A 461,373-nucleotide genomic window follows, 5' to 3' on the forward strand; every position below is an offset into this window, starting at 1 on the left:
CTATCCACGATTTGGACCGAGCTATCCATCTTTATCGGCTTCCTATCCACGATTTGGACCGAGCTATCCAGCATTCTCGGCTTCCTATCCACGATTTGGACCGCTCTATCCAGCATTCCCGTCTTTCTATCCACGACTTTGAGCGGACACTATCCAGCACTCTCCGCTTCCTATCCACGATTTGGACCGAGCTATCCATCTTTATCGGCTTCCTATCCACGATTTGGACCGAGCTATCCATCTTTATCGGCTTCCTATCCACGATTTGGACCGAGCTATCCAGCATTCTCGGCTTCCTATCCACGATTTGGACCGAGCTATCCAGCATTCTCGACTCCATATCCACGATTTGGACCGAGCTATCCATCTTTAATCCAATATTTCCTATATTTTTTTATTCCTTCTGCTTTCACAGGTAATTTCTGCAATAGCCTATACGCTAAATCTGGTGAATCTACTGCGAAAAAATCACAGAAGCTTTTATTCGTTAATGAATCACCCACTAACAACTTGTAATCTTCTAGCGTTCTGAAAATAGCCTCCCGATCAACTAATCCGCAGCGTGGACAAGTCCATTTTGTAGAGTGATAGCTCATTCGCTGTCCATTTGAACAACGTACACATAGTACGCCTTTTACAATATCCCGAACCGGAATGGTTATTTCTCTTTTATTTGGCATATGCCTGGACAATAATTTGGTAGCAAAAAGAAAGAGGTCATCTGCACCTAGAATCAGCTCTTTATGCTGTTTAAACAATTCTTTTATATGATAACGTAATCCTGAAACATGAAAAATTGGTTGTCCTTTTAAACTTTCTGATAAAATAGCATTTTTCGTTGCCAAAACGACTGCATAATGAACAGGAATCTCAACTTTGTACTGCTGTAACATACTCTTCATCCACTCAGTATGTCGTCTTACTTGATGAAAAGGATCAATCATTCCCTCAACATCACCTTGAGCAGTAGTTCTTGTAAATTGAGTAAAAGACTTCTCGTATTCAAGAAAGCCTGTTATATTTTTTATTTCTAGTATCAATATAAAATGGGGGCATAATAATATAGTGTCTATTTGATGTGTATTTCCGAAGTGATTAAGTATTTGTAAATCATGTAGGAAGTAATGTGGATTGTGTAAATTAATTTCAAGCCATTCTGCATCTACTCGCTTTTCTCCAGCAAAGCCAGCCTGTATACGCATTAACCTATCAAAATAATTCATGTAGTCTACATGTGTACTAGGCAACCTACGTATCAAGGCTTCGAGAATTCTATGCATTTGTGATTGCTGTCGTGCTAATAAAATCATTGTCTCTCCCCTCCTCTATTTATTATATTAATAATTATCATTATTAAAAGAGGTTCCAAAAAACTTGAAATACAAATTATTCAAAATAAATTTTCAGCCAATTTTTTTAGATAAAAAGAACGAAAAAATCGTCTTGATCTAGCATCTGCTACTACTTTTCTGCTCCATATACCTATTTTGACGACGCTACTATCTTTCTTCTCGTTATCATCTCCATGACTTTGAGCGGGTTCTATCCACGATTTTGAGCTCTCTATCCAGCTTTCTCCTATTTCTATCCACGATTTGGAGCGGACACTATCATTGATTCTCCGCTTCCTATCCACGATTTTGAGTGAGCTATCCAGCATTCCCGTTTTTCTATCCACGACTTTGAGCGGACACTATCCAGCACTCTCCGCTTCCTATCCATGACTTTGAGCGGGTTCTATCCAGCATTCCCCACTTCCTATCCACGATTTTGAGTGAGCTATCCATCATTCTCGTCTTCCTATCCACGATTTGGAGCGCTCTATCCAGCTTTCTCGCCTTTCTATCCACGACTTTGAGCGGACACTATCCAGCACTCTCCGCTTCCTATCCCGGCCTTTGGCGGGACACTCTCCTGCATTCTCCGCTTCCTATCCCGACTTTGAGCGGGCTCTATCCAGCATTCTCCTATTTCTATCTACGATTATGAGCGAGCTATCCATCATTTTCATCCTCCTATCCACGATTTTGAGCGTTCTATCCAGCATTCTCCTCTTTCTATCCACGATTTTGAGCTCTCTTTCCAGCATTTTCGTCCTCCTATCCACGACTTTGAGCGGACACTATCCAGCACTCTCCGCTTCCTATCCCGACTTTGAGCGGGCTCTATCCAGCATTCCCCGCTTTCTATCCCGACTTTGAGCGGGCTCTATCCAGCATTCCCCGCTTTCTATCCACGATTTGGAGCGCTCTATCCAGCTTTCTCGTCTTTCTATCCACGACTTTGAGCGGACACTATCCTGCATTCTCCGCTTCCTATCCCGGCTTTGAGCGGGCTCTATCCAGCATTCTCCTATTTCTATCTACGATTATGAGCGAGCTATCCATCATTTTCATCCTCCTATCCACGATTATGAGTGCTTTATCCAGCATTCTCCACTTTCTATCCACGATTTGGACCGAGCTATCCAACATTTTCATCTTCTTATCCACGATTTTGAGCGGGCCTACCTTCATTCTTCGTCAAACGAAGACCCCTTCCGCTCACAAAAAAAAAAACAACTGAACAGCCTAAGCCATTCAGTCGTTTTTTCGTAGTAAATATAAAAAATAGGGTGCGCCGATACATGCTACGACTATACCTGCTGGCACTGTCGCACTTGAAATTGCTACGCGGCCAATAGTATCCGCTAGCATTAGTAGGCTTGCACCGATAAATAATGTGAGTGGTAAAAAGAACTGGAAGCGCGGTCCGACAAGTTGCTTTGCAATATGTGGAGCCATAAGACCGATAAAGGCAATGCCTCCTGTGACCGATACAGCTGCTGCAGCTAATGCTACAGAGACAACTAATAATTGCAAACGCTCTCGTTCGATGTTTAAGCCTAAGCCAACCGCTGTTTGTTCTGTCATCGCCAGTACATTTAACACATTTGCTTTATAAAAAATAAATGGAATGCCTAGCACTAGCCAAGGCAATAAAGCCCAGAAAAATGGCCAATCTGTTCCCCAAATATTGCCCGCTAGCCATTGCGAAATAAATTGCACATCGCTACGCTCAGCTGAGGAAATTATCATTATCATTAAACCCGATAAAGCAGATGCTACACCTACTCCGACTAAAATAAGCTGGACCGGCTGTACACCTTGATTGCGCTTATACGAGAAAAAGTAAATGCAGAATGCCGTTAATAAAGCGCTACAAAATCCTACAAGTGGTAACACATACGCAAAGTTAGGCAGATCACCACCTACAAGGAGATAAAAAAGCGTAATACCAACACCTGCACCCGCATTAATCCCAATAATACCAGGGTCGGCTAAGTCATTACGGGTCACCCCCTGCAAAACGGCACCAGCTAATGCTAACGCCATCCCTGCAGCTGCTAGCACAAACAATCTTGGTAAACGAACTGAGAACAATACGAATGATTCTTTGAAGCTACCGTCTCCCATTAAAATTGGTATTATTCGATCAATCGAAACCGAAGCTGCTCCCATTGAAATACCCATAACAAAAATAACTACTGTTAATAGTATCCAAGCCATTAACCATCTACGTTGTTTTTTTCGTCCTACATTAAACAATCTGGCGACCTCCCTTACGAACAAGAAGTAAGAAGAACGGAAGGCCGATAATTGAAATAATTGCAACTACCGGTGTCTCATATGGAGCATTAATCATTCTACCTGCAAAATCCGCAGTCACCATAAACCATCCACCGATAATAGCGCTCATCGGTAAGACAAATCGATAGTCTGTCCCTACAATTGCTCGGACAATATGCGGCACCATTAGCCCAACAAACGCTAAATTACCTACTAGCGCTACTGCAGAGCCTGCAAGAATGACAACTACAAACATCATAATGCCTTTAATGACTGCTGTGTTTTGTCCTAATCCAACAGCTACTTCTTCATTTAAACTTAAAATAGTTAGCTGACGACTAAATATAAAAGCGATCACTAATCCTATTAAAATAACAGGAGCAATTATTAAAGCTTGCCATGTAGTGCCAATTAAACCGCCACTCGTCCACATCGAAACATCTTTTGAAATTTGAAATAATATTCCCGTACCATCTGCAATTGCTTGTAATAAAGCGGATACAGCTGCCCCAGCCAAAACTAACTTTAATGGTGAAAAGCCATTCTTGGTTGAAGCGCCAATACCATAGACAACAATCATCCCTACACCTGCACCTATGAAACATGCAAAAATAAGCGTATAGTACGACGTATTTGGGATAAATGCCATCGTCAAAGCAAGTGCCGCATTCGCACCTGCTGTGAGACCAAGAAGTCCCGGATCTGCTAATGGATTTCTAGTAACCCCTTGCATAATAGCCCCAGCAACTGCGAGTGCACTACCTACAAAAATAGCAGCAATAATACGAGGAAATCGAATTTCACGTAAAATAGAATAATGCTTGCCACCGTCTTGTCCGACAATCGCTTGATAGACATCTTCAATACTTGTATTTGCCGCGCCGACACAAAGTGAGATCGTAACTGTAACCGCTAATAAGATCAGTGCAAGCAATACCTGAAGCCAAAATGGGGAATGTCGAAACTTTGTCATTTGCCTTCGCTACTCTCTACTGAAATTATTGTAAAAATTTCTTTTCAAAGAAATCTAGTTGATAATCTAAAGTGATTGGGTCATTAAAGTAAAATTCGTTGCCATTCACTTCAAATAAATGACCATTCTTCACCGCTTCTAAATCCTTAAACCACGCAGCATTTTTAATGGCGCTATCCTCACCTTTAAATGTACTAAAAATCACATAGTCACCTGCATATTCATTTAATACTTCTGTAGAAATTGCAAAATAACCTGGTTTTAAAGCGTCTTGTTTTACTTTTTCAGGCATTTTCAAGCCCATTTCTTGATATAAAATTTCTGTTCCTCGACCCCAGTTATCTCCATACACATACATTTGTTTATTAAACATTTCTGCGACAGTAACCGTTGCATCTTCGCCGATTTTTTCTTTAATTTTTGTACCCGTCTCTGCAGCACGTTCTTTAAAATCTTTTACCCAATCAGTTGCTTCTTTTTCTTTATTCACAACTTTACCGATTTCAATAAATTGCTGTAAGTAATCAACTTTACCATAAGTAAATAATACAGTTGGTGCGATTTCTGCTAATTTATCCGCATTTTCAATACCATTTAAACCAATAATCAAATCTGGATCAAGCTCGATAATTTTTTCGATATCCGTATTCTCAACAACCACTGCATCTTTAATTTCATCTTGGAAGTTTGGATTATCTGCAGTCCATGAATCAATACCGACAACATTAACGCCAAGCTTTAGTAAATCCCCAACAAATGAAGATAACACAACTACACGTTTAGGGTTAGCTGGTACTTCAATAGGACCTGATTCTGATTGATACGTAATCGTTTCTGCAGATGCTTTATCTTTTGAGCCCTCATCCGCCTTCTCTTCTTTATTGCCGCACGCTGCAAGCACTAGTACGACAATCATAAACATTGGTAGTAACCACTTTTTCATGAATATATCTCCTTTTACACTGTTTGTAGTAAGTTATATGTAATGCACATTGGCTTATCTGTACGTGGATCCTTACCAATGACTGCATCAATATTAAACACTTTTTCTAATACTTCAGGTACCATGACTTCCTCAGCAGTACCGAACTTCACAAGCTCTCCTTTTGACAGCGCAACAATAAAATCTGAAAAACGTGCTGCCTGATTTAAATCATGTAGCACCATGACAATTGTGCGTCCCTCTTCTTCATTAAGCTTATTAAGTAATTCTAAAACTTCTAATTGATGCGCCATATCTAAATAAGTTGTTGGTTCATCTAAAAAAATAATATCGGTCTCTTGCGCTAATGCCATTGCAATCCACACTCGCTGACGCTGTCCACCTGATAAGGCATCAACTGTGTTCTGACGAAAGTCATCCGTTTTAGTTACCTTTAAGGCCCAGTCAATCATTTCTTTATCCTTTTGCGATAAATTACCGAAGCCTTTTTGATATGGAAATCGACCGTAGGATACAAGCTCTTCCACTGTTAAACCATGTGCACTTTCTGGACTTTGTGGTAATATGGCAAGCTCTTTCGCTAATTCTTTCGTATTCATCTCGGAAATATTTTGACCATCTAATATGACATGTCCACTCTTATGCTTCAAAATCCTTGTAATAGCCTTTAAAAGTGTTGATTTACCACAGCCATTGGAACCAATAATGGTCGTTATTTTACCGTCCGGAATTTGTAGCGATAAATCATGCACAATCGTTTTATCCTCGTAGCCGATACGAATCGATTCAACTTGTAAACGCACAACATAACCTCTCTTTCCTTTTACTTCTTTGCATGCTATGATAACAATTGTTCGATAATGATAATCATTATCACTTAATTTAGTCTAGTTTTCCTATTAAGTTTTGTCAAACACTTTTTTATTAATTTTTTAAGGATGTGACGGTATAAATGCAACATATATACGATGTAACAATTATTGGTGGTGGCCCTGCAGGCCTATATAGTGCCTTTTATAGTGGTTTACGAGGATTGAAAACGAAGTTAATTGAGAGTCAACAACAGCTTGGTGGTAAAGTTTTACTTTATCCTGAAAAGCTAATTTGGGATATTGGTGGTCACCCTCCAGTATTAGGCGAACAATTTGTAAAACAGTTAATTGCGCAGGCAAAAACTTTTGATCCAACCATTTTAACAGGGACAAAAGTTGATTTCATCGAGCGCCAAGATGATATTTTTGTTCTACATACTGCACAAGGTGATAAACATTACTCTAAGACTGTTCTTTTAGCAGTTGGTGGTGGTATTATTAACCCTCAAAAACTTTCACTAGAAGGTGCAGAAAAATATGAAATGACTAATTTACACTATACCGTACAGTCTTATCGACACTTTGTGGACAAGGAAATTATTATTTCAGGAGGTGGAAATGCGGCTCTTGACTGGGCAGTTGAACTTAGTCCTATCGCTAAAAACGTAACTGTAGTTTATCGTAAAGATAAATTATCTGCCCATGAAGCAACAATTCAAGAGGCTTTAGATGCTGGAGTAAAGATCGAATGCCATACAACTATTTCAAAATTGACCGCTAATGCTGACAAAACAGCGATTCAATTAGTGACGTGTGAAAACTCAAAAACAAAGCAAAGCTATACCCGTCAAATCGATGAAGTAATTGTTAGTCATGGCTATAACCGTGAAGCATCATTAGAGTTAGATCAAGCGATTACCGTTCCTAAAAAAGAAGATTACTATTTCGAAGGGAAAGCAACCGGAGAAACTGAGCAGCCTGGTATTTTTGCAGCGGGTGATATTTTATCATTTGAAGGAAAAATTCATCTCCTTTTAGGTACTTTCCAAGATGCAGCCAATGCTGTGAACTCTATCAAAACTTATCTAGAGCCTACTGCCTACCGCCATGGGGTCGTGTCATCACATAATGAAGTATTTAAAGAGAAAAATCGCTCTATTATTGAAAAGCAACTTAAATAAGCATTAAGAACTAAATACAATGATTTATCAATCACAATAACCCCTCTTAAGAGAATTTACTCTTCAGAGGGGTTCTAATTATTCTCAAGCCTTTCCTGCTATTTTATAAAGGCGGACTTTAAAAAATCCATCTACCTAAAGAAATTTATTAATGCTCCCATCTGCCTTAACATACCAACTCCATTTGTTATTGTACCCGCATGGCCCATAATTGTATTTAAATGCTGTGGTAATCTTCCAAATCTAGAAGGTTGGGGCTGTTGATTAGGGTAAAAGAAAGGTTGCACTCTTCTACCTTGCATAGGAGGGCCAAAACCTTGTCTATTTCTTGGTGGGAATGGTGGTCTCATTCTAGAATTAGGCGGATAAAATGGCATCAATTCACCCCCTATCAAATATCTTTTTTCTAGTATACGTCTGTATTTTTTTATTGTTTAGACTATCGAAGAAGGTGCTAAAAAAAATATATAGATATGTATTGTAAAAATGTCGAAGCCCAAATTATTTATTAATCTCCCCTCCTTTCTGTAAAGGTTCTTCATGACAACTCAGGAACCATAGTATTTTTAATTTCATATTATACAAAAATACGAATAAAGAAGGGATTCCGATTCAAAATTCGAAATATCTAGAATTTCTGTCCAAATTTGGCGTTGGCGGTGCGCATCCTGGTGGTATTAATCTAACAAAGGAAATATTCAAGGCAGAGAGCATTAACGAAAACTCCCGCATTTTGGATGTAGGGTGTGGTACAGGCCAAACCTCTGCCTATTTGGCGGAAACATATGAAGCAAAAGTAACAGGTATTGATATCAATTCTGAAATGGTCGCAAAGGCTAAAAGGAGAATGAAAAAAAATCACTTACCCGTAAAAATAATGCAATGCTCTATAGAACAAGTACCATTACCTGATCATACATTTGATTTTATTATTTCTGAATCTGTTCTTTCTTTTGTCAATAAACCTAATGCCCTAAAAGAAATTTTTCGTTTGTTAAAGAAAGGCGGTCGGTTTATTGCCATTGAATTTACTATTAATCAACCACTTGAAGAAAAAAATGAAGAGGAAATCATACAGTTTTATGGATTTGATTCTTGTTTAATGAAAAAGGATTGGGTAGCTTTGTTTAATCAGGCTAGTTTTAAAAATATTCATATACAAAAAAATAACTCAATCTTCTCAATCCCTGAGCTTCATCACTCAAAGGATATTGCACCTGAACTTTATGAAGTAATGGATAAACATTTCGATATGAACTTAAAATATGAAGGCATTTTAGACTATAGAATATATTCATGTACTAAATAGTGTGGGATGTTATTCAACTTGAAAGCATACTATGTAAATGAAAAAGAGCAGAAGACTCGTTCAACGACAAATCTCCTACTCCAACATCTATAGCGGGAAGTTAATCCTCTGTGGCATTTCCCGCTTCTTCTTATTTTTTAGCCCCTCACTCAAAATAATCCTTTTAAAAAGGATCAAAATTTCCTCCTTAGTCATTCCTTTGCATATATTTATCTTCATTAATCATCACTGCATGAATGCCCTCAATAAAGGTATTGATTAGGATTGAAAAGCTTTTATTGATATCAAGGGGCATCCCAAATCCCCCCATTTGTTCAATAGAAGTGAATCCATGTAAAATACTTCGTAATCCTCTGACCATATGAATCGCAATTTCTTCTTGCAAATTATAGGCATCTAGCACTTGAAGTACAAGTTGCACGACAGCTTCTTGGGCTTGCTGTAGTTCTTGATCGTTAGAATCTGGAAAGCGAGTGCTAGCATCATACAGTCCCGGATGCTCTCTAACAAATTGAATATATGCTTGACTAATTGCACGAATGGCCTCATCACCAGAACGTCCCACTGCAGCTTGTAGCATATATTCATTTAGTTTCTTTACTCCCTTAATGGCTAACATCTGCTTCAATTCATTTAACCCCTCAAGATGGTTATATAAGGAAGGTGGACGTATTTCCAATTTTTCGGCTAATATTCCAATTGAAAGTTGGTCCAATCCTTGTTCATCAACTAGCTCCGTTGCCTTTTGTAAAATAATCGATAAATCTATTTTCATTCGACGTGTCATTTTTATCACTTCCTATTTTGATTGTCTAAAATTTTTTTCTGCTTCTGCTATTGCTAAGTCCAAAAGTTCCTGTGGTTGCTTCAACATCTTTCCGTGCCCAACAGCGAGTAAGCTTGGATTTAAATCCCTTAATTTTATTGCGCTTTTTAGAGCTGTACTTTTATCCCATGTTGCTATAGCAGGAAATGGAAACAACGGATTCATCACTCCTGTTACTACTAATTTTCCTCTAGTTATAAGGGCATCACCAGCGATTAAACTTCTATTGCGCGTGTCAAAAAGAGTAATGGAACCGGGTGTATGACCTGGAGTTGCAATCACTTCTAATGAACCAACACGATCGCCTTCTTCAAGTAATAAGTCCGGTTTAGTTTTAATATTTTTTGGAATACCTCCCCGAATGGGTGTGTTTATTTCATTTGGAAGTAATGCGCTATTTCCCTCCAATAACAAAGCATCCCTAGAAGAAATGCACACCTGACTATCTGGTAATAATTCCTTTAACGTGTCTAACGCTCCTATATGATCACTATGTGCGTGAGTAATGATGATTTTCGTAATTGGTTTACCAATACTTTCAGCCGCTTTTATTATACTTTTTGCACTATATGGTAGTGCTGCATCGATAAGTGTAAGCTCGCTTTCTTCCTCTACAAAATAACAATTAACAGGAAAAATCCTTGGCATAAATGACAATTGAAACACAGTACCAATCTTCGTGATTTTCATTCAAAATCAAATCCCCTTTGCAAACTAATTGTATTTACATTTTAACTAATCAAATTAGTTTTTGCAATATTTAAATTAAAAAATTTAAAATAATAAAGCCCTGATTTATTGTAAGGGCCTTTTTAAGCCAAATCATTGCTAGTTCGATACACCATAAAATGACACCTGTCATAAAGAACCTTTGACTGGTGTGAATATATTTTTTCCTTTCGTTTTCTTATCATTAATGTAAGAAAACAAAGAAAGAGTGATTTTATGATGAAAATTCAACAAAGATTACCTCTAATCGATATGTTACGAGGTTTTGCCGTATTAGGGACACTTGGCACAAATATTTGGATTTTTGCTTATCTTGGAGATATTTCGTATATCACAACGAGTAGTTATTCAGGGTGGTGGTCATTGAACGATTTTTTACGAATGGCAGTCCTATTTTTAGTAAACGGTAAACTCCTTGGTTTATTAACAATAATGTTTGGTGTAGGTCTAGAATTAAAATATCAGCAAGCCTTGCGAAAAGGAAATGCTTGGCCTGGAATGTATATTTGGACGATAGTCTTTTTATTTATGGAAGGTCTTATCCACTTCACCTTAGTCATGGAATATGATATTTTAATGAGCTATGCTGTGACAGGCATCATCGTTGCCTTTATCGTTAAATTTGGTGATAAAGCGATTAAACGTGCTTTATACATTTTTGGTAGTTTCCATGCACTAACGATTCTAATAATTTTAGTCGGCACATTGCAGGGTGCCGCCAGTGTTTCCCTTGCTGGACTCGATCCAGTCGTTAATCTTTATGAAAATGGCACTTGGTTTGAGCAAATACAATATCGTTTAACACATTTCCTTTATTATAGAACGGAAGCAATTTTTATTATCCCAATGAATATCTTTTTATTTTTACTAGGTGTTAAGCTGATGAGAAATGGTGTATTTTCACAAGATGACAAAGGACGTCAGGCGCGTCAAAAGCTATTCAAAATCGGTATTTTTATTGGGGTGCCTTTAAATCTCTTAATCTTTATTCCTGGAGGAGCATTTGATTTACCTGTTCGTTATTTATTTGCACCAATTCTATCTATTGGTTATATTGGAATATTTGGTAAAATGATAGAATATAAGAAGCTTGATTGGTTATGGAAGAGATTTGGCGAGATTGGGAAAATGTCTTTAAGTTGCTATGTACTACAAAATATTATTGCATCAATTATTTTCTATGGCTGGGGCTTAGGTTTGGGTGGAAAATTGAATAGTATTGAAGTTATCAGTATTTGGCTAACCCTCTCCCTTCTACAACTTTTCATTGCACATATTTGTATCAAGCATTTTCATGTTGGACCAATGGAATGGATTCGGAAACATGCTATTCAAAGTGTCACGCAGAAATAATCGACAAGGGTTGGTGTGAAATATAAAGATTTATCCAAGAGACCAGGCAAAACGCTATTTAATTATCGATGTTGTATCACTAGTTTTTTTATTTACATTGGTATTAGGTTCGAATTCTCCATTACCATTAATGGCTAAAATAATTATCCTAATGTTATTTTTAGTAGCCTTATATATTGCTTTATGGTTTAAAGATTGGCGTTTACTGTTAGCTTCTTTACTAGGCTTTACTCTTATTATCATACTGGGTATTTATGAAGGATCTCCTATGTTATTATTTGGATTTACATTTGCTGATTTAATTGGGAGAGCTAAAAAGAAATGGCATATTGCTATAGGAATGATTGCCATTGCCTTTATGTTTTTTATAGTTATTTGGTTTGAATCAGGAGCATCGTTCAAATTACAATCCCAAGCAATAATACCTATTATGATCATTCAACTAATACTTCCAATGCTAATTTTTTACGTAGAAAAGTCCAAAAAATTACAATCGAAATTAACAGTGGTAAATACCCAGCTTGTTCAGCAAGAAGAAAGACAGCGTATTGCGAGAGACCTCCACGATACACTTGGTCATACATTGACAATGATTAAAATAAAAACCGAACTAACATCAAAATTAGTCGATAAAGATACAAAGCGTGTTAAAGATGAGCTAAATGATATTTTAGCAACAACACGAACAGCACTAAAGCAAGTAAGAGAATTAGTCTCCGATATGAATTTTATTTCGTTAGAAAGTGAGCTTATTCATTGTAAACAGCATTTACAAACAGCGGATATTTCAATAAAGATAAGAAATAATTGTCCAAAGCTTCTGCTAGCTAGTGTGGAGGAAACGATGCTTTCCCTATGTCTTCGGGAAGCAACTACAAATATTATGAAACATAGTCAAGCAAAAAAATGTCAATTAGATATCAACTATATAAATGGGGTTTTAAAGATAAATGTTGTTGACGATGGTGTCGGCTTACATAACCAAGGACATGGGAATGGACTATCATCGATGAAAGAACGGATGAAAGCCCTTCAAGGTAATGCTTCCATTGACAACTTACCGACAGGCGGAACGATTGTGACATTAACAATGCCTATCCAACACTATAAAAAGGAGTCAACTACATGATACGAGTATTAATAGCAGAGGATCAACAAATGTTACGTGGCGCCTTAACTTCCTTGTTGTCGTTTGAGCCTGATATAAAAGTAATCGCAGAAGTTTCAGATGGTCAAAAAGCGTGGGAATATATTCAACAAGAACTACCCGATGTTTGTGTATTGGACATCGAAATGCCTCATCTTTCTGGTCTTGAGCTTGCTGAAAAAATTAGACAGGCAAATTTACCGTGCAAGGTGATGATTGTCACTACCTTTGCACGGCCTGGTTATTTACAGAAAGCAATGGATTGTGAGGTACATGGTTATTTATTGAAAGATGAACCGATCGACTATTTAATCGAAACAATTAGAACAGTGATGAATGGTGAAAAGGTCGTCAGCAGGGATTTAGCTGCTACTTTGTTTATGAAAGAACAGAATCCACTTAATGAACGTGAAATTGCTGTTTTGCAGCTTGTAAAAGTAGGACTCACAACTAATGAGATTAGTAAAAAGTTATTTTTAACGAAAGGCACTATTCGAAACTATTTATCAACTTCTATTCAAAAACTCCATGTCGAGTCTAGACAACAAGCTGCTCAAGTTGCCAGTGATAAAGGTTGGCTCTAGAAAAAGAAAAGCGATACTGCATTCCTCACTTATAAAGGATACAGTATCGCTTAACATTTTAATTAACTTCTTTTTTTGCTAATTTATTTTTAGACACTAAATTTATGATTAATTCAACGAGTACCACAGCAATTAATGAAAGCCCAAATAGTGGCATCAGTATCCCTAAAATTATCATGAAAATGATAAAAGGAACGGATACCTTTTGAGAAATTTTAGGTGGTGCAGATAGCATTCCTTGTTTTTTTCGTAAAAGCCATGTGCTAACTCCCCAAATAATAACTACTAAAAATGCTAGACATACTAGTAAATTAATTAATTTATTTGGCCAGCCAAACAAGTGACCCTCATGCAATGGAATTCCCCACGTGAACCATTTAGCAAGAATGCCATAGTCCTCATATCCAACCTTGTCTATAAATTTCCCGCTATACTGATCAAAATACATTGTTGTTTCATCATTCGGACTAACATCAAGACCTGTGACACCTGTGTTACTAGATTTTGCAATTGTATAGACACCATCTTCACTAGTAGGATAAATAATAGCGTATGGTTTTGATATATTCATTGCATCAATTTCATGTTGCAGCTTTTCCACACTCAGTTGGTTAGGGTTAGCAACATAACCCATATTAGCTCCCATACCATGATGTGCTGCATGTCCTGAATCTGACGTTGGAGGGGTTTCTTGACGAGTAGCCCACGGAATTTCACTTACATCAGATGTAGGTGGCTGCTGCTGCAATAACGGCGTACCGAAAGATGGATGATCTTGTGAAGCTTGGTAAATATATTTCCCCATAAACGCAGACCATGGTAAGCCTGTGAATATAATAACAAGCATTGGTATCGTTATAATTGTTCCAACAAGCGCATGGAATTTCCTACTCTTTTGACGTTTGTTTGTCTGCTTTGTTTTCTTTAGTACTTTTCCTTTAAACGTCATATAAATGCCTGAAAGCAGTAAAAAAATAGCCCAGCATGCAGCTAATTCTACTAAATAATTGACAAAAGTTCCCCCAATAAATAAAGAACTATGTGCATTTCTCATAATATTTGCAAATGTGTAACCAGCATCTTGACCACCAATAATTTGGTTATGATCATCTAAAAACACATATTTCTCTTTGCCATCTGCATTCTTCATCGTAAGTCGAGTATTATATGGCTCTTCTAACTCAATAATTTTATTGGTTTTATAGCCAGCATATGATTCTTCTGCAAGTTTAACAGCATCATCAATAGACTGTACCTCGGTTTTTCCACTTTCACCAAAAAAGTATTTATCATATAACTGATTTTCAACATTGGTATAAAATAAAAAACCTATACCACTTAATGTTAGTGAAATAAGAAGTGGAGTAATAAATAATGCGGCATAAAAATGCGTTCGCCAAAAGCTCTGATAAAGCGTGTTCTTCATGTCTAATTCTCCAATCTATAATAATAAGCGCAAAATTATTATATATATAAAAAGTGAAATAAGTATGAAGTCCTAGGGTTTTTTTTATGACAAATAAATGTATTCCTATTGATATTATTAGGTTATAGAAAACAAAAGGATTGTTTTTATTAAGGAAAGCTACTTAATGTCCGTAAAGGTGTGAACATTAGTTAGCCTTTTAATTTTGGTGAAGACTAATAATCAGTGGGGATAAATACGTCCCCACTGATTAAAGTTTCACTTTATCCCGCTTTAACGGGCAGTAATAATTTTAGCAAAAGTGAAGAAGTTTGGCGCGAGATTTACTGCCCGTAATAGCCCGATTGGTGATACTAATAATCAGTGGGGATAAATGCGTCCCCACTGATTAAAGTTTCACTTTATCCCGCTTTAACGGGCAGTAATAAATTAAGCGAAAACGAAGATGTTTGGTCCGAGATTTACTGCCCGTATTAGCCCGATTGGTGAAGACTAATAATCAGTGAGGATAATGCGTCCCCACTGATTAAAGTTTCACTTTATCCCGCTTTAACGGGCAGTAATAATTTTAGCAAAAGTGAAGAAGTTTGGCGCGAGATTTACTGCCCGTAATAGCCCGATTGGTGATACTAATAATCAGTGGGGATAAATACGCCCCCACTGATTATAGTTTCACTTTATCCCGCTTTAACGGGCAGTAATAAATTAAGCGAAAACGAAGATGTTTGGTCCGGAATTAACTGCCCGTAATAGCCGGATTGGTAAAACTAATAATCAGTGGGGATAAATACGTCCCCACTGATTATAGTTTCACTTTATCCCGCTTTAACGGGCAGTAATAATTTTAGCAAAAGTGAAGAAGTTTGGCGCGAGATTTACTGCCCGTATTAGCCCGATTGGTGATACTAATAATCAGTGGGGATAAATACGTCCCCACTGATTATAGTTTCACTTTATCCCGCTTTAACGGGCAGTAATAATTTTAGCAAAAGTGAAGAAGTTTGGCGCGAGATTTACTGCCCGTATTAGCCCGATTGGTGAAGACTAATAATCAGTGAGGATAATGCGTCCCCACTGATTAAAGTTTCACTTTATCCCGCTTTAACGGGCAGTAATAAATTAAGCGAAAACGAAGATGTTTGGTCCGGAATTAACTGCCCGTAATAGCCCGATTGGTAAAACTAATAATCAGTGGGGATAAATACGTCCCCACTGATTAAAGTTTCACTTTATCCGGCTTTAACGGGCAGTAATAAATTAAGCGAAAACGAAGAGGTTTGGTCCGGAATTAACTGCCCGTAATAGCCCGATTGGTAAAACTAATAATCAGTGGGGATAAATACGTCCCCACTGATTAAAGTTTCACTTTATCCAATTAGTTCTTTCATTACATTCGAATAAGCTGTTAAAATATCATTTTTATGAACAGCATCCTGTCCAACATACTGTTCAACTGTCTCCTTTAATGTTTGAGAAGTAGTTGTAAATTGCTTCTCCATAACTTCAATTTTTAACAGACTTTCATAATACTCGATTACTTGTAGATTCATGTGTAACACTCCTTCAATTTAGCATAAAAAACATCTTTCCTTCTTCAGAAAGATGTCTACTATGACAAATACACGACATAATACGGTGATTGACATGGCGAGAAAAGCAGTCTTATAGAAGCTACCCTTTTAGCAATCATCGTACTATGAGCATGCAGGAGAAATTCTCTAGTCACACTCAACACCCCCTATCCTCGTAGGTTTTTTGGTTGTACTAGATAAAGGCAGGTCTCCTGGCTTATGTTCATCACACTTTTCACCTTCCCATTACAATGCGTAACAGTGGTCTTTTGAAACGTGCTCACATTTACAGTTGCGGGACAGCGTCGGATTTCCACCGATCTTCCCTTTTAAACAAATCGAATTTATGATTTGTACCTCTATCTTATTATTCCGTTTTTATTATTATACCATAGTGGTTTGTGTACATTGACACTATCCTAATAGATTACTAATATCTATTGCAACGGAGTCAATTTTTAAAAGTCAATTTAGCCATTTTAGTGAACTTGTTATACTTTTTTCAAACAAAAAAAGAAGGAAATTCCCTCAAACAGGTCTATTGATTCTGCTACTGAAATTTTTTAGTGAGGAATGGATATCCGATGACGAGTTTTTTGTCACCAAATCTGAAATTTATGGGAATAATAAACTCTTATCATCAATTGAAAAAAAGAACTTCGAAAGTAGTAAAAGAGACAGCAATTGCTGTCTCTTCTTAAACTAAAGCCCCCATTAGTTTAAGTAAAGGGCGATTATCATTGATTTCTAAAATCAAATTTATCATTTAGCACATCTAGCGTATGACCATTTATGACCACTGTATTATTGTCTATCCAAATAATTTTTGCAGTATCTTCACGATTGTTCCAGTAAATATTTTTAGTTTTATTTCCTTTTTCATTAAATACCAACTCACCACGTACAGAATACGAAGTTGTAGCCCCCCCATTGGTGACATATGCTTTTAATGTGTATTTTCCATTAGGTGATGTCTCTTCTGTGAGATATTCTCCTATTGGTAACCTATTCATATCAAAAAATGCCCAATAAACTCCATACCCGACCAATGCAACACATAACAAACCAGTTATTAAAAATCCTTTTAAAATTTTTTTGGAAAATCTCTTTGTCTCATATTCAACAATCACATCTTTATGTTCCAAGCCTATTTCCCCTTTTTTGAAATTGTCCTCTTTAAGTAAACTGGCCATAGGCAAAACGAGAAAAAAATGTTGCCGCTGCAACACTTGGTGTGCAGAAATAATAAAGTTGTTTAATTTACAATAAAGTCATTTTAAAAATAATATAGTTGTTTAAAAATCATTATTCCGAACGAACAAGTTAGTGGAAGTAATAGTAATTAGGTTTGGCTGGGAAAATTGTCGATGATATTAAAAAAGACACCGAAGTGTCTTATGTTTTTCAAATTAAGCATACCGATAAATTAAAATTTAATTACTTAACATTATGCTTATCTTGGGAGCAAGGTATTTTATCGGTGAGTGTATACAAACCATGTAATGCTTGCTGTTAATAATGCTGACGAAATCAAAGCTGTAAGAACACTATATGTTTGCCAAATAAGTATCGTTGACCAATCTAAAGCACAGCACAGTATACCCAGGGCAATCGTAGCGATCAGGAAAATAATTGTTACGATTATTCTCTTTTTTGTCATTGGCTGCCGCTCATTCGTTTTCCTTCTGCGTAATCCTAAGAGAAATAACAAAACGGCCAATAGGCAAAGAATAATTGTGATAGACGACAAAGTGATATCCAAAAGCTGTGTGCTGCTTATTTCATATGACTGAGTTAGGTTGCCGTCTAATATATCTTTAACTTTTAGCACCAGGTTTATATTGGTATTTGCACCGTTGCTCAGCAAGCAGACAGCTGTTCGTTCATTTAGCAGTATGGCTACTTCGGTTCTGAAATTTGGATTGCCCCCAGTGTGTTCTATAATCGTTTGATCGGCGTTTACCGACCAACCTGCCGCATAATACATATCGTTGACAGCCGAAACAGACATATCACCGTTATGTGATTTTTCGATAACCGTGTGAAATATTTCGGGTATGTCCTGCACGATACCCATCTGTATGCCCATCCAACGCGCCATATCTTTTGTATTAGAAATGATGTAGCCTGCGGGTTTATTCCCAGCATAATCCGGAGCTTTAAATGGAGTTGTCATAAAAAAGGAAGAACGGTAGCCCTGCGCCAACTGTCCAGTGGCTTGAGCATCTTCTTTATAAACATATGTCTGGTGAAGACCTAATGGCTGAAATACCTGTTCCCTCATAAAGTCTTCATAGCTTTGTCGCGACACAATCTCAATAACCAAACCCAATACATCATAATTAACAGTTCCATAGTTATACTGTTCACCGGGAGGGAACGCCAATTCAGCATCCACGAGCATTTCCACAGTCTTTTGCAACATATCTGGTGTATTGCCTTGAGGAATATTTTGAGTATGCCTAATATTTGTTAGACCACTGGTGTGGTGAAGAAAGTTATTTAGTGTAAGGCTTTGCATATCAACAGGTTTCCCTTGATACTTTAACGTAAACCAAGGTAAATATTTTTGGACAGGGTCAGTCATTGAGAGCAGCCCTTGCTCTTCCAACAGCATAATACCCATACCGGTAAAAGCTTTACTGACCGAGGCTAACTCATAGAGTGTATTTTCACTTGCAGACAACCCCTTTTCACGGTCTGCATACCCTGAAGAAAAGTAGAACACTTCATCATCAGCAAGTATTGAGATTGACATTCCCGGCACACCTGATATACGACGGGCATCATCTAGCAACGCTTGAATTGCCGCAGTTTTCGAATCTGACAACGCATAACTTTGTGTTGCGAATCCTGAGAATAATATAAATATCGTTAATACAAAAATAATAATCTTTTTCATAAACTCTCCTTTTTGAAAAATTATAAGAGAATAATATAAATAACCTACTTTTACAACTACTAAACTAAATTTTAATTTATCTTTCTATTCACCTATATTATATCAAGTAATTGTGAAGAGTTATATAAACAGATGGATGTAATTTGAAACAACTTTAAAGAGCCTTGCTACGTAGAATGTAGTAAGGCTCTTAGCTTTTATTAATCAAAATTCAATAACTTTTATTGCGTTTTATAGTACTGTTGTGAACGGATTCAATATTCTTACATTTGATAAAAATGGATTCCAATATATTCTAAGCCTTAATAAAAAGGCATCAGATAATGCCGAAGAAATTTTAATAGAAGTAGCTAACTCAATAAATTAGAGTGGTGTATCTAAATTATTTACATTAGATTCTTATAGAGAGACTTAGTAAATTTGGACGTCCCACTCGACGTAATTCAAGGTTTGGTAAACAATCCTGCTAGCTTTGAAATAAAGTTGCGATGAAATAAACCTGGGTATTGACTCAATGTTCCACCGGAAAATACCAGGTGCGTGCTTTTCTCCGGGCCACCGGTTACATCAGATACTGCAGCTAAAATTAATTTAAGTGATCACATCGATCACGCCACGTGCTCAGCTGGATGTAGATGACAAGATTGCATTATCAGCTATTAGTGAAACAACAAATTAAACTTTCTTATAAAAACCTCATACTTAGTTAGAAATATCAACTCCATTTTGATCAATCTTTTTTCTAAAGCTACAGATGGTGCAAATTTGAAATAAAGTTGTACAGTTTATAAAAAAGGTAAGTTGTTTAAGCCAAAATCATGATGAAATAAAATATTCAGAAACGCTAAATAATTACCTATCTATGTTATTGAAATATTTTGATCAATCTTTTTTCAAAATGTATGGGTTTCTTCTATTATAAAATCAATGTTTACAGCATGCTTTTAATCAAACTTTATTCCAAAACAACAACCACCTCTTTTATAATAGTTAATAACTGCATAAAATTTATAAATTTGACGCTATCAATAGAACTAAGTTCCTAAACTAACCTCCCTCTATATACATTGAAGTATCAACGGTTTTCATCACTTTGTGATGTAGTAAAAATATTTTTCCATCACTTTTTAAACGTATAATTGAATTTATAGTTTTTATTACCAAATCGAGCGTACGCTTCGCTAAAACTAATGAAAATCATTAGCTTTTTTAGTCCACTATTTGATGCACAATGGATCTCTGCGATGCTTATGACGACGTACCCTCCCATGTCTCTTAGCGTCAGTGCGCTTACATTCCTTCGTTGGGTCTATTCATAAGGCAGAGGCCTGCTAAGCTGCCCCAGGGACTCTTGGTCTAAGTTTAGTTATGTTGCTGGCTTCTCCGTGTCATCCTTCTAGTTATAGTTCGATGAAGAAAATTTGTTTACGCTGCCTCTGCGAGACAGTAGAGGTCTTTCATCATATGTTTCTCGTCAAAACGGACTTTCTTTTTACAAATACCATGTAATACCTTCAGTAATTTACTACACAGTACCACCATTGATTGTTTCGAAGCCTTCTTTCGATTGATGTACCGCAAAAGCTTTTTCTATTACTCGCCCGCGTTCATCGACAAAGCATGCGTAATGAATACGCTTTGCAATATCCATACCGACAACGAGTGTATTTTCAGTAACTTGATTAATTTTAATATTCCATTTAGAATGCATAAAGGAGTCCTCCTTGTTTGATGATGGGTCAATGGTCGTTGACACTCATGCATCATACTAGAGGGCTCCTTTTCTTTCACATCCTTCAAACAGGAATGCTGCACCGTTAGTAAAATCACTCCTTATGTCTAGAATTCTATTAAGTTGGCAATTATCCCTTTTATATTACTATTTTAGGGGGAATGGAATTGTTACTGTCAAAAGCAGCCACATAAAATGAGTGTTGCCCTAATGAGATACATCATCAAGCGAATATCAAATCGTGCTGAAATCAATAAAGAAATTCATGCACACCAACTTAGACACAGCTATGCGACTCATTTGTTGAACAATGGGGCTCCCATAGAAGTCATACAAAGTCTTATGGGGCATGAGAAAAGCGAAACAACTAGGATCTACGCTCAATTAAGCGGGAAGCTAAGGAAAGAGTATTATCAGAAGTACTTTTAAATGTAAAAGGAGCAATGTCTTAAAAGACTTTGCTCCACTTGACAAAAGCACCCCGTTTGTTTAAGTACATTCCTTCACAATCTAACATATAAAATTGCATAATCTGATCAGAGATAATTAAATCGTTTAATTTCAATTGGCGAATACTTCATAAAATCTTAAGCTTTATACTAAAAAAACCTTAAGATTTTCTTGCTAAAATAAACTAGTCAAATTATTTAAGAAGTTATGTTGCAATGGGTTTAATTCAAGAGGATTTCCATGGCAGATAAAATATATATTATTCTAAAGAGGTGTAAAATGAATTTAATTAATGAAGGAGAAAAGAAATTTACTAAACGACAAATTATATTACTCACATTAATAATAGGATATTATTTACTTTTAATAATGGCTACCACATTTGGTCGTCCAGCTGAGAATATCTTTGTGAGAACAATTGATTTCGATGTACTGAGCGCGTATCAACAAGCATGGAATCAATTTTCATTTAATTCTTTTTTTCATATTCTTGTTAATATAGGTATGCTGTTTCCGTTAGGGATTTTATTACCTTTATTTAGTGAAGTTTTTTTAAAAGCAAAATGGATGTTAATAACTTCAATTACAACAACTTTATTTATAGAAACTCTTCAATTTATAACACTTCGTGGAAGTGCGGCACTAGACGATTTACTTCATAATACGATAGGAATGATGTTGGGGTATTGTATATTAAATATAGTTCTTATTCTTTTTTTAAAAAAGGAATCACACACACAAATAATCAAATATTTAATCTTACCCGTTGCAGTAAGCTTCGTCGCACTTGGAATAATTATTTCGTATCAAATGAAGGAATTTGGTAATATGCCATTTGATCCTTATGGAAAAACAGATATGTCTCATGTCACTATAAAAACATCACTAGAGTTAAGTGATGAAGGTAAAAAAATGCCTATTTACGATCCCAAAGGTCAAAAAGTGCGAGATGTCGAAATTATTTCTCCAAAAGAAGCATTTCAAAAACTGAAACAAGGAGACATTTATCCTATGGGACCTTTCGGCGCGGGTGAAGAATTTGAAGGTGAGACATTAGACATTATAGAGTATAATTTAGAGTACTATACTGATACAAAAGGTTTTGATCACCCTGCATATATTTTTCGCGTGCAGTTAAAAGATAATAACATAATTCTTACGACTCCACCTATTTCCGCGAGTAAATAATGTGAATTTTATTATTTTGTATATATGATAATCAGGGTTGCCGTCGAGTTAGATGGTTCAGGTGTATTTTATTATTACGCTAACGGGGTACGATAGTTCGTAAGCCCGTATTCAAATAACGAATATAAAAAAGCAGCACCTCCCGGTACTATAAACGTATCAATCAAATGAGGTGCCTTTCGTATGCTACGTAAGCCCGAAATATAAAAATATGCGCACCTATCACGGTACGCACAACGAATGGCTATTCAGACCTTTCTATTGTAACCCAAGCTAATAACGTTACCAACTGCTTATTCAACTAAACTGCTTCGTTAGTTGAATAGCAACAATCTTTTCAAAACAGCCTTTAGAAAATAACCTATATCTTTTATTACTTAGAGGTTTAAGAAATAGGCTTGAATTTATATTTAATAATTGATATAAGCTCCTATTGAATTACCGCAACATTAGATTGATTAACGAACAAATTAGTTGTGTAGTAAATAGGGTCATTTGTGGTAAAAAAGAGGATAGATAGAGCGAATTTATTTAAGCTCTTCTATCCTTTTAATTTCTATACATATAATGTGTGACATTAAATAAGAATTCACTATTTAAAATAGTTTCAGCTTATAACTTGACTTTTAATAAAAATTTAGTCTTCCTATGTTTTCATTCATATTATTTATCTGTTTGTTCTTGCTTCTTTTTCAAATACTCCGCACGTATTTTTTCAAGTTGCTGCTTTTTATCAAATATGGCGGGCTTGTGTTTTTCATGATACTTTGTCACAGCTACCTTACCTTTGGTATCCAATTGATATTTCCCCACTTTGTTCACCTACTTTTCTTGTCCTTAAAGAGAATCTACTCAACAAATATAATATACCTTATTTTACTAAAGTAAACCTTATTAGTGTAATGTTAACCCTGCATTTATCAACGTTTATAATAGACAACCAAATAAGCATCCAAGCCCTATCCTCGTAGGTTTTTTGGATGTACAAGATAAGGGCAGGTCTCCTGGCATATGTTCATCAAACTTTTCACCTTCCCATTACAATGCGTAACAGTGGTTTTTTGATACGTCCTCACATTTACAGTTGCGGGACAGCATCGGATTTACATCGATCTTTCCTTTTAAACAAATCGAATTTATGATTTGTACCTCTATCTTATTATTCCGTTTTTATTATTATACCATAGTATCTGGTATTATTGAGTGCTTCTATTATTTTCAATAGGCTCAGGTATCATCTGTTGCTAAAATGAACTTGTAAAATAAAGGATATTTTGTTATTTTAGAGTTAGTTATCCAACTAACTAATAACAAAGGAGGTGTAAATGGATGGCCAAACCTACTGGTATCGAAAAGTCAGATTTATTAACTGCTGCGAAGCAAAGTTTAGTAGAAAGAGGGATTGAAAAATTTACATTAAAGGCTGTTGCTGAGCAAGCTGGTGTGACACAAGGAACTATTTATTATCATTTCAAATCAAAAGAGCAAATAATTCTTGAAATTGTCCAAGACATCTGTGAAAATTCTTGGAATGAGATTTTGACGACTGATCAACAAGTGATTCAATCTGCACTTCTCTCTGCAAAAAGTCGATATGAAAACGATTCTTTTTATCATAAATTATTTTTCACTTTAATCGTCTTGGGCTTTAGTAACCCAACTATTAAACAGACAATTGGACAAATCCTAGCGTCAGAAAATGAACATTTATGTAACGTTTTAGAAAGATTATGGGATACATCACCCATTGATGGCGTTTCAATGGAAACTTGGAGCATTTTTTTCAATGCCATTATTGATGGTTTAGCTATACAAGTAATGATGAGGGACGATTTCGATGTAGATGCATTCTATCAACAATTAGAAAAAATCATTCAAACACTGCATCGTCTAGGAAAATAACTTGAGGAGGAACCACTATGTCATTCTTTTTATGCTGGGGTTTTGGGATTTGGCTATTTGCAAGTGCTGCGTTTCGATTAGTAGGGCAATACTTTTTTACCCTTGAAAAACCTTTTCTCATGATTGGTGCTTACATTTTAGTTATTCCGCTCATTTGGATATCGACAATACCTATTTATTCTTTGAAAAAAATACAAGGTACAGAGCGATTACTTGCTGCTATTTGTATCGTACTACCTGGAATGCTCATCGATGCAGTTGTATTGTTCTATTTCGACAATATTTTTCCGAACTTATCGGCTGATGCAGATCGTTATTTCGCCTCATGGCTTCTATTGGCCTATTCTCTAATACTTCTTACTGGTTTTACAAAGGCTTCATTCGTGAGAAAAAATACAATTCATTCGTCAAATTAAAGGATTTGGCATTATTATCCTAGAAGTAAGTATCGATGAAGAATTAAAGGGGGAGAAAAAATGGTTATAGGCTTACATCACGTTCAAATAACAATTCCAAAAGGTGAAGAGGAAAAAGGGAAACATTTTTACTGTCAAGTATTAGGTCTAAAAGAAATTGAAAAGCCTGATTCGCTGAAAGGACGAGGTGGATTTTGGTTACAGGTTGGCAATAAAGAGGTCCATGTAGGGACAGAGGATGGCTTTGATAGATTAACGACAAAGGCTCATATTGCCTATCAGGTTGAAAATATAGAGCAGTGGAAAAAAGCATTAGCTGAACAACATATCGAAATTTTCGATTCAGTTCCAATTCCTCATTTTGAACGTTTTGAATTTAGAGATCCATTCGGTAATAGAGTGGAGATGATTCAGGAAATTTAAAAGAAAACAGTTGAATAGAAGTTAAATTTCTATTCAACTGGCATGCTGTTTAAAGTATGATTCTTCCGCAACGTGTGGGGGCGATTTCCTGACAGACATTTTAACAAAATGTCATCCAATTTTTTAATTTTATCGGAACACTTTTACGTTTTATCGCCCAACTTTTTAGTTTTATCGATTAACTTTCGCGTTTTATCACCCAACTTCTGAATTTTATCGACATCCGCTTTCCAAAGAGCAAAAAAAGAATCATCCCACTAAGCTGTCAGTTAAATCGTAGGTATAATGAGGGGTGGGAAACAGTTCGACAATCGCGCCTCGTAGCCTTGAACGACACTCCCTCGCTCCTCAATATAGATATCCTTGGTCATTTTGTTTTCCAACCGTTATTTATCGCTAGACCCCAATGATGTGATAGTCTGAATATCACTAAGTACTCCATAGTTAGTGTATAGGTTGATGATTGTCGTTTCCCCCTGTTAATGCCTCTTTCCACCGCTTAGAAATGCCTGTACTGCCTGCCCCTATGACCTTTCGATTCTACAACACTTCACCCTACTGAAACATTTGTAATATAACTGTAAATTAAGGCTATGAAGCCCTTTATATCAGGTGTTTACAGCGATTTCCCATTCGCTGTGGTAACAATTTCCTCGAAGAAGCCCTACTTTTTCATGCTACGATTAATTCCAATGGCAAGCCAAATCAGGATTAATCCTAACAAAAAGCTTCAGGAGGAATTTACAACATGAATAAACGATTTTTAACTACAACATTAGCATTGACGATAGGTTTTAGCGCAGTGGGGATGGTACAACCAACTGTTCAACCCATAGAAGTAGAGGCTGCAACAACAAATGCCCTGAATAACACACAAGCAGTTAATGCGAAAGCAGATCAACTAATTCAAACTGGAAAAAGCTTAATTGGTAAGGCGACATACAGCAATTCCGTATACAAGGCTACATATCCTTATAAGTTTTCTTGTGCTTCATTTATTATGTACATTTTCGAGAAGAATGGGGTAGACATTGGAACTTATAATGAGGATTATATGTTACAGCAAGGAACAGCTGTTAGCAGAAACCAATTACAAAAAGGTGATTTACTATTCTTTAAGAGTAAAAAAACTGGGACAGACCCTGACCACGTTGGTATGTATATCGGGAACAATAAAATGATTCATATGGCTGATTCTAAGCAAAATATCGTTATTTCTGATTTAAACGGCAAACCATATTATAAAGATAATTATGTAGGGGCTCGTAGAGTATTACCTACATTACTTTCAGCTAATCCTGCAACGAAAGGCGATAAAATTGTTGAAAACGCCTTTAATTATAAAAATAAAGTAACTATGAGCTCTACAAATAATGAAGCAAGTCTTCGCTTTACAGCGCCAGGCTATGTAGACTTCGTCTATCGTAAAAGTGGAGTTAAACTTGGTGCAACCAATGTAAAGGAACTAATGAATGTTGGAACAACGGTATCACGTACCAATTTAAAAAAGGGTGATTTAGTGTTCTTTAATAGTGTTAAAGGCTCTAAAACTCCTTCACTAGTTGCTATCTATGCAGGAGATCAACGTATTATCATTCCAAGCTCTAGTGGTATTACTACAAGAGTACTAATGGTTGATTATTATAAAGAGCATTATATTACAGCGAAACGTGTTTTTTAAGAAAGTTTACTAGAATCATTTCAAATGCTCCAAATTTAAAAAGATCAACACAATTACATGTTTTGAAAAAAGAAGCTTTCCATAAGGAAGCTTCTTTTTCTATTATTTATTTTTTAACTGATTCGCAAATTCTATCATAGATTTGCTAGACATAGGACCTTTAATAAGTACAATGGTTTCACTATCGAGCTTATTCTTTAGTACTTCTAAAACTCCTGTAACATCTTTAAACATATGCACATCTGCTTTCGTGCCTTCCTTCAACGCTTGGTTCGCAATATTTTCTGCTCTTTTGCCAATCGTAATAAGCGTATCGATATTTCTTTTTGCGACCATTGTGCCAATCTCACGATGATATTTCTCTTCGAAATTTCCTAATCTCTTTATGTCACCTAAAATAAGAATTACTTTTTTCCTTTTTCCTATCGTATCTAAAACCTTCAGTGCTGCTTCAACAGAAGTCGGGTTATTTGTCCAAGTATCATCTACTATAGTACATTCACCGATGCCTGAAGAAAATTCTAAGTGCCTTGCCATCGATTTGAACGTTTTTAATTGTGAAATTGCGACAGCAATGGAAAGTCCCATTTCCTTTACGGCAGCTATAGCTGCTAATGCATTATATACTTGGTGTTCTCCGTATCCAGGAACAAACAAATTGTAATTACCATTTTCTACTTTTAGTACAAATTTCATGCCGCCTTTTGCGAATTTGATATTCGTTGCTTGATAATCTGACTTTTCGTGAACGCCAAAGGTAATAACCTTCCCTTTAAATTTATTCAGGGGGATCTTTTTAATGTTTTCATCATCACCATTAATGATTAATGTGCCATCTTTTCTTATTCCTTCTACAATTTCAGCCTTTGCTTTTATATAGCCATCAAGATTAATACATCCATCTAGATGATGGACTCCGATATTCGTAATGATACCAATCGTAGGCTGATAGATCATACATTGGTGTTTAATATTCCCTATATTCCCCAGTCCTAATTCAAAGATTGCTGCTTTTGTATTCTGATTGATTCCAGTCAAGTAGGGTAAGGATTGCCGTGGCTCATTTTTACTGCTGACAGATGCTTGAACATTCCATTCCTTACTAGCTATGTGTTTAATCATTTCTTTTGTTGTTGTTTTACCACATGTTCCAGTCAAAGCAACGACAGGTATTTGAAATAGATTTCTGTAATAATCCATGAATTTCCAATATGACTGCACAATACTCTTGACGCGTATAACGGTCGTATTCTTCAGCGCATTTTTCAATTCCTCTGATGATTTATCAGAAATGACTAGAGATGGACCTTTTCGATCTATTTCTTGCCAGTTGATTGTATCATTTCTACTAACAAACATAAGTGTATTATTTTGGGTCAGTTCATGTCGGTTATAATAAATTGCTTGTTTAACAGACCAGAGTTCAGAACCGCTTATTAATTCTCCTTGTAATAATTTTCTTATATCGCTCACACTAATATGTTGCAAGTTAACTACGCCCCCTTCCTATAATGTACATTTCTGAATAAATGAGTTAATATGACCATGCTTCTGCATTTCTAGCAATTGGCTATATGCATGCTCAATCTAGTAAATGATGAAAAATAACATTTATTTAGGTGAATAGCAATAATCTATTCGGAAGTAGATGATTTTTTTATTTTTAAATCATCTGCCAACTTAGAAACTTCTTTACTATACATGTCTCCTTTAATGAAAATGATAGTATTTTCATCTACAAGTTTATCTAACAATTTATAGACGAGCGTACTATTTTTAAAAATATGAACAGGTGAAGTAAGGCCTTCCTCAATAGCATGAACCGCCATAATGCTTGCATGTTCTCCTATCGTAATGAGTACATCGACCCCAATTTGAGCAATTAATTCTCCTGCTTGCTCGTGAATAATATATCCCCAAGACCCTAAATCTGTAATCGTCCCAATAATGGCAATCTTTTTCTTGCCTTCTCCGAGCGCATTCAAAACCTTTAATCCTGCCTCCAAAGAAGTAGTTGTAATATTCCATGTATCATCTATTAATACGGAATTATTAATGCCCTTAAACACCTGAAGCTGCTTATTCAATTTTCGGAATGATTGCAGTTGTTCAGATGCCAAAGAAATCGGCAAACCCATTTCATAAATAGCTGCAATCGCAGCAAGTGCATTATACACTTGGTGCTCGCCAAAACCTGGTACATATATTTCATAGAGTTTCCTATTGTGATGAACGTTAAATAGCATACCGTTTTTGTAGTAGCGAATATTACTTGCTCGAAAATCACAGGATTGATGCTTACCTACTTTAATAATACGTCCTTGAAACTTCGATAAATCTATTTTACTTGTGTTGATATCATCAGCATTAAGGATTAAAGTGCCTGTAGGACTAATAATGTCCAGCATTTCACCCTTTGCTTGGATATATCCCTCTAAAGTTTTACAATAATTTAAATGATGTGCTCCTATATTTGTAATAATCCCAATAGTCGGCTTGAAATATTCCCCCGCAAGTGTGATGTCCCCCGGTGAACCAACAGCAGTTTCAAAAACGGCTGCGTCAGTATGATCATCAATATTCAGTAAATATTGCAAAGAAGCAGTTCTAGAATTACTACTTAGTGGCGTGGATACTACATTTTTTTCTGCAGAAAGTATATGTTTGATCATCTCTTTTGTTGTCGATTTACCAGAAGTACCAGTAATGGCTACGATTGGGATATTAAATTGATTGCGATAAAAATTTATAAATTTCCAATAGGCCTCATCTATATCTTTTACTTTAATGATGATTATTTGCTCAGGTATTTCTTTTTGACTGTATAGTCTATCAGTTACAAGCACTATAGGATAAAGTGACTCAAAGTCTTTCCAGTTGACAATAGGCTTATTTGTAAAAAGGGCGGTATTTGGTCTTTTGACTTGCTTCAGTCGATATGCGCCATGTTGAATCAATACTTCCTCCGACCCTTGCACTAAATGGCCTGCAGTTATTGCTTTTAAATCCTGCACCGTAAGAGGCTTCATAATATTTTCCCCTCCTTTCCTCTCTAGTATATGTAACTTCTTAAAAGTTGCTTGGATGTATACGAGATACTTAACTAGAGGAAAGCTATTTCTTCGCATATATATATAGTTGATTAAGCATCTAAGTAACAATAGAAGGAGTGATATACCTGAAAACGATTATATTCATTGGCGCAAACAAATCCGGGTCAAGTCGTGAAGCAACAAGAGCAGCAGAAAAATTAGGTTATTTTACTGTACTTTTTACTAACAACGAAAAGCAATTACAGCAGAGAAATACCTATCCAGATATTCATAAAATGATTCTTATTGATACTTCGAATATAGATGACATGAAAGACGAAATATTCAATTTATCTAAAAAAGGGTTCGAAATAAAGTCTATCGTTAGTTTTGTTGATCCATTTGTTCATATTGCCTCAATTTTATGTGATGAATTTTGTGACAACAAAACATCTTCAACAGCTATTGAAATGATGGAGGATAAAGAGAAAACTAGAAACTTTTTAAAGAACCAGCCTTATTCTCCGAAGTTTTTTCTTCTCAAGCCAAATGAGCCCGTCTCTAATAACATAGAATTTCCACTTATTGTGAAATCTCCAAAATCAACAGGGTCCAAAGATGTTTTGTTAGCCAACGACTCAGGTCAACTGTTGAAACACCTGAGCTATTTACGAAGCAAAAATCCTCTTGAAACAGTTATGGTAGAAGAATATATCGAAGGTCCGCAATATTTAGTAGAAGCACTTGTCTATAACCGACAAGCAAATGTCATCGGTATTATTGAACAAGAAATTACTCAAGGTAAACGTTTTATCATTACTGGTTATGGTGTTCTCGTTAAAGCACCAAAAGAAATTCAAACCGGACTTGAAGAAGTACTCCAATCAATTGTTAAAGAGTTTAACATCGAAAATGGTGCACTGCACTTAGAGCTCCGTTTAACAAAAAATGGATGGAAGCTTATCGAGATTAATCCGCGAATCTCTGGTGGAGCAATGAATACTATGCTTCACGCCGCTTTTGGATTTAATTTAGTAGAAGAAACACTTAAATTATTTTTAGGTGAACGCCCCGATATCAAGCCAAAGCATAGAAAGTTTGTCTATACAAAATACGTCATTGTTGAAAGTAAAGGTATTTTAGAAAAAGTTATTGGAAGAAATAGAGCAACTAATTCACCAGGAGTTGTGGATGTATATGTGAAGCCGAGAAGAGGGACATTGCTAACTCCTCCTTTATCGATGGGACATCGGTATGCATATGTAATTGCGGAAGGCGCAACATTAGCGGAGGCTAAAAATAAAGCCATTACCGCCGCAAAAGAAATTAAGTTCATTTTAAAAGCATCTTAGATTTAGGATACTTTCTGAAAATGCTCATATTCGATGATTTATTTAGCCAAAAAAATATCCCGAATAATTGTTCCTTCAAAAGGGCAATTACTCGGGCTTTTTTATTTATTCTTGATATTTTTGATCTAAAAATTTAACCGTATCAAACATATTTGTTTTACTAGCACCCTTTACCAAAATGGTATCGTGTGGTTTTATGACTTTCTCTAAGAGTGCATGCAATTCATCCTTATTGAGAAAATGATAAATTTTAGAAGGATCCATCCCTTTTGCCTTCGCTGCTGCTCCCATTTCCTCCGTTCTAAAACCATAAGTGATGAATAAATCTATGTCTTGCTCATAAATGTATTCGCCCACTTTACGATATTCCTCTTCCCTCAAATCCCCTAATTCTCGCATTTGACCAATAATAGCAACTTTACGTTTCTTCGCTATATTTGTAAGAACATCAATAGCAGCACGTACGCCCTGAGGGTGAGAGTGAACAGTATCGTCAATTAGTGTAATGTCATCGCGACAGTTATAAATTGTTAATCTTCGTGGTGGTTTTTTGAAATTTAGCCCTGCTTTAATAACTTCTGGACTAAACCCTAAATAATCTGCAACCGCAACGGCATTAAGTGCATTATAAACATGATGTTCTCCTAAAATCGGGATATACATTAAAGTTTCCTGTCCATGCAGCTTTATTTTAAAGGTCATACCGATGTCTTTATATTGAATATCATAAGCTTTATAATCCGCAGTTCTATGAACACCAACTGTTAAGACTTTCCCTTTAAATTGCTGTGTCTCTAAATACTTAGAATTATCATCATCCTTATTTAGGATTAATAAACCGTTTTGGTCCATCCCATGTATTAATTCCGATTTTGCCTTGGCCACTCCTCTTATATCTCCATCAAAGTTGCCCACATGAGCTAAACCGATATTTGTAATAATACTAATATTCGGTTGAATAATGCTACAGTGGTTCGTTATGATTCCTGGATAAGCCATCCCGTACTCTAGTACAACAGCCTCATGTGAAGCATTAATCTCTTCTTTATGTTTTTTCGTATGCTCTGTTGTATTCCAATAATCTTTTGACTCGAATATATTCCATTTCTGCGATAAAACGGATGCCAGAAATGCTTTTGATGTCGTTTTTCCAGCACTGCCGGTAATCGCGATAATCGGTATAGCCTTTTCTTCTGGTAAAGCCTTTTCTTTCGCTAATGTCTTTTCTTTGGTTAATGTCTTTTCTTTTGCTAAAGCCTCTTCTACTGAAGCGTCTTCTACTAAAGCCTTTTCTTCTGCTGAATCCTGATTTTTCTTCTGTTGCCTAATCTCCCTTTTAATTTGCTTCTGGTTCTTAGCAAGGTACATTGCATACTTTATAGTATTGATGACTACATCTAATTCTAAATAAAAAGCAGGAGGGCAACCTGGTCGCCAGTTTACTTCATACATCCAAATTTTTCTTTGCTCATCTAAGCCTACATCAATGCCAATTTCATCAATAACTTCTCCGAATTGTTCCTTCTGTATTTCATCTAAATGTCGAGCTAATGATAAGGAAAAGTGCTCTAACATACGTCTAATATCATAAGCTTCTTCTTTAAATTCTTGCTCTAAAAAAGGATCTAAATAATTTGTAAAACCACCATTGTTAATATTAGGTATAATCGAGCCATTTGGTGCAATTCGCGGATAAATCGTTGTTATAACCCATTTACCTTCACCGTTTTTTTGAACATGAAGACGAAAATCATAAACTTGACCTGATTTTGTTACGGATTGGATATAAGGCTGCACGATAAAGGTGCCTGTAGAAAGTTGCCCTCTAATTAATTCATCTAGCTGTGGCTGTGAATAAATAGTAGTTTCCCTATCCTTCTTTACCTCAAAGTTAGTTCTTCCCACTTTTGAAATAAAATAGATTCCTTTTCCCTTCCGACCATCTATCGGTTTAAATACGACTTTTTTATAATAAGCCATAAAATTATGGAGTAAACTAACATTTTCCACAACCTCTGTTGGAATTAAATAACTCTCAAATTCCTTTGCTTCTTTAAGTCGCTTCATCACATTCCATTTATTACCTATAGAATGAGTTGTAAAAGGTATTTCCTTTTTCAATTTCTCAATAATGTCCTTTGATACCGATAATTTTTCTGGACTTCCTGCATTGTATATAACATCTGGGAAGGGCAACATTTTTTCATGCCAATCACCATTTTCATATACCTTTCCTCTAATGGAACGTTTATCAAAGTCAACGCTTTTTGGAGTAAAGTAAAAAAATTGAGCCCCTTCGGCTTGTGCAACGGCCGCAAAAGCATATGACTTAAGAACAGTTCTAGGATCTAGCCGATGATGCAGCATTCCGATAATTGTCATTCATTAATCTCTTCCCTTCATAAAATTCTCTCTTTAATAAATTCAATGAATACAGCGTGTACCTAGACAGATGCTCTAATTTTTATGTTATTTTAGTAATATCAATTATGCATCGGCATAATTGCCCGCTGCCGCTACGCTATCGCACAGATAAATTGCCACAGGACGTGGCGTTCTTAGACTGAGTTCCTCTATTTCAGCGGATGTCTTTTGTACCGAAAGCGTAGCGACAGCTACAGATGTTTGAATACCCGCTGAAATAAATTAAAATTTCACCATTTGGGCTCAATAATAAATTTCCTTTTTAGCATGTCAGGCTTTAATAACTGAATTGCAGATATACCACTTAATTCAATGGATTTTTCTGAGGATGTTCGCTCTAATCGGACAACCTCTGCCGTCAAATTCGTATCATTCCCTTCATAATCATAGGCTCGCAAAAGCGAAACAGTACCTCGACAATGTTCTCTATCAATAGCCTCTATGCGAAAAAACTCTGTTTCAAACTGCTTTACCGTATCCATTAATCTTAAATGAGTACCGTCGTGTGTTATTAAAAAAAAGGGAATCGTATCATTTCCCACTATTTTCATAAGCAGCTGACCAAAATATTTAGAATGAAAATCCTTTATGATATCCTGGAGTGTTTTTATGTCGTAGAGCGCTTCACATAGAAAATGTTTTTTTGTGTTTTCATTATTCATTTCCCCAGCCCTCCTAAGTCTTATGAGCTATCCTTAAACTTTGAAACAAATACAAACATATTTAACACCTCTCGCTATAATATGTAGCACTTAGGAATATGACGACCTTTTTCATAAATAAGGATTCTACAAAAAAAAGAAAACGTCCATTTTGGGACGTTTTCTTTTTTGGACGTTACGTTGTCACATTGTGTTGGTCTCCCTGATTTAGAAGAATAACACCACCAATGATAAATACAATGCCTAAGGCTGAGTAAAGATTAAGAATATCTCCCCATACAACGATTCCGACAACCACTGTTAATGCTGTACCTATACCAGACCATATGGCATACGCAAGGCTTAATGGTAGCGTTTTTAAGCATAGGGACAATGAATAAAATGAAATGCCATATCCCAATACGACAGCTATAGATGGACCTAGAATTGTAAATACCTCTGAAAACTTGAGCATCGTTGTTGCAAATACTTCACTGACGATGGATAACGCTAAAAATAAATAACCCTTCATTTTCAAATTCCTCCTTAGTGTCCACTACCAGCAAGATTTAGAATAACCACACCGACAATAATTAATAGAATGCCCATAATTTTTTTTAGATTGAATAATTCCTTATAAAAGACTATACCGATTATCGCCGTTAACGCCGTTCCTATCCCTGCCCATATCGCATAGGCAGTGCCAATTGCTAAAGATTGTAATGTTAGAGAAAAGAAATAAAAAGCTGTTCCATACCCAACCACTACGCCAATTGACGGGAATAATCGTTTAAAACCATTTGTTAGTTTCAGCATCGAGCTTGCAAAAACTTCTGAGATTATTGAAATGAATAAAAAACCAAAAGCACTCATGTATGTTAGTCCTTCCTTGTCATGTACATTAATTGTTCAAAGACACCTTTTGTTGCTTCATCAGAAATCGGTGCTATATTTAATAACTGTGAATAATACAATCCATCAATCGTTAACCGAATCAAATGGACAACGGATTGCTCCAAGCCATCTTGGAACAACTCGTCTAGTAAACATTCATATATTGTTGAGATGACTGAATGGTCATTTTGCATAATTTGAATCGCAATATTTAAAGCTGCCCCACTCGCAAGATCTTTTTGAGAAGCTAAAATAAATGCTCTCGTTAATCTCCCTGTCCCTTGCTCAAGGCTTACGAAATGTTCATAGGATTGTATAACCTCGTTCATAATCGTTTCAGCGATTGCTGTTTGAAGGGTATCCTTCGTCTTAAAATGATACAGTAAACCACCTTTGCTAATGTTCGCACTACTAGCAATTTTATCTAAAGTTAAAGTACTTAAATCATTGTCCTTTAAATATTGAATTGCCATTTGGATAATATGTGAACGTTTTAAATCTGCTTTTGATGACATACAATCGTCCCTTTCCAAAAATAAAAAACCGTCTGGACGGTCTTTTTTTATTTTAAAGCTATTATTTCACATCGTCAATTACATTGTTAAAACGTTTCGAAACCCGAATAGCATTTTCTTTTCGAACATTATTTTGTAATTTATTCTTTTGTGGCCAAGCTAAAGCCCTCTCAATTAGTGAGAGGGCTCCTGTATTTTATTTCGGTAATGTAAACGTTTCTTTTTTACCTTTTGAAGTATCCTCTGATCCTTTATTTCGAATTGGACCTAATTCAATATCAAAAGCTTTATCTTTCCATATTTTTTCATACTGCTCTTGATCTAAAACGAATACTTGTAATAGCTCGCCAGTTTCACCAGCTTTAATAACGTCATTATACTTGTAATTTAATAGCATACCTTCGCTTAATAAATATTGCATGCCATCATTGACTGATAGTTTCGAAGACATAGAAGATAAGCCAATTTCACTTGTCGCTTTATTTTCTAGCTTAAATTTCACTGTTAATAAAGTGACACCATTCGTGAAATTAGAGAAACGAGGAGCTTCCACCTCATTAGGTGTAAATTGTGTAAACTGATACCCTTCTAGAATAGCATTTACATCCCCTATTTTCTTACTTTCATTGATGTCGCTTTTTTCCTTCGACATCTTCTTTTCACCCATATTGTCCATTGTTACTTTATCTTGATAAAATGACGAATTACTTGATACTTTTTTCGAACCACCCGTATTTAAAGCAAGATTAAATCTTCCTTCTGAACCAATAGTAGCGTCATATTTTTCTTTTTCAGTTAGCGGTACTGGAACCATTACTGTTACTGTCCCTAGTTCATTAATTTTTGCTAAATCTGTCTCACCGAATGGATAAGCGATATACCCCGTTACCTCTTCACCGGCTTTTAGCAAATAGTCTGTTTTGTAGTTTAGTTTTGTTGGTAATTGATCTTCTTCTGGAATCAAATCTTTATAATTCGAATAATCTTTATTTGCACCCGTAAATGTAACATTTAAACTAGGCATGTAATAAACATCTTTATCCATGTCATTCTTCACCGTATATTTAGCTAAAATGACGCCACCGTTTGTTTCTTCACCAAATGGAATATTAAAGTCTGTGTGGAAATCTTTTAATTCTACTACTGAATATGCATCAAGCGAAATTGAAACATTCTCCATTTTATGTACTTGGGGTTCATTGTTTTCAAAAAGAACTTTAGTTTTCCCTTGAGTTTCCTTTTCCATATAAGAAATTAAGGAAGCAAAGTCAGCTGAACCTTTAGTTGATTCTTGATCTTTTTTAGGTTCTTCCTTTTGGACTTTATCTTTATCTTGTCCTTTTTCCTCTTGTGTTTTCTTTGGTTCATCATCTTTCTTTGATTCGTCCCCGCTTTTTCCACAACCACTAAGAATGATTGAAGTTGATAAAATTAACGAAGACATTAAAAATAAACTCTTTTTCATTTCTTCCTCCAAATTGTATCTCTATAAATTTCTTGGCTCAACTGTAAAAACGAATGATAAAAGCTATTTTTTTGAGCTGATACCCATTTTAATCCATATTTATATCCAAAACAACTTTAACTGGAAGAAATTGTACTATCGAAGTGATGAGCATCCAAATATTGTTTATTGAATAATTCTATCTTATTTTTCATTTTCCATTATTTCTCATATTCATTCTTTTTCGAGGTTATTCCTTTGAATATTAATTATTATAGTACTAAAAAAACTATATAGCCCTTAGTTGTCAGATAAAAAGTATAATATACCCAAGAATATAGTCACAGGTGAAATCAAGTATTATCACCTTATCGTGATTGACGTTGTCGCTTCGTTTTTACGCAAATATATCCTCTTACAGATACGTTCAAGTTAAACTAAACATTTTGCCTTGGCTCTCTTCAAAATCCGAGACAAAACAAACAAGAAGCTAGATAAAAGATAAACATCTCTTTTCTAGCTTCTTGTATTACATGATTTTCTTCTTATAATAGTCCTGCCTTTATTAAATATTCGCGTGCCACGTCTTCAATGTTTTGACCTTCTACATTTACTTGATAATTCATTTCGCGCATCTCATCATCTGTTATTTGATTTGCCAACTTATTTAAGGCTGTTTCTATCTCAGGATATTTTTCTAGCGTCTCTTTCCTTAGTAAAGGAGCTCCTTGATAAGGTGGAAATAGTTGCTGATCATCAGTCAAAACTTGTAGATTATATTGACGTATTTCACTATCCGTTGAGTACGCATCTAATAAATCTATATTCCCTGATTCGATCGCCTGATATCTAAGCTTTGGCTCCATTGTTGTTATGTTAGAAAGCGTGATACCGTAACGTTTTTGAATGCCCAAATAACCATCTTCTCGATCATTAAATTCCAATGTGAAGCCTGCTTTTATCGATTCTTGAATAGGCTTAATATCAGAAATTGTTTGCAAATGATAGGTATCCGCTATCTCCTTTGATACTGCCAATGCATACGTATTGTTATATTTCATCGGACTAAGCATCACCATTTCAAATTTATTCATCATTCCTTCTTTCGCCTGATTATAAACATCCTCCTGATTATTATTGATGGCTTCCTCTTTTAAAAACTCTGAAATTGCCGTTCCAGTAAATTCAGGATAAATATCGATGCTGCCAGATTTAAGTGCATTAAATACAAAGGAAGTTTTACCAAGTCCAGGTTTTAATTGCACCTTTAAGTCGGTTTCATTTTCAATAAGCAATTTATACATATTAATTAAAATCTCAGGCTCAGAGCCAAGCTTACCTGCAATGACAATTTCTTCTTTCTCTTTGAAGTTTAGTAACGGGAAGATAATCATTAATACTGCCACAACACTAATAATACTTAATGCTGTGATAGTTTTTTTAAACGACAGTAATTCTAGTTTTTTTAGTAAGAAATCGAACACTAATGCTAAAATCGCCGCAGGTACTGCACCTAAAATAATAAGTGCCGTATTATTTCGGTCAATTCCAAGCAAAATGATATCCCCTAAACCTCCAGCCCCGATTAATGCTGCTAATGTTGCCGTTCCGACGATTAATACCATAGCTGTTCTAATTCCTGCCATGATAACAGGCATAGCAAGAGGCAATTCTACTTTCACTAATCGTTTTCGAGTATTCATTCCCATCGCCATCGCTGCTTCTTTTAAAGACGGATCTACTTCGTTTATCCCAGTAAATGTATTACGTAAAATCGGAAGAAGTGCGTAAACAACTAAGGCAATAATTGCAGGTACTTTTCCGATGCCGAACAATGGAATCAATAATCCTAATAACGCTAATGAAGGAATCGTTTGTAAAACAGCACTAATACCAATAATACTTTCTGCTATTTTCTTTTTATTCGTTAAATAGATTCCTAGAGGAATAGCAATCACCACTGCAAAAAATAGTGCAATGAAGGAAATTTGAATATGCTCTACTAAAGACGCTATTAGCTGGCCTTTTCGTTCACTAAACACATCAAGAAAATTAGCCATTTAAATTACCTCTTTCTAAGGAATCATGTGCTAAATACTGAAGCATGGATGCTCTCGTGACAATGCCAATTATTTTCCCGTTCTCTTCCACACCTATACATTCATCATGAGCTAATTTTTGAAGAATGGTGTTCAAAGAATCCTTGGAAGAAATGATGTTCTCTCGATTTCTTTGATAAACCTCATCAGCAATTGGTTCAATTACAGCTTGGATATGGAAAGTATTTATCCCATACTCTTTTATCCCAACAAATTCTCGAACGAAATCATTAACGGGATTTTGTATGATTTCATGAGGAGTACCAATCTGTACGATTTCTCCATCCTTCATTACACATATCCGATCGCCTAATTTTAAGGCCTCTTGCATATCGTGCGAAACAAAGACGATCGTTTTTTGTATCGTTTGCTGAAGCTCAAGAAGGTCATCTTGTAATTTTGTACGGCTAATCGGATCTAAAGCACTAAAAGGCTCATCCATTAAAATGATTTCGGGATCAGCTGCTAATGCACGAACAACACCAACTCTTTGTTGCTCACCACCAGAAAGCTCTTTTGGCTTGCGCTGACTATATTTATCGGGTTCAAGTCCAACCATTTCTAATAACTCACGAACTCGTTGCTGGATTTGCGGTTTACTCCATTTCTTCAATTCAGGCACAACAGCTATATTTTCTTCAATCGTCATATGGGGAAAAAGCGCAATTTGTTGAAGGACATAGCCGATATTCCATCGCAATTCATGTATGTTGTAATCACTAATTCTTTTACCGTTAATTCGGATGGTTCCTTCTGTTAAATGAATTAATCGATTAATCATCTTTAATAATGTTGTTTTTCCACAGCCACTAGGTCCAATAAGAACAAAAAATTCCCCCTTGTTGATTTCTAAATTAATAGCTTTCACCGCGATTTGGTCATTTACATATTTTTTTGTGACATTTTCAAATGCTATCATTGTATAAGCTCCTTTTAATAACGCTTCTCAAGAATCACACATTCTTTCCGTAAACTCACTATATTAAATATATATTGTTAAAAAACTACAAAAGGGGTCGACTAGGGGCATACAATGGTCGCTTCTTTCCAAACAACTACTTTTAGCATGGAACGAAAATCACCTTCAACATTCGTAAAACTTTGACCACTTTGGCAACAATATATTCATTTAATGTTTATTAGAAATAAACTACTATTTTAATCCTCTTCATGTCATATACGTAAAGCATAGTAGGTCTAGAACTAACACTTTTTACAGATACATCGTGTTACTATATATATTTCACTATCTTAAGTCATTTCAAACTTATTTTTTTGTCTTATATCATAACATTTGTCCTCTTGACTCTCTACTCTATTTATCTCATAATTTCCATAGAAAATCGTATACTGTTTTTAAGTAATAAAGATTTCCTTTGAAAATGAATAGCTTCAAAATGTTTATGCAACTAAATTTAAATGATCTTTCATTTCTAAAATAGCTGGAAAATAAGGAACTAAATGAGGGGTTTTTTCGTTCTATGAATGATGTACTCAAATAGACATGACTTTATTTCTATTTATGACTCTGTATAATTAGAAATATATAAAACTTTGTTATTGAAAAGAAAGGAGGAAGGGAGATGTTGTAATCTACCAACATCAATGAACAATGAAAAACTTAATTAATTTTTTCAAAGGACTTATGATTACTGTTGTTGTTATCTGTATTTCGTTTTTTATGGTGACACAGTTTTTCAATACTCATGAAACTACAGAGCCTGTAGTTGTCGATGATAGCCCTAGTGTAGAAGAGTTTATTGGCTCTATTGCAGAAATTGCTAGGAAACAAGGTGCTGAAAATGACTTGTATGCATCGATTATCATTGCGCAAGCCGTGTTAGAAAGTGAGTATGGACAAAGTGGTCTTGGATCTGCTCCAAATAACAATTTATTTGGTATGAAAGGTAGTTATCAAAATAACTCCGTAACATTGGAAACATCTGAGGATGATGGTTCAGGTAATATGACAAGGGTGATGGCTGCATTTCGCAAATACCCTTCCTATGAAGCTTCCATACAAGATTATGTGAAATTAATGCGTAATGGTGTTTCCTGGAACAAAAATTTCTATGCAGGAGTTTTTAAAAGCAATGCGAAGTCTTATACAGATGCTACGAAATTTTTAACAGGCTCCTATGCAACAGATTCACAATATAACGAAAAGCTTAATGCAGTGATTGCAAAGTATGATTTACAACAGTATGACAGTCCTGTTAAAGATAAAAAAACAATTACCGTAGCTGATGGAGACTCTCTTATGCATATTGCAGAGGCTCATAATGTTAAAGTTACCTCCATTAAACAATGGAATCAGCTTCGTTCTGATAGACTTGAAGCCGGTCAACTATTAAATATTTATAAATATTAACGTAAAAAATCTCCATGTGTAATTGACATGGAGATTTATTTTTTATTTCCCTATTCATCTCAAAAATTGAAAAAGAGAAGCCAAGTTAAAGCTTCTCTAACTTTTTATGCCGCTACAGAAAACTCTTGCCGCTGTCGCTTCGCTTTCGCGCAGAAAACATTTGCTGTTGCTTCAGAATAAGCTACCAACAGCGGTAATAGATATTGCCAAATCTTTTCTATATTGCTGATGCTGTTCGTCCAGACTGTTTATATTAACCTCGTTCCCACCAAGCGAAGAATGTACGTAAAGGTTGTCGCCTATATATAAAGCAATATGTCCTGGGAAGTATAATAAGTCTCCCTTTTGTATATGCTCTAGGGATATTTCCTTGATAGGAAAACCTTCAACAATATTGGCATCGCGATAAATATATACCCCGTTTAGCATATATGCCATTGAACATAGACCTGAGCAATCAATACCTAGCGGCGATTTTCCTCCCCATCGATAAGGTGTTGCTAAATAACTCAGCGCTGTTTGGACAACATTTTCTCGTAATTGTTGCTCAGATAAGCTGTTATCTGGAATTTTATCTTGTAGCCATTTTCTACGTACATAACCGATTTCCCCAGACACTAATTGCACTGCTGCCCATTCAGGATCTAGCTCGTCAATGACATTCGAACAGATGATTGAGCCTTTAACGAGTGTCATCATTTTCGCACTCTGAATTTGAGGCTGTTGCAAAATGTCAGCGAAGCTTTGGTTAATAAAATGGTTTGCCTCTTGTAGCCAGGTTTGCGTATTGGCTTCATCCACTAGTAAGTTATCCTTCTGGCAATACCCTTCATAGCGATAAGCGGTTTTTATAAGTACCCAGCTCTCATCTATGTCTTCCATGATTTGAACCGTCATTCCGTATAGTACCTCATCCACTAATTCTGAAGCTTCATCTGGCTTTTCGTGTAAATTCGCAATCATGGACGTCACAATGGCATTCATTCTATATCTCCTTCCGCTTCACCAAATAATCATATACAACTTTGGAAATACGACCAATTAGCTGCCTAGCATGATCATTATTAGTAACCTCTGTGATAAAAACGCCAATAAGATAATCCCCAGAGCTGCTATATACAATTCCAACATCATGATCTACCGTATCAAGACCACCTGTTTTGTGAGCAAGTTTGACTTCATCTACTAAATAACGCTTTAGTGATTCGTGTACACGTTGACGACTTAAAATATCTATCGTTAGATCACTAAACGCCGAAGATAACAAGTCCCTGCGATAAATTCTTGAAAATAGCAGTGCCATATCACGTGCTGACGTAGTATTATCAAAGCCTTTTGCTAGTCTTTCGAAATCCATCATCTTACGTTGAACTGTAGTTTGCAGAAGTCCAATTTCACGAAAATATTGATTGAGTGTATCCATCCCAAGAAAATCGATTAGTACATTTGTTGCTGTATTATCACTCGTAATAATCATCCATACTAAAAGCTCATAGATGGTGCTTAGCTCTAAGCGTTGCTCACTAATAACACTAAAATCAACCCATTCTTCAGGTGCTATCATAATCTCTTGCTCTAATGATAGGTTGTTGTTTTCTACATAATTCAGAACAGCAAGTAGTATAGGCACTTTAATTAAGCTAGCACTGGAAAACGTGTCTTCTATTTTTTCACTAATATAAAAATGCTCCGTTTTACAATCTTTCACAAACATATGCACTTTATAGGGTGCTTTTTGAAGAATCTGTGTAATCGTTTGCTTCATACTTCACACCTACTCTATAACTTTTATCATTTGATTCTCCGTGTCCATTGTAATAGTTCGACCTAATGGCAGTGACATCGTTGGTAAACAGTGGCCACAAGTAATGTCTTTAATGATAGGAATATTGAGTGGACCTAAAATTTCTTGAAAAATTGTTTGTAGTGATAAGCTATGCTCCGGATGTTTTGGATTTTCAGGACCACAATTTGTCCAAGCCCCTAATAAGATACCTGCCACCTCATCTAGTTTGCCCGCCAATTTTAATTGAGTAAGCATCCGATCAACACGTTGCTCACTCTCGTCTACATCCTCTAAAAATAAGATTTTGCCCCTTGTATCAATTTCATAAGGTGTCCCAAGAGATGCTGTAACTAGTGTTAAGTTCCCACCAATAAGCTGCCCTGTTGCTTTTCCATCAGCAAGCGTTGTCATTGTACGTCCAGGTGGATTTTCAAGGTAATAGTCCGTACGTTCCGTTGCTGTTACACTTTCGATAAAGGATTTCCAAGTATATTCATCCATCTCCGGCCGAATAAATTCTGTAGAGGGCATTGGTGTATGATACGTGACGAAGCCGCATTGTTGGTTAAAAACGATATGTAATGCCGTCACATCGCTATAGCCAGCAAATACTTTTGGGTTTGCCTTAATCATATCGAAATCTAGAAGTGGTAAAATTTTCGTCGCTCCGTAACCTCCACGTATGCAGAAGATGCCGTCAATGTTAGAGTCGCTAAACATTTGATTAACTTCACATGCTCTTAATTCATCGGAGCCTGCTAAGTAACCATGCCTTGCTCGACATGTTTCCCCAGCAACAACTTTAAAACCTAACTTTTCAATACTTTTAACGGCAGGAAGAAATTTTTCAGGCGGGGTTGCACCTGAAGCACTTATCAGACCAATTGTGTCACCTTTTTTCAATGCCTTTGGTCGAATCATTTGCTTACCTCCATTTTTAGTGAAGTTCGGTATCTTTCTAATTCCTCTTCATTGGCCAATACAAAGTGACCCTCCTCTATTTCGAAAAATGACGGCGGCTGAATGTCATAGTTATGCTGTGACGGATCATAGATTTCTATGATTTTATCACGCTCTTTATAAGGATTTGGCTCAGGTACTGCCGATAATAATGCCCTTGTATATGGATGAAGGGGGTTAGAAAATAGCTTTTCTGTCTCAGCTAGCTCAACAATTTTACCTTTATAAATAACAGCAGTTCTGTCCGTAATAAATCGGACTACAGATAAGTCATGAGCAATGAATAAATAGGTTAAATCATTTTGCTGCTGTAGATTTGCTAATAAATTTAATACTTGTGCACGAATGGATACGTCTAATGCTGAAATTGGTTCATCCGCAATAATAAACTCTGGCTCCATTACTAGTGCACGCGCAATGCCGATACGCTGACGCTGTCCTCCTGAAAATTCATGTGGGAAGCGACTAGAAAACTCTGGTAATAACCCTACATTTAATAATGCATCGCGTACCTTCTGTTGACGATCAGCCTCATTTTTAAAGTTTTTTGTATTAATAAGTCCCTCTGAAATAATATAGTCTACCTTTGCGCGTTCGTTTAGCGATGCCATAGGATCTTGAAAAATCATTTGGATTTTTTGTGTAATTTCTCGATCCCACTCTTTCAATATTTTGCCATTTAGCTTTTTACCGTGATACAGTATTTGTCCTTCGGTTACTTCATTGATACGCATAATTGCACGGCCTATCGTTGTTTTTCCAGACCCTGATTCACCTACTAAACCAAATGTTTCACCTTTAAATATATCGAAACTGACATCATCAATAGCTATAAATTTATTTTTGCCTTTCCCAAAAACAACTTTTAAATTTTTCACCTCAACTAATACTTCATTATGACTCATGCGCGTATCGTCTCCCTTCTTCGAAAAAGGCTTGTAGCGCTTCAGGAGGCTCTACTTTCGGCGCAAGTGGATCTAATAGCCAAGTACGAGCGTAATGTGTGTCACTTACCTGGAAAAATGGTGGGCGCTCGACAAAATCAATCTTTAATGCATATTGATTGCGAGGTGCAAATGCATCTCCTTTAATTTCTTGAAAAAGATTTGGTGGAGTACCCTTGATGGAATAAAGCTGCTCCCCTTTTGAGCCTAGTTGTGGTAATGAAGAAATGAGTGCCCATGTATAGGGATGCTTGCCATTAAAGAAAATTTCATCTGTCTTTCCCACCTCGATGACATCACCTGCATACATAACTGCAATACGATCGGCAACTTTCGCGACAACGCCTAAATCATGCGTTATATAAATGGTTGTTAGTCCATATTTTTGTTGAAGATTTTTTAAAAGCTGCAAAATTTGTGCTTGGATTGTTACATCTAATGCAGTTGTTGGCTCATCACAAATTAAGATTTTAGGTTTACATGCTAGCGCAATAGCTATTACAATTCGTTGACGCATGCCACCAGAAAATTCGTGAGGATATTGCTTATAACGCTTTTCCACATCGTGAATACCAACATCTTTTAACAATTTCAAGGTTTCTTCGTATGCTACTTTGCCCTTTAAATTCTGATGTAAAATAACACATTCCTCAATTTGCTTGCCAATCGTTTTCAGTGGATTTAATGATGTCATTGGATCCTGTGTAACCATTGCCACTTCTTTTCCACGAATGCTAAGCCACTCCCGCTCGGTTCTAAACTGCGCTAAATCCTGATCATTATAGATGATCTGTCCCTGATCAATGTAGCCATTTTTATCGAGCAAGCCCATAATTGATTTCATAAGAACCGATTTTCCTGAACCTGACTCGCCAACGATTGCAAGACTTTCACCTTTGTACAAATCGAGGGAGATATTACGAATGGCCGTTAACACTCTGCCACGAAGTGTAAATTTAATAACAAGGTTTTGGATGGTTAAAAAAGGTGATTTAGTTTGTGTCACTTCTATCATCCCCCTTATACGTGATTTTTCGGATCTGCTGCGTCTGCAAATGAATTTCCTATAATATAAAATGCAATCGTAATGACACTTAATACAATACTTGGAAAAATGAGCTGATATCTTAATTCTGGAGACATCATGAGCACTCGTCCTTCATTGATTAAATTTCCTAAAGACGGCTCACTAATCGGTAGTCCTAATCCGATGTATGTTAAAAATACTTCTGAGCCTATTGCAAATGGGATAGCTAGACTCATTCGTAACATAATGACTGAAATGAGATAAGGTAGAAGATTTTTTAAAATGATTCGATAATCGGGCGTTCCTAAACATTTTGAGGCTAAGTTATACTCACGATCACGCAAAATCACAATTTGATTGCGTATAAATCTTGCCATTTCTACCCAGCCGGTAATACACATGGCAATAATAATGGTTGAAATACTTGGTCGCAAAATATAAGACATTAATATAAGTACGATCGTAGTCGGTACGTTATCAACGACGTTGTAAAGCTGTGTGATGGGCACCTCTAATTTCCGTGAAAAGCCCCAAAGCGTACCTACTGTAATACCGACGATAGCCTCTACTAGAGCAACCACACAACCAATAAATAACGAGGTTCTCGTCCCTGCCCAAATACGTGACCATAAATCCTGCCCAATGGAATTTGTCCCAAACCAAAATTCAGCGTTCGGTGCAATATTACGTGCTTGGAGACCTGTCTGCTCATCTAAATATATTTCAGTCGGTGATTTTTGCGCTGGTAAATAAGGCTGTAAAATCGTAAAAGCTACGATAATAAGCACGCCAACTAATAAAAAGACAGCGATGCGATTTTTCAAAAAGGATTTCCATGTTGAACGCCAATAGGAATAATTAGAATAGGCTGTTTCTTCAGCTTGACGTTCATCTACTTCCGCAAACTCGAACAATGTTTCACGTGATTTGTTTGAAATATTGTTTATTTCCTCTGAATACATTCCCATTAACGTACACTCTCCCCTTTCCCAAATTTAATCCGCGGATCAACAAGGGCCATTGCAATATCACCTAAAATTAGTCCGATAATTCCAAGTGAAGAGAAAACAAGTACTAAGCCTTGTACAATCGTATTATCCTGTCGTTGTATAGCATCTACGAGTAAGCCCCCCATACCAGGAATGGAATATAAGGATTCAATGTAGATGGAACCTGTAATGGTAAAAAGAATAGTTGCTGGTAAATATTGCGCCATCGGAATAAAAGCGTTTCGTAGTACATGTTTAAACATTAATGTACGTTCTTTGACCCCTTTTGCTCTTGCTAGTTTGATATAATCCTTGTTGAGTTCATCTACCATATAACGCCTCATCCACATGGCATAGGATGCAGTCGGCGCAAGTGCCATTGAAGTAAGTGGTAAAATCCACGTAATAGGCCTATACTCATCAAAAAGCATTGGTAAATGAAAAATTTCTGTAATATACATTTGAATGACTAAATAATAGACGGCGGCTGGTACCGCAACGATAATGACAATATAGCCAGTCCCTAAGCGGTCCAACCAGCGTCCCTTCATCTGTGCCATCAATATTCCGAGCGGAACTCCGATTAGAAGCGATAGTGCAACCGCACCTAAACCAAAGAGCAAGGAATACATGATTTTATCTGCAATAATCGTGACAACTGGTACATCTGTCCGATATGTAACGGATTTACCTAAATCACCATGAACCAGCTTAGCGTAAAAATTCCCTAACTGTACAAGTAACGGGTCGCGTAAACCTAAATTCGTTAAATATACTTCCTGTTGTGCAGGTGACATTTTATTCGCTGCTGCCCCTAAATAACCTTCTTCTGGCATTAAACGAAGTAATGAAAAAACAATCGTAATAATAATAAATAGTGTTAAAACTGATTGTAATAAACGTTTACCTATATACCACAGCATCATTTCATCCTCCTTCTCCAGAAAGACTGAAGGAGATGCCGACTTTTTATTTCGGTATCTCCTTCATCATACTCACCGCTTTTGTTTTTTCTTGAATGTAGCAATGAGCTTCATGTTCTTTTCCAGCGTTAACTGTCCAAAAACTTAATTATTTTGCTGCTTTAGCTAATGCATCCGCACGCTCTTTCTCCCACTTCGCTAAAGCTTCTTTAAATTCCTCATTACTCATTGGTTTATCTAAAATTCGCTGACCTTTAAATTTCTCAGCAGTCACACCAAATGGAGAGTATTGAGCTTCAAATGGATTTAATTTAGAAGCAACATAGCCGCTACCCCCTACTGAATAAGGAATAACAAATGCCTCATCAATTAAGAAGGCTTCCGCTTTGGCAAACAGTTCGTAACGTTTTGCTGTATCGATCGTCGCCTTTGCTTCGTCCACTAAGTTTTGATATTTTGATTTTCCATTTGCTTCTGTATAACCTTCAGCTAGCTCCGGTTTATTATAAGTACCGTCTGCAGTGAATGGATCCGTATACGTTGATGGATCGGCATAGTCTGGACCCCAGTTTGCTTCGAGTAATGCAAATTTACCAGGTTTACGAACCTCTGATAAAAAGCCTGTTGATGGTCCGGCCTCTATGATAATATCTACATAATCAGTACCTAATAATTTTTCAATCTGCTGTTCAACTACTTGTGAACGATTTGCCCAATCTGGACTACCGGAGTTATAAGGCATTACCACTTTTATTGGGAAAGTTACTTTTCCTTCAAGTTCTTTTTTCGCTTTTTCCTTGTATTCCAATGCCTTATCCTTGTTGAAAGAGTCGTTATTTGTAATATCAGCTAATGGTGCTAACTGTGTATAGTCAACACCCTCCACATTGACAAAGTTTTTAGGAGTAATCGTGTTGCTAAGCAAATCTTTTGGATTATAAGGTTCTAAAGTTAGCATTGCAGATTCACGATCAAATGCATGGAATAGAGATTTTCGGAAATCTTTATTATTGACCGCTTTCTTCCAATTTTCAGGCTCGTATTCTGCATCAAATTGCGGGTTAAAGTTTAATGCATAGAAATACGTATAGAAGTTATTTTGTGTTTGTCGAATTTGTGATTTTTTCTTATCATCTTTAAACCACTCATCAATTATAGAAGTTGGTATACTAGCTGAATCAACTTCTCCTCGTAAAAATAATTCTGGTTCAACTGTAGCCGCTTCTTTATTGTATTTATAGCGAATACGATCAATCAGAACTTGGCCTTTATCCCAATACGTATCATTTTTCACAAGTACTCGCTCGTTTTGCGGTTCAAATTTATCTAAAATATAAGAGCCGTTATAAAGGAAATTATCATTAGTTGTACCGAAACTATCACCTTTTTCCGCTATAAACTTACCATTAACTGGGAAGAAACAGACATAGTTCAACATAGATAGGAAGTAAGGTGTTGGCTTTTCTAAAGTATATTCTACTGTATGTTCATCTATTGCCTTTATGCCAACCTTCGTAAAATCTGTCATATCACCGTTATAGAAGGCTTCCCCATTTTTTACGACCGTAGCAATCCAAGCTGTTGATGATTCATTTTTTGCATCAAGTACATAATGTAAGCCATCTACAAAATCTTGAGCAACAACATCCGCATACTCTTTCCCGTCATGAGTAACCCATTTTGCATCGTCACGGAGCTTGAACGTCCAAACTGTTGCATCGTCATTTGATGACCATTCTTTTGCTAAGCTTGGTTGTACAACACCATACTTATCATACTCAATTAATCCATCGACCAAGTTCGCCGCCATAGCAAACTCATTCGTTTCAGAGGTCTTTAAGTAATTTAACGTTTTTATTTCCCCTGAATAAACCACGCGATACTCTGATTTTTTTTCACTTGATGAATCATCACTACAGGCTGCACAAAGCATCACAACAAGACACACGAAAAGCAACCAATACCTTTTCATAATAAGCATCCCCCTAGTAATCTTATTTATCTACATAAAGAGACAGTGAAAATCCCACTATAGCGAAACAAAAAATAAAAGTGAGAGATCAACTATCCATAAAGCCCGATTGGTTCTATTTACAGTCAGTAGGGATGACGAACCCCCTTACTGATTGAAGCTGCACTTTATTATGAAAATCCAATTCCAACAGCATCCGTCATCCTTATTCGATCATTTTCAAATATTGGACCACCTGCAATAGGATCTTTCAAACATAAGCTTGGTCCGTCTAAATCTACCATCGTGATATTTTTCTGTGATGCGGCAAAATGTGCAGCTGCACTAACGCTAATTTTTGTCTCTAGCATACAACCAATCATGCATGGTATGTCGTTTGCCTCCGCAATGTGGCAAATTTTCTGCGCTTGATAAATGCCTCCTGTTTTCATGAGCTTAATATTAATCAAATCTGCAGCTCGCTTTTCAATAATTGTATAGGCATCTTTTGCAGAGAAAACACTTTCATCTGCCAAAATATTTGTCAATGTATTAGCTGTCACGAATTGCATTCCTACTAGATCATGACAATGAACAGGTTGCTCAACCAATTCAACCTTTGCACCAGCATCTTCAAGTGCACCAATAATTTGTACAGCCTGCTTCGGTGTCCAGCCCTGATTTGCGTCAACACGTAATGTTATGGCGTGTCCAACTGCATCACGAATGGCAACAACCCGCTCGACATCACCTGCTGGATCTTTCCCCACCTTAATTTTTAAAATTTGAAAACCTCGTTGTACAGCGGCTATACTATCCTTCACCATTTCTTCAGAATCATTTACACTTATCGTAATATCTGTTATTAATTCTTTCCGATAGCCCCCTAATAATTTATACAAAGGTGTTTGATAGTACTTAGCAAATAAATCATAAATCGCCATATCTACCGCAGCTTTTGCGCTGGTATTTTGATAAATACTGCTGTCGATTCGCTCCATGATTTCTGTTAATTCTTCAATATCCATGCCGATAATGGCTGGCTTTATATACTCTTCTATGGCGTGCGAAATAGACCCTAGTGTTTCACCAGTAATAGCTGCAGTCGGTGCCGCTTCACCGATGCCTATTTGCCCATCATCAGTGTGAACATAGACGGCAATATTGTGAATGCTATGCACTGTTCTCAGTGCTGTTTTAAATGGTGTTATAAGCGGTGCCTCAACCTTTCCTACGACAATATTTTTAATTTTCATCCATTCACCTACCTTTTCGTTACTTATGTTAAGAACTGTAAAATTCGAAGTACCTCATAAAAATCATCCGTTACGAATTCCACGGTATTATGTGGTTTAAACGTAGCATTCGGATAGAAAGAATTTCGATACGCTCGTGTATGATCTCGATAAATGATTTCCACTTCAAAGTGCTCAGGTAATGTCACTTGTAAATCTTCACGTGACACTTTCATCGAGTCCTCAACAAGTCGTTTCGTTTCCATAATCGTCAGCTGTGGACTCACGCTAATGGTCGCATTTCCTATTCCTTCTTTCGTGGCAAATGTGATGATATTATCATTGATAGATTGAATTTCCTCTGTTAACCCCACATCTCCACTGACAAACGAAACGGGAACACCATGTAAAGCAGCCGCATACGTATTAATTAAAAATTCACTCGCGTATTCACCATTAATTTTCACATCAGCAAAAACACAAAGCGTATGTGCTAAAGGATTACGCGCACTTCCTCCTTTACTGTGATAGCCAATAAAAATTGCCCGATCAAAGCTCTTATCAAGTCCCGCAACCATACACATCGGATCATACGTCCAACCTCGAATAACCTTGCAGTTTACGGGTAAATTTGAAATATCAAGATTGCGTGCTGAATCATGAGCATCCTTTAATAAAATTTCGGTCGCTCCACCAAGAATAGCCCCCTCTATAGCGGCTTCTACTTCCTTTGTCATTTGCTTTTGGAAAAACTGATAATCTGGCGCGTTTAGCTCCGTCTCACTCCAAGCTGTTGTACCAGTAATCCCTTCAATATCTGCACTAATATAGACCTTCATAGAAATCGAAACTCCTTTACTTTATTATCTTGAATTATTGCTTCCACAGCCCCATAGCTAGCTTCTTGTGCACCTACACGTCTTGCCCATGAAACATTATTAAAATCGTAATGCCACCATTCCTCTGAATAATTCGTAAAGCCAACCATTGTCATACAGTTATATAGAAGACGTCGATGAACACAGGCTTCCCAATCTTCCTCTGGATGTTGTTCAAAATAACGTGTCGCAGACTTTTCACTGATTTCATCAAATGCTGTACCTAAATTTAAAGCATTGCCATCTATATCTCCTAGTGTCACATCAATCGCTCCACCTGTTAAATGAGGGGCAAAATGAGCATGATCAATGCTAGGAAACGCAACATACTTTAGCGTTTCTTTTACAATCTCTTGCTCAGTAAAATGGGGAAAACGCTGTGCGATTTGTTTTGAAAAACTCGTAAACAAAAATTGCTGCACTTGGAACGGACGATAGCCATCATATAAGATAAGGCTATAATTTTTAGACAATAACAACAGCGCTTGTGTTAATCGTTCATACACACTCTGTCGTAAATAAATTGCTTGTAAACTGTTTGGTATTTTTTGATGATAGTAAATTGGTTTAATAAAAATCCTCGAATGTTCTTCTCCGATTTTAATTAATGGCTCGCCATTTTCACGAATTGCTGGCGTTGAGTCCCTTATTGAAGTTTTATTTACCTCAATAGGTTGAAAAACAGCATCATATATAGTACACACCTCCAATTTCAGGTTTCGATAAAATTTTTGGATAATTCAGTTTTTAATGAATGTATCATACCTTAAATTTATTGACTAGATAAAATAAGAAATATTACAGAGTAATAGCTATTCTCTGCATTTCAAACAATATCCGCCAAATAATTGATGCAACAAGTCGAAAAATAATGTTTCTTCACCTATTTAAGAATTTTATTCGCGGATGGGGTAGAAGATTACCAAAAGATGATAAAAAATGGCGAATAAGCATCTTCAAATTTAAAGCTCATCACATAGAGTGTGGTTGATTTCCGTACTGACTGGGTGCTTTCCTGGGGCGTCAAGTCTTCACTTCAATCAACTGGGCTTTTCTTAAACAATTAACAGCCTTATTATAAATATCTTATGTTTTTGTATTTTTCTCCTAAAATAGATATCATTTAATAAAGTGCAACAAAGGAGGAATGTTTAATTAAAAAATTAACTTTATTATTATTGGTGATCATTTCAGTCGTTGGATTGAGTGCCTGTCAAAAAGAGGAAAGAGTAAGTGGAGAGGAAGTAAAAGCTTTTATAAAAGAGTATAAAGCTATAATTTATACAATAGATCCACAGAACCCAAAAGATAATTCAAAGCTTTTAGAGGTCGTAAAACCTTACGTGAATGAAGAAGTGTATGAAAAAAGTAAAAAGAACGGGGTTTTTACTTTTCCAAATCACTTTGCCACTGAAAACCAAACAGATGTAAAGTTAAACGATGTCAAAATTGACACTATCAAAGAAAAAGATAATAATTTTGAAATCAAATATACATTGTTTGTGACAATTGGTGATTATAATGTTGAAAAGACAGGTGAAATGACTATTCTCAACAAAGAAAATGACAAGTTAATCGTTACTTATGACTGGGAAAATCCTGTTACAGTAGAAAATAAAAAATTCAAGTAAGCTCCCTCCTCAATTAACGTTGAGGAGTTTTTTCATTTCTTTAATTTTCAATATCTTTGACAACACTGGATTATTAACATCACAAATATTTGGATTAACGTCAAGATATTTAGTTTCTTGAACTCCATAATCAGTAGTTGTTTGGACACTCATTGAAAGGGAATCACATCCACATTAATCCCACCACCTTCAGAGGTAGGAGTCTTCTACTAAATGGAGATAGGTGGTATACTTTAACAAATTCCATCCCATTTGTTTCAGAAATGGACAAAAAAGCACTTCCTTAGCACAAAAGAAAACATGCATAAATTAAATTGAAATAATTGATTGTTGATAATCACTAAGCAGCACTTGACTCTCCCCTCCATTTTCTTACTTTGTTGAAGAAAATGGAAGCAACAGTGGTAGTTGTTCAAATATTTAATTGCTACGCCTTGAAATCTATCTACCCTGTCTTTTAATTAATCATTTGTGATAATTGTTAATGTTATTCAGATGATAGATACCCTTTTTTACATACCCTTCTTTACTCTTAGATTAAAAAAACTCCAATTTGATATTAATCAAAATGAAGGTAAACACTTCTAGTTATTTCTACTAAACAGGCCAACTATATAATATCTTTATTAATAATTCGCGCACTAAAGATGACGTTTCATGTACTGAAGAACGAATATGACATTGAATAATTTTATTTTTAAAGCTAAACCAGAAACATCTTGCTGGATATTTAGTTTCTTGAACTCCATAATATACTTCAATTTTTCTATTTTCATATGGAATTTTCAATAATCTAAATCTCCATTTTTGACGAGTTCCAATATTTCTTCCTAAAGTTTTTGGTAAATCCTGTTCTAAAGTATGCGGTGCTATTGAAATCCAACACCCGTCTGTAAGGTTGTTCCTATGTCGATAAAGCAATTGGACTTCATTAGTTTCTTTACCAATCCCAACCGAATCTAGCTTATAATCTAATAATGTCTCTGAGAAAGTATTTTCCCAATTAATTGTTTCAGGTTCAAACCATTTTACTCTCGTTACTTCATCTTCTGCCCACTTACCTTGATCATATCTAGCAGTATAACTTACAGTAGCGAATGATTGTTTTGACAAATCAAAGTTTATTAACACTAAATTCGCAATATATTCTATTAACTCTTCGTCCGTGACATCACCTTCAAAAACGGATATCTCCACAGTTGTAAATCCTACAGAATAGCTTAAAGCTTTGTTATTTTTATAATCAATTCCAATAAAGCCGACTCTATTATTAATGATAAAAGGATTACCTTGTTTAACTAAATTTGTATCTGCATAGATAAAGGGGAAAGCCCAATCATAGAAAAATTGTTTTACTCGAATAATTCCATTCTGAAGTTTTGCATAAAAGTAAATAGAACTACGATTATCTTGTGTTTCCGGGCGTAATGAAAAATTATAGATATTTTGCATTTGTTTATCATTCGGTAGTATAGGGCTGAAATTAATATGCTCTACAATTTCATCTATTGATTTATGTGCAATGATATTTTCACATCCCCATTTAAAATTGATATGCTTCAACTTTATGTCCATTTCGACCAATTGTTGTTTGTGCCTGTGAAAGTGAATTTAAAATGGCTTCCTCTGTTGCTTCTGCAGCTGCTGCAAATAATTGATTCATGATAGGGTGATCCTCACGTAGCTGTGTACGTGTTTCAACAAGTTGATCTGATAGATGAGCGATATGATGTGCTGTTGTAAAGCCAATGACTATATCTCCGCTGCCATGTGAAAAGTGACTGCCTGTACGTCCTAGTCCGATACCGCAACGTTTAATGACACGTGTTAGTTGACGACTACTAAGCGGAACGTCTGTAGCAAGTACGATGATAATAGAGCCATCTGTCGGAGATAATGTCGATTCACTTTGAACATTTGAAGTAGTATATCGATATGCTAGAAACTCTGAGCTTTGTCCGAAATTACTAAGGACCATACATCCTACTGTATAATTCGTTGACCCATGTGTTACCATTCTGGATGATGAGCCAATCCCGCCTTTGTAGCCAAAGCACATCATTCCTTTTCCCGCTCCGACTGCCCCTTCCTTTGATGTTTCATTTGACGCCTTACGAATTGCCTCTATAGCATGCTCTGGTGTGATAGGACATTCTCGAATGGAGTTTAAATAACTATCATTACACTCCCCAACTACTATATTAATAGTTCCTGTTGAATGACCTATTTCACTATTCGTATCTAACATAAATTGCAACGTTCCTTGGGTTACACCTGAAACACCAAATGTATTCGTTAGCATAATGGGCGATTCAATTACTCCAAGCTCGTTTACTTGCACTAGCCCTGTCGTTTTACCAAAACCGTTTAACACATAGCTTGCAGCAGTAACCTTTTGCTGAAATAAATTGCCTTCATGCGGTAAAATCGCAGTTACCCCAGTACATGCATAAGCACCGTCTTGGTTAATTTTCTCATCAAGCGTTACATGACCTACACGCACGCCAGCAACATCGGTAATACAATTTTTTTCACCTGTTGTTAACGTTCCAATTACGATCCCCATTTCTCGTACTTTTCTTGGCATATTAGTCCCCCTTATGAATCGCCATATTTACAGCAGCCTGTGCATGTAAAAGAGTTGTATCAAAAACAGGTACGTTCACATCTTCTTGTTTAATGAGTAATCCAATCTCTGTACAGCCTAATATAATTCCTTGTGCCCCCAATTGCACAAGGTTCTCTATCACCTGTAAATAATAGTCTTTCGATGTTTGTTCAATTTTACCCAAGCATAATTCTTCATAGATGATACGATTGACTTCAGTTCGTTCCTCAGCAAACGGAACAAGCACTTCAATGCCAAAATCCTCTACTCTAGCTCTATAGAAATCTTGCTCCATCGTGTACTTTGTCCCAAGAAGGGCAACTTTCTGTAAACTAGCTTTTTCTATTTGATTTGCTGTCGCATCAGCAATATGTAAAATCGGAATTGTGATTTTTTCCGTAATGATATCAATAACCTTGTGCATTGTATTTGTACAAATAACAATAAATTCTGCCCCTGCACTCTCCAGAGATTGCGCCGCCTCTGCAAGCACTTGTCCTGCCTTCGACCACTCTCCCTCAGCTTGATAATGCTCGATTTCTTGAAAATCCACACTATACAAAATACATTTTGCTGAATGTAAGCCTCCTAATTGTAGCTTTACCTCTACATTCATCAGACGATAATACTCGGCAGAAGACTCCCAACTCATACCGCCAATCATGCCAATTGTTTTCACACAAATTCCCCCTTTTATATTTGGCTCATTATCACAACGGGTTGATTTCCATTCCGACTAGGCTGACGCCTTAGTTCCTATACAGGCTTGCTCCAGAACCTAATCTGTAAATGATCCCCAAAGAGTCGCTCAGCCTCAATTTTGCTGAAATGCCTTTTATTTCACTATTATACTAATAATCCTAACTTAAATAAGGGAATTTTCAAAAAAAATTTTTAAAACTCTTTTTCCATTTCTTCAGCTTTTCTTTTCAAGAATAGTAAATATTTAATTAATAAGATGGGGATAGAAGTAACAACAACATTTATACTAATAAAAAAAAAACTACCGTCCTTAAAATCCATGCATATGGAATACACAAAGCCCATTAAACCACTAATGATCAATACAACAATAGATGGAAACCTAGGGGATAAAAAAGTGATAATTCCTGCAAATATGATAATCAACATTACCATCACTAGAAAATGCCAATTCAAAAGAAAGTAAAACACCATACTTAACCTCCTTTACATTCCAACATGCATTTTTCTTTCGTGTCATTATATTATTTTTATCCGGTAAAATTCCGACAAAAAACCCATCCCCAATATTTATAAGCGATTGCTATTTCGAATGTATAAATAGGTATCAAATGTCCACATCCTAAACAATAGCTTGGACTAGCAGGATCAAATATTGCATCGAATAAAAATTAATAAAATTCATTATTTTCAAAAAGTTTAAATTTGACGAAAAAACAGTGTAGACTAAAGCGTATTGAGATTGGAGGTAAGCAAAATGGAATGGATTTCGAATATTGTAAATGATACTAATAGTATTTTATGGACATATTTCATTATCACATTATTATTAGTTGCAGGATTGTATTTTTCCTTTGGCACAAAGTTTGTGCAAATTCGACTTTTCCCAGAAATGTTTCGTTTAATAGTAGAAAAAAGAGAGGGAGAGTCAGGAGTTTCTCCGTTCCAAGCCTTTACGATTAGCGCAGCCTCGCGTGTAGGTACTGGTAATATTACAGGTGTTGCATTAGCAATCGGAGTAGGTGGACCTGGAGCAGTATTTTGGATGTGGATTATTGCCATATTAGGAATGGCGACTGCATTTATTGAAAGTACGCTTGCACAGGTGTACAAAGTAAAGGATGGCGATACGTTCCGTGGTGGACCAGCCTATTATATGGAAAAAGCGTTAGGTCAACGTAAATTAGGGGTTATTTTTGGTATTCTTTTAACGTTAAGCTTTGGCTTTATATTTAATGCGGTACAATCGAATACGATTGCAACTTCTGTAGGTGAGGCATTTAATATTAATCCTACTATCATTGGTATTATTCTAGTTGTGTTAACGGCCATGATTATTTTTGGTGGCGTACATAGAATCGTAAAAGTTACGCAAGTACTTGTACCCGTGATGGCAGTTTTCTATTTAGCTGTAGCTCTATTTGTTATTGTAACGAATCTGACTGAAATACCTGCCGTTTTCAAACTGATTTTCACAGAAGCGTTTGGTCTTCAGGAAGCTGCTGGTGGTGCGATTGGAGCTGCTATTATGCAAGGTGTACGCCGTGGCTTATTTTCCAATGAAGCCGGTATGGGTAGTGTTCCTAATGCCGCAGCTACAGCAAATACCTCTCACCCTGCAAAGCAAGGATTAGTGCAAAGCTTAGGTGTATTTTTTGATACAATTATGATTTGTTCTGCAACAGCGTTTATCATTATTTTAGCGGGTCTTTATAATACTGGTGAAAGTAATGGAATTATTCTTACACAAAATTCTTTAGCTGTACATGTAGGTGATTGGGCTCCTTACTTTATCGCTATTTCTATTATTTTCTTTGCATTTAGCTCTATTGTCGGAAATTACTATTACGGTGAATCTAATATTGAGTTTATGAATGCTCATAAAGGTTGGATGTTTGTCTACCGTATTTTAGTTCTTGCTATGGTGATGTTTGGTTCTCTTGCGCAAGTAGAGCTTGTTTGGAACTTAGCAGACCTATTCATGGGACTAATGGCTATCATCAATATTACGATCATCCTGTTACTTGGTAAAATTGCCTTCCTAGTGTTAGACGACTTTACAATGCAACGAAATGCAGGTAAAAATCCTGTATTTTATGCAAAATCAATCCCAAAATTGAAAAATACTGATTGTTGGGAAGAAGATCGATAATTATTCAAAAACGCCATTCCTCAAACGGAATGGCGTTTTTTGTTATGTTTAAATTAATATTTAAATTGACTAATTAGCTGCTTTAGCTCGTCTGCCATATGAGCAAGAGCTTGTGCAGAAGCATTTATTTCTTCCATCGAAGCTAATTGTTCCTCTGTAGACGCTGCAACATCCTCTGAGGCAGCTGCATTTCCTTTTGCTGAGAATGCCAAATCTTCCGTTACAGCAGTCACCTCTTGTACACCTGCTGACATTTGTTCAGAGGCAGAAGATACCTCTTCCATTTTAGGAGTAATTTTATCCATGCTCGTTTTAATCATTTGGAATTTAGTGATGGCTTCATCCGATACTTGTAGTCCATTTTGAACATCCTCCGTAACTTTTGCCATGATGTTTACGGATTGTTCTGTTTCTAATTGAATACCATTGATTAGGCCGAAAATTTGCTTTGCAGATTCCTGCGATTGCTCCGCCAGCTTTCTAACTTCATCAGCAACAACTGCAAAGCCTTTTCCGTGCTCTCCTGCTCTTGCTGCCTCAATAGCTGCATTGAGAGCAAGTAAGTTCGTTTGATCAGCAATGCTTGTAATCACATCTAAAATGGACGTAATTTGCTGAGAGCGTTCATGTAACGATTGAATTTTCGTGTTGGAATCGGTCACCGATACATGAATAGATTGCATTTGATCTTTTGTATTTCGAACTGCCTGTCCACCTTCGTCTGCCTGTAGCGTTGCATGCTGTGAAAGATCCGTCACAGTAGAAGAGATTTCCGCGATATGAAGAATGGCCTTAGAAAGTTCCTGTAACGATTCTGCATTCTTATTGGCACTCGTCGTTTGCGTGTCTGCGCTCGACGCAACATCTTGAATCGAAATGGCCACCTTTTCAGTCGCAGTGCTTGTTTGAGTGGCATTGGCTGTTAGCTCTTCTGCCGACGATGCTACCTCTTCAGCATTTTGTTCAATTTTTTGAATAAGAGTTCTTAAACTGTCTTGCATATCGTTAAAGGCTTGTCCTAACTGGCCAATCTCGTCATGAGAAGTGATTGTCACTTTCTCTGTTAAATCACCTTTACTAATAGTTACTGCACTATCCTTTAGTAATCTAATTGGTTTTATAATTGCCTTCATAACAAAAAAGAATACAATCGAACTGATTACAATCGCAGCAATTAGTACAAGAAACGTTTTTTCCAAAATGGGTGATGCTGATTCATCAATTTCCTTTGCAAAAATTGTCCCTGTGATTTTCCAATCTGTCAGTTCATTCGTTGTAAAGAACATAATACGGTCATCACCGTCAAAGACATAATCATACGTGCCAGATTTACTGTCATACATTTGATTAAGGAAGCTCTCATTTAATTCCTTACCTGCTTCTAATGTAGGATGTGAAATGACCAAGTTATTTTCACCAAAAATAGAGGGATATCCATTTTTCCCTATTTTTATAGAGTTCGAAAGTTTTTGAATGTCTGTCAATTTTATATCAATTGCCACTACCCCAGATTGATCTTTTAGCTGTTGAGCAACTGTTACGACCATTTCTCCAGTCCCTGCATCTATGTAAGGATTCGTAATTAAAGTTTCGCCTTTTAATGCCTTAGCCTCTTTATACCAATCCCTTTCCAAAGGATTATAATCCACACCATTTATTTTTGGTTCTTGAATAAATGTTCCGTCATTTGTTCCAACATAAATGCTTAAAACATCTGGACTTAGCTTCATATATTCTTGAAAATTTGGTAGTATTTTAGTTTCCTTCTGTTCGTACTTAGAAGAATTTATTTCCTCGCTAAAGGTAGCGACTTCATTTATTTTTGTGCTAATAGCACTATCAATTAATGTATTCAAAATTTCAACACTTTCATCCGCACTAAAAAGTATTTCTTCTTTTATCGAATTTTTTGCTGAAAGATACGATAAGCTTCCTACAGATATAACTGGTATTAGTAAGATAAGAGCAAATAATGTGTAGAGCTTACCCTTAAAGCTTCTAAATAATTTTTTCATGCAACAGTTCTCCTTTAGTCTTCAAAATTCTTGAGCTATGTATTTTTGTATATTTTTGTGTTTCTTTTACTACTCGATGGTTTAGGCCCGGAAAGAATGCCGCTTCCCTTCTTTGTTCACAACCAACCCTTTTTTAACGATGAAATATCACCCAAGGTTTTTATCGGACGAAATACTTAATTTCAAACCCATTTTTTCATTTTTTTGATTTAGTCTTGGCATAATTGTTGCTGTCGCACAGAAAACATAAAAACGGGAAGAACAAAAAGAATATAAGCTTTCAGAAGAAAAAACAGGTGCCATCTATCGACAACGAAAAATCAATGTAGAACCTGTTTTTGGATTCTTAAAGACTAATTTTCGTATCATTCAATTTTCTGTCCGTGTTTCTGTCCGTGGTTAATAAAAGGTTGAAAACGAATAGGCTTTGTATTAATGCCATTAAATTTCAGGAAATACACTTCCATTATTATATAAGGTAAAGATTATAGAATGACTTGGTCCATCAATAAAAAAAGAGAAATCGATGTTATTCGATTTCTCTTTTTCTTCTCTATCAATTAGTTAAGTCCCATTCTCGTTTATTAGTGTTGAAAAACAAAAATATCGCTAAAGCTGCTTTAGTTCGTTTTTATATGAATACTTTAAAATTTATCGAAACAAAATCCTGTTTTATCGGAAAAACAACCTCTTACTATTAACTAACGACTCAAGAAAGCGCCCATTCGTTTTGTCTAAGAGACATACTTTATTTAATAGGACACTTAATCTCATTGACACAATAGTTTTTCGTATATTTGATTCTGTTAATATTTAAATTGACTAATTAGCTGTTTTAGCTCATCTGCCATATGCGCAAGAGCTTGTGCAGAAGCATTTATCTCTTCCATCGAAGCTAATTGTTCCTCTGTAGACGCTGCAACATCCTCTGAGGCAGCTGAATTTCCTTGTGCGGAGAATGCCAAATTCTCCGTAATAGCCGTCACCTCTTGTACACTTGCCGACATCTGTTCAGAGGCAGAAGATACCTCTTCCATTTTTGGAGTAATTTTATCCATACTTGTCTTAATGACTTGGAATTTCGTGATGGCTTCATCCGATACATGTAGTCCATTTTGAACATCCTCCGTAACTTTTGCCATAATGTTTACAGATTGTTCTGTTTCTAACTGAATGCCACGGATTAGCTCGAAAATTTGTTGTGCAGATTCCTGCGATTGCTCCGCAAGCTTTCTTACTTCATCAGCAACGACTGCAAAACCTTTTCCGTGCTCTCCTGCTCTTGCTGCCTCTATCGCTGCATTAAGAGCCAATAAGTTAGTTTGATCTGCAATACTTGTAATTACATCTAAAATGGATGTAATTTGCTTCGAGCGTTCATGTAATGTTTGAATTTTCGTGTTAGAGTCTGTTACCGATAAATGGATAGATTGCATTTGATCTTTAGTATCCTGGACTGCCTTTCCACCTTCATCTGCCTGTAGCGTTGCATGCTGTGAAAGATCCGTCACAATAGAAGAAATCTCTGCAATATGAAGAATGGCCTTAGAAAGTTCCTGTAACGATTCTGCATTCTTGTTGGCACTCGTCGTTTGCGTGTCAGCACTCGTCGCAACATCTTGTATCGAAATGGCCACCTTTTCTGTAGCAACGCTCGTTTGAGTGGCATTGGCTGTTAGTTCCTCTGCCGACGAAGCTACCTCTTCAGCATTTTGTTCAATTTTTTGAATCAGTGTCCTTAGACTCTCTTGCATATCGTTAAAGGCTTGTCCTAGCTGTCCAATCTCGTCATGAGAAGTAATTGTCACTTGCTCTGTTAAATCACCTTTACTAATGGTTACTGCACTATCTTTAAGTGATTTAATCGGTTTTATAATTCCCTTCATAACAAAATAGAAAACAATTGCACTTATGACAATCGCAATAATTAGCACGAGTAAAGTATTAAATAAAATCGGTGATGCTGATTCATCAATTTCCTTTGCAAAAATTGTGCCGGCAATTTTCCAATTCGTCAATTCATTCGTTGTAAAGAACAAAATTCGGTCTTCACCGTCATAGACATATTCATACGTTCCGGATTTGCTGTCGTACATTTTATCGATGAAGCTTTCTTTTAATTCGCTTCCGGGTTCTATAGTCGGATGTGAAATGACCATATTATTTCCACCAAAAATAGAAGGATATCCCTCTTTTCCAATACGAATAGATTCCGAAACTTTTTGAAGGTTTGCCAATTTTATATCAATTGCTAATACACCAGATTGATCCTTAACCTGACGAGCAATTGTTACGACCATATCTCCTGTTGCTACATCTTTATAAGGATTCGTTATTAACGTTTCTCCCTTAAAAGCCGTAGCTTCTTTATACCAATCTCTTTCCAAAGGATTGTAATCCGCGCTATTCGATTTTGGTTCTACAAATACTGCTCCTTCACTTGTACCCATATAAATAGTTAGTACATCTGGATGCAGCTTTATATATTGCTGAAAATTTGTATCTAATACCGTTTCATGCTCTTTATACATCGATGAATCTATTTCCTTGCTGAGAACATTAATGTCATTCATTTTTTCACTAATGGTATTATCTATTAACGTATTTAAAATATTTACACTTTCATCCGCACTATAAAGTATTTCATCTTTTATCGAATTCTTGGCTGAAAGATACGACAAGCTTCCAACAGAAATAACTGGAATTAGTAAAATAAGAGCAAACAATGTGTAGAGCTTACCCTTAAAGCTTCCAAATAATTGTTTCATACAATAGTTCTCCTTTTGTTTTTCACAAGTTCTTAAAATATGTTCCATCTTGTTTTTGGTTCCCTTTTAAATTCAAAAAGAATACCGTCCCAGTCCGCAACTTTCCCTTCTCCAATTGATTAAAATTCTTCCTAAGTTTTTATCGGACGAAATACTTAAATTGAAACCCCTTTTTTCATTTTTTTGATCTTCCTAACATAAAATTCTCCCATTCTTGCATTTCTTCATTATGAAACCTTTATGTAACATGCTTTAGATATGATGTGTAGAGGATACCGCTACTTCTTCCGTCTGCATAAAAAAAGATAAAGAGCACCATTTAGTAGATGCTTTTTAACGGATTCAATTGTGTACTGTTTTTCAACAAAAAAAATCGTAGCATATGCTACGATTTTCTTATTTATAGTTGATGTTTTTTTACCATAGACTCGGTAAAAGCCTGAGATTGTCCCTTTGGAATACTTAATGTTTGCCACTTAGAACCCTTTAATTGCTTAGCGATGTAAACGATTTGACCGACATGTTGTGAGTAGTGGGACATTTGTCTTTCGATAGCATCTATTACGGAATGCCGTTCCCCCCTTATCGTGACAAACCCTTGTAAATCAGCTTCCGTTAATCCTTGTAAAGCATCCAAAAATACTTGCCAGCCCTCTTCCCATACCGTCATAACATCTTCTTTTGTCTGAAAGCTATCAGTAAATTCATCGTCACGATTTCTCGTTGCTTTCTCACCATCAGTCGTTAGAAAGTCAGTCCATCTCGATACCATATTGCCACTAACATGTTTTACAATCACTGCAATACTGTTTGAATCTTCATTATACGTCCAGTGCAATTGGGCTTCTTCCAGTTGGTCGAGTGTTTTATCTCCTAGCTCTTTAACACTTCTAAATCTTTTTTGGACAACATTTAAATACGTTTGCGCTACCATTATTGGTGATCCCCCATCCTTTTTTCTACTATTTTAATATAAATAGGATGAAATGTTCCAATTTAGTAACTAGTTGTTGCCAAGAATACAGCTGAGGGGTCTTCATCACTACTGATTAATAGCCTTCACCAATCGAGCTATTACAACCAGTTTATCTTCCCCCTAACTTTTTTCTTTCGCTTAATTTAAGTGCGGGATAAATTCCCTTGCAAGCTCAACCATTTTTTCTTGTGCTTCCTGTTGATCACCATTTAATTGATAGCCTATATGATATATGTAGCCCTTATAATACGTATAAAACTCATTGGCTCTTGTACTCATTCGATAAATGCGCTTGTCCGCCTCATCATAATTATAGTATAAATAAGCAAACCATTTATCAGGTGTCATCGCACGATAATACATAGGATTCATAAAATTCAAACCTACATTCGTGATTTCCTCCTGACTATCTTCCATAAATTTATAGTTTATTAAAGGATTATGATCTACATTTGTTACCGTCAAAATAATATATTGACGATCGACTCCAGTGAGAGACTTTTCTTTATAACTAAACTGAAACTGCTTTTGCAAGCTACCATCTTGCATATCTGATGTTACCGCATAGACCTCTTGTATATTTGAATTAAATGGAAGATTTTCAGGGTCTATTAGATGGACAGCATTCTCCATTGTAGCCGCCACTGCTTGCATAGCCTCGAAGCCCTGAAGCGGTGCATAAAATTTGATATTTTCGCGGTGATGTAATTGATCTGCTATTTGAAAAAACTGACTGAACGTTGTCTCTTTTCCTTCAACTTCTGTTTGAAATAAATCGGTGAATGATTGTTTTTCTTCTTCATGAAGTATTTCTGTCGTTACATGGTCAATCGGTTTCGAAGCTTGCCATCCAATAAATAGTAAAATAGAGCATGTTATCATGACGGCCATTGCACGATACGGCCAAAGTTGCTTTGATGGATACGGCTCTTGCTGAATTTGTTGTCGAACCTTTTGAATGATTGCTTCTTTATGTGCTGAGACATCCTTCAATACATGCATTGTATGCTTATCCATGGAGTAGTACCTCCCATTCAATATGCTGTAAGTCTACTTTTAATAATTCCTTCCCTTTCTTTAAACGAGATTTTACGGTACCCTCAGGAATAGCCAGTAGCTCTGATATTTCCTTGATCGTCATCTCCTCCAAATAAAAGTAGACAATTGCTTCACGTTGCTTTATTGGTAACCGTAAAATGGCTTCATCTAAAAGATCTTGTTCATCTTGACGAATGAGTGTATCTTGTAAAACAGTTTTTTGTTTGGCAAAAAAATTATGCTGAAATGTAATTTTTCGATAAGCCCAGCTTTTTAAGTAGTCCTTACATTTATTAATGGTCATACGTGCTAAATAAGCCTTCATCTCGCCTCTTTCTTCATAGTACTTTTGGTGATGATAGAATTTAATAAATACATCTTGAACAATATCCTCAGCTATTCGTTGATCTTTCGTATAGTAGTAAGCGATTCGAAATAAATGTTCTGTATGTAGTTCCATTAGTTGCTCTAAATATTCTGTATCAGTCAAAATCTTTCCCTCCTTCTACACTATAAACGAGGCTAAAGTTATAAAAGATTAAATTTCAACATAAAAACCGTCTCTTAGTTTATCTTTGAGACGGTTTCCTTCTATCCATTATAAATTTTCATCAATATATGTTTCTATATCTGATGCAATTGTGTCAATAGGGACATCCTCGGCATTCTTTGCGTATCCAGAATACATTTTTACGATTTTGCCATCTTTATCGACTAAGAAAAATTGATTTCCATGAATCACTTGATCGCTGTTAGGATCATCTTTGACGATTATTTTAGTCGATTTCACAGCGAACTGCTCGATATACTTTTGCGAATAACCAGTAAGTAGATTCCATTTTGATTCATCTGGAACATTATATCTTTTCAAATAATCAGCTAATACTTCTGGTTTATCAACGTCAGGATCAACTGAAAACGCAACAATATTATAATCTTCCACACCTTTTTTCTTCAGCTTTTCTTGAACTTGCGTCATATTAAAGGACATTGGTGGGCAAATTGAAGTACAATTCGTGAAAATATACATACCAATCCACGGTTTTCCTTTTAAACTCTCTAAAGAAACTTTTTCGCCGCGTTGATTGACATGTTCAAAATCTGGTAATTCCAAGCTATAATCTGCTTTAAATTTTGTATTTCCACATGCACTGAGCACTACTGCTAATGCAAAAAGTAAAACAAGCCCATTTATTTTATTTCTCATCTTTAACACTCTCCCTACCTACACTACCCTCATCCTATCGTAGGATGTAAATATTGACAAGGATACTCAAGTGACAGCTTTCGTACATCTTTGTGAAATCGATTTCACTTTAAGGAAACAAGTGCATCATGTATTGCATCTAATTTAACTTCTACTCGGTGCAGTAAATAAAACGACACTAAGATAGGAAAACCGATATCCGATATCATGTTAAACCACTGTTCCATGTTGGCCCCTCCTTCACTAAGCTTATTACAAATACTATTGCTGAAAATGGCCCTTGCGAAAAAATTCCGCAAAGACCATTTCATGACTATTCTATCCCTAACTCAAACTCTGTTACTTGTCGATCTACGATGCGAGCCCCACTCATCGCAACTAGAGCGCTAGCTTGTCCATCAAAAACATTTTTAGCAATGATTGTTTGCATTACCTGTCGTATTTCTTCCGCTGTTACCTTTGGCTTCGGTGCATCAATCGCAACCGTTGTCGTTTTACCTGCTGCTGTTTCAAATTGCAGCTCTAAAACTTGTGTCATAGCTTTCCCCCCTTAGGATAAATCTGTTGTTTCTTGTTTTACAATGCTGTCTAGTGCGTGTGAAGATAGACTTGCAATGGCATATGCTACTTCTACTAAATCCTCTGCCTTATGCGAGCTGTTTAAATTGCGGTATGTTTTTGTTGTGAACATGGGCTCATTCTGTGCATTATATCCAGCGACATACTTCAAGCGTAGTGTAGCATCTACGAAATTGACTTTTACCATGAGGGTCACCTCCTTTCTTTCACAATATATACAGACTTATTGCTAAAAAAGGGACATTTAGGATGAAATTTTATATGTAAGCTTTTATAATAGAGTGAGAGAAGACAAAGAGGTGAACGATTTGTTAAGTGGTTGGTTTTTATGGTTTATCCTATTTTGGGTAGTTGTACTCATTTCGTTTATGGCGATTGGCGGATTTTTTATGTTCCGCAAATTTTTAAAGGCATTACCGAAGCAGGACGGTAAATCTGATTTAGATTGGCAAGAGTATTTTTTAGATAAAACCATTCATTTATGGGGACAACCTGAGAAAGAACTTTTATATGAACTTGTAAGCCCTGTACCCGAGCTATTTAGACAAGTAGCTAAGGAAAAAATAGCAGGAAAAATTGGCGAGCTTGCTTTAGAAGAAAAAGCACCTGCCATTAACCATGATTTGATTATTCGTGGCTATATCCAAGCAACACCAAAGCGCGACCATAAATTTTTACGCAAAAAGTTAGATGAAATGCAAATTGACATTGCTCCATATGAACATTTATTTGATTGATGGTACGCTGCACACTGATTTGTGCAGCGTTTTTACTGCCCTTAAATAAGTTTCGTCATATTTTTTTCAATAAGTTTTTCCTGGATCGTATCCACCAGTACAGGGGTGTCTATTCGTCGCTCAAGGCAGCTCTTTCCGTCGCTCAAACTGCTCTACCCATCATCCAAAATGCGTTCAATAAAAAAACTACACTAGATAATCCCTAGTGTAGTTTTTCCATTTAAATATTCTTCAGCGGAATTGTTTTTTTGATTTTTATAAATTGAATCAGCATTGCGATTCGCCAAGGGAGTAACATAGCGAACGCTAAAATCCAAAACATTCCTGCTAATTCTCCAACGTCAATGGAGCTACTTAATATCATTTTTGCAATTATACGGAACACTAACAGTCCGATTAATATAAAAGCGAATGCTTTTGAACGTTTTAAATAAATATCTTGACCTTTTACTTCAAATTTAGAAGTGGCGATTAAGATTGTTGAGAACACCACGCCGACTGCTGCCGATTCAAGGATTTGCATGGGTGGTACTCGAAATTGTTCAAATAAAAACATGATCGCACCTGAAGACATTGCAATAGGTGGAATGATAATTTTCTTCTCATTTGTCGGTTTCTTAGATGCTCGCATACGTAAAACCATGACAAAGGTACCCATAAAAATGGCCATTATGGTTGAACCTATTACATAATATTGAGAAGGGATATTGCTAAACATAAAAATTCCTCCTCTAATGTCATTAACAATTTTGTCCAAGTAATTGATCAACTACAGCTTTTAGTCTTTCTGGTTCGAAAGGCTTTGTTATAAAATCCTTTGCACCACTTTCAATCGCTTCCACGATTAACTTCTGTTGTCCTAAAGCTGTAATCATAATTATTTTTGCATCTGGAAATTCGGGGATGATTTCTTTTACTGCTGCGATACCTGTCATAACGGGCATTGTTACATCCATCGTTACAAGATCTGGTTGTAACTCACGATACATCTCTACAGCTTCTTTACCATTTGCCGCCTTACCGACTACCTCATAACCCCATTCAGTAAACATATTACTTATTGCAACACGCATAAAGAGCGTATCATCCACTACTAAAACTGTAGGCACATGTTCATCTCCCTCTAAGTTAAAGTACGGTATGCCCATTTAGTTTAGCAGATTAGAAGCCTGTAAATCCACCAAAAATAGGCTGTAAAATGCGTGTTAAATACGTTAATCCGTCAAAGAATAACAATACACCAACGACAATCATAATATAACCGCCGATTTTCACAATTTTTTGGCTGTGTGTACGAATCCAAGTCATACGTGCTATAAAGAAAGATAACACAAAGAATGGAACCGCAAAGCCTAAATAATAAGCTAACATATAGCTAAAGCCTGCACTTGGATTTGCACTAGCTAATGAAATAATCGATGCTAAAATTGGACCTGTGCACGGCGTCCAACCAGCCGCAAAGGCTATTCCGATTAATACAGATCCAAAATAACCAGATGGTCGGTGTTTAAATTGGAATTTTCGGTCCTTCATTAAAAAGTCAATTTGTAGTAATCCCACAATCATTAAACCAAATACAACGATTAAGATGGCACCAACCTGTCGTAATAATGTTTGATAATTAAGGAAGAACTCTGCTGCTAATGATGTTCCTAGTCCAATCATAATGAAGATAATTGAAAATCCTAATAAAAAGAAGAGTGTATGCAAAATTGCACGCTTTTGCATCATACCTCGTTCCGATTTTAGCTCATCTAATGACATACCTGTTATGTATGATAAAAATGCTGGATATAGCGGGAGGGTACATGGTGAAATGAAGCTTAAAAACCCTGCACCTAATGCTAAAAATAAGTTAATATCAGTTTCCATATTTTCTCACTCTCTCCTTACAGTTACTGTTTCCATCGTACCAAAAATCACTGTAAATTGCGCCATTCCTGTTTGTGAACGTTTCATGGCGAAAAGATGTTGAAAAAATGAAGTTCCATCATATTATCATACAAATTTTTTTCAGACCTTATTACATCAACGTGTATTTGTTCATGTACTTTTGCATTATGCGCTCCCCTTATATTATCTGTCAACAAAATTCACCATTATTCTGCATTACAAGTTATGTAATTCTTAGCATTTCCAAAAGACGCTAGCAACAATTCTTTGCGAGAAATGAATACCTGTTGTTAAGCCGTTACCTGCCGCTTATTTCAAAGTTAAAGTACCCTTTTAATTTACATAAAGTATTTTTAATTGTGAGTAAATTACTTTTCTTCATGTATAATAAAAAACAATAGAGCAATTGATAATGAGGTGTAGTCTTGGAGTTAAGAAAAATTAAACCGAAAAAAATATATGAGGAAGTATCTGAAATCCTTTATGAAAAAATTAGAGCTGGCGAACTGAAACCGGGTGACCGACTTGACTCAGTAGAACAACTTGCTGAACAACTACAAGTAAGCAGATCTGCTATCCGAGAAGCTCTTTCCGCTTTAAAAGCAATGGGGCTAATTGAAATTAAACAAGGCTCAGGTACATTCGTTAAAAGTAATCAATCCAATCAGCTCGATTTTCCCTTATCAACTGCCATTTTAACTAATAAGCAAGATATCTCACATTTGTTAGAAGTACGTAAAATTATCGAAGTAGGCGCTGCTGCTAGCGCGGCCATTCATCGAACTGAAGAAGACATACAGTCAATGCTGCAAATTTTAGATGAGATGAAACGGGTTCAAGGAGATGGAGAATTAGGAGAAAAAGTGGACTTTCAATTTCACGCGGCCATTTCTGCAGCATCTCATAACCCCCTGCTTACAACTTTATTAGACCAGGTTTCAGGTTTAATGATCGAAACGATGAAAGAGACACGTCGAATTTGGTTGTACTCTAAAAAAATTACAAGCGAAAAGTTGTATGATGAACATATGCAAATTTTCCTCGCAATTAAACAGCAAAATGAAGAGCTCGCAAAACATGCTATGGCTTCACATTTAAGTAATGTGGAAAAGGTCTTAATGCAATATTTCGAAACAACTGAATCTATGAAATAACAGCAGCTGCCTAGTTTGTATTATAGGCAGCCTTTGAATATTTTGAAAATTAACAATAAACACCTTTCATTCATCTAATAAGTTGTAGTATTATGAAAATTAAGTCATCAGATGACCTGTTGAATAGTGAGAATAGAGACAAAAAGGAGCGATACTCATGAAAGTAACACTTTTTGCGACTTGTTTAGTTGATATGTTTCAAGGTGATGTAGGAAAAGCTGTTGTTGAAGTTCTTGAAAGGCTCGGCTGTGACCTAGACTTTCCTGAAAATCAGATTTGCTGTGGGCAGCCTGCCTATAATAGTGGCTATGTAAAAGACTCTAAAAATGCTATGAAAAAAATGATCACGGCCTTCGAGCATGCCGAATACGTTGTCTCCCCTTCTGGTTCCTGCGCTTATATGTTTAAGGAATATCCAGAAGTGTTTAAGGGAGATCCTGTTTGGGAACCGAAAGCGCAAGCATTGGCAGATAAAACATATGAATTTACAGAGTTTATCGTAGATGTATTAAAAGTCGAGGATGTAGGTGCACATATAGAGGGTAAGGCAACTTATCATACCTCCTGTCATATGACACGTCTGCTTGGTGTTACAGATGCACCGTTTAAATTATTAAATCAAGTTAAAGGCCTGCAGTATGTAGAACTCCCTGGAAAAGATAGGTGCTGTGGCTTTGGTGGAACATTTTCAGTAAAAATGGGCAATATTTCAGGAGAAATGGTCAATGAAAAAGTACAAAATGTTGAAGAAACAGGGGCAGACATTTTAATCGGAGCCGATGCTGGTTGCTTAATCAATATTGGTGGTCGAATTAATCGACAAGGTAAGCCTATTAAAGTCATGCATATTGCGGAAGTATTAAATTGCCGCTAAGAGGGAGGTAAAAAAATGGCTATGAAAACAAGTGATGATCGCTTTAATCATCGAGTATCGAAAGAATTAGAAAATACTTTTATGCGCGGTGCTGTGTCAAGCGCACAGGAGCGCTTACAAACACGTCGACTAAAACAAGCTGATGAGCTCGGACATTGGGAGGAATGGCGCTCTCACGGCGAAGAAATTCGAAAGCATGTGCTGGCGAACTTAGATTATTACTTATATCAGCTAAGTGAAAATGTCTCTAAAAGAGGTGGCCATGTTTTCTTTGCGCAAACAGCGAAAGAAGCGACAGACTACATTCAAAATATCGCGAAAAAGAAAAATGCTGCTAAAATCGTGAAATCAAAATCGATGGTGACGGAGGAAATTGATTTAAACACCGCTTTAGAAAAGCTTGGGTGTACGGTCATTGAAACAGATCTTGGAGAGTACATTTTGCAAGTAGATGATCACGAGCCACCATCTCATATCATTGCCCCAGCTTTGCATAAAAATAAGGAGCAGATTCGTGATATTTTTAAAGAAAAACAAGGCTATGAGAAGACCGAAAAGCCAGAAGAACTAGCTCTTTATGTACGTGAAAAATTAAGGAATGAATATTTAACAGCAGACATTGGCATTACAGGCTGTAACTTTGCTATTGCAGAGAGTGGCTCGATTACACTCGTGACAAATGAAGGAAACGCAGATCTAGTAACTGCCTTGCCGAAAACGCAAATTACAGTAATGGGGATGGAAAGAATTGTTCCTACATTTGAAGAGATGGAAGTGCTAGTAAGCTTATTAACAAGAAGCGCAGTTGGACAAAAGCTAACAAGCTATATTACAACATTAACAGGAATCAAAGATGAAGGTGACACGGATGGACCAGAGGAATTCCATTTGGTAATCGTCGATAATGGACGTTCTGATATTTTAGGCAGCGAATTCCAGCCTATTTTACAATGTATTCGCTGTGCGGCATGTGTTAACGTTTGTCCTGTTTATAGACATGTTGGAGGGCATTCTTATGGTTCTATCTATTCTGGGCCAGTAGGTGTCGTTCTTTCACCTTTATTAGGCGGCTATGAGGATTTCAAAGAATTACCATACGCCTCTACATTATGCGGTGCCTGCACAGATGCGTGTCCTGTCAAAATACCTTTACATCAGCTTATTCATAGACATCGCCAAGTAATTGTTGAAAACGAAGGCAAAGCACCTGTATCAGAAAAGCTATTAATGAAGGCCTTTGGTTTAGGTGCTTCCTCCCCTACCCTATATAAAATGGCGACAAAAATAGCTTCACCAGCAATGTCCCCATTTACAAAAGATCAGAAAATTTCAAATGGCCCAGGCCCACTAAAAGCATGGACGGAAGCTAGGGATTTTCCAGCTCCCAATAAAGATAATTTCCGTGACTGGTTTAAACACCGCCAAAAAGGAGGCGTTGAATAATGACAGGTACTATTGAAAATAGAGATGTATTTTTAGCAAACATTGCGAAACAGCTTGGACGTGCACCAAAAACAGAAATCGTACGACCTTCATGGCAATATAACCCTCAGGATCGCGTCCTAAAAGAAGCGACAAAAAATGAGTTAGTAGAGGTTTTAGTTGAACAATGCAAAAATATTCATACGGATATTGTCATTACAAATACAGCTAATCTCCCTGCAGATTTACAAAAAGTAGTTGAAAATTATGGAGGCCAGTCTGTTATAACATGGAAAGACGAGCGTTTCCAAAACTATGGGCTATCATCATTAATGACCGAGCAATGGCCTCTAGAAAATATTCAGCTGTACGAATGGGATTCGGAGCGGCCAGAGGAAAATATTCGACAGGCTGAAAAAGCTAACATTGGCATAACGATAAGTGAAATAACATTAGCAGAATCAGGAACTGCAGTACTTTTTAGTAGTAAGGATAAAGGTAGATCCGTCAGCTTTTTACCCGAGAACTCTATTATTTTAATCCCTAAAAGTACTATCGTTCCAAGAATGACACAAGCAGCTCGTTGGATTAGCGAAAAAGTTAGAAATGGCGAACAAATTGCTTCCTGCATCAACTTTATAACAGGTCCAAGTAATTCGGCAGATATCGAAATGATTCTTATTGTTGGTGTACATGGACCAATTAAAGCAACTTATATTGTGATTGAGGATCAGTAAACCAATTTCGACTTGGCGTAATTGTAGCTGTCGCTTTGCTTTCGCTACATAAAACATTTTGTAGTTGAATGAAGATAAACCAGGCATACTTCACGTCGAAGAAATGCCTGGTTTTGTATGTTGCGACTGATAATCTCGCAGATAGGTAATAGTTACGAATCGCCGATAAAACTGCGCTTTTCGCTGTTACATTAATTTGCTACAGTCTCAGTTACTATCTTTTGTTCATAAAACTCTGGATGTGCTTCTTGTAAGACAGATGTTCGTAACATAACTAGTGAGATCGTCACGATAATTACACTTGTGACAAGTAAAATAACCGTTGCTGGGAAAGCATCGTACAAGATGCCGTAAACGACCATACCAATCGGCATCATTGACATCGCCATTGTTTCCATTAATCCCAATACGCGCCCACGGTATTCTTCGGAAATTAACCTTTGCATATAAACCCCAATTGGCATGTTAATCCCCATTTCAAAGATAGCGAAAATAAAGTAGATGACAATATAAAAGATAACCATTGTTAAATACGATAAATCCGTTACTAATGGAACAACAGCTAGCCCTAAGCTGCTAGCCAACAGCAATAAGCTGATTTTAGAAAAACGGAGTGGCGCCTTAACCTCTTTCCGTGTAGCGAAAATTAGGGAAGCTACAAGCATTCCAAGCGCACCCGAAGCCTCTATAAAACCAAAATGAGTTGATTTTACTTTTAGTAATTCAATAATAATATAGGTCCCCCCAACAACGATGGCAGAGAAAAACAAATTAATCCATAATGAAAGCCACATTACTATTTTAACAACTTTTTGTTGCTTAATATAACGAAAGCCACTAGCAAGCCCAGCCCACACTTTTTCCTTTTCTACAGTCTGTTCTCTTGTACTATAGAGCGTAAAATTCATTGTTGCTTCTAAGCAAAACGCAATCATATAGGCCACCATATGTACAAGCAAAAATGCTTTCATGGAGAAAAACCCATACATCATTCCCCCGATTACTGGCCCCCCAATTGCTGCTAACGACACTGACATTTGATTGAATGACATTGCTTTCTGTAGGCGTTCTGGATTTACTAGTGTAGCGATTGAGGAAGAAAATGTTACACCTGAAAAGGCTGAACATATTGTATTAAAAACTGTTGCTATATAAATAGCATAAACCGACAAACCGACCATTTCTGTATAGAGTAGTAATCCACTAACGGTTAATATTGTACCTGCTTGCGCTAATAATATTGTGCGTTTCTTTGAATAATTATCAGCTACAAAACCTGCCAGAGGCGCGACTAATGCTCGAGGCAAAATGGAACAAATCATAGTTGTCGCAAAACTCATCGCTGACCCTGTCAGTGCCAAAATGTATAAACCTATTCCAAATGACAATACATGTGACCCTAACAACGAGATCATTTTACTGATTGTGAATGTCCATAAATGATACGTCGCCTTTTTATATTTTTGCGCTTCATCCATCTAAATTCCCTCCAAATTTTTAATTAGGTTAAAAAGTTTAATTTAATTAAACAAAATATAACACATCTCCCACTTTTCACGCAAGAAAAAGTTTAATATAATTAAACAAAATAGTATTATTCACTTATAATGAAAATGGAGTCGAGGCAATGAACTCTTTAGGCACAAGAATTCGCAAATTAAGGAAGGAACGAAAATTAACGTTAGAGGAACTTGCTGGTGATCGTCTAACAAAAGGTATGTTAAGTCAAATTGAAAATGATAAGGCCAAGCCTTCGATGGAAAGTCTTGATTATATAGCGGAACGTTTAGGTGTAAAAGCAAGTGAATTACTTGAACAAGTAACCCCATCTTCGCTACGTCAACTTTTAGAGCAGGTAGAAATTTTGTTTGCACCATTAAATCCTGGTGATATAAATAATGTCCAGCAAATCGTAGAGATGATTAAGCCTTATGTAGAAGAGCTTCCACTTAGTTATGAAGCAGGTCGCATACTTTACATATATGCTGCAGCACAATATCAAGCGGGATTAACGACATGGGAATCACCGCTTCAACAGGCACGCATAATGTTTAAAGAAATTAATTTACTAAGTCATTGGTTTGAAACCTATATATTACAGTTGGGCATATTATCGGAAGGACGAAACTACAAAACGGCTTTTTCTTGTATTTTACAGGCGAAAGAAGAGGCTGAGCAGGAAAATTACCAATTAGATTCGCGAGATACTGTGAAAATGGCTTATTATATTAGCGTATTACAGGTAGCAATTGGCGAACTTGAAGCAGGTAAACAGCTCATTAATGAGACCATTACCAATGCACATAAAAACCAATTTTACTCTTATATAGATGATATGTATCGTATTGGGGCGTTTTGTGCCATGATTGACAATGATTTTGAGCAAGTAGAGTATATGCTGAAGAAGCTTGAGCAGTATCGGATTTTTGTCGAACAAGTGAGTGTAGATGCTTTTATTTTCGTATTAAGAGCGCATTATTATAACAATTACACGCACGATTATCAGCAGGCACTAGAGGAAATAGAGCGTTTTGGTGCGCTTAAGCATGACGGTTCGTTTATACTCGAAAAAAACCTTTACTATGCAGAAAAAGGAAAATCCTTATATTTACTAGGTCAATATGAAGAAGCTAAAGAAGCATTTGAACATTTTACAAACGTTCCCCCATTCATCTTACATCCAATTGACATATTAGGCTTAAATGAGTGTTTTTCCTATAAAGCACTTTGCTATGCGCATTTCGGTGAGTTAACAACTGCATACGAAATTGCCAAAATGGCCTATTTGGATTCTCAAGATTTAATCGATCTCCCTTATAAACAAAAAATTGAAGAAACTTATTTTTCAATTAAAGCGCAAATTAATTCGGTTCAATAGATATTAAAGGGATTGCACAATGTGCAATCCCTTTTATTTTAGCTCGATTTATCTCTCTTTATTTCCTTTTGAATCTTACGAAGTGCTTTTTTCGAACCGCGCTCTATATCATGCTGAAGCTTTCGGTCTTTATAATCCACAAACAATGTCTCTAAATCATAGCCTTCTGGGTATAATTCTGTTGCCGGTAGCTCTAATGCCAGTCGCTTAACATACACTTTTATGAATTCTCTCTCATAGAACACGACAACATTATAGAAATTATCCATTTCAAGATAAACGATTCCAACGTCATCATGATCTAACAGCTTCACACGGTCGCCCTTTTTAAATTCATACTGTACTTTTGTTCTCTCTTGCTCAATCCTAGGCTTCCTGATTTTACTATCATTTACTCGCTCTAGTAGGTAATCCTTATTGTCAATATAGCCCTTCGCTCTTTGTAATACGGTTTCACGTATATTCATTTTCTTAGAAATCCATAGCGCATTACTGTCTCCAGATGTTCCGATAACTAATTTATATAACGGTTCTAATGTTTCACTATTAAAACGCATTGCCGCATTCATAAAATCACTATGCATTTCAGAGAAACGCTTAATTTCTCCATAGTGAGTAGTTGCCACTGTCATACAGCCCATATGATAGAACTCCTCTAAAATAGAAATCGCCAGAGCTGCTCCTTCATTTGGTTCCGTACCGCTTCCTATTTCATCAAATAGCAAAAGCGTATTATTATTGGATGCCCTCATAATATCTGAAAGATTTTTCATATGGGATGAAAACGTACTAAGTGCATTTTCAATACTTTGATTATCACCAATGTCTACAAAAATATGATCAAATACGGCTATTTCAGTACCTTTATCGGCAACAATATGGAAGCCTGACATAGTAGCCAATGTTAACAAGCCAATAGTTTTTAGGACAACGGTTTTACCACCAGCATTCGGTCCTGTAATGATTAAGCTACGATAGCCTTTACCAATTTCAAAATGAAGTGGTACCGCCTTACCTGTTAACAGTGGATGCTTACAATTAACGAGCTTAATATAGCCATAATCATTTAAGCTTGGTTCTACTCCTCCAATATTCTTGCTAAACTTGGCTTTGGCAAACACCATATCATATTGGCTAATTAATTCCATGTTAATATTGATTTCACGAATATTTTCCATCAGTAGCCCAGATAAAGTCGCCAAAATCTGATATTCCTCCACCGCTTCCTCTGCCTTCAAAGTGGCTAATTCCACATTTAGTTTAGCTACTGTACTTGGTTCCATAAAGACCGTTGCACCTTTAGATGAAACCTCTACTATTGTCCCTTGCACATGATTTTTATAGGAAGCTTTAATCGGAATCGTATATCGATCATCCTTTTTACTAATAAAAAATTCCTGGATATATGTTTTATTAGCACTATTATTTAAAAATTTAGTTAAGCGGTCTTTAATTTTTTCCTCCGTTGTTTCGATATGATTACGGATCCGCTTTAACTCTCTACTAGCAGCTGAATCAACACGATTTGCTTTAATCGCAAAGTTAATCTCCTCTTCCACACTTTTAAATTCAGACATCGAATTAGCATAGGATGCAAGAACTGGCGCAAAAAATTCCTTTTCCAGCATAAATTTTTTAATTTTTCTACAGCCTCTTAAAAAGTCTGAAATGCTAACTAATTCACTAGGGTCTAAAATAATCCCCTTTTCAAGTTTTTTAATGGTATTGTCAATGTTCGATACCCCTAAAAACGGGACATGACCTTCTGCATCTAAAATTGCTCGTGCCTCAGTCGTTTCATTCAAACGATTTTTAACAACTGTCAAATTGGGGCTCGGCGTTAATTTATCTAATAACTGTTTACCTAATCCACTGACACAGTATGATTTAACGATTTCCTTCAATTCATTGTATTGTAACTTCTCAAAAGTAGTATGATTCATTGTTAATTTCTCCTCACTATGATTTTTCCATAATCATTCATGAAGATACCTACTCATTAGATATCAATGATTTAATATTGGCTCCACATCAAATGTTGGGTGTGCTGCACTATGTGAAGTTTCACTATGATAAGGAGAGTATCCTTCTTTGTGTAGGGGCACCTCAACAAATAGTATGGAACCTTTATATTCAATTAAAAAACAAAAAAGCTGTGGGGATCCCACAGCTTTTACATTACAAGGCATGTGTAAAAAGCATCGTGAAAAAGACTTCATCTACATGAAGTTTAGTCAGTGCATTACAAGCTTTATAAAGTATTGTAGGTATCTTCATAGGTATCGAAATAAATCCACGACTAAATAAAGGGTGACATATTGACATAAATCCCCTGACGTCATTAAATTTATTTCTTTAAGTTGTTCCTATTTAGAACCTACCGCACTCATCAAAAGCACCTCTCAATAATTATCATTGTTATCTAATTTGTCATTATCTTACTATATGCTGGTAAAAAAGTAAAGGTGCTTATGCTCGATACGATTTTAAACTTAGGGGCAACAAAAAAATTTTGTAAGAAATAGTGAAAAATTGAGGTGACAAGATTTTTCAAAAAACACAAAAAAGTAGTACAAACCAAAGGCATGGCTCGTACTACTAATATTAGTATATTCACTTATGCTGATTTATGATGGGCTCTTCTCACTTCAATGATTTTCGAGCCTGAAAACAGTAGTAAGGCTGCCCAAATAATGCTAAATGCCAAAAGCTCTATTTGACTAAACGGTTCCTTATAAAGTACGATCCCTATAACTAACGTAATCGTTGGCGATACGTATTGAATAAAGCCTAATAAATAGAGTGGAATATTTTGTGCACCTTTCGCAAATAAAATTAACGGTACTGCTGTCACTATACCACTTACAATCATGAGGATGTCTGTTTTCACATCAACATGTAAAAATGATGCTTGATTCGTTGTAAAAAGATAAATATAGTAGCCTAATGCAAACGGTAAAATAAATAACGTTTCAATGGCTAGACCTCTTGTCGCATCAAGCTTAATTTTCTTTTTCAGAACACCATAAATAGCGAAGGATATAGCAATAAGAAGTGCTACCCATGGGATTGATCCATAATTTATCGTTAAAATAATTACAGCAATAAAGGCAATTCCGGTAGCCACCCATTGCGCACGACTAAGTGCTTCTTTAAAGAAAATCACCCCTAAAATAACTGACAGTAAAGGATTAATATAATAGCCTAAGCTCGTTTCAATTAAGTGGTTATGGTTAACTGCCCAAATATATAAATACCAGTTCATCGAAATAACAAATGAAGCTCCAGCAAGCTGCCAAAATTGCTTTTGGTGAGACCATAAATATTTTAAATCTGCGAGAAGTTCCTTGCGCATTCCAAATACTATTACTGCTAGTACTGTAAAGACAAAGGACCAAATGACACGCGATAATAAAATTTCCAAACTCGGCACATGCTCAAGCATTTTCCAATAAAGCGGAAATGCACCCCAAAAAGCATAGGCGAAAAATGCTGCCAGAACTCCTTTTTTCTCATTTGACATTGCCTCTAACTCTCCTACTCTATTTTGAATCTATACGACTTTGCGCAACACCATTCAAAGAATAGACTTATTATAGGACTTTGATTGGAAACTGTAAATGAAAACTTGTCATTACTCTTTATTTTCCGATTCAAGCTCAGAAATATATTTACGCACCATACTATAGCTGATATCAGAATTTATTTGACGTTTAATGCGAATGTGAATTTCTTTGATTCCAACACCCTGCTCTCTCATATCACGAATCATAGATTTTAACGGATCTGACAGTGAATCTTTAGACAAGGCAGTATGTTTACTTAGTTCAATTAATAGCTCTGTATTTTGTCGACGAATCTCCTTTAGCTCCTCTACGACACAATTATATTCCATTAATTTTTTTTGCAAGACCGCATTTTGCTTCTGCATTTTTTTCATATCATCTACAAGTTGTACATTTTGTTTCTTTAAATTTTTTTGATCCTGCTTCAAAACATGATGCTTTTCATCTAAATCTTTAGGTAAAGCATTATATAGCTTTTCTATATGTGTCAATTCTTGATAGCGACTTTGCGATAACAGCATAAGTGTTTCTGTCATATCAATAGCAAGTGTTCCATCTTTTAACGTTTCACACGATAATATTGTTGGATTTATTTTGTTCATCGACTTTTCTTCACTCCATCACGTATTTGTTCGTGTAATGGCATAGCCTTGTTTAACATTTTTCCGCTTCCTTCACATTTGAAAAATATTTTTCATTGGTCTTATTATCGTATTAATTTTTATTTTGTCAATACAAAAAAGCTTCTTGCGAAAAGAGATGCAAGAAGCTTTACTTTTACATTTTTTTCAGTTTTTCATATTCAAGTTGCAGACGTTCAATACGTTTACGGCCTTCTTCACGATTTTTAGCTGTTTCTGCTTGAATTTGCTTCGTTTCTTGAATACCAGACATAATTGTTTGCCATGTCGTTTCAATTGTTTCGATCTTAATGCTTGGGCTACCAGCCGCACGAGCGATATTAACACTATTTTTACTAATATTTTCTGCATTACGTACAAGCATTTCATTCGTACGACGGTCTAATTCAGTCATTGAATCTGAAATAAGCTTTTGGCGCTTTAACGTCACTGCATGAATAAGCCCTTGCTTGAATATAGGAATTGTCGTCACAAACGCAGAGTTAATTTTAGCAATTAAATGGTTATTGCCTTGCTGCATTAATCGAATTTGTGGAGCAGATTGGAATGAAACTTGCTGCGCCATTTCTAAGTCATAACGACGCTGTTCTAGTAAATCAACGGCACGTAGCATTGTCTCATATTCCATTGCCGCTATTTGATCACCAGTTTGTGCTTTTTGTTCAAGTGCTGGTAATGATGAACGTACTTCATCTGTTTTCACTTCAATTGCCGCAATAAATTTACTTAAAGTTTGGAAGTAATCTAAGTTTTGATCATATAGGTTTTCAAGATCAATTGTATTACGTTTCATTTCACCTTCGTATTTTTGAACCTCATGGAAAATTACATCCACTTCCTTGTTCATGCTGTCATATTTGGATAGAAACTTTTCTAATTGTTCTTTTCCTTTACTGAATAGTTTAGTAAGGAAGCCACCTTTTTTATCCTCCGCGAAATCTTGAGGATCAAATTTATCCATAATTCTATTTAAATTATTTAATAATACACTTGATTCCTCAAGCTTACTTGTTTTCATCGTTGCTAGCATTTTATCTGAAAAAGTAGAAATACCATTTGCTGTTTCTTTTCCTAGCTCCAGCATGGCAATTTGATCTTTCACATCAATTTTTTGTGCTAACGCATGGACCTCAGGATCTTGCTTTAATGCAAGCTGGTTTTGAGCGATTTGTGATAGCTCTTGTTCAGAAACAAGTACTGGTTTTTTTTGCTCTTGCTCTACCTGTAATAATGGATTAGGCTGTAATAATGGATTTTCTGATGCGAATGGATCCTTTGATTTTAATAGGTCGTTGTTGAATTCTGACATAAAGTTTTACCCCCTGCGATTTATCTCTTTTATTACATACGATTCCAAACTGAAAAAGTTTCATTTTAGTAAAGACTTACAAAATATCAGTCACTCCATATATCAAGTGTATAGATTAACCATTTTATTTACCAAAATTCATATTTCCGCTACGGGCTACTCGCTTTCCCGCCCTCATGCTGGCTATCGTAGTTATAGCTTGTATCGAACATTACAACTCGGAGTCACCTACCTTTAAGAATAAAAATCCCCACTTCTAATCTACCAGAATATGTCGGAGATTATATTTTATTATCTGCCTATGGTGACACCTTGATTTTAACTGAAAATGAAGCCTGGAAAAGGTTAAACGCTGTACAAAAAGGAAATGCTCCTTTTGTAATCCTTGTCGCTTTGCAAAGCTCGATTAAAATGAACCGATAAAACTTGATTTGCGAGAAAAGAAGAATCTGTTTTTGAAAAAAGATTAATCTTATAAAGGAACTCCCTTATAAAAACTTCTTTAAGGTTTCAGATTCTTCTATTTTACTTTGTTAATTTATTGAATAAATTTAGGATCTAATATACCTAAACCACTGCCTTCAATTTCAAACTTCACTTTTGAAGCACCGTCTAAATTAACATTAACCTTTACCTTGTCTTTTATCGATCCACTATCATAAATCAATTTATTATCTGCGTAAATTTTCATAGAACCTATGCCGAAAGAGCCCGCCGCTAACTTTTTAACTGGTGCTAAATACGTTTCGAATCCTTTGTAATTTCCATTAGCTAAGTATTCAACTGTATGATCTTGTACAGCCCCTCCACCATGATATCCACCAAGTTGATAGGATTGTTCAAACTTTTCTCCGGTACTAATAACAATCGAGCTTGGGTAATGGAAGAAGTGGTCTTCATCACTCCCAATAGGTTTTACATCTTTTAAAGAGATGAATTTCGGAACATCACCAATATAAACGGATTTTGATTTTCCATCCCATGTCACTTTTTTCCCTAAAGATTCAGCAATAAAACGCAATGGAACATAAGTAGTACCTTCATAAATAAAGCCAGATTGACCATCTTGTGGTTTTTTTCCAACCTTATCTACATAGTAATTGATTGTATCTTGAAAAACGCTAATCTTTTTCATATTGCTTGCTGCTTCCGTTGTTGAGAGGTAAGTAAAGGTTAATCCTCCTAATATAAAAATGACTAAATAACTTGTTACTATAAGTAGTTTTTTCATATAATCACTCCTTAATATATATAGTTATATGTAATTATACCAAAAATTACATACTATATTTCAAAATATTGTTCACATATTGACCATAGTGGAATAAGAAGAATTTCTGCATATCGACGTTTAATTGGTGAAATTATTTGCACTCATTTAACGAACCTTTTTTATAGCATTCAATTATATTTTAAAAAACCGAATAGGGCACTTTTTTTTAAGTGTCCACTATTCGGTGTATAGTTCAAATATATGTTATTTCTTTAAAATTGCAGTGAATGTAGCTGCTTCCATCATCATGTCGTCACTTTTAGCACAGTTTTAATTTTCTTAATAACGCCACCTGAACTATAAGTTAGAACACTGCGTTTATAGAATGAAATACTGAATAAATAAACAACAATAATTGTCGCTATTAAAATACCTAGCGATATAAGTGGTACCATTACTCCTATATCAGTAGCCCCGATACGCATCGGCATGATCATTCCTGAAGTAAATGGAATATAAGAGAAGACCTTAATGAAAATTGTATCTGGGTTGCTAATCCCCGAGATCATAACATAGAAGCCTATTAATGTAATCATCATGGCTGGCATTAATACTTGACCCGCTTCTTCAACTTTAGATACTAAAGAACCGAATAATGCCCCAACAATTAAATAAAGAATAATTGTTAATAGTAGGAATAGAATTGCATATATCACGTAACTTATCGATAATTCTTTAACAATGCTTGCTGCCATGTCCCAAATAAAGCCATTCTTCGCAAATTTCGCATAGATTAGGAAGACAACTGCAATCATACTCATCTGTGTTAATGCGAGTAATAGTACACCAGCAATTTTTGCCTTAAAATGGGTAGCTGGCTTTACACTTACTAGTAGCATTTCCATTGCACGTGAACCTTTTTCAGATGCAATTTCCGTTGTAATCATAGATAGGAATGTAGAAATAAAGAAATAGATTAAAATACCAACTGCATAAGATACCCATAATCCTGATTGTTTTTCTTCTTCGCTTTTACCGTCAGCAGATTTTTCATTTAAGTTTTTATTCGAGATAATCGTTTTTGCACCAATAATTTGCGCTGCTTGGTCTGGTGTTAGTGATAGCTGTTGTACAGTATAATTTTGGCCAGCAAGTTGCAGTATCGAATTTAAAGAAGCTTGATCATTTAATTTTAACGGCGTGAAAGTGGCAATTTCAGCATGTAGTTGCCCATTTTGATCTGTTATTTTAATGATTGCATCTAGCTTTTCGTCCTTGACCTTTTTCTCTAACGCCGATATATTTGACTCATTTTGTATAAATTTCATATCGCCATCTGAAACAAAGAGACCGCTTAAATCGGCTGTTGTTTCATTGACAATCGCAATTTGTTGGGTATGGTCATCACCCGTAAAAAGCTCTTTAATATCCGACCAGAAAACTGCAACAGACATCACCAGTAAATAAATGCATGTCATTACAACAAAGGATCTTGATTTTAATTTTGATTTGTACAGCTGTTTCACTAATAAATTAAACTTCGACAATGTTGCCACCTACCTTATCTTTAAAGATCTCATCTAACGATAAATAATCTAAACTAAATTTTTCAATATATTTACCATTTGAAAGCTGTTCGAAAATGCTTTGTGCATAGCTCTCATCCTCCAGAATGAGCACTGTTTGCTCTTTCTCCTCTCGAACATCCTTGACACCTTCAAGTGCCAACAATTGAGTTGTCGACCACTCTGTACGTACTGCCAATCTTGTTTTTCCGTATTGTTTCTTTAAATCTAGCAGACTACCTGAAAATAGAGATACTCCACGTTTCAATAGACAAAGATGATCGCATAGCTCCTCTACATTATCCATTTGGTGACTAGAGAACAAAATCGTTGTGCCTTGTTCTTTTAAAAGCAATATGGCATCCTTTAGTAAATCTTTATTCACGGGATCAAGTCCACTAAATGGTTCGTCTAGAATTAAAAACTGGGGTTTATGAATAAAGCTAGCAATCAGTTGTACTTTTTGCTGATTCCCTTTTGATAAAGTTTCAGCCTTATCTTTCCGTCTATCTTCGAGTTCAAATCGGCTAATCCAAAAGTCAATATCCTTCTTTAACTGCGACTTCTTCATGCCTCGTAGCTCGCCAAAAAAGTAAAGCTGATCCTCTACCTTCATCGTTGGAAAAATGCCTCGTTCCTCTGGTAAATAACCAAGTACATCGCGGTTTATAGCATTAACTGGCTTGCCATCCCATGTAATCGTACCGGCTGTCGTTTCCTGTAAATCTAAAATCATACGAAACGTTGTTGTTTTACCGGCACCGTTTTGTCCAATCAGCCCAAAAATCTCCCCTTTTTCAATGGTGAAATTTAAGTTGTCGACCGCTGTGAAATCTTTGTATTTCTTCGTGACACGCTCTAATTGTAATGTCATCTTTTTTCCTCCTACGCTTCAAATATATGTAATTCTCGTTGTAGTCCTTTTTTACGTCTTTCAACCTTCAAAATTTGCATACACATAATCATTACGACTACAAAATTTAAGAACGATACTCCCGTATTTAAAAATCTTTCTGTTGATTCACCAAGTCCAATATAAAGATTGAAAAACCCAATTAATAGGTTAAGAAATGTTACGGCTATAAAAAGACGGCTTATTGATTTTAAATATTTTATTTTCGAAGAACTATCTGAAAATAATTCAAATGGACCTTCTGATTTCTTTTTTCGGTAATAAGCCCATACACCAAATTTTGAAACAAACTCAATATTCATCGACTCTAAAAAATCAAAGTAGTCCTGGCTTTTACCTTTGATTAGTTCATTGCGATAAATGTACTGACCAGGTTCCCCTTTTTCAAAAATAAAGTATCCCACCATTGTACACTTTAGATGCCAACCTTGTTCCGCCATATCATTAACCCATGCTTCTTCCTTTTCATAATCAAGAAAAAAACGATACACTCTTTTTTTCAAAATGTCCCACCTCCAATCTATTACTCTTATAAAACTGATGCGAACTCCTGGTTAAATATACGCCCTAATAGTAGTCATAGAAGCATTTTCTTTGTTCAATTTTTCTGATTTCCCGGAAAATAATTTTGAAGCAAATGCTCATCCCATACTTATGAGGCTGCTTTTTATCGAACTTGGCAAATAAGCAACCAGATTTTTTAACTATCTCCTATACTAATCTGTAAACAGATCCAAATCCTTCTTCAATTTATGGCGCACACGCACAAGTTTTAATAATGGTATAGAAAATAACACGACCACAAGAATATTAGTGATATTCATTGATAATTTAATCCAGTCTATTGCCTGTGCTGAAAAAATCCCACTCAAACCAATTACACCTATAATCAAATTAAGAAGGATGAGTGATAGTAGCAGGGAAATTTTTTGAGACAGCTTACTAATTTTATTTTTCTTATCAGAATAAAGTTCAAAAGGTCCATCATTTGCTGGCTTTCTAAAGAATACGAAATTGCCCGAACGATCTACCTGTTCAATTCCCGAGGACTTTAGAAAATCTAAGTATTCGTCTTCATATGAGGCACCAAATCGCTCCAATTCATCATGCCGAAAAATATAGCTACCTGGCTCCCCGCGTTCGAAAGTAAAACGTATCCAAGTGAACTTTTTTAAAAGCCAACCTTGGCTTGCCATATCATTGACCCATTTCTCAATATCATATGGGTTGACGACTAATCGATATTTATCCATTCGTTCCATCCTCCTTTGTTATACGGATGCCATTGTCAAAAAGTTCCCTTAATCTCATAATTTCATATTTAATAACTTTTTTTCCATTTTCAGTAATGATATATTCCTTTTTTCGACCATCACCATCTAGCGCCTCAATCCATCCTCGCTCGAGTAATGTTTTAATTGCTCCATAAATCGTCCCTGCTCCAAGCCGAACACGACCATTACTCATTTCCTCTACTAGTTGCATGATGCCGTAACCATGCCTTGCATCAAATAAAGCTAACAAAATATAATAAACGCCTTCTGTTAATGGCGGATGTTCTTGAGTCATACAAATCCCCCTTTTTATATCGTCCAACAATATATCAGCAGACGATATATTCAAAATATATCAGCAGACGATATAATTGTCAATGCTATTTTTTCCATAAAAAGTTATTAATACTTTTCATACTTGCAGTGTATCACTATGTTGGTGTCTTGACTCATCTTGAGTGATTATTGGTTTTAACTATGCAATTATTTTCGTCACCCAATATGTACAGAGATCATAAAGTTATAAAAAAACGCCAATCATGTTATTTAATATCAGACCATATTATTGTATAAAATAGGAAAGTTTTGATTTCAAGTTATGTGTAATAAGTTATTTATATCAAACTTAGGAGGAGTTATTTATGAAGTGCAATAAATATAATTGGGGACAACCTAAAGAGGGAAGCGTATCAATGCTTTTGCACAATCATTATTTAATTTCCATTGTCTGTTAATATTTTTATTGCATTAGAAATTGCTCTATGCTAGCATGTAAGTAATTACTTGCATGAAAGGAAGAATTCTATTGTCAACAAAAGGTACCGCAGAACGAATCATAGATGCAGCTTTACAACTCGTTAGTGAGAAGGGCTACACTGCGGCAACAACTAAAGCAATTGCTGAACTAGCTGGGGTTAATGAAGTAACAATTTTTCGCCATTTTGGAAACAAGCGTGGAATTTTGAAGGCCATTATTGAGCAATTTTCCTATTTTCCTCTTTTACAGCAAGAGATCAATAAAAATGTTACATGGGATTTGGAAACGGATTTACTAAATTTCTCTGTAAAGCATTTTAACTTTTTAATGTCTATTAAAGACTTTGTAATGATTGGCTTTAAGGAAGCTATGCAGTTTCCTGAAATTAATGAAGAGATTGCTAATATCCCTCTTCATATTAAAAATGAGCTAATTCATTATTTTCAGGAAATGTATGAAAGAGGGAAAATTAGAGAGATTGATTTTGAAGCAGCAGCGTTATCTTTTATAGCTGTAAATTTTGGTCATTTCATGTCACGGGCACGCTTAGGAACAATTGTTTCTAATATGCCCGCTGAAGAATTGTTAAAAACGAGCGTTTCAATTTTTTCTAGGGGATTAACTCCCTAGAAAAAATTTTTCCTTTCAATGCAAGTAAGTACTTACTTATATTCAGGAGGTAAATGATGAAAGGTTTACAAGCTTTATTTAAAATTCGAGAAACTTATATTGGCATTGTCATTACAATTGCATTCCAGGTAATTTTCTTTTCCGTATGGATGACTGCTTATGATGGTGTAAATGACAGAACAGGAAATTTAAAGATTGGACTAATTAGCGAAGATACGGAGATGGGGCAACAAATAGTAAATGAAATTAAAGGAAAACTACCTTTTACAATAGAAAATTACACCTCTCTAAACAAAGCTGAGCAAGCATTAAATCAACGTGATATCCTTATGATTATTCATATCCCAAGCGATTTCACGAGTCAATTACAAGCAGGTAAAGAAGCTGAAATTATATACTCTATTAATCAAGCAAATGCAAGTATCGCAAAAAACATGATGGACGGAGTAGCCAAACAAGTAACAGAGGAAATTAACCACAAAATTTATCCTATACAGCAGGGTAAAACCATTGAAGCATTTTCTCAAAAGTTCTCACAATTGCCAATGGAACAAAATACAGCACAGCAAATTAACGAAGCCGTTGCTACAATGATTATGAGTGTAAAGGATCATACGATAGGTTCTACTATTATTAAAACGAATAATGTTGAAGAGTTTGCTGCGAATTTTGTGCCATTGATGGTTATTATTTCGTCGTTTGTTGGTGCAATGGTGATGATTATGCAGCATCAGCAGGCAGCACAAATTGTGCAAGATAAAGTTTCGAAATGGCAATTGTTCCTAGCAAGACAGCTCATTAATATTGGTGTAGCCTTCGCCCTTCCACTATTAACTATTGGCTTAATGCACCTATTTAATATTTCAAGTCAAGTAAACTTTTTAACAGTATATCTTTTTCAAGCATTAATATTTTGGGCTTTCCTCTGCTTGGCACAAGCCTTTATCATAATTTTTGGTAATTTGGGCATGATTTTTAACATTTGTGCTCTTTCTATACAGCTTGTTACTTCAGGTGCGCTCGTTCCACAAGCAATGCTATCAAATTTTTACAATAAACTAGCTGCACTTCTTCCAGCTACTTACGGAGCAGACGGGTATTTCACTATTATTTTTGGTGGAAGCACTGATAATTTAATGAGTAATTGTAGCTCGTTAGGAATTATCATAGCTGTAACATTAGCCATTTCTGCTATGGTCGTTGCTTTAAGAAGAACAAAAGTAAAAAGTGAAAGTGAGCACATTTCCCCTGCCACTGTTCAATAATAGTATCAAAAAAGCGATGTACTAATGACGAGTTAGTACATCGCTTTTATAGTAAAATCATTTAACAGTGAAGGTACCTCTGCTAAGATGCGGTACTTTAAATAAAGCTGATTTCCGTTCTAGGCTATCGCTTTCCTGTGGGTGAGAGTCGAGCCACCACCTCCTCTTATATTGTTGCTATCGCTTCCCTTTCGCACAGTAAACATTTGTACTGACGCTATTGCTAACTTTTGGTTATGTCATTGGAAGAGACATGCTAGAAGATCCATATTTAGTAAACGGTTGATTGGAGTGGAGACCGGACGACTCCTTGGGGATTAGCGTCACAGATGAGACCCTCCAGCGAAGCGAAGCGGCTCATCGGACGCCCCCAGGAAAGCGTCCAGTCGGAACGGAAATCACCCCCTCGCTTTGCCGATTAGTCCTTTAAAACTATTCACCAATTCGTAAAATAGACGCAAGCTGTTTATTCAAGGTACTTACGCTGTCCTCAAAATCTTGGCGATACCATTGAATGATTAGGCCAATAATTGCATTTGCTTGATACGCACTATAATACTCAATGGATATCTCATCATGTACTTTATTATGGATTGTGATATCTCTTTTTAGCAGAGCGAAAATTCCATCAAATAACATGTAATAGTATGTCAGCGGCACATTTTTGGAAAAAACAATGCGATAGAACAATTTAAAGCGCTCTATATGATGAAAAATTCGAATAGTATTCGGATCTATTTGGTTTTTATCTAACGTTGTTACTGCACGGTACGGTTCCTCATAGGAATTATTCAAATCCTCCATAATTTCCTGAAAATATTCCTCAAAAAGTCCTTCCTTTTGCTCATAGTGCAAGTAGAAGGTACCTCTATTCACCTTTGCCACCCGACAAATTTCTGCGATTGTAATGTTTTCTAAAGGCTTTTCACTCAATAAAGTTAGTAAAGCATTATGTAATGCTTGCTTCGTTTTAACAACCCTTAAATCGTTAGTACTCAAATTTTTTATCCCCTTACTAAACAGATTTTTTTATATGTGTTGATTACTGAACAGTTCTTAGTATTCTGCGCATTGAAATCGCTTACAAAATCATTATATTATTTTAATGAACACATGTTCAATATCTAACATAATATCCCTCGATATCACTGGAACAAACTCTGGTGAGAGAACGTAAATTATAGGAGGTTTTTGAGATGAGATTAGAAAATAAAGTAGCCATCGTAACGGGTGCAGCGTCTGGTATGGGTAAAGCAATTGCAGAAGGTTATGCAAAAGAAGGAGCAAAGGTCGTAGTTTCTGACTTAAATTTAGAAGGTGCACAAGCTGTTGTTGAAGGTATCCAAGCTGCTGGTGGCTCAGCAATCGCCATTCAAACAAATGTTGCATCCACAGAAGATTTACAGCGCTTATTTGATGAAACAAAAAATGCTTATGGCAAATTAGATATTTTAGTGAATAATGCTGGTATTATGGATGGAATGGAGCCAGTTGGTGAAGTTTCTGATGAACGATGGGACAAAGTATTCGCGGTAAATACAACTGCCGTAATGCGTTCGATGCGTATGGCAACAGAGATTTTCCTTGCTCAAGGACATGGTGTCTTTGTTAACAACATTTCAGCTGGCGGTCTATATGGCGCACGTGCTGGGGCTGCCTACACTGCTTCTAAGCATGCTGTTGTTGGTCTTACAAAAAATACAGCGTTTATGTATGCAGATAAAAATATTCGCTGCAATGGTATCGCTCCAGGTGCAGTTATCACTAACATTGCTTCTACAATGACAAATGTGAGTCAAACAGGTGCAGCTCGCCAAGCACTAGGTTTAGCTATTAACCCACGTGCGGGACAACCTGAAGAAATCGCCCAGCTTGCTATATTCCTTGGCTCAGATGAAGCGAGTTTTGTCAACGGACAAGTAATTGCTGTTGATGGTGGCTGGACAGCTTACTAAGCTTTAATATAAGAAAAAGCACGCACATATATTCATTGTTGTGCGTGCTTTCAATCATTTTATATTTAAATTTTCCCCGCTTTTCTTGCTGGGAATAAGCAGCCTATAAACGCCCCAATTAAGGCTGGTAATATCCATCCTAAGCCCATGTCGTAAAAAGGTAAAAAGTTAGAATAAGCTTTTTCAATTGCATCAAAAATACTTAATTTCGCAGTAGGAATGCTGGCCACTAACGCTTTATAACCATCAATCACACTAATAAAAATTGTGAAAATCATAGCAATCGCATATACCGTTTGCTTATTTTTAAACAGTGATGAGCATAATGCCAGAACAATTAAGACAATTGCTAGCGGATATAAGAACATCAGGACCGGAATGGCAAACTTAATAATATTTGTTAATCCGAAGTTGGCAATTGTAAATGACACTACGCACAATAAAAAAACAAACCATTTATAGCTTATTTTCGGGAACACTTCGTGGAAAAACTCACTACATGATGTGATTAAGCCAATACTTGTCTTTAAACAAGCAAGGACAATAATAACTGCCAATAAAATAGCCCCGTATGAACCAAAATAGTGATCTGCCACTGCGGCAAATATTAAGCCACCATTATCAAATGTACCAACAGCATCAATACTTGATGCCCCCATATACGTTATTAAACCGTATATTAAAGTCATTAATGCCATGGCAAAAATACCAGATTTCCACGTTGCTTTAGCAATTTCTTTTCTATCTGATATTCCTGCGCTTTTAATCGCGTTAATAACGACAATACCAAAAGCTAATGAGGCTAACGCATCCATTGTGTTATAGCCTTCTTTAAAGCCTGTCATAAATGCTGAATCAATATAATCTCCGATTGGCTGCTGGAAATGCCCCATCGGTTTTACAATACTAATAATAATTAAAATAAATAACACAATTAAAAATGCTGGTGTTAAATATTTTCCGATATAATCCATAATTTTCGCTGGATTCAATGAGAAATAAAAAACGATGGCAAAAAATACGAAGCTAAATAAAGCAAGTAAAAGTGTTGTATGCTCGGCTTGTATATAAGGTTCAAAGCCAACAACAAACGGAACTGTCGCTGTACGTGGAATCGCAAAAAAAGGACCAATCGTTAAATAGAGGGCTAATGAAAAGATGACACCGAATACTGGGTGAACACGGCTCGCTAAGTCACGCAATCCGTTACTTCCTGATAAACCAATAGCTAAAATACCTAGAAACGGTAAACCGATAGCTGTTACTAAAAATCCAATAAGGCCAAACCAAAAGTTGGTCCCTGCTAATTGTCCAAGTTGAATTGGAAAAATAAGATTCCCTGCTCCGAAATACAGTCCGAAAAGCATTGTACCAATGACTGCATATGTGGAAAAAGGTATTTTCTGTTGCATTTTGATGTACTCCTTAGATGTATTTAACTATTGCAAAAAATTTAAATCGAAGAGATTTCCTTGCTACAATCCCATTATAGTATCAGGCATTTATTTTAAATTCAATAGTTTTTTCTTTTATAATCGTTAATTGTACAGTTCTTAGCTTTAATTAGGCAAAACTAAAAGAGCTGTCTGCTGACAGCTCCTTAGTTTGCTACAGACCAATCTATATGATCTAAAAACTTGTATACGTCCTCATACACTTTTTCGCGCTCTTTATCTAATGTAATAATATGACCAGAATTTTCATACCAAATAATTTCTTTATCATCAGTTTCCACAGTGTTTAAAATGAATGGTGCACTTTCTTGATAAAGTTCATCATCTAATGAACCTTGTAATACTAATGTAGGTGCTTTAATTGTAGATAAATCATCGCGTGTTTCTGTTGTTAAACGTGTTACACCATCTAATGAATCCTTAGGTGTAATGCGTAATTCATGTAATTCTGAAATAATTTGATCTTTTGATTTATTTTCAAAATGTTTATATAAACGAGCGTAATGATATAAACGTGTAAATAAGCCTTTTGAGTTATCACGTGTGATTGGTGCACACATGGCAACACATGCTTTCACAGGAAACGTCTCTGCTACTTTTAACGAAAATACGCCGCCAAGTGAAATTCCTACTACCGCGATTTCTTCATAGCCTTTACTTTTTAGGAAGTTATAACCTTCCACAACATCGTTCCACCAGTCTTCTGGTCTTGTTTCAAGTAACGCTTCTGGCTCTACGCCATGCCCACTATAAATCGGTGCATGAACTGTATAACCACGTTTTGATAAAAATTCACCTAGCTTTTTTACATCTTTTGTGCTACCTGTGAATCCATGCAATAATAGTACGGCTTTTTTGCCTCCCTCAATTGTTAGAGGTTGTGGCTTAGATAAATTCATTTTATAGTATCCCCTTCACGGAAATTTGTAATTGTGTAATTTATGTGTCTATCTTAACACCCTTTATTCATAATGTACAATTTATAGTTTTTATCATATTGATGTGTTTCATGCATTAACGATGTGAGGTTAATGACTGTTATATAACGCTTTCTGTTACTTTTATTTTTACATTTCTCTTTTTAAGTGCAAAGTTTTTAAAATCTTTTTTCCAGCATTAACGCGCAGTAATTTATCTGTACCTAAAGTGAAGTGACCGGTACAAGATTTCTACCTCAATTTTCAACGTAAGCAAAGAAATTAGGTAGGAGTTAAACTACCCGTAAAATCCCGATTGTTGAAGACTAATAATTAGTGGAAAAACTCCACTGATTAAAGATTCACTTTATGTGCCTATACTTCCTACTCTTTTACCGTTATAATGCTGTTAACTATAAAATAACGGGAAAAGAGATGAGAAAATGGAGTGGCAGCAATTGGAATATTTCGTCACAGTAGCAAAACTTGAGCATATGACTCGTGCCGCTGAAGTATTAGCTATTTCTCAGCCTGCATTAAGTCGTTCTATTTCAAAGCTTGAAGAGGAATTAGGCGTACCTTTATTCGACCGACAAGGACGCTCGATTATGCTCAACCGATATGGCGAGCTTTTTTTGTATCGCGTCCAACGCATGCGTAAAGAATATGAAAAGGCAGTTATAGAATTACAAGAGCTTAATAACCCAGAGCTAGGAGATGTATCACTCGGCTTTTTACATACTCTAGGGACTAGCATCGTACCTGACCTGATCCGCGCATTCCGTCAAAAACATCCGCATATACGCTTTCACTTTACACAAAATTACTCTCACTCCCAGTTAAAGCAATTACTCGCGGGAGAGTTAGATCTTTGCTTACTTGCAGCGATTGACACGGAGCCACCTGTTTGTTGGAGGGAGCTGTGGCGTGATGAGCTTTATATTATGGTGCCAATCGACCATCACCTCGCCAACCGTAAAAGCATCAAAATGAAGGAACTTGAACATGAGAATTTTGTTCTAATGAAAAAGGGTTACGCATTGCGTCGTACAGCTGATAAATTATTAAATGCTGCAGGTATCAAACCAAAGATTACATTTGAAGGTGATGAGGTATCAACAGTTGCTGGTTTTGTAAGTGCTGGGCTTGGCGTATCGTTGCTACCTGTAGATGAAGACTTGAATCCAAATAAACTAGCTAAAATTCGTGTGGAAGATATGGTTTGTGAACGGATAATAGGTATGGCTTGGATTGAAAATCGATATCTTTCACCGTCAGCAAGACAATTTCAGCAATTTGTATTCGATTTTTCCGAAGAAAAATAATAGCAAAATTCTTAAAAATGGGCATAAAGCGAGTAACAAACGTTACTCGCTTTTCTTATATTTACGAAAAGCGTTCCATAGTTTCAATTTTCTTTAACAACAAAAAACCACCTTCTGCAAATGAAAGGTGGTTACTGCAAAGATGCTACTTTATTATTGTTTCTCCTACATATTTTAATTGATACGAATACATATCTGTCGTATTTCCATCAATTCTAAAAAGTCCCTGCTTTGCTAGGGTCATCAGGCGTTTCTCCACAAACTCTTCACTTAAATAGTCATCAATTGCACCAATTGTTTCACCGATAATACGCATCGGAATAAGCCATTCCTCATTTATTTCGGAATGTGCTCTTTCCGCACATTCCATAATGATTGGATCCAATGCATCTTCCGCTACATGGACAATGCCATCTTGCCAAACTCGCAGTGTACTAGGGTTTTGTTTCAGCTCTTCCCATTCCTTTGCAAGTTGCTGACACTCATCAATAGAAAAGCGCTTTGCCTCAGAACGGAGTCTCATTAGCAAGTCTGATGAAAGTTCACCTGTATGACGAATCCTCATGTTTGGCTCAACACGTTTCAAGCCCTCTGTGGCATCAATTCCATATACCATACTACATTTATTGATCAACTCACTCATGATAAAACGTAACCCTATCTCTTCATGAGTACTTTGGCTGTACCAAACCCAGACATTAACATCGCAAGGTAAACCTGCAATTTTTTTCTTCCATGCTTGTTGAAGATCCTCGTACAATTCACGTTCTTCATTATCCCTAAAGATATGAGCTTCTAACCAGCTTTTTCGTTCTTCTGCGTTGCTCAGTGGACCTATAGAGAAAATCTCATTGACACTAAGCACTGACTCATCTCGTTGTAAATGATGCTGTCGTATCGCATGTTTTATCGAACCTTGTGTAGATAAGCTAAACGTTATATGTAAAATTGCCATGAAAATCCCCCATTTTACTGTTTACTCAGCGCTATTTGTATTCCAATAAAAGTGAAAAGTACTCCTTGAACCATATTTAATCGTTTAGCAATTGCAGGCTTCCCAATAATTACTTTTCTTACTTTACCAGCGAAAATACTAAAAAGTGAGAATAGTATTAGCGCTTGTACTAAAAATACAATACCCAAAATTAACATCTGTAAACTTACATGGCCATTAGATGGATTTACGAACTGTGGCAACAGCGCTAAGAAAAATAAAGAAACTTTTGGATTTAAAATATTCATTAAAATACCTTTTCGATATAATGTCACATATGCTTGTTTATTTTGCTGTTCCAGCGTGAACGGATCCCCTTTCGAGCGAAACGATTGCCAAGCTAAATACAATAAATACGCTGCTCCTGCAAACTTAACAATAGAAAAAATAACTGTTGATTGATAAATAATAGCTGAGATTCCGAGAACAGCCGCTCCTATATGAACGAGCAAACCTGTACACAGACCAAGTGATGTCGCTATTCCCGCCTTTTTATCCTGTGTAATGCTTTGCGCAAGAACAAATAAATTATCTGGTCCTGGCATTAATGTTAAAATAATTGCCGCTCCTAAAAACGCCAATAACGTAGAAACTGCCAATACTATCCCTTCTTTCTATTTATTTTTAGAAAATTGCGCATTATAACGTGGGGTTAATTTCCGTTCCGACTGGCTCTTTCCTGGTAGCGTCGGGGCAACAAATATACGAAACCACAGCGGCAGCAACACATGATTATCAGTAGCGTAAGTGTAGTGCTAACAAACCATTATAAAATGGAATTATTTCCATTATACTATATGACAATGCCCCCTTCTAAATTTTTACAAAAAAATATTCAGTTTAATTATGCTCGCTTAAGCAACACTTTTCTTTTTAATACATTATAATGAATATTATTAAAACGTAAAAGTAGTATTGTTTTGGAGAAAGAGGTGTCTGTCGATGGCAGTAAGTGATATTGTAAAGCAATATGAAGACGAGCAAGGTAATGTCTTTTATAAAATGAAAACACATGATATCGAAGTACTAGCTAAGCAAAATTCAGGGTTAGCACCAGTTATTACTTATTGGATGGGTGAAAAAGAAATTACTGACGATATTCGAAGTTTGCGCTTTAGCCCTCGCCCTCCTTCAAGTTATATTCAAGAATACGATGAATTTCAAACAATGCTTTATGCAAAAGAACAACGTGCCATCAACGAACTTTATGAACAAATGAGTATAAAACCGAAAAATATGTCTTCTGGAAAACAAATAGTATGGAGTTTTTTCGTGATTGTTTTAGCGATGCTCCCTCTATTAGTCGCAATCTGGTGGTACAAGTAAACAAAGTTGTGTTTCCCTCACACTTTAACCCCGATTGTTCAGTATTTAGCTACTTTTTTTAAAAACTATCATCCCTAATTAGCTTGACAGACTTGCTAAAGTAGTGCATTCTTTATTCAATTACTTTTTGAGGAATGAAATATCATTCAAAAAAGATATTCAATTATAAAAATAAAAGCGAGCGAAGACTAGTACTTAGAAACTATTTGATCAGAGAGCGATGCCCATCGGCTGAAAGGCATTGTACAAGAAAGACTAAAGAACCTACTTCGTAAAACGTCCTAGCTAAACTAGGCGCAGTCTCAAGCGTTATGAGTAAAGTGGAATGTCATTGACGTTCAATGTAGGTGGTACCACGGAAAGTAAACCTTTTCGTCCTAATTTTTTAGGATGAAAAGGTTTTTTATTTTTATTTTTAGCGAATATTAACAGCTGCTAAAGTTTAAATCATTTTGCAAATGTAATGGCGAATTGGAGGTATTACTATGGAAAGAAAAAGAATCGTCGTTAAAATCGGGAGTAGCTCCTTAACAAACGCAAAAGGTGAAATTGATAAAATACGTTTAATGGACCATGTTCAAGCGATTGCTGAATTAAAAAAATACGGTCATGAAGTATTACTTGTTTCATCAGGTGCAGTTGCAGCAGGCTTTAAACAACTAGGGTACCCTTCTCGTCCTGTCACAGTAAAAGGAAAGCAGGCTGCGGCGGCAGTTGGGCAAAGTTTACTTATTCAGACCTATAATGCTTTATTTGGCATTTATGATATTGTGCCTGCACAAATTTTACTAACACGCACTGATTTTTCAAAAAAAGAGCGCTATAAAAATGCCTATGCCACATTTGAGGAATTATTAGAGCGCTCCATGCTGCCAATCATTAACGAAAACGATACAGTATCTGTCAGCGAATTAACCTTTGGAGATAACGACATGTTATCTGCACTTGTAAGTGGTCTCGTTCATGCCGATCAGCTCATTATCTTAACAGATATCAATGGCTTGTATAACGCCAATCCAAATAAAAACCCAGATGCCAAACGAATTGATCATTTAACAGAGGTATCTGATGAAATGCTTGGCTTCGCAGATGGTGCAGGTTCAAAGGTCGGTACAGGTGGTATGGAATCTAAATTACTGGCAGCTAGAGCAGCTTTAAATGCAGGTGTCAAAGTGTTTATCGGAACTGGTCATGGTGCTACTAAGCTTGTCGACATCTTAGAAGGCCGTGGTGATGGTACGTATGTTGAGCATGAAGCGCTTGCTGTTTTAACAAATAATAAACAGTGGATTGCACTTACGGAAGTATCTGGTAAAATTTTTATAGATAGCGGTGCTGAGCATGCATTATTGGCAAATGGGAAAAGCTTGTTGCCTGCTGGTGTTTGTCGTGTCGAAGGTGATTTTGCAAATGGAGACGTTGTCGAGGTCTATAGTGACAAGGGACTGCTTGGTCGTGGTGAGGTCTTATATACTTCCCTAGAGTTAGCACATGCGATGGGAAAACGTACAGATGAGTTAGCGAACTATCCTATCGAGGTCATTCACCGAGATAAATGGCTAAAAATTCAAACAAATTAAGGAGGAATTCACATGACAAGTGAAGTTCAACAAAAAGGAAAGCTTGCAAAGGCCGCCAGCTATATTTTAAATATTAAAACAACTTGTGAAAAGAACGAAGCCCTCACAAAAATTGCTGAACAATTAATAATCGACCAAGATTATATCATTGCTGAAAATGCAAAGGATTTAGCAATGGGCGAGCAACAAGGAATGCCCGCTTCTACACTTGATCGCATCATGCTAAACAAAGAACGAGTAGAAGCTATGTCAAGTGCTATTCAATTACTTGTAGAATTAAATGATCCAGTAGGCAGTCTCTTAGAGCGAATAGAAAAAGATAATGGATTACTGATTGAAAAGCGTCTAGTGCCAATTGGCGTTATCGGAATGATTTACGAGGCGCGACCTAATGTAACAGTAGATGCGGCAACATTATCATTGAAAACAGGAAATGCGGTTATTTTACGTGGTAGCTCTTCAGCCAAGTTTTCTAATGTAGCACTTGTGGCAAGTATTCATCGTGCACTTAGCAAAACGGCTATCCCTGTGGATGCAGTACAATTAATCGAAGATACGAATCGTGAAACTGTCAAAGAATTATTCCATTTAAAAGAATACTTAGATGTATTAATTCCTCGTGGTGGGAAAGCACTTATTGACTTAGTAGTAAATGAAGCCACTGTACCAGTACTAGAAACAGGTGCTGGCAACTGTCATATTTATGTGGATCATACGGCCGACTACATAAAAACAGAAAAGATTTGTATCAATGCGAAAACACAACGTCCTTCGGTTTGTAATGCCGCAGAGAGCTTACTTATTCATCCTGATTGGTTTAAGGAGCACGGCAAACAACTACTAAGTGCTATGCATCAAGCCGGTGTGACAATTATCGGTGATGCAACCGTTTGCCAAGCTCTTGATTTCGCCGAACTAGCAACAGTAGAAGACTATGCAACTGAATATTTAGATTTAAAGATCAGCGTTAAAATTGTGGAAAATGTTTATGAAGCAATTGAACACATTAATAAATACGGCACGAACCACTCTGAAGCCATCATTACTGAGGATCAGTTAGTAGCAGATACTTTCTTAAATAGCGTGGATGCTGCAGCTGTTTATCACAATGCATCAACTCGCTTCACAGACGGCTTTGAATTTGGCTATGGTGCAGAAATCGGCATTAGTACGCAAAAATTACACGCTCGTGGACCAATGGGTTTACCAGCGTTAACATCTACAAAGTATTTCATTCACGGTAACGGCCAAATCCGAGAATAATTGTAGAACTATTAATATAGAGCCGACAGTTGATATACCTGTCGGCTTTCTCTGCCTATTTTAGGGATTAAAAGATTTGTAGAGTAGCATGGCCGCTTCCACTCTTAACCGAGCAGCTCTGATCTATACCTGAGCGAAGATCTATACCTGAGCGAAGATCTTTGATAACGAAGAAAAAATACGTATAGTCTCCTCTACTTTCACATGCGTTAAAAATTATAAAAATTTTATAGAAAGAAGGTTTTGGATGAACATTTCAGCAATTATCAAACTAACTGTTTCAATGGCCCTTTTTGGCTCTATTGGATTTTTCACCGTTCATACTGGCGTACCTGCTACTGAGCTAGTATTTGTTAGATGTATATGCGCTACTCTCTTTCTAGGAGGAATGTGGCTTATCACAGGTGGTCATAAAACGGAAATATGGGATAAAAAAGAAATATTACGTACTCTTCTATGCGGTGTCTTTATTGTCTTAAACTGGGTATTTTTATTTAAAGCCTTTGAAGAAATGTCGATTTCCATTGCCATTTCTATCTATAATTTAGCACCAATATTCGTATTATTATTTGGCGCATTGTTTTTAAAAGAAAAGATGACTATTCAAGCACTACTAGCAACATTAACTTGTTTTATCGGCAGTATGTTCATTATTGGCTTATATAATTTTATGTCACTCTCTGAATTTATGAAATCAGGCTTTATATGGGCATTACTGTCCGCATTGTTTTACGCGTTTACAATGCTAACAAGTAAAACAATAACAAATCTTAGCTCCTACGCATTAACATATATCCAAACGACAGTCGGAATTATCATACTATTGCCATTTGTTAATTTTTCGCTTTTTGAAGGCTTAACGACAACAAACTGGATGTATATTTTAGGAACAGGCTTTATTCATACAGGATTTGTTTACTATTTATTTTTTGATAGTATTCGGAGCCTCTCTACCATTCTAGTTTCAGTATTAGTATTTGTTGACCCTGTTGTGGCTATATTGCTTGATATGTTGTTGCTTGATTTTATGCCGAGCTTCATGCAAACAGTTGGTATTGTATTAATTTTTGGTGGCATTTTTTACACAATTTACGTTCCAAAGAAAAAGCGTGTGCCTCAGACAGATGTAAAGGAGATTATACCGTGAGTAAACTTTATGCACTTGGTGAATTATTAATTGATTTTACACCTACTGAACAAAATGCCTCCCTTGCTACAGTTGAGCAATTTACTAAAAATGCTGGCGGGGCCCCTGCGAATGTTGCAGCTGTTTGTGCAAAACTTGGGCAGCAAGCTGCACTCATTACACAAGTAGGTCAGGATGCTTTTGGAGATTTTCTCGTAGAATCGTTAAAAAAAGCCGATGTCGATACGACCTATATTGTTCAAACCGTTAAGGGTGAAACAAGTCTAGCCTTTGTTTCCCTGACAAGTGATGGAGGCCGTGATTTCTTATTTTATCGTCGCCACGCAGCAGATTTACTTTACACCAAAGAGCAACTCCCACCTAATCTATTAACAGATAAAGATATTCTTCATTTTTGTTCCGTAAATTTAGTCGAAAGCCCAATGAAATATGCACATGTGGCCTTGATTGAACAGGCCCATCAGGCAGGTAGTCTTGTTTCTTTTGATCCCAATGTTCGCTTGCCACTATGGAATGATGAGAAGGCATGTCGTCAAACTATTTTAGAATTTTTACCAAAGGCCCATATCGTTAAATTGTCCGAGGAAGAGCTTTTATTTTTAACAGCGATTGAGGATGAGGAAACAGCAGTCCATTCATTATTTCAAGGGAAAGTACAAGTACTCATAATTACTCGTGGAGCAGAGGGAGCAAGTCTTTATACTAAAAAGCTTCATGTCGGAGTGCCAGCTGACAAGGTCCATGCAATTGATACAACCGGAGCAGGCGATGCCTTTATCGGAGCACTGTTAGCAATTCTCCTTCGCAAGCAGATTACAGTAATCAATCTAATAGACTTTTGTAAGCAACAGGCTATCCCCCTCCTTACATTCGCAAATCACTATGCAGGAGCTTCAACAGAAAAACATGGTGCCATAGCATCTTACCTTTCTAAGCAAGAATTGCCATTTAAAGATACTATGCTCTTTTAACTATTTTTCAACTTATTACGAGGAGGAGATCAGGTGAAATCTATTTCAAAAAAACGAACAAAAGCATTTTTAATCGATATAGCTATTTCGTCGGCTGTCGCAGCTGGTGTAGAGTATATCCTTCGAAAAAAGGTAAAAAACGAGGCGATCCATGCCATCGTTACACCGACAGTCGTTATGTGGTCACTTGAATTAGTACAATTGCGTAAAAAAGGGCAAACAGTTGGCTACAAAAAAATGGGACTAGTTCTTGAAAATGAACATGGGGCTAAACTGACTTCCTCTCAAATTATAAAACGAATGGCTTACCGTGACTCAATTAGCACATTCGATTACTTGAAAAATCCAAAAGCATTCGAACAACAAAATGGACAACTTCTTCCCCACGATAGCTTCTCAGGTACTGTTGTTAAGGAAATCTAGCAAAATAAGGCTGCTCAAAAATATCTTGGGTAGCTTGTTTTATTAGAAGGAGAGGATACACTTGAAATTAGATCATGTTGTCGAGGTTTTACTTGAAAGTCTAAAAGATGATCAATATATTGAAGCTATATTTTTAAGAGGATCGATGGCTAGAAAGGAGCATGATGAATTTTCAGATATCGATATTTATTGCGTTGTGAATGAAGAAAATGTCGAAGCCTTTTTGCCCAACCGCACCAAACATATTGAAGCGTATAATCAATTTCGCCTTGGCGTAATTGCGTCCGGATTTTGAATTGTGCCCGCACAATTCATTCCTTTTAAAACCCGTGACATCCGCCGGAGGCTTTATCTTCATTCAGCAAGTGTTTGGAAACTCACTGAAAAGGAACCACATCCGCATTCATTTCACCAGTTTCAGAGGTAAGAGTCTTCTGATGGATGAAGATAAAACATTATTCGTTGATGATATCTATATAATAGCCCCTCAACTATTAGTCGTATATGAAGATTTGATTCATATCGATTTATTTACAGTAACACCCTCTGAAAGAAGTTAAAATATTATTTGATCCAAATGTAATCCTTACAGCTAAACAGAAAAATACAACTTTGTCATTAACCCCACTCGAATTTCAAGATGCTGTAGATGATACTGTCTGGTATTTGTATCAATATTATTGGAGTGCTCAACATGGAAATGAGATTTGGAGTGTTCATTTACTACGGAATAGTTTAGAACACTTCGCAAAAGTACTACTGCATAAATACTGTCCTGAGCGGGCTTTACTCGGACTTAAAACGTTATCTAATTCATTACCCACTGACCCATTACATGAGATAGTCGATATCATGAATTGTATGAGCCTTGTAACACATGAGATAGCCGTAAAGAAATTAGTGACCTTCTTCGAAAACGAATCACATTGGATATTTGAAAATGTGCCAAATAAAGAAGAAATTAAGCCATTGTGGGAAAAAATAAAAGACCTATTGCATTAAAATAAAATAGCAAACTAACACTAAAACTAGTTTGCTATTTTTTAATGTTTTATAACCCTTAAAAAAACCTTTATACCCTATTTAAATTGTTTTTTCATTAAAATATGTGGGATGCCACAATCCATAAATTCTTCGCCCTCACGCTTATAGCCTAATTTTTCATAAAAGCCCTCTGCATAGGATTGTGCGTTTAATTTAGATTTTGTTAAGCCTTTTTCAAGTGCTATTTCCTCTAAACTTTGGATAATCACTTTACCTAAACCAAATTTGCGGAATTCTATTAAAATACATATACGCTCTAGTTTGCCATAGCCATCAACAACTCGCAGTCTGCCAGTGCCAACAGGTTGTTCGTTATAATACACAAGAATATGATCACATGCTGCATCTAGTGTATCGAATTCATCAAATTCTTCTTCCTCAGGTACCTCTTGCTCCTCAATAAAAACTTTTTGACGAATAGCAAATGCTATCTGTAAATCTTGTTCATCTGTAATTTTTTTCGTATTCATCTTTATATTCCTCCCGATTATTACTTGATAAATGATGAGCTCTTAAGGCTCAACAGCATAATGTAGGGTTGAGTTCCGTTCCGGCTGGGCGCTTTCCTGATGAGCCGTTTTAGAACCTCTTCCTGTAGATATGAAGTGAAATTTCCTTGCATGGATGATAATATATAGTATAGAGCATTTTTTATTGCAAATACAATAAATTTTTCGGAGGCAATCAATGAAGGAAATTTTGCGAGATATTGGTGCGATTTCGCGGGCACTTGATTCCATTAGTAATATTGAGTTTAAAGAACTTGATTTAACTAAGGGACAATATTTGTACGTCACCCGCATCTGTGAAAACCCTGGTATTATTCAGGAAAAGGTTGCTGAACTATTAAAGGTAGATCGCACAACTGCCTCCCGAGCGATTCAAAAGTTGGAGACTAAAGGCTTTGTAGAAAAGCGTAATGAAATTGGAAACAAGAAAAACAAACAGCTTTTCCCGACAGACAAAAGTCTCAAGATTTATCCATTTTTAAAACGAGAAGGAGACTATTCGAATGCTAGAGCATTAGATGGTTTTTCTCCTGAAGAAATTGACAGTATTCACGACTTATTAATTCGTATTCGTCAAAACATTGAAACCGATTGGGAATATGTAAAAAAAGGTCATACACGAAATTATTAAAGGTGATTCCTGCGCTTCTGGGCATTTGGAATCGCCTTCTTTTATGAAAAATACCTTTTTATCTCTCCACGCAATTCTTCCCGTTTACCTCTATCCCCAGAAACCCTTATTCACCGAATTTACTCTATTATTCTACTTGATGTTGAAATTTTCTGATTAATACAACATAATTATTGTACATTCGAAGGGTAGGTGCTTATTATGTCGAAACATTCTCTACTTGTACGTGATGTATTAAAGCGAAAGCATTTTAAATCCGCCAAGCTAATCGCAGGACAACAAGGCCTAAATCGACAAGTACTATGGACACATATATTAGAAATAAAAGATTTTGATACTTTAATAAATGGTGGCGAGCTCATATTAACTACTGGTGTAGGTTTACAGTTAGAGCGTGAAACACAAATTGCTTATTTACAAAACCTTATTCGTAACGGTGCTGCAGCTCTTTGTATTGAGATTGGTGATTATTTTGATTATGTCCCTGTAGAACTGGTTGCAATGGCTAATGCTCATGATTTTCCTATCATCATTTTTGAAGAGGTTGTAAGATTTATCGATATTACGCAGGATCTACATACGTATATTATTAATCAGCACCAGCAAGCATTAACACAGCTAGATATAATATCCAAGACTTTTATGGAATTGTCGTTAATGCCAAATGGAATATTAAAAATTTTGCAGGTACTTCACCAAGATACCGATGCATTATTTTTATTTGTCTCCGAAGATACAAAAAACTTTTATTACCCAATGGAAGCCAAAAAGTATTTACAACTTATGGAGGACCACTGCCAGCAACTAGAATTACAAGAACCCATCCAACTACTGTCCTTTGACAAAGATCATTTCGTCATCATTCCGGTCAATGGACTTGGACAAGTATGGGGCTATTTATGTATGCATTCTTTATTGCCGAAGCCAAATGATTATACATTGTTAAATCTTGAACGTGCAACGATGTCGATTGCCCAAATTTTGATGCGTAATCGGATGCTACAAGAACGGCAGCAAAGTCGTGAGGATGAATTTATCCTCGCCTTAATACAAGGAGAACCCATTGATCTTCAGTATTATCAAAGTTATTTGCCACTGGAAAATCGCAATCTTTATTATCGCGTAGTCGTGTTTAATATGCTTGATTATGCCAATACCTTTTCAGAGGAAGATTGGCAAGAAATACAGCTACAAAATGTTATGTTTGTTCGTTCCATCCTAAAAAAACTTGGCTTTTTCCCTACTGTTTCTGTAAGACAGCATGAAATTATTATTTTAGCATTTTACATTGCTGCAGATGATATGGAGGAAAATCGTGACTCTTTTAATCAAGCAATAAAACAGATTGTTGCTCGAAAAACACCACAGCTTTTCGAGCAAATAACCCTTACCTTTGGCATTAGCAATGTTTATCAATCTATAAACAACGTACAAAAAGGCTACAAAGAGGCAAAAACAACCATTCAGATGCAACACAATGAACTTGCTTCTTCTATTTACCACAAGGATTTAGGTGTTTACAGATTGTTATTACATCAGGACCATGCTGCTCTTTTGCAATATGTTAAGGATTATTTACAAGAAATTCTGTTGATTGATCAAAAGAATGGTAACGACCTTTATCAAACGCTCTGTGTTTATTTAGCATGTAATGGTGCCAAAAATGATACTGCTGAACAATTATTCATTGTCCGTCAAACACTCTATAAACGAATTGAACGACTAGAAAATATTTTAGGTGCTGATTTTTTACAGGCCCCACATCGCCTCAATATAGAAATAGCGGTAAAGGCCTATGAATTATTGAAAAAAACAGCACCAGATATCTTACGCTTTTGAACGTGGGTCCATAAAATCGCGTAACGCATTGCTAAGCATATACAAACCTAATACAAGTACTGTTATGGCTCCACCTGGCGCATAAGTATACCAAGGGGCTCCAACTAAATAAGCTTGTGAATCTTTTAACATTCGTCCCCAACTAGGGTTTGGTGGCTGCACGCCAAGCCCTAAATAACTCAATGCTGCCTCTGCAAGCATCGCAGTCGCAAAGGTTACAGTTGCGGCAACGATAATCTGTGATGAAATATTGGGTAATATATGGCGAAACATAATACTATAAGATTTTACACCGATTAACTTTGCTGCTAAGACATATTCATTGTCACGATGTTGGACGAAGCCACTACGTGTAATTCTGGCAATGGCCGGTATGGCAATAATACCTAATGCAATAGCTGTATTCACAATCCCTGGTCCAAATACCGCAACGAGCATTAAAGCTAGAATAATTCCCGGAAAGGCCATTAATGCATCCATCATTCGCATAAAAATTTCATCGATCCAACCACCTACATACCCCGCTATACCACCAATTAAAATACCAAAAATTATTCCGATAAATACCGTTAGTAGACCGACTGCAAAGGCCGTTTGTGTTCCTTTCATAATACGGCTAAAAATATCACGACCAAATTCATCCGTACCGAAAAGATAATCACTACTTGGGCTTCGTAATTTTTGTGGTATATTCATCGAGTTCACATCATGTGGTGTATAAAAAAAGCTGGTAATCATTACGATTAGAAAACCGATAATGACTAGTAGACCAATGATTAAATTGATATTTTTCATGTACTTTTGAATATTTTTCATCGTATCCACCTCTCATCGTAATCGGATTCTAGGATCTAACACAGAATATAAAATATCGACCATAAAATTGATCATGACTACCGCAACAGTAATATACATAACGATTCCCTGTACTAATGGAAAATCACGATTACTAATAGCCGTGATGAGGAGTTGGCCGACACCTGGTAGCGAAAATACTTGCTCCACAATAATCGTTCCGGCAACAACTTCAGCCATGATCAATCCAAATACCGTTAATATTGGAATCATCGAATTTTTTAAGACATGCTTATACATAACGTTTTGCTCAGACATCCCTTTACTACGAACCGTACGCACATAATCGAGCTGAACTTGCTCTAAAATAGCCGTACGAACATAGCGGAAATTGACCGCAATTTGTGGAATCGCAATTGTTAACGCTGGCAGAACAAGCGTACTTAACGCTCCTGCCACACTTTGCGTCCACGGAATATACCCACTTATTTTAAAGAAGCTGAACTGCATGCCAATATATAAAATGAGTATCATCCCAAGCCAAAAAGAAGGAATGGCCATGCCAACTTGCGTTACTGTCGATAATGAAACATCACTGAACTTATTTTGTCTTCTCGCTGCAAACATACCCAATGGTAAGGAAATGAGTAGCACAAATACGAGAGTGAGCCCGGCCAATGACATCGTTACAGGTAGTCTATAAAACAATAAATCTTTTACTGGCATTGAAAAACGAATAGAATTTCCTAATTCCCCTGTCAATAATCCCTTCATCCAGTCTGTATATTGCTCATAAAGGGGGCGATTCAGACCAAGCTCTGATCGCAAATTTTCAATTTGTGTGGGATCCGCTTCAGTGCCTAACATTGTCCGAACCGGATCACCAGGTAAAATTTGAAAAACACCGAACGTAATTATCGACACAAGAAGGATGGTTGTTATTAACAGGATGAATCGACGTAATATATACATCATCTAGCACTCATCCCTTTCTAGTTGGAGAATTTAACCTCAGACATATCATGGAACCAGAATGGGTAGCTCTTTAAACCAGTAATTTGCTTATTAGAACCCCAAACAATCTGATAATCTGCGATATATACCGCTGCTGCCTGCTCAGCTAAAATTTCCTGTGCACGATGGTAATATTCAATTTGTTTTGCCTGATCTCTTTCCTTTAAAACGTCTGCCATAATTTTGTCGTATTCATCATTTTTAAATCTAAAGAAGTTTTCACTTTCATTTGTTGAAATGTAATCATTTAATACTTCATATGCAGAGGCACGACCTGTTAAATCTATCGTTGTCATTTGGTAGTCGCGACCAAAGTAAACTCGGTCTAGCCAAATTCCCCATTCTACAACCTCAATTTCTACATCAATACCGATTTCCTTTAAATTTGCCGCTACAATTTGTGCGATATTTGAATACATATCATTATGGGAAGACACTGTAATTTTTGTTTTAAAGCCATCAGGATAGCCCGCTTCTGCTAATAATGCTTTGGCTTTTTCCACATCGCGCTTATACATATCTTCTAAGCCTTTCTTTTGATAGTCCCCCATAGCTGGACTCATATTTGATCCAAGTGGTACAGCATAGCCTGCAAACACTGAGTCAATAATATCGGACTTACTAATAGCGTAGTTAATTGCTTGACGGACCTTTACATTATCAAAAGGAGCTTTAGTTTCATTAAATGTAACGATTAATGATGAGTTATTATTTTGATGAGATAAGTTATAGTTATCTCCTACTTCACCTACGCGCTGCCAAGGTACACTCGTTAAATCGACTTCATTGGCCATTAAACTCATAATCGCTGCTTGATCATCCGATTGGAAGGTAAACGTCACTTTGTTCAAGTATGGTAACCCCTCCTTCCAGTAGTTTTCATTTTTCTTCAATTCTAAATTAGTACCTGGAGAGTATTTTACATAAGCAAATGGTCCAGTACCTATCGGGTTTTCATTATGCTTTCCATCATTGCTTTTTGGTAAGATAGCTGATTGTCGTGCAGTTAATGAATATAAGAAGTTAGAGTTTGGCTCTTTTAGCTTGATCACAAATGTATTGGCATCTGGTGCTTCCGTTGACGCAACATTATCAAAGCTGTTTGACATCTTTTCGCCACCGTTTTTCCCCATTAAACGATCAAATGAATACTGAATATCCTCAACAGTTAAATCCTCACCATTATGAAATTTCACACCCGGACGAATTGTGAATGTATATGTTAAACCATCCTCAGATATTGCATAGCTTTCGGCTAACCCTTCTTTTAAAGTTCCATCTGTTTCCGGTGCCATTAGTCCTTCAAAAATATTGAGAATCATTTGGTACGAAATAGATGCTGTTGCCTTATGTGGATCTAAAAAATCTGGATCGTCATTTATACGTACTACGATGTCTTGAGGTAAATCTGCTACGGACTTTCCTTTAGAACTTGCATCTTTTTTGTCATCATTTGAACAGGCACTAATTAGTAAAACTACTATCAATGTCAACAAAAGCATTAACCAATTGTTCTTCAGCCTCATGGCATTTCCCCCTATCCCCTATGTGCTCATTATTTGAATGCTTTTATAGCTTTCTACTTCAGCTAATTTATCAGCAGCTGTAATGCCAGTAATAATCGCTTCCTCCATAGCTCTTGTAGCCAAATGACCCAAATAGTCAACTGGGTATCTTTTATCTCCCGTGCCAAGCACGAAAATCGTATCTCCATCCAACATTGTGTGTACAGGATAAATTGTTCTTGCGAGAGCATTTTGTGTAAGTTGGGCTATTTTTTTTGCCTCTGCTTTTGTCAGTTTGGCATTCATTGCAATGACACCGATGGTCGTATTCGTACCAGATAATCCTTCCGATTGCACATGCTCCTCTAAATAAGCACAGCAATCAAGCCATTCCTCTGTTTGTGGATTCCTTGCACCTGCTAGTGTTTCTCTTGTATTAGGATCTTTCACATCCCCAACAGCGTTGACAGCCACAATGGCGCCAACTACAACATCCACTTTACCAGCTATAGAAGCGCTGCCTAGACCACCTTTCATACAAAATTGAGGACCTGCCAATTTCCCTACAGTAGCACCATAACCAGCTCCTGTATTACCATTTGCAAATGGACCAACAACCGCACTCTTAGCCGCTTGATAGCCCATTGGAGCAGTAGGTCTTGTCTTAGGATCACCAATAAATAAATCGAACAGCACCGCACTTGGAACAATTGGAATTGTTGCAACACCTGCATCTACACCAACACCCTGCTCCTCTAAAAATTGCATTACTCCTGTCGCAGCATCCAATCCGAATGCACTTCCTCCTGACAAGCAAATCCCATGAACATGATCAATTTCGTTAATAGGATCAAGTGCATCAGTCTCTCGAGTCCCTGGCGCTGAGCCTCTTACATCGACACCGCAAACTGCACCATTTTCCACTAAAATCGCTGTACAACCTGTAATGCCTTCTCTATTTTCTGCATGCCCAACTTTAACGCCAGGCACATCTGTAATATTTCCAAACATAATACACACCTCGTTCGAAAAACTAAATTTTCAGTTTACTTATCGTATAAAAAGCACGCTACCCGTTGATGTTTATTCTCTTCCAGAAGCACAGGTCGTTCTTGACGACATCTTTCCATCACATACGGACAACGTGTATGAAACACACAGCCTACTGGAGGATTCATAGGACTTGGTAATTCACCCTGTAACGGTATTTCTTGTTTCGGTTGATCAAAATTAATAACTGGAATGGCTGAGAGCAACGCCTTCGTATATGGATGCAGAGGATTCTCATATAATTCTTTCTTTGCGCCAATTTCCACTACTCTCCCTAAATACAGCACAGCCACTCGATCGCTAATATGCTTCACAACACTTAAATCATGAGAAATAAATAAATAGGTCAACTGAAATTCATCCTGTAAATCCATCATTAAGTTTAAGACCTGTGACTGCACTGAAACATCTAGCGCAGATACAGGCTCATCCGCAATGATGAACTCTGGATGAATAGCAAGAGCCCGTGCAATCCCGATTCGTTGTCTTTGACCTCCCGAAAATTCATGCGGAAACTTTTGCATAGCATCCTCTGGTAGACCTACCTTTTTTAAAAGCTCCTTTACACGTTCTTTGCGTTGCTCTTTCGTTAATGTTAATTGCAGCTTCATCGGTTCTTCAATAATGGTACCTATTCGCATACGAGGATTGAGTGATGCAAAAGGATCCTGAAAAATCATTTGCATTTGATTGCGATAGGTTTGCAGCTTACTGCCCTTTAACTGCTGAATGGGCTGTCCATTATATAAAATTTCTCCCTCGGTCGGTTCGACAAGTTTTAAAATAGTTCGGCCAAACGTCGATTTTCCGGAGCCGGATTCTCCTACAATACCAAGCGTCTCGCCACGAAAAATTTCAAGCGAAATATCATCGACTGCTTTAATGACTTTTTTCTCTTCCTTCATCGACTTCCGTCTCACAGGAAAGTAGGCTTTTAAATGATTAATTTCAAGCAAAACTTCTTTCTTGGTCATGATCAAGCGCCCCCTTCTCCGTAAATAAATGACAGCGCACTTTATGTTCGTCTTGAATATGGATTACCTCTGGTAGCACCTCGTGGCAATGTTCCATCGCAAATGGACAGCGTGGTGCAAAACGACAGCCCTCTGGTAACGCATAAGCTGATGGAACAGTACCCGGGATTGAGGGCAACCTTTTAACATCTGTGTCTAGATTAGGCATTGATTTTAAAAGAGCAGTTGTATACGGATGCTTTGGATTCGTAAAAAGCTCTCGCACTGGTGCTTCTTCTACGATTTGTCCCGCATACATGACCATAACGCGATCTGCTGTTTCTGCTACAACGCTCATATCATGCGTAATAAATAATATGGCTGAATGATGTTCTTCCTTCATCTTCATCATAAGCTTTAAAATTTGTGCCTGTACGGTTACATCAAGTGCAGTTGTTGGCTCATCAGCAATCAGCAGCTGAGGGTTATTAGACATTGCAATCGCAATCATGACACGCTGGCGCATCCCACCTGATAATTGGTGCGGATATTCAGCAATAACCTTTTCCGCATTGGCAATACCAACTTCTTTTAACAGCTGTAGAGATTTCTCCCACGCCTCTTTTTTTGGAATCCTTTGATGTCTTCGAATCCCTTCCATCATTTGATTACCAATTGTAAAAACTGGATCTAATGATGTCATCGGCTCTTGAAAAATCATACTAATTTCATTGCCTCTTATAGTGCTCATCTCTTTATTTTTATAGTCTAAGAGATTTTTACCATTCAGTTTAATGGTACCAGCTGTAATTTCTCCTGGTGGAATGGGCAGTAATCGCATAATTGATAACGATGTAATACTTTTACCGCTTCCAGACTCACCTACAAGCGCAACTGTTTCCCCTTTACGAATCGTAAAGCTCACATCATCAACAACTTTCGCCTGCTTACCATTTTTCAGATGGAATATAATTTTTAAATGATTTACTTCTAGTAGCACCTTATTTTCTTTTGACTGATCCATATGCATTCCTCCATCTCACATTAGATTTGGTGGTGCATAGCGTATTGCGATATTTTTCATTTGCGTATAATTTCTTAAAGCGACAAAACCTTTTTCTCGACCAATGCCACTCTTTTTATAGCCACCAAACGGCATTTGAATTCCGCCCGCTGCCCCATAGTTATTAACAAACACTTGTCCAGCTTTTACACGGCTTGCGACATAATGTGCAGTATCTAAATCCTTCGACCAAACCCCTGCAACTAAGCCGTAGTCTGTACTATTCGCTAGGGCAATTGCTTCCTCAACCGTCGTAAACGACAATACAGTCAACACCGGTCCGAAAATTTCCTCCTGTGCAAGTGTATCGTTAGCTTCTACCCCTGCAAGTATTGTTGGTTCAACATAATATCCTTTTTCATAGCCCTCAATCGTCAGTGTTTCACCACCTGTGATCACATATCCATCTTCCTTCGCCTTTTGCAGCAGTGTGGAAATCTTCGTATATTGTCGTTCATTTAGAAGTGGCCCCATATCAACGTCAGCCTCACCTGGCCCCACTTTTAATGCTTGGAATTTTTGCACTAATTGTGCAATGAATTTTTCTTTAGCGCGCTCTTCAATTAGTAGTCTGGCCCCCGCAGAGCATGTTTGTCCGGCATTCTGAATAATGGCACGTACTACCCCCTCAAGCGCTTGTTCCATATTGGCATCCGCAAAAACAATATTCGGTGATTTCCCACCAAGCTCTAACGTCACAGGTACAACATTTTCAGCAGCTGATTTCATCACTGCAATGCCTGTTGGAACAGAACCTGTGAACGTAATATGATTGATATCTGGATGAGATGTTAAATACGGCCCTACATCACGGCCTAAGCCTGTAATATGCTGAAAAATACCTCTTGGCAATTTATCCGCAAACCATTCCGTTATGGCATGTGTAGTTAATGGTGTGTCCTCCGCACTTTTAACAATTACTGCATTACCAGTAGCAATTGCAGCTGCTACACTTCTCGCTGTGATTTGAATAGGATAATTCCAAGGCACGATATGTACGGTAATTCCAACAGGCTCCAACACTACCGCATTTAAAATACCGTCTTCAATGGGAATCGTGTCCCCCATTACTTTATCAGCAGCTCCACCATAAAACTCAAAATAGCGAGCTGCCGCTTCAATATCGGCTCTTGCTTGGGTTAACGGCTTTCCAACATCACGACATTCTAATATACTCCATTCCTCTGCATGCTTGCGTATATAATGGGCGAATTCAACAAGTAGCTGTCCTCGTTCATAAGCCTTTATTTTCCGCCACTCTTCACTTTCAAACGCTACACGTGCAGCATGTACAGCCTCGTCGACATGAGTTTTACTCGCATTCGTAATCTGGGCAATGACTTCACCAGTAGAGGGGTTCATAACATCTAATATGGCCTCCTCCATACTACCGTGAATCCACTCACCATTAATAAACATCGGAATTTTTTTCACCATTATCCCTCCTATAGTCCACGACCACCGTCTACATGTAAGGTCGTTCCTGTAACCATGCCCGCTGTATCAGAAAGTAAATAACTTACTGCTCCTGCAATGTCTGATGGATTCACTAATCGTCCAAGGGGGACCGATTGAACAAAGACATGCTGCTTTGTTTGCTCGATGTCCGCTCCTTGTGCCGTAAATTGACCAAGCATCTGAGTATCGGCTGGCCCTGGATGAATCGTATTAACACGTATTTGGGACGGCGCTAGTTCAATAGCTAAAGCACGTGTAAAGCTCTCCGCCGCCCCTTTAGAAGCAATATAAGCCTGTAACCCTGGGCGTGGACGTACAGCAGAAATGGAAGCGATTGTGACAATTGAACCTTTTTGCCGCTGCTTCATGTAAGGAACGACTGCCTTTGTTGTAATAAATAAGCTTTTAACATTGACATCCATTAACCGATTCCACTCGTCCATCGTTACTTGCTCAAGCGGTGTTGCTGACTGCGCAATACCGAGCGCATTGACAAGTCCATCAATCCGACCATACTTGTCAAAAACCTGCTTGAACACTTCGTTCACGCGTTCCTCTTGCAAGACATTGACTTCAAAGCATTGCAATGCATCCTGTGCTAAATCGTTTAGAGAAGCTACTGATAAATCGAGCCCTACTACAAAATTGCCTTTTGCAAGCTGTTCCTGAATTATAGCTTTCCCCATACCGCCCCCTGCACCTGTGACGATAATAACCTGTTGTTCTGCTGCCATGCTATACACCCCTTGCCGCTAAATTCATTTTAATAATCTCCTGACAAATCGCATCACCCATTTGTGCTGTTGTAGCCTGTCCACCAATATCTGCAGTTTTCACAACACCTTCTCGAAGAACCGTCTCTATCGCATGAACAATTAACTGTTCTATATCCGGTCTTCCGATATGTCCGAGTAACAAAGCAAGTGACCAAATTTGTGCAATTGGATTTGCTATGCCCTTTCCTGCAATATCTGGTGCGGACCCATGCACAGGCTCAAACATTGATGGGAATTCTTTCTCCGGATTTAAATTAGCTGACGGTGACAATCCAAGTCCCCCAACAATGGCTGACCCTAAGTCTGATAAAATGTCTCCGAATAAATTGGAGGCAACTACAACCTGAAAATCTTGTGGTCGCTCTACGAAATAAGCTACTAAAGCATCGATATAGATAGATTCTAACTCTAGTGCTGGTGAGCTTTGTGCTAGAATTCTCTTAGCATGCTCATCCCAGAACTTCATTGAATGGATAATTGCATTCGATTTTGTCGCACTCGTAATTTTTGTTTTGCCATTTTTATAGGCATAATCACAGGCGGCTTGGACAATTTTTTCTATACCGATTCGTGTCATAATCGTATTTTGAATCGTCATTTCCTGAGGTTGATTATGATAAATTCGCCCACCACTATCGGAATATTCCCCCTCCGCATTTTCCCGGAAAATGACAAAATCAATATCCCTTCCGTTGGCAAGCGGTGAGGTAATGCCAGGTAGTGATTTAATCGGACGGAAATTAACATATTGCTGGAAGCCTTTTCGTATTGGCATAATTAATTCCCATACTGTCACATCATCTGGAACACGAGCATCTCCAATAGCCCCAAATAATATCGCATCAAATTCTTTTAGAATGTCTAATGCATTGTCAGGCATCATTCGACCGTGCTTGAGGTAATAATCCGAGCTCCAAGGAAAAATTGTTGTTTCTATTTGTAAAGATGAATCGTGTTCCTGAAGAGAAATTAATACCTTTAGTGCTTCCTCCATTACTTCTTTTCCAATGCCATCGCCTGGAATAACTGCAATCTTTGTGTGAGTCAATGTGCATCACCTGCTAAAAACTTTAATGCTGCCAAACGGTAAATGGCCGTTGTTTCTGCTAATTCTTCGATATCGACATATTCGTCAATTTGATGGGGAATGTCACGATCACCCGCTCCAACGGTAACTATTGGTATTCCATGTACATGAAGGAACGTTCCATCTGTAGCCCCTGGGACACCATTATATTTCGGCTCTTTTCCCGTTACCTCAGCGACTGCTTCATAAATAGCTTGTACAACTGGATCATCCTTGTCTGTTGCTGTTGCGGGACGGTTATCAAGCACTGTTAGTTCAACTTTGAAATCAGGATCATCTGCTTGCAGACGTTTAATAATTGCATCAATCTTTCCGAGAAGCTCATCATGATCCTGCGCAGGAACTGTACGAATATCAAGCGTCGTCATACAATGATCAGGAATGACATTAATTTGCGCATCTCCTTTTACAGGTGCTCGTAAAATCGTTGGTGTAATAGACGGCCAATTAAGCATCGGATCACGCCCTAAACGTGCTTGCTCTTCTTTTTCTAATTTTTCAAGCTCCACGATAAAACGTGCCATGCGCCAGTTCGGGTTAATGCCACTCCAAGAAATTGCACCGTGCGCCATTTTACCGAAAATATCTACTTTCAAGCGAATTGCCCCACGCTGCGCGATACAGACATTGTTTTCCTCTGGCTCACAAATAATTGCTCCATCCACATCATCTGCCCAGCCATTTTTTATAAAATGTTTAATACCAAGCATCAATCCTTCTTCATCACACGGAATACATAAAATAATCTTGCCTGTAAATTCATCCTGATCCAGTAACAACGACTGACAAGCTGTAATCATACACGCAAGATTTCCTTTTGTATCATTTGTACCTCGACCATACATTCGACCATCAATAATTTCTGCACCGAATGGATCGTACGTCCATGCTTCTCGATTTCCTTCAGTAACGACATCTGTATGTCCCTCAAAGAGTAGTGTTTTTCCTGGCTTACCCGAATCAATAATACCGATTACATTCGGCCTACCTGGCAAAACCTCCTCCACATGTGTTTCAATCCCGATATCACGTAAATATTGAGCGACATAATTCGCGACTTCTTGTTCATTGCCATTTGGATCATCTTCTCGATAAACGCTTTCTATTCGTACTAGCTTTTGTGTAAGCTCAATAACTGCCTCGCGGTCACGTAAATAAGATTCCGTTGTCTTTAAACTAGTTACTGTCATCCATAAGCCCCCTCTGTTTATATAATATTCTAGAGATCAATTATGCCTCGGCATAATTGCGTCCGGAATCGGCTTTGTGCTTAGGCCTGCAAATGTTTTTTGTGCGAAAGCGTAGTGCGTAGCGGCAGCAACAGATGTTTATTGCGCGAAAGCGTAGCGGCAGCGGCACAGATGCAGGTCAGTTAGCCGTTATCGCATGAATGCGATGATTTTAGGCTAACATCCTTTATTGAACTCCTTTCCGATTCCGTGACATCCGCCGGAGGCTTTAGGCCAACACGAAGTTGGTCACTCAGTCGTGTGTTGTTGCTGTTGCTGTCGCTACGCTTTCGGTACAAAAGACATTTGCTAAATGAAGTTAAATTATTCTATCATTGTCCTATTAAACAAGTATTAGACAATTTGTTAATAATATATAAAATGCTTTTAACTTTATGTTTAGTAGTGAAAAGCTAGAAAACACAAAATAATATATATTATGTTATTTTTCGATAAAAAGAGACTTAAGAGAGGCTCAATAATATAATTATTGTCCTATCAACATAACGTGTGGTTGATTTCCGTTCCGATTGAGCGCTTTGCCGCTGACGCCTCGCTTTCGCGCAGTTAAAACATTTGTTGCTGACGCTTCGCTTTCGCACAGTTAAAACATTTAATGATTTTAAAGGGGGCCTAACCACAGGTGGATACGAGGAAACGTATGACTGGACACAAAATGTTAGAGCTACGACTTTTGAAGATTTAAGGAGAACATTAGAGGATTTAGTGAAAGTCTGTTTTTGAAAAGATTGTTACTATTCAACTAACGCTGCAAGTTAGTTCAATGAGAGAAGAATATTTCTTATATCGCGTTTGAAAGAAAATATTCAGTAAGGTGGGGCGTTCTGAGGTGAGAAATTAATAAAGGGTCACTCTGCTGGAAGTGACCCGAAGTATAACTATACGATACTTTTGAACTTATCTAGTTTCTTAACTTTCATTGAAGCTACTTCTCCAAAATGCTTACAAATAGATAAAATCATTGGTGAACCCGAAAAATTTAGCTTAACGAGCCTAATTGGTTTTACATTTGCATAAGATCCGCCTAATTCACCTTGGGAAACGAATCATTACCACAAGTCTTACTAACTAAATTATTCCCCCCCATTTTCACTACTTCTTACGAATATCAGGAATATACGAAGAATCATGCTTTAACAGGATGCGCCTTATTAATGAACCTTTGTACCAAACGTTAAAGTGTCTGTGTCGTGAAGTTACTCTAATCTACTAAAAATTAGTTAGTGGATATGGCCATTAAATCATCATTTTCTAGCCAGTGTTTACCGCCGAGAAAATCAACTAAATAAAGCGGTTTGTAGTTGTTATTAATAGTAGTATAGATTACTTCACCCGTTATCTTTAAGGCGGATATTATCACTTGTGATCTGATAGGATATTTAATATCGACGCATTCCTTTAGAACAAGGATGAATTGTTCCATAGAGCAAACACCAGTCTGGAAGATACGATGATTATCATCGGTCTCAATGTGGTATATAACTCCCCCGTCTTTTAATACATCGATTACGATTATATGTTGGAATTGACCAACTGAACGAGTAGCAGAAAATCTACATCCGGTAACAGCTCGGTGGAAAGGTTCTTCTTTATCCGGATGATACAAGCTTCTCTCTACTTGCTCCCAACCACTTTCTGTAAGGGCATTCTCAATATAACTAAAGATAGGGACGTATCGAATTGGGTTTTCTAGTATGAATTGTTTTATTTCTTCAAGTTCTTGAGCGAATGAGTTGTCGAAATTAGTTTCATCAAAATCTCCCTCGGAAAACTTTTTAGTCAAATCTTTCATTTGACTTCTAAACTGTTGGGGGGGGATAAGCTCTGTAATGGCCCCTTCATATTTAATTAGTTCAGATGTTTGGGTATTACCTGATGGATCGAACAAGTATCGTTTGCCTAAATAAGATGTTTCTAAATATACCTTTAATAGTTTCATTTGCAAAACTCTGTTGTGTTGTATTATTGGGCGCCAAATTGCAATGATGTCATATCCAAAGACTTCATTCATTGCTAAGGCAAATATAAGGCTACGGTTAAGACAATAATCCAATAATGTTCTTCCTGTAGCGCCTACTCTAATTTCATTTAAAGGCAAGTCTACGAAATCGTATTTCAACTGCACTTATCTTCCCTCCTTAAAAACTATAATCTTGTCTTATTTGTCATTTGTTATTATTTATTATGCACTTTGCTCTTATAGCTTAAATTTCAAGGGTACCGATATACAATATGCCACCGCTCTCCTATGTTCCTGTTCTCCTGTTCCACTATAAAATAACTTATGAGATTTCAATGTATGAAACTTATGAAAAAAACATGACTGAAAGAAAATCAAAGCGAAACTCCTTGATCTTAGGAAGTAATTTTTCCATTTTATTTACTTCTTTTGGATATAGGTCTTGTTTCATTGCCTTCATAAGGCTAGTTGATCTGCTTTCTCCAATTCTCCGACTGCTTCATACACATATCTCCAAATTATTGAACGCCTCCTGAAAATGCATTAAAATCAACCATAATCAGTATTTTCTAGGAAGCCGGCCTAATGAAAAAACGGAATTGAAATATAAAAAAACCAGCATCTATTTTGAATTGCTCAAATAGATGCTGGCTGTTTCGTTTTATTGCTGGCGAGACTCTGTCATTTGCTTCCAAACAGAACCTTTTGCTTCCTCACCCTGTTCGATGCGGGCAATCGCCATTTTTACTTGTAGCTTTACTTCAAATTCTTTATCTTCTGCAGCAACCTTTAATGCTGCTAATGATTTCTCAGTGCCGACCTCATATAAGTACATAGCTGCACGCCAACGAACAAGTTTGTTTTTATCCTGTAATGCTTGTTGCATCGCATCTTCAAATTCTACGAAGCCGAGGTCACTCATACAATCTCCTGCAGTTCGACGGACCGCTGCACTTTTATCCTGTAATGCCTTTTCCAAATATGGCACGACTGCCACATCTTCAATCATTCCTAAATAAACGGTTGCAAGTCGACGAATAGACATTTGCTCATCTTGTAACGCCAAATCTAAAAGCGGTAAATCATCTAGCTCTGGATCTGCCATTTGATCTAGCAATTGGAAACGTTTTTCCCATTCTGGTTGCTTAAACTGTGCAACAGTAATTTTTAGTTTAGCTGGCTTCATAATAATTTTCTCAGAATCATTAATCGTTGCAATAATCTCCGCTAAACGTTCCTCGGAATATGTCACATCGATTTCTTGTTTTACTGCTTCCGCAATTTCCTCAAGCTCCCCATAACGTACGCCGTAGTCGATCCACTTACGTTGGAAAATATAGTTTTCATCAACGGCAGTCTCAATAATTTTATTAAAAGCTTCCACAAAGCGATTACCACAGCTTACACGGTGCTCGCTTTGATTATCAAATACTTTTACTTGAAGTGGTACTTGCTTATAAAATTGCACGTGAACATACACTTCACCATAAAATTCATTGGCTACTTGTTCTTTGTTTACGTCCTGTACGTCTTCCCCTAATACTTGGCGAATGCTTGCTAAAATACCTTCCCATGCATACTTTGCGTTACGCTCAACTGCGAAGAAATCTGCTACATGATAAACGCCTTTAACACCTTCAATTGCTAAAATGGCTGCTGCTTCACCAGTAGCTTCATCTTTATTATCCTTTGTAAAATTATAGCTTTTACCAAAAGGTAACTCCGTATCAACGACAATCTTCATAGAATTAGGACTTGGTGTCGGTTCAATTGTAATAATCTTCATGTCTATCGCTCCTTATCCGTTTACGATTTCATCTAAATACGACCATCTTTCAATAAGGTGTTCATATTGTGCATTTAGCTCATCCAGCTTCGCCGTTAACTCCTGTAGCTTTGTAAAGTCAGCACCAGCGTTGGCGATACCTTCTTCTGTCTCCATTATCGCTGTTTCTGTCTTCTCTATTTCATCAGCGATAGTTTCCCATTCTTTTTGCTCTTTAAAAGATAATTTTTTCTTGTCTGATTTAGGCTTTTCTGTCTTTGTTTTTTCGACTTTTGGAGTCTCTACTTTTACAGTTGCTTCCTGTTCACGCTTTAGTAAATATTCACTGTAAATATCAAGCATCTCTTCAACATGCCCAAGACCATCTAAAATCCACAGCTTTTTCGCGATTCGATCTAAGAAAAAGCGATCGTGGGATATAGTTATAACGACACCAGGGAAATGCTCAATGAAATCCTCAAGCACACCTAATGTTTCAATATCTAAATCATTTGTAGGCTCATCTAGTAACAGTACGTTTGGTTGCTCCATTAATAATCGTAATAAATGCAGACGTTTACGCTCACCACCTGATAATTTACCGATAGGTGTACCGTGAGCATTGAGTGGGAATAAGAAACGCTCGAGCATTTGAGCAGCCGAATAACGTACACCCTCTGCATCTGTAATATCATTTGAAGCTTCTCGGATATATTCAATCATGCGCTCATTTTCATTCATTTTAGGTAAAGTTTGTTTGAAATGCGCTAACTTCACTGTCGAACCAACAAGAATTTCACCAGCATCAGGTGACAGCTCGCCTGCTAGCATATTCAATAATGTTGATTTTCCTACACCATTAGCCCCGATAATACCGATTCGATCGCCCTGCTGTAGTAAAAATGAAAAGTTTTCAAGGATTTTTTGATGGCCAAATGCCTTTGAAATATTTTCAGCCTCTAAAACCTTCCGACCTAGACGCGTTGTTGCTAGTCCCATTTCAAGAGAAACATCCTCAGATTTACGCTCCAAGTTCTCCTCTAAGTGCTCGAAGCGCTGGATACGTGCCTTCTGCTTCGTAGAACGCGCCTTTGCTCCACGACGAATCCATTTTAATTCTGAGCGATAACGGTTACGGTCTTTTTGTGCCGAGGCTGCTTTCATTTCCTCACGAATAGCACGTGCTTCTAAATAATCCCCATAATTCCCAGTATGTCGGTATAATGTTTGATCAGCTAGCTCGTAAATATGAGTAGACAGCTCATCTAAGAAATAACGATCATGGGTAATAAATATAACTGCTCCCTTTAATCGTAAAACCATTTCCTGTAGCCACTCAGTTGATTGCACATCCAAATGGTTGGTAGGCTCGTCCAATAAATAAAGATCTGCCGGCTCAATTAATACTTTTGCTAAAGCAACGCGCTTTTGCTGACCGCCTGAAAGTGTTAAAACTTCTTTATCAAACATTTCAATTCCAAGCTTCGTAAGGGCGGTTTTAGCAAGTGCATTGACATCCCATGCCTGCTCCTCATCCATACGATGCTGCAAACTAAATAACGTTTTTTGTAAACTTTCTGAAGTCGGGTTTAACGCAAGTGCAGCAACCGTTTCCTCATATTCACGATTAAGTTTTAAAATAGGTGAATCCCCTGCAAACACTGCCTGTAACACCGTTACTCCGCTTTCAAAAGTAGGCTCCTGTGGTAAATAAGCTACACGGTATTTATTTGGGCGGTCAACATTCATTGCATCCGCTTCGATTTCACCAGCTAAAATAGAAAGCAATGTAGATTTACCAGTACCATTAATACCAATTAACCCAGCTCGCTCCCCTTCATAAATCGTAAATTCAATATTTTGAAAGAGCGTTTTATCGCCCACTGTTTTCGTTAAATTTTGTACTATTAAATGACTCATTACACTTGTCCATCTCTTTCATTTAGGTGTTGTTTAGTGACCATACTACTTTTTATATGTAGTTTATTATTGATATCCATTTTTATCATAACACCAAATGACAGGTAAACAAAGGACAACAAACTCTTGTTAGCTATCTAAAAAAATGCCTTCTCCATTAACTGCAAAATGAAGAAGAGCGAGGGTATGTAAAAAATTTCTTGAAAATCTCAAAAAAAAATCCGGATAGAACATAATTCTATCCGGATACAGAAGCTAATTATTTCACCAATAACCTAGAAGCTTCCACCATAATCCTCCTACTACAACAAAGATCAGAATGGTAACAACTGATACTACAAATCCAACTGTCCACCATTTTTTTTGGTCAATATAACCTGCACCAAAGAAGACCGGTGCTGGGCCAGAACCATAATGAGTAGTGGCGCCAAATAAATTACTAAATGCCGCTAATAATATAGCTGCTAACATGGCAGGTGCTCCCGCTTGCAACATAACAGATAAAAATGCTGCATACATCGCACTAATATGCGCAGTGGAACTCGCAAAGAAATAATGAGAATAGAAATAAACTAAAGCTAATATGAGAACAGCCCATATCCAACTATACCCAGATACAAGTCCACCAACTTCATTACTAAACCACGGAATCAACCCCAGTTTGTTCATAAATGATGCCATCATAAATAGCGTTGCAAACCAAATTAGTGTATCCCATGCTCCTTCTTCCTTTTTAATATCTGCCCATGTTAATACATCTAACAATAACAGCAATGAAAGACCTATAAGAGCTGCAGTAGTAGCACTAATGCCTAAGTAATCTCCGCCAATCCATAACGACAGCACAACTACAAATACTACGATCATTCGTTTTTCAGAACTTTTCAGAGGACCAAATTCCTCCAGCTTCTTCTTAGCGATAGCTGCTGCCTCTGGTGTTTCCTTGATTTGAGGCGGGTAAATTTTATAAATTACATAAGGAACAACGATTAAAGCTGTTAACCCTGGAACAATCATCGCCATTGCCCAACCAAACCAAGTAATAGTTACTCCAGCTGAATCACTTGCTAGCTTAACAATTAAAGGATTCGCTGCCATAGCTGTCATAAACATAGCAGACGTTATTAAATTCCCTTGAAAGCCTACTTTCAAAAGAAAGGCACCCATCTTACGCTCTGTCCCGTCTTCTGGTTTAGATCCGAAAGTATGAGATAATGACTGAATGATTGGGAATATAACACCACCAGCACGAGCTGTATTACTAGGAATAGCTGGCGCTAATATTAGGTCACTCGCTAGTAAAGAGTAAGACAGACTCAAAGTTTTTTTCCCAAAAAGACGAACAAATACATAAGCAATTCGTTCCCCTAGCCCCGTTTTAATAAATCCACGAGAAATAAAGAAGGCAATGACAATAAGCCAAATCGTTGAATTACCAAAACCGCTTAATGTCTCTTCAATAGTTAATGTATTTGTTATTGCAATCATAGCCATAGCAATAAATGATACAGCTCCCATTGGTAACGGTTTCGTTATAAATCCAATGATGGTCGCAACAAAAATAGCAAACAGATGCCACGCTTTTTCCTCTACTCCTGAAGGTACTGGACAAAACCAGATAGCCACGCCAACAGCAAGGGAAATGAAGAAAGGGATCCATTTGACTGCGCTTTTTGTTTCTTTCATGATGTTAAAACTCCTTTGACGGTTACCCCAATGTATTTAAAAGGAGATTTCTCCCACGATCTAATATTTGAATTACCTAATTCAAGTTCCCCATTGTCGAAAAAACATTAGTAATTATATATGCTTTATGTAATGAATGAAAAGAATTTTAACTTATTACTAAGAAAAAAAATGATCTGAATTCAGAAATATTTACCTTTTTGTTCAAATTATTGGTAAAAATATACTTTTTATATTATAGCGTTTTTACAATATCGATTAATTAAAGTTAGCATGCGCAAGATTCACTGAAAAGATACACATAGCGCTAAAAATCCGTTGCCTATTGAAATAGACAACGGATTTTTTATAGCATGTGTAATTACTTACCTATTTCATTTTGTAATTGCTCTAAAAACTGTACCATAAATTGATGGCGTTCATTAGCCATTTGCTTGCCCTTCTCTGTAATCATTAAATCCTTCAGCAATAATAACTTCTCATAAAAGTGGGTAACTGAGGATGTATTTTTATTGCGATATTCCTCCTCTGTCATATCCGTACGAGCATCCTCTTCCTTATCGTAAAGCTTCCGACCTTTTGCTCCACCAAAAGCAAATGTGCGCGCAATACCGATTGCTCCAATCGCATCTAAGCGATCTGCATCTCGTACTATTTTCGCCTCGATAGAAGTTGCTTCTAGCTCATTGCCACCATTAAACGACACTTGTGCGATGCAATCTCGAATATGTTGCTTCTTCTCCTCGCTCAAAGACAGCTCGGCAATTAGCTTATTCTCTTGCTCCTTGCTATCGGTATACTTTTTATCACTAACATCATGCAACAGCACAGCAATTTTCACGACCTCTGCATCGGCTTCTGGCTCCGTATGTAAAATCGCTAACGCATTTTGATAAACACGTTCAATGTGTTGAAAATCATGACTAGCATCAAATTGCTCGTATATCCCTCGTACTTTGTCCATTAAATTGTTCATATTCTTTGTTCAGTCCCTTCATACTTTATTATACGGTATTGCTTAGACTAGTTGTTAATTAAGTAACCTCCGTGCTTAATAAAATAACAACATGATTAGTCGATTTCAATTGACTAACTTTTCAGAATATTGTATGATAAATGTACAGAACAATTATTTTTGTTCTGTTGGCTCACTATTTCAGTGATGTACAAGAACTATGTTTTGACAGATTAAACAACTTCAGCGGGCTTTACAATTAAATACTGTGTTGAAAGATGACGTGCGTATAGTGAAAACCAATCATCTAAAACAAATAAAAGTGAACACTTTCCCTTAGAAATTCTTTGTTTTAACCCGCATAGTGAATGTACATGACGAGATAAGTGAACAAACAATTACTTGTTTTCACGACCAAGAAAGCTTTGAGCATATGTCGCAAGCGTGTGATATTTTTATCATTAATCGGTGTTACCTTCTTCTATTCATTATCTTGAATATGTGTGAACGTAACTCCTCACATTAATGGCAAATAGCATACCAGTTACTTGCCAACATTTTGCGAAAAGTTAAATCGTCAGAGTCGTGCAAACAAAACTAGAGAATTCTTTTTTAGGCAACAATTTTTCCGAATTTTATTTAAGCCGTAAATGAAGTATTAAGTTATGAAGGAAGTAGGAACGATAGTTATGTTATGTAATACCAACCCGCTGAAGAAACAATAAAAGCTGCCCATCTTATTTTTTTGTAGATGATGGCAGCTTTTATTTTTCTTCAATTTCCATTTTAAAGACATTCTCCTATCTCGCTTTCATGATTTTGAATTAGCCTTTCTCTCATCTTCCAAAATCAGTGGATAAGAGCATGAAAAAGGCACCATCGTCCTAAAAATCACTATTTAGATTAACTAAATTGCCTATTTAATGTTTTCATCCTTCTATCCAACTTAGCATCAGCATACTAAAACAAGACAGCTCATATATTCTAGTATGAGAGGATGATCATGTTGAAAAGCTTGTTAAATGTAAACCTGTTAGAAAACATATATCAAATATCTATAGCATTCCTTCTCTTATGTTCAATTTTTTCTGTGAGACTTTTAAAAATTTTAAAGCGTGAAAGAAAACTTTCTTTTTTTGAGAATATAATGAATATAATCATTCGAATTGCAATTTTTTTATGGTTAGCTAGTTTCTTCCTTATTGAATATGGGGGCTATTAATTTTCTTCCCCCTTTTTCACAAGAACTATAATGCCTTGACATAATTCAGTGATATCCACATGAGGCTTAACTTCTTTCATCGAATGTTTGGACATTCTCAAAAAAAGTTAAAAAAGCTGCCCTTCATAACTTAAAGGAGCAGCTTTTACATTTATATATTCTTTTGTATTTTTTTCAATCTAGAACAATCCTACTGCATGTCCTTCATTATCCACGTCCATACGTAAGGCAGCTGGTGCTTTTGGTAAACCTGGCATTGTCATAATATCCCCAGTTAAGCAAACTAAGAAGCCTGCACCAAGTTTAGGAATGACTTCGCGAATGGTGATTGTAAAGCCTTCTGGACGTCCTAAAAGACTTGGTTGGTCTGATAAAGAATATTGCGTTTTCGCCATACAAATCGGTAGTGCATCCCAGCCGAATTTTTCGATTTGGGCGATTTGCTTTTTCGCCTGATCGGTAAATTGCACATCTTTCCCACCGTAAACTTTTTGCACAATTGTACGTACTTTTTCCTCAATAGATTCTGTTACATCATATAAAGGTGAGAAATTGTTATCTTCATCAAGAACAGCTAGCACTTGTTCAGCTAAGCCTAGACCGCCTTTTCCGCCTTCCTCCCAGACATTTGTACGTGCTATACGAACATGATTTTCTTTACACCAATTCAGGACTGCTTCTAACTCAGCCTCTGTGTCCGTAATAAAACGATTCAAAGCAATAATCGGTTCAACGCCAAATGTACGAACTGTCTCGACGTGTTTAGCTAAGTTTTCAATTCCTTGTAGAAGTGCTTCAACATTTTCGCCGATAAGTGACGTTTTCGCTACACCGCCATGCATTTTTAATGCACGAATTGTAGCTACGATTACAACTGCACTTGGTTTAAAGCCCGCTTTACGCGCTTTAATATTCATAAATTTTTCAGCGCCTAAATCTGAACCAAAGCCCGCTTCTGTCACAACGATATCTGCCAGCTTACGAGCTGTTTGTGTCGCCATAATCGAGTTACAGCCGTGTGCGATGTTGGCAAATGGTCCACCGTGAATAATGGCAGGTGTCCCCTCAAGTGTTTGCACTAAGTTTGGTTTGAAGGCATCTTTTAATAATAAAGTTAAGGCCCCTTCTACTTGAAGATCACGCACGAATACAGGCTCACGGTCAAATGTATAACCGATTACGATCCTTGCTAAACGTTCACGTAAATCTTCAATACTTGTAGCTAAACAGAAAACTGCCATAATTTCTGATGCAACAGTAATGTCAAAGCCGTCCTCACGTGGCATCCCTTGAACAGGACCACCAAGACCCACAACAACTTTACGAAGGGCGCGATCATTTAAATCCATTACACGCTTCCAAATTATACGGCGAGGGTCAATGTTTAGAGCATTTCCTTGATGGATATGATTATCAATAAAGGCTGATAATGCATTATTCGCAGTCGTAATCGCATGAAGGTCACCAGTGAAATGCAAGTTAATATCTTCCATCGGCACAACCTGTGCATATCCACCACCTGTTGCACCACCTTTTACACCCATTACAGGGCCGAGTGATGGCTCACGTAAAGCAACAACAACATTTTTATTTAATTGATGAAGTGCATCAGCAAGCCCAACCGTTACAGTTGATTTCCCTTCACCCGCTGGAGTTGGACTAATAGCTGTTACCAATACAACTTTTGCATCCTCACCATGTGCTGTTATTTTTAATGGATCAATTTTTGCTTTGTAGCGACCATACTGTTCAAGTGCATCCTCTGGAATACCTGCAGCTTTCGCTATTTCAGTAATAGGTTGCATAACCGCTTGATTAGCGATTTCCAGATCTGTTAAAGGTTGTTTTTTCGTTGTCATTTGGCATCCTACTTTCTATGTTGTTAATTTCCATTATAGACTTTATTGTGAAAAAAATCATAGTAAGTTATTCAAGCATTTCGACAATCAATTGACAACTTTGCTCAATTCATGTATGTTCTAAATGAAAATGCATTTTTTCACATTTTCACAATTTATGTCACGACTTAATTGATTTTATTCTACATTCAAGCGCATGGGAGGCGAATGCTTATGCAACAAGGAATCGTAAAGTGGTTCAATAATGAAAAAGGTTATGGCTTTATTGAATGTGATGATGGAGAAGATGTATTTGTACATTTTACAGGAATCCAAGAGGAAGGCTTCCGTACACTTGAAGAAGGTCAAAAGGTATCATTTGATGTGGTGGAAGGCAATCGAGGACCACAGGCGTCAAATGTTGCGAAAGTATAAACTCAAAGGAGCTGTTCGATGGATGAACGGCTCCTTTTTTCAGATGCTCTTAATTGTATTAGCGCCGCTTTATCTTCTAGACATTATAACTTTAGCAATTGATCCAATAAAAAGCTCCGGGAAAAACTAGCGTTTCCTTCGTTCTGCCAGTATCCTTAAGTGTAACCCCAAACGCCCCTTCATTTAAATGACCTAGTGTCATAGTAGCTGCAGCGACTTCGTCATAAAAATCCAGGCGAATATTTGGTAAATGTAAGGAAATACACTGTTCTTGTTGTTCAGGCTCTGGTAGCTGTAATACTTCCCTCCATAAATTCACTGTAGCTTGCATATTTTTCACATAAAATTGGACAGATTCCATCGAAATTGTTCGATTCGTATCAATGGCTCCATTTGCTTTTAATTGTGCAACACGTTCTTCATCTGTATCAGTCCACTCAATCAAAAACGGAAAATCGATTGCCTGCTCTGGCTTCCCAAAATGCAATAACTTCCATTCTACTACAGAGCCATCTGGTCTTGTACGACTACAAGCATCAGGTCCATATACTTCAAATCCAAGTTCACGCAAACGTTGTGCCTCTTCGTCAATATTTTTTGTACGTAATGCAATTCTTGAAAAACCATAGCGCTCATTAGCACGCTTAAACGTATAATGTAGGGAATAGGGTAATTTCACTGCATTTTCAAATAAATTACGATCATAAATTGCTATTTGCTCAATATAGTTTAATCCAAAGTAGCTTAACGTATTGTATGTCCCCCACATTGTATGTTGACCACCGTTAACTGTATGGATATTACGTTTATTTAAGAAAACCTTTGTATTTTCTGGTGATTGAACTTGATGAACTAGATGGTCAAAAAATAAAGTCATGACTGAACCCCCTTTTTTTCTCTATTATATACTTTACCTGTTAGTTTTGTTGGTTTAAAATAGATTTTAGAATATTACAACTATATAGAAGTTACTATATTTTATGATATCTTTTTTAAAATGCTCTGCAACAAAATGATTTCGATGTTAGTAGTTCATCAAAATAATTTTATTTCCATAAATCAATGAAGAGGTGATTAGAATGACAGACAAAGTAGCTGCTTTTAAACTAGCATTAGGTAATTATCCAACAGGTGTTACGGTTGTCACTGCTTGTAATGACGCAGGTGAACCTATTGGCTTAACTGTCAATTCCTTTGCGTCAGTTTCCATAGATCCACTCCTTATTTTATGGTCGCTCGATAAAAAATCACAGCTACATCCATATTTTACAGTTGCTCAAAAGTTTGCTGTAAATATTTTAGCGAGCAATCAAGAACACTTATGTACGCTATTTTCAAGTAAAATCCCTGATCGTTTCGCCCAGGCTAAATGGTCAACCACTACTTTAGGTCTACCGATTTTACATGATACTGCAGCCATTTTACAATGCAAAACATCTCAGCAAATCGATGCTGGAGATCATACAATATTTATCGGGCATGTCCTAGAAATTGAAAATGCACAGAAGGAACCTTTACTGTATCATCGCAGACATATTGGTGAAATCCCAAATAGTTTTTATGAATAGGCTATTGCAAGAAGAATATACGCAAAACCAGGATGATTCGTTGTAATCATCCTGGTTTTTGACGTCGGATCGTTGCTTTTTTATTAGGTGTGTTTCTAGAACAATCCAAATGATAGGTCCCTGATGATTTAGTTTAGCGGAAATAAATTCTGCGGCCTACAAATACTTGTTCAACAATCAATCATTATACCGCTTACTTTTTCTGTGGAAATCTCTGTTTTTCAAGTCTGTTAATTTGCACAATGACACCATCTTGAATCGTAATGTTTACTTCTCCAAATTCCAAATTTTGAATTGCCTTTGCAATTGCCTCTAGTTTTTTGTCATCTACCTTTGCCTGTTGAGTCATCCGATACACCCCTTCTTTTTAACATATTTTGAGGCCAACACGTCAATCATAACCCGCTTATTCCTTGGGAAGCTCTACTAGATTTGACCTATTCTATTTGTTATCGAAGAAGCTTCATTTTGGCCAAGTCTTCTACCACTCCCGATAAGAGAAAAATACGTTTCTTGGAAATAATTCTATAATTCAGAAAACCCATTGTCAATATAAATATTACAAAACTTAGTTGTTTACTAAGAAATAAAGGGATATGAAGTATGGCTATATTTATGCCAGTAAGTATCACTATAGACTTCACGGGGCAAAAATAAAAACTGCGCAGATCAATTTACCTCTACACAGTTTTTGTTTTAATCATATTATAAAAGATCCATTAATGCTTTCGCTGTCTTTTGCTTGCCCATAACCTTTATCGCTTCGCCTTTAGCCGGTACAATCCAGTGTGGCTCATCTCCACCATATAAAGATTGTGAGCTATTAGCTACCATAAACTGAGCGTTGGCTGTTTCCATCCGTAGTCGTGCGCGGGACAGTAAAAATTCCTCATCATCTGTTGCCTCAAGTTTAAAGCCCACTAAAGTTACTTTCGGCTGCCACTCTTTTATTTGACCTAATACTTTAGGTGCCTTTTTAAAGTGAATGATAGGTGGCTCGTCAGATGGCATTTTACCTGATTCCTCTATTAAATTCCCAGATTGGTCATACACTTTGTCAATGAGCCAATCAGAACCTGCAGCTGCCATAATAACGATATCCACCTGCTCTTCCTGAACTGCATGACGAACTTTCTCGCCTAAATCTTCAATACCTTCAAATCGAATGGTACGCATTTTATCTTTGTTTGCAGGAAGCTGTGCAAAATAACCATGCATATATAATACGTTTGCCCCAGCCGCTAGTGCCGCTTCAGCTAAATAACAGCCCATCGACCCTTTCGATAAATTCGTATGCCCACGCACACGATCCCACTTTTCAAGTGTTCCCCCACTTGTAATTAGTACGGTCTTACCTCGTAATGTCCCCATACACTCACCTTTTTCTTGAAATATACAAATACTATTTTAACGTAATGCTATGTTATGCTTCAATGTTGTTTTTATAGGGTTAGTCGCTCTCCTAAGAGTTTAATTCATATTTTGCTCTTTTAACCAGGAACTTAATATTTCCGCAAATTTCTTTGTCACTGGTGATGCCTGGTGTTTCATAGCTATTCCTATTGTACGATAGCCACCTTGTTTTAAAGGTATAGCTTTTATCGTAGGAGGTAAGTTATACGTCACTAATTTCGGTAAAATACTAATTCCAAGCTGGTGAGCAATCATTGAAATAATCCCTACCTCTTCCGATAGTTCAAAGCGAATATTTGGCTTCACGTGATATTGCTCTAACAGTACTTTTACATCATTTGTCCCTTTATATGAAGTCATGATAAATGGCATGTCTTCTAGTTCAACAATGTCAATTTCCGCTTTATTATAAAGCGGACTTTTATCGGAGACAATACACAGCAATGGATCTTGCTGAAGTTCTGTAAACTGATACTGCATAGACTTTTGACCATTTAAAAATCCTGCATCAACCTCTCCACTTAATAGCCATTGTTCAATTTCATAATAATCTCCCTCACGTAATTCGACTTGTATACCGGGAAATTGATTGTCCATAATACGAACAATTTCCGGCATCCAGTTTGAGGAAATACTTGAAATTACACCAATTCTCACTTTCCCTCGAGTAACGCCAAGTATGTGTGCGGCTTCTTGCTGTAACAGTTCTTGTGCATCTAGGACATGTCTCATTGCCCTCAGCATTGTATTACCTTCACTCGTTAACGTGACACCTGCTCGACTTCTGTGAATGAGTGCAAAGCCGAACTCCTTTTCTAAGCTTGAAACAGCATGACTTACAGCAGATTGGGTTAATCCTAATGCATCTGCTGCTTTTGTAAAGCTAGCTACCTCAGCCACTTTATTCAAAATCTCATATTTGACTAAACTCATCGCCTTGTCCTCTATATACATGAATTTTTTTAATACTAACCATTATAAACATTCGTTTTACTAATCACAATACAAGATATATAGTAAATTTTAGAATAAAAACTGTTTTAGTACACAGATTGTAGGTGAGCAAATGAGTATCCAAGGAAAAGCAAATTTATTGATGGTTATAGTGACAATGTTTTGGGGCTTATCTTATACCTTTATGGTAATGGGACTTGAAACATTGGCTGTTTATAATGTGGTGGCATTGCGTTGTATCATCGCATTTTTCGTAGCTGGTATTATCTTTTATAAACGCATGATTAAAGTCGATATTAAAACATTAAAATATGCAGCTATACAAGGATTTATATTATTCATTGTATTCGTTCTAAGCTTATTCGGACTAGAAACAACATCTGTATCAAATGCTGGTTTTATTTTAAGTCTAACAGTTATCCTAGTCCCTATTTTCAGCAGTTTTATTGAAAAGAAATTACCTTCAAGAGCAGTTAGCTTTGCGATTATTTGCACAATGATTGGGATTACAATTTTAACGGCACATGGCTCATTTACCTTTCAAAAAGGGGATATTTTAGTAGCCATCGCTGCACTATTCTATTCGTTTTACTTACTGTTAAACAGTTCATTTACACGGAGCGTTGAATCAATTTCTTATGGCGTTTACCAGCTTGGTTTTGCTGGACTTTATGCACTTGTATTAACATTAATTTTCGAAACACCAACACTTCCAAATACAACGACTTCTTGGATGGCTATTATAGGACTTGGTGTCATTTGTAGTGCATTTTGCTTCGTAGGTCAAACTGTTGCACAACAGTTTACTTCTGCTACACATACAGGACTAATATTTTCCTTAGAGCCAATTTTCGCAGCAATGTTTGCCATGATGTTTATTGGTGAAGGAATAACGGTAAAAATCATAATAGGTGGTAGCTTTATTCTAATTGGTAACCTTGTTGCTCAATTGGAGCATCTCCATGTATTACGCTTTATTAAAAAACATGAACATGAAAAAGCTATAAATTAATCTTTACTACACAAATAAACAGAGTGATGCATCATGTGCACCACTCTGTTTATTTTATATATTTGGCTCAGGGATTTAATCTCCCCGTTACACATGAATCAAGACAGAATTATGCCGTCATACGTCTTGTTGAATGTTGAGCAAATAATACTATGACGCCTTGTTCTACGAGGTGAGCATAGTAAGCTGTTTGCCCCTCCGTAAGATTATATCGCTTCAGTCCTTCTGTTACTGCCGTTTCACCGGTAAACCAAGACTTAAATCGATCCACCCAATTCCCGACCTCATGTGTTTTAACATTAGCATCCCATTTTACACCATCAAATTTACTTGGATCCTTTGCAATAACGTAAATGTCCTCTATTTGATATGCTTCTAATCGCATACTTTCTAAAATATGAAGCATTTCTTCCCTTGTATGGGCCACTTCAATTTGTGGGTTTTGTTCATTTATCATGCTCAATTCCTCCTAATTTGTATGGCTTACTAGGTATCTACCCTTCCTATTCAAGAAAAAAACCATTTTACCCTTTCTTTTAACGAACTGTAATATTTGTTATAGCTTTGAGATACATGTTCACATTTCGAAACAATGGTCTTGTACTTTTATGAAATGTCAAAAAATAGGCGACAAGAGCATTAAAGAGTTCCCATCGCCTACCATTTCCTTGTAGCTTAATGTCCAAGGAAGGCCTTCAGCATCCATGTATGCTTTTCCAGGGACTGGTACATAGCATTTAGTATATCCTCTGTTCGATCGTCCCCTTCTTCTGCCGCAAGCTCCATTGTCGAATTTAATGCTTTCATAAGTTTTTGGAAATCTGCAATGATTGTAGCTACCATTTCCTCTGTCGTCTCATTCCCTGTTGCTTCCTCTACACAGGATAGCTCAAGATGTTCTTTTAACGTAGCAACTGGTTTTCCTTCCTTCGATAGGATACGTTCTGCAATTTCATCTAGATTTAACGTTGTTTCATTATATAATTCTTCAAATTTTGCATGTAGTGTAAAGAAAGCATTCCCCGTCACATACCAATGATAATTGTGTAATTTCGTATAAAGTACAGACCATGTAGCGACAAGTTTATTCAATTGTTTGTTTAAGTTTTGTGTCATTATTTCTCCTCCAATGTGCCAGTGTTCTAGCCATTAGTATGCGTTGCAAAGTGTACTAGCTATACGCACATTTTTCACATTGACTCAAACAAATTTTAAGATTATCTGTAGATACGAAATAAATATAAAACCTAAACATTTTCAAGCCAGTCCTAAAGAACAGATGAATTACATCAGGTGGACGTTTAAAAATTACAACAAACATAATAAGAGATTGTCATTTTTTTACACAATTAGACTACTTTAGTCCCTTACGAATTTCTATTATCTTTGTTATTGGAAGCTTTGAAACTTCAGCAATCCACTCATCGTCAGCACCCGTTTCAATCAAACCACTGATTATTTGTTTAATGGTTTGTTCAATTCCTTGTTCAATTCCTTGTTCAATTCCTTCTTGCCTTTCTAATTCCAAAACTGCAGCAAGTGTCGGCGGTAAATCTTCTTTATAAAGATTCAAAATCTCTTCCTCCCCTTTAATTTCGTCTTTTACATCTCTTACAAGTTGCTCAGACATAGATTTTGGTAGCTTTAATAAATAATTAATGAAGTAAAGAAGCGCACGTATCTCTGCTCGTTCACCATTACTTAATAACCATACTTCTCTTAGTAATGTTCTTTTGTAAGCAATACGGTGGCTCATTTCGTTTTTTGTTTGATTTAAATAAATCGATGCAAGTAAAGCTTTACTAAACAGCTTAGGTGATTTTTTTAATTCTTCTTCATCAAAATCTGACACGACATACTTGTTAAAAGTGTACGTTATTTCTGTACCAAAATATTTATCATGATGATACTGATTGGTGCTTTTTGTACTCTTATTTGTAAAGATAGCAATAGCCACAATCTTCTTACCGTAGCGATCACTGATACGATAGAAATACTCAAACATCCGCTTCGCAAAATGGACTTCATCTACAGCTTGTATTTCCGTATGAACAAGTATCCACTGCTCTTTACCACTTTTTAGATGAACTTTCGCAATTTGATCAGCTACTTTGCGCCCTTGACGATGCTCAATAATTTCTTTGAAAAGCTCTTGCTGTAAAAACTCAACTTGCTATCAATTATACCTCGGCATAATTGCGTCCGGAACCGGCTTTGTGCTTGCACAAAGAACTCCTTTCCGATTCCGTGACATCCGCCGGAGGCTTTAACTTCTGCATGTAAGTCTGGCAAAAAGAACAACAAAAAATCTTCAAACAAATCCGCAATTAACTTCTTCCATAGATTATCTTGATTCACGTGACTTGGCTTATACACATCTGGTTTTTCCAAAACTAGCTGCATTATAATTACATCCCCCCTTATCTTTAAATCTATTATAGCTAATACGAACATAAGTTTCTACATTATTGTTATATTTTTAAGAAGATTAAAACTATTCTCTATAATTATTTCACTTTCCGAAATAGTTTCGTTATAATGGAATCACTTACTTAAAAAGGGGTGTTAATTAATGGAGGTATTACCATTACGAAAAGATGTACCAGTAGAACAAACATGGGATTTAAAAGATTTACTTGAAAATGACGCGGAATTTGAGCCTGCATTAGCGAAGCTTGTGGAGGATGCAATAAATTTTGAACGCACATATCAAGGTACAATTACAGATGCCCAAAAGGTAATCGATGTTTTAACAGCTTATGAAGCACTATATGAAAGCATTATTCCTATTGGTAGTTATGCAAGCTTAAATAATCAAGCTGATCATACAGATAATGCAGCCCAAATGCGTGCTGCAAAATATGGTACTGCAGTAGGAAAAATAAGTAGTACATTTTCTTTTGTACGCAGTGAATTACTAGCACTAGATGAGTCTATTTTAGAAGAAGCTGCTACATTAAGCCCTAATTATAAAGTCTATTTAGTGGAATTATTAAAACAAAAGCCTCATCAGCTACATCCAGAAGTAGAAAAAGCACTAGCTGCATTCAGCTCTACTTTTGATGCACCTTATGAAACGTATAATACGGCAAAGCTGGTAGATATGCATTTCGGAGAGTTTGAGGCCAATGGCGAAAAACATCCACTTAGTTTTGTATTATACGAAAATGACTGGGAGTTTGACGCTGATACAAAAGTACGCCATGCTGCATTCCAAGCGTTTTCAAATAAATTACGTGATTATCAGCACACAACTGCGAAAATCTATAACACACACATTCAACAGGAAAAAACAATGGCTGATTTACGTGGCTTTGATTCTGTCATTGACTATTTATTATTTGATCAAGATGTTGATCGTACGCTTTATAATCGTCAAATAGATCTGATTACGAAAGAGCTTGCACCTCATATGCGCCGTTATGCAAAACTTATTCAACAAGCAAATGGCATTGAAAAAATGACATTTGCTGATTTAAAAATTGCCCTTGATCCAGACTTTGATCCGAAATTAACAATGGCTGAAGCAAAAGAATATGTTGAAAAAGCATTAGACGTTATGGGTGAGGATTACAAAGAGATGATCGAAAAGGCGTTTAACGAACGCTGGATTGATTATGCACCAAACAAAGGAAAATCGACTGGGGCATTCTGTTCAAGTCCGTATGGTAGTCATCCGTATATTTTAATGTCTTGGAATGAACGTATGAATGAGGTATTCACTTTAATTCATGAGCTTGGGCACGCAGGTCACTTTGTAAATGCACATGCCCATCAATCCTATTTTAACAGTCGTCCTTCGTTATACTTTATCGAGGCACCATCAACAATGAATGAAATGCTGCTTGCGAATTACTTATTAACTCATAACGATGATCTTCGCTTCAAACGTTGGGTAATTTCAAATATTGTGTCCAAAACGTATTATCATAACTTCGTCACACACTTACTAGAGGCAGCTTATCAACGAAAAGTATATGAATTAGTCGATGCTGGAGAAGCTGTGAATGCTACCGTTTTAAATCAATTAAAACGCTCCGTATTAGAAGATTTCTGGGGTGACACTGTCGATATTACTGAGGGAGCAGAGCTTACTTGGATGCGTCAACCACACTATTATATGGGCCTTTATCCTTACACATATAGCGCTGGTTTAACAATTTCTACACAAGTATCCAAGCGTATCTTAAATGAAGGAAAGACGGCTGTAGATGAATGGTTAGCTGTCCTTCAAGCTGGTGGTACGAAATCACCTGTAGAACTAGCTCAAATGGCGGGTGTCGATGTTACAACAGACCAGCCGCTTCGAGATACGATCGCTTACATTGGTCACCTTATTGATGAGCTTGAACGATTAACGACAGAAATGGTAGCTATTAAAGGCTAAACAAAGCGCGAACCATCTATGCTATTTCTAAAGCGTAGATGGTTTTCTTTTTTTAGTTCTAAGCAGGAAAATACATACATATACTAGAATCAGGGCGTCCATCTGCGTTTTTTGATATTTCTAAATAGACAATCATTTTTCTTCATACCAATGTACCGTTATTATTAATTGTATGCAATTTATTTAGCAAAATTCGACTAATAATTTTCAAAGGAAGTGTTTCTAATTATGGTAAAACGTAATGATCCATGCACATGCGGTAGCGGCAAAAAATATAAAAAATGTTGTGAAGGTAAACAACAGGTTACCGTAGAAGCTGTAGCAATCGAAGAATTAGAGCGTGTACTACAAACATTTTACTTAGAATATCCTGAACGCAAAGATGTTCGTGCTTATATAGAGCATGTAGGTACATGGCAACCTAAATTAGAGAGCGTACTACAAAGAGAGCTGATTGAGGCAATCGCGTTAGACGACTTCTTCTTCCATCAAGAGCCATCTATTTGGAAAGGTTACTTAAAGAAAACAAAGAAAAAAGCGGTAAGACCTTCTACGGTAAAAGTGTTAGAAGGCTGGTCACAACCACATCTATTTATTGGTTCCGTGTCAGTTGTAGAAGAAAAATATTTCAAGGCTACACATGTGTTAACAAATGAAGAAATTTATATTCGTCGTGAAAATGACAAACCTATCCCTGAAGGTATGCATGTCTTTGCATTCATCTTACCAGATGGTACAAAAGAATCAGAGCATTATTTAGCTGTTTCAACGCTTATCTTCTTCCCTGAAGATCATACAAAGGTATTTGAACAATTTAAGAAAAATTTCGAGGCTTCTGAGAAGAAGGCTGGAGCATTCTTAAAAGAAGAGCATTTATCCTTCTGGGAGTTACTTGTGTCAAATGGTTATAAAGGTGAGGAATTCACGAACTTTGAGAGCAATGTAATTACACAAGTTAAAGATTTCCTTGAGCAAAATGAGCGTGAAACAGCTCCTATGTTAGAGCTATTAGAGGACTATTTAATTGAAGGACAACCATCTGCGCGTAAAGAGTCTGCTATTGCCGCTGGCGCAATTCGATATGGTCAAGAAAAAGAGCTATTCGAGCCGTTATCAATGACTGTAAAAGAAATTGCGGCGACGTTCGATATTTCAGCTTCCTCTCTCACAAAATATTACCAAGACTTAAGTAACTATGCTGCAACTAAATAATGCTTAAAATAGCGCCACACACTCTAAGCAATCTTAGATTGTGTGGCGCATTTCAGTTACCATAGAAAAAAGCTACATTTATTATCGGCAATGAGCAAATAATAAAGTAGCTTTTTTATGGTAACCAACCAATACTAGTATTTCCGATCATATTGTTATTTATGCATCGATTTAAGTAAATTTTATTATATGTTGAGCAAAATGAAACTTTTATCATTAAGCTTTACTTTATTTAAACATAGTCCGTTTAGTACCTATGATTATTTTGCCACAGTTGATAAGCCATATCTGTAAAACATTATTTACTATACACCTTCAAGAGCTCTTCTCCGAGAAATTGTAGTCGCTCCCCTACGGTGCAAGCTTCAATACAGAAACGGTGAGCACCAGGTTTACCACGTTCTTTTCGTAATTGCTTTATCACTAAGCAATCAGCACAATACGTATCATTTAGTTCATCAATATCTTTCATAACCGTCACTTTATCCAAATCGAACTCTCGCTCCTTTCACGCCCAAATTTCACTTCTTACTATTATGAAGTGAACATTTTGAACAAGCAACTATTTTGTTTATCCATATTTAACATAACTAAGATATTGTGAAAAAGCACTATTGATGTACAATTAATGTAAAATCTAAATCAAAAAGTAGGGATTTTATGTTAGAAGTATACATTGATGCTGCTAGTGCAGGAAATCCTGGCCCCAGTGGTATTGGGATATTTATTAAAGGAGAAGGCCATCATATACAAATCAGTGAGTATATAGGGCAAACCAATAACCACATTGCCGAGTTTACTGCCTTAGTACGCGGTCTTGAGGAAGCACGAAAGCTTGGTTCAAACCTAGTCTCAGTTCGCTCAGATTCAAAAATAGTTGTAGCCTCTATGGAAAAAGAATATGTGAAAAATGAGGAATTTAAACCTTATCTTGAGCAGGCACTTACACTTGTCAATAGCTTCGATTTATTTTTCATCAAATGGGTTCCAGATACGCAAAATAAAGCTGCAGATGCACTTGCACGTAAAGCGATTCAAAAAGAAAAAAATTAATCTACGGACTGCCTCTTGCCTTAAACCAGGAGTCGGTCTCCTCTCTCCATCTGCCTCCACTTTATTCAGATATTTAATATCCCCCAATATTTTATTTTTATCCCTCGGGTTTTCTTACATATGCTCACCAACATAAAGAACTGCATCAAAGGAATCGTCAAGTCCCCATTCAATCAATTTATTTACATGGCATACGTTTTACAACTCCCTGACTTTTGATGGTGAACCATAAAGTTAGTGATTTCCTAACTTTTGTAAGTATAATTGTATCCTTAATGTTATTTTATTGACATACTATTGTAATATTACAATGTTAATATCATTTATATATTAAGCTTTTAAAGTTTTTAGGAGGATATATATTATGAAAAAGAATAAAAAGTATAGATGGGGATTAAAATTAGCTACATTGGCTTTGAGTTCATCTGTACTTTTTTCAACAATTGACACAGCATCAGCGGCAACTTACACAGTAAAATCTGGTGATTCTTTATCGAAGATTGGCAATCAGTACGGTGTTTCTTATCAAACATTGATGAAATGGAATAACTTATCTACTACATCAATTCGCATTGGTCAAAAGATAAACATCAATGCCCCACTAGTATCAGCATCTAAACCTAAACCAACAACTAACCTAGTACAAATTGCTAAACGACAATTAGGCGTAAAATACACATTTGGCGGAAATAAACCTAGTACAGGTTTTGATTGCTCAGGCTATGTTTCTTACGTTTTTAACAACGCTGGTATTTCGACAGCTCGTAAGTCAGCAGCAGGTTTTTACAATACAGCTAAAAAAGTAAAGTCACCTCAAGTAGGAGATTTAGTATTTTTCTCTAATACATATAAAGCAGGTATCTCACATGTAGGCATTTATCTTGGAAATAATCAAATGATTAGCGCAAGTGACAGTGGTGTTACTATCGCTAACATTAATAGCTCTTATTGGAAAAAGCACTTTACTGGATATGGTCGAATATAGCGCAAAACAAAAACAGTTGGGATGTCCCAACTGTTTTTTTCTTTATCCTCATACATGTACTACTTTTTTTGATTTTATTTATTTGAACAATTATGCCTCGGCATAATTGCGTCCGGAATCGGCTTTGTGCTCAGGCCTGCAAGATGCAGGTCAGTTAGCCGTTATCGCATGGATGCGATGATTTTAGGCTAACATCCTTTATTGAACTCCTTTCCGATTCCGTAACATCCTCCGGAGGCTTTAGGCCAACAAGATGTTGGTCACTCAGTCGTAGCCACAGGACGTGGCGTTCTTAGACTGAGTTCCTCTATTCAGCGGATGTTTGCCCGCTGAAAGAAGCTAAACGAATTAAATAAATGATAAAGACAACAACTAGTAAGCCTGCTCCAGCTAGATAAACATAAGAATAGCCTGCTTGCACAGCGACCATACCTAAAATATATGAGCCAAGCGCAATACCAGTGTCAAACATCGTAAAGTACGTTGCGGTTGCATAACCACTGCGTGTATGTGATGTAGACTGTACAGCTAATGCTTGTAAGCTTGTAGTCACTGCTCCATAGCCAAATCCAATAAAAATGGCTGCAAATAAAAATAATGCCGGTCCTGAGACAAATGCAAGCATAACAAGACCGATAGCAAAGAATACAATGCCAGGTATAATAACAAATTGCGGTCCTTTTGTATCATAAAGTTTACCTGTATATGGACGGGTTATAAGCATTGCTGCTGCAAAAACTGCATAAAACAGACTCGCTACAGCCATTAAATCTTTTTGCTGTGCGTACACTGATAAAAACGATAAAACACTCGCATATGAAAAAGCTACTAAACTAGCAATAGCCGCTACTGGAAGTGCACGACGTTCAAATAAATCATCAAATTTAAACTTCAATTTACCTTGATGTTCAGGCTTAGGTAAATCATCAGTATTTATCGTTACAGCTAGGATGCCCCCTGCTAATATACAAATACTCATCACTATAAATAGTACATTAAAGCTACTATATTGAATAAGCAGTAAACCGATAAATGGCCCAATAACTACTGCTAAGTTAGTAGACATTGTGAAATAACCTAGACCTGCACCTTTACGATTGGCAGGCACTATATCCGCTGCTAAAGAGCCAGCTGCCGTAGTAATAATACTAAAGAAGATCCCTTGAACAAAACGGAGTCCTAATAAAAGTCCAAAAGGATGAATAAATAAATATAAAACTGTACATAAAAAATAGCCGATTATTGAAATAACTAAAAGTTTTTTCTTCCCAAAAACATCTAATAGTTTACCTGAAAAGGGACGCACGATAATGGCTGATAATAAAAATCCTGACAGTAACAATCCCGCTTCCTTGTCTGTTTGATGCAATTCATCAATTGCATAAAGCGGCAAAGTGGTTACCAACCCATAAAAAACAAAAAAGACTGAAATATTTGTTAAAAAAAGACTAATAAACCGCTTCGTCCATATTTTTCTATTCCCCTCTTGCTGCATGTTAATCAACCTTTCATTTTTTCCAATAAAATCAGAAATTGCTGTTGTTCTTCGACAGTTAATGTCCCTACCATTTCTTCCTCAAAAGCTAAAATGGTTTTAGTAATAGCAGGCAAGTTTTCCTCTGCATAAGGTGATAACGTAACGATTTTTTCACGTTTATCTTCACCATCTATTCTCAGCACCCAACCTAAAGTTTCGAGTCGAGTAATTGCTCTTGTAATACTCGGTGCCTCAACGTTCAAATATTTCCAGATTTGTGTTAATGTCATTGGCCCGTTACTATGTAAACAATATAAAATAGTCCATTGTGAGCTGTACAAATTGTGCTGTTTTAGTACTTCATTTAAACAATTCGTTAAATAACGACTTTTTTGGAATAAAGCATGAAATATAGGATTCATGTTAGCAACCTCCCAATTTATTTACCTAGCTAAATAAATACTATACGCTTCATTTTTTTAGTTGTAAAGCAAGTAGATTGAAGTTTTGAAACGAAGTGTACTTGTCATTAGTCGATTGCGTTGAATTCACTTTCATCAACAATTTTCATGCATGTATCCGAGGTTCTTTTGGGGTTATCAGCGATTTTCAGCTTTTCCAAAATATCAGAAGGGAATTTTTTGAAAACGTCGAATTAAGCTACTAGACTACAATAAAAGGAGATGGAAGCATGGGGAAAAAGGTATTAATACTTGCAGGAGACGCAGTTGAAGCTTTAGAAATTTTTTATCCTTATTATCGTTGTCTTGAGGCTGGCTATGATGTAACGATTGCGGCACCATCCGTAAAGAAATTGCAGACTGTATTGCACGATTTTGTCGATGGAGTCGATACATACATCGAGCGTACAGCATATGGATTAGAAGCACACTCATCATTTGCAGAGGTAGATCCAGTACAATTTGACGGACTCATCATTCCTGGTGGACGAGCGCCAGAATACATTCGATTAAATGAGCATGTTCCAGCACTAGTGAGCCATTTCTTTGAAACAAATAAACCAATTGCTGCTGTTTGTCACGCAGCTCAAATTTTCGCGACCATTCCTGAGGTTTTGAAAGGTCGTGAGTTAACCGCTTATATTGCCTGCAAGCCCGAAGTTCAAGTAGCAGGAGCAACGTATATCAATGCAAATCTTCATACAGACGACAATTTAATTAGTGGCCATGCGTGGCCAGATTTACCTGGATTAATGCGAGAGTTTATTAAAAAGCTAGAAAGCTAACTGAAGGAGGATGCCTGAAATTAGGCATCCTCTTTTTATGGGGTGGTTTCTTGGAATTCAATTTTTACTACTTTATTAGTATTTGTTATATATTTGATCCGAACATGTACACCGAATTCTTTGTCATTTTGTTTTAACCAAAGCCTAAATTTTTCAATAGAAGAGTCTTCATTAACTTCGCTCCCCTCATGCAAATAATCGATAATTTTAGCTTGAGGGTATTTTGCCTTTGTCTCTTTTATCGCTACATATCCCCATTGTGCATGGGCTGGTATTCCTTGTTGAGCATAAGAAATTGTTGGGATGTGTACAGCAATCATTACAAGAATAATTCCTAGTGTTACACAAAATTTTCGCAATTGAATCAACCTCTCATATTCTTTTGGCATAATATCGCCAAAACAGCAAAAAATAAGTGCTCCTTAAGTATTTCAACCTTCTTAAGGAGCAGTTATTCGTTATCTTTTACTGGATTGTTTTGGTTGCTGAGGATTGTTATGAATTACTTGATTAAATTCTGCCGAATATTCTTCATGATCATTTCTTTTATGTGTATCTTCCTTCTTTTTCTTTTTAAAGCTTGTTTTCCCCTTCTTTGCCATTATTTATACCTCCAATATTTCGGTTATTTGTTTTTGTTGGACTGTTGATTTTTCTTATGGTTCGTTTTATTATCTTTATTTTTGGCTTTCGCATCAAACTCTGCAGCGAATTCTTCATTTAGGTTGTCATTCGGGTTATTGTTATTACTATTTGATTTATCGAGGTCTATTTTTTTGTAGGTATCAAAGGGATTATGCGTTCTAACATTCATTGTTTTATTGCTGTTTTTGTTGTTTCTATTGGTGTTTCTATTGGCCACGGATATTCACCTCCTACATGTAATTTGCTCAGGATAGAAGGTTTTATGCTTTGGGGATTACTACAGACATTACTAAAACTTTTCCAGTCCAATCAATTTCGCCGGCGTAATTGTAGCTGACGCTTTGCTTTCGCTACAGAAAACATTTGTAGCTGACGCTTTGCTTTCACTACAAATAAACAATGCGTCCGGATTTTGAATTGGTATAACTCTTCTACTGAATGAAGAAAAAAAAATGTACATCACTAATATGAATTAGTAATGTACATTTTTTTAAACAACCGTATATTCAGTTATATTTAATAATGCACCGACTGCACCTGAAAATCCGTGGTCATTTATAAAGACTGGTGTATGCTTTTTCGTACGTGTGTAATTGGTAATAACACGTGTAAGATGATCATTATTACTTAAAGTTGAACCGATATAAACAATATGTTGAGCATTTTTTTCTTCGGCATATTGAATACTAAGTGTCGTAATAACCTCACCGACAAGCCCTTGTACAGTTGCGATAATATCTTCTGTTGGATGTTTGACAGACTCTGTAATACCAACTTTCCCAAAATTACTGGCTGTCAATTGCCCATCAATAGGTGTATCCATCCCTTGATAAATATCCTTTACAAGTAAATCAATTTCTTCTCGATTACCTTTAGAGGCCAGTTCTCTTATTTCATTATAATCCGTGATGCCAGTTGTAAGCGCTGACAATCCAATTAATGTTCCGCCACCAACGCCTGTCCCACCGACACGAACATGTGTATTATCTTCCATATAATGAATTGAAGTACCAGTACCAATATTAGTAATCATACTCCGCTCGAAGAAGTAGCCCTCCTTATGCAATAAAAATCGAACGCCCTTCAATGTGGCTTCAAACTCTACTATATAATGAATCGATTTCATTGTTTTGATGACATCAAGTAATTGTTCTGTACGCCCTCCCGTAACACCAATATCCTCAATATCTGGGTGATTAATAATCCAATTCTGCACAGCTAGCAAATCATTTGACGGGAAAGTTGTTAAAACGAGCTCATTATGCTCATCTAAATAAGCAACTTTTGTCAATGTTCCGCCTGCATCAATACCTATAGCCTTTGGCATACTATTCTCCTTTGACTTTACGTACAATCTCTATTTCAGATGGTGAGATATATACTAGATTTTGCTTATATTCAAGAGGCTTTTAGAAGCCAGTTGAATAACGTTTATGCTCCACAAATGTCACGGATTTTGCAAGGAGTTATTGTGGCAAAAATCCGGTGTAATGTTTTCAGTACCTAAAGCAAATCAACAGCTACAAATGTCTTCTGCGTGAAAGCGAAGTGTCAGCAGCAAATGTTTTCTGTAGCGAAAGCAAAGCGTCAGCTACAAATACTTGAAAAGTGAAGTTGTATTTTTGTCCTTCCTAAACTTTAACGCTGTTGAAATAAATGTGCAATAACTTAGCAAACTTTCATAAAAAAAACACGAAAAATATCAAATTTTTCTATAATCACACGTTTTTCGTCGTATTTTTATAACTTTAACATTATTCTACTATAAAAACAAAAGAAGTGAAAATGCAATGACACTCGATATGCATTATCGCTACTATAGCAATTCTAGCTGATATCCACTAACCATCACTAGTTCGTTTCTCGAAGTCATTTTTGCCATTACCTTGTTCGTCCCAACCTGTAAAAATTGCAACCTCGTTATCTACACTCTCTTTGTCTTAATCTATACCATTTGAAAATAGTTGATTATAAATTGAACAATCTGTTTTATCTTTTATCACTTTTACGATACGATATACTATAGATGTGTCATCATTTGAACGGAGGAATACAAGTGAAAGATCAAAAAAAACTTTATAAAGAAGCGATGCATGTTTTAAAGGAAACTAGTCGCACTTTTTATATACCGATTACTTTTTTAAAAAATGATTTAAAATTGTCTGTGGCAGCCGCATATTTAGCAATGCGTGCTATAGATGAAATTGAGGATCATGAAGACCTTTCTAATGATGTAAAATTCGATCTACTTATGGCAACAAGTGAGTTATTAAAGGATACATTTAATGCTGAAGCTTATGAAGCATTATTAGTGCCATATGCAGATCAACTACCTGAAGTATCTCTTCGTTTAGCAGATTGGCTAACGTTTTGTCCCGAAGGCTCACGTAATATTGTCCAAGCTTCAACAAGTGAAATGGCATTTGGGATGGCAAAATGGGCAAAGGCAAACTGGCAGGTGCATACGCGTGAGGATTTAGATGATTATACATACTACGTTGCTGGGCTTGTTGGGACAATGCTGTCCGAGCTTTGGGCGTGGGGTGCAGACATTCAAACAGATCGCGATTTAGCTATTGGCTATGGCCGAGGTCTCCAAGCAGTCAATATTTTACGCAATCAGCATGAGGATATGGATGATCGCGGAGTAAGTTTCGTTCCCGATGGCTGGACACGTGATGATTTATTTGCATATGCGGAGGAAAATCTTGCGAAAGCTGATCTGTATATGAAAGATATTAATAAACGTACGGTATTATTATTCTGTCGCTTACCACTTGCATTAGCTCACAAAACATTGAAGGCAATGCAAGAAGGTCGCGAAAAAATGTCACGAGCAGAAGTAGAACAAACAGTCGAAGAGGTTCAGGCTGATTAAAGCTGTTGCTTTAAAAAATAGCCCCAGTATGAAAGTTTTTTCATACTGGGGCTTCATTAGTTTATAGGTTTGAACTAGATTATAGCTAAAGGCTGATAGCATCGTTAATAACATCAATACTACTTTTTCAGCTTTACGTAGCAAACGCATCGAAATGGATACTAGGAGAACTACTTAACGCCCTTATTTAGATCATTTCGAAAAATATCAATTAAAACGGAGCTAATCACAAACTGTACTCGCTAACATAATTCTCATAGTTTTCGAACAGGAACTTGGATTTCAAAGGTAATCTCATTCGGTTTATCCGTAATCGTAATATCGAGATGCATGATTTGCAATGCATCACCAGTGATCTGATAGCTGTTTTTGTTAAGATAATGAAGTAGTTTTCTTAAACTTTCACTACGACTCGACAATAACTCTCCATTGTAACGGATACATGCAAATAATCCCCCCGGAACCGTCAATTGATATGTATTCGGAATATCTTCCTTATTTTTAGCCACAATGAAAATAGTGGAAGGTTCCTCAAAACGTCCCAATTTAAGATTCGTCTCTTCGATAATAATGCCAAGTCTGTTAGTAGCAAGAATCGGTGTCTTCTCGGTAAGCATATTCTCTAAATTCAAGACACCATAACAAAGTTCGAAGTTATTATTGATTTTCTCATGCAAGGTAAGTAATCGCCTACTTTTTATTTCGCGGAAAATGACTTTTTGAAGTTCCTTTTCTCTTTCCACCTGTTCCAAATAAGCAATCTTTTCTCTTATATTTTCTTCCATCTCGATTAATTCTTTCAGATTTAAAACAAGTTCTTCGTGCTTGGTTTTCATAATATCCAACGATTTACTGAAATTGCGTTCATTAAGATAATCCTTGATCTCATCTGTAGTCATCCTAAGTTGCCTTAGTTCTTTAATGGTACCTAGAATTTCATACTGAAAAATGGAATAGTATCGATATCCTGAATGAGGATCGATATATTGTGGCTTGAACAAGTCGATTCGGTCATAGTGGCGTAATGTCTCCGAAGTCAATCCTCGCAGCTTTGCCATTTCACTGATAGTCAGTTTTTCTTTCAATCAGCTTACCTCCTAAAAAATCTATAGACTACTAAATTTTTTTATCGCAGGAGTATAGAAAAACTTACCGAATTTAAAGATTTTCAGGTTTGATTAGTTTACATCACACTCAATAAACTTTATAAAATAAGTGATTCGATATATCCTGAATTATTTTCTCGCCTACTTTTACTCCCCGAAATTAATTAAATCTTCAGTTAAAATTTTCGGCGAACCTCTAATTCAAACTATGCAATCTTTTCTGACTATTTGTCAAGTACATTTCTGAACGCTTTATTTCATTTCAACAACTATCCTATATTGTGTACTTTTTTATGCTAGCCTTCTATTCTCTTTCTCTTTTAAAACATAGCTGAGCAAATCTAGCATGATGCGTGCTGCTACTTGCCCTGTAATACCGGTAGGATCATAAGGAGGTGCCACTTCGACTAAATCGAATCCAATCACTTCTCCCCTTTTTGCAATCCCTTCCAACAATACGTTCACTTCATCGTAAAGAAGGCCGCCCGGTGAAGGTGTACCCGTACCAGGAGCGATTGATGGATCCAATCCATCGATATCAATCGTTACATAATATCTTTCTCCAGCTGGTATTTGTTCCAGTACTTCTTCAATCCCCATTTTTCTCATTTGACGTGGAGATAGGATCACACTACCGTAGTCTATTGCAGCATCAACATCCTCTTTTTTACTACTGCTAATTCCACGAATACCTAATTGGAATATTTTCTGTACATGATCCATCTCCGATAGACGGCGGATGCAGTTCCCATGGCCATAGCGCATTCCTGAACGGTGATCTGCCCAATCCAGATGTGCATCAATTTGAATGATATGAAATAGACCTATTTCATTTAGTCCTTTTCCTACCGCAGCCGTGATAGAATGATCTCCCCCTAAAACTACTGGCATTGCTCCTTTTGAAACAATTTTACGGATCGCTTCTTCTGTATTTTCGTGACATTGCATTAGATCTCCATGTACCATATCGACATCGCCGCAATCCACAACTTTCCAATCTGGCCCGAGATACATGATATCATTTTCAATATCATAAGCTCCTTCTAATCCAAAGCTGTATAGCGTCGATCCTTCTCTGATTCCTCGCGGTCCCATTCTTGCACCCGATTTCCATTGTGTACCCATATCATTCGGTACCCCTATGACCGCTACATCGGCATCAAGCTGGTCCAAATCTGTGCAAATCGGATATTTTCCAAACGTACATATTCCGGTAAAAGGCAGATTTAAAAATTGTTTCTCATCGTGATTAACCATGATTATTCCCCCTGCTATTATTAACTCTCACACCTGGAACCCTCTTGAGTTTTGGTTATTGATATGAATGTTTTATTTTCATCTCATAAGTTTTTTGGAACAGTTTCAAGTAGTCATCTTTCGATAATAGGCGAGAATTTGTAATAGTACACAAATGTTTAAATGCCCCTTCAGCAAGAAATTCGAAATCATCCGGGTTAACATTATCTAAATCCCGGAATTGCGGAATGCCAATTTTACTTGCAAGTTCATGCAATAATTCAACACCTTCTTGGGCAATCTCCTCCAGGGTCTTTCCTTCCGCTGTTGCTCCAAGTTTTAACGCAACTGTCGCATGTTTTTCCGGGTTGGACGGAATATTATATTCAAATACATGAGGTAGGAAGATGGAGTTTGCCACTCCATGTGGTGTGTCATACAACCCTCCAAGCGGTTCTGCCATCGCATGCACCGCACCTAGGTCAGCGTGCGTAAACGCCATACCTGCAATCAAGCTTCCTACAAGCATGTTTTGTCTTGCTTCTAAATTGTTACCGTTTTCTACAGCGAGTGGAAGATACTTAGCAATTATTTCAATCGCATAAAGACTGAGTGCATCAGAAATCGGTTCAGCAATATTGCTCGTGTAAGCTTCGATTGCGTGCGTCAATGCATCCATTCCAGTAGCAGCAGTAATTGATGTAGGCAAAGACAGCGTCAATTCAGGGTCCACAATCGCCAATTTCGGAGCTAATTTTATATCAAGGATAGCTTCTTTCTGTTTAGTGACAGTATCTGTGATAACAGACCCTGTCGTCACCTCACTACCTGTACCCGATGTGGTAGGGATACAAATAAGAGGTGTAATATCGCGCTCCAGCAGATTGAAACCATAGCGATCTTTAAGCTCCCCTTCATGTGTTAAAAGTACCCCAATTGCTTTAGCAGTGTCCATTGAACTTCCACCACCAAGGCCCAATAACAAGTCGATATTTTCGTCTTTGAATTTTTCGTAGGCTTTTACGCAGTCTACATCTTTCGGATTCGGAGTAATTTCATCATAAACAAGGAAAGAAACCCCTTCTTGTTCCAATGAATCTGTTACCCTTTTTAAAATCCCCGTTTGTGCCAGGCCTTTATCCGTAATGATTAGTACTTTATTGCCGCCCAACTCTTTCGCTCTTTTCCCTACATTGTTTACTGTCCCGTTACCAAACTCAATAGAAGTCGGTAAATTGAAATTGAAATCCCAAATCATTAATCATTTCCCCTTTCCTTTTTTCATGACCTTACGTCAGCGAACTTCTTTCACGAGATGTTAATTTTCAAACCAATTCGTCGGACTAACTTCTAAATTGATATTTATTTGCTTCACTTCCGAAAATTCATCCAAACCGAACGTGCCTAACCCACGACCGAGTCCACTTTGCTTATATCCTCCCCATGGAGCTTCGTTGTAAGCAAGATTGTATGCATTAATTGAAGTAATACCTGCTCTAATTTTTTTAATAACGCGTAAAGCTTTAGCCCCATCTTGAGAGAACACTCCAGCTGCAAGACCGTACGGCGTATCGTTTGCGAGCTCGATAGCCTCCGCTTCATCTTTGAACTTTTGGACAACTAGCACAGGGCCGAATATTTCTTCTTGAACAATTCTCATGTCAGGCGTTGTATCTACAAAGATTGTCGGCTCAACAAAACAGCCATGCTCAAGCCCACCACTTGTAATCCGTTTACCGCCACAAACTAATTTTGCTCCTTCATCGATGCCGATTTGAATATAATCTAGCACTGAGTTCATATGATCTTCACCGACAAGGGCACCCATTTGAGTCGACGGATCATCACCACGACCTACACGAATTTTTTTCGCTTTACTAATCAGGCTTTCAACGAACTTGTCATGAATGCTTTCTTCAAGAAGTAAACGTGAACCTGAATTACATACTTGGCCCGCATTCACAAATATTCCATAAAGCGCATAATCGACTGCTGTTTCGAAATCTGCGTCAGCGAAGACGATATTCGGCGATTTACCACCTAATTCGAGTGCAACTTTCTTAATATTTCCTGATGCTGCTTTCATGATTGATCTGCCTACCGTTGTACTGCCAGTAAAGGAAACCATATCGACTTTTTCACTTTCAGCCAATTCATTTCCGACAGTTGAACCTCCTCCAGTCACCAAATTCGCAACGCCCGCTGGAATCCCTACTTCTTCAAGAATTTCGAAGAGCTTGAAAGTGGTAATTGGCGTCAACTCCGCTGGCTTGAACACAATCGTATTTCCTGCTGCAAGAGCAGGCGCAATTTTCCAAGCTCCTGTCAATAATGGGAAATTCCAAGGCGCAATCAGACCACATACGCCTACAGGCTCACGGACAACAAGCGCCTGTATTGGATCGGCAACTGGATATGTTTGACCGTTTGGTTTTGTGACAAGGCCACCATAATAACGGAAGCAATTCACAGCATCCCCAATATCGAACTCTGCTTCTTTAAGGGGCTTTCCTGTATTCAACATTTCAAGTTCACTCAGCTCTGATGTTTTTTCTTCAAGTTTATCTGCAATTTTGAATAAATAGGAGGCTCTTTCGGAAGCCGGCAAGTTTGACCAAATTCCTGAATCAAATGCATTTCGCGCTGCATCAATGGCATTTCGCGTTTCTTCTACACTTGCTCTCGGAGCCTCTGCTATCACTTCGTTATTCGCTGGATTGATAATATTACGTTTTTCCATGTTCACAGAATCTGACCATTTACCATTAATAAACATTTTCAAATCTAACATTTTCAAGTTTAGCATTCTAAAAACCCCCTAATTTATTAACAGTATTTTATTAAATTCATATTTAGCCTCACCTATAAGTGGGAGGCATTGCATGACGTCTCTATTCCGATTAACTGTCAAAGAACTACATTCCCCAAAATAATCGTTTCGTCATATCATTTTCAAAGCTTACTATCTTTCTTTTTTCCAAAAAAGATGTACTCTTTTTCTAAATTCGGCCTTTTCGAATCACCTCACCCCCTTTCATTTGCCGATTCTGCTTTCATATGGCATGAGAATATCTCACTGAAGTCCTTTACATTTTCATTACATGTCTTCCACAAGAACTTGATCAGGAATAATCTCCTTATCGAAACTGAATTCTGGCAGTCCCTGTCTGAAAAACTTTGTCATATAAATTAGATACCCCAAGCCAATTGCCATCCAGATGCCTCCAAGAATCAATGCATCAAACTCTAAGTGAGTCCAAAGCCATAGCGTAAATCCTGCTCCAAGTAGAGGCATAAACAGATATCTCATGTAATCGGTGAAAGTAGAGCGCTTACGATTCCGAATAAAATAATGTGCGATGACAGACAAATTAACTGAAGCAAACGCAATTAGCGCCCCAAAATTAATAAACTTAATGACTTGGTCGAGTGTCAGCACAATACCGAGCAATGAAATGAAACCGATTACAATAATTCCTGTTGACGGTGTTTTATAACGTGAATGGATATGCCCAAACACTTTTTTAGGCAGCACAGAATCTCGCCCCATTGCATACAGTACACGGGATGCGCTTGTAGTCGCAGCAACACCAGAAGAGAAATTCCCTAAAATTACTGCTGTCACAAATAAAGATTTGAACAAATTCCCGCCGACCATATATACAACTTCCATAGCTGCAGAATCAGGGCTTTCAAAAGAAAAGCCCGGGTGAACCAATTGTGCCAAATAGGCTGATCCTATATAGAGGACACCCATTATCAGCAACATGACGATAATCGCTCTTGGTATTGTTTTTTCAGGATTAATTGTTTCTTCAGACAACGTAGTAAGGGAGTCGAAGCCAAGAAAACTGAAACAAAGAATGGACGCTCCTGCCAAAATTACAGGCAAATCGATGTTTGCATTGAACAAAGGTTGGATTGAGAAAAGTGTACCTGCCCCTTCACCTGCCAATAAACTTTTGATGGTTAAAATCCAGAAAATGCAAACAAAAACGACTTGAGCAATAACAAAAATCTTACCCGTAGATGCGGTGAACTTAACACCCAAGATGCTAGGTATTACAATGGTTGCAGTTAATAGGATAATCCACAGGGCGTGAGGGACTCCTGGAAAAACTGCATTTAAAAAAACAGTAGACATTAAACAAGTGACCATTGGCGTCAACATATAATCCAACATGATTGTCCAACCAATCAGAAACCCAAGTTGTGGATTAATTGATTTTTGTGTAAATGTATAAGCCGAGCCGGCGATTGGAAATGCTTTTGCCATCTTTCCATAACTAAATGCGGTAAACATGATTGCGAGAAATGCAATGATATACGCCCCCATGATGACACCTTGGGAAGTGACGGTTGCAATTCCATAAGTATTGAAGAATACCATTGGGTTATTCCATGCAATCCCTAAAAATACAACTTGAGACAAAGTCAGTGTGCGCATTAATGTTTGTCGTTCTATAATAACTCCCCCATCCACTTTCGTAATTTCAATCTTCTGAATATTCATTTTTCTGTTGATATTGACTATAAAGGTTTGTGTAACACAAAGGTCAATAACTAGATTAATATTTTCAGTAATGAAAAAACTCTCCATGAAAATACAGCAAAATGCGGCAGTAAGTAGGGACTCTATCGAAGTAAAACTACATATCGGACGAAGTTATTTTGAGCTCCAAAAAATCATTTACAATGAAATACCCCTTTACGTTCACTGCTGAATAAAAAATACTCCCCTTAGATAAACAGATTTTTAATCTGTCTACCTAAGAAGGAGCATCTCACACTCGTATTGGGTTCCTTTTACTTATACAGTTTCAAATAGCTTAAAAATAATTTCATAACTAAAAAAGACTGAAAGCATCGTTAACAACATAAACACTACTTTTTCAGCTTTACTACCCGTTTTTGTAGTAAGTGGTAGACGAACTGAAATAGATACTGGGAAGAACAGCTTAACACCCTTCTTTGTACACATATCAAGGAAAATATGACTTGCCATTCCTAATAAAATACCTAGTGAAATGGATTCGTAAGGTATAAATGTATGTAGTAACATCCCAATTAAAAATAAAAAAAGCAAACTATGTGTAAAGGAACGATGTCCAAACATAGTATTGACAATTTTTGAAATGATGGGGAACTTCCTCCCGATTTTGCTTCCTCCATGGCAAATATCTGGAAGTAATGCACCGATAACGCCTGCTCCTACTAAAACAAGCGGATTATCATTGGAAATTTGTGCAAAAGCAAGGCTTGCAGTGATGCCTCCAACAATATGTGTATTCCCTTGCATTATTTACTTCCACTCCTTATATCTCTATATTTTTACCTTTCTTAATTTAACACACTCCACCTCAAAAGGGAACATATATTCCGAACACACAATCCCTTTTTTATTGTAGAAGAAATTCACTCTTAAATAAAAAATATCAGAAACATTTCAGGTTCTCATTGTATATGTAAGAGGATTAGAGATAAAAATGAATATTGGAGGTAATATATGAAATCTATCAAAGGAATTTTGTTTATCATACTAATAATGTGTATTAGTGCTTTACTGTGGTATTTTGCTACACCTGTAGAGCCTATCCATGCAGTTAACAGGCTTAGTCACATCATTGGAGGAATGGCCATTACAGGCTTCTTTCTTGTCTTTTTGTTAGCTACAAGAATGAAAATTTTTGAACGTTGGTTTCACGGGCTAGAAAATGTTTATATTTATCATAAATATTTAGCCATATTCTCACTAGTATTGGTGATTATACATGGACAATTACAAGGTCAGGTCCCTCACTGGGATAAAGTAGAAAAAACTTCATTTAGCGAATTTGCGAAAGAACTAGGATCACTTGGCCAATATGGTTTCATAGCGCTAATTTTAATTGCGCTTTTTGCTAAATTTCTAAAATATGAGCATTGGCGGATCTTTCATCGATTATTGCTTATCCCATATACATTTGGAATATATCATGCCTATTTTTCCAGCAGATATGATTTATTACAGCCTACACCTTTAGGAATTTTTACCGCAATAACTGCGACTATTGGATTTATGTCTGCATTATATATGTTGACGATGTATCAGGATATGTTTTTTAAATATCAAGGGAACATTACAGGTATTAAAAAATTGGGCTCCAATGTTATTGAACTGGAGCTAACACTTGATAAAAAATTACCATATCGACATGGACAATATATTTTTATAAAGATTTTGCAAGATGGCCTAGAAAAGGCGCCGCATCCCTTTTCTATTTCAGGTGGCGATGGGAATAAAATATTTGTCACTATTAAGGCGCTTGGTGATTTCACAAAGAAAGTATATGATTCAGTTCAACTGAATACACCAGTCACACTTGATGGTCCTTATGGCCATTTAAACTTTGAAAATGGGACGCAACAACAAGTTTGGATAGCTGGTGGCATAGGCATTACCCCATTTTTATCTTATTTGCAATCACAGCCAGTCGATCGTGATATCGAATTATTTTACACTTATCATGGTCAAGACAATGCTATCTATAAAGAATTTTTACAGGAATATGCAGATACTAATCGACAATTCAAAGTGAACTTTATTGACACCACCCAAAAGGACAGGTTATCATTTGAAAATTTTTCAGTGTCAGCGCAAACAAGTATTTTTATGTGTGGCCCTGAAAAAATGCTAAAACATTTTGCCAAGCAATTGAAATCCTGCAATAAAGATATAAGCGTTGCCTTTGAAGCATTTAAATTTAAGTAATAATTATCAATTATGCCTCGGCATAATTGCGTCCGGAATCGGCTTTGTGCCCGCATAAAGAACTCCTTTCCGATTCCGTGACATCCGCCGGAGGCTTTGGGCCAACACGATGTTGGTTACTCAGTCGTTGCCACAGGACGTGGCGTTCTTAGACTGAGTTCCTTTATTTCAGCGGATGTTTACCCGCTGAAAGAAGTTAATAAAAACTCTCTAATTCGAGCAATTTACTTGGAATTCTGAAAAGTATATCGTATAGTAAAATCTCATCAATCATAAAGGAGATTTTTTCACATGACTACAACAAAAAGTTATTTAAATAAAGTAATGCATGATCGTAAATCTGTTCGTAAATATGAAGCAAATTATAAAATCCCTCAATCGGATTTAGAGGAATTACTTATAGAGGCAACAACCGCTCCATCATCAAGTAATTTACAACCTTGGCGCTTTTTAGTTATTCAAGATGATGCAGTAAAAAAAGATCTACGTTTAATTGCTAATAACCAGGAGCAAGTAGAGACTGCCTCTGCCATCATTGCGGTTTTAGGCGATACTGAAATGTACAATAATGTAGAGGAAGTTTATACAAAAAACTTCGAGCTTGGCTATATGGATGAAGCAACAAAAAATATGATGATTGAAAATTCATTAAAACTTTATCCAAACCTTCCTAAAGAAATTCTAAAAAATATAGCTACATTTGACGCTGGCTTAATTTCTATGCAAATCATGCTTTTAGCAAAAGATATGGGCTATGATACGGTTACAATGGGTGGCTTCAATAAAGAGGCTTTTGCGGAGCGCTTTGAATTAACAGATAATCTAGTACCAATCGTCTTAATCGCTATCGGAAAAGCAGCAGCATCAGCTTACGGCTCATCTCGTTTAGCGCTAAATGACATCGCAAAATTCATTTAATAGAGAAATAAAGACTGTATCAATTACAATTTTGTATAATTAGCTGTCGCTTTGCTTTCACAAGATAAAATGTTCTTTATAGAATAAATATGATACACTAAATATACAATAAAAAAGACTGGATGCGTCAACATCCAGTCAAAGCAACAATCACGCCGCAACATAGCGGCTGACCAAGTTTAAGTTGTAGAAAAAGTCACCTTACTTAGCCGGCAGGGTGGCTATTTCTTTTTATTTTGAGAGACAATAATGCTAAGCATCAGTGTAAGTACTGCAATTAGCAAAAGGCTACACTGTACAATCAAACTGAATGCTTCAAATACTGTCATCCGCCTCACCCCCTTTCAAAAGGGAGTTCAGCCGCCACCTGCATTATGAATTGTTGCTATTATTAGTCTAACAATTTCGCGAAATATATTCTATTAGAAAATCCTCAAAGATTAAAAATTTGTACCTATTTTTTACACCTGTATTGTTGGTAAAGTGAAAGGGAATATTCTACATCTATCTCTGCATGAGCATGAATCGACCGCTTAAAGTATAGTCTGTGACATTTTAGCTTAATACAATACTAAAGAGTCCCTCTGTACATAAAACTTAGTCTGACAATTTAGCTAACGACTCTTTCAAAATATGTAGTTCAGGCATTGATAACGTAACACCCTTCCCCATCTTTGTATGATCCTCCGACCAATCTCTAATATCGTATTTCGGTTCACGATCATTCCAACTAATTAAATTCAATTCTTTTTTCCAGCCTTTATTGCCCTCCGATAATACCGCAATCGTTTCAATAATTTCGTATTTAATTTCTGCCATATCCATTCCTCCTTATTTTATCTGTAATAAGAACTATATCTTGAAATTATAGGATTATCAAACGTGACAACGCATTAAATAACACTTACTGAGATTGTTTAGAAATTAGATCGTGAAATCTGAATAGTGAACATTTAGATATTAGTCAGCATTGTTCTATGTTTTTCCTTAATGAAATACAAAAAATAAAAAAGTGTTAATTTATGACCGCAGAATTATTAGTATGAGTACAGCAATACCACGATCATGGAACGTAAAAAACATGATGCCTGCACAATACAGACATCATCTTCTTCAAGTTGCCCAGAGCTTTTTTAAAATTTCCTTTACAAAAGGTACACTTTAATTATGGTCAGCTTTTCTTTTTATTTTTCAATAGGTATAGTTTCAATTTGATCAACAATGAATTCATTCTTGGCACTATCGAATTTATATGTGATATTGAAATCAACCACATATACCGGGGATACTCCGACAGATCCAGGGATGTTTAATTTTATTCTTTGATTCTCCAATGCATAAACAACTACACCGCCGAAAGCAAGTTCATCTTGATTAAAATCTGGTGCTGGATCAAAATCATAATCAAATTTAGACTCTTTTCCTTGAGCTTTAGCTGTAATCGTTAATGTACCATCATCATTTTTAACAACATTTGATTTAATTTCATTTGCAACAATATCTTCATAACTTTGTACTTTAATCTCCGATAAATCTTCAACATTAATAACATGAATATCATAGTTATCTAATCCTGTGCCTCGTCCGGTTTGGATTATAATTACAGCTTCTTCCTTACTATCATTTGTTAGATCAGTATAGAATAACTGGGGTTTAGTTCCTGTATTAGGGATTTCCCAGTCAAAGTTTTTTTGCTTACCATCAATATCCAAAATCACGCCTTTTATTTCATTCTTTGCCTCATTAAGTGCGTAAAGTTTAACTTTTTCATCATCGGAAGCCTCAATCAAATTTGTACCATTCTTTTGTTCCGACTGTGTTACCTGTTCACTAGAAGCCTTTACTGTTTCTTGCGTAACTGTTTTTGAATTATCTAAACTACATCCAGATAGTGCGAAAATACTCAACAACATCAATGTACTAATTTCTTTTTTCAATTTCCACGCGCCCCACTCCCAATATTTTACAAATCGTGTTACATGCAATATAACATGTACTCTCTTCGACTGTAAATAAAGCCTAGGAACTACATTCAGTTATCAATTATGCCCGACATAATTGAATCTGGGTCGGCTTTGTGCTTACTCAAAGGACGACTTCCAGTACCTACGCCAGTTCATATAAGCTCAGCTTCCGCTTCTACCTCAATTAAATATATACCTTTCGAAAATCCTCCACGTAGCATCTGCTTCTCAGTACGTATTTGTTCTAATTGTTCGTAAGTCACACCGTACATTTGTCTAGCTGTATGTACTAATTCTAAAATATCCGCAAGTTCCTCAATGGCCTCTTTTGGAGAGGCTGCCTCAAGAAATTCTAATGCTTCTTCTTGCATTTTCGTTTTTATTTCCTCTATGTGTTCTCCTTGTTTTAATACTCTTATGCTACTTGTATTCCCACCTGCTTCAATTATTTGTGGAATTAAATCACGTACTAATTTATTGTAAACTGGCATGTCAACCGTCCCCTTTTAACATACGATTATTTCCCGTATTTCTGCTGAATTGTTTGAATATGTTGCTTTTTGATTTCATTAGATACTTGCATTTGAGGCACATGCTTATTGTAAATTGTTTGAATATCAACTTGAGAGAAAAGCTGTCTTGCAGTTTGCTTTTGTGTTTGGATAAAACGCCTTAAATGCTCTCGCTTTATCTTAATTATTCATAACTGTGATTTTTTATAGATTTACTAAACTGTCTTGTTCAAGCAATGTTTAGTTGAATCCATTGCTAAAGAAATAAGTTTAACAGTCCCATTTTTTTGATCCAATCAATCTTTTATCAAAATTTCACCATTATTAAAATATTCACATCTAACAAAATAGCATTTATATATCATTAACAATAATTTACGGATATTATTAACTGTAGATTTATGACTTTAGCACTGTTATCATTATGAAGAATTTCTTGGAAAGGAGGTTTTCTTATGTACGATTCTTATTATTACGATGATTTCGATGCGGCCTTCGGTGGTATATTTCTCATTACTATGCTATTAATTTGCCTCGTGTTGAGTATCGTAAGCTATGTTATTTATTCACTTATTTATTATAAGGCATCTAAAATAAATGGTTTTAGCGATTTAGCCTATATTGCTTGGATTCCAATTATAAACGTTTATAGCTTTTTCTTATTAACGGCAAAGGGTGAGGATAATGCAACTGTTCGTGGAGCAGCGAAAAAGAATGTTCTTATTTACGTTGGATTAATACTTATTTCATTTATTCCGTTTCTAGGTATTATTGCTTCATTAGGTCTTATTGGCTTTACTTTGTATTTCACATATCGCCTCTTCTATCGTTGGACTGGTGAAACTGGGAAAGCTGTACTTTATATCATTTTATCGTTCATTACATTCGGACTATTCTATTATATTTACGGCTTAATGAAAATGAATAAACCTTTCGTTGCATAATACATATGCAAGTACAAAAACCTCTTTACACCTTCTAAAGGTTAAAGAGGTTTTTGAAACACATATAGAAAGCTAATGAAATACCCTCTTAGACAAAATTTTTTAGAAAAAAGACGTTTATTCACATTAGAATAAACGTCTAATTTTATATAATAAATTATATTATCAAGTCATTTTCATGCTACTAGAGTATCAATTGCGTCCTTCTCTTTCGCAACTAAATGATTAGTTGCAAAGCTTACTACAATAGCTACTACAAAGTTAATAATAACAGCGATCATTCCTGTGCTGATGTCATTAATTACGTGTGGAATGTTCGGGAAAAAGTCAATTAGTTTATGTGATGTTACAGCAGCATACAGTACGATCCCTACACCGGTTAAAATTCCTATCATTGCACCGAATTTGTTAAGAATGCGATTTTTATGGAAGCTAAATAGGAGTGCTGGAACAAGTTGTGTTATTAAACTATATGACATAATGTTTAAGATTGCTAGTGCATCCCCTCCAGTAATCGTGAAGACGAATGCAACTAATATTATAACGAACACAAATATTTTTGAAGCAAATAACTGTTGGCGATCTGTTGCCTTTGGTTTCACAAGCTTGTAAAATCCAGTCATTAATCCAATTGAAGCAGACATTAACATAACAGATGCGGGTACTAAAGCAGTTAATAACCCAGCAGCACCGACAACGCCTACTATCCAAGGATCAAATGTTTGAATCGTTAATCGGAGTAATGATAAATCTCCTTCAGCTCCTTGCAATCCTGGAATCTCTACAATGGCTGCAAAACCAATGAAAAATGCAAATAAGAGTAATAGAGTATATAAAGGTAAGGTAATGGCATTTTTCTTCAATGCTTTTGCACTTTTAGATGATAATAATACAGAAAAGGAGTTTGGTAATAAATAGAATCCGAACGCATTTAATATAATGGTTGAGACAAACCAAGAAATACTTAATCCAGAACTAGCGAGAGTTAAGCTTTCTGGTTTTATTTTTTCTACAGCTTCAAAGAGAGGTTGTACGCCTCCAAAATAATGGTATGGAATATAAATTCCTAAAAATACAATGACTCCCAGTATCATAATATCCTTTAATACAGCTGTCCAAGCAGAGCCATGGATACCTGAAATGGTAACATAAATTGTAATAATTATGGCACCAATAGTACTAGCCATAATTGGGCTAATCCCTCCATAGGAAGCCTCCGAAACAATAATACCTAACCCTTTTAATTGTATAACTATATATGGAATCAATGCGATAGCACCCAAAAACGATACAACTAATCCTAATATCGGACTTTTATAGTTGGATGCAAAATATTCTGGTTGAGAAATAATATGGTGATCTTTTGAATAGTTCCATATCTTTGGCGCAATCCAATAAGATAAAACATACGCTAAACAAATATATGCAGGTACATAAAAAGCAGCGGCTCCATTCGAATAAGCCCAACCACTACCACCGAGGAATGTGAAAGTAGTATAAACTTCTCCTGCAATTAGTAAGAAAATGAATAATGTACCAAAGCCCTTATTACCAACAGCAAATTCATTGACATTCATTTTTTTTCCGTGTGTTGCTCGGATACCAAGGAAAAGAGCAATTAATGCAAATGCAAAGATAATCAGTAAAGCTATATTCATTATTCATCGCCCCCTTGGTTTTCAGGATCCAATTTATACACAATCGTTAACACTAATGATGATAAAATCATCCATAAGATAATCCAGAACAGGAGAAACGGTAAACCAAAAATATAAGGTTCTATTTTATTTGCAAAGGGCAAACATAAGCACATTCCAATAAACGGTATCAGCAATAATAGTTTAATGTTTTTCATATAAGCCTCCTTTGAAATTCTTTTTTATCTTACAAAGAAGTAGTGTAACCCTCAGATTAACGAGAATAAGCCTGGGAAATTGAAATTCAAAACACGGATTCATAATGTATAAATGTCTTTTCTACGGATACGATCTTTATAAGTTGTTGCAGCCCCATTTTTACGATTTTCGTAAAGGTCTTCAAGAGATAGTTCAGCTGTAACAACTGAACTTGATTTACTAGTAGTTTCTGCAATTACGCCATTTTCAGTCCAAGGTAAGTCAGCAGGTCCTATAATAGCGGTGGTACCAAATCCGTTTAGAATGGGCCCTTGGATTTCGCCAATCGTAGGACAATGAACGACATAGAGTTGGTTTTCAACACTTCGTGCATGAGCACAATGGCGAACTCTCCAGAAACCATATTCCGAGAACGTGTAGGAAGGACAAAAGATAATATCGGCACCTCTTTGACTATAAATATGTGCAATTTCTGGAATCTCTATTTCATAGCATATGGCGATACCGAATGTTACTGGTCCAATTTTGAAAACTTCTAATTCGTCTCCCTCTATAGTGTTCCAAGCAGATTCAGCAGGGAAAATATGTGTCTTCCGATGTTTAAATACATTGCCATTTCCATCAAAGATATAAGTCGTATTGTAATTTCCTTTATTGGCGGGTTCAATTGTAGAACCCGCAATAATTATCTGTTTTCTTTTCTGTGAAAGATTATTAAAAAATTCAAGGTAGTCATCTAAAAAGAAACCTAGTTTCTCATTATCTTTTTCTGTGAATTGATTGTAATTGTTATAAGTTGTTAGTAAAGACATCGTAAATAACTCTGGTAAGAGCACATAATCACTTGTTAGTGGCACATCATTGAATGCATGTAAAATTCGGTCCTTAAAGGTAGAGAAATTATCAACTTTTTGCAATTCAAATTGACAGCTTGAAATTTTTATTGTCATAAGAGCCCCCTAGCCTCATCACTATATTTTCGTTTTAGAACGTTCGAAAAGAATATCCCCATCTAGTATTGTTAATTCGACTTGAATATCTTTTAAATCTTGTGGAAGGGTTTTCAAAATACTTCGATCAAGTACAATCATATCTGCTAATTTACCAGGTTCTAAACTACCCTTTATATCCTCATCAAAACTTGCATATGCACCGTTATAGGTATAAAGACGAATGGCTTCAAGAACATCTATTTTTTGCTTTTCACCAAATGAAGTTCCATTGGCAGTGAGTCGATTGACCGCTTCGTGAATTCCAATAAACGGATTATAGGTTGTAACTGGTGAGTCTGACCCCGCAGCAGCAATAATTCCTTGATCAATAAAGTCTCGTGCAGGGTACATAAAGTCCGTACGTTCACCGTAGTTCGTTAAATAACTTTCACCAAATTCATACGGAAATGGTGGATTAGGTATTGGAATCATCTTTAACTCTTTCATTCGTTGTTGTAAATCAGGGCTTGAAATTCCAGCGTGTTCAATGCGATGTCGATGATTTTCACGAGGATTTTCTTGTAAGGCGCGTTCTACAACATTCAAATACATTTCAATAGCTTGATCACCTTGTGCATGAACAGTAATTTGATAGCCTAATTCATGTGCTTTACCAAGTACTTCATAAATTTCATCCTCGGTGTAATATAAGATTCCATGATCGTCAGGGTTGCTTGTATAACCTTCACGAGTTGCAATAGTCGGACCAGTACTACTACCATCTGTAAACAATTTAGCAGGACCCACTTTAAAAAATTCATTTCCAGTTCCAGTTATTACCCCAGAATCCATCATATTTAATGTGAACTGCTTACAGTCACTTATACTAGCAATCATCGCATAGACACGAATTTTCAAGTCTCCTTTTTGAGAGGCTAATTGTAACATTCGGTAATTTTCTTTTGAAAACGTTCCAGCTTCATGAACGCTTGTAATGCCAACTTTCAAGAATTGTTGCTGCGCGATTTGAATGGCTTGATAAACTTCTTCATTTGAGAAAGTTGCTATCTCATTAAACTGCATAAAAGCATTTTCGATTAATCGTCCAGTTAATTGACCTTTTACATCTCTTTCAATTAAACCTCCTTGAGGATCAGGTGTTGTTTCGTTAATACCTGATAGACGTAAAGCAACTGAATTTACAATTCCGATGTGACCGCAAGTACGGGTAATGGCAATCGGGTGGTCTATTGAAATGTTGTCCAATTCTTCAAGAGTAGGATACCGTTCTTCCTGAACAGTTCGTTCATTGAACCCCCAAGCGCGAATCCACTGACCCTTTGGTGTAATAGCAGCTTTGTCTTTTAAAGTAGTCAAAATTGCATCTACGGAGTCCAATCCGGGCTCTTTACAGCTAATACTGAGTTGAAAAGTACCATACATAACCAGATGTAAGTGCGCATCAATAATTCCAGGTAGAATTGACTTTCCTTCTAAATCAATTACTTGTGTAGAGTCACCAATATAATTTTTAATCTCCTCATTCGAACCAACTGCTAATATTTTGTTATCAGAAATCGCTAGAGCCTCTCGGATAGAATCTTGTCCATCTACAGTAATTACTTCACCATTTAAAAAAGCAATGTTAGCTTTCATATAAATCCTCCTCGTCGAATAAATTGAATATTCAGAAATTAAAGATTGTGTTACTCTATTCATTTATTTTACTAAAAATAGATTGTCTTATATTTTTACAAAAGGTAATTATTTTTACTTTTTTTTAGACAAAAGGTTAAAAGGGTTATTTCTACGTAACTATAAAAATTCAAAAAAGGCTTTATTATGTGCATGCTAATATTACTTTTGGAAAAAACAAATTTATGCTGTTCCTTACTACCCTTCAATTTTTCTATTTGTATATCAATAAACAATAATTAAACGTCCCAGTCAGATTTAGCAAAATTAAGATTAAATAAAACCATCGCAAACGTATTTCGTAATGTTAGATATCATAGGATGTACAAAATAAATACTTCAAATAATTTATAAACTAATTCATCTCTTCCGTTTGTAATTAATTATAAAGCTATTACAATTTCTTTTGTTCACTATTTAAATCCATCGAAGAAAGAAAAAATGGAAAGTCTCTAATAATTCCATTAATTTCAATTTATTCACCACTTAAATTATAAGATCAATAATATGTAATTGAGTAGAAGTAATACCCAAAAAGAAAAATTTGTATAAAATGATTCTTCACCACTAGATTCCCAATAGTACCAAATTCATTTTTACAATTCGATCAATCTTATATCAAAAAAACATCATTAAAATAATACAAATATTCCATAAAAATAGTATATATGTACGATTATCTAAAATCCCCCGTATTTACCACTATAGATTTAAAACTTTAGTACTGTTATTATAATGAAGTATTTTTTTAGAAAGGAGGTTTTCAAATGTACGATTCTTATTATTTTAATGATACCGATGCATTCTTCGCTGGTTTTTTCCTTATCATTATGTTGATTTTTCTTGTGATGGGTATTGCAGGCTATGTTATTAGTTCACTTATTTATTATCAGGCATCTAAAGCAAATGGCTTTGGTGATCTTGCCTATGTTGCTTGGATTCCTATTATTAATGTTTATAGCCTTTTCTTATTAACAGCAAAGGGTGATGATGACGTAACAGTTCGTGCCGAAGCGAAAAAGAATGTTTTAATTTATGCTGGATTATTACTTGTTTCATTCATCATTCCATTTATAGGTATACTCGCTTCCTTAGGTCTTTGTTTTTATGTTATGTACTTCACATATCGCCTCTTTTATCGTTGGTCTGGTGAGCCTGGAAGAGCTGTACTTTATATTATTTTATCGTTCATTACATTCGGACTATTCTATTTTATCTACGGCTTAATGAAAATGAATAAACCTTTTGTTGCATAATTACATATGCAAAATGGAAAACCTCTTTACACCTGAAGTGACCCCTAAAAGTTAGACACGGTTATTTCATTAGGCAGCTTGGGTAAAATGAGTTCGGTATTGTACCGGACTCGTTTTTAATTTTGCCTTAATCCGTTTCGTATTATAGTAATTTATATATTTTTCTAATTCTATTTTAAAATGCTCTATACTTTCAAATTCTCTCATGTAAAGGAATTCAGATTTCATAATTCCAAAGAAATTCTCCATGACAGAGTTGTCGTAACAGTTTCCTTTACGAGACATACTTTGAACAATCCCTCTTGATTCTAAGGCGCGACGATATTTATTCATTTGATAATGCCAGCCTTGATCGGAATGCATGAGTAACTGGTGGTGCTCAGGTAAACGTTCGAACGCTTTGTCCAACATATCTGAAACAAGTGAATAGGTTGGTCTAGAGCCAATTGTATACGTGATAATTTCCCCGTTAAATAAATCTAAAACTGGCGATAAATAAAGTTTCTCACCGAACAATTTAAATTCTGTAATGTCTGTTACCCATTTTTCATTTGGGGCATCTGCTTTAAAATTGCGGTCTAAAATATTTGGCGCAATTTTACCAACGTTTCCTTTATAGGATTTATATTTTTTCATACGTACAACACACTTTAAACCCAGTTCTTTCATGATACGTTGCACTTTTTTATGATTCACTTTTTGCCCACGATTCGCTAGCTCGTCACGAATACGGCGATAGCCATAACGCCCTTCATGTTCTTCATAAATCGCCTTAATTTCCTCTTTTAAATCGGCATCTAAATCTGGTCGATTCATACGTTTTACTAAATCATAGTACGTACTTCGTGGAATGCCAGCGAATTTTACGAGTGCTTTCACCGGATATTTATGCCTTAATTCATAGACTACTTGCGCTTTGTCCTGTTTGGTGATTTTTCTTTGTTTTGAACTAAGGCATTCAACTTTTTTAAATACTCATTTTCCATTTCTAGTTGTTTAATACGTGCTTCAAGTGCTTCGGTAGAGCCTTCAACTGGTGCTTGTTTCGATTGTTTATTAAATTCTTTTTTCATGGATGGACGCCCCTTTTTCTTTGATTGAAGGGCATCTAATCCTTGAATTTCATATTGCTTTCTCCAAACACTAATTGTTGAAGGGGCAGGTATCTTAAAAATCGCTGCCGTTTCGTTTAAGGACGTACCATTTTCAATCATAAAATTTAGTACATCCATTTTAAACTCTAGTGTGTAATTTGTATATGGCTGAATAAAAGCTTCAACACCATTGTATTCATATTGCTTAACCCATTTAAGGATTGCTTTATTATCAGTCTCCATAGATTTAGCTATATCATAGGAACTTTCCTTTCCATTTAAGTAACGCTCAACAGCTTGTAATTTATCTTTGGCAGTATATTTTTTGACCATACAAAAACTGCACCTCCAATTGTTAGATGTGTCTAACAATTGGGGCGCAGTTCACACCTTTAAAAGGGTAAAGAGGTTTTCAACTTATTCACGTAATTTCACACTATAATGTCCCATGGACTTAGGAATACCTTTTAATGCAAGTACCCCACTATAGAAAAAAATCTTATTCTAGAAGACACTAGGAACCTCGTCCATTAAAGGAAAGAATTCTGCAATCACTGTTCCCGTCTTTATAAAATCTTTTGCTATTTGTTCATTTGTAGCCTTTCTATCGTCTCTATAATAAGCGGATCAAATTAATTTTTCTGATACCACTTTTATCAAACGACACTCGCTGAAAGAAGTTGAAAAATTGGGAACAATCCGTTGTATTTTCTACTCTCTTACAATACTTGACCTATCATGTTTTGAAAAAGAAGTTAGTTAACAGAAAATATATGCTATATTATAGTTAGAAAATTTCGAATTTCTAATTTTAAAATACAAAGGGGTTTGATGATTGTGTATGAAAATATTTTAAGACATCCAGGACCTACACCTATTCCGAAAAAGGTTCAGCTTGCGATGAATCACGATATTATTAGTCATCGAAGCAATGAATTTGTAGAGCTTTACCGTGAAACAATTGAATTAGTAAAACCTGTTTTCGGCACAAAGCAGGATATTTTACTCCTTCCATCAGGTGGTACAGCAGCTTTAGAAGCCGCGGCGGTTAACACTGTTTCTGCTGGTGAAAATGTTGTTGTGATCACGGTTGGAGCGTTTGGAGACTATTTCGTTTCGATTTGTGAGAAATACGGCTTTCATGTACATAAGCTTGAAAAAGAATGGGGACAAGCTTGCACGGCTAAGGAGCTGCGAGAATTCTTGCAGCCATTGAAAGATATTAAAGCTGTTTTTGTCACATACAATGAAACTTCGACTGGTATATTAAACCCAATTGCTGAATTAGCACAAGTTGTACGTGAGGAAACTGATGCATTATGTATTGTCGATGGTGTAAGTTGCATAGGTGGAGCTCCTGCTGAAATGGATGCCTGGGGAATCGATATTCTTGTTACTGGATCTCAAAAAGCGATGATGCTTCCTCCAGGACTTTCTTTTGTCAGTGTTAGTGATAGAGCTTGGAACGTTATTGAAGAAAATAATACACCGTCCTATTATTTAAACTTATTAAGCTATCGTAGTTGGGCAGAAAAAGGGATGACTCCAAACACACCTACTGTCACACTTATATATGGACTTCACGAAGTATGTAAACTTATAGAGGAAGAAGGAGGCTTTGAACATACAGTTGCCCGCCATGAACTAATGAAAAACATGGTTCGTCATGCGATGAATGCCCTTAATATCGAGCTTCTCACTACGGATGAGCATGCTTCTCCAACCATTACCGCGATTATGGCACCAAAAGGGATTGCGCTCGGTGACTTCTTGTCGCATTTAAAGCAACAATATCATTTAGATTTCGCTGGAGGACTCGGTCATTTGCAAGGGGAAATTTTCAGATTCGGCCATATGGGCTATTGCTTCCCAAGTGATATTTTACAGGCCGTTTCTTTAATGGAAGCAGCACTTCAAGACTTTGAATATGACTTTGAGCCAGGCGCAGGTGTACGAGCAGCACAGGAAGTATTTTTAACCGCCCAGCGAAAACAATGCCACGATAAGGTAAAACTTTAACCAGTGTGGTCTTCTGCATCCACCGGTTAGCCTTCACCAATTGGGCTTATACAGGTAGTTATTCTCCATTTTACCGCTTGCTAATGTGGTTAAAGATTTAAACCTCCAAATCTATGTGGATTTGGAGGTTTGTTTGTTTGTTTGTTTGTTTGTTTGTTTGTTTGTTTGTTTGTTTATTTATTTAAGTTAATTTCATCCCTTTAGTTTCAATGGGTCTGTAACAAACTTTTAGTTATCGCTTTTTATATTGAGGTTGGGACATAAATAGTCTCGAGAAGAAGTGAGAAAAGTGAATCGCGTGGTCGTTTTCACTTTTTTCGAAAGATGTTAATAGTCTACAAAATTTATTTAAGCAATGTGAGAGTTGTTGCGATCGCATTGTCAATAAATGATTTTTGTGGTTGAGATTTCATCATGACCGTTAATCCAATTAACGCCACAATTAGAGCCTGTGCTATAGACTTTGCATCTGTGCCTTCCTCTAACTCACCCGATTGGATTCCTCGTTCAATTGTCTCCTGAAAAATGACAGCTAGATAAAGTTGATGTTCTCTCGTTAAGATTTCAAATCTCTCATCATGAGGAGCTAGTTCAACCATTGTATTGATGCAAAAACAGCCGTTACTAATATCTTTCGTATATTCAGCAGCAATCACTTCTTCAAAAAAAATAGCAAATGCCTGTTTTACAGAGGTATGACCTTGAAGTCTAGCTCGTATATCAGCTGCACGAGATGTCGTATATCTACGAAGTGCTGCTTCGAATAGTTCCTTTTTATCTCCAAAGGTTGAATAAATACTCGGACGTTGAATCCCCATTCTAGCAGTGAGATCACTTAAAGATGTAGCTTCATAGCCCTTCTCCCAAAATAACTGCATGGCAGCCTCTAAAACTTTTTCCTCATCAAATTCACGGGTTCTTGCCATAAAAATTCCACCTCCATTGTTTATGAGTTAGTGAGTTTGTTACTATAAAATTTTAAATACCAAACAGTATGTAAACATTGTATAATCAGCTGCTTTCATTGTCAATTTTCGTTGTATTAGGTAACTACGGAGGAAAATATTTTTAAATAAACCCTTGACATTATAAACAACACTAAGATATATTTACCAATAATTATATTGTACCGAACGGTATGTTATAATTAAAATCCAATGATGAACGGAGGATATGGCGTGGACCATAATCTGAAGCAAGAAGTTGATGCATCTGTGATGAACCTACAACCTTCTATGTCTAGAACTGTAACTTTATTATTCGCAACAGCCTGCGGAATGTCTGTCGCCAATATTTATTTCGCACAGCCGTTGCTTGATCAATTGTCTAATGAATTTAATATTGATCACTCGACAATAGGTGTTGTAATTACCATCACGCAGATCTTTTATGGATTGGGCTTATTACTTCTAGTGCCTCTTGGAGATTTACTTAACCAACGACGCTTGATTATCGGACAGATGCTATTATCCACAATGGCTTTGGTTATAGTGGGTACTGCTTCTTTTAGCGTGATGCTTTTTACTGGTATGGCCTTAGTAGGTCTACTTGCAGTTGTGACGCAGACACTTGTGGCGTTCGCAGCAACTATGGCTTCCCCTACAGAACGTGGACGTGTTGTTGGTATTGTTACAAGCGGGATCGTCATTGGCATTCTGCTCGCTCGAACCTTTGCTGGTCTATTAACAGACCTTACAGGATGGCGATCCGTCTATCTAGTCTCTGCCGCTCTCATGCTTGTAATGGTTTGTATGTTTCTGAAGGTGTTACCAAAGGTGGAGCGTGAAGTAAAATCACTCCCCTATCATCAGCTAATTAAATCCGTATTCACTCTGTTTATGCAAGAAAGAACATTACGCATCCGCTCAGTTCTAGCCATGCTAATTTTTGCTGATTTCAGTATTTTGTGGACTTCACTTGTTCTACCACTTAGTGCGCCACCATTAGCTCTTTCACACAGTGTAATTGGCGCATTTGGTCTCGTTGGAGTGGCTGGTGCACTAGCTGCAGCACAGGCCGGGAAACTGGCCGATCGAGGTTACGGACAAAGAACGACAGGCATTGCTTTAGTTCTATTACTCATTTCATGGTTGTTTATCAACTATCTAGAACAGTCGTTATTGGCATTAATTGTAGGTATTGTGTTGCTCGATTTGGCCGTGCAGGCAGTACATGTCACTAATCAGACGATGATTCTTCCATTACGTACAGAGGCACGGAGTCGACTTACTGCTGGATATATGATGTTTTATTCCATCGGCAGTGCTGGTGGCTCAATTGCTTCTACACAGATGTATGCACACTTTGGTTGGGGAGGGGTTAGTTTCCTCGGAGCTTTAATCAGTGCATTTGCCCTTATTTTTTGGGCTACGACTAAACGGTTAACAAAAAATTAATTATGCCTCGGCATAATTCTTGTGACATCCGCAGGAGGCTTCAACTTATTTCAGCGGAAGTTAGTACACCCGCTGAAAAGTAGCTTAAACCTGTATTCATCTCACTACCTAAAAAGGTGAGAGACTTCTGTACCTGCCGCTATTCTTTCGGTACAAAAGACATTTGTAGCTGACGCTTCACTTTAGCTACCAAAACACTTGCTGAAAAAAGTTTAAATTGACTAGGAGAGATTACAAATGGAAATAGGAATTACCTCTTTTGTAGAAACAAAACCAGATGTTCATAGTGGTGAAGTGATTAGTCATGCACAACGTTTGCGTGAAGTAGTTGAAGAAATTATTCTTGCAGATCAGGTGGGACTGGATGTATTTGGTGTTGGTGAGCACCATCGAGAAGATTATGCTGCTTCCTCTCCAGCAATGGTGCTATCTGCTGCAGCTCCACAAACAAAAAAGATTCGGCTTACAAGTGCAGTAACAGTTCTATCTTCAGCTGATCCTGTACGTGTCTTTCAAGATTTTTCCACATTAGATGGACTATCAAATGGGCGTGCTGAGATTATGGCAGGTCGTGGTTCCTTTATCGAATCCTTCCCCTTGTTTGGCTACAATTTAAATGATTATGATGAACTATTTGAGGAACATTTGGACTTACTCCTCAAAATTCGCGAGTCAGAAAAAATAGTATGGGAAGGTAGACATCGGCCAGCAATCAATAATTTAGGTGTGTATCCAAGACCTGTTCAAAACTCCTTACCAATATGGGTTGGCAGTGGAGGAAATCAACAATCTGCCATCCGTGCAGGACTTTTAGGATTACCACTTATGCTAGCAATCATTGGTGGCAGTCCAATGCAGTTTGCACCTATCGTACAGCTCTATAAAAAGGCAGCTGCTCAAGCAGGGCATGATCTATCAAAACTTCAGGTTGGATCTCATTCAATAGGTTTCGTCGGCCCGAATACTGACTGGGCAGCGGATACATTTTTCCCATCAACGAAGGCGGGCATGAATAAATTGGGCAAAGAAAGAGGTTGGCGATATTATGATCGCTCTAGCTATGATGCTGCACGTAGTTTTGAAGGGGCGTTATATGTAGGTGATCCAGATACAGTTGCTGAAAAAATCATTCATCTGCGTAAACATGTAGGGATTACACGTTTTATGCTGTACGTACCATTAAGCACAATGCCACATGATCAAGTTATGCAAGCTATAGAATTGCTCGGAACAAAAGTTGCTCCTCGAGTACGTGAGGAAGTTGCCAAATGGGAGGCGGAAATGGCACTAGAAGGACATCCATTTCTTTAAGATATCATTATTTAATAGGAGGAATTTATATGACGATCAATAATCGAGTCTTGCCAGAATTAAGACAGACTTACTCCCAATTTCCAGGATTTCGGTTGGAGGAAGATTTAGAGTGGAGTCGAAGTCTCTTGTCCAACCCACCTTCGGAGAAGTCAGAACTTGTACACACATCAATTCGGATGATTCCCAGAGGTCACGGAGACGAGATGTTGGTTAAAATTTATGAACCTGTTGAACGAAATATTAATCAACTTCCAGCGATGCTTTGGATTCATGGCGGTGGTTTCGTTATGGGACACCCTAATATGGATGATATTTTATGTGAACGCTTTGTTCAGACTGCTAATTGCGTTGTCGTTTCGGTTGATTATCGACTTGCTCCTGAGCATCCCTATCCGGCGGCTATAGAAGATTGTTATGCAGGGTTAGTATGGATGACAACCGAGGCATTATCACTTGGCATCGATGTCAAACGGGTGGCGATTGCAGGCGCAAGTGGTGGCGGAGGGCTAACAGCAGCTCTAGCATTAATGGCTCGTGACAAAGGAGGACCCTCAATTATATTCCAGATGCCACTGTATCCAATGCTTGATAACCGAAATGAAGCACCTTCCAGCTACGAGATTACCGAGGAGCATGCAACATGGAGTAGAACTAATAATTTGACAGCTTGGCGTATGTATTTAGGTGAGGAAAAGGATACCCATGAGCTATCTCCGTATGCGGTCCCTTCAAGAGCAGATAACTTAGCAGGATTACCTCCAGCTTATACATGTATAGGTCAACTCGATTTATTCCGAGATGAAACCATTGATTACGTGACACGTCTTGCCCAAGCAGGAGTAGATGTTGAATTCCACCTCTACCCTGGTAGCTTCCATTGCTTTGAAGTCTTTGTGCCAGATGCCGAAGTAAGTCATCGAGCTAGTCAGAATTATTTAGACGCTATGGCACGTGCACTTTATTCTTAATATCGGATAACCCTAAACTTCAAATGAAGTCTTCTCTCCTACTGACTGATTTAATGTGTATGAGAACGATACACCTAAGTAAAATTGCAACTAAGGCCAATGCTTCACGGTATGATCGACCGAATAATCTTTTACAACTAGAATTATGAATATAAGTGCATTTTCAAAAGCTAAAAGTGTTATACTAATAAGCATGTTATAAATTGAGGAGTTAGACAGTATGAAATATTTTAAACCACAAATGCAGCAACTTGTGAAAGAAAACCGTGAATTACATGATCGCCTAAAAGAATTAATGTCCGAAATGGATTTGCAAAAAAATTATGCTTTAAAAGCTCTATATCACGCTGAAGTAGCGGACGGTGGGCGCTATCAGCAAGATTATCAAGCGTTGGACTATTTATATAAATAACTCTAAATGAGCAAAAGTAATAAACGCAAGAATGTTGATTTATAGCATTCTTGCGTTTTCTCATTAACTAACTACCTTAATCAATAATTCTTCCTACTTACACTGCCTTTGCCATGTATTCCTCACGCATTTCCAGCGGCACCATACTTCCACCTGTTGCCCATACAAGATGGGTAGCTTGCTCCATCTTATCAACTAAATCATGCTTTTCTAAATAACTTTGTCCATTTTTCATTACCTGAATTGGTCCGAACATCCCTGCATGCGCTGATGGCTCTAAAAATAGACCTTCCGAGTCCATTGCTAAACCGAGCGATTTAAATAATTCCTCATCTTTAACTGTATAACAGCCACTCACATAAGTTTCCATCACTTTACCAACAAATTTTGACGCACGACCAACAGCAAGGCCGTCTGCTTCGGTTTTATTATTAAGACCAATATCTTCAACACTGATTTCATCATGTAAACCTGTCATTAAGCCAATTGTCATACAAGGAGATGCTACTGGCTCGGCGAAGAAAATATGGGCATGCTCTCCAAAAATTTCACGTATGCCGTACGCAACTCCCCCCGGTCCTCCACCTACACCACACGGTAAATATACGAACAATGGATGGGCCTCATCCACAGTAATATTCGTTTTTTCAAACTGTGCTTTTAAACGCTTCGCCGCCACTGCATAGCCAGCAAATAAGTCCTTTGAATTTTCATCGTCAATGAAATGGCACATAGGATCTTGTTCAGCCTCTCGACGACCTTGTTCTACAGCAACACTATAATCAGCTTCATATTCAATAACTGTCGCACCTTTTTCACGCAGCAATGCTTTTTTCCACTCTTTTGCATCACTCGACATATGTACAACGACATTAAAGCCGAGTTTTTTGCCCATAATGCCGATACTCAATCCTAAATTACCTGTAGAACCTACGGCAATTGTGTATTGCTGGAAGAACGATTGAAAATCCTTTGTTGCCAACATTGCATAACTATCCTCTTTTGTTAGCTTGCCACTAGCGATTGCAAGCCGTTCTGCATGCCTTAATACTTCAAAAATACCACCACGAGCTTTGATAGATCCAGAAATCGGCAAGGCATGATCGCATTTTAAGATAAATTGACCTGGTATTAAAACATCATATTCCTTTTCAAGAGCTTTCTTCATTAAAGGTATATATTGTAAAGATGATTCAATAAGTCCCTTTTTTTCCACAAGCTCTGGAAACGCTACAATTAAATAAGAAGAAAAGCGTTTAAGTGTTTCTTCTGCCTCCTCAACTTCCTCCATTGAAAAAAGATTTGTTTGCACCTTTTTTTCTCGATTTGTATTTTCCCAAAGTACAGTATCCTGATTTGCTATATCATTTAGTCTCGGAAATTGATTTAATAGTTCGTGTTTAAGTTCATTTTTCACCTTTAGATTCCTCCGTTTTTTGAGCTAAAATCGCTCGTTCACAAATTTGTCGAAATTTCAATTCGAACGAAATATTGTTTTCTTGCGTTCGTTTTTTAGGTCCTCTCGTACGTCCACCAGCACGTCTAATTTTTTGTCCCACATGGCGCATATCGAGCAAACGTTCGATATTTTCATTGGACATCTCTCGCCCATTTTGATCGATTGGATAACCCCCTCTTGCCAAAACCATAGCCGCTAAACCGTAATCCTGTGTTATGACAATATCATGCTTTGAAAGCGCATTCACTAGCGTAAAGTCAACCGAATCTGGACCCTTAGGAACAATAATTGTTATTACATTATCACGTTCAACACGGTGGGATGTATCGCAAAACAAGATTGTTTCAATCTCAAACTCAGATGATATAGATAGCGCTAAATCCACGACTGGACAGGCATCAGCATCAATTAAAACCTTCACAATAAAGCATCATTCCTTTCTCATAATTAGATAGATCACTCATCTTGTTATTATTTCAATATAATAAAATCTCATCCCCGTTTGTTCAGTTTTTCACAAACTTAAGACTGTTGGAAAAAGTATTTTATTGAATAGTCCGAAAAATAGATATACGATACACATATCAAATAACTGGAGGTTTTTTACTATGACAACTACAACTGTAAGCAACGACCAATTAGCAAAAGAATACGTTGATGGTGTATTCGAGCAACTAAAACAACAAAACAGTTATCAAGCGGAGTTCTTACAAGCAGCTGAAGAAATTTTCATTTCATTAGTGCCTGTATTTGCACAACACCCTGAATATATAAAAGCCAATATCCTATCTCGTATCGTTGAGCCAGATCGTATCATTTCCTTCCGTGTAGCTTGGCAAGATGATAACAATCAAGTTCAAGTAAACCGTGGTTACCGTGTGCAATACAGCAACGTAATGGGGCCATACAAAGGCGGTCTTCGCTTCCACCCTTCCGTAAATGAATCAATTATCAAATTCTTAGGCTTTGAACAAATCTTTAAAAATGCTTTAACAGGCCAACCAATCGGTGGTGGTAAAGGTGGATCAAACTTCGATCCTAAAGGTAAATCAGATTCGGAAATCATGCGCTTCTGTCAAGCATTCATGACTGAATTATACCGCCATATTGGTCCTGATGTCGATGTTCCTGCAGGTGATATCGGTGTTGGAGCTCGTGAAGTAGGCTATTTATGGGGCCAATATAAGCGTTTAACAAAAGCAAACGAATCTGGTGTATTAACAGGTAAAATTCCTGGTTATGGAGGTTCTTTAGCCCGTAAAGAGGCAACTGGTTATGGTACTGTATATTTTGTAAATGAAATGCTTAAAGATGTCAACGATTCATTCGAAGGTAAAACAGTTGTAGTTTCTGGTTCTGGTAACGTTTCAACATATGCTATTGAAAAAGCACAAGCTTATGGTGCAAAAGTTGTCGCTTGCTCTGACTCTTCAGGCTATGTTTACGATCCAGAAGGTTTAGACCTTGATGCAATTAAAGAAATTAAAGAAGTAAAAAGCGATCGTATTTCCACTTACTTAAACTATCGTCCAAACGCTACATTTACAGAAGGCTGTACTGGCATCTGGACTATTCCTTGTGACATCGCGCTTCCATGTGCTACCCAAAATGAAATTAATGGCGATTCAGCTCGTACTTTAATCTCTAACGGTGTAAAAGCTATTGGCGAAGGTGCAAACATGCCATCAGATCTTGAAGCAATTAACGAATTCTTAAATGCAGGCGTATTATTCGGACCTGCTAAAGCAGCTAATGCCGGTGGAGTTGCTGTATCTGCTCTTGAAATGGCGCAAGATTCAAGTCGCGTATTCTGGTCATTTGAAAAAGTAGATGCTAAATTACATGAAATTATGAAAAACATTTACGCGGACAGTAAAGCAGCTGCTGAAAAATATGGTTACCCTGGGAACCTTGTAGTTGGCGCGAACATCGCTGGCTTCATCAAAGTTGCTGATGGTATGCTAGCTGAAGGCGTTTATTAATAACAATTAATCCACCCTAAGATGATAACGAATATTCGTTATCATCTTGTTTTTTATTAGAAATGAAGTTTAAAAACATAAAAAATATCATTTAAAACGAACATTTTTACTATTAATTATTCAAAACATTCGTGTTATAATAATGAAGTACTACGAAATATTGGAGGGTTTTTTGTGGAATTATTGTATACAGGTAAAACGAAAAATGTGTTTCAATTAGAAGATGGTCATTACTTATTAAAATTTAAAGATGATGTAACTGGTGAAAACGGCGTATTCGACCCAGGTGCTAATACTGTTGGATTAACAATCGACGGCGCTGGTTTAGCTGGACTTCGCTTAACTTCTTATTTCTACTCAAAACTAAACGAACAAGGTGTTCCTACTCACTACGTTGATGCAAACTTCAACGATGCAACAATGACAGTAAAGCCTGCAACTGTTTTCGGTAAAGGTTTAGAGGTCATTTGCCGCTTCAAGGCAGTAGGCTCTTTCCTACGTCGCTATGGTGCTTACGTAAAAGAAGGACAAGACTTAGATTCTTTTGTAGAAGTTACCATCAAAGATGACGATCGACTAGATCCTCCTATTTCTGAAGATGCTTTAGCCATGTTAAACCTGTTAACACACGAAGAATACGTGATTTTAAAGCAACGCACAATCGAAATTGCTAAATTTGTTGCTGCAGAGCTTGCCAAAAAAGGGTTAACACTATATGATATTAAATTAGAGTTTGGTCGCGATGCTAAAACAAATGAAATTTTATTAATTGATGAAATTTCAGGTGGTAATATGCGCGCTTACAAAGGCGAACAATACATAGAACCATTAGAGCTAGAAAAAATTATGTTAGCTGAATAAAAAAACATTCTTTTAATATGCCATGCCTGACTAGTTACGAGTAATCAAAAAGAGTCGCTTTCTTGCGGCTCTTTTTTTGATAAGATGATTTTTATTTTCTTTTGAAACTTTTCATTGGATCACTCGTATACTAATTATACGCATAATGCATTTATACTATTATTTTGGAGGTAATTTAATGGATGACTTTAATGAAACATCACAAGAAAGGCTAAAGGTTAATCCATTTTTGTCTATTTGGTTGCATCCAAAGCAAACAACCCGTTACATGATTGAAGAAAAATCAATAGGTTTTGCGATTCTTCTTATTTCAATTGGTTATATTGGTGTTATACTTTCAGACCTTATTGATAAGATATCTTTAATAGACTTGTCTCCTTGGCTTATCGCATTAATTTCTGTTATTCTATCACCGATTTCAGGAATAATCGGTACGGCTTTTGTCGCACTAATCGTTTGGCTGTTCGGTAAACTTTTTAAAGGAACAGGTACGTACTCACAATTATTTAAAGGGCTAAGTTTAACTGCTATTCCATTTATAGTACTTATTCCTTTTTATTTAATTTGGTTATTTACATCACCTGAGTCTCTAATGGACCCTAACTTCGCTGGATCGATACCTTGGATTTTATGGCTAGCCACTTTAGTAACACTTGTGATTGGTATTTGGTCAATCGTCATTACTGTAGGGGTTATTGCAGAGGCACATCAAATATCCAATTGGATGGCCTTCTTTACACTCTTAATTCCAAGCATTATTCTCTTTTTCTTAATCATTATTCTGATTATTGTTCTCTTTTTCGTTTTAGGTATTTTTATGATGTAAAAAAATCTCCCCTCTCTTTATGAGAGAGTGGGAGATTTTTTAGATTCATATTCATATTAAATAGAAAGAACTGTATTTTGTTGGAATAGCTCAGACACACCTGACTCAACAGCTGCACCACTTACAGCTTGTGAAACAATTTCAACAACCCGCTCATCTAATGATTTAGGTACAATATATTCCTCCGTTAATTCCTCATCACTCACAAGAGCAGCTATTGCTTCCACTGCGGCTATTTTCATTGCCTCATTAATATCTGTTGCTCGAACATCTAATGCCCCACGGAAAATACCAGGGAAAGCAAGTACATTATTAATTTGGTTTGGATAGTCGGATCGTCCTGTCCCCATAATACGTACACCCCATGCTTTGGCATTTTCATACGTAATTTCAGGATTTGGATTTGCTAGTGCAAACACGACCGGATCTTCATTCATTGAAGCAATATGTGCTTCTGTTAATAAATTTGCAACCGATACACCGATAAAGACGTCAGCACCTTTAATGGCATCGTCCAACGTTCCATGTAATTTTTCCGGATTTGTTAAATGGGCAACCGTTTCTTTTATTGGATTCATACCTTCAGCGCGACCTTCATAAATGAGACCTTTTGTATCGCACATATAAATATTTTTATAGCCCATTTGCACAAGAATACGCAAAATAGCAATTCCAGCTGCTCCTGCACCATTAATAACGACCTTCATCGTTGCCACATCTTTTTTCACAATACGATTGGCATTAATCATCCCTGCACCTACTACAATCGCCGTACCATGCTGATCGTCATGGAATACAGGAATATCACATTCTTGGCGCAGACGATCTTCAATTTCAAAGCACCTTGGAGCTGAAATATCTTCTAAATTTACAGCACCAAAAGTGGGAGCAAGCGCCTTCACAATGCTGACGATTTCATCCGTATTCTTCGTATCTAAACAAATAGGAAAAGCATCAACATTGGCAAAACGCTTTAATAAAATAGCCTTTCCCTCCATTACTGGTAATGCTGCCTTCGGACCAATATCCCCTAACCCTAATACCGCCGTACCATCTGAAACAACCGCTACCATATTACCTTTCATTGTATAGTCGTAAACAAGTGATGGATTTCTCTCAATCTCTACACAAGGCGCAGCAACCCCCGGAGAATACGCGAGACTTAAATCATATGAATCTTGCACAGGTACTTTAGAAATCACCTCTAATTTCCCACTATAATACTCGTGCATTTCTAAAGCCTTTTTCATAATGTCCATTCAATCCCATCCTTTTCTTTTGAATTATTATATATTTCAGAATCATAATACTTTGCGAAAGTAAAGTCAACGAATTTTCTGTCTATTTTATTTTTTCTTCGAAATAGCGCCATTTATTATCGCCTTGGCTGATTTTTCGCTTTGTTATTAACTTCACAATCAATTATTTTAATAAAATATTAATGTCAATTTGCTTTATAAAAAATGTACAAATACCGCCATTAAGCCTGTTCAACTTTTCACATAGTATTTTTCTTGTGTAAAAGAGAAATTTTTCACAAACGAATGTAAGCGTATCCATTTTTTCATCTGGTTCCGTCACATTTTCTTCACATTTTTTCACAAAGTTTTTTATTATTTCAACAAAAAAGAGCCCTTATTTTAAGGACTCTTGCGTAAATTGATTTATAAAAGCGGTGATAATATGCTTGGAAGACCACTGTTCTCCCGATACTTTTGTAATCGGGTAATCACGAGAAAATATTGATTTTGTCATTTCTTCTACCGAATAACCTTTATCAAATAATTGCCTTATATTGCTCTCCATTTCTTCTAAATAAGCAATTTTTTCTTGTATTTTCGTACGACCATCTGCTAGAAAACCCGCATGACAGCAATAAACTTCTTCGAAATCATAGTTTAATATTTTCTTCAAAGACGCCAAGGTATGTACGATATTTTCTTCATCAAGGACAACCTTAGTTTTCGTCTGTATATACAAATCACCTGTAAACAAAGCACCTGTTGCTCGATTGTAAAATGATAAATGATCTGTCGTATGCCCTGGTGTTTCAATTATATCCCATGTAGCTGACTTCGTTTGCAATGTATTACCGAATGGTTGAGCATTAAACGCCGGTCGTTCACCCCATAATGCCTGGCGATAAAAAGGATACTCTCCATCCTTTGCACAAACACTTACCGAATCACGATGAATATAGATAGGTACATCCTTATGTTGCTGAAGCCATGCTGCATTTCCTGAATGATCCTCATGAGAATGAGTGAGTGCTAATTGTTCAATCGGTATTTCGTTAAAAAAGGATTGGAACTCCTGTGAAAGTGAGTATGAGCCTGTATCAATTAGTAATCCATCCACAAAAAAACTATAAACACTCATTTCAATCCCCTGAACTGCCACTTTACCGTGAGCACATTGCACATCACGATTTTGTTGAATCTCTATACTTTTCTCTCGTTTAAACATCCTTCTCCCCCCTTTGTAAAAAAAGTGTAGCATAAAATGAATAACCAGTCATTTTATGAACACATCATAACTCGCATCGATTGATGATTACTATTAAATTTCTCAGTATTAATAGAGAGACCATTGCATCGTATTTTACAATCATTAAAAAAGTCCAGCTTGCTGTAGCAGGGGGTACAATCCACATATATTGTTTCATAATTGCTCGCTCTGGCGGGCTATCCATCATTTTGACGGGGCTATCCATCATTTTGACGGGGCTATCCACGATTTTGACGGGGCTATCCATCATTTTGACGGAGCTATCCACGATTTGGGCGGGGCTATCCATCATTTTGACGGGGCTTTCCATCATTTTGACGGTTCTATCCATCATTTTGACGGGGCTATCCACGAATTTGGATTTCTATCCGTCGCTTTGACGATTCTATCCGTCACCTTGGCTCTACTTCCATCGCTCTTGCCTTTCTATCCGTCACCTTGGCTCTTCTTTCCGCAGCTCTTGCCTTTCTATCCGTCGCTTCGGCTTTTCTTTCCGTCGCTCTGATTTCTATCCTTCACCTTAGCTCTACTTCCGTCACTCTTGTCTTTCTTTCCGTCGCTTCGCCCTTACTCCCCTTTCCACTCCAATAAAAACAAAAAAACGCCCACCAAAGTGAGCGATTCTTCTTCTATCATTTATTCATTTGTTCCTTTTTCAACATCATATTGTGTAATCCAGTCACTAAAGCTACCTACATACAGTTGAATATTTTCGTAACCCTCATCTGCTAGCACTGCATACAATGGTGATGCTGTAACGCCGCTTCCACAATACACTACAACATGCTCGTCTTGAGCAACCTTGCTGCGTAACGCATCATTGGCTTGCAAACGGCCATCTGATTTTAATTGCTCCCAGTCAAAGTTTTTCGCAGTTGGAATATGCCCAGCTACCAAATCAAGAGGCTCCATCTCACCACGGTAGCGAGCTGCGGCACGTGCATCAAGCAACGTTGCTTCAACTTCTCCATCTACAATGGCTTTAACTGCTTCACGTGGAGCATATAGCTCATCTCGCCAAACAAATTCAATCGATTTCGGTGGATATTTTATAATGTCTTTTGTGAAAGATATTTTTTCCTCTAGAGCAGGTGCACCACCGTTCACAATCACTACATTTGGAAAGCCCGCATATGTCAGCATCCACCAAGCACGAGGTGCAAATGGTGCCGCTCCTTGATCGTAAACGACAATTTGGTCCTCATAACTTAATCCTAATCCTTGAAATACTGCCGATAATTTTTCCTTATTTGGCATAGGATGACGACCATTTTTAGACCCCATATCTGATAGATCCTGCTCTAAATCGATATAAATCGCTCCTGGAGCGTGTGACTCTTCAAATATTTTATTCCCCGCCTCTTTGTTTTGTAAATCAAAGCGAGCATCTACGAAACGGACTCCATCTAACTGAATTTCCTCAACTGATTTGAATACTTTTCCCAAATGAATCACCTCATGCGTATTGTAATTGTTCGTAAATAGCTTTCCAAGAAGCTAAACGACTTTCTTCCTGAAGTGCAAGTCTTTCTGTTGCGATTTGTTCAAGTCCCTGATGGAAAATATGCAGACGTAAATTCTCCGCTTCCTCAGCAATATAAGTAATAGCCCATGTCATTAGGGATACTTTCTGTGAATCTAAATAGTTTTGCGCATCTGGTTTAGTTAATACTTCAAGCGCCTCACTTAGTTTCATTTTTTCATTCTTCTCAAAGAATGCCTTTTGATTGCGGAAGTGTGATTTCACACCCGAATATTTCGCGATATCTGTAAATGGCCCTTCAAAATCAAGTAAATCTGGCTCAGAAGATTCAAACGCTAAGAATGAGAAGCTACGGTTTAATTCTTTTAGTTCACGTACTTCATCTTTAAAGCGCTGTTGTATCTTCTTACTAATAAACTGTGATAAACGGAAGTTTGTTACACGCATTTCTTGTGTAAAGTCAAAGCGTAAACTTTGCATTACTTCTTTTAAAGCATGCTCTAATGCTTGCTGAGCCGGCATTGCGGCAAATGTTGAAGGATTGTAGCCTTCCTTAAAGAACTCTGGGTAACGATAATACACACGTTGAAGAACATAATATAGTAATTCATCAAGCTCTTGCTTCGTTTCACTTTCTACCATACTTGTATTAAGCGTATTAAACTTCGATTTTATATGCTGTTCAAGAGTTGTTAATTCCTCTAAACGCTCATCCTTACGCTTTAAGTTCTCTTCTGTTTGCGCAATTAAGTCACCTAAACGTTGCTCTGTTTTATCGACTTCTTCTGCAAGCGCCTGAACAGCCAATGCACTTAATTCATCATTTAAGAATGTATGGAATGCATCTTCGAATGGTGGCATACCTGATGTTAAATCAGCACCCTCTACTTTTTCTTTTAACGCCAATAAGCTTGACACACCATAAAGTCGAGGGAAGCGAATGCCAAAGCGTTGTAGCTCTGAACGTACATAGCCTTTTACATCTTCCTGCTCTTCTTCTGTTGTCGCTAAATCAATCGCGTTGACGATAAAGAACATCTTATCAAGTTCGAAGGCATCTTTCACACGCCCTAGTTGGATTAAAAACTCGCGGTCAGCTTTAGCAAAAGCATGATTATAATAAGTAATAAACAAGATTGCATCAGCATTACGAATATATTCAAACGCAACACCTGTATGACGCGCATTAATAGAATCTGCTCCTGGTGTGTCAACAAGTGTCACACCCATACGTGTTAACGGACTATCATAATAGAAATCAATATTATCAACAAAGCATGATTTATTTTCTTGCGCAACAAATTTTTCGAACTCTTCACGATTAACACGTAATACTTTTCCAAGCTCAGACTTAAATGTTGGGAATCCTTCTTTATATGCACGAATAAATGATTTATGCACATTTAAGCGTTCGTCCGATAGCTGCACCGCAAGTCCCTCATCTGCACGATTAAACGCCTCTTCTAAAGAAGAAACTGATAAACCAACTGCTGCGTATGAAGCTTTAATATCCTCTAGCATTTGGTCAGCTGTTTTTAACAGTACATCTGCTGTTTCATGCGGATGCTCTGGCGTCACAGGACGAATTTTATTAATAGCCGCCGTTGTAGGGTTTGGTGATACAGGTAAAACTTTGGCACCCATTAATGCATTAGAGAACGAAGATTTCCCTGCACTAAATGCACCGAAAAGCGCGATTGTGAAATCCTTTTTCTGTAATCGTTCTACTTTATTTTCTAAGTAACTTGCCACTTCTGCAAAGCCTTGTACATCTTTTACCGCATTTGCCGTATGAAGTGCACGCTTAACTACACCTTCAATAGGAAGACTTGTAGCACTTACTGATTGTTGTGCCTCTTCCTGTTGTAACGCTTCCTCTTTTGGCTTTAACATCGATTCATCAAATAATCGAATATCTGCTAAATCTTGCTTAAAGGCATGATCCCAATTTGTAAGCTGTTGATTTGCTAGCTTACGTATTTCATTACTTGCCTGATGCATAATACTTGCACTATATTGCTGATAGCCCTCAATTTCAAGCACTGACTGAATAGCATCAACTTTCGCTTGCATCCCGGCCATTTTTAATTTAGATGGAGCAGCTGTTTCAGTAGCCACCGCTTCTAAAGTTGTTGCTTGTGCATCCTTCCAATTATCTGTTTCCTGGATGAAGTAGCGTTTTGTTGCCTCTGCCACACGGTTTGCGAAGTTTAAAACGGCATCCCCAGTTAATATAGCTCCAACTTGTACCTGCTGCTCAATAAGTGAGAATGGTAATTCAAAGGCGTAGGCATCAATAGCTGTAGCACGTTCTTCATTTAATGCACTGACATCCTTTAACACCTTTTTCATTAGCCCTTTTAAATGTCCAGTAATCTGTGCATGGACAACATTTTGATAGGCAATATAAGCATCCTCTTTACGGCGGTTACGCTCTTCCTCTGTTTTTTTCTTAGCAGTAAATAAGCCCCCTACCTTGAAACCATCCTGCTGACTCTCTAAATACAGACGTAATTTATCGCGTAAATCAGCTGGCATAATGGCAGCATTCGCAAGAAGTTCTTTACGTTGATTTTCGAACGTTTCATTCCATGCCTCTATTGAGAACAATTCAACTTGACGATTTAGCTTATTGTACTGCTCTAAAATATCTTTATGGTTTGCCCAGTCATCGGCACTTAATACATCTTCATCGATGTCTAAACGATCTTGTCTTTCTTCTGTTAAATAAGCATCATGCTCACTTTGTAATAAACCCAGCGTATTTGATGCAGTCTGTACAAGTTGATCTTGCCAATCATTCATACTATCCATAACAATTTTCTTTACAGCTTTAAAATCGTTATAAGGGTGCTCAGGTTCTCTTAATGAAGTGAAAAACACACCTTTTGGTACTACACCCCAAGCCGCAAAGGAATTGTGAACTGTTGCTTTAAATTCCTCAAAACTTAATTCATTTTCATTATGTTTATCAATCATGTTTACGATTAAATAAACGTTTGGATTGTACTTCATTAATTGTTTCGTAAATTGAAAATTCAATTCTGATTGCACGTGATTGTAGTCCATTGTATAAAATACGATATCAGCAATATGAAGGGCTGACTCTGTTGACATACGGTGTGCATCATCTGTTGAGTCGACACCTGGCGTATCCATAACTGTAACACCTAGTGGTAATGTCGATGTACTATGACCAATTTCAATTTGTGACACAAGGTCCCCATTTTTACTAAGTTCTTTCACGGTTTTAAAATCATAACCTGCTTCAAATTTTACAGGCTTCTCATTGTGCATATAGACAATCGCAAAGTCTTCATCTGATTTATGGACTTTGACGATATTGGCACTCGTTGGAATAGGACTTGACGCAAGTAAATCTTCACCTGATAGTGCGTTAATCATACTTGACTTACCAGCAGAGAAATGGCCTGCAAAGCCAATAACATATTCTTTTTGCTGTATTTTACGTGCAAAAAGTGATGTCTTATCCATACGCTCTGTATCACCATTATGCTGATAAATTATGTATTGTAACGAAGCTTGCTTTAATAGCGCCTCCAACTGTTGTTCAAAATCTTTCATAAAAACAGTAACCCCTTTATTTATATTAATCAATTTCGCCTTGGCGTAATTGCGTCCGGATTTTGAATTGTGCGAGCACAATTCACTCCTATAAAATCCGTGACATCCGCCGGAGGCATTAGGCCAACACGATGTTGGTCACTCAGTCGTTGCCACAGGACGTGGCGTTCTTAGACTGAGTTCCTCTATTTCAGTCTTGTTTGGAAAGGAACTATATCCGCATTCATCTTACCACTTCAGAGGAAGTAGTTTTTATGAATGAGGATAGTCATAATTAGTATTCTACCTTATTCGACAAGTAAAGTATAACACTTATTTACTTTAAAAAGCATATATATAAAGGTTTCAGACGCCATATTCATCCATATCGTCCTGTTTAATCAAAAAAATTTTATGCATTTTTCAGGCCCACTTTCAAAACGTTGTTGATTTCCGTTCCGACTGAGGGCGTCAGGCTAACACGACGTTAGTTACGAAGGCGTTATCACAGGACGTGATGGTTTTTGCCTTCGTTCCTTTCATTACTAACCCCAAGCAGTCTCCACCCCAATCAACTTTTGCAAGGCTAAGTTTTAACAAATGTCATCCTCAATTTATGGTGGTAGCCCATTATTTTTTATAAAACTACTAATTTCTATTTAAAAATGGATGTACAACTAAGCAAATAATAATTTTTTTCATATTTTAAGGTAAGGAAAATTAAGTTTCAAAAAAAGTTTGATGTGTGATTGCCATACTAATAATAGTGAAAATTACAAAGTTAACTTGGGAAAAAATTAATTAAATGGAGTGATAAAAATATGGTGAACTTTAGGAATCACCAAAAAATCGAGCAAGATTGTGAATGTGTGTGTGAAGATCGGTTTATTTGGCCACGTATAAAAGCTAGTACTATTCCTTCAGTAGACCCTCCCCCGGTCATTGATCCTATTGGAAATATTATTCCAACAGTAAATAGATATTTCTATATTGCTACATCAGATATTGATTTAACTAACGGGGCGACTCTAGCAGCTAGCCTATTTTGGGATGATGATGGGAACCCAGTAACTGAGTTTAAGATTTTTAATCCGAATGGCTACGTTAATCTTTATATCAATGCCGTAATGCAAGAAGGTGGAATTTACACCTTAACTCAAACATCGTTAACCTTAAGTTCAGATAATTCAACAATTTATGAGGGTACTCCAATCATCATAGAATCATTAGGTTTTTCTACAGAGTAAGATAGCAAATCAATGAAAGGAGGTGAAAATTAATTGGCGCTGTCTATTATTAATATTCATGTCAATGTTACAGGAACTTCGACAAGATTTTTCAATGTTTTAGCTGCTCCCTTATCGATCACTGATGGTACAACGGTTGCCGCTAATACCTTTTTAAATGATAGTGGTTCTGCCGCAACTACTTTCCCCATCGTTACAAACGGGTACTATAATTTATATATAAATGGGGTGCTTCAGGAAGGTGGTTCTTATTCAGTTTCTGGAGCGGAATTAACATTCCATACTGTTACAGGCACTTTACTAGCAGGAACACCAATTATTGTTGAGGCTGTTGAATTAGTGACTACACTTTAATCGCCTTAAGTAAAGAGAGACTTTATTTCACGAGTAAAAGAATAAACCTCATATAAACAAAAAATGGATGCCTCGGAATATTTAAGGGCATCCATACTACTTTTCTATTTATTCCATTTGACATCTAAACTTATAAACTTTTTTAGCATAGTCCAGTGCAGGTGGACCATCTCCGTGTATACATAATGTTTGCGCGGAAATTTTGATTTTCTTTTGTTGTACTGACATAACCTCGGCATAATTGCGTCCTGAATCGGCTTTTGGCCAACATGATGTTTTTTCCCTTGCTCCTCTAACTTGTACCTTAGAAAAGTTGTGAACATGCCCCATGCATTATCTGCAACGCTTTTACCAAAATGGAGGGTCTGTTGGGTAATCCACATCGTAGTAGGAAAATCAATCATTTGTTGCACTAATTGTCTCCTCGATACAGAGCCTAATAGAAGTTATTAAATCTTTAATATTCCACCCCGGTATTTTTCCATGCTGAATCGCCAAATCAAATGACGCAGGAATATGAATAAATCCAGCACGAATCCCTTTATGTTGCTTTGCATAAACTAGCCCTTCATACATAATATTATTGCATAAATAGGTACCCGCCGTATTTGATATTTCCGCTGGATATCCCTCTTTGCATAAACGATTCACCATATTTCTAATAGGTAAATTCGTAATATAGGCATCTACACCACCATCATAAATGCTCTCATCTACTGGTATATAACCATTATTATCTGCTTCACCGTCTTTAATATTAATAGCAATTCGCTCAGGCGTTATTTTATAACGTCCTCCAGCTAAGCCTAATGAAATAATGATTTGTGGCTTTATCTCAGCTATATATTGTTTCAGCTGCTGAGCAGATTGCTGAAAATCTACTGACAAAATGCGTCCTACAATTTCATAGCCATCCATCATTTCTCCATTTAAATTTTCCACAATTTGCATTGTTGGATTAATTTTATAATCAAGAAATGGTACAAACCCAGTTAATAATATCTTTGTCATTGTCATCACCTAATTTCTAAAGGACGTCACTTGATTCCTTATCCTTATTTTACTTTTATTTATTGGTGCAGATACTATAACTCTGATTGATTGGTTAGAGAATCAGTCATTTATTGAATTTTTTAATCTTATGTATCATTTTTTATCAACTAGTACCGCACTGATTTGTTTAATTCTACAAAAAAACAAGTCCCTTTTACAATATATTTCTGAAAAAAACAAACAACTCTTGTTGTCGTTAATGCTACTAAAGTATTAATGATAAATAAAAAAAGCATGATCTCAAAATTACTTAGACCATGCTCTACCTATATGAAAATTGTTTTTATTATTATCCTCTTATTTCAAATGTGCAGTCGCCTGTTTCATGACGTGTTTTCCCACTCCAATATAGATAACCACTGCTGCCCCAATAAATACGAATGTCATTGCTGACCGCTCCTTTTTATATAAAATTATTATTTGAAAAGACTTAAACGTCCATCTATTGATTTTGAAAATCATTCTCATTAATATAATATAAATTTCCCACTAATTCGTCAAGACATACTTTCATCTTACCCATTTAACATGGTAAGATGTAGAAAAGTCGGAAAAAGGATGCGGTAAAGATGAGTAATTCGAAGTACTTTCAAACTATTTTAAATGGGACAATTCACGCTTTAAAATCGATCCTGCCCATGGATATAGAGGTGAAAACTCCTAGTATTATTTCTGAACCATTTCAACAACAGCAAATGGGTGTTTTAATTGGTTTAATAGGGGATTTAAAGGGCCGTGTAATCATTGATTCTTCTCCAGAAATATTTAGCGGCATCGGCAATACGATGTTTGGTATGCCTCTTGAAGGAGAAATGTTGGAATCCTTTACAGGGGAATTCGGAAATATGATTGCAGGAAATTTATGTACTACCGTAGGACAAGAAAGCTTGGAAATTGATATCACACCGCCAACAGTGATGGTTGGCAACACGAAGTTATACGGCTTTGAAAAGGCATTTGTACTCCCTGTTACAATTCCAAACGTTGGTCCGCTGACAGTTCTTTTAACTATTGAAGAAGAATAGAGTACTAGAATATCGAACTGTTCCAAATGATGATATATCCTATGCTAATACATCAAACATTTATGAACACTCTTTTTCATTCTCTTTAGTTAACAGAGGATGCTCCATTATGCTCAAGTCTAAATTTCAATTAGTAAAATTTCTTAAAAAATAAGAGATTTTAATAAAAATTACTCTAATTCTATCCAATAAGTGGCTATCTCAATGACTATTGAGGTGGCTATTTTTTATTTCCTCCTCAATTTTTCACATTTTTTTCACATATTTCGCTAAGAAGTGTGATTTTTTTCACATCAAAAAGAAATTTATTTATATATCATGGCAATAAGAAAGACACATTAAAAGCGTAGGAGGAGCAAAAATGGCAAATAAAAAAAAGTCAGATGAAAATTTAAAAGGTTCACTCTATGCGGTATTTGGAGTAGGAATCATTATTATCTTGCTTTGGGTGTACTGCTTCGATTTGTTCATGAATCGTTTTTAACTTCTTTCAGCGGGTTTCCACTGAAAGAAATTAAAGCCTCCGGCGGATGACACGGAATCGGAAAGGAGTTCAATATAGGATGTTAGCCTAAGATCATCGCATCCATGCGATAACGGCTAACTGACCTGCATCGGTGCTGCTGCCGCTACGCTTTCGCGCAAAAGACATCTGCAGGCCTAAGCACAAAGCCGATTCCGGACGCAATTATGCCAAGGCATAATTGATTCTACTAAGAAAGGACAGAGACATATGCACTTACATAAGTATGAAAAATATTGGCTTGTGTTTGGAGTTGCTACTTTAGTAGCATTCCTTATCATTCTAGGCATCGGTGCATTCCATCAAGGCTCACACCCGAACAATGGTAAAAAAACACTAGATTATGAGAAAGTAAAAGAATTTGCCCCCTTCGATAATCCTGGTGTTCATAAAGTAGAGGGTAAAGATTGGGATTATGAAGTGGTTGTTTTAGCATCAGCATTTAATTACAATCCTCCAGAAATTGAAGTTCCTTTTGGAGCTAAGGTGAAATTTATCGCAACAAGTGCAGATGTTATGCACGGTTTTGAAGTTGCAGGTACAAATATTAATATGATGCTTGAACCAGGTTACATTTCTGAATATGTAACTACAGTAAATAAAGAAGGAGAGTTTTTAATCGTATGTAATGAATACTGTGGTACAGGACATACGATGATGCACTCTATGCTAAAGGTGGTGAAGCCAAATGAGTCTCAATAATAATTTGACAAAAGTGGATCGTCGTGATGCGAAGCTAGCGATGGCACATATTTACGTGGCATTCATCGCATTGTTATTAGGGGGTCTTGCAGGTTTATTACAAGTTTTCGTTCGTTCTGGACAATTTACATTACCAGCAGGCATTGGTTACTATCAAGTTTTAACCGTACATGGTGTTTTACTCGGTCTTATTTTAACAACATTCTTTATTTTTGGTTTCCAAATTGCCAGTGTTAGCCGTACGTCAGGGACTTTTTCAGATGGCCAACGTCGCCTTGGCTGGATTGGCTTCTGGTTAATGACTATCGGTACAGCAGCTGCTGCAACAATGGTTCTACTTAATGAGGCAACTGTTTTATATACGTTCTATGCTCCATTAAAAGCTCACTGGATATTCTATTTAGGCCTTACATTAGTCGTTGTTGGTTCTTGGGTTGGCGGCGCAGGTCAAATTTTACGATATGCACAGTGGCGTAAAGAAAACAAAGGAAGCGGACAACGAAGCCCATTATTATCATTTATGGTTGTTGTCAACAACTTAATGTGGTTCGTAGCAACTCTAGGTGTAGCTGTTTCTGTTCTATTCCAGCTACTTCCATGGTCCTTAGGCTTTATCGAACGTGTTGATGTAGCACTATCCCGTACATTGTTCTGGTATTTCGGTCATGCTCTTGTGTACTTCTGGTTATTACCAGCATACATGGTTTGGTATGTCATTATTCCGAAGGTTATTGGAGGAAAAATTTTCTCTGATTCTTTAGCAAGACTGTCGTTTATGCTGTTCTTAATTTTTTCTGTACCAGTTGGGATCCATCACCAATTAACAGAGCCCGGTATTGATGGTACATGGAAATTCATACAAGTTGTTTTAACATTTGCCGTAATCGTACCATCCTTAATGACTGCCTTCTCGATGTTTGCAATGTTTGAATTACGTGGTCGTGAATTAGGTGGGAAAGGTCTTTACGGCTGGTTTAAAAAATTACCATGGAAAGATGCTCGTTTCTTTGTGCCATTTATCGGTATGGTAGTATTTATTCCTGGTGGCGCAGGAGGTATCATCAATGCTTCTTACCAAATGAACCAATTAATTCATAATACCATTTGGGTTACTGGACATTTCCATTTAACAATTGCAACAACAGTCGTATTAACTTATTTCAGTGCTGCATTCTGGTTAATTCCACATTTAACAGGTCGCACACTGACTAAATCTTTAAACAATCTTGGTAATTTTGCAGCTATTTTATGGGCTACTGGTATGACAATTATGTCTTCCGCTATGCATATCGCTGGTCTGATCGGTGCACCTCGTCGATCCGATTACTCTGAGTATGGCGGTGCTCAACAAGCTTATGATTGGATTCCTTATCAAATCGCTCAGGCTGTTGGTGGCACAATCCTGTTCATCGCTATCATAATCATACTTTATATTGTGGTGAAATTAGCATGGTTTGCACCAAAAGGCGAAGAGGAATTCCCAGTTGGTGAAGCACATGAAAATGGTGGTCCTACACCAGCTATCTTAGAGAACTTTAAAGTATGGCTTGTTATTTTAGTAGCATTAATTTTATTTGCTTATACTATTCCAATTATCGATATTATTTCTAACTCCCCTCCTGGCTCTAAAGGCTATAAGCTTTGGTAACAATGTTTTGCATCTTCATAAAAAAGCGATTTCTCTAGCTGAGAAATCGCTTTTTACTTTGCTGAAAAAAATGCAATAAAGGTGTCATAATAAAGTATAGCTTTTCAGCAAAAACGAGTGGTTGATTTCAGTTCCGACTGGGCGCTTTCCTGGAGGCGTCGGGCTTCTACTCGTTCTCATCTTTCCACTTGAGGTGAGCGTCTTACTGACCGTAAATGCGGGATAAATCCGTGAAGGAACCTTACTCAGCACATTCACTTTACTTCTTTCATAAATTCTCTGAAGTTTTCAACGATTTCCTTTGATCTGGTATGGTGTAAATAATGTCCTCCTTCAAATGTTATCACTTTTCCATGTACAGAATCTTTGACTTGCTCTTCATGCAGTGGTATCCATCCTTCCGTTTCGGTATCATTCGCTTGTAAAAAGAAAATAACAGGAAGATTCTTGGGGAAGGTCAAGTTTTCAGCAGCTTTAAAATTAGGGTTAAAATGTTCGCCTTCACTTAGGGTGTTCGGATTAAACATGTTTTTGAGTGTAAGGATTTTGATTTGTTCTCTTGTTTCATCATCTACAGTTGGTGCAACCAATTGGTCAGGGCTCAGTTTCATTAACAATCGTAGGAAACCTGATTTTTTGAGCAGTTTATATGTTCCTGATGGGAATGGATCATCCGTACCACCCTGCGTTGGAACACTGCTATCGATCCCGACAAATGCACTTACTTCGTTTTCATATTTATTCACATAATCCAGGCCGTAAATGCCTGAAATGGAGTGGCCCATTAGAATATATCGGTCAATGTTTAGACTCTGCAATGCTTCATGAATTTCATTTACCATATTCTCCAGGATTCGTTCCTTTTCCGTTACATCACTTAGTCCATAACCAAAAGGCTCGATCACGATGACCTTGTAATAAGGAGACAACTCTTTCACTAACGGCTCAAAATCAAGTGCTGGAGCCGCTGTTCCATAACCAGGTAGGAGCACGACGGTTTCTTCGCCTTCTCCTTGAATTAACACATTCATATTTTTTCCGTCTACTGTTACAGACTGACCATAAGATTCTATTTTTCTTTGCTCCGATTTGTTGCTAACCTTATTCACTATAAAAACAATAGCTAGAAAAAGTACTATTGCTATAGCTAAAACTCCTAATAATTTAACTATAATGTTAAACGCTTTTTTCATTATTTTTGCACGAGTGATGTAGAGCGGCAGTTGTAGCTCGTTTTCTACCTGTACTCGTGCCTCCCCTCCCTTTCATTCTCTATTCGTATCTTCTATCCACATCAGTGTATTCCGGCTACCTTCACAAACCGTTAAGAACAGCTTATATAAAGAAGATGTACCCCCTATGACAACAATATGAACAGAGTATGAACAAGAAAAAAATGCTACGGTAGGCAATATGAATTTCGAACAGGTTCGCTTTGATAAATAAAAAGTGAAAAAACCGTCCTAAAGGGCGGTCTTTATATCACTTAGACATATGCATAAAGTGAAACTCCTATCAGTGGGGGTTTTCTTCATCCTCCATTGATTGTTAGTTGAACCAATCGGGCATTTACGCTCCGTTGATCGCCCACCTAATTGACTCGTTTACATCTTTCCACTTGAGGCAGGCGTCTTACTGACCGTTTTAATGCGGGATAATATCAGGGACCTTTCTCGCACTCACTTTAATTCTTTCATAAATTCTCTAAAGTTTTCAGCGATTTCTTTGAATTTGCTATGGTGTAAATAATGTGATCCATCCAATGTTATTACTTTTCCAAGCATTGACTCTTTAGCTTGCTCTTCATGCAGTGATACCCAATTTTCCCTGTCCGTATTATTTGCTTGTACATATAAAAGAAGCGGAAGATCTTTAGGGAATGTTAAATTTTGAGCCTTTTTAAAATTAGAAGAAATATGTTCCATCTCATTCAAGGTAGTGGCATTATACGAGTTTTTATTTGAAATCATTTTCATTTGCTCTTTGGCTTGATCATCAAATACTAGTTCAGCATAGGGGTCTGTACCTACTTTCTTGATTAATCTCAAAAGACCTGATTTTTCGAGAAACGCGAATGTTTTTAATGGAAATTTGACATCCATACCGCCTTGTGTAGAAACACTAGTATCAATTCCTACAAATGCACTCACTTCGTTTGGATATTTGTTGACATAATCAAGGCCGTAGATACCTGCTATGGAGTGGCCCATTAGCGTAAAATGGTCAATATTAAGCTGCTGTAAAGCTTCATGCATTTCACTGACAATATTCTCAGTGCTTCGTTCTTTATCGGTTTCATCACTTAATCCATATCCGAAAGGCTCAATCGCGACAACTTTGTAAAATGGAGATAATTCATCGATGAGCAGCTTAAAATCAAGTGCTGGTGCCGCTGTTCCATAGCCAGGTAGGAGCACGATGGTTTCTTCGCCTTCTCCTTGAATTAACACATTCATATTTTTTCCGTCTACTGTTACAGACTGACCATAAGTTTCTATTTTTTCTTGCTCCGATTTGTTACAGACAATATTAACAATAAAAACAATGACCAGAAAAAGTACTATTGCAATAGCTATAACTCCTATTGCTTTAAGTATAAAGATAAGTGGTTTACCCATCCTCATTTTCATTACCTCTTCTTTTAGTTTCACTCTCATCTTCTCCTTTTCTTATCTATTTACTAGATATCTTATATGGGTCATTAAGGATAGCTTATAGGACGAAGATGTACTCCCTATGACAACAATATGAACGGAATATGAACAAACAAAAAAAGTTACGGCGTCACATGCAAGAAAGTTTGCATATGACGCCATAACATGGGAAATACGAGGACGTTTAAATAATTCGAATGTACAACATGAATCTAATTACTCTGCTGGTGTTGTGATTGGCAACGTGACAATGACAGTCGTTCCTCGGCCAGGCACGCTTTCCACTCGGATGTCGCCTTGATGAAGCGATACGATCTGTTTAACGATGGCGAGTCCCATACCACTGCCATCATACTTACGACTATGGGAACGATCAGCCTTAAAAAACCGCTCAAATATACGCTTCTGATCCTCTAAGGAAATACCAATGCCAGTGTCGGATACTCGGACTGTCACATTTTTGATATCTTGTTTGATGCTAATGTTAATAACTCCGCCATCTTTGGAAAATTTTATACTATTGCCGATTATGTTCGTCCATACCTGGTTTAATTGATCATGATCAGCCATTAGGCGAACAGCGTTCAAATTGAGTTCGAAACGGATGTTGCGAGCCGACCATTGCGGCTGGATAGCGACGATGACTCGTCTGATCTGTTCATCAAGGCTGAACGTGACCAGCCGCAGTTGCTGTGACTGCGATTCAAGCAAACTCAGCTTTAGCAGGCTATCACTCATCTTGGACATCCGATCTGCTTCAGCAATGATAATATCGAGATAACGGCTCCGCTCGTTATCTGCGAGGTTTACTTGCTTTAGCGCTAAAGCATAACCGGATATCGAGGTAAGCGGCGACTGAACTTCATGCGACACATTCGATACGAAATCCCTACGCATCTGCTCAAGTTGCTGTAAATCGTGCATCATTTCTTCGAAGCTGCGAGCTAAAGTACCTAGCTCACCCTTTTGCTTAATATTCAGCTTAACGTTAAAATCTCCACCTGCTATATGTTTAGTCGCTTTTGTCAGCTTTTTGATTGGTTTGACTAGGAACATGGCAGCAACCAGAATCAATAGGCTTCCTGCTATCAACGAATAGGTTGAAAAGTTCAAAATCCATTTTATTACAAAAGAGGTGGAAGGGAGGGAGACCGGTTCTACAAACATCGCTTTCGTTCCCATTTCAGTTGTCAACGGCATCCCTAAGAGAACAGTAGAAACACCACTCGGATTGACTTGAACAATTTCCCCACCCAGTACTTTTGTCACCTGTTCCATCGTCACAGTGGCAGGTTTGTCTCCGTTAAGCGCTCCATAAGACTGGAACTGACCCGTTTCTTCATAAATTCGAATATGATAGGATTTGAGCTGATTCATTCCACTTACGAATGTGTTCGCTTCACTTAACGGTAATGTCTCATAAATCCGGGCGATGTCCTGACCAAAGTTAAGTAAGGGGATTTGCAGGTTCTCGTTTAATTTATCTTCAAATACCCAAGTTGCTACAAAAAAAGCAATGATCGTGCCCCCGATTACGGAGACTAGAAATATCAGGACTACGCGTGTATATAAAGATTTGATCATTCGTGCACCTCAAGGCGGTAACCAAGCCCACGTACCGTTTCGATACGAAAATCGGCTGTAGTCGCGAATCGTTCGCGCAAGCGTTTAATATGTACGTCTATCGTTCGATCATCTCCAGCGTAATCAATCCCCCAAATTTGATCGATCAACTGCACTCGCGTATAGACTTGCCCGGGTGTTCCGGCGAGCTTATAAAGTAATTCGAACTCCTTGAGCGGTAAGGTGAGCGACTCCGTCCCCCTCATCACCTTATAGGTCTGTCGATCAAGGATGACGTTGCCGAACTGGATTTTCTGCGTGGAGCCAATTCGGAATCGTTTCAATAGTGCCTTAACACGAACCGACAACTCCAACGGATCGAATGGTTTAGTCAAATAATCATCCGCTCCAAGTTCAAATCCTTTCACTTTTTCCCATGTTTCGCCCCTTGCAGTCAGCATAAGTAACGGAAGATCAGGATTGGCCCTTCGGAGCTCCTTGCATAACGTCCAACCATCCATAATCGGCATCATAATGTCGAGCACGACAAGATCGACTTGCGTTGATGTGTAGATGGCCAGTGCTTCCTTGCCGTCCGCGGCTTCGACTGTAGCGAATCCGTCGTTGCGTAGAAATAAACAGACGAGTTCGCGAATGTTCGCGTCGTCGTCAGCGACCAGTATAGTAGGCATCCGTTCCCTCTTTTCCATCGAAATTATTGAAATAATCATTATACTATAAATTAAATTGAATTACCCCTATTCTTCCTATAATTAAGGAATGGAATATCATTAAATGCACCCTCGTTTGCTTATTCGATTACAGGAACGTCGAACTTGATATGGATGGAAATACTAAATGGACACAAACTGCCTACGTGGTGATCCTTCCGTTTAAGCCATTGCCCAGACGTGATAATTCCCAGATAACTACTACAACTTATGATATCGACATTTATGCAACGCTACTGAAGAAGAACAAAAGCGCTAAAGTGCCTCTGTCCACGTCCCAAGTGTAAACAATTCACTTGCATAAGACCCACACTTATAGCTAAAATTTTGCAGGAACAGGGTTTTGCCTGAGTGAAAGTGAGTAGCCTGGAACAAAAATCACATTCATTGAAAGCGACACAACATTCATAGTAATTTTCTTGACCATTTTGCTTTTAGAAAAGCGATTTCTCTGTTACGAGAAATCGCTTTGGGCTTTAGAGCTGATACAGCTTCGTATATTTTTCTTGTAAATAATTTGCTAAATATTTAGCGTTTAAGCCTTCCCCTGTCGCCTCATGGAGCAATTCGAATGGCTTCTTCAGTGCACCGTATTGATGGACTTTGTCTGTTAACCATTCTCGAATTGGAAGAAGCTCTCCCTTTTCTAACAGCTCATCAAAGTTTGGAATATCTTTATCCATTGAATGCTTCCATTGTGCAGCGTAAATCATTCCTAGAGCATAGGATGGGAAATAGCCAAACATGCCCCCTGACCAGTGCATATCTTGTAGTACCCCTTTTGCATCTGTCTCAGGACGAATTCCTAAATATTCCTCGTATTTATCATTCCATACTTGTGGAAGATCCTTCGCTTGAAGATCGCCGTTGAATAAGTCACGTTCAATTTCATAGCGAATCATAATATGTAGTGGATATGTTAACTCATCTGCTTCAATGCGAATAAACGATGGTTCCACCATATTAATTGCTCGTAGGAAATCGGCTAATGCTACATCACCAAATTGCTCAGGTGAATATTTTTGCAGTCGCTCGTAGTTATGCTCCCAGAACTTTTCGTTCCTACCTACAAAATTCTCATAAAATAAAGATTGGGATTCATGTATTCCCATAGATGTACCCGTTGCTAACGGTAAACCATCAAGCTTCACATCGATATTTTGTTCGTACATGGCATGTCCACACTCATGGATTGTTCCAAAAATTGCTGAGCGGAAATCGTTTTCATCATATTTCGTTGTAATACGATTATCTCCATGATTTAAGCCAATCATAAATGGATGCACACTTTCGTCTAAGCGACCAGCATCAAAATCATAGCCAAGTTGTGCTAATATTTCTAATGATAATGCACGCTGAGATTCACGAGGGAAATGCTTAAATAATATGCTTGTATCTGGTTTATTTGGTGAATCTGCGATTTTTTGCACAAGAGAAACGATTGTTTCACGTAATTCACCAAAAACTTGATCTAAAACATCAGTCGTCATTTCAGGTTCATATAAATCTAGTAATGTATTGTATGGAGAACCGTTTTTAATACCCCAATATTGAATGAATTTCTTCTGCCAGCTTACAATTCCCTCTAAATAAGGAAGGAATAAAGCAAAATTATTTGTTTCCTTTGCTTCTTCCCATGCTGTTTCCGCTTTAGTTTGTAGAATTACGAATTCCTTATATTCATCAGCCGGAATTTTTTTATTTTGATCATACTCTTTACGCACTTCCTCTACTACACGCAGCGTAACATAATCAAGATCTGCCTTTTGCCCCTCTAGATCCGTTAGTAATCGCCCTAACTCTTCACTAGTTTGCATGTCAAATAAAGAGGCAGATAATGTTCCAACTACCTCTGAGCGCTGAGCTAACCCCTTCTTAGGTGCACCTGTGCGCATGTCCCAATATATCACACTTAACGCTTCTCCGTAGTGCTGCATCTTTTTCACATAATCAGTAAATTGTTGAACAGTCATACTTCATCCTCCTTTTCACGCTACTATTTTATCATATTTTCGAATATTTTGTATATTATGGACTTTATAGTATTTTTTATCGCAATAGTAGTGCTCAAATTTTATTTTTTGTTCTATTTATAGCTTCAACTTTGCTATAAAACTATTCTATTACGAATAGCATATACAACAGCTTGCGTTCGATCCTCTGCACCAATTTTTTGTAGAATACGATGAACATGCGTCTTAACTGTGCTCTCACTAATATGAAGTACGTTGGAAATTTCTTCGTTTTTTAATCCGTACGCCATTTGTTGGAGAACTTCAAGCTCACGTTCGGTGAACATCTCAAACATCTCTATTTTTGCTTTATTCGTTTCAACATCTTCATTCGTTGATTTAATCGCTTTGGCCATAACCTTTGCCGCTATAGAAGTACGAAAAATTGCTTCTCCTCGGTATGCGGCCCTTATTGCATCAATAAGTTCATCTGGTGTTGCGTCTTTAAGTAAATATCCCACTGCGCCTGAACGAATACCATCATAAACATATTCTTCTAAATCAAACGTTGTAAGGATGACTACTTTTATATCCGGAAATGCTGTTAAAATTTCACGAGTTGCTTCAATACCACTCTTTTCTGGCATTTGAACGTCCATTAATACAACGTGAGGAACAGTACTCTTAACTAGATCTACAGCTTCACTTCCATTTGCCGCTTCACCCACAACCTCCATATCTTCTTGAGCTTTAATAATGTAACTCAATCCATGACGTATTAATTTTTGATCATCTACAATCGCTACACGAATTAGATTTTTCTTCATATTTCTTCACCTTTCAAATACCGCTATCTTCTTTGGCACTTTTACTATTAAAGCTAAACCATGAGGATCACGTGATTGGATTAGACAAGATCCGCCTACTTTTTGACATCGTTCCTTTATCCCAGACAATCCAAATCCAGGTTTGAATTGTGTTTGTTCTGTAAATTTCCCATTATCCTCAATGCTCATTATTATATTCGCTTCATTATTAAAAATTGTTACTTCAACGTTCGTTGCCTCAGCATGGCGAATAACATTCGTCAATGCTTCTTGCAAAATTCGATAAAGCGGCTCACAAGTTTCCAGTTTCCATTCTGTAATTTCATCAGTGATCGTGAATTTGATATTTAACCCACTATGCTCTCGAACTTGTTTGATTAGGCTTTGCAAAGCAATCAAACCTATTCCTTCATCATCTAGTGCCATTTGATGTACAACTGTTCGTACTTCCGTTAAACACCCACGAGTTATTTCTAAAACCGTTTGTAACGTTTTATCAATTTCTGAGGAATCTGCCTTCATGATATAAGGAAAGGCTTGTAATTGAACAATGATGGACGTAAGACCGTGTCCAATACTATCATGAATATCTCTAGCAATTCTGGTCCTTTCTTCAAGCACTGCATAGCGTAAAGATTGGACTGTAGAATCTTCTAACTCCTTATGTGCTTGTTGGAGTTCTTTATGTGCAGACTCTAACTGTGTATGGATTTCTTGTAATTCTTTAAAGTGATGAGCCTTTAATTCATTCGCTTCACGTCTAATACGAGCACTTCGAAAAATCGCAAACATTCCTGCATGGGCAATAAAAAGTGTAAATATATCATCCATCGTGCTATGTTCAAATTCGAGTAAAATTATTACGTTTGTAGCAATCACTATAGTAGCAAAAATAAGGGATATTTTATCTGGTAGTCGTAGTGCAACATATCCTATAAGATAAAACATTAAGACAATTGCTGCCCGATCTTCTCCAAAACCTCCCCAGAAAAATGCTATTAATATCAATACCATGGATCCCATAAAAATGCGTTTTGTACTACTCACTGTATTCGGTAACCATAGAAGAACCGAATACAGTGTGAAAATTACCATAGCAAATATTAAGTTCGGTACGGTAACAGCATTTATATTTTTTATTAAAATACATAACAATAATAAGTTAAAAAAAACTCTTCTCATTTGATTGTGTAAGAAACTTTTTAAATTCATATTTTTTCATCCCGTAAGTTGTTTGTATCTCATATAAATAATATACCGACGAGCACATACACTACCAAGCGGTATAAACATAAGAGCATTCGTTAATGCTATTAAAGCATGCTCTTTCCCCCAATTTGCTGCAAGTAGACGCAAAAGAAGAATGCCAAGAAATACAATAACTCCAGCGACAGAACTTTGTGAAGTTACGATTCCTCTTTCATGATTAACACGAATTTTTTCTAGTTTTCCTCTCCATATCCCTATACCTAAGCCAATTATTAAACAAATGAAATACAAAATAAAGCTTATTGGCGTTAATTTATCTGAATTTAATATAGAACTACACATTATCCAAATTAACAAAATCGGTGTTATCCACATTCGAGTTGGTCTAATTTGTTTCTCCCTTAACATAAGAAGAATAATGACAACAAAGACAACCAGGTAGCTACTCATTTCTTTCCCTCTCTTTATTTTATAAATTCTTAATGAAATTATAATTGAAAAGAAAATAAAAATAGTCCATTTTTGGATTGATTTTTTGAACTACTATCCATCTGTAGATGTAGTGCCAAAGAAGCACCTGAGAAACGACTAAATCGTTATTTCAATAATATTCGTCCTCTCATTGAAAAAACCTCTCCAATTAGGAATGTAAATGACTTTAGCCACCTTTCCATTTCCACTCGGAGAGGATAAATTTACTTTTAAGATTGGTTCTTCTTTCTCTTTTATGTACAACCTAAAATTTATATTACCGCTGGGATTATATACTCTTTAATGAATGGCCACATATCTCGTGGATTCATGATGAATTCTGAACTAATTGCCACAACCATATTCATTTGTGGTATACAACAAATCATATTGCCACCATCACCTAGTGCTGAAAATGTAGTCAGTCCATCTTCTTGTCGTAGCCACCATAAATACCCGTAATTATTATGGTTCATCTCTGTTGATTCACGAATCCATGTCTCTGAGAGAACCCTTTTATGATCCCAAACGCCATTGTTTAAATAAAGGTAGCCAAATCGTGCCATATCACGAGTAGTTAATGTTAGTCCCCATCCACCTGTCGAATGACCGTTTGGATCATGTACCCACCCCTTAACGTTTTTCCCGAATAAATCATCAAACCCATAAGCGTTCATTTTATTGTTAGGAATTTCTTTCATGCCAAGCGGTGTAAACAAATGTTCATTAGCGAACGCTCGTGCACTCTTGCCAGTACTTTCAGTAAGAATAGCTGACAATAAATGTGCTCCAGCTGTGGAGTATTTAAAAGCGCCTAATTCCCCATTTTCACCTATAATATCAAGTGTATATTTTATCCAATCCTGCTGTTGACATAGAATATCTAGAGGCTCATGCCAATCCTCATATGGATAAGGTACTGTCATCGTGAGAAGATGTCGTATAGTAATCTGTTGTTTCTGCTTATTAGCATCAGAAATATATTTAGGGAAAAAATCTAACACCTTTTCTTCAATGCTTTTAATATATCCTTTATCGATAGCGATGCCTATAAGTGCAGATAGTACACTTTTGGTTACAGATGCTACGTGGTGACAATCATCAGGACTTTTCCCATTAAAATATTTTTCATATGCTAAATTACCATTTCTAATTATTACAATACCATTTATATTGTTATAATCACTTTTTATCGTGTGCTCTAGCTTGGAAAGCTTTTCATTGTTCATATATATGCTTTCAGGCTTTACCGTGTGCCGATTTATTGTTGTTTGCATAGGAACCTCCTAATGGTCGTTTTGTCATTTTTTCTTTACAGGAAAATATACCTCCGTAATGTAATCCTCAGGGGAGTTTACTTGACGTGGATCTGTTACATATATTTCATATGGCGGCAATATCAATTCATAACCCTCGTTTTCGATCCACTTCATTAAATTAGCATAGACAGATGTTAATTCTGGATAAGCCCCTTTTAAAACAGATTTAGCACAGAGGCTAACAGGTAAGTCCCTCGTTCCTTTGACAGACTCAGCTATTGGAATAGCGAACTCAGTATCATTACCAGTAGGATTAAATTCAGGGCTGTGGTAAATCGTCATCGGCTTACCAAGTAAAGTGAGCTGCTCCGTCGCAATCTTTTCATATAGCTTGCTAAAATGGTTACCATATCCCGATGCATAGTCATCACTGCTCATTATCAGTCGCTTATGAAGGATATTCATTGGCTTTGTTTCAACCAACTGTACTTCGATAGCGTCAAGGTACGACATGATCGGTATCCCCTTTTCTAAGCTTGCAATATCATGACTTAGTTGTTTTACAAGATATTCAAAAGCCTTTAGTTTTTCTTGCATCTCATTTCTCTTAAGGTTAAGCGCCGAACAAAGCTTTTCTTCAGATTGGTCCTCTTCTAATTCCAGCATAGTTTTAATTTCTTCAAGAGAAAAATGATACGATTTTAACCGATTGATATAAAGCATCCTAGCATCCTTTTTAGTTGTTCGATAGAATAATACCTATAACCGCTTTCAGCATTTATCTCATCTGGGTTAATTAATCCAATTTCATCGTAATATCGAAGTGTTTTTGTCGAGACACCACATATCTTCGAGAATTCTCCAATTGATAGCACAAAACCACCTCACTCATAGATTTGTTACTTGCTACAATTCATTTATACACCTTCCCCTAAGGACAAAGTCAACGATCAATTTCCCCTTGGGATAAATAATTAGCTTTCGCTACAGAAGGCATTTGCTGAAAGTAGTTAAAACTATCGCTTCAGATAAACAATACGTCCAGATTTTGAATTGTACCCGCATAATTTATTCTTATAGCTAGATAGGGGGGCCTTAACAAACAGAAGCTCTCCTCGTCGTTTTCACGATCAAGGAGAGCTTCTTATTCTATATAAATATAGAAAATTTTAACTAGCTATTAAGTACAATGTTCGGTTTCCAATCAAACATTTTTACGAGCTAAATTTTATAACAACAAATACATAGTTGGGGATCCTACATATCAAAGAAGTTAAATGTTTTGACAAAGTGTCAATACTTGTTTAACGGCTTCTGCCGATTGATGGAGCGCCGCTTTTTCTTCATTTGTCAGGTGCAATTCAATAACTGATTCAATGCCATTGCCACCTAATATTGTCGGTACACCTAAAAATAATTCGTGGTAACCGTACTCTCCTTCTAAAAGTGCGATAGAAGGAATTATTTTACGTTGATCTTTCATGATGATTTCAACCATCTGTGCACATGCAGCGGCTGGCGCATAATAAGCACTACCATTGCCTAACAAACCAACAATTTCTCCGCCACCTTTACGTGTACGTTCTACGATTTGCTGTAGTCTGTCTTGAGGAATCAGTTTTTCTAATGGGATACCTCCAGCATAGGAATATCGAATTAAAGGGACCATTTCGTCGCCATGTCCACCTAAGACGAATCCTGATACATCCTCTGGCGCAATTTGCAGTTCTTGTGCTACAAATGTATTAAAACGTGCTGTATCTAACACACCTGATTGACCGATGATACGATTTTTTGGAAAGCCTGTTTCCTTATAGCAAACATATGTCATGGCATCGACTGGATTGCTTAATATAAGGACTATGCTGTTCGGAGCATAATGTTTTATTTGTCTAGATACTTGTTGAATAATTTTTGCATTCGTCGTCACTAAATCATCTCGGCTCATGCCTGGTTTACGAGGAATACCAGCTGTAATAATGACAATATTTGCTCCAGCTATGTCCTCATAATTGCTCGTTCCTTTAATAGAAACATTAAACTTTTCGATTGGTCCTGTTTGTAATAAATCCAGCGCCTTTCCTTTTGTCGGATTCTCCGCTTCTGGAATATCTAACAGGACAACATCTCCTAGCTCTTTTTGGGCTAAAAATAAGCTTAAAGTTGCACCAGTATGACCAGCTCCAATAACAGCGATTTTACTTTTTCGAAATGTCATTAAGCCTCACCTCGATTTTCAGTAGCTGTTGTTTCCGTCGTTTTTTTAGCACGCGTCGATGTTGGAGTTGATGCTGGCTTTTTCTTTGGTGCTTCTGGTCCTTTAATCATTTGAAAAACATCTTCATCTGGCCGCGGAATTACGTGAGCGCCTAATAGTTCTCCAACGCGCATTGCAGCTACTTTTCCAGCTTCTACTGCCGCCTGGACAGAACCAACATCACCTTTTACGACTACTGTCACAATCCCACCATCGACGAACTCTTGCTTGACGATAGTTACATCCGATGACTTAATCATCGCATCAGCAGCTTCGTAAGAGCCTACTAATCCTTTTGTTTCAATCATTCCAATAGCGCTACTCATTCTCTTCACCTCGCATCACTTCAGTAGAATCAATAATACCTATAACAACCGCATCGATGGGCAACGGATTTTCTTTCATAATATAACGGGATGATCCACCACTTGTAATGAGCACATCATCTCCAATTCCTGCCCCGATACGGTCAGCTGCTACAAATTCTGTACGAATCGGCTGATGATTGGAATCGATTGGTTGAATGATTAATAATTTTAAGCCATTCAACCCTTCTTCTTTGCGTGTTGCCCATACACTCCCTATCACTCTTCCCATCTGCATGAACTTCACCCTCTTTATCCTGCATGGACTATACTAAAATTACTCAGAGCGAATTGTTAACGTCTTATTCAGCTCTCGTATTTTGTCATACGCCAATGCTGTCACAATTGTTTTTTTAGGAACCACAATTTCCTGTGCCTCTATTTCAAGCACTTCTACTTGCGAAAGTAGTTTCTTATCAAATTGATAGCTTACTGGTTTTTCAGCCTGACTTACGACTGGCGGAAGTTCTTTGACATTCATTTGTTCCATAGCTTGAACATTGACAATTTCCGCAAATGCACCTTGTTGGATTAAACCGGCATTTGCCTCATCTGTATCGATATGCATCTCCAATCGATAACGCTCTGAAACGCGAATCATTACATTTGAGAAAATAATCGGTCTTATACCTTCTACTTTAATTTGTACCGATTGTCCGTCCACTACTTGGAACCGAGCACTGTCAGACGGCGACATATGAATATGTGCTTGTGCAATAATGAGTCCCTCATTTAGCACGACACTGCCCTTTGGACCAATAAGTGTAACAGGGCTAGAGCCTTTTATATCTCCTGATACCCTTAAAGGTGGCTTAACCCCTAATTTCATCGCGTCTGTCCAGCTAATTTCTACTTGAGATAATGAACGTGCTGGACCTAAAATGCGTACCCGCTCAATAGAACCCTTTGGTCCAGCAATAACAACTGTTTCCTCAGCAGCAAACTGTCCTGGCTGTGAAAGCTCAAACTTCGGTGTTAATTGATAATTCTCACCAAAAAGCTGCTCCACTTCCGCTTGAGCAAGATGTACATGTCGTGCTGATACACCAATAGGGATTTTTCCGTCATGTTGAGAGGAAGGCTGATCTTTTAAAACTTGCTGCAATACTTCTTCAACAATTTTTTGGATTAAATTTTCCTGCATCTAACCTCCTCCTTATGTCAATGATCTGATAATTCTTCCTTGTGCTTGCTGTTCAATAAAGCCCGCATTCGCTTCATCTGTATCAATATGCATCTCTAGACTGAAATCGTTTGATACACGAACTACAACCCCACGAAATGTCACAGGTCGCTCACTATCAACTTCAACAGATACTAATTCATTATTTTGGACGTCCAATGCTGATGCGTCTTCTTCCGTCATATGAATATGTGCCTGTGCAATAATAACTCCCTGCTTAATGATTATTTCTTTTTCTTGATTGATTAATTTAATGCCAGCTGAACTTTCGATATCACCCGATTGTCTCAAAGGAGGGGTTAATCCTAATTTCATTGCATCTGTTCGACTAATTTCCACCTGTGTTGCCGCTCTTACTGGACCTAGTACACGTACATTGTGAAGAACACCTTTTGGTCCCTCAATAGAGACACGCTCTTTGGCTGCAAACTGCCCTGGCTGCGAAAGATCAAAATCCTTCGTTAATGCTGCATTCGGACCAAAAAGTGCCTGTAAATCCTCTTCACTGACATGTATATGACGAGCTGAAATGGCCACAGGAAATGTTTTTGTCGCTGTATTCAAATTAGCCACCTCTATATCTTTTTTGCTATATTGTTCTAGGGAATGAAAGCAGGATGAAGCGCAATGTGTAACATCCTGCCCTTCCGTTTATGATGTTCTTTCCGTCGCTTTGGCTTTTCTTTCCGTCACTTCGGTTCTTCATTCCGTCGTTTCGAATTTCCTTCCGTCGCTCTGGCTTCTCTTTCCGTCACTACTGCTCTTCTTTCCGTCGCTTTTGTTCGGACTGAAATAAAATTAAGCTTCTGCTTTTGGTAAAATTAATTCTATTTCATGGTGTGGGCGTGGGATTACATGAACTGATAGAAGTTCTCCAACACGTTGTGCCGCTGCTGCACCTGCATCAGTAGCTGCTTTTACTGCTCCTACATCACCACGAACTAATACAGTGACAATACCGCCACCAACATGTACTTTTCCTACTAAATTTACGCTAGCAGCCTTCACCATTGCATCCGCCGCTTCAATTGCTCCTACTAATCCTTTTGTTTCTACCATTCCTAATGCTGTACTCATTTGTCATTCCTCCAAATTATTTATTTTGTAATGTTATTTGTTTTAATACTTGATCAACAATTTGTTGAACTACGGCTGTATCCAAAGATGGATCTTGTGCCTTGATATTCTCTACAACTGGTTGTACTAAGAATTCTGGTTTTGGCACTTCTACATCTTTAATGCCATAAGCCATACGTTTAATATTTAATAAATGTCTCGCTGTAATGTTATCGGACGTAATATTGCCACCAAACGTACCACACCCTAATGTAAAGGATGGTGCCAATCCAGTAGTTCCACCAACTGCGCCAATAGATGATAATGTATTGACAACAATTCTGGACACTGGTAAATCGACTGAAAACTGTTCGGCTAAAGCTGTATTCTCTGTATGAATCGAGCAAGAATGTCCGCGTCCACCTATGTTTAGTAAATCAATCATCACTTGTTTTGCCTCTGTGCTGTCCTCAACTGTATATAACGCAAATATCGGTGATAGTTTTTCAAGAGAAAATGGAATGTTCTTGCCGATCATCGTTTCCATACCAACAAGTACTTTTGTATCTTCCGGCACGGTAATTCCGATAGAATCTGCTAAGCAAGCTGCTGATTTACCTACAATTTGAGGATTTACCTTCCCTGGTACAGGAGAAATAAGCTTCTCCATCTTCACCTTCTCTTCATCGCTCAAAATATACGCATTGTTTTTCTTTAACTCTGATAAAACTTGCTCTGCAATGACTTTATCTACGATTATTGATTGCTCAGTAGCACAAATTGTGCCGTTATCAAAAGACTTGCTTTGTACAAGCTGGCGAACAGATTTGGATATATTCGCAGATTTTTCAATGTAAGCTGGGACATTTCCTGGTCCTACACCATAAGCAGGTTTGCCTGAACTATAGGCCGCTTTTACTAGAGCACCGCCACCAGTCGCTAAAATTAAGTGAATATCTGGGTGCTTCATTAATTGCTGCGTAGCTTCCATAGAAGACATTGTTAAACAGTGTAGCAATCCTTCTGGTGCGCCTGCTTTTTCTGCAGCTATTCTACAAATATCTAAAGCTTCTTTTGTACAATCAACCGCATATGGGTGTGGGCTTAGTACGAGACCATTTCTAGTTTTCAATGAGATAAGTGTTTTAAAGATTGCTGTTGATGTTGGATTTGTCGTTGGTACAATGCCCGCGATTACTCCAAACGGACTAGCAATCTCTGTAACTTTCTTCATTCGATCGAAACCAACGACACCAACAGTCTTCAAATCTTTTATATCTTCATAGACATCTCTAGAGGCTACCTCATTTTTCATTTTTTTATGATTAGGTATGCCCATTCCTGTTTCCTGAACGGCCATATTTGCCAAACGTTCTGCCTCTTTAAATGCGGCATCCGCAACAGCCTTGACGATATTATCTACTTGTTGCTGTGAATACTGCATGTAAGCAGCCTGTGCAATATTGGCACGTCTCACAGCGTCTCTCATTTCTTGAATTGCTAATAAATCTTTATCTAGTGTGGCCATAAAGCCCCTCCTTTCTAAACAACTGGATTTCTCGCTAAATTCTCAATAGCCTCTCTAAATGCATTTGCAGCAGCTTGGCAGGATGATTGGCTACCACTTAATAAACCTCCACCGAAATTGGTTTCAGATGGTGGACCAAAGAAGACCTTTAGTTCTACATCTGCTGCCTTTAATGCTGCATCTAAACCAACGACAGCCTCAAGGGGCGGTGCTATTAAATAAGCAAGGGCTGTTCCAACCTTAACGTTTGCTAGCTCAGCCAGATACGTACCACAGCTTGCTACAGTATGTGCAAAAAGAGCGTGGTTTTCATTTTGAAGAATGGCTTCAAAATACGTATCAAACTGGATTTTCTGCTGAATTGCATCGAAACCACTGCGTATTTCATCAGGCGAGCTACCAGCAATGATGCCAATGACTTCACCAGATAATGGACCAGATGCGTGTGCAGCTCCAGCATAAAAGCTTTTTGCATAAACAACGTCAACATCTGCTTTTTTCGTAGCTTCGTCCAACGCTACATATGCAACATCATCTATTGTTAGAGTTACGAGTCCAATACTATTGTGATATGGCTTTAAATCTAATTGCTCCGCTAATTCATTATTCACTCTTGGAATGATTTGCATTGCCAAAATTTCTGCCATAATTTTTTGAGGATTCATTGTTTGCCCCCCTAACCTTCTTTTGCCACAAGACCTACTCCACTTGCCTTGTAATGCAATATTTTTTGAACTACTGTTCCTAAATAAGCACCTGCCTCTAATGGCGGAATCCCACCCTTATGAATGTTCGAAACGACCATTCGATCAGCTTCTACCGTGCCAATTCTAGGTTGATAGCATATATAGGCACTCATTGACTCAGCAGATACAAGGCCAGGACGCTCACCAATTAAATAAACGATCACTTCTGCTTGTAAAAGCTCGCCAATTTCATCCATAAGAGCAACACGCCCTTTATCAATATAGAAAGTAGTGCCTATTTCAATATTTAAATTGCCAAGACTTTGCTGTAACGCTAAATAAACATCTTGCACATTTTCTTCAATCGCACTTGCACTTAATCCGTTAGAAATAATGATTTGCACCTTTGGATTTTTTTTACATTCCGATTGGATAAGTGTCTTTGCTTCATCTGATAAACGACGACCTAAATCCGGTCTAGTAATGTATTCTTCCTTATCTGTCACTTTAGTAGTTACTTGAAAGACATCAAGCTTTTGTAGTAGCCCTTCTGTCACTTCTCCATATACTGCATCTACTGCCGCTGCATGATCGAGTCGGAACTTGAGCCAAGTTTTAGTTTTAGGCCTTGTCCCAGCTCTGCCAACGCCTATTCTTGCTGGTGTATGCTTTTTAGCAGCTTGAACACTTTCAGACACTTCGTCCTCTTCAAATTTAAATTCTGTGATAGGTACTGAAGTATAAGTCGATTCATCATTACTTGCGCTGTAATATGATTGTTCATGATTACTTGATTCAGTGTTATAAAGCTTAATTAATGGTTCATTTGATTGTTCTGTTGTGCTCGAACTTGCTACTTCTTCAGCAGCATAATTAGCATTAACTACCGTATCGTGAAACTTAATTAGTGTTTCCTTTTTGTCTTCTATTGGCACAGTTGGTTCATGAGAAGATTTGTCTGACCCTTTGTTGCCTATCTGTTCCATAACGAGCTGTGTAATCATCGATACTAATTGTTCATTCAATGGACTCACCTACCTTTCAAATATAGATAAATCGCCAGCTCTTGCAGATAGACGACCATTTTCATAAATGCCCATTTTTTCTAACCATGCTAGATATTCAGGAGCTGGTTTTTTACCAAACGTTTGAAGTAATGTTGCGACATCATGGAAGCTCATTGACTGATAGTTCAGCATAACATCGTCGCCCATAGCTGCAGCGATAATAAAGTTGACACCAGCTGCTGTTAGTAAAACACTTAAATCTTCAATATCATTTTGGTCTGCCTTAATATGGTTCGTGTAACATATATCCACGCCCATTGGGAGTCCGTGCATTTTACCCATGAAATGATCTTCAAGGCCAGCACGTATTACCTGTTTGTTATTGTATAAATACTCAGGTCCAATAAAGCCTACAACGGTATTCACAATATATGGATTAAAATGTCTAGCAAATCCATAATTACGCGATTCGAGTGTTACTTGGTCAATGCCCATATGTGCCTCAGCAGATAGCTCCGAACCTTGTCCTGTTTCAAAGTAGAATAAGTTCGGGCCAGTTCCTGTTCCATGCTTTTTCACAAGCTCCTCTGCTTCTCTTATTAGGTCAGCAGAAATTCCGAACGAACGATTAGCAATTTCCGTTCCAGCAATACTTTGGAAAATCATATCGGCTGGTGCACCTTGTTTAATGGCTTTCATTTGTGTTGTAATGTGTGCTAATACACAGTTTTGTGTAGGAATCGACCAATCATTGATAAACTCCTTTGTCGCATGTAATACTTTTTTCACACTTTCAACGGAATCATCTACTGGATTAATACCAATAACTGCATCACCAATACCATAGGACAATCCTTCTTTTAATGAGGCAATAATACCGTCAATATTGTCTGTTGGATGATTTGGCTGCAATCTCGAGGACAGTGTGCCCTTTTGTCCAATCGTAATATTGCAAGTCGACAGTATTTCTACTTTATTGGCAGCATGGACAAGATCTAAGTTGGACATCAGCTTTGTAACGGCCGCAATTATTTCTGAATTCATGCCCTTGCTTAATCGTTTTAATTCACGATCGCCTGTTTCATTGGATAAAATATATTCTCTTAGCTGCTCGATGCTCCAGTTTTTAATTTCTCCGTAAATTTGCTCATTGATATCACCTTCAATAATGCGTGATACTTCATCATTTTCTTGAGGAACTAACGGATTTTCTCTTATATCCTTCACTAATAGCTCACTTAATACGGCTTTGGCCGCAATTCGCTGCTGTACAGATTCAGCTGCAATTCCAGCTAACTGATCTCCTGATTTTTCTTCATTGGCCTTGGCCATTACATCCTTTAATGAATTAAAATTATATTTTTCTCCACCAAATATCACCGATAGATTCACATTCATCCTCCTTACTTTGAGTGGAAAGCAAGTGTTTTTACAACGACGGGGACAACACCAGATGGTAGTACTTCCCCAACGTCAATATAATCACCTGTTTCTACTTTGATTTGATCGATGCAAATGATGGGAACTGTTTGATTGATCGCTTGTATCGTTTGCCCAATAACCTTTGCATAATCTGATTGAATGACTATGATAATTGGTATTTCCTTGGAGCTTCTCGTCGCTAAGTGTTTCAAAATTGCCTCACATAATGTATGGACATCCCGGAAGCTTAAATATGGTAACTGACTAAAATAGAGTGCAAACGGAGAGCGATTCTCCTGTATAGAAAATAGAGCATCAGCTTGTGCAACAGCTGTTTTCACTGCATAGTCGAATTCTTTGCTGTGTGTGTCTATATGGCAATTGAAAACAGGCACATTTTTTAAAGGCAATGCTTCCGCATCTACTTGGATCGTTGCACCACTAATCTCAGTTGTTTGCGTACCTGCACCAGTCACTGTTGCCCGTGCTGTTTCCTCAGGTTTTAGCCATAAAAAGGATTTTAGCTGTTCATGCTGTAAAAGACTTTTTGCCAACTTTTCTCCAATATCATCGTACTGTCGATTTGTACATTCATCTTCATAAATACAAGCAGCTACTCCACCGGAAAAAACGATTGCTTCAACCGGTTTATCCCAAGTTGGTAAATGTCCTAGCAATAATGGATGCTGTTCGTCTGTTAATTGTCCGCTTAGCATCTTCGCTACTATTTCCACTAATTCTTGGATTATTTGTGTGACACGGATATCTTCTGCTGAATCACCAACATTTAATGGGTTTGACCATTTCTCCATAAGTTTCATTATGGGTGGTGAAATCGATTGGATAATGCCATTGTTAAATTCTATAAGTCTTCCACCGACATGCAATGTACATGTACCAATTACTTCTCCAAACTGCATTACCGCAATATTTGCTGTACCACCACCGATATCGATGTTAGCGATAATTTTGGCAGTATTTTTAGATTGCTGTAAGGTACCTGCGCCTTTTGCTGCAATAATGCCTTCCAAATCGGGTCCAGCCGTAGCAACTAAAAAGTGACCAGCTGAATCTGAAATCGCATGAACAACCTCGCTAGCATTTTCCTTTGTGGCAGATTCGCCTGTAATGATAATGGCACCGGTTGAAATATCTGCTGGTGAAATCTGGGCCAATTGATATTGTTGAAAAATAAATTGCTCGATTTTTTCCATATCGATAATTTCTTTATTGATAAACGGTGTTTTAATAATAGGACTTTGATGCAAAACCGTTTTTTCAATAATTTCTATTCGTGGCACATGCGTTACACCTGCAACGTTTTTCAACAGAAAACTACTGACAACCATCTTTGTTGTACTTGTACCAATATCAATGCCTGCACTATAAATTTTTTCTGTCTTCAACTTACTCTCCCCTCTCGCCACTACGGGCAATACATGAGATAAGGACTATCACGATCCTTCACAAACTGACGAATTTCTTCTTCAGAATTGAGCTGAATAAGTGGCGCAATAAACTCAATACCAAGCTTTTGCCATGAAGAAGTTTTCACAATAGGACCATGCGTCATGACATTTTGTAATAACGTTATTGCTCTTTCTACATCTGCATGGGGTGCATCAATTTTTGTAATGACACCAATTTGTATTTTGGGTATTCCTAAGCTAAATTGCGGAGGAAAAACACTCTTTGATGAAGTAGCATCCTGCAAGTAAATCACATGTGTCACTTCAAGCGATGTTGCCATAATGTTTCTGTAATACATCGGATTTTCTATATATTCTCCGGGTGTATCAACAATCCAATCATCATAAACGAGCGCCTGTGTTTTATTGGCTTGTCCATCTTTCCCCAATAACGCATTCATCAGTGTCGACTTACCTGCTTGCACACCACCTATGATCATTACTCGATTCTTCATATGGCACATCCTATGACTTAGTTATTTTTGATGGCGTATAGCCTAGCATCTCTGATAGAAAACGATTGATCTCTTGCATCGCCATTTCAACCTCTGAGACACTACCAACAATAACGAGACTGCCAGTAAAGCGATCTAAAAATCCTAGTCTTACATTGGCTGCCTTTGTTGCTAAGTCCCCTGCGATAATAACTGTCTCACTAGGTGTACATGTCATGATGCCCAGTGCACCCGCTTCTTGAATGCCCAGTTTTTGAAACATATCAGGATCAGGATTTGCTATTAGATGACTCAATGTTAGTTGCTTACCTGGCACAAACTCCTGAATAAAGCGTTTCTTTTCTTCACTCACACGTCATCACCTCTTTCAAGATTTTTATCTGTTAAATATTCACCTTCTTTAATAATGCCGGCCTTGCGATCCTCTTGCTCTAGCCTTAGAGCTGTTGGAACAGATAGTTTATAGGCTAAAATAATAGCGATCACACCCGCTAAAAACTTACCTGTAATAACAGGTAAAATAATTGTCGGTTGGAAGTTAGCTGTAAACGATAAATGATCTCCTAGAAGGAAGGCTGAACAAACACCAAAAGCAATGTTAATAACCTTATCTTTAGGTGGCATATGTCGAATGAGTGTAAACATGGCTAAAATATTAGCAATTGTCGCTAAAAGACCTGCGCTTCCTACTGATGATAAGCCTAATTTCCCACCTAATGCTTCTAGAGGTTTCGATGCATATTTTCTAATTAAGTACACCATTGGGAATGCCCCCGCTAGCATAATACCAATATACCCAGCTGTTTCTAATGCCCGGAACTGATCGACTTTATCTGCCATGATTGGATCAAAGCCCCATGCACCGAAAATCTTTGTAAAAATACCTGTGAAAATTTCTACAATCGAGAACACTAGCACAAGCTTGATAGCAGCATCCATCACGCGTCCAAAAATCATGAAGCCTTTGATCATGCCATTTGGAATTAGTTTAAGACCTAACGCGATTAACACTACGAAAATAAATAAAGGTAATAAATTAATTAATATTTGTAAAACGGAAATGGCAAACACGTATGTTGGTTCAGCTGTTGTACTAATCACTTCACGAACATCTGTATTAAACGTCACAATCATGATGGAAGAAATAAATGCTCCAATCGGAATTGTTAAAACACCCGCCATAATACCTAAAGCCATATATTTATGATCTCGCTTATCTAACATGGCAAGACCCATTGGAATAGAGAACACGATTGTTGCCCCCGACATAAATCCGACAACTAGAGCCATGACCCATCCTTCATAAGACTCTTTTAACGCATTCGCTAATTGGTATCCTCCCATGTCCGAGGCTAAAATTGTCGTTGCTGCAATTGCTGGATCAGCACCAATCAATTCAAAAATCGGACTAATAAAATGACTTATAAACCACGTTAAGTAAGGTATAGCAGCCATGATCCCTGCAGCAGGTACAAAAATATGTCCAACCGTATGAATACCATTCATAAACTCTTTACCGATTCCATATTCAGCATCTCGAATTGCTCCGATTGCCCCTAAAACTGCACATGTCATAATAATATAAACGATAACCGTTCCTATCATTGCCATCCTTATCATCACCCCTTTAGTTTTGCTAAAAAATTTTGTTATTTATTAAAAAAAAGACGCATTAAAGAGGAATTCTCTTTAAAGCGTCTTTGCTTTAACTATTTACTTGTAATGTATTGATAATGCGCCTTGCAATAAGCACCATTTCCTGTTGAGTCTGCATACTCTCACTGCGAATTTTTTTATAAGCCTCGTCCTCACTAAGGTTCTCTGATTGCATTAGCAAACCTTTTGCTCGTTCGATTATTTTTCGCTTTTCTAATTCTGTTTGTTTATGCAGCAATTCCCCGTTCAGACGGTTGAACTTATCAATCTGGTGAAATGCCACTTCCAACGCTGGAAGGACATTCCTCTCAGAAAACGGTTTCATAACATAGCCTAAAATATTGTCCTGCTTCATGTACAGTAACAATTCTTTTTCACTAAAAGCTGATATAAATAGCACCGGTATACCGAGCTGCTGTTCAATAATTTTACTTGCCTTTAAACCATCTAGCTTTGGCATTTTAATGTCCATTAAGATTAACTGTGGCTTATGTGTAAAAGCCAACTCAATTGCTGATTCTCCATTATTCGCTTGTGCTACCACTTCGTAGCCATTATCCTCTAGCATAAACTTCAAATCAATTGCAATAAGCGACTCATCTTCGACAATCATAACTTTCCTAGTCATTTAGGATAAATACCTCCTCACTTACAGGGAACTGAATTTGAGTATGTGTACCTTGTTCGCTAGGGATAATTGAAAATGTGCCAGCTAAATCATATTCAACAAGCCTTGTAATAATCTCCATTCCTAATGATGCCTTCACCTCTTGCATTCCAACGCCGTTGTCAGAAATATGAAGTGAAATAGTTGAAGCATCCTGTTGAAATTGAATATCGATTGTACCCTCCTCACGACCAATAAAAGCATATTTCAGTGCATTTTGCAGTAGCTCACAAATGATCAACGCGAGCGAAACAGCTTTTTTAGAATGACAAAATAACTGTACATTATCGTCATGAAAGGTTAACTGAATAGAAGGTGTGTTGGATGTCCCAACCATTTTATGTCCAATTTTTTTAGACAGTGCGATAACGTCCACTTTCTCTTCAGCGTTATCCTCATTTTCTAAAATAAGTTCATAAACAGATGAAATACTATATATTCGATTTAATGCCTCTTGAAAAGCACTTGCACTAGAAGCTGACAATTCATTTCGCATTTGCAAGCGCAATAGACTTGTAACTGTCTGTAAATTATTTTTCACTCGATGGTGAATTTCTCGTATAGCAAATGTTTTCATCATTAGTTCATTTTCTTTCAGTTTAAGCTCTGTAAGATCTTGAATAATGAGGAGTGTTACTTTATCGTTTTGATCACGAATAGGAATTTTCTTCACAATAAAGGATTTACGATCAATCGTAATTTCTAAGAAAAAGACATCATCGCCTTTATCATAGACCTCCTGTAAAAAAGGTAAAACCTTATTCAATGCAACGTTGTCAAAACGTTCTAGACCTGATAGTTCCGATATAAATCGGTAACCCGCAGGATTGCTATAGATAACTTTGTTTTCATGATTTGTGAGAATAATTGATTCCACTAGCAAATCAGAAACTACTGGAATCGGTTGAGAATTCGGCTCTACAATATGCTCAATTAATGCAAAAGGCATATGTCGAATATCATCTTTAGGCGTTGTTTGCGTTTCCACCTTTTTTTCCTGGATTAACACTGCAATAACCTGTTGTTGGTCATTAAAGAGAGGGACAACGTTTTGTTCAACCGTTATACCTTCTTGTGTGATAGCCCTAGTAATTGATGATTTTTCTTTATTTTTAAACGCAGCAAATACCGCTGGTTCGAAGCTTTCAAATACAAATTTTCCAATTACAGATTTCTCGTATAAGCCGTAGCCACTTTCTGTTTTTGGGAAAGCCTCTGCCACAACAATTGCATGTGGTAAGTTTTCCAACATACAATCTATGAACATATAACAATCTGTCAACTCAGCATAATACGATAAAGTAGCTTCTATTTCTATTAACTTTTCTACATCTGTTGCAGATAAGCTTGTATATTTTCGACATAAAGATTGAATGTTCGACAGGCTCAACCCCCCTATCACGGAATAATCAAATATTGATTTTGACTATTCTTGAAATTCTTTGTCATTATTATAAACCTTTTGTAAAATTATTTTCAATATAAAAAATAAATAATTTTAATAATTTTCGTTGCATTACAAAGAACTATATAGCTTAAAAGAGAAATATTCAACACTTTTTTCAAAATCATTATTATTTCACAACAAAAATGTTATTTTAATATATAAAAAAACGAGTTTGCAACAGATGCAAACTCGCTTTTTTCTACTTTATTTCCGGTGTAACCGCTAATATATTTTCAAATGTTTCACGCTTCTTTGCTTCGTCTTCATTCAACAAAATATGAATATCTCCATGGTCATTTGAAGTACGAATCAAACGTCCCATCCCTTGCTGTAAACGAAGTTGCATAAACGGTAATTCCACTTCTTCATATGGATTTTCTGCAAATGTACGTTTCGCATCAAATAATGGATCATGTGGAGGGAACGGTAAATCATAAATAATAACTCGTGTTAATGCCTCCTCCGGCAAATCTAGACCTTCCCATAAATGATAGGAGCATAATGTTTTGAGTGTGCCTTCTTGGAAATCACGAACAATTCCAGATAGTTCACGGTCCCCCTCAAACGCTACATACATCCGTTCCATAAGAGGTAACTCCGCTTTGAAATCTAACATTGCTTGTTTTGATTTAAATAAAATTAATGTTTTTTCACCGTCACGTAATAGCTGTTGAACACGCGCCGTTTTCTCCTTTTGAGATAGCTCATGTAAATAAATTTGCATAACTTCTTCATAATCGAATGGAGATGGAACAGAAAACGATTGATAATCACGAATTCCTAAGCTATAAGCAATATAGGAAAAATCTTTGTTGACTGATAAAGTTGCTGAAGAAAATATTATCGGAAGCTTTTTAGAGAATAATTTTTCTGCTAAAACTTCTGTGATGAGACGCGGCATAATTACGAGCGTTTCCTCTCCATCAGTTTCCTCTAACCAATCGACTGCATCACCCTGCGCTATGAAAATACGTAATGAAGCCTCGTATTGTTCTAAATACTCCTCTGCCATATTTAATTCATACTCTGGAATCATATACATTTCAGATTCAAAGACAAATTCCTCGAGTAATGTTTCAACATCAGCAATAAGTTGTTTACCGTATTTCAACAGATTTGGTGATTTATTAATACGTTTACGCTCTTCTTCTGAAGCTACTAGATCATCTCGTAGCTGGTCAAAAAATAACTCATGGTCATCTTGTAATTTTTCCATCGCATATAATGTACGTTCTCGCACACCATCTACCATTAAACGCTCTAACAATGTAACAATTGTTGTCGCCTGTACTTTATATGTCATTGCTTTTTGTGCGGCATATTCTAATAAATGGCCTTCATCTAGCACCATCATTGACACTTCAGGCAATAAAGCTAATTGCCCTTCACGTTCGCGAGATTCCTTTGTTGCTAAATGCTCCATTAAAAAATCTTGTGAACAAATAATGAGATCCGCCGATTTACGATAATGTGCACGATGTAATGTTTGACCACATCGATTTCGCTGATCACATACTGAACACTGCATAATCGAGTTGTAGTTTACTTTTTGCCAATCTTCATCGCTGACAGTCGGATAATCGCTACGATCACCATAAGGTTGTATAGCAATCATCGAGCCTTGTGCATATACTCCATCGGGTATAGAAAATGCAATATCATCGATCCATTCGTCGGATACCACTTTTTCTGCTTCCTCAAAACGCTTTAAGCATAAATATTGGTCTCGTGACTTTGCTAAGCGAACATCAATTTCAAGACCTAACGTTTTCTGTAGCTTATAAATATCGCCGCCCTCTTTAACAAGCTGATCGATTAAGGTTTCATCAGCACAAGCGATCAGGGCAGGTTTTCCAGTATAACGAGCATACGATACAGCTGGTAGTAAATAGGCAATTGTTTTCCCAGTCCCTACACCTGCCTCTGCAAACAGCACGTTTTTCTCTTTTAGAGCCTGCTCAATTTGATAGGCCATAAAAATTTGTTCATCACGGCATTCAAAGCCTTTTTCTGGTAATTCATCGTAAAGGACGTCCCCCATCCAGTCACCTAATGACTCAAAAAATGAGCGGTCCTTCGTTAATACAAATGGTAAAGATTTACGCAATTGACGTTCCCCCTCTAACTATCTGGTCCTATTATACGCGACGAAACGGAAGATAAGAAAAAATCTTATCTTCCGTTATCATTTGTTAATCTCTTTTAGACTTTTGTCCCCAGAACTGGTAATAATTCGTTTCAATAAAGCCATTAAATAATTTACGTTTTTTCGTAGTTTGGCGACCATACAATTCCTCAAAGTTTTTCATTGAAGAAAGCATGTACACAGACCAAGTCGGATAGTTTTTCATGACCTTTCCTAAATCACGAATTACCTGCTCTACGACTTCAATATCACCAATACGCTCTCCGTATGGTGGATTTCCAATCATTACACCATCTGTTAGCAGTGTTGTAAAATCACGTGCTTGCATTTGCTTGAACGTTATCATATCACCAAAGCCCGCTTCTAGTGCATTTTCTTGTGCAATACTCACCATGCGATGATCTATATCAGACCCGATAATTTCTAATGGTTGATCATAGTTCGCTAAGCTATCCGCTTCATCTCGAGCTGCATCCCAAATTTTTGCCTTCATCCATGGCCAATCCTCTGAAATAAATTCACGATTATAGCCTGGTGCAATATTTTGTCCAAACATTGCTGCTTCTAATGCAATTGTACCAGAACCGCAAAATGGATCCACGAACGGTCGATTCGGATTCCACTTCGAAATTTGTACGAGTGCCGCAGCTAATGTTTCTTTTAATGGTGCTTCACCTTGCACTTGACGATAACCACGCTTATGCAAACCCGCACCCGAAGTATCAATAGTAAGTGTAGCCACATCTTTTAAAATTGAAACTTCAATTTTATAGGTTGCACCGGATTCATCTAAAAATCCTAAGCGCTTATAATGCTGTTTCATACGCTCTACAATTGCTTTTTTAGTAATTGCCTGACAATCTGGCACACTAAATAACTTAGATTTAACGGATTTCCCAGATACCGGGAAAGCTGCATCAACTGGTAAATATTTTTCCCAAGGTAGAGCTTTTACACTTTCAAACAACTGTTCAAAAGATTTTGCAGGGAACTGTCCTACAACAATTTTTACTCGGTCTGCTACACGTAGCCATAAGTTTGTTCGTGCAATTGCCGTTTCGTCACCTTCAAAATATACTTTGCCGTTATCGACTGTTGTTTCATAGCCTAATGCCTGTACCTCTTGTGCCACAATGGACTCTAATCCCATTGCAGAAGTTGCTACTAATTTATAGTTTGCCATACACTAATTCCTTCCTCGATGTTCAATTTCCCAATACTCCATAAACTCAATAAGTTCGTGAAGTGGCAACGGTTTGCTGTAATAATAACCTTGAATTATATCACAGTTCATTTTACGTAGTATATCCACTTGTTGTGCTTGTTCTACACCTTCAGCAACAACTTTCATTTTTAGGCGATGCGACATTTGAATAATCGCATCCACTACTGCCTGTTTTTCATCGAGTGAGCCAATATGCTGAATAAAGCTTCGGTCGATTTTTAAATAATCAAGGGGGAAGCGAACTAAATAACTTAGAGACGAATAGCCTGTCCCAAAATCGTCTATAGAAATTTTAAAGCCCATTTTCTTCAGTCGTACAAGCTTGCTAACCGTTTCATTTGCACTGTTCATCACAGTACGTTCTGTAACTTCGATTTCAAAATTGTTAGCAGGCATGTTATAACGCTCTAATATCGCTTGAACAGAGTCTAAAAAGCTTTGTTGCTTAAAGTGAATGCTTGAAATATTGATAGCAACCGAAGTTTTGTAGCCACATTGACGCATCTCTATAACTGCCTCACAAGCTTTTTCTATAATCACTTCGCTTAAAGGAATGATTAATCCTGTTTCCTCAGCATATGGAATAAATTCTGCTGGAGAAACAACTCCTAATCTTTCACTATTCCAACGAACAAGTGCCTCTAATCCTTGAATCTCTTCATTTTCCATAGATATTTTAGGTTGGAAATGTAACTCAAATTCCCGATTTTCGATGGCTCTTCGTAGTTCTGAATCTAATAATAAAACACGCTGAGAGTCAGTCTTCAATTCATCAAAATAAAACGCATAGTCGTTAAGACCATTCTTTTTGGAATAAGTCATTGCCTTGTCAGCGCAATGAATCAATTGCTCAGTTGCTTCACCATCTATTGGATACATACTGATACCAATACTCGTAGAAATAAAAATATCTTGACCATTAATATCCAATGGCTGTTCTATAATCCCAATAATTTGTTCAGCAAAATTTGCGGCTTCTTTGGCATTCTTCACGTTCGTTAACGTAATGATAAACTCATCACCGCCATATCTAGCAATGATATCTTTATTTTTTAATAACGTTTTTAAGCGCTTTGCCACTTCTACTAGAATGGTATCTCCTACTGCATGACCTAGCGTATCATTAATTTGCTTAAAGCGATCTAAATCTAAAAAATAAACTGCATGCTGTACTGAATGAGAAATAGTAGAAGTTGATTCTAATAGATTATCCATTCTTTCAATATATGCAAATCGATTTGAAACTTCCGTTAATGAGTCTGTTAATAGACGCTTTTCTAGTTCATTTTCTACTATTTTTCTTTCAGACAAATCTGAGAAAATACCACAGTAATTTGTAATTTCTCCCTCATCGTTGGCTACACCAACAATTGTTAACCATTCTGGATATACGTCTCCGGTTTTACGGCGATTCCATATTTCCCCCTGCCAATTGCCTTCTTGTCGTATCTTTTGCCACATATCTAAATAAAATTGCAATTCATGAACACCTGACTGTAGAACGGCTGGCGTTTTTCCGATCACTTCATTACGTTTATAGCCAGTTACAAATTCAAATGCAGGATTGACCAATTCTATTCTTTTATATTTATCCGTAATCATGATGCCCTCAGATACATTTTCGAAGATCTTTGTCAGTAAGGCAGTAGGATATTTGGAAATCGAATTTAGCTTCTCCAGACTATCGTTCACTCCGTTCATGTTTCCGCTCCATCCTATCTCTCTTTACTACCCTCATTATTAAGAAAAGCGCTTTTGCGCCAGTCTACTCGTATGTAGACAATATGTACATCGTTGCGATAATAGTTTATTAGATGTTTTTAGCGACAGAGGCATGACCAACAGCGTACAGCCTTATTCTCAAACGTATATCGCGCATGCCTAGACATGATTAACAAGTAACTTTTTCTTACTGTATTCAAAAGAAAAGCTCTCCACCAATTTGGAGAGCGCTTGTCATTTCATAATAAGCATCAAAAAATTCCATAAGCCATGTTTTGTTCCCGAGTACTCAAACAGCTATCGCCTCGTACGGCCGGGTAGTAATCATCTATCTACAGAGCGAACTCTGTCCCTCTATCCGTTCAATTCCTTCTAGAGAGTGCCCCTACCATAATTTGGGTTTCTCACTCGTGGGGTTTACCTCGTTCCACCTTGCATGTTTCCAAACAAGCTACGTCACTGTGGCACTTTCAGGAAGTTTCAACCATATCAATAAGACTTAGGTTTTCCTTCCGCCGTCAGCCTTTACAGCTGCCTTACCTTATTTTTTCAGTAAGCACGAACACTACGGTCATCTCAGAACCGTGCGAGCATGGACTTTCCTCTACGACGTCTAGCGCCGCAGCGATTACCAGAATTTCATGATGATAAAAAGATTATACTAGAGTTTTATGATAAATACAATATATATTTGACAAAAAATTATTCGAACAACTTACTACCAAATACGTGTTTCTCTAAATTCGAAAGACGTTTTAAAATATCAAAGTTTGTCGTACCAGTTGCCGATGCGACTGGTTGTCTCTTAGGCGTATTATCAATTTCTTCTTTTAATTGTTTATTTTCGTCACGAAGTTGGGCCACCACTTTTTCAAACGTTTCATAGTCTTGTATTATTTCATCAAGAAATGAATCGACTTCTTCAACATTGTAGCCTTTAAAATTTTTCTTAAATTCCTTTTCAAGGATCTTTTTTGACGTTAATTTAATATCCATTCACATCGCCCTTCCTCACACTACATACGTTTCATTATAGCACACTTCATCACATTATATCGTCCGAACACATCAAATGTAAGGCTAAACTTGTCGTTTCTTGCGCTTACCCGGGAAATTATTTCTTATTTCCTAATCTAAGTAACCTTTTTTCCCAAGAAATTTCCCATTTCTGTTTTTGTTCTACTCTCCATTGCTCATTATTATCAATTAATTTTATGCCCTCTCGCGTATAAAAAAGGGCCTGGTCATAATCTTTCATTTGATGCTCATATATCATGGCGAGCTGTTCTAATACATGCAACTTTTTTCGTTGATCAACGAAATGGAGAGCAGCCACAAATGCATCGATTGCTTCACTAAACTTTTTATTTCTTTTATGCTGGATTGCTAAATAATATTGTGCATTCCCTGCTTCAAGTGCATCAAATTGGGTCGTTACCTTTTCCAAAACCTTTACGCTCTGTGAACTCTCTTTTAAATCAGCATACCATTTCCCAATATTCGTAAACGTTTTTGCCGATTCTTCGCTTGTCTCTTCAAATAGCAAATTTGTAGAGTGAACATAAAGCGTAATCAGTGAAAGTAAATCCCATTCATTATGAAGAAGGACTTTCATAAGTGCATCTGGAACACCACTTTTGATTGCATCTAAATAAATGATAGGTGCAAGATATCCAGGTATATCTCCAATGCGGGAAAAGCCAAGCTTCTCTTCTTCCACAGCTTTTAATTTCATTCGTTCCATATCATTTTTCCATAAACGCTTTGAACTATGCAACAAATCGATTTGCCGTTGTGTACGCAGTTTAGGTAATTCTTTTTGATGGAGTGTCCAACGTGTTTCAAGCTGCGGCCAATCAAAGCTTTTTCCATTGTAGGTAATAACCGTTGCTGTTTTTTGCCAAAGCTTTGATTCAAAAAGTAACGCCGCCTCATGAGCAGGATCCGCTAAAATATATTGAGTTAAAATAAAGCTTTCATCTTCTTCTGATACCTCTAAAAAGCCTAGTAGAAAAATTTGTGTGCCTACACCCTTTAAACCGGTAGTCTCTGTATCAAAAAATAATACCCTTTCATCCATTTCTAACGCATATGGATGCTCGAACTTTGCCTCTTGCCATTTTACTAATGCATCAAAAAAAGACTGCAACTTATAATGACCATGCTGAAAACTAAACGGATAACGCACCTGTCGTTTAAAAACAATACCGAAATCATTTTCTACAACTGTCAGGCCCGCCCTTTCCCACTGCTCAGTATAGCTTGGAGCAACAGGTTTTTGATAAGCAAGTTTATCCTCTTTTTTTATTGTTACTGTCGTTTTTTTCCCGAGCATTTTTTTCATTTGTAAAATTTTATTTTCGTAAGACATTCACTTCACTCATTTTCTGCATTTAAAATTGCTAAAACTTGTAGTTCTCTTTTCTGCACTTACTATAATCATAACGCATCTTTTAACTTCTGCACAAAGAGAAGGTAAAAGTAGTAAGGCTAGTCAAGTGTTCTTGTCACTTTACTTTCGTTTCAGAGCAGCTTTCCGTGGGTAAATTCAATTATGCTTTAGCGAAATTGTAGGTCCAGAATCGGATTTGTGCTTAATCAAGGTATTCAAAGCATCAATCCAAAGTCATATAATTAAAGATAATTAATTACAAAATGCGGAAATTAAGTAGGGTTTAGTATGCTGAACACTTCTTTGAAACGTGTTATCACACTAACAGTTGTTGCACTCATAATCTTTTTATCATTGTTTTTAATAATGAATATTAATAATCCGATTCCAGAGGTTCATGTAGACGCAAATGAAATTACATTTGAAACTCCTGAGGAACTGGATGCTGCAGCAGATCTCATTATTATCGCATCTCCATCTAAAAAGTTTATGGACCGTGAACATCAGGTAACATTCTTTGATGACGGTACGATTCAAGACTACTATACTTTAACAGAAGTCCAAGTTGATAAAGTTGATAAAGTTGATAAAGCACCTAACAACTTCAAAATAATACTATCAGTATAAATTGAACCCATCGGAATTGTAGAGCAAAGTATAGGGAAGAGAAAGTTAGTCACTAATCATTATGAGGTGCTCAAGGAAAAAAGTTCTTTCATCTTGTTTTTAAAACAAAACTCAATGGAACAGTACGCATTAATTAATAATAATTTATGTAAATTTAACTTAGCCCTTTAGATAATGGAGAAAAAAATCATCCGAGGCTAAGAAGTTTAAAAATAATGTTCTCCAAAAATATTCTACCGACTAACTAAAATCTATCATTCCGAGTAATAATTCAAGACTCGTTATTTTTGACTTTTTTAAGATCCATTCCACATCAAAACTATTATTTGCAATAAAACTTTGTGGATATAATCCATTTAGTAGTATAATAATTCCATATTTTATTAATAGGAGGATATTCATGAAGAAATTAGTTTTATTTATTACAATGTTGTCTTTGTTTATGGCGACATCCTTAACGGCTGATGCACACCCAGGTCGTCTTGATAGTAATGGTGGTCATAACTGTTCTGCAAAGTCTAAAGCAAAAGGTCTTTGCTCAGGTTATCATTATCATAATAAAGGCAACGAGGTAGTACCTTCTACCAATGTAAATCAAAAAACACCAACAACTCAAAGTACACCAGAGCCAGTACTTACAACTGTAGATGTATATATCAATAATGTTAAGCAATATTACAACCCAAGTGCTTATATTAAAAAAGGAACAACTTTAGTTCCTATGAAAGCTATTTTTGTATCACTTGGTGCAACTGTTACTTATGACAATGCAACAAAAAAAGTGACTGCATACAAAGATAGTAAAAAAATTGTCATTGGCGTTGGAAATAAAAACGCTTACGTTAATTCAAATGGCGTTACAACTACAATTAAATTAAATCATGCAGCTGAAATTTATAAGGGTACAACTATGGTGCCTTTACGTTTTGTAAGCGAAGCACTAGGTGCAAATATTACTTTTGATGACGCTGTATTTATTACAACAAAGTAATTAGTATAAATTGCATGGAGCAGCATCATTTTTGGGGGTGCTGCTTTTGTCATCTGATTTTTCTATAAACCTTTCATATAAGCGTCTTCAATAGATGCGTTAAAGCAACCTTCCAATCTCGTAACTGTAAGATAATCTATAAACTAATAGATGAAAAGGGCTTTAGGATTATTTTGATTTAATATCCTAAGAAGTTCTATTACCCTCTTCTTCCCTTCCTGCAAACTGTCTTGAACCCAATTGCATGATGCTGTGTAAGTCAGGGGCGTATAAAGCCTTCTCATCAAGTAGTTCGATATATCTCGCCTGTAAAAACAAAGTATCATCAGCAGTTGAGTGAGGGTAATACGTGTCATTCACAATAATCGTTCGCTGCTTGTAAAGTTCCACATCATTCAAGACAAAGTATTCTTCCATCTCATTCTTGAAGGATGCTTGTATACCCATTTCCCTTTTGAAATGGGTTGATAGATAGGATTATAAACAACTTTAATATTGGATGTAGTAACCGTCCCAGTAACTATTTGAAGCTCGCATACTTAATTTCACTACATTCCTCCAACCAGATAAGAGAAATGTTGTTGATGGATTTAAACTTCCCTGATTTGTCCATCCCTCGGAAGATTATCTTTGAACCATTCGGAAACTTCACTGACATAGGCGATCAGCGTGTTTTTACCTTTTCAGATAGCCCTAGATCCTCAATTATTTTGTAAACAAAGAAAACGTACTGTCTCTATGCGTGTCGTAGACTTCACGAATCACAAGAACTGTACATTTTTCTTCAAGTAATATTAAAAGTATTTTTAATGCCTCATGATAGGATTTTGAAGAATCGTATCCACCGACAAAGAAGTTGAGCTTTACAACGCCAGTCGAAAAGAAAATCTTCGAAATATGGGCTTACTTCTCTTTCTACTGCTGTTGTCAACTCTCTCAACTCCTTATCGACTATAAAAAACACTCGTTAATCGCATCTTTTTTACTGATGCCATTCATATTTATAAAGTTCTTTATCTGCTGTTTTATATAATAAAACTATCGTATCGTTACCATGATCTCGTGCTTTGTAGAAATAATAATCTCCTTCTGCTGCTTGAATATCATGGGTTTTAAAAACCTCTACAACTGATTGTTCATTTTGGCGAAACTTGATAGTTCTTATTTTAAAATTTTCTATTTTATTATTTGCTTCAGCTACTTGTTGTGTCGTGAGTTGTACAAAGGGAGTTTCAGTGAAATCAATCGGTTTCGAATAACTATACTTTGTGAACCACTCTCCATCACCACGAGCATTGTTTTCTGTCGTAAGTAAGCTTTTTACTTCAGCAGCTCGGGGTAAATCGATCCCCCAGCTCTTCTCAAGAGCTTCATATTCATCTAAAAGCAAACTATGTATCACCCAAATGAAGAATAATAAAGTTAGTCCAATGAATATAGCCAAACTAACAATCCATTTTTTTCACAAAATCACCTCATTTTGTAGACGAGAAATTTTGAGAAACGTTGCATCCATCTTTTATCATACCTAATAGTTGGCTCTTTTTTATACAGAAAATGAGAGCTTTAATGTTGGGTGTCGTAAACGTTCTAATAATTCTTTAAAGTCCGTATACAAATCAGCAAAATGTTGTTGATGGACTTTAGCTTTTCTGATTTGTCCATCCCTCGGAAGATTATCTTTGAACCATTCGGAAACTTCACTGACATAGGCGATCAGCGTGTTTTTACCTTTTCAGATAGCCCTAGATCCTCAATTATTTTGTAAATAAAGAAAACGTACTGTCTCTATGCGTGTCGTAAACTTCCGAACGACTAGAGCTGTACGTTTCTCTTCTAACAACTTTAAAAGTATTTTCAATGCTATGTGGTAGGATTTCGAATAACCATACCCTCGACAAGGTGTTGAGTTTTACATCTACGTTCGACGATAAAAAAGCACCCTAACGATTCGAAGTGTCAACTAGAAGAGTTTACAGGTTTTTACCGTAAAATGATTTATAAACCAATCAAAGAAGAGGGCTTGAAGGAAAAGTACTAGACTTTTTACTTTCATGCCCTCTTTTATCTCTAATTTAAAATTCGCAGTAACTCTACTACTTTTTTCTTTGCTTCTTGCAAACTATCCTGCGCCCCTATACATGAAGGACAGCCTGATTCACAAGCACAGCCTGCTACATGCTCCAAGGTCTTATTCAACAAATCTCCCCATAAATCATACACCTTTTCACTTAATCCAATACCCCCTGGGTACTTATCATAAACAAAAAATGTCGGCTGCTCATTATGAGTTGCCTTAACTTGTGGGACGACTGCGACATCGCTACTGTCACACTGAATGAATATCGGAATGAAAGCATTCATAGCATATGCAGCTCCTGTCATGGCATCTGTTAGCTCCGCCTCCGACCATTTTTCTAGTGCAGAGAATGATAACCATGATGAGCTTGTATGCATTTCATCTGGTGGTAAATGAATAGGGCCAGAACCGATATTATCGTGTGTTCCGAAGCGTATTTTTTTAAATATCGTCGCCTGTGCGACTAAGCCAACATCACCGAAGCCAATAATACCACCCTTATAATCTCGGCTCCTATCTTCTTCTAGCACCTTCATCTCGACAGCTAGATTAGCGTCAGTATAGTAATCGACATCTACTTCCCGTACAAACGCTTTCTTTTCTTCCCAATCAAGCTTTTCTACTTGAAATTGAATGCCCTGATGCAAATAAATAGCCTCTTCATGTAGCAATGTCATCGCACTATGACGATCCATTTCACCAATTACCTTTGTTTGTGCAGGGACAGTTATATCAATTATCACAACATTTTCTTGTGATGCAGAGCGAAGACTAATATCATGTGCCGGAAAACGGTCACTCATCCAATGCCACTTCTCACTCGTTTTAAAAACAACGCCTTCCTCCGCTAAATATTCCAGTAACTCCTGAATTTCATATTCACCATACGTATCATGTGTGGAAAACGGTAGCTCAAACGCTGCACATTTCAAATGATCCATTAAAATCAGCATATTTTCAGGATAAATACGCGCTTCCTCAGGGGCACTGCCAAGTAAAAAGAGTGGATGGTTCACTACATACTGGTCAAGTGCAGCCGATTGCGCTACATAAATAATTAGCGCCTCGTCCTGACGACGGCCAGCACGACCTGCTTGCTGCCAAGCACTAGCAATATTTCCTGGATAACCTGTCATGATACATGCTTGTAATTGGCCAATATCTACGCCTAATTCCAGCGCATTTGTACTAACTACCGTTTGGATAGTACCGTCACGAAGTCCTCGTTCAATAACACGTCGCTCAGAGGGTAAATAACCACCACGATAACCTCTTACCGATTCATCTAAAAGTTTATTGCGTGTGAGTTCCTTTAAATACGTTACAATCATTTCTACTCGCACACGACTTTTAGCAAAAATAATGGTTTGAATACCTGCTGTATATAATCTTTTCGCGAGATCACTCACCTCTAAAACAGCACTTCGACGCACGCCAAATGTTTTATGGACGATAGGTGGGTTATAAAAAAGAAATGTCTTTTTCCCAACTGGCGCTCCGGAATCGCTGATTAAGGCATGGCTTTCATTCGTTAAAGCTTCCGCTAACTCTTTTGGGTTTTTAATGGTTGCTGATGTACAAATGAAAATCGGCTTACTGCCATAAAACTCACAAATACGCTTTAATCTTCGAATAACATGCGCAACATGTGAGCCAAACACACCTTTATATGTATGCAACTCATCAATGACGATATACTGTAAATTTTCAAATAAGGAAACCCATTTCGTATGATGTGGCAAAATCCCCGAATGCAGCATATCAGGATTTGTCATCACAATATGCCCTGCCTTACGAACCTTTTGGCGAATGCCAGGCGCAGTATCCCCATCATACGTATAGCTTAAAATTTCCTCACCGCTTTGTTCGATTAATTCATTTAAATCATTTTTCTGATCCTGCGCTAATGCTTTCGTTGGAAATAAATAAATCGCACGTGAATTTTTATCTTCTAATATTTTTTGTAGTACCGGTAAATGGTAGCAATATGATTTTCCAGACGCCGTTGGTGTAACTGCAGTAAAGGATACACCATCCATCGCGTGATCAAACGCCTGACGTTGATGGGTATACAGTTGTTCCATCCCTCTTGTTCGAAGAGCCTTAACAAGTGAAGGGTGTAAATTTTCTGGAAAAGGTGCATATTTAGCTTCACGCCCTTCAAGCGTTTGCCAGTGTAAAATGCGTTCCTTCAATTCCTCATCATATCTCCACTCGTTTAACAGTTCACTAATGGTCCTTTTTTTCGATAACATCTGTTTCTATCTCCTTCACTAGCCGTTCAAAAATTTTTAACGTATACGAGGCTGAATGAGTTGCATCTAAGAAACGCTTTTTACTCGTTTCTTTATAGAAGGATTGCACAACAAATTGCTCCATCGATTCAACCGCTGAAGCAATTTGTTGTGTATGCATATATTTTGGCTGATTTTTTTGAATCCACTTATTCGCCTCCTGCTGCCATTCCTTTAACAGCTGGTGAATAATATCAGCGTGTGGCTTAACCTCAACAAAAAAGTCTGGAGTACGATTCTCCTCACGCATTTGCCAGAAGCGTGATACACATCTTTCACATTCATCTATTAATTTAGAAGTTTGCTGTATTAACAAAAATTTTGCACCTCATCTCATAATGGAGGCCCGTCACCATACCTAACGTGGGATTGATTCCGTTCGACTGTGCACTTTCCTGAGGGCATCCGATAAGCCGCTCTTGGCAATATTTGGCCGAGGGCGTAATCACCAAACGCCATGCTTTTAGCCTTCGTTCCGCTACCGGTCGCTCCAGATTTCATCTGTGACGCTGATCCTAAAGAATAACTAAGCCTCACTTCATCAACCTATTACATGACACACGTTTCAACAAATGTCTTTCCACTTTTGGTGGCGAGCCTTTAAGTCTTATAGTAATTAAGTTGGATTCATCCTTAAAATGAAAATTCATCTACATTTACGTAAATGCATAGTATCATTTTAAGTAGATTTTCCGAACCTGCTTTTTTAAAATTTGTCCTACCTAAAATATTCGTCTGCAAAATTATTTATATTATATGAGTAATTTTCGCCTAATGATGTATAAAAACTTTCATCACCAGAAGGGTCTTCTGTGCGAAAAACGTAGCAACAACGCAGGGCGTCGTTTACGGAAGCATGATCACAGGACATGATGATTTTAGCCTTCGTCCCACTACCGGCTCGTTCTAGTGTCTCAACTGTGACCAAGAAGTTGCCAAGTCTTCACTCCAATCAGCTTATATAAATGGCATAACTTTCAAACGAATGACATTCCTAGCTTTTGGTGATGTGTCTTTTTCAAGGCACATCATTCATCGTGGCAAATAATGTATGAAAAATGCTCATATTGAGTTATTTAAATTGCATATGAGATAAGTGTACCAAAGTCTATCATTTTTCACTACTAATAGGCGAACAAGCATTCTTTACTTGCCAGTTCTTTTCTGCTAAGCTTACTTTCTGGCTAACAGATTTGAGCTGCATAAAAAATTGCATACTCTGTGCATTGTTTTCCAAAGACACTCTCGTTAACAGTAATTGATTGACCAGATCCAACTGCGCAACTAATTGTTTTAACTTGTTCAAAATAACGCCTCCTTTGCTTTAATTTATGTATTCCCCGCATGTATAAAATTACCTTCATGCGTGACAAAATAAGCGTAAGTTAGCTGAAAGAAGAAGTATTTCGATAAATTTTAATTGAACTAGTCTATTAAATTTTATCCCCTTCTAATTTGTCTATCTAGTAGAGAAGCTAACGTGGAGTACAGTTTTTTCTATTAATTCGCATGGGAATATCATCAGTTATTTTGACGATTTGCGTGAAAGAACTAGTTATAATTCATGATATTTTTCGACTTTAAGAGGCGAAAATTGCCCAATGACCGATTTTTATATTGGTAATTTCGACCACCGTTAATTTAGCATCAATCATACTATTAATGGAAGTAGAGAACTGCTACTTAATCATGGTAAACTATTGTATAATAGCAGTATTATAGAGGGTGAACTAAGTGACAATTCGTTATCCGAACGGGAAATTATATTCCCCTAATCCAGCTGTTCAAAAAACAGCAAAAAAGGGAAAGGAAAAAGATTTTTCTTTTAGTAATCGAGGAAAAACACTAGAAGATGAAATTAATGAAGCAAACGATTATTATGTAAAAAGGCGATTTGCTATCATTCATAAGAAACCTGTTCCCGTGCAAATCGTCAAAGTAGAGTACCCATCACGAAGTGCTGCAGTTATTCGTGAGGCTTATTTCCGAACACCTTCAACAACAGATTACAATGGTGTTTGGAACGGGCATTATATTGATTTTGATGCAAAGGAAACTGCTTCAAAGACCAGTTTTCCCCTAAAGAATATTCACTTGCATCAAATGACACATATGCAGCAAGTGACGGAACAAAATGGTGTGGCTTTTATTATCGTTCGTTTCTCAGCTTATGAACGATATTTTATCGTGCCATACGATGTTTTACAAAAGGCCTGGCTAGCAATGGAAAACGGTGAACGTAAATCGATCCCCTTTTCAACTATAGAAAAGGAAGCTTTTGAAATTCCTACAAGCTATTATCCACGTATCGATTATTTACCGATTGTCCAAAAGCTAATTGAAGCAAAAAGCCATGGTTCTGAAAGTGAGGAGATAGTAGAATGACTGAACGTCGTCCGACACGCGGTGAGCATCAAAAGGCTCTCGCTCAAAAAAATAAAAAAAGCGCTCCAAAACCATCGAAGAAAAAATGGTTCAAGCGCATTACATTAACACTTATAGCTATTGTAGCTGCATGTTTTATTGGAGGTGCTGGGTTATTCGCCTTTTATGCAAGTTCCGCACCTGAACTAGATGAAAGCTTACTGAAGGACCCTGTTTCCTCAGAGTTTTATGATAAAAACGGTGAAATATTTGCAACAATTGGTGCAGAAAACCGGAAATATGTAAAATATGAAGATATACCACAAGATATGATTAACGCTATCCTTGCAACGGAAGATGTACGCTTTTTCGAACACGGTGGTATGGATTTTTATCGCCTTGGTGGTGCGGTTCTTGCAAACTTCCGTGATGGCTTCGGGGCACAAGGGGCTTCGACATTAACACAACAAGTTGTTAAAAACTCATTTTTACAAAATGAGAAAAAATTAAAACGTAAGGCACAGGAAGCTTGGCTTTCTTTCAAATTAGAACGTAAATATACAAAAGAAGAAATTTTTGAAATGTACTTTAACAAAATGCTGATGTCAGGTCGTGTTTATGGCTTCGGAACAGCAGCTCAATATTTCTATGGTAAAGAACTAAAAGATTTAACTTTAGATGAAGAAGCATTACTTGCAGGTTTAGTACAACGTCCAAATGCTTACAATCCATTGAAAAATCCTGAACTTGCAAAAAAACGTCGTAATACAGTTCTAGGATTAATGTATCAACATGGAAAAATTACAAAAGCTCAGATGGAGGAAGCTAAGAAAGTAGACGTTCAAGCAGGCCTAGCTGACGATGCGACACGTCAAAAATTTTCTGGCTCTAAATACGATGCCTTCCTTGATGTCGTTATTAATGAACTAGAGAAAAATGGTGATGGTAGTGCAATGGCGGAAGGAATTAAAGTCTATACAACACTTGATCCGAATGCACAACAAACTGTTGAAAACATTATGAATGATGACAGTAACTTCCCAACAGAAAAGATTCAATCTGGTGTGGCTGTCGTTGATACGAAAACTGGTCAAATTCAAGCAATCGGTGGCGGTCGCCATTACGGGGCTGAACGTGGTTTCAACTATGCATTTGACTTAAAACATCAACCAGGCTCAACAATGAAGCCATTAATAGATTATGGACCAGTAATCGAAAATTTAAAATGGTCAACAGGTCAAACACTTGTGGATGAACCTATGAACTACACAGGATCGAAACAAACCATTACGAACTGGGATAATAAATATATGGGAGCAATGACAGCACGTAAAGCTTTATATGCTTCACGTAACGTTCCAGCTGTTAAAGTATTGCAAGAAGTTGGTATTGATAAAGCTAAAGAATTTATTGGTCGTTTAGGTATTAAATCTGAAAATGTTTATGAGTCTGATGCAATCGGTGGTGGAGATATTTCGATGTCTCCTACGCAAATGGCAGCTTCCTATGCAGCATTTGGGAATAATGGTGTTTATACTGATCCTTATGCGATTACAAAAATCGTGTACCGTGATGGAAAAACAACAAAAGACTACACACCAGAGTCTAATGTAGCAATGAGTGATTATACAGCTTATATGGTGACAGATATGTTACGTGACGTTGTCGGCAATAAGCCCGATGCATCAGGTACTGCAGCAAATGTACCTGGATTAGATATCGCAGGTAAAACAGGTACAACAAACTATTCACGCGCTGATTTTAGCAAGCATAATTTACCGGATACAAGCGTGCCAGATTCATGGTTTGCTGGTTACACATCAAACTATTCAATCGCTATTTGGAGTGGTTATGAAGAACACTTTGATCCAATTACTACTTGGGATGAACGTCGTTTACCACAACATTTATTTAAACAAATTATGGAAGATATTTCAGCAAACGTAGAAACACCAAGTTTCAAAAAACCAAACTCAGTTGTGGAAGCTACAATTGAAGTAGGCTCAAAGCCACTTAAATTAGCAAGTAACTTTACTCCAAGTGAGAAACGTGGTACAGAGCTATTTGTACGTGGTACAGAGCCTAAGGAAGTTTCAAATGAATACGCAATGCCAGAACTTTCTTCACCTTACAATGTAAGTGCAAGCCTAGATTTAGAAGGTCAATCTATCAATATTTCATGGGAGCATGATGCAATGCTTAATCCGGAAACGGATGAACCGCTACCAACAACCTTCGAGGTATCCGCTACACGAGAAGGTGGAGAAACTATTTCTCTTGGTACAACTGATAGCAAAGACTTAACAGTAAGCAACAAGCTGGAAGATGGCAATTACACGATTTCTGTTGTAGCAGTTGTAGATGGTACACGCAGTAAACCAGGTACAACTTCTTTCCAAATATCAGGTACGACTGATGAAGATGATAAAGATAAAGATAAAGATAAAGATAAAGATAAAGATAAAGATCCAGAATCTCCAGATAAACCTGATGTTGAGGAACCAACCGCACCGGATGAAAATGGCAACAACGGAGACAATGGTAACAACAACGGTAACCACAATGGTAACGGAAATGACAACAGTGGCAATAACGGCAATAGTGGCAATAACGGCAATAGTGGCAACAATGGCAACAATGGCAATGGTAACGCTGGTGGGAATGGTAACAACGGCAATACAGGAAACAATGGTACCCCCCCAGGTAACAATGGCAACAACAATGGTAGCAAGCCACCAACAACGCCAACTGAACCAACCACACCGGATGATGGTACCGGAAGTACTGAATAAAATAAAGCAGAGTAGCGTAACGCTACTCTGCTTTTTTGTGTTGAAGAACTGTATGTCTATAAGTCAAAGTGTCATAATAACGTATGATTCTTCGGCAAATCAACCACATCACATAGAAAAGTTTCTTTTGCATGGCAATCTAATTTATAGTGATAATTTGAAACTTCAAAAGTTACTTTTTTTTGCGCGAAAGCGTAGCGACAGACTGTGGAAGTGGCTTAACACATTGACCAGAGAAAAGCGCGAGAAATCAACATTTCTAAAATTGATTTCTCGCGCTATTAAGGTTTTGACCAGTTATGTACCAGCCTCTTTTTATATCTTTCAGTTTGCTTAATCTATCCGTCTATATTACTTTTTTGCAGCCTGCAAGCGTAGCCGTGCTGCTCGTTTTTTTGTTTCCTTAAATAATTCATCGAGCTGACGATAACAGGCATATTGGCCAGGCTTTGCTTTTATAAAGGTTAATCGTTCGACACCGTTTATAGGCAACACTTCATCCCCTGCATCTTGCACTAAGCGCTCAAACAATAAAATGGCCTTTTCCATCAATCCTTTTGCTTCACCATTCCTTGCATCATGAGCTACATGAATTTGGCCTTCTAGCTCTGCCCACTTTGCAAACCAAGCATCTATTTTTTCCTTTTCGATTGCCTCTACATTCACGCTTCCTTCACCAGCCCTTTCTTTAAACGCTTTTGCCCTTCTCTACAATCATCAAGTAAAGGGCAAGTGTGACAGTTAGGGTTTTGAGCTTTACAATGATAACGACCAAAGAAAATTAGCTGATGATGTGTTTTCGACCACTTGTCCATCGGTGTTTTTTTCATAATTGTTTCTTCGACTTCTAGCACTGAATCCTTCCAACGACAAAGCCCTAATCGTTTAGACACGCGCTCTACATGTGTATCTACTGCAAGTGCAGGAATTTCAAAAGCTACAGACAACACGACATTAGCCGTCTTACGGCCAACACCAGGCAATGTGACTAGTGCTTCTCGGCTTGCTGGTATTTCTCCCTCGTATTCCTCTAATAGCCTTTGACATAATGCTTGAATATTCTTTGCCTTATTTCGATACAAGCCAATGGAGCGAATATCCTGTTGCAGCTCCTCTAAGGATACAGCTAAATAATCTTCCGGCTTTTTATATTTTTGAAACAATGTTTTCGTTACTTTGTTTACAAGTACATCCGTACACTGTGCCGATAATAACGTGGCAATAGTTAGTTCAAACGGATTGTCATGCACTAACTCACAATGTGCATCAGGAAACATACGATCCATTTCCGCTAGACAATGCTCCCATTGTTTTTTTGTTAACATGTTGGAAGCCCCCTATTCTCTTTCTTCTAACCAATTATAAAATGGTACTTTATTTGTCGACTGTGCTTCTTGCTGCATTGTTCGGACTGGCGGTCGGTTAAATGTTTGTTTTTCCCGGAACTGCTCGCTTTGTTTCTGTGCAGCCTGTGGTGTCGTAATATTTTTCTTTTTCCACTCCAGTAATATTCGATCTATATAACGAATACTTAGCTTATCAGCAAACACAGCCTCCTTAAGCGCCTCCTTAATAAGCGCCGGACTGTGCTTATCCTCATCTAACCACGATCCGATTTTTTCTAGCTCTAAAGGAGATAAAAGACGCCCCATTTCCTCTTCAAATAAGCGGAATATTTCACCCTCTTCTTGTCGAAGCGATGCTGCTGATTTTTGATGTTCCTTCATTTCAATCATCTGCATAATACGCTCCCAAAGTGGGTATACCGAATATTTTTCATATAGTTTGCCATTTGCATCGACGTCGCTTGTTATTCCAAGGAAGCCTTTTTGCATTAATCGCTGTAGACGTGAAGTAATGTCATTGCCAGGCATTGTCAAACGATTCATCAGGTCATTAGGTGTTGGAAAATCATTTCCCTCCATATGGAACGCAAGTAAATGCATAACAATAAGTGCCTCATCATCCTCAATATTTAACTCCTTATAAAACTGAAAAAAAAGCTGAGGAATTTGAATCATTTTCTGCTCAGTCCATGTACGGAGTCGATTGTTATTTGTGCTCATATTATACTTGACTCCTTTTTCCATCGTAAGTAGAAAAGCCGCGTAGATACATCACTACGCGACTTTTTTAATTTTAACTGCTTTAACGGGCAGCAAAACCTAAAACTAAACTTGTTGTTGCTTATGGATATAAGCGGTTTAGTAAACGTGGGAATGGAATCGTTTCACGAATGTGCTCCGTGCCAGAGATCCATGCCACTGTACGTTCCAATCCAAGACCGAAGCCTGAATGTGGTACAGAACCTTGTTTACGTAACTCTAAATACCATGCATAAGCATCTAGAGATAATTGATGTTCTTCAAGACGTGATTTTAATAAATCATAGTCATGAATACGCTCAGAACCACCAATTATTTCACCATAACCTTCTGGTGCAATTAAATCTGCACATAATACTACATCATCACGGTCAGGATGTGGTTGCATGTAGAATGGCTTAATGCCTACTGGGTAACAAGTGATGAATACAGGTTTGTCAAATGAATTCGCAATTGCTGTTTCATGTGGTGCACCGAAATCATCGCCCCATTCAATATCGTCAAATCCTTGTTCATGTAACAATTTAATGGCATCGTCGTAAGAAATACGAGGGAATGGTGCTTTGATATTTTCAAGTTTTGATGTATCACGACCAAGTCGCTCTAATTCTAATTTGCAGTTTGCCAGAACTGATTGCACAATATGCTCTACATACTGTTCTTGCACTTCTAGGTTTTCTTCAAATTCCACAAATGCCATTTCCGGTTCAATCATCCAAAACTCGATTAAGTGACGGCGTGTTTTAGATTTTTCTGCACGGAACGTCGGACCGAATGAAAATACTTTACCTAATGCCATTGCAGCCGCTTCCATATAAAGTTGACCAGATTGAGAAAGATATGCATCCTCATCAAAATATTTTGTATGGAATAGCTCAGAAGTACCTTCTGGAGCTGATCCAGTTAAAATCGGTGGGTCCATTTTCGTAAAGCCATTGTTGTTGAAAAACTCGTAAGTTGCACGAATAATTTCGTTACGAACTTTCATAATCGCATGTTGCTTACGAGAACGTAGCCATAAGTGACGGTTATCCATTAAAAACTCTGGACCATGTTCTTTTGGCGTAATAGGGAAATCAGTTGCAGCATGTAGTACTTCAATACCAGTTACAGCAATTTCACAGCCAAAGCTTGAACGCTCATCTGCTTTAACCTCTCCCGTAATGTACATTGAAGTTTCTTGGGACATACCTTTTGCAATGGCGAAAATTTCTTCGCCGACTTCTTCTTTTACAACAACGCCCTGAACAAAGCCAGAACCATCACGTAATTGTAAGAAGGCAATTTTCCCACTTGATCGTTTGTTCGCTAACCAAGCTCCTAGCTTGACGGTTTCACCGATATGCTTTGGCATATCTTGAATCATAATTTTTTTCATAGAAATCCTCCAAAATTGGTTAAAAGGATTAGTCTTGCCATTTTGATTTTACAAATGTATCAATTCGACGGACTGCCTCTTCTAATAAGTCTAATGATGTAGCATAAGATAATCGCATTGTAGTTGGTGCACCAAAGCCAGAGCCTGGAATCACTGCTACGTTTGCTTCTGTTAAAATATCCGCAGCGAATGCATCTACTGAATCATAGCCAGTATGAGCCATAGCTTCTGCTACATCTGGTAATAAGTAAAATGCGCCCTGAGGTTTTAAAACGTTGAAGCCAGGAATTGCACTTAATTGTGGATAAATTTTTTCAAGACGAGACTCGAATGCTTGACGCATTTCTTCTACAGCGTCTTGTGGTCCATTATACGCTTCCACTGTTGCATATTGTGCAGTTGTTGTTGCGTTTGATGTAGAGTGTGATGCTAGGTCAGTCATTGATTTAATAATGTCCACATCCCCTGCAGCATACCCTATACGCCAGCCTGTCATAGAGTGTGATTTTGCAACACCATTTACAACGATTGTACGTGCTTTCACTGCATCAGATAACTGTGCAATTGAAAAATGCTCAATACCATTGTATACAAGCTTCTCATAAATTTCATCTGACACGATTAAAATATCTTTTTCTTCTGCAACAGCAGCAATTTCTGCAATCTCGTCACGAGAATAAATCATTCCTGATGGGTTGCTAGGAGAGTTAATAATAACTGCTTTTGTTTTATCTGTCACAGCAGCTCTTAATTGATCCGCAGTAATTTTATAGCCTTGCTCACTTGTGCCTTCCACATAAACAGGTACACCGCCCGCCAATTTTACTTGCTCAGGATAAGATACCCAATAAGGAATTGGAATAATAACTTCATCGCCCTCGTTCAAAATAACTTGGAATAAAGTGTAAAGAATATGTTTTGCACCAACACCTACAATTACTTCACTCGGCTTGTATGTAAGATTGTTGTCGCGTTGAAGTTTATCGATAATAGCTTTCTTAAGTACTGGAAGACCGCCAGCAGGTGTATATTTTGTTAAACCTTTTTCCATCGAGTCAATGGCAGCATTTAAAATATTTTGTGGTGTATTGAAGTCAGGCTCACCTGCACCCAGACCAATTACATCAATACCTTGCTCTTTTAACTCCTTTGCTTTCGCAGTAATCGCTAAAGTTGAAGATGGTGTTAAAGTTTTTACACGGTTTGCTAATAAATTTTTCATACGGGATCTACTCCTCTTATAAATTCGTAATGCGCTTCCACCAGTCGCCGTCCTTAAACATAATATAGACATAGTTGAGCTTATCGTTATTGTTTAGGTATGTAATTTCCCAAACAGCACCTGGCTCCTCATAGCCTAATTTTATACTGAGGACATTTTGTACATTTCCTTCATTTTTTAAAACCGATAATGCCTGCTTTTCCGTAATACCATCTTTTAAAAATACTTCCTTAATTGAATCAGCTTTTAGATTCGTCGGAACAAAGACAGCTTTTTTATCACCATATTCATCTACCCCGAAGACAGTGACATACGAATGTTTGCCATTATATGTGTAGGACTCCGAGACAATTGCGAGGGCTTTGGCATCAAGTGCCAACTGTTCAGCCTTCTCTTCAATTGAATGGAATGGAGCCTCGGCTTTCCAGAGTACTAAAATACTTATGACAAGTGACAATGAAACCATAAAGACAGAAATGAAAATCAACCAGTTTTTCATATATTCACCTTAAGTTTCACATCTAGCTTATTCTTTAACACGAATGCTTGATGCTTTTGCATGTTTGTAACTGCGTATACATTCATTTTGCTTTCCATTTTTGTCAACCTGCTTTCTTTCCTCATACCACAACATTATACAACAATTTTGTGCTGTCGTGTTTCTTAATTTCATATATTGTACGTTGATAGAATAACGTTTTCAAATGATTCGTTTAGTAATTTTTTTCTTTTTAGTTCAACCCTTAAAAAGGATAACCCTTTCAAAGTAAAAATTCCTACTTCAAGCATCGATTTTCCTGCTAATATTAAATTTTTTTTGTAATTGACACAAACGCCCATGATTACACATTTTGGCGTCTAAGTCTCATCTAGTAGTTTATAAGCGATAAACCCCCTTCAGATTATTAAATGTAGATATTTTTTTATAAGTACATTTATCTCCATTATTGTCCTAGTTGCCTATTGTTTTTACCCATATGATGAGGTAATGAGCAATTTTATGAATTGAAAAAGGACGTGATGTTTTGACTAAAGAAGTTAATCCTACAGATCCAGCGACAATACCAAAATTTGTGGATGAGCTGCCAAGACCGGTTACCGCTAAACCTAAATATTATAAGGGCCAACAGAGAAAAGACTATTATGAACTGAAAATGGTTCAAGCAGAGCATTCTTTCCATAAAGATTTCCCAAAATCGATCATCTGGGGCTATAACGGTCTTTATCCCGGACCGACAATTGAGGCTACAAAAGACAAAAGCATTTATGTTCGATATAAAAATCTATTGCCCTTACAGCACTTCTTACCCGTCGATTACACTCTTCATGCGGCAAATGATTCAAAGGAAGTAAGAACTGTTACACATTTACATGGCGCTAATGTAGATTGGGAAAGTGACGGCCATCCAGAGGCATGGTATACAAGAGATTATGCGCAAACAGGTCCAAAATTCAGTAAAGAAATACACGAATATACTAATCATCAACCCGGCACAACACTGTGGTATCATGATCATGCAATGGCGCTAACTCGTTTAAATGTGTATGCGGGATTAGCCGGTTTTTATTTACTGCGGGATTCAATTGAGGAGCGTTCTAACCTACCTTGTGGTGACTATGAGTACCCTATCTTAATTCAAGATAAATCATTTAATGAAGACGGCTCACTTTTCTATCCTGATGAACCACCATTCCCAGTTCCCGTACATCCATCTATTACACCTGGCTTTGTTGGTAATACCATCGTTGTAAACGGCAAGGTCTGGCCCTATTTAAATGTCGAACCTCGTAAATATAGATTTCGTTTTCTCAATGGTTCCAATAGAAGAGGTTATGTTATTAGCCTTTCAAATGATGAGCATCTGATACAAATCGGAACAGATGGCGGCTTTTTAACAGCTCCCCAAGAAATTCAATCTGTTGAGTTATTGCCGGCAGAACGAACAGATATCATTATCGATTTTTCAAAATATGAAGGTAAGGAAATAACGTTAGTCAATTCTGATGAAGATTTCATTGATGAATATACAAGAGAAATCATGCAGTTTAATGTGTGTCTTCCTTTAAAGTATGAGGATACTAGTGAAATACCAGAAAGACTCGCAGTATCAATGGATTTACATTCACACGATGCACATATCGAGAGACATTTACCATTAACTGCTACGACAGATGATTTTGGTCGACCAATGTTATTATTAAATAATCGTATGTATCATGACCCTATCACTGAAAAACCTGCACTTGATAGTATAGAGATCTGGAATTTCATTAATGCCACGCAGTTTGATCACCCTATTCATCTACATTTAATTCAATTTAAAATACTAGAACGACGCCCTTTCGATATGGAGCTATATCAAAATGAAGGTAGACTGGAATTTACAGGTCCCCCTGAAAAACCGCATGATTATGAGCAAGGATGGAAGGATACTGTAAAAGCTGAAACAGGGAAAGTTACGAAAATAATTATGCATTGGAAAGATTATGCCGGCAATTATATGTGGCATTGTCATTTCCTTGAACATGAAGATCATGACATGATGCGACCAATACTCGTCATGAAGGACGTTCACCCTGTGCAGGAGCCACATGCTGAAATCCAGCACGAAGTAGAGCATTCGCAAGACCAGCATCACGAAGACTCGACTATTGTTACGGGCAATAACGAGCATACTGTACCACTCCTGATCAATACTCCACACAGCACGCCAACTGAAGAAATGGTAGAACACTCTCAAGTGTCTTTGCAAACAGATGAAATAGAATATACTCCGCAAACTATCCCTCTCTTAACTAGTACTCAAAACATTACTCACTCTAATGAAACATCTTTTTTAGAAGACAATGTGGAATATAATCAGCTTTCTTCACCACTCTTGAACAATACTCAAAATATCACTTTTTCAAAAGTAGAACTTCCGGATCATCAAATTCATAATGTTACTGGTATTAATAGCATCCCTCAACCAATCTTCCCGTCTACTGAGTTACAACTTCCACAACAAAGGATGGCTACTAGGCGTCGGAGAAGATGGTACTAATATTAAAATAATGGGGTTAGGACATAAGGATAGATTTAAAGCAAAATTTAATAATTTCACATCAGAAAAGTGCAAGAAATCAATGTTTCTAATATTGATTTCTTGCACTTTTTAACGAACTTACCGAAATAATTCTCCTTCCTCAAGCGTGTGAAGGGCAACTATCTATATAAAGTTCTTTGATAACTTGATATATAAGGTTGCAGGAAGAAAATAGAGTGCGAAAACCAAGCCATTCGGTTCCTACGTAAAAAATCAACCGTACCAAAATAGCGTCCAAACGTTGGACATCTAGGGTTGTAACACCTCGAAGTAACGCTCAGGAAGACGAAAGGTTGCTTTCGTCGTGGAACTGAGAAGCTCCCACTTCAAGCTTGCTAAGTGGCGAGTAGTTCACAGTTTTGTCCCAACCTCTTTATGATTTTTAAATAAGCTATAAAGAATAGGTACGATAAATAATGTTAAAAAAGTAGAAGTAGATAGTCCACCTATAACTACAACAGAAAGAGACTTTGATATCATCCCAGTTTCATTCGAAATAGCTATTGGGATTAATGCACCCATTGTTGCAATAGCAGTCATCAAAATCGGACGAATACGTACGACCCCTGCCTTTATTAAAGCTTGTTGCTTGGTCATTCCACATCTTTCAAACTGCTTCACCTTATCAACTAGAACGATAGCATTCGTTACAACAATTCCATTTAACATGAGTAAACCGATCATTGCTGGCATACCGATTGGTTCCTTCATTATATAAAGTCCAATTAATGCACCAATAATCGAAAATGGAATAGCGAACAAAATAACAAACGGTGCTTTTCCTTCTTTGAAGGTAAAAACCATAACCAAATAAACTAGGAAAACACTAATTCCAATGGCAATCGATAAATCTTTAAAACCATCATCCATTGAAGCAGATACACCTTCCTTATAATAGCTAATATTTTCAGGAAGGTGTAAATTGTTAATTGCCTTATCTGCTTGAGCAGTCACATCTCCTACTTTTTCATCAGTAATAGTTCCATATACCATGATATATTCATGGCCATTTAAATGAGTAAGTGAAGTTATATTATTAATCCTCTTCAGCTCCCCTAATTCATGAAGAACGACAGGTATTCCCATTGCATTACTGATTTGAAGCTCTCCTAAATCTTGAAGAGATGTAACTTCATCCATTTTCAATCCTAGGTTCACTTCCCTCGTTTCCGCTTCAACTCTCATGGTCGTTACTACATCTCCATTAATGAGTGTTCGAAGACTTTGTGCAACTATACCTGGAGTTATTCCTTTTTCAGCAAGTTTTTTATCATCCAACTCGAAAACGATTTCAGGTACTTCTCCTTCTAAAGATGTTGTCACATCCTCCATTCCTTGTACTTCTTTTAAAGTAGCTGTAATCTGCTCACTTGCTTTTTTTAGATCCTCAAAACTCGCTCCATTTACAACTAGTGTGTATCTACTTTCTGCCCCTCCTATAATTCCACCAATACCCGAGATTGTCATTTCCTCAGGTTCAGTAATCTTTGTTAATCGTAGTCGCACGTCATTTACATATTCGTTCATATTCCTAATAGAATCATTGACAACGAATGCAATCGTCGCACTCCCAGATTGTCCGTCAATATTAGTATTTATAAGGTTGATGTCCTTTCTTTCTAATAATATATTTTCTATTCTACTTACGACATCAGCTGTTTTCATTGAAGCAGTACCTTTTGCCATTGTCATTTCGATTTTGAAATCATTCATCTTCTCTTGTGGCAGGAAGGTTGTCCCTAGCCTCGGTGCAATAATGAAAATAGAACCTATCAAAATTAATAATGCCACGGTTAAAGTAACTAAACGATGTTGTAAAACCCAAGTCAAACTATTTCGATACCAAGTTTGAAGTCTATTTTCATGTGGTTCTTTAGGAGTGATTTTTAATAAAAAGATCTTTGACAATATTGGAACAACAGTTACAGCAACAATTAATGAAATCAACAATGAAATAACAACGGTCCATGCAAGTGGCTTAAAAAAACCACCTACAATTCCCGGCACGAAGGCAAGTGGTAAAAAAACAGCTACAGTTGTTAATGTTGAGGAGGTAATCGCAGATGCTACTTCACTTGTAGCCTGCTCTATTAATTCTACATTTCTTTCTTTTGAGGCTCTTACTCTTCTAAATATATTTTCAATGACGACAATTGAATCATCTACAACCCGTCCAACTGCTACTGCAATACCAGCCAATGTCATAATATTTAATGTATATCCGATTGCCTTCAGCAAAAGAAAAGATGCAAAAATTGAGACCGGGATGGAAACGACTGCAATAATAGTCGAACGAATATTTTTTAAAAATAATAAGGTGATGATGATGGTCATTAATGCCCCTAAAAATACTTCACGTAGCATAGAATGGACCGATTGATTAATTTCGATGGATTGATCACGTAAGATTTCGACTTTATAATCTTCCGGAATAGCTAAATTATTTATTTCTTTTTTCACTTGATCAACGATTGCTACTGAATTAGCCCCACCTTCAGGAATAATACTGAAACTTACACCCTGTTTTCCGTTAATGCGTGTCATATCGTTTGTGTATTCACTTTCATATGAAACTTCAGCAATTTCGCCTAAATTGGTTGTAGTAATGTTTTGCGAATTTTCTTCTTTAGTAAATAGCTTTATGTCTTTAATCTCCTCAATAGATTTTAGCTCGCTATTTATTCGCACTGGCAATACTTCATTTGAAATGGAGATGTCTCCAGTTGGCATTGACAGATTATTCGCCAAAATAGCTTCTCGAACATCGTTTAATGTAATTCCATTTGCCATCAATTGATGTGGCAGGAGTCGAATAAAAACTAACTTTTCAGTTGTTCCACTGATTTCTATATCACTAATACCTTCTATTACTGAAAGTTGTGGAATTATAGTTTTCTTTACAAAGGTTTGAACTTCGTCAAGTTTTTCTGCAGCATATATACCCATTGAGAAAATAATTGGATTTCCACCAGGCTTAGTTAATTCATACCTCGGTTCACCTGCAAGCTTAGGCAACTGTAATTTATCTACACTTCTCCTTACGAGCTGCTCTGCTTCCTTCATATCCATTGCCATTTCAAATTCAATAGTTGAATATACGGCATTAGCGACACCGTTTGTATATACATTTTTTCTCCCTTCCAATTTCATAAATTCCCTTTCCATTTGCTCCCCTATATCATTCATCGCTTGTTCGGGTGAGGCTCCTTGATAAGGAATAATTACTGTTAAATATGGAATATCAATATTCGGGTACTTCTCACTATGTAATGTTTGTAATGAATAAATTCCTCCAACAATAATCAGAGGTATTACAAATAACATTGTTAAAGCATTTTTCATACTAAAGCGGATAAATCGTTTCATAGCGCACCTTCCTAACTATCCCTAGTATTTTCTCCCTATCCCTGCTCAATCTGCATAACAGGTAACAATAAATCTAATTGAGTAAAATCATCACCTCGATACCACTCCAGAATTGAGCGTGACGGTACCCATTTATGTTGAAGTGCGTATTGAAGTAATTTTATGTATCCGTCCTTAATCGTTGACATTTGTTCTTTAAATGGCAATGCCAGACATATACAAGAAGGCATATGTTCAATAAAATCACTATTAGCTATATCATTTATTTTTGTATCTGCTGGAACACCAAAGCCGATTTGAGCTTTGATTACATCTTGACCAGATAAATAATTCAAATAATAACTTTTAATGCTAATGTTTAATTGTTTTAATTCGTTTGCTCTGTTTTCAAAATGGGCTCCAAATTTACCCGTTGTGGATTGAGCTGTATACCAAATAATTTTTTCATCATTTTTATCAATCAAATAGATATCATCTCGAATGGAATTACTTTCTAAGTAACGTAGGCTAATATCCAACAGATCTCGTTTTTGTTTCATATTTTGAATCCATACTTTCATCATTTCCTTGCGAGTGGTTTCTTCCTGCTCGTGTAAATAATTTTGAATTTCATGAATAGATACATCTGCTAATCGCAAAGTGGATATTAACTTTACAGTTGCAATTTGACTATCCGCATAAACTCGATAGCCATTTGAACTTCTTTCCTCCGGTAACAGCAAATTTTTGGTTTCATAAAAGCGTAATGTACTTTTGGCTATTCCTGTTCTTTCAGAGAATTCTTGAATTGTCATATACTTTTTCAAATCATCACACCTTTCTTAATTCCAATGTAAACCTTCAACTTACTTGAAGGTCAAGCGTTATTTACCATATTAATGAAATATTAGGAATGGAAATTAACCATTAAAATTAATTAGAAGAAGTTGATTTCCGCTACCTGCTACTCGCTTGCTTGCAGGCGAGCGTCTAACCGCTTCCTCAAATCGCTCAAGAAGAACCTATATTTTCAAATCAACACGCCTAATTTTTTTATCTATAAAAAAAGCCCCTTTACGGTGCATAAAGGGTCTCAACAGTTAATCACTGAAAATGATAGTTAGTATTTAATTTTGTTTCGAACTCTCAATATTGAAGAGTAAAACATTGAGCAATAGATTTCCTATCAATCATTTCGCTGCCTCGCTCTTTTCAAAGCGTAAAATTCTCTTAGTTGCAATTGCCATCACTACCATAACAATACTAATTATTAAAATAGGAACGTAGACTTTAACACTAAATGCTTCAAATAATACGCCATACAATATTTGCCCTATTGGTGCCATACATTGTGAAACAGCGATGATAATAGCCATGACCTTCCCCAAGTTTTCATTAGGTGTTTCTTTTTGTACAACTGTAATAACGTAAATAGAGATGATCGTCATAATCATAGCGATTAAAAGTGCGCTAACAACAAATAAAGTATAGGATGGGTAATAGCCAATATTAAGTAACAGAGGTGTCACCGATAGAGCCATTGGGACAATCAATAAAGCAGTGATGAAAATCCAAATATACAAATTATTGATACCCATTTTTTTCGCAAAGTATCCCATAGATAAAGCTCCTAAAATTGTAGCAAAATCAATTAATCCCATCCCTACTCCATACAATGTATCACTACTTTGCATCGTAACACGGAGAATAATCGGAACCCCTACGACAAACAGCGGTGTTAATAATAAATTTAATAATGCCGCTAAAATCATACATTTGAATATAAAAGATTGCTTCACTACATAGCTAAAGCCCTCTTTCAAATCATCTACAAGAGTTGGAATAATATGTCTGTTCTGCTCTCGTTGCATAAATGGTATATGAATAAACATCTCTAATATCGCCGAAAGGAAAAAGAACACACCACTCACCAAGACAAGCACTTTTATGCCAATCAAACCATATAGTATTCCTCCTAATACAGGAGCAGCTACATTAGACAATGCTTGAATACCATTAACAATTCCATTGGCCTGCTCAAGCTTTTCCTCTTCTACAAGTACTGGGATACTGGCCATCACTGTAGGTGCATACATAGCACTAACAAAGGAAAGCAGTACCATTACAACACCAATAAGCAAAATGGAACTATTACCAATCGCTAGCATTGCAAAGAAAATAAATACAATTATGCTACTCATAAAATCGAAAATCACCATTAAATTGCGTCGATTAAACCTATCAGCAATTGCTCCTCCTAGCGGTGCTAGTAACATCGGGACACTCGATATCGCAAATAGTACTGCAAAAAGATCCGCACGTCCTGTAATATCTAGTACATATAGTGATAAGGCAAACCTTAAAAGCGCAGATCCTAAAATAGAAATAATTTGCCCAATTACCATCAGGTTAAAATCTTTTGAAAAGCCTTTTCTTTTAATCTGTGATTCCATTCATTAGACCCCTTTCCTTGAGAACTATTAAGGTAACTTTTGAAATTTTTAGATTTGTAATGACTAAGAAAATAAATTATTTTTTTGTATTGTAAGAAGAAAGACATTACTAAAAATACTTATCGTACTTAACCAAATGAGCCACTCAATTTGTGCACTCCAAGACATTATTAGCAATAAGACCCCCATAATAATGGAGACATAATTTTCAGTACGACTAATTTCTGATTTCCGACGAAGTTTTTCCTTAATGTCATACGCAGATTTCTTTATTTTCCGTTTCATAAGGTGGACTTTTTCTATTAACTTTTGCTCAGCATCTTTTGCTTTTTGAGTATAAAAAAATGGTGTGTCTCCTTTAATCATGGCGTTCTTCATCTCCATATCGTCGTTTGAATAACTCCGCTAATACTCTCTCTTGGAAGTCCGAAATCTGTTCTGGTTCCTCTACCTCCATATTTACCGTTTCTTCATATCCATCTAGTTCCTCACCATCAAAACGATAAAGCTTTTGCAATAGCTTCCACAATGTTTCAATTTCCTCAGTTGTAAAGTCTTTAAAGATATCTGCTAAAAAGTAAGTAGACTTCTCCGAACAAGCAATTAATGCTATTTTTCCCTCTGAAGTAATCTCGACATTGATGGATCTTTTATCTAATTTACTTGGTATCGTTTGGACATAGCCCTTTTTCGCAAGACTCGTTATTAACTTATTCGCAGTCTGCTTAGTTGTACCAAGCTTTTTAGCGATATTTACAAGTGTTGTATTTTCTACTGGTAAATGGGCAATGGCAATAAGAGCCATATGCTGTCTCGAAGTTAATATCTCTAAATATTCATCTCCTTTTATTTGAACTTTATTGACAACTGAAAACAATGTCGCATAACTTTGCTGCATGAAATGCAATTCCTTCAATAATTGATTTAAATCCATATATAACACCTCTCTATTTTTAGTCACCATGTTTACTAAATAATACATAGCGACTTTCAAAATGTCAACATGGTGACTATTTTACAAAAAGCAAGAGATGTTTATGTTAATAGACCGACTGTCGGTTTATGGATATTATATGGTATCTATCCAAAAAAAGGAACACCTTTTTTATTTATTTTTCATTTTCCCATACTCTTTGTGCAGTTATATCTACTTACTTCAGAGCATTCACTATTAAAACAATAGAAAAAGCCAGCCCACTTTCGGACTAGCCTTGGAAATAAACTTCTATTTGTTCAATTAAAGCTTTTGTTGCTTGACTTACATAACGATCTACTCGATAAATAATCGACAAACTACGGCTTGGTGCGTCGTCCTGAATGTGTATGATATGCAAGGTAGGATCATTCATCTCTATTATTAACGGATAGGGCTGTACAGTTGCACCTATATTCGCTTTAACAAGATTAATAATCGACGTAACTGAAGATGTCTCTAGCACTGAATTTAATTGAAAACCATGTTTTTTTACAGTGTCCTCCACAATTTCACGCCCGAAAAAACCTTCTGGATACATAATCACTGGTAGATTTTTTAACTCTGCTATGTCTATGCTTTCTCGATTTGCCATTGGATGCTCCTTCGATACAGTTAGCACGTACTGCTCCCTACATAAAGGAATCGTAACAAGTCGGTCATTTGGTAGGACGTTAATGCCAATGCCAATATCAACTTCATTTTCAAGAACTTGCCGCACAATTTCGATGGACGACATAATCTTTAATTTAACTTTAGGGAACTTTTGGTGAAAATCGATGACAAGCTGTGTAATTCGATAGTCTAGATCAGATGGCATAATTCCTATTCGTATATGACCACTTTTCATATCCTGTAAATCTTTAATGGCGTCTTTGACATTTTGCAATGTATCTAATATTTCTGTTCCATAACTTAATAGCATTGAGCCGGCCTCAGTGAGTACAATTTTTTTGCCAATCCGATCAAACAGTGGCATACCAACCTCGTCTTCCAGTACACGAATTTGTTGACTTAGAGTCGGCTGGGAAATACCAAGTTTTTCAGCTGCTTTTGTAAAATGTAACTCCTCACAAACAGCCATAAAATAATGAAGATGACGAATTTCCAATATATCACTACCTATCATAGTTTGTAACTATCATAATAATAGTAATAATAGTATTGTTCAATCATTCTTATTGTTATAGACTTCAATTTGTAATTATTATATCTATAGATGGAGTTGAAAGAGAATGAATGTAAAACGAACAATTATACCAATTATCGCTATTATTTTAGCTTCCTTTAATCTTAGACCCGTGATAACTTCCGTTTCGCCTTTGTTAGGAACCATTCGAGAGTCATTACAAATGAGTGCCGCTACTGCAAGTTTATTAACATCACTAGCGGTACTATGTATGGGCTTATTTGCACCATTTGCAATAAAACTTGCCAATCGCTTTAGCATTGAACGAGCCATTGCTTACTCACTTATTCTTATTGGGCTGGCAACAGCTGCAAGGTTTTTTGCCTACTCTGCATGGGTGATGCTACTAACAGCATTTCTTGCTGGTATTGGCATCGCTATTGCTGGGCCTTTACTATCAGGCTTTATTAAACAAAATTTCACGAATCCTTCTCGTGTTGTTGGTATTTATTCTTTAGCATTAGTTGTAGGAGCTTCACTTGGCTCAGGGCTTTCTTTACCTTTAAGCTCCCTTTTTAATACATGGCAGGCATCTGCTGCATCATGGGCTATTCTTGCTGTCATCGCTGTTTTCTTTTGGTGGAAACCAATTGAGAAAAAGCCATTCACTAACATTGGCTCAGATGCTTCAGGTTCTGATAATAATTTAAAGCAACTTTTAACAAATCAAAAAGCTTGGCTATTAACTGCTTTTTTTGGCTTAATGGCTTTCATGTTTTATACAATCATGGCCTGGTTGCCACCTATAATAGAAGATATGGGCTATAGTAAACAACAGGCTGGCATGATGTTGACACTTTTAACAGTTGCCCAAATGCCTGCAACTTTTTTAGTACCGATTTTAAATAATCGTTTTCAGCATAGAGCTGTATGGTTAGTGGGTTGTTCATTGTTAGAATTAATCGGTCTATCCATGCTACTTTTTTCCGTTAACCCTTTGCTCAGTAGTCTTTTCATTGGCATAGGTGCAGGTGGCTTATTCTCATTAGGATTAACATTACCAATTGATGAAGCCAAAAACATTAAGGAAGCAAGTATTTTGGCGGCTATGACTCAATCGGTTGGCTTCGTTTTTGCCGCACTTGGCCCATTTTTTGTTGGTCTTGTCCGAGATTATACAGGCAGTTTTACAGCCGCAATTATTGGCATGATGGCCATCGTCATTGCCATGATCCTCATTCAGATTAAAATTGGTAATCAGAAGCACCAGCAAATAAAGTAACACTTAATCATTGGGGGTTTCTTCATCATCTGGCCTTTAAGGGGAGTTAATGTGGGATGAATACTGCTTTTATTTCTTAGTAACTATAAAGGATAACAGAAAAGTCGATTTTCCCTCACCATAAGGATAGTCGCCTTTTTTTGTTTGACAGTGAATTACTCCAATTTCAATTAGCATTAAGATTCTATCGACTTATTGGAAAATCTTTCAGTTTGAATAAGCACACCATGGACACACAAAAGGTTACTCAGAATTCCGAGTAACTTTTTTCCTTATTATCCCACCTCATTTCATATTCAGTTCATATAGTCATGCTATAGTTAGTAACATAGAAGATTCATATTATATTGTGGATGAAATTGAAGGAGGATTTACTTTGCAGGAGGCATCAAAAGATACGACAAAAATGAAGGATTGGCGGCGCTTTGTTCGCTTAGTCAAACAGGCTGAACCGCCGATGTGGCTTTTAATTATTGCATTAATTATGAGTTTAGCAACTACGGGCGTAGGCTTTATCGTACCGTTATTTACAAAAAAATTAGTCGATGGCTTTTCATTAGAATCACTTGATTTTTGGCAAATTATTTTGTTAGGTATTGCTTTTATCGCGCAGGCAATTGCAAGTGGCCTTTCTATTTATTATTTAAATCGTGTCGGACATCATGTTGTCGCGAAATTACGAAATCAGCTATGGAGAAAACTACTTCATTTACCAATACCTTATTATGATGAAAACGATACAGGTGAAACATTAAGTCGTGTTACAAATGACACAGCTGTTGTCAAGGAGCTCATTACGGAACACCTTGCGAACTGTTTATCTGGTGTTATTTCTATTATTGGGTCAATCATTATTCTATTAATTTTAGATTGGAAAATGACCTTAGTCATGCTGATTGCTGTTCCGCTTGCTATGATTATTTTAATGTTGTTAGGAAGACGTATGTTTGTTATTTCAAAAGGGATGCAAGATGAGACAGCAAAATTTACGTCCGTGCTAAATCAAGTTTTACCTGAGACACGATTAGTAAAAGCTTCAAATGCCGAAAATATAGAATATAAGCGTGGCATGAAAGGAATTACAAACCTCTTTACGTTTGGCTTAAAAGAAGCTAAAATCCATGCTCTTATTTCACCACTCATTTCATTTGTATTAATGTCAGTCCTTGTGGCCATTATTGGTTATGGTGGTGTACGAGTTTCTTCTGGAGAGCTTACAGCTGGCGACATGGTAGCATTTATTTTATATTTAATCCAAATCATCATGCCGATGACCCAACTAACAATGTTCTTTACACAGCTTCAAAAAGCAATGGGTGCTACAGAGCGAATTAGTGCATTACTTGAGCATGAAGAGGAAAATATTTTCGAAGGAAACACATTAGAAAAAGTAGATCAGCCGATTTATGTAAAAAATGTTGACTTCGCTTATGGAGAAAAACCGATTTTATCGAATATTAGTTTTACCATTGAACCAGGTAAAGTTACTGCCATCGTTGGACCTAGTGGCGGAGGAAAAACAACAACGTTTTCTCTGTTAGAAAGGTATTATCAGCCTACTAATGGAAGTATCACACTTGGAGAAACCCCTATCAACACTTACTCCTTGCATTCTTGGAGAAGTCAAATCGGCTATGTTGCTCAGGAAAGTGCACTGCTGTCTGGTACGATTCGAGAAAATATTTGCTATGGTATTAATAGAGAAGTGCAGGATGAAGAGCTTGAGAGAGTTGCCAAAATGGCCTATGCCGATCAATTTATCAATGAATTACCCGAGCAATTTAACACAGAGGTAGGAGAACGAGGCATTAAGCTTTCTGGCGGTCAACGACAACGAATCTCTATCGCCAGAGCACTTTTACGTGACCCACAAATATTAATGCTAGATGAAGCAACGTCAAGTCTAGATAGTAAATCGGAAATCTATGTTCAAAAAGCATTAGATAATTTAATGCAAGGTAGAACAACTCTTGTAATCGCACACCGCCTTTCAACAGTAGTAGATGCTGATCAAATACTTTTTGTGGAAAAAGGACATATTACAGGCAGTGGCACACATGATACTCTATTTGAGACTCATGACATGTATCGAGAGTTTGCTAAGCAACAATTGCGTATTAAAGAGGAATAACGAAGGGATTTGTTAGCATGACAAAACTATTAGTCGTAGATGATGATGCGCATATTCGAGAATTAGTTAAGGTATTTTTACAAAATGAAGGTTTAGAGGTAATTGAAGCTACGGACGGTGTGGATGCACTGTCCAAACTGGATTCTGATAAGGTGGATATGATTATTATGGATATTATGATGCCAAAAATGGATGGTTGGGAATTATGCGAAGAAATACGTTCATTTAATGATAATCTACCAATCTTAATGTTAACCGCAAAGGGAGAAACCTCGCAAAAGGTAAAGGGTTTTCATCTTGGAACAGATGATTATCTTGTTAAACCATTTGAACCAGCAGAGCTGATTGTCCGTGTGAAATCAATACTTAAAAGATACCATATTTCCCTATCTCAACTTGTGGAAGCTGGCAATATTAAGTTAAATCGTAATACACATGAAGTCTTGTATAACGGTGAGTCTTTAACACTTCGTTTAAAGGAATTTGAACTGTTATTTACGTTAGCAAGCTATGCTGGAAAAACTTTTTCACGTGAACGGCTAATTGAAGAAATTTGGGGATACGACTATGAAGGTGATGAACGTACGGTCGATGTTCACATTAAAAGACTTCGTCAACGTTTCCCTCAAGAAACAAGTGGATTTTCTATTCGTACAATTCGCGGTCTAGGCTATCGATTGGAACTAGTTTCATGAGAAGACTAAAAAATATTTTAAAGCTTTTTTTAACTCTAATGCTTCTTCTTATCATTAGCATCATATTTGCTTTTATTTCCTACCACATAACGTCTTGGCTTTATGATTGGTTAGGCAAACATCCACAAGGTTTCTGGCTTCAATTATGGACTGTAGTTGGTGTTTTTGTTCTCTTTGCTTGCTCTGTTATCATCACCTTTTTAATTGGGTCAAAAAGACAACGGAATTATTGGAATACAATTGTAGATGCATTAAGCCGGATTGCTAAAGGTGATTTTACTGTCAAATTAGATCTTAAAGCAGATGACGAAGATCAATTTGGTCAATTAATACATGGCATCAACCATATGGCAGTGGAATTAGGCGAAATAGAAAGAATGCGTCAAGAATTTATTTCGAATGTTTCTCATGAAATACAGTCGCCTCTAACATCTATTAATGGCTTTGCTAAAGCATTGAAAAACATAGATCTCCCAGAGGATAAGCGACAGCATTATTTAGCAATCATTGAGATGGAAAGTAATCGACTATCAAAAATTAGTGACAATTTACTAAAGCTATCGTCGTTAGAATCACAACATCATCCATTCGAGCCAAGGCATTACCGACTCGATAAGCAATTGCGCGATGTCGTACTTACGCTTGAACCAAATTGGCTAGCTAAAAACATCGACATGGATCTGCAATTAGAAAACATTTCGCTAATGGCTGATGAAGATTTAATGAATCAAGTATGGATGAATTTACTAAGCAACAGCATTAAATTCACGCCAGCTGCTGGCACCATTTCAATATCAATGACAAAACAAATAGATACAATCACTATTGCTATTCGTGATAACGGTATCGGTGTAACACCGGAACAACAAAAGCATGTATTCGAACGATTTTATAAGGCTGACCAATCAAGAACAGCTGAAAATGGCGGAAGTGGCTTAGGACTATCTATTGTAAAGAAAATCATTGATATGCATTACGGAACAATTACTGTTGAAAGTATGCCTGTTGAATTTACAACGTTTTTTGTAACACTGCCATTAGAAATGGATCAGACTCGTGCAAACGCATAGGATATTCAATCTTCGTCTGCACGAGTCTATTAGACAGATAAACTAGTAAGCTACTTTTCTAAAATATTGATAAATTTTTTCGAGTTTTTTGCTTTGTCCCCCCTTCTTACTTTCCATATTGCCGAATTCAAAAAACTTCACTTGTTTAATGCCAACAAAATTAAATAAAGCTTTTTTCATTAATATTTTATGAGCATTATTTAGCCAAAATAGTGGATATTTTGTTGGCCCCTTCATTGTCGAAATACACACTACTGATTTTCCTTTTAGAAGCCCCTCTGGAAATAGCCCCTTTTTATCTTTATACGCAAAATTGGCCGCAAACAATTGATCAATATATCCTAGAAGCATTGCTGGTGGCCTGCCCCACCATATCGGATAAACAAAAACGATTTTATCAGCCCACCTAATTTGTTCTCGATATTTCTCAAGCTTTGGATCACGAAACATATCACGACGGCGTTTATGTTCATGGAATACTAAAAGCGGATCAAACTGCTCCTCGTATAAATCTAATACTTGAATCTCCTTAACGAAAGGATTGTCATTACAGCCCTTCATAACCTCCTGTAAAAAAGCATAATTCAAACTCGTATGATTTGGATATGTATAAATAACTAATGTGTTCATCATGTATCCTCCATTACTTATCATTTGATAACAAAATAATAAATCGTCCGGCTTTAGTTGTCAAATGATAATTGTTTTAAGATAAGTTTTTTGCTATCTTGTCAATAAGAGGTGATCACGTTTGGACAAAAAAGAATTATTTAATCAGTTTGTAGCATTTACAACAGCAGTACATCAAGTAACACATGAATTAACTCAAAACGTTAAAATCGAAAATATTACACCTGTACAATATAAGATTTTAGAATATATAAAAGTAAGCCAGCCAGTTACACCTACTGAAATTAGTGATTGTCAGCATATGTCCTTACCTAATACAAGCCGTGAATTACGCAAATTACAGGAAAGAAAGTTAATTAAAAAAATTATCGATACCGAAGATCGAAGAAAGCACTATGTTTGCCTTACAGAAGATGGAGAAAAAATAATGGAGGAAGCATTCGCCTGTATTGATGAGCGCTTTCAACAACTTATTCAACATGCATCTAAGAAAGATTTAGAGGACATTAGTTATGCTTTAAACATTCTAGACGAAAAGGTCTTTAATCCAAATTCATAAAAGAACCTGCATTGCTTTTCATTAGGAAAAGCAATGCAGGTTCTTTTACTGTTTATTATATTGACATAGAAAGCGTTCTACACCTGGGTATTTCTCTCCTAGGCTAGTTATAAAAAAACCATAGCGTCGATAAAAATCTACAGCCTCATAATCCGTTTCAGCAACAATTGATGGGTACTTACTTGCTATAAAATTAATCATTTTACTACCAATGCCTTTTCCTCTTTGATCAGCTAATACAGCAATATGCTTAATCTCGCACTCTGATAAGCTAATTTGTTCTATACCAATACAACCAGCTATTTCACCTTCGAATTCAACGCTATACAATGTCCTATTCGATAAAAGTATATATTTTTCATACTCTTGTTGAACTTTTTTATCCGAAGTTGCAAAAGAAAGTAGTTTTCTAATAGCTGGAGAAATAGTGTTTGCTTGAACTATATTCATAACTTTCTCCTTAAATGTTGGTAGCAGGAATGACAACAGCATTACATGCTTTTTCATAAAATTCGATTGGACCTGCTCCTCCAATAATTGCATATTCATACCCAATCTCATGCATATCTTTTAAACAATGATGGAGGAGGGAATATCCTATCCCCTTCACTCGATTAGATTTCGCAACACCCATTGGGCCAAAATAACATTTTTTATTTTGATAAACATCAAAACCAGCAAATCCAACAAGCTCTCCCCTATTATCAAAAGCTAAATAGATGGAAGGCGTAGTACTTAAAAATGCACTTTTAATCGTTTCTGACCATTCTTGCGAAAAATGACTTTCTACAAAATGAAATAGTGTGTTTTTATCATCACGATTGACTCTACGAATATTACTAGAAATCGAATCTGGAAAATTATAATTGTGAAGATGAGTAATCATATCCCGCGAAGTCGTACCAAGCTTTAAAATCATTTTTTTGTCTTCTTCTGAAACGAATTCCTCAAGCATATTCGTCTTTATTAATGCTTTAAGTAAGTGACCTTCATTTATATAAACTTGGTTATAGTTTTGCATATAACAAGTTGCTTGTTCCAAAACTGTTAAAACATCATTTATTATTGGAACATTAAATAAATTATGACTTGTAACATTCTTGTCTGATTTTAGATCAAGTTCATTAACTAAGTTTCTTATAGAAGCTCCATCTATAGTACATTTTAATACTATTTCGCCAATGGCCCCCTCTTTTTCTTTTAAACAAGCAAGTAAAAAATGAATAGGCAGTAACACTTTATGTTGTGAAGAGAAAGCTTCTTTTTCCGCATTCTTGAAGATCCTTAACATACGATTTGTTAATTTTATATTAGCCGAATTCAAATGCCTGTCACCCTTTCATTGATTTTTTTCAACTTCTCAATTTTTAACACTGAAAAATGTTAAATAATTGAAATATTAGAATTTTATCATACTATTAATCATTTTATCTATTATAAATAGAATCGAAACTATTAATTCTCTACCAAAAATTAGAGATTTTATTAAAACGAATGTTGAATAGAGTGGCGGATAGAAGAACGAAGGCTAAAACTCACGTCCTGTGATAACGCCTTCGTGACCAAGATCATCGTCCCGTTGACGTTACGTTAGCACTACGCTTTCGCGCAAAAAAATCTGCTGTTGCCGCTGCCGCTTCGCTTTCGCACAGACAAAACCCAGATGTTGCCTCGACGCCCCCAGGAAAGCACCTGGCCGGAACGGGAATCAACCACACGTTATGGTACTGAGCCATATAAACGATTTCTAATAAATTGATTCAACATCTGAATTTAGGGATGACATTTTGCTAAACGTATGTCATGCATATAAGTTGATTGGAGTGGAGACTGGGCGACTCCTTGGGGTCAGATCACAGCGTCACAGATGAGACCCTGGAGCGCAGCGAAGCGGCTCATCGGACGCCCCCAGGAAGCTCTGCTCTGTGTGAAAGCGAAGCGTCAGCAACAAATGTTTTCTGTAGCGAAAGCAAAGCGACAGCTACAAAGCGCCCAGTCGGAACGGAAATCAACCACACGCTATGATAATAAGCCTGTTTAGTGTTAATTCCCCTTATTTTCGCTATTAGAAAACGTTAATACCTATACATCGTCACCCATTTACTTTTTCTTTAATAGTATAAAGATGTATAGAAGGAGGAGACATAAGTGGAAGTAGCAGTGTTAGACAAGAAGTGGATCGAAGAACATTTTGAAACACTTCCAATTTGGCAACAGTCAGCATATACCGACTTCGCTGCCATGGTTGCAGATGAAGCAAATACGTTTCCCTGTATTCCAGCTAGAAAAGGTTTTTTATCGAACGAGCTTCGCTATAGTTTTATCGGAGATCCACGAGAAGAGCAATCGATCAAGACGTTAGCACTATGCTTAAAGGAATACGATAAGTGCGCTCAAACATTCGGAAAATATACAACACATACCATTTTCTTCAAAACCCCTACCGATATGCATAAAAATTTCGATGTTGAGGATTATAGAAATTTATTTTGGTCAGTTTTAGACAATTTAACTAAATTTGATGATATCGATTGGCCAGAGGAAATTCCAACCGATCCAGCGCATCATGAATGGGAATTTTGTTTTAACGGTCAGCCTTATTTTGTGTCTTGTGCAACGCCCGCACACAAATTGCGCAAGAGTCGTAATTTTTCTACTTTATTATTGGCATTTCAGCCACGCTGGATATTTGAAGAAATGAACGACACTACTGTCTTTGGTCGAAAATTAAAGAAGCTTATTCGTCAACGCATTAACGAATACGACGCTATTCCAGCTCATACTGATTTAAAATGGTATGGGCAAGAAGGTAGTTATGAATGGAAGCAGTATTTTTTAAGCGATGATAATAGTAGTCCATCGAAATGTCCTTTTTTACGCATGCAACATTCTCTGCTCTTTCCACAGAACAAAGAACAATAATCAATTACACCTAATTGGTCCGGAATCGGCTTTGGGCCAGCAGATGTTTTTGTACCGAAAGCGTAGCGTCAGGTACAGATGTTTTTGTACCGAAAGCGTAGCGTCAGGTACAGATGTTTTTTGTACCGAAAGCGTAGCGTCAGCAGCAGTTGTTTGGACACCCGCTGAAAGAAGTCAAACATGCTTACCGTGTTTTTGCCTTTTCATAACAATCCAAGTCGCAATTCCTATGATGATGATAAAAAGCAGGCTCACGAAAAAACCGAGTCTGCTTGTTTTTTCCCCTAACGTCCCAGACACCGTCATCACAATGAGCAACATCCCGATACCATTCTTCACATGCTCCCACTTCGACAGCTCCATTAACTTTCTATATGTCACTAATATAAAGAGCCAGTTATAAATTAGCATTAAGCCTGCAGCTGTAACCAAATATTCAAAAATCTTTTCTGGCATAAGAAAGCCTATAACAATAGTTATGATTAATCCGCTAGCTAAAAAGAGAAATGCAGGGAACGGGACCTTCATCTTCCCTTTTTTAGCTAAAGCCGTTGGAGCATCATGATCCTCTGCCAATGTAATGAGAATCGTTATGACCGCATATAAAGAGGCTACCATTGTTGAAAAACCTGCAATAATCAAAACTCCGTTAAAAATGTCAGCAAAAAAAGGGATATGATATCCATTAAGCGCTGTAATAAATGGGCTTTCCTCAATATTAAAATCCTGCCAAGAAACAAGCGCCAAGGCAAGCATAATAGCCATTATAAAAATAACAGTTATAGAAATAAGCATCACTTTTCCGGCTTTCGGTGCTTCTTTAGGATTTTTCAAATCAATGACCATTAAACCCATCACTTCAATTCCTCCAAATGCATAAAAGGCATATAATAGCCCAAGCCAAATTCCTTTCAAACCTTGTGAGAAAAATTCTTCATAATTTGCATGTAATGCATCGAGTGTAGTTGATTCCGAATTAAATCCTTTTATTATTAAGACAACCGCTACTATAATAAACATTACAACCGCCGCTGCCTTTAACGCACCAAAAATATTTTGAAATTTTTCAAAGCCCTTCATACCTGTAAGAATAACGACTAACGCAAGTGCAGCATAAATAGAGGCAGATACCCATAATGGAAGCGTAGGAAACCACAGCTTCGTAAAAATACCGAGTGCCATCAATTGGCTTCCCATAATAAGTATCTCAGAAATTAAGTAAATCCAACCATTACTAAATCCTGCCCATTTGCCAAAAGCTTGCTTTGCATAAGTACGGAACGAACCCTTGTCCGGATTGTCAACTGACATCTTAACAAGAGCGTCATAGACAATGTACGTAGCAATCGCCGCCAACAAAAATGGAATCACAACAGCAGGACCACTTTTATGAATGGCCATACTTGTCCCAAGAAAAAATCCTGTTCCAAGTGTACAACCTATACCAAGAAGCGAAAGCTGCCACCAAGACAACTTCCCTTTACTTGTTTTAGATGTCATTTTGATCAACCCTCCTTTACTTTCTTAACAATGGCAATGTCATACAACGAATGCCACCACCGCCTTTTTCAAGCTCTGTGACATCAACTTCTATCAAATTCTTTTTTTGCAATAATGGATGCCTCGTCCAGTGCTGCTTCGTTGCTTGCTTACTAATCAACAGTGTCTCGGGATTAAGATTAATAAAATTGATATCAGGGATTGTATTATATTTTTCAAGCCAGTAAACGTCAAAGCCATGGTGATTTATAAATTGCTCTGTCATTTCAAAACGACGAGTTTGAGCTGTGAAGACGTGTACAGGATAATAACGCATAAAGTTTTTAGCTATTAGCAGATTAGCGTTCGTTACATTACAATTCATATCTAAATGAAGTGTATCGGAGCGTCTTGGCAAATCAATGATTGCAATTTCCGAAAATCCTTCTTGGAAGATACGATCCTTGATACTCTCCACAGCCTCTAACGTTGTCCTCATTCCAATATTAATAAGTACGGCATCCTTATTTAAAATGAGCACGTCCCCACATTCTAAAGCAGTAGAAGGTTGTTGAACTTTTAAATTTTTTTCTGGAAACCACTTTTCTAATAATGAGTGCGCATGTTTATACTCTGGACGCCTTAGCGAACTACCTGCCTCTCCAAGAAAAATACTATTTCCTATAACACAGGCAAGATCGCGCACAAAGTAGCGATTAATAAGCTGCTCACTTACTGTATTCTCTTCATTTGTTAGTTCCTTCGAATAATCAATAACATGGACACCCTCATTTTCTAGGGCTGTCTTAAATTCCATGAAATTCTCCATAGCTTTCACATGATTGACAGTAGCATCCCATCCTACATTTTCAGCTATTGTTAAATCTGGTACATCTAATTTTGAAGGTGCACAAAGCATAACAACCTTAAGTTCATCATGCTCAGACCAACAATTTACTTGGAATGAATCCATAAAGTATTCTCCCCTCTCATGACTATCTCTGTTAGCGTTACCACCAAGATTGGGATTATACAAATTAAAGGAGGACTTTTTTGTTATTTAGATAATTCATATATATAAGTATAAAAACAATTAAAGAAATGAGTGTAACTATGGAATACTATCAATTATGCCTCGGCATAATTGCGTCTGGAATCGGCGTTGTGCTCGCACAAAGACCTCCTTTCCGATTCCGTGACATCTGCCGGAGGCTTTAACTTCTTTCAGCGGATGTTTGGACATCCGCTGAAAGAAGTTAAATTTTTAAGACAATATGTAGGACACCAACCCATCATTTTGCCTGGTTCAGTTGTATTAATTCTCAATAACGCAAATGAAGTGTTATTACAAAAAAGATACGATGGAGGCTGGGGTCTTCCAGGTGGTTTGATGGAATTAGGAGAATGCTTAGAAGATACCGCAAAAAGAGAAGTGTTAGAAGAAACGGGATTGGTAATAGAGGACCTAAAGTTATTAGATATTTTTTCTGGTCCAGAGTATTATCTTAAAGTTTCGAATGGGGATGAATTTTACTCAGTTACGGCAGTCTATTATACAAGAAATGTTAAATGCGATTTAGTTATTAATTATAAAGAATCAGAGACAATGCAATATTTCTCACTCTTAAAGTTACCGGATGGATTAGATAGCAGATATATTGAACCATATGTAACACAGTTAGTTATAGAATAAGATTTAGAGAGAAAACTTATCACGTCTTCTCCCATTAAAGTGTTGAAAAGCTGATTTAAGTAAAAACTGCCACTTGTCAGTCTCCATCAATGAAAATACTGATGATAAGCTTGCTCAGCATCCATTTCGCTAGTAAATATTAACATATCATTTGTTAGCGGGTAATACGTCTCAAAGAGGAATAGCGCCAACTCCTGAGGATTATCCGGATTGTTCACTACTGCAACCTTCTGTATGTTTGCTACTTCCTCTATAGACGGATGTCGATAAAAAATATATACAATATCCCCTGCACTATATTGCTGTTGCTTCATTCCATCACCTTCCTATGCCTTTCCACTAGTTTGGTGTAAGAAGATGTTAAATATAATTAATTTTTGATTCTCAAGTAGATATTCATTGGAAATATTACCCTTCTAACAACACTCCCTATCATAAAATGTCACAAATAGAATATATATATCATGTGATACACTTCACAAATACAGAATTTTTGAATTATTTGGTATAATCAAGAAAAGGAGGGAAAAATATGATTAAACAATCAGTAATTGAAAATGTACTTGAAGCAGCACTTTCTACAGGTGGTGATTTTTCCGAAGTTTTCATCGAGGATAAATTTGTCAATGAATTAACATTACAAAGTGGAAAAATTGAACAAAGCATTTCAGGACGTGATTTCGGCATTGGTATACGCATTTTTTCTGGACTTCAAAGCATCTATACGTACACAAATGATTTTTCAGAGGAAGGCTTACTAGCAGCTGCAAAACGAGCAGCACTTGCCATTAAAGGAGGTACTACCGGAACGATCCAACCACTGAAAAAAGAAATTATTACGCCAATTCATAACATTATCATTCTACCAAACAGTGTAGAGCATGCTAGAAAAGCAACAATCATGCGACAGGCTAATGACATTGCTAGAAATTATGATGAACGCATCAATCAAGTTAAAGTAAGATATCTTGACGAAGAGCAGCATGTTTTAATCGCCAACTCAGAAGGGAAGTTTGTAGAAGATACGCGCATTCATAGTCGACTTGCCATCCAGGCAACCGCCTCCGAGGGCAAAGAAATGCAAACGGGCTTCTATGGTCCTGGTGCACATGCAGGATTTGAATTTATCGAAAATCTAAATCTGGAGCACTATGCTGGTGAAGCTGCACGTATTGCAGTCACTATGCTTCATGCCGATGAATGTCCTAGCGGTAAATTCCCAGTCATCATTGATAATGAATTTGGTGGTGTTATATTTCACGAGGCATGTGGTCATGGTCTTGAAGCAACAGCCGTCGCGAAAAACAATTCCGTTTTTGCAAATCGTATTGGTGAAAAAGTTGCCCCTGAAATTGTTACATATATTGATGATGGCACACTTCCAAATGAATGGGGTTCCCTTAACATTGATGATGAAGGGGAAAAAACACGAAAAAACATCTTAATTGAAAATGGTATTTTAAAAGGCTACTTGATTGATAAATTTAATGCGCGCCGTATGAAAGCTGAACCAACCGGCTCTTCTCGACGCCAATCCTATCGCTTCAATCCAACATCCCGAATGACAAACACATATATCGCTCCAGGCAGTTCTACACCTGAAGAAATTATTGCATCTACCGAATATGGTATTTATGCAAAATATATGGGTGGCGGTCAAGTAAATCCTTCGACTGGTGACTATAACTTCGCGGTTATGGAAGCTTATATTGTTAAGGATGGAAAAATCGATCGTCCTGTACGCGGTGCAACACTTATAGGCAACGGGGCAAGAACTTTACAGCTAGTTGATCGTGTTGGTAATAATCTTGCACACGGTGCTGGCATGTGCGGATCTATTAGTGGTAGTCTTCCTGTCAATGTTGGCCAGCCAATGATTCGCGTAAGTGAAATAACAGTTGGAGGAACGAAGGGGGAATAATTTATGAACATTGTAGAATATCAAGAAAAACTTCTAGATAAGGCGATAAAAGCCGGTTTTAAAGAAGCTGAAGTATATTTTGAACGAAAAAACTCTTTTCAGTGTATGCTTTACGAAGGACAAATCGATAGCTATGAAACGTCTGAGGATGGAGGTCTAAGTCTACGTGGGCTGTATAACGGAAAAATGGGTTACGCCTATACAGAAAAATTAGACGATGATTCGATGTCCTTTTTAATCGATAGTGCAAAAGCAAATGCAGATGTTCTAGATGAAGATGAATGCATAGATATTTTTGAAGGCAGTAATGAATACACGCCATATGAATTTTACAATGAGGAATTAGAAACTATTGGAATTCCTGAAAAAATAGAGCTCCTTCGTTTAATTGAACAAAAAATTCGTGCGTACGATTCTCGCATTGTAACGCTTGATTATTGTTTCCTTCAAGAATATAGCACTGAACGTTCATTAGCGAATAGTAAAAACCTATCCTTATCGCATAAGGAGAACGGTTTAGCCATCTATCTTTCTACAGTTGTCAAAGAAGGTGAGGAACTGAAAACAGGTGTATATTTGAAAATGACACGTGATTTTCATTCTCTAAATGCCGAGGAAATTGCCAAAGCAGCAGCCGAGGAAGCACTTGCGAATCTAGGCGAAAAGTCGATTCCATCTGGAAAATATCCAATCATCCTACGCTCTGATGCTACAGCCTCTTTACTAAGTATTTTTATGCCTATTCTGTCAGCTGAAAATGCACAAAAGGACCAATCTTTATTAAAAGGGAAAGTCGGTCAAAAAGTGGCGTCAGATACTTTGACATTACTGAATGCCCCATTCCATCCTGAAGCTTTGTCTGGAGCAAGCTTTGACGGTGAAGGTGTTGCAACAAAGGAGCAGGCGATAATTTCAAATGGAACACTGCAAACACTATTGCATAATAGAAAAACAGCAAAGAAGGAAGGCTGCGAATCGAGCGGGCATGCACATAAAGAGTCTTATAAAGGTGCTCTATCAATTGCTCCTCAAAATTTATATATTTCACCAGGTAAGCGATCTAAAGAGGAGTTAATTGCATCGGTCTCTGAAGGAGTTCTCATTACTGAATTATCTGGCCTTCACTCTGGTACAAATACGGTTTCTGGTGATTTTTCAGTCGCGGCAAAAGGATTCCATATTCAAGATGGTAAAATTGTCTCCCCTGTCAAGCAAATGACAATAGCCGGAAACTTCTTTGAGTTCTTAAACGATATCGAAGAATCTAGCTCAGAGCTTTACTTCTTACCGGCTGGGTATGGCTCCCCATCCCTACTTGTAAAGGAGCTATCAGTGACAGTGGAATAACGGAAAGAGCAAGTCACATTTTATAGATCCAGCTAGAATATATGATACTTCTCTTCAATGCTTGTCGCTTATCATCGCGACAAGCTTTTTGATTGCAGCTGATTAGCTTCTATGGAGATATGTTATCGACCAAATTCTGATTCAGTTGTTGTTGCAGCTGCGATACTTACAAGCTGATGACTGAATCTACAGCCTCCTGAGTAGATATGGCGATGTCGGCAAAAGAGATGCCTGCTGCCAATGCTTCGTATAGTCCATCTATAAAATCCTAAGTTTATATCTTTACCTATTGCATCAACAAGTGGGTCACTGTTCCTCTGTTTGGAATTTGCTATTGTTCTGATTAGCCTGCTTGACCGGGATAATAGCGAGCGCTCTCTCCGCGGCGTTAATCTGTCCAACCCCATTTAATGAAGACAGTCATCGTCCTTACATACCTCGTTTTATAATCATAGAAAAGTAATCTTCTCCATTCGTACTATGAATAATACGTCGAGGTTACATTTATAATTTCATATTGGAAAACGGCTAAGAAGGTTGATGGCATTATCTTCTTGGTTAAATTTTCTTCACGAGGTAAGAATATGAAACTTTTTTACCTGTTGCTACGTACTAATTATACGATAATATTTATCATGCTAGGTTAATAGAAGATGAAGGGTGGAATTTTTATGAAGAAAATATGGACTATGCTCCTTGCAGCGATACTTATTGTACCGTTAGTGCTGCAACCAGTAACCGCTCAAGCGGCAAGGGCCATCACGATTTATGTGGACGGGGTTCAATTAAAGACCGACCAGCCACCAGTGATGGTTCAAGGGCGTGTTATGCTGCCACTTAGAGCAATCTTTGAGGCATTGGATGCAAGCGTGGATTGGGATAGAAAGAAACAAACCGTTACAGCTACTAAAGGAGATACTACGGTAGTTCTTAAGATTAAATCGAGGGTAGCTACAGTTAATAACAAGACAGTTACACTTGATGTACCAGCACAGATTTTCAGTGGCAGAACAATGGTGCCGGTCCGTTTCGTTAGTGAAGCACTTGGCCAAGACGTTGACTGGAATTCAAGAAGTCAGATCGTAACTATTAACTCTGACAACCCTAGCAACCCTGACACTCCTAGTAATATCAGTATTTCTCCAGCGAGCTATGTGTCGGGTCGAGATGTTAGCAATCAGGGAGATGGGCGTGACTTGGAGGTTAGCTTCTCCAAATCGTCTACTGAATCACTTGTGGATCATTACCGGGTTCTCGTTGTGAAGGCTTCAAAAAGCTTCAATCAGGCGTCCGCTCTGAAGGTCTCTGCTTCAAATTATACGAAAGTATCGACTACCGGCTCGAATCGTTCTATAACATTATCCCAGAGTTCACGGGATGTGGACGGAGACTATATTAAAAATGATCAGCCTTATGTGATCTATGTACTTGCTGTTGGGAAGAGTTCTTATTCCAGCGTATTATCAAATTCTTCTCCGAAGATTACTCTAACGAACATGTCTTCGGTTCCAGAGGTAACAAATGTGAAGATTAGCGATAATAGCGATTTCGGCGATGGACGCGATATTTCGGTTAGCTTCACTCGTCCGCAAAATGACAATAATATTTCGAATTATCGTGTGTTTATCGTAAAGACTAAGGATGCTAACAACTTCAGTCTTACTACTGCGAATAATTTATCTAGCAGCTACTATACGACAATGTATAAATCGGGGAGCAACGGCGGTACGATGACAGGTACTCTGTCTTCCTCAGCACGTGATACGGCCGGTGAGTCCATTAAAAACGGCGTATCTTATACAGCATTCGTCCTGTCAATTAGTAGCACTGATTCAGCTATTAATAAGCTGTCATCTGCTTCTTCGTCAGTAACACTTAGTCCAAATACAGTGGCTACTCCTGTTATTACTCAAATTGATGATGTCAATGACTATGGGGATGGACGCGATTTGCGAGTTAGTTTCAACAAAATATCAAATGAGTCTAATATTAGCTCTTACCGGATCTTTGTTGTAAGAGCTAGCAACTATTCGAACTTTACATTGACGAAGGCGAATAGTCTGTCCAGCTCTTATTACACGCAGGTGAACAAGACGGGCTACAATATTACTCAGGTTCTCTCTTCAGGCGCACGAGATACAGACGGTTATGCCATTCAAAATGGGGTCAGCTATCGTGTATTCGTAATGGCTGTAGCTACGAACTCAGGGAATAACGTGTTATCGTCTGCTTCCAATGCGATTACGCTATATAGTAGCAATGTGGGTGCAGTATCGAATCTCTATACCAACGATGTAAATGATTATGGCGACGGTCGTGATCTCTATGTATCATTCACTAAAGCGGCGGATGAGTCTAATATTAGTCAATATCGCATTATGGTTGTACCAACAGCGTATTACAGTAGCTTTAGTCTGTCGGATGCTAATAATGTATCCAGCAGTAATTATACGACTGTGAACAAGTCAGGAAATAACAATTACGGGCTGACGCTCTCGGGAAATGCTCGAGATGTTCGCGGCAATTATATCACGGATAGAACTAGCTACCGTGTCTATGTTCTCTCGGTAGGCTATGGCAATTATTCCGGCAGCAATGCGCTGTCAGCGCCAACGTCTACGATTACGCTCGGTAAGAACTACAATGTGCAAGCTGTAACTAGTCTGACTGCTGCTGATGTAAATGATTTTGGAGATGGTCGTGATTTGCAGGTATCGTTCACAAAGCCTTCCGATGAAACAAATGTCAATCATTATCGGATTTTTGTCGTACCGACAGCTTATTCCAGCAGCTTCAACCTGTCACAAGCCAATAGTAACTCTAATTTCATCACAGAAAGCAAAGACGGAAATAGATCGACAACTAGATCGTTAGATTCGACTACTCGAGATGTTCGCGGTAATCTCATTACGGAAGGCACAAACTACAGTGTCTATGTTCTGACTGTAGCGAATGGAAATTCTTCAAGCGTCAATGCTCTATCTTCTGCTTCGGGAATCAAGCTTAGTAAGAACAAAGCCCTTCAAGCGGTAAGCGGTGTTAAAGCATACGATGTTGGTGATAATGGAGATGGCCAAGATTTAAAGGTAGAGTTCACGAAGCCTTCCGATGAATCGAATATAAATAATTACCGTATTCTGGTTGTCCCTGTGTCAAAGGCGAATGGCTTTGGTGTAAATGAAGCCATTAAAGCTACTTCTTATACTTTGGTAAGTAAAGGTCAATATAGTGCGATCTTGAAAGCTGGTGATAAAGATACTGAGAACCAGCAGATTAAAAACGATACAGAATATCGGGTGTATGTATTGTCAGTAGGTACGGGAAGCTCCCAGGGAATGTATAACTTGTCCGGCCCTTCTGATGTTATTAAACTGGTTAACAATGCAAAAGTTGATGAAGTAAGATCAGTATCTCTGGATGCTAAAGGAAGTAGTAACTCTTCTGATATCGAGGTAAGCTTTACGAAGGTTAATGATGAGCAGAATGTATTAGAGTATAGAGTGTTTCTGATTCCAGAGGGGCAAGCCGCTACTTTCACTAAACAGAGTGCAGAAACTATTAAAGATAAAAGTTTGTATACCATCATTAAACCCAATGGTAATAGCAACATCCGACAAACCTTGATGGTATCAAATGACGCCTTTAACGATCCAATCAAAGCAGGAACCTTGTATGTTGCTAAAGTGCTTACAGTTGCTAAGTCAGGAGCCAATGCGTTGTCAACGGCATCTAACGCAGTAACACTCAAGTCAAATCCCGTTGATACCGCTGTAAATCCAGCTACGATTACAAATGCTTCTCCTGGAGCTAACGAAATTACACTCACATTTAGTACACCTAGCAATAAGGGAAATATTAGTGGGTACGACGTTTATGCTGTTCCGAGTAATGTAACGGATTTTAGTGTAAGTAATCTTAATTCGAATTATCTGATTAATACAGTTTCTAAAGAGTATTCTGGGGAACCCATCAAGCTTAATGTAACGATACCTGGATCTTATAAGCTCTATGTTCTATCGAAACCGGATAATGTAAATGCTAAAAAAGCAGCTTTATCCGAACCTTTCCCAGTAGATGTGATACCAGCTGCAGAGATAGGCTAAAATAATTTCTTCATAGTAGGGACTCCTCAACGGTGCTTTATGTACCAACAAGAAGGAGTCCCTTCTTTTGAGCGCAGCGTAGCACAGCTCATTTGCTATCCGATAACTTCTAAGAATGATTGATCTAGATTGGAATAGGGTAATCAAGTAGATGTACAATAATAAGACTCGCTATAGTACTAAAATTTAGGATAATGTGGACATAGACTCATAAAGAAGGTCGGTTTAATGATTCGTAAAATTTAATTTGTGGAGGAACAGCGTCCACATGTGTTTACCGAACGGCTGCGTAATTTTGCCAAAGAGCCGGGAGTCTTGATTCTCTTAGAAAAGAATCATTGCCCGGATCTTGTGCTGGAATATGCCAGCCAGAATCCGGGCAATGAGGTTTTATATTGTCTGACCCATGCGGAAATATTTGAGCTGATGAACTCAACCCAAGGTGTACTGGGTAATACATTAAATTATTTCGTTAAATCAATTTTTTTATTTAATAAATAAATAGTCATACCACCAACAGTCATTGACAATAGCTCCCCAACTCCAACCGTAAACCATGTTGCCCAAAACGGTAGATCATACAGGATTGTTAACTGTCCTGCAACGGTGAACATTGATAAAGCAAAAATCAATGCGGTAACAACCATTTTTACAAGATCATTTGTTATATTTTTCGTTACTTTTCGGCAAAGAATTAATACTAAAAATGTTGCAATTCCACCAATAGGTACATCTAATACCCACGTTGGTGACATAAAATTTGCGAGAACTACTCCTAGAGTCACGGCTAATACATAGCGCTTGTTGTATAGGGCCAGGTAGTTAAACATCTCCGACAAGCGTAGTTGAACTGCCCCAAAACTGATGACTGACAATAAAACAGTTACAGCCACATATAAAGCTGCAACTAGCGCCGTCTTTGTAAGTTCGGTTACAGAAGTACGGCTAGAATCTTTTTCAATAGATGTATTCAATTTTATTCTCCTTTGTAAAATAGCACATCCGCTATTTTAGTAATAACTACGACCAAAGGAAGAGAGCTTTTGCCCTATCTAAAGTGCCGTAGTGCAAGCTAGATTTTGCTTACTTGCGTATTATAGCAGAAGAATATCTTATTGAACAATGCTATTTCGTCAGCCAGCCGCCATCAATCGGCATAACAGCTCCATGAATATAATCAGCTACTGAACTTGCTAAATAAAGTGTTAAATTCGCTACCTCTTGTGGTTGTGCCCAGCGACCTGCAGGCGTTTCATCGGCTACCCATTTGGCCATTTCCCCATCGCCTTCAAAATCTGCCTTATTCATCGGTGTTTGGATAGCTCCAGGTGCTATGGCATTGGCACGAATTCCTTCACGACAATAATCTAAGTCCAACTGCTTCGTATAGCCTACAATCGCATGTTTAGACGCTGTATACGCCGCCCCACCACCGCCTGCAACAAGCCCTGCAATAGATGCCATATTAACGATTACGCCTGATTTTCGTTTGACCATATGGGATAATATCGTATTGGTCACAAAAAAAGTACCTTTTACATTGGTATTCATAATTTTATCCCAAAGCGCCTCATCTGTATCAAGCGTTTTTGCAAAGCCATCTAAAACGCCCGCTGTATTTAATAAAATATCTACCTGCTTAAATATTAAAATTGCAGCTTCAAATGCTTGCTTTACATCGTTCTTATTGCACACACTACCTACTTTATAGGCAAATTGTTCAGGATATTGGTGATGTAGATTTACTAACCCTTGTTCATCTAAATCAAAACCGAATACATTGGCCCCATTTTCTAAAAATGCAATAGCTTGAGCCTGTCCAATCCCTGAAGCAGCGCCCGTTACAAATACTGTCTTGCCCTTATATTCTTCAAACTTCATATATATCTCTCCTCAAAAAACAAAGAAACCACCTCATTTGAGATGGCACTTTTGATTAATTGACAATAATCCAATCTTCCGCTAATAAATCACAGACTGTCGGTGTGAACATTGTATAGCCCTCACCACGTACATTAATTAAAAAATAAGGATTCAAAGCCTCACCATCATGTTCGCTTTGTCCAACAAGCTTCACATACAATTCGGCACCGCCCCAACCTTTTCGAATTACTTTTTCTCCCGCTTTCAAGCGTGGCAATATCTCTTCAAACGTCATTTAAATTCATCCTTTATTTACATTCTTTATCGGATTAGTATACTGGAATTCTTGAATGTTTACAACCTGATCAATTATGCCTCTACATAATTGTAGCTGTCGCTTTGCTTTCGTTACATATAAACATTTACTGAAAGAAGTTAAAAATCCAAATAAAGATAACTAGCCCTCAAGCAAAGCCATATAAAGTACTTGTTGTCCATTTATGTCCGCAATGATTGTATAAATATTATTATCATTTGTAGAGAAAATCTCTGTTCCACTTTCCAATTTAGTAGCATAATAATCATTAAAATTTTTAGAGGAATTTGTAGTTTTAATAATTTCTCCTATTTTCTCACACTTAATATATTCTAATTGATTCATCGATTCCAAGCTTGTAGCATTAATATAAATCAAATTATTATACTGAAGAATATCCGCTTGAGAATGCTCTTTAAGAATAGATTTCGCAGTGGGATTAGTATTTATAGCCGGTGTACAACCTACCAATACAAATATTAGTAAATTACATATGAGTATTTTCCTCATAACTAATAACACCTTCTTTATCAATTATGCCTCTGCATAATTGTAGCTGTCGCTACAGATAAACAATGCGTCCTGAATCGGCTTTTTGCTTGCTCAAAGCCGATTTCGTGACATCCGCCAGAGGCTTTAACTACTTGGAACAACTGGAGATTCATTCAATTCCCATGAATATCGGCCTTCTATTACGTTGACAGTCCAAACCTACCTTAATTTTATCTACTCACTTCACAAATTCTTAAACCATGTTCTTCTTCATTTGCACTTGCTCGGTCTTCACTTCTAGCCCATTTTCAATCAAATAACTCGTGGCTGGATTACTTGCTGAAAAGTTAACTGTGGCTAGTTTTACTTTGTGATCTGTGATGCTTGCGATAAAGTGAGGAATTTGTTCTACAGTGCCATTCTCCAACAGTTCTAATTGATAAAGCACTATGCTGTCGATTTCCCCTGCCTGATCCCATACTGTTCTATATAACATATAGCCAATCGCTTCATTATTCTCGTTATAAAAAATTTTAGCTTCACCTTGTTTATTACTTTGCCAGCTACATTGCCATGGAACATCTTCCTGATAAAAAGATAAATGCGGTAGCTGCTCTGGCCGAATAGTTTCCACATGGATTACAGCTTGCTTTTCTACATACACTTCATATTCGCCACTTAAAAATAGTAATTGATTTGTAATTGTATAGCCGTATTTCTCGTATAATGCAATTGCTACTTTATTCTCTTTTATAGCTTCAAGCGTTGCTACTTCCACATTCTCTCTTTCATAAATGGCGATTGTTTCTTCCATTAACGCACGAGAAACACCTTTTCCACGATAGTCTGGAGAAATACCTGTTCCACCATTCCAAGAGGTTTTCTTACCATTCATTCGCCTAAAGCCATTTAATACAATACCAACAGGATTATTATGATCAAATGCGATAATTGATAGCTCTGGCGATAGCCCTTCTCCAACGAGTCGTTTTAAAAACATCTCTTCATTCATTTCTATTCGTACAAAATACCCCTCAAAGCCTTTATTCCAAGCTTTTAAAATTTCCTCTATAGTGCACTGTGAGACTGTTTTTATTTCCATGCTTTTCTCCCATCCCTTTATTAATTATGCCTCGGCATAATTTCGTCCGGAATCGGCTTTGTGCTTAGGCCTGTAGGATGCAGGTCAGTTAGCCGTTATCGCATGGATGCTATGATTTTAGGCTAACATCCTTTAAGAGCCCCTTTCCGATTCCGTGACATCCGCCGGAAGCTTTTACTGAAAGAAGTTAAATTTGAGCTACTACCTCAAAGTGATAAATCTTCTAAAGTTAATTTATCTATTATTTCATACCCATTTCCAGGACCTTTTGGCTTAACAATAACCATTCCCATATTAGAAATATTCCCTAATCCAACACTTTCGGGAAAGCTATGGGCAATGATCACTTGATTTGTACCCTGCGGTGGCTTTCTTTCTAACACCGATTGGAGATTTGATAATATATTTGTTTTTTCATAAATAGGAATGTTTCCACCCAATTTATAAATTTCATACCCAATCGGATCAATTTGGATATGGGCATAAGGAAATGCGAGCTGTGCCGTTTCAATCGTACGACAGAAAGGGCTTGCGACAATCGGTGAACTTATCGGGATTTGTAAATAGCGAAGCATTTGTCCAAAGTAAATTGCCCCCCTTCGCCCATCTTCAGACAAATTTCTTTGAGTATAACAATCTTGAAAATTTAAATTTGGCTGATCTACCCCGACAGTTGCTTGGCCATGCCTCGCATACAAAACGAATCCACCCTTTTTCAATAAATCAAGGATTGATTTATCCAAATATTCCATCTCCTCCTCATAGAATACCATTTTGATTATTAGTAATATATGAAATGAAATGCTCAAAAAATGTAAAGGTGAAAGTATGACATAAAGGATAAAATTTCAGAAATGTAAACCATAAAACTTCCATGCCTAGAGTAGTAAGGATTTATAGCAATAAATAGTTGGAAATTATATATAGGTAAGTTTAAAGAAATTTTCTCAAAAGATATCTCGAATTTAGGAAATGTTATTCTTTATTTTCTTACTTTAGGAAGTGTTTTGCTTTATATTTTAACTTTAGGACATTTAATGATTTAATCCAAACAAAAATAGGTGTAGCTCGTTCGTCGTATTGCCGTTGGAAGGCCGATAGAAATAAATTAACACACAAGGATCTTCGTGACCAACAAATTGGCGACTTATGCAAGCTGCACAAATTCAGATATGGCTATCGAAAAATCACAGAATTACTTACTGGCATTAGTGCGAAAACTGTGCAAAGTGTGATGCAAAAATATGATTGGCAATGTCGTGTGAAGGTGAAGAAACGTAAACGTACGGACAACCTCTCACATTGTCCCTAACTTATTAGCACGTGATTTTATGGCATCAAAACCGCTAGAAAAGCTCGTAACAAATATTACTTACTTGCCTTTTGGACAACCTTTCAAGAATTTAAACAAGACACTGACTTTGTCTTAGATACGAAAAATCAATTACCTACCAGAAAGCTGTATCCTGCATAGCGATCAAGGTTCTGTTTACACATCTTACACGTATCAGGAGGCAGTAAAAGAAAAAGGAATTACCATGAGCATGTCTCGTAAAGGCACGCCCGCTGATAATTCCCCAATTGAAACGTTTCACTCCTCGCTAAAGTCTGAAACGTTCTACCTCGATGATATTTATCGCACAACAAATGCGTGTGTAATAAATATTGTCGAAGAATACATTTACTATTATAACAATGTTCGGATTTAAACGAAATTAAACAACCGGTCGCCGGTTCAATACCGTCAACTGGCTGTAAAATAAGGTGTTTTCTTACTGTCTCAAAAATGACACTCAGTGCCATATCATTACATTAATTTTCTTTTGGAAGCACAATTCTTTTATACAATTGAACTGTAATGAAGAAATAAATCGAGTAAATCACTACGAAAATAACAATTGGTAACCAAATACGAAAATATGGATCAATCAAAATGGCTCCGAACATGTTCATACCAACTAATACATGAACAATGCCAAAAATTGCTGGGACTAAGAACACGAAGAATAACTCCTTATAAATTGATTGTGTTAATAACTCTCGGCGAACACCGATTTTACGAAGCATTTGATAACGTGTACAATCTTTGGATGCACCAGACAAAACTTTAAACATAAGGCAACTTGCCATCATCGCTAAGTACGCAATTCCGACGAAGAAGCCCATGAACATCAATCCACTGAACATGCCATGAAAAGAATCATACATTTCATATTTACTCTTCAGTTCTTCAGGTTTCATACTTGTATATTTAGCTAATTGCAATTCGTCAAGTTGTTTCCATTCTTTTAAGTATGATTTAAAATCATCTGTTTTCCCAATAAACACAGTATTTTCTCGACCCTTTATACTATGGTACATGTTTTTATCTACAATTTTTATTTCATGATCAGGATACATATAATATGGCTGGATTATTTGGAAAGCTTCACCCCATTGTTGCGGTGACTTCTTCACGTTTGCACCAATTGGCAGCTCTTCTGAAACTCTCTTTGTTTTCCCATACTCTTCTCTCTCATTTCTATTTTTCGCTACTAAAGGGCGATTTTTCTCTAACTCCTCTTTTAAATAGTAAATAGACTGACCATCTATTTTGTAATGATATTCAAGCTTCTCTGTAAATAAGATAGTATTCAAAATTTTCTTTTCTTCAGCTGTTGGATTATGAACGACTGAATCGTAAATTTCACTACCATTAACCACTTTTATTACGTTGTTTTTAAATGCCATACCACTAGAAATCCCACCAGCACCAAGGGCCACTAACATTGCTACCGTGGCAAGCACATTTGCTAGGCTATTCATACGGAAATTTAATTGTGCAAAAGTAAAAGCATTCAGGCCTTTTTCACTACGTTTTTTATTACTCTTTAACTTGTTAATCATAACTGGGAGAAGTGATCCAAATAAAAGGTAAGTACCAAAGGTTGCTGTGGTCAATCCAAGACCCATTAATCCAACAGCAGCCATTCCCGCATGTGGAATATAGATCAGTGATGCATAACCAATACCTAACAAAATTAAACCAAGGAATGCAACTACAACTGTCATTTTCCCTTTTACCGCAACACGTTCTGTTTGTGTATCTGCATGTACAAGCTGTAATACGGAAAAACGTACTAATTTAATACTACTCATAATTGCTGATAGTACAAATAGTGCAAAGAAGAAGATGCACGTAACAGTTATAGATGGAATATAGAATGCTTGATAACCCTCACCAGGAAATTCCAATTGTTTCATTAGTAACTGTCCGATACATTCTGCAAGTCCTACACCAACTGTAATTCCAATCGCAAGAGACGCTGCGCCTAATACGATCGTTTCAATAAACATAAGTAGTGTAACTTTATGCTTTTTGGCTCCTAACATCATATACATACCAAACTCTTTTTGGCGAAGAGATACTAAGAAAGAGTTTGCATATAAAATGTAGAAAAATGTTATAATCGCTAACAGAAAGGAACCAATGTGGAATATAGATACAATATCCCGAATAGTAGAGTTGGATTCAAGGAACGTTTTATTTAATGATAGCGTTTGAAACATATAAAAAGTAGAAATAGATACGATAAGACCAACAAGTAAGACAATATAGTCTTGTAACTTACTTTTTAGTCCTGACATGGAAAGTTTAAATAACATACATGAGCCTTCTTTCTTACGCTTTTTGTGTGCCTAAGTCTGCAAGCACGTCTAAAATTTTTTTATAAAACTCATCACGTGTACCACCGCGATGAATTTCTTTATATAGCTCACCATCTTGAATGAATAAAATACGCTGACAGTAACTTGCACAGTACGGATCATGCGTAACCATCATGATAGATACACCTTGTTCTTTATTTAAGTTTGTCATCGCATCCAGTAAACTTGCTGCATTTTTAGAATCAAGCGCTCCTGTTGGCTCGTCCCCTAAAATAATTGCTGGCTCATGTACTAACGCACGTGCTGCGGCCGAACGCTGTTTCTGTCCACCAGATACTTCAGATGGATACTTTTGAAGTATTGCTGATATTCCTAACATATCAGCTACCTTTTCTACTTTCGGCCCAATATTACGTGATGAAACACCTTGAAGTGAAAGTGGAAGTGCAATGTTCTCATAGATAGATAAATTCTCTAATAAATTAAAGTCTTGGAAAATGAACCCTAACTTTTGTGAACGGAAATCTGAAAGCTCACCTTGCTTCATTTTCGTAATATCCGTTCCTGCAATTTCAACAACGCCGTCTGTCGCTTTATCTAACGTTGAAATTACATTTAATAATGTTGTTTTACCAGAACCAGATGGCCCCATAATGCCGACAAACTCCCCCTCTTGAATTGAGAATGATACACCTTTTAACGCGTGTGATTGATTCTCACCTTTTTTACCGTACAATTTTTGAATGTTTTTTACATCTACAACTGGTTTTATCATATATATCCTCCTACGTTTGTTTTTTCATTTCTTTAAAATAAGCTACTATTCTTATTTGCTTTTAATAAAATTTTCATGTTGCATCCACCTTAAAGTTACAATGAAAACTTTCTTCTTTATCTTCTTCACTCACCTCATCGCTTTCAATATATAAATGGTAAACTATGAAAATTAAAAAATACCCCCTAAAAACCTTAAGAATTCTTAACATTTTATAAAAAAAGCTTATGGAACCTGTAATTCCATAAGCCATTCTATTTGATTGGATGTTCAACAATAAAGGACATCCAGCCATCTTTATACTCTGCATGTATATTACCATTATGAAGTTCAACGATTCTTTTTGAGATAGCAAGCCCCAGTCCATTTCCTTGATCATTTTTTCTTGCCTTATCACCCCTAAAAAATCTTTCAAACAATTTATTAGGGTCGCTAACAGACAGCTTCTCGACTTTATTTGATACTTTCAAAATTGCCTTGTTACCTATTAGTTCAAGACATATAGATAATTCGGATGGTTTCATGCTGTACTTTATCGCATTCATAAAAAGATTTTCATAAACACGTACCATTTTTTCTACATCTATGAAGATAGGTATTGTTTCTTGCGTGATTGATTTTTGAACGATTAAACTTTCCTTTTCAAATATAGGAATGTATTCTCCAACTATTTGCTCCAACAAACCTGATAAATCGACTTCATTATAGTTTAAATTAGCATCGCTGCCTGATAAACGGGTATATTCAAACAATTCATCAATTAAATATTTCAATCTCTTTGATTTTAAATAAGTGGTTTCGAGGTATTCCTGTAATTGTGTTTTACTGTCGTATTGCCCTCTTTTTAATAAATCTAAATAGCCAATAATAGATGTCAACGGTGTGCGTAAGTCATGAGATACGTTCGTTATGAGTTCATTTTTTGTACGTTCTAATCGTCTTTCCTGTTCAAATGTATTTTCCAATTCCTTAGACATATAGTTGATATTTTGAGCAAGTTGGGTCAATTCGTCCTTCCCCTTAATCCCAATTGTCAGACCTAGTTTTCCATTGGCAATATCATTCACATTATCAGAAATGAGCTTCAAATATACTATTTTCTTTCGAACCAATATCAAAAAAAGTATTATAAAGGTAAAGATTGCGAACGCGAATATGAACAACATTGCCACATTGAATTCAAACAAACCCCAATGGTCGTATTTTCTAAATAATGGATCTAAAATGAATAGAAAAGTGAGGATGGTAAAACCAAACGAGATAAAAAAACTTACTGCAACAGCACCAAGAAGTTTTATAATTATCTTATTTCTAAAACTAACATTCTTCATATTTTATACCCAAATCCCCAAACAGTTTTAATATAAATGGGATGTTTAGAATCCTCTTCAATTTTGTCTCTTATTTTCGTAATATGCACCATGACGGTATTATCCGATTTATAAAAAACCTCTTTCCAAACGGATTCATATATTTTTTCAACACTCAGGACAATCCCTTTGTTACCGGCAAGTAGTTCGAGTATGTCAAACTCTTTTGTAGTTAGCCTTGTTTCCTTTCCCCTTACCCATACTTGACGTGTATCAGTATTCACAGTTAAATCACCAATTTCTAGGATGCTTTTATTATGATTTATTGACGTATTGTATTTTTTAAACCTTCTTAATTGGGATTTTACCCTAGCGATTAATTCCAATGGATTAAACGGTTTTGATAAATAATCGTCTGCACCAGAGGCTAGACCCTGAATTTTGTCTATATCCTCAGATTTTGCAGATAGCATAATGATAGGCATATTACGGTCTTCCCTAATCTTCATACACGCTTCAATACCATTCATATTAGGCATCATAATATCTAAAATAATCAGATCAAACTCCTCTTCTTCTAACAGTTGTAAAGCTTCCAAAGCATCTCCTGTCTTTTGAGTTTTCAGCCCTTCATTTTCCAAATAAACAGAGATAAGATTTCTAATCTCTCTATCATCATCAACAATAAGAATTTTTGACTCCATATGATTCCTCCACATTTTTCTTGTATTGACCAACTAAAGACATAAGCAGGTGAGACATTTCTATCTTCTCCTTATTGTAAACTTACAAACGGAAGACAAGAAATAACATAATAGATATAAGTAATATCGTTCCCCTAATATATTGTTCAATATTTACTGTTGATCCATATACAATTAATAAGTTCCCTCTTCTTTTAATTAATTTTTCTATGAATACACCTGTACTCAGTCCATATTTGACAATGTAATTTACTTTCTTCAAATCAATTCCTTCAATCATTTTGTCTCCACACCAACTGATTTTTAGTGCATTATATACAGAAATAAGAAAGCGAATTGTTTTCATACCTAATCACCCACTGGTTTGAATTCATAATCATAATAGAGTCCAAACTTTAAGAAAAAGGGGCAAAAGTTCTTAAAATTCTTAAGCTTTCTACAGCATTTTGTCATAAGAAAATATGGCACTCCTGAAATGTTCACTATTAGCCAATGAGCATATCTAATAAACTTACGTCTTGAAGACGAAGTCTGCGGAATTTTGTGAGTGGGCTTGAATCAATCACGTCATCTTCTGGCGCCATACCTAAAAAATACTTGAAAGGCATGTCATATTTTGAACGTTCGACAAGGTCTAAATCAGATACATTAAAAGTGGCTTTTAACAATAAGTACTTAAACATTCGAATCGGAGGAATCACATTTCTTCCATTGTCTAAACAATATTTTGTTTTCAATTCTTCTAAGATGTACTATTTTTTGTTGCCATTCCAATATCCATCAAATAAAAAAAGAGTCTCCCTCTTATTTCATTCTATAGAAACAAGAGGGGGATTTTCCAATATACTTCCCAAAATTTAACTAGATAATATTACAAAAAAACAATTCATAATTCCTTAATGATAGAAGGTGTTTTTCACACCTTTAATAATTTCTTCCCAAAACACAATATTGAACCTGCACCCACGTTAATTCAAAAGAAGTATACCCTGAAAGAAGGGGTATAATCATGATTATTGATTAATCTAGCGCCGTATTTACTGATTCAATAGCATGTATTACAGTTGTATCAAATAAAGGAACTTCTGAATCCTCTTGTTTTACTAATAGTCCAATTTCTGTACAACCTAATATTATTCCTTCAGCACCTTCATCAACTAAACTCTTAATAACCTTTTTGTAATAATCTCTTGATGATTGCTGAATGTTTCCTAAACATAACTCATCATAAATAACTTTATGTACTACGTCTCGTTCAGAAGAATTTGGTACTAATACTCTTATACCATTTGACTCTATTCGAGATTTATAAAAGTCTTGCTCCATAGTAAACTTAGTCCCCAATAATCCTACTTTATTAATGTTTGACTTTTTAATTTGTTTTGCTGTGGCTTCTGCAATATGTAAAATAGGTATATTTAATTTTTCTTCAATATATTCAATTACTTTATGCATAGTATTTGTACAAATAATAATAAATTCTGCCCCTCCTTTTTCTAATGAAAGAGCAACATCACCTAAAAGTTTTCCGGCCTTGTCCCACTCACCTCTTACTTGATAACGTTCAACCTCTGCAAAATCAACACTATGTAACAAACATTTTGCTGAATGTAAACCACCTAATCTCTTTTTTACCTCTTCATTTATAATTCGATAATATTCAACTGATGATTCCCAACTCATTCCACCAATTAGTCCGATAGTCTTCATAAGTTTCCCCCGTAATTTTTAAATTTGTGTAAATGTTTCAAATCTTTTATCCCAGCATAACAATTGTATATAAAAACAGTTTTATTTCAATATCTTATTTTCTATGTCCAACTTAGTGTACCCTATAAAATTTATTAATAAATCATATCAAATTAGTTCCTTTAATTATTCCTATCGCAATCCCCATGGCACTCCCAAGTGTAATACCTAAAGCAGGATTAGTAATAAGTAAACCAAAGATTGAACCAACTCCCATTCCTATAAACATGCTGATTATCATTAATCTATTTGTTCCTTTATCATCTTTAAACAAAAAGCATTCCTCTTTTCTATTTAAATTAACTATCTGATCTGTTTTCTATCTTCGATACTATCTTTCATTATGAAATGCGTCTCAAACTTCATCTCTTATACTTATTTTTCTTTCTTAAATTCACAAAAAAAAATTGTTACGTTGGTTCGCTTTTTTTGCGATAAAGGTGCGTGCCAACGCACCCAATAAGCAGTTTGTGATCGGGAATAATCCATTATGTTTAATCCTTTTCTATTTTGGCACATAACATTAATTAAAGAGGCATTTTTTATTAAAACTTTATTTTTTCGACAAGTTGATAGTTCCGATAACACACTTAACAATAACTCTGAAATTAAAAGGTTATTTTGGTGGAAAAGTTAATAATACAAGTTCGTTGGGTAGGTGATATTTCTGTTTCAATATTAGTACTTGCGTGTGAAAATGCTTTTCCGTATTGTGAAATGAAGCCCAGATAATAAATTTATTTCTCTGATGTTATTTGTAAATCCTCTGGTTAAACGTGTCTCATCAAAGAAAACTTCATCAACTGTATTAGAAGTTTGTTCAACACTTTTTTAGGACTTAATATATTTGTTAAACCTTGCTCGTGTACCTGTTCTAAGCATTTATATCCAGACTCACTAAAGTCTGCCCCTGTCCGCAATGACGGCGAATATCTTGGATTTGATGAGTATTTTAGACCAACATGTGTACGTGAACACAGCTATTGTTATGACAGCTTCAATGAAAAATTCGAACACTAAAGTTCATAAGACCAAAGGAATGTGCAACCTGTCCATTACGTAATGATTCAATCTGTCAAAAGGTTTTCAAAATCAAGCATAAGGTTTCCTAAAATAAAATAAAGCATAAGGTTTCCAAATGGAAATTTTATGCTTTATGTCACAGAAAGTTAAAATAGTTTTTTGCAAAGTGAAGAGTGGAGGAGTTGCTTCACGGAAAAGCAGGCAGCTAATTTAGCATGTTTATCTCTTTATTTCGCAAGTAGAACTTTCAATTTAGCCATTAGAACCCTTACTTCTCCTGTAGTACACGAAGCGATTACTCTAATTGAACAATCGCACTCCGTTATTTGAAGTAGTTAATAATATCTGATTTATTTTGATGATTTAAAAATTGGTGATGTTTGTTTCTCCCAATCAGTCGGTCCAGCATTAGAATCTATAAACTTCTGCCAATACTCGCCACTTTTCTTATCAAATATAATAAGATTACTTTCATTTGCTGAGATTAACTCATATCTAAATTGCGCTTCTTTTGCTGCATCTTCTTGTTTAGAGTGCAAAGACTGTGAAATAAACCAAGAACCTAAAAGAATACATATTCCTAAAAAAATAATTGAAAAAGACATAATATGTTTATTCATTTTACGACCCCTTTATAAGTAATAATTTCATTGTATCATTTAACAAAAAATAACATTTCACTTTTTCCCTTCTTCAACTAAACCGCCCAGTTAGTCCAATAAGAAAAACATACTAAGATTAGTAGTGCAGACCAAGGCATTGGTTCGTACTACTATTTTTTTATATAGTAGAGGTGAAGAATAGGTCGGGCAGCTCTTTGGATCTTGAATCCGTAAAAAAAACTGACCTACTTCACAACCTTATTTGAATCAGGTTTAAGTATGTTGGATCCTTTGAGATCGTGTATAAGAAATGGGAATCAATAAGGCTAATGTGAAGACTTCAAAACACATAGGGAGGGAGAACATGAAACATGTCATCGCCTTTGATATTAGTATGGGAAAGAGTTATATGGTTGTCTATAACGCGCTGAAAAAATGTCAGTTGGAAAAGGAAATTGCGCACAATCGTCCGGGATTTATGGACCTTAAAAAGTTAATTGATGACTTAATTGAAGGATATGATGAGCAACCTCATATCGTATTTGAATCTACAGGAGTCTATTCAAGAACATTGGAACGTTTCATGCAAGAGAACAACTATAGTTATTGCCTATTAAATCCCTTGGAAGCAAAACTCCAATGTGATTCCTTACGGATTCACAAAACGGACCGAAGTGATGCACATCAATTGGCACTCACACACTTTACGCACGAAAGACGGATTGAAACAGATTCCAATGATGTTTACCGTCAGTTAAAACGATTATCGAGACACTACAGCGAATTGGATGATGAATTGAGCGTCACCCGCAGTCGATTGCATAAGGTCGTCCAGGAAACATTTCCTGAACTCGAGAATATTTTCACGACCAAGTCTGAACTGTTCCTAAACGTAGTACAATTATACCCTCATCCAGATCTAGTCTTGAATCATTCAAAAACAATCATTAAAAATCGAATACTCGCAAACACAAATAAACGAATGGCAGTAAACAAAGCAGAAGAAAAAGCTGTTGAATTAATAGAGGCCGCAAAGCAATCTTACCCCGCCGCGTCTTCAACAGATGTGGTTTGTGATCAAGTTCGTGTATATGCTAAACGGTTTCAAGAGCTTCTCCTTCAGAAAGAACAATGTATCAGTAAAATGGAGTCGATAGCCGAAAGGCTTGAAGAGTATAGCATAATACGTAGTATTCCGGCTATTGGAGCTAACTCAGCTGTCAGAATCATAGCAGAAATTGGGAACATTCAGAGGTTTGACAACAACAGACAGTTGAATGCCTATACAGGTATTGATATTAGGCGGTATCAATCCGGGAAGTTTATAGCTAAAGACAAGATTAATAAACGCGGCAATAAACACCTACGTAAAATAATGTATCTAACCGTTCAGAACATGATTAGACAGCGACGATTTGGTGGAAATCACATCGTTGAGTACTACGATAAATTAAAAACGCAACCCTATAACAAATGTCATAAGGTTGCCTCCATCGCATGTGTAAACAAGTTATTGAAAACGATCTTCTTTCTTGTCACACATAATCAAAACTACGACTACAGGTTGGCTCCCTAGTACAGTCGTAGCATCAGTTTAACATACTAAAGCCTTATGAAAAATCGAAAAATCACTAGGCTTATTCGGCATGGTCCAATTTATCAAAATAATATCAGAGAGTTAAGAAAGTTATTATAGATACTTGACTAATCGTAAGAAAAGAGCTGCCAATGCAACTCAATGATCTTCAAGTAAAGCACCCCGTTACTTTAAGTAGAAATCTTCACAATCTGACATTAAAAATAATTTCTTGTCTAACTATTTCTTAATTTTATCAAAGTCTTGCTTCAACAAAGAATACATATATAAATCATCAAATTTACCACGTGTAAACTCATAATTCCTTAATAACCCTTCTCTGATAAAACCTAATTTTTCTACTAACTTTTGTGATGGGATATTAGGTGGCTCGATTAATGCTTCTATCCTTTGAAAATTCATATGTTCATATCCGTAACTTATTATAGCTTCAACTGCCTCGTGTGCTATACCTTTTCCCCACTGCTCTTTACTCAATTCAAAGCCAATTTCAGTACGGAAATGATGAGAGACTTTGTTATGAAAACCACAACTGCCAATAACAATTCCTTGCTCTTTTAAAGTAATTCCCCATCTAATACCCGTTTTGTTGTTTTGTAATGATTGATACCATGAAATCTCATCCAAGACATCGTCTATCGATTTAAAAGGTTCTAATCCATAATATTTCATTACTTCTTCATCAGACAGATATTTCAAAATGCTGTTAACATCTTCTTTTGTAACTTTTCTTAACACTAATCTTTTAGTCTCAAGTATGGGAAATTTATCAGTATCTATGGTCATAGTAACCACTCCTCATTTTTTCACTTTTTTGTATTGCTTCGTCTTCGTTAGTACAATATCTGCATAACAACACTAACATAATATTCCAACTGTTCTATTGATAATTTGCATAAAGTGACCATAATATGTTTACTTTGTTTAACACTTGCCCTCGGCATACCTCTTATTCAACTAACCTCCCCCATTAGTGAAAAAGCGATTGCTCAAATTGAACAATCGCTCCCCGTTAGTTCAACAAGGAAAATTTATCTTTCTATTGATTAAAGTATTGCAAAATAATACCTTTACCTTCTTCTACTTCTACTTCAGCATAAGCACCATTTATGAAAGTGATTTGTGGTGGAACATGACCGCAATCCACGTCATAAATAATAGGTATCCCAAGCTCATCAGAAAGTTCTTTATAAACATCTTCAACTGTGTAGTTATTTACAGGCGTATTCGCACCACTTCGACCAAACATAATACCTGAACATTGTTCAAACCAGCCAGCTAACTTCATTTGTACTAATGACCTTCTTAAATCCGTTGTGTTTAATTCACAATTTTCTAAATACCACATTACAGGCTCTCCACTGATATATTGTTTTCTAAAGTTTTGTACATCACCGTAAGCTGTACCAATCAAATGTCTTATTACGTCTATGCATCCACCAAGTAAACGACCTTGTATCTTAACTTTTTGATTTGACACAGTTTTCCAATAGGTTGGTTCTGTTAAATTAAAAACACATGAAGACGGAGAATTGTGTTGCCATTCTTTTTGATATTTAGTTGATGAATGTTGAAGGACAGATTCTCCAATATTTGTCGATAATACAGACTGCCACATTGCAGTGGTGTCATCTGAATATTCCCCTCTTAAATCAACAAGATTTGTACCATGAGCAGTAGCTATACCTGTTTTTAATGTGATTGCTAATAATAATGCACTTATATCTGAATAACCTAATACCCATTTATTTTTTTTTATATTTTCAAAATCAATTTTTTCAAGTATTTCAATTAACAGTTCTCCACCCCATGGAGGAATAATGATATTTATATTATCTTCACGCATCATTTCATTAAACTCATCTGCACGTTTCTCAGCAGGTGCGGATTTAGCTTTTTCTTGAGTCCAAACCGTATCACCACAAATGATTTTAAATCCTTTCGATTTCAGACGCTCACATGATTGTTTAAACATATCATGTAACTCAACTTGTACCCCAGATGAAGGTGCCGTGACTCCTATGGTTGCATCTCTTTCTAAAAACGGGTATTTAATCATATGCATCCCCCTTTTTACATTATTTTACCAAATGTAATTTAGTCAAACAATTACTTCTACTTAAACTATACTTTTATTAAATATTTTCAGACTATATCTTTAAACACAAATAAAAGCTGAACTAATATCAAAATTAGTTCAGCTTAAAAATAACGTATTATAAAGTTGCACATTGTAGATAGGTTCTGATTTATTAAGTGCAGTACTTTAACACTTGACTTTTAATAAAAATTTTCTGTAGAAAGTTTCAAAATTTACTATATTGGAATGGTTACTATTGCAGTTGTCTCTAAATGTTTTGATGAATCGATAGAAATTTGGCCGTCGTATTTATTGACAATTTCATTCACAATAAACAAGCCCTGACCTCTTATTTTACCATTTTCCGGTTTTTTAGTAGAAAATCCTTGTTTGAATATCTGCCCTTCTTCTACAATATTCGGTCCAGTATTTGTAACCTTAAATTCATATTGGGTGTCATCTACTTTACAGCAAATATTTATTTTACGTTGCTCTTCCGGTAACTCATTTGCCGCATCAATTGCATTATCTATTAAATTCGACAAGATTTTGATTAAATCCGTTGTTTTAATTTTATTAAATGCATCGTGTGAGACTGAAAAATCCATATCAATATTATGATTTTGTGCAGTTAGTTTTTTCGTTTGTAATAATATCGACAAGCCAGGATTATCAATATTTAATTTGAGAGACCTAATAGCCTGAACCTCTTTGGATAGTGAATATAAATATTGTTTGGCCTGATCTGGTTTGTCCAATTGCAGAAATCCATGTAATACTTGTATATGATTAGTGAAATCATGTCTTAAAGAGGACACGGAAGTGATTAAAGTTTGAATTTCTGCTTGATATGTATCTTCTGTCGCTCCAACTTCTTTAGTTACTTCTTTTTGATACCATCTCTGTAAGAAGAAAACAGAGCCAATAACGATTAAAATGAACGCACCATTAAAAATAAAGATAAAAAGATTGTCTTTAATCACTTTTCCCTTGATGCCATTTAATGTGTCTGCACTAATATCAATGCCTATGTATGCAATACTCTCCCCTGCTTCGTCTTTGACTGGTGCACCAACAGATAAGTAGGAGCCGTGTACAGGATCTGGTATTACTCCTGTTACATATGTTTCTCCTTTATAAGCACTTTGCACTTGTATCTCGGGTACTGTACATTCCATTCCGATATCAAAGCCTTCAAATTCAGCTGGTAAACCCATAATCATTGCTCTGGATACCTTTGGATTATCAATCTCTAATGTATAAACAAATAAGGCACCTAGTTTTATTCTTGCATCATTTAAGTAGTGTCTTAATCGCCAATAATAATCGTTTTTCTCAGGGTCATCTAAAAATTGTTTGTACGCCTCTACATCAATTGAAGATGCAATAGATTTAGCCGCTTCCAGACTTTGGTTCGCTATTGACTCTTCAACTGTCTTTTTCATTTTTATATAGGATGTAAAGATGTTTAAACTTGTAAACGATATTAATAAGATAGTTGATAGTAATAAAATTAGTTTTAATTTTCGTGTTTTATACAAACTGGTACTTCCTCATCTATAGACATGAATAATGCCTTAATTTAATTTGGGCTTGGCTCTCGCATTAAATACAAAAATTGTTAGTCAAAGTTGACATTTGTCATACTTTCTACTTGGGAAACATTCATATCCAACAATTCTATTATACTATAGTAAACTTATTTTTTTATGATTCTTAAGTCGCAAGATGTTTTAGTTAAGTTTGAAAGGTAATGGCTATCTGCTTGCCTGTACGTTAAAAAGTACCATTCCATTTTAATAGGAAAATGCATTCGATCCAGGATTCTTCGTCTCTCTAAATAAGAATATTGGTTCTCATTTTATCATCACAAGCGTGTTTTGGCTATCATATACCCTACATTTACTACACTTACAGTTCGGGCTATATCCTTCCCATTCTTTGAGTCGTCTGTCTGGAACTAATAAAATTCTACATTCATTCTTCAAGCGACACAATGTACTAATCGCAAACATTAGTTTAATTATCCCTCTCCAGAAAGTAAACTTTAAAGGAAAACGGCATTTTATCATACCTCTGCCTTATTATATATTGATTGGATCAATCCGACATTTAAACATCTTAGCTTCTACGATTTATGCTTCATAAGATCACATTATTTTTCTCTCCTTATCTAATGCGATTAAAAAAGACCAGGCCTAAATAAAAGCCTGATCTCTTCATTCTAAGTATTATTTTTCTTACTCGATGTCCTTGTCTCATCCTGTACATTTAAAAATTTAGGTCGTGTACGATAACCTGCAGGAGATAAGCGAACTAAAGATCTTTTAATGTCCTGCCAATTTAAATCCGCGCCCATACTTAAGTACGGAACACCTAATACTCGTAAGTTTGCAGTATAAAGAAGTATGAAAAATACCGCAATAAAGAATCCAAATAACCCCAAAAAGGCAGATGCAAATATGATGATTAACCTGAGAATGCTCATTGCTGTTGCAATAGATTGATTGACGAGTGTAAAAGCTGCAATACTTGAAGTAGCGATAACTACAATCATGGAAGGGCTCGTAACACCTGATTTAATGGCTGCATCTCCAATAATTAATCCCCCGACAACACTTATTGAACCACTAATAACATTGGGTAGATGTATATTTGCTTCTCGAAATAATTCAAACATAAAAAGCATCATTAATATTTCAAGAATAGTTGGAAATGGGAGTCCCATTCTTGATTCAACAACTGTTGCCAATAGAATGAATGGCAATTGTTCTTGATGGTGGGTTGTTAGTGCAAGCCAAAAACCTGGTGTAAGTACACTTATTAAGATAGCTACTATTCGTAGTATACGCTCCATAGAACTTACAATAACCGGATACTCATTATCCTCACCGGATTTAAATAGTAACATTGAATTAGCTGGGGTAATGATTGCATATGATACTCCATCAACTATGATGATAATACGTCCTCTACTTAAAGCTTGTACAGCATAATCAGGGCGTCCAGTATAATCATGTCTAGGAAAAATTTTTGCACTCTGCTCAATTCTCTCCATCAACATATCCCCACTAAATACAACATCCGTATCAATTCGTTGCAACTGTAATTTTATTTTGTCAAGAATACTTGGATTGACGACATCTTCAAAATAAAGTAGAGCTACAGTTGTCTTGGATCGTTTACCAAGTTCATATGTCTCAACACTTAATGAATTAGTAGGTAATCGTTTTCGTATTAAAGCAATATTAATAAAAACATCCTCAATGAAATCATCTCTCGGACCTTTGACAATTAATTCAAGGGTTGTTTCTTTAGGCTCCCGATTCGGTTTTTTAGCGATATAGCTTGAATACAGCAAATTCATATCTTCAAAATAAAGTAAAACATGTCCTTTATAAACTCTTGTAATAGCATCATCTTTACTTGTTATTTTCTGAAGATGGGGAACATGTAAATTGGTTTGAATATGTTCTTCTAACATTTCCTCTGATGTTGCAGTAAATAATGACTGAACTCGGTGCACAATAACGGTCTGCAGTAAATGCTCATCAATCATCGCATCACATTTTATCAAATGTACTTTTTGTTGCTGAAAGAAATACGCTTGGAATAATACATCATCAGAGCGTCGAAATAATGACTTCAAAGATTTCAAATTTAATTCTTGTTCCGTTGAAGAAATATCCCTCATCTCCTACTGAGCCAACTCCAAATTAGTACATTTATTTGTAATAACATAAATACACTTACCGATATTTTCCCCATGGTTTAAAAATATATTCAAGAATACTTTTATAATTAAAATGCTTTCCCAGGAATAATTTACCTATTCAATTTCCATACTAGTATTCGGAAAGATTTATCCAATCATCTTCTGTAAATTTGCCATTTCAATAGCAGATATTGCTGAGTCATAGCCTTTATTTCCTGATTTAGTCCCAGCGCGCTCAATCGCTTGTTCAATATTTTCTGTAGTTACAATGCCAAAAATAACAGGTACATTTGTAGTTAATGACACATTTGCAATTCCTTTTGCTGATTCATTACATACATAATCATAATGTGTTGTAGAGCCACGGATTACCGTACCTAATCCAATAATTGCATCATATTTCTTTGTTTCAGCTAACTGTTTCGCGATGAATGGAACTTCAAATGCTCCTGGAACCCACGCTACATCGATAGAGTTCTCATCCACACCGTGACGCTTTAAACCATCTAATGCACCGTCTAATAATTTACTTGTAATAAATTCGTTGAAACGACCTACTACTACTGCTATTTTTAAATCCGTACCAATTAATTGTGCTTCAAATTTTTTTCCCATTTTTAATCTCTCCTCTTTTATTTTGTCTAATCATCATAAAGTGGGGTTGATTTCCGTTCCGACTGGGCGCGGGTCTCATCTGTGACGCTAATCCCTAAGGAGACGCCCAGTCTCCACTCCAATCAACTTAATACATAGAGTACGTTTTAACAAATGTCACTCCAAACTTTTGTTGATAATCCTTTATATAGTCATTGTATTTTCTTCCACTTTTTGTTGACGACGATATGTTGCCAATGCTTCAATTGTAATCATTTTTAAATGATGTTGTGCTGCATATTTGACGAGATCATTAAAGCGTAGCATTTCTCCATCGTCTCCCATAATTTCACAAATAACGCCCGCAGGAATACTATTACAAAGCTTAGCCAAATCAATTGTAGCTTCAGTATGTCCCCTACGCTCTAATACACCATTTTCCTTTGCTATTAACGGGAATATATGGCCTGGTCTACGAAAATCTGCAGCTTTTGCCTGTGGCTCTAACATTTTTTGTATAGTCATTGCTCGTTCAAAGGCGCTAATTCCAGTTGTTGTGTCTACATGATCTATACTAACGGTAAATGCCGTTTGATGATTATCTGTATTAACACTAACCATAGGCTTTAATGCTAACTTTTGTGCAAGCTGCTGTGAAATCGGAGTACAAATCAGCCCTCTTCCATAGGTCGCCATAAAGTTAATCGTTTCAGGGGTAATAAATTCCCCAAGTGCTAATAAATCCCCTTCGTTTTCTCGTTCCTCATCATCTACTACAACAATCATCTTTCCTTGTTTTAAATCCTCTATTGCTTCTTCAATTGAATGTAGCAATTTCGCCACCTCCTGTTATATGTTGGTTAAAATCCATTTTGAGCTAAAAAGTCTCTTGAAATGGTCGGCGATTCCTGTCTAGACTTAAGTTGATGCAAAATGTATTTTCCAACTAAATCGGTTTCTACATTAACGAGAGCACCAATTTTCTTCATACCTAAAATTGTTTCTTTGTAAGTATGGGGTATCAGTGATACTGTGACACCGTTTTCCTCGACATGAAAAAGTGTTAAGCTCGTTCCGTCAATTGTGATGGAGCCCTTTGGAATACAGTAGCTCGTCAATTCCTTTGATAGTTCAATATCAATATAGACTGCGTTTGCTAATGGTCGCTTGCGCAATATTTTCCCTACTCCGTCCACATGTCCAGATACAAAATGACCACCGAAGCGTCCATTAGCTGACATAGCGCGCTCTAAATTTACCGGATCTCCAACTGTAAGCTGCTGTAAATTTGTTGCTCTCACTGTTTCGGGCATTACATCCATCGTTAGCTCCTGTTCATTAAAATGTGTCACTGTTAAACAAACACCGTTGACCGCTATACTGTCCCCGAGCTTTACATCCTCTATCATTTTCTTTGAAACAACGGTTATTTCCATACTTTGTTTATCGCTTTGCAAGGTTTTAACTGTACCAATATCCTCAACAATACCTGTAAACATTTTTTCACCTACTTTTTTACATTCATTTGTTTCGTCGCTTTTGGAGTTATACCTGTCTGTTCCTCCTCATTGAAATCAAAAATTTAATTTCCGTACAAACAAAAAACCCCTTAGATTAAAGGGGTTTGGGAGTTCATATAAATAAGACGTCAACAAATAAACCTCGTGGATACAAAATTTTTCCATAGGTTGTCATCTCATCGTTCTTCTCCCATCCAGACTATAACTGTCGGTTTTGGATTTGCACCAAATCAGCTTTCGCTCACGGACTTTGAATTACTTCATCACCGCCGATTGGGAATTTCACCCTACCCCGAAGAACTACTACTATTCAATTAGTTAGCTAAATAAATCAATTTCGCCTTGGCGTAAATACGTCCGGAGGCATTGTCTTCAGAGTGTGTCAAACACCTACTGAGTGAAAATAAAAAAACTTCCCAGATAAGCGATGGGAAGTAGATTGCAAAAAGCGTACTCAAATAAACCTTATAAACTCAATTGAATTTAAAAAGCACACACTTTTACCCTTCTCCCATCCAGACTATAACTGTCGGTTTTGGATTTGCACCAAATCAGCTTTCGCTCACGGACTTTGAATTACTTCATCACCGCCGATTGGGAATTTCACCCTACCCTGAAGGATATTTTTATTTAGCTATTTCTTACGATAACACTATTTTATAATATTATCCAGATAATTGTTTATAAAATTTTCACTCTAATTAATTTCACATTTGCAAGTTTGTTCTGTCGTTGCGTTCGTACATTCGCTACATAAAAACAGCCACCACCTTTGGTCATTAATAAAAACCAAAGGCGTGACTGCTCAAAAGACAAATCAATTATGCCTCGGCATAATTGCGTCGGAAGTAGCTTATATCCGCATTCATCTCTCCCACCTATAGAGGTGGGAGACTTCTGTAACTGCCGTTTCACTTACGTTACATAAAACATTTGCTGAAAGTAGTTAAATTTATACAGTCAAACTACCGTCAACAGAGACAACAGCACCAGCCATGAAGCTTGCTTTATCTGAAGCTAAGAATAGGACCGCTTCTGCTACTTCATCTGGTTCACCATGGCGGCCCATACGTACACGTGACATTTCTTCTGGTACGTATCCTGTTTTTTCAAGTGTTTCACCAACACTTTGAAATAATGGTGTAACGATACCACCTGGACACACAGCATTAATACGAATACCTTTATTTGCATACTCGATCGCTACCCCTTTCGTTAAACCGATTACTGCATGTTTACTTGCGGAGTATACAGCGATACTATGTTCTGGACGAATTCCTGCCGATGAAGCAGTATTTATAATCGCCCCTTTCCCCTGCTTTTCCATTACTGGAATAACATATTTCATACCAAGAAAAATACCTTTTACATTGATATCCATAAGACAATCGTATTCTTCCAATTCAACCGTTGTAAATGGTGCGAATTTTTGTATAATTCCGGCGTTATTGAATAATACATCGATACGGCCATATGTGTTTACCGCTTGCTGTACATAATTCTGAACATCCTCTACTTTTGAAACATCCGCTTTAACGAATATTCCTTCACCTTCATTTTGTTGAATTAGCTTTAGGGTCTCTTCTCCTGTTTTCTCGTTAAAATCAACTAACACGACTTTATAACCATTTTCAGCAAATTTAAGACTAGTTGCTCTACCAATTCCACTACCTGATCCTGTAATAACTGCAATTCTATTTTTGTTTGTCATATTCTATTCCTCTTTTCTCAATTTTATATTTTATTACGTAATCACAAATATTTTCTTAATAGGTGGTCCCCTTTGCCTTTCCATACTTATTGCCCTTAGTTTAATTTCATTTTCATGTAATCGTCATAATTACCGTTAAAGATACTCGTGCCAGTTGGGGAAAGCTCCACCATTTTATGTGCTAGCTTATTAAGAAAATATCGATCATGTGAAATAAAGAAAAGTGTTCCCTCATAATTCAAAAGAGCCTGTTCTAATACTTCTTTACTAAATAAATCAAGGTGATTAGTTGGCTCGTCCATAATAAGTACGTTTGCTTTTTGCATTACGAGTTTCGATAAAGCTACTCGTGCCCTCTCACCTCCACTGAGGGTAGATATCTTTTTAAACACATCTTCACCAGTAAATAAGAAATTCCCTAAAACAGTACGAACTCTCGCTTCTTCAATATGCGGGAACATACTCCAGACCTCATGTAAAATGTTATTATTTGGGTGTAAGTTCGCTTGCTCTTGATCGCAGTAACCTATCGTCACACCGTTCCCCCAAGTGATAACACCACTATCTGGACTAATCTCCTTTAACAACGTCTTTATTAGTGTTGATTTTCCAACACCATTTGGACCAATTAATGCAACCTTATCACCACGATGTAGCTGAAAATTAATATTTTTTAATAGCGGTTGTTGTTCGCATTCAGCCCTAAAAGAAACCGATAAATCTCGTACCTTTAACACTTCCTTATGAGAGTTTTTTTCCATTAAAAATCCCATCTGTGTGTGTTTTAAATCCTTTAGAGGTTTTTCAATTCGTTCTATTCTCTCAAGCTGTTTTCTTTTGTTTTTTGCACTTTTAGAAGAAGTAGCCATAGTAATATTGCGTTGTATATAGTCTTCCATTTTCGAAATTTTTTGCTGTTGCAGGACATATTTTTTTTCAAGTAAGTTGAGAGTTTTTTCTTTACTTTCTACATATTTGGAGTAATTCCCAACATATTTCCTGACTTCTGCTCGCTCTATCTCATAAATACCGTCAACAAGTGCATCTAAAAAATATCGATCATGCGAAATGAGAATAATGGACCCCTGGTATGAGCGTAAATACGCTTCAAGCCAATTTAATGTTGTTAAGTCCAAATGATTCGTCGGTTCATCTAACATTAGTAAATCTGGCTGTTCCAATAAAATTTTCGCTAATGCAAGTCGAGTTCTTTGTCCACCACTTAGCTGATGAATAGGGGTATTTTTGGATGTACTCCCAAAGCCCATGCCATTAAGAATACTGTTAATTTTAGCTTCCATTTCATAGCCACCATGCAGCATAAACCACTCTGATTTTATTGCATATCGCTCCATAATTTTTTCAAATTTTTCAGGATTGTCTATGAACGTCGGTTCGCTCATCTTCCTTTCAAGCTCTCGAAGTTCTTTTTCAACCTTAAGAAGGTCAGGTAACGCTTCTAACATTTCAGCCCAAATTGTATTGTCTAGCTTCAACCCACTGTCTTGACGCAAATAACCAATTTTAATACCTTTTCCGATGTAGAGCTCTCCATTATCATAAGGAAGGTCTCCCGCAATTATCTTTAGTAATGTTGATTTACCAGCACCATTAACACCAATGAGGCCAATTTTATCTCCTCGCTCAATTTTCATCGTTATATTTGAGAGAACTGGATCTCCCAAATAACTTTTACTAATTCCATTTAATTGAAGTATCATTTATTTAATCTCCTTATAGGTTTAGGCCATCTCTTTTGCAAAGCTAAAACGCTTAACAGATGAATGGACATATAAGGTTACACATCTCTTTTCACTCCTTTCAAACACAAAAAAGACGCCGAAAGAACGGCGCCTTAAAAGTGCGAAGAAAACCCTACAAACAAGGGAAATATTTCTTATAACTCACAATAGAACATAAAAAAGCGCCGTACAGAACCGGCGCCACAATACGTAATTATATTTATACAAGTTCATCAAAAATTAATGACTACAATTGTTAAAATAAGAAGGCAAAAGCTTCCGGAATCTGTTTTCGATATGAAATTTGCTTAAAAAAGGGCAGACTTCTCCCTTTGACAGCAATTCCCCCACCGAGAATGTAAGATTTTACCTCTTTTTCTGCTAAGCCTTTTGCGAATACAGTTTCCATCACTTTTACCTCCTTTCGAATTTAGTATCTACTAATCTATCACAAAACGTTAAAGAACACAAATCCCTTAATTGCCTAAGTTTCCGTTATTATACCCCCATTCACATGTAGTACCTGAACAGTAACTAAGGACAAGTCATCAGAAGCTAAGGAGCTCAAATGGCTGCACAGCTCTCACACGGATTCCCTTATTCACTAATTGCAATGATAATGACCTAGTAAACAAAATAATAGCTTCTTCTGTAGAGAAATAATCAACCAGTAATGGAGCACCAGCATAGGCTGTCACATACTATAATTTAATGAATAAACTTCCATCAATGAATAACAGTAATTTAATTATGCTATAACTAACTTAGTACACTAAAAGCTAATGTCATATTAGCTTCGATTATATAATTAAGGAACCTCTATTCGATTAGCACGTTACTTTATAATGGCACTTTTTTAATCTGCTTGACATAAAAAAAATCATAGTGAATAATTGTGAGTCATTGTTCGTGTTAACTCTAACAATGCACGTAACAAATATGATTAGATTCCCTTCTTACATTGGAGGTATTTTTATTAACACCTTGAAAAGAAAAACTAATAGTAAAGTTATTTTTTATACCTTTATTGCAATTTGCTTTATCGCTTCTGTTTTTTTCGTTTATCACAACGAAGCATTTTATGACCGTCCAATTGCAGAAGTTATAAAAACGGAATTAAAAGAATCAAACCCTGTAACGGATATGTATGATAATGATGATCATTTATATACTCAACTTATTACAGCTGTATTAAAAAATGGTGAAGAAAAAGGGAAGCTTATTCATTTTACAAATGAGTATTCAACATCTGGAGCCTACGATCAAGAATATCATGTTGGGAATAAATTATTTGTTTCCATTAAAGCGAATACGGACAAAAATGGAGATTTAGCTGGGACAATTTTAGACGTGAAGCGTGATCAGTTCGTCTTGATAGTAGCGTGGATTTTTATTTTTGCTTTGCTGATTGTTGGAAAAAGACAAGGATTATTTTCAATCATCAGTTTAATTGTAAATTCTCTTGTATTATCTTTCGCCTTGGATTTATATGTGAATGCAAATATAAATTTGATATTTATAAGTGGGGTATGTGTTCTTTTATTTACGGTCATTTCTTTAATACTCATTAACGGCTTGAATGAAAAAACATATGCAGGGATTGTTGCAACACTAATCGGAACATTTATTTCGTTATTGATTAGCGCTTTAGTTCTGTGGATCACAAACGAGAATGGAATTCGATATGAAGAGATGCAATTTTTAACGCGACCTTATCGAGTGATTTTTATGGCTGGGTTATTTATTGGAGCACTAGGAGCTGTAATGGACGTCTCAATCACAATGGCTTCTTCAATGTTCGCTTTATTTGAGCAAAACCAAGATATTTCTAACCAAGCACTGAAAACCTCAGGGATGGATATCGGGAAAGACATTATGGGAACGATTACAAGTATTTTGTTTTTTGTTTATATTTGTGGGTCAATTCCTATGTTAATTTTATATTTAAAAAATTCATATCCATTAGGACAAACACTTTCCTTGAACCTTTCGTTAGAATTAGCTAGAGCCTTAGCAGGTGGAATCGGTGTTGTCTTAACGATTCCAATCAGTCTATACACTTCTATTTTTTTCATTAATCGAAAGAGGGCAAAATAATGAATGTATTAGTATGGTTAACTGCCATTTTATTCATATTGATGATCGTTATTGGTGGAAAAAAAGGTGTACGATCTTTTCTATCTTTATTTTTAAACTTTGGAGTACTCTTTATAACTATCTTTTTAATGACCAGTCAGAAAAATAGTCCGATATTATTAACGCTCATTGCCTGTACCGTCATTAGCTGGATTAGCTTATTTTTTATTAATGAAATGAGCAGTAAAACGGTAATTGCATTCATTTCTACGATGATTACGATTGTAATTTTATTACTTTTCATTGTATTTGTAACGGAAAAATCAATGATTCGAGGATTCGGGGCAGAATCTGCAGAAGAAATTAGTATATTTTCTCTTTATATTGGGGTTAATTTTGTGCAAATTGGGGCTTCCGTTATTATTATGAGTACGATTGGAGCAATTTTGGATGTTGCCATTTCCATCGCTACTTCCATGCATGAGATTCTTCACCATAACCCATTAATTAGCAGAAGAAAATTATTCACATCAGGTTTAAGCATCGGGAGGGACATTTTAGGTACAGATACAAATACATTATTTTTCGCTTTCTTTGGTGGATATTTAAGCTTGCTCATATGGTTTAAAGATTTATCTTATTCAATTGGCGAAATTATTAATTCTAAAATATTTGCCACTGAACTAATTATGATATTTTGCGCAGGCATTGGAATCGCACTTATCATTCCTATTACTTCCTCAGTAAATGCATATTATTTAACAAAAAAACGAGATACAATACAAGATGCTTCATAATAGCCGTACCTGTCAACCAGCTCAAACAACGGATGACAGGTACTTTTTTGTCCATTCAACTACATAAAATTTTATAGAAGCTTTCATTATTGAATTCGACGTATTTTTCGGTACAATATTTACCAAAGAAGATGCCTTACGCACCTTTACCTGAAAAAATATTTACCCATTAGTAAAAAAATTATTCAACTGGGGTTATTTTAATACGTTGTTTCATATTCTGTATAATCATGTCATTAATATCAATTCTGCCTCAGCATAATTGCGTCCGGAATCAACTTTGTGCTTAGGCCTGCAGATGTCTTTTGCGCGAAAGCGTAGCGGCAGCAGCACCGACGCAGGTCAGTTAGCCTTTATCGCATGGATGCGATGTTTTTAGGCTAACATCCAATATTGAACTCTTTTCCGATTTCCGCGACATCCGCCGGAGGCTGTGGTCCAACAGATGTTTTTTGCACCAAAGCGTAGTGCTAACGCAGTGGAGCAACAGGGTTTGTCTGTGCGATAGCGAAGCGGCAGCAACAGTATGATGTTGGTCTCCCAGTCGTTGCCACAGGACGTAGCGTTCTTAGACTGAGTTCTTCTATTTCTGCGGATGTATGGACACCGCTGAAAAGTGACTTGAAACCGCATTCATCTTTCAACCTATAGAGGTGAGAGACTTTTGTAACTGTCGTTTCACTTACGTTACATAAAACATCTGTAGCTGACGCTACCAAAACACTTGCTGAAAGAAGTTAAAAAAGTCAGTAACATTTTCAAGAAAAAAACGTCTTTACAACTAGATGATTAAAGGAGAAAGTTTGTCATGAAATATATTATCTTTGATTTTGATGGAACACTGGCAGATTCTACAGCAGTGTTTGCATCAGCTTGGAATACGATTGCGCAAAAATATAAATTTAAAGGAATAGAGTTAAAGGAAATCGAATCATTGAAAAAATTATCTATAGCGGAGCGAAGTAAATTATTCGACTTCCCTATGTATAAATTGCCCATGATTTTACCACAGTTTTATCGCTTGTATCGCCAGTCATTAAACGATGTTCATCTTTATGATGGTATTAAAGAAGTTCTTATGGAAATTGATAAAAAGGGCTATAAAATTCTTATTATTTCCTCCAATTCACAGGAGAACATTTTAGAATTTCTAAAAATGAACCGCATTCATTGTGTGTCAAATGTTCTTTCTTCAACCCGTATTTTCGGAAAAGATAAAGTGATAAAAAAATTTTTAAAGGACTCAGGCGTTACACCTTCAGATGTGTTTTACATTGGTGATGAGCAAAGAGATATTGTAGCCTGCAAGAAAGTGGGCGTGCCTATTATTTGGGTTAGTTGGGGATATGACGCTATTGAAGTTATACAACAAGAGGAACCCGAATACAAAGTTACTACTCCACAAGAAATTTTAAATATCATATAAACTAAGAGGATCATAGCGATTAAAAAATTGCTATGATCCTCTTGGTGTTATTGAATATGTGTAATGATAAATACAGTATCGCTCTTCTGCAAAACGGGGGGGTGATTTCCGACTATTTTTTTCGAGAAGAAAATAAAATGTCAGATGTACTTCTCTACCAAGTATTATCTTTCTAATGTCCCAACAAAAAAAGACACCTTTGTAAGTGTCTATAAAAAATACTATGGGTTTTTCAAAATTGCTACATATTTTTCTGCTGTTCTTATCTCAATTGTAAGAGAATTTTTACTATAGTTAGCTTTAATTAAAAATGGTACGTCGGTTGTATTTTGAAATTTAAAATCTAAGCCACCATAAGAAACTGTAGCGTCTCTTCCTTTTGGAACATACCCAACATCTAAAGAATGGTGATGACGTTCTACAAATTTTACTGGTATTTGATCAACTGCGTTAAATAAGGTTGAGGACGTTTGACAGATACCTCCTCCAATGCCCATCACCACCTTTTTGTTGATGATCTCTGGAGCAGGTTGATAACCATTCACTTCGTCCCTAGGCCCAACGACAGTATTAAAGGAGAAATTATCTCCGCTTCCAACGATAACATTATTAATTGCCTTCGCAGAAAGTTCAATATTTTTATTTCTTCCTACATCATGGGTATTGAAGTAAGTTGTATAGGATGCAACAACTACGTCTTCTAAATAAGGAATATCTTCAAAATAATACCCACTTTCTGTAACATAAAGTGGCATTTCCACTTTGCCTCCGGTTGCTGATGCTTCTAATATTCTCTCTACTAATTCACTTTCTTTTAAAACAATTAAAGGACTACCTTTAATTACTTTTCCTTGATCGTCCAGCTTATCAAGTATCATACGCTTATCATAACCTGCTGTTTTTTCATTCCCTCTTGCTAAATCTTTTGCTAATTGCTCAATTTGTTTTGTATACGATTGTCTATTACTTTCATAGTCCATTTCTTTCGGTGAAATTGTTTGTATGATAGCTTTTGTTGAAGGGTCCACAATTTCAACAATGACTGGCTCCGTTTGTTGTTGTTCAAAGGTAACAGGCTTTTTTACATCATCAGCTTTTTGCTTTGACTCTTGAACTTGTTGTTCTTGTTTTTTCTCATCCTCAGACTTCCCCTGACAGCCAACTAGCCCAATAGAACAAATAATACATAGCGTGGTCATCCACTTCTTTTTCAAATAAAACACCTACCCTATCGTCATACTACAGAGACATCTTATTCGTGTATTGCTGATAGTGTGTTTCATTTCATCATTTTTATTTGTTTATATAATGAAAACACTCTACAAATGAATGACATTGTAGAGCGCTATTTTTTATTTTGCATATTTCACATTAAACCTATAAATCAACATTATATAAATCCAATCATAAATAAAAATTGCAAGCGAAATAATAGTAATCAATGGTGTTCTAAAATACAAATAGAAGCAAACTGCTGCTAACGCAGTACCTACCATTTTACAAACGGCTATGCCCATTGATTGTCCACTTAAGTTCCCTCTTTGTATGAATAAGGCGATAAAAAGCCCTGACATCATCAGATTTTGGAAAAATGCGGCATATACGCCTGCCTTATCATTGAATTCATGCATCATCGCTAAAATCGTGAAAAAGCTTACTACTAGTGTTATGAAAAAAGATGAATAAAATACTTTTCTCGGAATAATTTTTTTATACTCTTTATAACCATAAAGTAAAAATTGCATCAGAATGAAGATATCCAAAAGAAACCACAGGAAAGTAAGGATCCTATGCAAGTCATTTAGCGGGTACACAAATGTAAAAATAAATTCCCATGAAATATTGGCACAAATTGCGGCCATGGGCATCCCATATCTCTTATCCCGTATTCCTTGTTTGATGATTAATATATATGTAATAATCCAAAAAAACCACATGCCTAATTGTGAGATCAGTATGAATTTTTCTTGAGTCACATTTACAAACTCCTTCCCTCTAATTCTCATTCTTCGATACTATATGTGAAGAAATCTAGTCTTTATGTCAAAAGAATTGTAGAAGGGTTTGTAAATACTTCTTAAAAATCTTAAGAGTGAGCGCCTATACATTCATTAACCAATCATATATAGTAAGACGAGGTGATAATATGAAAACTAAAATTTATTTTGAAAACGATCAATTTATCGCAGGCACTACCTTAAAGGATGACATCGAGCTGGAACTAAACAATATGGCATTGCACACATGTGTGAATGAAGCAGATGTGCTAGAAAATCGAAAAAAATTAGCAGCTACTTTAGATTGCGACTTAAATAATTTTATTTGCACTCAACAAACACATAGTGCTAATTTTCATAAAGTCACGATTGCTGATAAAGGACGCGGCGCTGAGCACACGAACACTGCTATTAGTAATACCGATGCACTTTATACATTAGAGACGAATTTACTTTTATGTAGTTTTACAGCAGATTGTGTACCTGTCATTTTTTACAATGAAATCAATGGCCTTATTGGCGTGGTGCATTCAGGCTGGCAAGGCACAGTCAAGGAAGTCACATCAAAGCTTTTCCAACATTTGATGGAGCATGAGCAATGTAATCCACATGATTTTCACGTACAAATCGGTATGGCACTTAGTCAGCAAAAATTTGAAGTGGATGCAGATGTTTATGAAAAATTCTACAACCTAGGCTATGCTGAGGACTTTATGTATTACAATGCACAAACAAATAAATATCATATCGATAATCAGCAAACTGTCAAAAAACAATGTGAGCTTGCAGGTATTCCTCCTGAGCAGATATTGATTGATTCAACGTGCACATTCCTCAGCCCAGATGGTTTTTCCTACCGTCAAGATAAACAGGCTGGCAGACATTTAAGCTTTATTATGCGTAAAGAACAATAAATCAATTTTTCTTCCGCTAAATTGCGACGGAATCGGCTTTGTGCTTAGTCCTGCAGATGTGTTTTGCACGAAAGCGTAGCGGCAGATGTTTTTTCGCGAAAGCGTAGCGGCAGCGGCAGATGTTTTTTCGCGAAAGCGTAGCGGCAGAGTAGCGGCAGAGTAAGTTAAAAGGGACAATCCAACTCATAACGGATTGTCCCTTTTACTAAAAACACTAGTCCTAATGGGAAAAGATCTTTTTAAAGATGCTAAAAATAAACAGGCAAAATGGGTAAAATCTTTGTTACAAAAGTAAAAAGGATGTATCTCATAGTAGAAATGCACCCTTTTAATATTTCATTATTTAACTGGACGTGCTTTTCCAATTCTAAAAACATAATAGCTAATGATAACAAGAGCTAAGAAAATAATTCCCACGATGAGAGAAACTCTAGTATCATCATTAAACCACATTCCGATTAGTACCATTACTAAAAAGGCAATCGTTATATAGTTTGTAAATGGTGCAAAGGGCATTCTGAACGGGTGCTTTGAAAGTTGTTCACCTTTTATTTTTTTAAATCTTATTTGACTTATTAAAATAACAAACCATGGAATCATCCCCGGTAATACACTTGCACTGTATACATATACAAATAAATTCTTTGGCGCTATATAGCTTAGAATAACACCGATGACCAAACCAATTAGCACGCCTACTGTGCCGAAAATAGGAACACCATTATTAGAAAGCTTCGCAAAAAATTTAGGTGCTTGCCCATTCATGGCAAGTGTATACAGCATACGTCCCGCACTATAAATCCCACTATTACAGCCTGACATTGCTGCTGTAATGACAACAAAATTAATAATTCCTGCCGCAGCGGTAATTCCAACCTTTGCAAAAGTTGCAACAAATGGGCTACCAATCGTACCTAATTCATCCCACGGATAAACTGTTACAATGACAAAGATTGCACCGATATAAAATATTAAAATACGCCAAATAATACTTTGAATCGCATTCGTAATAGTTTTTTGAGGATTTTTCGCTTCTCCTGCCGTAATCCCAATAAGCTCAACACCTTGATAGGCTGCAACTACTAATGATAACGCAAAGAAGAAGCCTGTCCAGCCGCCTGTAAAGAAGCCTCCATGATTCCAAAGGTTCGATAATCCTATTGCCACGCCTCCATTACCAATCCCAAAGAAAATAAGACCAAAGCCCGCAACAATCATTAAAACAATCGTCACAATTTTAATCATGGCAAACCAAAACTCAAATTCTCCAAACATTTTAACAGAAATAAAGTTGGCAACGCCTAAAATCACCATTGCAATTAAACCTGGAATCCATGCTGGTAAATCAGGATACCAGTATTGCATATATGTTCCTACTGCTATAATCTCTGACATCCCAACAATGACCCACTGAAACCAGTTACTCCACGCCGTTAAATAACCGGCTAATGGATGTATATATTTATAGCCAAACGTTGCAAAGGAACCTGTACTTGGCTCCATATAAAGCATTTCTCCCATTGCTCGCATAATGAAAAAAATAAAAATACCTGCTATAGCATATGCAAGGAGCACAGAAGGCCCTGTCCACTGAATGGCGTTAGCAGAGCCCATAAACAAGCCCACGCCGATAGTACCTCCAAGAGCAATCATTTGAATATGCCGGGCATCTAGTCCCCTTTTTAATTCTTTATTCGTCACTAAGTTACGCCTCTTTCTATAGTTCTTTCTACGATGAATTATCTTATAATAATAATCAATTCTTTCGAAAAACACAATTGTATTTTTAGGAAAAACACGATTATGGCAGTAATAATATTAGGATTCTGAGCGTTTTGGAGCTCTATCCATCAATTCGAGGTCTCTATCCATCATTTTGAATGTTCTATCCGTCACTTTGGGTTGTTATTATAATTGGATTAGCTGTTGTAACAACAATTTTTATCTTGCTTAGCCATAAACGGATCAACTTAGAGTAAAAACCTATTTTATTACGTAAAAAAAAACTCTATTCCATCATGTAACGATGAATGGAATAGAGTCTACTTTGTTACTGTAATAACGTTTGTTCTTGGAGCTTTGCAGAGAAATATTTGCGTGCATCTGCTGTTAGAATTTGCAGCAGAACAACCTCTTCTTGACGTGCGAATTCTACAAACATTCCACTTAAATTTTCATAAACATATTTGATTTTAAAGCCGCTATCTAAATAATGATCCACTTTTTTTATTTCCTCTGTGCTTTGTTGATGCTCTGACATGCTATCACTCCACCTTTCCGTTAATCAACCTCTTGATATTCTGTTAGGTGTTTAATATTATTCAGCACCTTTTATATCTACCAGCGGATTTGGTTGTTCAACGACATCATTCTCATCTGGAACAACAGTTGGAGCAGGCGCTTGTTGCTGTCCAAATAGTTCATCCAAATTGTGACCAGCTGTAATTCCTAAATATTTTGCATCACTAGGATCTTCTAGCTCAGCTTGAGGATATTTTTTGAACCACCAATACTTCGCTAATATATAATATACAAGTGCCCCTACAAAAAAACCTACTAATGAAGAATAAGTGGAGAAAATATTTGCCACTGCACCACCGATAACCCAAGCGATTAAACCAGCAATGTTAAAGCCATTCCAATATTTAAATTGACCCTCTAATTCATAAAGTCCTTTTACATGCACGCGACGTTTACGGATTAAATAATAATCAGCAAATAATATTCCAACGATTGCTGTTAAAATTCCCCCGATTATTAAAAGTGCATTGACTAACACATCAAATAAACTCCAAGGCTGTGCTAGAATACCAATTATTCCTGCAATAACAACCCCAACCCAAAACGGCACTTTTGGACCACCGATATTTGAGAAGATTGTTGCCGCTGGGATAACATTTGCGGAGGTGTTCGTTGACCATTGTGCTAATACAATCATTAACAATAAAATACCTAAAATAAAACCACTTGCACTTTGCTGTAAAGCATTAATAGGATCAGCAGAGGCAACAGCCATATAACACACAGCACCAATTGTCACAATGAAAGTATTTGTAATCGGCATGACGATTAATGAGCCAACTAGCTGTGTTTTATTGCGTTTGAACCAATTGCGTTCATTTTTTGGTGCTTTAAAGAAGCGTGAAAGTGAAGGCATATCGGCTGCTAGTGTCGACCAGAATCCCATATTTGCCATAATTACTACCATAAATGCAGTGAAGGCTGTAAATCCTGCTGTCGGCGATTCCACCCACGTCCAAATGTTTTTCCCTTGAGCTACTGCATTGTCTGCCAGTGTATAATACATCCAGCAGGAAATTAAAATAATAACTGGCGCTGCCAAATCTGCAAAACGTTCAATAGATTTAATCCCTAGTGATGTATTAAATAATTGAAGTGCTGCAAAGACAATGAAACAGATAAACCAATTATCAAAATTAAAAAGTAAATTCAAAATACCGTTTATTGCTAATGCTCCAAAATAAGTATTCAGACCGAACCAACAGGCAGCCGTTACACCCCGGACAAGTGACGGGATATGTGTGCCAAATGTACCGAACGGAGCACGCATATATACTGGGAAAGATAAGCCATGTTCAATGCCTATATCACCAATTAACGTCATAAATACACCAATTAGACAAGAGCCGATCAACGTTGCTAAAATCACCATTGGCAATGGTAAGCTCATGATTGCTGAGCCACCGATTGCAAAAGCCGCCAATACAATTGCCATTCCTATCCAAATTACTGCAAAACCAAATGTTCCAATATTTCTTTGTTGATGTGTCACTGGAAGTAAATCTGGGGATTTTAAATAATTCCCTTCACGTTCCATATAATCTCTCCTTTTTTTCCAATTTTCGTGACAACTTACATGGGGTTGTTCCTTCCTTCAACGAACATGCTGAAGGAAGGTGGAATTTCAGTTTATCTTCATTCGGCAAAATCCTCCCACCTTAAAGGTAGTGAGATGAATGAAGATTAAGCCTACAATTGAGCCAAGGCGAAATTGATTTTAGACATTTTACTTAGATAGACTGCTAATTAAAGTTTGACGTTCATTCCAAGTCATTGGTGGAATTGAAGATTTGCGTTCAACCATTGTAATAGCACCATCTACGGGACAAACGATTGAGCATAAATTACAGCCTACACAGTCCTCTTCTCGAACTTTCAGCATTGGGCGACCATCTTCTGAATATAAATCGATACATTGATGCGACGTATCTTCACATGCAATATGGCACTTGTTACAATTAATACAAACATCGTTATTAATTTCAGCTACGATTTTATAATTTAAATCCAGGTCACCCCAATTAGAATATCTAGAAACTGAGCGACCTACTAAATCCATGACAGAGGCAATGCCTTTATCGTCTAAATAGTTATTGAGTCCATCGATCATATCTTCAACAATACTAAAGCCATGGTGCATCGCTGCTGTACAAACTTGTACGCCCGTAGCTCCCATCAATATAAACTCAGCAGCATCTTGCCAGTTGGAAATACCACCAATGCCCGAAATAGGAACATTAATTAATGGATTACGAGCACACTCTGCAACCATATTGAGTGCAATTGGTTTAACGGCAGGACCACAATAGCCACCATGTGCACCCTTTCCTGCTACATGAGGGACTGTATTCCATGTATCTAAGTCGACACCGGCTAAGCTGTTAATTGTATTAATCATACTAACCGCATCTGCTCCACCTCTTGTGGCCGCTTCTGCTGTTGCCGTTATGTCGGTAATGTTTGGCGTTAACTTCACAATTACTGGAGTTTTCGCAGCCTCTTTCACCCAGTACGTTTGCTTTTCCACCAATTCAGGTACTTGACCAGAAGCAGACCCCATTCCTCGTTCTGCCATCCCATGTGGACAACCAAAGTTAAGCTCAAGGCCATCGACTCCCACATCTTCTACTCGTTTAACAATCTCATGCCATTTTTCTTGTTTTGGCTCCACCATTAAAGAAGCGATGATTGCGTGATGTGGAAACCTTTTTTTCGTTTCATAAATTTCTTGTAAATTCACCTCTAACGGACGATCCGTAATTAGTTCAATATTATTGAAGCCTGCTACTCTTTGGCCGTTAAAGCTAACAGCTGCAAAGCGGGAAGAAACATTCAAAATCGGATCACCCAATGTTTTCCATACAGCTCCACCCCACCCCGCTTCAAATGCGCGTTGTACTTGATAGCCTGAATTCGTTGGTGGTGCTGACGCAAGCCAAAATGGATTCGGCGATTTAATGCCCGCTAAGTCAATGCGTAAGTCTGCCATATTAGTTCCTCCCTTATGCAATCTCACTTGGTTTTCTTAAACGTTCATGGATCTTGTATGCTGCATCTTTTCCTTGCTGTACAGCTGTTACAACCATCGCCTCGCCCTGGCCATTTCCGAAGACGACATCTCCACATGCAAATACTTTGTCATTCGAAGTTTGCATTGTCGCTTCATCAATATCAACAACGCCATTTGTATGCTGTAAGCCAAAAGCTTCAATCAATGACACAAAACGTGTTTGCCCAATTGCTTTAATAACAGCCTCCACTTCGATAATAAAATTGGACCCTTCGATCTCCTCAGGTCTTTGACGACCATCAGCACCTGCTTCACCGAGCTTCATTTTTGTACATTCGATACCTACGACCTCACCTGACTCATTGCCAATAATCTTTTTCGGTGCTGTTAGCCATTTAAACTCCACGCCATCCTGCTTTGCAAATTCATATTCAAATTTGTACGCAGTCATTTCTTTTTGCGTTCTTCTATAAAGAATTTGAACATTGTCCGCACCTAAACGCACTGCACATGTAGCTCCGTCAATTGCGGTATTTCCCGCACCAATAACAGCCACTCGCTTCCCAACAATATCTTTTGTAAGCGGTCCCATTTTTGTCTTTCTGACAAACTCAATTGCATCATGTACACCGTCTAAATCTTCTCCTTCAATGCCCAGGTTTGGCACAGCTCCCATACCAACAGCTAAAATAACACTGTCATATTGCTCCAAGATTTCTTCAGCAGAAATATCAACACCGACAGTTGTGTTTGTTTTGATTTCCACACCAAGCTTTTCAATTTGTTCAATTTCCCAATCAACGACTTCATTTGGTAAACGGAACGATACAATACCATAGCTCCCTAAGCCACCAGCTTTCGATTCAGCTTCATAAATAGTGACCTGATAACCAAATCGACTTAGTTCACGAGCAGCTGATAATCCAGCAGGACCTGCACCAATAATCGCTACCTTCTGTCCATTGTTTTGCCCTTGCTTAAATAGCTGAGCGTTTGTTGCCATTGCCCAATCTGTTGCATAGCGCTGTAGCTCTCCGATTTTAATTGGCTTTGTTGAGGAATTTAACACACACGCCCCTTCACATAGTTCCTCCGTTGGACAAACCCTTGCACAGCTTGCACCAATTGGATTTGCTTCTAATATAGTCGTAGCAGAGCCCTTCATATTACCAGAAGCAATTTTTTTTATGAAATTTGGAATTTGAATACTCGTTGGACAGGCTTTAATACATGGTGCATCGTAGCAATAAAGACAACGATTGGATTCCTCTATTGCTTCATTCTTTGTCATACTACTAGTCAATTCCAAAAAATTACGTGTTAACTGTTGGGACATTGCATTTTCTTGTTTCGGAGCCATTTCCACATCCCCCTCATGTGTTCATTTTTTCCTTCTTATAATGGCTCGTCACCATATCGTGTGTTTGATTTCCGTTTCGGCTGGGCGCTTTGCTTTCGCGCAGAGTAAAGCTTCCTGGGGGCGTCCGATAAACCCCTAGGAGTCGCCAGCCTCCACTCCTATCAACCTATATACATGGCATATGTTTGAACATAGTCATCCACAACTTTTGGTGATGAGCTTTATTAATTACACCATTGAAAACAATGCTACATTCAACATTCATCTCACCACTTATAGTGGTAGATGTAGCTAAATGAAGATATTACGAGACCGATTGCTCTGTTCTCCATTCAAAGCAATCGGTCATAAAGTGAAACTTTAATCAGTGGGGGTTTCTTCGTTCTCCACTGATTATTAGTTGAACGAATCGGGCTTTTACAGGCAGTTTATCTCTCACCTAACTTCTTTGATTTTGCTAAAATTTTGCGGTGGGAGTATTACTACCCGTTAATACGGGATAATGCTAAATGTTTAATGCTTCTGCAGCTGTTGTTTTTAATGCACGTTTTATATATTGCCCGCTACCTAGTACACCAACAAACTCTTTATTTTTAATGACATATTCTCCACGCACTAGAACACTTACTGGTTCACCGGTTACTTCCCATCCCTCATATGGGCTATAATCCACGTTCATATGATGCGTTTTTGCCGAAATTTCCCGTTTTACTTCTGGATCAAAAATAACGATATCGGCATCAGAACCAATTGCAATCGTTCCTTTTTGTGGGAATAAACCAAATATTTTTGCCGCACTTGTGGAAATCATATCGACAAACTCATTGATAGAAATTTTCCCTTTTGCTACACCTTCTGAATATAAAATACTGAAGCGATCTTCAATAAATGGCCCACCGTTAGGAATTTTAGAAAAATCATTTATTCCTAACTGTTTCTTACCTTTAAAACTAAACGAGCATTGGTCAGAGCCGATTGTTTGAAGTTGTTTTGCTTTTAGAGCATTCCATAAATGATCCTGATGGTATTTCGGGCGAAGTGGTGGGGACCAAACATATTTTGCACCCTCAAAACCTGGTTGTGCTAAAGCAGATTGATCCAAAGTTAAATATGGTGGACATGTTTCGCCATAGACGTTATAGCCTTTCTCACGTGCAGCAATGATCTCATCTACAGCCTCTTTACAAGTTACATGCACAACATAAAGGGTAGCGCCCGCAATATGGGCTAACTCAATCGCACGTTTTGTCGCTTCTCCTTCTAATTCAGCTGGACGAGTAAGCGCATGATAAATTGGCTCCTTATGACCTGCACGTCGCGCCTCTTCTACAAGCTCATCAATAACAGAACCATTTTCACAGTGCACCATAACAACAGCACCAAGGTCTTTTGCTATTTTAAAAGCTTTAAAAAGGGTGCGATCTGTTGCTTGAAATTCTTTCGCATAAGCCATAAATACTTTTACAGAAGAAATGCCCTCCTGCTCTAAGATTTGCGGCAATTCAGCTTCTGTTTCAGGAGTTAAATCACCAATCATTAAGTGGAATCCATAGTCGATAGCTGATTTCCCCTTCGCCTTGTCATGCCACTTTTCAACTGCAGTCGAAAGTTTATCCTCGCCAGCCGTTAAGCAGAAATCCAAAATAGTAGTTGTCCGATACGAAAAACATATACATTTCTAAAAAAATGTAGCCATCTCTACTGTGACACAACTTATATCTTCCGACTTTCGTATTTGTGTCTTCCTTATTCTCCGAGTCTGGTTTCGCAAAAAGCTACTGCCATTTAGTATGACTCTCCAAAGGCTTAAATTCCGCAGTATCGTTGCGTACACATCTAAGGTTTAGTGTCAGATCAATTATGCCTCGGCATAATTGCGTCCGGAATCGGCTTTGTGCTTGAACAAAGCACTCCTTTCCGATTCCGTGACATCCGCCGGAGGCTTTAACTTCTTTCAGCGGATGTTTTGACAACTGCTGAAAGAAGTTAAATTCCTTAGATTGAGTAATTTGCTAAGTTAATGCTTGCGTTCAAATCTCTATCCAACTTTAATCCGCAAGAGCAGATATATAATCTGTCTTTCAATTTCAAATCGGATTTGATTAGTCCGCAACAAGAACAAGTTTTTGATGATGGAAACCATCTGTCGGCTTCAACAAATTCAATTCCGGATTTTTGACATTTGTATTGAATTTGCCGTTTGAATTCATATAACTTTTGTCCGGCTACCGCCTTCGCCAGATGTTTATTTTTCATCATACCTTTTACATGTAAATGTTCCATTACAATACGAGATGGCTTGGTTTTCACAATCTCATTAGAACACTGATGTAAATGATTTGTTCAGATGTCGTTAAGTCGCTTATATAAATTACGGATTTCAGTGTTTTGTTTTTGAATATTTTTCATATTCTTTAAAGGTGTTTTATAGATTGGCTTTCGTTTTTTAGAATACTTTTTAGTATTGGCTTCAAGCTTACGAGCTAGTTGTCGTTGTTCTCGTTTCAACTTTCTCTCTAATCGTTTGACTTCTTTGGTTTTGTTGATGTTCTCTTTGAACTCACCATCAGAACAAACTGCCAATTTTTCGATCCCTACATCAATTCCTAAACTTTCGCCTGTCAATTCAAACTGTTCAAATTCTTGTTCCTATCCAATGGATAGGAACCAATTTCGTCCGTCAAATGAGATGCGTGGATTCGAATATTTATGACCTTTTTTAAGCTTAGGAAGCGCAATGCATGTTTTTACACTGCCAATCTTTTCACCTCTAAAACCTTCATTTGTTCGTTGTAAACTTTCGTAATTTACATAAAAACTAACTTTACTTCTTCGTCTGCTTTTGAACCTTGGCTTTTCAGTCATGCCTTTGAACCAACGCTTTCGAGCAATATCGGCATCTTTCACCGCCTGTTTCATCACATTGCTTCCGACTTCCTGTAGCCATTTATGCGTTGTTGGTTTCAGTTCGTTATTGATTTTCTTCCGAACTTCGCCCTCTTTGACTGTACGCTTCTCGTCGTTATAAATACGTTCACTTTCAGCCAAGAAATAATTGTAAGCCCATCTCGCTATCCCCGCAGACTTCCAAAACAAAATCTCTTGTTCTTTAGTTGGTTTTAGTCTTATCTTTGTCGCCATGATCATTGTTTTTCACCTCGTCAATCAATCGTTTAGTTTTCTTCGACCGTTGACCGTAAAATCTATTTGCAAAGACCGTGACAATAAGTTACATCATTTACACCAACACTTTTAGCAAATTTCCTAATGGACATTATTTCCATGCGTACCACCTCTCTTTCACTAAGATAAAATCACATTATCCTATTTAGAGGGGTTGCTAACATTTTTATATTTGTATATATTTTTCTTGTTCACACTAAGGCGCAACCCTTAATGCAGTCTTTCTCTCACGAGTAGACCTCTTATGCTTTCACATAAGCGCAGACTATATCTTCATCTTATTTTCTAATAAGAGCCACATTTTTCTTCCGCCATTCGCTTGCGGTTTTACTCTCCCTCAAGGAGATAGTCGTTGAACGTCTTCCTTGTCTCATGAGAGATTTAGGAGTTCGCTGCTAAACATCCATTGCCAAAGCACTTAGCGCTACCGTTTTCCGTTGTCACGATGACCCTTTACGGACACTAAGTAATTTTTTTCAGCTTATGCCATCCTTGTTGTTTTTTCCGCTTTCGCACCGTTACGTCTGCCGTTTCCAGCTCCGCTTTGGTCACAAGGCTTTAGGAGTTAAAAGCAATTAACGTGGAGTTCGCACCAATCGCTTGATACGAAGGGTATTCTGTTATAAATCTATGCTTCTATACAGATTTGTATAGTTTTGTCTAAATTTGTTGTAACAGATTAGTTACCCACCGAAAGCTGCTGCAATGGTACCAGATTTCCAATCATCATCAGTCACAGTATTGTTAAATGGCATATCTAAATGTGTGTGCGGATCAATTCCTCCTGGCATCACATATTTACCTGTTGCATCAATAACCTCTGCCCCAACGTCGGATAGATTTTTGCCAATTTGAACAATTTTTCCGTTTTCAATTAAAATATCTGCCTCAAAAATATCTGCCGCTGTCGCAACTCGTCCGCCTTTAATAATTTTTTTCATTCTGCCCCTCACCCTTCGTAAAATAATGGAGAATGCTCAATCATAATAATGTTAGGAACTACCTTAATGTAATGTGTAGGTCTCCCCCATACTGAACTTTGTTTGCAGCGTCAACACTGTTTCAAGTAATACATCTGCTCCTTTCGCACAATCCTCAAATGTTGTTTCCTCTTCCTCGCAATGACTCTTACCATTAATACTAGGTACGAAAATCATCGCTGATGGAACAATGCCTGCAATATATTGCGCATCATGCCCTGCCCCGCTAAACATTCGATGGGCAGTATAGCTGAAGCTCTGACAAGCCCTTTCCACTTCATTACAAATATGAGTATCAAAATAGACTGTATCTCTACCCCATAGCTTAACTGGCTTTATGCTACAGCCCTTATCTTCTGAAGGAAGATTATTCAGTATATTTTCAACCTTTTGCATGATCTCTAGTTTTTGATGACGTGAATCTATCGTAAATGTCACATTGTTCGGTATCACTGTATGAATATTTGGAGAAACATTCATTCGGCCAAAGGTAAACACTAATTGTTCATCAATTTTTCCGAGCTCTTCATGTAAATACGAAAGGATTTTCGAAGTTACGATCATCGGATCTTGACGCATTGTCATCGGTGTCGTTCCAGCATGATTGGATTGCCCTGTCACCGTAATTTCATAGCAAACCATGCCTAATACACCTTCAACAACGCCTATTTCCAATTGCTTCGCCTCTAAAACAGGCCCTTGCTCTATATGCAATTCAATATAAGCAAGTGCTTCTTTTAAACGATTTTCTTGATCTCCCTCATAACCACTTGCTTGCAGCGCTTCTTTGAAACTAGTACCATTTTTATCGATAGATTGCAGCATTTTTTCTTTTTCAAATTTAGCTGAAATAACACCAGAGCTCATCATTGCTGGATCAAAACGAGCACCTTCTTCATTTGTAAAATTCACTATCATTATAGGGATATCTAGCTCAATCTCGTTTTCCTTTAACGTTCTAATGGCCTCTATAGCCGTTAAAACGCCTAATACACCATCAAATTTCCCACCCTTTTCAACGGAATCTAAATGCGACCCCATAACAATTGGAGGAACATCCTTTTTCCCTGGTAAAACGGCATAAATATTACCCATATCATCAACTTTAATGTCCATCCCTAATTCTTCACAACACTCACAAAAATAGTTTCTTGCTAATACATCCTCATTCGAAAGAGACAAACGAGTTACGCCACCATTTTCAGTAGCTCCAAATTGACTAAATTGTTCAATTAACTCTTGCAATCGTCTACTATTACACTTATACATATGCAAGTCCTCTCTTTCACAGTAGTTATACACATTCTATAAAAGATAAAAATTATGAGATATAGATAGCAAACTAAAAAAATATGTGCATCTGCACATAATATATGGTAAGTTATGTTCATAATAGGGGGGAGAAAATGGGGACTATTCGCAAAATTGTCGAGGGAGTTCAATTCCCAATGCTAACATTAATAGCAGGACATAACGGAACTTTTCGAAGAGTTACAGGGATTAACGTAGTTGAAAGCATCGATTTAATTATGTTTTGTAGACCTAATGAATTAGTCGTGACTACAGGTATTAATTTATCTTCAGATGGAGATTCCTTAGAGCAACTTGTAAAACTAGCTTTCACTAAAAAGGTAGCAGGTTTCATCATTAATACCGGTCCATATATTCCAGGTATACCAGATTCAGTAATCTCTTTTGCCAACGAACATGATTTCCCTATTTTTCAGATGCCATGGAATTATCGTATAGCCGATCTATTAAAAACAACATTTCAATTTATCGCCAATCACCATCAAGAGCTTTCTATCGAAGAAAAGGTTCTTTATAACTTACTTTTTCACTACAAACAAAACACCAACTATATTAAAGATCAATTAGCACTACTTGGTTTTCCACAAGGTAGGGAGCTAGCCATCATTTCATGTACTACAAATGGTGCACAAGCTAATATTGACCGCTACGAGGTCATGATCCAATTTGCATTTCAAAATAGATATAAACGCTTCTTAAAACTAAAGCATAAAAATCACCTCATCTTTTTAATCGACAGAGCACAAATCAATACACCAAATACCCCCTTCTCAAAAGTTGTTGAAGAAATTTACGACAAAATTACGCAAAAAAATGGTTACTTGGATATTATCATTGGTAAAGGAAATTTTCATAAAGAGCTTGAAAATGTTCGCAAAAGCTATGATGAGTCATTAACAGTAATCCAATTAGCAAAGCTTCATAACAATCGTTTCCTATATAAATATAAAGAAATTGGTGCCTACAAAATTATCATGGCCGTGCAAAATCAAACACTAATCAAATCATATAGCCAAGACATCTTAGGTCAGCTTTATCGCTATGATGAATTACATGACTCAGATTATGTACAATTTCTACGCATTTTTCTTGAGGAAAATGGTAGTACCCGTAGAATCAGTGAGCGTCAATTTATTCATCGCAACACAGTACTTTATAAAATAAAAAAAATAGAAACACTATTAGATATGGACTTAAGTAACCCATTTACTAAAACAAATCTCTATATCGCATTTTTGATTGAAGATGTGTTAACACACCAATAAACACAACTGTATAAATTCGATTTCGAATCTTGCTTAATATAATTTTAAATCTATTAATCTAAAGGTTGTGGCTGAATGTTTGCTATAAGAGAGAATTATAAAGAATTTATTCAGTATTATCCGGCTACTGTATTTATAGTTCTTTTATGTAGTTTGGCTTCTATTGTTACTATGTTATTTTTTGATGGTTATAATGAGGACGCAATTATTATTCTTGGAGGTCTTGAAAAAGAATTAATTAACAGCGGTGAAATATGGAGATTTTTAACCTATGCATTCGGACATATGAGCCTTTTTCACTTATTGTTAAATATACCAATTTTATTACTGTTATCTAAACCACTTGAAAGATATTTCGGAAGCACACTCTTTTTTGGAATTTATATTCTTTTATCTATAGCTTCAGGTATAGTTATTTATTATTTTTATGCTGGGGTTTATCCATTAGCAGGTTCCTCCGGAGCTGGTTATGGTCTATTAGGGATATTCACGTTCTTTCTCATCAGGTACCCAAATAAGTTTTATTCCTATGATAAAAGATTTATTATAATCTTATTAGCCATTAGCTTTATTTTTACCTTAAATGTTCCTGATATCAGTATTTCTGGTCATGTAGGTGGATTTATTAGTGGTTTTGTATTAGGCTATATCATTTCAATTTTTAAAAAGGATCAAATAGAAAGCTCCTTTTACTCTAGCCGAAACTAATAATTAACGGTTTAAATTGCTGAAACGAAAATGATTTTTATTCCAAACTACAATCCGCTTCGTTATCTAGGTTTATGGATATGTAACACTAAATCCTCCAATCCTTGATTTCTTTGCGGATTATTTTCCTAGCCATAACGAAAAAACTGGACGAACCAAATGGTCACCAGTTTTTTTTGAGGAATAAAATCGAGGTTATTTTTTGTTTTTGTTTTTGTTTTTGTTTTTATTTTTACTATGTGTATCCTTTTTTTCTTCTTTTAGCTCATTAGTTGTTTTTAATGCAGTAAAATCTGCTTCATCACCAAACTCCATACCATAGCTTGGATTTCTGTCTATGCGAGTATGCTGGTCATGGTTATGATTAAGATCATGATCAGGAACAAGATCTTCGTCCTCATCAAATCGCATAACAAGAATTGGTAAGGATATTAGTCCTGCTAATCCAACTAATGCATAAATCCATCGTGACAATACTGCTGTTTGTCCACCAAACAAATAGGCAACTAAATCAAATCTAAAGAATCCTATGAGTCCCCAGTTAATTGCGCCAATGATGACTAACACTAAAGCAATTCTATAAACTACGCTCACGTTTCCACCTCCTTCATTTGTAAATACGAAGCCAGATATACATTTGAAGTTCATGCTTCACATGTATAAAAAGCGGCGATACTGCAAAAAAAACTGTCATAACAAGAGCGATAACTACAAATAATTATTGTAATTAAATCCTCCATTTTGACGGTCTTATTTTTAGCAATAACCGCTTATTTATACGAAAGGCAAACTAGGCTAAGTTAGAGTAGGATTGGGACACCCGCTGAAAACGTCACAAGATGCCAGGCAAATACGAAAAAACCCCACTTAGCAAAACTGCTAAATGGGGTTCCAACTATTTCTGCCAATTATTAAGTTCTTTTAACAACTCAGGTAGCTGCAATTTCTTAACATCAATCGGTGGTAACGCCTTGATAAATTCCTTACCATACGACTTTGTTGAAATGCGGCGGTCTAAAACGATAAATGCTCCTTTATCCTGTGATGAACGGATTAGACGACCAAAGCCTTGTTTAAAACGCATGATGGCTTCTGGCAGTGATAGCTCATTGAAGGAATTGCGACCTTGTGCAGTAATATGCTTTGCTCGCGCCTTAAATACAGGCTCCTCTGGTGAGGAGAACGGCAGTCGAACAACGATAACCGATGCAAGTGCGTCACCCGGAACGTCTACACCTTCCCAGAAACTGTTTGTACCAAAAAGAACGGCATGGCTAAATTTTTGGAATGATTTCAGGATTCGCATACGGCTTCCACCTGTTACACCTTGTGCAAAAAGCATATAGTCATCAAGGAGTTCACTATCTTGAATAAGCTCCACTGTTTTTCGAAGCATGTCCTGTGCGGTAAATAGGACAAAACAACGTCCCTCAGTCATTCGCACCGTACGTGTAATGGCGTGAGCGACCGCTTCAATATATTCATCCTGTGACACATGTTGAATATCTGGCATATCTGTGACAATAAATGCCTTCGCACCTGAATAATAGGATGGTGGCGCTTGTAACTTTATTACTTGCACACCATCGGAAATACCGAGTTGGCGCGTTACAAAACGCTCATTACCTGGCACAGTCAACGTACCAGAAGTCCATACTATGCTTGCCTGTTTACGAAGAGGTGCCAGTACTTTTTCAATGATAGGCGTGACATTAACAGGCTTTTTAAAGACATGCAAGCTTCCTGGAACGCTCCGTAAATCAAATTCTAGCCACACTGAATTATCATCTTGTGGCGATAGGAAAATTTCCTCCCATTCAGCAATTTTCACTTTTAATTCACGGATCCAATAATGCCACTCCGTTAATATATAGTGCTCACTTTTATCCAATTGCTCAATATTATTTTCAAAGGCATGGCCTACTTCTGTTGCAAGATCGAGCCACTGCTGTGTGAGCTTACTTACTTGTAGAAGCGGTTCTTTTGCTATAGATACATCTTCTAAAAACAAAGTACATTTACTACTAGCTTGTTTCCCTTTTATTTGTTGCTGCATTTTTTGAACAGCCCGCTGAATTGTTTCATCGAATGTCCGTTGTAGGCGTATAAATTGTGCATCTAGTCGCTGCAAGCTTTGCATAGAAACCCGTTGTTTTTTCTTAGCGGCCTGACTAAATTGCTGGAACAAAGCAGATTCCTCCATCGTTCCTATTTGACCGAAAATATACTTCCACTGCGTATAGGAGAAGACAACTTCGTCCTGCTGCATGGCAGATTGTATAAATTGATGTGCTTCGTCAATGATCCATCCGTCAACTTGTGTAAAAATCGGTGTTTTACGGACTAAATCACTGAGTACCATAGAATGATTGGTTACAATACAATCAGCAAATTCACTATTTTTTAACGCTTGCTCATAGAAATCAAAGCCCTTTGAAGGTTTTTCATCAGGCATTTTGCGGATTTTCTCTAAAAATAGTTGTCCACCACCAGATACATTGAGCTCACTTAGCACACCAGTTTCTGTTTTAGTTAGCCAGACGAGAATCTGCAAAATCGTAAATGTATCATCATAAGTCTCATCAGCATAAGCCATACATTGCTCAAAGCGTGCAACGTCAATATAGTGCTGCATGCCCTTAAGAACAGCAATATTTACTTTAGTGCCAAGAATTTTTTCAATCTTTGGTAACTCTTCCTCGACAAGCTGCTCCTGCAAGTGTGACGTATATGTGCTAATCGCAATTTTTTTATCGACCGCTCGAGCATATAAAATTGCAGGAAGTAGATAGCCCGCTGTTTTACCAATACCTGTGGAAGCCTCTATAACACATTCCCTTTTGTCATTAAGCGCCTCCCAAATAGTGTCCATCATCTCGAATTGCGCTGGTCGTTGCTCAAAATTCGACATAGCCTTTGTCATTAATGCTGTTTTGTCAGCTGCTGTTTGTGGATATGATACAATCTCCGCATTATTTGTATGCTTCTTTCGTCCATCACAAATAGCTAAATTGCGATAGTAGGAGACATTCTCATTAGCAGTTACATGCTGTCGTTTAATTTGAAGTGCCTCAAAGAAAAGTTGGGATAAATTTGATTTCAATCTGAATGAACGTTTATGCATTTGTTCAAGAGTTAGCTGAGGGAGACTGAGTAACTCCTTCCAGCAATGTTTAAAGAGTTCAGCAGTTGCTCGGGCATCGTCATCTGCTCGGTGTGCATTCGTTAGCTCTATATTTAAATCTGCCGCTAAATCACCTAACTTAAAGCTCAGTGACATAGGGAACAATATTTTGGCGAGCTCAACCGTGTCCATCTTTTTACCCTGCCATTTTGGTAAACCTGCACGCTTGAACTCTGCTTGTAAAAAGGATAAGTCAAAATCCGCATTATGCGCGACAAATACACAATCAGTAAGCAGTTCATATATGTAGTCGGCATGTGCCTCAAACGGCAAGGCATCCTTTACATCCTCATCCGTAATATGTGTTAAATCCTGAATGAAAGTTGGAATAGCTTTACCTGGATAAATAAACTTCGTAAAGGTGCGCTCTATTTTCCAATCTTTCATAATAACTATTGCTATTTGAATCATTCGGTCGCCATTTGCCGGTGAATGACCAGTCGTCTCTAAATCAACAATTGCATACTTTTGACTTTCCATCATACATCTCAACTCACAGTTCACATTAGATAGATGAATTTTAACATATATTTGGCTTAGCGGCATCCCTTCACCATTGTTGATTGGTCATAAAAAAGACTTCTGAACGATTACCAGGATTTTATAGTAAGAATTTTCAAATTAATATATAATATTTGTAAAGACATAGCCCATCACCATAACGTGTGGTTGATTTCGCCTTGGCATCATTGCGTCCGGATTTTGAATTGTGCCCAGGCCTAGGCGTAGCTTCCAAACCATCAAATTTTTAGTGGAGGAACGTTCAAATAACAATGTGCATCATGTTTTTGAAGTTTATCATCGCTGGAACAAAGAAGGAAGAAAGGTGTCTTTAACGCAATATTTTAGTTTGGAAAACTTTTTAAATACACTTTAATGCTCATGTGGCAAAACTATGACACTTAGAATCAGTAGTGTCCATTCTTCATTGTTAGATTTTCATTACAAATCTCCGATATGCCTTCTCTTTAACAATTTTTTGACATAATAAAAAGTGTACATCATTAAAATAAATTTAGTAATGTACACTTTCAATATATTTAGTTATAAAGTAGTATCCAACTTTATCACACTACATCACCGTTGCTTCTGGCTCATAGGATATCATTTCTTTAATCGTATTACCTTCTCCCATAATTGCAACCGTAGGCTTATGATCTTTCGCCTCTTCGTGGTCAACATACACATAAGAAATAATAATCACAATATCTCCACATTGTACTAGACGAGCTGCTGCACCGTTCACACAAATAACGCCTGATCCACGCTCCCCTGCAATAATGTAGGTTTCAAAGCGTGCGCCATTGTTGTTATTGACGATATGCACTTTTTCGTTTGGTAGCATCCCTACTGCATCTAAAATATCCTCATCAATCGTAATAGATCCAACATAGTTTAAATCTGCTTGTGTCACTGTAGCACGGTGGATTTTACTGTTCATCATCATTCGTAACATATTACAATCCTTCTTTCACATTAAAGATACAATTATCAATTAATCGAGTTTTACCAATATAGACGGCTGCTGCTAAAAGCACTTGCTCAGTCTCAGCAGTTACGGGAGTTAAATCTGGATACGCTAATAGTTCAATATAATCTATTTGACCATGGGTGCGTGTTGCAATATGTGCCTTTGCTTTAGCAAGCACATTCGCTGCATCCCTATTTGCTAAAAAGCTATCACGAGCAAGCTGTAGTGCTTCATTAATTGCTGGTGCCTCAAGACGCTCCGCTTCACTTAAATAGACATTACGAGAGGATTTAGCTAAACCGTCCTCCTCCCGTACAATAGGTACTACTCGCATTTCCAAAGGGAAATTAAAATCGCGTACCATCGTAGCAATAATAGCAACCTGCTGTGCATCTTTTTGTCCGAAATAAGCTCGTGTCGGCTGTGCTAGGTGAAATAATTTTGATACGACCTGTAAAACTCCATCAAAATGTCCTGGACGGCTTGCCCCACAAAGAATTGTTGCCTGTTCACCCGCATGTATACGAATACCACCATCATGCGGATACATTTCTTCAACACTCGGTGCGAAAACAATATCTACACCTGCAGATTCTGCCAAAGCTGTATCCCGTGGCAAATCACGTGGATAACTTTCAAAGTCTTCGTCTGGTCCAAATTGTGTTGGGTTTACAAAGATACTCATAACGACTAAATCATTTTCAGAACGAGCTGTTTTTGCTAGCGTTAAATGACCCTCATGTAAAAACCCCATTGTTGGGACTAGTCCAATTGATTTTTGAGCTTGCATAGCTGCTTGGATTTCTACGGTTAGTGCTTGGATTGTAGTTACGACTTTCATTACTTTACGCCCCCATATAGCTGATCCAATGCTTCCTCTTTCATTGTGAAGGAATGCTTCGGCGCAGGGAAATTACCTGCTTTTACCGCTTCTACGTAACTAGCAATACCACGGCTTGCTTCTTGGCCCATATTAGCAAACTGTTCCACGAATTTTGGTACATGATGTGAACCGTAGCTTAACATGTCATGATAAACCAAAACTTGTCCATCAGCCTCTACACCAGCTCCAATACCAATCGTTGGAATAATAAGATTAGCAGATACCATCTCTGTTAGCTGATGTGGAATACATTCTAAGACGACTGCACATGCTCCAGCCTCTTGACATTTTTTTGCATCTTCAATGAGTTTCGTTGCCTGTTCAGCTGTTTTACCCTGAACCTTGTAGCCACCAAGTACTCCTGCTGATTGAGGTAGTAAACCTAAATGAGCTACCACCGGAATGCCAGCTGACGTTAATTTACGAATTGCTGGTAGAACATCGTCTGCACCCTCTAACTTTAGTGCATCTGCTCCTGTTTCTTGCATCATGGTTACAGCCGTTTTCAACGTCTCGTGTACATCACCGTGGTACGAACCAAATGGCATATCAACAACAACAAACGTATCCTTTGCCCCTCTGCGCACTGCTTTTGCATGATGAACCATATCGGCTACTGTTACTGGCATTGTAGAATCATAGCCTAGTACTACCATTCCTAGTGAATCTCCCACTAGAATCATATCGACGCCTGCTTCCTCGGCAAATTTTGCAGCAGGATAATCATATGCAGTAAGCATAACGATTTTCTCACCTGCTGCCTTCATCTTTAAAAAATCTGAAGTTGTTTTCATCATGTAGTCCTCCTTTTTTAAGGAAAGAAAACAGAAAAACCCCTCTGTTCCTAAAATAGACAGAAGGGTAGTGTTTCGTTCGTTATCAAAAATCACCTCTTGTTTTAGATTAGAGGCCATAACTTAATAAAGGGATATCGAAGCAAATCTCTTTGAGAGAATTGCCCATTCCATTGAATCAAGTTATATTTTTGAACGCTTGTTTTCTTCCGTCCCTGTCATTAAAAGATCAAGGCAGATATTTATTGTAAATTGTTCTTAGTTTTGAAGGTGCCGTTCACAAAAGGATACTGCCCTTCGCACATACTATAACAGATTCACCTAGTAATCTTCAAATATTATTTTCTAATAATTACGATCAATAACTATTACCAAATTCAAACCATTCGTTTCTGAAAGATTGATTTTCGATAAACTTCAAATACTGTAAATAGAAACAGTGCAAATAATAATATTAATATACCAGACGATACGTTTGTAACTGGTACATACACATCCCAAAATGAATTGGTTAAAGCGTGGAAAATAATGCAGAGAAAAATACTTTTAGTGGATTGGTAAATAATCGTCAATAAAAAGGATAACGCTAAAGTTATTAGAGAAAACCATAGGAAGTTCATGTTCATTTGATTTGATCCAATGACAAACCATAATGGCAGATGCCAGACTGCCCAAATAACGCCCACAATCATTGTGCTCGTGAAGGGAGACCATCTTTTTTGTAATGTAGGCTGTAAAAAACCACGCCAGCCGATTTCTTCCACCCCTCCTCCTATAATCATGATTGGCAATTCAAGTAACGTCAGATATATTGGATTCTCCATAGTTGCTCCGCCCCATAGCGTTGGTAAAAAAAAAGCCGCAAATGCCAACCCGATTACAAAAATATACCAAGATACAGGATGCTTAGGATTTTTTACATTATGGATAAATAATTTAAACTCTTCTTTAGTCGAATATTTCTTTTTCAACCAAATCTCACAAATTGCAGGAGTAATTCCGCCGAGAATAAACAATAGCATATATATTGCATTGCCAAACTTCAGTAAATTCAGCTGTGTTAATAAGGCTAAACTGCCCCATATTATCCAAGACGTTGCAAAGGTATAAAATAGAAATCTTCTTATCTCTACCCCCAACTTTAATCCTCTCCTTCATTCGTACCCAATAGTAATAATACGGATTTGCAAAGTGTATTCATCAAACGAATCTCATCAAACTGCACTTGACCATTTGAGAACACCCCGTAACATTTTTGCAAGACAACGTCTCTCACAATGCCATCAATGGACGTCATTATAAAAGTAGATAGATCCTCTATCGAAATCTTAAGCTGAAAACATCCTGAAGAAATACCATTATGGATTGAATGGAAAATTTGTTGCATAAAATATTGCCCACTTTCATTCTCATAAATATTCGATAATATTTTCTTTTCTCTATCTGGATTGTTAGCAAATAAAATCGTAAGCTCAAATTGGATTTTGCCAACTGTTGATACATTTTCCTTCATGTACTCTCCAAGAAAATTAAATAATTTAATGATTGTTTTTGTAGGAGAATTACTTGTATCCGTAATTTCATCGATAATATGTTTATAGTCTGCATTAACATTTACTTGATTAATAACCTCAATAAGTATTTCATCCAAGTCGGAATAATAACGATAAATCCCACCCTGACTTACTCCTGATGCTTTAATAATATCCCTCATCGAAATGTCATAGAGTGGCTTAACTTTACATACTGCTATAGCTGCTTCTAAAATGCTTTTTTTCTTTTCCTTTACATATTCATGGCTTACCTTTGGCACTATCTTTACCTCCAAACATAAAAAATGACACTATTGTCATTTTTATCATAATTAATATACCTTTTATTGTCAATTTAAAATGACATCATTGTCATTTTTCTCTTGAACTTTTAATAAAATTTGACAATCTAATGCGATATGTAATATACTTCCACCATACTATACGACATATAATATAAAACCTCGTATAGGTATTACATTGTGAGGTGAGAGAAGATGACATTTCAACTTGGCTCAGCTTTACTTGACGCTTGTGTACTCGCTATCGTCGATAAAGAGGATGCTTATGGTTACTCATTAACACAGCAAATACAATCCGTGATGGATATATCAGAATCTACGCTGTACCCAGTATTACGTCGTTTACAAAAAGCAAATTGCTTAACAACCTACGATCAGCCCTACCAAGGTAGAAATAGAAGGTATTACCAAATTACCGAGCAAGGTCGAATACGATTACTGGAACTATTAAAAGAATGGCACAAGTATAAAGAAAAGGTTGATTGTGTACTTATAGGAGGGAAATACGATGAATAGAGCAAGCTTTTTGAAAAAGCTACGGGGGAAATTACAACGTCTTCCAGCGCATGAGATTGATGCTGCGCTTGCCTATTATGAGGAATATTTCGATGAAGCAGGAGAGGAAAATGAACAGCGAGTCATTCAACAACTAGGCTCCCCTTCTCATGTTGCATCACAAATAATGGCGGACTATGCATTAAAGGATTTAGAAGCAACATCAACGTCTACTTCGACTAAGAAGAATATGTCTGCGATCTGGCTTATCATTCTAGCAATTATATCTGCCCCACTTTCATTACCGTTACTTGTAGTTGCTATAGCACTTATTTTTTCATTTGGAGCAGTTATATTCAGCGTTATCATCGCAATTATCGCAACTGTACTTAGTATCTTTTTCGGTGGAATTGTTGCTCTTATTTCAGGCTTCTTCATTTTAACTCAGCACTGGCCGACAGCGTTACTTTTTATGGGTGTTGGCTTTATCGTAACAGGTCTGGGCATTATGCTTTTCCCAATCGTTGCTCGTTTGATCAAAACAATCGTTGTTGTTTGTGTTGAAGCATTAGGTAAACTATTCCATAAAATAACGAAGAAGCGGAAGGAGGGATACTAATGACGTCTCGACATACCCATATTGCCATTACTATGATTGCTTTTGGCATGCTGTTAGCTCTAGTTGGTTATTTCTCTGGCGGGAAATGGAGTTTTGTGTTAAATGATGAAGGCATCCAATTGCCAGAGAACAATAAACTAGTAAACAGCTCCTATAAACTAGATGATTTCACTAATCTCAATGTTATCAATCACTATGGAGATGTTGAAGTTATAACTAGTGATCGTTATGCATTAGAAACAAATGTTATTAAAAATGATGATGTGACGTACAGTATTAAAGATAATACATTAACTGTTGAAACTAAGAGTAAGAAGAAGAATGGTTTTGAATTCGGATTTGGTAGCTTCAGAACTCCTTCCATCAAAATCTATGTTCCTTCAGATGTAAAATTGAAAACCGTTATCCTTGAAAATAATTTTGGAGATACAACCATTCGTGGTCTGAATTATCAGGAGTTAAATCTTATTGAAGATTTTGGAGACATTATATTTAAAGACACTACTGGTGATAAAACAAAGATTACACAATCATTTGGTGATATGAATTTAAAACAATTTTCAAGTAATGACTTCGTTACTGAAAGTGATCATGGTGAAATTAACATAGATGGAACATTAAATGGCCAATCCACTATTACATCTGACTTCGGAGATACTACACTTCATTTACAAAATAAAAAAAGTGAACTTGGCTTTGAATTACAAACAGACTTCGGGGATCTTACAGTTGATGGCAAGGATCAAAACAACAAAGTATCGCAATCTTATAACGGTGATAACCAACTAAAAGCAACTATTTCACATGGTGACTTACAGTTAACGTTGAAATAAAGTAAGCTACCGATTTAATTTTCTTCACTGATAAGGCAGAATTACATTTTTGTGATTCTGCCTTTTTAGTAGGATTTTTATAAGATTAGTTCCTATCTATGAATAATAGTAAGAATTTTCTATTTATTATATAATTTTCATATACTTATATGAATGTATTAGTACGATTCTTGTAAGTTAAGCATATTCTGAGGTGAATCAGGCTTGTTATGGCGTCTACTTAGACAAAAATACTATTTTTGAGGTGATCAATATGAACATTAGAAAAGCAAATAGTCAAGATGCTCAAGGTATAGGAAAAGTACATGTTGATAGTTGGAGAACAACGTATAAAGGCATTCTTCCAGATGATTTTTTGAATAATTTATCTTACGAACAGCGAACAGAGCTTTGGAAGAAAAATATTTCAGATGCTACGAATTATGTACTGGTGGCGGAAAATGAACAGAATGAAATAATCGGCTTTGCAACTGGTGGCACACGAAAAACTAATTCAGTACCGAATGCAACTGATTTAACTTCTATATATCTTTTAGAAGAATATCAAGGAATGGGAATCGGGAAGCAACTACTCACAGAAATATTCGCCTATTTTAAACTAAAAGGATATGAAAAAGTATTTGTTGAAGTATTAGCAGAAAATAAAACACGTAATTTCTATGAATATTATGGTGCACAATATGTCAATAACATCGAAATTAAGATTGGCGGAAAAGTATTAGAAGAGCTTATTTACGTATGGAATGATATTGATAAGGTTACAGAAAAATAAAATAGAGAGCTATATCAATTATGCCTCGGCGTAATTACGTCTGGAATTGTCTCTAAAGACTTTAACTTATTGGGGGGCTTGTAATGAAAACTATAGCGGGAACAATCTCTTTATCTGTTTCTTTTACTTTATTTATTTGTTCGGATTAAAAATGGAGCATTCAGTTAAATATGACTCTGGATTCTTTTTTCTTCCAATAGTTTTACTAATACTTTCTCTTATTTTCTTTAGACAAGACTACAAACGAGTAAAAAATATACGGAGCTAAATATATTTCGAAAAATTTGAAAAGCCGTATATTTTCAGATTTGAAAATATACGGTCTTGTTAAATAAGTATGTGCACATGTTTCTATAAAATTTTTATGTCTCCAGCATAAATTGTTCGGACTGTGCCATTATCCTCTGTTAGCTGTAGTACACCTTCATCCGTAATCCCACTGGCAACGCCTTCAAAGCGCTCGCGTAAAGTCGTGACTTCGATACGTTGTCCAATGGTACATGACATTTGTTCCCAAAGCATTTTAATGCTAGCAAAGCCCTCCTTCACGTATAAATCCGTGAATTGTTCTAAATATTGTAAAATAGATGCGACAAGGGCTGCACGATTAATTTCCTCACCCGCTTCTAAACGTAAAGATGTAGCAATATCAGCGATTTCTGGAGAGAAATCTGCTTCGACTTGGTTTGCATTAATACCTATACCTACCAGTAGTGCTTGTACACAGTCTGCTTCAGCCTGCATTTCTGTTAATATACCGGTACATTTTTTACCGTTAATGAGTAAATCATTTGGCCATTTAATGGCTGGTTCAATATGGTTATATAATGTTTTAATAGCCATCGTAACCGCAACTGCTACGACAAGTGTGTAAGATGAAGCTTGCTGAGGAGTAACATCTGGTCTTACAATAATGGTCATCCAAATACCTGTGCCATTTGCAGATTCCCACGGACGCGCCATACGACCGCGACCAGCAGTTTGCTCCTCACCGATAATAATAGTGCCATGTGGAGCGCCTTCCTGTGCAAGCTTATGAGCGATTGTTTGTGTTGAATCAACAACGTCATAATAATGAATTTCACGTCCAAAACGTTCAGTATTTAAAAATAGTTCAATTTGTGTTGGACTTAAGCTGTTTGGCACACCAGTCAGTACATAGCCCTTTTTCTTTACAGTTTCAAATGTATAGCCTTCTTCTTGTAGCGACTGCATATGTTTCCATATAGCTGTACGTGATACTCCAAGGGAATCTGCTATCTCCTGACCCGAAACGGCCTCACCATTAGCAGCTAATATTCTTTTTAAAATTTCATCCTTCATAGAAATACTCATGCTAATCAATCCTTTAGTAAACTCTATTATTAATTTTTGTTGCTTGCAAAATATTGATTCAATTGTACTTATCATACTGTAAATTATGACAATTGACCACATTCTATCATCAAATATCTTTTAGCTCTAGTTATTCGTTATTTTAACTATTTTACTTCGGATCGTTTGATTACCCTCATAACATAGGGTTGATTTCCGTTCCGGCTGGGTGCTTTCCTGGGGGCGTCGGGGCAACAGATGTTTTTTGCGCGAAAGCGAAGCGGCAGTGGCAACAACAGGATGTTGGTCATGAAGGCGTTATCACAGGACGTTATGCTTTTAGTCTTCGTTCCTCTATCCGCTTCACTCGCGCTCCAGGGTCTCATCTGTGATGCTGTGATTTGACCGCCTAGCCTTCCCAATTAACTTATACTCATGTTGCATTTTAACAATTGTCACCCAAAACCTTTGGTGATTAAGCAAAAAAATATTATAGAACCAAATTAATAAGGAGCCGTCTCATTCATTTTTTGAGACCGGCTCCTCGTTTAAAAATCTATGGTTATCATTCTTTTTTGAAATAATCGTGTTCTATCCAATTTTTTATCTGTTGTCGGTCATTTTGAAGCTCGCCATTGACAACTGCTTCAAGCATCGCAAGCAATGCTTCTTTTACCCATGGTCCACCTTTTTTTCCGGACCATTTTAATAAATCTGTACCGTTTACAATTAGCTCTCGTTTGTGTCTAATTGGAAGCTTTGTCTGTATTTCCTGTATACTTTGTTGTGGCATATGAACATCAAGCTGTCTCAGCTCCGCAAAATAACAAGCAGTTTCTAGTTCCTGTTCTGTATACAAAAAGTAATCCATATTTGTCCAGCCGTTTTTTAAAGCTTTTAAAGCTTCTAACACAGCTTTAACAAATGCCATCTCCTTATTCGATAAACGATATTCACCTAGCACTTCTCGCCAATCTTCACCCTGTAACACCGCAAAATATGCCCAGCCTAGTAGCTTGTCCTGCGTGTTAAATTCATACCAGTCTTTAGCTTGAAAAGTACCATTTAAATAATTTACTAAATTGCTTTCCTCAAGCTTCCTTATACCATTATAAACATCTTTCCCTACCCATAGCTTATCGAGCTCTGCTTTTATTCGCTCTCTCGCAATCCAAGAAATATTATCGGCCTTTTCCTGCATTGCTTTCAAGGTTTCTGATTCAATTAGAAAACCGAGCTGTGCTGAAAAACGTACGGCTCGCAGCATTCGTAATGCATCTTCCGAAAAACGTTTCTGTGCATCACCAACAGCTCGAATTACACCAGCCTCAATATCTTGGCGTCCTCCGTAAAAATCAACAAAAGAATCATCTCGACGCATCGCTATGGCATTCATCGTAAAATCTCGACGCTGTAAATCTTCTTTTAGTGAACGTACAAATTGCACTTCCTCTGGTCTACGGTGATCCGTATATTCACCATCTGTTCGATATGTCGTTACCTCCACAGAACCAGCTGGGTCGATAACAAGTACCGTCCCATGCTGAATCCCTATATCAACTGTATGATTAAAGACAGACTTTACTTCGTCTGGCATGGCATTTGTCGCAACATCTACATCGTGGGCAGGACGACCAAGTATAGCATCTCGTACCGCACCACCAACGATCACTGCTTCGAAGCCTGCGTTTTCTAGTTGTTCAATAACTGAATAGGCTGCTTGCCATTCTTTATTGTTTTGCATGATTTCTTTCAGCAACCTTTTCATACAATTTTTCATATTGTTCTACAATTTTAGATGAATGAAATTTTTCATCAACAGCACGGATAGCCGCTTCTCGGAAACGTTGTAATTTCTCTTCATCATTCAATAGGTTCACGGCGTACTCTGCCACTGCGTCCGTGTCACCTAATTCTACTATATAGCCATCTACACCATGCTCAATGACTTCTGGAATACCGCCTACAGCTGATCCAATACAAGGTACACCACAAGCCATTGCTTCAAGTAAAACTAACCCGAATGATTCCTGCTGTGATAATAATAATTTAAGGTCACTTATCGCATATAATTCGGCCAAATTTTCTTGTTTGCCTAAAAATAGAACATCCTCCATATAAGGACTTTCCTTTACTTGATCCATTACACGATGCTTTTCTGGACCATCTCCTACAAGCAATAGCTTTGCCTTCATGTTTGCACGAATCTTCATAAAGGCGTCTATAATATGCGGAAGATTTTTAATTTTACGGAAGTTAGATACGTGAATAATAACTTTTTCATCTTCTTCAATTCCAAATTGTTCCTTTAAGCTTCCTGAATTGCGCGGGAAGTATTCACGTTCATCAACAAAGTTGTAAATCGTGTTAATCGGCTTTACTGTATCGATAAGCTCATAGGTTTGCTGCTTTAATGCCTCTGACACTGTCGTAACGATATCAGATTTGTCAATGCCATACTTAATTGCCTGCGAAAGAGTGGAATCCTGCCCAAGCACCGAAATATCAGTACCGTGCAACGTTGTGACAATCCCAATGTCGCGACCACTCATTTCACGTGCTAAAACAGCACAGACAGCATGTGGTATTGCATAATGCACATGAAGCACATCTAGTTCTTCATCCTTAATCACGTCCGCCATTTTACTCGCTAATGCTATATCATATGGCGAATATTGAAATACTGAATAATTGTTAACTTCTACTTCATGGAAAAAGACGGTTGGATAAATTTTATTCAATCGAAATGGTACGCTTGAGGTGATGAAATGAATCTCGTGTCCTCTCTCTGCAAGCATTTTTCCTAATTCTGTTGCAATAACACCAGAGCCTCCAACAGTTGGATAACAGGTAATGCCGATTTTTAGCTTTTTCATTCGATTATCATCCTTTCTAAATCACGTCTTTTTTTAATTTCGTCTTTCTTGAATCAGTCTCCAATCCACAAAGCCTTCTTGTAGGCCTTTTAGTAATATTTCTGCCGTTCCCATATTTGTGGCCAGTGGCACTTGGTAAACATCACAAAGACGAATAAGTGCAGAAACATCTGGCTCATGTGGTTGTGCTGTTAAAGGATCACGGAAAAAAATGACCATGTCCATATCATTATTGGCAATCATTGCGCCAATTTGTTGATCGCCACCGAGTGGTCCTGAACGAAAACGTGTTACCTCTAAGCCTGTAGCTTCAATAACACGCTGTCCTGTTGTACCCGTAGCAAACAACGTATGCTCATTTAAAATATCTCGGTATGCAATAGCAAACTGTACTAAATTATCTTTTTTACGATCATGTGCAATTAATGCGATTTTCATAATGCTTCCATCCCAATCTTTAGATGATGTTTTCTAAACCATATACAAGTTGATCCATTTTCATGACCTCTTCTACGCAAAATGCTACACCCGACATAAAAGAATTACGATTTAACGAATCATGACGAATTGTTAACAGCTGCCCATCTCCGCCAAATAACACTTGCTGGTGTGCCACTAAACCTGGTAAACGAACAGAGTGAATACGCATGCCATCAAACTCTCCACCTCTTGCACCCTCGATTGTTTCTTTTTCCTCTAGATGTCCTTGCGTCTTTTGTGTTCGCACCTCTTGAATCAATTGTGCCGTTTTAACAGCTGTTCCCGATGGAGCATCTAGCTTTTGATCGTGGTGCATTTCAATAATTTCAATATCAGGTAAATATTTCGCCGCTTCCTTAGCAAACTTCATCATAAGGATTGCTCCTATCGCAAAGTTTGGAGCAATAATACAGCCTAGCTCTTTTTCTTTAGCAATTGCTGATAATTCCACTAGTTGTTCATCTGTAAAGCCTGTTGTACCAATTACAGGTCGTACATTAAAATTCAAGGCCTCTTTAGTATGTTTGTATACTGCATGCGGGCTTGTTAAATCTACTAATACGTCTGGTGCAGTCGCCTCTACAAGTTCAGACATATCTGTAAAGATTGGAGCCGTATAACTTGCCGGAAACATATCCAGATCAGCTAATGTTTTTCCTACTTCCTTATAATCTAGTACTGCTACTAATTCCATTTTGTCATGCTTCATGACCGTATGTACAGCCTCAGCCCCCATTTTTCCCCTAGGTCCTGCTATTACTACACGAATTGACATTATTCTCCATCCTTTCTAGTCCAGCGATCTTTATCTCTTGTTTCAAATTTATGTATAACGCGTAAAAGTGCTTCATCTAATTTAATGCCTTGAGCATTTGCAAAGCAAACTAAAACAAAGAAAAAGTCACCTAATTCTTCTTCAATACTGTTTGCTTCCTCTGTACTCTTTTTCTTCTTTTGCCCGTAAACGTCCTGTACCTCGCGAGACAATTCACCAAGCTCCTCGGTTAGACGTGCCAATAACTCAAATGGTGGGAAATAGCCTTCCTTAAATTGTCCTATATAATCATCCACACGCTGCTGTAAAGCATGCATTGTCACTTGTTCAGTCATTTAAATCACACTCCTACTTACCATCCTATAAAATTTACACCATTGTTGTCAAAAACAATAAAATGTCAGATAATAGATATCACTACTTCAATTGTTTGGGACTTCAGGAGGTCATATGCTAAAACAGATCAAAATCAGCAATATCATCGCAATAATGCTCGGAGCTGCAATTTTTAGCTTCGGCTTCGTCCACTTCAACATGCAAAATCAACTTGGTGAAGGTGGCCTAAGTGGGATAACACTTATACTTTATTTTACACTAGGCTGGGACCCTGCCTTAATGAATTTACTTTTAAACATTCCTATGTTTATAATTGGTTATCGTTTACTAGGAAAAAAATCATTTATTTATACGCTTGTTGGAACTTTATCTGTTTCAGTTTTCCTTAAAGTTTTCCAAAAGTATCAATTTACTATTCATTTAGAGGACGATCTGTTACTTGTTGCTCTTTTTGCAGGGGTTTTTGTTGGACTAGGACTCGGTATCGTCTTTCGCTTCGGTGGTACAACAGGCGGTGTAGATATTTTGGCTCGCCTTGGGCATAAATATTTTGGCTGGAGTATGGGGAAAACGATGTTCGTCTTTGACGCAATTGTCATTATCTTATCATGGCTAACATTTTTAGATGCTCGCTCTATGATGTATACTCTTGTTGCGGTATTTGTTGGCGCGCGCGTCATCGATTTTGTTCAAGAAGGAGCATATGCAGCACGTGGTGCACTTATTATATCTGAAAAGTCTAGCGCCATTGCTGAGTTGATTGCATTACGAATGGAACGCGGTCTTACTATACTTGAAGGTCATGGACATTTTACTAAACAACAAAAAGAAGTTATTTATTGTGTCATTGGTCGCAATGAAGTTGTACGCTTAAAATCTATAGTTCATGAGGTTGATCCACACGCTTTCGTATCTATAATAGAAGTACGAGATGTTGCAGGAGAAGGCTTCACGCTAGACGCCCAAAAACAACCTCTACATTAACATTAACAACCTGCCTACGCTCACGAAAAAGACATTTTACTTTTTCGTGAGCGTAGGCTTTTTTTTCATAATAAATTATATACATAGTTTAACGGATTAAAAAACTTGCTATAGTGAAATACCACTACAACAAGTTTTTTAATTAGTCGTCATTTCGCATATTTGTAAAAATTAATACTAAACGTAATAATTCTAATACTGCTACTGCTGCTGCGGCAACATATGTTAATGCTGCAGCACTTAACACTTTTCGTGCTGGACGCTCTTCTTCATTTGTAATAAGCCCCAGAGAATTCATCTGCACTAAAGCACGCTTTGAAGCATCAAACTCCACTGGTAACGTTACTAATTGGAAAACCACACCTGCTGCTAATAATACGATACCTAAAAGTAACATATTCGAACTACTTGCAAAAATACCAATCATTACAAATATCCAAGACATATTTGATGAAATATTTGCAACTGGCACTAGCTTACTGCGTAATGTCAGCATCGAATAAGCTTCTTTATGCTGGATGGCATGGCCAACCTCGTGGGCAGCAACTGCAGCACCAGCAATACTCGCTTCGTAGAAATTACTTTCCGATAAAGCAACTGTTTTTGTTGCCGGATTATAGTGATCAGACAACACACCTTGTGTTGGAACAACTCGTACATCATATAAGCCGTTCGCATCTAAAATCGCACGCGCTACCTCTGCACCTGTTTGTCCCTTCATTGTACTTTCTTTTGCAAACTTATTATACGTACCCTTTACTTTCATTTGTGCGTAAAGCGGCAGTAGCATTATTATTGCAAAATAAACAATATACATACTTATTGACAATTTTCTAACCCCTTTCTACCTCGATACTATAATTCTATAATCATTTACCTAATTCGGCAAATATTTGCGCCACCTAATTGAGAAGATGGCTAGAAAAATGCATATAATTGATAGCCAAAAAGTAAAGTAGCCAATATAGCTCGTATAATTTTCTAAATCACGATACATCGGCATTTGGCCAAATACATAATCAATCACATCATTATGCAATGTCCATACCGCTGCCACGGCAATATGCCAATATGAAAAAACATATTTACCGAGATACAGAATTGCTTGCGCAGCCATCGCAAAATGTGAGCCCACGAGCATCCAGCCTTGCCAACCAATTGATCCAGTTTCAATCAACGTCCAAATATTCATAACATCAGCCCAAATTCCATACTTCACTAATGTAATAAGGGCTAGCACTTCCATTAGCGGCCATTTTTTATTCATAATCCAAGCTAACAATACAAAGCAAAAGAATAAGCTAGCTGTCGGGCTATCCGGCACAAAAATATAAAAAATTGGCTTCGTGATGGCAAGCTGCCATCCATACCAATAATAACCGTAAATAGTTCCTAATAGATTAATAATTAGTAATAGTATTAAAAATGACTTATGTGTAAGGAGATACCAGATGTTTGCTCGTGTAATTTGCATATTTAAACTCCTTTATCTTCTGTCTTTACTAAGATGCCTTTTTTAACTGTTATTATGTATAAAATAGTCTTTAATTTGCCACTTACTATCGAAAATGAATATTGGCAGTACTTTTCCCAAATCCATAACGTGGGGTTGATTTCCGTTCTGACTGAGCGAATCAGATAAGACGCTTCGCTCCAAGTCTCATCTGTGACGTTGCTTTCCAGGAGCCGCCTAAGCCTTCAATCCAATCAATAAGATATGCATTGGCTTACGTTTTAACAAATGACATCACAAACTTTTGTAGAAGCTATTTTTCTAGCATTTCCTATCAATTATGCCTCGGCATAATTGTAGCTGTCACTACGCTTTAGCGCAGATAAACAATGCGTCCGGAATCCGCTGAAAGAAGTTAAAAATAGACCACATCAAATGTTAGGATAGGCACTATGTGTAGCTCCACATAAATTCATATGACGGTCCTGCCCTTTTCGCTAACTTACTGGCCTAGCCTCCTCGGTTTGTTCACACAAATACTGTCGGATCTTGACTAGCAATTTATTTCGGCAAGAGTAGCGAATCATTTTCTATTATATCAAATAGTATGTATTTCCTAACAAATTTTATAGGACAAAAATATTTTGCGGGAACTTTTTTTATGTTGTAACAGTCACGTTATTATGTAAGAAGAAAAAAAGAGCCAGTTTCCTGACTCTTTTAAATCAAAGCTTATTTCTTAGCCTTCAAGCTCGCAATAAATTCAGCTAATTGCTTCGCTTCTTCATCTGTACCTTTGAATTGACCAGGTGGCATTCCACCACGACCATTATGAATAATATCTTCAACTTGTTCAGCTGTTAGCTCATTACCAACTAATTTTGGAGCAGCTGGGCCACCTTTTAAATCAGCAGCATGACATCCGATACAAGATTTAGCTTGGTCTCCTGAGTCACCATTCCAAATTGCAAATCCTGGAAGCGATTCATCAATATCAACATCAACTTCTTCTACAATTGCACCCATTGCTTTTTGAGCTTCCCAGTCATGGTTAGCAACCGCTTCCCATGTTAGGTAAAACATAGCTGCCAGTGTCAATAACATAAACCCTGTTGGTAACGGACGTTTAGATGGACGACGTTCTGGACTTTTATCTAAAAATGGCATTAATAATAGCGCTCCAAATGCAAGACCTGGAATTACAATTGCTCCAATAACATTATATGGACCTGAAGCATATGAATATTTTAATAATTGATACATGAATAAGAAGTACCAGTCCGGTAATGGCACGTATGCTCTTGTTGGATCAGCTGGTCCTTCAAGTGGTGATGGATGTGCAACTGTCAAAATTAAATAAGCAATTAAAAATACAGCACCAACCATCCATTCTTTAAGTAAGAAGTTTGGCCAGAAAGCTTCCGTCTTACCTGGATATTCGGAATAATCCTTTGGAACGTTCGGCATTCTGTGATTCGCTTTAATACGAGAATCACCAACAAATTTCATTCCTTTTCCGCGATGCATTATGTCCCCTCCTTTAAAAAATCATCGAACCGTCAAGAACTATTACAACGGCCCTGAAATTCCTTGACGACGAATCATGATAAAGTGTGCTGCAAGTAACCCAAACAATACTGCAGGTAAGAAGAATACATGAATCGCAAAGAATCGTGTTAACGTTTGAGCACCAAGAATAGTTGAGTCACCCGCTAATAAGATTTTAATCCATTCACCGATAAACGGTACAGATGCAGCAATTTCGATACCTACTTTTGTAGCGAATAATGCTTTCATATCCCAAGGTAATAAGTATCCTGTAAAGCCAAGACCCATCATTACACCGAAAATACCTACACCAACCATCCAGTTTAATTCACGAGGTTTCTTATAAGAACCTGTAAAGAACACGCGAAGTGTATGTAAGAACATCATTACGATTACTAATGAAGCTCCCCAGTGGTGCATACCGCGTACGATTTCACCAAATGCTACTTCGTTTTGTAAATAATAAACTGATTTCCAAGCATTCACTACGTCTGGTACATAGTACATTGTTAAGAACATACCTGATAGTATTTGAATCACTGTGATGAAGAAAGTTAATCCACCAAAACAGTAAACGAATGCTGAAAAATGGTGTGCAGGGTTCACGTGCTCTGGCACTTCGTGGTCGGCAATATCACGCCAAATAGGTGTAATATCTAAGCGTTCATCGACCCAATCATAAATTTTATTTAGCACTGTTTTGTACCCCCTTACTAAACTAGAGTATTTGCTTTAGTTGGACCAAGCAATAAGTAACCTGCTTCTTCTTTAACTTCATATTCATCCAACGGACCTGTTGGTGGTGTTCCTGGTATGTTTTTACCATTTTTCTCATAACGGCCACCGTGACAAGGACAGAAGAATTGATCTGGGTATTCTGAATTTTCTCCCCAGTTCACCATACATCCTAAATGCTTACAAACAGGAGATAGTGCAACGATTTGATCGCCTTGTTTGAAAACCCATGCTACGTTTGTTACTTCTGATTTGTACCATGCATCAACTTGTTCAAATTTTAAGTCAACTTTAACAGGTTTGTCAGTAATATCTGCGATTTTATGCTCTGTTTTAATAAAGTCCCCACCACCATGTTTTTGTAGTACTGGGTCTATCGCAAAACGAATCATTGGCATCAGCATACCTGCCGCCATAAAGCCACCTACACCAGTTAGTGTATAGCTTAGGAATTGACGACGAGAAACTCGATTATTACTCATTTTTTTCCCCCCTCTAACTTAAAGGTCAGTCCAACGGACATGCTTTTACAAATAGTAATACTAGGACATATCTATGATATATCAACTCCATAGCTTGGTCAATATAGCATTCTGTGGAAAGTTGGAGAATGTGAACATTTATTGAAACAAATTGTTAAATCTGTGTCCATTTGGTCGAAAGCATCGGAATCACTTGTCGCAATTGATCTTCGAGAATGGAGTTTTTCACACCTTTATCCATACTTTCTAACGGAATCGCTGGAAGCCAAATAACATTTACTTCATCTCCAATATTTGTCCAAAAATGGTCACAAGTAATGAAGAACACATGCTTAAAACCAGCATTATGTAATTGTGTCTCTAATTGCCTTGGCATATCTTCGTTTTTTAAGGTCGAACTATACGAAAATGGTGGCATCAGTAGTAGACGACCTTTAAACTGTTGTTCGATAAATGATGTAAGCGATAACAAAAAATCCGCGTCGGTACCACTCTGTTTCATTTTTTCAGGAGTTAAATCGACGGTTACGAGTGGAACAATTGCTGTATCGATAAAGTCCTTCTGTGCTATAAACGATGTCACATCACTTGCATTAAAATACATCTGACAAACCTCCTCTTGTTGCATAAATCAATTTTGCTTTGGCGTAATTGTTTGCTGTCGCTTCGCTTTCACTATAGATAAACAATGCGTCCGGATTTTGAATTGTGCACAGGCTTGCCACGAGGGCCGACACGATGTCGGTCATTTCGGTAATGCCACAGGACGTGGCGTTTTTACCGACGCAGGTCAGTTAGCCATTTTCGCAGGATGCGAAGGTTTTAGGCTAAGATCCTTTAGTCCTTCCTTTCAAAATCCGTGACATTCGCCGGGGCTTTAGGCCAACATTTGTTTTTGGTGCGAAAGCGTAGTGCTAACGCAGCGGCAGCAACATTATGTTGGTCACTCAGTCGTTGTTGTTGTTGTTGTTGTTGTTGTTGTTGCTGCCGCTACGCTTTCGCACAGTTAAAACCCTATTGCTGCCGCTACGCTTTCGCACAGATAAATTGCCACAGGACGTGGCGTTCTTAGACTGAGTTCCTCTATTTCAGTGGGGTACGGTACACCACTGAATGAAGATAAAAAAATGCCCTTCTCCACTCTTCAATAGGATAGCCAATAAAAAGTGAAAACAATCATTCACTTGTTATGTTATCATATTGAGGTAGATAAAGGACATTCAATTTTTACTTATAACTAACGTAAATTAGCCGTTTCCTTTAAAGCTTGTAACAAATTAGACAATTCATAAAAGCGCTCTTCATCTCCTTGATCGAGGGCTTCATCAATTTGCGCGAGTAATTTTTCTTCTTGGAATACGAGTAAGCTGTTGGATAGCAGCTCTTCTGCCAGTACACGATCTTTTTCACTAACAATCAGTGCTTCTGGCATATAAGGGTTTTCTTCAAGAACTGCTAAGTATTGTGCACTTGGTGGTATATTTGGAAAATTCAATTGTATATACATATCTTCATGTTCATGTAAACGTAAATCATGAAAGGATTTCTCAGCATCTGCTGTCATTACATTGCCTTTGTAAAAACGAAACGGCACACCTGTTGAGTCAACTGTTGACATTACCATTGCTCTGGGGCAATAGTGAGCTTCTTCAACAAACCGAATTCGTTTCAATAACTCATCGTTACTTAATAAGTAATTCAAAATCCATACACACTCACGACGTTTCAATTGATAATTTTTTAAAAACCATCTAACAAATGCTTTTTTATCGACAACTGATACAGAAGCAGTCATACCCACTCCCTCCTTTACTCAAATTCTAAGGTTTCTAACTTCTCTTGCCACTCCAGTTCACCCGGTTGAATAGTTATTAATTGACCGAGTACTTCTTTAGCTTCTAAACGCTTTCCTTCCTCTAATAAGAAATAAACATATTTTTCTAAAAATGTTGCGTCTTCCTTAAAATCATTATATGCCAAACGGTAAAATTCGTATGCACGGTCGTACAATTCTAAATTTTCATATGCAGCCGCAGCAAATGGGTATAATGTGCTCCATTCAAAATCATTTTTTTGCAATGTTTCAAATAATTCTATTACATCCTCATGACGCTCTTGTTGTGCCAACACAGAGATCAATGCTAATACTGCTTCCATGTATTCAGGATCTAAGGCGATGGCTTCACGTAGATGCTGCTCGCCCTCAGCTGGCAAACCAGTTTTTAAAGCCATTTTACCCGCGAATAAGAATAAGGACTTATCGTATTCGTCACGCTTTAATCCTTCCAGAATGGCAGCGTATGCTTTTTTATTGTCCTCCGTCATTGTATAGCTTTCAGCAAGCAATAAATAGGCAGAGAAATAATCAGGGTCCAATTCTTTTAATTCCTCTAATTGTTTAATGGCCATTTCATATTTTTGTGATTGAAAGGCTGAATACGCCGCACCAAATAAAACATCTGGCTTCACTTCATCATCAAGTGCTTTTAAATAGTAATCTAAGGCCGTTTCATAGGCAGCTCCTGCACGATACACCTCAGCAAGTCGTTCAGTAAGACTTACCCCAGCAAATTCAACCTGTTGTTCATACAATTCTTCATATAGTCTCGCAGCCTCTAAAAAACGACCCGTTTCAAATAAAAGCTCCGCTTTAGCAAATTGTAATAATGGCTCATCAGGTAATATTGATAGTGCCTCATTGATGCGCATTTCTGCTACTTCAAACAATCCTTGCATTTGATAATAATCCGCTAACACCAATAATGCTTGAGGATATTCCGGAGCTGTCTCCTCTACCTCTAATAAAAAATCTAACGCTTCATCTTCATCGCCAAGTTCCATTAAAACGTTTGCACGATCAATTTTCAATTGTGCCTCTTCTGGGAATAAAAATTGTAAATGCTCAAGTACACGGTCAGCTTCTTTCATATATCCATACTGCATAAAAACTTCAGCTAGCGCATAAATGTCCTCAGGTAGCTCTTTCGTTAAAAATGTTTCAAGTAGCTGTTCAATTAATGCTAAGTCACCTTGTTCAAGTGCTTGCATCATTTCAGTCATCGAATTGTTCACAGTCATTCACCTATTCTTTCATTAATATCTTTATGCTACAAAACATTTTCTCTTGAAACAAGAAAAAACTCCCCAAAAGACTTGGGGAGTCAAGGATCAATTTCGCCTTGGCGTAATTGCGCCCGGATTTTGAATTGTGTCCTCACAATTCATTCCTTTAAAAATCCGTGACATCCGCCGGAGGCTTTGGGCCAACACGATGTTGGTCATTCAGTCGTTGTTGTTGCTGTCGCACAGATAGAACCCTGTTGCTGTCGCTTCGCTTTCGCACAGATAAATTGCCACAGGACGTGGCGTTCTTAGACTTTCAGTAGGTGCTTGGTATATCCACTAAAAAGGAACCCCCAACCGCATTCATCATTCCACCTTTAAAGGTGGGATTCTTCTACTGAATGAAGATATAACATTACTTTACTTCCTCTACATGCTCGAAAAACGATGGATAAGAAACCGCAATACATTCTGCGTCATCTAAAACTACAGCTCCATCTGTTATAAGTGCTGCAACAGCGCCCATCATTCCTATACGATGATCACCATAGGTTTGAAGGCTAGCACCACGTAATGGGGTTGGTCCTTGAATAACCATTCCATCCTCAGTCGCTTCAATATTAGCACCTAATTTTTTCAATTCATCCACTACAGCCGTTATCCGATCTGTTTCCTTCACTTTTAATTCCTCGGCATCCTTAATAATAGTTTTGCCGTTTGCCTGCGTTGCTAATAAAGCAAGGATCGGGATTTCATCAATTAGACGAGGAATAATATCTCCCTCAATTGTAGTTCCTTCTAATGTTGATGTTTCGATTGTAATTGTTGCTGTCGGCTCTGATTGGCTATCTTCATTCGGCATAACAGTTATCGATGCGCCCATATTATGAAGCACTTCGATGATACCATCTCGTGTTGGATTAATTCCGACATTTTCTAGCGTTATTTTACTATCCTCACAGATAGCTCCTGCTACTAAGAAAAAGGCTGCAGATGAAATATCACCTGGTACAGAAACATGCGTCCCTGTTAAAGTTTGCCCTCCTTTTAATGAAATAACACCATCCACCTCATCAACCTTGGCACCAAATTGACGTAGCATTCGCTCAGTATGATCTCGAGATACTTCAATTTCTCGCACAATTGTAGTACCTTCTGCTCGTAAACCAGCAAGTAAAACAGCTGACTTCACCTGCGCACTTGCAACAGGCATATGGTAATCAATAGCTTGTAATACTGTACCTTGAATGGCTAATGGCGTATATTGTCCATCTGCCCTTCCAGTAATGTGTGCACCCATTTGACGTAACGGATCAATAACACGGCGCATCGGTCGCTTTCCAATAGACGCATCCCCTGTCATTACTGAATGTACAGTAGATCCAGCTAGAATTCCTAACATTAAGCGTGTCGTTGTACCAGAATTCCCTGTGTATAGTACCTCTGTAGGCTCTTGCCACCCCTCTATACCTGGGCTATCGATGGATACATTTGTTCCTTCTACGTCAATCTTCACACCGAGCTTGCGGAAGCAATCAATTGTACTTAAACAATCCTCACCCAATAAAAAGCCGTCAACTGTTGTTTTACCCGTTGCAATAGCTCCAAACATAACGGAACGGTGAGAGATAGATTTATCACCTGGAATCGTTAAAGTCCCTTGTAAGGAAGGCTTATCATATTGTAATACTTTTTCACTCATCGTTTTCTTCCCTCCAATATGAAGATAGAAAGCGCCGTAATTCCGACGCTTTCTTCCAAACAGGCATTTCTTTGCCTATGAAATATATGTTTCATAATTAGCACGCTTTTGTATACACGCTGCTGCACGTTCACGGTCACTTTCACTTTGTAAGCTAATAACAAGAATCCCGAAAACGTCTTCTCGTGACTCTACGATACGTAAATTTGTAATACTAATCGCTTCGTCTGCAAGTAAGCCAGTCACCTCAGAAATAACCCCCGGATAGTCAGGAACGTCAACATATAAGTCAAATGATGTGAACATTGCGCCTGCACTAATCGGTAATTCATCTCTTAGCTCTTTAGCAACCGCAAAGTATGTTTCTATGTCATCCGAGCTACCATTGAAAAGCAGCTCCTTAACGCGACTCATTTCTTTTTCCCAGCCTTCTAGCTGTGCAATAAGCTCATCTCGATTTTGTAATGTAATATCTCGCCATAAAATCGGATTGGACGAGGCAATACGCGTCACATCACGGAAGCCACCTGCAGCAAGTGAACGTGTCATCGGATATTCCCCATTTTCTCCGCCCAACTGATGCACAAGGGAAGCAGCAATTACATGTGGAAAATGACTAACTACAGCTGTCATATGATCATGCTCACGAGCAGATACACTTACAACCTTTGCATGTGTAAATTTTAATAGACTTTCAAGCTGTGCCATATTAACAATTTCTTCACCCGCTAGCGGTGTTAGCATATAATACGCATTTTCAAAAAGGTGAGCCTTGGCAGCTAAAACACCACTTTTATGTGAGCCTGCCATTGGATGTCCTCCAATAAAGGTAATACCTAGCTCACGTAGTTCCCCAGCCTTTTGCATAATCTTCTTTTTTGTACTACCTGTATCTGTTACGATTACTTTATTTTTTAACGGCCATGTTTTTAATTGTTCCATCCATTCAAGCGTTGCGTTGACGGGAGTTCCAAAAATGATAACATCTACGTCGGCCGCCACTTCTTTTGGATCTGTCACAATATCATGAACAATATTTAACGTTTTCGCATGTTCACGAGTTTTCGCATCCATATCATAGCCAATAATTTTTGTTTCTGGTGCCTTTTGTAATGCCAAGGCTATTGAGCCTCCAATTAGGCCTAGCCCTACCACGAGCACGTTGCGTGTCATGCAAAAACTCCTTGCTCTTTTAGGACGTTTTCAAGGTGACCTAACAATGCTTCATTTTGAGCTTCTGTTCCGATTGTCACGCGGATAAACCCAGGTATTCCTAACGCACTTCCACTGCGGATTATAAAGCCTCGTTTCATTAGCTCATTGAAAACAACATCACTATCAGCATTCGTATTAAAGAAAATAAAGTTCGTATCAGAAGGGAAGTATTTCAAACTATGCTTTTTGCAAAATTCAACATATTGTTTTTTACCTTTTTCATTTGCTTCACGGCAAGCTTTTATAAAATCTTGATCACTTATAGCGATTGTCGCAACTGCTTGACTTAAAATTGTATTATTAAATGGCGATCTTACCGGATCTAATTTAGCAATCACCTCTGGTTGACCAATTGCATAACCAACTCGGAAAGAAGCAAGACCAAATGCTTTTGAGAATGTACGCAATAATAGTACATTTGGAAACTCATTAATTATAGGTAGAGTATCTTTGTGATCAGGATGCGTTACATATTCGATATATGCTTCATCTAATACTACTAGGACATCACTTGGTACTTTAGCTAAAAATGCACGCAATTCAACATCAGGAATCACAACACCTGTTGGATTATTTGGACTACAAACCCAAACGATCGACGTATTATCATCAATTGCAGCTATCATTGCATCTAGATCATGTGTACCTTCGACACAAGGAATTTTACGTACCTCTGCACCTTCTATTTCGGCATTGTGCCAGTATTGAGAGAAAGATGGGTCTGCCATCACTGTGTTTACACCTGGATACAACAATGCACGAGTAATAATTGCAATGATATCATCGGAGCCGTTACCAAAAAGAAGCTGTGTTTCTTTGACACCTAGATGATTTGCAACAGCTGTGCGTAAGCTTTGTGCATAGCCGTCTGGATAGATAGCGTGATTTACTGAATTATTTTGTAAATAAGCAGTTACCTTAGGTGAGCATCCAAATGGGTTTTCATTTGATGCTAATTTCACAACTTCTTGTAGGCCATATTCACGTTGTACTTCTTCAATCGGTTTACCAGGCTTATATGCTTGCATACCGTCCAATTGTTGTTTCCATTTCATCTTAAACATCTCCTCTAATTATTTAGCTTGGGCTAAATCTGGTCTTAACTTCACTGCATCATTGAGATACAAATGTTTTACATCTTTTTGTGCCACTTCCACATTCGCATGTATTAATACACGAATACAAAGTGGCAATGCGTTTGGCACGTCCATTTCATGAGTACACATGACAGGTACATACTGCCACCCGTCCATTAACCGTACAGCGCGTGCCGGAAATGCTGACGTAATATCAGGTGTTGTGGAAATTAGTATAGAAGCAATATCATTTACTTCCACATTATTGGCTGCTACTACTTCACGCACTAATCTCGCTGTCTCATCCCACACAAGCTCTGGCTTGTCAGATTCAATTGTAATTGCTCCTCTAAGTCCACGAATCATACAAGCACCTCCGCTAATAGCTGTCGGAATTCGGCATCTACTTCTCTGCATTCCGCTAAATCAATTGGTTGCACGAAAGGTTTACCAATTTTATCCAACAAAACAAATTGTAAAATACCATACTCCGCTTTTTTATCTTTCATTAAATACTCTGTTAACAGTTCAAAGGAATACTCTTTCACAGCTTCAAATGGATAGCCATTCTTCACTGCAAATTGCAAAAATGCTGTCGTGAAGTTACGGTCTAATTCACCATATCGTTCACTTAATAATAAACAATATACGAGACCAATCATTACAGCCTCGCCGTGCGCTACTTTTCCATAACCCGCTGCCGCTTCAATGGCATGCCCATAAGTATGACCTAAGTTTAAAAATTTTCGCACGGATTGCTCAGTTTCGTCCTCAGCTACTATTTGCGCCTTCACTTCAATTCCTTTTCTAAGTTGCTTCGCTAATTCTTCTGTACTGAAATGAATAACTGTCTCTGCAGCCATCAATTCCTCTAACCACGCTGCATCTGAAATCATTGCATGCTTTATCACTTCTGCCGTTCCTGAACGTACCTCGCGCTCAGATAAACTATCGATAAATATTGTATCGTAAATAACTCCCTCAGGTTGATAAAACGCACCAATCATATTCTTACCTAGTGGATGGTTTATTGCCGTTTTACCGCCTACAGCTGAGTCATGTGCTAAAATCGTCGTTGGGATTTGAATAAACGGCACCCCACGCATATAAGTGGCTGCAACAAAGCCTGTTAAATCACCTACAGCTCCCCCACCAAATGCAAAAATAAATGATTTACGTGAACATTTTTGTTCAAGTAAAAATGTTTGCGCTGCATTGTATTGTTCAAAGGTTTTACATGCCTCACCACCAGGTAAGATGAAAACCTCAAAATGATAAGGGAAATTAGCCTTGAAATAATCTCCTTGCGCCGCCCACACATTAGCATCCGTAAAAACGATGAGCTTGTCAGCTTTTTGAAGCTTTTCATCAAATTCTTTAACTGCTTCTGTTAAAAAATTATGACCAAGGACAACCTCATATTGATGTGATTTCGTCGCTACTGGTACTCGCATGAATTAGAACCCCTTTGTATAACGACGATGTTCGTCGATTTGAGCTTTTAGTTGAGGTAATTGATCGCTATGGAATTGTTCCAATATTGCATTAGCTATTTCCCAGGCAATAACGTGCTCAGCAACAACTGATGCTGCTGGTACTGCACAGCTATCCGAGCGCTCTACACTAGCTTTAAATGGTTCTTTCGTTTCAATATCAACACTTTGCAACGGTTTATATAGTGTAGGGATTGGTTTCATTACACCTCGTACAACAATAGGCATTCCAGTAGACATTCCACCTTCTAAACCACCAAGTCGATTTGTTGCGCGTGTATAGCCTTCTTCCTCTGACCAAATGATTTCATCATGTACTTCTGAACCTTTACGACGCGCCATTTCGAAACCAATACCAAATTCAACGCCTTTAAATGCATTGATAGATAGCATGGCAGCTGCTAATTTCGAATCTAACTTACGGTCATAATGAACGTATGAACCGACACCAGCTGGCATTCCTTCAACGATGACTTCAACAACACCACCAATTGAGTCACCTGCTTTTTTCGCTTCATCAATTGCCTCCACCATTTTTGCAGAAGCCTCTGGGTCAACACAATAGCAAGGATCTGCTTCAACAATGGTACGAATTTCATCTGCAGATTTCCCTTCCACTAAGGAAGTGTCTGCCTTAATACCAACGATTTCTGTTACATGTGCCACAATGGAAATGCCTAATTCATTTAATAGCGCTTTTGCAACAGAACCTACTGCTACACGAACAGTTGTCTCACGTGCAGAGGAACGCTCTAACACATTTCGTAAATCACGGTGTCCGTATTTCATGCCTCCTACTAAATCTGCATGCCCTGGACGAGGACGTGAAATTTGACGTTTGATATCTTCAGGATTCACATCTTCTTCTAACGGTTCTGCTCCCATAATTTTTGTCCAGTGTTTCCAGTCATCATTTGTGACTACGAGTGCTACGGGAGAACCAAGTGTTTGTCCGTGACGAACACCAGCGACTATTTCCACTGTATCCGTTTCGATTTGCATACGGCGGCCACGTCCATGTCCTCCTTGACGACGTTTTAAATCGTGGTTAATTTTTTCTGCTGTAATTGGTAAGAGCGACGGTAGGCCCTCAATAATTGTTGTTAATTGGGGTCCATGTGACTCTCCCGCTGTTAAGTAACGCATAAACGCTTTCTCCCTTCAACTCGCTAAAGTATGTATTTTTCACTATAACATATATTCTCTAAAAAAACAGTCCTTTTGCAAATGTCTTTTAAGACTCGTTTTAATTGTTTGTAAATTCAGAATTGTTCCAGCAACTTTCGTCATTTTGAAGTTTATCGGCTTTATGCTTAGGCTTAAATGGGCCGACACGATGTCAGTCATTTCGGTAATGCCATAGGACGTGGCGCTTCGCTTTCGCTACCAAAACACTTGCTGAATGATGTTAAATTAGAATATTCTGAACGATTTATTTGAAAGAAGATAGCTTCTTCATCTCCACATATTATTGACCTTCACCAATCAGTTAATTCCCTACCTAAGCTTTCGTTAAATTTTTGAGATTGAGCCTTACTGACCTTGATGCGAGATAGCTAATAAAAAATACGCTTTTTGCTTATAAAAAGCGAAAAGCGTACGATTCATCTATGTCTAAGATTTAAAAATATGTACATGACATTCATATAGTCTCTGTACGAATGCTTTTCTCATATTATTAATTAGTTTCGTCTATAGAAGAATGTATCCTCGACTTCAAACTCATAACGAGATGGATTAAAGATTTGCTCTGTTGATCCAACAAATAAAATCCCATCCTTGCGCAATGCTTTACTAAAATTAGTATAAATTTGATCTTTTGCTTCTTCAGTAAAATAAATCATCACATTGCGGCAAACAATTAAATCATAATTAGAATCGTAACGGTCATTAAGTAAATTATGCTTCTTAAAAGTCACACAACGTTTAATCTCATCCTTAACCCTATAAAAGGAACCTTCTTGCTCAAAATACTTGGCTTTAATATCACTTGGCACTTCTGCTAATGAGCGCTCTGGGTACACACCTAATTTCGCCTTTTGAATGACATTCTCATCTAAATCAGTAGCAATGATTTGAATTTGAGATAATGGCACTAATTGAGATAATACCATGACTAAAGAATAAGGTTCTTCACCCGTTGAACAAGCAGCACTCCAAATTTTTAAACGCTTATTAGATTGCAGTAATTTCGGAAATATTTTTTTCTGCAATACTTCCCAGCGCTTCCCATTGCGATAAAATTCGGAAACATTGATCGTCATGCGATCTAAAAACTCATTCATTAAATCACGATCTTGTTCAAGTACCCTTAGAAAGTCCACAAAATTACGATATCCCTTTTTCTCATACAGAGATGTTAATCGTCTTTTCATTTGCGCTTCTTTATATAGTGCTAAATCTATTCCTGTTTTCCGCTTTATACCTTCTATAAACTGTTCATAATCAGACATCGGTCTTCTTCCCCTCTAACGTCGTATTTCCATTATAGCGGAAAAGTGCCCTTCCTGAAATAGTCTTTCACAAGTAATCCCAGTTACTTAGATGAGTTTTGTTTTTCCTCTAACAATAACACTTTGGATTGCTCTAATTCTAGACGTAATTTCTCTGTCTCCATCGTATACGTTTCTAATCTGAGCTTTTCTAGCTCTACTTCCTTCTCAATAGCTTTTAATTTAAATTTTTGTTTTTTTGTATGTGTATCTGTAAAAATACCTGCTAAGCAAATAACTACTCCTGCAATAATCCCAGCCAATGCTATTGACATACGTCCACATCCTCTCATTAATAATAATTATACGGCAAAATGGAAAAAAAAGTTTCATTTTTCTTTTTATTCTTTTATCAATTTAGTTAAAATATTCTCTTCATTGATTATTTGTTACATCAACTGAAATACCATAATACCCGGTAAAGATACGGCATCATGTCCTATGATAAAATACCTTCGAGACTTACATTCTTTTGTACCAAGCAGCTCATCGGACGCCCCCAGGAAGCTTTGCTCTGTGCGAAAGCGAAGCGACAGCTACAAATGTTTTAACTGTGCGAAAGCGAAGCGTCAGCAACAAAGCCCCAGTCGGAACGGAAAACAGCCTCACGTCTTGGTATTGATCCAGTTATTCACATGAAAAATGAAGGCAGTTAGTTACCACCTTCATTTTTTAGTCTCCTAAACTTCTACTTTATAATCCTTTAAATCTTCTCTCAGTTTTACCTTCATAAATTTTCCTACAGAAGTTTTCGGTATTTCATTTAGAAATACAACGTCATCAGGAATCCATGTTTTATGGAATTGAGATTGCAAATCTTCTAGTAGCTCTGATTTCGTAATGGAATCTTTAAATTCAGGCTTTGGTACAACACATGCTAGAGGGCGTTCAATCCATTTTTCGTGAGGGATTGCTATAACAGTAGCCTCAAACACTTTAGGATGTGACATCAATGCATTTTCAAGCTCTACTGATGAAATCCATTCTCCACCGCTTTTAATTAAATCTTTTGTCCGATCTGTAATTTTGATATAACCATCTAATGTCACTACAGCAATATCACCTGTGTAGAGCCAGCCATCTTTAAAGGCTTCATTTGTTCGTTCATCGTTATAATACTCGGCAGCAATCCATGGACCCTTAATTGTTAATTCACCCATTGTTTGGCCATCCCAAGGTACTTCACCGTTTTCATTAACTACGCGTGTCTCAATGAGCGGCACTGTTATTCCCTGCGTAATACGAACATCCATTTTTTCATCCATCGTATAATCTTGCATATGTGTTAAATACGTCGATAAGCTAACAAGTGGCGATGTCTCGGTCATACCGTAGCCCGTCATGTAAGGAATTTTAAGCTCCTCCTCAAAGCCACGCACTAGACCGAGCGGCGATGCTGAACCACCACATACAATCAACCGTATAGAAGACAAATCACGAGGATTTTTGCGTTGCTCCTGTAATACCCCAAGCCAAATTGTAGGTACTCCTGCAGTCAACGTAACCTTATATGTTTCAATCAAATCAAGTAATAGCTGCGGTGTAAACATTGGCCCAGGAAGCACCTGTGTTGCACCAAATAATACACCAGCAAACGGAAATCCCCACGCATTCGCATGAAACATTGGTACGACAGGTAGTAAAACATCAGCCTCACCTACTGCAATACTATCGGAGATTCCTGCTGCCATAGTATGGAGGACAATACTACGATGAGTATACACTACACCCTTTGGCATTCCTGTTGTTGCACTTGTGTAGCACATGCCAGCAGGTGTATTTTCATCTAAATCATCTGGGAATCTAAAATTATCATTCGCCTCTTCAAGTAATGCCTCATAAGAAAGAGCATTTGGTAATGGGATGTTTTCTAGCTCGACAGCATCTCCCATTACGATAAATCGCTTTACCGTTTTAAGCTGTGAGACAATCGGTGCAATAAGCGGAACTAAGTTATCATCAATTAGTAATATTTCATCTTCTGCATGATTAATAACATAAGCAATATGCTCAGGTGCTAGTCGAATATTAATCATATGCAAGACAGCTCCCGCGCATGGTACTGCAAAATATGCTTCTAAATGGCGGTGGTGATTCCAAGCGAAGGTACCTACTTTCATACCTCGCTCCATTCCTAGCTTTGTAAGGGCATCAGCTAGTTTACGAGTTCGTTTTACATATTCTTTATAAGTTAATTCGTGAATTGTTGTAGGGCTTGTCCGCGAATATATTTTTTTCGCATGAAAAAATCGTTCTGCTCGATCCAAAAAACTTGTTAATAATAAAGGTGTATCCATCATATGCATAAAAACGCTCCCCTTTGTTCATAAATTTTTGAATCGCCCAATATTGACTACTACGACCAATAATTACATACGAGATCAATTATGAAAGAAGTTAAATTTTCAGCTCGCTATCCGCAGACAAGCATCTCTTCACTTCAGAGTTTCACGAAGGCGCAATAACAGGATGGTTTTAGCCTTCGCTTAAACTCTAAGCTGTGTAGAGCCTAGCTTATTAAGCTAGAGTCGAGCACCTTTATGTTACCTCTATTTCGGCTGCATACGAATCGCGCCGTCTAAGCGGATTACTTCACCATTTAATAAACCATTTTGGATAATACTTTCGACCAATAGCGCATATTCTGATGGTTTCCCAAGTCGTTTAGGGAATGGAGTCATTTGGGCAAGCGCTATTCTTGCTGGCTCTGGTAACGATGCAAACATTGGTGTTTCTACTATTCCTGGTGCAATAGTCATAACTCGTACACCAATTTCAGCAAGCTCCCTGGCAATCGGCAAGGTCATCGCTGCCACCCCTCCTTTTGACGCACTATATGCAGCTTGTCCTATTTGCCCATCAAATGCTGCCACAGATGCAGTATTAATAATAACGCCACGCTGACCATCCTCATTTGGCTCATTATGTTGCATCTTCTCTGCTGCAAGGCGAATAACATTGAAAGTACCAATTAAATTTACAGAAATCACCTTTTCAAATAAATCAAGGGCATGTACACCACGCTTTGAAAGTACTTTTTTTGCATCAGCAATTCCCGCACAATTCACTGTGACGTTAATGGACCCAAATTTCGCCACTGCTTGTTCTAGCCCTGCCGCTACATCAGCTTCTTTTGTGACATCTACACGGGCGTACTGGACATTCTCCCCTAACTCCCCTACTAGTGCATGTCCTCGCTCGTCATTAAGATCAAAAATTATTGCTTTGCCACCCTCTGCAACAATTTTACGAACAGTCGCCTCTCCTAAACCAGATGCTCCCCCAGTTACAACTGCTATTACTTCTTTCATCAAACACAACCCCTTTTATATTTTCTCTATAATAGTGGCATTCGCCATTCCCATACCTTCACAAATCGCAAGTAAGCCATAACGTAAATTTTCTCGTTCCATTCTGTAAAGCATCGTTGTTAATAGCTTTGTACCTGTCGCTCCTAATGGATGCCCTAAAGCGATTGCTCCTCCATCTGGATTTAATTTATTTGGATCTGCTCCAATTTCATGCAACCAAACAAGTGGCACTGGCGCAAAAGCCTCATTCACTTCATACGTATCAATTTCCTCTATCGTAAGACCTGAACGTTCTAGCGCTTGTCTAGTTGCTTCAATTGGACCAGTTAGCATTAACGTCGGATCTGAACCAACAACAACTCTTGTAACAATTTTAGCAAGCGGTTGGATACCAAGCTCCTGTGCCTTTTCCAAAGACATTATAACTACCGCCGAGGCACCATCACTCATTTGACTTGCATTACCGGCTGTAATCACACCATCTTCCTGGAAAACAGTTTTAAGCCCATTTAATTTATCAACTGTCGTTTCTGCGCGAGGTCCCTCATCAACAGAAAATGTTGTAACTGAGCCGTTTTCTTGCGTAACTTGAACAGGCAGTATTTCCTTTTTAAAATGTCCTGCCTCAATTGCAGCTAATGCTCGTCTATGACTATTGTAAGCATAGTTATTTAGCTGTTCCTTTGATAAATTCCATTTTTCTGATATTTTCTCGGCTGATAACCCTTGATGAATAATTGTAGAGTTGTCATGTAATCGTTTACCTGCGTGGGCACCATTCATGTTAGACCCCATTGACACCCTCGTCATGCTTTCAACCCCACCAGCAATAACAATGTCCATATCTCCCGCTAAAATAGCCTGGGCGGCGAAATGTACAGCCTGCTGACTTGAGCCACATTGACGATCGATTGTCACACCTGGGACACTTTCCGGAAAGCCTGCCATTAATAATGCAGTACGAGCTATATTTGCTCCCTGTTCAGCAGTTTGCGTTACACAGCCAAAAATTACATCCTCAACCTGGTCCTTGTTGATACCTGCACGTTGCACTACTTCTTGCAGAACATCTGCCGCTAAGTCATCTGCTCTAACATTGCTTAATGACCCTTTACTCCTGCCAACCGCTGTACGAACAGCTGATACAATCACTACTTCTCTCATAAAATAACCCCTTTGTACTGTTATCTCTCTCATTTCCTATCATCCAATGTATTTAGATGTTAGGAAATATATTCTTGATTATTAAGCTAATCAATTATGCCTCGGCATAATTGCCGCTGTCGCTTTGCTTTCGCGCAGAAAACATTTGCCGCTGTCGCTTTGCTTTCGCTACAGATAAACAATGCGTCTGGAATCGGCTTTGTGCTTAGACCAGCATGAGGCAGACACGATGTCGGTCATTTCGGTAATACCCAGGATGTGCCGTTTTTACCAACGCAGGTCAATTAGCCGTAAAAGCATGGATGCGATGATTTTAGGCAAACATCCTTTTTTAACCCCTTTCCGATTTCCATGACACCCGACTTAATTATCAGAATATTATATCTTTTATTCTACATGACTAAGAAGTATTTAACAATTTCTATATGTATCTAGAAGATTCTATCCATTTCAGAAGGTATATTTTTAATCCTTGGGTTCTATCTGTCACACTAATAAAGCTAACGGCACTCTTTTTAGAACAAAAAAAGCAATCTCAAATTAAATTGAGATTGCTTTTTAAATTAGCAAATTAAATTAAATCTTCGCCGAAGAATAAGCCGATTTCACGCTCAGCAGAAGCAAGTGAATCAGAACCGTGAATGATGTTGTGAGAAACAGTTGTTGCGTAGTCACCACGGATTGTACCTGGGTTAGATTCTTCAGGTTTAGTCGCTCCCATCATTGTACGAGCAAGCTTAATTACGTTTTCGCCTTCCCATACCATAGCGAATACAGGACCAGAAGTGATGAAATCAACTAATTCACCAAAGAATGGACGCTCTGCATGTTCTGCATAGTGCTTTTCTGCTAATTCTGTAGGAATTACCATTAATTTAGCACCTTTCAATACAAAACCGCGACGTTCAAAACGATCTACGATATCTCCTACTACTTGACGTTCTACGCCATCAGGCTTAACCATTAAAAAAGTTTTTTCGATTGCCATGTTTAAAACACTCCTTAAGTTCGTATAACAGGTTTTACACCTACCGATAAATATTAACAAAAAATGAGCCGTTGTACAACAAAAAGCTAGAATTTACGCTTTCCCATAAATAAAGCGACATCACGTAATTTTTTCTTGACGGGATGTTTTGGTAATGCATCTATTTCCTGTAATGCCTTTTTTAAATATTTATCACTCATTTTATTAGCTTGCTCAATCGCGTCGGATTTACGCACATACTGCAGCATATTTTGACGCTCTTTTTCCGTCAATGTGCCTGCAAATACTTTTGTCAAATAAGGTTTCATCTCGGGATCATCTTTTAACATTAGAATCGGCAATGTAATATTACCTTGTAGTAAATCACTACCTGCTGGCTTTCCTAATTCTTTATCTGTTGCCATAATATCTAAAACATCATCGATAATTTGGAAGCTCATGCCTACAAAATAGCCAAATCGTTTCAAATGTCTCACCGTTTTTGGATCGACACCTGCTGCCACTGCACCAAGTTCACAACTAGAAGAAATCAGTAGTGCCGTTTTTCGTTTGATTCGTCTAAAATAATCCTTTAATCCTTGATCTAATCTAAATTTATCTTCGATTTGAATAACTTCACCGTTACAAATTTCCACCATTGTACGTGCTAAAATTTGATGAACTAATGGGTCTTCAAGCTTTGTAATATATTCAAGTGCACGTGCAAAAATAAAATCGCCCGTGTACATTGCAACTCTATTATTCCATTGTGATTTGACAGTCGGGCGTCCTCTTCGCATATTGGAATCATCAATTACATCATCATGCACAAGTGATGCCATATGAATAAGCTCTACTGGCACGGCTACATCTTTCATCTTTTCGATATCATATTCGCCAAATTTCGCGCCAAGCAACACAAAAATTGGTCGTATCCGTTTGCCACCAGCTTGCAATAAATGGAGAGAAGCATCATTGATCAAACATGAAGAAGAATTTACCGCTTTTTCTAATTCTTTTTCAATGATATCGATATCTGATTTCAAATCGGAATAGAGTAGTTTTAACTTCATCTTTTCCACGTGTGAAAACCTTCCCCCATTAACGTACTTTTTTTAAGCCCATATGCATTGCCGCAGCACCGCCACTGTATGCTTTATACGTTACTTTTTCTAAACCTGCCTGCTCAAACAATGCCGCTAACTTCTTCATACCTGGGAAATCATTTGCTGATTCCTGTAGCCAAGAATACTCTTTATAGCTTTTTGCAAATATTTTACCAAATATCGGCATTATAAATTTAAAATAGAAACGGAATAGTTGTCGATAGCCTGGAATTTCAGATTGTGATGTTTCTAAACAAACAACCATTCCCCCTGGTTTTACAACACGATTCATTTCCTTTAAAACTTGTAAATAATCTGGTACATTGCGAAGTCCAAAACCAATTGTTACATAATCAAATGTATTGTCTGGGAAAGGTAACTCCATAGCATTTCCATGTATTAGTTCAATTTGTGGGTATGGCTTTACCTTTTCCTCGCCTACCTTCAGCATGTTTTTACTGAAGTCTACCCCTTTTACTTCTCCGCCTTCACCAACTGCCTCGGCTAATGCAATTGTCCAATCTGCCGTACCGCAGCAAACATCTAGTGCCTTCGCTCCAGGTTTTACTGCCATGTGCTTCATCGCATCATTGCGCCAGCCTACATGCATCTGGAAACTAATAACACCATTCATTTTGTCATAGTTTTGCGAAATACTTTCAAATACTTCATGCACGTGCTCTTCTTTCGTTTTAGCCATTTGAAAAACCTCTCTTATCCATTAGTAGAAGCAATGGATGCCTCTACACGTGCTTGCAAAGCTTGTTTAACATCACTTTGTAAAAACGATGCATCTTCTATAACCTGTAACAGCTCTGTTTTTAATTGCACAATTTTATCCTTTATGACGTTGCCATAGGTCGCTCCAGCAGATTTTGCACTTTCTTCAAGAACATTACTCATTAAAGATACTTGTCCATTTTGATATGTCGACAATTCTCTTTCTAAACGCAAAATCAATAAACTCTTCTCCACCATTGGAATGTAATTACCAAAAGAATAGAGCTCAAAAAATTTTGAGATTAGTCCTGATTCAATGTTTGTTATTGAGGCAAACCATTGTTCGTTTGATCGTTTTTCTGCCTCATATACTTTAATTTGGTGTTCACAACGTGCCACAATCCCTTGCGACAAACTTCGGATTAATGCGACATTTCCCGACATCGCTAATATCTCATAATAACGACCACTATAAAAGTCTCCAGCTAATACGGTTAGCTGCTGTTCTTTTGATGTGGCGTTTAATTCTTTAATATGATCGTGAGCCGTTAAAGCAGCGTACACAATTCCAACAGTGATTGCAGCTTCTCTTTCCTCTTGTTGCCACTCTTCTCCATTAAAAAAAGGAACTAACAAGTAAAATAATTGATTTTCATCGAGCACAGGCAACCCTGTGTATTTTTGCAAAGTTCTATGACGAACATCCATGAAAATCTCTGTTTTTAATTGTGCAATTGAATTTTGAATGTATGTTGCATTCATAGACCTTACTCCATTTCACTTTCAAATACGTTAGTTACTTCATGACCTAACGCTTGCTTACTGAGTCATTATAGCATACGCGACGATTCGGAATAAAAAGTTTTTGCTTTATTCAACATGATAGGCAGAAGAGCATTCTCGTTAAAAAACGGAAGAAATCCAACTGCCTATTAACTATGCCTCGGCATAATTGTGTCCGGAATCGACCGGAGGCTTTGGGCCAACACGATGTTGGTCACTCAGGCGTTTTCACAGGATGTGAAGTTCTTAGCCTGAGTTCATCTTTTCTGCAAATGTCTTTTGTACCGAAAACGTAGCGATTGGTACAGCTGTTTGGACACCCACTGAAAGATGTTAAAATTGGAGCGAAAACATTACTAAGTTTTACACATCTAGTCGATTTATATGTGCCACTACTAAATTGCATAGACATGAAACCATTCTTTAAGCACTTCTGAATGTAATTTCGCTCTATTACTTTTTAGCTTCGCTATTTATAACACCGTGAGCCGTATGAATCTGTGCTTTCCCACGAATTTTCATGGCAGATGTATGTTCGGTAAATTGAGCAATCATAACTTCTCCAGCATCTAATTTTTCAGAATGATGGAACTTTGTATCTGTACCTCGTGTTAAACCGATCACATGAACGCCATCTTCCTCTGCTTGAATAACAATATAATCTTGAGCCATTGTCTGTACACTCCTTAAATCCGAAAAATTCTTAGTCCATCATAACATAATTAGACACTCAATTTAAGACATTTGAATAAATGATAAAACTTCTCTACGTTTTACTTCATCTTCTTCGTAAATGCCACGTGCAACCGATGTCACAGTTTTAGATCCCGGCTTCTTAAGTCCTCGCATAGTCATGCACATATGCTCCGCCTCTATCACTACATAAACGCCTTTCGGAGAGAGCATTTCCATAATTGTCTCTGCCACAGAAGAAGTAATTCGTTCCTGTAATTGTGGACGACGAGCAATGGTTTCTACTGCACGTCCTAATTTACTTAGTCCAGCAACAATGCCATCGTTTGGTATGTATGCGACATGAGCTTTCCCGTAAAAAGGTACTAAATGATGCTCACACATCGAATAAAACGGAATGTCCTTTACAAGTACTAATTCCTCGTGATCTTCATGAAACACTGTTTTAAAATAATCTTTTGCGTCTTCATGTAAGCCACTAAACATTTCTGCATACATTTTTGCTACACGTTTCGGTGTATCGAGTAAACCTTCACGATTTACATCTTCACCCACCGCTTCTAAAATCATTTTTACTGCTTCTTCTATTTTCAATAAATCAATATTCGACATCCGTAAAAACCCTCCTGCGTATCAATACATTACACATTTCCTTATGCATCGTAGCACATCCAAAAGGTAAGCGCAAAACGACTTACTTGATTCAAAAGAAATTCATCGCTATATGAGCAAAATAGCCACTTTTTGCTTTCTAGTTAGAAGCATATATTATAAATTGTGGCTCATTACAATAACGTTAGGTTGATTTCCTTTCCGACTGTGCGCTTTACTGGGGGCGTCGGGGCAACAACTGGATTTTGTCTGTATGAAAGCGTAGCGGCAGCGGCAGGATGTTGGCCACGAAGGCATTATCACAGGACGTGATGCTACTAGCCTTCGTTCCTCTACCCGCTTCGCTGCGCTCTGATCTGTAGCGTTGATTCTCGAGAAGTCGCCCTATCTTCACTCCAATCAACTAAATATATGGTATAAGTTTCAACAAAATATATCTCAACTTTTAAGGATATGCCTATTGTGCTTATGATATCTATAATGATTATATTTACATTTATTGCATCTATCTATGTACTATTAACTTTTTTAGCTATGTGCGCAACTTTTCGTAGTGGCACGGTATTATTGAGTCACATAGGCTTTAACTTCTTTCAGCGGATGTATGGACAACCGTTAAAAGAAGTTAAAAAGAGCAGCCTCCATGTTTATTTACATGAAGACTGCTCTATGTAACTACTAGACGTGTATTATTTTACAGCATCTTTAAGCGCTTTACCTGGTTTGAAAGCAGGTACCTTGCTAGCAGCGATTTCGATTTCTTTACCAGTTTGTGGGTTACGACCTTTACGAGCCGCACGTTCACGTACTTCAAAGTTACCAAAACCAATTAATTGTACTTTGTCACCCTTTGCAAGAGCATCTTGAATTGTATCAAATACAGCTTCAACTGCTTTAGAAGCGTCTTTTTTAGAAAGACCTGCAGCTTCAGCAACAGAGTTTACTAATTCTGTTTTATTCACACCATTCACCTCCTCTCAAAGGGTCATGAACCAATTCTGTAAAAAGATTAACACATAGAAAACCGCTACGCAACTGTATTCATACATGATTATAACCAAAAAATACGTTTTTCACCCAAAAAACAAAAATAACAGGACTTTTCGCATAAAAACGAAAAGCCCTGTGGTAATTTTTTGTGCTTTATTTTTCATTTTTTCACTACAAAATAAATGTAACTAATCCTCTATCACCCTCGTTCACCATACGTTCAATTGTTTGTCGCATCCGTTTTTTGGCTGTAGATGGAACAGCATCCATTTTATAGCGTATTCCTTCTTTTAACACTTCATGTAGCGGAGTTCCAAAAAGCTGTGTATTCCATAAAGCGTCACGATCATGTAGATAAGCATGATTTAAATCCTTAAGCAGTTGTTGACTATGGAATTCAGAACCAATTAGTGGCGCGAATTCTGATTCCATATCTACACGAATGATATGATATGATGGCGCTTTTGCCTTCATACGTACACCATAAAAATTATTTTGTTTAATGAGTTCTGGTGCTGTTGGCTCAAATTCCTGCATCATCGGCAATGTTACACCATAACCAGTCGAATCTGCTTGACTAATAGCAGTTTTAAAGCGTTTTTGAGCCTCTTTTGCTTCTGCTGCCTCTTTAATAAATAGTAGCCAATCTCGCTTCGTCTCAATCGGCTCATCTAGCCATTCATTGCAAACCGACTTATATAGCTCGCCTTGTAATGACACTCGAATGACTGCGGTCCCGATACCAGCATCCACATGTACCACTTCGCTCTGGTCAATAAAATCAATGGCTTTAAAGGCATCTGACGCCTGCTGTACATCTCTTATTTTCATAATAGATGACAATACTTCTTCCATCGAGTCAATTAACGCAACATTCAATGGGTGTGTTGCATCTAAAACATCTAACCAATCTGGTTTTTCTACCTCAATTGTTCGAACTGGAAATTCAAATAATGCTTCTTGCAAAATATACTGAATATCAGATGCACGCATTTGATCAATAGAAGTAGCAATTACCGGAACATTATAGCGCTCAAATAACTCATTTCGAAGCTGTACGGTTTCCTCACGTGCTGGCATTTGGCAATTTAGTACAATAACAAAAGGTTTTCCAATATCCATTAATTGTTCTACAATTTCCTCTTCAGCCTTCTCAGCCGCACGACGACTTATACCATTTACCGTGCCATCTGTTGTTACAACAATTCCAATATTGGCATGGTCACGAATTACTTTATCTGTACCTATTTTCGCCGCTTCTTGGAACGGGATAGGCTCTGTATGCCAAGGTGTATGGACATATTTTGGTCCATTTTCATCCTCATAGCCCTTTGTCCCTTCAATGATATAACCAACGCAATCTGCTAAACGAATTTGGAACGTCATTTCATCATCACCGACAGCAATACGTGTTGCTTGGGCAGGCACAAACTTCGGCTCAGCAGTCATAATGACTGGCCCCGGTGAGCTTTGTGGCAACTCGTCTTGTGCACGCATTCTTTCTGTTTCATCCACAATATTTGGTAACACGACTGCTTCCATAACCTTTTTTACAAATGTTGATTTACCTACACGTACTGGACCGACAACACCAATATAAACATCGCCATTTGTGCGCTCTGCAATTTCTCTAAATACTGCTTCACTCAAGGTTTCTGCCTCCTTTATCTACGCTTTTTCACTATATGCGAGCTTATAGATAAATATGAAAAGCTCCTCACAAATGTAAGGAGCTTAATGACTAATCTTTTTTAGTTTTGGATTCCGACTCTTGAATTGCTTTTTCTGTAGCTTTTTCTCTAGCTTTTTTTGCGTCACTATTATATGAGTCCATAAAATAAATTGGCTCACCCTTATCGTCTACCGTATAAGGTATAGAATAAGCAGGTACAACTGGATATTTATCGACAAGTAGCTGACGAATATCATCTCCAGGCTTCACATCAAGCTTGTCTTCTTTTAGCAGTTGACCTAAATCGATTGAATAGTCGACATGCATTTCACCATCGCCTGTCATAAATATCGGTAATTCGGTACCAGAATAAGGGCTTTTCACAGTAACTTCTTTTTTATAGCCCAATTCTTCAAAGTTAATTTGAAATACATTATCTGAAGTTGCACCTTTTATCGGTAAATATTGAGTAGAAAGTTTACGAATATTAATTTCACGAATTCGCTCTGCAGCATTTAAATCTACCAATTTTACTTTAGCTTCATTCTCAGGATCCCAAATAATATACTGGTAAATTCCACCCTTTTCGTAAGCGTTCCCTGGAATTTGTGCAAGATATTTTGGCATTAGTTTTTCAAAATCAATTAAATACTTTATATATATATCTGTATCTAGCTCACTATTTTTTATTGGAACTAGTCCACCAGTTGCTTCGCGGTATTCATTAACCGCACGCTGAACCGCAGCTAATTGGTCAGCATCAGGCACTGATTTTGCCGCTTTTTCATCTTCTGGATATGCACAACCTACTAGAAGTACAGCAGTTAGTACTACCAAAAGAAAAGCACTTAGTTTTTTCATGTCACTTCCACCTCATCATTTTTATGCAGGCCATGTTGCTACAATTAGTACCATTAAAAATGTGCCAAGCCCAAATAGTATGTATGCAATTAAATTTACGATTGTACGTAAAAAACCGTTTGAAACCTTATTACGAGCTAAATAAATTAAACCAACAGATATTATCAAAAAGCCGATACAATAAAATGATACCCACATTATATCAAGCGCTGGCAAATGTGCTAACGGACCCATTTAAGACAACCACCTTTCTTCAATGTCACGAAACAATCAAAATATATTATACTATGTCCTTTCGCTAAAAAGAAATAGTTGTCCGGTAACTATCAATCAATTATGCCTCGGATGCCTCGGCATAATTCCGTGACATCCGCCGGAGGCTTTAGGCCAACACGACGTTGGTCACTCAGGCGTTTTCACAGGATGTGAAGCTCTTAGCCTGAGTTCCTCTATTTCAGCGGGTGTTTGGACACCCGCTGAAAAGTAGCTTAAATCCGCATCATACCACCTCCTATAGAGGTAGAAGTTATATGGACAACTTTTAAAGCTTTATAGATTTTTCAACTAAAATCACACAATAAGGTGTCTCAGCTATTCACTGAGACACCTCATTTATGTCCATTTTATGACAAAACTAATCAAATAGATCCTGCATATCGATATGAACCATTTTTATTCACTTTTATTCAATCAATTAGCCTTTAGCATAATTGCATCTGGAATCGGTCCTATATTTTCAAAATCAACTTACCTGTAAATATTATGATTAGTATATCATGTCATCGATTTCTCGCTTTTTCATACGCATCATTAATGCATCAACCGCTACTTTCGGTTCTATATCACTAAATAGAACACTATAAAGCGCAGTAGTTATTGGCATAGCAACGTCATGTTTCTCTGCTAGTTGATAGGCGGCTTTTGTTGTGCGTACCCCTTCAACAACCATTCCCATTTGGTCTAGTACCTCTGGCAGTTTCATTCCTTGCCCCAGTAAATTACCTGCGCGCCAATTACGAGAGTGCACACTTGTACATGTTACAATTAAGTCACCCATGCCTGTAAGTCCTGAGAACGTAAATGGATTTCCCCCCATTTTAACACCAAGACGTGTAATCTCAGCCAATCCTCGAGTAATAAGTGCCGCTTTGGCATTATCACCATAATTTAAGCCGTCTGAAATACCCGCAGCTAATGCGATTACGTTTTTTAATGCGCCACCTATTTCTACGCCAATCACATCTTTACTTGTGTAAACACGGAAAAATTGATTCATAAATAAATCCTGCACTTTTTCTGCGGCTTCAATGCTATCACAAGCGGCTGTAACAGTTGTCGGGTGGTGTAAGACAACTTCCTCCGCATGACTTGGACCCGAAAGTACAACAATTTCTTCAACAAATTCAGCTGGAAGACTTTCTGCTAGAATTTCTGAAATTCGTTTTAATGTATCGGGCTCAATCCCTTTCGATACATGAACAAACAGTACTTTTTTATCGAGTGTTGCTATCATTTTTTCACAAACTTCTCGAATAGCCTTAGTAGGTACGGCTACGACAATTGTCTCCGAATGAGCAACTGCTTTAGCAATATCACTTGTTGCATACAAATTTGCCGGTAACACCGTTTCAGGTAAATACTTCCTATTTGTATGCAGGTTGTTAATTTCTTCAGCTTGATCAGTTCGATGTGTCCATAAAAGTGTATCATGCCCATTTTCTGCAAGTACCATCGCTAGTGCTGTACCCCAAGAGCCTGCCCCTAACACACAAACTTTTTCCATTCAAAATCCTCCCTTGTTAAGAAAAGATAATTCACTCTTATAGTTACGAAAAACGCTAGAGAAAGGCTTACAACAATAAACCTTGCAAAGCATCTTATGGTAGACATTAGATAAATCATACTTTCCTTTCTTGTAAAAAGACGCCACCCAACAATTATTGTCGGGCTGGCGTATTGTATGTGTATATTTTTCCTAAGCACGAGCACGGGAAATTAAACGAATTGGCGTTCCTTCAAAATCAAATGTTTCTCGAATACGATTTTCTAAAAATCGCTCATAAGAGAAATGCATTAGCTCAGGCTCATTAACAAACACCACGAACGTCGGTGGCTGTATCGCAACTTGAGTAGCATAGTAGATACGAAGACGGCGGCCTTTATCAGCTGGTGCTGGATTACGTGCCACAGCATCCTCAATAACTTCATTAAGGATAGATGATTGAATTCGCATTGCATGATTTTCACTTACACGTTGTATAATCGGTAAAATTTGATGTACACGTTGCTTTGTATTGGCTGAAACAAAAATAATTGGTGCGTAGTCTAAGAATAAGAAATGCTCACGAATTTGTTGTGTAAAGACGTTCATTGTTTTTTCATCTTTTTCAATAGCATCCCATTTATTAACTACAATAACAATAGCTTTTCCTGCTTCATGTGCATAGCCTGCAATTTTTTTATCTTGTTCTTGAATGCCTTCTTCTGCATTTAGAACGACTAAAACAACATCAGAGCGTTCAATTGCACGTAACGCACGCAATACAGAGTATTTCTCTGTCGTTTCGTATACTTTCCCTTTTTTACGCATACCTGCAGTATCAATAATGACATATTCCTGATCATCATACTCATAAGGCGTGTCAATTGCATCTCGAGTAGTACCTGCGATATTACTTACAATAACGCGGTCTTGGCCTAAAAATGCATTTACTAACGAAGATTTCCCCACATTTGGACGACCAATTAACGAGAATTTAATGACCTCTTCCCCATATTGATCTTCATCTTCCTTAGGGAAATGTTTTGCGCATTCATCCAATAAATCCCCTAAGCCTAAGCCGTGCGAACCAGAAATTGGCCAAGGCTCACCAAAGCCAAGGGCATAGAAATCATAAATCATCTCGCGCATATCCGGGTTATCAATTTTATTCACTGCTAAAACGACCGGTTTTTTTGTTTTGTATAAAATTTTTGCAACTTGCTCATCAGCAGCTGTTACACCTTCACGACCATTTGTCATAAAGATAATAACGTCCGCCTCATCAATGGCAATCTCAGCTTGTTGACGAATTTGCTCTAAAAACGGCTCGTCCCCAATCTCAATACCACCTGTATCAATAATATTAAAATCATGTGCTAACCACTCTGCCGAACTATAAATACGGTCGCGTGTAACTCCTGGAATGTCTTCCACTATCGATACACGTTCTCCAACGATACGATTAAAAATCGTCGACTTACCTACGTTCGGACGACCTACGATGGCTACTACTGGTTTCGTCATCTGTACTTCATCCTTCCAACTTCTTGTCTTTCGCTATTATACACGAAAAATGCCATTATATCATATCATATCCATAAAAGAGTGCGCTATGTACAGTTCTGTTCATTTCTCTGGAATTTATTTCATCGTTACCTCTTAAATCTTGTGGTTCGATGTGGCTATCCTCGCTTTGACTTATTCTATCCATTTCTTTGATTCTACTATCCGGTTCCTCCATATAAAAAGCGAGGATACAAACTGCATCCTCGCTTGCCTTGTTTATTTAAAATTTTTCAGTTTATCGCCAATGACATCACCGAAAGAGAAGCCTGTGTTTTCTTCTGGTAATTCATAGTCGACTACTTCCTCTGCGTCAGGATTTTCAAGTAAATCCTTAATGCTCAATGCTAAGCGGCCATCTTCAGCATTAACGTCAAGCACTTTTACCTGTACATCCTGTCCTTCTTTTAGAGCTTCGTGTGGCGTGTTTATATGCTTATGCGCAATTTGCGAAATATGCACTAAACCTTCTACACCTGGGAAAACTTCCACAAATGCTCCAAATGAAGTAAGACGTTTTACTTTTCCATCTAGCACTGTCCCTTTAGCTGCACGCTCTTCGATGTGTGACCAAGGACCAGGAATCGTGTCCTTAATGGATAGTGAAATACGCTCATTTTCTGGGTCTACAGAAAGGACTTTTACCTTCACCTCTTGTCCTTCTGATAAAACCTCGCTCACATCACTCACATGTTCATGAGACACTTGTGAAATATGCACAAGGCCATCAATACCACCAAGGTCAATAAATGCACCAAATGAAGCGATACGCTGTACTTTACCATCTAAAACATCACCAGTTTTAATTTGGTTAATAACATCTTTCTTTTGAGTAGCTTTTTCAGCTTCCACTACAGCACGATGTGATAAAATTAAGCGATTTTTTTCTTTATCAAGCTCAACAATTTTGAAGCTAAGGGATTTGCCTTTATAGTCTTCAAAATCATCAACAAAGTAGTCTTCTACTAGGGATGCTGGAACGAAGCCACGTACTCCTAAATCAACGACAAGACCGCCTTTAACAATATCTTTTACTTCCGCTTCGAAAATTTCCCCAGCGTTGAATTGTTGCTCAAGTGTATCCCATGCTTTTGCAGCATCTACTTTACGTTTTGATAATACATAGTTTTCTTCTTCAACTTTTGTAATCATCAACTCCAACTCATCCCCAACAGAAATTACGTCAGACGCTTTTTCAATGTGTAAGCTTGATAGTTCACTTATTGGTACAATACCGTCAAATGGTGCACCTGGAATTGAAACAGTTACCGCTTTTTCATCAACTTGCTCTGCAATACCTTTGACGATATCACCTTCGTTAAACGTTTGTTCTGCATAGTTCATTTCTTCAGACATATGTAACCCTCCTTCGCATCTTCCCTTACTATTTTATTCGAAATTGAAGATAAAGACAAAAATAAATCCTTTAAATTCAAAAATTGTCTGAAATTTTAGGATTTATATCATTTTTTCTTGCGCTAATTTTAAAATGGCCTGTGCAGCTTCATCAATTGATAATGCTGTCGTATCTAAAAATGTGGCATCTGCTGCCTGAATTAGTGGCGATGCTTCACGCTCGCTATCCATTTTATCGCGCAGGGCAATTTCCTCTTGAAGCTTTTCGATAGAAGATTCAATTCCTCGTTTTTGATTATCAATAAAACGACGTCTTGCTCTCTCTTCTACAGTTGCAGACATAAAGATTTTTAGTTCTGCAGTCTTTAATACATGCGTAGCAATATCGCGCCCATCCATAACAACACCACCATTAGCCGCAAGTTTTTGTTGCTGTGCTACTAATAGTTCACGTACTTTAGCGTGGGCCGCTACTTGTGAAACAGATGAAGTTACCTCATTTGATCGAATTTCTGCCGACACATTCTTCCCGTCTAAAAAGACAAGTTGTCCTTCAGAAGAAGGCTTTAATTCAATTGTGCTAGATGCTAGCATTTCTGCTAATTTTGTTTCATCATCTAAATGTATGTTTTGTTGCATTGCTTTATACGTCACAGCACGATACATAGCACCTGTGTCGATATAAGTAAATCCAAGTGCCTCTGCAACAATTTTCGCGATTGTGCTTTTCCCAGCACCAGCCGGTCCATCAATCGCAATTTGAATGCTTTTTTTCATATTCTTCCCTACTTTCTATCACACCATATTGTATCATAAAAAAGCCCTCTTTAAGCAGAGGGCTTTCTTAAATCAAAAATACTACTCGATTTGAAGGTGTGTAAACTCCCTGCAAAATTTCATGGTATTTTCCACTCACCAATAGTGAATGGGAAGACCAATCAATTATGCCTCGACATAAATTGCGTCAGCAGGCTTTGGGCCAACAAATGTTTTTTCGCGAAAGCGTAGTGCTAACGTAGCGTCAGCGGCACGATGTTGGTCACTCAGTCGTTGCCACAGGAAGTGGCGTTCTTAGACTGAGTTCCGCTATTTCAGCAGTTAATTGGACACCCACTTTAAGAAGTTAATAAGCGTAAAAAATCAAGCATCAAAAGGATTTATTTCTTTACGACGATTCACTAATTGACGTTCAAAGCAGAAACGAACAATATGCTGTTGGTCTACATCATCAGTATCTGTTAATTGAATAGTCGCAATTTTTTGGTCATCATTTTCGAATATACGAACAACCGTCGCATCTGTGACCACGTATTTTGCATCCCCATTGGCAAAAGGTAAAACGATTGTTAACTTAACCTCATCATCATCTTGAAAAGCAATTGCCCCTTTCAAGGTCACTGCCAAACCACCTGCACTAATATCCGTTGTTACTAGCTGATATTTGTAATCCTTAAACTGTATCGCTACATCCACAGGTGTTTCCACACGTACATATTCACGACGTTGAATTTTGATAAAGTCATCTGCTTTTGGACAATGCAACATAATCATAGGTATATTACCAGCTTTACGTCCAATCACTTCAGTATTGAATGCAAATGAATGCTTATCCTCTGTGCGAAAAGTTGCTCTAAATTCAGATCCATCTATTAAAAAAGCGGTTTTCTTTGTGGCAACATTTATTGGATAATCGATATAAATAATACTTTCTTTTTGCTCTACAACTTTACAGCGGAATTTTTCAACACGTTCTGTATAAGTTGGTTCAAGTTCTAATTGAGTACCAATTTTTATTTCCATGAGCATCTCCCCGAACACAAATATACCTATATTATCGCATGAGATGCTCACTTTGGCTATATGAACTGGTAGTTTTTTCTTATATCAAGTTAAATATTCCACTTTTAAAACGTTGTGATTTTCAGCGTCAATAACAATTCTGAATGTTTCTTGCGCGTTTTTATCACGGACCGCAATTACCTCATAGCAAAGACGTTGTTCATATGAACCGTTATCAGTATAAATATTTCTTACTTCTTGTACTTTCACATCATCATCGAAGAAAGTTTTCCAATCAATTGGTTTTGCAGTTTGTGGTTTAATCGTCTCTGCCTGAATATATTCCATCGCATTTACACCAAGTAACTCGCCTGTATCCTTAGCAAGTTTTAATTGCACCCCATCTGCATAAACCAATGCATTATCGCCTGGGTGAACCCGTGCAAATGTCACATGCCATGCTTGATGGTTTTCACGAGATTCCACAAATGCAACATCACTCATTCCAAGTCGTTTTACATTTTCTTCAGCTTTTTTCATAATTTCATCTTGTGATAGCCTTGCTTCATCTACTGGACGTTCCACTAAATAGGATATTAAATGTCCACCCTTTTCTGTTAGATCAACATATCCTAAACGAATATCTTGGTGGAATTGGATATGATAAAACGGATATGGTGCAGTATCGCTACTTTTCGTTACAGTAAATGTTGCATCTTTTAAGATAGGGAATAATTGTTTTACTTTTTCCAATGCTTCTTTTTCAGTAATGACTGAATCTTGTAATGCTTTAAGCTCTATTTTTTTCTGCCAATCCGATTCACTTAATGTAAGTGGGAAGTCTTTTTCGCTGTAATCCTTTAATGTCTTTTGAACATTATCAAATGTTGTATTTGGGTTCTTAGTATCTACTTGTCGTAACCAGACATCCATCTTACCGTTGTTTTTATAAAAATCTACTGTTGCTGCTGACCAATCATCTGAGAGTGATTGTAAATTTGTAGAGATTTGTGGCATTTTTTCTCGCCAAGCTTCGTAATCACCTGTTTCAGCTGTTTTCTTTGCCTCATCTCCTAGACGCCCTAAGTAACTTAGCCAGTCGTTAGACATTTCCTGCCCGATAGGAATATTCGACATCGAAGATCGAACGTCAGAGCTTAGTCGCCAAACAGAATCTAACTCATTGTGAATGGCATTGTCATCCCGAAACAATAGAGATTGTGAAACAGATCGCTGTAAATGCGATAATTTCTCTGATGCATCCGTTAAATTATCTGTGTACTGAGCTAGCACAGTACGTTGTAAACTTACATTTTTTCCGTGCATATTAATGCTATATGCCCCTAAGCCAATAACTGCCGCAGTGAGTATAACGAGCATAGTTCTCATTTTTTTCCTCCTTCCTTATGAACAGAAAATGTGTTCACCAATTCGTTTAATTTGAGGTCGTGACCAAATCCACTTACTTGTAGCTGTTTTAGGATTAAAATAATAAAGTGCATTTTCTGAAGGATCCCATCCATTCATAGCATCAAGAACTGCTTCTTTTGCACGTTCATTTGGTTCAAGCCAAATTTGTCCATCTGCCACCGCAGTAAATGCTAGTGGTTGGAAAATAATACCTGAAATAGTATTTGGGAATTCAGGGCTTTCCAAACGATTTAAAATAACAGCCGCTACAGCCACTTGACCTTCATAAGGCTCTCCCCTAGCTTCACCATAAACCGCATTCGCCATTAACTGTATATCTCTGTCAGTATACTTTGGAGGTACTTGAGTTTTAGTCCCATTATTATTACTACTACCGCTACTATTACCTCCTCCTCCACCACCGCCAGTGTTTGTTTTCACTTGCCGTTCAAGTGGAATGCCACCATAATAAGTAAATTGATTTCCTGCATTTAATTGCGCTTTTACCCATCCTTCATCGTAATCTGAATAACCCGATAAAGCTTTTTTAGTTTTAGCGCCGGCTACCCCATCTACTGGTAAACCATATTTTTCTTGGAAAATTCGTAAAGCCCAATATGTGTTATAGCCAAATTTGCCATCAATTTTACTTTTATAAAATCCTAAGTATTGTAGCCTTGCCTGTAGCTCAATTACATCATCTCCATAAGCACCACGAGAAATCTGTTGCTCGGTAAATGCAATGGCGTCATTTTGCGGAATAGCAAATATACTAATCCCCAACATCAAGGCAAAAACTATGCTTACAAAACGCATTATCATCACTCCTTTTTTTCATAGCTTGAAACAAATGACTTATTTTATACATATCAATTTTGCCTCGGCAAAATTTCGTCTGGAATCGGCTTTGTGCTTAAGCCTGCTAAATGCAGGTCAATTAGCCGTTATCACATGGATGCGATGCTTTTAGGCTAACATCCTTTAAGAACTCCTTTCCGATTCCGCGACATCCACCAGAGGCTTTAGGCCAACACGACGTTGGTCACTCAGGCGTTTTCACAGGATGTGAAGCTCTTAGCCTGAGTTCCTCTATTTCAGCAATGTTTTCTGTACCGAAAGCGTAGCGACAGGTACAGGTGTTTGGACACCCGCTGAAAAGTAACTTAAATCCGTATTCATCTCACCACCTATAAAGGAGGAAGATTTCTGTAGCTGACGCTTTGCTTTCGCTACAAAGAACACTTGCTGAAAGAAGTTAAAAAATAGAAAAGCGCAGAAATCTTTTTTAGATTTCTACGCTTTATATTTTTTTATGCATATGCAAATGTTGTACTAGGTGATAGTGAGCGAGCTTGACTTTTCGTAGCCCAAACCACCACAAAAATAGCATAAAGGGGATCATTAAATATACCCAATATCCTTTGAATGATAAAATTGTATTATATAAAATGTGTAATACTACCGGTGCACATAACGCCATAGCAATCATTTCTTTCGTCTTTGCAAGCTTAGAAAACTTGGCACGTCCATAATAATAGCCCATTACAACACCGAACAAAGCATGACTTGATACTGGTAATAATGCACGCATAAATGCAGTATTCAAACCGAAAGAAAATAAATAAAGCACATTTTCTATCGTGGCAAAACCAAGAGATATACTTGCACCATACAGTATGCCATCATAGGGATCATCGAATTCTACATGATTGTAGATTGCGATTAAAAGTACAAACCATTTAAAAAACTCTTCAACTACACTAGAAAAAACTACATCTTGTAAATAAAGATAATGAAAGACCCCTTCCTCTGTTAATACATATTGTAAGAACAAGATCGGGAACGTTAAAAATGCGCCATACAAAAACGTTTGAAGTAAGGTTCTTCTTGGCTCCGTTGCCATCTGATTGCGCAAATAAAAGTAACTAAAAAGCGCTAGACCGGGAGCAATGGCAGCTGATAATAGAATGATCATGATGCCGGCTCCTTTCAAAAATCAATTTCGCCTTGACATAATTATGTTAAGATTTTAAAATTCTTGACATCCTTCTAATGAATAAACCAACAAATGTTTTCCGCGCGGAAATGAAGCGGTAGCGCAAAATGTTGGTTAACTTCGGCGTTTTCAAAGGATGTAAAATTCCTTATCCCAAGTTAATCTTTTTCTACCGATTATTGGACACTCGCATAAAAAAACAAATCCGTATATCTCAGGTGGCAAACTTCTTCTGAGTCATTAAACTTCTGTTTTCGACAAAAAAATATCTGTTACACGAAGATAAACTGATATTATTATACCATGATATGACATAAAACTTTTTAAAAGGAGATAAATAATTTTTATGAAAAAAACAATTTTATTAATTCATACAGGTGGAACTATTTCTATGGCGATGAGCGATGAAGGTGCCGTTATGCCAAACAAGGAAAATCCTTTAATGAAGGAAAGTAGTAAACTTGATGCACTTGCTTCAATTATTGAAATGGAGGCTTTTAACCTCCCATCACCACATATTACACAAAAAGAAATGCTTAAATTACGCAATCTTATTATCGACAAAGTTTCAGAGGAGAAAATAGATGGCGTTGTTATCACTCATGGTACAGATACATTAGAAGAAACAGCTTATTTTTTAGAGTTAACGACTGATTTATCAATTCCTATTGTCTTAACAGGTGCAATGCGCTCCTCAAACGAACTTGGTGCAGACGGTATTTATAATTTAGTAGAAGCTGTCCGTGTAGCCGTAGATGAAGAAGCTCGTGAGAAAGGTGTACTAGTTGTCATGAACGACGAGGTCCACCTTGCTGTTAACACTACAAAAACAAGCACTAGTTCTGTAAATACTTTTCAGTCACCTCAATATGGCCCGATAGGACTTATTACAAAATCAAGAATATTATTTCATCATGCACCTATCCGCCGTCAATATGTGGAAATTGATGGGTTATCAAAACGAGTAGCCATGCTGAAAGTGTATGCTGGCATGGAAGTTGACTTACTTGATGTAGTACTTGCATGTAAATATGATGGAGTTGTGTTAGAGGGACTTGGACAAGGCAACGTCCCTCCAACGGTTGTTAAAGGTATTGAAAGTCTTTTAGAGCGCGGTATTCCTGTTATACTCGTATCCCGTTGTTTTAATGGAATTGCAGAAGGTGTTTACGGCTATGTTGGCGGTGGCAAGATGCTCGAAGACTTAGGAACTATATTTGCAACCGGTATTAATGGTCAAAAGGCGCGATTAAAATTATTAATTGGACTCAACAAAGTAGGGGTTCCTCTTGATTTAAAAGAATTTTTCATGTAAGGCTAATGTATTCAATATTCACTTATAGTTATGCATCTACAATCTGCTTATAATAATTCAAGATTTTATGTAAATGATTGATTGCTATCTCAAAATCTGGCTGAATAACAGAGAGCTGCATGAAATTTCTTTGGCGTAAGTATTGGCTATTAGCATGAACATAATAACCATTTAAATTTAAATCTCTCTGTAGATTTGCCAAAGCCTTAGGAAGTTGTAAAGTGATTAGCATCGGATACTGTGTTGTTGAAACTTGGTAGTGCATATATGGTAGCTGCAGCAATGTTTTAAAGCGTTGCTGTAGCTGTCCATATCTTTCTGGATATGCTTGTAATGCTGCAGCAACATTTGCAACAAGTACTGCTGGTAATGTAAACGGAATCGCACCTTGCTGGTAATTAGCTAAATCGAGATAAGCTGGTAATGCTGAAGAAGATTTCACAATGTTTTGCGAAAAAACAAAAGCCAAGCCACTGAGTGCACCAATTGCTTTTCCACTCACTGCAGTCGCTAAATAACAATCTTTTAAAGAAAACGGCATTGCTCCGAAAGAACTAATGCAATCAATGCAAAGCTTTACGTTATATCGCTTTGTAAGCTGTAAAATTTCCTTTATATCATTACAAGTACCAGTTGATGTTTCTCCATGTACTGCAAGAAGCCATTGATAAGTTCTGTTTTGCAAATAAGAGTCCAGCATATTTGTATCAAAGGAACTTCCCCACTCTTGCTCAATGACATCAAAATCTAATGACCATCTCTCTGCTTGTTTTCGAAGACGTTCTCCAAACTCACCATTTGTTAAAATCAGTCCACGCCCTAGTTGTTGAGCCTTTAATTGCCCTAGCATAACTTCATTTGCCAATGTCCCAGTTCCTACAATTGTGGCTACATGCTCCGCTCCTGATAGTTGAAGCAACTTATTTCTCATTTGCTCAAATAATGATTGAAAGCCTAACGAACGATGAGAAAGCTCTGAATACATAAATAATTCGCTTTGTTTCACTGGACCTGGATAAAATGTATGGCACTCCTTCGCAAGTCTTTGCTGCAAAGACTTTTCAAACTGCTGTCGCGTTAATACCATTGGTAAAAATAAAGCATCCTCTGTCCCAGTAGCAGGTGCAAATTGGGTAAATTCCATTTGCTTATAAAGTTTCTCTTCACGAGTAGTACCTGAGATAACCGCTGCCGAATAACCTTTTTCGTAGACAAAAGCAGTTAGTGCCTGTGTCAATTTTAGCAATACTCTTCCTGTTCGATATGCCTTCTTGACGGCAAGCAATCTAATTTCACATAGCTTAGTACTAATCTCTTTTGATAAATACTGCTCAACCTTTCCTATCTTTTCATCGATTGAGAACGGCCTTTGATCTCTAAATGCAAGCATGCCTATAAGTTCTATTCCTTTATAAACAACAATATACGTATTTTCATGATGAAAACGGTCAACTTTTTTTCTTTCGGAGTTTGGTTTATGCTGTGGAATTTCTTCGACAAAGGTTTCATAATTTAATCGTGCAATTTCCTCAAACTCCGCTTCTGTATGCGCAATTTTACACCAATACATATAATCACTTCCTTCTTCCTAAAGCTTCTTTAATATTGGACATATGTTTAATAATCATAAAAAATATCGCTACTAGAATTGGCATATATAACACTAATTTATCTGTATAGATAATCGCTCCAGCATATAATAGAAAGCCACCTATCATACTAAGTGTTAAACTTCTAGTGACAATTAGTGTAATGGCAGTTCCAACAACTATCATAAAAAATAAGCTCGGAGATAATGCCAGACCTACACCTATAAAAGTTGCTACTCCTTTTCCCCCATTAAACTTAAGCCAAAACGGAAACATATGACCAAGCACGCCCAAACTAGCGCCTATAACGATTTCCCATTCTTCGAAATGCAATAAACGTCCTGCACCGACAATAAGCACACCTTTTAAAGAATCCCCTAAAAAGGTCCATAGAAAAGCACCTTTCCCAATTACACTGCCAGCATTTCTAGCCCCTAGGTTTTTACTTCTTTCTTCCTGTAAATTAACACCATATGCTTTTCCAACGACATATGCCGTCATGAAGTTCCCTACAATATAACTTAGAAACCAATATAATCCAAGCATTCTTTCACACCTTTTTTATCAGCTTCGATGAAATTTTGTCTCATCACCTTTACATGGGTTAGATTTCCAATCCTACTGGGCACTTTTCTGTGGCGTCCGATGAGTTGCGTTGTTCTTTTATCCGTCGCCATGACCCTTCTTTCCGTCACTTCGACCTCTTTCCGTCGCTCTGGCCCTTCTTGCAGTTGCTTCGAATTCTTTCCGTCGCTTTCTCTCAACTATCCGACGTTTTAAAAAAAGCTGTATAAGCATACACGCTTATACAGCTCCTATTACCATTTCGCTCTATTGGCAATTGTCTTCGCTATACAGTCGCCATGGAAACGGCCATTTTCAATAAAAATTTCATTGGCATTATTTCCAGCTGCAATAACTCCTGCAATAAATAATCCTTCTACATTTGTTTCCAGTGTTTCTGGATTAAAGAAAGGACGACCCGTTTCATAATCAATAGAGACACCCATTGCTCGAATAAATGAATGATCTGGATGATAGCCTGTCATCGCAAATACAAAATCATTTTTTAAAGTTTTCTTGCTACCATCAATTTCTACTACGACCTCATGCTCACGGATTTCCAGTATATTTGTATTGAAATGCATTTGGACTTCTCCGTTTCGTACTACTCCTTCAAACTCCGGTAAAACCCAAGGCTTGATGCTAGATGAATACTCACTTCCTCGATAGGCAACAGTGACGCGAGCTCCAGCCTTATTCAACTCAAGCGCCGCATCCACTGCCGAATTCTTCCCACCTATTACTAGAACATCAGTATCAAAATATTCATGCCCCTCTTTAAAGTAATGGAAGACTTTCGGTAATTTTTCACCTGGGATGTTTAAATAATTTGGATGGTCATAGTAGCCTGTTGCGATCACAACATAAGGTGTTGTATATATCTCTTTATCTGAAGTTACTGTAAACACCGTTCCATTTTTTAAAACGCTATTTACTTTCTCGAAGCGGTTTACTTGAATATCTTTCAAACGCACAACTTCTCGATAATAAACTAGTGCTTGATTTCGCTTTGGTTTACGACCTTCAATAATAAAGGGCACATCCCCAATAGCTAGACGTTCACTCGTACTAAAAAAAGTTTGATGTGTAGGGTAATTATAAATCGCATTTACGATATTTCCTTTTTCAATAACAATTGGCTTTAATCCAATGTTTTGCAAGGCTATTGCTGCTGATAAACCACATGGGCCTCCCCCAACAATAATTGCATCTACTTGCTGCATTTCTTGACACTCCTATCAACTTTGTATCAGCTATTTGCTAATACTAATCCATAATCGGGCTTTTACCGAATAAATCCTTATCGCTTCCATTATACGCCTTCCAGTGGGTTTTGGTTGTTTATTTACCCGAAATTTCGATGTCAATAATATGACACTGTGGTCTCGCACCCAGTCGGAAAGGTAATAATGTCGTACCATAGCCGTTACTTACTAATGTCATCACACCATCACGCTCCCGATAAGAACCGTTTGGATGCATACCGTATGGACCAATTCTAATTTGACCACCGTGTAAATGCCCACCAATCATTAAATCTGCCCTAAATTTTTCACGGACTCTTGCAAAAACACCAGGGTTATGTGCGATGAAAACAACTAAGTCTTTCTCTCCTACTTTTGCAAATGCTTCATCAAATCTACATTTCATTGTAGATGTGTCTTCAATCGCATTTATCCAAAAGCGGTTTTTTTTAGGTAGTAATACAGCATCATTGGCAATAATCTGAACACCATGTTCCTGTAAAATATTTCGAAATCGCTCTTCACCTACTTCTCTGTCATTATTACCCCATACAAAATAAGTTGGTCCTAAAGGAGTTAATAATTTTAGATTGTCATGAATACGCAGAATAGGTGTGCGTCCATCCGCAAAATCTCCACCAATAATAACAGCATCAAATTGACCATCTAATTTCTCAATCATCTGACGGTTAATTTTTCGTAAATGTGTATCCGAAATAAAAAATAGTCGGATTTTTTCCTGTTCACCCTTTAATAACAATTGATGATGTAAAACATTATTTTCATGTGCCACCTTCAACATATAAAGCAGGAACGCGATGACTACTAAAACAAATAGTCCAAAATAAATCATTCCCTCACATCTCCTTACGAAAGCAAAAAGACGATTCATTATAATGAAGAATCGCCTTTTCACTAAATCAGACGTACGCCTCAACCATATTTGGTGTTGACGTTTGTCCATTATTTTATACTAGAAAAACATCATTGCCAAAGAATGACACCCGCTTTTCTTATGGTAATTTAATAACTTGCCCAATCCTTACATCATTTGAAGACATACCGTTTGCTGCACGAATTTTCGCTAGTGTAGCTTCACTGCCATCACCATAGTGATTCAATGCAATACGATATAGATTATCATTTGTTTTTACAGTATGAGTACTTGCACTTGCAGATTGTTTTGCTTTTTCTGCTTCGCGTGCTTCCTTGGCCTGTCGTTCCTGTTCCGCTTTTCTAGCCTCTTCTGCTTGTGCTATTCTAGCTTGCTCAGCTTTATTAGCTTCCTCGGCTTTTCTAGCTTCTTCGGCCTTTTTCGCTTCCTCAGCTGCCTTCTGCTCTGCTGCTATTCTCTCAGCATCTTTCTTAGAAGGCTCCTTTGTTTTGTCTTTGTCTGCTTTATCGTCTTCTTTTTCTTTGTTTTTGTCAGTTGACACAGGTACCTTATCTTTTCCCCCTGACTTGTCAATTTCTACAACTTCTTGATCCGTAGATTTTTTTTCAGCTTCTTCAATTGTTGTTCCAGGTTCATAGAATTTTAAGAAATAGACTAATATCGATAATGGAATTAAGATAAAAATTACAAAAAGAATTGTCATTAATGGCGGTTTTCGTTTTGTATTTTTTGGCTTTTTATTGTCATTTCCATTTTTCTTCATTCTTGAAACTCTAGATAAATTTTGCTGTTCTTTTTGTTCTTCTTCAAAAGATTGACGATGTTCTTCGATTTTATCGCGATAATCTTCTTTACTCATTCGCCGTTCCTCCAACCTTACTACGCTTTCTATCATTCTATTATGACGAATTTTGCGAAAAAAGTAAATGACCGTAAATAATAGTCTAAAAAAGGCATATCACCATAACGTGGGGTTGATTTCTGTTTCGACTAAGCGCTTTCTTTGGGGCGTTCAGTCGAAATGGCATACGTTTTAACAAATTTCACCCCAGACTTTCTATGGATGAACCTTTAACAACCCAAAAGTTGCTTTAGTCGACTTTTCCAAGGAATCATTTCTATTTTCTTCTCTTCTTTCAAGCGTACCTTATTGATTTCATCATAATGGATTCCACAATTTTCACAACAGTTTTCTGGTTTTTTCAGCAATTTTTGCCCAAAATACCCGACTAACTGTGTACGAATACAGTCTTTTGTCTGAGTAATTTTATGCATTTTATCGACAGCACGATACTTTTCCAGTGCTAAATGGTTTAAACGCTCTTTAACTTGTTCCAACGTTTCTTGTTGCAGCCAGTAATCAAGAACACGAAAAGCGGTCTCACTAAGCTCTCCATTTTTCAACATTTGTGAAGGATATACTTGTTGATTTAGTAGTTCCTGATATCGATCAACATGACTAGCTGTTGGCAAATCGCCTGTTACAACAAATTTCGCAAGTTCCTCGTCACCATCACTATAAAGTAAAATTGCGAGCGCCGGTTGACCATCACGCCCTGCACGGCCAATTTCCTGCATGTAATTTTCTACATTAGAAGGCATCGTTTCATGGATGACCTGACGAATATCTGACTTATTGATACCCATACCAAAAGCATTTGTAGCCACAATCCAATCGAGTTCACCGTCTATAAATTGTTGCTGAATAAACTGACGGTCTTCAGCACCAAAGCCTGCATGATAAGCTGCAGCTCGTATACCAGCCTGTATAAGCGCTTCGCTATATTGTTCAGCACGCTTCCGCGAAGACATATATAATATACCCGGACCTGCCGTTTCTTTAACATGCTGCATAATCCAATGTGCTTTATCTGCCCTATCCTCAAATACGACACGCCCAAGATGAATATTAGGCCGATCCACATTGTACAAAAACTCAAATGGGGTATCTAGCGACAATGTATCTCGTAAATCATTGACTACTTTATTCGTCGCAGTCGCTGATAATGCTAAAACTGGTGGACGATTTACTTGCGAAAACCATTGTCCAATTCGTAAATAATCTGGTCGAAAATCAAAGCCCCACTGAGAAATACAGTGTGCTTCGTCCACTACGATAAGACCTAACTGCATTTGAGAAAGCTTGTCTTGAACTTGTTGCTGTAAAAGCATCTCTGGTGACGTAAAGATAAAACGAAACTGCTCTAAAAAATGTAACACATAGCGTTTTTCACTTACGGTTAAAAATGAGTTTAATGCAACTACTCTCTTTTCACCAAAGCGTTTTAGCTCCTCTACTTGATCCTGCATTAGAGAAAGTAAAGGAGAAACAATTAAAATTGGCTTCTGCAAGATATATCCTGGTAGCTGATAACAAAGTGATTTCCCCATTCCTGTTGGTAATAAAGCAATAACATCTTTTTCTTCTAGGATTGCTTCAATGACCTCTTTTTGGCCTGGACGAAATGTTGTATAGCCAAAATACTTTGCTAACGTTTGTTCAAGTTCCATTTACACTTCTCCTTTCGCGAGGACAAGCCTTAACTGGAAATAACTCATACCTTCAACTACTTCATGCAATGTTTTCAATTTCTTGGTTTGATATTGTTTCGATGCCTGCCAAACTTTTTCCGCTTCTTCATAGGAGACGAATGGACCAATTGAAAAGTTCGGTTCATTCATGGCTAATTCCACCAAATGATCCTCAATTGTACTTTGTTTTAGCTTCCTTATTTGCACAATCTGTTCAATTGAATAGCCCTGCTCATATAAATGTGCTGTTTGCTGCGCTGAATCGGTTAGTAATGCTTTTACTCTTAATTCCTCTGCCATTTTTCCAAGTAACGGATAATCATTTGACTGATGAACTTCATTTAAAAATGTATGTAGCACTTCTATAAACGCTAATTGACAATCTAAAACTGTTTCCTTCCGTTCACTCGCAAGCTGCTGCCACGTCCATCCTGGTAAACTATGACCACTTAACCGATAGAGGACAAGCTGTTTGTTGGCGTCTGATAAGGGTAACACAGAAAGCACCTGTTCACATTCCACCAATAATTGTTGCTGTAAATGCCCATCTTGATAGTTATGCTCGACTAAAAATGCACGAACCCAAGACTGAATATTCGTATCCCTACTAATAGGAGAAAATGAACGAACCCCAGCACTTTGAAAAGATAAACTTTGTACAATTAATGAGAACCTCGCAAAAAATACATGCTCATTTCCTCGATAGTGCCATCCATCAAATAAAAAATCAGGAGTCTGTTCCGCTCGTTGTAAACCTAGCTTTTTCATGGAATAGTGACCAGAATCCTGCATAGTTAACCAACTATATTGTAAAAACGAAGTTACGGCTTCATCAAATGTCTTCCTAGGTAACTTAGGTAATAGCCCAAAATAATTATGTAACTGAAATAGGCCGATGTCTTGAATAGTCTGACCTGAGCGCTTTCCTCTTAATACATGATATGCAGCAGAAATTGTTCTTTCATTATTTAGTTTTTGAAAGATTTGCAATAAAATTTGATGAAACATAGACGCAAATTCCTCCAATTTAATAGTATTTATGTTGAAATGTATGATAAACATCTTTAAAATGAGTATGAAGCTTTGTAGGAACATGTAAAAGGAGAGAATGAAAAATGGCTAAATACACAATTGTTGATAAAGATACATGCATCGCTTGTGGCGCTTGCGGGGCCGCAGCACCAGATATTTATGATTATGATGATGAAGGTATTGCCTTCGTTATTTTAGATGATAACATGGGAACTGCTGAAGTTCCAGAAGATCTACTAGAAGACATGCAAGATGCTTTCGAAGGATGCCCAACTGACTCAATCAAAGTAGCAGATGAAACTTTTGATGGCGACTCATTAAAATTTGAATAGTTTTAATTGTATCTTTAAAGGCACCCTTAACTGGGTGCCTTTATTTTTATCCTCACTTTACAAACACCAAAATTAGATTCATGATTAATTCCCCCAAGATATACATAATCGTTAGTTCTGTATATCAATTTAAAAGTTTTGCAGAAAATCCCCTTCATAGTAGAGATGAATTTTTTGTACTTTTCAACGTAAAGTTGGTCACTCTTTTCATCTTGTTATTGCAACCATTTTTTATGTATGATAAGATTTTAGTAGTTGGTACTAATAACAGATATTATTTCATAAAGGGGTTCTTATAGATGATGGATAATTTATTACAATTAAAAGATAAGAATATTGTCGTAATGGGCGTAGCAAACGATCGAAGTATTGCTTGGGGTATCGCAAAACGTTTATTTGACGTAGGTGCAAATGTTATTTTCACATATCGCCAAGAACGTTCATTAAAAAAATTACAAATGCAATTAGAGAAAATCGGACAAACTGATTCACTGATTGTACAATGTGATGTCAACAGCGACGAGAGTACAAAAGCAGCTTTCGAAGAAATTGGTACAAAAGTAGGCGTTATCCATGGTATCGTGCACTCAGTAGCCTTTGCTAATGCAGAAGATTTACACAATCGCTTCTTAAATACAACTCGTGATGGCTATGCATTTGCACAAGATACTAGTGCTTATTCTCTTATCTCAGCAGCAAATGCCGCACATCCTTATATGACTGAAGGCGGTTCTATCGTTACAATGAGCTACTTAGGAGCAGAGCGTGTCCTTGATGGCTACAATGTCATGGGGGTAGCGAAAGCTGCATTAGAAGCATCTATGCGATATCTTGCTGCAGATATCGGCAAAGATAATATTCGCGTTAACGCGATTTCAGCTGGAGCGATTCGCACACTTGCTGCAAAAGGGGTTCCTTCTTTCAATACAATTTTACACAAAATCGAAGAAACTGCTCCATTAAAACGTAATGTTCAACAAGACGAAGTGGCGGATATGACAATCGTGATGCTTTCTCACTTATCACGTGGTGTGACAGGTGAAACAATTTACATCGACGCTGGCTACAATATTATGGGATAAATACAAAGAAGCATGAAAGATCTTCATTGATCTCTCATGCTTCTTTGTTAGGCTCCATAAAGATTACCTTTTTCAGATTATCATACTGTTATTTTAGTACCTTTGGGGCTGGATAATCAAAGCCCTTTGTATCTACTTCTACCTTTTTCATTTTCTGATCTTTTATTGGTTTTTCACCATCTCGTTCAGCAGCAACAATAGCATCTACTGTTTCCATACCCTCGATTACTTTCCCAAAGGCAGCATAATCGCCATCAAGATGGGATGCTTCATTTACCATAATGAAAAATTGAGATCCCGCAGAGTTCGGATCACCCGAACGAGCCATTGAGATGACACCGCGTTCATGCTTCAAATCATTTTTAAAACCATTTGAAGAAAACTCACCTTCAATCGAATAGTCTGGACCACCTGTACCATTACCCGAAGGATCTCCGCCTTGAATCATAAAATCAGGGACAACTCGATGGAAAATAAGACCATCATAAAAACCTTTTTTAACTAAGGAAATAAAATTAGCTACAGTATTCGGCGCTGTAGAAGGTTCTAATTCGATTACGATTTTTTCATCATTGTTCATCGTAATCGTTACAATTGGATTTTCCTTCACCTTTGATGAGTAATCTACATTTTCTTCCGTTTTCTTTGCCTTATTGCCTTCCGATTGCCCACTTTCTTTAGCAGCTCCACAACCTGTCAAAACAAATGCTACCATCAGCAATGCAAAGACAATAGAAAATCCTTTATAACGTGCGAACATATCTTTCAACTCCTCTTTATCACCAGTCTACTCATTATACTATCAGATAGTTTACGACAAATCATTTTTATAATAATTAATGAAGAAGGCTATATTTATGGATGCGGACGAGAAAGTAAATAAGCTAAGCAAAAAAATACTATTTCTAGTGCCCTGCTGCAATGCGTTGTTGTTTAGCAATAATCACCTTTAACAAAAAGGATAATAAGCATGCTACGACTAAAAATACAGCAATCATTGCAATAACGCCTACCCAGCCGTAATGCATCCAGAATACCCCACCTACTGTTCCTCCAATACTTGAACCAAAATAATAGAAAAATAAATAGAGCGAGGAGGCTTGTGCTTTATCATGAGTGGCTCGTTTACTTACCCAACCACTAGCAATCGAGTGTGCTGCAAAAAAGCCAAATGTAAAGATTGTAATCCCCAAAATTTTCAAAGTAAGTAACCCATTTAATGTTAAAATCGCCCCTACAAACATGATTGCAATAGACAATAACAACATCTTTTGACGGCCATACTGATCAGCCAAACTACCGAACCAAGCAGAGCTAAACGTACCTACTAAATAAATTACAAAAATCCAACCAACAATCGTAGCACTTAAATTATAAGGTGGCGCCATCAATTTAAAGCCAATGTAGTTATAAAGAGTCACGAAGCTTCCCATCAATACAAAGCCAATACCAAAAAGACAAAGCATAGATGAATCCTTTAAATGCTGTAAAAGAGATGTCGCCAATGATTTTATCTGCAATGGACGTGCTGTAAAATGCTTGGAGTTAGGTAGCATCCAGATAAATAATACGCTAATCATAAGACTGATGATCCCCAGTACAATCATACCCACCTGCCAATTATAAAGATCCGTTAATGTCCCTATAATCACTCGTCCACTAAGCCCACCTACCGAATTACCACTTATGTATAATCCCATCGCAATACCTAAACTGGAGGGATCCATTTCCTCTCCTAAATAAGCCATTGCTATTGCTGGCAATCCTGCAAAAACAACGCCCTGTATAACACGTAAAACTAGTATCGTTTCAAAATTAGGAGAAAAGGCAAGTGCAAGTGTAATAATAGATGCCGCAAAAATAGAAATTGTCATCAAAGATTTTCTACCCCATGCCTCTGATAATGAGCCCACAATAATCATACTGATGGATAACGCAAAGGTTGTCACAGAGAGCGTTAAACTCGCAACTGCAGGTGATACATGAAATTCCTTCGCAAATGTTGGTAATAATGGCTGTGTTACATATAAATTGGCGAAGGTGATAAATCCTGCTAAAAATAAAGCCCAGTTTGCTTTATGAAACGCCTTTGTCCCCTTTTGAATGTGATTCATTTCTCTCTCTCCTTACGTTCTGCCAATTCTACTATTATTCTAATACAATAATCTTCAAAACACACGATAGTTCGTCAAAAAATAGACAAATTTAACTCTTTTATTATTATTATGCGCATGATTTTATTTGACATTTTTACCGCGATTCACATTTTCTTCATACAAATTTAGTTTTTATCTATTTCGAATTGGCAAATATTGTGTTACAGTGAAAGTAATCATTGGCAAAATGGGCTCAGATGACTAAACTATTTTCGTTCCACAGACTTGGAGGAATTTTCATGAAAATTATTGAAGCTTTAGCACTTTCAGCACCCTATATCCACCTTGCATTAAAAGAAGAGGCAATTGTGGCTGAAATATAAATAGAAACCTTGAAAACCTTAAGCAAAATATGGGGCAAATCAATGAAGCAACAAATGAACAGGCTCAGCTCGTTCAAGATTTTAGTGAAATCATTGAGGAGTTAACAGTTCTTAGTCATGAAATGAAGGGCTTTATGCATGATGCCTTAAAATAATAAAGAGGTGAATAACATTGCAAATTACAATTAATCCGGAATTATCTTTACGTACTGTCGAATTAGAAGATGCTAATGCCGTTTTTGCCTTAACAGATGCATCACGAGCATATTTACGTGAATGGTTGCCTTGGCTGGATTTTACAAAAGAAGTAGCAGATACAACGACATATATTGAAGGCTGTATAAAAGGACACGAAGCTAAAAGCAGCCTCTCTCTTGCCATCATTTTTCGAAATGAAATAGTCGGTATTGCTGGCTTTAATACTATTAATCATAGCAATAAGATAGCTGCTATCGGCTATTGGCTCAGTGAAGGCGCTCAAGGACATGGTATTATGACGAAGACTGTATTGGCATTATTACAGTATGCTTTTGAGGATTTACAACTCAATAAAGTCGAAATTCGCGCTGCTGTTGGCAACGCAAAAAGCCGTGCCATTCCTGAGCGGCTTGGCTTTACAAAAGAAGGAACGATTCGTGAAGCAGAGTGGCTTTATGACCATTATGTTGACCATGTCGCTTACGGTATGCTCGCTAGTGAGTGGAAACAAATTAAGGAAAAGTAAAAATAGTAGCCGCCCGATATCAGGCGGCTACTTTTTTTATTTTTGTTCAACTGCTTCTTTTATCTCGTCTTGCGTTTCACTAGTTAAAGCTGGTGCTTGCTCTCCTAAGCCTACTGCTATTCGCTCTAGCTCTGGACGCAATGTATGTTTACCTGCATAGCTTTCAATTAGTTCCTTCACATCAATCCCTGAAGTTTCCTTTAACGATTCCTGTAATGTTGACATTAAATTCGTTGCGTAGGCAGTTACTTTATTAGCACCGCCTCCTCCTTCTCCACCGCCAGTATCAACAACCGTAATTTTATCGATATTGCCAAGTGGACTCGCAAGCTCTTTCGCATATTCTGGCATCATGCGTACAATCATATCGAGGACAGCTGCTTGACCATAGTATTCGAATGCTTCCGCAATTTTACGCTTTGCCTCGGCTTCGGCTAGACCACGAAGACGAATAATATCTGCATCTGTTTCCCCTTTTGCACGATCAGCATCCGCTTTTGCAAGACCATCCAAACGAATTTTTTCTGCTTCGGCTTGTGCCAATGATTCGATACGGTATTTCTCCGCATCCGCCTGCGCTAGTTCACGCATTTTGGCTGCCGCTGCATTTTGCTCGATAGCATAACGATCAGCATCAGCCTTTTTCTTAACTTCTGAATCGTATTGCTTCTCACGACGTAAAATTTCCTTTTCTTCTAATTCAATTTGCTTTTGACGCTCGATAATGCGAATTTGCATTTCTTGTTCAGTAACTTCCTGCTTTGCTCGAGCCGTTTCAAGTTCATACGCTTGGTCAGCACGCGCCTTAGCGATATCTTGCTCACGACGGAATTCTGCTACCTTTAATTGATTTTCTTTTTCTGCTTCTGCAATTTCTGTCGCACGTTCAAGTTCTGCCTTTTGTGCTTCTTTCGATGCTTCAGCGCGCTTAATACGTGTTTCCTTTTCTGCATCTGCGGTAGCTATATCCGCATCACGTTTAACCTGTGCAATACGTGGCTTACCAAGGGATTCTAAGTAGCCATTTTTATCACGTACATCTTTAATCGTAAAGGAAACGATTGTCAGACCCATCTTCGCCAAGTCCTGAGACGCAACACGTTGTACTTCCTGAGAGAACTTATCACGGTTTTTATAAATTTCCTCAACCGTCATTGAACCTAAGATCGAACGTAAATGTCCTTCTAATACTTCACGCGCCTCATTTTCACGCTCATCCTTTTGCTTTCCTAAAAACTGCTCCGCCGCAGTAGCAATTTCAGAAATGGAACCACCGATTTTTATGATAGCTGTTCCATCAGCCATAACCGGTACACCCTGTTCCGTATACACTTCAGGTGTTGTCACATCAAGCTTACTAGACAATAAGCTTAATGGCTGTCCTTGCTGGAAAATCGGGAAAACGAATGTACCGCCACCTCGGATAATTTTTATACGATTTCCTGACTCATCTTTATGTACATTTTTTGAGCCAAGATAGCTACCAGTTACAATCAGTGCTTCATCAGGACCCACTGTACGATACTTTGTCACATACATTGCAACTAGTGCAATTAAAACAAAGGCTACAATCCCTATAACAATTAAAATCTCCATTGACATATAAATATCGCCCCTTTATAAAAATTTCTTATCATAAGATCTCACAAAAAGTGTTCCTTCCTTCACTTCTACAACAAGTACCGTCGTATCGTAATCGATAGCCTCATTGTCAAATCCTGTTGCTCGCTTCGAAATCATTCCACTAGTCGTTTCAATAACTACCTCTCCAAAACCATCAGTCGGGATTGGAACAATAACTTTTCCTAACTGTCCGCCAAGCGATTCTTCTGTATAAGCTAACGATACATCGGCCGATCGTAGCGGAACAAGAACAAATAAATAAAATAGTGCACTTAAAATAGCTCCGATGATAAAAGCAGCAACAATGTTCCAAACGCTAGGGAAGAAGGCTAATTTTTCTAAAATAAATCCTGTTGCTGACATCAACGTAATGAAAGATAGAATGACACTTGGATTAAAAATCGGTAGCCCCTCACCAATGCCCTCGACAGCATCACTAAAAAACGTAAATAATAGAGTTGCAAGACCCCCGAATATTAATCCCACTAAAAAGATCTGCTCGAGTGAATAGCCAAATAGCGTCAAGTTGTTCACCCCTTTTCATTGTATTACCTACTATACGGATGAAGCTTGCAAAAAGTTTCGGAATTTTTCTCATTTTTCAAACAAAAAGGAGCATTGAAACACCCTGCTCCTAAATATTATGTATAAAATTATCATTCATTTTATGTTATTTACATTACTTTATTATGAGCACTTGTACATCATGTCTCCCGTATTGAACTGCTATTTTTTCAGATTCTACAAGTATGTCTAACCTGTATCCTTTAATAGCTCCCCCTTTATCAGCAGCAATCGCCTTAAATCTTTCATTACGGGTTTGAATTTCAACAATTGTTCCTAATGGAATAATTGTTGGATCAACGGCTACAATTCTTAAATTCTTAAAATATATTGTTTCCTGAACATTAATTCCTGTAGCAGTAATACCACTACATCCTCTACAGTCATTACTATAATACGTTGCGTGAAAATTTCTCCACTCCGTATTAATCTTATTGTTCAAACTAGAATATTGTTTCTCTAAGTTATGCTGTTCTTTTCTAATTTTCTCTTCATGCATTCGTTGCTTTAATTCTAGTTGCATTTGATATTTTTGTTTTTTTATTTGCTCCACCTTACTACGAATTGTAGTGATTGCATTTTCATAACTATTCTTGGGTGTATTTTGAAATATTTTGTTCAAGTCTAAGTTATTATTCCCACACTTTTCATCATCTTTTATGAATAAGGAGAAAAGTAAGATAAGGAATATGAATAAAATGATTTTATATTGATTCATATGATACTGTTAACTCCAATAGAGCCCCTTATGGACCGTTAAATATGTATTTTTATAGTTTTATGTATAAGTACTAATTAATTTACTAGTGCATTCATTTTTTAAAAAAGCTTCTATCACTTTCATTACTTCCCACTCCAAATGATCCATCTCTTTTGAAATAGTTAAATTTAAATCACCCATTTCTTCATACGCTAATGCCATCGCATGATAATCTACCATTAATCCCTTTTCATTTTTTCTAATAGTCATACAACCCCTTCCTTTCAAGTTATTTAGCTAATCATTTACCCTGTCTTTTTAATTGTCTTTAAGAAAATAATTTGCTTCTTATGTATATCCATAAAAGTTAGGTCTATTAGTTTTGTAATATTCATTAATTTATTTAATACAAACATTTTTTTATGGTATTTTATCCCCAAAAGCTTACCCAATTGATTGGGCTAAAGATATCTTTATTATCAATTGCTTCATTTCCGCAAGTATTAGCATTAATTCATAATTATCATTATAATATTTCCTATTAATTCATCTAAATATTTTTGAGCTGCCGTTTTAGAATGAAACTTCTTAGAATAAACAAAAGCATCTTCCTCTTGAACTAATCTCCATTTATTACTCATACTATCTTTTACTACAATAACTCCGTATTTTTTGTAAACAGATTCAGCGTATTTTGTATATATCACCTATCATTCCTTTCATGATTTGGGTTTACCATTCTTTAAATACACTTAACCATTTCCTGGACAATCCTCCTTATGTTTTTTGTTTGATTAAAATTTTTCATCTTTGCTATGTAAACAATCGCCAGTGCCTCAGCATCTATCATGCTGATTCTACCTCTCGATTGTTCAACTATTTCAGATGCAAAATCCTTCACTAAATACTTCTCCATTTAAAAACACCTCTTATTTTATATTAATTCATCTATAATGATTCTATGACACTACCTGCTGCAATCAATTCAATTTCTCTAAAATTTTATGTCCTGGATAGTAAATATTTAAATAATCTTTGAGACTTTTTAAACATGTAATAGTGTTATCGATAATGGATTTTCTTTGAAAACCATTATATAAATAAATAATATTTTGGAATTCTACAACATAATAAATATTTTCTTTATTGTCATCCAACTGCACTAAACTATCATAATAGATATCTAATTCTTGTGATTTTTTATAAATAAATTTGGTATCACCTATTCCCTTTATTAGTTCGACCTCATCATCATTCCATTTATCCATAAGAATTAAACTGGAAAGTGAGCTATCCATACATTCACACGCAAGAGCATTACCTCCTTCGTCATTTAAAATCACATTTGATATGCTCCCATAGAAATCATTCATTAACTCTAAGGAAATATCTCTATCCTTATAGATTACTAGTTCTAATATTGCCGTTGTCTCCTTATCATTCATTTATATCCCTCCTTAATCTTTGCTATAACAAGTACTGTATCAATTAAATATATATTTGTTTCCATTTTAACACGAACAAACGTTCGTTTTCAAGTTTATTTTTAGCGAATATTTACAATTTCATATATTTTAAAAGACGGATTGTAATATTAAGTGCAACACCCAGAAGTAAATATAAAGGAAGCCCATAACGACCTTGTGTAGAATGTAATTACCAAAAAGTCTCGCGAAATAAGAGGAAGATTAGACATTGGTACACCAATTTCTAATCGCATAAAAGAAGTACGTAAACGTGAAACCTTTGGACATTGGGAGTTAGATACAGTTGTATCTGGACGTGGAAAAGCAAAAGGTAGTGTAGCAACATTTATTGAGCGAATGACACGGTGGTATGTTGGTTTTTTGATACCGGATCGCTCAGCCCAATCAATGGAAAGAGCAGTACGTCTACTTCATACTAAATTACCAAAAGACACTATAAAAACAGCCACAACAGACCGAGGTAAAGAATTTAGCTGAAGTGTTAGAAAAAGACTTGAAAATTGATGTTTATTTTGCAGATGCCTATTTTGGAAACGCGGAAGTAACGAAAATGGAAATGGGTTACTTCGCGAGTTCTTCCCTAAGCAAACAAATTTAGATGAAGTATCACCAGAAGAACTATCAGAAGCATTAAACTATATCAACAACCGCCCAAGAAAATGTCTTAGTTGGAAAACTGCAAACGAGGCATTTTGATGAGCAACTGTTGCAATTAATTTGACAAATTACCAAATAAAAAAAACTGGTATTCACCAGTTCTATAACTCAATATAAAAAAAACCATAATTTGTTCTCATAAAATCAAAATCTAGCTTATGCTGGAGTATAGAATAACTAACATACTTACTATCTTTGTTTACATACCCAGTATCATATTTACTAGCAACTTTATCTAGAATTTCTTTATTTAGCACTTTTTCTTCTTGATGTTTGATCAATTCCCATATATACCACATCATACCGGATACTTGCATTGTACTTGCTATCAAATTACTGTTATCAAAAATTGATTTTGCTAAATCCAAAGCTCTATTTCCAAACGATGCCCTAAGCTGAATATCCTCACCCTTAGCATTTGCTTTTTTGAAAATATAAGTACTATCTGAAAAATATTTTTGGCCCTGCTTTGGTTGTACACTCGTTGAAGATACTTTATCTAACCTCTCCAACCTCCAATATAAATCTTCTGAGATTTCTATTGTTCTAGTGTACCCCTTACTATTTCTCAATTTAGCATGGAATTTTCCATTGTCATTCTTCAAATCTTCCATCTTTAAATTCAAGATCTCACTATAGCCCTCCCCCTTAATTCCCTCAAATAAACATAGGAGAAATACGGCATGTCTTTGATCGTCAAATAAATGCATATACGTTAATAATTGCACTCTTGTATATCGTACAATTGACGCTTTATAGACAAATTTACTACAGTATTCCATATCAATACTACTTGGGAGCCTTTGTGAACGATTACTTGTATAGCCGTTCATAATCGCCCAGTTTATATATCTTGCAATAAAACTAATAGAAGCACTTATGGATTGTGGGCTTGGTGACTTTAAACTATAAAATAACTCTTCCAGCTCTACCTTATTCATATCAAATATATCTTTATTTTTTTGATATTCTAGCAACGTTGCTTTATTAAATAACGATAAATAAGTAGTAAGGCTGTTTTCTTGGATATCTAATGATTTTAAATACCATTCTTTAATATCTTTATTAAAGACATTATCTTTAAGCATTTTTCACACCTCATTCTTGAATTAATTGTTTAAATACATTTTGAATTTTTGTTCTACTACGTGAACTGAAACTACCATATTTAAGAATACCAATTTCGTCCCATAAAGGATTATCGATTGTAAATTCAATTTTGTCTAAAATCTTATTTAAGTTTTCAAATGAAATATTATTTTCAAACATTCTAGCAGCTAATTCAATGTGACCTATAAACATTCTGCTTTTAAACATTAAAGAATTTTTATCAAATAAATTTGTTTTATAGTACGCAAAAAGATACATCATAAAGTCATTTATCACTTTAGCCACTTTCATGACTTCTAGACGATTTTCTAAATGAAAGCTATTATCGATAGCATTAGACAATTCTGAAAAGGTAACTACTTCACCATATGAATATTTAACATTAGAATTTGATGTAATTCTCCCTTTTAATTCTCCATCAGCTTTTAATTCAATGACAACCTCGTCTGATAATTTATCTTTAGCCAATTCTTGTAATCTCGGTTTAGGGATTGGATTGGCTTTTGCCATATCTACTTGAACCCGTTTACATTGAGCCTCTGTCATATTAGAAAAAATGACAATCATATTTCCTTCCAAATCGGCCTTCTTCATATATGCATTATAGATCGAGAAAGTTCTATGTGCCCCGTCTAAAACATCTAATAAAGTACCTTCTAACAATGTAAGAGATTTTTCTCTTTCATCATAAAAAAATTCCATCCCATCCGTTCCAGAGCCTACTTTTGCATTGTAGCGTAAAGTAGAAGTTATTAAATCTCCCTCTATAGTTTGTTTTTCAATATCTCGTAAAGATTTTGGATTTAAATTCATTACCTCGATAATCCCATTTTCCACTTTTTTCTTTCTTGCTTGACGCTGAATATTTGGGTTATACATCGTAACACCACTCATCCAAAGCTTACCAATAACTGAGTTTGGAATTACTGCGACATACTCATTATGTCCTGTTTTAAGAACATTCACAAAAGTATATGGTAACGTGATAGTTTCTTCATACGGTGATTCTTTTATGTATAATCTTAATTCTTTCATTTCTGAAGGATTAAGCCATTCTTCTGACCAGTCATCACCAGTGTCTGCAAATTTTAAATAAAGCTGTTCTCCTAGCAATAATAGTTCCTGTAAATTCGCTTCTCTAAGTATATTCTCGTCATTAATCATTTCAAGGATATTACCTATGCTTATGTTATGTTTATGAAGCTGTATAGAAATCTCATCTAAAATTAAATGATTTTGAACTAACAAGGGTATTTTTGCTTTAATATCTTCAATTAATAGTTCTTTAGTTTTTCCAATCTTCAATTCTCCACACTCCCTCATTTTTCCAATTTAAGTATAATTAATTTAATAGTAACACACGCAAATTTAAAATGTAATATTTTTTAAATTAATTTACTTAAAATATACTTTGTAGTTACTTTACATCAGTAAAAATTAGAAATTTACGCAAATTAATAAATTAATTAATTTAAAATATTGATTTATTTTAAAATAGATTTATAATAGAAAAAAGCATAAATATGGAAAAACAAAAGGAGATGAAGTTATGGCTTTTCAAACAAGTAAAGATACAAAATATATGCAACTAGTATTATCAGATACAACAGTCATTAAAGAACTGCTAACATATAGAGGTTCAATTGACGATACAAATTTTAATCAAGGCATTTGTGCAACAAATTCTTTAAAAATGAACACAGATGTCATCAGTTTATTCGCTGATTTAGATGAATTAATTGAAAAATCATTAAATGAAGAGCAGATTTTGCTGTTGGAGTATATTGTTAAAGACTATTCTCATTATACTATAGGAAAAATTTTAGGAATACCTGTTAAAACAGTAGGAAGTAGATTTAATACCATTTGTCTTAGAATTAAACAGGAGAACGATAGACAGTGGAGAAAAGTTACCTATATAAATACATTACATTTAAAAACAAAAAGATGTAGTAAATGTAATGATATTCTTCCAGCAACAGATGAATTTTTTAGTTTAAATAGTAGCAGTAAAGATTTATTCCATTCACAATGTAAGAAATGCAAAAAATAAACGGTTCGTTCGTTTGGGCGAAAAAAGTGGATTTACATATACACTAGTCACCTTAATAAGTAGAAGGAGAATACATATGAAATTACAATTACCTAATACGATAATTGAATTGAATTTAGAGCTTCCAATAGAGGATAGAGTTCAATACATACAATCCATTCTAGAAAATGAGAAAACCGTTTATCGAGGAGAGGAGATCACACTGGACGTATATTTAAGTTCAACCTCTCAAACTCATAATACAATCGTTTTATTAGATATGCTAGGCTATTATATGACAAAAGGATATTTCACTAAAGAAGAACTGATACTAGAAGAAGAAAACTTAAAGTATATTAAGGAAACTAAAAAGCGAAATAAAAGACGTAGAGAAATAACAAAATTACTTAAAAACCAAAATTCACAACATCGATTGCAAGATAATTACGTACTCTCTCACTATAAGCAAAAAGAAATTAAAAAAGGCTCTAGCAGACATAACACATTTTCAAATACTTCTTATTTTGAAGCTATCGCCTTTGGTATTGAAGATGTGGAAGAAGATTCTATCTAATACGTGAATTAATTTAAAATACATACTAATAAAATGAAATTTTCTAATAGGGCTGTAATTTAGGTTAAACCTTTTTACAGACCTACCATGAAGGTTTCATATCAATAAAAGAGGGATCTGACTTAAAGTAATGTTTATGAAAAATAGTTGGCCCAACATGATTATCTTAATGACTATCTATATTACATGAAAGAAGGTGATGACCATTGTATGTATGAATTAATGTAAAAATATCTAACCTCTTTTCAATTTGAATTAATAGTGAAACCTTCAAAATTGCGCTCTTCTTTAGGAGGATAAAGGAGAATGAAAATAGTAAAAAACATAACCGAGCTTTATCACTCATTGGTAAATGATGAGAAACTCCTTCGTTTACTGTACTACATACCAAAAGATCAATTAGATGACCCACTTGATGACTTAAAAGTGGATGTATCTCAATTACCTGAGAAAGATAGTATACTCAAGAATTTAATAGTTATAGGTGATAAAACTAATGATTTAGCATCAGAAACAAACATTTGTAGAATCTGTTTATACACAGGTCCTCGTATGCCTCAAAAAAATTATCTAAAAAACTTGAATCAATTTACAGATAATCCTTATTCAAGTACTCAGCAATATATTTTTGATTTATATACACCTGATTTTGTTAACACTATTGATTTTCGCCTTGACTGGCTCGGTGAAGTGCTAAATGAAGTATTGTTTCAAGAGGATGTTGAGGAAATTGGGGATTTAAGATTCCATAGCGGGTACCCCATTACAAATATACCTAAAGGTTTTGTAGGTTATCGTTGGATTTACATTATGCCTTCAGGACAACAGCCTAAGGGATTTAGATCATGAATATCACTACTAAAAAGGCATTAGGGAAACCCCTTTTATATAAAGGGCTAAATATTTATCCTGTAAAAATGAAGGATGCAGATGAATTTTATGATGCTGTGCAATGCTTACTTTTGCCTAAGAACGATTTTCAACAACCAGAAATAATTAGAATGTCTTACTTCTTATTTTTATTGGCCATGTCTCAAAACGACGGTGGACATGAAATACTAGAAAAATTAATTTCATTATTTCGTTTAGTTTTCAAAACTGAGGATATACAAATTTCTACGAATGAAAAAGGTATGGCTTTTATGCTTGTCAATGGCATCTCTTTGCATGAACGCGATTTTGATAAAATCAAGACCATCATTAGTGAACAAAATCTTATTGATTTAGATGATGAATTTATCGACCCTGGTACAAAGAAGGCCATTCAAGAAGCTCGTGCGTTTATGGCTAAACGAAAAACAAGACAAGCAGATTTAGAACAACAAATAATTGCATATCATTGTAAATCCGGCTTACCCTACCATGAAATTGAGCATTTAACTCTATATCAATTTCACAAAGGATTAATTCGCATGGACTATATATTAAGTAGTGATGCCATTCTTAATGCGCGCTACTCCGGGATGATTGAACTTAAAAATGAACATGATCTCCCCTATTGGTTAGGCCATATTGAAGAGCCGAAGAAAAATGAGGATGTCATTATTACGAAATCAGCATTTGACCAACAAATGAAAAAACTAGGACTTGAGCCTAGTTCATATCAAAAATAATAACTAAAAGGATGGTAATTTTTTATGACACAACAAAATCAATTTTTAACTTCAGTAGCAAATGTTCGTTTATTTGATCGCTTAACAGATGAATTAATTTTAAATGGTAAAACTCTGCTTAATTCATCTATGACACAAGCAATTCAAACACAGGCAATTCACGCTGGTAAAGGTTCTAAGAAGGTGTACGAGCTCAACTATCAAAAGGAATTAACATTCTCTATTGAAGATGCTGCTTTCGATACTGCCTATATCGCTTTACAAAATGGTACAGACATCAATCATCAACTAGCTGAATACTATACTGACGAAATTATTTTACTTGATGCAAATGGTAAAGGAACGTTAGCTGATACACCTATTGGTAAGGTACATGTGGAGCAGTTAAACGGTATGTTCACTCAATATGCCCCTACTGGTAAAGAGATCTCTGTCCCTACTTTAGCCGGAAAAGAGGTTCAGGTTGTCTATGCTGTTCAGGAAATGATGGATACAATTGAAATCTCTGCGGATTCTTTCCCTAAGGCTGTTCGTATGGAATTAAATGTAGATATTCGTTCTAATAACGGAAAAACTGGAGAAATCATTATTGAAGTACCAAACTTCAAACCTAATGGAGCCGTGGAAATTTCAATGACACATGAAGGCGTTGCTTCTTCCTCTCTAGCTGGTAGCGCACTTTCAGATAAAAAAGGAAACTATGCATATATCAAACTTCGTAATTTATCTGAGGAAAAAGTACAATTCACTGCACTCGCTGCAAATCCATCTCGTTTAGTTCTTGATTCTTCTGTTGCTGGTGATTCTCAACGCATTACCGTATTAGGTATTCGAGGTGCAGGCTACGGTAATGTACTTTTACAAAATAGTGATTTAACTTGGACATCTAAGGCTCCAGAAATTGCAAGCGTTAATGCAGATGGTGTCATTGCTTTAGGCACTTCTGCAAAAGCAAATGATCAAACGATTATTGAAGTATCTGATGGTACGTTTAGTGAAACAATTGCAGTAGATGTTATTTAAGTGAAATAATATAAAATGGGTAGAGATTCAATTCTCTACCCTCTTTATTCTATTGAAGGAGTTCAAAGATGACGAAACGTGAAACGAAATTAACATTAGCAGACATTCAACAAAATGCTGATGCTTTAAATAAGAAACAAAAATTTTACATTGATAAAGATCAAGGAAAATACATTAATTATTACCCAAAATTTAGCAAGCGTAAAATTACAATTTTGATAAGTGATTTAGCAAATACGATTGAATACATTCAACAAAACAAATTGGATTTCTTTCAAAATGATAATGAATTAAATAATTACATTCTATTTTTAATCATCAAACATTTTACGGACTTACAAAGTGAATTAAAAGATAAACCAATAGAAACTCATTTTGCTACGATGAATCATCTAGTTGACATTGGCTGGTATGAAATATTTTTAACTGAAATGTTTACAATTCATGAGATTTCCAATGTGTTAGAGGAAATTAATAAGCGACTAAATTTAAGTATCAAATATTTAGAACTAGAGAAAGAGCTCACCAATTTACAATCCACTGAAGATGGCATAGGCAAGTAAGATAATTAGGAGGGAAAATCGTTTGAGTACTGGTGGTGGACAAACAAAATCAACGGAGCTATTAGTTGCTCTAGGTATCAATGACGAGATTTCGAGAAAAAATATTACTACATACATAAAAAATTTAAAAAACATACCTAATCTAACCATTAACTTGGAAGTAAAAGGACAAAACACTCAAATTTTTAACGAGTACGCCAAACAAATTAAAGCATTAGAACAGCAACTAGAAGCATTTAATCTAAAACTCAAAAATGTTGGAAGCGGAGCATCCCCTACCCTTTCATTTTTCGATGATTTTAAACAGCAGGTTACTCACTCTGTAAAATCGGTTGATACTCTTAATAAAGCATTTGGAGATATAAAAATAAATGTAAACTCATTTTATAAGCAGCTGGCAAAAGTCCCTACTGGCGATCTCCAATCCCTTGAAAATTTCGTATCACAGTTGAAATCGGAAATTGAAACAGTCGCTACTAATCAATTTAAATTAGTTGGCATTCAAGAAACCCAACAAAATCTGCAAGCTTTAGAAAACAATTTATATAACATATATGAACTACAAAAAGCATATGCAGATACTACCAACTTCGAACAATTAACATCCCAAATCACTGAGCTAAATAACCAAATTACAAATATCCAACTTGGTGAAGGTTTAAATATCGCAGGCATCTCAGAAATTCCAAGTCAATTAGACAAGATTAACCAGGGAATTATCGAGTTTGGAAACAATACGAATACTGCTGCTCAAAATTCTACAAATTTCTTAACCTCTTTTATTGATGGAGCAACTAGAGCTTTTGAAATAACAGAACTAGTTAAGAACAAAACAGCTGAAATTAATCCCCCTAAAACTGCAGAAAAAAATAGCGAAAAAGCATCAGCAAAGATAGATGCAGAAACACCCTCTAATAAAGTCGGTGGAATCGCAGCAGTCGGCAGTCTTGCCACAATCGGAAGAGGACTTCTTGCATCGACTGGCATTGGAGCAGCATTAGTAGTTGCAGAATGGGGTATAAACAAATTACAAGAACGCAGCGCTAAAATCAAACAAATGGCTGAAGAATTAGAAGCAGAGCAAAAGAACATTGTTAATTCTTATGTTGCCCATGCTCCAGATATTGAAAGTCTATCATCAAGATTTGCTGAATTAGAGAAATCAATAGCATTAGGAAATACTGATCCTTCTGTCTTAACTGAATTTCAAGATATCTCTAATCAGCTTGGAGAATTCTTACCTCATATTGTTGCCCGCGAGGATGAATTTGGAAATAAGATAATCGGTTCTTCAGAAGCATTGAAAGTAAAAATCGAACTGCTCAAAGAACAACAAGCCTTAGAAGCACAAATTGCTGAACAAGCTGCCCAAGAAAAACGTGATGAAGATATAAAAACTCGAAAGAAATCTATTTCTGAACTAGAGGATAATCAAACTGACATCGCTAAAAAGTTACATCATAAAGCAAGTACTATTCCAGATGACATTACATTTCTGGAAAACGGAAAACCTTTACTAAAAACAACTGAAGATTATAAAAACAAAATAAAAGAAATAAAAAAACTTCAATCTAGTGCTATACAAGATGAGAATTATGAATTAGCGGAGTATTATCAAAATTTAAGTGATGCAGTAAAACAATGCTTGGAAGAAATAAGCGATAATGAAAACAAACTCAATCAGGATATTTCAGCGCAAAAATCGGACTATATTTCTAACATTGCTCATGTAATAAGTGAAAACGACAAATTAACCGATAGCCTAAAAACCAATGCTGAAGGCTTTGCAGCACAATTAATTGCTGCTACAGATTTTAGTGAACTAGACAATTTGCAAGAATCATTAACATCTTTATTTTCGAATGAAGATGCCAATACAGTAATTAATAATATAATCGGGTCTTTCCAAAACATGGAGAATGCCACTTCTGAAACTTTCGACTCAATGGCAAATAAAGCTAAATCTCAGATGGAAAATATATCTGGTGACCTGTCAAAGTTAGGCTTAAGCGAAAAAGAAGTTAATAGCATTATGGAATCGTTAAAACAGCGATATGAGGATACTACTCAGAAACAAAAAGAGTTATCGTTGGAAATGAAGGTTAATAATTTAACATTCGCTGAAGCAAAAGAGAAAGTTGAAGGCTATAAAGGTGAAGTAGAAAAACTCACAACTTCTTATGAACAGCTAGCGGGGGTCTCTCAGAAAAAAGTAAATGACACTTCAGACCTACTATTCCAATATGAGATGTTAACTAATCAAATAAAGGGCTATACCGAAGAAGAGATCCGAAACTATAGTGAAAAAAGTAATTTAACCGCTGAAGAACAGCGCCTTGTTGATATTTTGAATTCTCGTGATTTAGTCATGAATAGCTTGAATAAACTTTATCCTTCTCTTCTTGATCAAGACGGTAAAGCAATATCATTAAGTGCAGAAAAAATTAAAGCTATACAAGCTGAAAATCATGCAAATGAAACATTATTAAAAGCATATCAACTTGCAAGACAAGGAAAATTAAGCATCCAACAACAAAGTGTTGTTGATGAAGCAAGTTTTACAAAAGCAACTATTGAGAATATAAAAAAGAATATACAAGCTTTAAGCATTCTTCAAGCAAAATTACAAGAAGTTTATAACGAGCAAGTAAATAATATGAAGAATGAAGACCCTAATAGTTATACTTACGGGTACGGTGCTTATCGTTCTGGTACATTATTAGGTCAAGCTCAAACTAAAATTAGTGATTATTCTTCTCAATTAAATGCATTACAGAAATCATTAGACTCAGATATTAGCACTATCGATAGCTTTAATATTTCATTAAATAATACTACAAAAACTACTAAAAATAATACTTCAACAACAAAAAATAATACTTCAGCAACAAAAAACTCCATCTATATAACCGATAAATACAAACAAAAACTAGAAGAGTTAAATTTAGAAATTGAAAAGCAACAAAAATTACAGTCTAAATTCCCTGAACACTCTGCTGAATATAGAAGAGCTTTAGAAGAACAAATTAAGTTTGAAAAAGAAAAACTTAAGGTTATGCAAGGACAAGAAGCTTCATTACAAAAACAAATAGCTTCAGGAAAGGTTCAACTAACTGGTAACGTCTCTAGTAAGTCATCCTCTACTACTACCATGTCTAATCAAAAATTAAGTGGTTGGAACGCTCCTAAAACAAGTGGGTTTGGCTCTTCTACTGTTGGGGGTCCTCATCGTGGAATTGACCTTGCTAGTCCTAAAGGTACTCGTTTAGATGCAAATGTATCCGGTAAAGTTATAGCTAGTGGCGATGCAACGAAATTTAATATGAGTAAGACTTATGGGAATGTTGTTGTAATTCAAGATGAAAATGGTCTTAAACATATCTATGCCCACTTACAAAAAGCAATTGCACAGCTTGATAGTACAGTTTCTGCCGGTACACAAATAGGTACAATTGGTAATTCTGGAAGGGTACAAAGTAAAACTGGCGATGGTTCTCATCTTCATTATGAAATTAATAAAAACGGAAAACCAATTGACCCATCTTCATACATCAAAAACGCTCAAAATGGGAAATTTGCAGTTACCTCTACCTCTTCCAGTAGTTCTTCATCTACAGTAGATTCTACTCAACAAGCGATTGACAAAGCTAAGTCTGAGTTAGCTGCTTTGCAACAACAGATTTTGGCACAGATAGAAGTCGTAGAAAATAAACAGCGTGAAATTATTGATAGCTATTTATCTGGATTCGAACGAAAGAAAACAAATATAGATAACTTAATAGAAGCAAGCGACAACAAACTTAAAACGCTTACTGTATCATCTGAGTCTTATCGTAAAGAATTAGATAAGCAAACCTCTGCCTTAAATGATAAAAAGAAAGTTAATCAAAACGAAATTACTTACCTTGAAGGTGTCATTAAGAGTGGTACTGTTTCAGCTAAAGTTGTAGATGAGTATACCCTGCGTTTACATGAGTTAAAAATGGCTAACAGTGAAATTGACTTTGCTATTTGGGATGTAGGCACTCAGAAGCTTGAATCATATATGTCAAAGTTTGATGAACAACGTCAAACTCAAGATAACACTATTGCCTATGAAAAAGCTAAACTCGAAGAATTAGATACTTCTTCTGCTAGGTATGTAAAAACTCTTGCAAATATAAATAATGCAATGAGAGAAAAACAAATTTCCAATCGTGCTGAATTAACTCAATTAACGACTCTAGTAAATGGAAACAAACTTTTTGGTGATGGTTTAGAGTCTGCAAAGAAACGAATCGAAGAGTTAAATATTGAAGTAAAAGAATTACAGATTGATATTCAGAATGGCGATTTTGATATTTTAGTCAATATTAAAACACAGTCAGATAAAAAAGTAAGTGATATTGATTATGATATTAATCAAGCGGAATTGATTCGAAAAATGTTTGATGAAGGTTCTGTTGATTATGAAAAATATACAGATGTTATGATTGATGGGGCAGAAAGATTAGCCAAACAGCATCTAGAAACCAGAGACGCCTTATATGCGGAATTAAAGCAACGTGATATTACTGCTCAACGTGTAGAACAAGTTACAAAAATGATACAAGATGAGCAAACTGCATATGTAAATGCTACAGTAGCCATCAAGGCGTATACGAAACAAAAAGAAGATGCTAAGGAATCGAAGTTAAAGGATATTGCAGAGAAAGCTATCAATGCATATAAAGAATATGTCCAAGAACGTAGAGATGAGCATATAAAAATGCTTGATGATGAAATTAAGCGTGAGAATGAAAAGCATGAGCTAATCATCAAACAGCTTAATGATGAAATGGACTTATTTAAAAAAAATGTACAAGAAAAGCTAAAACTCATAGACCGTCAAGAAGCTGAACGTGATTACAATATGCAAATTGATGACCTGGAGAAAGAGCGTGACAAATTACAGTCAGAATATAATCTCCTATTATTAGATAATTCTAATGAAGCAAAGCAGAAACGTAAGAAACTACAAGAGCAACTTGACAAAATTGATAAAGATATTACAGAAAAACGTCATGGACGTGATATCGAGCTTCAAAAGCAAGGTTTAAATGATCTTCTTGAAACTAAAGAAGATGAGATAAATGGAAAAATTGAGCTTCAAGATAAAGAACATGAAAATATAATCAATAAGATTGATCGGGAAAAAGAATATTGGGAAAAGCATTATAAAGATTTGCTTAATGATGAACGAAAATTTGCTGAAATAAGAGAAGCTATATTATCTGGTCATTTTGAAAATGTTGATGCTGAATTCAAAAAATTTGCAGATGAAATGAGAGCTACAATGCCTCAACTAGCAGATACACTTGACGGTACTATGGGAGCTGTTGGTACTTCAATTAGAAATAACGTAATTCACAATTTAGAAGAAGCTTTAAATTTAATGGAACAATTCAAAGCTAGTCAAGTATCAAAAGATGACGGTTCACTTAATTTCGACGTTAATACGGAGAATGGAAAAGGTGCTGAAACATCTAAGGGTAATTTATCTCAAGGTGATTTACAAGTATTGTTAGGTAAATTCTTATTTGATAATGTCTCCCCTTATGCATCCGGAAAAGATAAAGACACTGTTCGTAAAAAAGCTCAAGAGTTAGCAAACCAAGGTAGGGATAATGGTAGTACCCAATTCACCAAAGAAGACGTTAATTTCAATAAATCTATTCAAGGTCTTACTCTAGCAGATATGGACACTTTATATGAGTATTTTAATAGTAATAAAGGAATTCTAGGTGGAAAATACGATAGCTTCATAGAACAATTTATTAGTACTATTTCTGGAGGTAAGCACGAGGCTACGAATCCTTCAACTTTATCTAAAGAAAACATGAAAGTTATGCTAGGTAAATTTATTTACGAAAAGCTTGTACCTGACCAGTCATTAAGTGCGAATACAAAAACAGCGTTAAAAAGTAAAGCTGATAGTATTGCTGCACAAGGTCGAAACAACGGTTCAAAAATATCGGAAAGTGCAACATTCGACACAATTAAGAGTACATACACTTCTGCACAGGTTAACCAGTTGAAATCATTTTTCGAATCTAATTTAGGAATTATCGATAATGCCACGACTAGAGAGCTGATGCGTCAAAAGATAGCTTCGCTTGATACCGGAGGCTTCATGAATTGGACTGGAATTGGTATTGATGGTAAGGGAGGAAAAGCTATTATTGCTCATCCTAATGAAATTATGTTGAATAAAGCTGATACAAAAGGATTTTTCGACTCAATTGATGTTATGGATAAAGTTATGAGTAGCATAAAGCCAATCCTAGCTAAATTTACTCCACAACCTACTCTAGCTAACTTGAAAACAAGTGGAGATGTGTTCCAAATTCAATTCGGAGATATTATAGAAGCTACCAAAGAACAAGCGGATACATTTGGTAAAACTATTGTAAATAAAATAAAACGAGAAAAAGGAGGTAAATGGTAATGTACCAATCTCTAAATTTCACGTATGATGGAGTGTCAAGTGAAGACATGGGCGTTGTGCTAATCAATGAGGACGGTGGACTTTATAAAGATATTTTTTTACCACAACGTTCCATCAGAGAGAAAAAGATAAATGGAAAAGATAGACCTTATTTTATGGGAGTGGAAAATAATCCACTCTCTTTTTCTTTATCTTTTTTTATTGAACATTGGGAAGATAGAAATAATTTAAGAGAGATAGCTAGATGGATGTTTACAGATTATTATAAACCTCTAATTTTAGAATCTAACCCAAATCGGATTTTTTATGCAATTATCGAGGGCAACAGCAATATTCTTCATAACGGATGTCAGAATGGTTATGTAACTTTAAATATTAAATGTGACTCACCATACAGCTATTCTCCCCTCATTAGACATGATTTATCTGTAAGAGACAAATACGAAGTGTATTTTTACAACGAGGGAGATGTAACTATACGCCCCCAACTTAAAATTTCAAAAATTGGTGATGGAGATATATCTATTACTAATCAAAATAATGGCCAAGAATTTAAATTATCAAATCTATATAACAAAGAAGTTATACAAGTTAATTGTGAAAATGAAGAAATTGTTAGTAGTCTACAAAAATCGCATAACAGATATCTACATAACAATCATAATGACATTTGGTTGGATTTTGATAGAAACTCGTCAGCAGGTTTTATTTTTAAGGGGAATTTTGATTGTGAATTTTACCTTGAATATAAATATTTAAATGAAGATAGACCATTGTACTATTAAAGGAGATAAATAAATGAATATCCTGTCAGTATATATCGATGATATCTTATCCAAAAAAGAAATTACACCTAATATATATCTTTGTAAACCTGACAAAAGTCGAATTTTTAAATTAAAAGATATTTACGATTTAAAGTTGAATCTAAAATTAGGAGCTATTAATGAACTTTCCTTTTCTATACCTTCTCATATTGACCGAAATCACCTTTTAATTGAAAACCCTCTTATTACAGAGATTAAACTTTACTATTTAATTGAATTTCAATTCAAAGGTTCGAAAGAATATTTCGTTGTAATGAATCAAGGTAAATCAATGTCTAATGATGAAGAAATTATTACATATAATTTGTTAAGCACAGGATACCTTTTAAATAATAAATTAATTAAATTATATGAAGCTACATCATACACATTAAGCCAATTAGTTTTTGATTTTTTAGAAGGGACAGATTGGGGTATTGATTACATCGATGTAGAATTTGATGTAAATAATTCGAACTCGTTAAAACGATCATACGAAACTGATAACTCAACTGTATTGCAATGTTTATTTGATGTAGCTCAAAAATTTAATGCTGTTATTTATTTTGATACAGTTAATCAGAAAGTTTCATTTTATAAACCAGAGAAAAACGGATTGAACAGAGGCTGGAAATTAAAAAAAGGAAAATATTTAGAGTCATATAATGTAGACATTAATATAGATGAAATAGTGACTCGCATGTATTGTTATGGTAGTGAAAGACTTGAATTCCGAGCACTCTCCCCTACTGGCTCAAATTATTTAGAAGATTTCAGTTGGTACATATATCCTTTCAAATGCGATGATAATTATAATGTTATCCAACATTCTGAATATATGAGCGATGCATTGTGTATTGCTTTGTTAAAATACAATAAATTATTGGATCATAATGCAAATAATTTTAAAGATTTATCTACTTCACTTTCTACAAAAAAAGCAGAATTGACTACATTAAATCAAGAATTGAGTGTATCTGACACTGAACTGAAGATGCTTAATAATGATTTAGACATTATTAATGCTACATATTTAGATGAAGCACCTTCTAAACCTGAGTGGCAATTAATCATTAATAAAATTAATAATAAAAATTTAGAAATGAATTTAAAAAAGAATCAGATTAATTCCGAAGAAAACGAAATTGAAAAGATAAAAACATCTATTGCAACTTTACGTAATTTATTAGATGCAGAAAATAATTTTACAAAAAGTGAATTACTAGAATTAAATAAATACATAATATGCAAAGACTTCACTGATGACACTATTGTTGAAGAACAAGATTTACTAGATGCTTCAACAAAGTATTTTAAAATTGTTAATGAACCTGCTATCACCATGTCATTTAAAATCACTAATTTTTTAAACGACCTGAAATATGTAGCAGATAGAGATAAGATTAACTTAGGAGATACAGTTAAATTAATCTCAAATACTTTAAATATTAGTATATCCTCTAAAATTATAGAAATCAGTTATGATTTTGACAATAATGATATTTCGTTAATCATAGCTAACGATAAAGATCTACAGGATGATAATTCAAAATTAGTTAATATGATTTATTCGTCTCACAATACCTCCACTACCGTTAATATGAATAAATACAAACTTGATTTAGCTGTAAATGCAAATAATCTAGTTACTCATATGATTAATTCTAATTTTGACACTGCTAGAAATGTACTACTTGGTGGTACAGCAAATTCAAATACAATGACGGAACGAGGGTTTTATAGTAAGGATTTACAAGATGATAAAGCTTTTCTTGTCATTAATAACGGTATATTAGCAATAACAAAAGACGCAGGTAATTCTGTAGAAGTCGCCATTAATAAAAATGGCGTATTTGCCAATAGGTTGTACGGCAGAATGATCTTAGGAAACAAATTAGTAATAGAAAGCGATAATGGACTTTTTACTATTGATGGAACTACTCAGACTATTTTTGATGCTAACGGCGTTAAAAAGATTGAATTAGGAAAATATCAAGATCCAGACTCCCCTTCTCAGTCTAAAAATGGGCTAAGAATTTATGATGGTGCATTCGATATTAGAACTACAGACAATTCTAACCGTGGTGTACAGATTGATGGAAAAGGTATTCGTACTTTTAATAATAACGGCGTAAGGACATTTAATGTTGATGCGGCTACTGGGATGGTAGAAATTATCGGAAGCTTATCTATCCGAACCTCAACTAGTACAAATAGAGGTGTTGTAATAGATGGTACTGGCATCAAAGGCTATAATGCTTCTGGAGGTTTAACATTCCAAATAAGTAATAATGGCGATGCGTGGTTTGCAGGACGATTAGAATGGGCTACCGGAAATATTGAGAATGTCGGTGGTACGTTTACTGGCACATTAAAAGGTGTAGATGGAGTATTTACTGGTAGTTTGTCTGCTGCTACTGGTACATTTCAAGGGATAGTTACAGGTTCATTGAGTGCTGAGACTGTAGATGCTATAAAGATTAAGGCAGAACAGATTACCTCTGGATATATTAAAGCAAATAGAATCCAAGTAGATTCAATTAGTTCTCTATCTGCAAATCTAGGATATATAACATCAGGTGATATTAATATAGATACCGATTTAAAAGTAGGTAATAATATCTATTTAGGTGAAAAATATTATGGTGCAGAAAAACAAATTGTATTTAACAATACAGCCAGAATAGTTTCTACAGGATGGTCAATGAATATATCTGCTCCAGAAGTATATATAGATTCTGCTGTATCAATAGGTAGTAGCGGATACACTACAAGATTTTATGGTCATGTAGATTTTAGTGGAGCTACTGTGAGTGGATTACGCTAAGGAGGATACATATGAATATCAAAATACGAAATTATGAAATAAACTATTTTGCAGATTTCTTACATGGAGCGAAAATACAAGGTACGAAGCTTTCTAGGATGAGAACAAGAATCGTTAGAGATGTCGGTACTTATCTTTCAGAAAAGTTAATGCCAGAATTGCAAATTATTTTAAATAAATACGCAGAATTGGACGCTAGCGGTAACCCGATCATGACCGATAATGGTGCTATTAAATGGAAACCAACATTCTTCGAAAAGGCAATGGAAGATATGTCAACATTAGATGAAGAGTATTATTATCTGGAATGTTCAGAATATATGAAGGATGCCATTATATCTATCGGAGAATTTATCCTTCACAATGACAATATTGAATTAGAAGGAAATGCAGCGACATTCTTTGATAATTGGTGTACTGAATTTGAAAAAGCTATAGATTACTATGCAACGAAATAAAATCAGAAGAGGAGTGATTAAGTGTTAAGTAATAGTTGGGTTGTTAAAGCTGATATAAAATTTAAATACTACTCATCAGTACCAACGTTCAGAAGAAGAGACACTGCTATTATTAATTTCCTTATATATGATAATAAAAAAATATATGATATATCTTCATTTTCTAAAGGTGAAGTCACTATCACCTTCCCTCAAGGTGGCTACTTAAAACGCCCTTGTCAAAAAGTCAATATAAATGGAGTAGATTATATTCAATACATATTCAATAAGGACGAAATAGTTGAACTTGGAGTATATAAAGTTATTTTATCATTCGAAGATAATACAGGAAGAGTTTCTCTGCAAGAAATTTTAGTAGGCTTCTTTGATACTCTAGGCACTTCTGAGTTAGCATACATAGAACTCATACAGGACTTACAAAATCAGTCGGATTACCTCGAAAGCATAGTTAACGACATTATTCAAAAAGATGAAAAAGGCGTTGCTGACGGAGTAGCTAAGTTGGACTCTAATGGCCAAATAGACATATCCCATATGCCTTCATTTTTAGAAAATCATATGAAGGATAGTGTATTTAAGAACTGGGTTCACGGTTTATATATAGATGAAAACTTCGTTGCTAAATATAAAACTAAAGATGGTGGTGAAGAAAACGTTGGTCATCCAGACTTAAGTGATAGCCTCCGTCTTTTTGTTACTGTTTCCGATGAAATTGCAAACCTTACATTCTCAGGAAAAGGATCTGCTACGGTTAAGAAGTATATGTATGGAGATAAAACGTTACAAGACACGAAGGTAAATGGTACTTTATTTACAGCTAACAATTTCCCAGTAGATAAGGTGGGAATTTGGTCTATCTACTACAAAGATGATAGTGATAAAGAGTATATCTATAAATTCCCTGTTGGAGCAGAAAATTTAAAAACTCCAAATATTACAATTCCTGTGTCAGAGGGAGAGGTCACAGTTAAAGATGATAGTACATATGCATTAGAAATTCAGAAATGGGATACAGGAATTCGAGATGCAGCATACTTCCGAACAAATGGTAATGTATTTGCAGATACTTTTATTGTAGATACTAAAGGTACATATAGTGTTTACCGAAAATATACAAACGGACTTGAAATTGTTAAAGTGTTTGAAGTTAAGGCAAGTGATTTAATCACTGTTCCACCAAGCATTACTTTATTATTAACTCCTAATAATCAAACTTGGACAAATACTGATAAAACTGTAAATGTTGCTATTACTGAGAAGACTACAATAATAGACAAGAGATATTACTATTCAACTTCTGATAATATTTCTATTGCTAATTTTAGAAACGATAGTAATTATGGTACGTCTATGTTTTCTAATAACCAAAATGTAGTAATTAACAATAATGGTTATCTCTATGTATACGCAAAAAATAAAGGTAACTTAGACACTATTCAACAAATTAGTATAACTTCTATTGATAAAGTTTCTCCTACGGCTACGTCTTCACAAACGCAATCTAATGGAGTAGTAACAATTACAGTAAATGCTATAGATGCTGATTCTGGAGTAGACAGAATTATCAAGCCCGATAGCAGTGTAGCTTCTAGTGCAAAAACTACTTATTCTGTGACAGCAAATGGGGATTATAATTTTACTGTATATGACAAAGCAGGAAATAGATTTGCATTAAAAGTTACTGTTAATAGTATCATTATGACTCCTCCTGTTATTACTTTAACACCTTCAACTACTTCTTGGACAAATCAAAATGTAACAGTAAACATAAGCGCAACATCTCAAAATGGTATCTCTGTAATAAAATGGGCTAGTGGTGATCAATCAGCAGGATATTTCAATGCTGGAGGCACTACTGTTACGACAGGATACTTCTCAGTGTCTACTAATGGAGTATATACGGTTTATGCTAAAGATAATATAGGGACTGAGGCAATAAAAACAATTAATATTTCAAATATTGATAAAACAGCACCAACTCTTAGCATTACCAGAACTACTACTTCAACACAAGTAACTTTCAATGTAACAGCATCAGATAGTGAATCTGGTGTATATAGAATTGTTAAGCCAGATGGTAGTATAGTTTATTCTTCATCAACAACATATATCGCAACGGCAAATGGAAGTTATTTATTTGAAGCATATGACAATGCAGGAAACAAAGCTTCAAAAACAGAAAATGTCAGTGGTCTTATTGTTAATACTAATAAGAAGGTTACTGTTTCAGGTGGTACAATGTATCTGATGACTATGAGTGGAGATTTATATGCTAATGGTAATGAGGAATGGTACAAAAAAGGAAATGGACTTTGGAGTATGTCTGGAACATCATGGAAAGATGATGATACCCCTGATAAAGCATTAATTTCTAGTGTTATTAAAGTTGCAAGTAATACCAGTAGAGCTAGTACATGGTTCCTAACAGCCAATGGCGACATATACGTATTAGGGAGTAATAATAAACGCTATACTGGACTTACAGCTAGTCCAATAACAGTACCAACTAAGTGTCCTAAAATGTCAAATGTAAAAGACTTCGTTTTAATCGGCGATACTATTTTTGTTAAAAATTCATCGGATGAATGGTATGGTTGGGGAGAAAATTCATACGGAGAATTAGGTTTAGGACACGCAAACATTGTGGATACACCTGTAAAAATCAATTTTGTTAGCAATATTAAACAAATAACTCATGGAGCGACTAATGTTTTATTTTTAACAGGCAGTGGAATAGTGTATGGAGTGGGTGCAAACAGATATGGCGAGTTAGGGCTTGGTCATAATGATCAAGTTAATACTCCAACTCAGGTTACTTCTCTATCAAATATCTCATATCTATCACAAAATGGTTATTGCAGTTTCTTTGTAAATACTAGTGGGCAAGTCTATACTACTGGTCTTTCAAATAGTGGAGAGCTTGGATTAGGTAATACGACACAAGTATTGACTCCGACATTAATTTCTGGGGTGTCAAATGTTAAGAAAATTACTACTGGGTCATCGGGTGTAGTAGCTCTTACAAATAGCAATACAATTTATGGATGGGGCGAAACTAATGCTATAGGACTTGGAAAGCCATTTGCTCCTAACACTACAACTCCTAAACTACTGTCATTATCAAATGTAAGAGATGTTGTTTCAGATAATAACAGTACAGTATATATTACAAATAATGATGAAATTTATGCAAGTGGATGGAATATAGATAATCTATTTGCAAACTCTGCATATGGTGATGAAATTAATAGTATTACAAAACTAAATAACTGGACAGCTCTACAATAGTAGAGCCGTCTTTTAGGTGGTGGCAACTTGTTTAAAAATGAATATCTGTTAGACATAGACTTAAAGTTTGTACCTAGTTTTACTTCTCCCCGATTCAGACGAGGAGATACAGCATTACTAAAATTTAGAATACATGATAATGGTATAGCTTTCGACACAACTCAATTTGACAAAGCAGAAGTAACAATAGAGATGCCTAGTAAAGTTAAACTAGTCGATTTAGCAAAAAAAGAAAAAGTTGATGGAGCAAATTTGATAGTATTTCAATTTGCTCCTTTACATATGGTGGAAGCTGGTATTTATACAGTATATTTAACTTTAATCAAGGGTGATGATAGGGTCTCCCCTACTCCTATAAAAGTTAGATTTTATGATAATTTATCTCAAGAGGATTTAAGTTTCATATCAATTATAGATGACCTAAAGAAAGAAATTGATGCATTTCAGCTAAAATTAACGCAAGGTATTAATCTTAGTGAGATTAGTGCTCCCAATGGCGTAGCATCTTTAGATAGTGATAAAAAGATTTCAGAAAGTCAGACACCAGACTTTCTGAAGAATCACTTAGCTTCGTATGCTAGAAGTGATGAGGGTGTTCATGATATTAAAATCTCATCTAATGGCTTAGCTATGGTTAAAGATAAAGATGGAGTTTGGAACAATGTGATATTTTCTGATAAGCCAATTAGTGAAGGTACTCTCCCCACACACACCTCCTAACAGCGTCATTAAAGATTTAACAGTGACTATTATATCCAGATGGTGAAATACCTACTTTACAGAAGTAGGCTTATTGAGAGATAAATTCTCTGATTTAAGAATAAAGGTTTCACCTTCGTTTTTAGTACTTACTAAGTTATAGAAATTGGTACTTATACACTCTACAATAAATGTGGACTATCACACAGGTATCATTAACTGTTATGGCAGACCTAATTCTACATTGAAAACCATGCTAGAACAAAAAGTACCATCAAATAGATATACATATAGTGATTTTTAAAAGAGGGGCAACTCCCCTCTTTTTTATTATGAAAGGAGATTTAATGTGGCACAAGAAGTTAAGCTTAATATGGATATAGATGGTGAATTTAAAGTAAGTGATTATTCCTTTGCACAATCAGAGAGAGCTTCATTTCTTTTTAGATTAATTAAGAATAGCTATCCATTAGACATAAGCATTTTTAATAATTTAACTATAGTATTTAGAAATAGTAGGAATGCCTCTCAAACATTTACTGTAACTGCCAATAGTAGCAATCTAGTAACAGTCAATAACGAGAAATTGGTTAGAGTACAATTACCAGATGACATGATAAAGGTAGACACTATCTTTAGTGCCTCAGCAACTATTAAAATCAGCAATTCCAACAAAGTCCTACCTGCATTCTCTTTAGTTGTCTACAAAAAAGATTCGGCAGAGATGAGCTATGTAAGACAAGTGATAGGTCAGCTTAATGAGACATTTGGATTGTATGCCAATATGATTAAGAATGATAAACTAGGTACTGCTAATGGAGTAGCTATAACAGATTCTAACAATAAGATTTTAGAAGAATATTTACCAACATTATATAAAAGTCACATTAATACTAATATTAGCACAGGTATGGTACATGGCTTAGGATTAAATTCTGAAGGTAAGATGATATACTACGACCCTGCCGATGGTAATACTAAGCTTGTAAAAAGCCCAATATAACCAATTATCATCTTAAATAGAGGTGTAGCTACAGTAACTGATTTTGCTCCACCAGTTAACTGAGTAATTTATAAAGTACATAATTAAAAATAACCATAAATTCTGTTTAGAGTAGGTGTGAGTTAAATCTCCCCTACTCTTTTATAATTTTGATAAAAGTCGGTGATAAATTGGAGAATGAAAAAATTGGAGAACGATTAGCAAGTATAGAGACAGAGTTAAAAAATCAAGGCAATAAACTCACCAACTTAGAGAAAGATAAAGAATTACTTTACCGCTTAACAATAGTATCTGAACAACAGCAAGAAATGAATAAAAACCAACAAATACAATTAAATAAAATGGATAAAACTTTTAACAACATAAATTTAAATCTAACTAAATTGAATTTGTCTCAAGATGAATTACAAAATAATATAAAAAACATTAGTAAACGTGTTGATGGTATCGAAGAAGATTTGAAAACTGAATCAAGTAAGGGGACAATCTCATTCAATGAAATTCTATATAAGTATCTTATATGGTGGATTTTACTACCAACAGTAATTATCAGTGCATGGATATTATTTAAATTAGGACTATAAGAAAGGGATTGATATCTATGAAAATCAATTGGAAAGTCCGCATTCATAATCCTCAATTTTGGATTACGTTAGGATTATCAATTATTACGCCCTTATTCGCCTACTACGGTATTACAGGAGCCGATTTGACTACTTGGTATAGTGTGAGGTCCTTAATCGTCAATGCGGCTTCTAATCCATACGTATTGGCTTTGATGGCTGTAAGTACATATAATTCAATTTTAGATCCTACAACTGCTAGTTTGAGCGACTCGTCACGAGCTTTAACATATAAACAACCGAAACGAGATGATCAATAATGGCAAATTTTATTTGTCCCCTGAGGAATGCGAGATTAACGAGTAAATTTGGGTGGAGAAATATTGGCTATGGAAACGAATGGCACCAAGGTGTCGATCTTGCATCAACAGGCAAGGCACCCATTTATGCTAGTGCTGCTGGGGTCATTAGTCGAGCACAGGTGTTAAGTAGCTATGGGAAAGTCGTTATGATTAAGCATACTATAAACGGTAAAACATACGAAACGAATTATGCACATTTAGATTCCTATTGTGTTCAGGTTGGACAAAGAGTGGTGCAAGGACAGCAAATTGGTATTATGGGTAACACGGGACGAGCATTCGGAATACATTTACATTTTGAAATTCATAACGGACTTTGGGATAAAGGCCAACCAAATGCTATTGATCCTATGAACTTTATTTCATTAACGAATGAAACAAATACTGCTTTAACTAAGGAAGGCGAATTAACGATGTCACAATACACTGAGTTGCTAAATAAAATAAAAGAGCTTGAGGAGGCTTTAAAAACAAAACAAGCTATTACCCCTCCTATAAAAGCCTCTAAAACGCATATTGCTGCATGGGAATGGTTAAAATGCCAAGGCATTACCGATGGCTCAAACCCTCAAAACTTCTTAACACGTGAGCAATTTGCATCAATGCTAAAAAGATATAATGATTCAATAAACAAAAAATAAGTTTACTTTATACATAAAATTTTCTATATAACATAAATTCATTCTTCTCTAGTTAAACCATGTTACAATGAAAAGTATTAATGGCAACTAAGGAGATATTGCATGAGACTTTCAACAATTTTAAATTTTTGTATTCTTGTATTTTTCACCTTGCTATTCGTCAATGATTTCTTTCCACACACTACAATAGCTGAGATTCTATCAAAAAAAATAATCCTTCTTATATTAATGGCTCTTGTAATTATACAAATCGCTTCAGACAAAGATAGATATAAAAAGCTTTCAAAAAAAGCCTATGTTGGCTTAACGGTATATACAGTCGGGCTTTGGATTGTATTAACATTGCTTGGTGGCGAGTCACAAATAGGTCTATCCTTTAACAGTCCTATTTTTTATATTATCGTACTGTTACTTGCGCTCGATTTATTGCGTATTTTTCGTCAATCAAAGAAAGAGCAGTCAGAGGAAAAAGAAAAGCAGTAAATACTTTTTATTGTTAGAACATATACCATAGTTAGTTGATTGTAGTGGAGGCAGGGCGACTCCTTCGGGGGATTAGCAATAGAGGAACGAAGGCTAAGAGCATCATATCCTGTGATAACGCCTTCGTGACCAACATCGTGTCGCTGCCGCTTCGCTTTCGCATAGAAAACATTTATTGGCCCAAAAGGCTCCTAGGAAAGCGCCCAGTCGGAACGGCAAACACACACGTTATGGTACTATCCATCGATTTTTATATACTAAAACAAAAAGCATGTCACTGATTGAGCTTTATTCGGAAGCTTCAATCGGCAGACATGCTTTTCTTATGATTCTTGTCATTCATTTTAAATTAAAGTCATTTTTAATAAAGAACCTTCCGGAGAATCACCAGCAAACACTTTAATTTATGAATCAAACAATGATTGTAAACTAATTTAAACAACTACTCAACACTGTCCAAAATTATTTAGTTAAGGTAAAGCGTACAAGCAACATAAGTCTTTTTGCATATAGTATCAATGTATCAAAATATATGATAGAAAGGGTGTGCATTGTGGACAAAGAAAATAAATTTATAAAATTCAAGTTTAGATCAAATCCAAGTTGCCATTGTAATTGTTGTGGTTTTTGTTGCCCTTGTCGTTGTAAGCCACCATTTATACCACCATTTATACCTGAACCACCACCACCTCCACCTTGTCATTTTTTAGTGTACGTTACAGACGCTGGTCAGGCAGCTACTCCTGATAATAGGGTATCAGTAATTGATACAGCGACAAATACAATAGTCGCTACCATTCCAGTAGGATCGGCACCACTAGAAGTAGCGATTACACCAAATGGAGCATTTGGTTATGTTCCAGCTCTCTTCTCGAATAATGTAACGGTTTTTGATACTGCAACAACCGATGTAGTCACTACCATTCCGGTAGGAAATCAGCCTCTTGGTGTAGCGATTTCACCAAATGGAGCACTTGCTTATGTATCAAATCATGGACCTGGAGCTAATTCTGTATCTGTCATAAATACAGCTACAAATACCGTAACCGCTACTATTCCAGTAGGGGTCCTACCTCAAGGTATAGCTTTCACTCCGAATAGTGCATTTGCTTACGTTGCAAACGAAAACATACTTCCCAACCCAGGTTCAGTATCAGTTATAAATACGGCTACAAATACGGTGGTTGCTACAATCCCTGTTGGACTTCGCCCAAGATCAATCGTTATTACACCGAATGGACAATTTGCTTACGTTACAAATGAAAGTAGTAACACTGTATCTGTAATTAATACTGCAACAAATACGGTAGTTGATACAATTCCTGTAGGATTAGGACCTGTGGGAACTGCCATTACACCTGATGGAGCATTTGTTTACATTGTAAATAAAGGTAATAATACTGTATCTGTCATAGATACAGCTACAAATATGGTGATTGCTACAATCCCTGTAGGATTATCTCCTGACCAAGTTACTATCTTGCCGGATGGAACACTTGCTTATGTCACAAATCAACTTGACCAAACTGTGTCTGTCATCGATATAGCAACAAATACAGTAATCGATACAATTCCAGGGTTTAACGGTCCAACTGGTATAAAAACTGGAACAATCTGCCTGAACTAGTAATCCAGCGTCGTTAGGAATCAAGGCTTTCAACAAAGGAAGGTTCCTGTTTTTTCATCATCTATATAATAAAAGACATACTTCAATTGCCTTTAGGAAACTGAAGTATGTCTTTTCGATTTTGTTATGAAGTTCTGCTACTTTGAAATCTTTGACGTAGAACTTTTGACCAAGTAATTACTGGTTCCTTATTGTTCACTGCCTTCTAAATGTGTTGGTAGTTCTTTCGATTCCACCGACATATTTGACAGCTATTGAAAATTAGGTAGCTCATTGCTTCCCTCTCAAACCGCATTATATAAGCATTAAAATAGCCTTTAGGATTCTAGTACACTTAAAATAGCATCAAGATCAGTGACAGCAATATCTAGGCGTTCCTTTGCCTCAATATTTTGCTGTTTTAATTGACTAAACTCTAGCAAATTTTTCTCATGCTTTAACTTGATAGAAGACAAGCGTTCAATTCGCGATTCTACCTTTTCAATTGCTTGCTCACAAACTGCTGTCCATATCTTTTCTGACTGCTGCATTTCAGTCGTTGATGGGTTATGTTGACGCATAATTCGTGCATATACTACTTCAATTTGTTCAATTAGTTCTGAATAAAAATGTCGCTCAACACGAGTTGTTTGAAATGTTGGGTGCTCTCCCTCTTTTGCATATGGGGTAATTTGACGTAGTAGCTTTCCAGCATTTTCTCCGAAACCATGTGATAAATTCAATACATTCATTAACTGTAAAAGTAAACGAATTTCTTCTAGATTAATAAGCTGTGAATCGATGCTTTCCTTTAGCTTTAAGGATTCCATATAGCGTCGATCAAAGTGCTCAATTTCACCATTGCGTTGCTCTACTAAATGATCACTTGCATTGTCTTTTAAGCTTTTAATATAGCGAATTGCATGGCTTTTCAGCTCTTCCATCGACAGCAAGTTGTCATTGTCTTGTTGTGGCTTTCCTCGTTGAACATACGCAAATGCATCCATTTTTTTGGGCCATTGTGCTGCTGGGGTTTCTTCTAAGACATTATAGCGTATATAAATTCCGTGCATTCCATATCCTCCAAGTCCATTAAACAAGTATCTCTAAAGACAATAAATCGAATACGACATTTTTTCAAGTAAAAAACTTTTAAAGATTGAAAATCCTTCTTTTGAACAGTAATTCAAAAATCCCGAATAGTCGATACTATTCAGGATTTTTGAATTTTTTATTATGATGAAAATTTTACCACTTCATCCTCTAACTAACTTTGTTCGTATACGATTTGAAACAAACTCCACTACTAAAATAAGCAAAATAAGTCCCAATAAAATAGCTCCTACCTCTGACCACTTATAGGCATTCATAGCAAAAATAAGTGGTGCTCCTATTCCGCCAGCTCCAACTAGGCCGAGTACTGTTGCATCACGCAAATTCATATCAAAACGGTAGATAACAATAGATAATAATAATGCCGTCAGCTGTGGCCATATTCCAAATCGGATCTTTTCCATTAATGTACAGCCGATAGCCTCCATTGACTCTAGTACACTTTTATCTAAGTCCTCAATTACATCTACATATAGCTTTGAAAGCATTCCTATAGACGTCAATGACATTGTTAACACACCAGCAAATGGGCCAGGGCCTGTTACCCTGATAAACATAAGTCCGTAAACGATCGCTGGAATAGTGCGAATGATGATTAACAACAAACGAACTACAAATGCTATTGGTTTTGGCATAATATTCGAAGCTGATAAAAAGGCCAAAGGTATCGCCAATAATGCACCTACAATCGTACCAAGAAAGGCAATTGCCATTGTTTCGATTAATAAATAAGGAATACCACCAGTAGAAACATTGAAAATTAATGACCAATCAGGATTTAGTAGTCCTACAAGTATGTTTTTAGCAATCTTCGTACCATTTAACGATACATTTTCAAAATGAATTGTTGACACAGACCATACAAATAAAATACTTAAAATAAAGATGGTCATGATGTATGACATGCGTCGATTTGGTTGTAATTGTAATTGCTTGTCGATTGCATTCATAGCATCACCCCTACATTAATTTCTTGCGAAGATATTCGCTAGTTGTTTCAATAATAAAAACGGTACAAACAAGCATTAGTAAAATCATGCCCACATTCGCATAGCTTCTCCACCCTAGACTTTCGTTGAGAAGTAAACCAATCCCACCAGCACCGACATAACCTAAAATAGACGCATAACGAACATTTCCTTCAAAGCAAAATAAAGATGTCGATAAGTAATTAGGAAGAATCTGAGGCATAATCGCATAACGAAATGCTTGAATCGTTGTCAGTCCCATCGAACACATTGCCTCATAGGCCTTCATATCGACACTTTCAATTTGTTCATATAACAATTTCCCAACATATGCAATAGTAAATAAAAAAATAGCAATCGTACCAGCCATTGTACCGAGCCCAAATATAAATGTTGCAATAAGAGCAACAATCAAAGTAGGTAATGTTCGAAGCAAGCTTAAAATAAATTTGCACGACATAGTGATCCATCTATTTTTTGTAATATTTGTCGCAGCAAGCATTGAGATAGGCAAGGCACAGATAGCACCTAATACGGAACCAAACAATGACATTTTAATCGTATCGAATAACGGCTGCCATAACTTCGATAAATACGTCCAATTAGGTGGTATCATCTGTTGTATAATGACAAAAAACTGACTGATTCGATTGACAATAACCTCTATGCTAAAACCTGTAATACGGATCGAAAGGAACGTTAATAGAAGCAGAATAAGCAACATCAATGGCATTATCGAGCGTTTCTCCAGCACTTCTTTGTCATTAGGCAATACCATTTTTTTCTGGGATAGCAGCTTCCATTGCATGATTGTTTGCCCCCCTCCCTTCACTATTATTATAGATATACGAAAGAATTTCCTCGTCTACCTCACAAGCTCGCCCATCAAAAACTATTTCACCGCTTCTCACACCAATAACACGGGTTGCATATGCTAATGCCAGTTCAACGTGATGAATATTAATAATAATTGTCATATTGAACTCTTGATTAATGCGTTTAAAATCCTCCATGACTTGCTTTGCCGTGACGGGGTCTAATGAAGCAACAGGTTCATCCGCTAAAATAATCGATGGATTTTGAGCGAGGGTACGCGCTAAGGCTACACGCTGTTGTTGACCACCAGATAACTGATCTACTCGTACATACGCCTTGTCTAAAATACCTACCTGATCGAGTGCCATTAATGCTTTAAGCTTCTCTTCTTTCGTAAAGATGCCGAGCATTTTTCGCCAAAACGGCATATTGGGCACAAAGGAAACGAGGACATTTTTCAATACAGAGACACGTGTTACAAGGTTAAATGATTGAAAAATCATCCCGATATTACGTCGTAATTTTCGTATCCCCTTCCCCTTTAGCTGTTGTACGTCAACAGAATCTACACTTAATGATCCTCCTGTGATGTCATGCATTTTATTTATACAGCGCAATAAGGTTGATTTCCCTGCACCTGATAAGCCAATAATAGCAACAAATTCGGCCTGCTCAATTTGTAGGTTAATTTGATTTAAAGCAAGAAAGCCATTTGGGTATCTTTTTTCTACCTCTCTAAACTCAATCATAGAACCGCTCCATTTCTGACAAAGTGCTGTAGTATTATAAAAAGGGCTATGTCATTCCCAACTTTCAAAGAAGAACAATAAAAGAATCTGCAAGCCTTCTGCGGGTAAGCCGCAAGCTTCGCAGATTCTTTACTATAAACCATTCTATTTAAGATTTTGAACTAATTCCTGAGCCTTACGCTCATTGTCATAGTCACTATCCTTTGCTACCTGATAACCTTCATGGCTGTAGATAGCGATAACTTCCTTACCTTTTTCAGAGTTCCCAATATTAATAAATGCTTGCTGAATAGCCTTTTTTAAACTATCATTCATGACCTTTGAATTTTTACTTACGCTAATTGTGTCATTATAAATAGCAGGCATTACACCGATTAAATCTGTTTCCTCCCAAATAGAAGCTGTGCGACCAAATTCACCTTTCCAGCTCTTCTCATAATCTCTACGTGCATCTGCATATGTGACCAATACATCAGTTTGACCTGCAGCTAAACGTGCAAACGCATTGCCATAGGAATCAGCCTGAACAACCTGCGATAAATCTGGAATTGTTTTATTAAACTTCTCATGTAACCATAATGTAGGGTAAATATAACCTGCTGGTGAAGACGAAGACATAACATTCCAAGTGACATTATTTAAATCCTCGAAAGTTAATTCTTCACCGTTATTTACTTTCGCAGCTAAAGCTTTACCTTTTTCCGATGGTCCCGCAACTAAAATTGCTCGATAAGATGTTGTTTGTGTCGTTGTTGGTGCGGTCGGCTTGTTTTTATTCCAATCGATTGGATTATCTGAATCATTACTTAAACCTGCGCGCGTTGCCGTTAAAATAACTTCTGCGCCATCATCATAAAGGACATATGTCCCCCCAGGAATTAAACCAATATCAGTAGTACCTGCTGATAATGCTTCGCCTACTGCTTCATAGTTTGTGCCTACTGTAATATCGATTTCACCTACGTCATAGCCTAAACTTGCTAGCTCGTCCTTTAATAAATTTTTTAAAGGCTCTGTTGCTGTAATAATTTCATCAGGATTACGCGAAGGCACAAAGCCAATCGTTAATTTTTTTATAGATTCATTGCCTGTTACTTCTGAGGACACATCTACAGTCTCGTCAGAATTAGATGTTTTGGAAGCCTCGTTTCCACATGCCATCAAGAACACTGAAAACATACATGTAAAACAGATAAATAGTAATTTCTTCAAGTTATTTTCCTCCCCATTCTTGAAATACTTCCTCAGTATATACAGTAAATATTTTCCTGGTATTAATAGAAGGTAAATATATGTTTCTAATATGTAAAACAATATTTTGATATCGTAAATATGCAAAATTATTAAAAATAACTTTATATACTATGGATATACTAACTAACGGAGGACTTCTTATGACTGAAAAAAAAATACAAATACTTGCAACTAGTGATATTCACGGTTATATAATGCCCACAACTTTCCGGAATGCACACAATGAGGCACTTGGTTTAGCCAAAATAGCAACAATCATCCAGGAAAAAAGGTTGGAAGGGCCAACAATTTTAATTGATAACGGAGATTTTATTCAAGGAAGTCCGTTGACCTATTATCATCAAAAGTTTCAAGCACAAGAGCCTAATCCATTAATACAAGTTGCCAATGCTCTTCAATATGATGCGATGATATTTGGTAATCACGAATTTAATTATGGGCTGCCTGCCCTACAATCTGTAATAAGCCAGTCCAATTTTCCATGGCTAGGCGCCAACATTTTAACAAATAATGGCCAGCACTTTACTAAGCCCTATATCATCAAAGAAATAGAAGGCGTTCGGATAGCTATTTTAGGCATTACAACTCATTTTGTAACTAAATGGGAGGAACCGGATCATATCAATGGGCTTCGTTTTGAAGATGCTTTCTCTAGTGCAAGCTACTGGGCAAAATGGATACGCTCAAATGAGCAAATTGATGTTCTTATTCTTTGCTACCACGGAGGATTTGAGCGAAGTCTAGAAACCGGAGAATTACTCGAAAAAGAAGACGGGGAAAATCAAGGATATCGTATATGTATCGAAATCGAAGAAGTGGATATCATCATTTCCGGTCATCAACATCGTGAAATTAGCACAACATTTATGGGAAAATCAATAGTACAGCCTAACACTAAAGGGATTTGCTTAGCTAGTATAGAACTAAAAATTATGATGGACAGTCAAAAGAAAATCCACTCTATTACCCATACACCATCACTGATATATGTTGCGGAAGATATGAAACCAAATACATCTGTTTGCGGCATCATCTCCCCTACTTTCGACAAAACAGAGGCATGGTTAGATGAAACGATTGGGATCATTCAAGGAAATATGCTAATCGAGAATACATTTTTGGCACGTATTCAAGAGCATCCATATATCGAATTTATAAATCATATTCAAATGGAGGCATCTGGAGCTTCTATTTCTTGTACAGCGCTCTTTCACGATGAGTGTGGCGGCTTAAAGCAAGAGGTAACGATTCGTGATATTGTTACAAACTATATTTACGCAAATACATTAAAAGTTCTTCGTTTATCGGGGCTCGACATCTTACTCGCCCTTGAACAATCAGCGACTTATTTTACTGTAGAGGCAGGAGAACTGAAAGTAACCGAGACTTTTCTTTATCCTAAAGCACAGCCTTATAATTATGATATGTGGGAAGGGATCGAATATATTTTGGATATTTCAAAGCCTATTGGTGAGCGTGTTACTAAGCTTACCATCAATGGTGAGCCTATAAAGATGGATGAAGAGTTCGACGTTGTTATGAGTAGCTATCGTGCAACTGGGGCGGGGAATTTTGATTTTTTAAAAAATCGTCCTGTCGTGAAGGAAATACAAATTGATATAACGGAACTAATTGCAGATTATATTTTAAAACACCCAACTATTCATGCAACATGTAATAAAAATTGGCAGGTAACGTTCTAGCATAAAAAAATTCGCTCTTTTCCTGTAGGAGAATCCACCTTGGAATGCCGTCCTACAGGAGTATAGCGAATTTTTTATCTTACATCCTAATTAAGAATCTTGTCGTATTTGCTTAATGCTTTTTCCCTCAGTAAAGGCATGAATTGATTTTATTTTACCTACTGATTTGAAATTTGCCTTATCATAGACCTTTGCAACCTGTTCATTGATAGGTAAAATCCAGAGATATTCTAACCCCTGCTTTATCGACTCTTGCTGAATATGCTGCAGAATATATCCAATCAAACCTCTACCCCGATGGCTTTCAAGTGTTGCTACACTCTCGACTCTCCCTTGATTTCCTGAGACGAAAATATTGGCGGTACAGCAAGCTGTGCCATCCAATCTTAATAAATAGTACGTAAAATGCGGAGAATGATAAGTTTCCTCAAAGGCTTTTTTGATTAATGCAGGCTCCCCAAATGTAGAAATACTCATTTCTACAGCTAATGCTTCCTCCATATTGGCATCTGTTACACGTTCAATTTGTATTGCTGGATTATGTGGTAATTGTAAGTATTCACCGTTCCAACACTGTACATCATCATTAAAACTTTCATATTGAAAGCCATGATTCTCTAACACTTCTATACATGACTGATTTTCCTCCACGTTGTATAAATACAATCTTGGAATCAGAGATTTTGACTGATAGAAATTTTTGATTTTCTTTAAAAACATATCTGGCTCGGTAATCTTCTTCCAAATGTGTGCATGATTAGCGTCATAATATGTTGGCATTTCCTTATTATAAAATAATACTCCTTCGTGACATGTCTCCATCTCACTAAAACTTTTAATATAATCAATATCTAACTGCATGATGTGCTCAATTTTTTGCATTTTCTGTTCCTCCTTCAATCCATCTTTCATATAAATCTTCTAGCTGCTGTTCAAGCTTTTGACGTTGCTCTTTGGCAAGTGTGAGCTCTTGTAATTTCATTTCGAGCTTTCCAATTTGTTCTTCAATTGATATCTCTTTTTTAGCAGCATAGGACTTTTCAAGTACTTCTTTTATTACTGGTTCTTTTGCTACTTCTAAGCGTTTTTGTCTTGCCCATTCATAATCGCCTTCAAATACTTGAATCGTTTCATGCTCAATCCATGCAACTTTAGTAAAAATCTTTTGTAAAAAATAACGGTCGTGCGAAACACCAATAATAGTCCCTTCAAAGGATTCCAGTGTATCCTCCAATACCTCTCTCGCTTCAATGTCTAAATGATTGGTCGGCTCATCCAGCATCAATAAATTAATATCCTCATACATTAACTGAGCTAGACGTAAGCGCATTTTTTCACCGCCACTTAAATCCTTCACTTTTTTAAAAACGTCGTAGCCATAAAATAAAAACTGAGCTAGAATATGACGTGCTTCAGCCTCTGACACAGAGACGCTCTCACGGAAGGCATCTATTAAACGAATGGCAGGATTCTTATGCTCAAACTGTTGCGATAAGTAGCCAATTTTAACACTGCTGCCGACATGACAAACACCTTCATTCGGTACTATTTCACCTAACATCATTTTTAATAACGTTGATTTCCCACTCCCATTGCCACCAACAATTGCCAGTCGTTCTTCGAAGTAAACCGCTAAATTACTTTCCTTAAATAATGGTTTCTCAAATGCATGGCTAATGCCCTTCATTTGCACAACCTCTTTACCACTACGCTCAGCCATTGTTAAAGCTAAATTCATTTTCTTTTTCGTTGAAGGCTTCTTCACACGCTCTATACGGGCTAGTGCTTTTTCCATACTTTTAGCACGACGATGCATGCCAGCATTTGGCGGATTCGCTTCATTTGCCCATTGCTTTAAGCGCTTTATTGTTTCCTGCATTTTTCTAATTTTCTTTTGCTGTTCTTCGTATTGTGCAAATTGCTGTTCAACCTTTGCTTCCTTTTGTGCTACAAATGCATCGTAATTGCCGATATACGTAATTGCCTCTCCATCTTCAATTTCAATTATTTTTTGAGCCATTTGATTCATAAAATGGCGATCATGTGATACTACAATAACAATTCCTGCAAAGTTTCGGACATAATTTTCTAGCCATTCAATTGCCTGCATATCTAAATGGTTCGTCGGTTCATCTAATAGCAAAATAGAAGGATTACTTAACAGGATTTGCCCAAGCATCACCTTCGTTTTCTCCCCACCACTTAAGCTACTAAAAGGCTGCTCAAGCAATGGTGTAATACCTAGACCATTTGCAATCATCGCTAATTGCGCATCAATTTCATAACCACCCTGCAACATAAACTGTTCTTGCACATGACCATATTGCTGCAGTACCTTATCTGTTACAGCTAACTGCATTTCTTGCTCAAGCTTTGTCATTTTTGCCTTTAATGCATAAATTTCCGCAAATGCTTCCTCCAGCACTTCCTTCACTGAGAACATAGGATATTGTGGAATTTGATGTAAATAACCAATTGTCGCTTCCTTACTTTTTATGATTCGTCCCTTATCCGGTGTATCCGAACCAGCTAGTAACTGTAATAAAGTCGTTTTTCCACTGCCATTCACGCCAACAATGGCAACATGCTCCCCTGTATTCACTTCTAATTGAAGTCCTTCAAATAAAACATTTCCACCAATAATTTTTTGTATTTGCTCAGCCTTAATTTGCATCGTTTTTTCCTCCAATGAAACGTGCGAAAAACATCTATAGACACAAAAAAGACTGCTCGATTAACAAGCAGTCTTTTCCTCATTAGGTTGTGAAAAAGAATGGTTAATTCGCTACGTTTGATATTTGATTTTGCTTAAAAATGGACAGACCTATCCCGTTGTTCGCAAAATCGAAAGTAATCACACGTGCAAAATACATAGCTGTATCCACTTTTACACATGTTTTCGTAGCGTTTTTATTCATTCCTTTTCACCTCCGTTCATAATAGTTAACTTTATAATACCATAATTCCGATAAATTGGAAAAGAAAAAATTTTCAGAGGCATTAAGACAATTATTTCAAATGTGTTTTTTATGAAAAATCAACTCTCGCTACATAAAACATTTGTAGCTGTCGCTCTGCTTTCGCCACATAAAACAGTTGTACCTGTCGCTTTGCTTTCGCTACATAAAACATTTGCTGAAAGAAGTTAAAATGAGTAGTTATAAGACTGAAAAAGTGCGAGGTTTTGTACAAAGACTTATGTACAATATCTCGCACTTATATATCTGACTCGATTTTTTATAATTATTCTAATGCTAAATCTGAGGATATTCCCCTATCTCTCTACGTTTTCACCTTTTTCACAAACATTTTAACAAACGGTACGAGGAAAACAGATACTACCAGCACTCGGAATAGCTGAAATGCTGTGACGATCGTGACATTTGCATGCACGGAAGCGGCGATAATCCCCATTTGATCAAGTCCACCTGGTACAATACTTAAAAAGCCTGTTTTAAAATCAAGGCTGTATAAACTCTTCATAATAAATGTTAAACCATAAGCTGCGCCAATAAAGATACCCGCCGATACAAATGCGTAAAACACATGCTTCTTCGATAAATGTAAATCTTCTTTTTTCAATAAAAGGCCGATGTAAATTCCAAGCATTAGCTGAGCAATATGAAGTAGTGACAACGGCAATTTTGGTACATCAATCCCTGCAATATTTATGCCCATCAATAAAAACACTGGACCAAGCATATAACCTGTCGGAATTTTCGCCTTTTGTGCCAACCAACCCGCTACTCCACTCACAGCAAGTAAAGCTATTAGGACCCATGTATATGCTCCGTTGACAGCTGAACCAGTTCCCCCAGAGCCTGACACCATTAATGGGACAAAGCCGACAATTAAAAGAACCCTTAATATTTGGAAAAACGTAATTACGACCATATCCATATCCCCTTGCTCCTCGGCAAAAGCAACGACCTGTGACATGCCACCAGGCACACAGCATGTTAACGCGGTCGCAAAATCTAAATCCGCTCGTTTTGCTACTAAATAACTAACGCCAAAAAACAATACAATAAATAATACGTTTAAAACAATCATACTCCCTAAAAATTGTTTAATATCCTGCACCGCTTCTGGTGTAAACGCAAAACCAATGGAATACCCCGCAACAATTAACCCTAAATTACGGAAATATTTATGCCATTTCAATTGTACTTTCGTCGATAACTGAATAATTAGCACTGCAGTTATAGCTCCAAGTAACCACGGCATTGGAATATGTAATACATTAAATAAAATCGCACCTGTTAAACCAATACATAATGTAATAAACATGTGCTTGTCAAAAATAAACATTGAAGCAACCCCTCGTGACTGTATCATTCTATTATGCCGTGAACTTGCCTATTTTTCTACTTCATCACTTTTTTTAAAGGGTCTTATATCGTTAAAATTGAACCTGTTATCTACAAAGTTTAACCTCTTATCCAAGATTTTCTTCAATCTAAAATTTTCTATGCTACATTATTATTATCTGATTCAGTGTTTCTCCATAGTGGAGATATGTAAAGGAGGCCTCCAATGAAAATTCACTTAACGATCAATAGTGAGCTAGAAGAAACCGAGATTCATATACATGCGAAGGAATACACCGAGCAAATTGAACGATTGATGAAGCAGCTACAAGCTTCACAAACAACGATGCTAGATGGCTACTTTCAACAAGAAATTCATATGCTAAAAATTTCAGATATTTATTCTATTTACGCAGAGGGTGCAAAAGTATTTTTGCAGACGGAGGAACAGGAATTCGAAACGAAGCGTAAATTGTATGAGCTGGAAGCACAATTAGCGAAAGACTTTGCCCGAGTCAGTAAATCGACACTCGTTAACATTAATAAAATTGCCTCTATTCAAATGGGTAAAATCGGTACAACAGAACTGATATTAGAAAACGATGTGTCCGTCCATGTTAGCCGCAAATATTTAAAAGAATTAAAACACCACTTAGGTATTGGGAGGGACTCATAATATGAAAAAAATTATAAGTATGATGATTATCGGTCTACTCATATCACTAAGCTCTTCCTACGTCTTAGTAACATTAAGTGTTATATCTAATAACGCTGTGATGTCAGGGGCGGAATTACTTGAACAAATTATCATCGCCGCCATACTTGGAGTTGTAATAGGTCTACTGTCTATCATCTATGATATTGAACGTTTACCTTTTACTTCTCAGTTTATTCTACATGTAATTGCAGTTACGCTATGTGTCATGATTGCAGGTTATTTTGGGCGTTGGTTTGAATATTCCGGTGTTAAGTATGTTCTTATAAGTGAAGCTATTATTTACTTAATAGTTTGGTGCATCCTTTATGTACTTCAAAAAAGTGATATTGCAAAAATCAATCAAGAAATTCAAAAAAGAAAGGAATAAACAATATGACCTTTGCTATACAAGTTGGGAATCTATGTAAGCAATATGGCAATCAACAAGCCGTAAAAGGTATTTCATTTACAGTTGAACAAGGCTCCCTCTTCGCCTTTTTAGGTGCGAATGGTGCAGGAAAGTCAACGACTATTGAAATACTCTGTACATTATTAAAAAAATCAAGCGGTACTGTAAACATTAATGGTTATACACTTGATGCAAGCAACGACAATGCGGAAGTTCGAAAATCCATTGGTGTCGTATTCCAGCAAAGTTTACTAGATGAACGATTAACGGTGCAGGAAAATATACTTCACCGTGGTAAAACATATGGCTTATCGAAAAAACAATTGACCGATAATTATCAATTCGTTTCAACATACTTGCATTTAGCTGATATAGAAAAGCGCAAATATGGAACGTTATCAGGTGGTCAAAAAAGACGTGCTGATATCGCTCGAGCCCTTATCCATCGACCGAAAATATTGTTTTTAGATGAACCAACAACTGGGCTTGATCCACAAACGCGTCAATTTGTTTGGCAAGCAATTAAACAGCTTCAACTAGAAACAAACATGACTGTTTTTTTAACAACTCATTATATGGAAGAAGCGGCAGTCGCTCATCAAGTCATCGTCTTAAAGGAAGGAGAAATTGTTGCTGAAGGGACACCTGATGAACTTAAAACAAAATACGCCTATGATTCAATGGCACTTGTTTTTCATAATAGTTCTGAAGGGATACAGTGGCTCGAAGATAATGCCATCTCCTATACTGAAAAGCTAGGTATTTTCTCCATCCAAGTCGAATCGACACTTCATGCTTTAACGCTATTAAAAAATGCAGAACCACTTATTGCTTCGTTTGAAGTAATCAAAGGTACGATGGATGATGTCTTTCTTCATATTATGGCCGAGGGAGGCGTAGCTTAATGGAAGCATTATTTAGCTTAGTACAACGAAATAACAAGGTTTTTAGACGTGATAAAACACAAGTCTTCTACTCGCTACTTTCTGTCATTATTGTCATTGTTCTTTACGCAGTATTTCTTCAAAAAATGCAAGTAAATGCCATTGAAGAAGTGACAAAGGCTACTCCAGCGTTGGTAACGATGGTCAATGAATGGATTGTCGCAGGTTTACTTTCTATGACCGCTGTTTCTACTACACTCGCTGCGTATGGCATTGTTGTAAGGGATCTTGAATCAAAAGCGCAGGCTGATTTTCTAACAGCTCCTATCTCGCGAACAACCATTCAATTTAGCTATGTAATAAATGCCTTTTTCATTGGCTGTATCTTTTCCTTTATCGCCCTCATTGGCTGTGAAATTTTTATCCTATCAACAGGCGGTGAGCTACTAAGCTTCGGGGATTTCTTAAAAGTAGTAGGATTACTATTTTTATCAGTGTTACTTGCCAGTGTTTTTAATCTCTTCCTTGTGTTACTTGCAAACAGCCAACATTCATTTTCAACTCTCAGTACAATCGTCGGTACAGCACTCGGTTTCTTATGTGGTGTTTATGTACCCGTTGGTGCACTCCCAAGCTTCGCTCAAAATGTTATTATGTATTTCCCTATCAGTCATACAACCTTACTATTACGCAATGCCTTTATGGAGAGCTCAATTTCAAAGGTTTTCGAAGGTGCGCCCGCTTCGCAGGTAGAAGAATACAAAAAAATGTATGGTATAGTCTATGACCTTCATGGAAATATACTAAGTACCTCAACAAGCATTATCATTATTGTTGTCACAATTATTGTGCTAGCAATCTTATCTATTATTATTTTTAAAAAGAAAAATAAATAAACATTTTCGCACATCGTTTATAAAATGGTGTGTTTTTTATTGATTTTAATTAAACATTTTGTTATTTTAATAATAAATAAGCAAACAGAATAATTAATCGTTTGTTTTTCAGGAGGGCACTTAATGGATGTAAATGAATTGTTTTGGCAGGCTTCGATCCATGACATAAAAAAAGGCTACAATGATGAAACAACACATTTCACTTGTTTGCTTTGCGGGGAAAAGATAGAAAAGGGTATTATTTATCCATATGAAGGCGTTCTCTACGAGGCAGAAAAATTTATGCAACATCATATTACTGCTGCACATCGATCTGTATTTCATTATTTAAATGGCCTTAATAAAAAAATGACAGGACTAACTGATCATCAAAGTCATATTTTACGCTTATTTTATGAAGGAAAAACCGATCAAGACATAAAAGAAGAGCTGGAAATTGGCAGTGCAACAACGATACGTCACCATCGCTTTACCCTTAAAGAAAAGGAACGACAAGCGAAAACTTTTCTTGCGATGATGGAGCTACTAAAAGAACAGGACCAAAAGGAAGATAGCTTTGTACCCATTCACAAAACAGCTACGATGGTCGACGATCGCTATAATATTACGATTTCTGAAGAGCAGCAATTACTTGAAAAGTACTTTCCAGACGGTATTGGTAAAGAACTTGTCCGCTTCCCAAAACGTGAAAAACATAAAATTGTGATACTCCGTGCAATCACAAAGCTTTTCGATGAAACAAAACAGTATTCCGAAAAAGAATTAAACGAAATGATTCAACCGATATATGAGGACTATGTGCAAATACGTCGCTATTTAATCGAATACGGCTTCATGGATCGACAAGAGGATGGCAGTGCTTACTGGATAAAAAAATAAGAAAGCAGGGTTTCCAATGGACCATAAAAAAGAATTAAAAGAAATGTATAAAGAAATAAAAATCGAAGCTGGTGTTTTTACAATGACCAATAATCAAAATGGTAAAACGTTTGTTGGCAGCTTCAATAATTTAAAACGCTTAAACGGCTTTCAATTTATGTTAAAAACAAATACACATACTAATAAAGAGCTACAAGCCGATTACAACACACTCGGCAAGGATGCCTTCGATATTGAAGTTGTGGAATATTTGAAGAAAAAAGAAGAAGGCTATTTCGATGCAAAAAAAGAGCTAGAAAAGCTGGAACAAAAATGGCTCGACAAGCTTCAGCCATTTGGTGAACGTGGATATAACTAGGTAACATAAAAAAAGAATCTGTTTTCTCCGAGATTAAGTTAGAGAAACTTGCAGATTCTTTTTTTATTTCAAATTGTTTCGCGTGGGGATTCACCGCTTCCGGATATTCTTTTTCGTAGGTGCAAATACCAGTTGGACCCGAGCACTTTCCCCTTGTACCTGATCAGTTCTTTCGACCCGCGCACTTTCCCCTTGCACCTGCTCAGTTCTTTCGCTTACCTGCGCACTTTCTTCTTGCACCTGCTCAGTTCTTTCGCTTACCTGCGCACTTTCTTCTTGCACCTGCTCAGTTCTTTCGCTTACCTGCGCACTTTCTTCTTGCACCTGCTCAGTTCTTTCGCTTACCTGCGCACTTTCTTCTTGCACCTGCTCAGTTCTTTCGCTTACCTGCGCACTTTCTTCTTGCACCTGCTCAGTTCTTTCGCTTACCTGAGCACTTTCCTCTTACACCTGATCAGTTCTTTCGCTTACCCGAGCACTTTCTTCTTATACCCGATCAGTTCTTTCGCTGACCCGAGCACTTTCCCCTTGCACCTGATCAGTTCTTTAGCTGACCCGAGCACTTTCCCCTTGCACCTGATCAGTTCTTTCGCTTACCTGAGCACTTTCCTCTTACACCTGATCAGTTCTTTCGCTTACCCGAGCACTTTCCTCTTACACCTGATCAGTTCTTTCGCTTACCCGAGCACTTTCCTCTTACACCTGATCAGTTCTTTCGCTTACCCGAGCACTTTCCTCTTACACCTGATCAGTTCTTTCGCTTACCCGAGCACTTTCCTCTTACACCTGATCAGTTCTTTCGCTTACCCGAGCACTTTCCTCTTACACCTGATCAGTTCTTTCGCTTACCCGAGCACTTTCCTCTTACACCTGATCAGTTCTTTCGCTTACCCGAGCACTTTCTTCTTATACCCGATCAGTTCTTTCGCTGACCCGAGCACTTTCCCCTTGCACCTGATCAGTTCTTTAGCTGACCCGAGCACTTTCCCCTTGCACCTGATCAGTTCTTTCGCTTACCTGAGCACTTTCCTCTTACACCTGATCAGTTCTTTAGCTGACCCGAGCACTTTCCCCTTGCACCTGATCAGTTCTTTGGCTGACCTTAGCATTTCTTCCCCGAATTTACTCCCACTTCTTTGCGCGAGGCTTTACATTGCGCACTAGTATTCATCTACTGGTACTCTTACTTCATTTCTTCCATTAAATGAATTTCCTGCTGAGCTTTTTTTGTTAGCTTTCCAAAAACTAACTCATAGGAATGTTTGATTAAATTTTCAACTAAATCAAATGGCACGTCATCTGCATCCATATAGATTGAATTCCAATGTGTTTTATTCATATAGTAACCTGGAATAATACCTTCATAAGCTTCTCTCAACTCTTCGGCTCGATTAGGCTCACATTTTAATGTAAGTACCGGTCTTCCAGTAGCGTCTCCGCCCATCATCCCATACATTTTACCACCAATATGATAGCGATCTGCTTGCCATTCTTCTTTGAAATCATACGTTGTTCCACGAAGCTTTAGGCAATTTGCATGAATTGTTTCTTTGTTCATTATTTAACCCCTTTTCATATCAAAATAAAAAAAACACACGTTCGATTATTATAATTGTAATCAATAACGTGTGCAGAAGAAATATTTAATTATTTTAAATCGTCTACTGAGCCTCTTAGGAACCATGAGAAAGCAGAGCGTCAGCATAATTCGTTATTACAAGACATCCATTACTTTACGCCTCTATCAAACACGCCGATGACTTCGGTAGTTTGTAATATATTGACAAATGCTTTGGCATCCGCTTCCTTGATCATTGCTTTAACATCGGCAAGCTGATAGCGTGTAATGACGGTAATTAAAACTTTTCGCCCTTCGCCTGAATAAGCACCCTTTGCATCCATAATAGTTACACCTCTATGAAGCTTTTCCAGTAACTGCTGTTTTACTTCCTCGCCCTTGCTCGTAATAATCATCATTGTCAATTTAATATGACTCGTATGAATAGTGTCGACAACCTTCCCTGTAGCATAAATTGATACGAGCGTCAGTAATGCCGCATCCCAGCTAAAAACGAATCCGGAGATAGCTACAACGATACCATTCAACGCAGAGATTAATGTACCCAGTGGAAAATCTCGTTTGCGACTTAGCAGCATCGCTATAATATCAAAACCACCAGAAGAACCTGCCGCACGAAAAATCATGCCCAACCCTAAGCCCACAATAACACCACCAAATAATGAGGCAAGAATTGGATCTTGTGTAGCTTTATAAATCGGAATAATATACAAGCTTACCGACAAGACGACTACAGAAAGAATAGTATAGCCAATAAATCGCTTCCCTAGCTTCAAGACCCCTAATATAAGCAAAGGCAAATTCAATAGTAAATTTAAAACCCCTGTATTCAAGGGTGTAATAATACCAAGCATGATAGCAATCCCGCTTAATCCGCCACTTAAAATCTCATGTGGAATTAACAAAAGATTGTAGGCAAGGGCGACTAATATTGATGAAAGTGTAATAACGACAATATTTCGCATAACAATTCCCCTATCATTAACGAAAGAGTTTTATACTTCTTTCACTTAGAATACCCAACTTATTCGTTCAAAAAACCCGAATATGGCACTATTGCTGTGAAAACAACGGCATTTATTTCTTCTGATATTCTTTTTTCTGCTCCTCTTTTATCGGCACTTCTTTTAATGGCTCCTCTTTATTCTCTTCAGCTTTCTCCGCTACCTTATAAATACGTTCAAGCATTGGCGGATGTGTATAGCGGAACCACTTTACGAGTAACTGTGGATTTACCTCACTCAAACCAGATATCGTTAGCTTCTGGAATGCAGTAATAGCGGACTCTCGATCTCCCGTTAGTGAAATCGCATATTGATCAGCTCTATTTTCCTGATACCTCGAAACATAATTCGACAGAGGGCTCGATGCAAATAATAAAACAGATGTTAGGAGTAAGAACAATGGATAAGAGCCTATATCACCGATTTTTTTAATTTTTAATTCCTTTCCGTAACGTCCAATGAACCATCTCAAACATTTCGCCGTCAGCCATAAGCCTATCAATGTCAACAGAAGATACCCAGCAATGCCAAAATAAATATGCTTCTCAACATAGTGTCCCATTTCATGTGCCATGATAAATAATATTTCATTATCTGTTAAACGATTTAAGGTTGTATCCCATAGTACAATTCTCGAATTGCTGCCAATACCCGTTACATAGGCATTTAAGGCATTTGTTTTTTCTGCCATATTGACTTCATATACGTGCTCTGCTGGTATATTCGCCTGTGAAGCAATTGACAAAATTTTCGCCTCTAGCTCTTTATTTTTTAGCGGATAAAAATCATTATATAAAGGATCAATGACTACAGGTTGAATAAACATAACAAATATTGTAAATGGAATCGTTAGAAACCATGCATATAGCCACCATCTTTTGGCACTTTTTTTGATGAGCCAATAAAGGACAGTCACGATAATAAAACTCATGCCAAAGTTGACCCAAAAATCAATAATGCCATCTCGCATCCATGATGAAAACCCTTGTGTACTAATTCCATAGGTTTTGCTTAAATTGTAACGATAATAATTGAGTGGAAATAGTACAACATATAGTAAAAGTGATAATAAGAATAAGTAACTTGCATTTTGTAACAGTTTCCATTTTGTTTGTGATGTAGCTACTTTTTCGAAGTAACGTGATACGCCCATAATTAATATCATGAAATAGATTAACCATTCCAAAGGTGTAGCAACAAAGAATAGGAAGTTCCGTATTTTAGAATATTCACCACTTAAGTATAGTTCTTTTTCAGACATAAACATCACTGGATCTGCAGCCGTCCCCTGCATCGCTCGTGGTATTGTACCACCACCGCTGTGGAAGATATACCAATACATACACAGCACATAAACACCGAATATAAGTAGCGCGACAATTCCCATTTTTTTCGCTATGTCATTTCCTCCCTTGTTCAACACTAAGTTCGTCCTATAGTAAGTGTAAGCTAAAATGTAAAAGTTAGAACAATTTTTTCTTTGTTTTATTTACCTTCTATTCTACTTCACACCAAAAAGAAAAATTCGCTCTACTTCTTTAAACGAGTGACAAGCACCATAGCTTGCTCACCATTTCCAGAAGTGTCGCGAATTAATTTATATTACTTATCCATTACAAATGCCGTTTTGCCACGTTGATCATCACTTAAATAACCTGCCGTTTCTAATCGATCATGCCATTCTTTTTCTATAACAGCGGCCTTTAATGCATCTTCCTCTTTTGTTGATAGCTCTACCATAATCTCTCCTTGATATTGCCAAATCTCAATATCTGCCTCATAGCCCGCAAAGCTTCCTATATATGTCGTTGCCTTTGCAGGACCATAAACTACCGCTTGAGATAATGTATTTTTATACCATGCTTCAGAATCCCAATTTAAAATTTTCTTCGGAACATTTTCTAAAATTAATTTTTTGGCCGCATTCGTATCCACATCATCATAGGAAACTTTAGATGTAGTCTTTAATGATTCTTTACGACTTATGGTAAATGTACGATTGTCACCCTTTATATCCATTTCAAATTTATAGTTAGACTCTGCGCCAGTGAAGCCATGACTTTCTGTAATAGCGATTGCTTCATCTAGAGGTGTATTTAAAAATCTCTTTTTATAGGTAATATCCATTTTATTGCTCCCTTCATAGACACGCAAACGATGGATATAATCCTCTTTTAAGAAATCTTTATTTGGAGTATCAAAGAAATATACCTTTACCTCATCTTTTTTTGTAGCTTGGAAAACTTTTAAAATATCCGATTCACTGAAAAGCTCAGATTTAATATTGAATTTAATTTCATTCCCTGGCTCGATTGCTGCTTTCGCTTGTGTGGAACTAAAGCCAATAATGCTAACAAGTACAATGCCAATTAAACAAAAATTTACTAAACATTTCTTCATATGATCTCCTCCTTTAGTAATTGCAAGAAAGTTGTTTCGCTATTCGTTAATGAACTGTGAAAATAGATTGTTTTATGTGCATGTATTTTCTGAGATAGTGCGATAATATCATGATAATCTGGATGCGTTTTGTAAAAAAAATCCTTGTATTGATTTTTGGAGAATCGCATTTTATATTCGCCTTTATTCCAATATCCTGTAAAGATGACTATAGCTGTAGATTTATTATTAAGTAGCTCCACTAATTTCGCTTCATCACGCTCAGGCATAAAATAAATGACGTTTTCACTTTCTGTTTCCTTTGGCAAACATTCTAGTTTAAACTGTTGCAACAATGTTTTGGTAGCCAATAAATTTTCAGGTGCTTTATCATAATTATCAAATAAAGACAACAAATCATGATCTACACGTACCGCCCTTGTCGTATGCTGAAAGAGATAGGTAGCAATATCTGCTGTTTTTCCTGAAAAAGAAGATGGGAAAATAATTGGGCAGCCCGGATTTGCATGAATATATTCTGTCATTTGCTGTAATACTTCTAAATTATTGATGCGCTTCTCAACATGACCGCTATCAATAATGGCTACATCATATACAGTCCCGTCCTCTATCGGCAGCTCTGCTTTCAACAAAAAGGAATCCACCACATAATCGCCAGAGTAAAATATCACCTCCTCAAAAAAACGAATTTTATACCAAACGCTCCCTATTAGATGTCCACTGTAGCCCCATTGAAATGCTAGACAGTTACTAACAACTAACCACTTTCCAATAGATTCTGGTTTAAAGGTTCTTGTATGTTTGCATGGCTGTTTTAATTGCTGCGCAGTCATTTTACTCATAATTATCGGCCCTGTGTATCCCAATGTCTCAAGTAAAGGAAGAGCACCTACATGATCTGTATGTGAATGGGAAATAAACACTGCATCAACCTTCGCTACATGAGCTCGTGTTAAATTCGGAGGAGTCTTCTGTCGATTGTTCATCACTCCGCAATCGAGTAAAATAGCATGTCCATTATTTTCAATGAAAAAGCAGTTACGGCCATACTCACCGACCCCACCTAAAATCTCTACATTAAGCATCCGCATGCCCTCCCTTTTTTTGTAACCAGGCAAACAGCAACATGAAAATAACGGTCATGATGACTGTTATTACTGCTAAAGCCATTCCTTCCCCGACATTTCCTTGCTCAAATTGACTGTAAATAAATGTTGCTCCAGTCTCTACTGAAGGGGGTAAAATAAGTAATCCAGCGACAAGCTCACGCATTGAGATAATAAACGTCATCGTCATCCCAGCAAGGATTCCCTGCATTAATAATGGAATGATGATCTGTCGATAAACAGCCCAACTACTTCTCCCAAAAATAGCTGCTGATTGGAATATCGAAGAATCTAATTGTGATAAAGAGGACTTTATATATTGCACAGAATACGGTAAAAAAAGTACACAATACGTGACCACAACCATTGCTTTCGTATTATAAATGGTCGCCGGTAGCCACGGTGCATTCCAAAACATAATTAACCCAACTACAAAAACAATTCCAGGAATAATATTAGGCATTAAACTAAAGAAATCTAATACTTGCTGCTTTTTCGTTTCTCCTTTTTTAATGTATAAGGCAATGAACAAACCAATAATCGCTGTAACGACAGCTGTGATTATGGAGAAAACAACACTATTTAAAAATGCTGACAATCCAGCACTTCCACTTGTAAACACTGCCTGGTAGGATGCAAAGCTAAAATTGCCTGCTTGTAAACCATCTCCCCTTACTTTTTGCAAAGATGTCATGATAATCGAGAAGTAAGGAATACCGATTGATAGCAAAATGATGATCCCCACAAAAAGCCATGAACCGAGCTTGATATACCACTTATCTTTAATCCCACGAATAGCTGATGTTTTTCCAGAAAGTACGCTATATGTATATTTGCGTCCAATAAGATTTTGAAAATACCAGATAACGAGACAAGCCGACAATAAAAATAATGACAGCGATGTCGCCATACTAATATCTACAGGCCATCTCGATAGGTAAGAATGAATTTCAGTCGTAAATACTTGAAAACCAATTCGACTACCAAATGTTGCAGGTGTTCCAAATTCCGCTAACGTTTTGATGAAAATTAGCAAACTCCCTAGAACGTAGCTAGAAAACAATAAAGGCAATACTACTTTCGTCCAATTTCTCAAAGGATTTCTTCCGAAAATTAGTGCAGCATCAAGAAAGGAGCCATTGATTCTTAATAGCGTATTTTTTAGCATTAAATATAAAAAAGGAAAAAGATGCAGGCTCATAATCATAACCATTCCAGATAAGGAGAAGAACGCTTCAGTCATCCAATCTGCACTTGGAAATAGCTGTTGGAGAAATCCATTGTTTTGCATAAACAATATCCATCCCATTGAGCCAATATATGGTGGTGTCATAAATGGAATCGTTAGAACAATATCTAGCCAATTATATTTATACAAGCTTGTTTTCGTTCTTATTAAGGCCATGGTAAATGCTATAATTGTTGTCCCTATAATAACTAAAACTCCTAATAATATAGAGTTTCCAAGAGTTTGCCATACTCTCTCGTTGGCAAACATTCTATTAATCTGTGAAACATCTAATTGCCCATCTCTCATAAATGTATAAAACACAATGGCAATTAACGGTGCAATAGCAAACGTAACGACAAGTGTCAGTAATAATCCAAAAGTTCGTCTGCCTTCCATAATCATTAATGATTCAATCCTTCCCTAGAAAAACTTAAAGGAGGCTAAAAAACCTCCCACATCTACTTAACGAAAAATTCCATTGAATTTAGTTAATACTTCAAGCTGCTTCGCTTCTGCACCTTTCCAATTCACGTTTAACTGTGGAATTTCATCTAAGGCTGCACGGTCCTTAACAGGTATATCTTTGTTCCCTGGTAGTAAGTAGGCATTTGCCACAAGCTTTTGCCCTTCATCTGACAGTAAAAAGTCAACGTACGCTTTTGCACTATCTACGTTTTTTGCATCCTTCAAAATACCAACAGCTCGTGGACTGACAACTGTTCCGCTTTTTGGATAAACAATTTCTACTGGCTCACCATCAGCTTTTGCTTTATAGGCCATGTAATCTACCCCTGAAATTGTGGCATTTTTGTCACCTGTTATAACAGCATCTAAAGCTTCCTTATTGGCGCCATTTACCTGTAGACCGTTTTCCTTCCACTTCTCCATCGTAGCCCAAGCCATTTTTTCAGCTTCTGTATATCCGTATAGGAAATCTACAGCAGAACCTGACAAGCTAGGGTCTGGAATATTAATTTTATTTTGCCATTCAGCTTTTGCTAAATCTGTCCATTCTGCCGGAGCTTGTTGTGTATTTTTTGTATTATAAGCAATTCCTAAAGCTGAGGCACTGTAACCATAGTAATAACCTTTTGCATCAGACCAATCGCTATTGATTTTCTTTGCATTTGCAGCTTCTTTATAGCTTTGAAGCTGATCTGTTTCCTTTAAGCCATCCATTGAAGCGATAGAAGCTAGTACGACAACGTCTGCTACAGGGTTGTTTTTCTCAGCTTCTAAACGCGATAATATTTTGCCTGTTGTCCCTTGGAACATCTCTACTTTTATTCCTGTTTTCTCTTCAAAAGCTTGTTGAATATTCGCCGCTAAACCATCTGGACCAGCAGAATATACCGTTAAAGTTTGTTCTTCTTTCGGCTTTGCACTTGATTCTTTATCACTCTCTACTGTTTTATTTCCACAGCCCGCTAATGCAAATGTTAAAAGAATTCCAGCTGTAGCAAATAGTCCTAAACTTCGTTTTTTCAATGTAAACCCTCCAATTGATATATTCGTTTTTCATCAATAAAAACTTCAAGCTGCTTTCCGTGCTCTATAGGCTCTGCCTCGTAAAAGCTCCAGTGCTTACCTTCTACCTGTGCTTGCACTAAATACCGATCACCAACAAAGGTACTTTTTACAATCATCGCTTGTTTTGCAATTGTACCTGGGCGTGGTAATCTGGAAACTCCTTCTGGTCGCACAATATAATTACCTTTATCAAACCAGTTCACCTTGCCTATAAAATCTGCTACATACGATGTTGCTGGAGCGTGATATATTTCTTCTGGGGTTCCTACTTGTGCAATTCTTCCTGCCTCCATCACGATAATTTGATCTGACATTGCCATAGCCTCTGTTTGATCATGTGTGACAAAAATTGCCTGACAATCTAGCTCATGAATAATATGCATGATTTCATCTTGCATTTTTTCTCTTAGTACTGCGTCGAGAGCCGATAAAGGTTCATCAAACAAAATAAGCTTTGGATTTGTCGCAAGTGCCCTCGCAAGCGCTACTCTTTGCTGCTGTCCTCCAGATAACTCACCAGGCTTTCGTTTTTCAAATCCCTCCATTTTCACCAATCGCATAACGTGCTCTACTCGTGTCGGAATATCTGACTTTGGAACAATTCCCTTCAATCCAAAAGCAATGTTTTGGAAAATAGTCATATGTGGCCATAATGCAAAATCCTGAAAAACCATTGCCAAATTTCGCTTGTTTGGTTTTACATTTTTACGGAGTTTGGACGAATAAATAATTGTTTCATCAAAACGGATTTCTCCATTTGTCGGTTGTTCAAGACCTGCTAATATTTTTAATAATGTTGTCTTACCACAGCCTGATTGTCCTAAGATTGTAATGAATTTGCTATCCAACTCAATATTGATAGGCAATAGCGCTTGAGCCTGTTCATATTTTTTCTCTATATTCGTTAATGAGATTTTCATAATATCCTCCTTGTTAATTACAACTATAAATTCCAGATATTTAGAAAATATTAATCTAATATTAATAACTCGTTAAAAAAAATCTAATAAACTAAAGCAAATACAAGATTTTTTCTAATTTACTTTAGGAGGATAAAATGAATAATGTGAAATTACAGGCATTTTGCCTACTTGTAGAATTTAAAAAATTAGCTCCTGTAGCCAAAGAGCTTGGTCTTACAGCACCAACAGTATCCTTTCATATTCGCTCAATTGAAGAGGAATATGGCATCCGTTTATTTCGGACAAATGCAGGTGGATACCGTTTAACAGAAGCGGGAGAAGGACTCTATCATTACGCTCGCCAAATTGTACAACTACAAAAAGATATGAACCGCTTTGTCGAAAATCTTTTAGCGGGCAATACCGGCTCCATTAGGCTGGGAGCAAGCGGGCTACCTGCACATATCTTTATGCCGGATATTATTCATCTCGTTTCAACAGCTTACCCTGACATTCGAATATCTCTTGAAGTAAAAACAGCACCCGAAATTGAACAAAAGGTAGCTCTTCAAGAATTAGATTTCGGGCTAATTATGGAAACAAAACAAGAAAATTCGTCTCTTAATTACGAAACAATCGGCGAAGATTCACTTGTTTTAGCATTAAGCCCTACCCATGAACTTGCAACAAAAAAGGACATCACAAAAGCAGATGTCCTAAAAAACAAAGTATTATTGCATACATCTTCAAGTTCAACAAATCATTTTATAGAAAAATGGATGGACCCATTTCACCCCTCCATTTATACGATCGAGTTAGATTCCGTTAGTACTATTAAGAAGATGCTTACTTTCGGAAAAACAATTGCCTTTTTGTCAGTTGCCCTAATCGAAGATGAGTTAAAATCAGGAATTTTAATCAAGAAGGACTTACACGATGTGACACTTAATAGAAAGATTCAACTTGTTTATCCTAAATCTCGCCTAGATAGCAGAATGGATACATTTGTAAAAAATTCAATTTACGATTTAGCAAAACAATTAAAAATATATCCTCATATGACATAATTTCATAGCAAGCAATAATAACATGAAATGGGATATGTTTATTCCTATGAAAGGAGGGTTGTACTTGCTAACTGAGTTACTGACAAAAGATACTATACAACTCGCAAATTTTGTAAATACTTGGCAGGAGGCTATTCATTTAGCTGCAAATCCACTATTAAAGCACAATAAAATCGAAGAACGCTATATTGAGTCAATGATTCAGTCCATTGAAAAACACGGACCTTATGTAGTCATAACACCCAAAGTAGCGATTCCACATGCACGGCACACAGAAGGAGTTAACGAGTTATCCATGAGCCTATTAAGCTTACAAAAACCTGTTTTGTTTGGACCAGAAAAGCCTGTTTTCTTAATTATTGTCTTAGCTGCGACTGACAACGCGTCTCATCTGCAGGCCTTGGTTGACTTAACAGAGATTTTGCAAGAACCAAATCAAATAGACAGCATCATCGCCTGCCAGCATAAAGACGATATTATTAAAGAAATTCAACAAATTGTGGCAAAGGAGTAATCTTGATGAAGATTTTAGTAGTGTGCGGGAATGGCTTAGGCAGTAGCTTTATCATGGAATTGAATGTAAAAAAAGCGTTAACTGAACTTGGAAAAGTTGCTGAAGTAACTCATACAGATTTAGCATCTGCCAAGGCCGAGAAAGCGGATATTTATATTGGTGCTGAAGATATTGTCAATCAATTAGGTGAAGAAAGAGGTCATATCGTTAGTATTGTTAATATGATGAGTATTTCAGAAATTAAATCAAAGCTTAAACCACTGCTATAAGGATGAACTTCATTAAAAATTGGATAGGATGAGGTGTTAATATGTTAGATGTTATTATGAATGACATTTTAGGAACACCAGCTATATTAGTCGGCCTATTCGCTTTTGTCGGTTTATTAATCCAAAAAAAGTCAGCTTCAACAGTTCTTTCTGGTACGTTAAAAACGGTTATGGGCTTTGTTATTCTTGGTGCAGGTGCAACTGTTTTAATTGGTTCTTTAAATCACTTTAGTAATATGTTTGATCATGCATTTAATGTCCAAGGGGTTATCCCAAATAATGAAGCGATTGTAGCAGCCGCTCAAACTAGTTTTGGAACATCTACAGCCATGATTATGGTTTTCGGTATGATCATGAACATTTTATTTGCGCGATTTACGCCCTTAAAATATATATTTTTAACTGGTCATCATACATTATTTATGGCGTGTTTAATCGCAGCATCACTTTCAGTCGGCGGTATGAGTGGCACACCTCTTATCATCGTTGGCTCTATTATACTAGGTATTTGTATGGTCGTATTCCCTGCCATTTTACAACCAACTGTTCGTCAAATAACAGGTAGTGATGATTTTGCTATCGGTCATTTTGGCAGTGTTGGTTATTATGTATCTGCTAAAATTGGAAAGCTCTTTGGAAATAAAGCCAAATCAACGGAAGACATAAAAGTTCCAAAATCTCTTGGCTTTTTAAGAGATACATCTGTAGCCGTATCCTTAACTATGAGTCTATTTTTTATTATCGTTGCCCTATTCGCAGGTCCATCCTATATTGAGACACAGCTATCCGGCGGTTCGAATTTTATCGTCTTTGCCATTATTCAAGCTATTACCTTTGCCGCTGGTGTCTATATCATTTTAGCTGGAGTGCGAATGCTGATTGCCGAAATTATTCCTGCCTTTAAAGGTATTGCAGATAAACTCGTGCCAAACACAAAGCCTGCATTAGACTGCCCTACAATTTTCCCATTCGCACCAAATGCAGTTATTATCGGCTTCCTGTTTAGCTTTGTAGCAGGTTTAGTGTCCATGTTTATACTTCCCCTCATAGGGCTAAAAGTGATTGTACCTGGGCTTGTACCACATTTCTTCACGGGTGCGGCTGCAGGAGTATTCGGTAATGCAACTGGCGGTAGAACCGGTGCTATGGTAGGAGCATTTGCCAACGGATTAATTATTAGCTTTATCCCCGCAATTCTACTTATCTTTATGGGTGATATCGGCTATGAAGGAACTACATTTGGCGATTCAGACTTCGGCATTGTAGGGATCATCATAATAAATTTATTAAAATTATTTGGTGCAGTTTAATTCATTACAATCGAACAGTGGGTCTCGTAAACTACTTGAATGTTTGCGAGGCTTTTTTAATTGCCCGAAGAAAAAGGGTTATTTTTCAAAACATATAAGTATTTCACAATATCTCCCTACCTTTTTCACTATCTAAATAGAGAAAATCCATTACAAAACAAACTAAATACTCAGTGATCAGAAAATATCGAGAATGATATAAACCCATTTTCCTGTAGTAAATTGTAAAAAATCTGATAGTATTTAATGGTAAAACAAAATATCATCGTCTGACCTCTGACGTAGAATAACTTTTTGCCGATATAAATAATACATACAACTGGAGGTACTCATATTGAAAAAATTAATGATTGGCTTTTGCTTAATAGCTTTGTTATTAGCAGGCTGTTCAATTACTCAGCCGGAAAAAGCGCAAGATGACTATAAAATTGGTATCTTACTTTCGGATGCAGGGCTTGGTGATGAATCATTTAATGACTCAGCTTTTAAAGGGCTTGAGAAAGCACGAGATGAGCTAGGTATTTTGTTTGATTATAAAGAGGCGCCTGATGGTAATTACGAAGAGAAGCTAGAGGAACTTGTCGCAGAAAAGTATAACATCATTATTGGTCTAGGCTTCTCTGTACAGGAGGCATTGGAAAAGACTGCGAAGAAATATCCTGATCAACAATTCGTCCTTATTGACGGGCAATCAGATGTTGCAAACATCACTTCCATAACCTTTAAAGAGCAAGAAGGTAGCTTTTTACTTGGAATGGTTGCTGCAATGACGAGTAAAACTGGAAAAATAGGATTTATTGGTGGTGCAGATGTTCCGGTTATCCATCACTTTGAAAACGGCTTTATTGAGGGAGCTAAATATTATAATCCAAATATCGAAATTATTAGTGAATATTCTGGCTCATTTGATGATACCGAAGCAGGTGCCGCGATCGCAGAACGTTACATAAAGAACAAAGTAGATTTTATTTATCATGCAGCGGGCTTCACAGGCTTTGGTGCCATAAAGAAAGCAGAAGAAATGGGCATATATGCGGCCGGAGTTGATATTGATCAATTTTACATTGCAGAAAAAACTGTCGTGACATCGATGTTAAAAAATGTTGACCAAGCTGTTTTTAAAATGGCTAAAACATTAGATGAGGAAGGGAAAATTTCCGAAAAATCATTTTCATTCGGTTTAGCTGATAATGGAGTAGGCCTTGCGGATATACGTGTTATTAAACTTACACCTGAACAACAGGCTGCTCTTGAAAAAGCAAAAGAAGATATTGTCTCGGGTAAAATAAAAGTTTCTGCAGAAAAGGGGAACAGCCAGTGACGCTACGAAAAAAGCTATTTTTGAACATACTTATTCCCATTGGACTCGCAATGGCTATGATTGGTTTTATTATCGTTCAAACATTCGATATACAAACAACTGCACAAGATGATACAGAACTATTACTGGCAGTGAAAGAACTTGAACAAAGTTTAGTTGTAGCGAGCCAATCACTAAACAACTACACTTTTTTAGATAGTGAGGCCAATAAAAATGAAGCTCTTTCTATTTTAAAAGAAACGAAAGTAAATTTAGAAAAACTCTCAACTATTGCAAAAATATCTGAGCATAAGGCAATCATCAAAAAAATCGAGGGTAAATACGATGCATTAGCAAAATCTTCAGAAGCAGGATTTCTTGCTCACAATCGTCCTGAAATAAAAAAACAAGCAATCAGAATATCCGGTATTTTGAACGATATGTATCTACTGAAAAAGGAAACAAATGAATGGTATAAAGAAACGAATGATTTGGCAACACAAAAAATTTCATTTATTACCACAACAACAATAATAGGAAGTATCCTTCTACTTATTGCTACTATCATTTTTTCGTATGTCGCAACGAAAAGAATTACTAAACCGATTAACCGAATCGTGGATTGTGCACAATTGGTAGCTGCAGGGAATTTGACAATTGACACCTCTTCCCTCCCCTATAAGGAAGGCAGTCGAAATGAAGTTGATCAACTGACGGAGAACTTTTCAAAAATGATTGTTAGCTTAAAAAGCACCGTACAATCAATTGATCATGTAGGCGAAAATGTTGGTCTATTTACAAAAGATGTCACAAGCTATATCGATACCGTTAACGAGGGCAATAAACAAATTGCTACATCAACAGATGAATTGGCAAAGGGAAGCCTAACTATTTCAGAAGATATCCAGTCAGCTGCTATCCTTATGAATACGATGGCAGATCAATTTACTACTGTTCAGGAGACAAGTGAACAATCAGCAGTGAACGGTAGCAAAGCACTTACTGCAGTTCAAAATGGTCGTAACTCACTAGAGAAACAATCCTCTATCGCGAAGGATATTTCATCCACTTCGGTTAACATCAAAGAGGCTGTTACTCAATTCTCTCAATTCACAACAGAAATTGAAGGTGCAGCTAATGCAGTCCACGCTATTGCTGATCAAACAAATCTATTAGCATTAAATGCTGCAATCGAAGCGGCACGTGCTGGAGAAGCCGGAAAAGGATTCGCAATTGTAGCAGAGGAAGTCAAAAAACTATCTCATGAAACAGAAAAAGCAACTTCTTTAATCTCTTCGATGGTGACACATATACAAGATGGCATTACGCTCATTCTCTCTACGGCAGAGCATGGACATCAGCTTTCAAATGAACAATTACAATCGATGACCGATACAGAAAAGTCATTTGAGGCGATTGCAACTCATGTATTAGATATTAATGATCAGTTACAGCTCCTTACGAAGGATATGGAGCAAACAAGCGAAATGAGCAAGCAAATGAACAGCGCCATTGAAAACATTTCAGCTATTACGGAAGAAACCGCAGCAGGAACAGAAGAAATATCCGCTTCTACTCAAGCACAGTTAGGATCATTCGAAAAAATTAGTGAAAAGGTTTCAGAACTTCAAGAAATGACAAATACGTTGACTGTAGAGCTAAAAAAATTCACATTATCATGATAAATACAGCTTTGGATAAATTAATAGCAAAAAGTTAGAAAAACAAAATCCCGAATAACGGACATTATTCGGGATTTTTCTTATTGTTGATTTTGTCCACTTTTGGCTCGACAAGGCCGCTTCCAGCTCAAGCCCCCCATATAGCATCCAAAGATAAAACTACTAGAGTAATTTCTTATTTCAAGATAAATATTTCATTGTTAAATGGAGAACTGCAACTTCATTTCCGGTGTTTTCATAGCTATGCTTTCTATTTGCTTCAAATTGAATAGAATCAAATTCGTTTAATGTATATATTTCTTGTCCAACCTGAATCGAAATTGTCCCTTTCATTACTGTGACATATTCGATAGCTCCTTCATGATGAGGTTCTGCTTCATATTTGCTATTTGGTTGCAAACAAGCACGATGCATTTCCAATCCTGTTTCTTTTTTGTACCGAAATATAGTTTCTAATCGCCACATTTGATTTTCTTCTATAATAAATCCTTCTCCGCAGCGTGCAACATTTACTATATCTTCTATAACCATAAGCCGTGACAACGGAATAGATAATCCTTTTGTAATCTTCCAAATGACGCCTAATGTAGGATTCGTTTCTCCTCTTTCGATTTTCCCTAACGTTAATTTACTAACACCCGTTTTTTTTGCTAACTCTTCTAAACTTAATTTTTGTTCATTGCGTATTTGTCGTAACAATTGACCAACTTGCAGAATTACTTCTTTTGTTTGCATATCCTCTTGTTCTTTCATAGGAACCTCCGCTTTCGGTATATTATAGTTTACTTTTTATATAAATAATTATATTATAATATATATTTAGAAAGGAGCGAACGAAATGCGTGCTATCTTATTAGGTATTTTATCATCTGCGTTTTTTTCAGCTACATTTATTATAAATCGAGTTATGAACGTATCAGGAACAAGCTGGGCTTGGACTGCTTCCTTCCGATTTTTATTCGCTTTACCCATTTTATTCTTTATCGTCCTATTTCGCAAAAACCTTCGTCCACTATGGGTAGAAATGCGTAAACATCCTTTAGCATGGCTTGGTTATGGCACAATAGCCGGGGTTGGATTTTATTCTTTATTAAGCTATGCTGCTGTATTTAGTCCTGCATGGCTCGTAGCAGGTACATGGCAAATAACCATTTTAGCTGGTTTGCTATTATCTCCGTTATTTTTTATTACATTGGAGACGAAGTCAGGAGTTAAACGAGTTCGCGGTAAAATTCCAATGCGAAGCTTACTCGTTTCCTTATTTATTTTAACAGGTGTCATTTGTATGCAATTAACTGAAGCTGGAAATATTACTGTTTCTCAATTTTTAACCGGTTTCCTCCCTGTAGTAATCGCTGCATTCTTATATCCTTTCGGTAATAGAAAAATGATGGAAGTCGTTGATGGTCGCTTAGATACATTTCAACGCGTGTTAGGCATGGCAATTGGAAGCCTTCCAGTCAGTATTATATTAGCGATTTATGGTTGGACTACAACTGGCATACCAACATCTGGGCAAATCTCACAAGGTTTCTTATTAGCATTATGTTCGGGTGTTATCGCCACAATGACATTTTTCTTCGCTACTGACTTAGCGAAGAATAACCTTTCTTTGTTAGGGGCAGTGGAGGCAACACAAGCTGGAACAATGGTATTTACTGTTATTGGTGAAATCGTTTTTTTAAACGGTTCTTGGCCTATTGGATTATCTTTAATTGGTATGATCATTATCATGATTGGAATGATTGCTAATAGTATTATCAATTATGCCTCGGCATAATTGCGTCCGGAATCGGCTTTGTGCTCGCACAAAGAATTCCTTTCCGATTCCGTGACATCCGCCGGTGGCTTTAACTTATTTCAGCGGATGTTTGGACATCGCTAAAAAGTAACTTAAACCCGCATTCATCTCACCACCTATAGAGGTGGGAAACTTCTGTACCTGTCGCTTCGCTTTCGGTACAAAAGACACATGCTGAAAGAAGTTAAATCGTACTGTTCCTGTATCTAAACCGAAAACTGATTAAAATTATTATCTATTAATTACTAATTGCTTAGAAGTCTTTAGGATAAATTAAAAACACAAGATAAGAAAAACAAAATCCCGAATAACGTTCATTATTCGGGATTTTTCTTATTGAAATATTATAAAGTTAAACCACCATCTACTAGAACTATTGATCCTGTCATATAGCTAGCGCGTTCAGATGCTAAGAACGTAACCATTTCTGCTAACTCTTCTGGTGCTGCATAACGTCCCATTCTCATATTTGGAAGTTCATCTGGAACATAGCCATTTGTTTCAAACATTTCTGTAACACTATTTGTTAACGCTGTTTGAACACCTCCTGGACATATAGCATTAATGCGAATACCTTTTTTAACGTATTCTAACGAAGCCGATTTAGTCAAACCAACGACTGCATGTTTACTTGCTGAATAAACAGCCATACTGTGTTCGCTTCGAATACCTGCTGTTGAAGCTGTATTAATGATTGAACCGCTTCCTTGACCTTCCATTATTTTTAAAACATGTTTTAAGCCAAGGAATACACCTTTTACATTAATGGACATAATACGATCATATTCAGCATCATCAATCTCTGTAAGTGGTGAAATTTTTTGAATAACCCCTGCATTATTGAAAAATACATCGATCAGACCGTATGTTTCAATTGCAGCATTTACATATTTCTGAACATCTTCACTTTTCGAAACATCGGCTTGAACGAAGATACCTTCGCCACCCTGTTCCTTAATCAGGCTTAAAGTTTCTTCACCTGTTTCCTTATTGAAATCGACAACTACAACTTTTGCTCCATTACTAGCTAATTTAATACTGCTAGCTCTGCCAATACCGCTTCCAGCTCCAGTTACTACCGCAATTTTATTCAAAAGATCCATACTTAACTTCCCCCTTGATATATTTAATTCACTGTCTATTTTATTGCCAAATTAACGATTATTATTGTATTATTCTACACAAAATAGTATTTTCTCATTGTATTTAGCCAGAAATGTTACTGCTTTCATTCAAAAATAGAAATGGGGTTAGAAAGATGAAAATCTCTTCAACCGATCTTCAATATATATGTCAGCTAATATATGAAACACATAATCTTTCTGTTTTTTATATCAACCAATTTGAAGAAATTGCTTTTGAGTATACTTCGAAACATTTCCAACAAAGCTCACATTTTTCTTCCCTAAAAGATCACATTCGAGCATATCCATTTCATACTACGCCAAATGATTTCCCGATTTTTTTCTCTAACAATAATTTTAATTTTTTCTATATTAATTTGAAAATGGATCAGCAATTTTTAGGTTCAATCATAGTAGGACCTTCACTTTCCTCAGAAATGTCTGATGATAAAATAAATTTCTATGATGGAGATCAACCCATCCCTTTTCTCCATTACCAACCATTTTTATCGATTAGTTTATTCGTTTACTATCTTATTTATCAGCAAAAACTAAACAAAATGATGGTTATACATAATAACCAAGCATTAAAACCGATTATTACCCAAGAAGAAAATACGATTCTTGAATTGTCTAATGCAAGAAGAAACTATATTGTTCATACAAACCTTTATTATGAAAAAATATTGTTAGACTATGTAAAAAACTGGCGTAAGGATAAATTAACTGAGGTGCTAAACTACTCTATCGTGGGAGAAGCTGAACTTGGCGTACTATCTAAACGAAGTCGGCTAAGAAGTTTGCAGAATTTAATGATAACCGGGATAGCCCTTACTTGTCGTGCAGCCATAGAAGGCGGGTTAAATGAAGAAACCGCATTTACCTTAAGTGATTTCTATATTCAAAAACTTGAGGAACAAGATAGCTTACATGCAATACTTGCTTTAACAGAGGAAGCCATCTACGACTTTACTAATCGAGTATCTATAGCAAATAAAGAAGTGTATTCTGCGACAATCACAACTTGTCAGCATTATATTGAAAATCACATTTATGGTGAAGTTTCTTTGGATCAGCTTGCAGATATCTGCCATTTAAGTCCCAATTATCTATCATCTTTATTTAAAAAGGAAGTCGGTATTTCAATCAGTGAATCTATTCAACAGAAACGTATCGATGAAGCAAAGAAGCTATTAACTTTCACAAATTATCCAATCTTAGATATTGGTTCATTGCTAAATTTCACAGATCAAAGCTATTTCATTAAAATTTTTAAAAAATTCACAGGCATCACACCAAAACAGTATAGGAATAAGCATTCTAACAAGTGATACTAAAACCAAATTAAAGAGAAGGTGAAATATTGCTAAGCCAACGATTTCACCTTCTCTTTAAAGTTTTCAAATCGGTTCTCCAAACCCATTGCGGGGAGCAATAAGCATAGTTTTATTAAGGAAACGGCGTTACTATCCACCCTAAGCCGAAAAAAATCACTGTAAATATTATGATAAATAATTCAATACTTAACCCCCATAGACCTAACGAACGACTTTTTTTAGAAAATAACGCAATGACGCTAAGGGGGGCTGTCAAATAAATAAACAGAAAGAGGTTTTTTGTCGTTATATAAATATTCGTTAATAGCGTAATATTAAGTAATAGCAGTAGGCATAAGCCACCAATGACTCCAAACCATCCAGCTGTTACGAATCCCTTTTCAAATCGTTTTAACGTGACCAGTTCCATAATTTCACCTCACCTACTTTTAGATACCGTACAATATTATTCATTTTTTCTAATGATGTAAGGACATCTTTTTTCGGTCCTGTTACAACAACCCCATAAGTCTTTACACCATGTTTATTAATGTAAGCAATACGCTCCGGCAATGCTAAATTTTTCGCGCTAGAAATTGCTGTCGCAAGCTCTTCGTGATTTTCCATAGTCTTTAAAATATCTTTAAATACTTCTTCATTTGACGCTGAATCTCTAAATGGTGACCAAGTAGAATTATCACGTTGCACAGGATAGCCAATTGGTGATACAACTTTGCCATCTTTGCTTAAATTTGTTTTTTCTACACCGGTATCAACAGCAGCCCATACAACATCGACATTAGGCATTGCATCTTCAACTTCTTTAACTGTCATTAAATCGTAAAATGAAATATATGCTTCCACAACTGTTTCATCTGGTAAACCGTCAAGCACTCGCCATTCTCGACCAATATCCATCTCCAAATTCCTGTTTTCAGGATGTATTAGCCAAGGATTAGTTTCTGTTGGGTTTTTTGGAGCTACTCTTTCTAAAGATGTTGTCACTTCTTTTTTAGATAAGCCACCAAGGAAAAAACGTAAATCATAC

423 protein-coding genes, 1 other RNA gene, 19 pseudogenes and 4 riboswitches (1 of these 447 cut by a window edge) are annotated in these 461,373 nt (G+C 36.8%); of the genes and pseudogenes, 134 read left to right on the forward strand and 309 right to left on the reverse strand.

Translation table 11 applies throughout. The annotated features are described in order from the left end of the window. Positions 1-359: 359 nt before the first annotated feature. From ACZ11_RS11680 to ACZ11_RS11715, 6 genes are all read right to left on the reverse strand, one after another. Positions 360-1,310 (reverse strand): NERD domain-containing protein, encoded by a 951-nt coding sequence (locus ACZ11_RS11680; RefSeq protein WP_049666247.1) that lies wholly within the window; start codon positions 1,308-1,310, stop codon positions 360-362. Between the two features lie 620 nt (positions 1,311-1,930). After that, positions 1,931-2,089 (reverse strand): hypothetical protein, encoded by a 159-nt coding sequence (locus tag ACZ11_RS26310; RefSeq protein ID WP_161804457.1) that lies wholly within the window; start codon positions 2,087-2,089, stop codon positions 1,931-1,933. Positions 2,090-2,579: 490 nt separating this feature from the next. After that, on the reverse strand, positions 2,580-3,587 hold the full coding sequence (locus ACZ11_RS11700; protein WP_082172759.1) for a FecCD family ABC transporter permease: 1,008 nt from the start codon (positions 3,585-3,587) through the stop codon (positions 2,580-2,582). After that, positions 3,580-4,581, reverse strand: a complete 1,002-nt coding sequence (locus tag ACZ11_RS11705) for a FecCD family ABC transporter permease (protein ID WP_049666252.1) — start codon at positions 4,579-4,581, stop codon at positions 3,580-3,582. The genes ACZ11_RS11700 and ACZ11_RS11705 overlap by 8 nt, the downstream gene beginning before the upstream one ends. Before the next feature lie 25 nt (positions 4,582-4,606). Continuing rightward, positions 4,607-5,524 (reverse strand): iron-hydroxamate ABC transporter substrate-binding protein, encoded by a 918-nt coding sequence (locus ACZ11_RS11710; protein WP_049666254.1) that lies wholly within the window; start codon positions 5,522-5,524, stop codon positions 4,607-4,609. Between the two features lie 14 nt (positions 5,525-5,538). Next, the gene (locus ACZ11_RS11715; protein ID WP_049666256.1) at positions 5,539-6,327 is read right to left on the reverse strand and encodes an ABC transporter ATP-binding protein; all 789 of its coding nucleotides are present in this window, start codon (positions 6,325-6,327) and stop codon (positions 5,539-5,541) included. A 149-nt stretch (positions 6,328-6,476) separates the two neighbouring features. Between ACZ11_RS11715 and ACZ11_RS11720 the strand changes: the two genes are divergently transcribed. Beyond that, on the forward strand, positions 6,477-7,517 hold the full coding sequence (locus ACZ11_RS11720) for an NAD(P)/FAD-dependent oxidoreductase (protein ID WP_049666258.1): 1,041 nt from the start codon (positions 6,477-6,479) through the stop codon (positions 7,515-7,517). A 637-nt stretch (positions 7,518-8,154) separates the two neighbouring features. Continuing rightward, positions 8,155-8,826: a class I SAM-dependent methyltransferase gene (locus ACZ11_RS11730; protein WP_455749209.1), complete on the forward strand. Its 672-nt coding sequence runs from the start codon at positions 8,155-8,157 to the stop codon at positions 8,824-8,826. Between the two features lie 187 nt (positions 8,827-9,013). Here ACZ11_RS11730 and ACZ11_RS11735 read toward each other — a convergent pair whose 3' ends face one another. Further along, the gene (locus tag ACZ11_RS11735; RefSeq protein ID WP_049666262.1) at positions 9,014-9,613 is read right to left on the reverse strand and encodes a TetR/AcrR family transcriptional regulator; all 600 of its coding nucleotides are present in this window, start codon (positions 9,611-9,613) and stop codon (positions 9,014-9,016) included. Positions 9,614-9,625: 12 nt separating this feature from the next. Then, positions 9,626-10,342, reverse strand: a complete 717-nt coding sequence (locus tag ACZ11_RS11740) for an MBL fold metallo-hydrolase (protein ID WP_049666264.1) — start codon at positions 10,340-10,342, stop codon at positions 9,626-9,628. Positions 10,343-10,600: 258 nt separating this feature from the next. Here ACZ11_RS11740 and ACZ11_RS11745 point away from each other — a divergent pair, with 258 nt between their 5' ends. The 3 genes from ACZ11_RS11745 to ACZ11_RS11755 all read left to right on the forward strand — a co-directional run bounded on the left by ACZ11_RS11745 (position 10,601) and on the right by ACZ11_RS11755 (position 13,465). Further along, on the forward strand, positions 10,601-11,734 hold the full coding sequence (locus ACZ11_RS11745) for a DUF418 domain-containing protein (RefSeq protein ID WP_049667171.1): 1,134 nt from the start codon (positions 10,601-10,603) through the stop codon (positions 11,732-11,734). Positions 11,735-11,885: 151 nt separating this feature from the next. Further along, entirely contained in the window at positions 11,886-12,863 is a 978-nt protein-coding gene (locus tag ACZ11_RS11750; protein WP_236690843.1) for a sensor histidine kinase, read from the forward strand. Further along, positions 12,860-13,465 carry a response regulator transcription factor gene (locus ACZ11_RS11755; protein WP_049666266.1) on the forward strand — a complete coding sequence of 202 codons (606 nt, stop codon included), beginning with the start codon at positions 12,860-12,862 and terminating at the stop codon, positions 13,463-13,465. The genes ACZ11_RS11750 and ACZ11_RS11755 overlap by 4 nt, the downstream gene beginning before the upstream one ends. Before the next feature lie 58 nt (positions 13,466-13,523). On the opposite strand, the gene ACZ11_RS11760 is transcribed toward ACZ11_RS11755, so the two are convergent. The 5 genes and pseudogenes from ACZ11_RS11760 to ACZ11_RS11780 form a co-directional block, all read right to left on the reverse strand. Further along, complete coding sequence (locus ACZ11_RS11760; RefSeq protein WP_049666268.1) at positions 13,524-14,891, reverse strand: PepSY-associated TM helix domain-containing protein; 1,368 nt, start codon at positions 14,889-14,891, stop codon at positions 13,524-13,526. 1,367 nt (positions 14,892-16,258) lie between these two features. Then, the gene (locus ACZ11_RS11765) at positions 16,259-16,441 is read right to left on the reverse strand and encodes a hypothetical protein (RefSeq protein WP_049666269.1); all 183 of its coding nucleotides are present in this window, start codon (positions 16,439-16,441) and stop codon (positions 16,259-16,261) included. Positions 16,442-16,647: 206 nt separating this feature from the next. Further along, positions 16,648-16,838: riboswitch (cobalamin riboswitch) on the reverse strand. A gap of 361 nt (positions 16,839-17,199) precedes the next feature. Next, positions 17,200-17,607 (reverse strand): DUF5412 domain-containing protein, encoded by a 408-nt coding sequence (locus ACZ11_RS11770; protein WP_403089157.1) that lies wholly within the window; start codon positions 17,605-17,607, stop codon positions 17,200-17,202. A 329-nt stretch (positions 17,608-17,936) separates the two neighbouring features. After that, positions 17,937-19,364, reverse strand: coding sequence for a serine hydrolase domain-containing protein (locus tag ACZ11_RS11775; RefSeq protein WP_049666270.1), 1,428 nt, complete (start codon positions 19,362-19,364; stop codon positions 17,937-17,939). 1,549 nt (positions 19,365-20,913) lie between these two features. Next, positions 20,914-21,075 (reverse strand): annotated as a pseudogene (locus ACZ11_RS11780) (IS110 family transposase); the annotation flags it as partial. Positions 21,076-21,276: 201 nt separating this feature from the next. Here ACZ11_RS11780 and ACZ11_RS11785 point away from each other — a divergent pair. Next, positions 21,277-21,525: pseudogene (locus tag ACZ11_RS11785) on the forward strand (tyrosine-type recombinase/integrase); the annotation flags it as partial. A gap of 300 nt (positions 21,526-21,825) precedes the next feature. Continuing rightward, positions 21,826-22,734: a VanZ family protein gene (locus ACZ11_RS11790; RefSeq protein ID WP_049666275.1), complete on the forward strand. Its 909-nt coding sequence runs from the start codon at positions 21,826-21,828 to the stop codon at positions 22,732-22,734. 663 nt (positions 22,735-23,397) lie between these two features. Here ACZ11_RS11790 and ACZ11_RS26600 read toward each other — a convergent pair. Beyond that, positions 23,398-23,547, reverse strand: coding sequence for a hypothetical protein (locus ACZ11_RS26600; protein WP_049666276.1), 150 nt, complete (start codon positions 23,545-23,547; stop codon positions 23,398-23,400). Positions 23,548-23,711: 164 nt separating this feature from the next. Then, a riboswitch (cobalamin riboswitch) is annotated at positions 23,712-23,902 on the reverse strand. 161 nt (positions 23,903-24,063) lie between these two features. On the opposite strand from ACZ11_RS26600, the gene ACZ11_RS11800 reads away from it, so the two are divergent. From ACZ11_RS11800 to ACZ11_RS11815, 4 genes are all read left to right on the forward strand, one after another. Continuing rightward, positions 24,064-24,636 carry a TetR/AcrR family transcriptional regulator gene (locus ACZ11_RS11800; protein ID WP_049666277.1) on the forward strand — a complete coding sequence of 191 codons (573 nt, stop codon included), beginning with the start codon at positions 24,064-24,066 and terminating at the stop codon, positions 24,634-24,636. A gap of 17 nt (positions 24,637-24,653) precedes the next feature. Continuing rightward, complete coding sequence (locus tag ACZ11_RS11805; protein WP_049666279.1) at positions 24,654-25,052, forward strand: DUF5367 domain-containing protein; 399 nt, start codon at positions 24,654-24,656, stop codon at positions 25,050-25,052. A gap of 60 nt (positions 25,053-25,112) precedes the next feature. Continuing rightward, a complete protein-coding gene (locus ACZ11_RS11810; RefSeq protein WP_049666280.1) occupies positions 25,113-25,475 on the forward strand; it encodes a VOC family protein in 363 nt (120 codons plus the stop codon). Positions 25,476-26,223: 748 nt separating this feature from the next. Next, entirely contained in the window at positions 26,224-27,156 is a 933-nt protein-coding gene (locus ACZ11_RS11815) for a C40 family peptidase (RefSeq protein ID WP_049667173.1), read from the forward strand. A gap of 102 nt (positions 27,157-27,258) precedes the next feature. Here the strand turns inward: ACZ11_RS11815 and ACZ11_RS11820 are convergent, their stop codons facing one another. Further along, positions 27,259-28,644, reverse strand: a complete 1,386-nt coding sequence (locus ACZ11_RS11820; protein ID WP_049666282.1) for a UDP-N-acetylmuramoyl-tripeptide--D-alanyl-D-alanine ligase — start codon at positions 28,642-28,644, stop codon at positions 27,259-27,261. A 146-nt stretch (positions 28,645-28,790) separates the two neighbouring features. Next, positions 28,791-30,185: a UDP-N-acetylmuramoyl-tripeptide--D-alanyl-D-alanine ligase gene (locus ACZ11_RS11825; RefSeq protein ID WP_049666283.1), complete on the reverse strand. Its 1,395-nt coding sequence runs from the start codon at positions 30,183-30,185 to the stop codon at positions 28,791-28,793. 149 nt (positions 30,186-30,334) lie between these two features. On the opposite strand from ACZ11_RS11825, the gene ACZ11_RS11830 reads away from it, so the two are divergent. Beyond that, on the forward strand, positions 30,335-31,540 hold the full coding sequence (locus ACZ11_RS11830; protein WP_201778527.1) for an ATP-grasp domain-containing protein: 1,206 nt from the start codon (positions 30,335-30,337) through the stop codon (positions 31,538-31,540). 105 nt (positions 31,541-31,645) lie between these two features. Here ACZ11_RS11830 and ACZ11_RS25220 read toward each other — a convergent pair whose 3' ends face one another. From ACZ11_RS25220 to ACZ11_RS11870, 8 genes are all read right to left on the reverse strand, one after another. Continuing rightward, positions 31,646-33,922, reverse strand: coding sequence for a YheC/YheD family protein (locus ACZ11_RS25220; protein ID WP_082172761.1), 2,277 nt, complete (start codon positions 33,920-33,922; stop codon positions 31,646-31,648). A 272-nt stretch (positions 33,923-34,194) separates the two neighbouring features. Further along, positions 34,195-34,626, reverse strand: a complete 432-nt coding sequence (locus ACZ11_RS11840; protein ID WP_049666287.1) for a lipocalin/fatty acid-binding family protein — start codon at positions 34,624-34,626, stop codon at positions 34,195-34,197. A 175-nt stretch (positions 34,627-34,801) separates the two neighbouring features. Then, on the reverse strand, positions 34,802-35,137 hold the full coding sequence (locus ACZ11_RS11845; protein WP_049666288.1) for a DMT family transporter: 336 nt from the start codon (positions 35,135-35,137) through the stop codon (positions 34,802-34,804). Positions 35,138-35,151: 14 nt separating this feature from the next. Beyond that, positions 35,152-35,478 (reverse strand): DMT family transporter, encoded by a 327-nt coding sequence (locus ACZ11_RS11850; protein ID WP_049666291.1) that lies wholly within the window; start codon positions 35,476-35,478, stop codon positions 35,152-35,154. Positions 35,479-35,483: 5 nt separating this feature from the next. Further along, positions 35,484-36,014 (reverse strand): TetR/AcrR family transcriptional regulator, encoded by a 531-nt coding sequence (locus tag ACZ11_RS11855; protein WP_049666293.1) that lies wholly within the window; start codon positions 36,012-36,014, stop codon positions 35,484-35,486. Positions 36,015-36,210: 196 nt separating this feature from the next. After that, the gene (locus tag ACZ11_RS11860) at positions 36,211-37,479 is read right to left on the reverse strand and encodes a DUF5068 domain-containing protein (RefSeq protein ID WP_049666296.1); all 1,269 of its coding nucleotides are present in this window, start codon (positions 37,477-37,479) and stop codon (positions 36,211-36,213) included. Between the two features lie 524 nt (positions 37,480-38,003). Then, entirely contained in the window at positions 38,004-39,518 is a 1,515-nt protein-coding gene (gene opuFB, locus ACZ11_RS11865; RefSeq protein ID WP_049666298.1) for an osmoprotectant update ABC transporter permease/substrate-binding subunit OpuFB, read from the reverse strand. Then, positions 39,511-40,476 carry an ABC transporter ATP-binding protein gene (locus tag ACZ11_RS11870; RefSeq protein ID WP_049666300.1) on the reverse strand — a complete coding sequence of 322 codons (966 nt, stop codon included), beginning with the start codon at positions 40,474-40,476 and terminating at the stop codon, positions 39,511-39,513. The genes opuFB and ACZ11_RS11870 overlap by 8 nt, the downstream gene beginning before the upstream one ends. Positions 40,477-41,202: 726 nt before the next feature. On the opposite strand from ACZ11_RS11870, the gene ACZ11_RS11875 reads away from it, so the two are divergent. After that, positions 41,203-41,928 (forward strand): glucosaminidase domain-containing protein, encoded by a 726-nt coding sequence (locus ACZ11_RS11875; RefSeq protein WP_236690844.1) that lies wholly within the window; start codon positions 41,203-41,205, stop codon positions 41,926-41,928. Positions 41,929-42,099: 171 nt separating this feature from the next. Here the strand turns inward: ACZ11_RS11875 and ACZ11_RS11880 are convergent, their stop codons facing one another. The 11 genes from ACZ11_RS11880 to ACZ11_RS11930 all read right to left on the reverse strand — a co-directional run bounded on the left by ACZ11_RS11880 (position 42,100) and on the right by ACZ11_RS11930 (position 53,325). Continuing rightward, a complete protein-coding gene (locus tag ACZ11_RS11880) occupies positions 42,100-42,912 on the reverse strand; it encodes a C40 family peptidase (protein WP_049666303.1) in 813 nt (270 codons plus the stop codon). Position 42,913: 1 nt separating this feature from the next. Continuing rightward, positions 42,914-43,693: a serine hydrolase gene (locus tag ACZ11_RS11885; protein WP_049666304.1), complete on the reverse strand. Its 780-nt coding sequence runs from the start codon at positions 43,691-43,693 to the stop codon at positions 42,914-42,916. A gap of 9 nt (positions 43,694-43,702) precedes the next feature. Continuing rightward, positions 43,703-44,635: a S66 peptidase family protein gene (locus ACZ11_RS11890; RefSeq protein WP_049666306.1), complete on the reverse strand. Its 933-nt coding sequence runs from the start codon at positions 44,633-44,635 to the stop codon at positions 43,703-43,705. Then, complete coding sequence (locus tag ACZ11_RS11895) at positions 44,632-45,579, reverse strand: ATP-binding cassette domain-containing protein (RefSeq protein ID WP_049666307.1); 948 nt, start codon at positions 45,577-45,579, stop codon at positions 44,632-44,634. Before ACZ11_RS11895 ends, ACZ11_RS11890 begins: the two co-directional genes overlap by 4 nt. Beyond that, a complete protein-coding gene (locus ACZ11_RS11900) occupies positions 45,569-46,624 on the reverse strand; it encodes an ABC transporter ATP-binding protein (protein ID WP_276525229.1) in 1,056 nt (351 codons plus the stop codon). Before ACZ11_RS11900 ends, ACZ11_RS11895 begins: the two co-directional genes overlap by 11 nt. 14 nt (positions 46,625-46,638) lie before the next feature. Continuing rightward, on the reverse strand, positions 46,639-47,613 hold the full coding sequence (locus ACZ11_RS11905; RefSeq protein ID WP_049666311.1) for an ABC transporter permease: 975 nt from the start codon (positions 47,611-47,613) through the stop codon (positions 46,639-46,641). Further along, on the reverse strand, positions 47,613-48,560 hold the full coding sequence (locus ACZ11_RS11910) for an ABC transporter permease (RefSeq protein WP_338048296.1): 948 nt from the start codon (positions 48,558-48,560) through the stop codon (positions 47,613-47,615). The genes ACZ11_RS11905 and ACZ11_RS11910 overlap by 1 nt, the downstream gene beginning before the upstream one ends. Before the next feature lie 145 nt (positions 48,561-48,705). Beyond that, positions 48,706-50,529: a peptide ABC transporter substrate-binding protein gene (locus ACZ11_RS11915; RefSeq protein ID WP_049666316.1), complete on the reverse strand. Its 1,824-nt coding sequence runs from the start codon at positions 50,527-50,529 to the stop codon at positions 48,706-48,708. 170 nt (positions 50,530-50,699) lie between these two features. Further along, the gene (locus tag ACZ11_RS11920) at positions 50,700-51,764 is read right to left on the reverse strand and encodes a dipeptide epimerase (RefSeq protein ID WP_049666318.1); all 1,065 of its coding nucleotides are present in this window, start codon (positions 51,762-51,764) and stop codon (positions 50,700-50,702) included. Between the two features lie 23 nt (positions 51,765-51,787). Continuing rightward, positions 51,788-52,582: a M55 family metallopeptidase gene (locus ACZ11_RS11925; protein WP_049666320.1), complete on the reverse strand. Its 795-nt coding sequence runs from the start codon at positions 52,580-52,582 to the stop codon at positions 51,788-51,790. After that, the gene (locus ACZ11_RS11930) at positions 52,579-53,325 is read right to left on the reverse strand and encodes a M15 family metallopeptidase (protein WP_236690872.1); all 747 of its coding nucleotides are present in this window, start codon (positions 53,323-53,325) and stop codon (positions 52,579-52,581) included. The genes ACZ11_RS11925 and ACZ11_RS11930 overlap by 4 nt, the downstream gene beginning before the upstream one ends. Before the next feature lie 498 nt (positions 53,326-53,823). On the opposite strand from ACZ11_RS11930, the gene ACZ11_RS11935 reads away from it, so the two are divergent. Next, complete coding sequence (locus tag ACZ11_RS11935) at positions 53,824-54,252, forward strand: hypothetical protein (RefSeq protein WP_134008386.1); 429 nt, start codon at positions 53,824-53,826, stop codon at positions 54,250-54,252. 257 nt (positions 54,253-54,509) lie between these two features. On the opposite strand, the pseudogene ACZ11_RS27555 reads toward ACZ11_RS11935, so the two are convergent. From ACZ11_RS27555 to ACZ11_RS11955, 5 genes and pseudogenes are all read right to left on the reverse strand, one after another. Next, positions 54,510-54,783: pseudogene (locus ACZ11_RS27555) on the reverse strand (hypothetical protein); the annotation flags it as partial. 66 nt (positions 54,784-54,849) lie between these two features. Further along, positions 54,850-55,815: a hypothetical protein gene (locus tag ACZ11_RS11940; protein ID WP_049666323.1), complete on the reverse strand. Its 966-nt coding sequence runs from the start codon at positions 55,813-55,815 to the stop codon at positions 54,850-54,852. After that, a complete protein-coding gene (locus ACZ11_RS11945; RefSeq protein ID WP_049666324.1) occupies positions 55,796-56,839 on the reverse strand; it encodes a DmpA family aminopeptidase in 1,044 nt (347 codons plus the stop codon). Before ACZ11_RS11945 ends, ACZ11_RS11940 begins: the two co-directional genes overlap by 20 nt. A gap of 1 nt (position 56,840) precedes the next feature. Continuing rightward, entirely contained in the window at positions 56,841-57,539 is a 699-nt protein-coding gene (locus tag ACZ11_RS11950; protein WP_049666326.1) for an aspartate/glutamate racemase family protein, read from the reverse strand. Between the two features lie 215 nt (positions 57,540-57,754). Beyond that, the gene (locus ACZ11_RS11955) at positions 57,755-58,036 is read right to left on the reverse strand and encodes a hypothetical protein (RefSeq protein WP_049666330.1); all 282 of its coding nucleotides are present in this window, start codon (positions 58,034-58,036) and stop codon (positions 57,755-57,757) included. 283 nt (positions 58,037-58,319) lie between these two features. Between ACZ11_RS11955 and ACZ11_RS11960 the strand changes: the two genes are divergently transcribed. After that, entirely contained in the window at positions 58,320-59,714 is a 1,395-nt protein-coding gene (locus ACZ11_RS11960) for an alanine/glycine:cation symporter family protein (protein WP_049666333.1), read from the forward strand. Between the two features lie 53 nt (positions 59,715-59,767). Here ACZ11_RS11960 and ACZ11_RS11965 read toward each other — a convergent pair whose 3' ends face one another. Then, a complete protein-coding gene (locus tag ACZ11_RS11965; RefSeq protein ID WP_049666334.1) occupies positions 59,768-61,729 on the reverse strand; it encodes a methyl-accepting chemotaxis protein in 1,962 nt (653 codons plus the stop codon). Between the two features lie 262 nt (positions 61,730-61,991). Here ACZ11_RS11965 and ACZ11_RS27000 point away from each other — a divergent pair. Beyond that, positions 61,992-62,206: pseudogene (locus tag ACZ11_RS27000) on the forward strand (transposase); the annotation flags it as partial. A 329-nt stretch (positions 62,207-62,535) separates the two neighbouring features. On the opposite strand, the gene ACZ11_RS11970 reads toward ACZ11_RS27000, so the two are convergent. The 8 genes from ACZ11_RS11970 to ACZ11_RS12000 all read right to left on the reverse strand — a co-directional run bounded on the left by ACZ11_RS11970 (position 62,536) and on the right by ACZ11_RS12000 (position 68,484). Continuing rightward, positions 62,536-64,497: a methyl-accepting chemotaxis protein gene (locus ACZ11_RS11970; protein WP_049666336.1), complete on the reverse strand. Its 1,962-nt coding sequence runs from the start codon at positions 64,495-64,497 to the stop codon at positions 62,536-62,538. Between the two features lie 400 nt (positions 64,498-64,897). Next, positions 64,898-65,434, reverse strand: a complete 537-nt coding sequence (locus ACZ11_RS11975) for a DUF1572 family protein (RefSeq protein WP_049666337.1) — start codon at positions 65,432-65,434, stop codon at positions 64,898-64,900. A 177-nt stretch (positions 65,435-65,611) separates the two neighbouring features. Further along, positions 65,612-66,490: a hypothetical protein gene (locus ACZ11_RS11980; protein WP_049666341.1), complete on the reverse strand. Its 879-nt coding sequence runs from the start codon at positions 66,488-66,490 to the stop codon at positions 65,612-65,614. Beyond that, the gene (locus tag ACZ11_RS11985; protein WP_049666342.1) at positions 66,483-67,001 is read right to left on the reverse strand and encodes an RNA polymerase sigma factor; all 519 of its coding nucleotides are present in this window, start codon (positions 66,999-67,001) and stop codon (positions 66,483-66,485) included. The genes ACZ11_RS11980 and ACZ11_RS11985 overlap by 8 nt, the downstream gene beginning before the upstream one ends. Before the next feature lie 108 nt (positions 67,002-67,109). Beyond that, on the reverse strand, positions 67,110-67,718 hold the full coding sequence (locus ACZ11_RS11990) for an SCO family protein (protein WP_049666345.1): 609 nt from the start codon (positions 67,716-67,718) through the stop codon (positions 67,110-67,112). Between the two features lie 104 nt (positions 67,719-67,822). Then, on the reverse strand, positions 67,823-67,945 hold the full coding sequence (locus ACZ11_RS25225; protein ID WP_082172762.1) for a YvrJ family protein: 123 nt from the start codon (positions 67,943-67,945) through the stop codon (positions 67,823-67,825). An 86-nt stretch (positions 67,946-68,031) separates the two neighbouring features. Further along, the gene (locus ACZ11_RS11995) at positions 68,032-68,256 is read right to left on the reverse strand and encodes a DUF2922 domain-containing protein (RefSeq protein WP_049666347.1); all 225 of its coding nucleotides are present in this window, start codon (positions 68,254-68,256) and stop codon (positions 68,032-68,034) included. Positions 68,257-68,268: 12 nt separating this feature from the next. Next, positions 68,269-68,484, reverse strand: coding sequence for a DUF1659 domain-containing protein (locus ACZ11_RS12000; protein ID WP_049666349.1), 216 nt, complete (start codon positions 68,482-68,484; stop codon positions 68,269-68,271). Between the two features lie 121 nt (positions 68,485-68,605). Here ACZ11_RS12000 and ACZ11_RS12005 point away from each other — a divergent pair, with 121 nt between their 5' ends. Beyond that, positions 68,606-69,034 (forward strand): DUF2621 domain-containing protein, encoded by a 429-nt coding sequence (locus ACZ11_RS12005; RefSeq protein WP_049666351.1) that lies wholly within the window; start codon positions 68,606-68,608, stop codon positions 69,032-69,034. 220 nt (positions 69,035-69,254) lie between these two features. Here the strand turns inward: ACZ11_RS12005 and ACZ11_RS12010 are convergent, their stop codons facing one another. Genes ACZ11_RS12010 through ACZ11_RS12020 form a run of 3 tightly spaced genes read right to left on the reverse strand, consistent with a single transcriptional unit; the run spans position 69,255 to position 70,906 of the window. Continuing rightward, positions 69,255-69,752 carry a CcdC family protein gene (locus tag ACZ11_RS12010; RefSeq protein WP_049666353.1) on the reverse strand — a complete coding sequence of 166 codons (498 nt, stop codon included), beginning with the start codon at positions 69,750-69,752 and terminating at the stop codon, positions 69,255-69,257. 22 nt (positions 69,753-69,774) lie between these two features. Continuing rightward, complete coding sequence (locus ACZ11_RS12015; protein ID WP_276525230.1) at positions 69,775-70,143, reverse strand: response regulator; 369 nt, start codon at positions 70,141-70,143, stop codon at positions 69,775-69,777. 52 nt (positions 70,144-70,195) lie between these two features. Then, on the reverse strand, positions 70,196-70,906 hold the full coding sequence (locus ACZ11_RS12020) for a cytochrome c biogenesis CcdA family protein (protein WP_049666356.1): 711 nt from the start codon (positions 70,904-70,906) through the stop codon (positions 70,196-70,198). A 446-nt stretch (positions 70,907-71,352) separates the two neighbouring features. Between ACZ11_RS12020 and ACZ11_RS12025 the strand changes: the two genes are divergently transcribed. The 4 genes from ACZ11_RS12025 to ACZ11_RS12040 all read left to right on the forward strand — a co-directional run bounded on the left by ACZ11_RS12025 (position 71,353) and on the right by ACZ11_RS12040 (position 75,114). Beyond that, positions 71,353-72,081 carry a FadR/GntR family transcriptional regulator gene (locus ACZ11_RS12025; RefSeq protein ID WP_049666357.1) on the forward strand — a complete coding sequence of 243 codons (729 nt, stop codon included), beginning with the start codon at positions 71,353-71,355 and terminating at the stop codon, positions 72,079-72,081. Between the two features lie 157 nt (positions 72,082-72,238). Continuing rightward, the gene (locus ACZ11_RS12030) at positions 72,239-72,955 is read left to right on the forward strand and encodes a (Fe-S)-binding protein (RefSeq protein WP_049666359.1); all 717 of its coding nucleotides are present in this window, start codon (positions 72,239-72,241) and stop codon (positions 72,953-72,955) included. Positions 72,956-72,970: 15 nt separating this feature from the next. After that, a complete protein-coding gene (locus ACZ11_RS12035; protein ID WP_049666361.1) occupies positions 72,971-74,398 on the forward strand; it encodes a LutB/LldF family L-lactate oxidation iron-sulfur protein in 1,428 nt (475 codons plus the stop codon). Next, positions 74,398-75,114: a LutC/YkgG family protein gene (locus ACZ11_RS12040; protein ID WP_049666363.1), complete on the forward strand. Its 717-nt coding sequence runs from the start codon at positions 74,398-74,400 to the stop codon at positions 75,112-75,114. Before ACZ11_RS12035 ends, ACZ11_RS12040 begins: the two co-directional genes overlap by 1 nt. 191 nt (positions 75,115-75,305) lie before the next feature. Here the strand turns inward: ACZ11_RS12040 and ACZ11_RS12045 are convergent, their stop codons facing one another. Then, positions 75,306-76,592 (reverse strand): MFS transporter, encoded by a 1,287-nt coding sequence (locus ACZ11_RS12045; protein WP_049666365.1) that lies wholly within the window; start codon positions 76,590-76,592, stop codon positions 75,306-75,308. Positions 76,593-76,741: 149 nt separating this feature from the next. On the opposite strand from ACZ11_RS12045, the gene ACZ11_RS12050 reads away from it, so the two are divergent. Continuing rightward, complete coding sequence (locus ACZ11_RS12050) at positions 76,742-77,992, forward strand: helix-turn-helix domain-containing protein (RefSeq protein ID WP_049666367.1); 1,251 nt, start codon at positions 76,742-76,744, stop codon at positions 77,990-77,992. Positions 77,993-78,030: 38 nt separating this feature from the next. Here the strand turns inward: ACZ11_RS12050 and ACZ11_RS12055 are convergent, their stop codons facing one another. The 10 genes from ACZ11_RS12055 to ACZ11_RS12105 all read right to left on the reverse strand — a co-directional run bounded on the left by ACZ11_RS12055 (position 78,031) and on the right by ACZ11_RS12105 (position 88,768). Beyond that, on the reverse strand, positions 78,031-79,935 hold the full coding sequence (locus tag ACZ11_RS12055; RefSeq protein WP_049666368.1) for an endonuclease MutS2: 1,905 nt from the start codon (positions 79,933-79,935) through the stop codon (positions 78,031-78,033). 674 nt (positions 79,936-80,609) lie between these two features. Then, complete coding sequence (gene rarD, locus ACZ11_RS12065; protein ID WP_049666373.1) at positions 80,610-81,515, reverse strand: EamA family transporter RarD; 906 nt, start codon at positions 81,513-81,515, stop codon at positions 80,610-80,612. A 111-nt stretch (positions 81,516-81,626) separates the two neighbouring features. Continuing rightward, positions 81,627-82,160: a hypothetical protein gene (locus tag ACZ11_RS12070; protein ID WP_049666376.1), complete on the reverse strand. Its 534-nt coding sequence runs from the start codon at positions 82,158-82,160 to the stop codon at positions 81,627-81,629. Between the two features lie 175 nt (positions 82,161-82,335). Next, the gene (locus ACZ11_RS12075) at positions 82,336-83,508 is read right to left on the reverse strand and encodes a toxic anion resistance protein (protein ID WP_049666377.1); all 1,173 of its coding nucleotides are present in this window, start codon (positions 83,506-83,508) and stop codon (positions 82,336-82,338) included. A gap of 538 nt (positions 83,509-84,046) precedes the next feature. Next, a complete protein-coding gene (locus tag ACZ11_RS12080; RefSeq protein ID WP_049666379.1) occupies positions 84,047-84,739 on the reverse strand; it encodes a stalk domain-containing protein in 693 nt (230 codons plus the stop codon). Positions 84,740-85,026: 287 nt separating this feature from the next. Further along, on the reverse strand, positions 85,027-86,268 hold the full coding sequence (locus ACZ11_RS12085) for an ABC transporter permease (protein WP_049666380.1): 1,242 nt from the start codon (positions 86,266-86,268) through the stop codon (positions 85,027-85,029). Then, on the reverse strand, positions 86,255-87,160 hold the full coding sequence (locus ACZ11_RS12090) for an ABC transporter ATP-binding protein (RefSeq protein WP_049666382.1): 906 nt from the start codon (positions 87,158-87,160) through the stop codon (positions 86,255-86,257). The genes ACZ11_RS12085 and ACZ11_RS12090 overlap by 14 nt, the downstream gene beginning before the upstream one ends. 11 nt (positions 87,161-87,171) lie before the next feature. Further along, positions 87,172-87,702 (reverse strand): DUF2812 domain-containing protein, encoded by a 531-nt coding sequence (locus tag ACZ11_RS12095; protein WP_049666383.1) that lies wholly within the window; start codon positions 87,700-87,702, stop codon positions 87,172-87,174. 213 nt (positions 87,703-87,915) lie between these two features. Continuing rightward, positions 87,916-88,452 (reverse strand): DUF2812 domain-containing protein, encoded by a 537-nt coding sequence (locus tag ACZ11_RS12100; protein WP_049666385.1) that lies wholly within the window; start codon positions 88,450-88,452, stop codon positions 87,916-87,918. Then, positions 88,445-88,768, reverse strand: a complete 324-nt coding sequence (locus ACZ11_RS12105; RefSeq protein ID WP_049666386.1) for a PadR family transcriptional regulator — start codon at positions 88,766-88,768, stop codon at positions 88,445-88,447. Before ACZ11_RS12105 ends, ACZ11_RS12100 begins: the two co-directional genes overlap by 8 nt. A 346-nt stretch (positions 88,769-89,114) precedes the next feature. On the opposite strand from ACZ11_RS12105, the pseudogene ACZ11_RS27605 reads away from it, so the two are divergent. The 3 genes and pseudogenes from ACZ11_RS27605 to ACZ11_RS12115 form a co-directional block, all read left to right on the forward strand. Then, a pseudogene (locus ACZ11_RS27605) lies at positions 89,115-89,168 on the forward strand (tetracycline resistance efflux system leader peptide); the annotation flags it as partial. Positions 89,169-89,278: 110 nt separating this feature from the next. Then, entirely contained in the window at positions 89,279-89,860 is a 582-nt protein-coding gene (locus ACZ11_RS12110) for a TetR/AcrR family transcriptional regulator (RefSeq protein ID WP_049666388.1), read from the forward strand. Between the two features lie 56 nt (positions 89,861-89,916). Further along, on the forward strand, positions 89,917-91,125 hold the full coding sequence (locus ACZ11_RS12115; RefSeq protein ID WP_049666390.1) for a YhgE/Pip domain-containing protein: 1,209 nt from the start codon (positions 89,917-89,919) through the stop codon (positions 91,123-91,125). Positions 91,126-91,557: 432 nt separating this feature from the next. Here ACZ11_RS12115 and ACZ11_RS12120 read toward each other — a convergent pair whose 3' ends face one another. Next, a complete protein-coding gene (locus ACZ11_RS12120; protein WP_049666391.1) occupies positions 91,558-92,124 on the reverse strand; it encodes a TetR/AcrR family transcriptional regulator in 567 nt (188 codons plus the stop codon). Between the two features lie 197 nt (positions 92,125-92,321). Here ACZ11_RS12120 and ACZ11_RS12125 point away from each other — a divergent pair, with 197 nt between their 5' ends. Further along, positions 92,322-93,080 carry an SDR family oxidoreductase gene (locus ACZ11_RS12125; protein WP_049666393.1) on the forward strand — a complete coding sequence of 253 codons (759 nt, stop codon included), beginning with the start codon at positions 92,322-92,324 and terminating at the stop codon, positions 93,078-93,080. A 65-nt stretch (positions 93,081-93,145) separates the two neighbouring features. Here the strand turns inward: ACZ11_RS12125 and brnQ are convergent, their stop codons facing one another. Both brnQ and ACZ11_RS12135 read right to left on the reverse strand, forming a co-directional pair. Then, positions 93,146-94,492: a branched-chain amino acid transport system II carrier protein gene (gene brnQ, locus ACZ11_RS12130; protein ID WP_049666396.1), complete on the reverse strand. Its 1,347-nt coding sequence runs from the start codon at positions 94,490-94,492 to the stop codon at positions 93,146-93,148. Positions 94,493-94,680: 188 nt separating this feature from the next. Continuing rightward, positions 94,681-95,433, reverse strand: a complete 753-nt coding sequence (locus tag ACZ11_RS12135; RefSeq protein ID WP_049666397.1) for an alpha/beta hydrolase — start codon at positions 95,431-95,433, stop codon at positions 94,681-94,683. Between the two features lie 461 nt (positions 95,434-95,894). Here ACZ11_RS12135 and ACZ11_RS12140 point away from each other — a divergent pair, with 461 nt between their 5' ends. Beyond that, the gene (locus ACZ11_RS12140) at positions 95,895-96,776 is read left to right on the forward strand and encodes a LysR family transcriptional regulator (RefSeq protein ID WP_049666400.1); all 882 of its coding nucleotides are present in this window, start codon (positions 95,895-95,897) and stop codon (positions 96,774-96,776) included. 145 nt (positions 96,777-96,921) lie between these two features. Here the strand turns inward: ACZ11_RS12140 and ACZ11_RS12145 are convergent, their stop codons facing one another. Both ACZ11_RS12145 and ACZ11_RS12150 read right to left on the reverse strand, forming a co-directional pair. Then, positions 96,922-97,731 carry a DUF1835 domain-containing protein gene (locus tag ACZ11_RS12145; RefSeq protein WP_049666401.1) on the reverse strand — a complete coding sequence of 270 codons (810 nt, stop codon included), beginning with the start codon at positions 97,729-97,731 and terminating at the stop codon, positions 96,922-96,924. Between the two features lie 14 nt (positions 97,732-97,745). Beyond that, a complete protein-coding gene (locus ACZ11_RS12150; protein WP_049666403.1) occupies positions 97,746-98,369 on the reverse strand; it encodes a LysE family translocator in 624 nt (207 codons plus the stop codon). A gap of 343 nt (positions 98,370-98,712) precedes the next feature. Between ACZ11_RS12150 and ACZ11_RS12155 the strand changes: the two genes are divergently transcribed. From ACZ11_RS12155 to ACZ11_RS12190, 8 genes are all read left to right on the forward strand, one after another. Next, positions 98,713-99,096 (forward strand): hypothetical protein, encoded by a 384-nt coding sequence (locus tag ACZ11_RS12155; RefSeq protein ID WP_049666404.1) that lies wholly within the window; start codon positions 98,713-98,715, stop codon positions 99,094-99,096. Between the two features lie 485 nt (positions 99,097-99,581). Further along, positions 99,582-100,676 (forward strand): glutamate 5-kinase, encoded by a 1,095-nt coding sequence (gene proB / locus ACZ11_RS12160; protein WP_049666406.1) that lies wholly within the window; start codon positions 99,582-99,584, stop codon positions 100,674-100,676. Between the two features lie 12 nt (positions 100,677-100,688). Further along, positions 100,689-101,939 (forward strand): glutamate-5-semialdehyde dehydrogenase, encoded by a 1,251-nt coding sequence (locus ACZ11_RS12165; protein ID WP_049666409.1) that lies wholly within the window; start codon positions 100,689-100,691, stop codon positions 101,937-101,939. A 247-nt stretch (positions 101,940-102,186) separates the two neighbouring features. Next, positions 102,187-103,086: a DMT family transporter gene (locus ACZ11_RS12170; protein WP_049666410.1), complete on the forward strand. Its 900-nt coding sequence runs from the start codon at positions 102,187-102,189 to the stop codon at positions 103,084-103,086. Then, positions 103,083-104,057: a carbohydrate kinase family protein gene (locus ACZ11_RS12175; RefSeq protein WP_049666412.1), complete on the forward strand. Its 975-nt coding sequence runs from the start codon at positions 103,083-103,085 to the stop codon at positions 104,055-104,057. Before ACZ11_RS12170 ends, ACZ11_RS12175 begins: the two co-directional genes overlap by 4 nt. 33 nt (positions 104,058-104,090) lie before the next feature. Continuing rightward, the gene (locus ACZ11_RS12180; protein ID WP_049666414.1) at positions 104,091-104,480 is read left to right on the forward strand and encodes an RDD family protein; all 390 of its coding nucleotides are present in this window, start codon (positions 104,091-104,093) and stop codon (positions 104,478-104,480) included. 61 nt (positions 104,481-104,541) lie between these two features. Then, positions 104,542-104,775: a nucleotidyltransferase domain-containing protein gene (locus ACZ11_RS12185; RefSeq protein WP_049666416.1), complete on the forward strand. Its 234-nt coding sequence runs from the start codon at positions 104,542-104,544 to the stop codon at positions 104,773-104,775. Positions 104,776-105,092: 317 nt separating this feature from the next. After that, positions 105,093-105,482 (forward strand): hypothetical protein, encoded by a 390-nt coding sequence (locus ACZ11_RS12190; protein ID WP_049666419.1) that lies wholly within the window; start codon positions 105,093-105,095, stop codon positions 105,480-105,482. Between the two features lie 77 nt (positions 105,483-105,559). Here ACZ11_RS12190 and ACZ11_RS12195 read toward each other — a convergent pair whose 3' ends face one another. Continuing rightward, entirely contained in the window at positions 105,560-105,994 is a 435-nt protein-coding gene (locus ACZ11_RS12195) for a GNAT family N-acetyltransferase (RefSeq protein WP_049666420.1), read from the reverse strand. A 217-nt stretch (positions 105,995-106,211) separates the two neighbouring features. Here ACZ11_RS12195 and ACZ11_RS12200 point away from each other — a divergent pair, with 217 nt between their 5' ends. Both ACZ11_RS12200 and ACZ11_RS12205 read left to right on the forward strand, forming a co-directional pair. Then, positions 106,212-106,664: a MarR family winged helix-turn-helix transcriptional regulator gene (locus ACZ11_RS12200; RefSeq protein ID WP_049666422.1), complete on the forward strand. Its 453-nt coding sequence runs from the start codon at positions 106,212-106,214 to the stop codon at positions 106,662-106,664. A 201-nt stretch (positions 106,665-106,865) separates the two neighbouring features. Then, on the forward strand, positions 106,866-108,503 hold the full coding sequence (locus tag ACZ11_RS12205; protein ID WP_049666424.1) for a PucR family transcriptional regulator: 1,638 nt from the start codon (positions 106,866-106,868) through the stop codon (positions 108,501-108,503). On the opposite strand, the gene ACZ11_RS12210 is transcribed toward ACZ11_RS12205, so the two are convergent. The 15 genes from ACZ11_RS12210 to ACZ11_RS12280 all read right to left on the reverse strand — a co-directional run bounded on the left by ACZ11_RS12210 (position 108,492) and on the right by ACZ11_RS12280 (position 127,761). Next, positions 108,492-109,319, reverse strand: coding sequence for an ABC transporter permease (locus tag ACZ11_RS12210; protein WP_049666426.1), 828 nt, complete (start codon positions 109,317-109,319; stop codon positions 108,492-108,494). The two genes, ACZ11_RS12205 and ACZ11_RS12210, sit on opposite strands and share 12 nt — an antisense overlap. Positions 109,320-109,331: 12 nt before the next feature. Next, positions 109,332-110,273 carry an ABC transporter permease gene (locus ACZ11_RS12215; protein WP_049666428.1) on the reverse strand — a complete coding sequence of 314 codons (942 nt, stop codon included), beginning with the start codon at positions 110,271-110,273 and terminating at the stop codon, positions 109,332-109,334. A gap of 17 nt (positions 110,274-110,290) precedes the next feature. Beyond that, positions 110,291-111,838, reverse strand: a complete 1,548-nt coding sequence (locus tag ACZ11_RS12220; protein WP_049666430.1) for an ABC transporter substrate-binding protein — start codon at positions 111,836-111,838, stop codon at positions 110,291-110,293. An 18-nt stretch (positions 111,839-111,856) separates the two neighbouring features. Continuing rightward, positions 111,857-112,828, reverse strand: a complete 972-nt coding sequence (locus tag ACZ11_RS12225; protein WP_049666432.1) for a P1 family peptidase — start codon at positions 112,826-112,828, stop codon at positions 111,857-111,859. Positions 112,829-112,863: 35 nt separating this feature from the next. Continuing rightward, entirely contained in the window at positions 112,864-113,841 is a 978-nt protein-coding gene (locus ACZ11_RS12230) for an ABC transporter ATP-binding protein (protein WP_049666434.1), read from the reverse strand. Beyond that, complete coding sequence (locus ACZ11_RS12235) at positions 113,816-114,844, reverse strand: ABC transporter ATP-binding protein (protein WP_049666437.1); 1,029 nt, start codon at positions 114,842-114,844, stop codon at positions 113,816-113,818. Before ACZ11_RS12235 ends, ACZ11_RS12230 begins: the two co-directional genes overlap by 26 nt. Before the next feature lie 15 nt (positions 114,845-114,859). Beyond that, positions 114,860-116,317 carry an aldehyde dehydrogenase family protein gene (locus ACZ11_RS12240; RefSeq protein WP_049666439.1) on the reverse strand — a complete coding sequence of 486 codons (1,458 nt, stop codon included), beginning with the start codon at positions 116,315-116,317 and terminating at the stop codon, positions 114,860-114,862. 11 nt (positions 116,318-116,328) lie between these two features. Continuing rightward, positions 116,329-117,075, reverse strand: coding sequence for an SDR family NAD(P)-dependent oxidoreductase (locus ACZ11_RS12245; RefSeq protein ID WP_049666440.1), 747 nt, complete (start codon positions 117,073-117,075; stop codon positions 116,329-116,331). Between the two features lies 1 nt (position 117,076). Further along, positions 117,077-118,165 carry a tartrate dehydrogenase gene (locus tag ACZ11_RS12250; protein ID WP_049666442.1) on the reverse strand — a complete coding sequence of 363 codons (1,089 nt, stop codon included), beginning with the start codon at positions 118,163-118,165 and terminating at the stop codon, positions 117,077-117,079. After that, positions 118,162-119,394: a M20 family metallopeptidase gene (locus ACZ11_RS12255; protein ID WP_049666443.1), complete on the reverse strand. Its 1,233-nt coding sequence runs from the start codon at positions 119,392-119,394 to the stop codon at positions 118,162-118,164. Before ACZ11_RS12255 ends, ACZ11_RS12250 begins: the two co-directional genes overlap by 4 nt. Before the next feature lie 1,276 nt (positions 119,395-120,670). After that, a complete protein-coding gene (locus tag ACZ11_RS12260; protein ID WP_049666445.1) occupies positions 120,671-121,579 on the reverse strand; it encodes a hypothetical protein in 909 nt (302 codons plus the stop codon). Positions 121,580-122,075: 496 nt separating this feature from the next. Further along, complete coding sequence (locus ACZ11_RS12265; RefSeq protein ID WP_049666447.1) at positions 122,076-123,200, reverse strand: conserved virulence factor C family protein; 1,125 nt, start codon at positions 123,198-123,200, stop codon at positions 122,076-122,078. A gap of 12 nt (positions 123,201-123,212) precedes the next feature. Beyond that, positions 123,213-125,099 carry an ABC-F family ATP-binding cassette domain-containing protein gene (locus ACZ11_RS12270; RefSeq protein WP_049666449.1) on the reverse strand — a complete coding sequence of 629 codons (1,887 nt, stop codon included), beginning with the start codon at positions 125,097-125,099 and terminating at the stop codon, positions 123,213-123,215. A gap of 264 nt (positions 125,100-125,363) precedes the next feature. After that, entirely contained in the window at positions 125,364-126,785 is a 1,422-nt protein-coding gene (locus ACZ11_RS12275; protein ID WP_049666451.1) for an anion permease, read from the reverse strand. Positions 126,786-127,146: 361 nt separating this feature from the next. Continuing rightward, a complete protein-coding gene (locus ACZ11_RS12280) occupies positions 127,147-127,761 on the reverse strand; it encodes an HD domain-containing protein (RefSeq protein ID WP_049666452.1) in 615 nt (204 codons plus the stop codon). Positions 127,762-128,743: 982 nt separating this feature from the next. On the opposite strand from ACZ11_RS12280, the gene ACZ11_RS27005 reads away from it, so the two are divergent. Further along, entirely contained in the window at positions 128,744-128,962 is a 219-nt protein-coding gene (locus tag ACZ11_RS27005; protein ID WP_049666454.1) for a hypothetical protein, read from the forward strand. A gap of 179 nt (positions 128,963-129,141) precedes the next feature. Here the strand turns inward: ACZ11_RS27005 and ACZ11_RS12290 are convergent, their stop codons facing one another. Further along, positions 129,142-130,821 (reverse strand): formate--tetrahydrofolate ligase, encoded by a 1,680-nt coding sequence (locus ACZ11_RS12290; RefSeq protein WP_049666457.1) that lies wholly within the window; start codon positions 130,819-130,821, stop codon positions 129,142-129,144. Positions 130,822-131,034: 213 nt separating this feature from the next. Between ACZ11_RS12290 and ACZ11_RS12295 the strand changes: the two genes are divergently transcribed. Further along, the gene (locus ACZ11_RS12295) at positions 131,035-131,235 is read left to right on the forward strand and encodes a cold-shock protein (RefSeq protein WP_049666458.1); all 201 of its coding nucleotides are present in this window, start codon (positions 131,035-131,037) and stop codon (positions 131,233-131,235) included. Positions 131,236-131,326: 91 nt separating this feature from the next. Here the strand turns inward: ACZ11_RS12295 and ACZ11_RS12300 are convergent, their stop codons facing one another. After that, positions 131,327-132,112 (reverse strand): VOC family protein, encoded by a 786-nt coding sequence (locus ACZ11_RS12300; protein ID WP_049666460.1) that lies wholly within the window; start codon positions 132,110-132,112, stop codon positions 131,327-131,329. 202 nt (positions 132,113-132,314) lie between these two features. On the opposite strand from ACZ11_RS12300, the gene ACZ11_RS12305 reads away from it, so the two are divergent. Continuing rightward, positions 132,315-132,803, forward strand: coding sequence for a flavin reductase family protein (locus ACZ11_RS12305; protein ID WP_049666461.1), 489 nt, complete (start codon positions 132,315-132,317; stop codon positions 132,801-132,803). A gap of 193 nt (positions 132,804-132,996) precedes the next feature. Here ACZ11_RS12305 and ACZ11_RS25230 read toward each other — a convergent pair whose 3' ends face one another. The 3 genes from ACZ11_RS25230 to ACZ11_RS12315 all read right to left on the reverse strand — a co-directional run bounded on the left by ACZ11_RS25230 (position 132,997) and on the right by ACZ11_RS12315 (position 135,149). Further along, a complete protein-coding gene (locus ACZ11_RS25230) occupies positions 132,997-133,152 on the reverse strand; it encodes a YezD family protein (RefSeq protein WP_079560078.1) in 156 nt (51 codons plus the stop codon). Between the two features lie 356 nt (positions 133,153-133,508). Then, complete coding sequence (locus ACZ11_RS12310; protein ID WP_049666463.1) at positions 133,509-134,174, reverse strand: phosphopantothenoylcysteine decarboxylase domain-containing protein; 666 nt, start codon at positions 134,172-134,174, stop codon at positions 133,509-133,511. Positions 134,175-134,273: 99 nt separating this feature from the next. Continuing rightward, entirely contained in the window at positions 134,274-135,149 is an 876-nt protein-coding gene (locus ACZ11_RS12315; protein WP_049666464.1) for a LysR family transcriptional regulator, read from the reverse strand. Positions 135,150-135,282: 133 nt separating this feature from the next. Between ACZ11_RS12315 and ACZ11_RS12320 the strand changes: the two genes are divergently transcribed. Next, complete coding sequence (locus ACZ11_RS12320) at positions 135,283-136,182, forward strand: DMT family transporter (RefSeq protein ID WP_049666466.1); 900 nt, start codon at positions 135,283-135,285, stop codon at positions 136,180-136,182. Between the two features lie 109 nt (positions 136,183-136,291). Here ACZ11_RS12320 and ACZ11_RS12325 read toward each other — a convergent pair whose 3' ends face one another. The 4 genes from ACZ11_RS12325 to ACZ11_RS12340 all read right to left on the reverse strand — a co-directional run bounded on the left by ACZ11_RS12325 (position 136,292) and on the right by ACZ11_RS12340 (position 138,585). Continuing rightward, on the reverse strand, positions 136,292-136,639 hold the full coding sequence (locus tag ACZ11_RS12325) for a general stress protein (RefSeq protein WP_082172764.1): 348 nt from the start codon (positions 136,637-136,639) through the stop codon (positions 136,292-136,294). 218 nt (positions 136,640-136,857) lie between these two features. Beyond that, positions 136,858-137,298: a Dps family protein gene (locus tag ACZ11_RS12330; protein ID WP_049666468.1), complete on the reverse strand. Its 441-nt coding sequence runs from the start codon at positions 137,296-137,298 to the stop codon at positions 136,858-136,860. Positions 137,299-137,536: 238 nt separating this feature from the next. After that, positions 137,537-138,187 carry an RpnC/YadD family protein gene (locus ACZ11_RS12335; protein ID WP_049666470.1) on the reverse strand — a complete coding sequence of 217 codons (651 nt, stop codon included), beginning with the start codon at positions 138,185-138,187 and terminating at the stop codon, positions 137,537-137,539. Between the two features lie 101 nt (positions 138,188-138,288). Next, the gene (locus ACZ11_RS12340) at positions 138,289-138,585 is read right to left on the reverse strand and encodes a hypothetical protein (protein ID WP_049666472.1); all 297 of its coding nucleotides are present in this window, start codon (positions 138,583-138,585) and stop codon (positions 138,289-138,291) included. 169 nt (positions 138,586-138,754) lie between these two features. Between ACZ11_RS12340 and pepF the strand changes: the two genes are divergently transcribed. Together pepF and ACZ11_RS12350 are read left to right on the forward strand one after the other, a co-directional pair. Further along, positions 138,755-140,569, forward strand: a complete 1,815-nt coding sequence (pepF, locus tag ACZ11_RS12345; RefSeq protein WP_049666474.1) for an oligoendopeptidase F — start codon at positions 138,755-138,757, stop codon at positions 140,567-140,569. A 228-nt stretch (positions 140,570-140,797) separates the two neighbouring features. Then, positions 140,798-141,781 carry a YecA family protein gene (locus tag ACZ11_RS12350; protein WP_049666475.1) on the forward strand — a complete coding sequence of 328 codons (984 nt, stop codon included), beginning with the start codon at positions 140,798-140,800 and terminating at the stop codon, positions 141,779-141,781. 298 nt (positions 141,782-142,079) lie between these two features. Here ACZ11_RS12350 and ACZ11_RS12355 read toward each other — a convergent pair whose 3' ends face one another. After that, the gene (locus ACZ11_RS12355) at positions 142,080-142,271 is read right to left on the reverse strand and encodes a zinc-finger domain-containing protein (protein ID WP_049666477.1); all 192 of its coding nucleotides are present in this window, start codon (positions 142,269-142,271) and stop codon (positions 142,080-142,082) included. Between the two features lie 170 nt (positions 142,272-142,441). Between ACZ11_RS12355 and ACZ11_RS12360 the strand changes: the two genes are divergently transcribed. Beyond that, positions 142,442-142,834, forward strand: a complete 393-nt coding sequence (locus ACZ11_RS12360) for a ribonuclease HI family protein (RefSeq protein ID WP_049666479.1) — start codon at positions 142,442-142,444, stop codon at positions 142,832-142,834. Between the two features lie 364 nt (positions 142,835-143,198). After that, a complete protein-coding gene (locus ACZ11_RS12365) occupies positions 143,199-143,819 on the forward strand; it encodes a C40 family peptidase (protein WP_053093227.1) in 621 nt (206 codons plus the stop codon). Between the two features lie 307 nt (positions 143,820-144,126). Here ACZ11_RS12365 and ACZ11_RS12370 read toward each other — a convergent pair whose 3' ends face one another. Together ACZ11_RS12370 and ACZ11_RS12375 are read right to left on the reverse strand one after the other, a co-directional pair. Then, positions 144,127-145,314: an MFS transporter gene (locus tag ACZ11_RS12370; protein WP_049666481.1), complete on the reverse strand. Its 1,188-nt coding sequence runs from the start codon at positions 145,312-145,314 to the stop codon at positions 144,127-144,129. Between the two features lie 5 nt (positions 145,315-145,319). Next, complete coding sequence (locus tag ACZ11_RS12375; protein WP_049666482.1) at positions 145,320-145,718, reverse strand: MarR family winged helix-turn-helix transcriptional regulator; 399 nt, start codon at positions 145,716-145,718, stop codon at positions 145,320-145,322. A 269-nt stretch (positions 145,719-145,987) separates the two neighbouring features. Here ACZ11_RS12375 and ACZ11_RS12380 point away from each other — a divergent pair, with 269 nt between their 5' ends. After that, positions 145,988-146,542, forward strand: coding sequence for a DJ-1/PfpI family protein (locus tag ACZ11_RS12380; protein ID WP_049666483.1), 555 nt, complete (start codon positions 145,988-145,990; stop codon positions 146,540-146,542). Between the two features lie 35 nt (positions 146,543-146,577). Here ACZ11_RS12380 and ACZ11_RS12385 read toward each other — a convergent pair whose 3' ends face one another. From ACZ11_RS12385 to coaW, 4 genes are all read right to left on the reverse strand, one after another. Further along, positions 146,578-146,901 carry a DUF3889 domain-containing protein gene (locus ACZ11_RS12385; protein WP_049666485.1) on the reverse strand — a complete coding sequence of 108 codons (324 nt, stop codon included), beginning with the start codon at positions 146,899-146,901 and terminating at the stop codon, positions 146,578-146,580. Positions 146,902-147,000: 99 nt separating this feature from the next. Beyond that, positions 147,001-147,144: a hypothetical protein gene (locus ACZ11_RS26610; RefSeq protein WP_169776077.1), complete on the reverse strand. Its 144-nt coding sequence runs from the start codon at positions 147,142-147,144 to the stop codon at positions 147,001-147,003. A gap of 23 nt (positions 147,145-147,167) precedes the next feature. Beyond that, the gene (locus ACZ11_RS12390) at positions 147,168-147,404 is read right to left on the reverse strand and encodes a hypothetical protein (RefSeq protein WP_400908770.1); all 237 of its coding nucleotides are present in this window, start codon (positions 147,402-147,404) and stop codon (positions 147,168-147,170) included. Between the two features lie 273 nt (positions 147,405-147,677). Next, positions 147,678-148,514 carry a type II pantothenate kinase gene (gene coaW, locus ACZ11_RS12395; RefSeq protein ID WP_049666487.1) on the reverse strand — a complete coding sequence of 279 codons (837 nt, stop codon included), beginning with the start codon at positions 148,512-148,514 and terminating at the stop codon, positions 147,678-147,680. 729 nt (positions 148,515-149,243) lie between these two features. On the opposite strand from coaW, the gene ACZ11_RS12400 reads away from it, so the two are divergent. After that, positions 149,244-150,065: a squalene/phytoene synthase family protein gene (locus ACZ11_RS12400; RefSeq protein WP_082172765.1), complete on the forward strand. Its 822-nt coding sequence runs from the start codon at positions 149,244-149,246 to the stop codon at positions 150,063-150,065. Positions 150,066-150,319: 254 nt separating this feature from the next. Here the strand turns inward: ACZ11_RS12400 and ACZ11_RS12405 are convergent, their stop codons facing one another. The 6 genes from ACZ11_RS12405 to ACZ11_RS12430 all read right to left on the reverse strand — a co-directional run bounded on the left by ACZ11_RS12405 (position 150,320) and on the right by ACZ11_RS12430 (position 157,706). After that, positions 150,320-151,150, reverse strand: a complete 831-nt coding sequence (locus tag ACZ11_RS12405) for a MerR family transcriptional regulator (RefSeq protein ID WP_049666490.1) — start codon at positions 151,148-151,150, stop codon at positions 150,320-150,322. Positions 151,151-151,462: 312 nt separating this feature from the next. Next, positions 151,463-152,428 carry an agmatinase gene (gene speB / locus ACZ11_RS12410; protein WP_049666492.1) on the reverse strand — a complete coding sequence of 322 codons (966 nt, stop codon included), beginning with the start codon at positions 152,426-152,428 and terminating at the stop codon, positions 151,463-151,465. A gap of 55 nt (positions 152,429-152,483) precedes the next feature. Further along, positions 152,484-153,665 carry an iron-containing alcohol dehydrogenase gene (locus ACZ11_RS12415; protein WP_049666494.1) on the reverse strand — a complete coding sequence of 394 codons (1,182 nt, stop codon included), beginning with the start codon at positions 153,663-153,665 and terminating at the stop codon, positions 152,484-152,486. A gap of 60 nt (positions 153,666-153,725) precedes the next feature. Further along, positions 153,726-155,198, reverse strand: coding sequence for an aldehyde dehydrogenase family protein (locus ACZ11_RS12420; protein ID WP_049667179.1), 1,473 nt, complete (start codon positions 155,196-155,198; stop codon positions 153,726-153,728). A 306-nt stretch (positions 155,199-155,504) separates the two neighbouring features. Continuing rightward, positions 155,505-157,007: an APC family permease gene (locus ACZ11_RS12425; protein WP_049666495.1), complete on the reverse strand. Its 1,503-nt coding sequence runs from the start codon at positions 157,005-157,007 to the stop codon at positions 155,505-155,507. A 210-nt stretch (positions 157,008-157,217) separates the two neighbouring features. Continuing rightward, positions 157,218-157,706 (reverse strand): metal-dependent hydrolase, encoded by a 489-nt coding sequence (locus ACZ11_RS12430; protein ID WP_049666497.1) that lies wholly within the window; start codon positions 157,704-157,706, stop codon positions 157,218-157,220. A 207-nt stretch (positions 157,707-157,913) separates the two neighbouring features. Here ACZ11_RS12430 and ACZ11_RS12435 point away from each other — a divergent pair, with 207 nt between their 5' ends. Continuing rightward, positions 157,914-159,158, forward strand: a complete 1,245-nt coding sequence (locus ACZ11_RS12435) for a ferredoxin reductase family protein (RefSeq protein ID WP_049666498.1) — start codon at positions 157,914-157,916, stop codon at positions 159,156-159,158. 291 nt (positions 159,159-159,449) lie between these two features. Beyond that, on the forward strand, positions 159,450-160,076 hold the full coding sequence (locus ACZ11_RS12440; protein ID WP_049666500.1) for a nitroreductase family protein: 627 nt from the start codon (positions 159,450-159,452) through the stop codon (positions 160,074-160,076). A 221-nt stretch (positions 160,077-160,297) separates the two neighbouring features. Here the strand turns inward: ACZ11_RS12440 and ACZ11_RS27010 are convergent, their stop codons facing one another. From ACZ11_RS27010 to ACZ11_RS12455, 4 genes are all read right to left on the reverse strand, one after another. Next, positions 160,298-160,405 carry a putative holin-like toxin gene (locus ACZ11_RS27010; protein WP_220443510.1) on the reverse strand — a complete coding sequence of 36 codons (108 nt, stop codon included), beginning with the start codon at positions 160,403-160,405 and terminating at the stop codon, positions 160,298-160,300. Between the two features lie 268 nt (positions 160,406-160,673). After that, a complete protein-coding gene (locus ACZ11_RS12445) occupies positions 160,674-160,895 on the reverse strand; it encodes a YdbC family protein (protein WP_049666502.1) in 222 nt (73 codons plus the stop codon). A 365-nt stretch (positions 160,896-161,260) separates the two neighbouring features. Next, positions 161,261-162,013: a hypothetical protein gene (locus tag ACZ11_RS12450; protein WP_049667180.1), complete on the reverse strand. Its 753-nt coding sequence runs from the start codon at positions 162,011-162,013 to the stop codon at positions 161,261-161,263. A gap of 179 nt (positions 162,014-162,192) precedes the next feature. Beyond that, the gene (locus tag ACZ11_RS12455; protein ID WP_049666504.1) at positions 162,193-162,531 is read right to left on the reverse strand and encodes a nucleoside triphosphate pyrophosphohydrolase; all 339 of its coding nucleotides are present in this window, start codon (positions 162,529-162,531) and stop codon (positions 162,193-162,195) included. 476 nt (positions 162,532-163,007) lie between these two features. Between ACZ11_RS12455 and ACZ11_RS12460 the strand changes: the two genes are divergently transcribed. Further along, positions 163,008-163,496 (forward strand): hypothetical protein, encoded by a 489-nt coding sequence (locus tag ACZ11_RS12460; RefSeq protein WP_049666505.1) that lies wholly within the window; start codon positions 163,008-163,010, stop codon positions 163,494-163,496. 176 nt (positions 163,497-163,672) lie between these two features. Here the strand turns inward: ACZ11_RS12460 and ACZ11_RS12465 are convergent, their stop codons facing one another. From ACZ11_RS12465 to ACZ11_RS12480, 4 genes are all read right to left on the reverse strand, one after another. After that, a complete protein-coding gene (locus ACZ11_RS12465; protein WP_049666507.1) occupies positions 163,673-165,154 on the reverse strand; it encodes a sodium:solute symporter family protein in 1,482 nt (493 codons plus the stop codon). Beyond that, a complete protein-coding gene (locus tag ACZ11_RS12470; protein ID WP_049666508.1) occupies positions 165,154-165,351 on the reverse strand; it encodes a DUF3311 domain-containing protein in 198 nt (65 codons plus the stop codon). The genes ACZ11_RS12465 and ACZ11_RS12470 overlap by 1 nt, the downstream gene beginning before the upstream one ends. A gap of 99 nt (positions 165,352-165,450) precedes the next feature. Next, positions 165,451-166,302, reverse strand: coding sequence for a nitrilase-related carbon-nitrogen hydrolase (locus ACZ11_RS12475; protein WP_049666510.1), 852 nt, complete (start codon positions 166,300-166,302; stop codon positions 165,451-165,453). 21 nt (positions 166,303-166,323) lie between these two features. Continuing rightward, positions 166,324-167,940 carry an amidohydrolase gene (locus tag ACZ11_RS12480; RefSeq protein WP_049666512.1) on the reverse strand — a complete coding sequence of 539 codons (1,617 nt, stop codon included), beginning with the start codon at positions 167,938-167,940 and terminating at the stop codon, positions 166,324-166,326. Positions 167,941-168,746: 806 nt separating this feature from the next. Between ACZ11_RS12480 and ACZ11_RS12485 the strand changes: the two genes are divergently transcribed. Beyond that, positions 168,747-169,235 (forward strand): hypothetical protein, encoded by a 489-nt coding sequence (locus tag ACZ11_RS12485; protein WP_049666513.1) that lies wholly within the window; start codon positions 168,747-168,749, stop codon positions 169,233-169,235. Between the two features lie 69 nt (positions 169,236-169,304). Here the strand turns inward: ACZ11_RS12485 and ACZ11_RS25235 are convergent. Continuing rightward, positions 169,305-170,662 (reverse strand): IS3 family transposase gene (locus tag ACZ11_RS25235; protein ID WP_134008815.1). Its coding sequence is split into 2 segments (ribosomal slippage): positions 169,305-170,191 and positions 170,191-170,662, totalling 1,359 coding nucleotides; the frame shifts between segments, so codons are not numbered across the junction. Between the two features lie 504 nt (positions 170,663-171,166). Here ACZ11_RS25235 and ACZ11_RS12500 point away from each other — a divergent pair. Then, complete coding sequence (locus ACZ11_RS12500) at positions 171,167-172,348, forward strand: pyridoxal-phosphate-dependent aminotransferase family protein (RefSeq protein WP_082172808.1); 1,182 nt, start codon at positions 171,167-171,169, stop codon at positions 172,346-172,348. Positions 172,349-172,692: 344 nt separating this feature from the next. Here ACZ11_RS12500 and ACZ11_RS12505 read toward each other — a convergent pair whose 3' ends face one another. Beyond that, complete coding sequence (locus tag ACZ11_RS12505) at positions 172,693-173,274, reverse strand: TetR/AcrR family transcriptional regulator (RefSeq protein ID WP_049666516.1); 582 nt, start codon at positions 173,272-173,274, stop codon at positions 172,693-172,695. A 291-nt stretch (positions 173,275-173,565) separates the two neighbouring features. On the opposite strand from ACZ11_RS12505, the gene ACZ11_RS12510 reads away from it, so the two are divergent. From ACZ11_RS12510 to ACZ11_RS12525, 4 genes are all read left to right on the forward strand, one after another. Further along, positions 173,566-174,744 carry an MFS transporter gene (locus ACZ11_RS12510; protein WP_403089312.1) on the forward strand — a complete coding sequence of 393 codons (1,179 nt, stop codon included), beginning with the start codon at positions 173,566-173,568 and terminating at the stop codon, positions 174,742-174,744. A gap of 237 nt (positions 174,745-174,981) precedes the next feature. Continuing rightward, the gene (locus ACZ11_RS12515; RefSeq protein WP_049666520.1) at positions 174,982-176,055 is read left to right on the forward strand and encodes an LLM class flavin-dependent oxidoreductase; all 1,074 of its coding nucleotides are present in this window, start codon (positions 174,982-174,984) and stop codon (positions 176,053-176,055) included. A gap of 29 nt (positions 176,056-176,084) precedes the next feature. Next, a complete protein-coding gene (locus ACZ11_RS12520; RefSeq protein ID WP_049666521.1) occupies positions 176,085-177,026 on the forward strand; it encodes an alpha/beta hydrolase in 942 nt (313 codons plus the stop codon). 220 nt (positions 177,027-177,246) lie between these two features. Continuing rightward, positions 177,247-177,438 carry a hypothetical protein gene (locus ACZ11_RS12525; RefSeq protein WP_049666523.1) on the forward strand — a complete coding sequence of 64 codons (192 nt, stop codon included), beginning with the start codon at positions 177,247-177,249 and terminating at the stop codon, positions 177,436-177,438. A 97-nt stretch (positions 177,439-177,535) separates the two neighbouring features. On the opposite strand, the gene ACZ11_RS12530 is transcribed toward ACZ11_RS12525, so the two are convergent. Next, positions 177,536-178,855, reverse strand: a complete 1,320-nt coding sequence (locus ACZ11_RS12530) for a D-serine ammonia-lyase (protein WP_049666524.1) — start codon at positions 178,853-178,855, stop codon at positions 177,536-177,538. Beyond that, positions 178,845-179,318 (reverse strand): YaiI/YqxD family protein, encoded by a 474-nt coding sequence (locus ACZ11_RS12535; protein ID WP_049666526.1) that lies wholly within the window; start codon positions 179,316-179,318, stop codon positions 178,845-178,847. Before ACZ11_RS12535 ends, ACZ11_RS12530 begins: the two co-directional genes overlap by 11 nt. Positions 179,319-179,505: 187 nt before the next feature. On the opposite strand from ACZ11_RS12535, the gene gdhA reads away from it, so the two are divergent. The 3 genes from gdhA to ACZ11_RS12550 all read left to right on the forward strand — a co-directional run bounded on the left by gdhA (position 179,506) and on the right by ACZ11_RS12550 (position 182,566). After that, complete coding sequence (gdhA, locus tag ACZ11_RS12540; protein WP_049666527.1) at positions 179,506-180,879, forward strand: NADP-specific glutamate dehydrogenase; 1,374 nt, start codon at positions 179,506-179,508, stop codon at positions 180,877-180,879. Positions 180,880-181,053: 174 nt separating this feature from the next. Continuing rightward, positions 181,054-181,740 carry a phosphoribosylaminoimidazolesuccinocarboxamide synthase gene (locus tag ACZ11_RS12545; RefSeq protein ID WP_049666529.1) on the forward strand — a complete coding sequence of 229 codons (687 nt, stop codon included), beginning with the start codon at positions 181,054-181,056 and terminating at the stop codon, positions 181,738-181,740. Between the two features lie 178 nt (positions 181,741-181,918). Further along, complete coding sequence (locus ACZ11_RS12550; protein WP_049666530.1) at positions 181,919-182,566, forward strand: YIP1 family protein; 648 nt, start codon at positions 181,919-181,921, stop codon at positions 182,564-182,566. Between the two features lie 56 nt (positions 182,567-182,622). On the opposite strand, the gene ACZ11_RS12555 is transcribed toward ACZ11_RS12550, so the two are convergent. The 5 genes from ACZ11_RS12555 to ACZ11_RS12575 form a co-directional block, all read right to left on the reverse strand. Beyond that, positions 182,623-183,825 (reverse strand): NAD(P)-dependent malic enzyme, encoded by a 1,203-nt coding sequence (locus tag ACZ11_RS12555; RefSeq protein WP_049666532.1) that lies wholly within the window; start codon positions 183,823-183,825, stop codon positions 182,623-182,625. A 376-nt stretch (positions 183,826-184,201) separates the two neighbouring features. Then, positions 184,202-185,032, reverse strand: coding sequence for an MBL fold metallo-hydrolase (locus ACZ11_RS12560; RefSeq protein WP_049666533.1), 831 nt, complete (start codon positions 185,030-185,032; stop codon positions 184,202-184,204). Positions 185,033-185,096: 64 nt separating this feature from the next. Continuing rightward, complete coding sequence (locus ACZ11_RS12565; protein WP_049666534.1) at positions 185,097-185,408, reverse strand: hypothetical protein; 312 nt, start codon at positions 185,406-185,408, stop codon at positions 185,097-185,099. 302 nt (positions 185,409-185,710) lie between these two features. Further along, positions 185,711-186,520: a sulfurtransferase gene (locus ACZ11_RS12570; protein ID WP_049666536.1), complete on the reverse strand. Its 810-nt coding sequence runs from the start codon at positions 186,518-186,520 to the stop codon at positions 185,711-185,713. A 10-nt stretch (positions 186,521-186,530) separates the two neighbouring features. Further along, positions 186,531-190,142, reverse strand: coding sequence for a dynamin family protein (locus ACZ11_RS12575; RefSeq protein WP_049666537.1), 3,612 nt, complete (start codon positions 190,140-190,142; stop codon positions 186,531-186,533). 800 nt (positions 190,143-190,942) lie between these two features. Here ACZ11_RS12575 and ACZ11_RS12580 point away from each other — a divergent pair. Together ACZ11_RS12580 and ACZ11_RS12585 are read left to right on the forward strand one after the other, a co-directional pair. After that, entirely contained in the window at positions 190,943-191,368 is a 426-nt protein-coding gene (locus ACZ11_RS12580; RefSeq protein WP_049666539.1) for a DUF4183 domain-containing protein, read from the forward strand. A gap of 33 nt (positions 191,369-191,401) precedes the next feature. Continuing rightward, positions 191,402-191,722: a DUF4183 domain-containing protein gene (locus tag ACZ11_RS12585; RefSeq protein ID WP_049666540.1), complete on the forward strand. Its 321-nt coding sequence runs from the start codon at positions 191,402-191,404 to the stop codon at positions 191,720-191,722. Between the two features lie 275 nt (positions 191,723-191,997). Here ACZ11_RS12585 and ACZ11_RS27020 read toward each other — a convergent pair. Continuing rightward, positions 191,998-192,090 (reverse strand): annotated as a pseudogene (locus ACZ11_RS27020) (RNA-guided endonuclease InsQ/TnpB family protein); the annotation flags it as partial. A gap of 28 nt (positions 192,091-192,118) precedes the next feature. After that, positions 192,119-192,733: a pyroglutamyl-peptidase I gene (locus ACZ11_RS12595; protein ID WP_049666543.1), complete on the reverse strand. Its 615-nt coding sequence runs from the start codon at positions 192,731-192,733 to the stop codon at positions 192,119-192,121. A 611-nt stretch (positions 192,734-193,344) separates the two neighbouring features. Between ACZ11_RS12595 and ACZ11_RS12600 the strand changes: the two genes are divergently transcribed. The 4 genes from ACZ11_RS12600 to ACZ11_RS12610 all read left to right on the forward strand — a co-directional run bounded on the left by ACZ11_RS12600 (position 193,345) and on the right by ACZ11_RS12610 (position 196,673). After that, complete coding sequence (locus ACZ11_RS12600; protein WP_049666545.1) at positions 193,345-193,800, forward strand: chemotaxis protein CheX; 456 nt, start codon at positions 193,345-193,347, stop codon at positions 193,798-193,800. 361 nt (positions 193,801-194,161) lie between these two features. After that, the gene (locus ACZ11_RS27260; RefSeq protein WP_268636764.1) at positions 194,162-194,284 is read left to right on the forward strand and encodes a hypothetical protein; all 123 of its coding nucleotides are present in this window, start codon (positions 194,162-194,164) and stop codon (positions 194,282-194,284) included. A gap of 249 nt (positions 194,285-194,533) precedes the next feature. Then, positions 194,534-195,025: a cupredoxin domain-containing protein gene (locus ACZ11_RS12605; RefSeq protein WP_049666546.1), complete on the forward strand. Its 492-nt coding sequence runs from the start codon at positions 194,534-194,536 to the stop codon at positions 195,023-195,025. Next, entirely contained in the window at positions 195,012-196,673 is a 1,662-nt protein-coding gene (locus ACZ11_RS12610) for a b(o/a)3-type cytochrome-c oxidase subunit 1 (protein WP_049666547.1), read from the forward strand. The genes ACZ11_RS12605 and ACZ11_RS12610 overlap by 14 nt, the downstream gene beginning before the upstream one ends. A 254-nt stretch (positions 196,674-196,927) precedes the next feature. On the opposite strand, the gene ACZ11_RS12615 is transcribed toward ACZ11_RS12610, so the two are convergent. The 32 genes and pseudogenes from ACZ11_RS12615 to ACZ11_RS12765 all read right to left on the reverse strand — a co-directional run bounded on the left by ACZ11_RS12615 (position 196,928) and on the right by ACZ11_RS12765 (position 230,001). Then, on the reverse strand, positions 196,928-197,866 hold the full coding sequence (locus ACZ11_RS12615) for an alpha/beta hydrolase (RefSeq protein WP_049666549.1): 939 nt from the start codon (positions 197,864-197,866) through the stop codon (positions 196,928-196,930). A 486-nt stretch (positions 197,867-198,352) separates the two neighbouring features. Then, positions 198,353-199,303, reverse strand: a complete 951-nt coding sequence (locus tag ACZ11_RS12620; protein ID WP_370043660.1) for an alpha/beta hydrolase — start codon at positions 199,301-199,303, stop codon at positions 198,353-198,355. Between the two features lie 240 nt (positions 199,304-199,543). Next, positions 199,544-200,911 carry a sensor histidine kinase gene (locus ACZ11_RS12625; protein WP_049666551.1) on the reverse strand — a complete coding sequence of 456 codons (1,368 nt, stop codon included), beginning with the start codon at positions 200,909-200,911 and terminating at the stop codon, positions 199,544-199,546. Beyond that, complete coding sequence (locus ACZ11_RS12630; protein ID WP_049666553.1) at positions 200,908-201,582, reverse strand: response regulator transcription factor; 675 nt, start codon at positions 201,580-201,582, stop codon at positions 200,908-200,910. Before ACZ11_RS12630 ends, ACZ11_RS12625 begins: the two co-directional genes overlap by 4 nt. A 515-nt stretch (positions 201,583-202,097) precedes the next feature. After that, complete coding sequence (locus ACZ11_RS12635; protein ID WP_049666554.1) at positions 202,098-203,594, reverse strand: carboxypeptidase M32; 1,497 nt, start codon at positions 203,592-203,594, stop codon at positions 202,098-202,100. 134 nt (positions 203,595-203,728) lie between these two features. Next, positions 203,729-204,400, reverse strand: coding sequence for a response regulator transcription factor (locus ACZ11_RS12640; RefSeq protein ID WP_049666555.1), 672 nt, complete (start codon positions 204,398-204,400; stop codon positions 203,729-203,731). Between the two features lie 6 nt (positions 204,401-204,406). Next, a complete protein-coding gene (locus ACZ11_RS12645; protein WP_049666557.1) occupies positions 204,407-205,612 on the reverse strand; it encodes a sensor histidine kinase in 1,206 nt (401 codons plus the stop codon). A gap of 6 nt (positions 205,613-205,618) precedes the next feature. Continuing rightward, complete coding sequence (locus tag ACZ11_RS12650) at positions 205,619-206,059, reverse strand: CcdC protein domain-containing protein (protein ID WP_049666558.1); 441 nt, start codon at positions 206,057-206,059, stop codon at positions 205,619-205,621. Positions 206,060-206,352: 293 nt separating this feature from the next. Then, a complete protein-coding gene (locus ACZ11_RS12655; protein ID WP_049666560.1) occupies positions 206,353-207,357 on the reverse strand; it encodes a serine hydrolase domain-containing protein in 1,005 nt (334 codons plus the stop codon). A gap of 24 nt (positions 207,358-207,381) precedes the next feature. Beyond that, positions 207,382-208,214: pseudogene (locus ACZ11_RS12660) on the reverse strand (MerR family transcriptional regulator). 398 nt (positions 208,215-208,612) lie between these two features. Beyond that, on the reverse strand, positions 208,613-209,557 hold the full coding sequence (gene mdh, locus ACZ11_RS12665) for a malate dehydrogenase (RefSeq protein ID WP_049666561.1): 945 nt from the start codon (positions 209,555-209,557) through the stop codon (positions 208,613-208,615). Beyond that, a complete protein-coding gene (locus tag ACZ11_RS12670; RefSeq protein WP_049666562.1) occupies positions 209,557-209,922 on the reverse strand; it encodes a BMC domain-containing protein in 366 nt (121 codons plus the stop codon). Before ACZ11_RS12670 ends, mdh begins: the two co-directional genes overlap by 1 nt. Continuing rightward, positions 209,915-210,199: a EutN/CcmL family microcompartment protein gene (locus ACZ11_RS12675; protein ID WP_049666565.1), complete on the reverse strand. Its 285-nt coding sequence runs from the start codon at positions 210,197-210,199 to the stop codon at positions 209,915-209,917. The genes ACZ11_RS12670 and ACZ11_RS12675 overlap by 8 nt, the downstream gene beginning before the upstream one ends. Positions 210,200-210,238: 39 nt before the next feature. After that, the gene (locus tag ACZ11_RS12680; protein ID WP_049666566.1) at positions 210,239-211,105 is read right to left on the reverse strand and encodes a phosphate propanoyltransferase; all 867 of its coding nucleotides are present in this window, start codon (positions 211,103-211,105) and stop codon (positions 210,239-210,241) included. A gap of 12 nt (positions 211,106-211,117) precedes the next feature. Then, positions 211,118-211,708, reverse strand: coding sequence for a phosphate propanoyltransferase (locus ACZ11_RS12685; RefSeq protein ID WP_049666567.1), 591 nt, complete (start codon positions 211,706-211,708; stop codon positions 211,118-211,120). A 234-nt stretch (positions 211,709-211,942) separates the two neighbouring features. Next, positions 211,943-212,221: a BMC domain-containing protein gene (locus ACZ11_RS12690; protein ID WP_049666569.1), complete on the reverse strand. Its 279-nt coding sequence runs from the start codon at positions 212,219-212,221 to the stop codon at positions 211,943-211,945. Positions 212,222-212,237: 16 nt separating this feature from the next. Then, positions 212,238-213,728 (reverse strand): aldehyde dehydrogenase family protein, encoded by a 1,491-nt coding sequence (locus tag ACZ11_RS12695; RefSeq protein ID WP_049666571.1) that lies wholly within the window; start codon positions 213,726-213,728, stop codon positions 212,238-212,240. 14 nt (positions 213,729-213,742) lie between these two features. Continuing rightward, entirely contained in the window at positions 213,743-214,393 is a 651-nt protein-coding gene (gene eutL / locus ACZ11_RS12700; protein ID WP_049666573.1) for an ethanolamine utilization microcompartment protein EutL, read from the reverse strand. An 11-nt stretch (positions 214,394-214,404) separates the two neighbouring features. Beyond that, positions 214,405-215,439, reverse strand: a complete 1,035-nt coding sequence (gene eutC / locus ACZ11_RS12705) for an ethanolamine ammonia-lyase subunit EutC (protein ID WP_049666574.1) — start codon at positions 215,437-215,439, stop codon at positions 214,405-214,407. Between the two features lie 9 nt (positions 215,440-215,448). Next, complete coding sequence (locus tag ACZ11_RS12710) at positions 215,449-216,819, reverse strand: ethanolamine ammonia-lyase subunit EutB (protein ID WP_049666575.1); 1,371 nt, start codon at positions 216,817-216,819, stop codon at positions 215,449-215,451. 5 nt (positions 216,820-216,824) lie between these two features. Beyond that, positions 216,825-218,249, reverse strand: coding sequence for an ethanolamine ammonia-lyase reactivating factor EutA (locus ACZ11_RS12715; RefSeq protein ID WP_049666577.1), 1,425 nt, complete (start codon positions 218,247-218,249; stop codon positions 216,825-216,827). Between the two features lie 20 nt (positions 218,250-218,269). Further along, positions 218,270-218,767 (reverse strand): EutP/PduV family microcompartment system protein, encoded by a 498-nt coding sequence (locus tag ACZ11_RS12720; protein WP_049666579.1) that lies wholly within the window; start codon positions 218,765-218,767, stop codon positions 218,270-218,272. 10 nt (positions 218,768-218,777) lie between these two features. Next, positions 218,778-219,119, reverse strand: a complete 342-nt coding sequence (gene eutS / locus ACZ11_RS12725; RefSeq protein WP_049666581.1) for an ethanolamine utilization microcompartment protein EutS — start codon at positions 219,117-219,119, stop codon at positions 218,778-218,780. Beyond that, on the reverse strand, positions 219,116-220,378 hold the full coding sequence (gene eutH, locus ACZ11_RS12730; protein WP_049666582.1) for an ethanolamine utilization protein EutH: 1,263 nt from the start codon (positions 220,376-220,378) through the stop codon (positions 219,116-219,118). Before eutH ends, eutS begins: the two co-directional genes overlap by 4 nt. 94 nt (positions 220,379-220,472) lie before the next feature. Further along, positions 220,473-221,051 (reverse strand): ANTAR domain-containing response regulator, encoded by a 579-nt coding sequence (locus ACZ11_RS12735; RefSeq protein WP_049666583.1) that lies wholly within the window; start codon positions 221,049-221,051, stop codon positions 220,473-220,475. Further along, positions 221,044-222,480, reverse strand: coding sequence for a histidine kinase N-terminal domain-containing protein (locus tag ACZ11_RS12740; RefSeq protein WP_236690846.1), 1,437 nt, complete (start codon positions 222,478-222,480; stop codon positions 221,044-221,046). Before ACZ11_RS12740 ends, ACZ11_RS12735 begins: the two co-directional genes overlap by 8 nt. Positions 222,481-222,736: 256 nt before the next feature. Continuing rightward, the gene (locus ACZ11_RS12745; protein WP_049666586.1) at positions 222,737-224,644 is read right to left on the reverse strand and encodes an ATP-dependent DNA helicase; all 1,908 of its coding nucleotides are present in this window, start codon (positions 224,642-224,644) and stop codon (positions 222,737-222,739) included. Between the two features lie 85 nt (positions 224,645-224,729). Next, the gene (locus ACZ11_RS12750) at positions 224,730-225,866 is read right to left on the reverse strand and encodes a THUMP domain-containing class I SAM-dependent RNA methyltransferase (protein ID WP_049666588.1); all 1,137 of its coding nucleotides are present in this window, start codon (positions 225,864-225,866) and stop codon (positions 224,730-224,732) included. Positions 225,867-225,869: 3 nt separating this feature from the next. Then, positions 225,870-227,609: a putative bifunctional diguanylate cyclase/phosphodiesterase gene (locus ACZ11_RS12755; protein ID WP_049666590.1), complete on the reverse strand. Its 1,740-nt coding sequence runs from the start codon at positions 227,607-227,609 to the stop codon at positions 225,870-225,872. Positions 227,610-227,889: 280 nt separating this feature from the next. Beyond that, positions 227,890-228,270, reverse strand: an RNA gene (gene rnpB, locus ACZ11_RS25250) — RNase P RNA component class B. A gap of 62 nt (positions 228,271-228,332) precedes the next feature. After that, positions 228,333-228,626: a cell division regulator GpsB gene (gpsB, locus tag ACZ11_RS12760; protein WP_049666591.1), complete on the reverse strand. Its 294-nt coding sequence runs from the start codon at positions 228,624-228,626 to the stop codon at positions 228,333-228,335. 118 nt (positions 228,627-228,744) lie between these two features. Beyond that, positions 228,745-230,001, reverse strand: coding sequence for a ribonuclease H-like domain-containing protein (locus ACZ11_RS12765; RefSeq protein WP_049666593.1), 1,257 nt, complete (start codon positions 229,999-230,001; stop codon positions 228,745-228,747). Positions 230,002-230,310: 309 nt separating this feature from the next. Here ACZ11_RS12765 and ACZ11_RS12770 point away from each other — a divergent pair, with 309 nt between their 5' ends. Both ACZ11_RS12770 and ACZ11_RS12775 read left to right on the forward strand, forming a co-directional pair. Beyond that, a complete protein-coding gene (locus ACZ11_RS12770) occupies positions 230,311-230,649 on the forward strand; it encodes a hypothetical protein (protein ID WP_049666594.1) in 339 nt (112 codons plus the stop codon). A 400-nt stretch (positions 230,650-231,049) separates the two neighbouring features. Further along, positions 231,050-231,640, forward strand: coding sequence for a copper amine oxidase N-terminal domain-containing protein (locus ACZ11_RS12775; protein WP_049666597.1), 591 nt, complete (start codon positions 231,050-231,052; stop codon positions 231,638-231,640). 234 nt (positions 231,641-231,874) lie between these two features. Here the strand turns inward: ACZ11_RS12775 and ACZ11_RS25255 are convergent. The 6 genes and pseudogenes from ACZ11_RS25255 to ACZ11_RS12800 all read right to left on the reverse strand — a co-directional run. After that, a pseudogene (locus ACZ11_RS25255) lies at positions 231,875-232,571 on the reverse strand (PBSX family phage terminase large subunit); the annotation flags it as partial. A gap of 51 nt (positions 232,572-232,622) precedes the next feature. Next, positions 232,623-233,030: a hypothetical protein gene (locus ACZ11_RS12785; RefSeq protein WP_049666598.1), complete on the reverse strand. Its 408-nt coding sequence runs from the start codon at positions 233,028-233,030 to the stop codon at positions 232,623-232,625. Positions 233,031-233,201: 171 nt separating this feature from the next. Next, positions 233,202-233,534: pseudogene (locus ACZ11_RS25260) on the reverse strand (phage terminase large subunit); the annotation flags it as partial. A gap of 176 nt (positions 233,535-233,710) precedes the next feature. Further along, positions 233,711-235,975 (reverse strand): DEAD/DEAH box helicase, encoded by a 2,265-nt coding sequence (locus tag ACZ11_RS12790; RefSeq protein WP_049666600.1) that lies wholly within the window; start codon positions 235,973-235,975, stop codon positions 233,711-233,713. Continuing rightward, a complete protein-coding gene (locus ACZ11_RS12795) occupies positions 235,950-236,330 on the reverse strand; it encodes a YppE family protein (RefSeq protein WP_049666601.1) in 381 nt (126 codons plus the stop codon). The genes ACZ11_RS12790 and ACZ11_RS12795 overlap by 26 nt, the downstream gene beginning before the upstream one ends. A 795-nt stretch (positions 236,331-237,125) precedes the next feature. After that, positions 237,126-237,320: a hypothetical protein gene (locus tag ACZ11_RS12800; protein ID WP_049666603.1), complete on the reverse strand. Its 195-nt coding sequence runs from the start codon at positions 237,318-237,320 to the stop codon at positions 237,126-237,128. A 428-nt stretch (positions 237,321-237,748) separates the two neighbouring features. Here ACZ11_RS12800 and recU point away from each other — a divergent pair, with 428 nt between their 5' ends. Beyond that, entirely contained in the window at positions 237,749-238,399 is a 651-nt protein-coding gene (gene recU, locus ACZ11_RS12805; protein ID WP_049666605.1) for a Holliday junction resolvase RecU, read from the forward strand. Continuing rightward, positions 238,396-241,170 (forward strand): penicillin-binding protein 1A, encoded by a 2,775-nt coding sequence (locus ACZ11_RS12810; protein ID WP_049666607.1) that lies wholly within the window; start codon positions 238,396-238,398, stop codon positions 241,168-241,170. The genes recU and ACZ11_RS12810 overlap by 4 nt, the downstream gene beginning before the upstream one ends. Positions 241,171-241,521: 351 nt before the next feature. Here ACZ11_RS12810 and ACZ11_RS12815 read toward each other — a convergent pair whose 3' ends face one another. The 6 genes from ACZ11_RS12815 to ACZ11_RS12840 all read right to left on the reverse strand — a co-directional run bounded on the left by ACZ11_RS12815 (position 241,522) and on the right by ACZ11_RS12840 (position 246,374). Further along, a complete protein-coding gene (locus tag ACZ11_RS12815; RefSeq protein ID WP_049666609.1) occupies positions 241,522-241,836 on the reverse strand; it encodes a YpoC family protein in 315 nt (104 codons plus the stop codon). Further along, positions 241,833-242,495 carry an endonuclease III gene (gene nth, locus ACZ11_RS12820; RefSeq protein ID WP_049666611.1) on the reverse strand — a complete coding sequence of 221 codons (663 nt, stop codon included), beginning with the start codon at positions 242,493-242,495 and terminating at the stop codon, positions 241,833-241,835. Before nth ends, ACZ11_RS12815 begins: the two co-directional genes overlap by 4 nt. 12 nt (positions 242,496-242,507) lie before the next feature. Then, a complete protein-coding gene (locus ACZ11_RS12825) occupies positions 242,508-243,236 on the reverse strand; it encodes a DnaD domain-containing protein (protein ID WP_049666613.1) in 729 nt (242 codons plus the stop codon). A 121-nt stretch (positions 243,237-243,357) separates the two neighbouring features. Continuing rightward, on the reverse strand, positions 243,358-244,653 hold the full coding sequence (asnS, locus tag ACZ11_RS12830; RefSeq protein WP_049666615.1) for an asparagine--tRNA ligase: 1,296 nt from the start codon (positions 244,651-244,653) through the stop codon (positions 243,358-243,360). A 28-nt stretch (positions 244,654-244,681) separates the two neighbouring features. Beyond that, entirely contained in the window at positions 244,682-245,875 is a 1,194-nt protein-coding gene (locus ACZ11_RS12835) for a pyridoxal phosphate-dependent aminotransferase (protein WP_049666617.1), read from the reverse strand. A gap of 16 nt (positions 245,876-245,891) precedes the next feature. After that, entirely contained in the window at positions 245,892-246,374 is a 483-nt protein-coding gene (locus ACZ11_RS12840; RefSeq protein WP_049666619.1) for a cell wall elongation regulator TseB-like domain-containing protein, read from the reverse strand. A gap of 526 nt (positions 246,375-246,900) precedes the next feature. Between ACZ11_RS12840 and ACZ11_RS12845 the strand changes: the two genes are divergently transcribed. Next, positions 246,901-248,919, forward strand: coding sequence for a multicopper oxidase family protein (locus ACZ11_RS12845; RefSeq protein ID WP_236690847.1), 2,019 nt, complete (start codon positions 246,901-246,903; stop codon positions 248,917-248,919). A 393-nt stretch (positions 248,920-249,312) separates the two neighbouring features. On the opposite strand, the gene ACZ11_RS12850 is transcribed toward ACZ11_RS12845, so the two are convergent. The 6 genes from ACZ11_RS12850 to ACZ11_RS12875 form a co-directional block, all read right to left on the reverse strand. Next, positions 249,313-252,327: an efflux RND transporter permease subunit gene (locus ACZ11_RS12850; protein WP_049666621.1), complete on the reverse strand. Its 3,015-nt coding sequence runs from the start codon at positions 252,325-252,327 to the stop codon at positions 249,313-249,315. A gap of 35 nt (positions 252,328-252,362) precedes the next feature. Beyond that, positions 252,363-253,133: a MerR family transcriptional regulator gene (locus ACZ11_RS12855; protein ID WP_049666624.1), complete on the reverse strand. Its 771-nt coding sequence runs from the start codon at positions 253,131-253,133 to the stop codon at positions 252,363-252,365. 363 nt (positions 253,134-253,496) lie between these two features. Continuing rightward, on the reverse strand, positions 253,497-254,759 hold the full coding sequence (locus ACZ11_RS12860) for an MFS transporter (RefSeq protein WP_049666625.1): 1,263 nt from the start codon (positions 254,757-254,759) through the stop codon (positions 253,497-253,499). Positions 254,760-254,822: 63 nt separating this feature from the next. Then, positions 254,823-255,125, reverse strand: coding sequence for a hypothetical protein (locus ACZ11_RS12865; protein ID WP_049666627.1), 303 nt, complete (start codon positions 255,123-255,125; stop codon positions 254,823-254,825). Beyond that, positions 255,118-255,693 carry a MarR family winged helix-turn-helix transcriptional regulator gene (locus ACZ11_RS12870; RefSeq protein ID WP_049666628.1) on the reverse strand — a complete coding sequence of 192 codons (576 nt, stop codon included), beginning with the start codon at positions 255,691-255,693 and terminating at the stop codon, positions 255,118-255,120. Before ACZ11_RS12870 ends, ACZ11_RS12865 begins: the two co-directional genes overlap by 8 nt. 271 nt (positions 255,694-255,964) lie before the next feature. After that, a complete protein-coding gene (locus ACZ11_RS12875) occupies positions 255,965-256,843 on the reverse strand; it encodes a LysR family transcriptional regulator (RefSeq protein ID WP_049666630.1) in 879 nt (292 codons plus the stop codon). Positions 256,844-256,967: 124 nt separating this feature from the next. Here ACZ11_RS12875 and ACZ11_RS12880 point away from each other — a divergent pair, with 124 nt between their 5' ends. The 4 genes from ACZ11_RS12880 (at position 256,968) to ACZ11_RS12895 (ending at position 262,039) form a co-directional block, all read left to right on the forward strand. Then, positions 256,968-258,143 (forward strand): MFS transporter, encoded by a 1,176-nt coding sequence (locus ACZ11_RS12880; RefSeq protein WP_049666631.1) that lies wholly within the window; start codon positions 256,968-256,970, stop codon positions 258,141-258,143. Positions 258,144-258,519: 376 nt separating this feature from the next. After that, on the forward strand, positions 258,520-260,274 hold the full coding sequence (locus ACZ11_RS12885; RefSeq protein ID WP_049666633.1) for an ABC transporter ATP-binding protein: 1,755 nt from the start codon (positions 258,520-258,522) through the stop codon (positions 260,272-260,274). Positions 260,275-260,291: 17 nt separating this feature from the next. After that, a complete protein-coding gene (locus ACZ11_RS12890) occupies positions 260,292-260,969 on the forward strand; it encodes a response regulator transcription factor (protein WP_049666635.1) in 678 nt (225 codons plus the stop codon). Then, the gene (locus tag ACZ11_RS12895) at positions 260,966-262,039 is read left to right on the forward strand and encodes a HAMP domain-containing sensor histidine kinase (RefSeq protein ID WP_049666637.1); all 1,074 of its coding nucleotides are present in this window, start codon (positions 260,966-260,968) and stop codon (positions 262,037-262,039) included. Before ACZ11_RS12890 ends, ACZ11_RS12895 begins: the two co-directional genes overlap by 4 nt. Before the next feature lie 42 nt (positions 262,040-262,081). On the opposite strand, the gene ACZ11_RS12900 is transcribed toward ACZ11_RS12895, so the two are convergent. Next, complete coding sequence (locus ACZ11_RS12900; RefSeq protein ID WP_049666639.1) at positions 262,082-262,669, reverse strand: NAD(P)H-dependent oxidoreductase; 588 nt, start codon at positions 262,667-262,669, stop codon at positions 262,082-262,084. Between the two features lie 121 nt (positions 262,670-262,790). On the opposite strand from ACZ11_RS12900, the gene ACZ11_RS12905 reads away from it, so the two are divergent. Next, positions 262,791-263,228, forward strand: a complete 438-nt coding sequence (locus ACZ11_RS12905) for a MarR family winged helix-turn-helix transcriptional regulator (protein ID WP_049666641.1) — start codon at positions 262,791-262,793, stop codon at positions 263,226-263,228. 45 nt (positions 263,229-263,273) lie between these two features. Here ACZ11_RS12905 and ACZ11_RS12910 read toward each other — a convergent pair whose 3' ends face one another. Both ACZ11_RS12910 and ACZ11_RS12915 read right to left on the reverse strand, forming a co-directional pair. Next, complete coding sequence (locus ACZ11_RS12910; protein WP_049666643.1) at positions 263,274-263,678, reverse strand: GNAT family N-acetyltransferase; 405 nt, start codon at positions 263,676-263,678, stop codon at positions 263,274-263,276. Between the two features lie 10 nt (positions 263,679-263,688). Further along, positions 263,689-264,552: a GNAT family N-acetyltransferase gene (locus ACZ11_RS12915; protein WP_236690848.1), complete on the reverse strand. Its 864-nt coding sequence runs from the start codon at positions 264,550-264,552 to the stop codon at positions 263,689-263,691. Positions 264,553-265,376: 824 nt separating this feature from the next. On the opposite strand from ACZ11_RS12915, the gene ACZ11_RS12920 reads away from it, so the two are divergent. After that, on the forward strand, positions 265,377-266,150 hold the full coding sequence (locus ACZ11_RS12920; protein ID WP_049666645.1) for a YqcI/YcgG family protein: 774 nt from the start codon (positions 265,377-265,379) through the stop codon (positions 266,148-266,150). A 174-nt stretch (positions 266,151-266,324) separates the two neighbouring features. Here the strand turns inward: ACZ11_RS12920 and ACZ11_RS12925 are convergent, their stop codons facing one another. Continuing rightward, positions 266,325-267,650, reverse strand: a complete 1,326-nt coding sequence (locus ACZ11_RS12925; protein ID WP_049666647.1) for an amino acid permease — start codon at positions 267,648-267,650, stop codon at positions 266,325-266,327. Positions 267,651-267,666: 16 nt separating this feature from the next. Further along, positions 267,667-268,602: an arginine deiminase family protein gene (locus ACZ11_RS12930; RefSeq protein ID WP_049666649.1), complete on the reverse strand. Its 936-nt coding sequence runs from the start codon at positions 268,600-268,602 to the stop codon at positions 267,667-267,669. Between the two features lie 258 nt (positions 268,603-268,860). Here ACZ11_RS12930 and ACZ11_RS12935 point away from each other — a divergent pair, with 258 nt between their 5' ends. After that, positions 268,861-269,322, forward strand: a complete 462-nt coding sequence (locus ACZ11_RS12935; protein WP_049666651.1) for an NUDIX hydrolase — start codon at positions 268,861-268,863, stop codon at positions 269,320-269,322. A gap of 86 nt (positions 269,323-269,408) precedes the next feature. Here the strand turns inward: ACZ11_RS12935 and ACZ11_RS12940 are convergent, their stop codons facing one another. Then, positions 269,409-269,636, reverse strand: coding sequence for a transcriptional regulator SplA domain-containing protein (locus ACZ11_RS12940; RefSeq protein WP_049666653.1), 228 nt, complete (start codon positions 269,634-269,636; stop codon positions 269,409-269,411). Between the two features lie 218 nt (positions 269,637-269,854). On the opposite strand from ACZ11_RS12940, the gene ACZ11_RS12945 reads away from it, so the two are divergent. The 3 genes from ACZ11_RS12945 (at position 269,855) to ACZ11_RS12955 (ending at position 276,693) form a co-directional block, all read left to right on the forward strand. Continuing rightward, positions 269,855-271,243, forward strand: coding sequence for a TldD/PmbA family protein (locus tag ACZ11_RS12945; RefSeq protein ID WP_049666654.1), 1,389 nt, complete (start codon positions 269,855-269,857; stop codon positions 271,241-271,243). A gap of 3 nt (positions 271,244-271,246) precedes the next feature. After that, positions 271,247-272,590: a TldD/PmbA family protein gene (locus tag ACZ11_RS12950; protein ID WP_049666656.1), complete on the forward strand. Its 1,344-nt coding sequence runs from the start codon at positions 271,247-271,249 to the stop codon at positions 272,588-272,590. A 671-nt stretch (positions 272,591-273,261) separates the two neighbouring features. Then, entirely contained in the window at positions 273,262-276,693 is a 3,432-nt protein-coding gene (locus ACZ11_RS12955; RefSeq protein ID WP_082172767.1) for a copper amine oxidase N-terminal domain-containing protein, read from the forward strand. 464 nt (positions 276,694-277,157) lie between these two features. Here ACZ11_RS12955 and ACZ11_RS12965 read toward each other — a convergent pair whose 3' ends face one another. The 6 genes from ACZ11_RS12965 to ACZ11_RS12990 form a co-directional block, all read right to left on the reverse strand. Continuing rightward, positions 277,158-277,667 (reverse strand): QueT transporter family protein, encoded by a 510-nt coding sequence (locus tag ACZ11_RS12965; protein WP_134008701.1) that lies wholly within the window; start codon positions 277,665-277,667, stop codon positions 277,158-277,160. Positions 277,668-277,818: 151 nt separating this feature from the next. Then, entirely contained in the window at positions 277,819-278,574 is a 756-nt protein-coding gene (locus ACZ11_RS12970; RefSeq protein WP_049666660.1) for a 3-oxoacyl-ACP reductase, read from the reverse strand. Between the two features lie 55 nt (positions 278,575-278,629). After that, positions 278,630-278,851 (reverse strand): DUF2829 domain-containing protein, encoded by a 222-nt coding sequence (locus tag ACZ11_RS12975; protein ID WP_049666662.1) that lies wholly within the window; start codon positions 278,849-278,851, stop codon positions 278,630-278,632. Positions 278,852-279,013: 162 nt separating this feature from the next. Further along, complete coding sequence (locus tag ACZ11_RS12980; protein WP_049666664.1) at positions 279,014-279,382, reverse strand: hypothetical protein; 369 nt, start codon at positions 279,380-279,382, stop codon at positions 279,014-279,016. A 235-nt stretch (positions 279,383-279,617) separates the two neighbouring features. Then, positions 279,618-280,466 carry a GNAT family N-acetyltransferase gene (locus ACZ11_RS12985; protein ID WP_049666667.1) on the reverse strand — a complete coding sequence of 283 codons (849 nt, stop codon included), beginning with the start codon at positions 280,464-280,466 and terminating at the stop codon, positions 279,618-279,620. A gap of 206 nt (positions 280,467-280,672) precedes the next feature. Continuing rightward, positions 280,673-281,218, reverse strand: coding sequence for a histidine phosphatase family protein (locus ACZ11_RS12990; protein WP_403089195.1), 546 nt, complete (start codon positions 281,216-281,218; stop codon positions 280,673-280,675). Positions 281,219-281,523: 305 nt separating this feature from the next. Between ACZ11_RS12990 and ACZ11_RS27025 the strand changes: the two are divergent. After that, positions 281,524-282,175: pseudogene (locus ACZ11_RS27025) on the forward strand (IS3 family transposase); the annotation flags it as partial. A 103-nt stretch (positions 282,176-282,278) separates the two neighbouring features. Here ACZ11_RS27025 and ACZ11_RS12995 read toward each other — a convergent pair. The 8 genes and pseudogenes from ACZ11_RS12995 to ACZ11_RS26625 form a co-directional block, all read right to left on the reverse strand. After that, a complete protein-coding gene (locus tag ACZ11_RS12995) occupies positions 282,279-284,111 on the reverse strand; it encodes an FtsX-like permease family protein (protein ID WP_049666671.1) in 1,833 nt (610 codons plus the stop codon). 16 nt (positions 284,112-284,127) lie between these two features. Further along, entirely contained in the window at positions 284,128-284,889 is a 762-nt protein-coding gene (locus tag ACZ11_RS13000) for an ABC transporter ATP-binding protein (protein WP_049666673.1), read from the reverse strand. 254 nt (positions 284,890-285,143) lie between these two features. Then, on the reverse strand, positions 285,144-286,220 hold the full coding sequence (locus ACZ11_RS13010) for a HAMP domain-containing sensor histidine kinase (protein ID WP_049666677.1): 1,077 nt from the start codon (positions 286,218-286,220) through the stop codon (positions 285,144-285,146). Beyond that, complete coding sequence (locus ACZ11_RS13015) at positions 286,217-286,903, reverse strand: response regulator transcription factor (RefSeq protein ID WP_049666679.1); 687 nt, start codon at positions 286,901-286,903, stop codon at positions 286,217-286,219. Before ACZ11_RS13015 ends, ACZ11_RS13010 begins: the two co-directional genes overlap by 4 nt. Before the next feature lie 82 nt (positions 286,904-286,985). Next, a complete protein-coding gene (locus tag ACZ11_RS26620; protein ID WP_049666681.1) occupies positions 286,986-287,249 on the reverse strand; it encodes a hypothetical protein in 264 nt (87 codons plus the stop codon). A 145-nt stretch (positions 287,250-287,394) separates the two neighbouring features. After that, positions 287,395-287,655 (reverse strand): annotated as a pseudogene (locus ACZ11_RS13025) (transposase); the annotation flags it as partial. 268 nt (positions 287,656-287,923) lie between these two features. Beyond that, entirely contained in the window at positions 287,924-288,613 is a 690-nt protein-coding gene (locus ACZ11_RS13030; protein ID WP_049666684.1) for an aspartate/glutamate racemase family protein, read from the reverse strand. Between the two features lie 142 nt (positions 288,614-288,755). Next, complete coding sequence (locus ACZ11_RS26625) at positions 288,756-288,926, reverse strand: hypothetical protein (protein WP_169776067.1); 171 nt, start codon at positions 288,924-288,926, stop codon at positions 288,756-288,758. Between the two features lie 641 nt (positions 288,927-289,567). On the opposite strand from ACZ11_RS26625, the pseudogene ACZ11_RS27030 reads away from it, so the two are divergent. Further along, positions 289,568-289,749, forward strand: a pseudogene (locus ACZ11_RS27030) (IS5/IS1182 family transposase); the annotation flags it as partial. Between the two features lie 276 nt (positions 289,750-290,025). Here the strand turns inward: ACZ11_RS27030 and ACZ11_RS13035 are convergent. Next, positions 290,026-290,295, reverse strand: a complete 270-nt coding sequence (locus tag ACZ11_RS13035) for a hypothetical protein (protein ID WP_236690849.1) — start codon at positions 290,293-290,295, stop codon at positions 290,026-290,028. A 346-nt stretch (positions 290,296-290,641) separates the two neighbouring features. Here ACZ11_RS13035 and ACZ11_RS13040 point away from each other — a divergent pair, with 346 nt between their 5' ends. Then, positions 290,642-291,853, forward strand: coding sequence for an IS110 family RNA-guided transposase (locus ACZ11_RS13040; protein WP_049664684.1), 1,212 nt, complete (start codon positions 290,642-290,644; stop codon positions 291,851-291,853). A 240-nt stretch (positions 291,854-292,093) separates the two neighbouring features. Here ACZ11_RS13040 and ACZ11_RS13045 read toward each other — a convergent pair whose 3' ends face one another. From ACZ11_RS13045 to ACZ11_RS27035, 11 genes and pseudogenes are all read right to left on the reverse strand, one after another. After that, positions 292,094-292,660 (reverse strand): GNAT family N-acetyltransferase, encoded by a 567-nt coding sequence (locus tag ACZ11_RS13045; RefSeq protein WP_049666686.1) that lies wholly within the window; start codon positions 292,658-292,660, stop codon positions 292,094-292,096. A 253-nt stretch (positions 292,661-292,913) separates the two neighbouring features. After that, entirely contained in the window at positions 292,914-293,933 is a 1,020-nt protein-coding gene (locus ACZ11_RS13050) for a S66 family peptidase (protein ID WP_049666687.1), read from the reverse strand. Positions 293,934-294,190: 257 nt separating this feature from the next. Next, positions 294,191-295,495 carry a sensor histidine kinase gene (locus tag ACZ11_RS13055; RefSeq protein WP_049666688.1) on the reverse strand — a complete coding sequence of 435 codons (1,305 nt, stop codon included), beginning with the start codon at positions 295,493-295,495 and terminating at the stop codon, positions 294,191-294,193. A 683-nt stretch (positions 295,496-296,178) separates the two neighbouring features. Next, positions 296,179-297,648: a spore germination protein gene (locus ACZ11_RS13060; protein WP_049666690.1), complete on the reverse strand. Its 1,470-nt coding sequence runs from the start codon at positions 297,646-297,648 to the stop codon at positions 296,179-296,181. A gap of 168 nt (positions 297,649-297,816) precedes the next feature. Further along, positions 297,817-298,284, reverse strand: coding sequence for a 6,7-dimethyl-8-ribityllumazine synthase (gene ribH / locus ACZ11_RS13065; RefSeq protein ID WP_049666692.1), 468 nt, complete (start codon positions 298,282-298,284; stop codon positions 297,817-297,819). A gap of 210 nt (positions 298,285-298,494) precedes the next feature. Next, positions 298,495-299,097, reverse strand: a pseudogene (gene ribB / locus ACZ11_RS13070) (3,4-dihydroxy-2-butanone-4-phosphate synthase); the annotation flags it as partial. 26 nt (positions 299,098-299,123) lie between these two features. Then, positions 299,124-299,762, reverse strand: coding sequence for a riboflavin synthase (gene ribE, locus ACZ11_RS13075; protein WP_049666693.1), 639 nt, complete (start codon positions 299,760-299,762; stop codon positions 299,124-299,126). 199 nt (positions 299,763-299,961) lie between these two features. Then, positions 299,962-300,087: riboswitch (FMN riboswitch) on the reverse strand. Between the two features lie 195 nt (positions 300,088-300,282). Then, a riboswitch (FMN riboswitch) is annotated at positions 300,283-300,408 on the reverse strand. Between the two features lie 327 nt (positions 300,409-300,735). Then, positions 300,736-301,494, reverse strand: a complete 759-nt coding sequence (locus ACZ11_RS13080) for an SDR family NAD(P)-dependent oxidoreductase (RefSeq protein WP_049666695.1) — start codon at positions 301,492-301,494, stop codon at positions 300,736-300,738. Between the two features lie 95 nt (positions 301,495-301,589). Further along, positions 301,590-303,215 carry an ABC-F family ATP-binding cassette domain-containing protein gene (locus ACZ11_RS13085; protein ID WP_049666697.1) on the reverse strand — a complete coding sequence of 542 codons (1,626 nt, stop codon included), beginning with the start codon at positions 303,213-303,215 and terminating at the stop codon, positions 301,590-301,592. A gap of 277 nt (positions 303,216-303,492) precedes the next feature. Beyond that, on the reverse strand, positions 303,493-303,645 hold the full coding sequence (locus ACZ11_RS26630; protein ID WP_169776068.1) for a hypothetical protein: 153 nt from the start codon (positions 303,643-303,645) through the stop codon (positions 303,493-303,495). A gap of 75 nt (positions 303,646-303,720) precedes the next feature. Then, positions 303,721-303,934, reverse strand: a pseudogene (locus ACZ11_RS27035) (NAD(P)-dependent oxidoreductase); the annotation flags it as partial. A gap of 277 nt (positions 303,935-304,211) precedes the next feature. Between ACZ11_RS27035 and ACZ11_RS13090 the strand changes: the two are divergent. The 3 genes from ACZ11_RS13090 (at position 304,212) to ACZ11_RS13100 (ending at position 307,535) form a co-directional block, all read left to right on the forward strand. Beyond that, positions 304,212-305,333: a YibE/F family protein gene (locus ACZ11_RS13090; RefSeq protein WP_049667188.1), complete on the forward strand. Its 1,122-nt coding sequence runs from the start codon at positions 304,212-304,214 to the stop codon at positions 305,331-305,333. Further along, positions 305,333-306,109 (forward strand): YibE/F family protein, encoded by a 777-nt coding sequence (locus ACZ11_RS13095; protein ID WP_049666699.1) that lies wholly within the window; start codon positions 305,333-305,335, stop codon positions 306,107-306,109. Before ACZ11_RS13090 ends, ACZ11_RS13095 begins: the two co-directional genes overlap by 1 nt. An 808-nt stretch (positions 306,110-306,917) precedes the next feature. Next, positions 306,918-307,535, forward strand: coding sequence for an HAD hydrolase-like protein (locus tag ACZ11_RS13100; RefSeq protein WP_049666701.1), 618 nt, complete (start codon positions 306,918-306,920; stop codon positions 307,533-307,535). A gap of 221 nt (positions 307,536-307,756) precedes the next feature. Here ACZ11_RS13100 and ACZ11_RS13105 read toward each other — a convergent pair whose 3' ends face one another. Both ACZ11_RS13105 and ACZ11_RS13110 read right to left on the reverse strand, forming a co-directional pair. Then, the gene (locus tag ACZ11_RS13105) at positions 307,757-308,749 is read right to left on the reverse strand and encodes a VanW family protein (protein WP_049666703.1); all 993 of its coding nucleotides are present in this window, start codon (positions 308,747-308,749) and stop codon (positions 307,757-307,759) included. 138 nt (positions 308,750-308,887) lie between these two features. Next, positions 308,888-309,511: a transmembrane-type terpene cyclase gene (locus ACZ11_RS13110; RefSeq protein WP_236690851.1), complete on the reverse strand. Its 624-nt coding sequence runs from the start codon at positions 309,509-309,511 to the stop codon at positions 308,888-308,890. A gap of 170 nt (positions 309,512-309,681) precedes the next feature. On the opposite strand from ACZ11_RS13110, the gene pgeF reads away from it, so the two are divergent. Further along, a complete protein-coding gene (gene pgeF / locus ACZ11_RS13115; protein ID WP_049666708.1) occupies positions 309,682-310,446 on the forward strand; it encodes a peptidoglycan editing factor PgeF in 765 nt (254 codons plus the stop codon). Between the two features lie 339 nt (positions 310,447-310,785). On the opposite strand, the gene ACZ11_RS13120 is transcribed toward pgeF, so the two are convergent. From ACZ11_RS13120 to ACZ11_RS13160, 10 genes and pseudogenes are all read right to left on the reverse strand, one after another. After that, positions 310,786-312,147 carry an amino acid permease gene (locus ACZ11_RS13120; protein ID WP_049666710.1) on the reverse strand — a complete coding sequence of 454 codons (1,362 nt, stop codon included), beginning with the start codon at positions 312,145-312,147 and terminating at the stop codon, positions 310,786-310,788. 349 nt (positions 312,148-312,496) lie between these two features. After that, entirely contained in the window at positions 312,497-312,706 is a 210-nt protein-coding gene (locus ACZ11_RS13125; RefSeq protein WP_049666712.1) for a hypothetical protein, read from the reverse strand. A gap of 57 nt (positions 312,707-312,763) precedes the next feature. Further along, positions 312,764-314,284, reverse strand: coding sequence for an NCS1 family transporter (locus ACZ11_RS13130; RefSeq protein ID WP_049666714.1), 1,521 nt, complete (start codon positions 314,282-314,284; stop codon positions 312,764-312,766). Between the two features lie 189 nt (positions 314,285-314,473). Further along, positions 314,474-315,736 (reverse strand): NAD-dependent dihydropyrimidine dehydrogenase subunit PreA, encoded by a 1,263-nt coding sequence (gene preA / locus ACZ11_RS13135; RefSeq protein WP_049666716.1) that lies wholly within the window; start codon positions 315,734-315,736, stop codon positions 314,474-314,476. Between the two features lie 13 nt (positions 315,737-315,749). Next, a complete protein-coding gene (locus tag ACZ11_RS13140; RefSeq protein ID WP_082172770.1) occupies positions 315,750-317,117 on the reverse strand; it encodes an NAD(P)-dependent oxidoreductase in 1,368 nt (455 codons plus the stop codon). Positions 317,118-317,622: 505 nt separating this feature from the next. Next, positions 317,623-318,771, reverse strand: a pseudogene (gene hydA, locus ACZ11_RS13145) (dihydropyrimidinase); the annotation flags it as partial. Between the two features lie 341 nt (positions 318,772-319,112). Further along, positions 319,113-320,264: pseudogene (locus ACZ11_RS13150) on the reverse strand (RNA-guided endonuclease InsQ/TnpB family protein). After that, positions 320,227-320,343: pseudogene (locus tag ACZ11_RS25840) on the reverse strand (IS607 family transposase); the annotation flags it as partial. The pseudogenes ACZ11_RS25840 and ACZ11_RS13150, both read right to left, overlap by 38 nt. A 643-nt stretch (positions 320,344-320,986) precedes the next feature. Next, positions 320,987-321,241, reverse strand: a pseudogene (locus tag ACZ11_RS13155) (amidohydrolase family protein); the annotation flags it as partial. A 63-nt stretch (positions 321,242-321,304) separates the two neighbouring features. Next, positions 321,305-322,549: a Zn-dependent hydrolase gene (locus ACZ11_RS13160; RefSeq protein WP_049666719.1), complete on the reverse strand. Its 1,245-nt coding sequence runs from the start codon at positions 322,547-322,549 to the stop codon at positions 321,305-321,307. A gap of 137 nt (positions 322,550-322,686) precedes the next feature. On the opposite strand from ACZ11_RS13160, the gene ACZ11_RS13165 reads away from it, so the two are divergent. Together ACZ11_RS13165 and ACZ11_RS13170 are read left to right on the forward strand one after the other, a co-directional pair. After that, positions 322,687-323,856, forward strand: a complete 1,170-nt coding sequence (locus ACZ11_RS13165; RefSeq protein ID WP_049666721.1) for a PucR family transcriptional regulator — start codon at positions 322,687-322,689, stop codon at positions 323,854-323,856. A 75-nt stretch (positions 323,857-323,931) separates the two neighbouring features. Then, a complete protein-coding gene (locus ACZ11_RS13170; RefSeq protein WP_049666722.1) occupies positions 323,932-324,564 on the forward strand; it encodes a rhomboid family intramembrane serine protease in 633 nt (210 codons plus the stop codon). Positions 324,565-324,759: 195 nt separating this feature from the next. Here the strand turns inward: ACZ11_RS13170 and ACZ11_RS13175 are convergent, their stop codons facing one another. From ACZ11_RS13175 to ACZ11_RS13205, 7 genes are all read right to left on the reverse strand, one after another. Next, on the reverse strand, positions 324,760-325,158 hold the full coding sequence (locus ACZ11_RS13175) for a DUF378 domain-containing protein (protein WP_049666723.1): 399 nt from the start codon (positions 325,156-325,158) through the stop codon (positions 324,760-324,762). Between the two features lie 301 nt (positions 325,159-325,459). Further along, positions 325,460-328,231, reverse strand: a complete 2,772-nt coding sequence (gene dinG, locus ACZ11_RS13180) for an ATP-dependent DNA helicase DinG (protein WP_049666725.1) — start codon at positions 328,229-328,231, stop codon at positions 325,460-325,462. Between the two features lie 589 nt (positions 328,232-328,820). Next, entirely contained in the window at positions 328,821-329,204 is a 384-nt protein-coding gene (panD, locus tag ACZ11_RS13185; RefSeq protein ID WP_049666728.1) for an aspartate 1-decarboxylase, read from the reverse strand. A gap of 1 nt (position 329,205) precedes the next feature. Then, the gene (gene panC / locus ACZ11_RS13190; RefSeq protein ID WP_049666729.1) at positions 329,206-330,060 is read right to left on the reverse strand and encodes a pantoate--beta-alanine ligase; all 855 of its coding nucleotides are present in this window, start codon (positions 330,058-330,060) and stop codon (positions 329,206-329,208) included. Then, entirely contained in the window at positions 330,060-330,896 is an 837-nt protein-coding gene (gene panB, locus ACZ11_RS13195; RefSeq protein ID WP_049666730.1) for a 3-methyl-2-oxobutanoate hydroxymethyltransferase, read from the reverse strand. The genes panC and panB overlap by 1 nt, the downstream gene beginning before the upstream one ends. A gap of 377 nt (positions 330,897-331,273) precedes the next feature. Then, the gene (locus ACZ11_RS13200) at positions 331,274-332,035 is read right to left on the reverse strand and encodes a CPBP family intramembrane glutamic endopeptidase (RefSeq protein WP_049666732.1); all 762 of its coding nucleotides are present in this window, start codon (positions 332,033-332,035) and stop codon (positions 331,274-331,276) included. Positions 332,036-332,037: 2 nt separating this feature from the next. Then, positions 332,038-332,709, reverse strand: a complete 672-nt coding sequence (locus ACZ11_RS13205; protein ID WP_049666734.1) for a TetR/AcrR family transcriptional regulator — start codon at positions 332,707-332,709, stop codon at positions 332,038-332,040. A gap of 216 nt (positions 332,710-332,925) precedes the next feature. Between ACZ11_RS13205 and ACZ11_RS13210 the strand changes: the two genes are divergently transcribed. From ACZ11_RS13210 to ACZ11_RS13225, 4 genes are all read left to right on the forward strand, one after another. Further along, on the forward strand, positions 332,926-333,246 hold the full coding sequence (locus ACZ11_RS13210) for a PadR family transcriptional regulator (RefSeq protein WP_049666736.1): 321 nt from the start codon (positions 332,926-332,928) through the stop codon (positions 333,244-333,246). Continuing rightward, entirely contained in the window at positions 333,239-333,844 is a 606-nt protein-coding gene (locus ACZ11_RS13215) for a DUF1700 domain-containing protein (protein ID WP_049666737.1), read from the forward strand. The genes ACZ11_RS13210 and ACZ11_RS13215 overlap by 8 nt, the downstream gene beginning before the upstream one ends. Continuing rightward, positions 333,844-334,677, forward strand: a complete 834-nt coding sequence (locus ACZ11_RS13220) for a DUF4097 family beta strand repeat-containing protein (protein WP_049666739.1) — start codon at positions 333,844-333,846, stop codon at positions 334,675-334,677. Before ACZ11_RS13215 ends, ACZ11_RS13220 begins: the two co-directional genes overlap by 1 nt. Positions 334,678-334,930: 253 nt before the next feature. Beyond that, positions 334,931-335,449, forward strand: a complete 519-nt coding sequence (locus ACZ11_RS13225) for a GNAT family N-acetyltransferase (RefSeq protein WP_049666741.1) — start codon at positions 334,931-334,933, stop codon at positions 335,447-335,449. Positions 335,450-335,800: 351 nt separating this feature from the next. Here the strand turns inward: ACZ11_RS13225 and ACZ11_RS13230 are convergent, their stop codons facing one another. The 6 genes from ACZ11_RS13230 to ACZ11_RS13255 form a co-directional block, all read right to left on the reverse strand. Continuing rightward, the gene (locus tag ACZ11_RS13230) at positions 335,801-336,784 is read right to left on the reverse strand and encodes a biotin--[acetyl-CoA-carboxylase] ligase (RefSeq protein WP_049666744.1); all 984 of its coding nucleotides are present in this window, start codon (positions 336,782-336,784) and stop codon (positions 335,801-335,803) included. A 544-nt stretch (positions 336,785-337,328) separates the two neighbouring features. Then, complete coding sequence (locus ACZ11_RS13235) at positions 337,329-338,507, reverse strand: CCA tRNA nucleotidyltransferase (protein WP_049666746.1); 1,179 nt, start codon at positions 338,505-338,507, stop codon at positions 337,329-337,331. Next, a complete protein-coding gene (gene bshA / locus ACZ11_RS13240; protein WP_049666747.1) occupies positions 338,494-339,639 on the reverse strand; it encodes an N-acetyl-alpha-D-glucosaminyl L-malate synthase BshA in 1,146 nt (381 codons plus the stop codon). Before bshA ends, ACZ11_RS13235 begins: the two co-directional genes overlap by 14 nt. Positions 339,640-339,672: 33 nt before the next feature. Further along, on the reverse strand, positions 339,673-340,077 hold the full coding sequence (gene mgsA, locus ACZ11_RS13245) for a methylglyoxal synthase (protein WP_049666749.1): 405 nt from the start codon (positions 340,075-340,077) through the stop codon (positions 339,673-339,675). Positions 340,078-340,096: 19 nt separating this feature from the next. Continuing rightward, complete coding sequence (gene dapB, locus ACZ11_RS13250) at positions 340,097-340,894, reverse strand: 4-hydroxy-tetrahydrodipicolinate reductase (protein WP_049666751.1); 798 nt, start codon at positions 340,892-340,894, stop codon at positions 340,097-340,099. After that, positions 340,894-341,229: a nucleotide pyrophosphohydrolase gene (locus ACZ11_RS13255; RefSeq protein ID WP_049666753.1), complete on the reverse strand. Its 336-nt coding sequence runs from the start codon at positions 341,227-341,229 to the stop codon at positions 340,894-340,896. Before ACZ11_RS13255 ends, dapB begins: the two co-directional genes overlap by 1 nt. Positions 341,230-341,344: 115 nt before the next feature. Between ACZ11_RS13255 and ACZ11_RS13260 the strand changes: the two genes are divergently transcribed. Next, a complete protein-coding gene (locus ACZ11_RS13260; protein WP_049666755.1) occupies positions 341,345-342,214 on the forward strand; it encodes a YitT family protein in 870 nt (289 codons plus the stop codon). A 142-nt stretch (positions 342,215-342,356) separates the two neighbouring features. On the opposite strand, the gene ACZ11_RS13265 is transcribed toward ACZ11_RS13260, so the two are convergent. The 37 genes from ACZ11_RS13265 to prsW form a co-directional block, all read right to left on the reverse strand. Further along, a complete protein-coding gene (locus tag ACZ11_RS13265) occupies positions 342,357-343,031 on the reverse strand; it encodes a zinc metallopeptidase (RefSeq protein WP_082172811.1) in 675 nt (224 codons plus the stop codon). A gap of 60 nt (positions 343,032-343,091) precedes the next feature. Then, complete coding sequence (locus ACZ11_RS13270) at positions 343,092-343,688, reverse strand: lipoprotein heptaprenylglyceryl N-acetyltransferase LhaT (RefSeq protein WP_049666757.1); 597 nt, start codon at positions 343,686-343,688, stop codon at positions 343,092-343,094. Positions 343,689-344,399: 711 nt separating this feature from the next. Next, positions 344,400-345,194 carry a menaquinol-cytochrome c reductase cytochrome b/c subunit gene (locus ACZ11_RS13275; RefSeq protein ID WP_049666759.1) on the reverse strand — a complete coding sequence of 265 codons (795 nt, stop codon included), beginning with the start codon at positions 345,192-345,194 and terminating at the stop codon, positions 344,400-344,402. 42 nt (positions 345,195-345,236) lie between these two features. Beyond that, on the reverse strand, positions 345,237-345,911 hold the full coding sequence (qcrB, locus tag ACZ11_RS13280; protein WP_049666761.1) for a menaquinol-cytochrome c reductase cytochrome b subunit: 675 nt from the start codon (positions 345,909-345,911) through the stop codon (positions 345,237-345,239). A 17-nt stretch (positions 345,912-345,928) separates the two neighbouring features. Then, positions 345,929-346,432 carry a QcrA and Rieske domain-containing protein gene (locus tag ACZ11_RS13285; RefSeq protein ID WP_049666763.1) on the reverse strand — a complete coding sequence of 168 codons (504 nt, stop codon included), beginning with the start codon at positions 346,430-346,432 and terminating at the stop codon, positions 345,929-345,931. A gap of 154 nt (positions 346,433-346,586) precedes the next feature. Continuing rightward, the gene (locus ACZ11_RS13290; protein ID WP_049666765.1) at positions 346,587-347,036 is read right to left on the reverse strand and encodes a DUF2487 family protein; all 450 of its coding nucleotides are present in this window, start codon (positions 347,034-347,036) and stop codon (positions 346,587-346,589) included. Between the two features lie 633 nt (positions 347,037-347,669). After that, positions 347,670-348,227, reverse strand: coding sequence for a ReoY family proteolytic degradation factor (locus ACZ11_RS13295; RefSeq protein WP_049666766.1), 558 nt, complete (start codon positions 348,225-348,227; stop codon positions 347,670-347,672). A gap of 14 nt (positions 348,228-348,241) precedes the next feature. Then, positions 348,242-349,510 carry a tetratricopeptide repeat protein gene (locus ACZ11_RS13300; protein WP_082172772.1) on the reverse strand — a complete coding sequence of 423 codons (1,269 nt, stop codon included), beginning with the start codon at positions 349,508-349,510 and terminating at the stop codon, positions 348,242-348,244. 400 nt (positions 349,511-349,910) lie between these two features. Beyond that, on the reverse strand, positions 349,911-351,197 hold the full coding sequence (gene aroA, locus ACZ11_RS13305) for a 3-phosphoshikimate 1-carboxyvinyltransferase (RefSeq protein WP_049666768.1): 1,287 nt from the start codon (positions 351,195-351,197) through the stop codon (positions 349,911-349,913). 75 nt (positions 351,198-351,272) lie between these two features. Continuing rightward, positions 351,273-352,370, reverse strand: coding sequence for a prephenate dehydrogenase (locus ACZ11_RS13310; protein ID WP_049666770.1), 1,098 nt, complete (start codon positions 352,368-352,370; stop codon positions 351,273-351,275). Then, positions 352,367-353,467: a histidinol-phosphate transaminase gene (gene hisC / locus ACZ11_RS13315; protein ID WP_049666772.1), complete on the reverse strand. Its 1,101-nt coding sequence runs from the start codon at positions 353,465-353,467 to the stop codon at positions 352,367-352,369. The genes ACZ11_RS13310 and hisC overlap by 4 nt, the downstream gene beginning before the upstream one ends. A gap of 18 nt (positions 353,468-353,485) precedes the next feature. Next, the gene (gene aroH, locus ACZ11_RS13320) at positions 353,486-353,854 is read right to left on the reverse strand and encodes a chorismate mutase (protein WP_049666773.1); all 369 of its coding nucleotides are present in this window, start codon (positions 353,852-353,854) and stop codon (positions 353,486-353,488) included. After that, positions 353,851-354,942, reverse strand: a complete 1,092-nt coding sequence (aroB, locus tag ACZ11_RS13325) for a 3-dehydroquinate synthase (RefSeq protein ID WP_049666775.1) — start codon at positions 354,940-354,942, stop codon at positions 353,851-353,853. Before aroB ends, aroH begins: the two co-directional genes overlap by 4 nt. A 3-nt stretch (positions 354,943-354,945) precedes the next feature. Next, positions 354,946-356,127 (reverse strand): chorismate synthase, encoded by a 1,182-nt coding sequence (aroC, locus tag ACZ11_RS13330; protein ID WP_049666777.1) that lies wholly within the window; start codon positions 356,125-356,127, stop codon positions 354,946-354,948. Positions 356,128-356,663: 536 nt separating this feature from the next. Then, on the reverse strand, positions 356,664-357,434 hold the full coding sequence (locus ACZ11_RS13335; protein WP_049666780.1) for a CheR family methyltransferase: 771 nt from the start codon (positions 357,432-357,434) through the stop codon (positions 356,664-356,666). 83 nt (positions 357,435-357,517) lie between these two features. Continuing rightward, entirely contained in the window at positions 357,518-357,748 is a 231-nt protein-coding gene (locus ACZ11_RS13340; protein WP_049666781.1) for a hypothetical protein, read from the reverse strand. 405 nt (positions 357,749-358,153) lie between these two features. After that, entirely contained in the window at positions 358,154-359,779 is a 1,626-nt protein-coding gene (locus ACZ11_RS13345) for a long-chain fatty acid--CoA ligase (RefSeq protein ID WP_049666784.1), read from the reverse strand. A 243-nt stretch (positions 359,780-360,022) separates the two neighbouring features. Further along, the gene (locus ACZ11_RS13350; RefSeq protein WP_049666786.1) at positions 360,023-360,784 is read right to left on the reverse strand and encodes a 3-hydroxyacyl-CoA dehydrogenase; all 762 of its coding nucleotides are present in this window, start codon (positions 360,782-360,784) and stop codon (positions 360,023-360,025) included. Positions 360,785-360,799: 15 nt separating this feature from the next. Beyond that, complete coding sequence (locus ACZ11_RS13355) at positions 360,800-361,948, reverse strand: thiolase family protein (protein WP_049666787.1); 1,149 nt, start codon at positions 361,946-361,948, stop codon at positions 360,800-360,802. 571 nt (positions 361,949-362,519) lie between these two features. Then, on the reverse strand, positions 362,520-362,936 hold the full coding sequence (gene ndk, locus ACZ11_RS13360; RefSeq protein ID WP_049666790.1) for a nucleoside-diphosphate kinase: 417 nt from the start codon (positions 362,934-362,936) through the stop codon (positions 362,520-362,522). 86 nt (positions 362,937-363,022) lie between these two features. Beyond that, the gene (hepT, locus tag ACZ11_RS13365) at positions 363,023-363,997 is read right to left on the reverse strand and encodes a heptaprenyl diphosphate synthase component II (protein ID WP_049666792.1); all 975 of its coding nucleotides are present in this window, start codon (positions 363,995-363,997) and stop codon (positions 363,023-363,025) included. A 19-nt stretch (positions 363,998-364,016) separates the two neighbouring features. Beyond that, positions 364,017-364,721 (reverse strand): demethylmenaquinone methyltransferase, encoded by a 705-nt coding sequence (locus ACZ11_RS13370; protein ID WP_049666795.1) that lies wholly within the window; start codon positions 364,719-364,721, stop codon positions 364,017-364,019. Positions 364,722-364,735: 14 nt separating this feature from the next. After that, complete coding sequence (locus tag ACZ11_RS13375) at positions 364,736-365,503, reverse strand: heptaprenyl diphosphate synthase component 1 (RefSeq protein ID WP_049666797.1); 768 nt, start codon at positions 365,501-365,503, stop codon at positions 364,736-364,738. A gap of 474 nt (positions 365,504-365,977) precedes the next feature. Then, complete coding sequence (gene mtrB, locus ACZ11_RS13380; protein WP_049666799.1) at positions 365,978-366,196, reverse strand: trp RNA-binding attenuation protein MtrB; 219 nt, start codon at positions 366,194-366,196, stop codon at positions 365,978-365,980. A gap of 63 nt (positions 366,197-366,259) precedes the next feature. Continuing rightward, entirely contained in the window at positions 366,260-366,829 is a 570-nt protein-coding gene (gene folE, locus ACZ11_RS13385) for a GTP cyclohydrolase I FolE (RefSeq protein ID WP_049666801.1), read from the reverse strand. A gap of 689 nt (positions 366,830-367,518) precedes the next feature. Then, positions 367,519-367,791, reverse strand: a complete 273-nt coding sequence (locus tag ACZ11_RS13390) for an HU family DNA-binding protein (RefSeq protein WP_004232618.1) — start codon at positions 367,789-367,791, stop codon at positions 367,519-367,521. A 199-nt stretch (positions 367,792-367,990) separates the two neighbouring features. Beyond that, positions 367,991-369,469: a stage IV sporulation protein A gene (spoIVA, locus tag ACZ11_RS13395; RefSeq protein ID WP_049666804.1), complete on the reverse strand. Its 1,479-nt coding sequence runs from the start codon at positions 369,467-369,469 to the stop codon at positions 367,991-367,993. 91 nt (positions 369,470-369,560) lie between these two features. Beyond that, on the reverse strand, positions 369,561-370,352 hold the full coding sequence (locus ACZ11_RS13400; RefSeq protein ID WP_049666809.1) for a hypothetical protein: 792 nt from the start codon (positions 370,350-370,352) through the stop codon (positions 369,561-369,563). A gap of 21 nt (positions 370,353-370,373) precedes the next feature. After that, the gene (locus ACZ11_RS13405) at positions 370,374-370,586 is read right to left on the reverse strand and encodes a DUF2768 domain-containing protein (RefSeq protein ID WP_082172773.1); all 213 of its coding nucleotides are present in this window, start codon (positions 370,584-370,586) and stop codon (positions 370,374-370,376) included. Between the two features lie 532 nt (positions 370,587-371,118). Further along, complete coding sequence (locus ACZ11_RS13410; RefSeq protein ID WP_049666811.1) at positions 371,119-372,135, reverse strand: NAD(P)H-dependent glycerol-3-phosphate dehydrogenase; 1,017 nt, start codon at positions 372,133-372,135, stop codon at positions 371,119-371,121. Between the two features lie 192 nt (positions 372,136-372,327). Beyond that, entirely contained in the window at positions 372,328-373,638 is a 1,311-nt protein-coding gene (der, locus tag ACZ11_RS13415; RefSeq protein WP_049666814.1) for a ribosome biogenesis GTPase Der, read from the reverse strand. 258 nt (positions 373,639-373,896) lie between these two features. Further along, a complete protein-coding gene (gene rpsA / locus ACZ11_RS13420; RefSeq protein ID WP_049666816.1) occupies positions 373,897-375,033 on the reverse strand; it encodes a 30S ribosomal protein S1 in 1,137 nt (378 codons plus the stop codon). A gap of 102 nt (positions 375,034-375,135) precedes the next feature. Next, positions 375,136-375,810, reverse strand: coding sequence for a (d)CMP kinase (cmk, locus tag ACZ11_RS13425; protein WP_049666818.1), 675 nt, complete (start codon positions 375,808-375,810; stop codon positions 375,136-375,138). A 363-nt stretch (positions 375,811-376,173) separates the two neighbouring features. Next, on the reverse strand, positions 376,174-376,833 hold the full coding sequence (locus ACZ11_RS13430; RefSeq protein WP_049666821.1) for a flagellar brake protein: 660 nt from the start codon (positions 376,831-376,833) through the stop codon (positions 376,174-376,176). An 84-nt stretch (positions 376,834-376,917) separates the two neighbouring features. Next, positions 376,918-378,201 (reverse strand): PepSY1/2 domain-containing protein, encoded by a 1,284-nt coding sequence (locus ACZ11_RS13435; protein ID WP_049666824.1) that lies wholly within the window; start codon positions 378,199-378,201, stop codon positions 376,918-376,920. Between the two features lie 15 nt (positions 378,202-378,216). Next, a complete protein-coding gene (gene sleB, locus ACZ11_RS13440; protein ID WP_049666826.1) occupies positions 378,217-379,038 on the reverse strand; it encodes a spore cortex-lytic enzyme in 822 nt (273 codons plus the stop codon). 484 nt (positions 379,039-379,522) lie between these two features. Next, complete coding sequence (prsW, locus tag ACZ11_RS13445; RefSeq protein ID WP_049666828.1) at positions 379,523-380,197, reverse strand: glutamic-type intramembrane protease PrsW; 675 nt, start codon at positions 380,195-380,197, stop codon at positions 379,523-379,525. 367 nt (positions 380,198-380,564) lie between these two features. Between prsW and ACZ11_RS13450 the strand changes: the two genes are divergently transcribed. Beyond that, entirely contained in the window at positions 380,565-381,533 is a 969-nt protein-coding gene (locus ACZ11_RS13450; RefSeq protein ID WP_049666831.1) for an asparaginase, read from the forward strand. Between the two features lie 28 nt (positions 381,534-381,561). On the opposite strand, the gene ACZ11_RS13455 is transcribed toward ACZ11_RS13450, so the two are convergent. From ACZ11_RS13455 to ACZ11_RS13485, 7 genes are all read right to left on the reverse strand, one after another. Then, positions 381,562-383,103: an aminotransferase class V-fold PLP-dependent enzyme gene (locus ACZ11_RS13455; RefSeq protein WP_049666834.1), complete on the reverse strand. Its 1,542-nt coding sequence runs from the start codon at positions 383,101-383,103 to the stop codon at positions 381,562-381,564. Between the two features lie 4 nt (positions 383,104-383,107). Next, positions 383,108-383,668: a glycerol-3-phosphate acyltransferase gene (locus ACZ11_RS13460; protein ID WP_049666836.1), complete on the reverse strand. Its 561-nt coding sequence runs from the start codon at positions 383,666-383,668 to the stop codon at positions 383,108-383,110. A 272-nt stretch (positions 383,669-383,940) separates the two neighbouring features. After that, positions 383,941-384,909 (reverse strand): YpdA family putative bacillithiol disulfide reductase, encoded by a 969-nt coding sequence (locus tag ACZ11_RS13465; protein WP_049666837.1) that lies wholly within the window; start codon positions 384,907-384,909, stop codon positions 383,941-383,943. 118 nt (positions 384,910-385,027) lie between these two features. Continuing rightward, a complete protein-coding gene (locus ACZ11_RS13470; RefSeq protein WP_049666839.1) occupies positions 385,028-385,783 on the reverse strand; it encodes a metallophosphoesterase in 756 nt (251 codons plus the stop codon). Between the two features lie 160 nt (positions 385,784-385,943). Next, positions 385,944-386,684: a LysM peptidoglycan-binding domain-containing protein gene (locus ACZ11_RS13475; protein WP_049666841.1), complete on the reverse strand. Its 741-nt coding sequence runs from the start codon at positions 386,682-386,684 to the stop codon at positions 385,944-385,946. A 212-nt stretch (positions 386,685-386,896) separates the two neighbouring features. After that, a complete protein-coding gene (locus ACZ11_RS13480) occupies positions 386,897-388,336 on the reverse strand; it encodes a RecQ family ATP-dependent DNA helicase (RefSeq protein WP_049666844.1) in 1,440 nt (479 codons plus the stop codon). After that, positions 388,337-389,365, reverse strand: coding sequence for a helix-turn-helix domain-containing protein (locus ACZ11_RS13485; RefSeq protein WP_049666848.1), 1,029 nt, complete (start codon positions 389,363-389,365; stop codon positions 388,337-388,339). Positions 389,366-389,472: 107 nt separating this feature from the next. On the opposite strand from ACZ11_RS13485, the gene ACZ11_RS13490 reads away from it, so the two are divergent. Together ACZ11_RS13490 and ACZ11_RS13495 are read left to right on the forward strand one after the other, a co-directional pair. Continuing rightward, positions 389,473-389,721, forward strand: a complete 249-nt coding sequence (locus ACZ11_RS13490; RefSeq protein WP_004232564.1) for a ferredoxin — start codon at positions 389,473-389,475, stop codon at positions 389,719-389,721. 299 nt (positions 389,722-390,020) lie between these two features. After that, on the forward strand, positions 390,021-390,803 hold the full coding sequence (locus tag ACZ11_RS13495; RefSeq protein ID WP_082172774.1) for an enoyl-ACP reductase FabI: 783 nt from the start codon (positions 390,021-390,023) through the stop codon (positions 390,801-390,803). Positions 390,804-390,891: 88 nt separating this feature from the next. On the opposite strand, the gene ACZ11_RS13500 is transcribed toward ACZ11_RS13495, so the two are convergent. Both ACZ11_RS13500 and ACZ11_RS13505 read right to left on the reverse strand, forming a co-directional pair. Beyond that, the gene (locus tag ACZ11_RS13500; RefSeq protein ID WP_049666851.1) at positions 390,892-391,563 is read right to left on the reverse strand and encodes a peptidylprolyl isomerase; all 672 of its coding nucleotides are present in this window, start codon (positions 391,561-391,563) and stop codon (positions 390,892-390,894) included. Between the two features lie 145 nt (positions 391,564-391,708). Next, on the reverse strand, positions 391,709-392,917 hold the full coding sequence (locus ACZ11_RS13505; RefSeq protein ID WP_049666853.1) for an MFS transporter: 1,209 nt from the start codon (positions 392,915-392,917) through the stop codon (positions 391,709-391,711). A gap of 239 nt (positions 392,918-393,156) precedes the next feature. On the opposite strand from ACZ11_RS13505, the gene ACZ11_RS27265 reads away from it, so the two are divergent. From ACZ11_RS27265 to ACZ11_RS13510, 3 genes are read left to right on the forward strand one after another with little or no spacing between them, the layout of a single operon-like run. Further along, positions 393,157-393,282 (forward strand): hypothetical protein, encoded by a 126-nt coding sequence (locus ACZ11_RS27265; RefSeq protein ID WP_269079320.1) that lies wholly within the window; start codon positions 393,157-393,159, stop codon positions 393,280-393,282. 29 nt (positions 393,283-393,311) lie between these two features. Continuing rightward, a complete protein-coding gene (locus tag ACZ11_RS27270; protein ID WP_269079321.1) occupies positions 393,312-393,437 on the forward strand; it encodes a hypothetical protein in 126 nt (41 codons plus the stop codon). Positions 393,438-393,454: 17 nt separating this feature from the next. After that, on the forward strand, positions 393,455-394,006 hold the full coding sequence (locus ACZ11_RS13510) for a GNAT family N-acetyltransferase (protein WP_049666856.1): 552 nt from the start codon (positions 393,455-393,457) through the stop codon (positions 394,004-394,006). A 36-nt stretch (positions 394,007-394,042) separates the two neighbouring features. Here the strand turns inward: ACZ11_RS13510 and ACZ11_RS13515 are convergent, their stop codons facing one another. The 7 genes from ACZ11_RS13515 to ACZ11_RS13540 form a co-directional block, all read right to left on the reverse strand. Then, complete coding sequence (locus tag ACZ11_RS13515) at positions 394,043-395,608, reverse strand: flotillin family protein (RefSeq protein WP_049666859.1); 1,566 nt, start codon at positions 395,606-395,608, stop codon at positions 394,043-394,045. 15 nt (positions 395,609-395,623) lie between these two features. After that, the gene (locus tag ACZ11_RS13520; RefSeq protein WP_049666861.1) at positions 395,624-396,154 is read right to left on the reverse strand and encodes an NfeD family protein; all 531 of its coding nucleotides are present in this window, start codon (positions 396,152-396,154) and stop codon (positions 395,624-395,626) included. A 154-nt stretch (positions 396,155-396,308) separates the two neighbouring features. After that, positions 396,309-396,911: a 3D domain-containing protein gene (locus ACZ11_RS13525; protein WP_049666864.1), complete on the reverse strand. Its 603-nt coding sequence runs from the start codon at positions 396,909-396,911 to the stop codon at positions 396,309-396,311. Positions 396,912-396,971: 60 nt separating this feature from the next. Next, positions 396,972-397,163, reverse strand: coding sequence for a hypothetical protein (locus ACZ11_RS13530; protein WP_049666867.1), 192 nt, complete (start codon positions 397,161-397,163; stop codon positions 396,972-396,974). 239 nt (positions 397,164-397,402) lie between these two features. After that, complete coding sequence (locus ACZ11_RS26320; protein WP_049666868.1) at positions 397,403-397,600, reverse strand: hypothetical protein; 198 nt, start codon at positions 397,598-397,600, stop codon at positions 397,403-397,405. A 35-nt stretch (positions 397,601-397,635) separates the two neighbouring features. Next, complete coding sequence (locus ACZ11_RS26325; RefSeq protein WP_161804460.1) at positions 397,636-397,809, reverse strand: hypothetical protein; 174 nt, start codon at positions 397,807-397,809, stop codon at positions 397,636-397,638. Positions 397,810-397,873: 64 nt separating this feature from the next. Further along, positions 397,874-398,338, reverse strand: a complete 465-nt coding sequence (locus ACZ11_RS13540) for a hypothetical protein (RefSeq protein ID WP_049666871.1) — start codon at positions 398,336-398,338, stop codon at positions 397,874-397,876. A gap of 216 nt (positions 398,339-398,554) precedes the next feature. Between ACZ11_RS13540 and ACZ11_RS25280 the strand changes: the two are divergent. Further along, positions 398,555-399,101 (forward strand): annotated as a pseudogene (locus ACZ11_RS25280) (IS30 family transposase); the annotation flags it as partial. A 37-nt stretch (positions 399,102-399,138) separates the two neighbouring features. Here the strand turns inward: ACZ11_RS25280 and ACZ11_RS13545 are convergent. After that, positions 399,139-400,125, reverse strand: a complete 987-nt coding sequence (locus ACZ11_RS13545; protein WP_049666874.1) for a phage lytic cycle repressor MrpR family protein — start codon at positions 400,123-400,125, stop codon at positions 399,139-399,141. Between the two features lie 10 nt (positions 400,126-400,135). Continuing rightward, positions 400,136-401,452 carry a ParB N-terminal domain-containing protein gene (locus ACZ11_RS13550; RefSeq protein WP_049666877.1) on the reverse strand — a complete coding sequence of 439 codons (1,317 nt, stop codon included), beginning with the start codon at positions 401,450-401,452 and terminating at the stop codon, positions 400,136-400,138. Between the two features lie 244 nt (positions 401,453-401,696). On the opposite strand from ACZ11_RS13550, the gene ACZ11_RS13555 reads away from it, so the two are divergent. From ACZ11_RS13555 to ACZ11_RS13640, 18 genes are all read left to right on the forward strand, one after another. After that, positions 401,697-402,200 (forward strand): sigma-70 RNA polymerase sigma factor region 4 domain-containing protein, encoded by a 504-nt coding sequence (locus ACZ11_RS13555; RefSeq protein ID WP_049666879.1) that lies wholly within the window; start codon positions 401,697-401,699, stop codon positions 402,198-402,200. A gap of 76 nt (positions 402,201-402,276) precedes the next feature. Next, positions 402,277-402,753 carry a hypothetical protein gene (locus ACZ11_RS13560; RefSeq protein ID WP_049666880.1) on the forward strand — a complete coding sequence of 159 codons (477 nt, stop codon included), beginning with the start codon at positions 402,277-402,279 and terminating at the stop codon, positions 402,751-402,753. Between the two features lie 306 nt (positions 402,754-403,059). Beyond that, positions 403,060-403,602, forward strand: a complete 543-nt coding sequence (locus ACZ11_RS13565; RefSeq protein WP_049666881.1) for a hypothetical protein — start codon at positions 403,060-403,062, stop codon at positions 403,600-403,602. Next, the gene (locus ACZ11_RS13570; RefSeq protein WP_049666882.1) at positions 403,599-404,366 is read left to right on the forward strand and encodes a hypothetical protein; all 768 of its coding nucleotides are present in this window, start codon (positions 403,599-403,601) and stop codon (positions 404,364-404,366) included. Before ACZ11_RS13565 ends, ACZ11_RS13570 begins: the two co-directional genes overlap by 4 nt. A gap of 24 nt (positions 404,367-404,390) precedes the next feature. Further along, the gene (locus tag ACZ11_RS13575; RefSeq protein WP_049666885.1) at positions 404,391-405,389 is read left to right on the forward strand and encodes a hypothetical protein; all 999 of its coding nucleotides are present in this window, start codon (positions 404,391-404,393) and stop codon (positions 405,387-405,389) included. Positions 405,390-405,457: 68 nt separating this feature from the next. Next, complete coding sequence (locus ACZ11_RS13580) at positions 405,458-405,952, forward strand: hypothetical protein (protein ID WP_049666888.1); 495 nt, start codon at positions 405,458-405,460, stop codon at positions 405,950-405,952. A 22-nt stretch (positions 405,953-405,974) separates the two neighbouring features. After that, positions 405,975-412,418 carry a peptidoglycan DD-metalloendopeptidase family protein gene (locus ACZ11_RS13585; RefSeq protein WP_049666891.1) on the forward strand — a complete coding sequence of 2,148 codons (6,444 nt, stop codon included), beginning with the start codon at positions 405,975-405,977 and terminating at the stop codon, positions 412,416-412,418. Then, entirely contained in the window at positions 412,418-413,203 is a 786-nt protein-coding gene (locus ACZ11_RS13590) for a distal tail protein Dit (RefSeq protein WP_049666895.1), read from the forward strand. Before ACZ11_RS13585 ends, ACZ11_RS13590 begins: the two co-directional genes overlap by 1 nt. 13 nt (positions 413,204-413,216) lie before the next feature. Beyond that, a complete protein-coding gene (locus ACZ11_RS13595) occupies positions 413,217-416,051 on the forward strand; it encodes a phage tail protein (protein WP_049666897.1) in 2,835 nt (944 codons plus the stop codon). An 11-nt stretch (positions 416,052-416,062) separates the two neighbouring features. After that, positions 416,063-416,509, forward strand: coding sequence for a hypothetical protein (locus ACZ11_RS13600; RefSeq protein WP_049666898.1), 447 nt, complete (start codon positions 416,063-416,065; stop codon positions 416,507-416,509). Positions 416,510-416,530: 21 nt separating this feature from the next. Then, positions 416,531-419,797 carry an RCC1 domain-containing protein gene (locus ACZ11_RS13605; protein WP_049666902.1) on the forward strand — a complete coding sequence of 1,089 codons (3,267 nt, stop codon included), beginning with the start codon at positions 416,531-416,533 and terminating at the stop codon, positions 419,795-419,797. A 27-nt stretch (positions 419,798-419,824) separates the two neighbouring features. Beyond that, on the forward strand, positions 419,825-420,517 hold the full coding sequence (locus tag ACZ11_RS13610) for a hypothetical protein (RefSeq protein WP_049666907.1): 693 nt from the start codon (positions 419,825-419,827) through the stop codon (positions 420,515-420,517). Between the two features lie 328 nt (positions 420,518-420,845). Beyond that, a complete protein-coding gene (locus tag ACZ11_RS13615; protein ID WP_049666909.1) occupies positions 420,846-421,499 on the forward strand; it encodes a hypothetical protein in 654 nt (217 codons plus the stop codon). 170 nt (positions 421,500-421,669) lie between these two features. Further along, positions 421,670-422,083, forward strand: a complete 414-nt coding sequence (locus ACZ11_RS13620) for a hypothetical protein (protein ID WP_134008538.1) — start codon at positions 421,670-421,672, stop codon at positions 422,081-422,083. Positions 422,084-422,100: 17 nt separating this feature from the next. Then, positions 422,101-422,382: a phage holin gene (locus tag ACZ11_RS13625; RefSeq protein WP_049666915.1), complete on the forward strand. Its 282-nt coding sequence runs from the start codon at positions 422,101-422,103 to the stop codon at positions 422,380-422,382. Then, positions 422,382-423,065, forward strand: a complete 684-nt coding sequence (locus ACZ11_RS13630; RefSeq protein WP_049666917.1) for a M23 family metallopeptidase — start codon at positions 422,382-422,384, stop codon at positions 423,063-423,065. The genes ACZ11_RS13625 and ACZ11_RS13630 overlap by 1 nt, the downstream gene beginning before the upstream one ends. A 102-nt stretch (positions 423,066-423,167) precedes the next feature. Then, positions 423,168-423,548, forward strand: coding sequence for a hypothetical protein (locus ACZ11_RS13635; protein ID WP_049666919.1), 381 nt, complete (start codon positions 423,168-423,170; stop codon positions 423,546-423,548). Between the two features lie 553 nt (positions 423,549-424,101). Next, entirely contained in the window at positions 424,102-425,175 is a 1,074-nt protein-coding gene (locus tag ACZ11_RS13640) for a beta-propeller fold lactonase family protein (protein WP_169776078.1), read from the forward strand. Between the two features lie 317 nt (positions 425,176-425,492). On the opposite strand, the gene ACZ11_RS13645 is transcribed toward ACZ11_RS13640, so the two are convergent. From ACZ11_RS13645 to ACZ11_RS13665, 5 genes are all read right to left on the reverse strand, one after another. Beyond that, positions 425,493-426,227: a hypothetical protein gene (locus ACZ11_RS13645; RefSeq protein WP_049666922.1), complete on the reverse strand. Its 735-nt coding sequence runs from the start codon at positions 426,225-426,227 to the stop codon at positions 425,493-425,495. Positions 426,228-426,410: 183 nt separating this feature from the next. Beyond that, positions 426,411-427,217 carry a phosphonate ABC transporter, permease protein PhnE gene (gene phnE / locus ACZ11_RS13650; protein ID WP_049666924.1) on the reverse strand — a complete coding sequence of 269 codons (807 nt, stop codon included), beginning with the start codon at positions 427,215-427,217 and terminating at the stop codon, positions 426,411-426,413. A gap of 10 nt (positions 427,218-427,227) precedes the next feature. Then, complete coding sequence (phnE, locus tag ACZ11_RS13655) at positions 427,228-428,043, reverse strand: phosphonate ABC transporter, permease protein PhnE (RefSeq protein WP_049666926.1); 816 nt, start codon at positions 428,041-428,043, stop codon at positions 427,228-427,230. Further along, on the reverse strand, positions 428,000-428,800 hold the full coding sequence (gene phnC, locus ACZ11_RS13660; protein WP_049666929.1) for a phosphonate ABC transporter ATP-binding protein: 801 nt from the start codon (positions 428,798-428,800) through the stop codon (positions 428,000-428,002). The genes phnE (ACZ11_RS13655) and phnC overlap by 44 nt, the downstream gene beginning before the upstream one ends. A gap of 144 nt (positions 428,801-428,944) precedes the next feature. Continuing rightward, positions 428,945-430,012 carry a phosphate/phosphite/phosphonate ABC transporter substrate-binding protein gene (locus ACZ11_RS13665; RefSeq protein ID WP_403089244.1) on the reverse strand — a complete coding sequence of 356 codons (1,068 nt, stop codon included), beginning with the start codon at positions 430,010-430,012 and terminating at the stop codon, positions 428,945-428,947. A 182-nt stretch (positions 430,013-430,194) separates the two neighbouring features. Between ACZ11_RS13665 and ACZ11_RS13670 the strand changes: the two genes are divergently transcribed. Beyond that, on the forward strand, positions 430,195-431,757 hold the full coding sequence (locus ACZ11_RS13670; protein WP_236690852.1) for a bifunctional metallophosphatase/5'-nucleotidase: 1,563 nt from the start codon (positions 430,195-430,197) through the stop codon (positions 431,755-431,757). A gap of 90 nt (positions 431,758-431,847) precedes the next feature. Here the strand turns inward: ACZ11_RS13670 and ACZ11_RS13675 are convergent, their stop codons facing one another. The 4 genes from ACZ11_RS13675 to ACZ11_RS13685 all read right to left on the reverse strand — a co-directional run bounded on the left by ACZ11_RS13675 (position 431,848) and on the right by ACZ11_RS13685 (position 436,068). Then, entirely contained in the window at positions 431,848-432,639 is a 792-nt protein-coding gene (locus ACZ11_RS13675) for a GNAT family N-acetyltransferase (RefSeq protein ID WP_049666933.1), read from the reverse strand. Next, positions 432,626-434,431, reverse strand: coding sequence for a ribosomal protection-like ABC-F family protein (abc-f, locus tag ACZ11_RS13680; RefSeq protein ID WP_049666935.1), 1,806 nt, complete (start codon positions 434,429-434,431; stop codon positions 432,626-432,628). Before abc-f ends, ACZ11_RS13675 begins: the two co-directional genes overlap by 14 nt. Before the next feature lie 103 nt (positions 434,432-434,534). Then, entirely contained in the window at positions 434,535-434,675 is a 141-nt protein-coding gene (locus tag ACZ11_RS26635) for an RAxF-45 family protein (RefSeq protein ID WP_166672191.1), read from the reverse strand. A gap of 364 nt (positions 434,676-435,039) precedes the next feature. Continuing rightward, positions 435,040-436,068: an AbrB family transcriptional regulator gene (locus tag ACZ11_RS13685; protein WP_049666941.1), complete on the reverse strand. Its 1,029-nt coding sequence runs from the start codon at positions 436,066-436,068 to the stop codon at positions 435,040-435,042. Positions 436,069-436,293: 225 nt separating this feature from the next. Here ACZ11_RS13685 and ACZ11_RS13690 point away from each other — a divergent pair, with 225 nt between their 5' ends. From ACZ11_RS13690 to ACZ11_RS13715, 6 genes are all read left to right on the forward strand, one after another. Next, on the forward strand, positions 436,294-436,743 hold the full coding sequence (locus ACZ11_RS13690; protein ID WP_049666943.1) for a LytTR family DNA-binding domain-containing protein: 450 nt from the start codon (positions 436,294-436,296) through the stop codon (positions 436,741-436,743). Position 436,744: 1 nt separating this feature from the next. Beyond that, complete coding sequence (locus tag ACZ11_RS13695; RefSeq protein ID WP_049666946.1) at positions 436,745-437,152, forward strand: DUF3021 domain-containing protein; 408 nt, start codon at positions 436,745-436,747, stop codon at positions 437,150-437,152. A gap of 5 nt (positions 437,153-437,157) precedes the next feature. Next, complete coding sequence (locus ACZ11_RS13700; RefSeq protein ID WP_049666948.1) at positions 437,158-438,078, forward strand: ABC transporter ATP-binding protein; 921 nt, start codon at positions 437,158-437,160, stop codon at positions 438,076-438,078. Then, on the forward strand, positions 438,078-438,953 hold the full coding sequence (locus tag ACZ11_RS13705) for an ABC transporter permease (protein ID WP_049666950.1): 876 nt from the start codon (positions 438,078-438,080) through the stop codon (positions 438,951-438,953). The genes ACZ11_RS13700 and ACZ11_RS13705 overlap by 1 nt, the downstream gene beginning before the upstream one ends. Positions 438,954-439,076: 123 nt before the next feature. Beyond that, the gene (locus tag ACZ11_RS13710; protein ID WP_049666951.1) at positions 439,077-439,832 is read left to right on the forward strand and encodes a DUF2087 domain-containing protein; all 756 of its coding nucleotides are present in this window, start codon (positions 439,077-439,079) and stop codon (positions 439,830-439,832) included. 16 nt (positions 439,833-439,848) lie between these two features. Further along, positions 439,849-440,190 carry a GIY-YIG nuclease family protein gene (locus ACZ11_RS13715; RefSeq protein ID WP_049666953.1) on the forward strand — a complete coding sequence of 114 codons (342 nt, stop codon included), beginning with the start codon at positions 439,849-439,851 and terminating at the stop codon, positions 440,188-440,190. A gap of 90 nt (positions 440,191-440,280) precedes the next feature. Here the strand turns inward: ACZ11_RS13715 and ACZ11_RS13720 are convergent, their stop codons facing one another. The 9 genes from ACZ11_RS13720 to ACZ11_RS27610 form a co-directional block, all read right to left on the reverse strand. Next, a complete protein-coding gene (locus ACZ11_RS13720; protein ID WP_049666955.1) occupies positions 440,281-440,598 on the reverse strand; it encodes a hypothetical protein in 318 nt (105 codons plus the stop codon). A 775-nt stretch (positions 440,599-441,373) separates the two neighbouring features. Continuing rightward, positions 441,374-441,748, reverse strand: a complete 375-nt coding sequence (locus ACZ11_RS13725; protein WP_049666956.1) for an MmcQ/YjbR family DNA-binding protein — start codon at positions 441,746-441,748, stop codon at positions 441,374-441,376. A 170-nt stretch (positions 441,749-441,918) separates the two neighbouring features. Then, positions 441,919-442,734, reverse strand: a complete 816-nt coding sequence (locus tag ACZ11_RS13730) for a YitT family protein (RefSeq protein ID WP_049666959.1) — start codon at positions 442,732-442,734, stop codon at positions 441,919-441,921. Positions 442,735-442,846: 112 nt separating this feature from the next. After that, complete coding sequence (locus ACZ11_RS13735; protein WP_049667197.1) at positions 442,847-444,172, reverse strand: M48 family metallopeptidase; 1,326 nt, start codon at positions 444,170-444,172, stop codon at positions 442,847-442,849. Between the two features lie 203 nt (positions 444,173-444,375). Further along, a complete protein-coding gene (locus tag ACZ11_RS13740; protein ID WP_134008541.1) occupies positions 444,376-445,173 on the reverse strand; it encodes a hypothetical protein in 798 nt (265 codons plus the stop codon). After that, positions 445,170-446,258: an MBL fold metallo-hydrolase gene (locus tag ACZ11_RS13745; protein ID WP_049666964.1), complete on the reverse strand. Its 1,089-nt coding sequence runs from the start codon at positions 446,256-446,258 to the stop codon at positions 445,170-445,172. The genes ACZ11_RS13740 and ACZ11_RS13745 overlap by 4 nt, the downstream gene beginning before the upstream one ends. Next, complete coding sequence (locus tag ACZ11_RS13750) at positions 446,251-447,912, reverse strand: ABC transporter permease (protein WP_049666966.1); 1,662 nt, start codon at positions 447,910-447,912, stop codon at positions 446,251-446,253. Before ACZ11_RS13750 ends, ACZ11_RS13745 begins: the two co-directional genes overlap by 8 nt. Before the next feature lie 60 nt (positions 447,913-447,972). Continuing rightward, positions 447,973-448,998 carry an ABC transporter substrate-binding protein gene (locus ACZ11_RS13755; RefSeq protein ID WP_049666968.1) on the reverse strand — a complete coding sequence of 342 codons (1,026 nt, stop codon included), beginning with the start codon at positions 448,996-448,998 and terminating at the stop codon, positions 447,973-447,975. Further along, positions 448,995-449,960, reverse strand: coding sequence for an ABC transporter ATP-binding protein (locus ACZ11_RS27610; RefSeq protein WP_049666970.1), 966 nt, complete (start codon positions 449,958-449,960; stop codon positions 448,995-448,997). Before ACZ11_RS27610 ends, ACZ11_RS13755 begins: the two co-directional genes overlap by 4 nt. Before the next feature lie 137 nt (positions 449,961-450,097). On the opposite strand from ACZ11_RS27610, the gene ACZ11_RS13765 reads away from it, so the two are divergent. The 6 genes from ACZ11_RS13765 to ACZ11_RS13790 all read left to right on the forward strand — a co-directional run bounded on the left by ACZ11_RS13765 (position 450,098) and on the right by ACZ11_RS13790 (position 456,084). Further along, positions 450,098-451,009, forward strand: coding sequence for a LysR family transcriptional regulator (locus ACZ11_RS13765; protein WP_049666971.1), 912 nt, complete (start codon positions 450,098-450,100; stop codon positions 451,007-451,009). A 64-nt stretch (positions 451,010-451,073) separates the two neighbouring features. Then, positions 451,074-451,523 (forward strand): PTS sugar transporter subunit IIA, encoded by a 450-nt coding sequence (locus ACZ11_RS13770; RefSeq protein ID WP_049666972.1) that lies wholly within the window; start codon positions 451,074-451,076, stop codon positions 451,521-451,523. Positions 451,524-451,528: 5 nt separating this feature from the next. Next, positions 451,529-451,792, forward strand: a complete 264-nt coding sequence (locus tag ACZ11_RS13775) for a PTS sugar transporter subunit IIB (RefSeq protein ID WP_049666973.1) — start codon at positions 451,529-451,531, stop codon at positions 451,790-451,792. A gap of 41 nt (positions 451,793-451,833) precedes the next feature. After that, positions 451,834-453,102 carry a PTS ascorbate transporter subunit IIC gene (locus ACZ11_RS13780; protein ID WP_049666974.1) on the forward strand — a complete coding sequence of 423 codons (1,269 nt, stop codon included), beginning with the start codon at positions 451,834-451,836 and terminating at the stop codon, positions 453,100-453,102. A 334-nt stretch (positions 453,103-453,436) separates the two neighbouring features. Further along, positions 453,437-454,423, forward strand: a complete 987-nt coding sequence (locus tag ACZ11_RS13785) for a BMP family lipoprotein (RefSeq protein ID WP_049666975.1) — start codon at positions 453,437-453,439, stop codon at positions 454,421-454,423. Further along, positions 454,420-456,084 (forward strand): methyl-accepting chemotaxis protein, encoded by a 1,665-nt coding sequence (locus ACZ11_RS13790; protein WP_049666976.1) that lies wholly within the window; start codon positions 454,420-454,422, stop codon positions 456,082-456,084. Before ACZ11_RS13785 ends, ACZ11_RS13790 begins: the two co-directional genes overlap by 4 nt. A 180-nt stretch (positions 456,085-456,264) precedes the next feature. Here ACZ11_RS13790 and ACZ11_RS13795 read toward each other — a convergent pair whose 3' ends face one another. Further along, positions 456,265-456,837, reverse strand: coding sequence for a helix-turn-helix domain-containing protein (locus ACZ11_RS13795; RefSeq protein ID WP_049666977.1), 573 nt, complete (start codon positions 456,835-456,837; stop codon positions 456,265-456,267). 85 nt (positions 456,838-456,922) lie between these two features. On the opposite strand from ACZ11_RS13795, the gene ACZ11_RS13800 reads away from it, so the two are divergent. Further along, positions 456,923-457,864 (forward strand): DMT family transporter, encoded by a 942-nt coding sequence (locus ACZ11_RS13800; RefSeq protein ID WP_049666978.1) that lies wholly within the window; start codon positions 456,923-456,925, stop codon positions 457,862-457,864. Positions 457,865-458,229: 365 nt separating this feature from the next. Here ACZ11_RS13800 and ACZ11_RS13805 read toward each other — a convergent pair whose 3' ends face one another. Next, positions 458,230-458,988 carry an SDR family NAD(P)-dependent oxidoreductase gene (locus ACZ11_RS13805; protein ID WP_049666979.1) on the reverse strand — a complete coding sequence of 253 codons (759 nt, stop codon included), beginning with the start codon at positions 458,986-458,988 and terminating at the stop codon, positions 458,230-458,232. Between the two features lie 155 nt (positions 458,989-459,143). Here ACZ11_RS13805 and ACZ11_RS13810 point away from each other — a divergent pair, with 155 nt between their 5' ends. Beyond that, positions 459,144-460,340 (forward strand): AraC family transcriptional regulator, encoded by a 1,197-nt coding sequence (locus ACZ11_RS13810; RefSeq protein WP_049666980.1) that lies wholly within the window; start codon positions 459,144-459,146, stop codon positions 460,338-460,340. 118 nt (positions 460,341-460,458) lie between these two features. On the opposite strand, the gene ACZ11_RS13815 is transcribed toward ACZ11_RS13810, so the two are convergent. Both ACZ11_RS13815 and ACZ11_RS13820 read right to left on the reverse strand, forming a co-directional pair. Next, positions 460,459-460,755 carry a hypothetical protein gene (locus ACZ11_RS13815; protein ID WP_049666981.1) on the reverse strand — a complete coding sequence of 99 codons (297 nt, stop codon included), beginning with the start codon at positions 460,753-460,755 and terminating at the stop codon, positions 460,459-460,461. Further along, a protein-coding gene (locus ACZ11_RS13820) for an anti-sigma factor (RefSeq protein WP_049666982.1) crosses the window boundary here: on the reverse strand, positions 460,737-461,373 show its 3' portion. 362 nt of this gene lie beyond the right edge of the window; only the last 637 of its 999 coding nucleotides appear in the window; its start codon lies off the right edge, out of view — the gene reads right to left on this strand; its stop codon occupies positions 460,737-460,739. The genes ACZ11_RS13815 and ACZ11_RS13820 overlap by 19 nt, the downstream gene beginning before the upstream one ends.

This window comes from Lysinibacillus xylanilyticus (assembly GCF_001183605.1).
GTDB lineage: Bacteria > Bacillota > Bacilli > Bacillales_A > Planococcaceae > Lysinibacillus > Lysinibacillus xylanilyticus.

What these genes read in the sequence shown, in the direction of transcription:
- ACZ11_RS11680 (WP_049666247.1), bottom strand. Translation starts at nt 1,310, where the DNA reads ATGATTTTATTAGCACGACAGCAATCACAAATGCATAGAATTCTCGAA.
- ACZ11_RS26310 (WP_161804457.1), bottom strand. Translation starts at nt 2,089, where the DNA reads ATGCTGGAAAGAGAGCTCAAAATCGTGGATAGAAAGAGGAGAATGCTG.
- ACZ11_RS11705 (WP_049666252.1), bottom strand. Translation starts at nt 4,581, where the DNA reads ATGACAAAGTTTCGACATTCCCCATTTTGGCTTCAGGTATTGCTTGCA.
- ACZ11_RS11710 (WP_049666254.1), bottom strand. Translation starts at nt 5,524, where the DNA reads ATGAAAAAGTGGTTACTACCAATGTTTATGATTGTCGTACTAGTGCTT.
- ACZ11_RS11720 (WP_049666258.1), top strand. Translation starts at nt 6,477, where the DNA reads ATGCAACATATATACGATGTAACAATTATTGGTGGTGGCCCTGCAGGC.
- ACZ11_RS11735 (WP_049666262.1), bottom strand. Translation starts at nt 9,613, where the DNA reads ATGACACGTCGAATGAAAATAGATTTATCGATTATTTTACAAAAGGCA.
- ACZ11_RS11740 (WP_049666264.1), bottom strand. Translation starts at nt 10,342, where the DNA reads ATGAAAATCACGAAGATTGGTACTGTGTTTCAATTGTCATTTATGCCA.
- ACZ11_RS11745 (WP_049667171.1), top strand. Translation starts at nt 10,601, where the DNA reads ATGAAAATTCAACAAAGATTACCTCTAATCGATATGTTACGAGGTTTT.
- ACZ11_RS11750 (WP_236690843.1), top strand. Translation starts at nt 11,886, where the DNA reads ATGTTATTTTTAGTAGCCTTATATATTGCTTTATGGTTTAAAGATTGG.
- ACZ11_RS11755 (WP_049666266.1), top strand. Translation starts at nt 12,860, where the DNA reads ATGATACGAGTATTAATAGCAGAGGATCAACAAATGTTACGTGGCGCC.
- ACZ11_RS11760 (WP_049666268.1), bottom strand. Translation starts at nt 14,891, where the DNA reads ATGAAGAACACGCTTTATCAGAGCTTTTGGCGAACGCATTTTTATGCC.
- ACZ11_RS11765 (WP_049666269.1), bottom strand. Translation starts at nt 16,441, where the DNA reads ATGAATCTACAAGTAATCGAGTATTATGAAAGTCTGTTAAAAATTGAA.
- ACZ11_RS11775 (WP_049666270.1), bottom strand. Translation starts at nt 19,364, where the DNA reads ATGAAAAAGATTATTATTTTTGTATTAACGATATTTATATTATTCTCA.
- ACZ11_RS11790 (WP_049666275.1), top strand. Translation starts at nt 21,826, where the DNA reads ATGAATTTAATTAATGAAGGAGAAAAGAAATTTACTAAACGACAAATT.
- ACZ11_RS11800 (WP_049666277.1), top strand. Translation starts at nt 24,064, where the DNA reads ATGGCCAAACCTACTGGTATCGAAAAGTCAGATTTATTAACTGCTGCG.
- ACZ11_RS11805 (WP_049666279.1), top strand. Translation starts at nt 24,654, where the DNA reads ATGTCATTCTTTTTATGCTGGGGTTTTGGGATTTGGCTATTTGCAAGT.
- ACZ11_RS11810 (WP_049666280.1), top strand. Translation starts at nt 25,113, where the DNA reads ATGGTTATAGGCTTACATCACGTTCAAATAACAATTCCAAAAGGTGAA.
- ACZ11_RS11815 (WP_049667173.1), top strand. Translation starts at nt 26,224, where the DNA reads ATGAATAAACGATTTTTAACTACAACATTAGCATTGACGATAGGTTTT.
- ACZ11_RS11825 (WP_049666283.1), bottom strand. Translation starts at nt 30,185, where the DNA reads ATGAAGCCTCTTACGGTGCAGGATTTAAAAGCAATAACTGCAGGCCAT.
- ACZ11_RS25220 (WP_082172761.1), bottom strand. Translation starts at nt 33,922, where the DNA reads ATGACAATTATCGGAATGCTGCATCATCGGCTAGATCCTAGAACTGTT.
- ACZ11_RS11840 (WP_049666287.1), bottom strand. Translation starts at nt 34,626, where the DNA reads ATGAATAATGAAAACACAAAAAAACATTTTCTATGTGAAGCGCTCTAC.
- ACZ11_RS11845 (WP_049666288.1), bottom strand. Translation starts at nt 35,137, where the DNA reads ATGAAGGGTTATTTATTTTTAGCGTTATCCATCGTCAGTGAAGTATTT.
- ACZ11_RS11850 (WP_049666291.1), bottom strand. Translation starts at nt 35,478, where the DNA reads ATGAGTGCTTTTGGTTTTTTATTCATTTCAATAATCTCAGAAGTTTTT.
- ACZ11_RS11855 (WP_049666293.1), bottom strand. Translation starts at nt 36,014, where the DNA reads ATGTCATCAAAAGCAGATTTAAAACGTTCACATATTATCCAAATGGCA.
- ACZ11_RS11860 (WP_049666296.1), bottom strand. Translation starts at nt 37,479, where the DNA reads ATGAAAAAGAGTTTATTTTTAATGTCTTCGTTAATTTTATCAACTTCA.
- opuFB (WP_049666298.1), bottom strand. Translation starts at nt 39,518, where the DNA reads ATGGCTAATTTTCTTGATGTGTTTAGTGAACGAAAAGGCCAGCTAATA.
- ACZ11_RS11870 (WP_049666300.1), bottom strand. Translation starts at nt 40,476, where the DNA reads ATGATAGCATTTGAAAATGTCACAAAAAAATATGTAAATGACCAAATC.
- ACZ11_RS11875 (WP_236690844.1), top strand. Translation starts at nt 41,203, where the DNA reads ATGATTACTGTTGTTGTTATCTGTATTTCGTTTTTTATGGTGACACAG.
- ACZ11_RS11880 (WP_049666303.1), bottom strand. Translation starts at nt 42,912, where the DNA reads ATGAATGCCATTGTGACGTCCATGATTGCGAATTTACACGAAAAGCCA.
- ACZ11_RS11885 (WP_049666304.1), bottom strand. Translation starts at nt 43,693, where the DNA reads ATGAAGCAAACGATTACACAGATTCTTCAAAAAGCACCCTATAAAGTG.
- ACZ11_RS11890 (WP_049666306.1), bottom strand. Translation starts at nt 44,635, where the DNA reads ATGATTCGACCAAAGGCATTGAAAAAAGGTGACACAATTGGTCTGATA.
- ACZ11_RS11895 (WP_049666307.1), bottom strand. Translation starts at nt 45,579, where the DNA reads ATGAGTCATAATGAAGTATTAGTTGAGGTGAAAAATTTAAAAGTTGTT.
- ACZ11_RS11905 (WP_049666311.1), bottom strand. Translation starts at nt 47,613, where the DNA reads ATGGGAATGTATTCAGAGGAAATAAACAATATTTCAAACAAATCACGT.
- ACZ11_RS11910 (WP_338048296.1), bottom strand. Translation starts at nt 48,560, where the DNA reads ATGATGCTGTGGTATATAGGTAAACGTTTATTACAATCAGTTTTAACA.
- ACZ11_RS11915 (WP_049666316.1), bottom strand. Translation starts at nt 50,529, where the DNA reads ATGAAAAGGTATTGGTTGCTTTTCGTGTGTCTTGTTGTGATGCTTTGT.
- ACZ11_RS11920 (WP_049666318.1), bottom strand. Translation starts at nt 51,764, where the DNA reads ATGAAAATTAAAAATATTGTCGTAGGAAAGGTTGAGGCACCGCTTATA.
- ACZ11_RS11925 (WP_049666320.1), bottom strand. Translation starts at nt 52,582, where the DNA reads ATGAAGGTCTATATTAGTGCAGATATTGAAGGGATTACTGGTACAACA.
- ACZ11_RS11945 (WP_049666324.1), bottom strand. Translation starts at nt 56,839, where the DNA reads ATGCCAAGAAAAGTACGAGAAATGGGGATCGTAATTGGAACGTTAACA.
- ACZ11_RS11955 (WP_049666330.1), bottom strand. Translation starts at nt 58,036, where the DNA reads ATGGTGTTTTACTTTCTTTTGAATTGGCATTTTCTAGTGATGGTAATG.
- ACZ11_RS11960 (WP_049666333.1), top strand. Translation starts at nt 58,320, where the DNA reads ATGGAATGGATTTCGAATATTGTAAATGATACTAATAGTATTTTATGG.
- ACZ11_RS11965 (WP_049666334.1), bottom strand. Translation starts at nt 61,729, where the DNA reads ATGAAAAAATTATTTAGAAGCTTTAAGGGTAAGCTCTACACATTATTT.
- ACZ11_RS11970 (WP_049666336.1), bottom strand. Translation starts at nt 64,497, where the DNA reads ATGAAACAATTATTTGGAAGCTTTAAGGGTAAGCTCTACACATTGTTT.
- ACZ11_RS11980 (WP_049666341.1), bottom strand. Translation starts at nt 66,490, where the DNA reads ATGGATAAGCATACAATGCATGTATTGAAGGATGTCTCAGCACATAAA.
- ACZ11_RS11990 (WP_049666345.1), bottom strand. Translation starts at nt 67,718, where the DNA reads ATGAGAAATAAAATAAATGGGCTTGTTTTACTTTTTGCATTAGCAGTA.
- ACZ11_RS25225 (WP_082172762.1), bottom strand. Translation starts at nt 67,945, where the DNA reads ATGGAACAGTGGTTTAACATGATATCGGATATCGGTTTTCCTATCTTA.
- ACZ11_RS11995 (WP_049666347.1), bottom strand. Translation starts at nt 68,256, where the DNA reads ATGACACAAGTTTTAGAGCTGCAATTTGAAACAGCAGCAGGTAAAACG.
- ACZ11_RS12000 (WP_049666349.1), bottom strand. Translation starts at nt 68,484, where the DNA reads ATGGTAAAAGTCAATTTCGTAGATGCTACACTACGCTTGAAGTATGTC.
- ACZ11_RS12010 (WP_049666353.1), bottom strand. Translation starts at nt 69,752, where the DNA reads ATGTTTAGCAATATCCCTTCTCAATATTATGTAATAGGTTCAACCATA.
- ACZ11_RS12020 (WP_049666356.1), bottom strand. Translation starts at nt 70,906, where the DNA reads ATGGAAACTGATATTAACTTATTTTTAGCATTAGGTGCAGGGTTTTTA.
- ACZ11_RS12030 (WP_049666359.1), top strand. Translation starts at nt 72,239, where the DNA reads ATGAAAGTAACACTTTTTGCGACTTGTTTAGTTGATATGTTTCAAGGT.
- ACZ11_RS12035 (WP_049666361.1), top strand. Translation starts at nt 72,971, where the DNA reads ATGGCTATGAAAACAAGTGATGATCGCTTTAATCATCGAGTATCGAAA.
- ACZ11_RS12040 (WP_049666363.1), top strand. Translation starts at nt 74,398, where the DNA reads ATGACAGGTACTATTGAAAATAGAGATGTATTTTTAGCAAACATTGCG.
- ACZ11_RS12045 (WP_049666365.1), bottom strand. Translation starts at nt 76,592, where the DNA reads ATGGATGAAGCGCAAAAATATAAAAAGGCGACGTATCATTTATGGACA.
- ACZ11_RS12050 (WP_049666367.1), top strand. Translation starts at nt 76,742, where the DNA reads ATGAACTCTTTAGGCACAAGAATTCGCAAATTAAGGAAGGAACGAAAA.
- ACZ11_RS12055 (WP_049666368.1), bottom strand. Translation starts at nt 79,935, where the DNA reads ATGAATCATACTACTTTTGAGAAGTTACAATACAATGAATTGAAGGAA.
- rarD (WP_049666373.1), bottom strand. Translation starts at nt 81,515, where the DNA reads ATGTCAAATGAGAAAAAAGGAGTTCTGGCAGCATTTTTCGCCTATGCT.
- ACZ11_RS12070 (WP_049666376.1), bottom strand. Translation starts at nt 82,160, where the DNA reads ATGAACAAAATAAATCCAACAATATTATCGTGTGAAACGTTAAAAGAT.
- ACZ11_RS12075 (WP_049666377.1), bottom strand. Translation starts at nt 83,508, where the DNA reads ATGTCAGAATTCAACAACGACCTATTAAAATCAAAGGATCCATTCGCA.
- ACZ11_RS12080 (WP_049666379.1), bottom strand. Translation starts at nt 84,739, where the DNA reads ATGAAAAAACTACTTATAGTAACAAGTTATTTAGTCATTTTTATATTA.
- ACZ11_RS12090 (WP_049666382.1), bottom strand. Translation starts at nt 87,160, where the DNA reads ATGACATTACAATTAGAGCGTGTCACGAAGAAATACAAAGATTTCACA.
- ACZ11_RS12100 (WP_049666385.1), bottom strand. Translation starts at nt 88,452, where the DNA reads ATGGATAAATATCGATTAGTCGTCAACCCATATGATATTGAGAAATGG.
- ACZ11_RS12105 (WP_049666386.1), bottom strand. Translation starts at nt 88,768, where the DNA reads ATGACTCAAGAACATCCGCCATTAACAGAAGGCGTTTATTATATTTTG.
- ACZ11_RS12115 (WP_049666390.1), top strand. Translation starts at nt 89,917, where the DNA reads ATGAAAGGTTTACAAGCTTTATTTAAAATTCGAGAAACTTATATTGGC.
- ACZ11_RS12125 (WP_049666393.1), top strand. Translation starts at nt 92,322, where the DNA reads ATGAGATTAGAAAATAAAGTAGCCATCGTAACGGGTGCAGCGTCTGGT.
- brnQ (WP_049666396.1), bottom strand. Translation starts at nt 94,492, where the DNA reads ATGCAACAGAAAATACCTTTTTCCACATATGCAGTCATTGGTACAATG.
- ACZ11_RS12135 (WP_049666397.1), bottom strand. Translation starts at nt 95,433, where the DNA reads ATGAATTTATCTAAGCCACAACCTCTAACAATTGAGGGAGGCAAAAAA.
- ACZ11_RS12140 (WP_049666400.1), top strand. Translation starts at nt 95,895, where the DNA reads ATGGAGTGGCAGCAATTGGAATATTTCGTCACAGTAGCAAAACTTGAG.
- ACZ11_RS12145 (WP_049666401.1), bottom strand. Translation starts at nt 97,731, where the DNA reads ATGGCAATTTTACATATAACGTTTAGCTTATCTACACAAGGTTCGATA.
- ACZ11_RS12155 (WP_049666404.1), top strand. Translation starts at nt 98,713, where the DNA reads ATGGCAGTAAGTGATATTGTAAAGCAATATGAAGACGAGCAAGGTAAT.
- proB (WP_049666406.1), top strand. Translation starts at nt 99,582, where the DNA reads ATGGAAAGAAAAAGAATCGTCGTTAAAATCGGGAGTAGCTCCTTAACA.
- ACZ11_RS12165 (WP_049666409.1), top strand. Translation starts at nt 100,689, where the DNA reads ATGACAAGTGAAGTTCAACAAAAAGGAAAGCTTGCAAAGGCCGCCAGC.
- ACZ11_RS12170 (WP_049666410.1), top strand. Translation starts at nt 102,187, where the DNA reads ATGAACATTTCAGCAATTATCAAACTAACTGTTTCAATGGCCCTTTTT.
- ACZ11_RS12195 (WP_049666420.1), bottom strand. Translation starts at nt 105,994, where the DNA reads ATGAATACGAAAAAAATTACAGATGAACAAGATTTACAGATAGCATTT.
- ACZ11_RS12200 (WP_049666422.1), top strand. Translation starts at nt 106,212, where the DNA reads ATGAAGGAAATTTTGCGAGATATTGGTGCGATTTCGCGGGCACTTGAT.
- ACZ11_RS12205 (WP_049666424.1), top strand. Translation starts at nt 106,866, where the DNA reads ATGTCGAAACATTCTCTACTTGTACGTGATGTATTAAAGCGAAAGCAT.
- ACZ11_RS12210 (WP_049666426.1), bottom strand. Translation starts at nt 109,319, where the DNA reads ATGAAAAATATTCAAAAGTACATGAAAAATATCAATTTAATCATTGGT.
- ACZ11_RS12215 (WP_049666428.1), bottom strand. Translation starts at nt 110,273, where the DNA reads ATGATGTATATATTACGTCGATTCATCCTGTTAATAACAACCATCCTT.
- ACZ11_RS12220 (WP_049666430.1), bottom strand. Translation starts at nt 111,838, where the DNA reads ATGAGGCTGAAGAACAATTGGTTAATGCTTTTGTTGACATTGATAGTA.
- ACZ11_RS12225 (WP_049666432.1), bottom strand. Translation starts at nt 112,828, where the DNA reads ATGTTTGGAAATATTACAGATGTGCCTGGCGTTAAAGTTGGGCATGCA.
- ACZ11_RS12230 (WP_049666434.1), bottom strand. Translation starts at nt 113,841, where the DNA reads ATGACCAAGAAAGAAGTTTTGCTTGAAATTAATCATTTAAAAGCCTAC.
- ACZ11_RS12235 (WP_049666437.1), bottom strand. Translation starts at nt 114,844, where the DNA reads ATGGATCAGTCAAAAGAAAATAAGGTGCTACTAGAAGTAAATCATTTA.
- ACZ11_RS12245 (WP_049666440.1), bottom strand. Translation starts at nt 117,075, where the DNA reads ATGGCAGCAGAACAACAGGTTATTATCGTCACAGGTGCAGGGGGCGGT.
- ACZ11_RS12255 (WP_049666443.1), bottom strand. Translation starts at nt 119,394, where the DNA reads ATGACAGTAACTAGTTTAAAGACAACGGAATCTTATTTACGTGACCGC.
- ACZ11_RS12265 (WP_049666447.1), bottom strand. Translation starts at nt 123,200, where the DNA reads ATGAAGATTATTACAATTGAACCGACACCAAGTCCTAATTCTATGAAG.
- ACZ11_RS12270 (WP_049666449.1), bottom strand. Translation starts at nt 125,099, where the DNA reads ATGAGTCATTTAATAGTACAAAATTTAACGAAAACAGTGGGCGATAAA.
- ACZ11_RS12275 (WP_049666451.1), bottom strand. Translation starts at nt 126,785, where the DNA reads ATGAAAGAAACAAAAAGCGCAGTCAAATGGATCCCTTTCTTCATTTCC.
- ACZ11_RS12280 (WP_049666452.1), bottom strand. Translation starts at nt 127,761, where the DNA reads ATGAACAATTTAATGGACAAAGTACGAGGGATATACGAGCAATTTGAT.
- ACZ11_RS27005 (WP_049666454.1), top strand. Translation starts at nt 128,744, where the DNA reads ATGTTGAAAAGCTTGTTAAATGTAAACCTGTTAGAAAACATATATCAA.
- ACZ11_RS12290 (WP_049666457.1), bottom strand. Translation starts at nt 130,821, where the DNA reads ATGACAACGAAAAAACAACCTTTAACAGATCTGGAAATCGCTAATCAA.
- ACZ11_RS12295 (WP_049666458.1), top strand. Translation starts at nt 131,035, where the DNA reads ATGCAACAAGGAATCGTAAAGTGGTTCAATAATGAAAAAGGTTATGGC.
- ACZ11_RS12300 (WP_049666460.1), bottom strand. Translation starts at nt 132,112, where the DNA reads ATGACTTTATTTTTTGACCATCTAGTTCATCAAGTTCAATCACCAGAA.
- ACZ11_RS12305 (WP_049666461.1), top strand. Translation starts at nt 132,315, where the DNA reads ATGACAGACAAAGTAGCTGCTTTTAAACTAGCATTAGGTAATTATCCA.
- ACZ11_RS25230 (WP_079560078.1), bottom strand. Translation starts at nt 133,152, where the DNA reads ATGACTCAACAGGCAAAGGTAGATGACAAAAAACTAGAGGCAATTGCA.
- ACZ11_RS12310 (WP_049666463.1), bottom strand. Translation starts at nt 134,174, where the DNA reads ATGGGGACATTACGAGGTAAGACCGTACTAATTACAAGTGGGGGAACA.
- ACZ11_RS12315 (WP_049666464.1), bottom strand. Translation starts at nt 135,149, where the DNA reads ATGAGTTTAGTCAAATATGAGATTTTGAATAAAGTGGCTGAGGTAGCT.
- ACZ11_RS12320 (WP_049666466.1), top strand. Translation starts at nt 135,283, where the DNA reads ATGAGTATCCAAGGAAAAGCAAATTTATTGATGGTTATAGTGACAATG.
- ACZ11_RS12325 (WP_082172764.1), bottom strand. Translation starts at nt 136,639, where the DNA reads ATGATAAATGAACAAAACCCACAAATTGAAGTGGCCCATACAAGGGAA.
- ACZ11_RS12330 (WP_049666468.1), bottom strand. Translation starts at nt 137,298, where the DNA reads ATGACACAAAACTTAAACAAACAATTGAATAAACTTGTCGCTACATGG.
- ACZ11_RS12335 (WP_049666470.1), bottom strand. Translation starts at nt 138,187, where the DNA reads ATGTTTGAGTATTTCTATCGTATCAGTGATCGCTACGGTAAGAAGATT.
- ACZ11_RS12340 (WP_049666472.1), bottom strand. Translation starts at nt 138,585, where the DNA reads ATGCAGCTAGTTTTGGAAAAACCAGATGTGTATAAGCCAAGTCACGTG.
- pepF (WP_049666474.1), top strand. Translation starts at nt 138,755, where the DNA reads ATGGAGGTATTACCATTACGAAAAGATGTACCAGTAGAACAAACATGG.
- ACZ11_RS12350 (WP_049666475.1), top strand. Translation starts at nt 140,798, where the DNA reads ATGGTAAAACGTAATGATCCATGCACATGCGGTAGCGGCAAAAAATAT.
- ACZ11_RS12360 (WP_049666479.1), top strand. Translation starts at nt 142,442, where the DNA reads ATGTTAGAAGTATACATTGATGCTGCTAGTGCAGGAAATCCTGGCCCC.
- ACZ11_RS12365 (WP_053093227.1), top strand. Translation starts at nt 143,199, where the DNA reads ATGAAAAAGAATAAAAAGTATAGATGGGGATTAAAATTAGCTACATTG.
- ACZ11_RS12370 (WP_049666481.1), bottom strand. Translation starts at nt 145,314, where the DNA reads ATGCAGCAAGAGGGGAATAGAAAAATATGGACGAAGCGGTTTATTAGT.
- ACZ11_RS12375 (WP_049666482.1), bottom strand. Translation starts at nt 145,718, where the DNA reads ATGAATCCTATATTTCATGCTTTATTCCAAAAAAGTCGTTATTTAACG.
- ACZ11_RS12380 (WP_049666483.1), top strand. Translation starts at nt 145,988, where the DNA reads ATGGGGAAAAAGGTATTAATACTTGCAGGAGACGCAGTTGAAGCTTTA.
- ACZ11_RS26610 (WP_169776077.1), bottom strand. Translation starts at nt 147,144, where the DNA reads ATGGCAAAGAAGGGGAAAACAAGCTTTAAAAAGAAAAAGAAGGAAGAT.
- coaW (WP_049666487.1), bottom strand. Translation starts at nt 148,514, where the DNA reads ATGCCAAAGGCTATAGGTATTGATGCAGGCGGAACATTGACAAAAGTT.
- speB (WP_049666492.1), bottom strand. Translation starts at nt 152,428, where the DNA reads ATGGTTAATCACGATGAGAAACAATTTTTAAATCTGCCTTTTACCGGA.
- ACZ11_RS12415 (WP_049666494.1), bottom strand. Translation starts at nt 153,665, where the DNA reads ATGATTTGGGATTTCAATTTCAATTTACCGACTTCTATTGAGTTTGGT.
- ACZ11_RS12420 (WP_049667179.1), bottom strand. Translation starts at nt 155,198, where the DNA reads ATGTTAGATTTGAAAATGTTTATTAATGGTAAATGGTCAGATTCTGTG.
- ACZ11_RS12425 (WP_049666495.1), bottom strand. Translation starts at nt 157,007, where the DNA reads ATGGAGAGTTTTTTCATTACTGAAAATATTAATCTAGTTATTGACCTT.
- ACZ11_RS12430 (WP_049666497.1), bottom strand. Translation starts at nt 157,706, where the DNA reads ATGCAAGGGAATACACATATTGTTGGAGGCATCACTGCAAGCCTTGCT.
- ACZ11_RS12435 (WP_049666498.1), top strand. Translation starts at nt 157,914, where the DNA reads ATGAAATCTATCAAAGGAATTTTGTTTATCATACTAATAATGTGTATT.
- ACZ11_RS12440 (WP_049666500.1), top strand. Translation starts at nt 159,450, where the DNA reads ATGACTACAACAAAAAGTTATTTAAATAAAGTAATGCATGATCGTAAA.
- ACZ11_RS27010 (WP_220443510.1), bottom strand. Translation starts at nt 160,405, where the DNA reads ATGACAGTATTTGAAGCATTCAGTTTGATTGTACAGTGTAGCCTTTTG.
- ACZ11_RS12445 (WP_049666502.1), bottom strand. Translation starts at nt 160,895, where the DNA reads ATGGCAGAAATTAAATACGAAATTATTGAAACGATTGCGGTATTATCG.
- ACZ11_RS12455 (WP_049666504.1), bottom strand. Translation starts at nt 162,531, where the DNA reads ATGCCAGTTTACAATAAATTAGTACGTGATTTAATTCCACAAATAATT.
- ACZ11_RS12460 (WP_049666505.1), top strand. Translation starts at nt 163,008, where the DNA reads ATGTACGATTCTTATTATTACGATGATTTCGATGCGGCCTTCGGTGGT.
- ACZ11_RS12465 (WP_049666507.1), bottom strand. Translation starts at nt 165,154, where the DNA reads ATGAATATAGCTTTACTGATTATCTTTGCATTTGCATTAATTGCTCTT.
- ACZ11_RS12470 (WP_049666508.1), bottom strand. Translation starts at nt 165,351, where the DNA reads ATGAAAAACATTAAACTATTATTGCTGATACCGTTTATTGGAATGTGC.
- ACZ11_RS12475 (WP_049666510.1), bottom strand. Translation starts at nt 166,302, where the DNA reads ATGACAATAAAAATTTCAAGCTGTCAATTTGAATTGCAAAAAGTTGAT.
- ACZ11_RS12480 (WP_049666512.1), bottom strand. Translation starts at nt 167,940, where the DNA reads ATGAAAGCTAACATTGCTTTTTTAAATGGTGAAGTAATTACTGTAGAT.
- ACZ11_RS12485 (WP_049666513.1), top strand. Translation starts at nt 168,747, where the DNA reads ATGTACGATTCTTATTATTTTAATGATACCGATGCATTCTTCGCTGGT.
- ACZ11_RS12505 (WP_049666516.1), bottom strand. Translation starts at nt 173,274, where the DNA reads ATGGCAAGAACCCGTGAATTTGATGAGGAAAAAGTTTTAGAGGCTGCC.
- ACZ11_RS12510 (WP_403089312.1), top strand. Translation starts at nt 173,566, where the DNA reads ATGAACCTACAACCTTCTATGTCTAGAACTGTAACTTTATTATTCGCA.
- ACZ11_RS12515 (WP_049666520.1), top strand. Translation starts at nt 174,982, where the DNA reads ATGGAAATAGGAATTACCTCTTTTGTAGAAACAAAACCAGATGTTCAT.
- ACZ11_RS12520 (WP_049666521.1), top strand. Translation starts at nt 176,085, where the DNA reads ATGACGATCAATAATCGAGTCTTGCCAGAATTAAGACAGACTTACTCC.
- ACZ11_RS12525 (WP_049666523.1), top strand. Translation starts at nt 177,247, where the DNA reads ATGAAATATTTTAAACCACAAATGCAGCAACTTGTGAAAGAAAACCGT.
- gdhA (WP_049666527.1), top strand. Translation starts at nt 179,506, where the DNA reads ATGACAACTACAACTGTAAGCAACGACCAATTAGCAAAAGAATACGTT.
- ACZ11_RS12550 (WP_049666530.1), top strand. Translation starts at nt 181,919, where the DNA reads ATGGATGACTTTAATGAAACATCACAAGAAAGGCTAAAGGTTAATCCA.
- ACZ11_RS12555 (WP_049666532.1), bottom strand. Translation starts at nt 183,825, where the DNA reads ATGGACATTATGAAAAAGGCTTTAGAAATGCACGAGTATTATAGTGGG.
- ACZ11_RS12560 (WP_049666533.1), bottom strand. Translation starts at nt 185,032, where the DNA reads ATGTTTAAACGAGAGAAAAGTATAGAGATTCAACAAAATCGTGATGTG.
- ACZ11_RS12565 (WP_049666534.1), bottom strand. Translation starts at nt 185,408, where the DNA reads ATGATGGATAGAACCGTCAAAATGATGGAAAGCCCCGTCAAAATGATG.
- ACZ11_RS12575 (WP_049666537.1), bottom strand. Translation starts at nt 190,142, where the DNA reads ATGAAAGATTTTGAACAACAGTTGGAGGCGCTATTAAAGCAAGCTTCG.
- ACZ11_RS12580 (WP_049666539.1), top strand. Translation starts at nt 190,943, where the DNA reads ATGGTGAACTTTAGGAATCACCAAAAAATCGAGCAAGATTGTGAATGT.
- ACZ11_RS12595 (WP_049666543.1), bottom strand. Translation starts at nt 192,733, where the DNA reads ATGACAAAGATATTATTAACTGGGTTTGTACCATTTCTTGATTATAAA.
- ACZ11_RS12600 (WP_049666545.1), top strand. Translation starts at nt 193,345, where the DNA reads ATGAGTAATTCGAAGTACTTTCAAACTATTTTAAATGGGACAATTCAC.
- ACZ11_RS27260 (WP_268636764.1), top strand. Translation starts at nt 194,162, where the DNA reads ATGGCAAATAAAAAAAAGTCAGATGAAAATTTAAAAGGTTCACTCTAT.
- ACZ11_RS12605 (WP_049666546.1), top strand. Translation starts at nt 194,534, where the DNA reads ATGCACTTACATAAGTATGAAAAATATTGGCTTGTGTTTGGAGTTGCT.
- ACZ11_RS12610 (WP_049666547.1), top strand. Translation starts at nt 195,012, where the DNA reads ATGAGTCTCAATAATAATTTGACAAAAGTGGATCGTCGTGATGCGAAG.
- ACZ11_RS12615 (WP_049666549.1), bottom strand. Translation starts at nt 197,866, where the DNA reads ATGAAAAAAGCGTTTAACATTATAGTTAAATTATTAGGAGTTTTAGCT.
- ACZ11_RS12620 (WP_370043660.1), bottom strand. Translation starts at nt 199,303, where the DNA reads ATGAAAATGAGGATGGGTAAACCACTTATCTTTATACTTAAAGCAATA.
- ACZ11_RS12625 (WP_049666551.1), bottom strand. Translation starts at nt 200,911, where the DNA reads ATGATCAAATCTTTATATACACGCGTAGTCCTGATATTTCTAGTCTCC.
- ACZ11_RS12630 (WP_049666553.1), bottom strand. Translation starts at nt 201,582, where the DNA reads ATGCCTACTATACTGGTCGCTGACGACGACGCGAACATTCGCGAACTC.
- ACZ11_RS12635 (WP_049666554.1), bottom strand. Translation starts at nt 203,594, where the DNA reads ATGACTGTTCAACAATTTACTGATTATGTGAAAAAGATGCAGCACTAC.
- ACZ11_RS12640 (WP_049666555.1), bottom strand. Translation starts at nt 204,400, where the DNA reads ATGAAGAAAAATCTAATTCGTGTAGCGATTGTAGATGATCAAAAATTA.
- ACZ11_RS12645 (WP_049666557.1), bottom strand. Translation starts at nt 205,612, where the DNA reads ATGAATTTAAAAAGTTTCTTACACAATCAAATGAGAAGAGTTTTTTTT.
- ACZ11_RS12650 (WP_049666558.1), bottom strand. Translation starts at nt 206,059, where the DNA reads ATGAGTAGCTACCTGGTTGTCTTTGTTGTCATTATTCTTCTTATGTTA.
- ACZ11_RS12655 (WP_049666560.1), bottom strand. Translation starts at nt 207,357, where the DNA reads ATGCAAACAACAATAAATCGGCACACGGTAAAGCCTGAAAGCATATAT.
- mdh (WP_049666561.1), bottom strand. Translation starts at nt 209,557, where the DNA reads ATGACATTTCGAAAAAGTAAAATCGCTGTTATTGGAGCTGGTCATACT.
- ACZ11_RS12670 (WP_049666562.1), bottom strand. Translation starts at nt 209,922, where the DNA reads ATGAGTAGCGCTATTGGAATGATTGAAACAAAAGGATTAGTAGGCTCT.
- ACZ11_RS12675 (WP_049666565.1), bottom strand. Translation starts at nt 210,199, where the DNA reads ATGCAGATGGGAAGAGTGATAGGGAGTGTATGGGCAACACGCAAAGAA.
- ACZ11_RS12680 (WP_049666566.1), bottom strand. Translation starts at nt 211,105, where the DNA reads ATGCAGGAAAATTTAATCCAAAAAATTGTTGAAGAAGTATTGCAGCAA.
- ACZ11_RS12690 (WP_049666569.1), bottom strand. Translation starts at nt 212,221, where the DNA reads ATGAGTACAGCATTAGGAATGGTAGAAACAAAAGGATTAGTAGGAGCA.
- ACZ11_RS12695 (WP_049666571.1), bottom strand. Translation starts at nt 213,728, where the DNA reads ATGGCCACACTAGATAAAGATTTATTAGCAATTCAAGAAATGAGAGAC.
- eutL (WP_049666573.1), bottom strand. Translation starts at nt 214,393, where the DNA reads ATGAATCCTCAAAAAATTATGGCAGAAATTTTGGCAATGCAAATCATT.
- ACZ11_RS12710 (WP_049666575.1), bottom strand. Translation starts at nt 216,819, where the DNA reads ATGAATGTGAATCTATCGGTGATATTTGGTGGAGAAAAATATAATTTT.
- ACZ11_RS12720 (WP_049666579.1), bottom strand. Translation starts at nt 218,767, where the DNA reads ATGAAGAATCGAGTAATGATCATAGGTGGTGTGCAAGCAGGTAAGTCG.
- eutH (WP_049666582.1), bottom strand. Translation starts at nt 220,378, where the DNA reads ATGGCAATGATAGGAACGGTTATCGTTTATATTATTATGACATGTGCA.
- ACZ11_RS12735 (WP_049666583.1), bottom strand. Translation starts at nt 221,051, where the DNA reads ATGACTAGGAAAGTTATGATTGTCGAAGATGAGTCGCTTATTGCAATT.
- ACZ11_RS12750 (WP_049666588.1), bottom strand. Translation starts at nt 225,866, where the DNA reads ATGGCAAACTATAAATTAGTAGCAACTTCTGCAATGGGATTAGAGTCC.
- ACZ11_RS12755 (WP_049666590.1), bottom strand. Translation starts at nt 227,609, where the DNA reads ATGAACGGAGTGAACGATAGTCTGGAGAAGCTAAATTCGATTTCCAAA.
- gpsB (WP_049666591.1), bottom strand. Translation starts at nt 228,626, where the DNA reads ATGGATATTAAATTAACGTCAAAAAAGATCCTTGAAAAGGAATTTAAG.
- ACZ11_RS12765 (WP_049666593.1), bottom strand. Translation starts at nt 230,001, where the DNA reads ATGTCTTACGAAAATAAAATTTTACAAATGAAAAAAATGCTCGGGAAA.
- ACZ11_RS12770 (WP_049666594.1), top strand. Translation starts at nt 230,311, where the DNA reads ATGCTGAACACTTCTTTGAAACGTGTTATCACACTAACAGTTGTTGCA.
- ACZ11_RS12775 (WP_049666597.1), top strand. Translation starts at nt 231,050, where the DNA reads ATGAAGAAATTAGTTTTATTTATTACAATGTTGTCTTTGTTTATGGCG.
- ACZ11_RS12790 (WP_049666600.1), bottom strand. Translation starts at nt 235,975, where the DNA reads ATGTTATCGAAAAAAAGGACCATTAGTGAACTGTTAAACGAGTGGAGA.
- ACZ11_RS12810 (WP_049666607.1), top strand. Translation starts at nt 238,396, where the DNA reads ATGACTGAACGTCGTCCGACACGCGGTGAGCATCAAAAGGCTCTCGCT.
- nth (WP_049666611.1), bottom strand. Translation starts at nt 242,495, where the DNA reads ATGTTAACAAAAAAACAATGGGAGCATTGTCTAGCGGAAATGGATCGT.
- ACZ11_RS12825 (WP_049666613.1), bottom strand. Translation starts at nt 243,236, where the DNA reads ATGAGCACAAATAACAATCGACTCCGTACATGGACTGAGCAGAAAATG.
- asnS (WP_049666615.1), bottom strand. Translation starts at nt 244,653, where the DNA reads ATGAAAAAAATTATGATTCAAGATATGCCAAAGCATATCGGTGAAACC.
- ACZ11_RS12835 (WP_049666617.1), bottom strand. Translation starts at nt 245,875, where the DNA reads ATGAAAAATTTATTAGCAAACCGTGTAAAAACTTTAACACCATCTTCA.
- ACZ11_RS12840 (WP_049666619.1), bottom strand. Translation starts at nt 246,374, where the DNA reads ATGAAAAACTGGTTGATTTTCATTTCTGTCTTTATGGTTTCATTGTCA.
- ACZ11_RS12850 (WP_049666621.1), bottom strand. Translation starts at nt 252,327, where the DNA reads ATGAAACGATTTATCCGCTTTAGTATGAAAAATGCTTTAACAATGTTA.
- ACZ11_RS12860 (WP_049666625.1), bottom strand. Translation starts at nt 254,759, where the DNA reads ATGGAATCACAGATTAAAAGAAAAGGCTTTTCAAAAGATTTTAACCTG.
- ACZ11_RS12865 (WP_049666627.1), bottom strand. Translation starts at nt 255,125, where the DNA reads ATGATTAAAGGAGACACACCATTTTTTTATACTCAAAAAGCAAAAGAT.
- ACZ11_RS12870 (WP_049666628.1), bottom strand. Translation starts at nt 255,693, where the DNA reads ATGGATTTAAATCAATTATTGAAGGAATTGCATTTCATGCAGCAAAGT.
- ACZ11_RS12880 (WP_049666631.1), top strand. Translation starts at nt 256,968, where the DNA reads ATGAATGTAAAACGAACAATTATACCAATTATCGCTATTATTTTAGCT.
- ACZ11_RS12890 (WP_049666635.1), top strand. Translation starts at nt 260,292, where the DNA reads ATGACAAAACTATTAGTCGTAGATGATGATGCGCATATTCGAGAATTA.
- ACZ11_RS12895 (WP_049666637.1), top strand. Translation starts at nt 260,966, where the DNA reads ATGAGAAGACTAAAAAATATTTTAAAGCTTTTTTTAACTCTAATGCTT.
- ACZ11_RS12900 (WP_049666639.1), bottom strand. Translation starts at nt 262,669, where the DNA reads ATGAACACATTAGTTATTTATACATATCCAAATCATACGAGTTTGAAT.
- ACZ11_RS12910 (WP_049666643.1), bottom strand. Translation starts at nt 263,678, where the DNA reads ATGAATATAGTTCAAGCAAACACTATTTCTCCAGCTATTAGAAAACTA.
- ACZ11_RS12925 (WP_049666647.1), bottom strand. Translation starts at nt 267,650, where the DNA reads ATGACATCTAAAACAAGTAAAGGGAAGTTGTCTTGGTGGCAGCTTTCG.
- ACZ11_RS12930 (WP_049666649.1), bottom strand. Translation starts at nt 268,602, where the DNA reads ATGGATTCATTCCAAGTAAATTGTTGGTCTGAGCATGATGAACTTAAG.
- ACZ11_RS12935 (WP_049666651.1), top strand. Translation starts at nt 268,861, where the DNA reads ATGTTTGGACATCCGCTGAAAGAAGTTAAATTTTTAAGACAATATGTA.
- ACZ11_RS12940 (WP_049666653.1), bottom strand. Translation starts at nt 269,636, where the DNA reads ATGAAGCAACAGCAATATAGTGCAGGGGATATTGTATATATTTTTTAT.
- ACZ11_RS12945 (WP_049666654.1), top strand. Translation starts at nt 269,855, where the DNA reads ATGATTAAACAATCAGTAATTGAAAATGTACTTGAAGCAGCACTTTCT.
- ACZ11_RS12950 (WP_049666656.1), top strand. Translation starts at nt 271,247, where the DNA reads ATGAACATTGTAGAATATCAAGAAAAACTTCTAGATAAGGCGATAAAA.
- ACZ11_RS12955 (WP_082172767.1), top strand. Translation starts at nt 273,262, where the DNA reads ATGAAGAAAATATGGACTATGCTCCTTGCAGCGATACTTATTGTACCG.
- ACZ11_RS12970 (WP_049666660.1), bottom strand. Translation starts at nt 278,574, where the DNA reads ATGAAGTTTGAAGAATATAAGGGCAAGACAGTATTTGTAACGGGCGCT.
- ACZ11_RS12975 (WP_049666662.1), bottom strand. Translation starts at nt 278,851, where the DNA reads ATGACGTTTGAAGAGATATTGCCACGCTTGAAAGCGGGAGAAAAAGTA.
- ACZ11_RS12980 (WP_049666664.1), bottom strand. Translation starts at nt 279,382, where the DNA reads ATGAGGAAAATACTCATATGTAATTTACTAATATTTGTATTGGTAGGT.
- ACZ11_RS12985 (WP_049666667.1), bottom strand. Translation starts at nt 280,466, where the DNA reads ATGGAAATAAAAACAGTCTCACAGTGCACTATAGAGGAAATTTTAAAA.
- ACZ11_RS12990 (WP_403089195.1), bottom strand. Translation starts at nt 281,218, where the DNA reads ATGGAATATTTGGATAAATCAATCCTTGATTTATTGAAAAAGGGTGGA.
- ACZ11_RS12995 (WP_049666671.1), bottom strand. Translation starts at nt 284,111, where the DNA reads ATGTTATTTAAACTTTCCATGTCAGGACTAAAAAGTAAGTTACAAGAC.
- ACZ11_RS13000 (WP_049666673.1), bottom strand. Translation starts at nt 284,889, where the DNA reads ATGATAAAACCAGTTGTAGATGTAAAAAACATTCAAAAATTGTACGGT.
- ACZ11_RS13010 (WP_049666677.1), bottom strand. Translation starts at nt 286,220, where the DNA reads ATGAAGAATGTTAGTTTTAGAAATAAGATAATTATAAAACTTCTTGGT.
- ACZ11_RS13015 (WP_049666679.1), bottom strand. Translation starts at nt 286,903, where the DNA reads ATGGAGTCAAAAATTCTTATTGTTGATGATGATAGAGAGATTAGAAAT.
- ACZ11_RS26620 (WP_049666681.1), bottom strand. Translation starts at nt 287,249, where the DNA reads ATGAAAACAATTCGCTTTCTTATTTCTGTATATAATGCACTAAAAATC.
- ACZ11_RS13030 (WP_049666684.1), bottom strand. Translation starts at nt 288,613, where the DNA reads ATGAAGACTATCGGACTAATTGGTGGAATGAGTTGGGAATCATCAGTT.
- ACZ11_RS13035 (WP_236690849.1), bottom strand. Translation starts at nt 290,295, where the DNA reads ATGAATAAACATATTATGTCTTTTTCAATTATTTTTTTAGGAATATGT.
- ACZ11_RS13040 (WP_049664684.1), top strand. Translation starts at nt 290,642, where the DNA reads ATGAAACATGTCATCGCCTTTGATATTAGTATGGGAAAGAGTTATATG.
- ACZ11_RS13045 (WP_049666686.1), bottom strand. Translation starts at nt 292,660, where the DNA reads ATGACCATAGATACTGATAAATTTCCCATACTTGAGACTAAAAGATTA.
- ACZ11_RS13050 (WP_049666687.1), bottom strand. Translation starts at nt 293,933, where the DNA reads ATGATTAAATACCCGTTTTTAGAAAGAGATGCAACCATAGGAGTCACG.
- ACZ11_RS13060 (WP_049666690.1), bottom strand. Translation starts at nt 297,648, where the DNA reads ATGAGGGATATTTCTTCAACGGAACAAGAATTAAATTTGAAATCTTTG.
- ribH (WP_049666692.1), bottom strand. Translation starts at nt 298,284, where the DNA reads ATGGGAAAAAAATTTGAAGCACAATTAATTGGTACGGATTTAAAAATA.
- ribE (WP_049666693.1), bottom strand. Translation starts at nt 299,762, where the DNA reads ATGTTTACAGGTATTGTTGAGGATATTGGTACAGTTAAAACCTTGCAA.
- ACZ11_RS13080 (WP_049666695.1), bottom strand. Translation starts at nt 301,494, where the DNA reads ATGACAAACAAAAATAGAATTGCAGTTATTACAGGATCAGGTAGTGGA.
- ACZ11_RS13085 (WP_049666697.1), bottom strand. Translation starts at nt 303,215, where the DNA reads ATGATACTTCAATTAAATGGAATTAGTAAAAGTTATTTGGGAGATCCA.
- ACZ11_RS26630 (WP_169776068.1), bottom strand. Translation starts at nt 303,645, where the DNA reads ATGGAAACTGTATTCGCAAAAGGCTTAGCAGAAAAAGAGGTAAAATCT.
- ACZ11_RS13095 (WP_049666699.1), top strand. Translation starts at nt 305,333, where the DNA reads ATGAATGTATTAGTATGGTTAACTGCCATTTTATTCATATTGATGATC.
- ACZ11_RS13100 (WP_049666701.1), top strand. Translation starts at nt 306,918, where the DNA reads ATGAAATATATTATCTTTGATTTTGATGGAACACTGGCAGATTCTACA.
- pgeF (WP_049666708.1), top strand. Translation starts at nt 309,682, where the DNA reads ATGAAAACTAAAATTTATTTTGAAAACGATCAATTTATCGCAGGCACT.
- ACZ11_RS13125 (WP_049666712.1), bottom strand. Translation starts at nt 312,706, where the DNA reads ATGTCAGAGCATCAACAAAGCACAGAGGAAATAAAAAAAGTGGATCAT.
- ACZ11_RS13130 (WP_049666714.1), bottom strand. Translation starts at nt 314,284, where the DNA reads ATGGAACGTGAAGGGAATTATTTAAAATCCCCAGATTTACTTCCAGTG.
- preA (WP_049666716.1), bottom strand. Translation starts at nt 315,736, where the DNA reads ATGGCAGACTTACGCATTGACTTAGCGGGCATTAAATCGCCGAATCCA.
- ACZ11_RS13140 (WP_082172770.1), bottom strand. Translation starts at nt 317,117, where the DNA reads ATGGCTCCGAAACAAGAAAATGCAATGTCCCAACAGTTAACACGTAAT.
- ACZ11_RS13160 (WP_049666719.1), bottom strand. Translation starts at nt 322,549, where the DNA reads ATGTATAAGTGTAATAGTAGACGATTGCAAGAGTTAATTGAACAATTT.
- ACZ11_RS13165 (WP_049666721.1), top strand. Translation starts at nt 322,687, where the DNA reads ATGGGGACTATTCGCAAAATTGTCGAGGGAGTTCAATTCCCAATGCTA.
- ACZ11_RS13170 (WP_049666722.1), top strand. Translation starts at nt 323,932, where the DNA reads ATGTTTGCTATAAGAGAGAATTATAAAGAATTTATTCAGTATTATCCG.
- dinG (WP_049666725.1), bottom strand. Translation starts at nt 328,231, where the DNA reads ATGATGGAAAGTCAAAAGTATGCAATTGTTGATTTAGAGACGACTGGT.
- panD (WP_049666728.1), bottom strand. Translation starts at nt 329,204, where the DNA reads ATGTTACGAATGATGATGAACAGTAAAATCCACCGTGCTACAGTGACA.
- panC (WP_049666729.1), bottom strand. Translation starts at nt 330,060, where the DNA reads ATGAAAGTCGTAACTACAATCCAAGCACTAACCGTAGAAATCCAAGCA.
- panB (WP_049666730.1), bottom strand. Translation starts at nt 330,896, where the DNA reads ATGAAAACAACTTCAGATTTTTTAAAGATGAAGGCAGCAGGTGAGAAA.
- ACZ11_RS13210 (WP_049666736.1), top strand. Translation starts at nt 332,926, where the DNA reads ATGACATTTCAACTTGGCTCAGCTTTACTTGACGCTTGTGTACTCGCT.
- ACZ11_RS13215 (WP_049666737.1), top strand. Translation starts at nt 333,239, where the DNA reads ATGAATAGAGCAAGCTTTTTGAAAAAGCTACGGGGGAAATTACAACGT.
- ACZ11_RS13220 (WP_049666739.1), top strand. Translation starts at nt 333,844, where the DNA reads ATGACGTCTCGACATACCCATATTGCCATTACTATGATTGCTTTTGGC.
- ACZ11_RS13225 (WP_049666741.1), top strand. Translation starts at nt 334,931, where the DNA reads ATGAACATTAGAAAAGCAAATAGTCAAGATGCTCAAGGTATAGGAAAA.
- ACZ11_RS13230 (WP_049666744.1), bottom strand. Translation starts at nt 336,784, where the DNA reads ATGAGTATTTCTATGAAGGATGAAATTTTAAAAAGAATATTAGCTGCT.
- ACZ11_RS13235 (WP_049666746.1), bottom strand. Translation starts at nt 338,507, where the DNA reads ATGCAAAACAATAAAGAATGGCAAGCAGCCTATTCAGTTATTGAACAA.
- bshA (WP_049666747.1), bottom strand. Translation starts at nt 339,639, where the DNA reads ATGAAAAAGCTAAAAATCGGCATTACCTGTTATCCAACTGTTGGAGGC.
- mgsA (WP_049666749.1), bottom strand. Translation starts at nt 340,077, where the DNA reads ATGAAAATCGCATTAATTGCACATGATCGTAAAAAAGATAATTTAGTA.
- dapB (WP_049666751.1), bottom strand. Translation starts at nt 340,894, where the DNA reads ATGTCAATTCGTGTAGTAATAGCAGGACCTAGGGGAAAAATGGGGGCT.
- ACZ11_RS13255 (WP_049666753.1), bottom strand. Translation starts at nt 341,229, where the DNA reads ATGACTGAACAAGTGACAATGCATGCTTTACAGCAGCGTGTGGATGAT.
- ACZ11_RS13260 (WP_049666755.1), top strand. Translation starts at nt 341,345, where the DNA reads ATGCTAAAACAGATCAAAATCAGCAATATCATCGCAATAATGCTCGGA.
- ACZ11_RS13265 (WP_082172811.1), bottom strand. Translation starts at nt 343,031, where the DNA reads ATGTATATTGTTTATTTTGCAATAATAATGCTACTGCCGCTTTACGCA.
- ACZ11_RS13270 (WP_049666757.1), bottom strand. Translation starts at nt 343,688, where the DNA reads ATGCAAATTACACGAGCAAACATCTGGTATCTCCTTACACATAAGTCA.
- ACZ11_RS13275 (WP_049666759.1), bottom strand. Translation starts at nt 345,194, where the DNA reads ATGCATCGCGGAAAAGGAATGAAATTTGTTGGTGATTCTCGTATTAAA.
- ACZ11_RS13285 (WP_049666763.1), bottom strand. Translation starts at nt 346,432, where the DNA reads ATGAGTAATAATCGAGTTTCTCGTCGTCAATTCCTAAGCTATACACTA.
- ACZ11_RS13290 (WP_049666765.1), bottom strand. Translation starts at nt 347,036, where the DNA reads ATGTATTTTAATGCAAGTGATGTGACATCGTTTATAGCACAGAAGGAC.
- ACZ11_RS13295 (WP_049666766.1), bottom strand. Translation starts at nt 348,227, where the DNA reads ATGACTGCTTCTGTATCAGTTGTCGATAAAAAAGCATTTGTTAGATGG.
- ACZ11_RS13300 (WP_082172772.1), bottom strand. Translation starts at nt 349,510, where the DNA reads ATGACTGTGAACAATTCGATGACTGAAATGATGCAAGCACTTGAACAA.
- aroA (WP_049666768.1), bottom strand. Translation starts at nt 351,197, where the DNA reads ATGAGTGAAAAAGTATTACAATATGATAAGCCTTCCTTACAAGGGACT.
- ACZ11_RS13310 (WP_049666770.1), bottom strand. Translation starts at nt 352,370, where the DNA reads ATGACACGCAACGTGCTCGTGGTAGGGCTAGGCCTAATTGGAGGCTCA.
- hisC (WP_049666772.1), bottom strand. Translation starts at nt 353,467, where the DNA reads ATGAAATGGAAACAACAATTGGACGGTATGCAAGCATATAAGCCTGGT.
- aroH (WP_049666773.1), bottom strand. Translation starts at nt 353,854, where the DNA reads ATGATTCGTGGACTTAGAGGAGCAATTACAATTGAATCTGACAAGCCA.
- aroB (WP_049666775.1), bottom strand. Translation starts at nt 354,942, where the DNA reads ATGCGAGTACCAGTAGCGACGAAATCACATCAATATGAGGTTGTCCTT.
- aroC (WP_049666777.1), bottom strand. Translation starts at nt 356,127, where the DNA reads ATGCGTTACTTAACAGCGGGAGAGTCACATGGACCCCAATTAACAACA.
- ACZ11_RS13335 (WP_049666780.1), bottom strand. Translation starts at nt 357,434, where the DNA reads ATGTCTGATTATGAACAGTTTATAGAAGGTATAAAGCGGAAAACAGGA.
- ACZ11_RS13340 (WP_049666781.1), bottom strand. Translation starts at nt 357,748, where the DNA reads ATGTCAATAGCATTGGCTGGGATTATTGCAGGAGTAGTTATTTGCTTA.
- ACZ11_RS13345 (WP_049666784.1), bottom strand. Translation starts at nt 359,779, where the DNA reads ATGCATATGATGGATACACCTTTATTATTAACAAGTTTTTTGGATCGA.
- ACZ11_RS13350 (WP_049666786.1), bottom strand. Translation starts at nt 360,784, where the DNA reads ATGAAAGAAGTAATAGCAGTTGTAACTGGGGGAGCATCTGGTTTAGGA.
- ACZ11_RS13355 (WP_049666787.1), bottom strand. Translation starts at nt 361,948, where the DNA reads ATGAGAGAAGTAGTGATTGTATCAGCTGTTCGTACAGCGGTTGGCAGG.
- ndk (WP_049666790.1), bottom strand. Translation starts at nt 362,936, where the DNA reads ATGGCAATCGAAAAAACTTTTTTAATGGTTAAGCCTGATGGCGTAGAA.
- ACZ11_RS13370 (WP_049666795.1), bottom strand. Translation starts at nt 364,721, where the DNA reads ATGGCTAAAACGAAAGAAGAGCACGTGCATGAAGTATTTGAAAGTATT.
- ACZ11_RS13375 (WP_049666797.1), bottom strand. Translation starts at nt 365,503, where the DNA reads ATGAATGCAACATACATTCAAAATTCAATTGCACAATTAAAAACAGAG.
- mtrB (WP_049666799.1), bottom strand. Translation starts at nt 366,196, where the DNA reads ATGGCTCAAGATTATATTGTTATTCAAGCAGAGGAAGATGGCGTTCAT.
- folE (WP_049666801.1), bottom strand. Translation starts at nt 366,829, where the DNA reads ATGTCGAATATTGATTTATTGAAAATAGAAGAAGCAGTAAAAATGATT.
- ACZ11_RS13400 (WP_049666809.1), bottom strand. Translation starts at nt 370,352, where the DNA reads ATGAAAAAACTAAGTGCTTTTCTTTTGGTAGTACTAACTGCTGTACTT.
- ACZ11_RS13405 (WP_082172773.1), bottom strand. Translation starts at nt 370,586, where the DNA reads ATGGGTCCGTTAGCACATTTGCCAGCGCTTGATATAATGTGGGTATCA.
- ACZ11_RS13410 (WP_049666811.1), bottom strand. Translation starts at nt 372,135, where the DNA reads ATGGAAAAAGTTTGTGTGTTAGGGGCAGGCTCTTGGGGTACAGCACTA.
- der (WP_049666814.1), bottom strand. Translation starts at nt 373,638, where the DNA reads ATGACGAAACCAGTAGTAGCCATCGTAGGTCGTCCGAACGTAGGTAAG.
- rpsA (WP_049666816.1), bottom strand. Translation starts at nt 375,033, where the DNA reads ATGTCTGAAGAAATGAACTATGCAGAACAAACGTTTAACGAAGGTGAT.
- cmk (WP_049666818.1), bottom strand. Translation starts at nt 375,810, where the DNA reads ATGAAAAAAAGCATTCAAATTGCGATTGATGGACCGGCTGGTGCTGGG.
- ACZ11_RS13430 (WP_049666821.1), bottom strand. Translation starts at nt 376,833, where the DNA reads ATGGAAATAAAAATTGGTACTCAATTAGAACTTGAACCAACTTATACA.
- ACZ11_RS13435 (WP_049666824.1), bottom strand. Translation starts at nt 378,201, where the DNA reads ATGAGAACTATGCTCGTTATACTCACTGCGGCAGTTATTGGCTTAGGG.
- sleB (WP_049666826.1), bottom strand. Translation starts at nt 379,038, where the DNA reads ATGCGTTTTGTAAGCATAGTTTTTGCCTTGATGTTGGGGATTAGTATA.
- prsW (WP_049666828.1), bottom strand. Translation starts at nt 380,197, where the DNA reads ATGATCATTCTATTATCAGCTGCCATTGCTCCCGGTCTAGCGCTTTTT.
- ACZ11_RS13450 (WP_049666831.1), top strand. Translation starts at nt 380,565, where the DNA reads ATGAAAAAAACAATTTTATTAATTCATACAGGTGGAACTATTTCTATG.
- ACZ11_RS13455 (WP_049666834.1), bottom strand. Translation starts at nt 383,103, where the DNA reads ATGTATTGGTGTAAAATTGCGCATACAGAAGCGGAGTTTGAGGAAATT.
- ACZ11_RS13460 (WP_049666836.1), bottom strand. Translation starts at nt 383,668, where the DNA reads ATGCTTGGATTATATTGGTTTCTAAGTTATATTGTAGGGAACTTCATG.
- ACZ11_RS13465 (WP_049666837.1), bottom strand. Translation starts at nt 384,909, where the DNA reads ATGCAGCAAGTAGATGCAATTATTGTTGGGGGAGGCCCATGTGGTTTA.
- ACZ11_RS13470 (WP_049666839.1), bottom strand. Translation starts at nt 385,783, where the DNA reads ATGATTTATTTTGGACTATTTGTTTTAGTAGTCATCGCGTTCCTGCTT.
- ACZ11_RS13475 (WP_049666841.1), bottom strand. Translation starts at nt 386,684, where the DNA reads ATGAGTAAAGAAGATTATCGCGATAAAATCGAAGAACATCGTCAATCT.
- ACZ11_RS13480 (WP_049666844.1), bottom strand. Translation starts at nt 388,336, where the DNA reads ATGGAACTTGAACAAACGTTAGCAAAGTATTTTGGCTATACAACATTT.
- ACZ11_RS13485 (WP_049666848.1), bottom strand. Translation starts at nt 389,365, where the DNA reads ATGTTTCATCAAATTTTATTGCAAATCTTTCAAAAACTAAATAATGAA.
- ACZ11_RS13490 (WP_004232564.1), top strand. Translation starts at nt 389,473, where the DNA reads ATGGCTAAATACACAATTGTTGATAAAGATACATGCATCGCTTGTGGC.
- ACZ11_RS13495 (WP_082172774.1), top strand. Translation starts at nt 390,021, where the DNA reads ATGATGGATAATTTATTACAATTAAAAGATAAGAATATTGTCGTAATG.
- ACZ11_RS13500 (WP_049666851.1), bottom strand. Translation starts at nt 391,563, where the DNA reads ATGTTCGCACGTTATAAAGGATTTTCTATTGTCTTTGCATTGCTGATG.
- ACZ11_RS13505 (WP_049666853.1), bottom strand. Translation starts at nt 392,917, where the DNA reads ATGAATCACATTCAAAAGGGGACAAAGGCGTTTCATAAAGCAAACTGG.
- ACZ11_RS27265 (WP_269079320.1), top strand. Translation starts at nt 393,157, where the DNA reads ATGACTAAACTATTTTCGTTCCACAGACTTGGAGGAATTTTCATGAAA.
- ACZ11_RS27270 (WP_269079321.1), top strand. Translation starts at nt 393,312, where the DNA reads ATGGGGCAAATCAATGAAGCAACAAATGAACAGGCTCAGCTCGTTCAA.
- ACZ11_RS13515 (WP_049666859.1), bottom strand. Translation starts at nt 395,608, where the DNA reads ATGTCAATGGAGATTTTAATTGTTATAGGGATTGTAGCCTTTGTTTTA.
- ACZ11_RS13525 (WP_049666864.1), bottom strand. Translation starts at nt 396,911, where the DNA reads ATGAATCAATATAAAATCATTTTATTCATATTCCTTATCTTACTTTTC.
- ACZ11_RS13530 (WP_049666867.1), bottom strand. Translation starts at nt 397,163, where the DNA reads ATGACTATTAGAAAAAATGAAAAGGGATTAATGGTAGATTATCATGCG.
- ACZ11_RS26325 (WP_161804460.1), bottom strand. Translation starts at nt 397,809, where the DNA reads ATGGAGAAGTATTTAGTGAAGGATTTTGCATCTGAAATAGTTGAACAA.
- ACZ11_RS13540 (WP_049666871.1), bottom strand. Translation starts at nt 398,338, where the DNA reads ATGAATGATAAGGAGACAACGGCAATATTAGAACTAGTAATCTATAAG.
- ACZ11_RS13545 (WP_049666874.1), bottom strand. Translation starts at nt 400,125, where the DNA reads ATGCTTAAAGATAATGTCTTTAATAAAGATATTAAAGAATGGTATTTA.
- ACZ11_RS13555 (WP_049666879.1), top strand. Translation starts at nt 401,697, where the DNA reads ATGGCTTTTCAAACAAGTAAAGATACAAAATATATGCAACTAGTATTA.
- ACZ11_RS13560 (WP_049666880.1), top strand. Translation starts at nt 402,277, where the DNA reads ATGAAATTACAATTACCTAATACGATAATTGAATTGAATTTAGAGCTT.
- ACZ11_RS13565 (WP_049666881.1), top strand. Translation starts at nt 403,060, where the DNA reads ATGAAAATAGTAAAAAACATAACCGAGCTTTATCACTCATTGGTAAAT.
- ACZ11_RS13570 (WP_049666882.1), top strand. Translation starts at nt 403,599, where the DNA reads ATGAATATCACTACTAAAAAGGCATTAGGGAAACCCCTTTTATATAAA.
- ACZ11_RS13575 (WP_049666885.1), top strand. Translation starts at nt 404,391, where the DNA reads ATGACACAACAAAATCAATTTTTAACTTCAGTAGCAAATGTTCGTTTA.
- ACZ11_RS13580 (WP_049666888.1), top strand. Translation starts at nt 405,458, where the DNA reads ATGACGAAACGTGAAACGAAATTAACATTAGCAGACATTCAACAAAAT.
- ACZ11_RS13590 (WP_049666895.1), top strand. Translation starts at nt 412,418, where the DNA reads ATGTACCAATCTCTAAATTTCACGTATGATGGAGTGTCAAGTGAAGAC.
- ACZ11_RS13595 (WP_049666897.1), top strand. Translation starts at nt 413,217, where the DNA reads ATGAATATCCTGTCAGTATATATCGATGATATCTTATCCAAAAAAGAA.
- ACZ11_RS13600 (WP_049666898.1), top strand. Translation starts at nt 416,063, where the DNA reads ATGAATATCAAAATACGAAATTATGAAATAAACTATTTTGCAGATTTC.
- ACZ11_RS13625 (WP_049666915.1), top strand. Translation starts at nt 422,101, where the DNA reads ATGAAAATCAATTGGAAAGTCCGCATTCATAATCCTCAATTTTGGATT.
- ACZ11_RS13630 (WP_049666917.1), top strand. Translation starts at nt 422,382, where the DNA reads ATGGCAAATTTTATTTGTCCCCTGAGGAATGCGAGATTAACGAGTAAA.
- ACZ11_RS13635 (WP_049666919.1), top strand. Translation starts at nt 423,168, where the DNA reads ATGAGACTTTCAACAATTTTAAATTTTTGTATTCTTGTATTTTTCACC.
- ACZ11_RS13645 (WP_049666922.1), bottom strand. Translation starts at nt 426,227, where the DNA reads ATGCACGGAATTTATATACGCTATAATGTCTTAGAAGAAACCCCAGCA.
- phnE (WP_049666924.1), bottom strand. Translation starts at nt 427,217, where the DNA reads ATGAATGCAATCGACAAGCAATTACAATTACAACCAAATCGACGCATG.
- phnE (WP_049666926.1), bottom strand. Translation starts at nt 428,043, where the DNA reads ATGCAATGGAAGCTGCTATCCCAGAAAAAAATGGTATTGCCTAATGAC.
- phnC (WP_049666929.1), bottom strand. Translation starts at nt 428,800, where the DNA reads ATGATTGAGTTTAGAGAGGTAGAAAAAAGATACCCAAATGGCTTTCTT.
- ACZ11_RS13670 (WP_236690852.1), top strand. Translation starts at nt 430,195, where the DNA reads ATGACTGAAAAAAAAATACAAATACTTGCAACTAGTGATATTCACGGT.
- ACZ11_RS13675 (WP_049666933.1), bottom strand. Translation starts at nt 432,639, where the DNA reads ATGCAAAAAATTGAGCACATCATGCAGTTAGATATTGATTATATTAAA.
- abc-f (WP_049666935.1), bottom strand. Translation starts at nt 434,431, where the DNA reads ATGCAAATTAAGGCTGAGCAAATACAAAAAATTATTGGTGGAAATGTT.
- ACZ11_RS26635 (WP_166672191.1), bottom strand. Translation starts at nt 434,675, where the DNA reads ATGAATAAAAACGCTACGAAAACATGTGTAAAAGTGGATACAGCTATG.
- ACZ11_RS13685 (WP_049666941.1), bottom strand. Translation starts at nt 436,068, where the DNA reads ATGTTTATTTTTGACAAGCACATGTTTATTACATTATGTATTGGTTTA.
- ACZ11_RS13690 (WP_049666943.1), top strand. Translation starts at nt 436,294, where the DNA reads ATGAAAATTCACTTAACGATCAATAGTGAGCTAGAAGAAACCGAGATT.
- ACZ11_RS13695 (WP_049666946.1), top strand. Translation starts at nt 436,745, where the DNA reads ATGAAAAAAATTATAAGTATGATGATTATCGGTCTACTCATATCACTA.
- ACZ11_RS13700 (WP_049666948.1), top strand. Translation starts at nt 437,158, where the DNA reads ATGACCTTTGCTATACAAGTTGGGAATCTATGTAAGCAATATGGCAAT.
- ACZ11_RS13705 (WP_049666950.1), top strand. Translation starts at nt 438,078, where the DNA reads ATGGAAGCATTATTTAGCTTAGTACAACGAAATAACAAGGTTTTTAGA.
- ACZ11_RS13710 (WP_049666951.1), top strand. Translation starts at nt 439,077, where the DNA reads ATGGATGTAAATGAATTGTTTTGGCAGGCTTCGATCCATGACATAAAA.
- ACZ11_RS13715 (WP_049666953.1), top strand. Translation starts at nt 439,849, where the DNA reads ATGGACCATAAAAAAGAATTAAAAGAAATGTATAAAGAAATAAAAATC.
- ACZ11_RS13725 (WP_049666956.1), bottom strand. Translation starts at nt 441,748, where the DNA reads ATGAACAAAGAAACAATTCATGCAAATTGCCTAAAGCTTCGTGGAACA.
- ACZ11_RS13730 (WP_049666959.1), bottom strand. Translation starts at nt 442,734, where the DNA reads ATGCGAAATATTGTCGTTATTACACTTTCATCAATATTAGTCGCCCTT.
- ACZ11_RS13740 (WP_134008541.1), bottom strand. Translation starts at nt 445,173, where the DNA reads ATGAAGAAATGTTTAGTAAATTTTTGTTTAATTGGCATTGTACTTGTT.
- ACZ11_RS13745 (WP_049666964.1), bottom strand. Translation starts at nt 446,258, where the DNA reads ATGCTTAATGTAGAGATTTTAGGTGGGGTCGGTGAGTATGGCCGTAAC.
- ACZ11_RS13750 (WP_049666966.1), bottom strand. Translation starts at nt 447,912, where the DNA reads ATGATTATGGAAGGCAGACGAACTTTTGGATTATTACTGACACTTGTC.
- ACZ11_RS27610 (WP_049666970.1), bottom strand. Translation starts at nt 449,960, where the DNA reads ATGAAAATCTCATTAACGAATATAGAGAAAAAATATGAACAGGCTCAA.
- ACZ11_RS13765 (WP_049666971.1), top strand. Translation starts at nt 450,098, where the DNA reads ATGAATAATGTGAAATTACAGGCATTTTGCCTACTTGTAGAATTTAAA.
- ACZ11_RS13775 (WP_049666973.1), top strand. Translation starts at nt 451,529, where the DNA reads ATGAAGATTTTAGTAGTGTGCGGGAATGGCTTAGGCAGTAGCTTTATC.
- ACZ11_RS13780 (WP_049666974.1), top strand. Translation starts at nt 451,834, where the DNA reads ATGTTAGATGTTATTATGAATGACATTTTAGGAACACCAGCTATATTA.
- ACZ11_RS13795 (WP_049666977.1), bottom strand. Translation starts at nt 456,837, where the DNA reads ATGAAAGAACAAGAGGATATGCAAACAAAAGAAGTAATTCTGCAAGTT.
- ACZ11_RS13800 (WP_049666978.1), top strand. Translation starts at nt 456,923, where the DNA reads ATGCGTGCTATCTTATTAGGTATTTTATCATCTGCGTTTTTTTCAGCT.
- ACZ11_RS13805 (WP_049666979.1), bottom strand. Translation starts at nt 458,988, where the DNA reads ATGGATCTTTTGAATAAAATTGCGGTAGTAACTGGAGCTGGAAGCGGT.
- ACZ11_RS13810 (WP_049666980.1), top strand. Translation starts at nt 459,144, where the DNA reads ATGAAAATCTCTTCAACCGATCTTCAATATATATGTCAGCTAATATAT.
- ACZ11_RS13815 (WP_049666981.1), bottom strand. Translation starts at nt 460,755, where the DNA reads ATGGAACTGGTCACGTTAAAACGATTTGAAAAGGGATTCGTAACAGCT.